The sequence below is a fragment of the Flavobacterium sp. LC2016-13 genome (assembly GCF_009707955.1).
Lineage (GTDB): Bacteria > Bacteroidota > Bacteroidia > Flavobacteriales > Flavobacteriaceae > Flavobacterium.
Map to the genome: position 1 here is coordinate 115343 of NZ_WMDQ01000001.1, position 461373 is coordinate 576715.

The window sequence follows — 461373 nt, forward strand, 5'->3', positions numbered from 1 at the left end:
TTAGGCAATGAAGTCCTAAATGAAGACGGCAAACCAATTCCGGTAGATTTTGTCAGTACAGGAAACAATCATCATGTTGCTATTTACAGAGATGAAAAAGGAAATTTACAGGAAGAAGTCGTATCATTTTATGATGCTGTGGTTCGAACAAATTTAGGCCTTTCAGTTATTAATAAAAACCATGAAAAAGGTTGGGATTTTTTGTTTTCAATGAAGCAAAATGAGTTTTTTATATTTCCATCTGAAAATTTTAGCCCAAATGAAATAGACTTATTAAATCCCAATAATTATCATTTAATTAGTCCTAATATTTTTAGAGTACAAAAATTCACAATTAGGGATTATTTTTTTAGACATCATTTAGAAACATCTGTAGAAGACAAAAAAGAACTCAAAGACTTTTCATATAAACGTTTAGGTTTAAATGGAATTAATAACATAATAAAAGTGCGTATTAATCATCTTGGTCAAATTGTTCAATTAGGAGAATATTAACTATGATAAAAAGAACACTTTTCTTCGGTAATCCCGCTTATTTAAGTACAAAAAATGAGCAAATAGTAATTTCTTATCCAGACAAGGAGCAAGAAACTAAAACGGTGGCTATTGAAGACATTGGCGTAATTGTCTTGGAGAATCAGCAAATTACAATTACAAACGGTTTACTAGAAAAATTAACGCATAATAATGTTGCCTTAATCAATTGCGATCAGCAACACTTGCCTATTGGTTTACTAATGCCATTGAGCGGTCATACAGAACAAACGGAACGTTTTAAAAATCAAATCAATGCTTCTGTTCCGCTCAAAAAGAATTTGTGGCAACAAACTATCAGTTCTAAAATAATGAATCAGGCTGGATTACTAAAAGAAAAAGGTATTCCAATGCGAAAAATGGAACTTTGGTCAAAAGAAGTTACTTCAGGCGATTCGCTGAATCATGAATCAAGAGCAGCAGTTTATTATTGGCAAAACCTCATTCAAATAGAAAATTTCACAAGAGGTCAAAAAGGAATTGCGCCAAACAATTTACTCAATTATGGTTATGCAATTTTAAGAGCAATTACAGCTCGAGCACTGGTAAGCTCAGGATTACTTCCTACACTAGGTATTTTTCATCGTAATAAGTACAATGCGTATTGTCTTGCAGATGATATTATGGAGCCTTACAGACCTTATGTTGATTTTATAGTCTGCCATATTATGCAAACGGAAGATTCTTATGAAGAATTAACTGTTGAAATAAAAAAACAATTATTAGGTATTGCCACCATTGATGTTTTAATAGATGGAAAAAACAGTCCTTTGATGGTATCCATGAGCCGGACAACAAATTCGCTCCATGAATGTTTTGAAGGAAGTTCGAGAAGAATTTTATACCCAGTTTATGTATGACGAGCATTATACACGTTTAAATCAATATAGAAGTTTGTGGATATTAGTCTTTTTTGATCTGCCCACTGAAACGCGAAAAGAGCGTAAAATTGCTAGTACATTTCGTAAGAAATTATTAGATGATGGCTTTTCTATGTTTCAATTTTCCATTTATATGCGCTTTTGTGCGAGCCGAGAAAATGCCGAGGTACATTCTAAAAGAATAAAAAACAGTCTTCCTGAACATGGTAAAATTGGTGTGATGCAAATTACCGATAAACAATTTGGAATGATGGAACTATTTTATGGCAAAAAACCTGTAGAACCAGAGAAACCATCTCAACAATTAGAGCTTTTCTAAAAAACAGGATTAAAAAAATACTTAACCAACTCTTTCTCAGCACTCAAACAAGGCAATTTTTACATTTCAAAACCAACTCATAACTCACAACATATCAAACGATTAACTCGCGGTATGTTGGGAATTATAAGTAAAAATACAATTTTGAAAGCAATTCACAACTGAAATTATTAAATCAGTTGCAGGGTGAATGTTGGGAATTATAAGTAAAAATACAATTTTGAAAGCAATTCACAACTATAGCCGTGAATAGATCTTTCACGAAGAGTTGGGAATTATAAGTAAAAATACAATTTTGAAAGCAATTCACAACCCAAAGATAATGAAAGTAGATTTTGAGAAAGTTGGGAATTATAAGTAAAAATACAATTTTGAAAGCAATTCACAACCAGCTGTAGGAGACGTCGCGTAAACTGTAGTTGGGAATTATAAGTAAAAATACAATTTTGAAAGCAATTCACAACCTGTTCGCAAATAAGTAAAGCTTCAGATTTGTTGGGAATTATAAGTAAAAATACAATTTTGAAAGCAATTCACAACCTGGTGATCTTATAAACTGCCATTCACATGGTTGGGAATTATAAGTAAAAATACAATTTTGAAAGCAATTCACAACTGAATGATGAATTAAAAATTGAATCAAAAAGTTGGGAATTATAAGTAAAAATACAATTTTGAAAGCAATTCACAACTGATTCCGCTTATACAATGAGTGGTTCGTCGTTGGGAATTATAAGTAAAAATACAATTTTGAAAGCAATTCACAACCAGCTCGATTCACAGCTCTATTCACAGCTGTTGGGAATTATAAGTAAAAATACAATTTTGAAAGCAATTCACAACTGGCCATAGACAAGTTTACCTCCGTTCTCGTTGGGAATTATAAGTAAAAATACAATTTTGAAAGCAATTCACAACACATTTCAATGAAGCCTTAATTTTTACAGGTTGGGAATTATAAGTAAAAATACAATTTTGAAAGCAATTCACAACTGTAATTGAAAAAGATATTTCAGATAGAATGTTGGGAATTATAAGTAAAAATACAATTTTGAAAGCAATTCACAACTGAATCTTCCAATTCGTGCTATATTATTTAGTTGGGAATTATAAGTAAAAATACAATTTTGAAAGCAATTCACAACTATTTTAGTCAATTCAGTATTTAATTTTTGGTTGGGAATTATAAGTAAAAATACAATTTTGAAAGCAATTCACAACTGCTGGTTTCAATTTTAAAACTAATTCTTTGTTGGGAATTATAAGTAAAAATACAATTTTGAAAGCAATTCACAACTATATCAGGATCTAATGTAACAGGATTAACGTTGGGAATTATAAGTAAAAATACAATTTTGAAAGCAATTCACAACAACATTTCCATCTACTCTCATTTCAAATCCGTTGGGAATTATAAGTAAAAATACAATTTTGAAAGCAATTCACAACTTACCAAAATTCAACAGGAGGTAATTCTTGTTGGGAATTATAAGTAAAAATACAATTTTGAAAGCAATTCACAACACTTGAATTTGCTTTATTTTCTTCCGGTTGTTGGGAATTATAAGTAAAAATACAATTTTGAAAGCAATTCACAACAGCTTGGTTGTTTTCATCTCCCATACTAACGTTGGGAATTATAAGTAAAAATACAATTTTGAAAGCAATTCACAACAAGTGCTGCCTGAGCTAATGTAGCAATATAGTTGGGAATTATAAGTAAAAATACAATTTTGAAAGCAATTCACAACTTGGCCGTGGTCTTCTTTTGTTAGACCTTTGTTGGGAATTATAAGTAAAAATACAATTTTGAAAGCAATTCACAACGTACTGCTTTAATGAATCAACTCCTTGAAGGTTGGGAATTATAAGTAAAAATACAATTTTGAAAGCAATTCACAACATAACATAGAAAGGTTTTATTTTAGCATTAGTTGGGAATTATAAGTAAAAATACAATTTTGAAAGCAATTCACAACTTACAATCGCCAATTATAATCACTAAATTGTTGGGAATTATAAGTAAAAATACAATTTTGAAAGCAATTCACAACTATAAGGAGCAAGCATTAACCCCTCTTCTGGTTGGGAATTATAAGTAAAAATACAATTTTGAAAGCAATTCACAACTAAAGTTCCAAAACAATGTCGGCTTCATGGTTGGGAATTATAAGTAAAAATACAATTTTGAAAGCAATTCACAACCAATGGCAAGTTTCAGAGTTTATAAGAGTAGTTGGGAATTATAAGTAAAAATACAATTTTGAAAGCAATTCACAACAGTACCGATATTGAACTATGCAAAGCTTGAGTTGGGAATTATAAGTAAAAATACAATTTTGAAAGCAATTCACAACCAGCGCCTCGCAGTGGATCAACTGCACACGTTGGGAATTATAAGTAAAAATACAATTTTGAAAGCAATTCACAACCTGAATCTGACAGGATAGCAACAGACGTCCGTTGGGAATTATAAGTAAAAATACAATTTTGAAAGCAATTCACAACTGTTGACTTGGTTAATAAAACTAATGGCATGTTGGGAATTATAAGTAAAAATACAATTTTGAAAGCAATTCACAACTAAGTCCAAACATTTAAGTTGTTTTGTGTTGTTGGGAATTATAAGTAAAAATACAATTTTGAAAGCAATTCACAACTCGGAAAGAAAATGCCTCACATAGATCCTCGTTGGGAATTATAAGTAAAAATACAATTTTGAAAGCAATTCACAACAGCCGATGCCAGCGCACAAAGAATCGCAGAGTTGGGAATTATAAGTAAAAATACAATTTTGAAAGCAATTCACAACCCAGTTTTCTTATGAATCAAAATAGAAATTGTTGGGAATTATAAGTAAAAATACAATTTTGAAAGCAATTCACAACTATAAGAAACTTTGATCTTCATTTGCCCGGTTGGGAATTATAAGTAAAAATACAATTTTGAAAGCAATTCACAACTACGTATGCCATTTTAGTTATATGTTACTGGTTGGGAATTATAAGTAAAAATACAATTTTGAAAGCAATTCACAACTAGCACGTATCTTTCTTCTTTATTTATGTTGTTGGGAATTATAAGTAAAAATACAATTTTGAAAGCAATTCACAACTCCTGTGTATTTAACGTACCGTGTTGTTGGTTGGGAATTATAAGTAAAAATACAATTTTGAAAGCAATTCACAACGATCAGAAGCTTTGCGTTCATTGTTTAAATGTTGGAAATTATAAGTAAAAATACGATTTGTTCCTTTTACTAAAGATTCGGATTTAGGATAAACTTACTATTTAATTACTCAAATCCAAAAGTAAATCTTTAAAATTGAAACTAGAATTTTAGACTTTTACTAAAACAAATTGTTCGACGATTCAATTTTTTGAGATGAGTTCTTAGTGTTAGATTCTTCCTTTCAATATGATTTGTACCAAAGCGTTTTACTGAATGTAATTTGTCATCAATTAGATATCTATAGTTTTTTAATCTGTCGGTAAATATCTTTTTCGCTTCTGATAATTTTAAAGTATCCAGAACACGATTTAATGTTTTATTAGTTCGTTTGCCAACATTAAAGCTCACAACATTTTTAGAATTCTTTTCCAGAGCATAAACCAGCCAAATAAAAATTCGTTTGTGTCTGATATAAGTACACATTTCATCTACTTCATAAGTTTTTCCTTTACTGATAAATGGCTGATTAATAGTTTTAGCAATTGATACAATTCTTTTTAACAAGGTTGTGTTTGAAATTTTTAATATTCTCGCAGTACTTCTTATTCCTAAACCTTCTTTTGTAAACTGAATAACATTTTTGTTTACATCAGACTTATAAGCCATATAAGTGTAATTTTCTATAAATCGTTTACCACAATTTTTACAATAATATTGTTGTTTTTTATTTTTAGTTGTACCATTTTTCGACACTTTTTTCTCTCTACATCTTGGACAACTCATACCATCACTAAATCTGGAACACGAAGTAGCATTTTTGCTCATTTTAGTTCTTTTAAGGCAATATTAAAACAAAAAAGATGAGCAGTACTTCTCATCTTTAAATTATTTTTCGCTAATAATAACTCTATTTCAACATGTTAGAAATTAAAAATTTCATATCACTAACTCTGAAACACTACCGATATTTTTTACTTCTGACAGAATTAAACTGATGAAGTGTTAAATAATTACCGAATTCGACTTACTTATAATATATGAATATAATAATTCATCATAAACACTATCCCATTCAATTATCTTATAATAAGCTTTTATTGCTAATTCAAATCTTACGGGTGCTACATATGATCTGTAATATAATTTATCCTCTTCATCAGCTTTAGCTTTTCTTATGGAATTACCTGAAAAATCTTCTATATAAATAGGGTTCGTCCCTAATTTATAAAATGGCAAATTTATTTCATCAAGATTAGATTTTTCATTATCAAATACAATCCAATGTTTATGATGAAATTTAGCATCAAAAGTATTTCCAAATAATAATATATTATCTGCCAAAATTTCTTTAACACTGGGTCTTGATTTATAAAGCCCTTCAAAGAAAACTATAGTATATGCATCTTTTTTGTGAGTACTTAGTATTTGACCATAGCATAGTCTATTCTCACTAAAATGTACTTCAAAAACATCTCCATTTTTTAATTTCATTTTTTGCTATTTATTTATTACATTTTTTTTATTAGATGCTCCACCATTCGGGTTTGATTTATTAGTTGGTCCATTAAGTCTATCTAATGCTTGCTGTTCTTTTCGATCTAATGATGTTGGGAATTTACCACTTGTACTGCCACGATCTATTATTTTAAATTCAAAATCCGCTTCTGGATGAGCTCTGGCATGTTCAGCTTGTCTAGCTAAATATCTAGCCTCACTTTTAGCCTGACCTGCATAAGGTTTAAGAACTAAGGTTCTATCTGTTCTTAAATAAATAATTCCTTCTGGACTTGGAATACTAGCAAGGATTGAAGCCGCCGCTAATAATTGTTGTGGATCTGTCCATTGACTTAAAGCTTCACTGAAACCCATTGCTAATGCATTTGCATAAGTAGGATTTTGGATGTAATTAATAGCTTTTTGTCTAGACCATTGTCTTGTAAATCCTCCTAAAAGATTATTCATTTGATCAACCGTCTTAAATCCAAGAAACTTAGCCTTCATGTTGTCATTCCAATCAACCCTGTCTGACATAGAAGTTGGAGTTACATCAATAAGGTCTTTGAAATCTTTAAGTTGTGAATCAGGTACTACAACAACATCATTACTTCCATCATTTGTATCTAGCAAGACATTACCTCTTCTATCCGTGTATTTTGTTTCAATCCTATTGTTATCAGACATTTCGCCTACTAAGCCTTTTGGATCAATATAAATCACTGGATTGTTATGAACATACTGGTAAGGTGTTTCATCATCAGTAACTTCTGCATAAGGATCAACATTGAACCAACGTCCAATTGCAGGATCAAAATTCCTAAACCCATAGTCATAAACCCCAAGTCCCATCTCGTCTTGAAGCTCTTTTCCATTGTACTTATACTTATAAGGATTTGCAAAATTTCCTTAATCGTAATTAGTGCGCTTTGTCAGTCGTTATGTAATTCAAAGAACTTCCTTTCCGTGACGAAAATAGAAGTAATCTTACGAAATTCCTAACTATATGGCATAAAAAAAACCTATCAAATCAATGAAAGGTTTATAATGCATTTGCTTTTAAAATCCGTCTATTCGAATAATCAAAATTTTACTTTTTAGGAGAATTTTTGGATGGTTTCAACGATGGCGTATTTCCAGGCGTACCTTTGTTATCACGCTGACGTTGGTCTGGTTTTCCTGTTGAATCTGCTATTCTTTTTGGTCCTGGTTTAAGAGAATTAGATGACATAATTTAAAAATTTAGTTGGTTATATTATTCCAAATATAGTCATTTTTTCAAATAGGAAAATACTTATTTATCAACTCCCTTTGTTGAAAACTATTAGCTTTGAAATACTTCTCTGTAGCGCCAGGCCACTTATGTCCCGCAAGTTCCTGAACTTGCTCAAGAGCCAGTTTATCTTCATTGAGCCAGTTGCAGATAACACTCATTCGGATAGTTTGAGGGTTGAGGTTTTTATCTGGGAACAACAGCTTTAGCGGTTGAATCATGGCATGAACACTATCAACAGTTATTGGCTTTCCCAGTTTTCCAATGATGAGTTTATCGGTTGCGCCTCTGAGCATTCTGGGTCTGACTTCGTTGATGTATTTAAAAAAAGGCATTATCTGTTGAGGTAAGAGTCTGGCTTTTCTCCTGTTGAGATTCTTGGAAGCTTTGATGTAGATTGTTCCCGCATCCAAATCAATATCCTGAACATTGAGCCGTATAATTTCATCGCTGGTCAATCCTTGGTAAATCAGCAGATTGATAAGAACGTTGTTTCTGGTGTCCAGATTCTCGTATCGGTTCTCACGAGTTAAAAGCAATTGAAGTTCTTCTGAACTGAACAAATCCTGAACCTGTACCGCCTGATTGCTGTTGACTTTGATATTGAGTTTTTTGCAGGGATGGTCTTCTCTGTAACCGCTCATAACCAGATAGTCGTAGTATTTCTTGATAGCCGAGAGGATAACGACCCGATATTTTGGGTTGGGCTGTTGCTTTCCGATTTCTTCCATGTACTCAACGATATTCCTGTATTTGTATCGTTTCGCTTTAGGGTTCAGCTTTAAAAAGTGATTAATGGCAAATAAATAAGTCTTTACGGTCTCTTTGCTTAGCTCTTGAAGCAGATAGTTTTCAATTGTTATTTTGGTCATAGGCTTGCTGGTTTAAAAGGTGGTTACAGGTTTTCTTTTCTTGTTTTTGACTGCATAGATGTAGGTCGTATTGATTTGCGAATGACCGAGAAATCCTCGTATAAAATCAATTCCTGCGTTCTTTTCCATCAGATGGCTTGCGATGCTGTGTCTCAGGGAGTGGAGCATTATGTCCTTCTGGATTAGCTCATAACTGCTGGTCTGTTCTGTCATTTTCTTCAAGGTATCGTTGAGGTATTCGCCATTCATCCGTTTACCGCTGTCATGGATAAAAAATGCATCTTCAATCTGGCTACTTCCTTTCAGCTTTTCATAACGTTCCTCAGCTATGTATCTTTTGATGTGACCTGCAACCATATCGCTCATAGGAACTTCACGTCTTTTGCTTCCTTTTCCGTCTCGGACAATGAGCATACCTCTGGAAAGCTGAATATCCCGTGTGTTCAAAGCCACCAATTCCGACCTTCGAAGTCCGCAACCGTATGCCACTGACAGCAAAGCCCGCTGTAAATCACTCTGGCAGTGCTGGTAGAGCAGTTTGATTTCTTCAACGCTCAGGGCATTTCTGGAATTTCCACTGTCTCCTGAATAGCTTGGAATGTAGAAAGCTTTTTCAATCTGCCTGTTCTCCAAAAGGTTCAGAACAAAGAGTCCTAAAGCAAAAAGATGAAATTTTATGGTCTTTCCTGCTAGAGTTCCGTTTCCTCTGTGTTTGGGTCTGCTTATAAGATGCTCGTAATAGCTTACCGATTCTCTGCCTGTTACGTTCTTTATCTTAGTGATTCCTGAATCTTCCAGCCAGATAAGAAATTCCGCTACGGCATTCTGGTACATTGTGCCTTTTCCCTGTTTGTAGTTCTTCACTTTTACATAGCTGTCAAAATCATTAAACAGGTTTTGAAATCCAGAGGTCTGTATTGTTGTTTTCATTGGTTTTGTTGTTGTTTTTTAATCATCATTTGAAAACTTTCCTTATGCGCATTTTCCAATTTATGGAACACCAGCGTTATATTGCCAGTAATTGCAGGTACTGGCGTGTTCTTTTAGGTGGTTTTCAGCTGGTCTAACTGTCTGCTGAGGTCTTCCTTAATCTTGGCTTTCATCTTCTCCAGATTGTCCCAGTAGCTTATCACATACTTGAATCCTTTGTTTGGCGAGCCTTCAACCGCCTGAATGTACTCCAGCTCCTGTAGGGTCTGCATGTACTTAAAGGCTGAGGTCTTGCTGATATTAAGCTCCTGTCTGATTTCCCTTGTCGTAAATCGGTGTGTTGTTCCGTTGGTTTGGTTTCTTACATATCCTTTCAGCTTTTCAAAGAACTGTCTGGTGCTCTTGTCAAGTTCATCCACTTTGATGATAATCGAGCTAAAGAAAATCTCAACAGCTTTTCTCACATCTTCTTCGGTGGCTATCAGTCTTCTTTTATCATCCATTTTTCGCTGGTACTGGTTCAGGATTGTAATCTGAGCGACAAAATTCTGAAAATGGGCGTTGAGCCTTCTGAGCATTTTGGCTTCCAGCGGGAGCATAAGCTTATCGGCAAACGGATTCACAACTTCATAGCTCTTTAGAACTCTCATGCAGTTTCTCAAGAGCTGTCTGGCTTCCTGTTCACGCACAGTATTGCTGATGCCAGCATTTTTCTTGTTCTGCGCATCGATGATTCTAAGGGTCTGTTCAAGGCTTTCATCCACTCCCAAGACTACCGAACGGCTCATGTTATCGTAGTAAACCTCTGCTTTGGTCGTGGCGGTAAGGCTTGCAAAATGGGCTTCAACCTTTTTCATTTTCCCTGTGGTGTTCCCCAGCATATCCTTAACCACCGTGGAACTGGTCAGGAGCTTATTCGACTGCATTTCCCTGAATGCAAACTGGGCATCTTCATCCAGTCCGTCAAAGTCTTGAATAACTATAAATTTGTTTATCAATTCTTTGTTTTTGTAATGATAGAGCGATTTGCTGGTAATTCGGGTCATGTTCATTACGTCTTCCTGTGGCATGCAGTTGGCTATAGCGTTGATGAGGTGCGATTTGCCTTCTCCTGAACTTCCTTGCACAAGTCCGTGCAGAGGATTAGGCATTTTATAGCTTGAAGCAAGCGTAAACATCAGTATCCTGTTTTCTTCTTCTCCAACAATTCCGCTTTGTCCGAGCAGTTTGTCAATATTCTCAAAAAGCTTCGGCTTGGAGAGGAACTGCACTGCTTTTTCGCTGGCTTGCGGTGTTAGTTCCTTTTCAGAGTAATGGTCTGTTACTGGATTCATTTCAGCATTGAAGAGGTTTTCCCTGTAGTCTTCCAGAAGGTCAGTGAACTGCAACAGGTCAGCCTCCAAAAGCGTGCTGTCAAATCCGTGCTTCTCGCTGAGTTCCCTGCACTGGTTCTCTACGCTTGTAAAGTCAAACAAATCAATCTTTACACGCAGTCTCTTCTGGCTGTCATTTGGAACTATCTGGATGGTAAGCCTCAGGTTTCCTAAATCCATCGGCAGGCTTCCAATCACATAGAACGTTCCCGTTTTTCCTTTGAAACTGATTTTGTAGTCACTTAGAATCTCCAGTGTTGCAACTGTCTTTTCTTTTACTGGATTCTGCAACATGTCAGTAATTCCGCTTGTTCCGTAATTCAGCCACATATCGTTCATGCTGTGCCCGTCTGGGAGCTGAATCATGCTTACTGGTAGTTCTGGTCTGATGTTCTGTATCTGGGTTCTTATGTTGTTTTGCATTGTCTTAATTTTTTATGATTATGATTTCTTCCAATTCGTGCAGTGATTTTAAAGCCTCAATATGCTGTGGCAGGAGCTCTCCGTTGTGCATCGCCATGACGGCATCCCTGTTCTCCAGTGCTTTGGACTGCAAAAGGCTGGCGCAGTCGATGACCGTTGGAGTGAGATAGAGCCTTTTGGTGTTTGCACTCGGATAAGCTGGATAGATTCCTTCACTGTTGAGGTATTCTTGCTTAGGCGTTTCGAGATTAAAGCGTAAAGCAAAGTAGTTTACGATTGTGTTCTCTTTGTCCAACAGCGGAAAAATCAGTCCGTATCTTCCAAATGCTGTATATGCTGTCAAGTCTTCCTGTCTTACGCCTGCATCGCTCTTTTTAAGCACTCCTAAAGCTTCAAAATCATCTTTGAACTCTTGGCTTTCTCTATGGTGGAATTGTCCAGAATTGAAGCCGATTCTCAGCTCTGCATAATCCAGTCCCATCTTTTTCACATAGTCTTTCGGTTTTATAGCTTTGGAACTTCTGATGCCAGTTTCAAATGACTGGAAAAGTGTTTCTAATGTATTTTTCATAAGCATTCTCTTTTAGTTTTTTAGGTAATTTTTGGACATAGGTATCCTGCTTCGGGTATTGCACCGAAAAAAAACATTTATCTAAGTAGGATTTATTTTATTTTTTTAAGCAGAACAGGAGCCCATTGTTCGCCTTCAAAAAATACATCGTAGTGAATGAATTTTGCAAGAGTATCAGCATCATCAAAGAGATTTCCTTCTAACATTTTGCCTAGGTCTCTCATATTATCAAAATCAAACTTAATTTTATCTGTCGGCTCTACTTCCAGTAATTTAATTGTGTCTCCAATAGTCCTATGCCCCATATGGCTTGAAAGAGCAGAAAACACTTGTTTTGAGTAATGGTATTTTTTTACCATATCCAAAGCCCATGCAATTTCAAAAGCATTGGTCTTTAAAGGCTTAAAATTGAAATCAAAAGATGTTTTCTCTTTAATCTCAGCTAAAAATCTTTCACTTAATCGTTGCAGTTCCCTGTTAAGCGTTGAAGATGTCAATGGCTTGCCAGTTTTATAGTTCATATACACACTGTCTTCAAAGTTTTCAATAGGAAGTTGTGCATACGCCTTTTCGAAAAGCTGGTTCATTTCAACATTTATCGGTCTCTGTACCGATTCATCTTTTTTGTACAGCCATAATTCATGTTTAGCCATACCGTCTTCATAATGAACTACATCATCCCACGTTATACTGAGAAGAGTTCCTATTTTTAGTCCCCATTGTGCTCCGTGGATACATAAAAGAGCATGTCCGTACTCTTCGTGTTTCCAAAGCCATGTTCCAAAAAGAACTAACATTTTACTGCTCCAGTGTTTTTGATTATCGCTCATATATGTTGTATTTTCAATTTTATATTACAAATGTAACACTAATTATCGAACTACACAAGTTATTTTCGGATTTATCTGTATTTTACAACAAATGAATTTAAACACTCAAATATAAGTTGCTGATTTCCTGCTCTCTAATGCCTAAGTAGATTTTTGTTGTAGATACGCTGGAATGATTAAAAAGCTGGGATAACAACAATAAAGCTTGGTCACTGTACTTGTTAACCTCCCAGACTCTCCTGCCTAAGGTTTTTCTCATAAAATGGCTTGAATACTGACCTCTGACCTTGTATTTGGTAAAAATATCTTTCAGCTTGCTGTTCACGTACTGGATGCTGAACGGCTTATCTCCTGAGCGGTTGGCGAACATCAAATCGCTTTCGCCTGCTTTCAGCTCGATAAACAGACGCCTCAAGATAGTCTGCAGTTCTGGATTGATGGTCACTTTTCTGGTCTTTTTGGTCTTCTTTTCCGTTATCGTAAAGTAATCCTGATTCAAAACCTGATTCCAACGAAGCTGGAGCAGGTCAGAAATTCTTAGACCAATGTAAGAACCTGTTGCAATGAGTAGAGCAAATTTCAGGTCATTATCTCGCTCCAGTTTCAAAACGATGCTCTGCATCTTTTCCCACTCTAAAAAATCACTTGTTGTCTTTTGTCCTTTTAATGCCATAATGCTTAATTTTAGTTTCACTTTTCTACCTTAATATATGTATCTGAAAGCGGTCGATTCTTCATCCTATGTAAACCATTGATTTCATTGGGTTTACATGGTCGCTTTCACTACTGAAAGAAAGTGAAACAAATGTCCAGGTCTATTTTGGATTGTGCAAGAAAAATCCTGGATTTCCTGGGCTCACAGCTTTTTGGGTCGTTTCAGGACACAAAAAAACGAGGTTGTTAGCCTCGTTCTTTGGATTGTATCAATCGTGAAAACTCTAAAAATTCTTGGTCGGTAAAATTACCTTTTTTAAAACTTATCGGCAGTTTGAGCGGTTGTGACTGCAACACCTGTTTGAGCTGAGAAAGTTTAAGCTTAATTCTCATCGTCTGAAGTATTTGTGCTGTTGCTGATAAAATCCCAGTCTTCTCCGCTCAGACCGTCTTTGGACATGTAGAACAATCCAGCTTTGTATCGGTCATAAATGCTTACATCGGTTCTGTCGTAGTTGAAGTAGTCCTGAATATCCGTAACAATCTGCTCATGAAGTTTCTTATCGGAAGCGTAGAACACAAAATGATTGTGACAGCCTTTTCTGTTTGGGAACGGCTCGGTTGTAAAGAACAGTCGAATTTCTGTTGATGCTCCGTATTTTTGGTTCAGATAGTCATACAATCCGTGCATCTGCTTAAAACAGCTTGTCTTGTTGCGGTCTGTTTTGTAGGCTACTGTAAAGAAGAAACTCCAGTCCATCTGCCAAAAGGTATGTTGCAGGCTCTCCTTATCAGCCAGACAGTCTATCAGGTTTCTCATGGATTGGTTTTCTTGTCTCAGGGCTTTGTTCTCATCGAACATGATTTCGCTGTCAAAATATCTGGCATGGTCAGCGGGGAAAAGTCTTTCTCTGTTTGGCTTCTTAGTTTCTAAAAACAAGTCTTCATTCTTTTTGTAAAATCGGTAGATGGTACTTTTGCTTGATTTTGTGCTTTTTATAAATTTCTTTAAATCTTCATATTTCATTTCTTGGTTGGTTAGTATCTTGTTATTGATTAGATGCAGGAAGTCCATACAAGAGGATTAGTCAAGCATCTTTATAATAAATACTAACGAATCTTGAAAAGTGTAGCTTTTTGGCACTTTTTTTTCAAAAATATTTTTCGGGATGGAAAAATATTCGTTCCAAAATGAGACAGTAGTCTGGGAAATTTCAAAACTTGCGGAATTTTCACTTAAGACATCGATGGTATCGATTGGAATAGGTACACAATTTTATAGTACGGGGAGGTAATTTGACACTGGAAATCTCGGTGTTTGGTATCAAAACAGCCGATACAGGGAGGGAGGATGTTCTGAACGTTATTTTTCAAATCAATTGAGATTCCCTAGCAGATGCAGGATAACTTGGATTCTATTTTAACAGTTTGGTACACTTTAAAGTGCTATAAAAAGCAAAAGCCACTCCGTTAGGAATGGCTTTCAGTTACAATTTATTACTGTCAGGAATTAAGTTCTATAAAGCGGCTCTCTTTTAATTATCTTCCAAATTCCATCAGTTTTTTCAATAAGTACAATAAAACCAATTGAACTATCTTCTCCATCAGATAATTCTACAATAAAATAACCTAAATCGTGAGAAATTTTAAAATTAGAAAAAGCTACTTCACCTGCATATTTAATTTTTGTTGGTTTCTTTGGCTCAAATGAAATGTTGTACCTTCCAATTTTTTTTGGAAAAGTAGTATCTAAAACAAATTGTGACTGTTTCTCATTCGTAAGCTCATTAAATTTACTATCTAGTTTTTCCCTTTGCAAGAAACCATGAATTTCATTTTCAGCTATGTTGCTATTTCCTATTTTTTTGCTAATAAAAATTGATAATTCTGGATAATGTTTCACGCTATTTTGCTCTTCAGAGCGGGTATCTATTCCTACTGGCCTGAAACTACCATGCTCATAAGCAAAAGTATCTACAAGAGTTAAAAAATTATTCTCTATAATTTTTTGAGGACTATTTTTTTTGTTGTCTTTACATCCACTAAAAACACTTAACAGAAGTATTAAACCCAAATAAGTTCTAATATTTAAAATCCCAACCATTTTTTTGATAATATTCATGTGCATTATTTTTATTTATATCCTCTCCAAATCCATATTTTTCCAATGCTTTACCATATTCTGCTGTTACATCGGGTAGATGGTTTTTAACTCTACTACTATGTATAAATTCGTGTAATATGGTTGTCATCAGTAAAAATGAAGTCGCTTGTATTGTTGAATTTCTTTTTGCAATTTCTAATCCATTGACAAACTTTGCATTTACAGTTATGAAATTTCCAGTATTGGGCGTCCAACCATTATTATCGCTATCTTCTCCTGTGTAAAACCAACTTTGAAGTTCAGTGCCTTGTCCATACTGTAATTTTTCTAAGACCTCCATAGTAGAGTATCCTGAATAATATGAAAGATAATACAATAAATCCGAATTGTTTTGCACATAACTATGAATTTGCTTTGCAAGTTTGGTTAGTCTAGGATATTTTTTTTCATAATCTTCTCCTTTAGGAAATTTTATAGTAGAATTATCTCCATTATTCGCATCCGAATTATTTGTATCAGATACATTATTATTACTACCATCACTATTTCCACCAGAATTAGCATACGACATAGCTTCGTTAAAAGAAACCTCTTTACCATTAATTACATATTGCCCCGTTGTACTATTGTATATAGGCGAGGCTCCACTTGGGTCTGCAAAATATACAGGATTATTACTAAATGCATTATACGGCGATTCAGTATAATGTGTAACGGGGTCTATTACTGTCCATCTTGCAATAGCAGGGTCATATTGACGCACATCCATTGCGTACATGTTAAGTCCCAGCTCGTCTTGAAGCTCCTTTCCATTGTACTTATACTTATAAGGGTCTGCAAACCTTTTTTTAAAGAATAAATATTCCCTTGTAAAAAATCTCTATATAAAGAACGTCCTTTTAGCATTTTTCTATAACACGAAAGTAGATTTACTTTAATTATTTTCCTAATAATTTTGCATTTACCAATAAAAAAAGCTCTCAATATGAGAGCTTTCTTTATTTCAGAATATATTTTTTTTAAAGATGTTTTCCAATATGACCAATAAGAATTTTACCTTTTTCAATATCTTTATTTCCTTCATGGAAATAAATTCTACGATCATTGCTAAATGTTCCCTTATCGTCAACACTAAGTTTTAAATGTATTTCGCAATACACATCTTCATCTTGTCCTTTTTCATTTGTAAATGGAAAAGTCATTGTCTTCTTTTTACTTATGTCTCCTTCTATTGAAGCAGGCTGTCCGTCATGACTATAAACGACATTAAATTTAGCTAATGTATTTACTCGGTTGTAGGGATTCGTTTTTGATGATGGAAATTTATCATTCAATTCGGATAAATGGTGAATGACTCTTTTTACACAATCTGGGAATAACTTTTTTACAGTAGTTTTACAGTCCCTTTGAAAAAATAAAGCCTCGAAATATATTTTACATTCCTCAATGAAAAAATCTGAATCTTTTGGATAAGTGCTTAAAAAAAATCTTTTAAACTTAAACCAACTGTCTATACCGTAAATTAACTGGTATTCCGGCAAAACATTTTCTATATTGTTAAATGCAATTAAACCGTAGCATTCATCTGTATTATGATTTGGCAGGTAGACTTCACAAATATCTTCTATTGAATCAGTAGTTTCTTTTAATTCCCATATGATTCTTAATTGTTGAATTACATCTCTATCAATTCCTTGAATAGAAGGATTATTAAGAACATCGCTTATCGTTTTTTTATCAAAAATTTCTATATCATAAACATCTGGGTGACAAAAAATTTCATTTCCAGAAACTCCTCTTATCCTTCTTAAATCAATTGCAAAATTTTTAATCTTTTGTTCAATTTCTACTTGAGAAGCACCACTAAATTTAAAACTTTCGGGGACAATAAAAAAAGTAGCTTTCATATCAATCACGGGAATATTTAAAAATCGAAGAGATATCAATATCCTGTTGATCGAAGAAACCAGCTGGCCAATGTTCTACTTTACCTTTTTCATTAATTTGTAATTCATAATGTTCAAATTCTTCATTAAAATATAAGATATTAATATCCAAATTATCTATTTCTATATCCTTATTTAGTGATGCTACTCGAAGTCCATTTAAGATGTGTTCGCTATGAGACTCTATAAAAACCTGAACTCCCGTCGATGCAACCCTAGCAAAAAACTCACTAATTCTAGATTGAGCTCTCGGATGTAAATGCGCTTCTGGATTTTCTACTATAATAACTTCTCCTGGCTTTGCTATCAATCCTGTAACAATTAACGGTAAAATATAACTGTAGCCAAATCCAATATTTATAGCCTTATAGGTTTTTCCATCTTTTTTATTGTTCATCAATAGACTCAAAACACTACTTTCATCTTCTTTACCTATCAAATTTAAGTTAGCACCATCTAAAATATAATTCAACCATTCTTCTGTTTGGTTCACAATCGAATAAGAATCTTTCCCTAAATATAATTTTTCATCTACGGTTAAATCCAATTTTTCGGAATAAAATAATACATTAATCGCATATTCTCCCTTAGCTCCGGTATGAATACTTTTAGGGATTGAAATTTTTTCTACATACTTTTTCGGACCAATTCTATCCGCAGATACATAGTGTATGTTTTTAAAGAATGTTGAAATTTGCTTAACATTTAATCTATTCTTATCATAATTGATCATTGCATTTAATGTCAAGTTATCGTGCTCATTTTCCTTAATTACATACTGAATTTGTGTATCAAATCCAATGTTTATCTCAAATCCAATATAAATATCTCTTTGAGTTGTATAACTGTTTTTGATATCTGCATAACCGCCTAATTCAATATAGGAACTATTAAGATAAATAGGGTTTTCTTCTTTTTCCCAAACATTCCAATTTGATTGAGTAATTACTAAAATAGATTGTAGCAACGATGATTTTCCTCTTCCATTGATACCTGTTAACAGATTTAATCTTTTGGTATTGAAAATAGTTTCATCATTAAAACATTTAAAATTTCTAAGAATAACTTTATTAATCATTGGTGTTTTGTTTTAGTATATCTTCAGCAAGACGAAACCTGTCTTCTACTTTTGTTTTACTATTTGTAGAACGCGTCACAGCATCATAATAAATATTATCTTTTATAAGTTTGTTATAATTTTTTTTAAGTAAAGCCTTATTTCTATCAATAAAATCATCGGTCATTTTGGATATTGAATAACAAATAGTTTCGAAAATTGCCATGTTAATAGTTCCTCTTGTTCTGTCGGTTGCTATTCTAAAATTTTTATCACCCCATATTTTATATGTCCATTCCATAACTCTTTTAAAATCGTCTTCTATCAATTGAATTTTTTCATCATCCCACATATTGATTTTTTTCATAGCATTTTCAATAAAAACACTTAAATTTCCATCATATTTGTTTTTAAAATCAAAGTGATTGAATGCAATGTATCTCAAAATCAGCTCTCTGTCTTTCATTCGAATATGACTCACTCCATTAGAAATTGCTTTTTTAAAATAATCTTTTTCTGAGAGATCTTTTAACAATCTTGTAGACTTACCAATATAAATGCAGTTTCTAACTTCCTGCCTGTTTAACTGTGTACCTCCCGTATTAATTCTATTGAATAAATCATAGACAACCTCCATTGGCGTAGAAGGTTTTAAGACAAAGATATTCAACTTTTTATCTTCGAATTTTGTACGTAGAATTTCTGGCAATTCTGCAAATGTACAATCATTATACTGCGGAATAGCATCTAATTCAGTTAGCTTAAATTGATTCTTATAAAAAAACTCAAGAGTTGATGTCCGTTGTAGCCCATCAATAATCATATATTTAGATTCTGCAGTATTACCTTTTTTTTCAATTATCTCATTTAAATAAATAAAAGGAATTGGAAAATTAAGCAGTATAGATTCTATGAATTTAGATTTAGACTTATCCTTCCAGACCAAATTTCTCTGAAAGTCAGGTTGTGTGATAATTTTACCTTTCTCTTTCTGGCGTAAATATTCAAATACAGAAAATTGTTCTGCACTCATATCTAAATCATTCAGAGTAGGTTCATAAGGATATAAACTAGATTTCGAATCATCCGATGAATCGTCACTGTCTAGTACTATAATTTTTTCTTCGTTTTCTGCCATAAGTTAAAACTATTTACTACAAATTTATAATAATAAATTTAAGTAATCACATTGTTAGTTACAATGTGATTAGAAGTATGCATTTTATAAATTTAAAACTATAACTAAGTAGTTATATTTAATTATGCAGATCGTAAAAATTAAATAATAGGAAAATATCTATTGATCAATTCTCTCTGCTCTAACATATTTACTTTTATATATTTTTCAGTCGTGCCAGGCCATTTATGCCCTGCCAGTTCCTGCGCCCTTTCCAAAGGGATGTTCTTTTCATTAAGCCAATTACATATCACGCTCATTCTGATTGTCTGAGGATTTAATTTCCTGTCAGGAAATAAATTTCTTAATGGCTCAATCATGGCATGAATACTGTCAACTGTAATGGGTCTGCCAAGTTTGGTCAATATGAACTTATCTGTTTTTCCCTTAAGCAGTTCAGGATAAGTTTCATTAATATAATTATGAAACAGTATCATTTGTTTAGGCACAAGTTCCATTGTCCGTTTGTTGAGATTCACAGAACCTTTTATATAGATTGTGCCGTTGTCCAGATCAATATCTTTTAATGTCAGCCTGACTATCTCATCACTTGCAAGTCCCTGATAAATCAGCAGGGATATCAAAACATTGTTTCGTATATCCAGATGCTTATAGCGGTTCTCACGTTCCATTAAAAGCTGTAATTCCACACTGTTAAATAAATCCTGTACCTGAATGGTTTGATTTCCTTTAATCTTTATATTAAGCTTTCGGCACGGATGGTCATTTCTATAACCATACATCACCAGATAGTCATAATACTTTTTAAGGGCTGACAATATTCTTACTCGGTACTGGGTATTGGACTGCTTTTTATTCACTTTCTCCATATAGTTCACCACATCTTTATATTGGTATCGTTTTGCCTTTGGATTGGTCTTTAAAAAATGATTGATGGTGTACAGGTAACTTTCTGCTGTCGATTCAGATAGTATTCCTTTAAGGTAATTTTCAAGATCAGGTTTCTGATTTTCCATTGTTTTAGTTTTTAAAAATTTACAACCGGCTTTCTTTTCTTGTTCTGAACAGCGTATATATAAGTAGTATTGATCTGGGTATGTCCTAGAAAACTTCGTATAAAATCAATTCCTGCGTTATTCTCTGCCAGATGGTATGCAATGCTGTGGCGAAGACAGTGAAGTGTGATCTCTTTCTGGATAAGTTCAAATTTCCCCGTCTGCTCAATCATTTTGTTTAAGATCTCATTGAGGTTTTCACCTGTTGATCTTCTGCCCCTGCTGTTAATGAAAAAGGCTTCCTCGTTCTGGTTTTTCCCTGAAAGTCTTTCAGGTCTTTCATTCCTGATGTATTTTTTTAAGTATTCCAGAACCGTATCACTCATAGGCACTTCACGTCTTTTGTTTCCTTTTCCCTGCCTCACTACAATCATTCCTTTGCTAAGGTTTACATCTTTTACATCAAGATTTGCAATCTCTGATCTTCTGAGTCCACACCCGTAGGCAATTGAAAGTAGGGCTTTCTCCATTTCATTCTCGGCATGCTGGTAAACCAGTTTTATTTCTTCTATAGTAAGGATATTTCTTGCCTTCTGCGTTCCTGCTGTAATCGAAGGCACATAATAACCGTTTTGGATTTCTTTATTTTCAAGTAAGTATAACTGAAAAAGCCCCTGTATAAAAAGATGAAATTTAATACTGCTCTCTGACAGAACTCCGTTTCCTCTTCGCTTGGGTCTTGAGATAAGATATTCTAAGTACTTTACAGATTCTTTTGAAGTTACATTCTGGATTTTAGTAATTCCGGATTCTTCAAGCCATATTAAAAATTCCGTTATGATGTTTTTGTAAAGATTTGACTTTCCCTGTTTGTAATTCCGGACTTTCACAAATTTGTCAAATGCCCCTGCGAGCCTTTGAAAGTCTTTGGATTGAATAGTTTTTTTCATTGTATTTTTCTCTTAATTACTGTAGTTTTTCTCTGCTTTTTTAAAGTTTACGCTTTCGCACCTTCTGGAACGCGGAACACCAGTATCGTATGGTCAGTGTTTGCTGGGCTTCCAGCGTTCCGCTGGTGTTCCGTGGTGTTCCACTTTTTAGTTTTCGTTGTTTTCTTTTAGAATTCTTCAAGCTGTCGGTGCAGTTCTTTTCTAATTTTGGCTTTTAGTCTGGTAATATCATCCCAGTATGAAATCGTGAATTTTAATCCCCTGTTGTATGAGCCTTCCACTGCCTGAATGTATTCGAGTTCCTGCAGTAAGTGCATGTAACGGAATGTAGCAGTTTTGCTGATATTAAGCCCCTGTCTGATCTCCCTTGCCGTAAATTTCTTTGATGTTCCTTCTTTCTGTTTTTTCAGAAACTCTTTCAGGTTTTCAAAGAACTGTCTGGTGCTTTTATCAAGCTCATCCACTTTGATAATAATGGAACTAAAGAAAATATCAACGGCAGATTTGACATCTACTTTGTCAGTTATAAGTCTGCCTTTTGTATCTGTCTTTCTCTGATACTGGTGCAGGATTGTAATCTGTGAAACAAAATTTTGAAACTGTGAATTTAATCTTCTCAGCATTCTGGCTTCCATCGGAAGGCTGAGCTTATCAGCATAAGGATTTACAACCTCATAAGATTTCAGAACTCGCATTACATTTCTTAAAAGCTGTTTTGCGTGTTCTTCCTTTTCGCTGTCGGACTGTCCCGCTGTTTTCAGGTTCTGTTTTTTAATAATCCTGAGTGTCTGCTGTTGGCTTTCATCAACGCCTACGATTACCGAACGGCTCATGTTGTCGTAGTACACCTCGGCTTTTGTGGTTGTGGTAAGGCTGGCAAAATGAGCATGCACCTGTTTGATTTTTCCCCTGTTGTTGCCGAATATATCTTTGACCACGGTCGAGCTGGTCAGGAATTTGGCGGACTGCATTTCCCTGAAAGCATACTGCGCCTCTTCATCAAGACCGTCAAAATCCTGAATGATAATCAGCTTGTTGATTAGTTCCTTGTCTCTGTAGTGATAGAGCGATTTGCTTGTAATGCGGGTCATGTTCATCACATCTTCCTGAGGCATGCATCCTGCAATTCCGTTGATCAGATGGCTTTTCCCTTCTCCGCTTGATCCTTGGACAAGTCCGTGCATCAGGTAAGGCATTTTATAACTCGATGCCAGAATAAAAATCAGGATTCTGTTTTCTTCTTCCCCGACAATGCCGTTCTGCTCCAAAAGTCTGTTTATGTTTTCCAGCAGTTTGGGTTTAGTAAGAAAGGTAACAGCCTTTTCCTGCGCCAAAGGCGTAAGCTCCTTTTCCGCATAACGCTCCGCCATTGGGTTGATCTCCGCTTCAAATAAGGCTTCCCTGTGCTGTTCCAGCAGATCGGTAAGCGTTACTAAATCCTTTTCAAGATTATCATAATCAAAGCCCTGTTTTTCCGAAAAATCTGTGCACTGGCTCTGCACGCTCGAAAAATCAAACAAATCGATTTTAAGCCTGTGCTTTCTGTTTGTATTGTATTCCACAATCTGAAGGGAAATTCTCAGATTTCCTAAATCCATCGGCAGGTTTCCCAGAACAAAGAAAGTTCCACAGAGCCCTTTATAGCTTATCTTGTAGCCATTGACAATCTGCAGTCCTTCGCCAGCTTTTTCCGTTTTGGCGCTTTTCAAAAGATTCGATATTCCTTCTGTCCCATAATTGACCCACATATCATTGAGGCTGTGCCCCTCAGGCAGTTCCACTATAGATAGTGGAACATCGGGTCTTAACTCCTGCATCTGTAATCTGATCTTTTCCATTTTATCACCGCTTAAAGATTATTATCACTTCCAGTTCATATAACGATTTAATAACTTCTAAATGCTGTTCGAGCAGTTCCCCGTCATGAAGCGCTATAACGGCTTCCCTCTGATCCAGTACTTTACTCTGTATTAAACTTGCGCAGTCAATGACTGTCGGAGCTAAGTATAATTTCTTGGTAAGGGGATGCGGATAGGCGGGGTAGATTCCTTCAATGTTCAGGTAATCCTGCTTTTTTTCATCCAGATCAAAACGCAGTGCGAAAAAATTCACAATCCTGCTGTTTCTGTCAAGAAGAGGAAAAATAAGCCCGTAACGTCCAAAGACGGTATAGGCCGTAAAGGAATCATCCCGAACTCCCGCATCGCTTTTTGTAATTACGCCGAGTTTTTCAAACGCATCCTTGGACTCAAGGGTTTTACGGTGATGGAACTGGCCTGAATTGAAGCCGATCCGAAGATCTGAATATTCCAGTCCGATACTCTTAAGGTACTGCTTGGGCTTTAAAGCCTTGGCACTTCGGATTCCTGTCTCGAAAGACCGGAATAGTGTTTCTAAAGTTTCCATAAATATTGATGCTTTCCATTTTGTCGGAGATAAGGCGACCGAAGCCGTTTGGCAGTACTGCATTATATCAAAGAAGTATTAAAGTCTTCCTGTAAATATAAATATGTGTTTTTGAAGCTGTAGAAAAATTGGCACTGCCGGCACTGTTTGTCTTGTAAAGTCACAATGTACAAGACAATTTGTTTTCAGATATGATATTATTCTGCAAACCTGCAGAAGGTATGGACGAAATAGATTGAGTCCGCAACAGCGGACTTTTATGATTCCGTAAACTACGGGGAGGTGATCTTATGTGATTGATAAAAAAGGTGATATGAAACATGACTTCGGAACTGCATTTTTGCAATTGCAGGCAATTAAAAAAATCACAGCAATGTATGCTATCAATTTTTTATATACGGTACATTGAAAATCGTGTTTCATACATTGGGCACAAATAAACATTTGCTTAGATCAGTCTCACTTGCAGTTTTCGCTGTAATATCAGGAATCTTTTCTCAGGTGTTTTTGTTCAAATTCCTCGGTTAGCTGTATGATTTTTTTGGACAGGACGGCTAATTCTATTGTCTGTTTTTCCAGCTTGTACAGATATGCAGAAGCTTTCTTTTCGGAAAATTTCTGATATAAAAGCTTTACAACCTGATTGTAGTTTACCCCGACAGCCCTAAACTGGCTGTAAAAAGAGGTCAGGCGCATATAATAATCCATTGTGGCTTTATCGATCCTGACTGTTTTAACCCCCTTCTGAAATACGCAGGCTGTAATAAAATGCGCCATTACATGCATTCCTGATACTTCAAAGAGAGTCAGGAAACGGGCGTTTTCTTCTGCAGTAAGGCTGATGGAATAGCGGTGCACTGCAGGATCTGTTTTGGAAGGCCTTCCTCCTTTGTGCGGATTCTTTTTCTCTTCATTTTCCATGGCTTCAATTTAATGGTATTGCTTAAGTCCAATATATCCGATAACTGGCAGTTAAAACTCAATTTGGAATTAATTGGAAGTGCTTAGCAGTATTTGGCATAACTGCCCCATACTGTCTTATATCTTTCTCATTGGCCTTCCCTCGCCAAATAAAGCCATCAGAAGACACTTCATAAGAGCAGAACTTTTTCAGAATTAATTTTCTGAAAACATGAAATTATGCTGTATAAAGAAACTGTTACTCCCCAGATGTGGGAACTTCTCCAAAGGCTTATGAAAGATGAAAAACTGAAAGAATTCAATCTTGTCGGCGGTATTGCCTTGAGCCTGATGATCGGCCATAGGTTAAGCGTCGATTTAGATCTGTTCTCCACACAGGATTTTAATGTACAGGATATGCTTGCTCATTTAAGAAGTGAGCATACTGTTACAATCAGGGAGCTGTTTGACAATACAATGCTTTTAAATATCGGTAAGGTTAAAGTAGATGTTCTAGCCCATAAATATCCATGGCAGGAGCCGATCAAGACCGAGCAGGGAATCAGACTGGTATCTCTACAAGACATAGGCGCTATGAAACTCCATGCGATATTTCAAAACGGCACAAGGATAAAAGATTTTGTGGATATGTATTTTCTTTTGGAACATCATCCCCTTAAGACCTATTTAGATGCTTACCATAACAAATACAATGGAAATCCCGCACTGGCTTCCCATTCATTACTGCATCATGAAAATATAGACATGGAAGAAAAAGTTAAACTCCTGAAAGGAAAAGAAACCAGCTGGACAAAAATGACCCAGCGTCTGAAAAAAGCAGTTTTCAATCCTTCTTTTGATTTTTCCGAGCCAAAAAATCAAATTCCTCCACCAGGTAAAAGACGCGGATTTAGGAGATAAAATTTGAATAAGAAGCTTAAAAATCGTATTTTTACTATATGGCAGAAGTTAAAAAAAACAGCAGAGTTCCTAATCTGGATCGGGTCTTCTTTTGGGATTTCGACATAGATGCCATGGACTTTGACAAAGCATACAAAACTATTATTGCGCGTATCATAGAACGTGGAGGACAGGATGAAATAGATGAGATCGTGCGCTTTTATGGACATGATAAAGTTGTCACAGCTATCCGTGACGAAATCCATTTCCTTCCCAATTATGCTATTGACCGTGCTATAAAATTCTTTCCCGAACTCAAAAAGGAAGAAATGTACTGCTACCTCAACCGTAAGGACAAACCCTATCACTGGATTTAGCATTGTATTTGATAAATTAAACCCTCCATCCGCAGTGATTAATCACTTCAATGCAGTGGAGGGCATGTCCATAAACATAATCTTCCAAATGTATGTTTACTATCCGCACAATGGCGTATGCTTTTAAACGATTATCTGAATAATATATTACAGAGCTCAAAATTGTTTTAAGAAGCATTCTGCAATATCTGGCTATCTTCCAAGTTTGCAATTACAAAATTCCCGAAAAGTCTTCTGTTTTTATATGCAGTCATTTATCTGCTGATTGCTGTTTAGATTTTTATCAAAAGAAATAATAAAAAGAAACCCAAGGTAGGACGGGCTGTCGCAGTCTGGCAAAAAGACTTCGGCATAATGCCTTGCTCGTGCCTCACAAGACACCCTTCGGGACTTATTCCGATTCCTTTTGGCCTGTCTGCACCCCGTCCTGTGAAATTGCTTTCTTTTTCTTTTTTCCGTTTTTCTGTTTTCTTTGGAAAAATATTTTTAGTGGTATTCTGCAATTTTAAATTTTCTTTTAATGTTTGCTGGAAATAAAACCATAAAGTTTCCTAAAAAACTATAAAAGCATTTTTACATTTTTATGCTTTTAAAAACACTTATAAATATAAGTAAATGCTTGCAGGCTTGCAAACCTGCATGCCAGCGTTCTTGCATGCCAACATACTTACATACTTACCTGCTTACATTCCTGCATACTTGAATACTTGAATACTTAAACACCTGCATACTTGCTTACTTGCAGTCCTGAATACTTGAGCCCTTGCTTATAAGTAAAATATATAAGTTAATTATTGCGTTAATATATCTTCCCACAATCTGCTGGCTTCACCGAAAAAACTGCTATATGATCAGGCTGTGTCATAAGCCTGCACACTTTGCAGATTTCTAAAATAAATAACCTATAATCATTACAAAAAAAAAGGGCATCAAGCCCTTTCAATTAAAATATATTCTAATAATGTGTTCACCAGAACACTGCAAGTTGTGTTTTGAGATGCTTGAAATGAATTCAGCATCTCAAAACAACTTGCCCTGCGGGGCTGGAAAACGCCTCCGAAGTCGCCGTTTTTATTATAGTTACAATTGGAGAAAAGTTACTGGGAGCCACTTTTATTTTTCTCATTTAGATGTTTTATATAAAGCAAATCCAGTAAATCTCCTTCTTCCAGCGGGATCAGCATTTCTATTACCCTGAGAGACTTCCAACATATCTTTCAGGATCTTTAACATTTTCCCCGCTTCCTTCAACTCCTTCTAAAGCAAGCATTCCAGCTTTTAGCAGATCCATAATCAGGCAGAACAGGTCTGAATATCCCTGCACATTTATTTCGAGATTGTGTATATCGTTCCGCATTTTTGATGCAGGTTTGAGCATTATAAAATAACGTTCAGGATTTTCAACCAGATTATTTAATTTGATTTTATTTTTTTTCATATCTATATATTTTATTAGTTAAATCTAGTATCTATGTAATGATGCACTAACTTCATCATTCGGCATTCTCTTTAGATTCATTAACTTTTTTTATTTTTTCAAGCCCTCTTTCACGCATAAGCTCTCCTGCATCAAGCATTTTTATTAAATGGATATACGGAGTCGTAAGATCAATATCACCGTCTCCTTTGTATGGAGACAATGAAACGCTCACTATTTCAGAAAGGAAAAATTCAAACTCCTTAAGGCTTTTCTCTGCAAATGCCTTTCGAAATACTGTGAAAGGATTGTCATATTCCTGCTTTGTCAATGAAGTGAGATGAAATACATTTTCAGTGCGCACTGACTCTTTCACTCTCCATTTACTGCTTTTTTTATGCAGGCAGTAGTATGTTTTCAAAAATGAGCATATTGCTTTATAGAATATAAAAATCTCGCTTGGTCTATCATTACTGCATATTTCTTCTTTAAAGCTGTACAGTACTGCCTGCGTTAAATTTCGCTTATAGTAGTCAAGATGTGCAAAATCAAAAAGGGCATCAGATGCTTCAAATGGATTTCCCGCCTCAAATCCAGCCCAGAACTTGGTTTCAAAGTTTTTTTTCTTCTTTTTCATGATTTAAAAAATTAGTTATCCATTTGTTCATTTTTATTTTCACTATTAGTCTCTAAATAAAGCTTATGCAGTTTATCAAGCCCTTCCGCTTCACTGCACGGAAGTAGCTGTATTGCAATTTCCAAAATACTCGTAAGATGAAAAGCGGGATCTTCGATCTGGCTGGAATTCTCAACATCTGAATTCTCCAGTGTGTGAAGTGCTATTTTGAGTAGATCCTGTACTGTATAAATGAGTTTTATGTAGCTCGTAAATTTTATATCTGCATGATAAATACCTTCTTTCTCTCTCTGCGGGGTCAGTGTTCTAAAATAAAAACTGCTTTTCAGTTCTTTGATAAAATCATCCGCCTTTTTATTATCATTGGTTTCCATATTCTTTAAATATTTGTTTGGTTTGCTCAGCATACTGCTGATACATTGTTTTTACTTCACTCATCAGCCACTGCATTTTTTCATATGCTGATTCAACAATTTCTGCAGTTAATGGTTCAATTTCTTCTCCCCACTGAACAGCTTTTCGAGCAAGATCAAGCTTTCTTAAAACTTCTTTCTCTTCTTTGTTTTCTAAATCAAAAGTGTTGCCTAAGACACTATTAAACTTCGCAATGCGCTCCTGCTGGTCTGAAATGTTTCCATCTATCACCCATTCACCCGTTAGAACCCATGAAGCGTTAATAAAGAGATATCGAAACTGCTCATGTATAACATACAATGCCATTAAATGATTCTCGTTTCCACGGTGGTATTTTAAGTCTCTGCCAATAGTATTGGCCTCTGATATCCACATTTGATAATTTGCAACAGTCTTTTTCAAAAGCCGTTTCATATTTAATTTTTTTATATCCAGAACAGTTTTCCCTTCAGTGTTTCTATACACAAGATCCGTTTCTTTACAATTGAAAATAAAAAATAAATTTCCTTTTCCCACTTCTCTCTTTATACACTCCCTGTCAAAAAAACAGAATGAAAAATTATTGTAGTTTTCAATTACTTTCCATAAATGGAAGACAACATCATCATAGTAATGGGGGCTTTTTTTGCTCACAACAATTGTCAGAATCCCTATTTTTGATTCTATAGCAGAATCCGAAAAGTAAACACACTCAGCTTCTACAAACTCTACCAAGAGTTTCACTGTTTTCTTGACTGCCCTATATTTGGGATGGTCTTTCTGTGTTAAAATATTATAATACATGATCTGTCTGTTTAAAGTTCAGCCGAAATCAGATTCTCAGTGCGTCCTAATTCATCTTTTACAACAGCTGTGCAAAAACCAGCAAAATCATTGTATCGATCCTGCAAAAGATTCATATCGAGTTCAGAAAAAGTATCTGCACCGCTGTATCTCAGTGAAGTATATGATCTGCTTAATATCGTAAACAAGTTTCTGTCCTGCTCTGTAACCCGCGGGAAGTAAGTGCTTATTTCAGGGTTAAAATAATCACAGATTTCTAATAGATAAGAAAGGGAAAAATGATTTGGAGAATACCCCATAAACAAACGGATCATCCCAAGACAGATCTGTTCTGCCATAGTATGGAGCATCAGACCTTTAAGAGGAGCATAACACGCCCATTCATAATCTCCCTGCCAGCTTTCCATGTAGTTTACCACAATATTTCTATAGCAGAGGTATTCTTTTGCTGATGTTATACTGCGAACTGGAAGATCTCCAAATTCTAAAGCAACAGATTCTTTTTTAAATAAAGCCTTTCCATTTTTTATAACATTCAAAAAGAAATATTTCTGATCGCCTGTTGCGCTCTTAAGTTCTGAAATATGATGAATCAAAAGTGTTGCTGTGCACTGCTCTTTGGTTCTGCTTTTAATCATATCAGCCAGATCATGCACTGCATTTACTTTACTTTCTTTGAAAAGTACTAATAGATAAAAATGTTTAACCCTTTTTTCCGCTGTTCCAAAACAATAAACTGCCTCGGTCTTAAGATAAGACGTAACGGTATCACTGACAATTTTCTCATAGTCGATGACACCATCGTTTAAAATTTCTGGATTCTGTTTTGGTTCAATAAAAAAAACGGATTTTTCCTCGCAGTAAGAAAGCTGGTCTTGGAAGATTTTTTTAGTTTCTTTTAAGATGCGGTAAAGTTTCTTCTGTGCATCTTTAACCCTGTCTTTCTTAATTTTTGTTTTGCCTCCATAAGGGAATTCAATCCTTGCTCTATCAAGTAAATCGGCAATTTCTCTATCCTTATCATGATCAGTATTGAACACCTGTTTCAAAATAGGTGCATAATCCTTTATCGTATTTAAGTGCTCTAGTGTATAATGATTCGAATGAGATTTTCCCATGACAAGTTCTCCGATTATACCAAAAAGAAGGTTGACCGCCTGATGGATTGTATAGATTGCCATATGATGGTTATTTGTTCCCTCATAATGCTGGGAACCTCTTCTTAATGATTCTGCTTTGGCTAAAAGCCCGCTGTTTTTCTTTACTGCTTTTTTTAGCAGAACGGATACAGAGGGAATATCTTTTGTAATCTTAAAACCAAACTCCTCGTTTTTAAACAGACTTATGTTTGATAAATACCACTTTAAATAATACAAGCTCCCATGCTTTAAGCGATGCAGTACATCCCATAGATTTATAATTACATAAGGAACGGACGGATACTTTTTTAAAACCTTATCCGCCCAGTCATACATTTCCGATGCAATCTGCTGTGAATCTTCCCTTAAGATTATAGTAAGTATATAACCTCTTTTACCTGCGGTCTCTGCCTCATGCAGGGTGACCGCTGTAATGTCCATAAATGATTGGAGCTCTCTAACGGCATTCTCCAATTCTTTCTGATCTTGAAATTGAATTGCACTACTCATAATTTTAATTTTTTTAATTAATACTTGTGTGAAAAATTGTATTTTTGTTTAACACACGAGCAAGTAAGTGATTAGTCGTACTGTACCGTATCAATTTGTATCATACCGTACAGTAAAATTTCTATATCATACATAGGACTTACTTTTTTATTCTTAATTATTATCTTTGAGCTATGAATACATCAACAAAACCAAGTCACATGGGGCGTAAAATCAGCCGTATCCGTGAACTGAAAGACATGAAACAGGAAGCACTGGCACAGGCTATGGGTACAAACCAGCAGGCGATTTCTATTATGGAAAACAGCGAGACTATCGAAGAAGAAAAACTAATCGAAGTAGCAAAAGCATTGGGTGTAAGTGTAGAGGCAATTAAGAATTTTTCGGAAGAAGGTGTGTTTAATTATTTTAATACTTTTAACGATTCAGGCAATAATACTTTTGCAAATAATGTATGCAATTTTAATCCATTAGATAAATTAATCGAATCCCACGAACAGCAGATCAAACTTTATGAGCGTTTGGTTCAGGCGGAAAAAGATAAAGTCGAATACTTGGAAAAATTACTAAAAGCAAAATGATGCTTTTATAAAAGATATATTAATTCCAAAAAGAGACTTTCAAGTCTCTTTTTTGTTTTTAAAGTTTATTTGTTCTGACTTTTTAAAATACCAAAATAAATACCATGAATAAAACGATAAAGCTTAGAGTGAAAAAAGAAATTGAAAGGGATAAAGAGCTTAAAGTGCTAAAGCTTAAAGGCTCTCTAATTACAAGAGGCTACACTGAAATAATCCACATAGCAGATGAAAATCAAGATTTTTACTTAAATACTTTTACCACTTCTCAAGAGCAAAAAGAAGAAGCTGAGAAATTTTTATTAGATTTTATTTCAGCTAATAATGTAACAGATATTATAACACTTCTGAAAGAGTAAACAGTCATTTTTTGATGTTTGCTTCACATAATAACAAACGCATTTCTTAACAAAAAAATATTCAGTCTATGGACAGTTCACATATCAAAGTAATATTTGAAGATTACTTAAAAACAGTTAATTCGAATTATGCTTTACTTATTAATGGTAGCTGGGGAAGCGGTAAAACTTATTTCTGGAAAGACTCTTTAAGTAAAATCTGTGACGAGAATAACTTCAAAACTTTATATATTTCATTAAATGGATTGAATAAAATAGAAACACTAGATTATCAGTTAAAGATTAAACTTATCCCTTTTCTAAATAAATTAGATACAAAAAAGGCTGTCTCGACACTTAATCTCTTAAAAAATATAGGAGGAAAAATTATACAGAGTAAATACAATTTTAGTCCTGAAGAAATTTTAAAAGATGTTGAAGTTGACACTGCACTTTTTTCAAAGCAGGTAATATGCTTTGATGACCTTGAAAGATGTAATATTCCTTTAAGCGAAGTGCTGGGATATATCAATAATTTTGTTGAACATAAAAACTCGAAAGTTCTCATTCTATCTGATGAATCCAAAATACCGGATAGTGAGGATGTAAATAAATCCACGTATAACTCTATTAAAGAAAAAGTTATTGGCAGGGTATTAAATTTCAGTAATGATTTAAATTATATCTTCCCATTTTTTATTGAGAGATATAAAATTCCGGATCCTGAATTCTCATCTTTCCTAGATCAGAATAAATCATATATACTTGAAATTTTAGCAGAGTTTAAAGAAGAAAATCTAAGGAATTTATCTTTTTACCTTGAAGCTTTAAATAAATTATTTCCTGTTTTAAAATCAAATCTAGAATTTAAAAAAGAAATTATATTATTTACATTGATTATTACACTGGAGTTTAAAAAAGGTAATCTGAATTCCAGTAACTATAACAATTTTAATGATCTTGATTTATTGAATCCAGCCTATGTGATGTTCAATTTCGACCCTTCATTTAGTTTACTTTCGAAAAAAGCTGAAAAAACTCAAAAAGAAGAAAGCGAACTGGAAAAATTCTATAACAGATATCTTTCCAATTATATACAGGATTACTTTTTTTATCCAGCTGTATACCAGTTCATACTCACAGGTTATTTGGATCTTGAAAAATTTAATAATGAACTTAAAAGCCGTATTCCTGTTGAGCCTACAATTGAAAATGCTACCTTCACAAATGTTGCAACAAATAAATTCAGACAGTTATCTAATGAGGAATTTAATGAAAATATTGAGCGGTTCTTACTTTTTGCAAAACAAGGCAAATATGAAATCTCAGATTATCTGCAGATTTCTAAATTTTTAAATTTCTATTCTGAAAATTTTATTATTAACCATACAAAAGATGAGATAAGGGAAATTCTGCTTGAAGGACTTCTTATTGCCAAAGAAGACTTTGTACCTATTAAGAGAACACGAAACTTTTCATTTGATATGGATCAAAATCCTGCTGATGATACAATCTTAAGAGATAAAATTATTGAGTATATTAATGAAAGCGAGAAAGAATTTGAAAAAGAAAAAACGAATTCACTTTTAAATGCTATTGCACAGAATGACTTGGAGAAGATGAAAGATGTATTTGATGAATATAACATAAACAAAGAGCTGTTTCAGAATTTCAGCGCCCAAAGTTTATGGACGCACCTCCAAAGCTGTGAAAATAGAACTTTAGTCCAGTTTACGAGCCTGCTTAAACAGCGCCACGGTTTTTCAAACATAAAAACTTATTTTCTCGATAATACTGATCTTTTCAAGGATCTGATTCTCTGTATTAAAAATTCAGAAAGTACAGGAAATCTTCAGAAAATGCTCAAAAAAGAATTAATAGTACAGCTCGAAGAAATTTGTGAAAGAATGGAGTAATTCTTAAGCATCACATTAAGATTATTTCTCCTCAGTCATAGCTACTTTCCATTTTTCATTCTCATATGTTAGAAAAACTATATTACTGAAAGTTTCACCATTCTCATAGATTAATATTTCCTCGATGAAAAACAAATGATTATCTATTTCACTTAATTCAGAAAATTGCCTTTTTACCATAGAAAAATCAGGAAACCCATTATTTAGAATATACTCAACAAGTGAGAGTTCAAGTAATTTTGCCGTCAGATCAACAGTTTCTTCATTAATCTCTACATTTGTCCTGCGCAAAACTATTTTTGCTTCTGCTTCAAAATCTTTTGAAGCAATAGCATTTACTATATCCTTTTTTGAAAATGCAGTTTCTAAAGAAACTATTGCATCTTCGGGTGTATCATAATTGTAACCCGTAATTATATTGTTCATTAGATTTTTTACGTTTAGTTTCATTAATAAAAGTACCAAAAAGCTTATTATATATTTCCCAAAAAGCTTATTTCTTTTTTCTTGAAAATATTTTACTGATTGGTAATCTTGGAAGGACTTTCTCAAAAAAATCTCCCATAAGAGGTATTCTGTCTTTTTTTACAAAATTTAAAACAATAGTCATTCTACCTAAACTAAGATCAATATCAATAGTTTTTTCAGCGACGGGAATTAGATTTTCTTCTGTTTTGAAATTTTTATTTTTAGCTGAATTACAAGAATTATTAAACATTATTCCGATAACTAAAATAATAATACAAAATAATACTTGTCGTTTGTTTTGGGTTCTCATAATATTACTGCCAAAGTTTAAGTACTACAGCGAGTTTGGGACTAAATTAAGACTATTCTTAATATTTAACAAATGATCCCAAATACATTACCAACTTCCCATCATACCAATTGTCCAAATCCGTTTTATTACCTGTTAACAGTAGTTATTTTATTCATTATCTAGAATTAGTCCTGTACTACTGCCACTATTTTTTTCCCAGGAGGAAACTGATTTCATATTTTTCTTTCCAAGAAATTTGCCTGTCCAAGGATTAAAAGAGTAGACTTCATATTTTATAATTCTACTGGAGCGTCCATTTGGAAGAATATTTTCAATCATCTTTGTTCTACTGGTTACATAAAAGCGAAACTGTCCATTTATGAGTTCTGGTCGTTTGAAATTCTCCCATCTTAAAATCCCAACTGCCTTTTTATTACTGTTTTCTGTAAGTCCCAATTGCTTAGCTTGCTTCATTGCCTCTTCATATTTGAGTTTAAAACTACCTTTTAAATTATCAGGAACATTTTCAAATCCAAAAATTAGCTCATACTGATTAGGAATGAAGTTTCCATTTGCATCTAACTCAAACTGAATAAGGTCTTCATACTTATTGTCCTTGTCAAGTTTAACATCATATCTAAAAAGAAACTTTGTTGGCTTTTTTTCAAATTTATCAGTCCAATTACCTGATTCATTTTCATTATAAATAATAGAACTAGTTACACTCCACATAGTGTTGTTTATCAAAAAATTTTGCCCGTACATTTTACCAACTAAACTATCGGCTATTACTTTCATTTTCATTTGTAAATCGTAAAAAGGATATTCCTTTTTGTTGAAAACTTTCCATTCACCTTTGTCATAATCGACGGTATATTCTAATTTTCCTTTTTTAGAGAATTGTTTAGTTATTCCAATACGCCGTTTTAATGTGTCGAAGGTAGAAGTATTTTCTAGTTGTGTTGTTCCATTGTAGTAATAGTCATAGAAAACGATATTTTTGCTTTTTACGAACGTTTTTATAAGTCTAAGGTTTGGATATTTCTCCCTTACAAAAGTCAAGGTATCAATATGTAAAGTATCTGGTTTATACATCTCGACTTTGTCCATAAAATCATTTTTAAAGTCGGCGATTTTCTGTTTGTCAGTAATTATTGGTTTAGATGCCTTTTTTTCAATTGTTTGTTTACAAGCAGTTGATAGGTTAATCAGTAATATTATTGTCAAAAGTTTGTTCATACTTCGTTCGTTGTGTTTTATAATAATGACAGTTAACGCAGTTAATAAGTAGAGAGCCAAATCCGTTGTAATTGCTATTTACAGTAGTTTTTTCGTTAGTATATAAAAGTTGTCTTTGGCATTTTGGTCTCAAAATCCAAAATTATTTTTTTATCAATTTTATTATCAGCTAATGTAATTGATTTTAGTCGCCTCATTTTAAGCAAATTATTAGGAAGATTAGTTAATTCATTTTCGTATAAATTTAACTCTTCTAAATTATCAAGCAATGAAATTTCATTTGGAAGTACCTTCAAATGATTAACACTTAAATGAATAGTTTTAAGTTTTTTACATTTCGAAAGCTCTAAAATAATACTTTTAGCATTAATTTTATCTTGTCTAATATATCCAAATGTCTCTAAATTAGAAAGTTTATCAAATTCTATATTTAAATTTTCAATTTGATTATTACCTAGATTTAGTTGTCTAAGATTTTTAAATAGATTGAATCTTTGATAAGTTGGTTGAAAAATCAAATTCAAACATACTAGTCAAGTCAAGTTCTTCGATGTTAACATTATTTTCATAAAATGCTTCTGGAAAAGTTTTAATGTCATTCCACCAAATATCTAATTTTTTAAGGTTTTTAAGTTTAGTGATTTCATTTGGGAATGTTTTAAAATTATTCATCCCAATATTTAAAATTTGAAGGTTTTGTAATTTTTCTAAATGATTAAGTTCTGTTAAGTAATTTAGAGAAAGATTTAATTCTTGAAGATTATGTAGTTTGAATATTGTTTTGGGTACTGCATTTAGATTGTTTTCTGATAAATCAACACGATAAACCAATTCTAGATTTTTTGGTAAACTATCTAAATTTTTATAAATTTTTTCATTCGGTAATTCACTTAAAGGTATTATTTTTTCTTCCTGATTTTTGTTACAAGAAGAAAGCATAATTAAAAATAAAAATATTATCGTTATGTGATTTTTCATAAAATTAATACCAACGGTTTTGGAACTAAATTAAATCATGTTTTCAGATTTACCAAATCCTCTCCAATAAAAAAGCAGCATCCAATTAAGCCTATTGCCAACTCTATTGTAGCATCTATATTAGCATCTACTTTTATTTTTCAGCTGTTTCGTTTCGTTTATGTTGTCCAATTCTGGCGTTGCGCTAACTTTTGACAAAAAATGAATAGTTCCATTTGTTTTGAACTTCTTTGTAGCCAACACAATTCCACAAATTAGCCCAATTATTGAAATTATAATTCCTACAATTAATCCACCTAAATTTTGAAGATTAAAATAAACAATGCATCCAACTCCCGTACCTAACAAAGTTGGCGAAATCACAATTTGAAACCAACCAATCAATTCCGTTATTTTCTCAAGTATTTTGAACATTTTATTTTCCCTTTTCAAGAACCATTTCTAATTCTAATTTAGCACCCAACCCCTCTGATTCGCAAATAACTCTTTCATTTCCAACTTTAATTATTTTGACATTTATTTTTTGTCCCACAATTGAATGATTTTCGGAATCATTCAATTTTGTGTAAGTTAAAATATATTCACAATCTGACACCCAATTTATTGAAGCACGAAGTTCAATTTTATTTACTTTGTCAGTTTCTATTTGTTCAGTTTCATTTCGCAATACTTCCCAATTTTTGTAAAGAGAATTGGTATACTTGAATTTACCCACTTTATAATCAGAACATTTTTGTTCTTGTGAATAAGTATTGAGATTGATAAGAAGGATTATTAACAAAATAATTACTTTCATATAGAGTTTTTAAATAGTTGCTAACATTCTGTTACCAGTGGGCTTGGGGCTAAATTAAACCCATTATTCGGATTTGCCAAATCATCCCAAATACAAAACCATTTTCCCATTATGCCAATTGCCCAAATCCGCTGTAGTAGCTGTCATAGGCGGTTTATGCTAAGCCATGAGGTGAAAAATAATATATTTCTCCAGTTTCCAAATTCATTTCAAGTGTGAAATAATATTCACCACCATCGTTTACTTCCAAAATAGAGCTTTTCCATGTATCTTTATGACTACTTTTTTTTGATATTCCATTTATCCAAACTTCTTTTTCATTTTTAGCATTAGTTACAAAAACACATTGTTTAAAATAATCAGATTGTAATTTATGTTTTCTGAATTTAGTTTTGTTTAGATCTATTTGATCCTGAATTATCAACTGGAGTTTATAAAAGTCCTTAGATGATATTTTTGTGGTTTTAACAGGATGATTGAAATAGTTTTTAAAGAAATCATTATAACTAAAGACCGTAAAATCTTCTGGAATATCAAATTGGTAACTGTTTTTTATAGATGTGTTATTAGTCAATACTTTCATTTTAGCATTAAATGATAATAATTGAATTTGATTTCCAATAAAAATTAGTTTTGTCGATATCTCTTTACTAATAAGATTTATAGTGTCATTTTGTATCTTGTACCTTCCAGTAATTGATCTATTTGTTCCAATTTCTTTATTGTTTGGAACACTGGAATAATTAAAAGACGAATCCTTTTTTAATAATAAAGTTTCCTTGCTTCCAAAGAACTTATCCTGAGATACATTTTGAGCTACGAGATAGTTGTCTTCTCGAGTACAATTACTAAAAAGTGGGGAAATTAACGCTAAATATATTAGTTTTCTCATGTCGTCAACATTTTGGTTAAATCGCCTATAACGTTCTGGCGCTTGGCGAGGTGGGGATTAAAGATGTGAGATTTTTCGGTTAAGCACAAATTTTCCAATTACAAAATCAACTTTAAATTCAGCCTAAACCCCAATCACGCCAACGGCTGTTAGCGGATACCAGAATATGCGGTTTAATTGAGAATTCTAATTATTATCCAAAACACCATAAAAATCGCTCCAATTATTAAAATTCGATTTCCTTGTTTTCTGTCTCCTGTAGAATAACCATGTAAAAACACCGTTAACTTTGTCTCCATGTTTTGTTAGCATATCCACTTAATTTTGTCTACATTTTTTGTTTGCACATCCAAAAATTATTTGTTTCTAAAATTTGTTCAATTTCAAAAGATTAGAATTTCAAAATCTCATATCACTAACTTTGAAACACTACAAAAAATTTTACTCGAATTTTATTCCATTTTCTTTCACTGGATAACCTAAAATTAAAGATTTAACTACAAAAGGCTTATCTTTTTCTATAATTTTTGACTTATCGATTATAATTATACTTTTCAATATTTTATCGGATAATGAATCATTTTCATAAGTTTTCGATATAAACTTAGCCTCAGTTGCGAACTTAATTTTCAAAGTATTTCTTTCTTTAATAAATTCTTTATTTTTTAAATCTGGAATTAAATGAAAAGTATCCTTCTCGATGATTAAAGAAAGATTATTAAAATTGTTGTTTGTGGAATCAGTATCGTTAAATTCAACTATTGTCGTTAAATCAACATCAAATAATTTTGAATGTTTATTGATTGAATCATATAATAATTCTTGTGAAATTACCTTTTGATTTTTTGTTGATTTAATTGTACATCTTTGAAAAATTCCAATAGCAAATATTGTGATTGGAATTAAGATTATTTTATTTTTCATTCTCCTCTTTTTTTATAGTAATCAAACATACCTTTTAAATGTTCTACAAAGCTCGGTGTTATTTTATTTTCATATTTTTTCAATTCATCAGTGTAAATAGCCGTATGTTTTTTATCGGGATTCTGTAAATGACCAATTTTCCCTCCTTCATGGTCTAATGTAGCAGTAAAGTTGTTTTTATCAGTAAGCAACGAATCAACTTTTCCATCTATTAAATTAACTGTTACAGTTGAACCTTTTGTATTCATTAAAGTTTCACTACCATAAACATTTGGAACACTTCCTACACCGTCATTGTATTTTTCTATAGTATATGAAGTCAATCCTCCTTTAGCTTCTCCTGACACAGCATCTGCAACCGATATTTTACCATTATGAACATCCTTAAGGTCAACTGAAGCATCACTTGCATAATGACCAGCTATTTTCGATAGAGATGAATAATTTGAGCTATTAAAAGTGTAATCACTTAGTTTTGTTTCAAAATTTGAAAGTGTAGCAGGATTAAACTGAGGTGAATCAATAACAATATTATTAGTTTTTCTGTTATCAGTATATAAAAAATTACCCGCAGTGTCGAAATGGTCATCAGGCGGTGAAGCCATCATTCCATCTGGGTCAATAAAATATACTGGATTATTAAGAGCATACGTATACGTACTAAATCTGCGTGATTTCTCTGCAAGCGGGTCAATGTTCATCCATCGTCCTAATGCTGGATCATAATTTCTAGCTCCGTAATCGTACATCCCAAGCCCCAGCTCGTCTTGGAGCTCCTTTCCATTGTATTTATACTTATTATTAGTAGCTACATAATCATTATATCCTTTGTGTTTTAACCCAAAAGGATAATAATTATTTTCTTCGATAATTTCAAGAACTTGTGTTGTTGGGTTCTTTGCAAAACTCAGTCGTATGTTTCCTAAATGATCTTGGTATTGAAACAAATACGATAGTGTACCTTCGGTATTTTTTACATACCCTTCTGCTGTTGGGAAAAACTCTAAGATATTGTCTTTGTACTGAAAGCCTTCCAAATAATTGGTATTGGTTATAGTTGTTCCTTCCTTTACAATTTTCTCCAGTTTTTGTCCTGCTGCGTTGTAAATATACTCAATTGTATTTCCTGTGCCAAATGTTATTTTCTTGGGCAGGTTGAGTTGGTTGTATAGTATTTCGGTAATGTTTTTGTTTTTGTCACTAAGCATGTTTCCATTAACATCATAAGTGTAATCGTCGCCTGTGGTGTTGGCATCGTTAAAACCGCTGCTGTTATTGGCGCTATCAGATACTTTCGAAAGCTGGTTTGAATTATCAGGATAGGTATACGATAAATTATCGATTATATTGGTCCCTATTTGAGGATCCATATCGCCGTTTCTGTTCAAATACTTTATGTTTCCGTTTTTATCATACGATAAGTTCTCGTTATAAGCATCTGTGGTTAATTTCGATTTTTGGTAAATAGCACTTGTCAAATGGTTAAGTTTATCATACTGATAACCATAAGAACGCTCCAGATTATCTGAGCCTGTTTTCCAGAAAGTTTCAGCTATGTTTCCGTTATACAATGCTTTTACATTTGGTATATCGGTCTGCGTTTTATCGTAATTAATTTTAAAAGCAAACAAATCAAGAGGGTCTGTATTTTGCTGCAATTCATCGGTTTTATTTATCTCGGTAAGCCAGCCTCTGATATTATAATTAAAATCGACTTTTTGTAAAGGGCTTCCGGTGCTGTTACCCACATTTTTGCTTTTCAGCTGTCCGAGCGCATCATAGGTATTGTCCGCTAAAAGCTGAACAACTCCCCCATTTATTTGATGGGTATGTGTGAGCAATCGATCCTGAGGAGAATAGGTAAAATCTTCTCTAATGGTAATTTCGTTATTACCCGTTGTGCGTTTGTGTTTGCTGATGGTATAAAGCGGTTTTCCTGTAAAATCAAGTTTACTATCGGTAGTGGTATAACCTCCTAAATAATTTTGAGCATACGTACGTATTGGGCGTGCTTTTGTATCATAGAAAGTAGTACTGGTTTCACCAAGCGTTTCCAAAGCTGTTGTTGAAACTCTGATCCAGTTTCCGGTTGGCATGCCTTTTACATTGGACAAAACGGTTTGTTGTTCAACAGCACTTGGTACTACAGCTGCATTAGGAAATAAATAATCATCATAATAATTAACACTGAGGAGTTTAAAACTTGTTGGTGCTATACTATTGGTATAATCAGCTGCAATACCATCAATCGTGCGGGATGCTTCTTTCTTTTCAAACAAAATTAAAGCATCTTTCTGAGCATCCTGCAACGATTTTCTGATAGCCGAATTTGCTGTTTGACTCTTCCATCCTGTATAAATAGGCCTGCCAAAAGAATCATATTTGGTTATGAGCCAGCCAACAGTACTGTCACCATTAAAAGGTGATAATGCAGGACCTGTGGCTACTGGCCTGTCGAGTTTATCATAAACAATGAATTCCCATTGCTTGCCGGGCAATTTTTTCTCTACTAATCGGTTTTTATCATCGTATTTATATTGGTAACATAATCCATTTAAAACCTCATCATCAATTTCTCCGTCTGCCTTTGGCGGAATCACATAGGTGAGGTTTCCGTAAATATCATATACATAATAGGTATCAAGTTTGCTTTCAGATTCATAAGTCCTTTTTAAAACTACCTGACCATCTTTATTTTTAAATTCTACTGTAGATCCGGCTGATTCGCCTGGATTTGCACTGGTATTTTCATCAAAAGTTACGGTTTTGTACAATTGGTTGGCTTCATAAGTTTCTTCCTCTGAAAAAGCAGTTTCAAATAATCCGGATCCGGCATTCCAGATAGCTGTTGCCTTATATAATTTAACTTCATCAGCAGTATTGGTCTTGTAATCAAGTTTAATTTCATGACCACTGCCCATCGTCCAGGATGTTCCCGGAGCAGCTTGTTTTAAAACCCTGCTAAAAGGAGATGATTCAAGTTGTTTTTCAGAAAATGGGTTGGCAGTATTCTCGTATTTTGCTGTACCATAAAAAGTTATGGTACCGTTTTCAGCATTCACATCAAACGCCATATTAGTCGAAGAAGATTCGTAAGGCAGATATTCCTTTAACTGTCTTCCAAAATCATCATAATCAATATGCGTTACAATATCTTTTCCTGATGAAGATTGTTTGTTGGCAATTTGTTGTACTGGTCTGCCTAATCCATCAAAATAGGTAATGCTAGCCTGCATCTGATCTGCGGAAGGATTATCTATAGCAACTGCTGTTGGTTTTTTATAGGTTTTACTAATAACATAATTGTAATCTGAACTCGGAGTTGTAATATCTGAACAGTCAGAACTTGTACCTTGTAATGCAGGACAATTATCACCACCATTCCTAACATAATTTCCAGCTGGACTTATACATTGCTGTGCATAATTTGAAGGATCTCCAAGACCGTCCAAATCAGTATCGGCATACCATTTTGTATTTGGATTTAGTGTATTATCTGCATCGTTACAATCAGTGTTATTAATTACATAATTAGTGGGCTGGACACTGTAGTACAGACTCACACCCGGGTTACCAAAACCATCATGGTCAAAATCATAATAAAAATACTGTGGCGCTATATTGGTAATATTTCCTGTCGCATCGTTGTAATCACTGCCATTGGAAACATATCGGTTTGGTTGAGTACAACTTTGCGTGGTAAAGGCACTTGCACCAAAACCATCACCGTCGCCATCAAAATACCATACCACATTTGGGTTTACGGCAGCAATGGAATCATTACAGTCTGTATTATTGGTTACATAGTTTACCGGTCTTACACTATAATAAACCCTAACATTTGGATCACCAAAACCATCATGATCATAATCATAATAAAAATACTGTGGTGCTATATTGGTAATATTCCCCGTTGAATCGTTGTAATCACCCGCATTGGAAACATAACGGCTCGGCTGTGTACAACTCTGCACCGTCACGGCATTGGTACCAAAGCCATCACCGTCTCCATCAAAATACCATACCACATTTGGATTTACCGAAGCAAGGGAATCATTACAATCTGTATTATTTGTGACATAATTTACTGGTCTTACACTATAATAAACCCTGACATTTGGATCACCAAAAGTATCATGATCATAATCATAATAAAAATACTGTGGTGCTATATTGGTAATATTTCCCGTTGAATCGTCGTAATCACCCGCATTGGAAACATATCGGCTGGGCTGCACACAACTCTTCATAGTAATGGCACTTGTACCAAAATTATCGCCATCGCTGTCAAAATACCATACCAAATTTGGATTTACAGCGGCATTTCTGTCATTGCAATCTGTATTATTAGTCACATAATCCGGTGGTTTGATACTATAAAATACTCCTGTACTTGGATCTCCAAAAGTATCATGGTCAAAATCGTAATAAAAATATTGAGTAGGGGCAATATTGGTGATGTATTTATTGCCATCATCTAAGTCTGACTGGTCGGCAACATATCCAACGGGCTGAGTATTGCTATAAATAAATTGGGCAGGATTACCAAATCCATCTCCGTCAGCATCTCTATTCCATTGATATCCTAATGGACATCCGGGACACGGATTTTCCGGATCATCATCTACAGCGTTTGTAATTATTTTAGACTGATCTGTTTTTTTGTCCTGCGCATATCCCAAAAAGAAAAAGCATTGAAGCAAAACAATAAGTAGTGTTTTTTTCATTTGGGATTAGTTTTTATAATGATATTGATTTTCAGATAAAATTTTACCGTCATTGTCTTTTACAAATTGCTGCCTATTTAAGTCATCATAGGTATAAGTTGTTGTATAGCCTTTTGGGTCTCTAATAGTACTTATACCTACTAATGGCTTGTATGTATAGGTCGTAATCATTGCATTAGGCAAGCTGCTTCTAAAAGTATTTTCGTTACTGCTATATGCCGCAATAGCCTGATCATATGTTGCATTTTCTACTTTGGCGATTGGTTGGGTTTTATTGTATCCCCAAATAATGGCAACCGGTAATCCTCCTTCAGGTGTATATTGGAGTACATTTCCGATATCATCGTATTTGTCAAAAGTAACCTTCTTGTCTGTGTCTAAACTAATATCAATATCCGTACTCAATTTATTAGCATAAACACTTTTTGGCAACAATAAATTACTAGTAGCGGTGCTCTCTTCATACTTTGTAATTGATTCTGATGTTTTTACATTATTAACAAAAGTTTGCGTTTTAATAGGACTTTCAATTCTGTTCTGGTCTATTAACTTTTGCATTTGTGGTCCTTGTACTGTAGTTAATGATTCATGAGCATAGCTATATTTTGTTTTCAGGGTATCACCTTTAGAGTTTTTTGACACTATTGACGTGGGCTGGCAATGTAAAGGGTTAGTATACTCATAGGTTGTTTCTTTTATTATCGGATTTTCTCCATTTATATCATAATCTTTTTGGGTGGTTTTATTAAGATAACTCCATTGGGAACGAACAAAATATTCATTTAGAGAATACAAAGTAGGAGAGTTCCATGGAAAACAATCAACAGTATTATCCAGACCAGCTGGCCAATGGTAAAATTCAAAACTTCTATATGCTAAGCGACCTGTTACGAATTTATCCTTGCTGGCGTCATGCTTGTACTCGTTAATGGTTTCCTGTAATATTATATGTTGACCAAAAGAGTTGATTTTAAAAGCTTTATGATTCAATAATCGGCCAGCTCCAAAACCATTGGTAAATGGTGTCGTTTTATCCTCTTCTCCCTGAACTATATAAGGCATTGCATCCTGCGTAATGTCATACACAAATTCTTCACCACCGTTTTCAAAATTTTCTCCATAACTTTTATTGACTACATTATAGCCATATTGGACATTTTGCATAGAATAAATTCTGGCTAAGCAAGAACTTGAAACAGAGAAACGAATTACACTTGTAAGGCTCTCACAAGTATTATATCGTTCTGTTTTTCGTACATAAGCAATTGGTGCACGCGAGATATAAGTTCCTCCATGGTATAAGTATTTTTCTGTTTCAACTTTTCCATTTAATAAATTATCTTTTGTTGTTTTAGATAATCTCATACCCCCAATTTCCGGTTCTACATCCTGATAGGTAATAGGATCCGAATAATAATTGAACCCAATATTTGCCATCACGCAAGGTGTTGTTACCTCTAATGTAACTATATAACTTTTGTTGGCTTCTAGAGTAAAAGTGACAGAATCAGAAAGGTTTGAGTCAGGATTAAATGCATAAAAAAAACCTAAACTAGTTTCGTAACCAATATTCTCATGATTAAAAAATTCAATTTTTGTATTTGTTGCGACATCAGTTATATAAATTGTAGCTTGTGGATCATGTGGATCGGGCTCTGCACAAGCGCTATTAATTGATGATAGCGTGTTTAATTTAATTTTTTGACCATATGATGAAAATAACTGCTTAGTAATCGAATTTGAACGCTCACCAAAAGCAGTGAAAAGCGTAAGATTTACATTACTACTTGCAGGATATACAGGAACGGTAACTTTTTGTCCAACGTGCGGCTCATAAACTAATGTAGTACTACCTTTAGTTGGATAGGTTATTTTTTTTAACAATCCGAAATACCCAAAATTATGATCGGGTTTTCTGTTGGCTAATTCTGTGTAGAATGAGTTATAAACAGGGTGTAATATATAAGTAGGAACAGGAACTTCATTAGAAATCAGGGTAGAATTATCTTTACCATTAAAAACTCCATAGTTATCTTTTGCAAAACTAAAACGGGCCGGTAAGTTTTCAGGAGAATAATATTCAAATTTATGAATCTTTGAATTAGAAACATTACTATGCTCAGTAATCTGGTTTAGATAAAAACGTTTTTTTATATAATCAGGAGAATTTCTTATATTTTCCGGAAGATAACTATAATTTGAAAATGAATTTCCGCTATATTCTACATAATTTAATCCAATTTTATTAATTAGGGTATTTTGATTATCGTAAATATTAATTTCATCCATTTTTACAAAATCAAAATTGTTGTCTGTAAATCTTTTTGAATATGAAAATGTTACTCTAGAATCATTAGATATAATTTCCTTCAAAATTGATTCACTGGAAGAAGAATTATATTTAGCAGTTGTTAAAGATATTTGTGGATATGAATTAGATTCTTTATATTCTAATGTTTGATCAATCCCTGAAAGATATTCTACATAATTAACTTCATAATTTAATGTAATTACATTATTTGTCATTGTATCTAAAATTTTAGTCAAATACCAAGAGGTCTTTATCGCCTCTGATCTTGTGCCTTGCAGATTTAGATCTCTTACCAGACTTGTTTCAAGCCCCCCACCCCCTCCAAAAAAATATTTAACACCTTTTGTGTCGGTGATGATGATTTCAGGTTGTCTGTTAGGCCCTGAAATTCCAGTACCCAACTCGAGAAAATTACTGGTAACCTCAAATTTGAGTCCACTGGGTTCAATTTCAACCGGCACATTATTATCATCTAAATAAAACTTGCCAGAGAGACCTCCGAAATTATAATTATATATATCGGGTTGTGTATCAACTTCAGGAGCTGATGTTGCCTGCTCTAAGAAATTATACATTACAGGAGAATTAAGTGGTACATTTGGTTTTTGTAACCTTCCATTATAACTATCCTGATAATCATAAACTTGCCTGGTTATAACACCTCCGGCATTTAATGCCCAACCCATTCCCACATTAGACTCATATTGATCAACTTTTATTCCATCAGATGAATAAGACAAACTAATGGGTAATTCTAAATTACCATTTTTTATACTATGTAAAGGAATGTTTATGCTTCCGTTTCCAGTAAATTGATTTAAAGGAACCTGACCATACAACCCCAAGCTAGCGCTATTAGGTGGTGATGGAACTATGTTTGGTGCTGTACTTGGCTTTGCGGGACCGTCATCATGTTGTGCAACTGTCTTTATAGATGTAAATATGCATAACAGGAACAGCACGTAGCTAATCAAGTTGTTTGTATATAATTTATTCATTTGATTTTTTAATTAACTGATTTAATGACTTTAACCGATTCTGTTTTAACATCTGTTTTGATGTTGATGATGTAGATTCCTTCTGAGTATCTGCTTAAATCTACAGGTACTGTTCTACTAGTAATACTGAATTCCTGCAAAATACGTCCTGAAATATCTACTACGGTAGCTGTGCCTGACTTAAAATCATGACCAATAATGACATTGGTGTAAGTACTGGCAGGATTTGGTATTGCTTCTATACCGGCTTTCACTTTTTCGATTTTGGCTTTGTCTTTTAGTTTTACAACCCAAAAATCATTACTGCCTATAGTAGAGTTTTTGTCCTTTGATGAATTAGAGTTCGAAGTACCAGCCATTAAATAGCCGCCATCTCTGGTTTCGATTACTTTTCTAAGAATATCTTCTCCGGCGCTTCCAATGGTTTTCTTCCAGATTTCTTCGCCTTTATCATCGATTTTCAAAGCAATATAATCATCAATTCCGTCTTTTTCCTTGCTTGCTCCTGCTGCTTTCGCTACTTTACTCACAAGCGATCGCCCTGATTCTGTTTTGGAATGGCCTCCCAGTAAATAGGTATTATCCTTATTTTCTACCAATGAAGTTAAGATATCTGTTTTACCAAAATCAAACGTTTTGCTCCAAATCACGCCTCCTTCGGGGTCTAACTTTAAAACCCAGAAATCCGTTCCGTTACCTACAATTCCGCCTTGTGTGGTCAGGGCGTTTTTACTGTTGGAGTTTCCTCCCACAATATATCCTCCATCGATAGTCTGATGAATTACATAAGGCTGGTCATCGCCTTCTGCGCCGTAAACATTTTGCCATTGCATTTCACCTGTATCATTTATTTTGATGATCCAATAATCTCCAACTCCTTTATTAGCTTCTGTTTTATCTCCGGATATAGGAGAGCTTGAATATCCTGCTAAAATGTAACCGTTATCAGCAGTCTGTTCCATACTTCTTAACAAATCGGCATATTTTCCTCCATAGGTTTTTTGCCATTCAATAACGCCTTCATTATTGAGTTTTACAACCCAATAATCCATATTACCCCTGCTTTTTTCTGATTTATTATATAAGTCTGCTTTGGTCGTTACTGTTGCTTTTCCATCGGGTTTTGTATTGGAAATCGAAGGAGGATTGGATGCGGAAGAACCTCCTAATATATAACCGCCGTCTTTCGTCTGAAAAGCGCACAACAGCTCTTCCTGACCGGTGCCTCCAATGGTTCTTTGCCATTGTTCTGTACCTGAGGCGTCTAATTTTATAACCCAAAAATCTGTAATGCCTTTACACGCTTCGCCTTTTTGAAAACCGCTTTCCGAGCTTGATGTACCCGCTAAAATAAAGCCGCCGTCTTTGGTATTTTTAATGCTTTGAAGCAGGTCAAATCCGCTTCCCCCAATGCTTTTCTGCCAGTCAAGATCTCCTTTTTCATTCATTTTCCAGATCCAGTAATCGAGATCTCCATGATTATCATCATCCCTATTTCCTGTTTTGTTAGAAAGTGAGCTTCCTGCCAAAATAAAACCATAATCGGCTGTCGGTTGGGCATCAAAAAGGTAATCTGCCTGTTGTCCGCCATAGGATTTCTCCCAAAGAATATCTTGGCAATAAGTAAAAAAAGGCACTAAAATAAAAAATAATAAGTAAAGTTTTTTCATTAGCGTATTGAATGATTAATTTAGATTTGCGCGTAAATCTAAACTATTCGGACATGAAAGTTTTACGGCTTTCCTCATTTTGAAAAATAAAATTAATAATCATCAATATCTAAAATTAATAAGCCCTCAAAATCATTGACTTTGAAGGCTAACTTTTTTTTGTGATTAAACATCTAAAAATATTTAATCATACTTCGCTTAATCTCTTCAAATCACATGTAAAATGGTTCGAGAATTGTCCTTTTAGAACTACTAAGACAAAAGCTTTAAAGAAGTCTGGATATTTTTTGTTTTAGACTATTTTTCTATAAGTTTTTTTAAATTTATTTACAATGCGGGTTTGAAGTCAGGAGACATTCGCCAGCTTTACATAATAACTCTTCGTACAGCGAGAATATAAAGAATAATTATCTAAGATGTAATGAATTATATTTACCAAATTTCTTAACAAACTGGTTATATTTAAAATCTATGGTTCTAATATACTTTTCATTAATGACAATCTCATTATAAATTTTTTTGATTTCAAATGCATAAAGTTTATCTCCATTTCCACGATATATTATGTCGTATGCATAACAAAGATCATTTAAAAGTTTAAAATAAGTTAAATCTTTTATTTTTAATCGATGAAAAACCTCTACCGCATCTTCTAAATATCTAACTGCTCTTTTAGGATCTTTAAGGGTAAAAGATAAAAAAACTCCAAACAACCAATTTAATGAACCATAGGATTTAGTATTTTTTATATACGAATAATAAAAGTCTGTTGCCTCAATAGCCTCTTCATAAGAGTTTGAAATAATATCAGTAAGACCTATCTTGTCTTCCTCAGCAATTATTTTAAGAAACAATTGTAACGTTCTTGCTTTCTGAAATTTAACATATGGATGAGAAGTCATTTTCTCGTTCTTTTCAAATTCTTTTTTAATTCTTGACAGTTCAACTACAATGTTAGAATCAACAGCATCTTTAGCACTAGGAAATAAAGCAAACGACGACGCTATTGCAATCTCATCAATTTTAGTTTTTGGCATCCAATCGTCCATGATCCCCTGTAAAATAGGGACTTTCCTTTTAGATTCCTCTAACTTTTCTAATTCTTTATTTAGATTTTTCTGATATGTATCTATTTTTTGCTTAATTTCCTTCTTTTCTATCTTACCTGGTAAGTATTTTATAAAAATAAATTTATTAGCAAATTCATTTAATGAATAAGATTCACCTCGCTTTTCTAATATTATTTTAGTTGTTAAAAAATTGCACATATATTCGATAGAACTGATGCTTTTATTAGAAAGTACACTAATTGAATATAAATCAATTGGGTATTCATTTATAGAAATTACTTTTAGCATGTCAATTGGCTGATGCCCTTCAGATTCTAAAAATGAAATTGCTTGACCAATATTATTTTTATACATAAAGTCTGCTATTATTTCTATATTACTTGATTCGATATTTATCAAATCGTTTAGTATTTCTTTAATGGTAGTTCCATTTTTTAACATTTCTATTGATAAGACAAGAATTAAAGTATTCCCTTTAGAATATTTAATAAGTTGTTTTTTTTCTAGCTCTAAAATTTCAACATTATAATTATTTGAAGTAATAAATTCATCTATGAATTTAACACCAGATTCAATTTCCTTAAATTCTTTTAAATGAATTTTATCTTCGCACGGTTCTTCATTTCTGGATGTTAAAACATATTGAATAGTTCTTGGCGACTGTTTTATAAATTCAAAAAAAAGCATTTTATCATCTATAGATATAGTTTCAAAATTATCAATAATCACTAAGCCTTTTTTTAATTGAAATTCATCAAGGTGTGATATATTCAAATCATTGAAAAGTTTTGATTTGAAATCTACAAATGAATCTATCTGTTTCTTTATTTCATTTATATATAGCTTTCCTGAAGTTTCTGAAAAAGTTAATATTTCTTCCTTACTTGTATAAAATAGTAAAAAATCTAAATCTGTTTTATTAGCATTATCAAATATTTCTTTTATTGTTTGATAAATAAAATCTAATATCAAAGCAGTCTTTCCGATACCCCCATAACCATAAATAATAACAGATCCTGATTTTCTATATCCTACTTTCTTACCGAAAATTAATTCATTTAAGATAATTAGCTCAGCATCTCTACAAATTAATTTTTTGTGATTAAAACTTATATTATCGAGATTATGAATTTTTAAAGGATTTAATTCAATATTATCAATAAATTCTTCAATTTTTAACGCTAGCTCCTTTTTAGAAACAAACCAATACATCGAGTCATCGATATTTAAAAGTTGTTTTCTAATAAAACTTACCACTTCTTTTGCTTGTGTGACAATAATTTTACTAGATGCTGGATGCGAAAGACTATTTCTGATGAGATAATATTTTGAAGAATAATCCTTAAACTCTTCTATAGTAGAAAAGCTTTTAGATAAATCTTTAAAACAATCATTATAGAAAAAATTTACATATTCAATTATTTCACTAACATATGGAACAGTATGTTCTTTATAATCTTTATTTAAAAGGTCATCATTGCAATCCTCTATTGCAGAATAGAATGTTGCAACTTCTGATTCAATTTTTGTTAATTTGTTTTTATATTTATGAGTATATACAATTGAACTCATTTGAAAAGAGCTATTAAGCTTATTTATGGCAATACTAAAATCAGATATAGTTGGATATTTCATTTTTAATACAGAAACAATATGGCTTCTGTAGGCAACTTCAAATGATTTTACTATTTCGTCTAATTTAAAACAATTACTTATTGATAAATACATAATATTTAGTTAATGCCTAAAGTGAAAATTTACAATGCCCTTTTGCATTGAACTGTAAACGTCGCGCTTATAAATTAAAAAACAACGAGTATAAACACCTGTTTTAAAATAATTAGAAGAAACTAATATTGAATATTTACTATTCATCATTCATTGAATGACCTGAAATAGATTAGCAAAAAGAAATTTTTATAGCCTTTAGAGGTTAAAAATATAAGTCATAAGTTAAAAATAAGCATTTACTAAGATGACAAACCTCATACAGGTTTATTAAAGGATTCTTTCTAAGGAACTGTGATGAATTTCTTCAAATCATTCATAAAATGGATCGAGAATTGTCTCGTTAGGGCTAATTAAACGGCTTTTTATTCTTCTTGATATTTAATTTAATTTCGTCACAAAGTTCGGGAATCGCTTGCGGGCGCTAGCAAAAAATTCCCCCATAAATACAGGAAAAAATCCTGCTATATTGCGTTGCTTTTTGCGCTTGATAAGCAATTCCGGGCAGATGTTCCATAATTAATTAAAAATATGGAAATTATGGAAACTTTAAATCAAAACTGGCAGACTGTATCTGAAATTGAACTGATCTACAAAGCAAAAGTAAAAAGTTCAGAAAGACCTCAAATTAAATCTTCCACAGACGGATACAAGTTGGTTCTTTCAACTTTGGATTATAATAAATTAGAATTCTTCGAGCAGTTCAAGGTATTACTTATAAATAAAGCTCACAAAGCACTTGGAATTTACGAAATCTCTTCCGGAGGAATTGCAGGAACCGTGGTAGACCTTAGACTAATATTCTCCGCAGCTCTTAAGGCAAATACTACATCACTCATGATGATTCACAATCATCCTTCAGGAAACCTTACAGCCTCTGAAGCCGATAAACAGATAACTAGAAAAGTAAAAAAAGCCGGAAAACTTCTTGATATCACATTACTGGATTCATTAATTATAACTTCCGAATCATATTACTCCTTTGATGATGAAGGCGCTTTATAAGCGCTTTTATCAGCAATGACCATCTTTAAAAAGATTTTTACACAAATTACAGAAGTGTCCATTCTTAAATTGTAATTTCAATTAAGCCTATTGCCCAAATCCGTTGTAGTGGCTGTTTTTTTTCTGTTGCGATTTCTGATTTCTGTTACAATTGCAGGCAAAATTCCAAAGATTACACTTGAAATAAATATCAAATCATAGTTTAAATCATTAAAATCCAAAACTCTTTTTCCGTCATTACAAGCTGTGCATTCTATTAGTTTTCCATTACTGTCTATAAAACAAAAGATGATCGTTGAAATTATTAAAAATGATATTCCCAAAATCATATTTCTAAAGCGTTGTTTTTTAGATTGTCTTTTTAACAATACAAAAATTGAAACTAAAAAGATTAAAAAAGCTGAAATAAATTCACCACTTACAAAGTGTAAATATTTTCCATGATTTTCAAACGAAATTTTATTTTCAGTTAGCAACTCATACAAATTTTGGATGAATTGTCTATAATTCTCTTCGTATACAAAAGCAAACAAAGTCAAAAAATAGGCAACGATTATTCCAATTAATACTTTGAAAAATATTCTCATTTATAGATATTTGTTTGACGCTTGCCACTAAAGTTCTGGCGCTTGGTGAGGTTAGGATTAAAGATGCGAGATTTTTCGGTGTTTCATTTTCAAATCTTGCATGAATAAATCCAAATTGAAATCTTTTAGCTTATACTTTTTAATAATTAATGGTACTTCTTCTATTATTTTTCGACATATTATTTTTGCTTATCATCGATGCTAGCATCTGAAGTGAAATAATAATCTAACATTATGTCAATATTTAGAGTCTTATCTTTTTTACTCATACGAATACGTTGTTTAAAATTATACTCCGGGCTTCTGCACATTAATACAATACCAATATCTGACAAATCGCTTCCATAATTCTTAAAATGAAGCCAATCTTCAAGTTCTCTAGGATAAAAACTTAATTCTCCAAGTTTACATTCGTAGTTCGAATCTGAAACAATTGTAAATCTCATTTTGCTCTGGGGTTTGCTTAATATTTCTCCTGACTTATTTACATGTGGGACAAAACCACACAAAGTCAAGCAAATTTGGGTAGATATGTATGATAAATTTCACACATTATTTATTTTTCAAATATATATATTTTTCACTACAAACTATCAAAGGGACTTTTAATTTGATTGATACTTTTTGGCACTTGTATGGCTAGCTATTCAAAAAAAAAAGTAGAAAAAATATTAAGATGCGCATGCTAAAATACGGTAATAATCCAAGATAATCTGGTTAGATATTTGAATGCTTCCCGCTACTAAAAAAAAACACCACTTGAAAAAGTTGGTGTTTTTTTCGTTTATAGCACTTTTATCATATGAAAGAATTTGTAGTTTACATACTTTACTCAGGAAAATTCAAAAAAAACTATACTGGTTATACTTCTAATTTAATTGAAAGATTTAAATCTCATAATTTCCTTGAAACAAAAGGTTATACTTTAAAATTTAGACCTTGGGTTGTAATTTATGTCGAATTTTTCAACTCCAAATCTGATGCTATGAAAAAAGAAAAATATTTGAAAGCAGGAATTGGAAGAGAATTTATAAAAAGTCTTATTCAACAATTATAGCTAGTCGAACTCATATCCGCCGCGGCGGACACAGGTTCGAGTCCTGTTCCCGCTACTAAGACAAAGCTTCAGAGAAATCTGAAGCTTTTTTCATTTAAAACTTCTTCTCGTACTTATTTATATCATATCCGTCACGGCGGACACAGGTTCGAGTACTCTTCCCTATACTAATTAAAACTTCAGAAAAATCCAGAGCCTATTTATTTTAATCCTAAGCAATCCTGAAGTTTCGGAAGAAGAACTACAACAATTCTTATATCTTTACATTTATAAAAAATCAATTTTGCAAAGTTCATCAAAGTTGAATTAAAAAAAAACCGTCCTTAAAAAAGAACGGTTTTTATTATTTTGAAGCAATACGGCCTACGCCATAAACAAAGCATATTTATTATAATTGTATAAAACCAAATCATAAGGCACTAATTTTGGTGCAATTTTTTCAGAAGATTCATTGAATTTGATTCCGTGATGCTTTCTGAATAAGTAGATCTCTTTTAAGCAATTCGACAAACTTTGATGAATTGATGTTGTAAAAGTTGGCAATTGCTTATCGCCTACCAATAAATCAATCTGATAATTAGAACTACTTTTAGAAAGATTGTTTCCAATAATTCTTATCGTAAATGTTGTAGATTTTCCGTATTGTTCACCTTGATACTGTACTACCATAATTTTAGTATTAAAAGTTTAAATTAATTTTTTGGCTTCAATTTATTTCTTTGCTGAATTCGATATTAAAGTTATGAAAAAAAGTAAATTGTTTTACAAACTGACCTTAATATATCAAATTCGCACAAATGTACTATAATTCTATTTTCCAAAAAAAATCATTCTATAGAAAACTTTGCGCCATAAAAAAAACCGTAACGAATTACGGTTTTAATAATTAACTGATAGTAATTTTAATTCATAAGCATTATTCATTTTTGGTTATTAGTGTGGTTTCTTTTTCAGTATTTATTTCTATTAAAAATGGATTTCCGTTTTCGTCAAACATCGTCATATTTAAAGCATCTAACGAAATTAAATCTTTAGAGGCACTTCCTTTAAAATGATTATAAGAAAGATTCATTTCAGACAAATTATGCAATTTTTCAAGTTCTTTCGGAATCCCTCCTTCAAAATTATTATCAAATAAACTCAAATTTTGCAACGCTTGAAAATTAATTATTTCAGGACTCAAATTGCCCGAGAATTTATTATTATTTAAAAGTAATATTTTTAAAGTTGATATTGTATATAATGAACCTGGCAAATTTCCCTGAAGTTCGTTCTTACTTAAACAAAGAATTTCTAAATTCTTTAATTCCCCTAATTCAAAAGGCAATTCTCCTTTTAAATTATTATCAGCTAAATTAATTGCAACTACTTTTCCGTTTTCTATCTGAACGCCATACCAAGTCGATACCGAAAGCGCTAAATTCCATTTTATTTTCCAATGCGATCCGTTTGTTGCATGGTAAAATTTAATTAAAGCATCTTTTTCTTTATCTGAAACAGTATTTGCATAAATATTCAGCGAAAAAACAAAAGTTAGAAAAAACAGGGCCAGGTTTTTCATAACAAGATTTGAGATTTGTTCTTACTTACAAAACTATAAATTTTACAGACATTAAGAGTCAAATTTCGACAAACTGTTAATAAATATATTATTTGTATTATTTTTACTACTTTATTAAAGATTAAATAATATTCTTTTTTTGATTAAATTTGACTAACTAATTATAAAAACCTCATATTATGGAAATTAACTTTATTGCATTATTACTTGCTGCAATCGTCACGCTTGTAGTAGGTTTTATTTGGTATCATCCAAATGTTTTTGGAACGATCTGGATGAAAGAAAACAATCTGACTCAGGAAGAACTTAAAACAGGAAACATGCTTAAAATTTTCGGATTAACGTATGTTTTTTCTTTGATGATTACAATGACATTAATGTCATTAACAATTCACCAATCTGGCGCTGTCGGAATGGTGGGCGGACCACCTTTAATAGCTAATGCAAAACCATCGTTTCATGCTTTTATGGCAGATTACGGAACGGCTTATCGAACTTTTAAGCACGGAGCACTTCATGGTTTTCTGTCGGGATTATTTTTTGCTTTTCCGGTAATTGGTATTAATGCTTTATTCGAAAGAAAATCCTGGAAATACATTTTTATTCATGCTGGATTTTGGATCGTTACCTTGACTTTAATGGGCGGAATTGTTTGTGGATTTGCCTAAAAAACATATAATCAAAGCCCGTTTGAACTGAAACCTCAAACGGGTTTTCTTAATAATAACTTAAACCACATGAGTTATTATAAATATTATCTAATTTTGAAGAAATTAGCTCACACTTTTGACTACAACTTATTCTTTCGAAATATACAATAGCGCATCATTACTACCTTTAGAATGGAATTCGCTTGCAACTGAAAATGTTTTCTTAACTCGGGAATATCTCGAAGTTCTTGAAAAATCTTCTCCGATAAATATGATTTGTCATTTTATTGGAATTTTTAATGACGAGAAAAAACTTATTGGAATTGTTTTAACCCAGTTTTTATTTGCAGAAAAACTAGAATCTTTTGGAGAACGCGATCAGTGTTTAAAAACTTCTGTCCGAAATTTTGCGCTTAAAAATTTTGCTTCGCATGTATTATTCGTTGGCAACAATATGCTAACGGGACAAAATGCTTTTGCTTTTGATGAAAATATAAAACAATCAAAAGGAATTAAGACACTTCACAAAGCCATAAATCAGCTTAAAAAAGATTTGAAAGCTGATGGAAAGAAAGTTCACATTACTAGTGTAAAAGATTTTACAGCTACAGAAATTGAACCTCTGCAAGCTGAATTTAAAAACAATTATACATTTTCGACGCAGCCCAATATGATTTTCGAAATCAATACTAATTGGAAAACAGAGCAGGATTATATCGATGCTTTATCCAAGAAATATCGGGATCAATATAAACGTGCCCGAAAAAAATCTGAAGGAATAGAAAAGCAAAAAATGTCTTTATCTGATATTCAAAAGTATGAAGATGTTATTTACGACTTATATTTTCATGTGGCTAAAAATGCTCCTTTCAATACTTTTTTCCTGGCTCGAAATCACTTTAGTTTTTTTAAAGAAATCATGAAAGATGATTTTCTTTTTTACGGTTATTTTTTAAACGGAGAACTTATAGGTTTCAATACACTTATCAAAAACGGAAATGTAATGGATACTTATTTTCTAGGTTACGACGAAAGCATACAGCGCGAGAAAATGCTTTACTTAAATATGCTTTACGACATGATTGCCTACTCTATTAATCAAGGTTTTGAAGAAATTGTTTTTGCGAGAACTGCACTTGAAATTAAAAGTTCTGTTGGTGCAAAACCTGTAAAAATGTACGGTTTAATTACACATAGCAATGCTTTGATCAATCATAACATTGCTCGTTTCTTTAATTATCTTGAGCCTAAAACAGATTGGCAGGAACGTAATCCTTTTAAATAATTAAATTCATTATTATGCAAAATTAGATATACTTTCTTTTTTATAAATCATCAAATAAAATTCCTTTTTTGTTCATCCAGCCTCCGGTATGATTCCTTTTTTTATATCTTAGATAGTTATAACTAAAAAAATCAATATTAGTAAAACGCATAGCATTTACCTTAAAATCTTTATCATAAAAATCTATTTGATTGTTTTTGTTTAAAATTACAAAACCATTTAATAAATAAATCTTATCGTATTTTATAGGTACTATTTCCTTCAAAGTGATAGTATCATTTTGTTGTTTAAATGTATAAAGTCCTTCCTTTTTATTTTTTATTAATATCACTCGATCATCAAAGCCACCATTAACAGAATAATCCATAATCTTTTTACGGCTTATAAAAAGCAGCGAATCAAATTTTATTTTAGAGTCGATAAAAATATTTTTAGGAGAAGATGTATAACCATATGTCATTTCTGCATTAACAGTTTCCCTAATTCTGTTCCGTTTTATACTTAATGAATATCTTGTAACAGTTCCACAGCCAAAAGCTTGGTCTCTGTAGAATGAAGTAGTAAAAAGACGAGTGTCAATTTTTTTAATTTTGTTTTCTGTCAAAATCTCAATACTCTCATATCCTTGATAAATATCACGGTAGCTAAAAGTGCTGTCTAATACAAAATCAGAATTGTAGAATTTTACAGTCTTATCATCGATCGTAACAAAATGTTTATTATTGTAATATTTTAAGGGTAAGTCATCTATAATATTTTGATTTTCCTTAAAAACCGCATAATTTTCGCCTTTTTTTCTTTTAAGAGTATATTTTCCTATTTCAAAATATCCTGTTTCCATATTAACAGCATTTTTGTCCTTTATAGAAATTTCAAGACCATAAGTATTATAATAACTTTGTAAATCCAGAAAACTTGTTTTTATCTCATTATCTTTTTTGTAAATCAAACCCAGCCCTGAAGACCAATAAATAATTTTATTATTCGCCATGACTATCTTATGTATTTCATCTTCTTTTTCACTTTCTAATTCCCAAACCTTGTTCTTTCTTATTACTTTACAAACCAAAACACTATCATTTTTCAAGAAATAAAAATGTTTCAAATGAGGCTGATTCACAAAGTAAACTTTGTCTCTAAATTCTTTTAACAAATCAAAATCACTATTCAAATCAGAGAGTTTTATCTCATTCATACTGCCATAATATTTTTTGTCTATAAAATCTACTTTTTCTGTAGCATAAACTTTGAAAATATTTCCATGAAAAAAATTGCCACGACTTTGGGTAAAACCTTTTTTCTCAATTTTATAAAAATAAAGGGTGTTGCTATTAACTTGGCAATAATCGTAGTTTGTGATGTCCGTAACTTTGTTTTGTGCATTCATGATTGTCACAAAAACAAATAAAATTAAGAGAAGTTTATTTTTCATTAATAGTAACATCTTATTGTTCAGCATTTTGAATTAAAGTTTGCATAATCTCTATTCTTTCTTTAAGAGGTATTTCATTAATTAATTTTTCTTTTAACTTTCCCATTGCACTATCATCCATATAGCCCGTATTTGTAGCCCTTTCGTATGCCTCATTAAAATCATAGGAACTAAAAAACTCGTCTTCATTTTGGATTAAAAGACCCTTCATTTTATGAATATAAAATTGTCTTACTTCTTCGGGAAATTTTTTTGAAATCAATTCATAATATCTTTCATTTCCCTCCAAAAAATTATCTTTTGCTAAGATTAATTGTTTTTCGGTTAAAACTAAAGTATCCGATTTTAAAAATTTTATTTGTTTATAATAATTTATAAAGTCATAATTAGGTAAATCTTTACACTTCAAATAATAGTCAATACTTTTTTCATAACGTTCCTCAGGCGATTTTGAATTTTCAATTTCTTTTACCTTTTTTATTTTCTCAATTATATTTTTCCAGTCAAAATCACTTTTCGAAAAATGCGCTAATAGTGCCAGCTTCTTTTTTTCTTGTTTAAAGAATAGAATACTATAATATTTTCTGTTAGATTCCAAGATCTCCCCAATACCGCAGGCTCCTCCATTTATTTGATTACTTTCATAATAATCATTTTCGTTTTGAGGACTATAAATTTCTTTATCTATAAATTTAATATTGGAATCATTTTTTATGATTTCCTCATAATTATTTACCTTAATATATCCCGCTTTAGAATGGTCATTAATATACTTATTTCCGTAATTAAAATCTGAATATTCAACAAAAAGGATTAAATCGCTATTCATTGTCAAATTTCTCAAATCAACATTTTGAGAATGTATTACGCTCTGAGTCAGAATAAAAATTGTGAAAAATATTTTTTTCATTATTAATAAATATATGACGGGGTTATTATAAAAACCTAAAATACTTTTTTACATCTAAAAATTCACTTTTTTAGTTAAAATTTTCCCCTCTTTTATTAACCCTAGTATAAACTTCAACCCTAAACTAATTTTTGTCGTTATTCTTTCTTTCAAATTAAAACTTCACTTTTAAGGAACAGCAATTTTCATTTGTTTGTGCAGAATATAAATATCTAACGAACTTTGAGCGCCGCAATATTCACCATCAATTTGAAAATTAACAGGATGGTTTGTTTTTATTGTCGCTTTATCTGTCGAAATAATTACAATATCATCTGAATCTATTGGCATGTTTCCGGTAATAATTTTTCCGAGTAAAAATATATCAAGACTTTTTAGAATCACCAATTCAAATTTACCATCGTTCATCGTACCGTGCGGGTTAATAATTACTCCTGTTCCGTATTTTTGAGAATTAGCAATCACGACTATTCTCGCGGTATGTTCAACTGTTTGATTGTTGGCGGTAATTGTAGCTGTAAAAGGTTCATCTGAATCTTTTAAGGTTGTATAAGCCTGCAATGCATATCCCCAAAAGCCTCTTAAATTGCTTTCTTCATAATTCTTAACCAAATCTGCATTGATGCCAATATCGCTCAAATGAATGCTTTTCTTGCCGTTGATACAAATCATATCCATTTCGATATAATGGTTTAAAAAGGCAATTTTTAAATTCTCTTCGATGGTTACAGGTAAATTCAAATCGACAGATAACCCGTTAGCAGAACCTGCAGGCAAAATACCTATAATAACATCATGTTCTTCCATCGCTTCTGCAACCATTTTTATTGTTCCGTCGCCGCCGGCCACAATAATACGTTCCGGTAAATATTTATTATATAGATTTTGAATTTCGTGCAGGTCTTTTGCTCCTGTAGTTTCATAAACTACAAGATTAAAATGGTTCGTACTTGCAAACTCTTCTACGTTTGCAATTAAATCTGATTTATCCAGATCTCCGGAAATAGGATTTACAACAAAAATGATATTCTTTTTCAACATTTTATTTTTAATACCAATTAAAATAATTAATTTACATCTACTATAAAAATACGTAATTAATGAAACCAATCCTACAATTATATCGCGGTTATGCTAATGAACAAGAGTTAATTGTAATGGGACACGTTTTTAAGAGAACTTATGATTATGATTTTCAGAAGAAAAATTTTAAAAATGCAACTTCTGTAATTAATCAGTTTAGGATAAAAACGATTAAAAATTATGATGTTTATCTTAAATGTGGAAATCAGGAAATCCATTCGAAAACATTAGATGATGGCTATTTCAAATTTTGTATTCCGCTTGAAAAAGAATCCAATTTTGGATGGATGGAATACGAAGTCAGTTTGAAATATGAAGAAGAAACTATTATTTCTAAAGGAAGTTTTATAAGACCTCACGAAGGAAATCTTGGAATTATATCTGATATTGATGATACTTTTTTGATTTCGCATACTCGAAATGTCTTCAAAAAAATATACATTCTTTTATTTAAAAATGTAAATGACAGAAAAGTTTTTAAGGATGTTGTTCCGCATTATCAGGCTTTAAGTTCGGCCGGAAGAAATAATAAAGAAGAGGAAAACGCCTTTTTTTATATTTCGAGCAGCGAATGGAATTTATATCAGTTTATTGTGAAATTCACTAAAATTCATCAATTGCCACGAGCTGTTATTTTATTGAAGGATATCAAAAGAGGTATTACTGATTTTTTTATGAGCGGAAGAGGAAATCACGATCATAAATTTGATAAGATAAAACATGTTCTCGAGTTTTACCCAAATCTTAAATATGTTTTATTGGGAGATGATTCTCAACACGATCCGGTTTTATACGAACGAATCTGCAAAATTTTTCCCGTTACGGTAAAAGCTGTTTATATCAGACAAACCGGAAAAACTAAAAAAGAAGCAACAAATACAATTTTGAAAAATCTGGAAGATTTAAATATTTCTGTTTGTTATTTCAAGGATAGTAGTGAGGCGATTATGCACTCAAAATCGATTGGGGTTATAAAGTAATTTTTTGCAGAAGGCCTTTTTTGTCATTTCGAGGAACGAGAAATCACACTTGTAATTCGACAAAGATTGGCGAATTTCTGTGTGGAGTTTCTTGTGATCCTTAGTTCCTCGGGATGACACACTGTGCGTCATAGCCCAGATTGAAGTGAAAAGCCCGGAGCAAAAAAAAATTGCATTTCTTGTTGAAAAAAAGCGACTGAAAGAAGCTCTTTTTGCAACATTAGAAATGCATTTTTTTTGTGAGGACTTATAACAAAAAGCTGGATTAGCTCCTGAAAATCATCTTAAGCGTTGAAAGTATCTATTTCTTCCTGAACAATTTCCCAATCGAGAAGTAATTGATCCAGATCTTTTTTCTTTTTATTATAAGCTGTAAAAAAAGAAGCGTCTTCGATATGTTTGTCGTAATTTGATGCTAACAATTTATCGTCGTGCTGAATGTCTTTTTCTAATTGTTTAATCTGACTTTCGACTTTACTTAATTTGTTTTGCAACGCTTTTCCTTTTTTCTGGTCTTCGTATGAAGTTTTATTGTTTTCTTTTGGAGCAGCGGCTTTTGCAACATCTTTTTTCTCGACTTCACGCATGTTTTCAAGGTTGCGTTGTTCTAAGAAATAGTTGATATCGCCTAAATATTCTTTTATTTTTTGATCTTTAAATTCATAAACGATATTCGACATTCCCATAAGGAAATCTCTGTCGTGCGAAACCAATAGTAAAGTCCCGCCAAATTTTTGAAGAGCAGCCTTTAAAACGTTCTTAGATTTAATATCTAAGTGGTTGGTAGGCTCATCCATTAGCAAAACGTTAATTGGCTGTAATAATAACTTACAAAGTGCCAAACGGTTACGCTCGCCTCCTGAAAGTACTTTTACTTTTTTCTCAACATCATCTCCACGAAATAAAAACGAACCTAACATGTCACGAACTTTAGAACGATTCGTGTCCATTGCCGCGTCTTCCATAGTTTGAAGCAACGTAATCTCACCATCAAGATATTCTGCCTGATTTTGTGCAAAATAGCCCAACTGTACGTTATGTCCTAACTTGATAGTTCCCTGATATTCAAATTCATCAACAATTGCTTTGATAAAAGTTGATTTTCCCTGGCCATTTTGCCCCACGAAAGCAATTTTGCTTCCACGTTCTACCAATAAATTAATGTCTTTTAGAATGGTTTTATCACCGTATGCTTTTGTAACATTTTCGGCTTCAACTACTACTCTTCCTGGTTCTTTTGAAACCGGGAAAGAAATATTCATTACAGAATTATCGTCTTCGTCAACTTCAATTCTTTCTACTTTATCTAATTTTTTAATCAGCGATTGCGCCATTGAAGCTTTTGAAGCTTTTGCACGGAACTTTTCAATTAATTTTTCTGTTTCTTCAATTTTTTTGGCCTGATTTTTTTGAGTTGCCAATTGCTTTTCACGAATTTCATGACGCAATTCTAAATATTGAGAATAGGGTTTATTGAAGTCGTATGCTTTTCCTAAAGAGATTTCGATTGTACGATTCGTTACATTATCCAAAAACATTTTATCGTGCGATACAATCACCACAACGCCGGGATAATTACGCAGGAAACTTTCTAACCAAATGATACTTTCAATATCAAGGTGGTTGGTTGGCTCATCCAGAAGCAATACATCATTTGCCTGCAATAATAATTTAGCCAATTCGATACGCATTCTCCAACCTCCTGAAAATGTTTCAGTTTGGTTGTTAAAAACTTCTCTTTTGAAACCTAAACCTAAAAGAATTTTCTCTGTATCTCCCACATAATTGTAACCTCCAAGAAGTTCGAAACGATGTGTGTAATCAGATAAATCTTCAATGATCTGGCTATATTCCTCACTTTCATAATCGGTTCTGGTAACCAATTGATGATTGATTTGTTCTAATTTTTTCTCAACAATCTTAATATCAGTAAAAGCCTCGTAAGCCTCTTCAAGAACGGTTCTTCCTTGTTCAAAATCAATATCCTGACGTAAGAAACCCATTCTCACTTCTTTCTCTGTAGCAATTTGTCCCGAGTCCGGTTTAAAATCTCCTGCAAGAATTTTTAGCATTGTTGATTTTCCTGCACCGTTTTTTCCAACAAGTCCTACTCGATCACCGGCACCCAGACGAAAAGTAACTTCTTCAAACAAATAAGAACCTCCGAAAGAAACCGATAAATTATGTATATTAAGCATGTAATGTTATTTTATAACTAATTGATTGTGTAAATTTACACTCCCAAATTCATGGGAATATTAATTTTTTGCAAATGTTAAAAAAAGGATCCAAACTAAATAGTATTTTAACAGGAAGTTGTCCAAAATGTCAAAATGAGAGCATGTATTCGGACAAAAATCCACTTCATTTGACTAAAGTTCTCAAAATGAACGAGAATTGTAGCCATTGTGGATTAAAATATCAAATTGAACCTTCTTTTTTTTACGGAGCAATGTATGTAAGTTACGGACTAAATGTAGCTGTGGGAATTGCTGCTTTTATAGTTTCATTTGTGTTTTTTAAAACGACTATTGAACAGTCTTTTATAGCAATCGTTATTTCACTAATTGTGTTGTTCCCATTTGTTTTACGACTATCCAGAAATTTATATATTAATATGTTTGTTTCTTACGATCCTACGGCCGGTCAAAAATAAGGGCCTTTAAATACCTTTTATGGAATCGCTTAATATCGATTTCTGAATCTAAAGGAATTTCATTTTCAATATTATCAAATAAGGCCTTCGCCATCGCAGGTCCAAGCATTACGCCACGAGTTCCTAATCCGTTAAGAATATGAATTGATTTACGCTCGTGGTGAGTACCAATCAAAGGTCTTCTGTCTTTAACCGTTGGGCGAACTCCTCCAAAATGCTTTATAATTTCGAAATCGCACATTAGGATTTCTCTAATACGTTCTAAAAGCTCCTGTTTTCCTTCTTCGGTAGGATCATCTGTTTTGTCCTGCCAATTGTATGTTGCTCCTACTTTAAATAAATCGCCTCCTAATGGCAATATAAAAACACTGGTATTTACAATAACATCAAGCTTTAAATCCGGCGCTTTAATAATAAATAATTCTCCTTTTGTTCCATCTAAAGGCAAGTAATTAAAAAATGGATTTTTATGCAATCCAAAGCCTTCTGCAAAAATAATATGACGTGCCTGAATATTTTTATATTGAATTCCATAATCAAAAAACTCAATATAGCCGGAATCAAAAAACTCTTCCAGCAGCAAATCATTTTCTAATAAATAATTCTTATAAGTATCTAACAGCAAAGCAGTATCTACATAACCTGTATGTAATACTTCGCCATAATCATAAGGCGAATCTATACCATTATACTTTTTGGAAATTATTTTTGTAGATAAAAAGGGTTCTAAGTTTTTTTTGTCTGAAGCAGCAAACCAATTGTTTTGTTCTTCTATTGAAAAAAACTTTCTCAGGATAGGAAGTCTGAAGTTGAATTTAGTTTTTAATTTTTCTTCTATTTGACTGTAAAATTCATCCATTAAAACCAATTGTTCTTCAGCTTTCCAAACTTCACTAAAGCGTTTTAAAATTACGGGATTATATAAACCTCCTGCAACTCTCGATGAAACTTGCGATTTGTTATCGATCAGTAAAATAGATTTATTGTTTTTAAGGGCAATCTCAGCAAATGAAATTCCAGCCAATCCGGATCCGACAATTAAATAATCAATCATTTTTTGTAAATAATAAAAAAAAAACTCTTACTACAAAGGTAGCAAGAGTTTTTGTTATAATATATAATATGAGAATTTAGTAATTCCACATATCTTCTTCGAAATTGCGAATTTTTTCTTTTACTCGCTCTGATTCTAACAATTGATTTTGCGCATTACTTTTCATATAATCTTTAATCTCACGATCTCCGTACATATTTTCTTCTTTATAGATAATTGAATTGAAATGTCTCGAATTTAAAATTTGATCGAAAGAGATTGGTTTTGCAGAGTTGATATCATTAAAAGCTTTTGCTTCATGCAAAACTTCCCGGGCATTCGGAAAGAAGACCCAAAATAATTCAATATAATCTTTTTCGTCTGCATTCATAGTGTATACATCTGGAGTTACAGGACAAATTCCAAGTAAACGATATTTCAATTCACTTTGGCGTTTGTCAAAATACCAATATCCTTTGATTTTGTATTCGCTAACATCTGCTGCAGTAAGATCTTGTTTCAAAATATACTCGGCCGGAATTGTTCTCGTTGGGCCCACAGTTTCTTCAACATAGCTCACAGACTTTTTCTTTCCAGTTCCAACAATCTTTTTTTTCTTCACAACGTGCGTTCTGTAGTCATCAGGATATTGATTAATTAGCTCTCTACCGGCATCTGTTGTATCAACACGAGATAATGAACCTTGAATATCTTTCAACGATTTTTTAGTATTGAAATAACTATCCGAATAGACTTCAGTTATTCTTCCACTTCGAATCCCTTTTGTCAAAACATCATAAAGAGATCGTCTGTCAGAACCAATATTAGCTGTATCTACCGGAAAATATAAGGGGAAATTAATTTTTTCATTCAAATCAATAATCTCCCAGGTAGTTTTACCCATCAATACATCTCTGTCATCTATATAGCCATAAGCTAGTGGCTTATCATTATCAGAAATTTGCTGTGCAGCAGTCTTAAGTCCTATCTGATCAGCGGTTTTTGCATTAAGCAAATTTGATTGTGCGTTAGAAACAAAACTTCCAACGATTAAAACAATAACGATTAAAAAACTTTTCACTTTCATCCTAATACTTTTTTATATTAAACAAACGTGGCTTTTATGTTTTTATTATTATTTTTCTTACAATAATCAAAAATAAGAAGAATAAAAAAAATTATGGTATCAAAATTACGTTATAGTATAGAGTATTAATTTAAGCTCAAGAGTTTAACTTAAATAATATTTTTGCTTATATCAATCATAACCAGGAAACGTTTTTATATTCTAACCGCTATTAAAAAAAGAATCAAATTGTTTTTAATGCTTTGGAATAAATAAAAAAACTCTTACTACAAAGGTAGTAAGAGTTTTTGATATAATGTAATAATATACAACTACTTAGTAGTTCCACATATCTTGTTCGAAGTTACGGATTTTCTCTTTCACTCTTTCTGATTCTAACAATTGGTTTTGTGCATTATCTTTCATGTATTCTTTGATCTCACGATCTCCGTACAAGTTTTCTTCTTTATACACAATAGCATTAAAACGTCTTGAATTCAAAATTTGATCGAAAGAAATTGGTAATGCTGAGTTGCTGTCATTAAAAGCTTTAGCTTCATGAAGCGCAGCTCTCGAATTTGGATAGAAAATCCAAAACAATTCAATATAATCCTTTTCGTCACTGTTCATAGTATAAACGTCCGGAGTTACAGGGCAAATTCCAAGTAAACGATATTTTAATTCACTTTGACGTTTGTCAAAATACCAGTATCCTTTGATTTTGTATTGTGTAACATCAGCAGAAGTAAGATCTTGTTTCAAGATATACTCAGCCGGAACTGTTCTTGTTGCCGCTACAGTTTCATCAACATAAGTTACAACTTTCTTTTTACCAGTACCAGTAACTACTTTTTTCTTTACAACATGTGTTTTGTAGTCATCAGGATATTGATTGATTAACTCTCTACCAGCATCCGTTGTATCAATACGAGATAATGAACCTTGAATATCTTTCAAAGATTTTTTAGTATTGAAATAACTATCCGAATACACTTCAGTTATTTTGCCATTTTTCATAGCTTTCGTCAAAACATCATATAAAGAACGTCTATCAGAACCAATATTAGCAGTATCTACCGGAAAATATAAAGGAAAGTTGATTTTTTCATTCAAATCGATGATCTCCCAAGTAGTTTTTCCCATCAATACATCTCTATCATCTACATAACCATAAGCTAATGGCTTATCATTGTCTGAGATAAGCTGCGCAGGAGTTTTTAGTCCTATCTGTGCAGGTGTCTTTGCATTTAGCAAATTAGATTGTGCATTAGCAGCAAAACCTCCTGCGACAGAAACAATCGCTATTAAAAAATTTCTTACTTTCATCGTGGTATCATTATAAGATATTGAACGTAGTTTTACCTACTTTATTATTGTATTTCGTAAATTACCGGAGCAGTTCTTGGCAATAAATAACTACCAGCTCCAACAAGTTTAGTTTTAATTTCAGAAATAGTAACCTGATCTCCTTTTCCAGCTCTTGAAAGAATTTGTTTACATTGTGCATTTAATCTATCACCAGTAACAACAACTGTAGGTTGTCCAGTTACTTTTAAGTTAAATCCAACAACATCTAAACTAACTTCGAAATCAAAATCAAGTAATTTAGCACCAATAGTAGCAATCTCTAAGTTAGATTTTGGTCCTTTAACAACACCCATCTCACCTCTAATTGTTCCTGTTGGCCCAGGAATACCTTTAATTCTAAATGTTTTCTTATCTGTAACTTTATCTCCGTTTGGTAATGTTCCAGTAACAGAAATTGTAGCTTCTGTTCCTTGACCCGGGCTCATGTTATATTTACCTGGTTTACCAGCAGAATTTAATCCTGGAGCACTTGCAACAATTTTGTTAGCATCTACACCAGCGAAAGATACAGAGATTGGGTTAACAACACCTCTATAAACAACATTCATTTTATCAGCAGAAATAGTAGCTGAGTTAGGTCTTGGTACTACAACATATTTTCCAGCAAATTTAAGTGGAATGTTTTTACCATCTTCTAAGAATGTAAATTGTCCGTTAATGTCTTGTTCTCCAACACCACCTGCAGTTAAAGAGATAACAGCTTGTCCGTTAACGATTTGTCCAGGACCTTGGAATGAAGTTGGTTTTGTGTTTTCGTCATAACGACCTAAAACTACTTTACCAGTTACTTTTTCTCCTTGGAAATAAGCATTTTTATCTAAAACAACGATTGCTTGATAATTGCTATAAGAAGCAGCAGCAACCGCAGCTTTTCCTAAAGCACTGTTGTAAACATCAGTTTCTGCTTTTTTAACGTCATTTTGCCAAGTTGAAAGCTTTGCAGCTGATGCGATTGCAGGAAATCCTTTAAAGTGATATGCTAAGTATTTTTCTTTTATACCTTCTTTGTTTTTTACATCAGAAACATCAAATTTCTTTTCAATCTCTGCGATAATTGGACCATATTTTTTATCTGTTCCTAAAGCAGCTTTCATGTCTGCTTTGTATTTTTGGATTGCAGCAATAATATCATTACCTTTTTTAGTGTAACCGTCTCCTGTAAACCAGTCGTCGATATTATCACCTCTATCCATAGCCTCATAAGGCAATTTTCCAGTTTCTTTTTCTACTTCAAAACCTTTGATAGATTGAGCTTTTAAAGTAGCGATATAATCGTAAAAACCTTTTGAGATCGCCTCAACTTTATGAGCAGTTACTGCAGCAATAGCGAATTCTCCTTTTGCTTCAGCAGCTTTTTGATCTAAAGATGTCAATAATGAAGTGTTTGTTGCAACTGAAGAAGTATTAGCATCTTCAAATTTTTCATTCATCAAACCAAAAGCAGAAATAACTTCTTTCGATACGTTCATTGCTAACATTGCGATGAAAACCAGATACATCAGGTTAATCATCTTCTGTCTAGGGGTTAATTTTCCTCCTGCCATTTTATTTTGTAATTAGTTCTTATTAATAATTTTAATATAATAGTTAAAAACTAATTATCCTTTGTTACTCATTGCAGAAAGCATACCACCGTAAACACTGTTTAAAGAAGCAATGTTTGCAGTCATAGATTGCATTTGCTCTTTTAATTTAGATGCATTATCAGCGATTTCTTTATTAGCTTCAGCATTTCTTGAAGCACTTTCTAATTGAACTTTGTATAAACTGTTTAATGATTCCATTTGAGCAGCAGCCATAGATAATTCTTCGCTATATTTTTTAGTAGAAGCGATAGAATCTACAGTAGGAGCAATTCCTTTAGCAGCTGATTCGAAATTTTTGATGCTGTTTCCTAAACTTGACATTAATTCACCGTCAATTTTAGCTTCTTTCAACATTACGTCTAATTTTTGAGATAATAATCCTTGCGCATCAGAAGGAGTCTCAGTTTTGTCTGCTTTTTGTCTAGCTTGTCCGTTAGCTAATTCAGGGTAAACAAGTGTCCAGTCTAATTCATCTTCTACTGGTTCGAAAGCAGAAAGGGCAAAAATTAACGCTTCAGTTAACAATCCCACAGAAAGCATTACAGTACCTGTTAATGGTCCAATTTCAAAGTGAGTAATTTTGAATAATGCTCCAACGATTACTACTGCCGCTCCCATACCATAAGCGAAATTCATTGCTTTTTTACTTAATAATGCCATAATAATTTTTTTTTAGGTTTTAATTTGAAATAGATTCGATTTGGTTATTGATTTAATTTAATTTACTTACTTTTTCTTTTTTCCGGTTACCTGAGTTCCCATGTAATCTTGTACAGTTCTGAAACCGATATAACTTCTTGCAGAATCTGCATATTCGTGATCACGTGTACTTACCTGTAGGAAGTAAGCAACATCTTTCCAAGATCCTCCACGAACCACTTTTCTTTGATTGTTTCCGTCAATAACATTTGGGTTCATTGTAGAAACATACTCATATGCATTTGGATTATAAGCTGAATCTGTCCACTCTGAAACGTTTCCTGCCATGTTATATAATCCGTAACCGTTTACTTCATACGATTTTGCCTCAACTGTATATAAAGCTTCATCAGCAGCATAATCTCCTCTGCTTGGTTTGAAGTTTGCTAAGAAACAACCTCTATCACTTTTAGTGTAAGGTCCACCCCAAGGATAAGTTGCAGATTCCAGACCTCCTCTTGCAGCATACTCCCATTCTGCCTCTGTTGGCAATCTGAAAGCATTTACTAAGTCACGTCCTTTTTTCTTAGATTTAATGTAGCTATTTTTATTTAAAGTTCTCCATGCACAGAATGCTTTTGCTTGTTTCCAAGTAACACCTACTACAGGATAATCTCCATAAGCTTTATGCCAGAAATAATCATTGTGCATTGGCTCATTATATGAATAAGAGAAATCTTTAATCCAAACAGTAGTATCAGGGTAAATTGGCACTTGTTCAGTTTTAACGAAGTCTTTTCTTTTTCCAACTTTAGCTTTTGCTGCAGCCTGAATATCCATCCAAGAATAACGGAATTTCAATTTATTTACATCAACTGTTCTTAAACCATTATATGATTCTTCGATTGGTAAATACATAGAGTCCATTACCTCAGCATAATATTCGTCTGGATAAGCTTTTGTATCTTTAATTAACTTAACTTTTTTGTTTAGTTTTCTACCAGCATAAGGATCATCTTTTGTTCCTACACTGTAGTAGTTATCATACATATACTTATCGTATGCCGTCATTTTGTCTGGCTCAGAATCGTTAAATGCATAATCAGAAATGCTACCAGCTTTTTTACCTTTACCATCTCCTGTACTTTTTTGTCCAGTTTCATCGGCCAAAATAGCTAAACGAACTCTCATTGTAGAGTCTTTTACCCATTCCACGAACTGACGATACTCACTGTTAGTGATTTCAGTTTCATCCATATAAAATGAACGAACTGTTACAGTTTTAGTAGGAGCGTCTTCAACATTAGCTAAATCAGCATCTGATTTACCCATGATAAAAGATCCGCCTGGAACCAAAGTCATTCCATATGGCTTTTCGGGATGCCATTTCCCTCCTGTAACACCAACTAACTCACCTTTGTCACCTGACTTACCACAGCCGATTACTAGTGTTAACATTGCTGCAAATGCAATAAACTTCTTCATATAAATTTGGGATTATCTATTCATTATTATAAGTCCGTAAACGTATTTATTATTTATTAAAAAAACAACACTACTCACGAAATTTATTTCACCGTTCAAAAATAATGTTAAATAAAATAAAAAAAAAATATTTTGTCGATAAACTAACACAAAAAACCGACGTAAAACGTTAAATTTTATATTTTATAAATCTTATCTTACTAAAATTATTTAACAATTTGTTAATATTTATTGATATTTTAGATTTTAGTTAAATTTTTGCTCTACAAAGCGTTTTTTCTTTGTGCTTTCCACCATCTTTCTGGTAATTCTTGGTTGCAAGCGCACAAATATTCGTCGTAAGAACAGGGTAATAACGTATTTCTTTTCAATTTATTGTGACCGTTTGAAACGAATGGAATTTCAATCCACCAACGTTCTGTTTTGTCACTTTTATAGAATATCAACTCTTCTTCTTCTAACGGAACGATATACTTTAAATAGTTCGTTCTGCTTCCAAAAGGATATTCTTTAGAACGATAATGGTAGCCCTCTACAAAGTACCACACTATTTGAGCAATCATAGCCGATTCATGTACTGTACTATTATGATTAAAGATTCCAAATGATGAAACTTTATCACTAATTCCGGCATATCTTGCTAAGGAACAAATCTCTTTTCCATTAAAACCATTCGGTTCAAATGAAACCGTATTCCCTGAAGCTGAAGACTTTACCGAATTCAAATCGATACTTACCAAATCAGCATCTCTAAATACAGGTTCTGCCAAAGCTATTTTATTCGAAATCTCACCTAAACGATAGGCATCAAAAAATAACTTCTCTATCAAATCAATCTCTTCCTGCGAATTATAATAGGTCTGATAGCCGATATTACAATAATTAAACAAATTATTAGGCTCGTCAATGATGATTTTTGTCAGATAAGAATTAGCCGAAACTGTTTCATTTTCTTTACCAAAATCGAATCTGTTATCTACAGAAACCATGTTCACCATTTGCTCTAAATCGTCATATGCTCTATACAAAGCGTATGTTAAATCCTGAGAACCTCCCAGGACTATAGGAATCACTTTATTCTTAATTAAAGCAGCTGTTACTTTTTTTAATGCAAAATAAGTATCCTCTACTGAATCGCCTGCCAAAATATCTCCTAAGTCTGCAATTGAAGCATCCCAGTTACCCGGAAACATTCCATAAAGCTTTTTACGAACAGCAGTTAGATTTACTTCATTAACAATTTCAATATTTCTACGATCTTCTAAAACACCGATAATAGCAATATTAATTTTGCTAATATCCGGAAATTGATCCTGAGTATGTAAAACTATTTTACTACCCAATTCTTGAGAAGACAATGAACTGATGAATTTTAAAATCCCTTCATTAACTGGTTCTAGAAAATCAAATTCCATTTTTTATTTCTTTTTAGCAGCTGTTTTTTTAGCTGGAGCTTTTTTAGTTGTTGTTACCTTTTTCGCTGGTGTTTTCTTTGCCGGTGTTTTTTTGGCAATCATTTCCTGAACTTCAGCCAATGTTAGCTTTGTAGCATCAACATCTTTACTTAATTCAATTTTGATTTTACCTTTGGTAATAACCGAGCGTCCCCAACGCGCTTTTTCAACCAAAATTCCTTCGTCTTCCCAATTATGAAGAACTTTATCTATATTTTTCTGTAATTTATCTTCGATTAGTTCTTCTACTTCTTGTTGTGATAAATTATCGAAATTGTATTTTTTACTTACATTGATAAAAATACTGTTCCACTTGATGAAAGGACCAAAACGCCCCACACCTTTTTGCACTGATTCTCCTTTATAAACTGCGATTGGCGCATCTGCAAGTGCTTTTTCATCAATTAATTCCTGAGCTCTTTCTTTAGAAACCCCAAGTGGATCTTCTCCTCTTGGCAATGAAATAAAAACACTTCCGTGACGTACATAAGGACCATAACGACCATTACTTACTTCTACTTCTTCTCCTTTATAATCTCCTAAACTTTTTGGAAGCAAAAATAAATTCAAAGCTTCTTCAAGTGTAATGTTTCCAATATTTTGATCAGACATTAAACTGGCAAACTTTTTATCTTCATCATCAGCTTCTCCAATTTGAGCCATCGGACCAAATTTTCCTAAACGAACAGAAACTTGTCTTCCATCTGCATCTTTACCAAGAATTCTTTCTCCGCTTTCGCGTTCTGCATTAGCTTCAACCTCTTTTACATTTGGATGAAATTTATTGTAGAATTCCTGCATCATGGTTGCCCAATCAATATTTCCTTCAGCAATTTCATCAAAATCCTGCTCTACTTTTGCAGTAAAGTTGTAATCAAGGATATTTCCGAAGTTTTTTACTAAGAAATCTGTAACGATAGTTCCAATATCTGTTGGTACTAATTTCCCTTTATCAGAACCTGTATTTTCTTTAAGCAACTTCTCACCTACTTTACCTGTTTGCAAAGTAAGTTGTGTATAATTACGTTCCTGACCTTCAAGAGTTCCCTTTTCAACATAATTTCTGTTGATGATAGTCGAAATAGTTGGTGCATACGTAGACGGACGACCAATTCCTAATTCTTCTAATTTTTTCACCAAAGATGCTTCTGTATAACGAGCCGGAGGTCTTGAATATCGTTCTGTAGCTGTAATATAATTATTCGCAAGCTTTTCGTTTACTTTTAATGCAGGCAACATTCCTTCTTGTTCTTCCTCATCATCATCATGACCTTCTAAGTACACTTTTAGGAAACCTTCAAAAAGTAAAACTTCACCAGAAGCAGTGAAAATTTCGTCGTGATTATTCGCTTCAATTTTTACGTTAGTTCTTTCTAATTGTGCATCGCTCATTTGAGATGCCAACGTTCTTTTCCAAATCAAATCATACAAACGAGCCTGGTCACGATCGATATTTACACTATGACGTGACATATCAGTCGGACGAATTGCTTCGTGCGCTTCCTGTGCACCTTTGCTTTTATTTGCAAAAGTTCTCGGTTTAGAAAACTCTTTTCCGTAAGATTTTATGATTTCAGCTTCAGCGGCATCCATTGCATCTTTAGAAAGGTTCACACTATCAGTTCTCATATAAGTAATAAGTCCTGCCTCGTATAAACGTTGTGCAAGCTGCATGGTAATTCCTACTGGCAAATACAATTTTCTGGCTGCTTCTTGTTGCAATGTAGAAGTTGTAAATGGTGCTGTTGGAGATTTTTTGGTAGGTTTAGTTTCTAAATCTGCTACCTTATATTGTGAACCGATGTTTTGTTTTAAGAAATCTTCGGCTTCTTTTTTAGTATTGAAGTTTTTTGGCAATTTTGCTTTAAAAGCTTTTCCGGCTTCATTTACAAATTCTGCAACAACAGAATAAGTAGCAACTGCATTAAAGTTTTGAATTTCACGTTCTCTTTCAACAATTAAACGAACTGAAACTGATTGTACACGACCCGCAGACAATCCTCCTTTAATTTTTCTCCATAAAACCGGAGATAATTCATAACCTACCAAACGGTCTAAAACACGACGTGCTTGTTGCGCATTTACTAAATTATAATCAATTTCTCTTGGGTTTTCGATTGCTTTAAGAATCGCTGACTTGGTAATTTCGTGAAAAACAATTCGTTTGGTTTTTTTAATATCTAGTTTTAATTCTTCCGCCAGGTGCCATGAAATAGCCTCCCCCTCGCGGTCCTCATCACTTGCCAACCAAACCATTTCGGCATTTTTAGATAGTGTTTTTAATTTACTTACTAAGGCTTTTTTATCCGGTGAAACTTCATATTTAGGTTTAAATCCATTCTCAACATCTACTCCTATCTCCTTTGACGGTAAATCGGCTATGTGACCATAACTAGACTCAACCTGAAAATCACTTCCTAGAAATTTCTCTATCGTTTTCGCCTTTGCAGGTGATTCCACTATTACTAAATTCTTTGCCATTGCTCTATTTTTCTGCAACAAAAGTATCTATTTTTTTTAAATATTAACCTTGATAACGCATTTTTGAGTTATTTTAATATTATGTTTCCAAAAATTGCAGATTTATCTGTAATCCGATCTATTATATATATAGGTATAATTTTTAATGATTTAATGGCATATAATACCTATTAATATCATAATGTAAACCTAAAATTATACTTACAGTATTTATCCTTAACCACTTCAACCAACAATAATCAGATATAATTATTTTTAACCTCGAATTCGTAATTCTTCAATTACGAGAAAATCTTATCTTTGGTTTTATAAAAACAAACCGCTTTCTTTTTTGTAAAGTTTAAAAGAATATTTATGAACAATACCACATTCAATAAATTCAAAGTTTTAAAAGTTCAATCTACTAAACTATATTTTTTAGCAATTATTGCTTCTTCTTTCTCAGCAAATGCCCAAAAAGTATATTCTGCTCAATATGCTAATCAAGCAGATGTAAAAGTTTTTATTGTAGAATATGCTAATAATGCTGATCTAAAAGTTTATAAGGCAGATCATAATAATCAGGCTGGAAAAAATAATGGAAAGTGGTTTTTTACAGAATATGAAAATCAAGCCGACAAGAAAATATTCTTTACACAATACGCGAATCAGGCCGATGTTAAAATATTTTATGTTGAATACTCGAATCAGGCGGGTTGGAATGATGATTCTAAAAAGAAGTTTTTTGAATAACTCCATGGGAATCTGATTTCTAAAAATCTCCAATTACCAATTTCTCAACATTTCTGAAAACATTGTTAATTCTTTATCTGACATCTTGTCATATTTATACCTTTTGCGTTATCTTTGCACTTTGAAATTATACAATGGAAAAGATTATTGAAGAAAGCAAACAAGGCGAAAGTCTTGTTTTAGAAAATAAACCTGAGAATACTAAAAAACTTTTTATTGAAAGTTACGGTTGTGCGATGAATTTTTCGGATAGTGAAATCGTAGCTTCTATTTTATCAATAAACGGATACAATACTACACAAACCCTTGAAGATGCTGACTTAGTGCTTGTAAATACCTGCTCGATTCGAGATAAGGCTGAACAGACTATTCGTAAACGTCTTGAAAAATATAATGCGGTAAAGCGTATTAATCCGAAAATGAAAGTAGGCGTTTTAGGCTGTATGGCCGAACGTTTGAAAAGTCAGTTTTTGGAAGAAGAAAAAATCGTTGACCTTGTTGTTGGTCCTGATGCCTACAAAGATTTACCTAATTTATTAGCAGAAGTTGAAGAAGGCCGTGACGCTATCAATGTAATTCTATCAAAAGAAGAAACGTACGGAGATATTTCGCCGGTTCGTTTGATGAGCAACGGAATTACAGCTTTGGTTTCGATTACCCGTGGTTGCGATAATATGTGTACGTTTTGCGTTGTTCCTTTTACACGTGGTCGTGAGCGCAGCCGTGAACCTCAAAGTATCATGAAAGAAATTCAGGATTTGTGGGATAAAGGTTTTAAGGAAATCACTCTTTTAGGACAAAACGTTGACAGTTACCTTTGGTACGGCGGCGGTTTGAAAAAAGATTTTGTAAGTGCTTCTGAAATGCAAAAAGCCACAGCCGTAGATTTTGATCAATTGCTTGAAATGGTTGCTGTTGGGTTCCCTAAAATGCGTATCCGATTTTCGACTTCAAACCCTCAGGATATGCACGAAAGTGTGTTGCATGTTATTGCGAAACATCCAAATATCTGCAAACACATTCACTTGCCGGTTCAATCTGGAAGTAACCGAATTTTAAAAGAAATGAATCGTTTGCACACTCGTGAAGAATATATGACTTTGATTGATAAAATCAGAGCTATTATTCCGAATGCTTCGATATCACAAGATATGATTGCCGGTTTTCCAACAGAAACCGAAGAAGATCACCAAGATACAATGAGTTTGATGGAATATGTAAAATATAATTTCGGTTATATGTATTCGTATTCTGAACGTCCGGGAACTTTGGCCGGAAGAAAAATGGAAGATGATGTTCCCGAAGAAACCAAAGCCAGAAGATTGCAGGAAATTGTCGATTTACAACAAAAACACGCTTGGTTTAGAAGCGAAGAATTCGTTGGACAAGTTGTTGAAGTTTTAGTAGAAAAAGTTTCTAAAAAATCAACAGAAGAATTTTCAGGAAGAAACTCTCAAAGTATTACAGTAGTTTTTCCAAAAGAAGATTATAAAATTGGGGATTTCGTAAACGTAAAAATCACAAGCTGTACAAGCGGAACTCTAAAAGGTGAAGCTGTTGGATATTCTGAAATGAATTAAAATAGTTTGCCACGAATTTCACTAATTTACACTAATTTTCTTACTTTATTTTTTATTCAATATGTTTGTACAAAAACAAAATATGGAATTATATAGAAAAGAGGAATATTATAAAATAGTTGGAATTTGCATGGAAGTTCATAGGATACTGGGAGGAGGACTTCTTGAAATTGTATATAAAGATGCATTGGAATATGAATTTATAAAACATAATATTCCTTTTGAACGTGAAAAAGAATATAATATTCAATACAAAGACGTTGTTTTAGCACATAAATTCTATGCTGACTTTGTAGTTTATGAAGAAATCATTTTAGAAATAAAAGCATCTAAAGAAATTATAGATGAGCATACCGCTCAAACAATTAATTATTTAAGACTAGCAGATAGCGATTTAGGAATTATTGTTAACTTTAATAAAAAGTCTTTACAACATAAAAGAGTTATTCATTAACCCGATTTCAAAAATTTGTGGAAATTCGTGAAATTCGTGGCAAAAGATAAAAAACATACATGGAAACAGTTCAAGCAATAAAACAACGATTTGAAATTATTGGAAATGATCCGAAATTAAATCGCGCTATTGAAAAAGCCATTCAGGTTGCGCCTACTGATATTTCGGTAATGGTAACTGGGGAAAGTGGTGTTGGTAAAGAGAATATTCCAAGAATAATTCATTCACTTTCACATAGAAAGCATGGAAAATATATTGCTGTAAACTGTGGAGCTATTCCGGAAGGAACAATTGACAGTGAACTTTTTGGTCACGAAAAAGGCGCTTTTACCGGTGCAACAAGCACTCGTGAAGGTTATTTTGAAGTAGCCGATGGCGGAACTATTTTTCTTGATGAAGTTGGAGAATTACCATTAACAACTCAGGTTCGTTTGTTGCGTGTGCTTGAAAACGGAGAATTTATAAAAGTAGGTTCTTCGCAGGTTCAAAAAACGAATGTTCGTATTGTGGCTGCAACAAATGTGAATTTATTTAATGCAATCGAAAAAGGAAAATTTCGTGAGGATTTGTATTATCGTCTAACAACAGTCGAAATTACTTTACCGCCATTACGCGAAAGAAACGAGGACATTCATTTATTGTTCAGAAAATTTGTTGCCGATTTTGCACATAAATACAAAATGCCACCGTTGAAATTAGATGATGATGCGGTTCAGCTTTTGCAAAAATTCAGATGGAACGGAAACATTCGCCAGTTGCGAAATGTAGCAGAACAAATTTCGGTTTTAGAAACCAACCGCGATATTACACTTGCTACTTTACAATCGTATTTACCTACTGAAGGAAGCAATCTGCCGTCTGTAATTAACGATAAGAAAAAAGAAAGCGATTTTAGTACTGAAAGAGATATTTTGTACAAAGTGCTTTTTGATATGAAAAGTGATTTGAATGATTTGAAAAAACTCACTTTAGAATTAATGAAAAATGGAAATTCTAAAGTTCAGGACATCAATCCAAATTTAATTCAGAAAATATACGGTTCACAAGAAAATGACAGCGAAATAGATTTTGAAGAAGAACCAAGAACCGCTGTTATGACGCCTGCAACTCGCGAAGATAATTATCAGATACAAGATGACAATTACTTATTTGCCGAAACAATTGAAGAGGAAGAAATTTTACGTTTAGAGCAGAAAGAAATCGAAATGATCAAAAAATCATTAGAAAAAAACAAGGGAAAACGAAAAGCTGCTGCTGACGAATTGGGTATTTCTGAAAGGACTTTATACCGAAAAATTAAACAATTCGATTTGTAGTCTTGCCACAAAGACACTAAGACTCAAAATATTTTAAACGAAAATTATATCTTTGACCCAATCGTCAGTGAAGTGGCGAAGCAATCTATAAATAAAAAATGAAAAACTTAAAATATATCTTAATTCTTCTGGTTGCCACAACATTTAGTGGTTGCGGATATTACAATTTTACCGGAGCAAAAGGTCCAATCGATGCTAAAACCTTTCAGGTTAACTTCTTTCAGAATAATGCTGATTTGATTGAACCAGGAATCGACAGAGATTTTACATTGGCTTTGCAGGATTTAATTCAAAATCAAACCAACTTAAACTTAGTAAGCAGCGGTGGAGATTTGATTTATGAAGGGGAAATTGTAGATTACAGAACAACACCAATGACTGCAACTGCAGACCAGCAAGCAGCACAAAACCGTTTGACAATCAGAATAAATGTTCGATTTTCGAATAGAAAGAAAGAAACTGATGATTTTGAAAAAACATTCGAATTCTACAAAGATTATCCAGGAACACAACAACTTGTTGGTTCTGCTTTAAATGCTGCCATTAAAGAAATTTATGAACGAATTACCCAAGATATCTTTAATGAGTCATTGGCAAAATGGTAAGAAACTGTTGATTTGTTTAATCGGTTAATCGTTAAGTCGGTTCTATAAACGATTAAACAGTTAAACGAACAAGACAAATAAACGAGAATAAACGATTAAACAAAAAAAATGAACGTAACTGATTATACATACCTAATAAATAAACCCGACGCTATTACAGAAAAGCAAACGGAATCATTAGGCAATGTTTTGATTGAATTTCCGTATTTTCAAAGTGCACGCGCATTGCGATTAAAAGGGCTTTATAATCAAAATAGTTTTAAGTATAATTATGCTTTAAAAGTTGCTGCGGCTCATACTACAGATCGTTCTGTTTTATTTGATTTTATTACTTCGGAGACTTTTACTTCAATTCAAAATGAATTTTACGATCGAAAACTTCGTGACCTTTTAAATATTAATGTTTTAGACAGCGAACTTGTTTTGCCCGAAGAAACCAGGAAAATTCCCGAAGCCAAAATTGATCCGCTTGAACAATCTATTTTAACTTCTATCCGTCAAGCTACATCAACATCTTTTGACGAACCGACTAAAATCGAGGAAAAAGTTAATGATTCTGTTATCGAAGAAGTTATTCCAAATCCTGTTGAAGCAATTACAACAGAAGAGAAAACTGTTGATGCTATTATTGAAGAAACTATTTCAAATGTAACTGAAGAAACGCCATCAGTTATTTTTGAAGAAGCAATTAAAACAGAAGAGCTACCTATTATAGAAGCTGCTGAAACTTCTTTTGAACAAACACCAGTTGTTAGTTTTGAAGAAGATGCAAAAACTGAAGAAGAACCAATAATTGAAACTATAAAAGAAGAAGTTATTTCTGTTCCCGTTAAAGAAAGAATAACCTTTTTTGATGAAGTTGTAACAGACGAAACAGAAGATCCTATTGCTGAAGAAACTGTTTTAAATACTATTGAAGAAACTATTCCGGTTATTCAGGAAGAAAAAAAATACAACGAAATTCGAATTGATCCTATTGAAGAATCAATATATAAGTCTATAAAAGAATCTACAACAGTTATTTTTGAAGAGTCAAAACCTTCAGAAAAAATTATCGTTGAAGAACCTAAATTTATAGAACTCCCTAAAGAAGTTGCAACACTTGTTTTTGAAGAAATAAAAACTGAAGAACCTAATGACGTTCTTCCGGTTATTTTAGAAGAGCCAAAAGCTATAGAAGAAGATCCGAAAGAAGTTATTACTGTTATTCTTGAAGAGCCAACATTTATAGAAGAACCTAAAGAAGCCGTAACAGTTGTTTCTGAAGAAATAAAAACTATAGACGAGAAACCTATTGAAGTTACTCCTGTTATTATCGAAGAGTCAATAGTAATTGAAGAAGAAGCTAAAGAAACTCCATTAGAAGAAACTATAAAAATTGCTGAAGAAAATCTTGAAATAGGCAAACCTTTAGATTTTTCAGTAAATGAAAAGCATTCTTTTCAGGAATGGCTTCAACTAGCAAGACCAGAACCTATAGACAGAACAAATGAAGTTGTTCAGGAAGTTCAAGAGGTAAAAGAAATCGAAGCAATTAAAGAAGTCGAAAAAACTCCTGAAGTTGCTATTGAGAATATTACTGAAAAGAAAATAGCTGTTGAACCCGAAATAGTTGAGGACGAAAAAAGGAAAAAAGCAGAATTGATCAATAAGTTCATCGAAACTAATCCTAAAATTCCGCCCGTTAAAGCAACGGCGACAACGCTTCCACCAATTCAATTTGACATTAATGAAGAAGATAATTCTTATTTAATGACAGAGACTTTGGCCAGAGTATATTTGGAACAAAAAAAATATACAAAAGCAATACAAGCATATGAAATATTAATTTTGAAATATCCAGAAAAAATTAGTTTCTTTGCAGACCGTATTTCAGATATAAAGATTTTACAACAAAATAACAATAACAAATAAGCAATGAGCACATTTTCAATTTTTTTAGTTTTAATCACAATAGTTTGTTTTCTATTGATCGTAGTAATCATGGTTCAAAACCCTAAAGGAGGCGGATTATCGTCTACAATTAGTGGAACTCAAATGTTAGGTGGAGTGCAAAAAACAACTGACTTTTTAGATAAAAGTACTTGGACATTGGCTACTATCCTGATTGCTTTAATCTTACTTTCAAGCTTAAGCTTTACAGGATCATTAAGCGATACTGATTCTAAACTTATTGAAAAAACTGAAGCTCCGGCAACTAATACGCCAGCTGCTCCAGTACAGCAAACACCTGCTCCGACAGCACCTGCAGCAAAATAATAATTTTGATATAAAATGAAATGCCAGCCTGTCAAAGCTGGCATTTTTTTTAGGAAATAATGTCAGTTAAAACAGCATGGCATAATTTCTGAAAGTTAATTGAACATTAAAAAACGTATAACTTATAATAATATAAAATCATGGCCTTAAACATTAAACCGCTTTCAGATCGCGTACTTATTGAGCCTGTTGCAGCTGAAACTAAAACTGCTTCAGGGATTTTTATTCCAGATACTGCCAAAGAAAAACCACAAAAAGGAACTGTAGTTGCTGTAGGAAACGGATCTAAAGATCACACTATGACCGTAAAAGTTGGTGATACTGTACTTTATGGTAAATATGCAGGAACAGAATTAAAACTAGAAGGAACTGATTATTTGATTATGCGTGAGGATGATATTCTTGCAATAATTTAATTGCTGTAAGCTTTAAGCCGTAAGCTATATGCTCCAACAAAAGCGTAAAGCCTATTGCCTAAAGCATAAAGCCAAAAAAGAATGAGAGATTTTAAAAAATACGATATTTGGCAGCTAAGTCATTCTTTCACTTTAGAAATCTATAAAATAACTTCTCTTTTTCCGAAAGAAGAACTTTATGGGTTAACAAGTCAAATTAGAAGAGCATCTTCATCAATTCCAACTAATATTAGTGAAGGATGTGGAAGAAATAGCGACAAAGAATTCAATCAATTTCTCAACATTGCTTTAGGTTCTGCCAGTGAAACAGAATATCTTTTGATTCTAGCTAAAGATTTGCAATATCTTAATACTGAAATTGCAGTGAATCAAATACAAAAAATCAACAGTATAAAAAGCAAAATTTACAAATTAAAACAAATATTAATTCAGCAGTAGGAAAAGCTTAGAGCTTAAAGCCTCCTGCCTAAAGCAAAAATAGAATGGCAAAAGATATAAAATTTGATATTGAAGCACGTGACGGATTAAAACGTGGTGTTGATGCATTAGCAAATGCTGTAAAAGTAACTCTTGGACCAAAAGGTCGTAATGTAATTATCGGAAAATCATTTGGTGGACCAACTGTTACTAAAGACGGAGTTTCGGTTGCAAAAGAAATCGAATTAAAAGACCCTTTAGAAAATATGGGCGCGCAAATGGTTAAAGAAGTTGCTTCTAAAACCAATGATTTAGCGGGTGACGGAACTACAACTGCTACAGTTTTAGCTCAGGCAATCGTAAAAGAAGGTCTTAAAAACGTTGCTGCAGGTGCAAATCCAATGGATTTGAAACGTGGTATCGATAAAGCAGTTGAAGCTATTGTTGCTGACCTTGCAAAACAAGCTAAAGTTGTTGGAAGCGATTCTGACAAAATCAAACAAATTGCTTCTATCTCTGCAAATAACGACGAAGTTATTGGTGAATTAATCGCTACTGCTTTTGCAAAAGTGGGCAAAGAAGGTGTTATTACTGTTGAAGAAGCTAAAGGAACGGATACTTTCGTGGATGTTGTTGAAGGAATGCAGTTTGACAGAGGATATCTTTCTCCTTACTTCGTAACAAATCCAGAGAAAATGGAAGTTGAATTAGACTCTCCATACATCTTGTTATACGACAAAAAAGTTTCTTCTTTAAAAGAACTTTTACCAGTTTTAGAGCCAGTTGCTCAATCAGGAAAACCATTATTAATTATTGCTGAAGATGTTGACGGAGAAGCTCTTTCTACTCTTGTAGTAAACAAATTAAGAGGTGCTCTTAAAATTGCTGCTGTAAAAGCTCCAGGTTTTGGAGACAGAAGAAAAGCAATGTTAGAAGATATCGCAATCTTAACTGGTGGAACTGTAATTTCTGAAGAAAGAGGATATACGCTTGAAAATACAACTATCGAAATGTTAGGAACTGCAAAAAGAGTTTCTATCGATAAAGACAACACTACAATTGTAAGTGGTGCTGGTGAAGCTGACATTATCAAAAACAGAGTAAACCAAATTAAAGGTCAGATGGAAACTACTACATCTGATTATGATAAAGAAAAATTGCAAGAACGTTTGGCTAAATTAGCTGGTGGTGTTGCGGTTCTTTATGTTGGTGCAGCTTCTGAAGTTGAAATGAAAGAGAAAAAAGACAGAGTTGACGATGCTTTACACGCAACTCGCGCTGCTGTTGAAGAAGGTATTGTTGCTGGTGGTGGTGTTGCTTTATTAAGAGCAAAAGCTGTTTTAGCAGACCTTAAAGCAGATAACGCTGACGAAGCAACAGGAATTCAGATTGTATCTCGCGCTGTTGAATCTCCATTAAGAACTATTGTTGAAAATGCAGGTCTTGAAGGTTCTGTAGTTGTTGCAAAAGTGGCTGAAGGTTCTGGTGATTTTGGATACAATGCTAAAACTGACGAATACGTAGACATGCTAAAAGCTGGAATTATCGATCCTAAAAAAGTAACTCGTGTTGCATTAGAAAATGCTGCTTCTGTTGCCGGAATGATCCTTACTACAGAATGTGCATTAATTGATATTAAAGAAGAAAGCGCTGGCGGAATGCCAATGGGTGGCGGTATGCCAGGAATGATGTAATCGTTCTTTTCTTAAAACTTAAACGCCAGATTAATGTCTGGCGTTTTTTTTTGCCGCAGATTTCAAGGATTAAAAGGGTTTTATTTTAAGATTGTTTAACATTCTGTTTTTGCTCTTAAAGGCAGTTATGGGTAACTTTGTGGCTTCAATAAAATTCAATAATGAAAAAACATTTTACCACTCTCCTGTCTTTTACTTTCCTTTTGTTTTCTTTTATTTTACAGGCACAAACGAATAAAGATACTTATGTTGTTTTAGTCTCTATGGATGGATTTCGCTGGGATTATCAGAAACAATTCAATCTTCCAAATTTAAAACAAATTACAAAAGAAGGCAGTCATGCAAAGTCAATGAAACCTTCTTATCCGAGTAAAACTTTCCCAAATCATTATTCGATTGTAACAGGACTTTATCCGGATCATCACGGAATCATCAATAATGTTTTTTATGATGCGGCTTTAAACGAATCATTTTCATTGTCATCAAATGCAAAAAATGATTCAAGATTTTATGGCGGAAATCCAATCTGGAATGTTGCTGAACAGCAAGGCGTAAAAGCAGGATCTTTCTTCTGGCCGGGTTCTGATATTGATAAAAGAAACCCAAGTTATTACAAAAACTACGATAATAAAATTCCGTATGGAGCCAGAATCGATACGATTTTAAAATGGTTACAGCTTCCTGAAAAACAACGTCCGCATCTAGTGACTTTATATTTTGATGAACCGGATCACACGGGACATAATTTTGGTCCGCTTTCTCCTGAAAACAAAAAAATGGTCATTAAAATGGATTCCATTATGGGGGAATTATCCCGAAGATTAGATCAATTAGCCATCGGAAAACAAATCAATTTAATTATTGTTTCAGATCATGGAATGGCTGATATTAGCAATGATAAAAAAGTAGCTGTTCTAGATTATTTAAAACCAGAATGGTTAGGTTATAAAGATGTAATTAATCCTATTATGAGTTTGCAGGCAAAACCAGGTTTTCAGGATTCTATTGTAAAAGCTTTGAAAAAAGTACCTCACATTAAATTTTGGAAATCAAGTGAAGTTCCTGAAAGACTGCATTACGGAACCAATCCGCGTGTTCATGATTTTGTTATTGAAGCCGATAAAGGATGGAGTTTAGTTGGTAAAGAAACTACGCACATAAATGGTGGTACACATGGCTATGATAATGATGAGAAAGATATGCATGCTATTTTTTATGGAAAAGGTCCTGCTTTTAAAATTGACAAAACTGTAAAAACCTTTCAAAACGTTTCGGTTTATCCTTTAATTGCTCATATTTTAGGTTTGCAAATTGGCCAAATTGATGGAAAATTCAGTGAAGTAAAAAACATGCTGAAAAACTAATTATAACCACAACAGAAAAGCCTCATAGAAATCCTATGAGGCTTTTTTTTGATTATTTTCTCCCCCCAGACAACAAAAGCTGCCAAAATAGCAAGAAAGACATTAATGCCAATTTGAGAAGCTTCTCCTCTGCAGATATGAAAAATACTTGCACTAAACATAAGAGCAATTGTTCCAATAGACGTTAACCATACAAGTTTAGGTTTTTGAATAAATGATGGAATTATAATCCCTATTCCGGCCAGTAAATCAATTATTCCTGTTCCTTTTACCAATGCAACAGGAACTTCACCTGTCCAAGGCCACATCATGGATAATTCTTTTATTGAAAGAAATAATTTCATTGATGCTCCCCAAATAAAACATACAGATAAGATAATCTGTGACGTCCAAAGCATAATAAGAACCGTTTTCGAATGTGGGTGTTTTTCCATTTTGAGATAAATTATAAATTAAGATCTCAAAAATATTTATATTTACTTCCTTATTTACAGTACTTCCACTTTGGAAAGTGCTATCCAAAGTGGAAGTGGTATAATTCTAAAATAAACTAAAATGCTAATTAAAGGCGGCTGTCCAAAAACTGCACTTTCAATCAAAGATGCTTTAGAAGCACTGGAAGGAAGATGGAAATTGCTAATCCTGTTTTCTCTTTCGGCAGAAAACAAACGTTTCAACGAAATATCTAAAGCTGTTACCGGAATAACTGATAAAACCTTATCCAAAGAGCTCAAAAGCCTTGAAAACAATCAACTGATAAAAAGGACAGTTTATGATACTTTTCCGCCAACTATTGAATACTCTATTACAGAACACGGAAAATCTTTAGAAAATGTTCTAAACGAATTGCATTATTGGGGGCTTTTACACCGACAAAAAATACTAGGCTAAAACCTTTTTTAAAAACCAGTTGAAACAGAAACTGATTTCCATCCTTCTAATTCTCCCTGAACACTTGCTATTTTTTGGTTCGCCATATTGAAAGCATCTTCTCCTAAAAACAAATGTAACGGTGGATTTTGATCCTGACTTACTTTAATTAAAGCTTCTGCTAATTTTACAGGATCTCCAGGCTGATTTCCGTTGATATCGTCTTTGTGAGCGCTTTCAGATTCTCTTACACTTTTATATTCTGCAATTGGGTTTTCTGGTAATAATAATGAACTGTCTTTTAAGAAATCAGTTCTAAAATAACCCGGATAAACAATCGTTGCATGAACTCCAAATGGTTTAATTTCTGCAGATAAAGATTCTGTTAAACCAGCAACTGCAAATTTTGTAGAACAGTAGATTCCCCAACCCGGAAATTCTCCGTAATAACCTCCAACAGAAGAAATATTAAAAATATGTCCTGATCTTGCTGCACGCATATACGGCATTGTATTTCTGATTACATTCAATAGTCCGAAAACATTTACTTCGTAATTTTTTCTTGATTCTGCATCAGTTAATTCTTCTAATGTTCCTAATAAACCATAACCTGCATTGTTTACTAAAACATCAATTGTTTTAAAATGGCTTACCGCTAATTCAATTGCATTTTTAACGCTTTTTTCATTAACTAAATCCATTTCCAGAGGAAGAAAATTTTCTGACGGATTTCCTAATACTTTTACTAAAGCTTCTTCACTTCTTGATGTTGCAGCAACTTTGAAACCTTCTGCTAATAATTTTTTAGCTAATTCTAATCCAAGTCCTTTTGAAGCACCTGTGATAAACCAAACTTTGTTATGTCCCATGATTTTAAATTTTTACGTTTTAATTACAGGACAAAGATATAAGCGAGGTACTTCTTAAAAATTAAAGTAATCAAGCAAGAAGTTACGAAAATCAAACAATTTCGGCAATACGATAGTTTTTAGGCGAAACCTGAACATTCTTCTTAAAAAAATTGATGAAATGAGACAATTCTTCGAAACCCAAACACCATGCAATTTCATTAATATTCCAATTGGTTTGTTTGAGTAGAATCATCGCTTCCTGAACAATTCTTTCAGAAATAATCTGAGAAGTTGTTTTACCGGTAGTTTCTTTTAAAGCTTTATTTAAATGATTTACATGTACATTTAACTGACTTGCATATTCTGAAGGCGAACGAAAATTAATTTGCTGCGAAATTGATTCTATCGGAAACTGACGTTCCAATAATTCCAGAAACAATGAAGAAATTCGAATTGTAGCGTTTGATTTACTGTATAATGAAGTAGTTACAGTCTGCGTTTTTAATGCTAAATGAATAATTTCGAAAACAAGATTTCGAAGTACATCATATTTAAAAGCGTAATCAGAATTAATTTCGTCAAACATTTTTAGATAAACTGTTTTTAAAGATTCAGCTAATTCCATAGAAATCGGAACTATCGGATTTCCGCCTGGCTGGAATAAAGGGTATTCTTTTAAATTTCCGTATTGACTAAAAAAAGCATCTGTAAAAATGCAGAAAAAACCGGTTTGGTTTTCATCTATTTGTTCCCAATTGTACGGAATTTGCGGATTTGCAAAAAACAAAGCCTGATCTTCAATCCCAACCACTTTATCAGCATAATGCACTTTGTTTTTTCCGATGATCAAACTGATTTTATAAAAGTCTTTTCTTGTATAAGGAAATGGTTTACAGATACTACCAACAAAATCATCTAATTTAAAAACATTAAAATGTCCGATTTCTTTTTTAAGATTCTCGGGCATTCCGTTTACTTTGATGGTGTAAAAATCTTCTAAGGTTTCTGTGAGTTTCATTTTGTAAAGTTACGAAAATCAATCTTTATTTTAATTATAAAATATTTTGCCACGAATTTCACAAATTTTCGCGAATTAATTTTCTAAGCATTGCGTATAAAAATTCGTGCAAATTCGTGCAATTCGTGGCGAATCTTTTACCGATTAGATTCATTACGGTACGACTCTACGAAACAACAAACCCGACAGGTTTTAAAAACCTGTCGGGTTTACCGCAACGTAAATAAAAGTATATACTTTAATTCACCACTAATAATTCATCATTACTTAAGAAACTACTTTATACGTAGGATCTTCAATCACATTGACATTAATAACGGCATCTGCATTTTTAAGTAATTGTCTGCAATCTTCGCTTAAATGCTGTAACTCTATTATTTTATTTTCCTGAAGGTATTTTTTAGTCAGATTGTTTAGAGCTTCAATTGCAGACATATCAGCAACACGACTTTCTTTAAAATCAATTATTACATGATTTGGATCGTTTTGTACATCAAACTTTTCCATAAAAGCTGCTATCGAACCAAAAAACAAAGGCCCGTAAATTTGATAATGTTTCACTCCTGCTTCATCAATAAAATGACGTGCACGAATTCTTTTCGCACTTTCCCAGGCAAAAACCAGAGCTGAAATAATCACACCAATCAAAACTGCCAAAGCAAGATTATGCAATAAAATTGTAATGACGGCAACGAGGATTCCAACAAAAATATCGTGTTTCGGCATTTTATTAATAACCTTAAAGCTTGCCCATTCAAAAGTAGTAATTGCCACCATCATCATAACGCCAACCAGAGCTGCCATTGGCAATTTTCCGATTACGGGTACTCCAAAAAGTATAATTAACAGAATTGTTAAAGAGGCAATTATTCCTGAAAGTCGGGCTCTAGAACCTGCACCAAGATTCACTAAAGTTTGTGCAATCATCGGACAGCCTCCCATCCCGAAAAAGAAACCGTTTAAAATATTCGAACTTCCTTGTGCAATGCATTCTCTGTTACTATTTCCGCGTGTTCCGGTAATTTCATCTACTAAATTCAGCGTAAGCAAACCTTCAGTCAAACCAACGGCTGCAACAATAACAGAATAAGGAAATATCACTTTAAAAGTTTCAAAAGAAATTGGAATATTGGGAATATGAAATGGAGGAAATCCACCTTGAACCGATGCAATATCCTGAACGGTTTTTGTTTCTATATTGAATATAATTACAATGGCAAAAACTACCATTATGGCTACTAAAGAAGCCGGAACCGTTTTTGTAATTTTAGGAAAAAGCAAAACAATACTAATTGTAAGCGCAACTAAACCTAACATAATATATAAAGGTGTGCCTTGCAACCAGCCAACTTGCCCATTTACTATGGTTTTAAATTGTTCTAATTGTGACATGAAAATTACAACTGCCAATCCGTTTACGAAACCAAACATAACGGGCTGAGGCACCAATCGAATAAATTTTCCGAGTTTAAAAAGTCCGATACAAATTTGTACTACCCCGCCTAAAGCGACGGCTGCAAAAACATACTCTATACCATGCGATTTCATTAAAGCGATTAAAACGATTACGGTTGCTCCCGCCCCGCCAGAAATCATTCCGGGTCTTCCTCCAAAAATCGCAGTCACTAAACCGGCAATAAAAGCAGCGTACAAACCTACCAAAGGTGGAAATCCGGCTAAAATTGCAAACGATAATGATTCAGGAATCATTGTCATCGCCACTGTTAAACCAGCTAAAATTTCATTTTTATAATTGACTTTTTGGGTAAAGTCAAAGAGAGACAAGGCTTTTTTCATAAGCCGCAAATTTAAAGAATAATTTACTGCAAACCCAATAAAACGTCTCTATGCCAAAATACCGTTTAACAAAATTGTTCTAAAAACAATTCTATAACTAAAAGAATAAAACTTATCATATTTCAAAAATGTAATTATTTCAAAATTTTCTTCGTGCTTCATTATAAGTCTTGCCAAAAAAATTTATGACATCAAAATTATTGATAATCTATTATAAAAAAACGGGTATTTTTACCCTTTTTTCAAATAGTAATAAAATAAGTTATTCTAGTGCAACACAAACATATCCCAGACAATTTACATAATCTATGATATTTTTGGGTTCAAGTTCAGCACCTTCAACCCTTAATATTTTATCACAATCTTCTAAATCAAAATTGATTTTATAATCCGGAAACTGACTTTGAATAACGGCGATAACATAATTTTTATCTGCTTCTTTCTGAACGTTTGTTTTAAAAACCTCAACAACCATAATTATTTGTTTTTAATTATTGAATCTGATTAAAAAGGATTGTAGGATATTCCGAATCTAAAATATCCCTGAGTATCTTCTGTATGGTCATAAACATAACGATTGGTGCGTTCGCCTTTTGCGGTAATTCGCGTGCTTAATACGTTATTTACTCCGGCTTTAAGAAAACTGATTACTTTTGGCGTAATGCTGTATTCATAAGTAATGCCCGACTTTAACTCCAACTGATTTAACTCATAAATCCCCTTCAGATTTGAGGTGTTTAAATTTAAGTAAAAACTTTCAGAATTTAACTCTGTTCCTAAGGAAATTCGTCCGTTTTCTAACAACTCTCTTCTAAACAATAATCGTTGTGGTAAAATAAAATCAATATCCCATTTCGAGTCTGTAAACTTATGATTGTAAGTAAAAAGCGGTGTAATCGGAATTATAGATGAAGGATCTAACATTGCCAAAGCACCAATAGTAATCGTTGTATTTTCTGTTCTTTTAACCACTATGTTTGCCGTTACAAAACCTTTTACACGTTGTACATTTTCCTGATTTCCATCAACTGTTGCGGTTGCATTATAAATAACAGGTTTACTAAAAAGAGTCGACATATAAGTTGCGCTCACCGCGGCCGCCAGATAATGAAAATCCTGCTGGTTTCTGGTGTAGGTTTCTGCTGAAGAATAATTGTAAATATCACCAAAATTGTAGCTTTCATATTTATAACGCAAAGAGCCTGTTAAAACAAAACGCTTAGAATCACTTTTATAAAACGGCATGTTGAATGCAACTTTTAATCGGTTATGACTTTCGATTCTTCCTCTTTCAAAATCATTTCCAAAAAGTTCCGAATCATAATTTGTCGGGCCTAATTGTTCGTATTGCACATCAAAAGTTCTGGTTGTCGGAAATTTATCTGTTACCGCTTTACCAAAGGTTTTCATACCCGGTTCTTTTTCCTGAGCCATACTTTGCAAAGAGGTACAGACGAATATTACAGAAATGATTCTTGCTTTCATAAATGATGTAAAAATTAAATTTTGTTTTTGAATGGTATTTCAAATGCGGTTCAAAAGTAATCGAGAAGCTTCTATTATTATAGTATAATTATACCAATGGCGTATCATTTATACCAATGGCGTTCGTATAATTTTATGCTGCAAACAACTATAAACTATAATATTACCTTAATTTTGCCGTTATGACGATTCTTAAAGTATATCAGAATTTTTTCTTCCGGAACCTCATCGTGCACACTTTTATCTTTTTGGTGATTTTGGCCTGTGTGTATGACGAAATACGATTAGATGGCCACAGTTGGTCATACATGATTAGTAAAATAACGGTTGGTTATTTTCCTTGCATTGTATGGATTACAATTTTCAATCTTTTTATCATCAAACCTTTCTTATTCAAGAAAAAGGCTAAAACATTCTTTATACTTTTTGCCATTTACTGGACTTGTTTTTACTTTTTCATGAATTGGTTTTTTCCTCTTATGGGTTTAGGGAATTTTAAAACGCTTCAAATATTATCGCTGATTATTAACGGAATGTTTTTTTATTTTATTCATGTTGTGATCACGAAAAAAATCATGGATACTGATAAAGATATCATGAATTTTAAGTCTGAACTTTCGTTTTTAAAACAGCAGCTCAATCCGCATTTTTTGTTGAATGCGATGAATAATTTGTATGGAGAATCGTTATCTGAACCGGATAAATTGCCGGACAGGATTTTGAATCTTTCAGACATGCTGCGTTATCAGATTGAAGCCACGAAAAAAGATTATGTTTTAATAGATGATGAACTCGATTTCATTAAAAAATATGTTGATTATTATACTTTTAGAAACGAAAGATTAGCCGTAACTCAAAAGTATGATGGTACTTTTGATACGATCGAAATTCCGCCTTTGTTCTTTTTGCCTTTGGTCGAAAATGCCGTTAAGTTTTCCGGAGAAACTGCCGAGCCTTTTATCAACATTGATTTGAAGGTGAAATGTCAAAATTTATCTTTTACAATAAAAAACAACTATCTCGATTCTGGTTCGCGGCTTTCGAGCACGGGAATTGGAATTGAAAACCTAAAAAGGCGTCTTGAGGTTTACGGTTTAAAACATGAACTTAACTGCAAAAAAGAAAAGAATACTTTTACAGTAAAATTAAATATATGGCATCTTCCTACCGCTGTTTGATTATAGATGACGAATCGCCTGCACACAAGGCGCTCGCATCGCATATTTCGAAATTTGAAGATCTGGAACATTCCGGAAGTGCTTTTAGCGGAATGGAAGCGGTAAAAATGCTGAACGCCAATAGTTACGATATTATTTTTTTGGATATTAATATGCCTCTAATTTCAGGCGTCGAATTGATGGAGTTACAACCCAATCGACCGCTTACGATTGTTACAACTGCTTATTCTGATTACGCACTTTCGGCTTATCAAAACGATGCGATAGATTATTTACTAAAACCTATTTCATTCGAAAAATTCTCTAAAGCAATCGAAAAAGCTAAGATTTACTTTTCCGGTAAAAGCCTTAAAAAAGAAACTACTACCAACCAAAAAGTACTTTCGCATCGTGTAAACGGGCAAATGATCGACACGCTTTTATGTGATATTATTTATATCGAAAGCCTTGGCAATTATATGAAACTGTATAGCGCGAAACTTAAATCGCCTATTATCATTTATGGTTCACTTTCGAGCATTGCATCAGAAATTGACAGCACAAACTTCATTCAGGTACATCGTTCTTTTATCGTAAATGTCGATAAAATTAGTTCGGTTACCTTCAAAAATTTAACGATGTGCAATAATGAAATCATTCCTGTAGGACGAAAATACCAGATTTTGCTGGATAGTTTCTTTAAATAAACCGTGCTTAATTCTTAATTTATAAAAATCTAAACTTTAAATAGCTGAACTTTTTTTTGTAATAAAAAACCGTATAAATACGTATTGTGGGTTTTGTGGATTTTTGGTAATATTGTTTATTCAAAACCACCTAATTTCAAAGTTCCACGAAGTATTTTCCTTTATTCTACAAAGTATCATTGCAAAGCTCTGTTAATGTCTCTGTCTTTGCCACCTAAAAGCGATTCGTTTTATAAGTATTATAACTAATATTAAAAAACATATCGCATAAAGTCAAGAGACTTTGTAGAATGGGATTTTACTGAAACTTCCTTTAAAAAATACTTTTACCAAAATATCAAGAATCTCAATTTTAAACAGTTGAGATTTTTTTTGTACTAAAAAACGTGTAAATACTTATTGCATTTTATTCTAATTAGTACTAATATTGTTTAATAAGTTAAAATGCCATTACTCGCCAAAACACTAATTACTATTTAAACAATTAAGCACTCGCAAACCGAAAAGAGGTAACAGAGTAGGTAAAAATTTAAATTATCCAAAAATCATGATTAATGTAACCCTAAATGTTTATGGTGGTAAAGCACCTAATCCTATTAAAGTTGTTATTGATAATATTAATAATACGAATGACTTTTATTACCACAGCAAGTCTTCCTTTAATCAAAATTTTGATTTGCCCGATGGTAAATATATGATGACGGTTTCAGGCATTAATCCTTCTTCTGCAAATGCCCACACTGACATTAAAGTTACTGGCGAATTCTCAGTCGGTCCATTACATAATGACCACAGAGATGTAAGCTCTCAATTTTATTCTGAAATTTTTTATTTTGAAATCTTAACATCATAATATGAAAACTAAAATCATTTTTATTTCTATTATATTGTTATTCACGACAATTAGTAAATCTCAATCGACTGATACTTCTAAAAGTGACATCATAAACTTTAATGAGAAAACTAAATCGGGAAACTACAAAGATATCCTCACCAGTTTTTTTCAATTAGCGACAACTAATTTATCTGGCGACGAAAAAACGATAGATTTTAACTCTACTCTTTTTGCATTAAAGGCAAAAGCCAATCCTGAATTAGAAAGAGATATTAATTATATTAAAGAAACATTTTCAAGAAACTTACAATTTAATTTTAAAGCTAATCTAAATAAAGATTTTAAATACACTGGTTTTACCGGAGGATTGACTTATGCTATAATAAATGGCCGAGACAAAAGTGTGGTCGAATTTGGTAAAGATTTCGACAGTTTATACACAGAATTTAATTCTAATTTGCAAAAAATTCAAGCGGATATCGTTGTCAAAATCGCAACTGACGAAAGATTAAAACCCGAAGAAAAAGAAGCAAAACTAAAAGACTTTAATGACAATATAATAAACCGATACATCAACAAGGAAGACATTACTTCTAAAGACAGCGATCTGGTCGCGGAATTTAATCTGCAATTAAAAAACAACAATGCCAGTACACAAGATCTATTAGAAAAAGTACATGCATACAAAAACAAGTTTTACCAAGAAGTTGAATCAAAGGCACTTTGGACAATTGCTGTAGACGGAACTGCGAATAAAGAGGGCAAATTTAATAAAGCTTCTATTGGAACTATTTTTCTCAAAGGCAATAAAGAAGCCTGGAATGAAATTGATCTTCGGGCAAAATTCATTTATGCCGATACTTTAGTAACAGAACATTTACCAAGAACAGCATTAGATGTCAAAGCCGGAATGAATTTTAAAATAGGTAAAGCTCCGCAACAACAAAGCTATTTTGAAATTAAAGTAGCTGGAGAATACAATAAAATATTCAATAATGTATTACCAGATGAAGATAGCGAAGTAATTACAGCAAACGCAGAAATTAGAATTAGAATAGCCAATGATCTTTGGGTTCCTCTGATTGTAAAATATGATATTGAAAATTCGAATTTTCTGGGGTTTTTAAATGTCACGTATAATTTTGGTATTTAGATAGTTTATCAAGTTCTATAAAGTGTTTTGTAATTATTTCATTTTAGTTAGTATCAAAACCTCCCTAAATTAATGTTTCGGGAGGTTTTTTTATGCATGCAGATCCATAATCTTCCTTTTTATGTTATTTAGGCTGATTTAAACTATCTTCTTTCGCTAAACTTTTTATCTCAATGTGACAAAAATATCACGTTATAACCCTAGACACTTACTAATAAAACTATATCATTTGCACAATATGTTTTAAAAGAAACAGGTATAAATACTGGGTGATTGGTTTTTATTTATTATTATACTTGTTGATAAGAATAAATTTTTTTTAAGATTATGGATTTCCGTAAAATCTTTAATTATTAACAACTAACCTTTGTTTAATATATTTTGATGGAATACAAATCATAACTAATATTTATTAAAATAAATTATCATGATAACAATTGTAAATAATGTTAAAAAATTAAAAGAAAATCCTAAATCTTTTATAGATGCGAATGCTATTATAAATGAACAAATACAATTAATTATAAAAGACTTAACACAGAAAATAAAAAGAATTAACTCGCCACATGATGCTAAAGTTGTAATAAGTGGAGACTCAAAGGGGTTTTCGTTAAATATCGATTCAGAGGATGAAGAAACTATTAAATTAATTCAAAATGTTTTGGACCAATTAAAGTAACTCTTATACTAAAACAAAATATATCCTATATACTTTTCTTGTAATTTTTAATCAAAAAAAATGAAAAAAATTGATTTACACATACATACGGTCCCTTCTATTAGTGACACTACGTTTTTTTTTAGCTTAAACTCTCTTAAGGATTATGTTGAAAAATTAGAGATAGATTGCATTGCAATAACAAATCATAATCTTTTTGACAAACCCCAATTTGAACAAATTTCTCAAGAATTATCTATAAAAGTTTTTCCTGGAATTGAGATTGATTTAGAAAGTGGTCATATATTATTAATTTCTGAAAATGATGAATTAGAGGATTTCAACTCTAAATGCAAAAAAGTAACTGAACTAATCAAAACTAAAAATGATTGGATCACATATGAACAATTAATAGCTATTTTTCCATTGTTAGATAAATATCTATTGATTCCACATTATGATAAAAAACCTAATATAAAAGAAGAAACTTTAAAAAAGTTAGGTGATAATATTTTTGCTGGTGAAGTAACTAGTTTGAGAAAATTCAAAGCTTGTATTAAAGAATCTGATAAATTAGTACCAGTGATATTTAGTGATTACAGGTTTACAGAAAATATGATTGTTTTTCCTACAAGACAAACATATGTCGATGCAGAAGAATCAACATTAAGAGCTATAAAAGGATGCTTGTTCGATAAATCAAAAGTTTTCTTGTCAAAAGAAGAAGGAAATGACTCTTTCCAAGCTACTGATGACGGAGTAATGCTGTCTACGGGACTAAATGTAATTATTGGTGAAAGGTCTTCAGGAAAAACTTATACATTAAACAAAATTAGTCATAGTTATGATAATATTAAATACTTAAAGCAATTTTCGTTACTTCAAAATGATGAAGAAAAGTTTAGAGAATTAGTAACGACAAGGCATAGTCTTGTATCTGAAAATTATTTAAAAGAATTTAAAGATGTTGTATATGATGTAAATGAAATTGACATTAAAGCTAACAATAACAAAATAGAGAAATATATTGACTCCTTAAAAAAATATGCATCAGAAAATGATAAACTAGACTCATTTTCAAAATGCAAATTATATAATGAGACAAGTTTTGAAACTGATGACTTAGAAAACTTAAAAAAGTTAATTAAAGCAACAGAATTATTACTCGAAAACAAAGAATATAAAAGTATTATAAACAAACATATTACAGATCAACTCTTAAAATCATTAATTCTTGAATTAATTGAAACTCATAACGAAACATATAGAGGAAATCTAAAAAAGAATTGGACTAATGACTTAATTGATAGAGTAAAAAATGATTTACGAATTCGCTCTTCAACTACTGCAATAGAAGATACTGATTTTGCTAAAATTCAAATGGATAAGATTAAAACAATTAAATTTATAGAGTTAGTAAGGAAGTTACAGCATGAAAAAGAGATTGATAGCAAGGAAATTAGAGGTTTTAAAGTAGTTGCAAGAACAAAAAAATATACAGGTGCAAGTCAACTTAAAGCAAAAAGCAAAAGGCAGCTAGCCTTTACTGAGGCATTTAATAAATATAATGATCCTTACAAATTTCTAGTTGTTTTAAAAACTATTGGACTTGAAGAAACGGAATATTATAAATATTTTGCTGACATTGAATATAAAACTCTAAATAAATATGGATTTGAAGTTTCTGGCGGAGAACGCTCTGAGTTTAATCTTTTACATGAAATAAGCGATGCCTTAAAACATGATATCCTTTTAATAGATGAACCTGAATCTTCCTTTGATAATATTTTTCTTAAGAATGAAGTCAATGAATTAATTAAAGAAATCTCTAGAGAAATACCCGTTATCGTAGTTACTCATAACAGTACAATTGGAGCTTCTATAAAGCCCGATTATTTATTATATACACAAAAAATAATTAAAGATGAAAATGTAGATTACAAGATTTATTATGGTCATCCAACAAGCAAAACATTAAAAAATGTCAATGGAGAAGAAATTCAAAACTTAGATATTTTATTTAATTGTTTAGAAGCAGGACAAGAAGCATATTACGAAAGAAAAAACAGAACATATGAAATACTTAAAGATTGAAGAGAATAAAGGACATTTTATAAAGGACAAAAATCAACCAGAAGTTTGGAATGATATTGACCAAATTGAAAAAGATGATTTATTAAAGCTTTTAGAATATGCTACCAACGAAAATTTTGAACTTGACGCATATGATGAGAATTTACTTGGAAATAAGGCTCATCAAATAATCTATAAACATTTATCTGAAAAATTCACAAGTTTTCTTTTGAATAAAGACAGATTTAAAGATGAAGCAGAAAATGTGTATAAAGATGCTATTGAGAAATATCAATAAAATTATAACATTTTACCTCTTAATAAAGTGGATTTATAAATAGGTCGGGTAAATACCCCATGCTTGCACAAGCGAGACGCTCGCGCAAGCAATAAGGCAAATAGACAATTTTACAAATCAAACAAAAAAGCCACTTCACAGTGGCTTTTTGTTTGATTTCAATTCTTATTCAACCTCCAAGTAAGGATTTAAAATTTCGGCTAATTGATTTAGCCAATAAAAACCATTTTCGAGATTGATCATTTCTAGTTTAAAGGTTTCGTTTTCTCTCATTACGCTTAGTGCTACTAAATAATTGAGTTGCCGAATGGTCTTTGCCATAATTTTAGGATCTACTGTTTTGTTGAAGAAATCAGTAAGCCTCAATTCGGCTTCTTTTGAAAGGGTGTTTGTACTCATAATCTTAACTTTAGGGAAATATAAAACCCGCATAGCTAAGGTGTCCTACGCTGTTAAGAGAGCGTTACGGTTGTTTCCAATACCGCCACCATACCACACGGGCAAAAATTTTTTCTGAGTTCATAATCTTAACTGTTAGGACTCCAAAGATATTAAAAAACCCGCGTAATCACTATGGGTTTGATGATCAATCAAAAAAACAATGGCAATTAATTCTTACACTTTTATTTTATCATTCTATGTACTTAAACCTCAACAATAAAAACCCATAAAATGCCCTACAGACCTCCTATTCTAAAAAATAATCAACTTTAAAATAATTTTCTTACATAAATAATTATCTTCGCAGAGCCATAAAACGTTAACCCCCAAATTTAAACCGAATGACCATTTTTAATTTCCTACTTAAAAAATCAAATTTAGAATGCCCCAGATGTCTAGGGAAAGGATTTGTTGATGCAGAAGATATAAAACGCTTAAACAAACAACTAAAATGGGCGCCCGGCCCATGTGCTTATTGTAATGCTTCGGGAAAAGTTACCGAAGAATTGCTTTCAAAATTACCCGTAGATACCACTTATCTCACAATAGATTTGCCGGAATCTGAAATAGAAAAAATAAAAAATGGTGATCAGGAAGCTATAGAAAAAGGGAAATTACAAGAACTTTTTATAGACAATCTTATAAAATATGTTGAATATCATTATCTGCACGAAGATATGGATGCGCAAAGTATTGCCGATTTATACCTCAATACCGAAGATGACAAAGCGTTGTTTTCAGTAGAAAAAGAAAACCTTATATTATATATTCACAAAATAATTGAATTGAAAAGGTCTGAGGGTTAAGAAGGTTCAAAGACGCAAAGGTTCAGAGGGACATAGGTTTGCTTATCTTTGTCTTCCTGAGCGAAGTCGAAGGACATGCACGGAAATCCGCAAACTAATTACCTAATCTTTTACGAGCAGCAAAAGTGTCCTTCGACTTCGCTCAGGAGGACAATACCAGACGTCGTCGTCTTTAAAACCTTTGAGCCTTTGCACCTTTGTTCCTCTGAACCTTCAAAAAGAACCTTTTGAACCTTCAAAAAAAATCAAAAACAGGTATAAATACGCATTGCCAGAATTATAATTTGTGGTAAAATTGCTCTTGAATAATTTTTGTCAAAAAATTATAATTTCCTGGGAAGGAGATTATTTAAAGATGTTATTTTTTTTGGAGCAATAAAGTGAGATTTCAAACCTTGGGGGCTTTGAAATCTCATTTTTAGTTTAGAGCTTTTTTTTGAAGGTTCAGAGGAACAAAGTTGCAAAGGCTCAGAGGTTTTGTATGTACAAAATCTAATCCCGAGGCTTCGGGGCTAAAATCCTAAAACTGCGTATTAATCCTTACTGAGGCTTTAACCAATGCAAGTGTTTTTATACTGCTTATAGGATATTCTATTGTTTGATGTTCCGGATTTTGAGACACGAATTGCACATAAGACTCTCGTTCTGATTGTTTTAAAAATCGGATAAAGAAAAATTCATTATCATCGTTATTTACATAAATCAGGTACATTTCGCCCCAAATTATATTGTTCTCCAGATTGTTGATTTTCTTGTAAACTACAATATCTCCGCCTTTTAAGAGAGGATACATGCTATCGCCTGTAACATACAACGCGCCATCACATTTTGTTATTTTAGGTATTCTGATATAATTAACCGGCATCTGCTCCAGATTGTCTCCAAACAAATCTATAATTTCGGCAGTTGTTTTAACATCATAAACCGGAATATCAAGTTTTTGAATTTTCTCTAATTTTTCGTAAAGCTCAGAGTTTTCGCTCAATACATCAAAATTGAGCATATTTCCTGTGCCTTTTAAAAGCCAGTCGAGATTTACGTCAGGATACTTACTTAAGATATTTTCTAATTTATCAACTCCAATTGTTTTATCATGTTTTAGCTGACTGGCAAAAGAACCATTTGACATGCCAACTTCTCTTTCGAAGGCACTAACTTTAATGCCTTTGAAATCTAGATATTGTTTAATCCTTTTTAAAGTGTTTTCAGTCATAAAAACTTATTTTTTTAGATAATGTCTTACTATTAATTTTGCTTCTAAGAAATATCTTACTATATTTGTCTTACTTTTAATACAAACGAAGCGATGGACAAAAATATAAAATCTAAACCAAGTTATAATCAAGATGTGCTAAAGATTATAAAAGAAAGACATGGATATTCGTATGATTATATCAGAAAGTCTATTCGGGGCGATCGTGTTGGTATTATTTGCGACATTATTAAGTCAGAATATAACAGGCTTAATAATGAATATAAAAAGTTACTCGAAAATCAGACTAATAGATTGAAGAACGAAAAAAACAAACCGTAACACTAACACAATCAGGTTCTAAGATACAAAAATTAAGATTACCAAAGAAGCGGCCCTGCTCTATCTAAAAGCGTTTGCAAAAACAATAAAGAAGAATCCTAACTATCTTTATAAGCTTATGAAACGGGCCAAAAAAATCTATTCTTGCAATAGATTCAATTTTAGAAGATGCACTTGATCATGCATCTCTTTATTCCTTTAGGAAAGGCAAGGCCGTAAAGAAACATCTTTACGGTTTTTGTTTTTACGATCAGTTTTACGAATTAAGTTTTGTAAAAGACTGGTTTTTAATAAGATTTAAGCAATATGTTCTAGCCCGCCCGGAAATGGCCTGTAGGCATAATAATGTAATACTTCTTCAATTGCTATTTTTAGTGCTTCATTAACGGGAAGTAAAGTAATTCCTAATCTAAGATCAATTTGCGCTAATTGCATATAATAATCGGAAAAGATAGGTACGTATGTTTCTTTGTTTATAAATTCTTCGGCTTTATTAAAATTTTCGAGCTGTTCTTCTTTAATGATTTTGCAGGTAACCAATCGTAGTTTTCCAAATTTGTCTGTATTCGCTCCGTAACCAAAAAGACGACATATTAAGCCGCGATAACGGTAGTTACTACAGCTTCCTTTATGGTATTCTAAAACAGAAAGTGAACGGTATAAAAAGCAATTTTTAGTTTTGAAGTTGCTTAACGACGCTAAGGTTTCTTCGGCTTTTCCATTCAAAAATAAATGAAATGCCCAAGGCAAAAATTCTAAAGGCGAAGCATCAATATTGGGTGTCGAACAGCATTTACCACAACCGGCATTACAGGATAAATGAGTTTCAGATTGAAAAGCTTTAATTTCAATTTCGAGACGATCAAACAATGCTTCAACCTGCCGAACTTTATGTTCTATTGCCATTCTTTTTTCTGTAAGGTAGGCTAATAGAAATGGCTCATGCCAGAATTGTATTTTTATTGTGAATCGTTTATGTTATAAAATTAATTTTCAAATTTTAAATCCCATATTTCAACGCTGCAAAAGAGAAAAACTTAGAGCCTTTGTGACTCAGAACTTTTGAATTTAAAAAAAGTAATTGCGCCGGTAGACCACAGAGCCAGAAAAATTAAAACGGGTTGAAAAAATAATCGAATCAAACGAGATAAATCTGTGTCGAGTCCAAAAGCTGAAGTTCCGTTTAAATATTGGGCGATATTTCCGGGAAAAATCAATACATAAAATACAGCCAGCGCGATTCCCACTTGAATTTTATGACGTGTTAAAAATAACATACTAAGTCCTAATGTTATCTCTACAATTCCTGAAAGTATAACAACAAGATCTTTATCTAATGGAATCCAATTAGGAACTTGTGCCTGAAAATCGGCTCTCTGAAAAGTAAAATGACCAATTGCTGCTGTAATCATAAAAATTCCCAACAATATTCTAAAGAAATTTTGAGTGTTTGTAGTTTCAATATTTTCCATATCAAGTATAATTTGCTTAAAATTATTTTAGTTTATATGTTTAAAAAGAGCATCTTACTAAAAATAGTCCTTTCTCAAATTTACAACAATAAGCCGTAAATTATTTGTAAATTTTTATAGAATCGTTGTGTAATATCCATATCAGTATTCTTTTTGTAATTCTAAACCTTTGAATGCTTAAACTTTTGAACCTCTAAAAAAAATGTATCTTTGAGCCTTTGCAACTTATTTGCATTTATTTGCCTGTAATACCACAAAATTAAAGCCCAAAATCGATATGACACGAGAACATTATATTCCCTTTAATAAGGAATTCTTACTCGAGCAACAAATAGCAGCTTTCGCCGAAGACCAGAAAAAAGTTGATGATTTTAAAAAATTATTCGATATTATCGAACATTATTATCATTATGAAGCTTTTAACCTCAATCGGAATTTAAAACAAAATTATGCGCTTTTTGATCCTGATTTAAGCTTAAAAGAGCGTGAGATATTTGTTGGCAAAAGTGATTTTTCTGTTTTTAAAGAAACGCTTCTTACGGTTTTAGAACACGGTAATTATCGTCGTGTAGATCAGGAAACTTTAGATAAATCGTTTAAAGACTCTGATTTAATAGGTTTAAATCTTTCTATAGATTTTAATGCTTTTAGAGATTATGAGCTGTATGTGCGCGGCAGTCATAAAGCAAAAGAAAAAGTCAAAAAATATATTTTCTGGACAAAAGAAATAGAGATCGAATATTATGATCGCGTTATGATTTATCTGAATTATAACGAAGCCGATTATCTGAGCGAGAAAAGAGTCAAATTAGGCAAAATGCCAATTGATCCGGGAACTATTGCTTTGAAGATTTTTAAACGTGTTCCTAAAAACGATGTCGAAACGATATTTCCAAATGCTATTCCGAGAATGTCCCTAAAAGATAAATTATTACTTTGGGTTCCGGGGCTTTTTGGTGGAATTTCACTGTTGAGTGCTAAAGTAATTCCGGCTCTTATAAACATGTATGATGCCTACGAAACGGGCGAAACGATCGATTTATTAAACAGCAAAACTTCCTTGAATCAAGGTTTAATTGCTTTGGGAATTTTATCTGCTTATTGCTTTCGTCAGTACAATAATTTTGTAAACAAGAAAATCAGATATTCTAAAATGCTTTCGGATAGTTTGTATTTCAAGAATCTCGGAAACAACAGCGGTGCTTTTTATTCGCTCTTAAATTCTTCTGAAGAAGAAGTACTAAAGGAAACTATTTTGGCTTATACTTTTTTATATAAAAACAATAATCCGTTAACGGCAGAAGAACTTGATGATCAAATCGAAACCTGGTTTAAAACAAAGTTTAATACTGAACTCGATTTTGATGTAAAAGATGCTTTATTAAAGTTAAAAAACATTGGTCTTGGTACAGAAACTAATGGAAAATGGGAAGTTATTCCGTTAGACAAAGCACTTGTTCAAATTGATGAATTGTGGGATGGCGTTTTTGATTATAATAAGGGATAGCAATATTATTTTTCAACGGATTGAATTGCCAATCTGTGTCGAATCCTGCATGTGATTTCTCGTTCCTCGGGATGACACAAACTTTGCGCATAAAAAAAGAGGACTAAAAAGTCCTCTTTTTTTATTTTGTGTTGAGATACATTATTCGTTATCTGCTTCTACAAGATCTTCTATGTTTTCGCCCATATCTCCAACAGCCACCAATTCAGGTTTAGAACCTTTTAGTGCGTTGAATCTTTCCAGTTGCTCCAGCTCTCCTTCTTCTCCGCTGAAATACGGGAAAACATCCATAATTGGTGATTCTGAAATAGCCGGAATAGTATAATCTCCCATAGTGCCTTTCATAACCGAAACCGTGTTATCATACGCTTCTTTTACGTCATTGGCCTGAACTAACAAATACATGTTTGTTTTGCGTTCTTTACCACTTTCTTCATCAAAAGCGATTAATGAAACTTTCGATTTAAACCAGCGATCTGCATTTTCAAACGGATGAATCTCAGCGTAGTTCGCCACTTTTATGTTTGTAATTTTAAATTCTTCACTAACATAAGCTGCCATTTCTTCATTAATCCTGCTTTCAGCTTCTGTATACGATATAGCATCTACCAAATAAGGTTCTGTTGTAACCTTTTGTGCTCCTATATCATCTGTTTTTCTATATTTTACTTTGCATTCGTACCAAACTGCGCTCATCTCTATATTTTTTTAAGGATGCCAAAGATAGATTTTAAAGAAAATAAAATTGTTAATTCAGAGAAATAGATATTCACAATTTGAGATAAATTTCTATTTCAACCATTATTCTTTTTTTCGGATGGAATTTACTTATGATTTAACACAATGCTATTTCAAACTATACTATAAACTCGATATTATTTGATAGATTTGTAAGTATAATCCATTAAAAAAAACATTTAATAGATCTATAAAATACCCCAATCTATTTATAAAACTTTAAAAATCAAAAGAATGAAACTTACTAAGTATTTAAGCGGACAAGGTTACGATTTAATCGAAGGTCCGGCAAGAAGCCATAAACCATTGCAATTATGGGTCAAAAAAACCTTTGATGAAGCACAGCTTTATTATGCGAGTATCGAACACGCTTTTAAAAGTGATGTTGTTTTAAATGAAATTGAAAATCCGGCATTAAGCGTTGATGCTACTCAAAAAGACGATTATGGTTTTAATATCGGGATTACACTTTTAGAAGAAATTCTAAAAACACTCGGGCTTGGTACTTTTGAGATTTCTGCGAAAATAAAATCGGGGAAAACAGTAACTATTAGTTATGAAAATTCGATTACAAAAGAATATGCTATTGGAAATTTGGAAGAATATTTATTCGATGCTGATTTCCTGCATCCTAATCCATCGCTTTTAAGAAATGCAAACAACAATAATATCCTGCTTATCACAGGAACTGTTTTTGCCAAAAATCTTGTCGTGAATATCGAAACTGATTTTACATTAGACGCAAGTTTAATTACGAGCCTGAATGCTGTTGCTGAAGGTAAACTGGAATTTACAATGAGCAGCCAAAGCAAATTAAAAATGGTTTCGAATGTTGGTATTTATTTTCCAATTGCGGTTAAGGCAAACAGAATAGATTTTGACAGAAGCCGTTTTCAAAAATTAATATTGGTAACCGATAATATCAATATTTTTTAAGGTTATGAGTTTTGTAAATTTTTCTGAGTTAAACAAACTCAGAAAAATTTACATAGCTTTGTTATTCTATCTAACCCAACTAAACCAAAAAAAATGAGAACATTAGAACAATGGTTTGATGAATACGCTGTTAGTCATCAAAACCCAACAAACAAGGCGATACATTATATATGTGTTCCGGCAATTTACTTTTCTATTGTAGGTTTATTAATGAGTATCCCGAGTGGTATTATTGCCAATACATTACAACTCAATACGCCAATTATAGAAAATTGGGCAGTTGTGGTTTTGCTTTTTGTGCTTGTTTTCTACATTCGATTATCGGTTGTTATGGCAATTAAGATTGCTGTTTTATCTGCAATTTGTCTTGTTGTTAATTATTACATTGGTCAAATTGTTCCGTTATGGGCTTTTTCTATTGGTGTTTTTGTTATTGCCTGGATTGGACAATTCTACGGACATAATATTGAAGGCAAAAAGCCTTCGTTCTTAAAAGATCTTCAGTTTTTAATGATTGGTCCGGCGTGGGTTGTAGAGAATTTGTTTTCCGGGAAGAAGGGAATATAACTCTTTTCTCTAAGATTTGTCATTTCTCCTCCATCGAAATGACAAATCTTAGGGTTTATTTATTGAAATCAATAGTTATGAAAATAGATAATAAAGAAATCCAAATTGAACGTGATGATATCTTTACTTATAGAAGAATCAGGCGCTCGATTGGCTATTTAGGAATAAGTCTGCCTTTTCTTTTAGTTGGGTTTTCTTTTATTGCTATTTTCAAAACGCAGCTTCAGCCCTCAATAAGCGATTATTATTATACTAATCTTCGGGAAATTTTTACCGGAACTTTATGTGCGGTAGGATTATTTTTGATTTGCTATAAAGGCAACAGCAATGCTTCTTTATTTAAAAATGATGGTGTATTAACCAATATTGCCGGAATTATGGCAATTGGTGTAGCGTTCGTCCCGATGAATCCGGATGATTTTGCTATTAAAATATATACGCTCTTTCCGTATCCTGAAAAATGGTTCGGATGGCTTCATTACACTTTTGCCGCTTTATTATTTTTAATTATGGCATTACTCTCCATTAACGTTTTTACCATTGGTCAAAAAAATGAAACAAGAGACCCGAAAAGCATTTTAAACGAAAACAATATTTATAGAGTTTGCGGTTATTCGATATTGGTTTTTGTTGTTATGGTTCCCATTTCTGAAACTTTTAAATTGTTTCCGTATTCGACTTTGGTTTTTGAGGCATTGGCACTTTTTGCTTTCGGAATTGCGTGGTTAATTAAAGGTCGTGCTTTGGGCGATAAGGGAGAAATTGGGCGAAAATTATATCAGGAAAACAATCCTGTTGATACTGAAAAAATATTTGAAGAATAAGGTGATTTTAGAAAAAACTGAATGAAACATCACTTAACTACTTCAATTATAAATGATTATTAATTTAAATTTTATTAATTATGAAAGTAACTTATTATGGACATTCTTGTTTTTCGGTTTATGCTAATGGAAAACACTTACTCTTTGATCCTTTTATTACGCCAAATGAATTAGCAAAAGATGTTGATATTGATGCTATTAAAGCTGATTATATTTTTATTTCGCATGCACATTATGATCATATTTTTGATGTAGAACGCATTGCAAAGAATACCGGAGCGAAGGTTCTTGGGAATTTCGAAATCTATAACTGGCTTTTAAAAAACGGAATCGAAAATGCACATCCTATTAATCCAGGTGGAAAATATGATTTTGATTTCGGATCTGTAAAATGTGTTATTGCACAACATCCGAGTAGTTTTATGGATGGATCTTATGGCGGAATTGCTTGTGGTTTTGTATTAACAACTGTTGACGGAAATTTTTACTACAGCGGAGATACGGCCTTGACTTTAGACATGCAATTGATTCCAAAATTTACGAAACTTGATTTTGCTGTTTTCCCAATTGGCGACGGACTTACGATGGGAATTGAAGAGGCAATTGAAGCTTCTAAATTAGTTGGGGTTACTAAAATATTAGGGGTTCATTATGACACTTTTGGTTTCATTATTATGGACCATCAAAAAGCTGATGAGGGTTTTAAAAATGCAAATCTGAATCTTTATCTACCAAAAATTGATAGTACAATCGAGTTATAATTTTATTACTTGTTGGTTGATTTTGCCGTAAAAAACTGATAAAAAATATTATATTAGCCCAACAGAAAAATCAAACCTTAAAACAAACAGCTCCTTAATGAAAGAAAAAATCCTGAACTCAAAATTGATCTTATTAATTCCGGCATATTGGGCTTGTTTGTTTGACGAAATTATTACAATTATAAATCAATCTGATCAATATTGGAAAGGTGATTTAAGCAAAGCAAATGAAGGAAATCCTATTGGAGCATTTGTGATGGCACATCATACTTCCGGATTATTTATAATTAGTGCGTTATGGCTTGTATTAATTGGAATTATTGGCCATTATTTATCAGGTAAAAAACTGAAAATTTTTGCTCTCTTTGTTTTAATTGTTCATTCTTTTGGAGCATCAAGTTGGTTAAGCCAATTTTATAGTTTTTGGTACATGATCATTTTCATCTTTATTAATTCTATACTTTTTATTGAAGTTGACAGTATTTATGAAAGAAGAAAATTTGAGAAAATAAGAATTTAAAAGACAGTAATTAATCTCAGATTTCAGATCAGTTTATGTCTGATTTCTTTGTATTTAGAACGGCCTACAGGCAACATTTCACCATTTTTAAGTAACATGCTGTATTTTCCACCAGGTTCTACAACAAGTTTGTCTGCTTCGTTCCAACAAAGAATAAAAGATTTATGTATTCTTTCGAATGTCAGAGGAAGCAATTTTTCTAACGATTCTAACGTTTTATCATGCAGTTCAATACGTCCATCTGACAGATGCAATTCAGTATAAATTCCCGCGCCTTTGATGTATTGAATGTCTTTAATGCTTACGAGTTTAATGGCTTTTCCTTTTTTTACCGCCAAATACTGAATATCACGACCTGATTCTTTTGTTGGCGTTGTGAAACGCGTAAAAGCCTGCGCGAGCCTGATTTCATCAAATGGTTTGGGTACAAAATCGAGCACTCCGTAATTAAATGCTGTAATTGCTTTATCAGTATAAGCCGAAATAATAATGGTTTGAAATGACTTGGCAACAAAAGTTTTCAGGATATCAAATCCGTCTTCGCCATTCAGATTTAAGTCCAGCAAAAGCAAATCGATCGATTGTTGCCCGATAGCATTCAATCCATTTTCAAGTGAATCACAAAGCAAAATTTGCACATCTTTATCGAAAAAATCGCGCGTCATTCTTTCGATACGTTTGGCTATTCGGGCTTCGTCTTCAATAATCAGAATCTTCATTTTTTATTAAAAATTTTAATTGTTGTTAGCCAGCCTTCTTCTACCGCACAGGATTCAAAATGCCAATTATTGCCGTAACTTTCATTTAATCTGGCTTTGATGTATTTAAAACCTGTTCCGTTACTTTTGTCTTTCTTTGTTTTTCTGTTTTTTGCAGAAGTTAGCAGCGTATATTGTTTATCATTTTCTTCTTTAATAAAACTTAAAGTAAATTCGATACAGCCTTGCTTAGGTGGCAAGCTGTGTGTAATTCCGTTTTCTATAATAGTATGAATAATAGCGGGCGGAATGGTTTCATTTTCATCAATATTATTTTCTTTCCAATCATAACAAACCTCTTTACGAAAAGACATTACCTGCAGGTGTTTTTGGCATAATTCTATTTCTTGCCTGACAGGAATAAGGGTATCTTCGGCAATGGCGTTCATAATATCAAATTCGTCTGCCAGTGCGCGAATAAATACAACTCCTTGCTGCGGTGATTCTTCAATCCAATCAATCAATGAAGTTAGCGTATTACGAAGAAAATGCGGTTGGATATTTTTCTTAACCAATTCAAGCTGCAATCTTGACGATAATAACAAAGATGCGTTATGAGCTTCTTCAATAGCTTTAGCCCGAATTGTATGCAAATAGAGCATAGAAAGTACAATAATGGTAAATGTCATAAACAATCCAAAATCATAAACCAAATAGTAATTCACTACTGCACTAAAAAATAAGCCAGTCATTACAATTAGTCCGCCTTTAATTTTTCTAAATACTGCATTGCTTGCAATCACAACAGAAGCAAGCCACATAGCATAACTAAAACGCATGGCTGTAATATCATAATGATGGTAATTAAGAATATAAATCGCAATAAGTTTACTAAATAAAAGCAGCAAAAACAGTCGTTTTTTCTCAAAACCAAACTGCAGCATAAAATATAAGGGAATCAATAGTGAAATTGCAAAAGTGAGCCAACCAACGATTTCCAGTCGAACATAAAATTTAGTATACGGAATCTTGATGTAAAACTTGACGTATTCTATAATTAGCAAACTGAAGAAAAGTAAACAGATTATCCCAAAAAGCAATACTGTTATTTCCTGGCGACTACTGTTGATATAGAGAAAAAAATAATAGATAGCGGCAATTAAAAATGCTCCCGCCATGAGATTCATAAAAGACATGATAATGAGTGGGATGCGAATAAGTTGAAGGTAGCTTTCGAGCTTTACATCAATTCCCCGATGCTCTTCTCTTAGTGAGGTTTGTGTTCCGATTACGGTGACAACATGTTTACCTATAGTAGCTAATTTTTCTGGTACCTGATAATAAGTTGTTTCGGTTCCTGCCACTTCTGCCTGACCTGATTTAGCCATTTGCCCATTGCTGCCTACTAAAATGCCATCCCAATAAACATCAAAAGCTCCAAAACCATTAATTTGCATGCCCAATGGTTGAGCCTTATTATCACGTTTGAGCAACTTTAAATCAATCCGAGCCTGAAAAATCGAATGATTTGTTGTTCCCAGATAATTTTGAGGGACTCCATTACTATCATAGTAACTTGGATCTGATTCTAGGTAATCTACATCATTTTTGCATGATGTAAATACGAGCAGAAAGGCGATAAAAAGTACAAAACGATACATGAGATAAAGATAATATAAATATCGAATGGAGAAATGCATTTCAAAAGCTCATCGAGCCGTTGACATGTTTTAAAAGATACCATTTTATTTTATCTGCTAATCTTGCAGTATGAAAACACTAATAACCAACATTCTTATCCTGTTTTTTTACTCAGCCACCGCTCAACAAACGGTTGTATCCGGCGAAGTACAGGATAATACAACCAAAGAAACTTTGCCGTATGTAACCGTTACGGTAAAAGATAACGCTCTCAAAACATTAGCCATTGGTATTACTGATGAACACGGTATTTTTCGTCTGGAAAATTTACCAATTGGTAAAATGACGATCGCTTTCAGTTTTATAGGTTATCAGGCTTATAATCGACCTTTTGAAATAATTTCCGGTAAAACAAAAACAGAACTGGGAATTATTGGTTTAAAAACTGATGCGGTAGAATTGAATGCGGTAGAAATTAGCAGTGAAAAACCGAATGTTAGTTTAAGGCTGGATAAAAAGGTTTTTGAAGTGGGCAAAGATGTCCTTTCTCAAAATGGTTCTGCTCATGATGTTTTAAACGGAGTGCCTTCTGTAGCGGTTAGTCCAACGGGAACAATAAGTCTTCGAGGGAACAGCAGTGTATTGGTGTTAATTAACGGTCGCCAGTCAGGTCTTACGCAAAGCAATGCACTTGATCAGATCGCTGCCGACCAAATTGAACGAATAGAAGTAATTACGAATCCTTCATCGAGGTACGACGCTTCTGGTTCTGCAGGAATTATCAATATTATATTGAAGAAAAACAAAAAAAGTGGTTTTAGCGGTCAGGTACGATTAGTTGCCGGTTCGCCAAACGACAGCCGACTTAATCCAAGCATCAATTTTAAATCGGATAAAATTAACATCTTTTCTAATTTTAGTATTCGCTCTTCTGATTATGTGGGTTTGTATACTACAAATCAGTCGAGTATTAATGATGGCACGCCAACTTTAATGAATCGTGTGCAGAATGAGGATCGTCACGATGATGGTAAACTAATTTATTTTGGTGCTGATTATTTTATTAATGAGCATCAAACGATTACGGCTGCTTTTTTAAAGAATGCCACGCATGATAATGATAAAACGCATTTACTATATGATTACAAGAATGCGAATACTTCTGCTCAGGACAGCACTTTGACAAGGGATGGAAAATCTTTGGAAAAACGAGATTATAATCAATTAGAATTTAATTATACGCACACCTTTAAACAGCCTGCAAAAAAATGGACTGTTGATATGCAGTATGATTGGTGGAATAGCGATAAGAACTGGAATCTTTCTACTCAGCGTTTATCTCCAACTCCGATTATTTATCCCGGCATTAGAACAAACTCAATTGGCCAAAGCAAGGATTTACTTGTTCAGAGTGATTTTATACAGCCTATTGATAGTATTTCGGTATTAGAACTTGGTGTTAAAACGGAAATTCGTAAAGTATCGAGTGATTTTTTAGCTGAAGAACAACAAGGAGATAGTTGGTCAGTGTATCAGGATATTGATAATCATTTAAATTACAAGGAGACTATTAGCAGCGCTTATACGCAGTTTAGCAGTAAGTTTAAGAAGTTTAATTATATGCTTGGTCTGCGTACAGAATTGACACGCATTTCTATTACAGATATTAAAAATACTTATAGCGACGATAAAAAGTACGACAAGTTGTTTCCTACGGTTAATATGAGTTATAAGTTTGATGCTTCAACTTTACAACTGAATTATAGCAAGCGTATTAATCGTCCGTCGTTGTATGCCTTATATCCGTTTAATGAACTGACTGATTTAAACGCACAATATATTGGAAATCCTGAGCTTAATCCTTCTTATTCTGATGTTTTTGAGCTTGGTTTTCTTAAAACCTGGAAAAAATTAACCCTGAATCCATCTGTTTATTACCAAAGGGAAAAAGGTTATATTCAGGATTTTACGTATCGCGAGAATGATATCTTTTTTACAACGCCTATTAATATCGATTATGAAACGCGCAGTGGTATCGAGCTTTCTACATTATACAATCCGTTGAAGTGGTTACAGATAAATGCTGAAATGAATTTTTATAGTTTCTCGCAAAAAGGAAATTATATGGAAAAAAATCTTGACTATAGCGGAGAAACTTTTACGGGACGTTTAAGCACACAAATTAAATTTCCTGCTAAATTTAGTTTTCAGGGTCGCTATAATTTTCGTGGTGCGCAACAAAATGCACAAACCAGAAATGCTGCATTGCAATCGCTCGATTTTGGTTTGAGCAAGATTTTATTAAAAGATAAGGCTACTATTGTATTTGATGTGAGTAATGCTTTTAACCTGCGTCAAAACAAAAGCACTACGACTGGTACGGATTATTTATTTACTGAAAACAGTATCCCAAACGCCGCACGTTATCGACTTAGTTTTGTTTATCGTTTTAACCTTACGGATCAAAAAGCGATCAGACAAGCCAATAGCGCCAATCGTAATTAAAAACATAACATCTGACATTAAAATTACTTTAATGCCAGATGTTTTTACAAATCAACCTTCAATTAAATTCTTATTTTACTACATAGGAAACTTTATCTGCTTCGCAAAGCCTGAAATAACCAAAAGCAAAATTATTAGCATCGCTTGTATTGACAATATTACCTCTAATATTACCGGGTGGAATCGAGAAAGGACTTCCTCCGTATATATCTAAAATTAGATTCATATAGTTATAGAAATTTTTAGAAATACCGCGATTTGTAATATCTACAACGGTTCCCGGTTGTATTTTATCTTCATCAGAAAATCGCGTGTTTATTTCATTTCCATTATATAATTCATCTTTTGTAAGTTCGTATTCCGGAAAAATCAGGAAATCACTTTTATAATCTGTCAAATAAAAATTAGTCTCATCAACTGGATCTTTATAATAAAAAGTAAGTTCGATTACATCTTCTCCTCCAAAATCCGGAACAACTTTTTGTTCTACCCTGTCAATTGGTGTTACCGAAGTCAGTTTTTCAACTGCTGTAAAACTTTGTCCTTCAGCAGTTACAAAAAGTGTATAATTCATATTGAGAACAGGAACAAAATTAGTACATACATACGATCCCGGTTCAGTTTCATTAAAAGTAAAAACATCTCCGTTGCTGTTTTGTACTTTTACCTGAGCTCCTGAAACTTTTGGTGTCGTGTTATTATAATACGGAGCCGTTTTACTGATTTTTATAGTCTGTTCATTACCTGTTGTTCCTTTTAGCCAAATAATTTCAGCGTCTACGACTATTTTTGTTTCACCAGTTTCTAAATCAAGCGTTACCACATCTTCGCAAGATGAAAAGAACACTAGAAAAAGAAGACTAAATAAAGCTAAAACCTTATTTTTAAAATTATATTTTTCTAACTTTTGCATGATCATTAAAATTTAAAATTATAAGAAACACCAGGAACTATTCCAAAAATAGAAAGCCTTCTGGTTTCATTTGCTCCCGTATCAGCATTTGTTGCAAACGTCATAGAAGCAGCATTTTTTCTGTTGTAGATATTGTAAATACTGAATACCCAATAGCTTTGCCATCCTTTCTTTTTATCTGGTTTAGGCGTATAGGTTGCTGCCAGATCTAAGTGATGAAAAACTGGCAATCTGTTTTCGTTTCTCAATGAAAAGTTAGGAATATTGATGCCTCCAAACTCGTAATATGAATTTGCATACGTTACGGGCTGGCCTGATTGTAAGGAGAAATTAGCATTAAAAGACCATTTTGGATTGTATTGGTAACTGCCCACAACATTCAGATTATGCAGTTTATCATATCCTGACAAATACCAGTCTCCGTTTGCAACTCCAGGTTCTTCCGGCGTTCTTCCGGGTGTTTTTTGTTCTGCTCTTGATAAAGTATACGAAACCCAGCCTGTAAAATCGCCTGTATTTTTTCTCAATAATAATTCTAAACCATACGATCTGGCTTTACCGTTCAGGATGACCTGCTCTATATTATTATTTGCCAAAATATCTGCTCCGTCTATATAATCGATTCGGTTTTGGATATTCTTATAAAACATTTCTCCTTCAAAAGAATAATCGCCGTCTTTAAAATTCTTAAAATAACCTACAGCATATTGATCCAGAATCTGAGGTTTTGTAAAAGGTCCGCTTGGAGTCCAGATACTCATTGGCAATGGCGACTGGGTATTAGACAAAATATGAATATACTGTGCCATTCTATTGTAACTTGCTTTTACCGAAGTATTGTCGTTAAAAGCAAATGATAATGCTGCACGTGGTTCCAGATTATTAAATTTACTTATTGTTTCTCCGCTTTTATACGAGATACTTCCTGTTGGAGTTCCTTCTTCATAAATATTATATAGCGGATTATAAACTACTGCCTGTCCATTTTCGTAGGTGCTAATTTCCTCACCTCCTAAACGGTAAAACATACTGTAACGAAGCCCATATCGAAGATTTAACTTCTCTGTTATCTGATGTTCGAAATCAAGATAAACAGAAGATTCAAAAGAATATTTTTTATCAAGCTGCTTGTAATTAAATTGTGAGTCTGAACTGGTTGGCTGTACGGTTCCCGGATTAAAGTCATAGTATTGACCGTCGATTCCGTAATTAAGTTTAAGCTTTTCTGTTACAGCATGATTCCACGCATACTTAAATCCGTAGGTTCTTATAGTATTGTTCCACTCAAAACTTTCTGTTGAAATGCCCAGATTAAATTTATAATCACTGTAGAAAACAGATAAATTGGTGTTTAAATTATCTGAAAATTTATGTTTCCAGCTTAAAATTCCCATTGTGTTTCCGTATGTGCTTGAAAAACGATCATTGATATCGAAAACATCATTTCCTAAATATCCGGAAAAAGCCAGCGTATTATTTGCACCAAAACGATAATTTAATTTGGTATTAATATCATAAAACATGGCTGAATTAGCATTATTTGCCAGCTTTAAAAATAAATGTGCATACGAAGTTCTTGCAGCAATAATAAATGAACCTTTTTCTTTTTTGATTGGCCCTTGTACCAATAAACGACTCGATATTAAACCAATACCACCGTTTACTTTATAGTTTTCAAAATCACCGGTTTGCTGACTTACATCAAGAACTGAAGAAACTCTTCCTCCAAATTTAGAAGGAATACCACCTTTGTATAAATCCAGTCCGCTGATAATATCTGCATTAAAGATCGAAAAAAAACCGAACATATGAGAGTCTCCATAAACAGGAGCTCCGTCTAAAAGAATCAAATTCTGATCTGCAGCTCCTCCGCGGACATTAAAACCAGAAGAAAGTTCTCCTGCATTTGTTACTCCGGGCAATGTTAATATAGATTTTAAAGGATCCGGCTCGCCCATTGCGGCCGGAATTCTCTTTATTTCTTCCATAGTAAGCTTATTAACACTCATTTGAGTATTTCTTACATCTACTGCTTTGTTGTTCGTAACGATTACCTGATCTAATTGCTGGCTGTCGGCTTCCATATTAAAATCAACCCTGACATCATCAGAAACGGTAATTTGTTTTTCTTTATTTTTAAAACCTACATAACTAATCAAAACCGTATAAGTTCCTTTGTCCAGTTCTATAGAAAACATTCCGTTTCTATCGGTTGTGGCGCCTGTTTCTATTTCTTTAATAAAAACATTGGCACCAATAACCGATTCTTTTTTGTCATCAAGAACCTGTCCTGTTAACTTGCTTTTTTTTTTGGTTGTTTTTGTGGATTTCTGTTTTACAAAAATATTATTGCCCACAATAGAAAATTGAATCAACTTATTTTGGTTCAGTTCACTTATAAGTTCTTTTATTTCTATACCATTGTAGGTGTTCTTTTGGGTAAAATACTTCTGATTTTTATCAATTTGATCGGTAAAAGCAAATTTATAATCTGTTTGATTTTCAATCTGTTTGAAAAGCTCTTTAAGAGTAACATTTTTATCTACAGTTATTGTGACATTTTGAGAGAACATGCACAAACTGAATAAAAAAAAGCATGCTGAAATTATATGCTTCATGAAATTTCGTATTTTTGAATATTATTAAATGGGAATAGTTCTATACTATCCTGAAGAATATTAGGAAGGATGTTTAGTTTCGCGGCTAGGACATCCTTTTCTTTTCTATTGAAAAGTAATCTGTTTTACTTTTTCATTTATTTCAAAGTTTAGGTTATACATTTCTGATATTAATTGGACAATCGTATTTAAATCTTCTTTTTTATTTATTCGAACTGTAATCCTCTGGTTCGAATATTCTGCCGGAATAGTGACTTTATAACCATAATTCGACTCGATATAAGTGCTGACAACGCTTAGTTTTTCATTATCAAAATCCATAAATCTGTTAAATTCTGTTACCAAAGCGGTTTTGTTTCCATAAGTAAATTTTTCGCCGGGTTTCAGTATCCATTTTTCAGTCTGGTTTTTTACGCTCATCTGAACGCTTCCTTCATAAAGTTCAACAGCCACTTCTTTTTTAGTATATCCTTTTACGGTAAAAGAAGTTCCTAAAACTGTTGTTGTTGTTTCATTACAAAATACCTGAAAAGGATGTTTTTTGTCTTTTTTAACTTTAAAATAAGCTTCACCCGAAACTTCGACTTTTCTGTTGTTCGCAAAATTATTGGCATAAACAATTTTAGAACTTGGACTCAATTCTACTATTGAGTTATCCGGCAATGCAATCGTTTTTATTACAGAAGTTGTATTTTCAATTGTATTTTCGGCAACCTGAACATTATTAATTAAAGGATTACTAGTATTAAAATAAATTCCAGTCCCAATAAGAACAAAAATTAAAACGGCCGCTGCCGCATAATAACGCCATGGCTTAAACTTCTGCTTTTTTGAAGGAAATGTTTTTGATTGGAAATTTTCCCAGGAAAGCTCTTTTTCATTATCAGAATGAGAAATGGGTGTTTCGTCCCATATTTTTTTTAATTCTTCTTCTAATTTCTTTTCGTCCATATCTCTCAGTGTTAAAGTTTTTGACAATAAAATCCCTGTTTATTAAAAACATTATAAACCATTTCTTTTATATCTCTGTTGGTTTCGATTCTTAGAATATGATCATTATTTTCTAAATCAAAATTCATAATACAATCAGAAATGATAAACTGCAGAAGCACTACAATAAAGCTTGCATCTTCTGTGGTTGTAACATCGGTTTTATAAGACTCAATATGCATTTTTATGTTCCTGTTTATATCTATAACAAACGAGAACATAAAAGTTCCTAATGGTCTTCGATTTTTTTTCTAATAAATTTACTGGCGAGGTAAATATGATTGGCAATCGTTTTTTCAGAAAGGTCTGTAATTGCCGCAATCTCCTTATAGCTAAGGTTTTCCAGTTTATGTAAAGTAAATATTTTTTGCTGTTGCTCAGGAAGCTGATTTATGAAATTGTATAGTTTTTCTTTTCTTTCTTCAAAAATTCCTGTTTCCGGCTGCTCCTGCTCCATTTCAAACTGTGAAGGATCAAGCTGAATTATTTTATTTTCTCTGTTGACATGATTGATAATGATATTCTTGCAGATGGTAAACAATTGTTTATCAAATAACACTTCTTCATTAAGCAATTCTCTTTTATTATAGAGTCTTAAAAAAGTTTCCTGAACGAAATCCTGCGGAGTAAGGACTGTAAAATTGAATCGTTTGGCAATGTTTATTAGTTTGTCATAGTAATTTAGATAAGCTTCTCTGAAAGAAGCTTCATTACCTTTTTTTAAACTTAATATAAACTTTCTGTTGTCCATAACGTAAATATCGATCACTATTCTAAACTCAATGTCTAAAATAATATTGTACTCCAAAGTGGATAGCTAAGACTATCTTGCTTATTTTTTAAATAAATTTTGAAGTTGCAAAGAACAGGAATTTATTCTAAAATTATTTAACTGAAAAAATATAGTTTCAAAAAATTATAGTTTCAATCTCAATCAACGAAATACTGATTTAATAAAATTAGTCAAACCAGAATAAAAACAATCCATTCTAAAATTAGTTTATATTAGCTATTTCAAAAACATAGTAATGACTTAAATCTTTCTGAAATAGAAGGATTGATGTTATTTTATGGCATGTAAAGCTAAGTTAGCTGACATTTAACAAAACATAAAATGAATAAAAAAATCCTATTGGCATTACTTCTTGTGAACATATTTTGCGCACAATACATTGTTTACGGACAGGAAAAAAAGAGTGAAATCGTTACTTCAGAATCTATTAGTATTGAGACTGATAAAATTTTCGACAGGCTTGTTCAAATTAGAAGGGAACTTCATGAAAATCCTGAACTTGCGGGCAAAGAAAAGGGAACTCAGGAAGTTATAAAAAAATACTTGTTGGATTTAGGTCTTCAAGTTGAAACCGATATTTACGGCTATGGCGTGGTTGGTATTTTAAAAGGTGCTAAAAAGGGTAAAAAAATCGGCTGGCGTGCAGATATGGATGCTTTACCAAATGACTTTCCTGATAAATCTGATTTTAAATCTAAGGTAAAAGGTGTTCAACATGGTTGTGGACATGATGTACACATGGCAATTGGACTAGGAATAGCGGAAGTTTTGGCAAAAAACAAAAAGTCATTGCATGGTACGGTTTATTTTATTTTTCAGCCGGAAGAAGAAACGTTCATTGGGGCAAAAAGAATTATTGAAAATAAAATCTTTGTCAAATTTAAGCTTGATGAGATTTATGCTCTTCATGTAACAGCATTACCGGTTGGACAAATAATGGTAAAGCCGAATGAATTGTTTGCCTACCAAAAAGAAATAGGAATACAATTTAAAAATACACTATCGGGTGAAGAGGTAAAAGAACTCACATCAAAAATTCGTAATTCCTTAGTTAGATCAACCGATGGAAGCAAGCCATGGGAAATTCAATCTATTATAGATCCTAAAATTGGATTGACGAATGTAAACACAATATTTAAGGATTATTTAATTACTGAAGAAAATTTTAGGGCTTATTCTAAAAGCGATGGATTTCATGTCAATGCAGAAATTTATGAAACAGATGCAACTCGATTAAAAAACATTATTCCTACGGTTGAGCAGCTATTAAAGGACAATAATTATGCTTCTCAAATACTTTCTATTCGTTTCATAAAAGAAAATCCAACCGTTTTAAACGATCCAAATTTAACCCGCAGGTCTATAAATACACTTGATACTATTTACGGAAAAGGGTTTGTCACAAATGACTACGGACAAGTTCCTTATTTTAATGATGATTTCATTTATTTTCAACAAAAAATTCCTGGTGTTTATTTCTTACTCGGAGGTTCTAATTTCGAAAAAGGAATGATCGCAATGAATCACGCTCCTAATTTTGAAGTCGATGAAGAGTGCATTAGAATTGGAGTTAGGACATTTTCTTCGTTGGTATTTGAAAGGGGAAAATGAAATTAAACACTTCTGCTAAAATAATTTATCTTATAAAAACAAGAAAATTTAAAACTATTTAATAAAAAACATTCGCACTAATTTTATGGAAGAAACTAAAAAGATAAAAAACACAATAATTTTGACAACAATAATTTGTTGTGTTTATCTTTTACTGATAATATTTTACCATCACATTGATAAGAATTTATCCGGAGTTCTTTACATTTTTTTTACATCACTAATACCAATAACATTTTTAACAATCATTGTTTTTGGCATTAAAGGAATTATTAAAGTTATTAAAAACAGACATAATTTAAATTTAAAAAAATGTTTTCCAACAATAATTTGTTCATTAACAATTTTATATACTTTTTTTTCTCCTTATAGACTTGACTCTGAAAATCTTGAAAGTAAAGTTGAGCTTAGAGCTTGTTATGAAGGAACTCAAAATCAAGCTTACATTTTATTTCGTGAAGACAAAACATTTGAGCTAAATTGGACTGGTGTTTTTGGATATAACGAATGGTGGACGGGAAAGTGGCAGAAAAAAGGAAATCTTCTATTGCTTAAATATGATGATAAAAATGTTGAACAACCTTGGAGATACAATTTTAATAGCAAATGGTTATTTAAATCCCATTGGAAAATCAGTTGACAAAGTAAAATATCCCAGACCAATGTTTTATCTCGGATATTGCAAGCATGAAAATTAAAAAAATTCTTAAAAAATACTTATATCAATTTCATTTTGAACAACTTAAAATAAACGATCTTAAATCATCACTAAATAATTTTCCGGTATTACCTAAGTATAACATATGCCCGGATTCATATTCTTTAAAAATGACTCTGTCTGCAGCAAAATTTGCTTTTTCGGTACTTTTTTTAGCATATCCTATCGGAGTGGCCAAATCATAACTTCCTCCCGCTATAAATACTTTTAGATTTGGAGTTCTGCGTAAAACAACATTTAAATCGTCTGTAAAATCAGGACCTTCTTTAGTTTCTTTTCGCGACCATTGCCATTGAAACGAAATATTTTTCCAATCGATAGTTTTATAAGGATCCTGAATCTCAATTTTTAATTTTGAAGCTAATAGTTCTCTAAATGCAGCCGTAAATCCGGGAACATACCTCGCCATTGACGGATCATCTGCAACCGGATCATTACCGGAATGTTCAAGCGGAAGATTGTATCTTGTATCATATAATCCAATCTGTAGATTTTCTTCTAATAAAAGGCTGTCTGAGAAAATTTTTGGAGTTATTTCAAGCGTTGACGAAAAAAAATCTTTAGAGAGTCCTGTATATGTGCAAAGTTTATCAATTATAATGCTTCTTTCCTGTACCGAAAGTTTTTGTTGGTTGTCCAGTAAAAGTGCATTCAAATAGTCTCTTTCTGCAAATGCTACAACTTCTTTTTGAAATTCTTCGTAAGAATATGGCGTTTTGTTTATTTTATTATAATACCAGGCTGTTTTTGCTAAAGTGGGAAGTAATGATGCTGCTCTTTCTAATTTAGCCTCTACTGTTAACTTTTTTAAGGGTGATTCCAGCGTAGTTCCCAACATAATAATACCGTTTAATGTAATGCCTCTCATTACACCAGAATAGGTTACACCACCCATAAGTGCTCTGGGAAGAACGGATACTCGTTGACTTCCATAGCTTTCTCCAATAAGAAACTTTGGAGAATTCCATCTATTATTTTTATTTAACCACTTTTCTATAAACTGCGCCATTGATTCAGCGTCCTGATCTACTCCATAAAAATCTTGTGGCGTACCAGGAAAAATAATATGACTGTAACCGGTTCCTACGGGATCAACAAAAACCAAATCTGCTACATCCAGCAAACAATCTGTATTCGATTCTAATTCAAATGGAGGTAAATTAGAGGAATTAATTTCCGGAGTCAATTTTACTTTCCATGGTGCAATACTACTCAGATGCAACCAAATAGAAGATGATCCGGGACCGCCATTAAATATAAAAATGACTGGCCTGACTTCATTTTTTTTACTTTTTTTTATATAGGAAAAACTAAATACGCTGGCTATAACTTTATTATCATTATTTTTAAGAAATATTTCATCTGCTATTGCGGTGAAATCTAAAGGTTTTCCATTAATATCTATGGTGTGTTTTGTAGTGAAGAAAAGCTGTTTTTTACTCGTTTCATCCACAGCATTTTCCTGACTAAAAACGGACAATGAAAAGAAATAAAAAAAAGTGATTAGAAAGAATCTCACAATATTTGGCATGAAATAATTGATTTAAATGAATAACAAAATTCGATCTATTTTTTTGAAAATTCGCGTCTAATTCTACTTAATGATGTATCGGTAACATTTAGATAAGAAGCTATTTGTTTGAGCTGTGCAAATTGAAATACTTCTTTATTGGTCGTAATAAGGTTTTCATACCTGGCTTCACCACTCAGATTAATTAATTCGAGCGCACGTTTTTTATACATCATGTATTCTTTAGCCAACATTTTTACTCCATAAGCCCTAAATTCCGGAATAGTATGCAGCAGTGAATTTAATTGTTCATAGCTAATGGCATAACCTCTGCAATCTGTAACTGCCTGTATATTCTCAGTTGATTTGGTTTTTAAATAAAATGATGAGACTTCAAATACCACACTGTCTTTTTGATAGAAATTTGTAGTTATTTCATTCCCATCAATATCATGTGTAAACGCTCTCATAAAACCGCTCTGTAAAAAGAAATAATGTTCATTTATCTTTCCTTCTCTAAGAAAAAATTCATTTTTTTCAATCGTAATTTCTTCAAAGAACTCTACCACATCATCTAAGGTGCGATCTGGAAATGGTAAATTTTTTATGATGTAATTTTTTAGTCCTTGCTTGTCCATTTATTTTTTTGTTAATAATTACACTCAACAGCTTCTTTACAAGACCATTGCAAGTCAAAATTAATCAATTACCTAATAATTAAGTAAAACACAATATTAAATTACTTAAAAAAAAGGACACCTTTAAGGGACAAAAGAGAGACATTTTTTCTAAATATTTGAGAGATATGAATATAGAGTTATATCATTAGGAAGTTTTATCTTAGAAATGATTCTCTCTTTTCTTTTTTTACTTGCATATATTGTTATATTCAACAGGTTTGAAATCTCTTTAGTCGTTAAATTCATATAGATATAGGCAATATAACGCATATCATTTGATGTTAATTCAGGATGTAGTTTTCGAAGTCTGCCCAAAAAACCTGGATTTATCTCTTCAAAATGAAAAACAAATGTTTCCCATTCGTTATCGCTTCTCAAATAATTTTTTAAATGTTTAATCTGTGTATTTAAAGCGGGCACTTTCGAAAGTTCCGGTATATTTTCGATAGTCAAAAGCAAATTATTGATAAGTTGATTTCTGCCGGAATGATATAATGCTCTCGCAGAAAGTTTCTTATTTTTCAATTCAATTTCTTTTTGAAGCAATTCCTGTTCACTCTTCATTTCATGAATCTGCTTTTCCAGTTCTAGATTTTTTTTCTGGGCTGTTATTCTTTTTTGCCTTTGTATCAGCATCAGAAGCACCACTATGAGCAGGATTATTATATTTATTGAATAATAAAATTCATGTTCACTTTGCAATTGCATAAACCCATTGTTTATTTTTTTTCTGTGCATTTAAATCTACTTCGATAAATTATACAATTCAAATACGTTAATAGATGTTATTTATAATTTGAGGTAAGAACCACTGTGTTTCGTTTCAAGATTTTTATTGACTACAATGATCCTTACCTGAAATATTTTTAATTCAAACTACAGTTATTTTGTTTCTACAGCAATGATTTGGGCCAAAACGTGTGGGAACATGATAAATGGTGTATGACTTGACGGAAGAGAATATAATCTTTCAATAGCCGCATCTTTTGTCATTTTTTGCTGAAGCGAATATCCTATTGTGTGGTCATTTAAAGTGTAAACAAATACTTTACTGATTTTCCCAAATTTGCCCTCAGTCAGCATTACCGGAGTTGCTAAAGGTGCTAATGGTTCAGGTTTTAAATTATTACTTACATAATCTACTACTTGTTTAGGAGCATCGGCAAGGAAAACATCCGCAATACCTTCTTTTTTGATGCTCGCAATTCCTGCTTTCTCATCTACAATAAGATTTTTTCCAACATGACTTTCTGCATCAGTTTGCGCAATAGACAATAAGCTTTCACTGTTTTTTGGTACGTAAGCAGCAATGTAAATTATCTTTTTTATCTGTGGTGCAATGTCTTCTGCAACCTGACTTGCTACAATTCCGCCAAAACTATGTGCAACAAGCACTACATTTTGTTTGTTTCCAATGGCTTTTTTAACCTCTTCAACATAAAGTTTTAAGCTAATTGTTGAAATTGCTGTGTTATCACTTCCGTGTCCGGGAAGGTTAACAGAAATAACCGAGTTTCCACCTGCAGTTAAATCTTCCGAAACATGTTGCCAATCATTTGACGATGACCATGCGCCGTGGATTATTACAATTGTATTTTCATTTTTAGCTTTATTCGTTTGTGATGAAGCTGTAATAGTCGTCAATAATAGCATTGCTATTAATAAAATTGAATTTTTCATAGTTATAATTTTAAAGTGTTATTTATGTTGTGAAATGTTTTTTTAGTTAGATTCTAAAGCTATAATAGCGGATAATATTTGAGGAAATACTACAAATGGCGTATGGCTTGAAGGAAGCGAATACGTTCTTAAAATCCCCGCATCTTGAACCATTTTTTGTTGAAGTGAATAACCAATGGTATGATCATTTTGACTGTGGATATATACCTTAATAATTTGACCAAAATTAACATCAGTTAATCTGACCGGAGTTGATAATGGAGCTAAAGGTTCAGGTCGAAGATTATTGGTAACATATTCTGCTACTGGTTTTGGCGCATCGGCTAAAAAAACATCTGTAATTGACTCTTTATTTATAGCGGCAACTCCTGCTAGTTCATCTACAATAAGATTTTTACCTACAAGACTCTCTGAATCCATTTGTGCAAGTGACAGTAAACTATCTCCATTTTTAGGAACGAAGGCAGCGATGTAAATTAGTTTTTTGATTTGTGGAGCAATCAGCTCGGCTACTTCACTTACGACTATTCCGCCAAAGCTGTGACCTACAAGAGTAACATCTGTTGCATTGCCAATTGCTTTTAAAACCTCGTATACATAAAGTTGTAAGCTAATATTCGATACAGGTGTTTGATCACTACCATGACCAGGAAGATTTACAATAATCAGATCACTTTCTGCAGAAGCAAGATGACCTGCAACATGATGCCAGTCATTAGCAGATGACCATGCTCCGTGAACAATTACAATTGTGTTTTTACTGTTTGATGATGAAGAATTTAATTCGTTCTGTGTGTTGTTTTTTTCTGTTTCCATAATATTATTTGTTTAATACTATGCAAAGAAAGAGCGAATAAAACCTGCAGCACTTGTCTTGTGACAAGTAATGAAATTACATCTGTTTTTTTTAATTTTTTCCTTACTATACTTTATGATGTAATTGTTGGTAAAGTCGAAGGGTTATAAAAATTCGAACCTTTTATTAGGAGACTTGAAGACTTTAAATGAAGTCAATTAATCTTATCTTTTAAAAATAGTAATATCTTAGCTATAAACTAAAATTGGCTTAAATTTCTGAAGCAATGAAATTGAATCTATTTAACGTATAAATAATTAGCAGAAGGCCTTCACAGAATATCAAAACAAACACAATATGAAAAGCATAATTTTTATACTTATTAGTTTTCTTCTTATAAGTTGTAGAACAAACTCAAAACTAACAGGAGAATATCAAGCTAATTTATCTGACAGTACAAATTATACTTTCAATTTGTCTGCTAAACAATATACTCACAAATGGCCCGGTGGAACGTTTTCAAAAGGGAAGTTCAAAATTTTAGATTTAAGTTCAGAAAAAAAATTATTGGTGTGTAATGAATTAGTTTTAAAAAGAGCCAATGGAGTAATTAAAGAAGCAAATGGTTCTGGAGATTCTATTAACATAGGTACTTATACGGCTTATAAAAACTTTGGAGCGACAGTTTTTGAGATAACTTCAAAAGAAAAAACTTTGAGATACAGAAAAACATATGCAAACGAGTTGCAAAAAACAGAAAGTGAAGGAATTATGGTAAAAATAAAGTAATCCGTTTAATATGCAGGTAATTATATATGTTTGAAAGTGTGGTTCTAATCTAATCAGGTCAATTTCATGGAATTTGCAAACCACTAATATTATAAAATAAAGATTACAAATACTCTTAAAAAGACATAAAAAAAGTCTATTTCGTAATGAAATAGACTTTTTATTAAGTGACCGCGGAGGGGTTCGAACCCCCAACCCTCAGAGCCGAAATCTGATATTCTATCCAGTTGAACTACGCGGTCGGTTGATTTATGATTTTAGAGTTTAGATTTTAAATTGCTGATTGAAATTTAAAATCTGAACTCTAAATTATTTAAACTAATAACTTCTTAACAATAGTAGAAATAGTTTTTCCTTCAGCAGTTCCGCCTAATTGAGCAGATGCTAATCCCATAACTTTACCCATTGAAGCTATTCCTGAAGCTCCTGTTTCAGCAATGATTTTAGCAATTACTGCTTCTACTTCTTCTTCGCTTAATTGAGCTGGTAAGAATTTTTCGATTACAGCGATTTGAGCCAATTCTGGTTCTGCTAAATCAGGACGGCTTTGTTCTGTAAAAATTCTTGCGCTTTCTTTACGGGTTTTAACCAATCTCTGAAGCAATTTTATTTCATCGTCTTCAGTTAATTCTTCTTTAGAACCTGAAGCTGTTGCAGCTAATAACATTTCTGATTTAATTGCTCTTAAAGCTTCTAATGCTACTGTATCTTTTGCTCTCATGGCGGTTTTAATCTCGTCCATGATTAATGTTTGTAAACTCATTTTATTTTTTTATTTGAATAAGCTAATGCTTATAATTGATATATTATTCTGAATAGTTGTTCTCGACCAATTATAATTTATTATCATTTATCAGGCTGAGCGAAGTCGAAGCCCAGTTATGCAATAAACCTTCGACTTCGCTCAGGATGACAATATTTCTTTTATAAATTACTTTTAAAAGTCAAATTTCTAAATTCTGTGCGAAGATAAAAAAAATAACCCGAAAATTAAATCCAATTTTCGGGTTATCCTAATATTATGAATGTAACCTTAATCTACGTTATCGTGCAAAAATGAATTGTTTGAGCGCAATTGTAAATCGTTATTACTATCAGTACCAACAGATATTCTTGAATTGGTTGTATTCGATTGATTATTTGAAAGATCGATACCTAACCTTTTGTAAGCTGGCTCTTTTTCAAGTTCATCAATTCTAGAAACATTGTTATGGAATTTATAATTAAATTCTTTTAGTTTCTTTCTTCTTTCTTCTGCTCTTAAACGTAACGTTTCTTCGATAGTTAATTCTAACGGAGATACATTGTCTGTCGTTGTAAATGAAGCTTCCTGAGCAAAATCAACTCTTGGTTTCATGGTAATGTTTAATTCCGCAGGAACTACGTCTTCTACCACTTTATCAACAGGTTTTGATGTGATTAACTCATTCTCAACCTCCATATATTCTTCTAACGAATATTTGATAATTCCGTTTTCAGAAAGTTCCGTTACAGGAACAAATGAAACAGGATCGTTTACTTTTATATTGCGGGTTTCGTTTGTTAATTCAAATAAAATTTTAGTTTCCTCAACAACCGGTTCTTTTTTAACTTCTGGTTCTGCTCTAAAAAGAGGTAAATCAAAAGAGAAAGTTGTTTGTTCTTCTCTTTCAAAAGTTCTTTGCTGAGCAGGTTTTACTTCCTGAAAAGATTGAACCTGAGGAGTCGAAATAGTAAAATCGATATCTGTAATTGGCGAAACGATTTCAAAAGTTACATCAAGGTTTTTAATAAACTCTGACATTACTACTAATTCTTCCTGATTGATTGACGGAGCCACCGGAGCAACTGCTAAGGGTGTATGTGTTACGGGAGCAACCGTATCTTCCATCAATTCAAAAACAATTTTTTCTTCAGATTTTGCTGTAGATGATTCTGCATTTAAATCAAAAGATACAACCGATTTATTTGATAGATTATGAACACTTCTTTGCTCATCTTCCAGCGTATGAATGATTTTCTTAGGCTCTGTATTTACGATTTCATTTTGTTGTTCAACATCAAAACCAGTAGCAATAATAGTCACTGCAATAGCATCACCAAGAGTTTCGTCTTCACCAACTCCCATGATAATATTAGCGTTATGACCTGCTTCTACCTGAATATGATCGTTGATTTCTCCAATTTCATCAAGCGTAATTTCATTTGATCCAGAAACGATAAGCAACAATACGTTTTTGGCTCCTGTAATTTTGTTGTCGTTTAACAACGGAGAATCCAATGCAGAAACAATCGCATCTTTTGCTCTGTTTTCACCCGAAGCAACAGAAGATCCCATGATCGCAGTTCCGCTGTTCGCTAAAACAGTTCTTGCATCACGTAAATCGATATTTTGAGTATAGTGGTGCGTAATTACTTCAGCAATACCTCTTGAGGCTGTTGCTAATACTTCATCCGCTTTTGAGAATCCTGCTTTAAAACCAAGATTTCCGTATACTTCTCTTAATTTATTATTATTGATCACGATTAATGAATCGACTTGCTTACGCAATTTTTCGATTCCTAAAAGTGCTTGCTCCTGACGTACTTTCCCTTCAAACTGAAACGGAATTGTTACGATACCAACGGTCAGGATTTCTCTTTCTTTTGCTAATTGTGCAATTACCGGAGCTGCACCGGTACCTGTTCCACCACCCATACCAGCGGTAATAAACACCATTTTAGTACCACGGTCTAACATTTTTTCGATGTCAGCGATACTTTCAATAGCAGATTGCTGCCCTACGTCAGGATTTGCTCCTGCTCCAAGACCTTCTGTTAAGTTTACTCCTAATTGAATTTTATTTGGTACAGCACTATTTTGTAATGCTTGTGAATCTGTATTACAAACGATAAAATCTACCCCTTTAATACCTTGCTTGAACATGTGGTTGATGGCGTTACTTCCGCCTCCACCGACACCTATTACTTTGATTACATTTGATTGGTTTTTCGGTAAATCAAATGAAATACTTCCAAATTCTGAGTTGCTCATCATCTTTTTGGTTTTTGAAATTCTTATTTAATATATTTTTTACTTCTTGACTTGGGGCAAAAAGTAATCCTTTTCGTTTATTACTATTTTATTCTGCGTTGTCTAAAAAATCTTTGATTTTATCGACATAACGATCAAAAAATGATCTTCTTATTTTTGTTTCTGTAGATTCTTCTTTAACCGCGTTTGTTCTAACTTCTCTTGGTTGTTCGAAAGTTTCTACTCTTTCAACGTAATTTTCTTCTACTTCGTATCGCTGCTGTACTGGTTGTTGTGGCTGCGCCGGAGCGTTTCTGTATACTACTTTTGGCTGTTCATTTACAAGTTCCATTCTAACAGCACTTTGTGTACTATTTTCGATACTGTTCATTACTAAACCAACTGCAGTTGCAAATAACGGACTTGAAATTTCTTCACTTGAATTTCCTGCTAAATGCTCGTTTGGATATCCAATTCTGGTGTCCATTCCGGTAATATACTCTACTAATTGTTTAATATGTTTTAGTTGAGCTCCACCACCTGTAAGAACGATTCCTGCAATTAATTTTTTACGAGGATCTTCGTGTCCGTAAGCTTTAATTTCAGCGAAAACCTGCTCTACTATTTCTACTACACGGGCATGAATAATTTTAGACAAGTTTTTAAGCGAAATCTCTTTTGGCTCTCTTCCTCTCAATCCCGGAATAGAAACAATTTCGTTGTCTTTATTTTCTCCCGGCCAGGCTGATCCGAATTTTATTTTTAAAAGCTCGGCTTGTTTTTCGATAATCGAACATCCTTCTTTAATATCGTCTGTAATTACATTTCCTCCAAAAGGAATTACTGCAGTATGACGAATAATACCATCTTTAAAAATGGCCAAATCTGTTGTTCCACCACCAATATCGATAAGTGCAACTCCAGCTTCTTTTTCTTCCTGGCTTAAAACGGCATCAGCAGAAGCTAATGGTTCTAATGTTAAGCCTGATAATTCGATTCCTGAACTCTGAATACATCTTCCAACATTTCTGATTGATGATGCCTGCCCAACGACTACGTGAAAACTAGATTCTAATCTTCCACCGTACATTCCAATTGGTTCTTTAATTTCAGATTGTCCGTCGATTTTAAATTCCTGCGGCAAAACGTGAATAATTTCTTCTCCCGGTAACATGGCCAGTTTATTAACCTGGTCAATCAACATTTGAATATCATTTTCGCCAATTACTTCTTCCGGATTACTACGGCTGATGTAATCTGTATGCTGAATGCTTCTGATGTGCTGTCCGGCAATACCAACAACTACATCTTTTATTTTGTAACCTGAATTGTTTTCTGCTTCTAAAATAGCTTGTTGAATTGACTGAATAGTTTGCGTAATGTTGTTTACAACACCTCGCGCAACACCCAAACTTTTGGATTTACCAATACCCAAAATTTCCAATTTCCCATACTCGTTCTTCTTGCCAATCATGGCAACTATTTTGGTGGTTCCAATATCTAGACCTACTGCAATGTTATCTTTTTCCATTTTCTATTATTTTGTGCAAACTACTTGTTCCGTAAACCTCAGGTCAATTTTATTGTATTTGTATAACGAACTGTCTAAAACTGCTTTTTGAAAAAACGCTTTATAGTTTCTAAATTTTTTATCAACATTCATCGTTCTGCCAAAATCGATGAAGTAATTATAATTTCTATTAAACATTTTTAAGCTACCATTAGGCATAATTTGGATTGCAATGATGTTTTTTTTCAAAAACGCATCGTCATAAATTGTGCGAAATAGGGCAGCTAAATCTTCGTTATTTTTTTTATTTATTGTCCCAGAAACAAGAGGAACGCGCGCTGTAAAATTGTCTGATAAAGGCATTTTATTTCCCTCATAGTCAATATAAAAAGAGTTATCACCATCATAAACTCTCGCTATTGGTGTCTTCTGTTTTACTATCGCTTTTAGAACGCCATCGATACTTACAAAAACATCTGACTTCTCAATCATGTCTTGCGTATCAAGGGTTTTTTCTATCTTATTCAAATCTAGTTCAACTTTTCGGATACTGGAAGCGTCTTTTTTATTTTCTATTAACAATTTATTAACCGATTCAGGCTTCACAAACAGTGTGTTTTCTCCCACAAAAACAACTGTTGCCTTCTTTAATTTTCTATTCCCATTTCGATGCTGAGCGAACGAATACAAAAAAAGTACAAGTCCAAAAATCAACAATAATCGAATATTTGTCCAATTAAATATTTTCATTTAATATCTTTTTGATTGACGGTACCATTTCTCCAATATCACCAGCTCCTATTGTTACAATTATTGGCGCATCACTGGCTTTGATCTCCGCTAATAAATCATTTTTTGCAACAATTTTTTTGTTCGAATTTGTCATTTTCCCCAACAGCCATTCTGATGTAATCCCTTCCATCGGTAATTCGCGTGCAGGGTAAATATCCATTAAAAACACTTCATTAAATTGAGATAAACTCTCTGCAAATCCATCAGCAAAATCTCTTGTGCGGCTGAATAAGTGCGGCTGAAAAATTGCTAAAACTTTACGTCCCGGATACAATTCCGTAACAGCTTGATGTACAGCGTTTATTTCTGTTGGATGATGTGCATAATCATCTATATAAACTAATTTTTCAGATTTAATCTGATATGAAAAACGTCTTCTGATTCCGTTAAATGAAGCCAGAGCTTTTGCTATTGCATCGGTTGACGTACCGTAGGTTTTTGACATCGCAATAGCCATCAGCGCATTCATTAAATTGTGTTTTCCAGGCAATCCAAAACGTAAATCTTTCATGATTTCTGATGGTGTTTGCACATCAAAAACATAACTTCCGTCTTCTATTCGAACATTGAATGCTTTATATTCAGCATCTTCATTTATAGCACATTGAACTCCTTCCAGAGGTAATTCTGTAGTGATAAACAATTTATTTTTATCTTCTACTTTTAATGCAAATTCCAAAAATGAAGCTTCAATAGCATCGCTTGTTCCGTAAATATCCAAATGGTCTGCATCCATAGATGTTACGCATGCGATGTTTGGATGAAGGTGCAAAAACGAACGATCAAATTCGTCTGCTTCTACAACTGTTACGGTTTTTCCTGTTCCAATTAAATTTGAATTATAATTTTCTACAATTCCCCCAACAAAAGCTGTAACATCGGCACCACTTTCATATAAAATATGGCCTAAAATACTGGATGTTGTTGTTTTACCGTGAGTTCCTGCAACTGCGAAACTAAACGTGCCTTTCGTGATAATCCCTAAAACTTCGGCACGTTTTTTAATTTCGTAATTTCTTTCAATAAAATAATTCCACTCTGAATGTGTTTTAGGCACAGCAGGCGTAAAAATCACCAATGTGTTTTCTACAAAATAGTCTTTCGGAATTAAACCTATATTATCTTCAAAATGAATATCAATACCACTTTCAATCAACTCGCTGGTTAACATTGACGGCGTTTTATCGTATCCTGAAACCTCTTTTCCGATATATTTGAAATATCGGGCCAAGGCGCTCATACCGATTCCTCCGATGCCAATAAAATAAACGTTTTGTATTTGATTTAAATTCATTTCAATTTAATTTTGAGCTATTTACAGGTTACTTTATTTTCTAAAAAACTAGTAATTAAGCCTTTGTATTTTTCTTATTTTAATAACTCAAAACGCTTAAAAATAGCGTTCTAATTTTTTAATTGTGTTGTATAATTTTACCTAAAAGTTATATTATAACAACTTTTTTATTTCGTCTACTATAACTTTTGTTGCGTTGGGTCTGGCCAGTTTTTTTATGTTTTCACTTAACTGGGTTTGTTTTCCCTGATCTTTGAGTAAAGCTTCAAAAACTAAAGAAAACTCTACATCCAATTCTGACTCTTTTAGCAAAACAGCTCCTTTTGCATCAACAATTGCCTGCGCATTTTTAGTTTGATGATCTTCAGCTACATTTGGCGACGGAATAAAAATAACCGGTTTTCCAACAATACATAATTCAGATACAGATGATGCTCCCGCGCGTGAAATTATAATATCTGCAGCAGCGTAAACAAAATCCATTCTTTCAATGAAATCAACTACTCTTACGTTTTGCTGATTGTGTTTTTTATAGTCTTCAAAATATAATTTCCCACATTGCCAAATTACCTGAACGTCTTGCGACAATATATTTTGCAATTCTTTTTCTATTAATTGATTTACTCTTCTTGCACCTAAACTTCCGCCTAAAACCAACAATGTTTTTTTATTCGGGTCTAAACCATAAAAAGCAATCGCTTCATCTCTTTTACTGTCAATATCAATCAAATCCTGACGAACCGGATTTCCTGTTAGAACAATTTTTTCTTTTGGAAAAAAACGTCCTAAATTTTCATAGGCAACACAAATAGCATTTGCTTTTTTACTTAGCAATTTATTCGTAATTCCGGGAAATGAATTTTGTTCCTGGATTACGGTTGGAATTCCTGCTCCGCCTGCCGCTTGTAATAACGGACCGCTGGCAAAGCCTCCTGTTCCTATCACTACATTTGGTTTGAATTGTCTGATGATTCTTCTTGACTCTAGCAAACTTGTTGCCAGTTTTAAAGGAAACATCATATTTTGCAATGTTAATTTTCTTTGCAAACCTGCTATCCAAAGACCTTTTATTTCATATCCTGCCTGAGGCACTTTTTGCATTTCCATTTTATCTTTGGCTCCTACAAAAAGAAATTCAGCATCAGGGAATTGTAATTTTAACTCATTTGCAATAGCAATTGCAGGATAGATATGTCCACCTGTTCCACCACCACTTAATATGAATTTATAATTTGTCATATTTTTAAAAGTTTTAACGCTCTAAAAACTATTCTTTTTTATTTGTTTAATACTGCATTCATCGGATTTCTTGAATTATCTTCGATAGAATACATTTGCTCTTCTTCATACACTTCTTGATTTTCGTTTCTGACCAAATCTTCTTCGCCCAGTTCTTTGTCAATTAATCTTTGAAGTGCTTCTTTCCTTCTTTCTTTTTCCTGTTGTTCTTCTACGATCTCTTCATCTTTTTTAGTCACACTTATAATAATTCCAAGAGAAAAACATGTCATCCAGATTGAACTACCTCCACTACTTATCAGCGGAAGCGTTTGTCCTGTGACCGGCAATAATTCTACTGCAACAGCCATATTAATCATGGCCTGAAATATCATAGGAAAACCGAGTCCGACGACGACTAATTTCCCAAATAATGTATTGGCTTTATGTGATGCAATTACAAATCGAAACAATAACAATAAGTATAATAACAATATCGAAACGCCACCTACAAGACCATATTCTTCAACTACAATTGCGTAGATAAAATCGGAAGATGATTGTGGTAAAAAGTTTTTCTGAACACTTTTTCCTGGTCCTAATCCGCCTAATCCGCCAGATGCAATAGCAATTTTTGCTTTTTCAATTTGATAATCATCTTCATCCGGTTTGTCCGTAGTAAAGTTTTCAATACGGCTTTCCCATGTTCTAACCCTGCTAAAAAATCTTGAATCAGGAAACGCTTTTGCTACTAAAAAGAAAAACGCCAATACGGCTATTCCTGAACCAATAATAAAAGCAATATATTTTAATGGATATTTACCAATAAATGCCAACATAATTACCATTGAAAAGATCAACGCAGTGGTTGAGAAGTTGGCTGGTAATATAAGTGCCAGAGTGATAAAAACCGGTATCCAAAGCTGAATTAATGAAGTTTGAAATGGTTCATTTTCTTCTTTGGTTTTTGATAAATAACGCGCTACATAAATAAACAAAACGCTTGCTGCCAAAGTCGAAGTCTGAAATGTGATTCCGATAAACGGAACCTGAATCCAACGACTTGCATTTGCTCCGGCAATTACGGTTCCTTTTAGTAATGTATAAAGCAATAAAAGCCAAACTACGGGAAGTGCAATTTTTGAAATTGCTCTAAAATAATGATACGGGACTTTGTGAACCCAATAAATAATCAGAAAACCAATACATATATGTGCTAAATGTTTTACCAAATAACCTAATGTATTTCCTGTTCCGTGCCCAATGTATGCCAGATTACTACTCGCACTAAAAACAGGCATAAACGAAAACAGTGCTAATAAAGCCACAAATGACCATATTACTCTGTCTCCTTTTAGTTTGTTTACTAGTTCTTTCATAAGTCCAATTTTAGATTTCTGATTTTAGATTTTAGATTATTTAAAATCTTTGTCTTTTCTATTTATTAATTCTGTTGTTTACTGTTTTTAAACTGCTGACAAAAATTGCAGTTAATTCATTTCCTTCTTTCCAAATTAATTCTAATTCAGATTTAGCAATCCACATTTTTTCTTTTATAATTTCTAACCAAAATAAAGTCTCGTCAGCTTCTTCTAAAACTATATTCATTTTTGCAACAAATTCTCTGTCACTTCTAGCTCTGCATACTGCTCGATAATTTGCACCAACTGACGTTCCGCTTCTTACTATTTGATTTGTGATCGACCTAATCACATTTGTATTTGGCATACTTTCAGCCAAATCAATTATCATCAAAGAGAACTTTTTAGTTCTCAACTTCATTTCTTCCGTCGTCATACTTTAAAGAACTTATATTATTTTTCAATTTTGATATCAAAGTTTAGAACAATCTAAAATCTAAAATCAGAAATCTAAAATTATAAATTGTGAACTGCTTGCTTAAATTGCTTTCCTCTGTCTTCGTAGTTTTCGAATAAATCGAAACTTGCGCAGGCTGGAGACAATAAAACAGTATCGCCTTTTTCTGTTAATCTTTGAGCTGTTTTTACGGCATCATTCATATTATTTACTTCGACCATAATATCAACTACGTTACCAAAAGCTTCAATGATTTTTCTATTGTCTAGTCCTAAACAGATAATTGCTTTTACCTTTTCACGAACTAAAGACATTAATTCATTGTAATCATTTCCTTTATCAACTCCTCCAACAATCCAAACAGTTGGTACATTCATGCTGTCTAATGCGAAAAAAGTAGCGTTTACATTTGTTGCTTTTGAATCGTTAATGTATTGTACATTTTGAATTTTTAATACTTTCTCTAAACGGTGTTCAACACCTTGAAAATTCGATAAACTTTCGCGTATTGTTGCATTTCTTATTTGCATCAATTTTGCTACAGAGCTTGCTGCCATTGCGTTTTTCATATTATGTTTTCCTTCTAACGCAATGTATTCTGTTTCCATTGTAAACTCTTCTTGGTTGATCTTTATTTCCATTTTGTTGTTATTTATAGAAGCTCCTTCGTCAAATTTTTCAGTCAGTGAAAAAGGAATTAATTTTGCTTTTGTTTTGTTATTCTTTAACCATTCTGCTATTGCCTCGTCATCTGCATCATAAATAAGATAATCGCTTTCGGTTTGATTCATTGTAATTCGAAACTTCGAATTGATATAGTTTTGATATTTATATTCGTATCGATCTAAATGATCCGGGCTAATATTTGTTATAATGGCAATATCCGGCCTGTAATCTATAATTCCGTCGAGCTGAAAACTGCTTAACTCAAGAACATAGGCATCGTATTTATTTTCGGCTACTTGCCAGGCAAAACTTTTCCCGATGTTTCCTCCTAAGCCTACATTCAAACCTGCTGATTTTAACAAATGATGGGTTAACATTGTTGTTGTGGTTTTACCGTTACTTCCTGTTATTCCAATTGTTAATGCTTCTGTAAAAGGTTTTGCAAATTCGATTTCAGAAATCACTTTTACTCCGGCTTCAATCAGCTTTTTTACGATGGGAGATTTGTCTGGAATTCCCGGACTTTTCATGACGACATCGGCATTCAAAATCAGGTCTTCTGTATGTTTTTCTTCTTCCCAGGCAATTCCATTTATAATAAGAACTTCTTTATAGCTTTCTTTTATTTTTCCAAAATCAGATACAAAAACATCGTATCCTTGCTTCTTACCAAGAATCGCGGTTCCAACACCACTTTCTCCTCCGCCCAATACTACTAGCCTCATCTATCTTAATTTTAATGTAACAATTGACAATATGGCTAACATGATTGCAACAATCCAGAATCTGGTTACGATTTTACTTTCATGATACCCTTTCTTCTGATAATGATGATGCAATGGTGACATCAGAAAAACTCTTCGGCCTTCGCCAAAACGTTTCTTTGTATATTTAAAATAAGCCACCTGAATAATTACCGAAGCACTTTCTGCAAGGAAAATTCCACAGAAAAAAACGATCAATATTTCTTTACGCACAGCGATTGCTAAAACAGCTATGATTCCACCAATAGTTAAACTTCCAGTATCGCCCATAAACACGGAGGCGGGGTAGGAATTGTACCAGAGAAACCCAATTAATGCGCCCACAAATGCGGATATAAAAACGGTCATTTCTCCCGAATTGGGGATGTACATTATATTTAGATAATTCGAAAAAATTATATTTCCTGAAACAAATGTAAATATCCCGAGCGCGAGGACAGATATTGCCGAGGTTCCTGCGGCGAGTCCATCGATACCATCTGTTAAATTAGCTCCGTTAGAAACTGCGGTGATAATAAAAATTACAACCGGAATAAAAATTAACCACGCCCATTTTTCATATCCTTCACCTAAAAAAGATAAAACTTCAGCGTAATCAAATTCATTGTTTTTTATGAAAGGAATTGTCGTTGCTGTCGACTTTTCTTCAACTGGTGCTGGTAAAACTACCGTAGAATTTACATTTTTATAAATATCTGTTCTTCCAACATCTGTTCTCACTGTTACCGCTGGATTAAAATATAAAACTGATCCAACGATTATTCCCAGACCAACTTGTCCGATAACTTTAAAAATTCCTTTAAGTCCTGCTTTATCTTTTTTGAAAATCTTGATATAATCATCAATAAAACCAATTGTTCCCATCCAAAGTGTGGTTACAATAAGTAATACTATATAAATATTTTGCAAACGGGCAAATAACAAAACCGGCACAAGAGTTGCAAAAATAATTATCAGTCCACCCATTGTTGGTGTTCCTGCTTTTTCATTTTGACCCGCAAGACCAAGCTCTCTTACTGTTTCTCCTACTTGTTGGCTACGCAAAAAATTAATAACTCTTTTTCCGTAAATTGTTGATAGAAGTAACGAAAGCATAAATGCTAAAGCTGATCTAAAAGTGATGTACTGAAAAACTCCAGCTCCCGGCATGTCTAATGTTTTTCTCAAGTATTCAAATAAATAGTATAGCATATATCTTTGTTTATTTGGTTAATCGTTGATTTGTTTATTTGTAAGTTTTATGATTTAATAGCTATTCGATTAAACGAATAATCAGTTAACCGATTAAACTTTTTATTTTCCTAATTGATCTAAAATTTCTTTTACAGTTTCCATATCATCAAAATGATGACGAACACCGTTTATTTCCTGATACGTTTCATGCCCTTTTCCGGCAATTAATATTATATCGTTTGGCTGAGCTAACTGGCAAGCGGTTTTTATGGCTTGCTTTCTATCTGTAATTCTCAACATTTTTTTATAATTGTGCGCTTCGATTCCTTTTTCCATTTCATCCAGAATTACTTCGGGATCTTCATTTCTTGGATTATCTGAGGTTAAAATCGCTTTATCGCTAAAATCTGCTGCGATTTTAGCCATAATTGGTCTTTTGGTTTTATCTCTGTTTCCTCCGCAGCCTACAACCGTAATTAGCTGTTCGTTTTTAGTTCGGATGTCGTCAATGGTTTTTAAAACATTTTCTAAAGCATCCGGAGTGTGTGCGTAATCTACGATTGCAGTAATATTTCCTTCTGAAATTATATACTGAAAACGACCCGAAACACTCTCTAAATCAGACAGTAAACGTAACGCCTCAAGACTATCCATTCCTAACTCTACAGCAGTACCATAAATAGCCAAAACATTGTAAGCATTAAAAGTTCCTATAAGTTTTACCCAAACTTCATTATCATTAACCTTCAATAATAATCCTGACAATTGGCTTTCTAAAATCTGTGCTTTAAAATCAGCGTAAGTTTTTAAGGCGTATGTAAATTTTCTTGCAACCGTATTTTGCAACATTACGGTTCCATTTTTATCATCGATGTTTGATAAAGCAAAAGCCGTTTTTGGCAATGAATCAAAAAATGACTTTTTAACGTCTCTGTATTCTGCAAAAGTTGGATGATAATCTAAATGATCATGCGAAAGATTTGTAAAAATCCCTCCAACAAAATGCAATGCTTCTGTTCTTTTTTGATGAATTCCGTGTGAACTCACTTCCATAAAACAATGCGTTACTCCGGCTTCGATCATTTCATTCAAATAATGATTGATTGTCAAAGAATCCGGCGTTGTATGTGTTGCATTATATTCTGTTTCATCAACTACAATTTTTACGGTTGATAATAAACCAACTTTAAAACCTGCTTTTTGAAACAACTGAAACAATAACGAAGCAATTGTTGTTTTTCCGTTTGTGCCTGTTACGCCCACTAATTTTAATTTTTCAGAAGGATTTCCGAAATAATTAGCCGCCATAAAAGCCAATGCTGTATTGGTATCTTTTACCTTAATATATGTAATTCCTTTTGCAACATTTTCTGGCAATGTATCGCAAATAATTGCTGTTGCGCCTAACTGAATTGCTTTTTCGATATAATCATGCCCATCCGAAAGAGATCCTCGAATTGCAACAAAAACATCATTTGCTTCAATTTTTCTTGAATCAAAATCAATTTTATGTACATCGATTTCTGTTGAACCTGTTACAGATTCAATAGCTACTTTATATAATATGTCTTTCAGTATTTTCACGATAATTCTAATACTATGGTTGAGTTTTTACTAATATTTTGTCCAGCCTGCAACGACTGTTTTTTTACTTTTCCTACTCCATTAACTTTTACTTTTAGACCTAAGTTTTCCAGTAAAGCGATGGCATCCATTCCCGGCATTCCTTTTAAATCAGGAATTTTGCTCGATTTTTTGTTCGATTCTGTAATGTATTTGTCGTAACTGATTTCTTGTTTCGGAATTTTAGAATCCAGCTGTTTAATCTTATTTGTTGATGGTGCATCTGTAAATATTTTTTGAGCGATTCTTTTAAAAACCGGCCCGGCTACATCGGCTCCGTAATAATTATTGTTGGCTGTATTTGGCTTATGAACCACTACAATACAGGAATATTTAGGATGATCTGCCGGAAAATATCCAGCGAAAGAAGAAGCGTAATACATTCCTTCTCTTCCTGCTTTACCATAGTTTACCATCGCTGTTCCTGTTTTTCCTGCCATAGAAAAATCTTTCGAATACAATTTAGAACCTGTTCCTTTTTTAACCACATTTTGCAAAACTGCTCTTACTTTTTTAAGCGTCTCCGGCGAACAAACCTGTGGATTCATTACTTCAACATCAAATTTCTTAATGCTTTTATTCCATTCTTTTATTTCAGAAACAAATTGCGGTTTTACCATTACACCATTATTCGCAATTGAATTATATAATGTTAAAGTCTGCATTGGTGTCACCGAAACTCCATACCCAAAAGCCATCCACGGAAGTGAAACTCCTGACCAGTTTTTATCTTTTGGATGCGGAATAATTGCTCTTCCTTCTCCTTGAAAATGCAATCCTAGTGTTTTATTTAATCCAAAACTCTTAATATGATCTACAAATTTTGCCGGGTTGTTTTTATAGTTTTCATAAACTGCCTGAACCATTACCGTATTTGATGAAAGTTCAAATCCGCGGGCTAATGACACTTTTCCGTAACCACCATTATGCGAATCTCGAACTGAACGTCCGTAATATTTTACTATACCACCGTGGCTGTCATAAACTGTACTTGTATCAGCAACTTTATCTTCTAAAATTGCCATTAAATCGACTAGTTTAAAAGTTGATCCTGGTTCGTGAGACTCAGCAATTGCATAATTTGTTGTTTCATAATACGATCCGTCTTCTGCTCTTCCTAAATTAGAAATTGCTTTTACATATCCGGTTTCAGTCTCCATAACTACTACACAACCGTGATCTGCTTCGTAATCCTCTAATTGTTTCAATAAAGCATGATGTGCAATATCCTGAATGAAAACATCAATTGTAGAAATAACGTCGTAACCGTCAATTGGATCTACTTCGTTTATATCACGAATAGGTTTCCATTGTCCTTTTGCAATTTTCTGCTTTAAAATTTTTCCGTCTTTCCCGTTCAAATAGCTTTTAAAAGCCCATTCGATTCCTTTACCTACTTCTACTCCACTTGCCGGATCGATACGATCGTAACCAATTGTTCTTTCGGCAATTTTACCAATTGGGTGTTTTCTAACGGTTTCTTGTTCAATTATAATTCCGCCTTTAAAAGCACCTAAATTGAATAATGGAAAACCTTTTATTTTTACATATTCGGTATAACTCAAATTACGCGCAATCAAATAATAACGATTTTTATTTTCTCTGGCTTTTCTTAATTCTTTTTCAAAATAACTGCCTGATTTTCCTAAAACAGTTACTAATGAATCTGATAATGCTTTTACATATTTTTCAAAAGCTTCTGTTTTTGGCGCTTTTGCATCAAATCTAATTTCATAGTTAGGAATTGAGGTTGCCAATAAACTTCCGTCTGCCGAATAAATATTTCCTTTGTTTGCCGGAATTACAAAATTTCTAACGGTACGTTGTTTTGCCAGTTGTCTATAGTGGTCACCTTCAATCCACTGAATATTAGTTAATTTAACGACAATAGCAATTGCCATCAAAAAGATGAAAACTGCTACGAGGTAAATTCTGTAGGATATATGTTTATCGTCTACTGCCATATTCTTTTAAGGAAACTTTTTTCTTCTTCTTTTTTAACTTCTATTTTTACCGGAGGAACTGTTGATGGAAAAATTTGCTTTTCGAGCATTTTATCCGATATCGTTGACTCCATTTTTAACTTCATTAATTCTGAACGTCGGTCTACAAACTCTGATCGCAATTCTTTTACATCATTGTTGAGTTTTGCAATTTCAAAAACCTTTTGTTCGTATCGTTGTGTATTTGCAATCATTATTATGGCAAGCAAAATGATAAAAACAATGAAACGCCAGTTTTTCACTGCGTCATCGTTTAATAGAAATCTTGCTTTTAATATGCTAAATACTCCGCCTTTCATTTTCTACCTTATTATTATATCTTTTCTGCAATTCTTAATTTTGCACTTCTTGCTCTGTTATTAATCTTAATTTCGGCATCATCAGGAACAATCAATTTTCCGATTGTTTTAAACGGCACTGAAAAATTTCCGAAAAAATCACGTTCAGGTTCTCCTTCAAACATTCCGTTTTTAATAAATCTTTTTACCAATCTGTCTTCTAAAGAATGATAAGAGATTACAGAAAATCTTCCGCCCGGATTAAGAATTTCTAACGATTGTTCGATAAATTCTTTTAAAACATCCATTTCCTGATTTACTTCAATTCGAATTGCCTGATAAATCTGTGCTAATATTTTATTTCGAACTCTTTCCGGTAAATATTTTGCCAAAACTTCTTTCAATTCATCTGTCGTTTTGATTGGTCGATGGTCTCTGGCTTCTACAATTGTTCTTGACAAAAGCGGTGCGTTTTTCAACTCTCCATAATCAAAAAAAACACGACGCAAATCCTGTTCTTCATATTCATTGACAACTCTGTAAGCATTTAAATCATTTTTCTGACTCATTCGCATATCGAGTTCCGCATCAAATCTTGTCGAGAAACCTCGCTCGGGAACATCAAACTGATGTGATGAAACTCCTAAATCTGCCAGAATTCCATCTACTCCTTTAACACCATGAAAACGCAAGAACCTTTTTATAAATCTGAAATTCTCATTAATTAAGGTAAACCTCTCATCTGGTAATGCATTTGCTAAAGCATCTTCGTCCTGATCAAAAGCAAATAATTTTCCGTTTGGACCTAATCGTTTCAAAATTTCTTTTGAATGACCACCGCCGCCAAACGTAACATCTACATATATTCCGTCAGGTTTAATATTTAAACCATCAACTGTAGGATGAAGCAAAACCGGATTATGATATTCCATTGTCGTCGTCATTAATATTTCCCATTACTTCTTCGGCTAAATCTGCAAAATCCATATCTTCGCCGCTTATTGATTTTTCATATAAATCTTTATCCCAAATCTCAACAATATTAACCGCAGATGAAAAAACAACATCTTTAGCAATACCTGAAAAAGCTACCAAATCTTTTGGCACCAATAACCTACCCAATGCATCAATCTCTACCATTTTAACTCCTGCAGTAAATCTTCGGATGAAATCATTGTTCTTTTTTACAAAACGATTCAGCTTGTTGATTTTTTGCATCATCAAATCCCATTCTTCCATTGGATACAATTCTAAACACTGTTGAAAAACAGAGCGCTTCAAAACGAAACCGTTTTGAAGAGATGAAGTCAATTGCTTTTTTAAGGGCGCAGGCAACATTAGCCTCCCTTTAGCATCGACTTTACACTCATATGTTCCGACAATTGTGTTCAAAAAAAATACATTAATATGTTATACAGCAAAAATATAAAAAATATTACCACATTTTACCACAAAATACCACTTTGTTAATAAGTTTAACCACTTTGAGCCTAAAACGATTAATTAATAGACAATCAAGACATTAGACATTAATTATTCTACACAGAATATTGCTGAGAAATTGTAAAAAATACCCAGTAATTCTCTTAAAAACATAATTATAATACAAAAATTTTAACATTCTGTTATTCCATCAATACCCCCAATAAATACTGATTTTTAATCACTTAGATATTCGACTAAAATTATCTAGTTAAAATATGGCAGCAAAAATCCATTTTTATTTATTTAACCCTATATTTGTCCAAATTGAAATTGGCATTAGATTAGATGGACAAAAACTACAAAAAAGAAGGCAAGTACAGCTATTATGAAGCTGGAGAAGGAACTCCTATCGTTATTTTACACGGCTTAATGGGAGGCCTAAGTAACTTTGATGCTGTAGCAGAATATTTCCCAACGAAAGGATATAAAGTTGTAATTCCTGATTTGCCAATATATACCCAAAGTATTTTAAAAACCAACGTAAAAAGTTTTGCGAAATACGTTAAGGACTTTATCACTTTTAAAGGCTTTGACAAAGTAATTTTATTAGGTAACTCATTAGGAGGACATATCGCCCTGTATCACACTAAACTATATCCTGAAAAAGTAGCAGGACTTGTAATTACCGGAAGTTCGGGACTTTACGAAAGTGCTATGGGAGACAGTTACCCGAAAAGAGGCGATTATGAATACATCAGAAAAAAAGCTGAAGATGTATTTTATGATCCTAAAATTGCAACTCCTGAACTAATTGATGAAGTATATGCTACCGTAAATGACCGCATCAAACTGATCAAAACCTTAACGATTGCTAAAAGTGCCATTCGTCATAATATGGCAAAAGATTTACCAAAAATGACAGCTGAAACCTGTATTATTTGGGGTAAAAATGATGCCGTAACTCCACCAAATGTTGCAGAAGAATTTGATAAATTATTGCCTAATTCAACTTTATATTGGATTGACAAATGTGGACACGCTGCTATGATGGAACATCCTGAGGAATTCAACAAGATTCTTGAAGAATGGCTCGTTAAAAAGAATTTATAGCATCTAACTTTCGATTTTAGGAGGTTTTAAAAACAAAACACATGAAAATTAATACCGCCGAATTTATTATCAGTAATTCTGAAGTTGCAAAATGTCCTAAGGATTTTTTGCCGGAATATGCTTTTATCGGCCGCTCAAACGTAGGTAAGTCATCGTTGATTAACATGCTTACCAACCATAAAAATTTAGCCAAAACTTCAGGAAGACCAGGAAAAACGCAATTAATTAATCATTTTAAGATTAACAACAATTGGTTCCTTGTCGATTTGCCTGGTTATGGTTATGCTAAAGTTTCTAAAAAAACAAAGTCGGTTTTTCAGCAATTTATTACTGATTATTTCGAAACCAGAGAACAACTTGTTTGTGCTTTTGTTTTGATTGATATTCGCCACGAAGCTCAAAATATTGACATTGAATTTATGTCGTATATGGGAGAAAGCGAAATTCCGTTTTGCATTATTTTTACTAAAGCAGACAAAATCAGTAAAACCAAAGTTGACTCGCATATTGCTGCATACAAAAAACAAATGTTTGCCAATAACTGGGAAGAAATGCCACATTATTTTGTGACTTCAGCAACAGAACAAACAGGAAAAGATGAAGTTTTAAATTATATTGACGAAGTTAATCAGGAGGTTTTTAAAAACAATAGCGAATTTTAAATTCGAAATTCCAATCCTTCGACTTCGCTCAGGAAGACAAAAAAAATCCCAAATTCCAATTATAAGATTGAAATTTGGGATTTTTTTTATTGGGATTTTTAAATATTTATTTTGTCAATTCCAATTTCTCTGCAAAGTAATCACAGAAATCTTTCATTGTATCTGACATTTTTTCGTCATCGGTAGCACGTTTAAAAGTGTCTGACATTGCTACTAAAGTTTGATGAAAGAAAATCTTCATTTCATCTACCGGCATATCTTTCGTCCACAAGTCAATACGCATCGTTTCTTTGGCTTTACTATCCCAAATAGACAACATTATCGCTTTTGCTTCTTCGGCCTGAACACCGCCATCCTGAGCGCTCCATGTTAATTTTTCCGGCACGCGGTTTTCGTCTAATTCTATATTGAATTTAATTTCTGAGTTTATTGTATCTGACATTATTTCTTAGGTTTATATTTTGACTTTTCGAAAATTTCTTTTGCATCTGTTTTTAATAATTCAGGCAACGTAACATTATTGTTTTTCATGTAAGAACGCACCATTTGCCAGCCAATCCAGGCTCCAACTCTTCCCGGTGATTCGTTATCCAGTTCTAAATAAAATTTAGAAAACGGAGCTGGCGCAATAAATCGGGTATTTAATTTAGGATCGGCGCTGTATAACATTTCTTTTTCAAGAAAATAACGCCACATATAGTTTTCATTTTCTTCACACCATTTTATTTGTTCCGGCGTATAACCCATTTTATCTGCATCTGTATAATCAGGTAAAAGCAAATCTTTTGCATACAATTGTTTTCCTTCAAAAATCATTTGAGAAAGTAGCGTTTTATCAGCAGAAGGCGGAATGTTTCTATAAGCAAAACTAGAAACCACATCCGGCATGATTTGTTTTTCTTCGAAATTTTGTTTCAAATAATTCGGAAACTGATAAAACTTATGTTCTCTTCCTAAATACAATTCCAATGCAACAATCACCAGACTATCTGCATAAATCGCTTTAGCATTATAATCCATTTCTGCAATTACCGTAATTACTTTAGGTGTTTTTGTTTTTGGAAAATAATATTTTACGTGTTGAAACAACGTATTGAATTCCTCACGAACCGGTTCAAAATTGGCGTATCTTTTTTGTACTTCTGTATAAACTTCTTTCCAAATTGGATCCTGCATTTTATTTAGCCAAACTGCATCATCATTTCCAGGTGGAAAAAAGAAAGGATATTGTCTTTTTACTTTTGCCAGATCCTCTGGTTTGGTTTCAAAAAACACTTTATCAAAACGTTCTACTTTAATATCAACAGGAATTTCCTCAACTGCTTTTTCGACTTTACTTTTTTGATCACAAGACAAAAAAAACAAGCACAGAACCACTGCAAAGCGATATATTTTCATTTTATTTTAATTAGATTTGTGTTGCTAAAATTTAAGCAAAATGTATACTTAAAAAATTTTATGCAAATATACATCCCTGTATCTTAAAACTTGAACTATTATGGCTAAAAAAAGTACTATTCAGACAGAAAAAGTAAATACCTACATTGTAGAGTGGTTGAAAAATTATGCTAACAATGCAAAAGTAAATGGTTTTGTTATTGGAATTTCCGGTGGAGTTGACTCTGCTGTAACTTCAACCTTATGCGCACAGACCGGTTTAGAGGTTTTATGTGTAGAAATGCCAATTCATCAGGCTGAAAGTCAGGTATCAAGAGGAAGAGAACATATTGAGCAATTAAAAAAGCGTTTTCCGAATGTTTCGAACGTGCAAACTGATTTAACGACTACTTTTGAAGCTTTTAAGAGCTCAGTGCCATCTTCAAAAGATTCAACAAAAGTTAATTTATCGTTAGCGAATACAAGAGCTCGTTTACGAATGACTTCTTTGTACTATCTAGCTGGTATTCACGGGCTTTTAGTAGCAGGAACGGGGAACAAGGTAGAAGATTTTGGTGTTGGTTTCTATACAAAGTACGGAGATGGAGGAGTTGACCTAAGCCCAATTGCTGACTTAATGAAGTCTGATGTTTATGCTCTTGGGGAATATTTAACAATTCCAAACTCAATTTTAACAGCAGCTCCTACAGATGGATTATTTGGTGATAACAGAACCGATGAGGATCAATTAGGAGCCAGTTATGACGAACTTGAATGGGCGATGCTTGCTGCGGAGTCAGGAAATACGGTAGCTGACTTCACTGGGAGAGAAAAATCTGTCTTTGAAATTTATAAACGTTTAAACACCAGCAACAAGCATAAAATGGATGCAATACCTGTTTGTTTAATTCCAAAAACGTTAAAATAAAACTTTTTAACATTTGTCTGCGATTAATTACAGAATTTATTTATTAATTTTACAACTCCAAAAAACATGATAATAATTCTAAAAAGGTAAAATTATGATTAAAGTATGTCTTGCAGACAATCATCCTGTGACTCACTTTGGCGTTAAGTCTTATTTTAAAGACCACGATCAAATTTCAATTGTTGCCAACGTAGGCAATTTTTCAATGGTTAGAGATATTCTTCAGACGAAGGAGATTGACATCCTAATTCTAGATCTAGAGTTAGAAGGTCTTTCGAGCATCTTCGAAGTGAAATCTATCCTGAAAAATTTTCCGAAAACAAAAATTGTAATTTTTAGTGACCTCGCTGAACAGATGTATGCTCCAAATGCAATTAAAGCAGGAGTTTCTGGTTACGTGCACAAAACAGAAAAACTTGAAACTTTAGGTCTTTCTATCATTAAAGTGCATGAAGGAAAAATTATTATCAATGAAACAGTTCGCAAAAACATGGCCCTAATTGCTAAACAAAGCAAGAGCGAACGTTTGTACAGAAAACTTTCTAATCGCGAGATTGAAGTTTTGCGCTATTTAAGCGATGGTAAAAAAAACAATGAAATCTCAAAAATTTTAAACCTGAACGAAAAAACGATCAGTACTTACAAATTGAGATTATTAACTAAATTAAATGTTACTAATTTAGTTGACTTAGTTAATAAAGCTAAGACATTAGAAATTATTTAATGGTGTAAAATTACTCTTCCGGTATCTTCCAAATATCGGCGAATAATCCAAAAACCGTAGACGAAAGCTCTGTATTATCTGATTTATCAGTTATATAGAGCTTTTTAATTTTATTTAATGGTAAGGAACTACAACTCTTCCAAGTTTTCTTGAAAAATTATTCAGCAATTTTGAATAGTCTACAACCATTGACAATAGTTCTGAATTATCTTCTTGCGGGTCTGACAGCAATGAATTTTTTAATTCATGGATAATTTTAGAAACCAAATACCAACGCATAGAAAAAATAGTATCTGAAACATTTTGCTCTATGGTTTCTGTTTTATGTTTCGGAAAAATATTTTGCCCTTCCCAGTTGTGAATGGTTACTTTTTCATCTTCCATTAAAATATTGGTCACTTCCTGCGCAAAATCAGGATGAAGATGCATCAAATATTTATCTAAACTAAACGTTTCATTTTGATTGTAAAAATCGATCAAACCTTTAAAAATATCCTGAAATAGTTGATTTGATAATTCTACTTCGTCTTCCTGAAGACTTAAATATACTTTTTCGTAAACTTTATATTTTCTTTTTTCTGAAACTTCTTTTACAACTCCTTCTTCATCTGCTTTTAGGAAAACATCTTCAAAATCTTCCAAAACGTTTCCGTAAAGCAATAATATTTCGATAATTTTTCTTTCGAAACCGTACAAAATATCTACTTTTTCTGCCTGTTGCTGCGGATATCCCGGCTCTTCATGATAACCTTCCGGCGGCCCTGTTCTTGGATCTTCCGGATCTCCTCCTGAATATCCAGTCTGTTTTGGGTTTTGGTTTCTAAAAACTTCAAAAGGTTTTTGTTCCTGCTTTTGCTTTTTATTAGCTTCTGCAACATCTTTTTGAATCAACTGCGCCAATGTACTCATAAGCACCTGTTCAGAAATATCCATTATTCTGGCACATTCCTGAATATATACTTCACGCTGAATACGATCTGGAATTTTAGAAATACTACTAACCATATCCCTAATCAAGTCGGCTTTTTTTATAGGATCGTTTTTAGCATCGCCCATCAGGATCGAAGCCTTAAACTGTATAAAATCTTTACTGTTTTCTTCTAAATATTGTACTAAATCATCGTGAGAATTTTTTCTGGCAAAACTATCCGGATCTTCTCCATCAGGAAAAGAACAAACCCTAACGTTCATTCCTTCTTCCAGAATTAAATCAATTCCTCGAATAGAAGCTCTTAAACCGGCAGCATCACCATCAAAAAGCACGGTAATATTTCTTGTCAAACGATTAATTAACCGAATCTGATCTGGCGTCAAAGCCGTTCCTGACGATGCTACGACATTCTCAATTCCGGCCTGATTAAACTGAATTACATCGGTATAACCTTCAACTAAGTAACAATTATTTTGTTTGGCTATAGCTTGTTTTGCGTGGTAAATACCATAAAGCACTTTACTTTTATGGTAAATATCACTTTCAGGTGAGTTCAGGTATTTTGCTGCTTTTTTATCATTGGTCAAAATACGTCCTCCAAAACCTAAAACACGTCCCGACATACTTTGTATCGGAAACATAACTCTGCCTTTGAAACGATCAAAAGGACGATCTTCTCTTGCTATTGTTAAACCTGTACTTTCTAAATATTCTAATTTATACCCTTTTCCAAGTGCTTCTTTTGTAAATGCATCCCAGGTTTCGGGAGAATATCCCAAACCAAATTTTTTGATGGTTTCGTTGGTAAAACCTCTTTCTTTAAAATAAGAATATCCAATTGCTTTTCCTTCTTCAGAATTTAAAAGCACGTCCTGAAAATATTTTGATGCAAACTCAGAAACCAGATACATACTTTCGCGCACATCTGTTATTGCTTTTTCTTCGTCTGTTTGTTCGGTTTCTTCAATTTCGATATTGTATTTTTTGGCTAAATACCGAATGGCTTCGGGATAGGTAAATTGTGAATGTTCCATCAGGAATTTTACAGAATTTCCTCCTTTTCCTGTACTAAAATCTTTCCAGATTTGTTTTACAGGCGAAACCATAAACGACGGAGAGCGTTCATCTGAGAACGGACTCAAACCTTTGAAGTTACTTCCGGCGCGTTTTAAATTTACAAAATCACCAATAACCTCCTCTACACGAGCGGTTTCAAAAACAGTATCAATTGTATTTTGTGAAATCAAAACGTAAAATTTTTTAAAATTGAGAGCCTGTAAAAGTACATAAATCAATCTTGAAATTTGAAATTTTTACACAAAAAAAGTGCCTCTTTCGAAGCACTTTTTCTACTAACTAAACTCAACTCAATTTTTAATTTAAATCAAAACGCAATCCTAATGAAATGTTTTTTTCTTCTACTAAATTATCCTGAAACAATGGGTTTAAATCGTATTTCAAATACAAACTAACCGCTTTGTAACCTATATAAGAACTAAGTCCGTAAATAAAATTATTGACATTATAATCGCCTTTTATAGTTGTTTTATACTTTAAATCTTCTTCTTCAAATTTTAAAATTTGTTTTGATTTTACGTTGATTCCAGCATAACCACCAATCCCGAAACGGAAACTTTCATGCGTTCTGAAATAGGTTTTTCCGTCACTGTATTTAGGTCTGGAGAAATCGAATTCTAAATGTACTGGCGCCACTAAATAGACATTTCTAAAACGTGATTCGGTCAAATGTATGGGATTAACTTCTAAGTTAGTCTGATCTCCGTTTACAACAAAACTTCTGTTATCTGTTGGGCGAATATTGTTATACATTAATGATAATCCATATTTAGCATGCAATAAATTATCTGTTTTTATTAATCTGGTATTATACGTTAAACCCCATTCGTAAAAATGTGAACTCATAAAACCATAATTAGAATCCTGAAGTTTTCCGTCGACCATCATATTATTTAAACCCATTGCAAATACAAATTGCGAAGTCGTTCTTCTCTCGCCATAAATAGAATCTTTATGTCGTTTACCGCTCCAGGTTTTATCATCCCAGTGCAAAATCAAAGCATGTCTCTTTGTTGAATCTTGTTCTTTGATTTTTCCATCTACTTTTTGTTGTACTAAATCATTAAGTTCATTTTGTGCCAAAGTCACTTTTTCTTCAATAATAACAGCTCTTGCCTCGGCTAACTCTTTTTTTCGCTTTTCGGCCACTTCCATCGTTATCCTTCCGTTAGACAACTGAACATTTACAGCTTCGATTTCTTGTTTTAAAGCTTCTTTTTCTTCTTTTGTAATCTTCTCGATTTTGTTGGCAATATCTTTTGCTCTTGATTCAAAAGTTTCCTGTCCAAGCACTTTGCTGACAAATAAAAAAAATAAAATTACGAGGTAAACGGTAAAATTTTTCATGATTGATTGTTGATTGATTGATGATTATTTAATTGTGAATTATAATTATGAATTTTAAAATCTTGATTCTTTATTCTATTCTCTATCTTCTTCATTCTTTATTCCCTACTCTTGGTGATTCCGGTTTCCTAAAGCCACTTTTACTGTCTGATAGTTTTTATTGACTTTTGTAATTACTTTTTCCCTAAATGAAAGTTCCAGTTCGCCGTCGACCTGATTTAGTAAATCGGCAGCATTAATTTTTACTTTTGCTTTTTTAACAGCACTTTCAGCTACGTTTTTTTCAGCTGTTTCTAATAATTGATCTACATTTTCTTTTTTAGGATTTTCAGCAATTACGGTTTGAACAGTATTTGATTGTTTTTCTTGATTGTTTTTGATGATGATTGAAGACTCCGCTATTTGATTTGGTTCGTTTTTAATGTTTTTATTTGATTTCTGATTAAGACTATTTTCTTGCTTATTTGATTTTTGTACCGAAATTTCTGTTGAAGTTTTTTCTACAATTACAGTTTCAGTTTGAATTGAATCAACATTATTTAAAATTGGTTTTGCAACAGAATCTTTTTTGGAATTTTCTTTAACAACTACACTTTTAGGTATTTCAGTCGTATTTTTCTTTTGATTCAAAAAGAAAGTTCCAACCAATAAAAACCCAACAATGCTGGCAGCGATATAAAGCCATTTGTTTTTTCTGGTTTGCATTGAATGAAATTGAGCTGTTGGTTTCTGTTCTTCGGCAATACTCAACATTGCATCTAATCGATCCCAGGCTTTGTTACTTGGCTCAATTTTGCGTTGGTTTAGTTTATCACGGAAATCCTTTTCAAAATTATTCGGTTCCATTATCTTGTTTTTTTAATGTATTAATTTGAGTTTGGAGCATTCTTCTTGCGTGTGATAATTGCGATTTCGATGTTCCTTCATTTATTCCCAGCATCTTTGCAATTTCATTGTGTTTATAACCTTCAATAGCATATAAATTAAAAACCATTTTATAACCATCCGGTAAGGCATCAATTAAAAACTGAATCTGATCTATCGAAAACTGAATGTCTATCGCATTAAAACTTTCTTCGACATATATTTCATCTTCAGTAAATTTTATTTTCTTCTGAACTCTTAAATAGGATATGCATTCGTTAACCATAATTCTGCGAATCCAGCCTTCAAAACTTCCTTTGTGTTCAAATTTATTTAGGTTGGTAAATACTTTCATAAAAGCGGTTATCATGACATCTTCGGCCAATTGAATATCTTTTATGTATTGTCGGCAAACGCTTAACATTTTTGATGAAAACCTGCTGTATATCTGTTGTTGTGCTTGTCGATTATGTTCGACAGCCAACCTGATAATTTCGGTTTCTTCTTGATGTAAATGAATAATTTTCATTAATAAGCGTTCAAATTTTGTTTTACTAACAGACTTCTATTAGCATAGACGAGTATCGTTTTAAAATGGTTGCATGAAGGAGAAAAATTTCAAGAAAAAATATCCCGTAGTGTCGGAACCAAATTCCAAAACACAGAAATACACAACTGATTTACAACAAAGTAAATCAATTATCTAATTGATAAATTTTATAATTATCTAATTAAAAAATTTATTTTTTTCTTTCTATAACGTAATTCACCATTAAGATAAGCGCTGCTTTGAATTCAGAATCGGGGTAATTCTCTAAAAGTGAAAGCGCTTCTTGTTGAAATTCGACCATTTTATTTTCGGCGTAAGCCAAACCATTATTGTCTTTTACAAAAGCAATCACTTCTTTAACACGTTTTTTATCTTTATTATGGTTTTTGATGGAGTTTATCAACCACTTTTTTTCTTGCGGAGTACAAGTATTTAAAACATGAATTAAAGGCAAAGTCATTTTTTGTTCTTTAATATCAATTCCGGTTGGTTTTCCTATAGCTTCTTCGCTATAATCGAATAAATCATCTTTTATTTGAAAAGCCATTCCGATAAGTTCGCCAAACTTGCGCATATTTTCGACCTGAATATCATCTTCAATTACTGATTTTGCTCCAAGAGCGCAACAGGCCGCAATAAGTGTAGCAGTTTTTTTTCGAATGATTTCGTAATAAATATCTTCTGTAATATCAAGTCTTCTTGCTTTTTCTATCTGAAGCAATTCTCCTTCGCTCATTTCGCGAACGGCTACAGAGATAATTCGGAGTAAATCAAAATCGCCATTGTCTATCGAAAGCAATAAACCTTTTGAAAGTAAATAATCACCAACCAAAACAGCAATTTTATTTTTCCAAAGTGCATTAATAGAGAAAAATCCGCGGCGGCGATTACTGTCATCAACCACATCATCGTGTACTAAAGTTGCCGTATGAATAAGCTCAATTACAGATGCACCACGATAGGTTCTTTCGTTTACAATTCCACCTGAAACCATTTTTGAAGTCAAAAAAACAAACATCGGACGCATTTGTTTTCCTTTTCGATTTACGATGTAATAGGTTATGCGGTTTAGTAATGCAACCTTTGAGGTCATCGATTCATGGAACTTTGTTTCAAAAAGTTCCATCTCGTTAAAGATGGGCTGTTTTATTTGAGAAGTAATATTCATTTCGATTCCAAATATACTATTTTAAATAAAAAAACGTTGTCTATTTTATGTTAGTATATTAATAATTTATATAATAATTAAGAAAGTACACCAAAATCATTCTCTATTTAAAGACTAATTTGAGTTCATTAATTAAAGTAAACATATTTGAAATTATTATGAAAACAAATTGACCTAAAAAATAAGAATCCTTTTTGCCCAATGAAAAAAGCATTAAAAACAAGTTCTATCCTTGTCTTTAATGCTTTTTTATTTTAAAATAATCACATTATTATTTATATAGTCGCTACGGGATACTGTCTTAATTTCTTATCATTTATTTTCTACCGATATTTTCTACCAATACAAATAAAATGAATTTTATTTTATCCTTCTTTATTCGCCAATTGTCCGCAAGCGGCATCAATATCTTTTCCGCGGCTGCGACGAACTTTTACTACTACTCCAATATTTTCAAGTGCTTTTATGTAAGCCATAATTGACTCTTCTGAGGCTTGTTGAAACTCTCCGTCATCAATTGGATTGTATTCGATTAAATTGACTTTGCAAGGCACATATTTACAAAATTTAACCAAAGCATCAATAGACGCTTTGTCGTCGTTAATTCCTTTCCAAACGACATATTCGTATGAAATCTTATTTTTTGTTTTTCTGTACCAATATTCTAATGCTTCACGCAGATCTGCCAATGGAAAGTTCTTACTGAAAGGCATAATTCTGGCACGAATTTCATCAATAGCCGAATGCAGAGAAACTGCCAACTTGAATTTTACATCATCATCGGCCATTTTTTTAATCATTTTCGGAATTCCTGATGTTGACACCATAATACGTTTTGGCGACATTCCTAAACCTTCCGGAGATGTAATCATGTCAATAGCTTTAATGACATTATTATAATTCATTAAAGGTTCTCCCATTCCCATAAAAACAATATTCGAAAGCGGATGATTATGGTACAAACGACTTTCTTTATCAATTGCTATAACCTGATCGTAGATTTCTCCCGGTTCCAGATTTCGCATTCTTTTTAATCTTGATGTTGCACAAAAATTACAATCTAAACTACAGCCAACCTGACTTGAAACACAAGCTGTTGTTCTGGTTTCTGTTGGGATCAAAACAGATTCTACTACTAAACCATCGTGTAGACGAACTGCATTTTTTACTGTTCCGTCGCTACTGCGCTGCATTGTATCAACCTTAATATGGTTGATTACAAAATTATCTTCAAGCATAGAACGTGTTGTCTTGGCAACATTCGTCATATCATCAAAACTGTGTGCGCCTTTGCTCCATAACCATTCATAGACCTGATTGCCACGAAATGCTTTGTCATTATTTTCGACAAAAAAATCCCTCAACTGATCTTTTGATAAGGCTCTTATATCTTTTTTCTCAATTTGCATGGTGCAAATTTAAGTATTTGTTCACTTCTAAAAGTACAAAGTGCCTGTCAATCTATAAAAATCAAAAAATTAACATTTTAAAAAAATTAGTATCACAGGTTGTTTAACTAGGTTTCATGCTGTTTGTCGAGATAACGCAATACTGAAAACGATGTAGTTATAAATACAATTTTAGTAAAATTTTAACAATGATCTTTATCATGTATCTCACTGAAATATAAGAAGATCTTTGATACAAGTTAAAACAACATCCTTAGTACTAAAAGAAAACCGGTCGATTTATTAACTTATTTTTTATAATAAAAACATGACAAAAAAATGAAAACCAATAAAATCAAATTATTTGCAATTGTAATTGCTCTTTTCGGAATCACTTCAATTGCTACAGCACAAAAATCATACACATTAGATGACAAATCTACTTTTTTAGTTGCAGGAACTTCAACGCTTCATGATTGGGAAATGAAATCAGCCTCAGGAACCGGAACAGCAAATTTTACGATAACTAATTCAAAGCTTACTGAAATAGAATCTATATCAGTTACTCTTTTGGCAGAAAGCATTAAAAGCGAGAAAAAAAGCATGGATAAAGTAGCGTATGAAACTTTAAAAACTGACAAAAACAAAAACATAAAATACGTTTTAAAATCTGCAGAAAAAGTAAATGAAACCACTTGGGAATTAACCGGAACTTATACCATTGCCGGAGTTAGCAAAGTGTACAAGACTACCGCAAAAGCAACCGTTACAAAAGACGGATTAAACCTCCAAGGATCTAATAAAATCACTTTTACAGAGTTCGGGATGAAATCACCAACCGCAATGCTCGGAACTATTAGAACAGGACAAGACTTAACTATAAAATTCAATTTAAACTTTAATCTATAAACGCCATGAAGAAAATTTATATTCTATGCATAACATTAGTCAGCACGTTTGCTGTTAATGCCCAGGTAAGTTTTGGTCATATTCAAAACCAGATTCCACGAAGCCAAAAAGGCATTAATCAATTTGATGTAAAAAAAGATACTGTTGCCTATAAAGGACTAAGTGTAGATATGGGAGCTGCATTTGCTCTTCAATTTCAAGCTTTAAATTCGTTTAACGATCAAAAAAACCTGGCTACGGCCCCAAATTACCGATTAAATAATTTAGAGAACAACTTCAATCTGCCAAATGCTAATTTTACAATTGGAGCACAATTATATGATGGTGTACGTGTAAACTTAGATGTTTATCTGGCTTCCAGACATCACAATGAAACCTGGGTAAAAGGAGGTTATTTGCAAATTGACAAACTTGACTTCATTAAAAAAGATTTCCTTGCTGATTTCATGCAGTATACAACGATCAAAATTGGTCAAATGGAGAATAACTATGGTGACGCACACTTTAGAAGATCTGATAACGGAAATGCTTTTATAAATCCCTTCGTAGGAAACAATATTATGGATGCATTCATTACAGAAATGGGAGCTGAAGTTTATTACAACAGATCTGGTTTTGTGAGTATGATTGGAGTTACCAATTCGAAACTAAACCAAAACGTTCAGGAAATTGTACCAGCTACTTCTACAGCAGCAAAACCGGATAATAATACAACTATAAGTCCTTCTATTCTTGCAAAATTAGGCTGGGATAAACAAATCAACAATGATTTGAGAATTAGATTAACAGGGTCTTATTACCATACTGCAAATTCTAGTGGAAATTTATACTCTTCTGATAGAGCCGGAAGCCGTTTTTACGGTGTAATGAGCCATGCTGATTACAACATTACAGATCCAACAACCGGAGCAACTATGAGTACTGTAGCAAACAACTTTGATCCAACTGCAAATAAGGATACAGGAAGATTTAATCCCGGGTACGGAAACTGGGCAACATCTTACATGGTCAACCCATTTATCAAATACAAAGGTTTTGAGTTTTTTGGAACGTTAGAATTTACTTCCGGAGGAGATTATAAAGGTACAGATGACAGTCGTAAAGTAAATCAATATGTAGGAGATTTAATTTATCGTTTTGGCGAGGGAGAAAGATTTTATGTGGGCGGAAAATACAATTTAGTTGACGGAAAACTTTCAAATGCAAGTACCGAAGCTATTCAAATAAACAGATTTGAAGCTGCAGCGGGCTGGTTTATGACTAAAAATGTTTTAGCAAAACTAGGATATGTTGATCAACACTATAAAAACTTTACTCAATTTAACGGAGCAACTCCAAACGATCTTTTTGGCGGAAGCTTTAAAGGGATGATGTTCGAAGCAGTAATTTTATTTTGATAAAATGTTCAGGAGATTTATTTTTTTAATTATGGGTTTAGCTATTTTCTTTTTCTTAGGAAGTGCTAAACCCACTTTTTTAACAGATGATACAACTTTGGTAATAAACAAAATTAAAATAGAAATTACCGGACTATCAACTGTTGGCAAATACAATTGTTCTAATACCCTTTCTATAAAAGATACCATTTATATAAATTCGGTTAAAAAGAATGCTTTTAATACCGAAATTAAAATGTCAAGTTTTGATTGTGGCAACAAAATAATGACGAAAGATTTACAGGGAACCGTAAAAGTCAAACAATTTCCTAATAGTTCTGTTTGCATTACAGATGTAAAACCCAGCGGAAAAAATTACAAATGCAAACTCAACTTTTTCATTACAGATAAAATATTAAAATACAAAGACTTTATATTATACAATTCTGATGATAAAATTCAGGGAACACTTAATCTAAAGTTTTCAGATCTTGAGTTAGAACCACCTGTAAAAATGGCCGGATTAATAAAAGTTAAAGATGATATTATAATCAATTTCAGCCTTTACAAGAACTAACTTCTTTGCTTTAAAAATTCTGATGCTATATTGAGCCTACACTAAATCAGAATAATAATTATAGTTATTAAATAAATTTCTAACTATGATTTTTATCATTCTCTACGATATGTGTTCATCATAAATTTGATCTAAGAAATAAGGAAAGGATTTTAATTCTACAAAAAACTCAATTGAAGTTTTCCTTATTCCAAAAACAAACTAATACCATATCAAAATGAAAGCAATTAAATCAATTTTATTGACAGTGATTTTTATAACATTGTCATTACAGACAAATGCACAAAGAAATTATAGTGTGGCAAAATCAACTTTTGAAGTTGCCGGAACTTCAAATGTACACGATTGGGTAATGAAATCTACAGAAGGAAATGGTACTGCTAACTTAACCGTTATAGACTCTAAACTAGCAGATATAAACAACTTAACGATTACGCTACCTGCAGAGAGCATAAAAAGCAGTAAAACAAGTATGGATGACGTGGCTTACGAAACCCTTGACACAAAAACATACAAAAATATCAAGTACGTTCTAAAATCTGCAAATAAACTAAACGAAACAACCTGGAATTTGATCGGAACTTATACTATTGCAGGAATCAGTAAAGATTACAAAACCGTGGTAAATGTAACGGCTGGTAACGGAATTTTTATTTTAAAAGGATCTAACCAAATTACCTTTGCTGATTTTGGTATGTCTCCTCCAACAGCGGCTCTTGGAGTTGTTCGAGCCGGAAAAGAACTGAGTTTGATTTTCAACATTACATTAAATGATTTTAGTAAAAATGACAATGTTTTGGTCATTAAATAGTAAAACCATTATTTTTAAATACTGAAATAAATTGTCCTTAATAATAAAAAATCAAATTATAACAGATTTTCGTTTGCATGAAATACTCTTATAATACTTATGAAAAAAAAATTATGGATCAAACTCAAAAAAAATAAAATTTTGGCACAACAATTGTCTTGCTCTGAAAAGAAAAATAATCTTACGAAGAGCGCTTAATTTTAAAATTTGTATTTTTATTTTTTCAGCTTTATAACCTTTATATTTTATCAACTTTAAAAATGAATTAATCATGAAAAAACAAATTTTAAGCTTAGCTGCTGTTGCCTTATTAGCATTCGCTGTACAATCATGCGAGAAAAAAGAACCAAAACCGGGAGAAGAAGATTTAACGCTTGGAAACAAGGTTGACACGCTTACTACAGATATTGAACAAGCAAAAGATACTGCTGTAGTTAAAGTAGAAAACGCTGCTGCTGAAGCAAAAGCTGCTACGAATAAAACGGTTGAAGAAGTAAAAGATGCTGCTAAAAAAACAGCAACAGAAGTAAAAGAAGCTTCTAAAAAAGCTGCAGATAAAGCAGAAGCTGCTGCAAAAGCCGCTAAAGACGGAACTGTAAAAACAGCAAAAGATGTAAATGAAGCTTTGAAAAAATAATTCTATTTAAATTCAGAATTAAAACCATCCGCGGCGGCGGATGGTTTTTTTTATGCAAAAAAGTAAGCCAATATTTTTTGTATTTTTGCTCTTAAATTAGAACACTTACAAGATGCATTTTATTTCACAAGACCTGGAAGATTATATTGAACAACATTCTGAAAACGAACCAGAATTATTAGCAAAACTAAATAAGGAAACGTACCAGAAAATACTTTTACCAAGAATGTTAAGCGGGCATTTTCAGGGTCGCGTTTTAAGTATGCTGTCTAAATTAATTCGTCCGGTAAATATTCTTGAAATTGGTACTTATACCGGCTATGCTGCTTTATGTTTATGCGAAGGAATGCAGGAAAACGGGCAATTGCACACAATAGATATTAAAGAAGAATTGGTCGATTTTCAAAGAAAATATTTTGATGCATCACCTTGGGGAAAACAAATTTTTCAGCATTTAGGCGAAGCAATTGATATTATTCCAAATTTGGATGTTAAATTTGATTTGGTGTTTATTGATGCTGATAAGGAAAATTACCTCAATTACTGGGAAATGATTGTTCCAAAAATGAATAAAGGCGGAATCATTTTATCTGATAATGTTCTGTGGAGCGGAAAAATCTTAGAGCCGGTACACCCAAATGATGTTAGTACGAAAGTACTTTTAGAATATAACTTACTTTTGAAAAACGATCCGAGAGTAGAAACTGTTTTATTACCAATTCGTGATGGTTTGACAGTTAGTCGGGTTCTTTAACTCTATTCAAAAAAACATAAATGAGCTACAGCAATGAAATAAATTCTGAAGGTTTTGCAATTATTAATGATGTTTATTCTGAAAATGAAATCGAGAAACTGATTTCATTAATTGAAAATACTACAGAAAACAAAACCGATAATGGAACCTTTAGAAAATCGCAGGATTTATTCGCTATTAGACAATTTCACAAAGAGATTCCTGAAACTTTGCCTTTTATTTTCAATCAAGACCTAAAGGAAATTATTAAAGAAAACTTTGGAGAAGGTTATTTCATAACTAAATCCATATATTTTGACAAACCTGAAAAGTCGAATTGGTTTGTTGCTTATCATCAGGATTTGACCATTTCAGTCGATAAAAAAACAGAAACAGAAAACTTTGAGAACTGGACTGTAAAGCAAAATCAATTTGCGGTTCAGCCGCCAAAAGAAATTCTAGAAGATAATTTTACTATTAGAATTCATATTGATAAAACTACAAAAGACAATGGTGCTTTAAAGGTTATCAATAATTCTCACTCAAAAGGAATTTTAAGGATTGAAAATCTTGACTTTGAAAATGAAAAAGAAACGATTTGTGAAGTACAGAAAGGTGGAATAATGATTATGAAACCTCTATTATTTCATGCTTCTAACAAAACTACAAATAACGAAAGAAGAAGAGTCATTCATATAGAGTTCAGCAATCAACAACTTCCTAATGAAATGGAATGGAGTGAGAAAATAATTCCTGAGAATTGATTTATTTTAAGCTTTAATATAGTTTGTGTCATTTCGAGGAACGAGAAATCACATTCAAAGAGCAACGAACCGCAATTCCGTTATATGATTTGTCGTTCCTCGAAATGACACAATTTTTTACTTAAATTCTTTTTTAAAAACCTTAGAATCTCAGCAACTTAGCACCTCAGAACCTTTTATACAACCTTTTCAGGAAAATATTGTGGTTTTAATTTTCTATAAACCAAGAATAATAAAAATCCGAAAAGCGCTCCGAAGAAATAACCTGTTAGAATATCTCCAGGATAATGCAATCCTAAATAAATACGACTATACGCGAAAATAAGCGGCCATAGAAATAGAAATCCCAGGTATTTGAAACGGCTTTTCAGAATCAAATACAAAAAGGTTGCAACCGCCATTGTATTAGCAGCGTGACCAGAGAAAAAACTATACGATTGTCGAGTCAGAACAAGACGAATATGTGAATTAATTTCAGGGTTATTACACGGACGTAAACGTTGAAAGTTATATTTGAACAAATTAGTTACCTGATCTGTAAATGTAATCAGGATGGCTATAAAAAGTACAATATATAAGGTTTGCTTACCTCCTACTTTTTTATAAATAAGATAAAAAAGAAATAGGAAAAATGGTGTCCAATAAACTTGATTGGTAATAAACAGCCAAAATCCATCGTAAGTTTCAGAACCTAAACCATTCAGATACACAAGCAAATTGGTATCTAATTCTTTTATGTTTTCAAGCATTATATTTGGCGTTTTACAGGTCCGGAGATTGAATCTATGTCTTCTTTTACTTTGTCGATTTCTGTAGCAGTATCGCCTAATAAATTACTCGATAAATTAGCAGTATCTCCTAATAAGTTAGTTTTTGCCTCGTTAATTTGAGCATTGATATTTCCGGTGATATCTGTCAAGGATTTAGCATCAAAACCATTGGCTTCTGCTCCTTTCTGAATTTCACTTTTAATATCGTTCGTCGCATTTTTTAACTGTGCCATCGCCTTACCCATTGTACGGGCAATTTCAGGAACTTTGTCTGAACCAAAAAGCATTAGTACTATAAACAGTATAAAAACTAATTCACCTCCACCTATACCAAACATATCTTTTATTTTTGTGTAGCTACAAAGATATTAAATTTTGTAGCTGCGAGTTTTAAAATTTACTTAAAAAAAAAAGACTCTTTTCAGAGTCTTTCATTTTTATATTTATTCAAATTTTGACTTTTCTTCTACTTTTGGCCAAGAGTTATTGGTTACATCAATATCAGCAGTCATTAATTTTGGGTCAATTTGTATACTTTTAATTGCTTTTGAAGTTGCATAAACTTTCTTGGCAGTATCATTATTTTTTCTCCAGATTTGAGCCGGATATTGATAATTATCTTTAGAACCGTCTTCATAAGTAATTTCAACCAGGATTGGCATAATCATTCCGCCTGGTTTATTAAATTCAACTTCGTAGAAATATTTAGGCGATTTTAAACTCGCTTTTTCATCTGCCGTAAAAGTCTGATCTACATAATCAGATAATAATTTTACATCTTCTACTTTTAATGCTTTTTTCTTTGAGCTGCTTACCTCTGCATTTTCTCCGGAAACTAAATAAACGAATGGTCCTTTTTCAAATCCAAAACGTCCTTTTCTCACTTTTACATCTTTAATATCAGCTGTTGGGGTTTCAGAAACATAATATTGTTTTACATCTTTAATTCCGATATCTACGAAATCTGTTGAATAAAACCATCCTCTAAAGAACCAGTCTAAATCTACAGCAGAAGCATCTTCCATAGTTCTAAAGAAATCTTCCGGTGTTGGATGTTTAAATTTCCATCTGTTTGCATACGTTCTAAAAGCATAATCAAACAAATCTTTCCCCATAACTACTTCTCTTAAAATATTAAGACCTGTGGCCGGTTTTCCGTAAGCGTTATTACCAAATTGAACGATTGTTTCAGAATTAGACATAATTGGCTCTAAAAACTTTTGATCTCCACTCATGTATGGAACAATATTTTTTGCAGGTCCGCGTCTTGAAGGAAAATTTGGATCTAATTCCTGTTCTGCCAAATACTCTAAAAATGAATTTAAACCTTCATCCATCCAAGTCCATTGGCGTTCATCTGAGTTTACAATCATCGGGAAGAAAGTATGTCCAACTTCATGAATTACAACACCAATCATTCCGTTTTTAACTTCTTTACTAGTCACTCCATTTTCATCAGGACGACCAAAATTCCAACAAATCATTGGATATTCCATTCCCTGATCTTCTGCAGAAACTGAAACTGCTTTTGGATAAGGATAATCGAATGTATGAGATGAATAGCTTTTTAAAGTATGAGCAACGGTCATAGTTGAAGTTTCTCCCCAAAGCGGATTTGCTTCTTTAGGATAAACAGATTCTGCCATCACGATTTTACCGCCCAATTTTACCGCCATTGCATCGTAAATGAATTTTCTTGAAGAAGCAATTCCAAAATCACGTACATTTTTAGCACTAAATTTCCATGTTTTTTTCTTGTCTGAGAAACCTTTTTCAGTTGCTTCAGCTTCAGCCTGAGTAACAATTACAACCGGTTTATCAAATGATTTTTGAGCTTGTTCGTAACGTTTTACCTGTTCTGCTGTAAAAACTTCAGCTCTGTTTGTTAATTCTCCTGTAGCATCAATAACGTGATCTGCAGGAACTGTAATATTTACGTCAAAATTTCCAAAAGGAAGAGCAAACTCTCCGCTTCCCCAAAATTGCATGTTTTGCCATCCTTCAACGTCGTTATAAACGGCCATTCTTGGGTAAAACTGTGCAATTACATATAATTTATTTCCGTCTTTTTCGAACAATTCATAACCGGAACGTCCGCCTTCTTTTCTGTAATTATTGATGTTGTACCACCATTTTATAGCTAACGAAATTTTTTCTCCCGGTTTTAGAGGAGTTGCCAAATTAATACGCATCATCGTTTCGTTGATCGTATATGACATTGGATTTCCTTTTATATCTTTTACCTGTTCGATATTAAAACCACGTTCTAAGTCTTTTCTTAAGTATTTATTTGAAAAACCGTCAAGTGCCAAAACCTGATTCATTTTTTCGCTTTCGGCTAAAGTCGACTGTGTGTTTGCTTTTGCCTGATTTTGATCCAACTGAATCCATAAATACTCTAAACTATCAGGAGAATTATTAGAATAAGTAATAACTTCAGATCCGCTTAGTTTTGAATTTTTATCGTCTAATTCGATGTCAATTTTATAGTCTGCCTGTTGTTGATAGTAAGCAGGACCCGGCGCTCCAGAAGCTGTACGAAACATATTAGGAGTCGCCAACAAGTCATACATTTGACTAAATTTGTTCGTATCGTACTTTCCTTGTTGTTTTGGAGCAACTGTTGTTGTGTTTTTTTCCTGAGCCATTAAAAAAGCAGGAAAAAGTAATAATAATGAAAGTTTTTTCATAAAATAGAATAGGTAGTTTTGTCAGGGTGTGAAAATAACAATTAAAATAATAATTTTACTTATTCATTAATATTTTAACACTTCTTTCCTTGAAGATTCTGTAAAGAGAACACTCTTTTTAGTCCCAAATGCTGAAATATGTGTAATATTCTGTTGTTCAGCATTCCAGTCAACTAAAATAGTGTTTGAGATTTCGATCGTTTTAAGCTTATCAATATCTTTAATCCTTGAGTAACAAACTAAAACATCTCCGGCTTCAACTTCTTTAGATAAAAAAGTAATGGGTTTAGATTGTCCGTTTATTTTTATCGTGAAATTTTCAGCAAGATATTTTTTCAATAAATCAATATCAGTCTGAGTTTCCTTATCAGTTCCTACGAAAATTTTTTGATGGTATTTCTTTTCCATTCCATTATTCAAATCATCAATAAAAATGCGGGAAGTAATTTGAATCATTTTTTTCTCAGCGGCATAATTGACCTGAAAAACTCCCATATAAAATTTATGGAATGAAAAAGCAGAAAGTGATAAAAACAATATCCCGATTAAAGGATAAATTAATCTATTTTTCATTTTTGACTCATCTCAATTTTTTTAAACTCTTTGTTTTTATTGATCATAAAGTCAATCAATTCAAACTTATCTTCTGGTTTTAAGTGTTTTTTAGACTCTGAATCGTTAGAACAATACATCAAAAACAAGTCTACTTCGTCTGGTTTCAAACTTAATGTTTTTGTATAAAAATCAGGCGTAAAATTATCTTTCGCGTATTCAACAAAAGCAATATCACTTATAACTTCCTCTTTTACTGCATCATCTTTGCGCAAGAGCTTTTTAACATCTTTAAAGATTCTGACGAAATCCATTCCGTATTTAATCGTCTGATCAGAATACATTACTTTATTCTCCGGACTAGATAGCTTGTCATCTTCAAATTGCATATCAGTAATGCTTTGCGATCCTCCTTGCAATGACTTCACTTTAAGCTCTTTATGAACCAAAACCTCTTTCAGTTCAATATTTACTAAATCCAAAGGCACAGAAAAAAGTATTTCTGCACAGTCCTTCTCTGTTAAAACAATTTTTTTAGATTGAAACGCCAATCCCGTAAACAACAATGTATCTTTAGGTCTTGCCATAATATCAAACAATCCGCCTACGCCAATAAAAGTTCTAACATTGGCATTTATATTCATAACATAACCACTTTCTATTGCCAGCGATTTATTTACAACTTGTCCATGCAAAGGTTTTCTTGAATTTTGTCCTGTCATAATTTGACAAAATAGGCATATAGCGAGTATTTTAAGGCTTTTTTTCATTTTCTAGAATTTTTAGGTATTTTCTGGCTAAATCAGTTATTAAAAACATACTCATTGTTTTGTTCTTACTATCCAAAGATACGGCAAATTCGCCATCTTCTATGCAATAAAACTGAAATCCTTTAATATCTTCTACAGAAATTTTCAATCTTTCCGTATAATAATTCTCCTCAAAAAGATATTCCATTTTCCTAAAAAGCGCCTCTTTTTTCTCAATATTAACCTCTTTTTTAAGCATTGTAGTTCTTCCGGAAATTGCATTCAACAACAAATCTCCCGCAGTCGATTGTGCTGTATAAACTTTTCTTTCGGCAGGCGTATATTTTTTTTGGTCACGCGGAATAATTCCGAGATTTTCGGCATTAATATTTGCATTTTCGTTTACCACAACTTCTTTCAGCTCTATCTCCTTGGCAACCATTTTTATCTGAAGCAAACTGGATTTCAGATCTTCTGAAGAAATTCTGCGCTGAAGCGTTTCTAAGTTTACTGATGAAAAAACCAACACATCTCCTTCTTTAATTACAATCGAAAACATTCCGTCAGCATCAGAAACCGCAGTAACCTGCGTTGTATTATTAATGATGTTTACACCTTCAACAGAAGTTGATTGTTCCAATATTTTTCCGAGAATTTCTTTTGCGCCGTTGCTTTGTCCAAACGAAATTTGAAAAATACAGAATAGTAATATAACAAGGGATTTATTTGTTTTCAACAGCAAGTATTTCTTTATATTTAACAGCTAATTCTCCTAAAAGAAATTCTGTTGAAGTTCTGTTTTTAGAATCTAATATTGCCGTAAACTTATCATTGTCTACTGCATAATATTCGAATCCTTTTACATATTCACTAGGAATTTTTAATCGATTCACAAAGTGGTCGAGACTGAACATATTCTCTAAAAGTCTCATAAAAGTTTCTTTTTTCTCGACTGCAACTTCTTTTTTCAGCATTGCAGTACGTCCGGAAAAAAAATTAAATAAAGGATCTGCAGAAATAGATCCTCCAGCCATCGATCCAGCATTTGCGGTTGGATTTAAAGCGGTTGCAGTATGAAGTTTTCTTTCTGCTTCGGTGTATTTTTTTTGTCCCGCAGGAACAATTCCTAAAGCAACAGAATTAATATTATCGTATGTTTTAATAATTACTTCCTGTAATTGATGCATTACCAGATTTAATTTTACAGTAAAATTAAGATCTGAAAATTTTTCAGGGGTTATTAAAACCCTGTTTTCCTTAAACTGTATTGATGAAAAAACAAGTGTGTCGCCTGATTTGGCCATAATCGAAAAAGATCCGTCTGCACTTGTTGTGACCATAGCTTCAGTTTGAGCATTTACCACATAAACACCTTCTAAATCATTGGTATTAGAAATGATTTTTCCGTTTATAACAGAACGATCCTGATCCTGAGACCAAGAAGTCTGACTCAAAACAATTGCCAAAACACAGAAAACTTTGTTAATCAAAATGAAATAAAATTAGAATTATTCTTAAAATGTAAAAATATCCTAATGTATTCCAAATTTAGTATTAAGAGCTTGGTAAAAAAATGTTAATTAAATTTTCATTTAAACGCCAAGAACACTAATAAAAAACACACAGTTGACAAAGCTTTATTTTTAAACTTTATGATTAAACATTTACTCCGCATTTTTCAATCTGAAGAATTGTTTTTTAATATCTTTAGCCGCAACAATTTGAGTTTAAAATTTATGAAAAGCATTATCATTGCCAGCACATCTACATTACATGAAGGCAGTTACTTAGAGTATTTATTACCTACTTTACAAGTTCATTTTAAAAATTGCAAAAGCATACTTTTTATTCCGTATGCTCGCCCGGGCGGAATTTCACATACTGAATATACAGAGAAAGTCGCGCAGGCATTTACTGCAATTAACATTTCTGTAAAAGGAATTCATGAGTTTGAAAATGCAGAAAATGCAATAAAAAATGCAGAAGGAATATTTACAGGAGGCGGAAATACTTTTTTACTGGTAAGTCAATTATACCAACAAAATATAATGCAATTACTTGCCGAAACCGTAAAAAATGGGACTCCATATCTTGGAACAAGCGCCGGCAGCAATATTTGCGGATTATCGATGCAAACTACGAATGATATGCCTATTGTTTATCCTCCAAGCTTTCAGACTTTAGGATTGATTCCTTTCAATTTAAATCCGCATTATTTAGATCCTGATACACAATCAAAACACATGGGAGAAACACGCGAAACAAGAATTAAGGAATTTCATGCTTTTAATTCTGTTCCAGTTTTGGGCTTAAGAGAAGGAAGCTGGCTTGAAGTAAAAGGAGAAAAAATCACTTTAAAAGGAAATTTATCTGCTCGTTTGTTTTTACAGAACCAAATCCCGGAAGAATTAGAAACTGAAAGCGATTTGAGTAGTTTAAAATAAAAGTGGTTTTTCACCATATAAGTGATATAAGAAAATTTAAGCTTTTTAGGATTGAACCAAAACTTTTTTAAATGAACTTACATCACTTATATGGTGAAATAAAACCAAAAAAAAAATCCTCAAACAATGTTTGAGGATTTTGAAGAGCGAAAGACGAGGCTCGAACTCGCGACAACCAGCTTGGAAGGCTGGAGCTCTACCAACTGAGCTACTTTCGCATTAACAGGGTGCAAATATAAACAATTAAATGATTCAAAAAAATAAAAATCAAAAATTATTTAATTTTGATAAAAAAACCGAAGCAATTAAGTTTCGGTTTTTTAGAGCGAAAGACGAGGCTCGAACTCGCGACAACCAGCTTGGAAGGCTGGAGCTCTACCAACTGAGCTACTTTCGCATTACTGGTGCAAATATAAAAAATAAGTTCAGTTCAAAACAAGCTTTTTTTGAAAAAAAATTAATTAAAAACAACTATTTCTTATAACCTATTTAAAACTAAAATGTTATACATTTAAATATTTTTTACAAATTATGAATCTCATTAAGGAAATACCATCAAAAGAAACATATATCGTTCGTCAACCCGTTCTTAGAAACGGAAAACCTATAGAAAGTTGCATTTTTGAAGGCGACGATTTAGACACTACCCATCATTTTGGATTATTTGACAATAGTGAATTAATAGGAATTATTTCGTTATTCTCCCAAACCAACACTATATTTGCTGAAAAAAAACAGGCTCAAATTCGCGGAATGGCTGTTTTAGAAACGCATCAAAAGAAAGGATTTGGCGAAGCTCTGGTTAAACATTGCGAAAATTATTGCTATGAGAACAATGTTGATTTAATTTGGTTTAACGCCAGAACAGCAGCTGTTGGCTTTTACAAAAAAATGAATTACGAAATAATTGGCGCGCCATTTGATATCAAAGATGTCGGCGAACATTATTTAATGTCTAAAAAATTATAAAATGAAGAAACTTTACTTTCTGTTAGTAATATGTGTTTTTATTAGTTGTAAAAAGGAACCAAAACCAGTTCCCAGAAAAATAACCCCTCCACCTACAATCATACTTACTGACGAAAGAAAAGTAGTTATTGACACTGCCTTAATAAATGTTTTTAAGAGTGAAACACTTCAACAATTTTATAATTCATCTGAAAATAAAACTGTTTGGGGAAATCTTAAAAAAAGAACGTATGTTTTGTCTCAATTAGAAAAAGCAGACGAATTAGGTTTAAATCCTGATGATTATAAGGCTTCAACACTTGAGAAATTCGAAAAAAGAATCAGTTCTTTAAATGATAAAGAATTGGCTACTTACGACATATTGCTTACTTATAATTTTGAATTATACTTAAAACATCTTTATAAAGGAAAACTTGATCCGAAGAAATTATATACTGATTGGGATTTAGAAGAAAAACCTTTTGACGTAAATAATGTTCTTGTAAAGGCTTTTAATAAAAACAAACTAGACAGCGTTGTAGAAAATATTCAGCCAAAATCACAAACCTACAAGGAGTTATTAAATGCGCTTCAAATCATTAATACTTATCCTGATGAAGAAGCGATAGACACCATTAAATCTGCTGATAAAATAGTATTAAAAGACACTAATAATGCTTTAATCAACATTAAAAAGAAGCTTTTATTCTGGAAAGACCTTACAGGAAAAGATAGTCTTACTAATATATATGACAAAAAAACATTTGAGGCTGTAAAAACATTTCAGGAAAGACACGGCTTGGCTGCTGACGGTGTTATTGGTTATGGAACTTTAAGCGCTTTGAATTATTCTAAAGAAAAAAGAAAACAACAAATCATTGCCAATCTGGAGCGTTGGAGATGGTACACCACTGATTTAGGAGATAGTTATTTTATCATTAATATTCCTAATTACAGCTTAAATGTAGTTGAAAACCAAGATACTACTTTAGTTAGAAATGTTGTCGTAGGAACGAGCAAAAGAAGAACTCCTATTATAACATCAAAACTTAGAACCGTAGTTTTTAACCCAACCTGGACGGTTCCGCCAACTATTTTGAAGGAAGATATTGTTCCTGAAATGAAAAAAAACAGAAACTATCTGGCAAAAAAACACATTACGATATTTGATTCTTCTAATCATGAAGTTGATCCGAAAGCGTGGAATGAAAACAAACCTCATAGTTACAGATATGTTCAAAGCCCCGGATATAACAACTCTTTGGGGTTAATGAAGATTTTATTTCCAAATCATCATAGTGTTTATTTGCATGATACAAATCACCGTAATTATTTTGGAAGAAATAATCGCTCGTTAAGTTCGGGTTGTGTTCGTATTGAAAATCCTTTAGAATTAGCACAGCATATTTTAAGTGATACTATCCCTGCAAAAAATTGGTCGAAAGAAAAAATCGATTCTATTATTGAAACTAAGAAAACGATAAACATCAAAATTGCCAAAAAATATGCTTTATATCAATGGTATTGGACAGCGTGGAGCAAAAAAAATCAGCTCCTGTTCAGAGCTGATATTTATAATTTAGATTCGGATTTGTATACTAAACTAAGAGATTAGTTTTTCTTCCATCGTAAAACTTCTTGATGGATGATAAATAAACAAACACGATTTATCTTTAATAGTTTGGATTATTTCATCCGTCAATTCAATTGGCAGTGCCGGGCAACCCTGGCTTCTGCCTAATCTTTTATGCTCTCTTATAAAAGATTCAGAAACATAATCTGCTCCATGCATAACAACTCCTCTTTCGCGGGCATTGTCATTAAAACCTTTTTCAAGACCATCTAAACGTAGTGAAGCACCGTGTTTTCCCTGATAAATTTCGCCGGTAGAATAAAATCCAAGGCTGCTTTTAAAAGATGAATTTATGTTTGAAAATGCAGTTGCAAATTCTTCTCCGGTATTTCTGCCGTGAGCAACTAAAGACTGAAACAAAATTGTATTCGTCGACAAATCAATCACCCAAAGACGTTTGGTGTTTGATGATAAACTAAAATCAATTAAAGTTAAAATGTCTTTTTGAATTAATCCTTTTTCTTTCAATAAGTAAAAACCTTTTAAGGCTTCAGAAAAAGTTCGTAGTTCCGGTAACTTAAAATTGTTAGGATTTAATGCACTATAAACGCTTTCAATTTTAGCATCCATAGTTACTTTTTCAACCTTCGCAAAACTTTTTGCAGTTACCTCTTTTAATTCGGGAGTGCTTTTTGTGTCTTTTCCAAAAGACAATAACAAAAACACCACTAATGGATAAATTTTGTAAATCATTGAATCTCTTTAGGTTAATAATAAATTTGGGTAGGGCAAAAGTATAAAAAATTCATACTTGACAAAATAGAAGCCTGAAAATCAGGCACTTTTTTATCAAACTTTAACATTATTAACTAAAAAAACCCGTTTCTGTAAGATATTTACTTATGCTAAAAAACTAAACGTTTTAACGTACTTTCTTAAAGAAAATATAAGAAAATAGTACTTTTACATTCGAAAACTGTAACTTTTATATTAAAAGTGTGTCTATTAATCCAACTGATAATCCAATTAATAATTACTTTCTTTAAAATTGTCATGAAAAAAATAGCTTTTTTATGTCTTCTGTTTTCTACTTTTTTAAGCTTTAGCCAAAAGAAAACGCTGCAAGCGCAATCTATTTCGCAAAATATTCTTATCGACGGAAAATTGGATGAAGCTGCATGGGAAAATGCAGCAACAGCCTCAGATTTTGTTATGTTTGATCCTGATAATGGCAAACCTATGCCAGATTCTAAAAAAACAGATATTAAAGTTTTATATAATAATGACGCAATTTATATTGGCGCCATCATGCATGATGATGAACCTGAAAAGATTTTAAAAGAAATCTCGCAACGAGATAATTTTGGAACTGCAGATATTTTCGGCGTTTTCATTAATGGTTTCAATGATGGACAGCAAAATTTTGAGTTTTTTGTTTCTGCTGCCGATGTTCAGGGCGATTGTATTATGACCGATGCCATTGGGGAAGATTATTCCTGGGATGCGGTCTGGATTAGCAAAGCAAAAATAACAGACAAAGGCTGGATTGTAGAAATGAAGATTCCGTATGCGGCTTTGCGTTTTTCTGCAGAAAATAAACAAACGTGGGGAATTAATTTTTTTAGGGAAATAAAACGCGAACGCAGAAAATATACATGGTCTTTAATTGATACTAAAGTAGGCACTTTTACGCAGCAAAATGGAAATCTGGAAGGAATTGAAAACATCAAACCTCCTACCCGATTATTTTTTATGCCTTATGCTTCTTATTATTTAAATGCTGCCGATGGTCAAAAAACGTACGGTACGGTAAAAGGCGGAATGGATATTAAGTATGGAATTAATGATGCTTTTACGCTTGATGCTATTTTGATTCCTGATTTTGGACAGGCAAAATATGATGATCAGATTTTAAATTTGGGTCCGTTTGAGCAGCAGTTTAATGAAAACAGGGCTTTTTTTACAGAAGGAACAGATTTGTTTAATAAAGGAAAAATGTTCTATTCGAGAAGAATTGGAGGAAAACCATCTGTTGAACCGGATTTGAAGGATAATGAAGAAGTATTTGAAACGGTTCAAAATGTGAATCTTATTAATGCTTTGAAAGTTTCAGGAAGAACTAAAAACGGATTAGGGGTTGGAATTTTAAATGCTGTTACCGAAAAAACATACGCAACTATAAAAGATACGATAACGGGAGCAACAAGACGTGAAATTGTTGAACCTTTAACGAATTATAATGTTTTGGTTTTGGATCAGCGTTTTCGTAAAAATTCTTCTGTAACACTTATTAATACTAATGTTTCCCGAAATGCACATTATCGGGATGCAAATGTTACGGGGCTTGCCTGGGATTTAAATACAAAAGCAAATACCTATAATCTATCAGGAAATGTAAAATACAGTACTATAAATGGTCCTGAAGATAAAACAGGTATTTATTCAACTATAGGTTTTGCCGAAACCAGTGGCAAGTATCGTTACAGTTTTGGTACTGATTATGTTACGAAAGATTTTGACCCAAATGATTTGGGAATCAACTTTTACACCAATTATTATAATTTTTACGGAAATGCAAATTATAGAATTCTAAACCCAACAAAACTTTTTAATAGTTTTAAAATTAACTATAATATGTATACCGAATTCAATAAAGAATCCGGAAAAGTACAGGATAACAGTATTAATGCCAACATAAACCTGACTACAGTAAAAAACAATTATTACGGAATGGGCGTTACGGTTTATCCGTTAGAAAGTTATGATTATTATGAACCAAGAGCCGAAAATAGATATGTTGCAATTCCGAAAAGAGTAGAAACATGGTTTAGCATATCAACAAATTACAATTATAAATTCGCTTTAGATTTAAATCCGTCAATTTCTGTTACTGAAGATAAGGGAAGATTTACATACGGCGTTGATATTGGTCCGAGATATCGCTTTAACGACAAACTTTTACTGACGTATACTTTTAGCATTTTAAAAAGACACAACAATAAAGGATATATTGATAGTTTTGATGACGATGATAATGAAAATACTACTGACAAAATCATTTTTGCGAATAGAGATGTTATCACTTACGCTAATACTATATCCGGAAAGTATGCCATCAATAGTGCTATGACGCTTAATTTGGCAGTACGTCAATATTGGTCCTCGGCAGAAAACAAGGATATTCTTGAACTTCAGCCTGACGGAACTCTTGATCCATATTCTCAATATACAGAGAACAAAAATTCGAGTTTTTATTCCTGGAACGCAGATTTATCATATTCCTGGTGGTTTGCTCCGGGAAGCCAGCTTTCTGCATTGTACAGAAATAATGCTTCAAATTTTGAACGTGTTATTGATAAGGATTTCAAGCATAATGTAACGAGCTTGCTGACGAACGATTCCTTAAAACACATTTTTTCGATAAGTGTAAAATATTTTATAGACTATAACGCCGTCAAAAATAAGATTAGAAAGAGAGCTTAGCCTGAATTAATTTTAAAAAATAAAGACTTATATAATTAATTTAATATTTTTAAATACAGTTCATTTTATTAAACATAATTGTAACAAAGCTTTCTTTGCAAGTTTTATAAATGCTTTATCTTTGTAGAAAACAAAAATCATGAACAAAAAAGTTATACTTATGATTTTAGATGGTTGGGGAAAATCTCCTGACCCTAAAGTTTCTGCAATAGACAATGCACACGTTCCTTTTATAAACAGTCTTTATCAAAATTACCCAAGCGCACAACTTAGAACTGATGGTTTAAATGTTGGTTTACCCGAAGGTCAAATGGGAAACAGTGAAGTTGGTCACATGAATCTTGGTGCCGGAAGAATTGTATATCAGGATTTAGCTAAAATAAACCTGGCTGTAGCACACAAAACACTTGCTAAAGAGCAAGTACTTGTTGATGCTTTTACATACGCCAAAGAAAACAATAAAAAAGTACACTTTTTGGGATTAGTTTCTGATGGTGGCGTTCACTCGCATACTTCGCATTTACGCGGATTAATCGATGCTTCTCAGGAATATGGTCTTGAAAATGTTTTTGTTCACGCTTTTACTGACGGACGTGATGTTGACCCAAAATCTGGTGCAAAATACATTCATGATTTAGAAGAATACATTAAAGAAACTCCCGTAAAAATTGCCTCAATCATTGGTCGTTATTACGCAATGGATCGTGACAAACGTTGGGAACGTGTAAAACAAGCTTATGATTTGGTTGTAAATGCACAGGGAACAACATCTCAAAACGCCGTTGCAAGTGTTCTTGACAGTTATGCGCATCATGTTACAGATGAATTTATTGAGCCAATTGTAATGGTTGATGAACAAGAAAAACCATTGGCAACAATTGTTGAAGATGATGTTGTAATTTTCTTCAACTTTAGAACTGACAGAGGCCGTGAACTTACAGAAGCACTTTCTCAACAAGATTTTCACGAGCAAAACATGCACAAATTAAACTTGTATTATGTAACGCTTACGAACTACGATGAAACGTATAAAAACGTAAAAGTGGTTTATAATAAAGATAACATTACCGAAACTCTTGGTGAAGTTTTAGAAAAAGCACACAAAAAACAAATTCGTATTGCCGAAACAGAGAAATATCCTCACGTAACATTCTTCTTCTCTGGAGGAAGAGAAGTTCCTTTTGAAGGAGAAACCAGAATTTTAAGAAATTCCCCAAAAGTAGCGACTTACGATTTAAAACCAGAAATGAGCGCTTTTGAACTTACAGAAGCTCTTGTTCCTGAATTAAATAAAGGCGAAGTTGATTTCGTTTGTCTGAATTTTGCAAACGGTGATATGGTTGGTCATACCGGAATCATGAGTGCAGCAATTTTAGCTTGCGAAGCGGTTGACGCTTGTGCAAAAAAAGTGATCGAGGCGGCTCTTGCAAACGACTATACTACTATCGTAATTGCCGATCACGGAAATTGCGAAACCATGATTAATCCTGACGGAAGCCCAAATACAGCACACACAACGAATCCTGTGCCGATTATTTTAGTTGACAAACAATTAAAAAATATCAATGATGGAGTTTTAGGAGACATTGCTCCTACTATTTTAGAATTAATGGGCGTTCAGCAACCAGCTGCAATGACTTGTCATTCGCTTTTGTAGAAAACACCATTTTTAAATAAAAAAAGAGACTAATTTTAGAATTAGTCTCTTTTTGTTTTAAACCTTTTTTTGTCATTTCGAGGAACGAGAAATCTCCGCAAGAAACTCCATCCCTAAAAACGCCAATCTCTATAGAGCTACTTGCGGAGATTTCTCCTCCGTCGAAATGACACAAATTGCGAATATCACATTATAAAATAGTGATATATCCATTCAACTCCATAAATCACTAAACCAATCATTCCTCCTACCAAAGTTCCGTTGATTCTGATATATTGAAGATCTTTTCCGATTTCTAATTCCAGTTTTTCAGAAACCTCTTTTCCATCCCAGCTTTTTACCGTTGAAGAAATTAAATCTCCAATCACTTTTTTATTATTCAGAAGTACTGATAATAAATCATTTTTGATGAAATTATTTATTTTATCGATCATTATTGGATCTTCTTTAATTCCACTTCCAAAACCCTGAATCAAGTTTGCAATATTATTTTTAATGGAAGATTGATCTCCTTTCTCAATATCATTTGAAATTGAAAGTTTTATTTCATCCCAAATTCCGTTAATATAATCCTGAACTTCTTTTTTGCCCGCAAACCCCAGAATCAAATTGTTGATCTTGATTCTCATTTCTTCAGAGTTTTTTACTTTATCAAGAAAATCATGAACATATTCATCTATTTTGGTTCTTACTGCACTTTTCGGATTTTTAGCCTCGTTTAAAAATTCAGCCAATCCATTAAATATACCTTCTGAAATACTTTTATCAGCCAAACCAAAACTCAAAAAGGGCGTTGATTCTTTTACTTTTTTACGAATCAAATCTTTATTGTTTGCCAATTCCTGACTCATCAGTTCCAAAAGATTCGTCAATAATTGATCTTTAACCTGACTATTTTGCAAAGGTTCTAAAGCCAATGCAACCCAATCTCCAAAATTAATTGCTTCTAGTTTTTCCTTAAACTGAACCTGAATGAAGCGTTTAATATCTTCGTCTTTTATGGTTTTTAAAATTCCGGGAATAATATTCAGCGCTATCGAATTGGCAATTTTATTGGCGTTTTCTTGTTGCGAAAGCCAATCTGAAGCTTTTGCGGCAAAATTGAATTCATCTAATTTAATTTCTAATTTTTCCCGGTTTAGAAATTCTTCAGAAACAAAATTTCCAAGATTCTCGCCAATTTCATTTTTCTTAGTCGGAATAATAGCCGTGTGCCAAATCGGAATTCCCAACGGATGACGAAACAACGCCACAACAGCAAACCAATCTGCAATTCCGCCCACCATTGCAGCTTCGCTAAAAGCCTGTAACATCGGAATCTTAAAATAAATAGCAACAATAAAAAGTAGTACTGCAACACCTAAAAGTGCCAGAGCATTGTTTTTCATTTTGCTTAAAGCCTTTTGTTTCGAAATATTTTCCTGATCTATAGTATTCATGATGCAACGTGTTTACTACTAATTTATGGCTTTTTTCTGAGATATTAAACTAAAAAGTATAATAACCGCGCAATTAAAAGGTTTGTCACGAATTTAAACGAATTGTATTTGCTTCATGATTCTATTAAATTATAATTCGTGAAATTCGTGGCAAAAAAACATAACATATTAATTTCAAAATCAACTTTAAAAAAATAATATTAAAATCGTACTTTTGCGAACTGAAAATCTGAAAAATATGATTATCCCAAAAAATAGAGAAGAAATCGAATTAATGCGCGAAAGTGCTTTGATCGTATCTAAAACATTAGGAATGATTGCTTCTGAAATTAAAGAAGGAGTTACCACATTACATCTTGACAAATTAGCCGAAGAATTTATCCGTGATCACGGAGCAGTTCCAAGCTTTTTAGGATTGTATGATTTCCCGAACTCGCTTTGTATGAGTCCGAATGCACAAGTTGTACACGGAATTCCTAATAATACACCTTTGAAAAGCGGAGATGTAATTTCTGTTGATTGCGGTGCTTTTAAAAACGGATATCACGGTGATCACGCTTATAGTTTTCAGATTGGAGAAGTTGCTCCGGAAACTAAAAAACTTTTGCAAATTACTAAAGAATCTCTTTACGTAGGAATCAGAGAATTTAAAGCTGGAAACCGCGTTGAAGATGTTGGAAATGCGATTCAAAAATATACAGAATCTCACGGTTACGGTGTTGTTCGTGAATTGGTTGGACACGGTTTAGGGCAAAAAATGCACGAAGAACCAGAAATGCCAAATTACGGAAAACGCGGTCGTGGAAAACTTTTTGTTGAAGGAATGGTTGTTGCTATTGAGCCAATGATCAACATGGGAACAAGAAACATCAAACAACTAAAAGACGGCTGGACAATCCTGACTGCCGACGGAAAACCAAGTGCACATTTCGAACACGATGTTGCCCTAATTGACGGAAAACCAGAAATATTATCGACTTTCTATTACATCTACAAAGCTTTAGGAATTGAAAGTAATGAAGAAGATGAATTCAGAAAAGTACCTCTTGTATTATAACACGAATTCCACGAATTTGCACGGATTTGTGATGTCGTAAAATTACACTGAATGATTGAATGATGAGTGAGTTATATTTAAGAGAAGAGTCTTATAAAATTATTGGAATCTGTATGGAAGTCCATAAGATTTTAGGAAAAGGGCACAGTGAGAAAGTTTATGGCGATGCATTAGAATATGAGTTTCAAAGAAATGAAATTCCTTATAATCGGGAATTAAGATATAACATTGCTTATAAAGATATTGTTTTACCGAGTTATTATTTTGCCGACTTTGTTATTTTCGACGAAATTATTTTAGAGTTAAAAGCAATTACAGCACTGTCAACGAGTGAAATTAAACAAACATTAAATTATTTAGCTGCTTCAAAAAATAAATTAGGTCTATTAATAAATTTTGGAGAAGACAGCCTCAAATACAAAAGAATAATACTTTAACCCAAATCAAGGTTCGTGAAATTTCACCACAACGTTAATCCGTGTAAATTCGTGAAATTCGTGTTCAAATTTATTTAACCGTGAAGAAACTTTTTAAACTTATTTTAAATACAATTCCACGCCCGTTATTAATTCGTTTGAGTTATGTGGCGCGTCCAATTTTAGCTTTATCATTAAGAGGAAGCAAATACACTGATCCTATTGACGGGAAAAGCTTTAGATCGTTTTTGCCTTACGGATATGGGAAACAACGTAACAATGTGCTTTCGCCAAGTACACTTTCGTTGGAAAGACACCGCTTACTTTGGCTGTATTTAAACGATCAGACTGATTTTTTTACGGCTCCAAAAAAAGTGCTTCATTTTGCTCCGGAACAAGCTTTTTACAAATTATTTCGCAAGCAAAAAAACCTTGATTACACAACAACCGATTTACTTTCGCCTTTGGCCGATGTAAAAGCAGACATTTGTAATTTACCTTTTAAAGACAATGAATACGATGTTATTTTGTGTAACCACGTTTTAGAACATATTCCGGATGACACAAAAGCTATGCAGGAATTATTTCGTGTATTAAAACCGGGCGGAATGGCGATTCTTCAAATTCCACAAGATTTGTCAAGAGAAGTTACTTTTGCCGATGATTCGATTACAGATCAAAAAGAGCGTGCCAGAATATTTGGTCAATACGATCACGTTCGTATTTATGGGCGCGATTATTTTGACAAATTAAGAAGCATTGGTTTTATTGTTATCGAAGAAGATTACACCAACAAAATTGCACCAGAATTGGTAGAAAAATACTGTTTGGCAAAAGGAGAAATTATTCCGCTTTGCTTTAAGCAGGAAAACTAATTTTTTTTCACCATATAAGTGATATAAGTTCATTTTAAAAGAGTTTTCAAATTATTGATATTTTGAAAACTCTTTGTTTTTTTAACCCAATTCCTAATTTACAAGCCAACCAAATCCCTAAACCTTGGAACCTACAAAATCATTTCAGTTCTGTTTTGACATCAGTTTTGAAAAAAATCTGAATGTTTATATTCCAACAGCCTATATCGTTGAGAATACCAATGAAATCAAATACTTAAATAAAAAAGCAACTCCAGGCGTACTTGAAAGTTTCGGAATTGTTTCTGAAAATTTAGATTCTAATTCTAAAAAAATACTCGCAGCTTGTGAAGCTTTAAAACCTGACTTTATTTTCAAAAAATTCAGTGCCAAAATCAAGTCGGCAAAAACAATTGTCGATCTGCAAAAAGATTCCAAAATTGACTTTGCCATTCGTCAGCACTTAAAATTAAATTTAAGTTCATTTTATACTTTAATTGTACAGGAACAATTTCCGTTATCCATTAATATGGGAGTTGAAAAGGATTTTTATCGTTCCAGAGTCGATATCAATCCGCTTTATTTTGAACCTCAAATTCAATTCGATAAACACACGGAAGGAATTACGTATACACTTTCTTTAAAAGAAAACGAAACTACATTTTTGCCCATGAACAGCAATGTTGATGTGCTGCTGGATGAACCAGGCTGGTTAATTATCAATAAAAAATTAGGACAGTTAAAAGAGCTTAATGCTAAAAAACTTTCGCCTTTTTTAAAGAAAAAATCAATCGAAATACCGTCAAAATTAGTGGATGATTATTTTAAGAATTTCATTCCCGAAATAGCCAAAAAAATTGACATTGAAGCAACAGGTTTTGAAATCGAGCAGCGTGATGAAATTACTTCCTGCACGATTCAGCCCGTTTATGATTTCTTTAAAAATTGTTATTACCTCAACCTTTATTTTGATTATAACGGTTATTCATTTGATGCGAGTAAAACGAAGAAAACACATTCGTTTGTTGATTTTAGTGTTGCTAATGAACCTAAAATTATTCAGTTTAAACGAAATGCTGATGAAAATTTATACGCCGATAAATTAATCGAAATTGGTTTAATAAAAATCAAAAACGAATTATTTGGGTTGAATTCTGATGTTGAAACTTCTGATCCTTATGTCAATATTCAATTGATAATTGACAATAAAGAAAAACTGGAAAGTTTAGGATTTACAATTCAAAATTTAAAACTGGAAAGCAAAGCAATCATTACGGAAAACCATACCATTTTGGCTTCAAAAGATGAGACAAAAGAAGATTGGTTTGACATTAAAATAATTATTACGATTGGAACTTTCACGATCAATTTCAGTGAAATTATCCCGAATATAAAAAGCAAAGAAAGGCTCTTTTTATTGCCTGACGGAAACTATTTTTTGATTCCTTTAGAATGGCTCAGCAAATATAGCTCGCTGGCAAAACTGGCTAAAACAGAAAATGGGGATCTTCTTTTACGTAAAAGTAATTTTACTGCTTTAGATGCTATTCCGGAAATCAAAAGCGATTTAGGTAACTCTCATAAGGCTGAATATGTAGCTTCTGATTTGCTGAAAGCAACTTTGAGACCTTACCAAATTGATGGCGTAAAATGGCTTTTAGGTCATTTTAACTCCAATTTGGGCGCTTGTTTGGCTGATGACATGGGACTTGGAAAAACATTACAAACTTTAGCCGTTCTGGTTGCTGTTCAGGAACAATTAGGATTTACTACGAAAACATCAAATTTTGATTTGTTTGCAAACGAAACTACTGTAGAAAGAGAACCGCTTAAAACTTTGATTGTTTTGCCTTCTTCATTGGTTTTTAACTGGTATAATGAAGCTTCAAAATTTACACCGCATTTTTCGAAAATGCAATATGTTGGCAATGACAGAAAGCAATTAGCAAGCCGATTAGCATCTTCTGATTTGATTTTTACCAGCTATAGTATTGTGCACCGCGACATTTCGATTTTAGAAAAATATGATTTCCGTTATTTAATTTTGGACGAAAGTCAATACATTAAAAATAAAAACTCTAAGATTTTTAAAGCGATTAATAAAATAAATACGGCCCATAAAATTGCATTAAGTGGTACGCCTATCGAAAATTCGCTTGACGATTTATGGTCGCAAATGCAATTTATAAATCCGGATATTTTGGGCAGTTATGCTTTTTTCGTAGAAAATTTTAAAAATCCGATTGAGAAAAAACAGGATGAAAATAGTTTATCTGAATTAAAAAATCTTGTTCAGCCTTATATTTTAAGAAGAACAAAAGAACAGGTTTTAAAGGATTTACCTGAATTATCTGAACAGATTTATTATTGTGACATGGATCCTGAACAGGAGAAATTGTATGAAAAAGAAAAATCAAGAGCTCGTAATTTTTTACTAAAAACTGACGGATCCAGCCCTGACAAAATCAGCATTATCAATACGCTGATGAAGTTAAGACAATTGAGTAATCATCCAAAAATGGTCGATCAGGAATCAGAAATTGATTCAGGAAAATATATTGCAGTTACTAATTATCTGGAAAGTTTAGTAAAAGGAAAACAAAAAACGATCATTTTTAGTTCGTTTGTTACTAATTTGAGTTTTTACACGGATTGGTGCAAGGAAAACAAAATAGCCTATTGCGAGATTACAGGCGAAACTCCTGCCAAGAAAAGAGAACAGCAGGTAAATTTATTTCAGGAGAAAGATGAGCCTTTGTTGTTTTTTATTTCGCTTAAGGCGGGTGGCGTTGGTTTGAATATTACGAAAGCTTCTTATGTGCTGTTTTTAGATCCCTGGTGGAATCCTTTTGCTGAAAAACAAGGAGTTGGAAGGGCGCACCGAATTGGACAATTGAATAAAGTAAACGTAATTCGATTTATTTCTAAAAATACGGTAGAAGAAAAAATAATCAAACTGCAGGAAAACAAAAAGCTGTTATCTGATTCGCTTTTAGAGGAAAGTTTTGTTAACGATGAAATCGAAGTTAATTTAGAATTCATTCTGGGATCTTAATAAATTGTTTTTAAAACCAATAAAATGTCCTATTTTTCGTTATATAATTTGTTATATTTACAATCTTAGAACATAATAAGATGCCAAAATTTTTGTTTCAAAACCTTTTTTTGTTTTTCATTTTCGCTTCGGCGACAGCGCAGGAAATTCAAACAGAAGTGGTTCCTCCCTATAATATCAAAACCGTTTCGTTTGTTCAGAGCGGAAATAATGTCGTTCCGATATTTGAATTGGGTTCTTCATTTGAATTTCAATTTGATGATTTATTTGGTAATGAAGCGAATTACTATTTTGAAGTAACGCATTGTGATTATAACTGGAAACCAACTGATATTCCTAAAACAGATTACGTTAGAGGTTTTGATAATCAAAGAATTACGGATTACTCTAATTCTTTTAATACGCTTCAGGTTTATTCGCATTATCGATTGGCTTTTCCAAATCAATTCACGACACAATTGCGTATTTCGGGAAATTACATGCTGAAAATTTTAAATGAAGATAAAGAAGTTCTTTTTTCGAGAAAATTTATTTTATACGAAGACCATTCTACGGTTGCAGCTCAGGTAAAACGAACCCGAAACATCAGCAATATTGATTATAAGCAAAATTTGGAATTTTCGATACTTTCGAATGATATCGTTTTTCAGAATCCATTACAAAATATCAGAATATTATTATTTCAAAATGGCGATTTTAATACCGGTATTAAAAATGTTGTTCCGCAATATACTATCGGAAACCAACTGGTTTACAAGTACGATAAAGAAACCCAGTTTTGGGCCGGAAATGAATTTTTATATTTTGAAAATAAAGACATTCGTTCTGCCAGCAATAATGTTGGAAAAGTAGGTTTTAACAATGATATTTATAACTCTTATTTATACACAAATGCCGCGAGAGCAAACCAGGTTTATACGAATTATCAGGATGTAAACGGAAATTTTGTGGTGAAAAACATAAATGGTTCAGATAATTCTATTGAAGCAGATTATGCCTGGGTTTATTTCACGCTTTCGGCGCCCACTTTCAGATTAAACAAAGACATTTATATTACAGGAATGTTCAACAATTACAGTTTGTCTCCTGAATATAAAATGGACTATAATCAGGATAAAGGAGTTTATGAAAAAGCTGTAATGATTAAACAGGGTTTTACCAATTTTGAGTATACAATTGCAGACAAAAAAGGTGTAATTGATTATGAAAATGCAGTTGATGGCAATTTCTATCAAACAGAAAATGAATATACTATCCTGGTTTACTATAAAGAAAGTTCTGATCGTTACGAACGCGTAATTGGAAAAGGCAACGCAAACTCTATAAATATCATCAATTAAAACATTGTTAAAGGTTTCTGTTCAATGATTTTTTTTTGTAAGTTTGCCTCTATAACACACACATATATACGACTTTAGTATGGTTTCTCAGATTACAAGAGGCATAAAAATATCCGTTTTGACTAGTTTTGAAGGTACTTACTTCAAGAACTACAAGATTCACTTTGCCTTTAGTTATGTAATCACAATCGAAAATCATAGTAAAGATTCTGTTCAGTTAACGTCTCGTCACTGGGAAATTTTTGATTCTCTAAATGATCTTGAATTCGTTGATGGAGAAGGTGTTATTGGAAAAAAACCTGTTTTAAAACCGGGTGAAAACCATACTTATAGTTCTGGTTGTTTACTATCATCTCCTTATGGTGCGATGAAAGGTCATTTTAATATGATTAATTTCACGACTACAAAAACATTCAAAGTTATTGTTCCGACTTTTAGAATGTGCGCTCCTTTTGCTTTAAATTAATTTATCGTTACTTCTATTATTCCTTCTTTTGTAATGGCGTATGCTTTGTCATTTTCTGTTGGAATCAAATAAGAATTTCCTGTAAATTCGCCAAAAGCGGGAAAAATTAATTGATTTGGTTTTTGAAAAAAACACGATAAACTTAAAAACTGACGACCTAATCCTTTCAATTGTATTCCCGGATGAATGTGTCCGCAAAAATTAAAAAGACCTTCTTTTTCTGTTGGATGATGTGTCAATAAAAAGTCATCTAATAATAATTCGCTGTAAATTTCGATATTCAAATCTGTATAATAGTCTTTTGAAATAATATCGTGATTGCCTTCAACTAAAATTATTTTTTGTTGATGTTCTTTTGTCCATTCAACAAAAAAATCCCATTCGTTATTGATTTTACTGTGAAATAAATCGCCCAGAAAAACAATTGTTTCCGGACGGAATAATGCTAAAACGTTGTTTAATCTTGTAAAATTTTCGAATATTGCATCTTTCGGAATTCCAATTCCGTGTTTTCTAAAATGTGCCACTTTTCCTAAATGCACATCAGAAATTAAAAGCATCTTTTTTTCTTCCCAAAACGCTGCACCGGATTGATGCAGAATGAAGTTTTGGTTGTTTATTGTAATTCTCATATTTAAATATAGTAACCTTTTTTATAATCTTCACGATTATTTCATGTAACTCGCTGTCATTTTTTTGATTCTTTCTGCTAAAGTTTCACTTGATAATTTTTCTCTCAATCGATCTGTAATTATCGGGAAACTAAATGGCGTTGGTTTTTTGCATTGTTTCCAAACAATAGTCTGATTATTAATCCTTTCTAAAGCCTGAAGCAAACGTCCTTCTTCTAACTGATGTTCAAAAGTTTCAATATAAGCTTGCTGAAGCAATAAATTATCCGGTTCATAATCTCTAAAAACTTCAAAAAGCAATTGCGAACCACTTTGCAAATGCTTGGTTTTAACCGGTTTTCCCGGCATTCCGGTAAAAACCAAACCGGCAATTACGGCAATATCCCTGAATTTTCTACGTGCCATTTCGGTCGAATTCAGGCTTTTTTGCAAATCGTGATGTATGTATTCTGAAGAAAATAAATCATTATCAAAAACAGCTTGCATATCAATTTCCTGATCCGAAAGTAATTCAAAACCGTAATCGTTATAAGCCAGCGAAAAAGTAATTGGCGACAATAAACTAATGCGATATGACAATATACTCGCTAAAGCTTCATGCACAAACCGACCTTCAAACGGATAAAAAACAGCATGAAATCCTTCTCTTGTTTTAAAGGTTTCTATTAAAAATTCGTTGGTATCAGGAACAATACTTTCTTTTCGCTGTCTGGTAAAAATCGGCTGCAATGCTTTTAATTCCGGTGTTAGATTATCTGTATTTGCTGCATATAATTCTTCTCGCAATAATTCACTCATTTGTACTGATAAAGCCATGCGGCCACCCATCCAGCTTACTACTTTTGACGCTTTTTTAGGATCTGCTTTTCGTACCAAAACCTGCATATTTTTTACCCGGAATAATTCAAGCCTTTTTCCGGCAAACGTAAAAACATCTCCGGGTTTTAGTTTTGAGGCAAACCATTCTTCAATAGAACCAATATAACCGCCGCTTAAAAATTTAACGTTGAGAGAAGCGTCGCCCACAATTGTCCCTATTTGCATTCTGTGATGCATGGCAATCAATCGGCTATTGATTTTAAAACGTCCGTCTTCTTCAATTTCTACTTTTTTAAATTCGTCGTAAGCTTGCAGACTCTGGCTTCCGTTGGTAATGAAATTTAAAATCCAGTTCCAGTTTTCTTTTGTAATGTTTTGATAACAGAATGTTTTTCTCACTTCTTCAAAAATTTCATCCGCAAAAAAACCATCAGAAACTGCCAAAGTATTTAGATATTGAACCAAAACATCCCAACTGTTGAGATACGGAATTCGGTCTTCGACAATGGTTTTTTCAACCGCTTTTTTAAGTGCCGAAGCTTCTATAAGTTCTATAGCATGAGTCGCCAAAAAATAAATAACACTTTCTTTTCCCGGCTGATGTCCGCTTCGTCCCGCTCTTTGCAGAAATCTGGCAACGCCTTTTGGTCCGCCAACCTGAATAATGGTTTCAACAGGCGCAAAATCAACTCCTAAATCTAAACTTGACGTGCAAACTACAACTTTTAATTCTTCGTTTCTAATGGCATTTTCGACCCATAAACGTGTTTCTCTGCTAATACTTCCGTGATGCATGGCCATATCTCCAGCAAATTCAGGATATTTTTCCAATATTGCTTGAAACCACATTTCGCAGGCAGAACGCACATTGGTAAAAATTAAAGTGGTTTTACTTTTTCTGATGATTTTTGCAACCTCATCAATTAAGTGTAATCCCATGTGTCCGCGCCACGGATAGCTATCCATTTTTTCGGGCAATATCGAAAGCACTTTTATCTTCTTATTGATATTTGCCTTGATCAAAACTGAATTTTGATAGGCTTCAGAATCTAAACCTAATAAAACTTGTTGTGCTAATTCGAGATTTCCGATTGTGGCAGAAATTCCCCAAATTCTCATTTTTGGTGCGACTGTTTTTAAACGCGACAAAGCCAATTCCATTTGTACGCCTCGTTTTGTGCCCAATAATTCGTGCCATTCATCAACCACAATCGCAGCACAATTGGCAAAGGTTTTGGCAAATTCTTTTGATGCCAAAAGCAATTGCAAGCTTTCAGGCGTTGTAATCAATAAATCCGGCATTTTTTTGCTTTGCTTCGCTCTTTCGCTTTGCGATGTGTCTCCGGAACGAATTCCAACTGTTAACGGTAAATCTAAATCAGTAACAATTCTTTCTGCTGCTTGTTTAATTTCTACCGAAAGTGCGCGTAAAGGCGTAATCCAAATGGCTTTTAATCCAGGCTTATGCTTGATTTTATAATTGTGATTTTTCTTCATATAATCGAGAACGATCGGAAACCATAAGGCATAGGTTTTTCCGCTTCCGGTGGGAGCGTTCAGCAAACCGTTTTTGCCTTGCAGAAAGGCGGTCCAGGTTTGAGTCTGAAATGGAAAAGATTTCCAGCCCTGATCGTGAAACCAGTTCTCTGCAATGGTGTATAATTCGTCTCTGTTCATTTTTTTATGAGGTTCAAAGTTGCAAAGGTTCAGAGGGACAAAGTTTAGCTGTTTCCTAAAGTTTTTTTCTTTGAAACTCTTTTACTTTGTCTCTTCGAACATTTTATGAAATCATACTTTTTAAATCTTCAATCGAATTGGCTTCTTCAATTTTCTTGTCATGTCGCCATCTCAAAATTCTTGGAAATCGGGTTGCAATACCGCTTTTATGTCTTTTTGAAAGTGCGATTCCTTCAAAACCAATTTCGAAAACCAATTGTGGCGTTACGCTTCGAACGGGTCCAAATCGCTCTAAAGTGTTTTTCTTTATAAAATCATCGACTTTTCTAAATTCAGCATCGGTTAATCCGGAATATGCTTTTGCGAAAGTCACCAATTCTTTTTCGCCTTTATCATTATTCTGCCAAAGCGCAAAAGTATAATCGGTAAAAAGATTCGAACGTCGTCCGTGTCCGCGCATAGCATACGTTAAAACGGCATCAATTACAATAGGTTCAATTTTCCATTTCCACCAATCGCCTTTTTTTCTTCCAACCTGATATGGCGAATTGTTGCGTTTTAGCATCAAACCTTCGCTTTTCATTTCGCGGGCACGCATTCTTTCGTTCGTTACATCTTCCCAGGAATGGAGCAAAACTCTTTCTGATAATTGAAAATTAGTGGTTTTATCTTTTATCGAATCGTATAATTGTTCTAATAATAATCTTCTTTCTGAATAAGGTAAATGGCGAATATCTTGTCCTTCCCATTCTAAAACATCATACGCCTTTAGAATTACAGGCACTTTTTCGAGCAAATTTGCCGATATGGTTTTGCGTCCAATTCTGGCTTGTAAATCATTAAAAGTTCCGATTTCTTTTTCGGGAAAAGCCAGGATTTCGGCATCAATAACAGTTCCGTTTGGAATAATGCCAACAAAGGATTTAAACTCCGGATATTTATCGGTAACCAGCTCCTCACCTCTTGACCACACATAAATTTCGCTTTCGCGGATGATGGTTTGAGATCGGATTCCGTCCCATTTATGTTCGACCGACCAATCTTCTGGATCGCCGAGATTTTCTACTTCGCCTTCAATTGGATACGCGAGATAAAACGGATATGGTTTTGATAAATAATCACTGCTTTTTTCATCCAAAATCAATTCCTGAAAAGTAATTGTATTCGGATCCCAATTTCCCATTAATTTATAAGCTAAAGCATCTTCATCAACATTTTCTGCTTTAGACAAAGCGCGTGTCATTAATTTTTGGCTTACGCCGATTCTTAAGCTTCCGGTAATTAATTTGGTAAAAACAAAGCGTTCGTAATAATTCAACGCCAGCCAATTTTCATGTAAGTATTCTTTTTTTTCAGGATCTGATTTCTTTTTTAAAGCGATGATTTCCTGTAAATATTCAGTCAGACTTTTATCTGAATGTTCTTTTGTGGTGGGAATAATCAAAGCAATCGTTTCGGCCAAATCACCCACAATATGATAACTTTCTTCAAAAAGCCAAAGCGGAATATTGGCCAGCTCATTTGCCCAAATTCGCAATAAAGTGGTATTAACAGGTCTTGGCGGTCGACGATGTGAAAGAATCGCAATTGTCCACACTTTATCCTCTGGCGAAGCATTTTTAAAATACGTCGTCAAGGCGTCGACTTTTACGTTCGTTTTATTCGAACTGTCCAATGTTTTTATGAGTTGGGCAAAATTCTTCATTTGCGTATATTATTTTAACTCGTTGCGCATAATTATTAAACACTTAGGAACATAGTTTTAAATTAAAGAAAAAGATATTTTAAAAAATCTAGATTTTCACACATAGTCCCGAAGCGTCGGGATTTGTTTAAATAAATGAAATGCCTTTAACCAGAAAGAAAAACTATGTTTCTATGTGTTATTTTTATGGATTAATTTTCAGTATTAATCAAAGTTTCATTTTCATCTATTGCCGCTTCTTTTTCATCTTTTTCCATTTCTGCCGCTTCGCCTTCGTATTGCGTTTTTTCGGTTCTGGCATCGTAACCCAATTCTCTTAAATATTTAGAGAAAATATCGGTATAACCGTGTGTACATATTATTTTTTCTGCGCCTGTAGCTTTAATGCTGTCCAATAGAGAATACCAATCGCAATGATCGCTCAAAACAAAGCCTTTATCTATCGCACGTCTTCGCCTTGCGCCGCGAAATGCCATCCAGCCACTTGCTGAACCGGTTACAAAAGGCGTCATTTTTCTGATCCAGATACTTCCGTGTGCGCTTGGTGGTGCAAGCACTATATTCCCTAATAAATCTTCTTTTTTGGTTTCTCTGGTTACTAAAGTTGTTGGTGGAAAATCAACCATCGGACGTAAAACATTGGTCATGTTTTCGATCGCGCCGTGTGTATAAATCGTTCCAATATCAGTATTTAGGTATTTTAAAAGTCGTTGTGCTTTGCCTAAGGAATATCCAAAAAGAATGGATGTTTTTCCTTCTGCTTTATTTTCTGCCCACCAATTGTTAATTTCTGAGATTACCTCAGCTTGCGGTGTCCAGTTAAAAGCGGGCAAACCAAAAGTACATTCGGTTATAAAAGTATCGCATTTTACCACTTCATAAGGTGTTGAAATTCCGTCATCTTCTGTTTTATAATCTCCGGTAAAAACCCAAACTTCACCTTTGTGTTCAACCCGAATTTGTGAACTGCCAATAATGTGTCCGGCAGGATGAAGCGAAAATTTTACATTGTTGATCACAAAGGTTTCTCCCCACTCTTTTCCGGTCACATTTATTTCTCCTAAACGATGACGAATTATTGGAATATTGGTATGGTGCGTAATATAATTTTGATGTCCCCAACGCGAATGATCGGCATGACCGTGTGTAATAATGGCATTTTTTACCGGTCGCCACGGATCGAGATATACATCGGCCTGTTGGCAATAAATTCCTTTATCATTAAAAGCCAAAAGTGGGATTTTCATCTTATTACATTTTAAAAATTACAAAAATGGTGAGCGCATCAACTTCAAATTTAGGTATTTATACAGAAAGGCATATTACAACCTGACGCTATTACTTTATTAAATTACAACTTTTTAATATTGTGTTATGATATAATCAAAATATCATTTGTACTTTTGTATAAAATTAAATAATTCGTAATTTTAAAATATTTCATCCCATGTTAAAAGGATTCTTTCATGTACCAAAAGCGGTAAACGAGCCTGTAAAAGGATACGCACCGAACTCACCAGAAAAAGCAGCTGTTCAGGCAGCATACACTTCAATGTGGAACTCTAAAATTGATGTTCCATTATACATTGGTAGTGAAGAAATCAAAACTGGAAATACTAAAACAATTTCAGCTCCGCACGATCACAAACATATCGTTGGAACGTATCATTTAGCTGAAAAACAACATATCGAAAAAGCGATTGCAAATGCTCTTGAATCAAGAACTGCATGGGCAAATATGGCATGGGAACAACGTGCTGCTATTTTCTTAAAAGCTGCTGAATTAATCGCTGGTCCTTACAGAGCTCGTATTAATGCTGCAACTATGATTGGTCAATCTAAAAACATTCACCAGGCAGAAATTGATGCTTCTTGCGAATTGATCGACTTTTTACGTTACAACGTAGAATTTATGACTCAAATTTACAACGATCAGCCAAAATCTGATTCTACTGTTTGGAATCGTTTAGAGTACAGACCTCTGGAAGGTTTTGTTTACGCAATTACTCCGTTTAACTTTACTGCTATTGCTGCAAATCTTCCTGCAAGTGCTGCAATGATGGGTAACGTTGTGGTTTGGAAACCAAGCGACAGCCAGGTTTTTTCTGCAAAAATTATCATCGAAGTTTTCAAAGAAGCTGGAGTTCCTGATGGCGTTATCAACGTTGTTTTTGGAGATGCTTTAATGATTACTGATACTGTTTTGGCTAGCCGTGATTTCGCTGGAATTCACTTTACCGGATCAACTCACGTATTTAAAGATATCTGGGCTAAAATTGGTGCAAATATTCACCACTATAAAACATATCCAAGAATTGTTGGTGAAACTGGTGGTAAAGATTTTATCATTGCACACCCAAGCGCTAATGCAAAACAAGTATCTACAGGAATTACCCGTGGTGCATTTGAATATCAGGGGCAAAAATGTTCTGCAGCTTCAAGAGCTTATATTCCGCAAAGTTTATGGCCAGCTGTAAAAGAACAATTAATTGCTGATGTAAAATCTTTTAAAATGGGTTCTCCTGAAGATTTTGGAAACTTTATTACAGCAGTTATTCATGAAGGTTCTTTTGATAAATTAGCGAGTTATATTGATCAGGCTAAAAAAGATGCTGATGCGGAAATCATTGTTGGTGGAAATTACGATAAATCTGTTGGATACTTTGTGGAGCCAACGGTTATTGTAACTACAAATCCAAAATATACGACAATGGAAACTGAGTTATTCGGACCGGTTATGACTATATATGTATACGAAGATGCAAAATGGGAAGAGACTTTAGAATTAGTTGATACTACTTCTGAATATGCTTTAACCGGAGCTGTATTTAGCCAGGATCGTTATGCTACTGAAGTTGCAACTACGAAATTGCAAAATGCTGCAGGTAACTTCTACATCAACGATAAACCAACAGGAGCTGTTGTAGGAATGCAGCCTTTTGGTGGCGCAAGAGCTTCCGGAACTAACGATAAAGCAGGTTCTGCATTGAACTTATTACGTTGGGCTTCTCCTAGAACTATTAAAGAAACTTTTGTAACTCCAGAAGATTACAGATATCCTTTCTTAGGTTAATTTAATTCGAAGTTTCAATGTTTTCAGGTTTCAAGTTGAAAACCTTTGACCATAAAAACAAAAAAGCCGAATCTTTTAATTAAGATTCGGCTTTTTGCTTTTGTCTTATTTCTGCAAGCAAAACCTAAAAGCTAAAGCATTGAAAAACAATTCAATAATAAGCCTTCCGTGAAGATTAAATTATTTTTGTAGTACTTTTCTTATTCAATTGAATATCAACACGTTACAATTATTAAAAATCTTATTCTGTTATTTTTAAAACTTCTTATTCCCATCTATAAAACTGTATGATTCTACATTTGCCTGTATAAAAAAACATTAATTAATAAAAAATAAAAATACAGTGTTATGAGAAATTTAAACAATGTTCCTAAAGTAATTTTAGAATCAAAAAGCATTGGGCATGCAATTGATTTTACCTGGAATAAAAAGAAAATAGATAAATTTTTAGATCCTATTGAACAAAACGAGGATTTGGAAAAAGCATTAATGCGTATTAATCATAAAGGTTCTGTTGGATTTACTGCTGCGTTATTAGAGTGGATTTACTGGCGTTTTACGGGTTACACACAAGCAACTCATGATACTCAAAAACGCATCGAAGCGCTTTGGTGTTCTATCAATGAGCAAACGAATCCTTTATTGTTTGATACTGATCTTGAAGTTCCTGCCGTAGGTTCTGTTGATGGCGCATTATGGATTGCTTTAATGAATGTAAGAATGGTTGATGTAAGATATAGAAAAGGATCTTACTTTTTGCAAAATGAACTTTTAGGATTGGTATTACTGGCACGTCATATTACACCAAAAAAGAAAATTTTTGACAAATGGATCAATAAAGTTATTTCAGATTTAATTCGTTTATATCCTTGCCAATATGATTATACAGATTTGGATGAATCTGATGAAGCAGTTTACAATTCATCAAATGAACCTGTAATATGTCGCGAATTTTTCTTCGATTCTGAATTTAAATATTCTCCGGAAGCTGTAGAAAGAGCTCTTTATAATTTTATCGATAATTTAGATCATAAAGCAAATCCGTTTTTAAACTTGTCCAGAAAAGCATCTTAATATTAATTATTCAATTCACGATAACCCGTCAAAATAAGAATTTGACGGGTTATTTTATTTTAGCTTCTTTTTAATTTTTCTCAATAAATAAACTGGCTATATTTTCTAAATAACCTTCCGGACGGAAACCTTGTGCGTTGGTCAAAATTATTACAGAAAGATTGTCTTTTGGATAAATATACATTCCTGAACTAACACCTAAAGAAGCAATAACCTCATTCTTTAGAATCATTGATGTTAAAAGTGTTTCAAGATTTTTTTCTTCTTTGATTAATTGATGATTTTGCAATGCAATTATCCATTGTGCGATTTCTTTTGCGGTTGAATAAATTCCTGCTGAGGTTCTCAAATTTTCAGGAATTATTTCATATACATCTATTACATCACCATTTCTAGCATTTTTATATGATGATCTTCTGCGTTTAAATACATTATAATAATCAGCAAATCCTGCTTTAATTGAGTTCTTCATTTCAGCTTTTTCAAACTCATTTTCGATAAGATATTTATCAAATGATTTTCCGCTTACTTTTTCAATGATCATTACAAGCAAAAGATAATTCGTCTGATTATAATCAAACCGTTCGCCGGGTTCAAAAACAACCGGTAGCTCTTTTATTTTATTTAAAGAAGTTATATTATTTTGAGTCAGCAAGTTTTCTTCAGAAGTCCAAATATCTGGAAGTCCAGATGTATGCGTTGCCAATTCTTTTATCGTAATGCTCTGCCATGTATTTGGCAAATCATCTAAATATTTAGAAATTGGTTCTTCTAAATTTAATTTTCTGTTTTCAACCAATTGCATTAATGCAACTCCTGTAAATGCTTTGGTTATAGCATTAATATTAAAAACTGTTTCATTATCAACCAAAACCGAATCCTGAATATTTGATAATCCGTAATTCAATTCTTTAACAATTTTATTGTCTTTAACAACTGCCAATTGCAAACCAATAATGTTATTTTTTTGAATCATTTCTCTTACCACATTATCAACTTTATCGCCTTGCGAATAAATTCCGTTAGTGATCATAAAAATGGCAAGTAACAGCACAATTTTGTTTAATTTTTTTCTCATATTTTACAGTTTTTGTAATTAATTTTATTTGAAATTTCGCTTCTTTATTTCAGCTCTTTTCCTAGAAATAAAACTAACAGTAGAATAATTTTTATCATCTTTTATATTTTTAAGCGAATATAATCTGCAAGCAAATGCTCTATTTTTCGCGCAATTAAAAATGTTGTTTTAGCACACAAAGAATAGGTTTTTAGTAAATTTTTCATTCGTATGCTCAAATAGCATTTTTAGAAGCAAAAACGCATTATTTATAGCTCACAACGAAGCTTACTTCTATATTTTATTATCTTGCCCACAATTAAAATACAATATGGATTTCATCAAAAAAATTGATTTAAAAAGAGTAGCGCTTCACTGTTTATATTGGATTTTCTTTTTATTCTTTTACATATCTAACAAATCTGATAATGAAGGTTCTTACGAATTTACTTTTGTCTATTGCTGGAAAATTGTGGCGCAGGCAATATTTGGATACGGTTTGATTTATTGGATTATTCCTGAAACTTTAAATAAAAAGAAATATTTACTTTTTTTAATTTCCAGCATAGGTTGGCTGTATTTTGTCTTTGCGCTATTAATGACTTTAAAATATTATTATCTCGAACCAAAATTCCCTGGTTTCTTTGATGATTGGCTTGGGCATAAAATGACGGTTCCTGAAAGACTGACTTCTTTCAAATTGATATTAAGAGAATTCTCTTTTATTACTTATCCGGTTATTATTTTGGGTTTTATAAGTTTTAACCGAAAGCAACAACGCCTTTTGAAACTGGAAGAAGAAAAAAAATCAATGGAGTTAAAGGTTTTAAAAAACCAGTTAAATCCTCATTTTCTATTTAATACGCTAAATAATTTATACACTTTAACTTTAAAAAAGGATGATAAAGCACCTGAAGTTATTGCCAAATTATCTGAAATTTTAGATTTTGTTTTATACCGCTGCAACGAGGATTATGTTTCTATTGAAAAAGAAATTACACTTATCGAGAATTATATTTCGCTGGAAAAGCTTCGTTATAATGAAAACAGATTAGATATTTTGTTTACCAAAGACATTCAGGAAAGTAATAAAATTTCTCCTTTAATTATATTGACTTTTATAGAAAATGCTTTTAAACACGGCGTAGTTAATGAAACCGAAAAAGCAATAATTCGGTTGAATTTAGAAAGTAAAAAACAACAAATCATTTTTAGTATTGAGAATACAAAACCACAAAATGAATTGGCAAGAACTTCAGACAAATCTAAAATTGGTTTAGAAAATGTTCGAAAACAATTGGATTTGCTGTATCCTAAAAAGCATCAATTAGAGATTGAAGAAACGCAAACGAACTATACTGTTAAACTTTATTTTACTACTTAAACTCATTATCCTTTTCAACTTATGAAGAAACATTTAATACATTTCTTTTTCGTTTGTTCTTTTATTTCAGCAAATAGTCAATCTAAAACTTTAGATACGTTGATCGATGTTGGAAATCATAAATTGCATTTCAAAATTGTAAAAGGCAAAGGAATGCCAATACTTTTTGATGCTGGCGGCGGAAACAATGGTTCAGTTTGGAACTCAATTCTTGATAAAACTTCCAACATTACAAATGCAACTCTTATTACGTACGATCGTGCCGGTTTTGGTACAAGTACAATTGATACTTTACAAACGGACGAATCTAAACATGGTATTATAAGCAGTATCGAAGATTTAGAAATTGGATTGAAAAAATTGGGTTATGATAAAGAAATTCTCTTGGTTTCTCATTCTTATGGAGGTTATCTTTCGTCGCTTTATGCTGCCAGACATCCCAAATTAGTGAAAGGTATTGTACTTATTGATGTGAATCACAATTATTTTGAAGATGGCGTTATCGAAAAGGAACTAATCAAACAAGAAAAATTGATTCCACAATGGAAGAAAAACAATAAAGGCACTTATTATATGTCGGCAACTATTCTTGAAACCGTCAAAATAATGAGTAAAATAACAATTCCTCAAAGTATTCCGGTTGTTGATTTCGTGAACGGAATTCCTTTCTTAAAAACGACCGAAGACATCGAACGCTGGAAAGAATGCCATAGAAAATTTGTAGCCAATAATCCGAATGTTACAGGTATTACAGCAAATGATTGCGGTCATGCTATTTGGATCGGAAATCCGCCTTTGGTCATTAATTCAATAGCAAAATTGTACGCCAATGCTTCTAAACAAAAAGCAGAAATTTTAGATCGCGCTTTACAATATTCAATAACGGCTTGCAATGAAGAAAAAGCTGAGGTTTTGGCTTTTAATAATTCTGAAGATGATCTGAATACTTGGGGTTATCAATTATTAGGAAAAAATGAAACTCAAAAAGCAGCAGAAGTTTTTAAACTTAATATGCTTTTAAATCCTGCAAGTGCAAATGTTTATGATAGTTATGGCGAGATTCTTTTAAAAACAAATCAAAAAGAAGAAGCTATAAAAATGTATAAAAAATCGATCGAACTGAATCCTGAAAATAAAAATGCTAAAGAAGTTTTGGAAAGAATAACAAAAGACAACTCAAAACCTTAAATTAGATTTTTAGAATTAAAATATTTATTCTTTTTTGAATGAAATACAAATGCATTATCGTTGATGACGAACCTTTGGCGAGAGAATTAATTGCTTCTCATTTGGTAAATTTCGAGAGTTTCGAATTGATCGATTCTTTCGAAAATGCACTAAAAGCATATACTTTTTTAGAAACAAATACGGTCGATTTGATTTTTTTAGATATCGAAATGCCTTTATTAAAAGGGAATGATTTCTTGAAAAAACTTAAAAATCCGCCTAAAGTAATTTTTACAACCGCTTATAGAGAATATGCGATAGAAGGTTATGAACTCAACGTAATTGATTACCTTTTAAAACCAATTACGTTTGATCGTTTTTTTGTTTCGATAGAAAAATTCAAACAATTGCAAACGCCACAAAAGGAAATAAAACCAATTAATGAAAATCATATTTTTGTAACCAGCGGAAGTAAAAATATCAAAATTGTATTTGATGAAATTTTATATGTCGAAAGCCTCAAAGATTATATTACGATTCATCTCGAAAACGGAAAATCACATCATATCAAACAAAATATTTCTGTTTTTGAAAAACTATTAGATTCTAATTTTGTTAGAATTCATCGTTCTTTCATTATTCAAACCAAAAAACTAACGGCATATTCTAAAAATGAAGTCGAAATAAATACTATTGAAATTCCAATTGGAAATAGTTACAAAGAAAACTGGCTGAATCATTTAGATCATAATATTCTGCAATAAAAAAATCCGAATCTTAATAAGATTCGGATTTTTTTTATATTCAAAGATTTTCAACCTGAAACGTGAAACAATTTCAAAATTGAAATAATAATTAAACCTGAAACTTCAAAGGCAAATGCACGACTTTTTTAGTTTCAAAAAACTCATCTTCAAAAATTGTAGATAAATCGTATAAAGTTGCTTTTGGAAAATCCTTTAATTCTTCGGCTAAATCTCCACCTTTAAGATACAGAATTCCGTTTTTCAAAGTATGTTTATGCTGTTTCTTGATTTTACCTTTTACCCAGGAAACAAAATCCGGCATATTGGTTACGGCACGACTTACAATAAAGTCAAAATCTCCTTTTACCAATTCAGCACGCTTTTGTTCTGCTTTTACATTTTTCAATTCTAATGCGTCAACAACGCCCTGAACTACTTTTATTTTTTTGGCAATAACATCAATTAAATAAAAACGCGTTTCCGGAAAAAGAATCGCCAAAGGTATTCCTGGAAATCCGCCTCCGGTTCCAACATCAAGAACAAATGTTCCCGGTTCAAACTTCATGATTTTTGCAATTCCAAGCGAATGCAAAATGTGTTTTGTATATAAGGCATCAATATCTTTACGTGAAATGACATTGATTTTTTCATTCCAATCGTGGTATAAAAAGTCTAATTTTTGAAATTGTTCAATTTGAATCTCCGTCAAATCAGGAAAATATTTCAATATCTCATCCATTGCTGTAATTTTTTAACAAAAGTACTACTTTACAGTTGAAATATTTAACTCAATTTTGCAAATTGAAAATTTATAATAATTACCTTTGAAAACTATTTAAATTAATTATGAATAACACTGCGCCTACATTTGCTAAGCAAGACAATCTGAAGTTCTTCAGAACACTTAACTCACGAGTAAACAATTACTTCAAGGAGAATAATATTCAGAAAACCGGAAACTGGAAGCTGCACTTAAAAGCAGTTATTCTGTTTGCTGTTTTCCTGACGCCTTATTTTTTGATCTTGACGCTTGACATGCCGTTCTGGGCACAATTGTTATTGAACATTTTAATGGGTGTTGGAATGGCCGGAATTGGAATGAATGTTATGCACGACGGTAACCACGGATCTTACTCTTCAAAATCCTGGATTAACAATATTATGGGTGGAAGCATCTATGTTTTAGCCGGAAACGTACACAACTGGCAAGTACAACACAATGTATTACACCATACTTATACAAATATTCACGGTCATGATGAAGATCTTGATGCAGGAAGAATTATTCGTTTTACACAAAATGCTGAATGGCACCGTTTTCATAAATTTCAACATTACTATTCTTTCTTTTTATACGGACTATTGACTTTCAATTGGGCTTTAACAACCGATTTTAAACAAATGAAAGGGTATTTAAAAAGAAAATTATCTTACGGAACTCCTCAAAGTCCAGCTAAATTATGGACTGTTTTGGTAATCACAAAAATAATCTATGTTATCATCTGGATGGTTTTACCAATGGTTCTTGGTGTAACATGGTGGAAAGTTGTTGTTGGATTTTTCGTAATGCATTATGTTGCAGGATTAATTTTGAGTATTGTTTTTCAACTAGCACACGTTGTTGAAGAAACTTCAAATCCGGTTCCGAATGAAGAAGGAGAAATGGAAAATACATGGGCAATTCACCAATTGTATACAACTGCTAATTTTGCTCCAAAAAACAAAATTGTAAACTGGTTTACCGGAGGATTAAACCACCAAATCGAACACCACATTTTTCCAAATATCAGCCACATCCATTACGGAAAAATTGCTGAAATCGTAAAACAAACCGCAAAAGAATGCAACTTGCCTTACCATGAATTTAAAACCATGAGAGGTGCTGTTATTGCACATTACAAGCATTTGAAAGATCTTGGAATAAAACCCGAACTAGCATAAAAATCTATTAATAATTAACCTTCCTTAATTAAAGTTGAAATTAAGGACATTCAAAAATTTTATAATGAATCATATTCTTTCAGACAGAATCAACAACTTAGCAACATCACAAACTTTAGCAATGGCTGCTTTGGCACGTGAGTTAAAATCACAAGGAAAAGACATTATCAGTTTAAGTTTAGGTGAGCCTGACTTTAATACACCCGATTTTATTAAAGAAGCTGTTAAAAAAGCAGTTGACGAAAATTACAGCACATATTCTCCGGTAGAAGGTTATTTAGAATTGAGAGAAGCAATTTGCAGAAAATTTAAAAGAGACAATGATTTAGATTATAAACCAACTCAAATTGTAGTTTCTACAGGAGCAAAACAATCTTTATACAACATTGCACAAGTAATGTTAAACGATGGCGACGAAGTTATTTTACCAGCGCCATACTGGGTTTCTTATTTTGAAATCGTAAAGCTTTCAGGCGGAGTTCCGGTAGAAGTTCCAACATCAGTAGATACTGATTTCAAAATTACACCAGCACAATTAGAAGCTGCAATTACACCAAAAACAAAAATGATGTGGTTCAGTTCTCCTTGTAACCCATCCGGATCTGTATACAGCAGAGAAGAATTAACAGCTCTTGCAAAAGTTTTAGAAAAACATCCAAATATATATGTTGTTGCCGATGAGATTTATGAGCATATTAATTTCTCAGGAACTTTCTGCAGCATCGGTTCTATCCCGGGAATGTTCGAAAGAACCATTACTGTAAACGGAGTTGCAAAAGCATTTGCAATGACAGGATACAGAATTGGTTATATTGGAGCTCCGGAATTTATCGCAAAAGCGTGTACAAAAATTCAGGGACAAGTAACTTCAGGAGCAAATTCTGTTGCACAACGTGCTACAATTACTGCTGTAGATGCTGATCCAAGTGTTTTAAACCACATGGTTAAGGCTTTCCACGAGCGTAGAGATTTAGTAGTTGGGTTATTAAAAGAAATTCCAGGTGTAAAAATCAATGTGCCGGAAGGAGCATTTTATGTTTTCCCTGACGTTTCTTCTTTCTTCGGAAAAACTTTAAAAGGAACTGAAATTAAAGATGCAAACGATTTATCAATGTATCTTCTAGGTGAGGCTAACGTAGCAACCGTAACCGGTGACGCTTTCGGAAATCCAAACTGTATTCGTTTCTCTTATGCAACAAGCAACGATATTTTAAAAGAAGCATTACGCAGAATCAAAGAAGCTTTGGCTGCATAACAATATCAATAATTTTACTAAAACGGCTTAAGGTTTAAAGTTTCATCACTTTATACTTTGAGCTGTTTTTTTTATGGGCTTACTTTGGGCATGTTCGCCGCGACGAATCGGGCTATTCGTTACAAGTCCTCACGCAAAATGGCGTCAAATTATCATTTTAAAAGAAAATCTTCGTCAATCTGTTAAATCTGCGAAACCTTTTTTCCTTTCAAAATTCCCATTCCACAATCTTATAAATCACTACAGTAATTCTGTAAAACGTCAGGCTTCATAAAATCCCATCTTTGTAATATAAATTAATTAAAAAATTATTGTCATGATACATACAGATGAAACCACAAAAGAAGCCGTTAGTACATTAGAAGGATTAATTTCAATTCTTGAAGACGGAAAACTGGGATATACAATTGCTGCTGAACATGTAGAAAGTCCGGCTATAAAAACTGACTTTTTAGATTATGCACGTGAACGCGCCTTATTTATTGTAGAAATTCAGGACGAAATCAATAAACTGGGGAAATCAACCGATACTTCTGGCGGAGGTCCATTAGGAGCTTTACACCGTACATGGATTGATATTAAATCATCATTTACTGGTGGAGATACCGAAGCAATTATCAATGCTTGTATTACCGGAGAAGAAGCCGCTATTGAGAAATACAAAATGGCTTTAGAAAAAAACGAACTTGAATCTAGTCAAATCGCTATTGTTTCAAAACAATTAAATAGCATTCAAACTACTTTGACTAAAATTAAAGCGAAAAAATTGTCTTAATAATTGACATTGTTTTTTTGAGAAGAAAACTATCTGGTTTATTAAAACCGGGTAGTTTTTTTGTTTTAATGCAATTCATATTTAAAGCGGATTAAAATCGGTTGAAAGCAAGATAAAACACAATCATTCCATATTAAGTTAACAATTTCAAAAAAATCCCTCCATCATTAGCAAACTAGAAATAATTATAAGAACTTTGCAAACTTTTTTCCGTGAATACCACCGAAGGCTAAAGTTTTAGAAATGAAGAAGAAAATCGAAATACTAGCTCCAGCAAAAGACTTAATTGGAGGAATGGCAGCCATAAATAGTGGAGCCGATGCCGTTTATATTGGAGCACCTCAATTTGGTGCACGATCTAATGCCAACAACTCTATTGAAGATGTCGCTGCATTAGTACAATATGCACATTTATTTAACGCTCAGGTTTTTGTTGTTATGAATACAATTCTATACGACAACGAACTTGAAACTTGTCGTTCAATGATCTGGGAGTTATATGATATTGGTGTCGATGCCTTAATCATTCAGGATATGGCGATTATGGAAATGGACTTACCTCCTATCGTACTTCACGCCAGCACACAAGCCAATAATCGTGACGCTGATAAAATTAAATTTCTTAAAGATGCCGGAATCAAACGTGTGGTTTTAGCCCGAGAATTAAACCTGCATCAAATTAAAACGATTTACGACCACGCCGATGTTGAGTTAGAATTCTTCGTAACCGGAGCTTTATGTGTATCATTCAGTGGAAACTGTTATATGAGTGTAGCCAACGGAGAACGAAGTGCAAACCGTGGTTCTTGTGCACAAAACTGTCGTTTACCTTATAACTTAATCGACGGAAACGGAGAAACTTTAATCAAAAACAGTCACTTACTTTCTATTAAAGATTTAGATATTTCAGATCAAATTCCAAATTTAATTGAAGCCGGAATTGTTTCTTTTAAAATTGAAGGCCGATTAAAAGATGTTGTTTACGTAAAAAATAACGTTTCTTATTTACGCCAGAAATTAGACAGCTTTTTAGAAGCCGAAGGAAATGACAAATACATGAAAGCTTCTTCTGGAAAATGTACGTATACTTTTGATTCTTCTTTAAACAGAACTTTCAACCGCGGTTATACCGATTATTTTGTAAACGAAAGACACAGCTCTATTGGTTCTTGGGAAAGCCCAAAATCAAAAGGTCAATATATTGGTAAACTGGTTAGAACTGTTGGAAACGCTTACGAAATCGAAAACGGCGAATTCTTAAACAACGGCGACGGACTTTGTTTCATCAACGAAAACAACGAAGCTGATGGAATTTACGTAAACAAAGCTGAAAACGGTAAAATATATCCGAATGTTCTAAAAGAAATAAAAGACGGAACTTTTATCTACAGAAATAATGACGCCGCTTTTATCAAAATAGTAGAAAGAGAAGATAGTGCAGTTCGAAAAATCAGCACGACTTTATTACTTACCGAAAATGAAACCGGCTTCGAATTAATCGCAACCGATGAAGACGGAAATGTAAGTATTGTAAATTTAGAACACTCTAAAGAACAAACTAAAACCGGCGAATCAATCGAAGAAAATATTAAAACGCAATTGGCAAAAACAGGTTTTACACCTTATACAGCTGATGAAATTAACGTAATGTTTTCTCAAAACTGGTTCCTTCCTATTTCAAAAATCAACGAAATGCGAAGAACGGTTTACGATCAGTTGACGGAAATTCGTTTGGCTAATTACAAACGTGAGGAACACCAAATGGTAAAAACATCGCATCCGTATCCTGAAACCAAATTAGATTTCATGTACAACGTTTCGAACAAAACGGCACGTAAATTCTACGAACGCCATGGTGTAACAGAAATCGAAAAAGCATTCGAATTACAATGGGATCCGGGAAAATCTCGTGTAATGACAACCAAATATTGCATAAAATACGAATTAAAAAAATGTCCGATACACCAAAAAGACATAGTAGGTGTTAAGGTAAAAGAACCATTGGTATTAAAACAAGGCGAATTAGAATACAAACTAAAATTCAACTGTAAGCCTTGTGAAATGGAAATTTGGGAAAAAGATGCTGAATTCGAAATTGAAGAAGATCATTTTCATTAATATACAAAACCGATACTTTTAAGTGTCGGTTTTTTTATTTTGGGCGTGTTCGCCGAAAAAGGCGAACCGGGCTATCCGTTACAAGTCCTCGCACTTCCTTCGTCAGGCTGTGGGCTTTCCACTTCTATCCCTCACGCAAATCACAAAACGAGAAAAATTCATTTAAAAAAGAATGTCATCCTGAGCGAAGTCGAAAACCTATTATCACAAAAGGTCTTCGACTTCGTTCAAACTGACAATTAGAAAAAATCCCAAAAATGAATTGCCTTCAGCTTTAGCTGGAGGTTAAAAATAAATTTCATTATTCGGCTTTAGCCAAAAAATAAGAATTTTGGCTAAAGCCCTTAACTAAATCAACATAGCTCCCTCCAGCTAAAGCTGGAGGCAATTCAACCTAAAAAAATAAAACTTCGCGTTCTTTGCGTAATTCTTTGTGAACTTTGCGGTTAAATATAAATTGCGTAGACGCACTGCAGTGCGCCTCTACACTAATACATATAAATAGAACTTTGCGGTTAAAAACATTTTTCGTTACTTTTACGATTCCATTATTTTCCAAAATTTCAAATATCCTATGAAAATACTACTCCTGGGTTCAGGCGAATTAGGCAAAGAATTTGTCATTGCCGCACAACGAATCGGACAAACCATAATCGCTGTTGATAGTTACGAAAATGCACCGGCAATGCAAGTTGCACACGATTTTGAAGTCATTAATATGCTTGACGGTGAAGCTCTTGACAGAATCGTAGCCAAACACAAACCAGATTTTATAGTTCCTGAAATAGAAGCCATTCGCACCGAACGTTTTTATGATTACGAAAAACAAGGAATTACGGTTGTTCCTTCGGCGAAAGCAGCAAACTTTACAATGAACCGTAAAGCTATTCGTGATTTAGCTTCAAAAGAATTAGGTTTAAAAACGGCTAAATATCAATATGCAACTTCGGCAGAAGAACTACAAAAAGCCGTTCAGGAAGTTGGAATTCCGTGTGTGGTAAAACCTTTAATGTCTTCATCAGGAAAAGGACAATCGACGATAAAAACAGAAAGTGATATTGAAAAAGCGTGGCAATATGCTGTTGCAGGTTCCCGTGGCGATGTTATAGAAGTTATTGTTGAAGCTTTTGTAGATTTCAATTCAGAAATTACACTTTTAACGATTACTCAAAATAATAATCCAACGTTGTTTTGTGCTCCAATTGGTCACAGACAAGAGCGTGGCGATTACCAGGAAAGCTGGCAGCCGGCTTTGGTTTCTGAAAAAGATTTATACGAAGCTCAGGATATGGCCGAAAAAATAACGGAAGCACTTGGCGGAGCCGGGCTTTTTGGTGTTGAATTTTTCTTAACCAATGAAGGTGTTTATTTCTCTGAACTTTCTCCTCGCCCACACGATACCGGAATGGTAACTTTGGCCGGAACTCAGAATTTTAATGAATTCGAATTGCATTTACGCGCCATTTTAAGTCTTCCAATTTTCGAAATTACTTTAGAAAAAGCCGGAGCAAGTGCCGTAATTTTAGCATCAGAAGATTCTACAAATCCTACTTTTAGCGGAATCGAAAAGGTAGCTGCTTTACCAAAAACTGATTTCAGGATTTTTGGTAAACCAACTTCAAGACCTTATCGCCGAATGGGTGTTGTTTTAAGTTATGATTCATTATCAACTCCAATCGAAGAAATTGTAGAACGTGCCAAAACAACTTCAAAATTAATTACTGTAAATTCTTAAAAATGAAAAAAATAATATTGTTAGCATTTCTTTTTATTGGAATTGCAATGCAGGCTCAAGACAAAAAAATAATTGACAAACCACAAATTGTAGAAGCTTCTTGCGGAGAATGCCAATTTGGAATGAAAGGAAAAAGTTGTGATTTAGCTGTTCGCATTGAGGGAAAAACTTATTTTGTCGACGGAACAACGATTCATGATCACGGTGACGCGCATGCCGAAGATGGTTTTTGCAACGCCATTAGAAAAGCTTCTGTAACCGGAACGATAGAAAATAATCGTTTTAAAGCAACTTCATTCACTTTGATAAAAGAAAAATAATGGAGTTAATTCTTGAAAACATTGCCAAACACGTTTCACTAACGCCTGAAGAACAAGCTCATTTTTTATCGAAATTAGAAACGAACACATACAAAGCCAAAACCATTTTATTAAATGCGGGCGAAGTTTGCAAACATTCATATTTTGTAAATTCCGGAATTTTAAGAAGCTTTAATATCAACGATAATATTGTTGAACATGTTTTAGCGTTTGCTTGTCAAGGCTGGTGGATGAGTGATATGTACAGTTTTTTTTCGCAAAAACCGGGACAGCTATTTATTGAAGTTTTAGAAGATTCCGAAATCGTTTCATTATCTAAAGAAAATCAGGAACAATTATATCTTGATATTCCGAAATTAGAGCGTTTTTTCAGGATTTTAATCGAAAATTCATTGGTTGCGAATCAACAACGTTTAATGGATAATTTGAGTTTGCCAGCCGAAGAACGATTCGATAAATTCACTAAGAAATACGGAACGTTAGTCCATAAAGTTCCTCAAAAACAAATTGCGTCTTTCATTGGCGTTACACCTGAATTTTTCAGCAAAATGAAAGCTCGGCTTTTGAAAAAATAAGATTTTCCGCCACGAATTCACGAATTATTTTTGACAATAAAAATTCGTGAATTCGTGGCGGAAAAAATTTAAAATTGCTCAACCTCCGTAGAATGTTTCATTGCTGTTATGGTTGATTTCCCAATCATTACCGTATTCTGAACGGCATCAAAATAAGAAGTTCCAACAAAAGCCTGATGTTTTACGGCTCTGAAACCGTTTTTCTGCAAAGCAAATTCTCTTTCCTGCAATTCAGAATAACCTGCCATTCCGCGTTCTTTATACGCTTTAGACAATTCAAACATACTTGTATTCAAGGCATGGAAACCTGCTAAAGTAATGAACTGAAATTTATATCCCATTGCTGCTAAATCTTCTCTAAAAGTCTCCATTTCGGCAACTGATAATTTTGCAGCCCAGTTAAAAGAAGGCGAACAATTGTAAGCCAGCATTTTATCCGGAAATTCTTTTTTCATCGCATCAGCAAACTTTTTAGCATAAACCAAATCCGGATTACTGGTTTCCATCCAGATTAAATCAGCATAAGGCGCGTAACTTAAACCTCTTGCAATTCCCTGATCGATACCATTTTTTACGTAGAAAAAACCTTCGTTTGTTTTTTCGCCTGTAATAAATTTAGCATCTCTTGGATCAGCATCGCTCGTTAATAAATTAGCAGCATCAGCATCTGTTCTGGCAACGATTAAAGTAGAAACACCCATAACATCTGATGCTAAACGCGCTGCAATCAGTTTATTGATTGCTTCCTGAGTTGGTACCAAAACTTTTCCGCCCAAGTGTCCGCACTTTTTCGCAGAACTTAATTGGTCTTCAAAATGAACTCCTGAAGCTCCGGCTTCAATCATTGATTTCATTAGTTCGAAAGCATTTAGGTTTCCCCCAAAACCTGCTTCGGCATCAGCCACAATCGGAACTAAATAATCTTTTTTATCTTCAACTCCGTTTACAGTCTGAATCTGATCAGCACGTAACAGAGCATTGTTTATTTTTTTTACAACCATCGGCACGCTATTTACCGGATAAAGCGATTGATCAGGATACATTTCTCCTGCCAAATTTGCATCGGCAGCCACTTGCCATCCGCTCAAATAAATTGCTTCTAAACCGGCATCGACTTCCTGAATCGCCTGATTTCCTGTCAACGCGCCCAACCCAGCAACATAATCCTGATTTTTTAACTTTCTCCATAATTTTTGCGCTCCCATTTTGGCAATAGAATGCTCAATTTGATAGGAACCCTGAAGCGTAACTACTTCTGTAGCAGTGTAAGGGCGTTCAACACCTTTCCATCTTGGGTTCGTAATCCAATCGTTAATCAATTCCTGAATTCTGTCTTCTGTTGTTTTCATAAATAGTTTAAGTTAAAGTGGTTAGTAAGTAATAGTATTCAGTTCACAGTTAAAAATGCTCAGTTTTAACTGGACTTATTTTTGTATTATTAAAAAATCTGCTTAGATTTTTTTAACTCTCATTTTATCTGCCTGATCTGCTAAATCTGCGTGAAAAAATTATTCGCCCGCAGATCTTGCAGATTAAGCGGATTTTTTTTCTTATAAATATTTGTAGCAAGGAATCGTCAAAAAGTCAACGAAATCAGGATTCACAACCAATCGTTCCAGAACTTTTTCAGCCAAAGGAAATTGCCTTTTTTCGTGATTTTCCTCTCCTAATTCGTCTTTAATTTTCCTGAATTCATCTAAAGCCAATTCGTGATAATAAGCCAAATCTAATTTTCTGCCATTATCCAAAACCACTTTATTCTGAAGCCATTGCCACAATTGCGATCTCGAAATTTCGGCAGTTGCAGCGTCTTCCATCAAATTATGCAATGCTGCAGCGCCTTGTCCGTTTAGCCATGAAGCCAAATACAAAATCCCAACATTAATGTTTTTTCGAACGCCATTTTCAGTTATGATTCCAATTGGTGGCTCAATCAAATCTTCTTCTGTTATTTTACGATGTTCTCTTTTTATGTGAATTTGATTTGGAGTTGGCATTCCTTTATCAAAAATTTCTTTTGCTATTGAAACCAAATCCGGATGCGCAACCCAGGTTCCGTCATGACCATTTCGAACTTCACGTTCTTTATCTGTTTTTACTTTTGCAAAAGCAACAGTATTCGCTTCTTCATTATTTTTAATCGGAATTTGAGCTGCCATTCCGCCAATCGCATGAATTCCTCGTTTATGACATCTTTGAATCACCAAATTCGAATAGGCATTCATGAAAGGCGAAGTCATATTTACCTGATCGCGATCCGGAACAATGAATTTTGGATTTTTTCTAAATTTCTTGATATAAGAGAAAATATAATCCCAACGTCCGCAATTCAAACCAACGATATGTTCTTTCAATTCATAAATAATTTCATCCAATTGAAAACTTGCTGTTATGGTTTCAATTAAAACTGTCACTTTTATCGTTCCTCGTTTTAATTTCAAATAATCCTCGCTAAAATCAATTACATTGTTCCACCAACGCGCTTCGAGATAATGTTCTAATTTTGGAATGTAGAAATAGGGTCCGGAATTATTTTCCTGCAATTTTTTATGATTATGGAAAACATACAATCCAAAATCTACCAAAGAACCCGAAACTTCATTTCCTTCAACCAAAAGATGTTTTTCTGTTAAATGCAATCCTCTTGGGCGAACAATCAAAGTCGCTATTTTTTCATTTAACTGATAACTTTTGTTTTTAAGTTCATCTGTATAAGAAATCGTTTTGTTTACAGCATCAATTAAATTCACTTGTCCATCCATCAGATTTTGCCAGGTTGGAGAAGTACTGTCTTCAAAATCAGCCATAAAAGTTTTTGCTCCTGAATTCAAGGCATTGATAATCATTTTACGATCAACCGGTCCGGTAATCTCCACTCTTCTGTCCAACAAATCTTTCGGAATTTCTCCAGCTGTCCAATTACTTTCTCTGACGTTTTTGGTTTCTGAAGGAAAAGATGGCATGACGCCCTGATCAAAAGCGGTTTGTTTTTGTTCTCGTTGTAACAATAACAATTTTCGTTGCGATTCGAATTTTCGATGCAAATCAGTTATAAACGCAACTGCTTCTTCCGTCCAAATTGTTGGATAAGAAAGCTTCTTTTCGGCTAAAAATTCCATTGCCGTTTCGGTAATTTCTAATTGGTTTTTCATAGCTGTAAATTTTATTTTTTCATTGATTAGACATATTAATTGTTTATCTCTTTCTATCTTTTTAAAGATGTTTTATGAATAACAACCTCATATCTAATCTGTTTTACACTACAATGTTACAAAAAGTTTTTTACAAAACAAGCGAACGTTCGCTAAATATTGAAAATAATTTTTTGGCGATTATTTTTTAAATGGTTATATTTGATACATGGATATCGAAAAAGACTATATAAAGCTGATATTTGGGTTAAAACTCAAGCAAGTCAGAACTCAAAAAAATCTTTCTCTTTTTGGCTTAGCCAAATTGACAAATCTTTCAAAATCGTACTTAAACGAAATTGAAAAGGGGAAAAAATATCCAAAAACAGATAAAATTTTACTTCTCTGCGAACATTTGGATGTTAGTTACGACCAAATGGTATCTTTAAAACTCGATAATAACCTCGCTCCGATTGGCGAAATCTTAAAATCAGGCATTTTAAAAGAGATTCCGTTAGAACTTTTCGGAATTCAGGAAGCTGATTTAATTGATATTATTGCTAATGCTCCAGCCAAAGTCAATGCCTTTATTAGTACTATTATTGAAATTGCTCAGCATTATAATTTAAGCCGTGAAAGTTTCTTTTTGGCCGCATTACGCTCGTATCAGGAAGCACACAGCAATTATTTTGAAGATTTAGAAGAAAAGGTAATCGCTTTTTCGAAGTCATTTCAGATTAATTTAGATTCTAAAATTAGTATTGAAGAATTAGAAGCTATTTTAAAAGAAGAATACGATTATCAAATTAAAGAAATTGCTTTTACAGATCAGGAAGCTTTGGGCGATTTGCGTTCGATTTATGTTCCAAAAAGTAAAACATTGTTGCTTTCTACAGAAATTGATGATCCGCAGAAAGCTTTTATTTTAGCTAAGGAAATCGCTTATAATTACTTAAAAATCTCAGATCGGTTGTTAACTTTTAGCTGGATCAAATTCGAAAACTTCGATCAGGTTTTGCATAATTTTTACGCTTCTTATTTTGCTGGCGCATTATTGTTGCCGAGACAATTGGTTGTTGATAAAATCAATGATTTCTTAAATAACGAGAAACCAAATCCGGAAGAATTTGTGGCTTTAATTGAAAGTTTTGAAGTTTCGCCTGAATCTTTTTATCAGAGATTGACTAATTTGTTACCGAAAGATTTTCATTTGAAGAATTTGTTCTTTTTGAGAATGTCGCATCCAATTGGTTCTGATGTTTATAAGATAAAAAAAGAACTTCATATTACGAATCAACAAGAACCGCACGCCAACGAAACTAACGAGCATTATTGCAGAAGATGGGTTTCTGTGAAAACTATAGACGAGGCCATCAAACAAAACAAACCTCATTTTTTTGATGCTCAAATTTCAAGTTACGCTCATAGCGGAAATGAATATTTGGTTTTTTCATCGGCGACAAAAGATCCTTTTGTAGAAAATAATATCCGTAGTATTTCTGTTGGAATTTTGATTAATCCAACGATGAAAAAGAAATTCAAATTCATTGAAGGAAAACCTTTAGTTAAGAGAATTGTAGGCGTTACTTGTGAAACTTGCGATGTAAAAGATTGTTTGGAAAGAGCTGCTCCACCAATTGCTTTAGAAAGAAAGAAACGTCATGAGAATACGGATATAGTAGTTCAGCAGTTTATTAATCAGTATAGTTAGAATGTTATGAAATATTTTGTATCAATAATCACTCTCTTTTTTATCAATTTCAACCATCAGGAAAACGATAAACTTATTGGCCGTTATAATTATTTATTAGAAGACTATGGCTTATACATCCAAAAAGACAAAATTACTTTTAAGGACAGTGTTTTTGTTTTTGATAACAAGTATATGCCAAAAGGAAAAATTTCATATGGCAATACAATACTATTGGAGAATTTTATAAATAGAGATTTAATTATAACCATTTCAAAAGATCAAATCAAAAAAGATACTATTCTATTTTATATGCATGATAAGCAAAGTTCTTCTGCAAATTATCTTGACGAGGTAGTAGGAAAAGGCAAATTGATTAGAATTAAATAATTCAGTTTTTAAAGCTTTTAGCACAACCATTCCACGCAATCTTGTCATCCTGAGGAACGAAGGATCACATTCGGAGCTCGACAAAGATTAGTGATTATGCGAATGGAGTTTCTAGTGTGATCCTTCGTTCCTCAGGATGACAAACTGGAACTTTTGAACGTTTGCCTTCAACGTACCCAACAACTTATAAAAATGAATTTTCTAGTTTAGCCCCGATAGAAGTGGAAATCCTTTTGTGGTAATCCCGAAACCTCGGGATGGCACAAAAGATTGAAACGGATAGCGGGACTAGAAGTCTTTTTAAAACCAAAATTTCTGCTCCGGAAAAAACCTTAGAATCTTAGCATCTTAGAACCTCAGAATCTTTAAAAAAACCTTTGAACCTCTGCAACTTTGCGCCTTTGCACCTAAAATCTTAGTCCTTTAAAACCTCAAAAACTCAGCTCCTTAAAGAACTTAATCTAGGTTAAGTGCTTTTCCTTTACCTCGACCGTATCTTTGTACTATAAAATTAATAAAAGAGAAATCATGGAAAATATAGTATTGCACAAAGCAGAAACAAGAGGGAATGCAAATCACGGATGGCTTAATGCTTATCACAGTTTTAGTTTTGCAAGCTGGTACAATCCGGAAAGAATTCAGTTTGGAGCACTTCGTGTTTTGAACGATGACACGATTGCGGGAGGAATGGGATTTGGAACACATCCGCATGATAATATGGAAATCATTACGATTCCTTTAGAAGGCGATTTAGCACACAAAGACAGCATGGGAAATACTGAAATCATCAAAAATGGAGATATTCAGGTTATGAGTGCAGGAACTGGAGTACAACATAGTGAGTTTAACCCAAATGCAGATCAGCAGACTAAATTATTGCAAATCTGGTTGTTTCCAAATAAAAGAAATGTTGATCCACGTTACCAACAAATTACTTTGAATGTTGCTGACAGACACAATAAATTAGCTCAGATCTTATCTCCAAATGCTGATGATGAAGGAGTTTGGATTCACCAAGACGCCTGGTTTAATATGGGGAATTTTGATGCCGGAATTGCAACAGAATATAAAATTAAAAAAGAAGGAAATGGAGTTTACGCTTTCATTTTAAAAGGAAACGTAACGATCAATGGTCAGGAATTAAACACTCGTGATGCGGTTGGAATTTCAGGCACTGATATTTTAAACATCAAAGCAAATACAGACGCGGAATTCTTATTAATGGATATTCCGATGAACTATTAATTCAAACTTTTTCAAACAATAAAAACAAAAAAAACTGATATTCAAAAAGTTACTTCGTTATTTATTTCTTAATCTAGGTTAAGTGCTTAATGAAGACAGTCGAAGTAACTTTGTCCTATCAAAATGAAATTAATTATTTAAAAATAAAAATTATGGCAACTACAAAATGGTCAATTGACCCAACACATTCAGAAATTGGTTTTAAAGTTAAACACATGATGTTTACAAATGTTTCAGGTAAATTTGGAACTTACGATGCAACAATTACTACAGACGGAGATAACTTCGAAAATGCTGCAATCGAATTTTCTGGCGATATCGCTTCTATCGATACTGCAAATGCAGACAGAGACGGTCACTTAAGAAGTGCAGATTTCTTTGACGTTGAAAACAATCCAAAATTAACTTTCAAAGCTTCAACTTTCAAAAAAATTGATGCTGGAGATTATGAAATAACTGGAGATTTAAGCATTAAAGGTGTTACAAAATCTGTAACGTTTCCTGTAGACTTTAGCGGAGTAATGACTGATCCTTGGGGAAATACTAAAGTAGGTTTAAGCATAGAAGGAAAAATCAATCGTAAAGATTGGGGATTAAACTGGAACTCAGCTCTTGAAACTGGTGGAGTTTTAGTAGGCGAAGAAGTTCGTTTAAACATTGAATTACAATTTGCTAAACAAGCATAATTTGTAATATTCTATTTAATTTGGTTGGTTAAAAAGCCTGTACTTGTTGGAAAGTGCAGGCTTTTTTTGTTTGCTATCGCTTGGGCCGTGGTAAACAAAAACTTATCGAACTGTATTTCGAAATTCTGTTGGCGACAATCCTATTTGTTTTTTGAAGAATCTGGAAAAATAAGAGTAATCTTCGTAACCAACTTTAAAAGCCACTTCATTTACGGCTAATTGTTTATCAATCAACATTCTTTTTATTTCTAAAACCACACGATCTGTAATCACTTCGGTTGCTGTTTTCTGCAGAATTTCATTGCAGATTCTGTTTAAATGTTTCAAGGTAATATTTAATTTTTCTGCATAAAACGAAGGCAGTTTTTGAGTTTTGAAATAGTCTTCTAAAAGAATTTCGAATGCGCTGATTTTTATGTTATAAGAATGTGTTTGATGTGAATAGGTTTCGTTGTATTTGCGGGCAATTTCGATATGAATACAATCTAACAAATTCAGCATTTTATCTAATTGCAATTTATTATTCTGATCATTTTCTTTAATCAACAAATCAAAATACGGCAAAATTTTCGGTATTTCTTCTTTATCAAAAACCATTTCGGGGCGGTTAAGAATAGAATTATAAAAGTTATAATCCTTGATTTTTTTCTGTCCGAAATATAAATTATAAAGTTCCTGCGAAAAGATAATTACAAATCCTTGAATATCTTCAGATAAGCTCCAATGATGCATTTGTCCGGGTTGCAAAACGAATAAACTTCCTGTTTTAATTTCGAATTGATCAAAATCAATTTCATGTGTTCCGGAACCATTCGTGAAAAACACCATTAAATAGGAATCATGTCTGTGCGGTTCTTCGACAAAACTGTGGCTTTTTAAATGTTCTTTGAATGTGTTTACATAAAATTCGCGATGTATATCATTACAGCTAAAATTCTCAACACTATAGATTGGATATTTTTTCATATCTGTAGAATTTATTTTTATTGGTTATACGATCACCCAATCATGTTTTTCGTTCACAAAGTCGTTTAAAGTTAGGCGATGTTACAACAAATGTCTTTATTGTGCTATAAGTAGCGAAGATATAAAAAAGGTTTTAATAGAATCTAAAATACCTTTGTATAAATAAAAACAACAAAGTCATGTCAAATACATTAACTCATATTTTAAGCAACGAATGTCCGGTTTGTCATAAAGGAAAAGTTTTTAAAGACAAGAATATTTTCCTGAATTTCGGTTTACCAAAAATGAATGAATATTGCAGTCATTGTCATTATAAATTCCAAAAAGAGCCTGGTTATTTCTTTGGCGCTATGTATGTAAATTACGGATTGACTGTTGCGCAAGGTATTGCTACTTATTGCGTTGCTCAAATGTTTTTTGAACAAACATTCGATTTGCGAATCATTCCTATTATTGCTGTTGCAATTACTTTACTGACTTCTTTCAATCTCCGATTTTCAAGATTAGTATGGATTTATATGTTTAAGGATTATACGAGCTAAAAAAATATTACTTTTGCCTTTCAATTGAAACTAATTTTCAATTCAAAAAAATTCAATCTTAAATTAGACAAATGAAAGCATACGTATTTCCGGGTCAGGGCGCACAGTTTACAGGAATGGGCAAAGACTTATATGAATCATCGGCTTTAGCCAAAGATTTATTCGAAAAAGCTAATGAAATTTTAGGTTTCAGAATTACAGATATCATGTTCGAAGGTACTGCCGAAGAACTAAAAGAAACTAAAGTTACGCAACCGGCCGTTTTTTTACATTCGGTTATTTTAGCGAAGACTTTAGGCGAAGATTTTAAACCAGAAATGGTTGCAGGACATTCTTTAGGAGAATTTTCAGCATTGGTTGCTAACGGAGCTTTATCTTTTGAAGACGGTTTGAAATTGGTTTCTCAACGTGCTTTGGCAATGCAAAAAGCTTGCGAAATTACTCCATCTACAATGGCTGCAGTTTTAGGTTTAGCTGATAATATTGTTGAAGAAGTTAGTGCTTCTATTGACGGAATCGTTGTTGCAGCAAACTACAACTGCCCTGGACAATTGGTGATTTCTGGAGAAACTTCTGCTGTTGAAAAAGCTTGTGAAGCGATGAAAGCTGCCGGAGCAAAACGTGCCTTAATTTTACCTGTTGGTGGAGCTTTTCACTCACCAATGATGGAACCTGCAAGAGAAGAATTGGCTGCAGCAATTGAAGCTACAACATTCTCTACTCCTATTTGCCCGGTTTACCAAAACGTAACTGCAAATGCAGTTTCTGATGCAAACGAAATCAAAAAGAACTTAATTATTCAATTGACTGCTCCTGTAAAATGGACTCAATCTGTACAACAAATGATCGCTGACGGCGCTACTTTGTTTACTGAAGTTGGTCCAGGAAAAGTGTTAGCTGGTTTGATTAATAAAATTGACAAAGAAGCGGTTACTGCTAATGCTTAATTTTTAGTGTTCAGTATTCCGTTTTTAGTGATCAGTTGAAAACTATACTTATAAAAAAATCCTCATGAACTGATTGTTTATGAGGATTTATTATATTTGAATATATTAACAAATTATTTTTCACATGAATGTAGTTGAAGAAGAAGCAAATAGTTTTTATAGAGATTTATTCAGCAGAGGAAAAATTCATAATCTAGCAAATTATAAATCTGATCTGACATTAAAATTATATGATTTCAACAAAAACAGAGATAAACTTGACTTTTTAAAAATTTTAAGAATAAAAGCTGTTACAGACATGGACAATCACATGAAAAACTGTAATGGTTGTGGATATGAGAAAGAGAAAAAAATTGGAATTTTTGCAATCGACCAAGAGATTGATGATATAAATCGATTTTATACTTATCAACCTCAACCCGAACAAGCATTTACAAATCAAGAAGAATCCAATCTGCATTCTAAGCTTAACGATATTCTTAGTGAACTTGAAAAACAAGGTTTTGGCCAACAAATTATTTTTGACGAAATAGAGGATTTAAAAAATCATTTTAATTTAGGAAAAAAAACTTGGTTTCAACTTCTAAAAGGCAAATTGATTGATTTGACCACAGAAAAAATTTTAGAAAAAACAATTATCGCATCAATCTTCAGAACATTAAGTGAAGGGTTTCAAGAAGTATCAAAATTGATTGAATAAATTTAAGTAGCAGAAAAGGGTACAATTTAAAACAACTTCTATTTTCCCCACCATTCCCTAATCTTACTATTTTTTTTTTTTATTTCCCTCTTCATTATTCATAATTCCTACATTTTTAATTCTCACAAATTTATACAACTTTCTTTTCCTTCTTCTTATAATTGACAATAAAAACACCAAGAATAATAAGCGCTGTGGCAATAATAAAATCAATTGTAATGATTTCATCCAAAAGCAGCCAACCTAAAAACACAGCAATTATGGTATTTATATACGACAAAATAGAAACCTGTACCGCTGTAACATGTTTTAAAGCATAGTTATAGCAGAAAAAAGCAATCACAGAACCAAAAATTGATAAATACAAAGCTGCCAGAATACTTCTTGAACTCCAAGAATTAAAATCCGGATTTGGCGAAAAAATAGATGCCAAAACCAACTGAATACAAGACGCCATCGTAAATTGATAAAACAAATTGAGCGTAATATTATTCGATTTTGCAGCGTGCGTTTTAGTATAAATTGTTCCGGCTGCCCAGGCTAAAATCGCAAATCCCATGAACATCATTCCTGTTTTGTAATTTGCATCTAAAAATGACTCTAGTCCATCTTTAAAAATAAAAACTACTCCGGAGAATCCAACAATTACACCTACAAATCCTCTTAAACTCCTTTTTTGCAAGCCAAATAAAATACTACCTAAAAAAATAAGAATCGGAGACAAAGCACTTATTACCGAAGCTAATCCGCTGGGCAAAGTCTGCTCTGCAATTGTCGTAAAACCATTCGCAATTACAATCATTAAAACTGACGGAATAAGCTGCTGTTTTAAATTCTTCCAGCCAATCCATTTTAGTTCTTTTTTAAACAACAAAATAGTCAACATTATCAATCCCGCCAGCCCTTGACGAATTGACGTTACAAACCAGGGCGGAATTGTTTCAACTGCAACCCGAATCCCTAAAAAGGTAGTTCCCCAAACGATTCCAACTGCTGCAAGAGCAAAAATTAATTTATAATCTAAACTTTGTTTCATAAAAACTTAATATCATTTTAAAAAAAATCCCAAACTATATTACTATAATTTGGGATTTTAAAATTTATAATTTTAATATAAGGAATTATACATTCCTCACTTTTTGTTCCCATTTCCAAGCACTTGCCATTGCTTCATCTAAACTTAATTCTGCTTTCCAGCCTAAGACATTATTTGCCTTGTCTGTATTAGCATACGCTTCAGTGATATCACCTTCGCGGCGAGGCTTAATTACGTATGGCAGTTTTTTATCGCTTACTTTTTCAAAACTATGAATCACTTCAAGAACTGAACTTCCTGTTCCGGTTCCTAAATTAAAGGTTTCTACTTTTTGAAGATTCTTTTTATTCAATAAACGCTGCAACGCAATAACGTGTGCTTTTGCTAAATCAACAACGTGAATATAATCTCGAACGGCAGTTCCGTCCGCTGTTGGGTAATCGTTTCCGAAAACTGATAATTCCTGACGTAATCCTATTCCGGTTTGTGTAATAAACGGAACTAAATTTTGAGGAACTCCCAAAGGCAATTCTCCAATTTCAGTTGAAGAATGTGCTCCAACCGGATTAAAATAACGCAATAAAATAGCACTTATATTAGTTACTTTAGCTGTATCGGTAATAATTTCTTCTCCAATTTGTTTAGTGTTCCCGTAAGGAGACATCGCTGTTTGAACCGGAGCATCTTCTGTAATTGGCATTTTTTCGGCTTGACCGTAAACTGTACAAGATGAACTAAAAATAAAACTTGCTTCAGGTTTTTCTTTTAATTCCTGCAACAAATACACTAAAGTGTTAATGTTATTTTCATAATACAATAACGGATTTTCAACACTTTCACCAACTGCTTTTGAAGCTGCAAAATGAATTACTCCTGTAACGTCATTATGTTTTTTAAAGAAATCCTGAACTAACGCTTTTTCTCTTAAATCAATTTTTTCGAATAAAGGCGTTTTACCTGTAATTGCAGTAATTCCTTTTAAAACATCTTCTGTAGCATTAGAAAGATTATCAATTATCACAACTTCAAAGCCTTCATTTTGCAATTCGACTACGGTGTGAGAACCAATAAATCCTAATCCTCCTGTTACTAATATTTTCATTTTTTACTTTTTCTTATTTGGTTTATATTTTAAAACCCTGTCTTGCAATAAGTAACCAGTTATTTTTCTGTTTTTGCCAAACAAGCATTATTCCAATTTTAATGTCTTTATCAATTCCGCCATCTTTAGTATGAGCTGATAAAACGTGTCTGACAATTGCCACATCGCCATTAATACTAATGGTTTGGTTTTGAAATTCTATTGTTACAAAATCAGATTTCCCGCTAACGATTCCTTCTATAAATTCTGATTGATTTTGAAAGTTGCCATTTGAATGCACATATTCTAATTTATCAGAAGTCAATGCTTTTAATTTCACGCCATCTGCATCAATCATTGCCTGACGCAAAATTTCAACACGACTATTGACAGCTGTTTCTTCTTTAGAATTCGATTTTTGAGCAAAAACTGAAACCTGAAAAAGAAACATCAAAATTAAAACATGAAAGAATCTCATAATTATTATTTGTTTAAAAATTCAAGAACTGAATCTGTAATAAATTTAATTTGTTCATCATCCAATTCTGTATGCATTGGTAAAGCAATTACTTCTTTAACCAATTGATTTGTTACAGGAAATTGTTCTTCTTTATAACGCGTATCTATATAAGCTTTTTGAGAGTGCAACGGAATTGGGTAATAAATTGCACACGGAATTCCTTTATCCAGCAAATGCTGCATTAATCCATTTCTGTCTGCGTCAAGAATTCTCAATACATATTGATGAAAAACGTGATCATTTTGTTCAGCATCAAATTCCGGAGTTACAATATGTGCATTTCCGGCAAAAGCTGCATTATATTTTGTTGCTGCGCGACGACGTGCTTTATTATATTCGTCTAACAAAGGCAATTTTGCATTTAAAACTCCCGCCTGAATACTATCTAAACGCGAATTTACTCCCACAACATCGTGGTGGTAACGCTCATACATTCCGTGATTTACGATTCCGCGGATAATGTGCGCTAATTTATCGTCGTTTGTAAAAATTGCTCCACCGTCACCATAACAGCCTAAATTTTTAGACGGAAAAAATGAAGTTGCAGCAACATGACCAATAATACCTACTTTGCTTTTTGTTCCTGATTTAGAAACGTAATCAGCTCCAATTGCTTGTGCATTATCTTCAATTACATATAAGTTATGTTCTGCAGCAATTTCCATAATCGCATCCATGTTAGCGGCACGGCCAAATAAATGTACAGGAACAATTGCTTTGGTTTTTGGTGTAATTGCTTTTTTAATTGCCTCGATATCAATATTCATATTGGTAATATCAACATCTACCAAAACCGGAGTTAATTGCAATAAAGCAATTACTTCTACAGTTGCAGCAAAAGTAAAATCTGCTGTAATTACTTCATCGCCCGGTTTTAAATCTAATCCCATCATTGCAATTTGCAATGCATCGGTACCATTTGCGCACGGAATAACATGTTTTGCCCCTAAATAATCTTCAAGGTTTTTTTGAAATTGATGAACTAAAGGTCCATTTATATAAGTATTTGTATCTAAAACTTCTTGAATTGAAGCATCAACAGTAGCTTTTATTTTTTCGTATTGACTCTTTAAGTCAACCATTTGTATTTTTTTCATTTCTATTTCTTTATTTAAAACTTAAGATTTGTTTTTGGAACTGAATCTTCAAAACGAAGAACAAAAATAGTTATTTAATACCTTCAAACCAATGAAAATAATCGAAAGAAATGTATTTTAGCACCAAAATTATACACATGCTTTTTCTATATAATATTGTTGTTTCTATTGCCGGTTTTTTTCTGAAAATTATTGCCCTTTTTAGTCCAAAAATTAAACTTTTTGTTGAGGGCAGGAAAAGTGTATTTACCATTTTAGAAGAAAAAATTAAATCTACAGATAAAACAATCTGGTTTCATTCAGCATCACTTGGCGAGTATGAACAAGGTTTGCCTGTAATCGAAAAAATCAAAGAAAAATATCCTTATCATAAAATTATAGTTACCTTTTTTTCGCCTTCAGGTTATGAGGTTCGAAAGAATAATAATGTTGCTGATGTCACTTTATACCTGCCTTTGGACACTAAAAAAAATGCAAAAAAGTTTTTAAAATTAGCACATCCTGAATTGGTGTTCTTCATTAAATATGAATTTTGGCTGAATTATTTAAAAGAGCTTGAAAAAAGCAAAACGCCAACGTATTTAATTTCAGGCATTTTTAGAGACAGTCAAATGTTTTTTAAATGGTACGGCGGTTTTTACAGAAAAGCATTAAAAGCTTTTACTTATTTCTTTGTTCAGAATGAAAGTTCTAAAGAAAAAATTGAATCTATCGGATTTCACAATGTAATTGTTTCGGGCGATACACGATTTGACCGCGTAAATGCTATATTGGAAAGAGACAATAAGCTTGAGTTTATTGAGAACTTTAAAAATAACCAAACTACAATTGTCATTGGAAGTTCCTGGCCAAAAGACGAAGTTCTACTCGCCGAATATATCAATCAGGCTCCTTCAACTGTAAAATTTATTATTGCTCCGCATAATATTAAAGCAGATCAAATTTCTGATCTGAAATCACAAATTACAAAATCAAGTATTTTATTTTCAGAAAAGGAGAATATCGATTTATCTAACTTTCAGGTTCTTATTATTGATACAATAGGTTTATTAACCAAAATTTATAGCTACGGAACGATAGCGTATGTTGGCGGCGGTTTTGGAAATCCGGGTATTCACAATATTCTTGAGCCTGCAACATTTGGAATTCCTATTATAATTGGACCTAATTATTCAAACTTTGCCGAAGCAGTTCAATTAGTCGAACTAGGCGGTTGTATTGTTATATCTAATAAGGAGGAGTTAAAACACAATCTTGACGAGTTGATTAATAATAAAACATTACTGAACGAAAAAGGTGAAATTTGTGAGTCGTATATTCAGAACAATACAGGCGCTACAAATAGCATTATGAAAATCGTCTCTTAGGCTTTTAAAAAATATCAAACCTTAGTTTTGGGTCGTTTTTATAGAGAAAAGACCTTAAAAGCGCTTATTTTAGCATTTTCAGCTTACAGAATAATCAACTAAAAGCAAAATAAACCGCAAGTAAATGAATATAAAAAGCTAATTCCCTTATAGAATATTCAACGAAAAATAATCATAGCGAAAAATACCATAATATAACATATTTTTGCTGTTTTGGCATTATATTTGATAAAATAAGATAATCGTGAGCAATGAAAATATTTTAAAAAAAAAATAAAAAAATATTTTACATATTAAAAAATTTATATCTTTGCCACGAATTAATAATTAACCTTTTATAATAAAGTAAGATGAAAAAAGTATTTTTAAGTTTAGCTGTTGTTGCTGTTTTAACTGTTGTATCTTGTAAAAAAGCTGACGCTGCAGCTACTGAAACTGTAGATTCTACTGCTGTTGCTGTTGATTCTGCTGCTGCTGTAGTTGATTCTGCTGCTGTAACTGTTGATTCTGCTGCTGCAAAAGTTGATTCTGCTGCTGCAAAAGTTGAAGACGCTGCTAAAGAAGTAAAAAAATAATTAGAACCTAAATTCTAAAGATTTTAAAACCATCACTGCGATGGTTTTTTTTATGATCGTTTTTTCCTACTTGATCATAAAAACGCAAAAAAAAGCGTTCGCCAAGGCGAACGCTTTTTTTTATTCTATTTCATCTTCAACTACTACCTCATCTTCAAAAATTGAATCGCTCGATGAGAAATCCAAAATTTCTGCTCTTGAAGCGTATGTTACAATTTCCTTAATTCCTTTTTGCAAAAGCAATTCTGTTGTATATTTTCGACTTGTCGCGAAGTGAACCTCACCCAACATCAATTTAAAGAAATACTTCCCTCCGGATCCTTTAAATTTCAAAAATTTAACCTGATCAATATTAGCTTTAAATCTTTCAATATCTTCTTCACCCTCAAATTTCAATTCATAACTCAAACTTGTAAATATTACTTTCCCCTTCCTTGACGTAAATACAAATTTATATTCATCATTAAATCTTTTACTAATTACAAAAGCACCCATTTTTTTTTGATTTTAGATTTTAGATTGTTGATTTTAGATTTCTGCCTTAGATTCTTATATTCTTCTAAATAAATTCACTTCGCAAATTTATTTATTCAGAGTTTGAGTTTATGCAATAAAAAAAGCCTCTTCAAAAGAAGAGGCTTTAGTACTCAGAGCGGGACTTGAACCCGCACGAACATTGCTGTTCACTGGATTTTAAGTCCAGCGTGTCTACCAATTTCACCATCCGAGCATTATATGGTTTTGAGCGAAAAACGGGGCTCGAACCCGCGACCTCGACCTTGGCAAGGTCGCGCTCTACCAACTGAGCTATTTTCGCGTTTCAAATTCTTGTAAGAACAACAATACTTTATTTGTTTCGTATTGCGAGTGCAAATTTAGGACATTTATTCAATTATACAAGCCTTTTTCGAAAAAAAATTATACTTATTTTATAACTTTCTGATAACCTAAACTTTAAATATGAAAATTTATTTCTTAACCAACATTCTTTTGATCTCATTGAGTTTCATTAGTGCTTCAACCGGCGTTATTGCATTTATGTCGAGGCTTAAAATCTCTTCTTTGATCTCTTCCAATAAAGGATCGTCTAAATTAAAGAAACTCATTTGCATTTCATCTGCTGCAGATTTCACTCCGTTCAGCGCGTCGCTTGAATGATTCTTCTCTAATTTCTTCAATAACTTCTGTGCTTTTAAAATTACGATTTGAGGCATTCCGGCCATTTTTGCTACGTGAATTCCAAAACTATGAGCGCTTCCTCCTTTTACCAGTTTTCTAATAAAAAGAACAGTGTCTTTTAATTCTTTTACCGCAACATTATAATTCTGAATTCTAGGCAACGATTCTGTCATTTCATTTAATTCATGATAATGCGTCGCAAATAATGTTTTTGGTTTTGATGGATGTTCGTGCAAAAACTCGGCAATAGCCCAGGCAATCGAAATTCCGTCATACGTACTCGTTCCTCTTCCAATTTCATCCAAAAGCACCAAACTTCTGTCTGATATATTATTCAAAATAGAAGCTGTTTCATTCATTTCAACCATAAAAGTAGATTCCCCCATCGAAATATTATCCGACGCCCCTACTCTGGTAAATATTTTATCTACAATTCCCATTCTCACACTATCTGCGGGAACAAAACTTCCCATTTGAGCCAACAATACAATTAAAGCAGTTTGTCTCAAAATAGCAGATTTACCAGACATGTTGGGTCCGGTAATCATAATGATTTGTTGGGTTTCTCTATCCAGAAAAACATCATTAGCAATATAAGGCGTTCCAACCGGTAATTGCTTTTCGATTACAGGATGTCTTCCGTTTTTGATTTCAAGTTCAAAAGTATCGTCAATTTCCGGACACACATATTGATTTTCGACAGCCAATTGTGTAAACGAACATAAACAATCAAGTTGAGCAACCAAATTGGCGTTCATTTGAACCGGTTTGATATAAGTCGAAATCCATGATACTAATTGCTCAAAAAGATCTGATTCAATTTTATAGATTTTCTCCTCGGCACCTAAAATCTTGGTTTCATATTCTTTTAATTCTTCGGTAATATAACGCTCAGCATTAACCAAAGTTTGTTTACGAATCCATTCTTCCGGAACTTTATCTTTATGTGTATTTCGAACTTCTATATAATATCCAAAAACATTATTAAATGAAATTTTCAATGAAGAAATTCCGGTTCTTTCTGATTCTCTTTTTTCAATTCCTTCCAGATATTCTTTTCCTGACGTAGAGATAGCGCGTAAATCGTCTAATTCTTCACTAATTCCTTTCGCAATTGCATTTCCTTTCGCAACTGCTACAGGTGCATCCTGATTTAAGGTCGTTTTAATTTTCTCTCTCAATAAATCGCAGGCATGTAAACTATCTCCAATAATTTTTACTGCTTCTTGCGGACTTTCGAGCGCTAAAGTTTTTATCGGAATAATAGCGTCCAGAGATTCTTTCAAATAAACAATTTCGCGAGGAGAAACTTTTCCTGCAGCAATTTTAGAAATCAAACGTTCTAAATCTGAAATTTGTTTGATTTGATATTGAATGGTATGTAAAACTTCCGAATTTGCTTTTAAATACGAAACTACATCATGACGTCCTTTTATTTTATTGCTGTCTTTAAGAGGCAATGCCAGCCAACGTTTTAATAAACGCCCGCCCATTGGCGAAAGTGTTCTGTCTATTACATCTAAAAGCGTTACAGCATTTGGATTATAACTGTGATATAATTCTAGATTTCTGATGGTAAAACGATCCATCCAAACATAAGCATCTTCTGCAATACGCTGAATGGCGGTAATATGTTGTACTCGATTATGCTGTGTTTCAGATAAATAATACAAAATTGCTCCCGAAGCAATAATTCCTTCTTTTAATTCTTCGATACCAAAACCTTTTAAGGAAACGGTTTGAAAATGCTTTGTCAAGGTTTCTAAAGCATAATCTTCTTTGTAAATCCAGTCTTCAAGGTAAAAACTATGAAAATCTTCTCCAAAAGCAGCTTTAAAATCTCCTTTATTATTCTTTGGAACGAGAACTTCACTCGGATTAAAATTCTGTAATAGTTTGTCTATATATTCAGCATTTCCCTGCGCTGTTAAAAATTCTCCGGTAGAAACATCTAAAAATGAAACTCCGATATTTTTATTTGCAAAATAAACAGATGCTAAAAAGTTATTTGTTTTTGATTGTAAAACCTCATCATTTAATGAAACTCCCGGAGTTACAAGTTCTGTAACGCCACGTTTCACGATCGTTTTAGTCATTTTTGGGTCTTCAAGCTGATCGCAAATTGCTACACGAAGTCCGGCTTTTACCAATTTTGGCAAATATGTATTGATAGAATGATGTGGAAAACCAGCCAAAGCGGTTTCAGTTTCAGAACCGGCTCCTCTTTTAGTTAGTGTGATACCAAGAATTTTAGATGCTCTAATAGCGTCTTCTCCAAAGGTTTCATAAAAATCTCCTACTCTGAAAAGCAAACATGCATCAGGATATTTTCTCTTGATTTCGTTGTACTGTTTCATTAAGGGTGTTTCTTTCACCACTTTATCTTTAGCTGCCAAATTAATGTCTTTTTAAATGAAAATTAAGACAGCGAATTTATAATATTTTGAAGGAATATAGAAGCGCTTCAAAAATTAAAATAATTTAAGAATATTTTAAGTCCATATATAAGAATTTTATATAGATTTGTCATAATTAAAAAAGACTCATAAAAGATGAAAAAAATAATCTTAATCGCTATGTTGGCTGTAGTTGGAATTACAGCTTCTAACGCTCAAACTGCTAAAAAAGCAAAAGTTGCAAAAGTTGAAGGAGCCGGAATGGTTTTTGAAAATGAAACTATTGATTACGGAACTATCGCTCACAATGCTGATGGTAACCGTCAGTTTGTTTTTGTAAACAACGGAACTAAACCATTAATCATTACAAATACACAAGGATCTTGTGGTTGTACTGTACCAACTACTCCAAAAGAGCCAATCGCTCCGGGTGCTAAAGGTATTATTGGTGTAAAATATGCTACTGACAGAGTTGGTGCTTTTACAAAAACTGTTACTGTTACTTCTAACGCTGAAGGACAACCAACAAAAGTACTTACAATTAAAGGTACAGTTTTACCAGATCCAGTAAAAAGCTAATCTGAAAAACAATAAAATAATAGAAAAAGCTTCCTTATCTTTGGAAGCTTTTTTTATGACTTGAAATCAACCCAAATGAGAAAACTGGAAAATAGCGAACTAGACCGAAAATCGATTGAAGATTTTAAAAAATCAGATAAAACTCCTCTAATTTTAGTATTAGATGATATTCGCAGTCTTCACAATATTGGTTCTGTTTTTAGAACTGCTGATGCTTTTTTGATCGAAAAAATAATTTTGTGCGGTATTACAGCTACGCCTCCAAATAAGGAAATTCATAAAACTGCTCTTGGCGCAACAGAAACCGTTGCCTGGGAACATCATGAAAATGTTTTGGAAGTTATTGAAAACCTTAAAAAAGAAAACGTATTAACATTAGCAATCGAACAAGTTGAAAGTGCGGTTTTTCTTCAGAATTTTAAAGTTGAAGAAAATCAAAAATATGCCTTGATTTTTGGAAATGAAGTATATGGTGTTTCACAGGAAGCCGTTGCAATTTGCGATGGATGTATTGAAATTCCTCAGTTGGGAACAAAACATTCTTTAAACATTTCTGTAAGTGCCGGAATCGTAGTTTGGGATTTGTTTCAAAAATTGAATTGGCCTAAATAGATATATATATATTGTTATTATAAAATTGATACTTTTATAATATGAAAGATATCAATTTCTTAACAATCCTGATTTTAGTTTTTATTTTAAGTTTTAATCAATCTCATGGAAATGAAACTATTAAAAATTTAAATAAAAATAGAAATACAACTACAAACGATACTCTAAAACCTAATAAAAAGTATAGTTCAAAAGCATTGTTCGCAATAACACCTCCAGTAATCAAAGCAACAGGAGATCAATTATATTGCCCGCAAAACACCTTAAATGTTGTAACTGACATTAGTATTACGTATGATCCTGCAGAACCATCAACAGAAGCTGTTTATATTCAAATTTCTTCTGGTTACTCTAATGGTTTTGACAAACTTGAACTTTCAAATCCAACATCACATCCTTCTATCATAACGAGTTGGGATGTTACTGCCGGAAAATTAAAATTATCAAGTCCAACCGGTATTGCTGTTTTATACTCTGATTTTATAGATGCTATAAAAGATGTTGTGTTTTCTAATTCTTCAATTACTGCAACCGGAACCAAAACTTTTTCAATTACAATTGGTCAGGCAAATTATTTACCTTCTACACAACATTATTATCTATTTGTATCCAATATTGGAATTACCTGGACAAATGCAAAATTAGCTGCTGAAGCAAGTACTTATTACGGGCTGAAAGGATATTTAGCCACGATTTTAGCCGCAGATGAAGCTCAATTAATTGGTGAACAGGCATCAGGAACAGGATGGATTGGCGGAAGCGACGCTGAAACGGAAGGAATTTGGAAATGGGTAACAGGTCCCGAAGCTGGAACTATCATGAATTATACTTTCTGGAATTCAGGTGAACCAAATCAACTGGGCGATGAAGATTACGCGCACATTACGCAACCCGGAATTGGCGTAAGAGGATCATGGAATGATTTATCAAATACCGGAGATACAAACGGCAGTTATCAGCCTAAAGGATATGTTGTTGAATATGGAGGAATGCCCGGCGAACTGCCTCTACAAATAGCAGCCAGTACAAAAATTACGATTCCGCAAATTACAATAAACACTCCTGCTCCTATTTGCGATTCGGGAAGTTTTATTTTAAACGCAACCGCTACAGCGGGAGCAACAATTAAATGGTATGATGCTGCCACTGGTGGGAATTTATTACGCACCGGAAACACGTATACAACACCAACTATAACTTCTTCAACAACCTATTATGCTGATGCAGGTTGCGAAAGTAATCGAAAATCAGTCATAGCGACAATAAATACAACTCCTGCAACTCCTACAGCAACTTTAACAACTGTTGCAAGATGTGGTGCAGGAAGTGTTACGCTCGAAGCTAATTCAAATATTGGTACTATTAGTTGGTTTACAACTCCTACAGGCGACACAAGTGTATATAATGGTAATAGTTTTCCAACACCAGTTATTTCAGCAAATACTACTTATTATGCCCAGGCTTCTAATAATGGCTGTACTAATACAAATCGTACTCCGGTAAATGTTGTTATTTATACGCCTCCTGTAGTTGCTGATGAAGAAATTTCGATATGTGAGTTTGAAAAGAAAATAATAGATGCAGGAGTTGCAGGAATGAGCTATAAATGGAGCACTGAAGAAACAACTCAAAAAATCGAAATTAATGGTCCCGGCGTATATACCGTTGATGTGATAAGTCCTTTTCCTGAAAACTGTTCGAATACAAAAAAAATTACGGTCACTGAACATTTGATTCCCACAATAGATCGAATTGACGTAGACGGAACAAAAGTTGTAATTTCTCTAACCAAAGAAGAAACCTATTATGAATATTCTGTAGACGGGATAAATTTTCAGAATTCTAATGTATTTTATAATGTTCCAGGTGGATTGCAAACTGCTTATGCGCAAGAAAAAAATGGCTGTGGAGGCGTAACTCAAAGTTTTATTGTTCTTGTTTTTCCGACATTTTTCACGCCAAACAACGATTCTTATAATGATTTGTGGGAAGTAACGGGAATGGAAAATTATCCTCAGGCACAAGTCACAATTTTTGACCGATACGGAAAACTTCTAGCACAATTAAGTCTTTCTAAAATGAGTTGGGATGGCACTTTCAACAAAATTCCATTGCCTGCGTCTGATTATTGGTATGTGCTAAAAATTGACGATACAAAACCAATTTTTAAGGGTCATTTTTCGTTGAAGAGATAAAATATTTAAGAAATCTTTTTCTGAATTTCATCCAAAACAAAAAGATAATCTTCATGTTTTTTTACAAAATCACGATTCGAAACATCAATAATCAAAACATTAAGATCGGTTTGAGATTTAATATATTCTAAATAACCGTTATTGATTTTATCTAAATATTCTGCTTCAATATTTTGCTCATAATTTCGTCCGCGTTTCTTGATGTTTTCCAGTAAACGTGTCGTATTTTGGTATAAATAAATATACAAATCCGGCTTCGGCATTTCTTTATAAATAATATCAAACAAATTTCGGTACAAACGATATTCGTCTTCGGCAAGTGTGATTTTGGCAAAAATCAGTGATTTAAAAATATGATAATCGGCTACAATAAAGTCTTTAAACAAATCAAACTGTGCCAAATCATCTGATAATTGCTGATATCTGTCGGCCAGAAAAGACATTTCTAACGGAAAAGCGTATCGGTTCTGGTCTTTATAAAATTTGGGTAAAAACGGATTATCTGCAAAACGCTCCAGAACGGTTTTAGCATTAAAATCTTCAGCAATTTTATTTACCAAAGTTGTTTTTCCTGCACCAATATTTCCTTCAAAAGCAATATAATTAAACTTTTCTAGCGGAATTTCCTGCAACGGGTTTTTCAAATCCTGCACAACTGTACAAATACTATCATCTGACGTGACAGCAATTAATTCGGCTATTGTTTTATGAAATATTGGATGTTTCCAGTTTAACTTTAAATCCTGCATTGGCAGTAATACAAACTTTCTGTTTTGCATTAATGGATGCGGAATTTGTAGTTTTTCAGAATCTATGATTTCATTATCAAAAACAATCAAATCAACATCGATAAGTCGGGATTGATAACCTTCCTGATTTGATCTGATTCTGCCTAATTGTTTTTCAACTTTTAAAACCTGATTTAGTATTTTTTGTGCTGATGAAGTGGTGTGCAAAAGCAATGCGCAATTATAAAAAGCATCACTTTCAAAACCCCATGACGGCGTTTCATATAGCCTTGAAACCTCAATTACAGTTCCTACTTCCTGATGTATCAAAGCAATACAACTTTGGATGTTTGTTAATCGGTCTCCCTGATTACTGCCTATAGATAAAACGACCTGATGCTGTGATTTCATAATTAATGCAAATTAACTAAAACTATTTTAGAATTAACAATATATTTGTGAAACGAGTCCGCATTTTAATTGTGAATTTGTCCTGAAAATTTGTAACTTATTACTCTTTTTCGATACTTATTAAAAAAATATATTTATGAAATTTCTAGGAAATGTAGTTGCCACAGTAATTGGTATTTTTGTATTTATCATGTTGTTCTTTTTTGGAGTAATCCTTATCGGAGCCATTTTTGGAGGAGACGATAGTGTTTCTGTTAAAGCGGATTCTGTTATAGAATTAAATTTAAAAAAAATTAATAATGATTATGCCGGAAAATATAAAGATCCGTGGGTAAGTGTTTTTTCTGATAAAGAAGGAGTTGGCTTAACCGATGTTATCAACGCTATCGAAGCGGCTAAAACTGATGATAAAATAAAAGGAATCTCTATCTTAAATGATGAATCATCTTTGGGATTGGCTCAATATAAAGATTTGAGAAATGCGCTTGAAAGCTTTAAGAAATCAGGAAAATTTGTTTGGGCTTACGCGAATACTTATTCTCAAAAAGAATATTATTTAAACTCGGTTGCCAATACTATTTATTTGAATCCTGCGGGAGATTTAGATTTTAAAGGGCTTTCGTCTGAAGTAATGTTTTTTAAAGACTTTCAGGATAAATCAGGCATTCATATGGAAGTGATTCGTCACGGAAAATATAAAAGTGCGGTTGAACCATTTTTAGAAAATAAAATGAGCGACGCCAACAGGGAACAAATTACAGCTTTATTGAATTCTATCTGGACAAATGTTTCTACGGATATTTCAAAAAGCCGAAATATTCCGCTTCCTAAACTAAATGAAATTGCAAATGGTTTATTGGCCAGAACTCCGGAAATGGCAAAAGCACAACATTTAGTAGACATCGTTGCTTATGAAGATGTATATCATAACGCGATCAAAAAACAATTGAAAGTTACAGGCGATGACGATTACAACAAAATCTCGATTTTAGATTATACTCAAAATAACATCACAACGGCTTTAACCAATACATCAAGCGATCAAATTGCGATTATTTACGCTCAGGGTGAAATCGAAAGTGGTGAAGGCGATGTAACCGTAATTGGTGAAGGTGCCATGCGTCGTTCTTTGCAGGAAGCCAGAAAAGACGATGATGTAAAAGCTATTGTGCTTCGAATTGACAGTCCTGGCGGAAGTGCTTTAACTTCTGATTTAATTTGGAGAGAAATTGAAGTTACTAAAAAAGTAAAACCTGTTGTGGTTTCTATGGGAAATTATGCTGCTTCGGGCGGATATTATATTGCTTGTAATGCGAATAAAATTTTTGCTGAAAAAAATACCATTACAGGTTCGATTGGCGTTTTTGGTATTTTACCAAACTTTAGTCCGTTAGCCAATAAATTAGGAATTAATACCGAACAAGTAGAAACACACGAAAACTCTGCCAATTACAGTCCATTTGTTCCTGTTGATGAAAAATTCAAAGCTTTTACTTTAGAAGGCGTAGAACATATTTACAACACTTTTGTAACACATGTAGCTGAAGGTCGAAAAATGACTTTTGCGCAAGTTGATGCCATTGCACAAGGAAGAGTATGGTCAGGATCTGAAGCTATAAAAATTGGTTTAGTAGATCAAATTGGTGGTTTGAATGACGCTGTTGCCGAAGCTGCAAAAATTGCTAAAATAAAATCGTACAGCACACAAAACTATCCTGAATACAAAAAGTCGTTTAATGATGTATTATCAGGCTTGCCTTTTGCAAAATCTAAAGAAGCTTTTATTAAAGAAGAAATTGGTCAGGAAAACTACCTTCTTATAGAACAGGTAAAAAGACTTCAAAAACAAAAAGGCGTTCAGGCGATCTTACCTTTCGGGTTGAATATTAAATAAAGCATACTAAAATGAAAAATGTCTTTTTTCTGTTTTTTCTTTTATTGCTGAGTTCTGTAAATGCACAGGATAAAAACCAAATCACTTTTCAGGAATCTTCTGCGATTTTAAAAATCAATAAAGATCAGCTCTATGGTACGTTAACAATGCCGGATATTACGAAAAAATGTCCCGTTGCTTTAATAATTGCCGGTTCAGGACCTACAGACAGAAATGGAAATAACGCGATGATGAAAAACAATTCATTAAAAATGCTGGCCGAAACTCTGGCAAAAAATGGAATTGCATCTTTAAGGTTTGACAAAAGAGGAATTGGCGAAAGTAAAACCGCTGCTGCAACTGAATCTGCTTTAGTTTTTGAAAATTATATTGAAGATACCAAAAGCTGGATAAACTATTTAAAACAAGACAAACGTTTTTCGCAGTTGATTGTTATTGGTCATAGCGAAGGTTCTTTGATTGGAATGATTGCGGGAGCAAAAGCTGATAAATTTATTTCGATTGCCGGTGCCGGAGACTCAGCAGATAAAATTTTAAAAGCACAAATAGCCCGAAAATCTAATAAAGAAATTGAGGATCTTACGTTTCCGATAATTGACAGTTTAAAGAATGGAAAAACCGTAAAAAATGTTGATCCGATGCTTAATAGTTTATTTAGACCAAGTATTCAGCCTTATATTATTTCGTGGTTTAAATATAATCCTCAAACAGAAATAAAAAAATTAACCATTCCTGTTTTAATTTTGCAAGGAAATAAAGATTTGCAAGTCACCATAAAAGATGCTGAAAATTTATCTGAAGCGAACAAAAAGGCTGAATTGCTAATTATAGATAAGATGAACCATGTCATGAAAATTATTGATGGTGATGAACAGGCCAATTTTGCCAGTTATAACAATGAAACTTTACCCATTTCGGAAGTAATGATGAATAAAATAGTTTCTTTTAGCAAAAAATAATAAAATTGCAAAACGTCCCAAAATCCGTTTGATTCATTTCAAACGGATTTTTTTGTGTAAATAAAAACAATTTCTTAGCATATCGCGGCGTTTATACTCAATAGCTATTATTAAATTAACCCAAAGTTAATTTACACTTAACGCCTTTAGCCCTTTGTCCTGCCTATTTTAGCAAAAAATTAATGCATCAGACAAAACCGTACACGCCTACATATAAACGCATAGAAAATTAATTTATTTTTTTTTGATAGCTTGCCCATAATCGAAATTCGATTTACGGCAGGCTATTGTTTTTTATGATAAATTTCAAATGAAGACAATTATAAAAAGTCTATTTTTGCAAGAATAGTACATATAAATTAAGAACCTTAAAACCTCAAATCTATAATTAATTATGTTAAAGAAAATTTTAAAAATCGCAGCCATTGTCCTTGTGGTAATTATCGCCGCATTATTTGCCATTCCGTATCTTTTTAAAGATCAGATAAAAGCAAAAATTACAGAAGCCATTAATGAAAGTGTTGATGCAAAAGTGAGTTTTGCTGATGCTGATTTAAGTTTATTCAAAAACTTTCCGAATGCTACTGTAGGAATTGAGAAATTATTAATTATCAATAAAGCTCCTTTTGAAGGCGATACGCTTGTTTCGTTAGGCGAATTGAATTTAAAAATGAGCATCAAAGAACTTTTTAAAGGAAAAGATGAACCATTAAACATTCAGGGAATTAGCTCTGAGAATGGTATAATCAATATTATCTTTAATAAAGATGGTGTTGGAAACTTTGATATTGCATTAAAAGACAAAAAAGAAGAAACACAAAAAGACGAAGCGAGCAAACCACTTTCTTTAAAAATCCAGAACTATAAAATCGAGAATTTTACTTTTAGATATATCGATCAGGGTTCTAAAATAAAAATGGTTATTGATAGTTTAAACCATGAAGGAACCGGAGATTTTACCAATTCTATACTTGATTTAAATACAAAAACTACGGCTAACGTTTCATTAGATATGGACAAGGTTAATTATATGAAAAATATAAAATTGACTTTAGATGCTGTTTTAGGAATTGATTTAGACAAAAGCAAATATACTTTTAAAGAGAATAAAGCTTTAATAAACCAATTGCCTTTAGAATTTGACGGGTTTATTCAAATGGTTGAAAAAGGTCAGATTTATGATTTGAAATTTAAAACACCAACTTCATCATTTACCAATTTCTTAGGATTAATTCCTTCGGCTTATGCATCGAGTTTAGAAGGCGTAAAAACAACCGGAGATTTTACAGTTGTTGGTTTTGCAAAAGGAGAATTAACAGAAACTACAGTTCCTAAATTCAATATTGCAATTGCATCAAACAACTCTTCTTTCCAATATCCGAACTTACCAAAATCAGTTCAAAATATTGTTATTGATACCAAAATCATCAATGAAACGGGTATTTTAAATGATACTTATGTAAACTTAGATCAATTATCATTCAAAATTGACCAGGATGTTTTTAGCGCTAAAGCAAATGTTAGAAACATTACGGTAAATCCGTTAGTAAAAGCGGCTTTAAAAGGAACTATTAATTTAGCAAACCTTTCAAAAGCATATCCTATAAAAATGGATAAACCTTTGGCTGGTATTCTTAAAGCTGATGTTACTACAGAATTTGATATGGCATCTGTAGAAAAAAGCCAATACGAAAACATCAAAAATGCCGGAACTATGAGTTTGTCTGGATTTAAATATACTGATGAAAACAACAAGTCGATGAATATTAGTACGGCTTTGGTAGAATTTAATCCAAGCAGAATCAACTTAAAACAATTTGATGCTACTACAGGAAAAAGTGATATTAGCATTAATGGGGTTTTAGAGAATTTCTATGGTTTTATGTTCAAAAAACAAGAGTTGAAAGGAAACTTCAACATGAGCTCAAACCAATTGGCTGTTGATGATTTCATGACTTCTGGTGAACCTGCACCTGCAAAAACAGAAACAGAAACAAAATCTACAGAAACGAAATCAGGAACTGCAAAACCTGCTGAAGCGATGAAGATTCCTGCGTTTTTAAATTGTACGATAAATGCAAAAGCAAATACGGTTTTGTATGATAATTTGAAATTAAAAGATGTTTCAGGAAGATTGGTTGTTAAAGATGAAAAAGCTTCTTTAGAAAACTTTAAAACATCTATTTTTGGTGGAACAATTGGCTTAAACGGAGCTGTTTCGACTAAAGCAAAAGTTCCAACTTTTGATATGAATTTAGGTTTCAATCAAGTTGATATTGCGCAAACTTTTACGCAATTAGACATGATGAAAAAAATTGCGCCATTGGCAGGAATTGTAAATGGAAAAATTAATTCGACTATAAAATTAAATGGTAATCTGGATGCAAAAGAATTGACTCCGGACTTAAAATCTATTACGGGAGATTTAGTTGGACAATTGCTTTCTACAAGTGTAAATGCTAAAAACTCAACTTTATTGAATTCTTTAACTTCAAATATTAAATTTCTTGATGCAAGCAAATTGAATTTGAATGATTTGAAAATGGCGTTGACTTTTGAGGATGGAAAAGTAAATGTAAAACCATTTGATATTAAATATCAAGATATTAAAGTTACTGTTGGCGGAACGCACGGTTTTGACCAAACTATGAACTATAACTTAAAATTAGATGTTCCTGCTAAATATTTAGGATCTGAGGCTAACGCTTTGATTGCAAAAATGTCTCCTGCCGATGCTGCAAAACTGGATAATATTCCGATAAATGCATTGATTACAGGGAATTTTTCTAATCCTAAAATATCAACTGATATGAAAAGTGCGGTTAACAGTTTAGCTTCTCAGGTTGTGAGTCAGCAAAAAGAGAAATTAACACAAAAAGGAGCTTCTGCGCTTAGTGATTTGATCAACAAAAATACAAAAGCTAAAGATACAACGCAGGCTGCAAAAACAGAAAAAGAAACTAAAACACAAGAAGCTACTAAAAAAGCTGGTGACTTATTAAACGGTTTATTTAAGAAAAAATAATCTAACAAAAAGTAAAAGGCCATTCACTGCGGTGAATGGCCTTTTTTATTTTAAACTGCTTTTGAATATGTTTTTAATTTTCCGTTTGCGAGGATTGAATTTATTATTTTAAAATATTCTGACTGTGAACAATTCTGAGTATCAATACCAATACTTCCACTATCATAAGGTTCGTATTTTTTAATATCTGATATAGAAAACAATCCTACGGTTGGTGTTTTAACAGAACTTGCTAAATGCATAATTCCGCTGTCTGCACCAATAAAAAGATCAACATTGGCTAATACCGATCCCATTTCGCGAATGTCTTTACTGTAATAGGTTGGAGCTTTAAACCCAATTTGAGAAACATTTTCAATTGGCAGGATTTCAATAATATTATAATTTTCATATTCTGTCAAAAGTTTAGAATAAAAGTTTTCCCACCATTCTTCAGAAAAGCATTTAGAGCCTGTAGCGTATGTAAATAAGCAAATTGTTCGTTTTGAAGGATCGATTATAGGATCAAGGATTTTCTTTCCGTTATCAAACTCAGATGGAGTAAGTTTAAGATCTAAAGGCGGAATTATTTTATTGCTTTTCGGCAATCCTAATTTTGTTAAATAGTTTCGGAAATTATATACCGGATATTTTGCAATATGGTCGTAATCATTTTTTGGTTCTGAGGACTGATCTTCTAAATCTCCATAAAATTTATACTTTGCATTTGAAAATTTTACTGCCAGCCTACCCGAAGAAGAATTTTGGTCGACATTGATAGCCATATCATACGGTTCTTGTTTTATAGAAATCCAAACCTTCATATATTCCAGTAAATTTTTAAAGGGCTTTTTAGGCAAATGAATTGTTTTGTTAACCACTTTATAGTTTTCAAAAATAATTGGTGCTAATGTTCCTTTTACAAATAAATCGATTTTACAATTTGGAAACACTTCTGCAACTTCCTGAATAAGAGGAGAAATAAGCAAAAGATTACCTAATCTTCCGTTTGGTCTGCAAATTAAAACTCTTTTAATCTCAGTTTTATCAACCAAAATAATATTCCTTTCGGTTTTTGGTTTCCCGATATTCTTAGTCAGATTGCGCATTGCGCCACGTCTAAAATGATTTATTTTGCCTAAAACACTCATCTGTTATAATAATTTTTAGAATTAGAAATCTCCAATTAATTTTAAAAAAACCTATGCGTTTAATTAGTTCAAAACTAGGCAGTTTTCTTTTCTAAAATTAATTTCTTTCAATAAGCTATTATTACAAAATTGTAAGTAAATGTATCAACATTCACATCTTTTTGGCCTTGAAAGCGATTTAAAATTAAAGTAATTATTACGTAATCAATAAATTATTAGACAGTTACCCGATAAATCCAGACGGTTTCTTCATATCGCTAGACGTTTATATTTACAACATATCCTTCTGAACCCCTAATATTAAAAACGGTTCCATTTTCGAAGATTAAATATTGGCCTTTAATTCCAACCAATTTTCCCTGAAATGAAGGTGTTTTATCCAAATTTAAACTTGCTACTTTGGCAGGGTAATTTAAAACCGGATATTGCAGTTCGTATAAATCATTTTTCTCACTGAAAAAATATTCACGAGCTTCTGTTGGAATCAGGTTTTCAATTTTTACTTTTTCTGCAATAAGATCAAAAGTTTCGGTGGTATGCTGCAGCATTTTTCTCCAGTTAGTTTTATCTGTATAATAATTTTTCAGTGCAACTTCTGTAATTCCGGCCAAATATCTGTTCGGAACCTCAACTACAGCAATTGCCTGACTTGCGCCCTGATCAATCCATCTTGTTGGAACTTGAGTTTTGCGCGTTACTCCTACTTTTATTTCACTTGCAACAGCCAAATAAACAATGTGAGGCTGCAATTGTACTTTTTGTTCGTAATCTAAATCTCTATCGGCAATTCCTAAATGTGCCGTACTTAATTCAGGTCTCATAATCCAATCGCCCACAGCCGGGCTAGAATAGAAACAATCGTAGCAAAAACCTTGTCTGAATATCTTTTTCTTTTTATTGCAATTTAAACATTGATAACCTGCAAAATTAATCTCAATTTCTTTATTCAATAACTGATTAACGCTTAGAAAACTATCTTCGAAAACTAAATAATACTGAATAGGGTTTCCGAGTTCGGTTTGCATTTTTGTGAGTACGCCTTGATATGTCATTTGAATTTTAGATTTTAGATTGCTTGAAGAATTTTAGATATTTTATTGTTAAAATTCCATTTTAAAACTGGAAACTTTACTGTAAATGGAATTGTTTTTTACAAAAAAACACTATTTTTGATACAACAGCAAAGTTAGTATTTGTCTGTCGATATTCAAATTTTAAATTTTTGACTTTTTATTCAAATGCAAAAATGAGAAATCTAAAATCAACAATCTAAAATCTAAAATTACCAATGCCCATATCAATAATTAACTCGTTTGCCTCTTGGGTTCTTAAACAAAGAATTCACCAAATAGAACTCTTTTTAAAATATCCAAATGAAGTTCAGGAAGAATTATTGCATAATTTAATAACGGCATCTGAGAATACGGTAATTGGAAAAAAATATGAATTTTCATCGATAAACTCTTATCAGACTTTTGTAGAAAGAGTTCCAATTTCGACTTACGAAGAATTACAACCTTTAATAGAACGCACACGTCAGGGTGAACAAAATGTTTTTTGGGAAACTCCAATTAAATGGTTTGCCAAATCAAGCGGAACTACGAATGCTAAAAGTAAATTTATTCCGGTAAGTAATGAAGCTTTAGAAGATTGTCATTATAAAGGAAGTAAAGATTTACTTTGCCTGTATTTGAATAATAATGAAGACTCTGAATTGTTTTTAGGAAAAAGTCTTCGCTTAGGCGGAAGTTCTCAAATCTACGAAAACAACAATACCTTTTTTGGAGACTTATCTGCTATTTTGATTGAAAACATGCCTATTTGGGCTGAATTCAGCAGTACGCCGAGTAACAAAATTTCATTAATGACGGAGTGGGAATCTAAAATTGCCGCGATTATTAATGAAACTAAAAATGAAAATGTAACCAGTTTTGCCGGCGTTCCGTCCTGGATGCTGGTTTTAATGAATAAAGTTTTAGAAGATACTGGTAAAGGAAATTTATTGGAAATCTGGCCAAATCTTGAAGTTTATTTTCATGGTGGTGTGAGTTTTTCTCCATACAAAGAACAATACAAGAATATCTTACCTAGCAAGGATTTTAAATACTACGAAATATACAATGCTTCTGAAGGCTTTTTTGCAATTCAGGATTTAAACAATTCCAACGATCTATTGCTAATGCTGGATTATGGCATTTTCTATGAATTTATTTCAATGGACACTTTTGATTCTCCAAACCAAAAAGTAATTCGTTTGGCTGATGTTGAACTGAATAAAAACTACGCGATTGTTATTACCACCAATTCTGGTTTATGGCGTTATTTAATTGGAGATACGGTTCGTTTTACTTCATTAAATCCGTACAGAATTCGCGTAACAGGAAGAACCAAACATCATATTAATGTTTTTGGTGAGGAATTAATGGTCGAAAATACTGATCAGGCGATTGCAAAAGCTTGTCAGATTACTCAAACCGAAGTTATCGATTATACGGTTGCTCCTATTTTTATGCACGACAAAGAAAAAGGCGCTCATGAATGGATGATCGAATTCAAGAAAAAACCTGCTGATGTTGGCCTTTTCCAAAAAGTTCTTGATGAAACTTTACAGACTTTAAACTCTGATTATGAAGCCAAACGTTATAACAATATGACGTTAAATCCTTTGGTGATTAATGTTGCGCGCGAGAATTTATTCTATGATTGGTTAAAGGAACGTGATAAACTAGGCGGACAACATAAGATTCCGAGACTTTCGAATCAGAGAGATTATTTGGAGCAGTTGAAGGAGATGTAGACTTATACAACAAAAATTATTATCAAGAAAATTGATGAAAAAAAGCTGGATAATATTACTTTTTATTTCATTTCAAACATTCTGTCAAACTAAAGAAGAATGCATGAAGATAATTACCGATTATAGCAACAATTATAATAAACCAGAATTTTCATTTGACTATGTTGATAAAAAACTAAATCCAACGTTAATAAAAATTCAAGCTATAGTCTGCGAAACTAAAGACAAAGAACTTTTGGAAGAATTTTTAGAAATGATTATAAGATCTTCGGGGTCTGCAAACGAAAGCCCTGCAGATGTGTTAGGCAACATTTTTATTTGTAATCCTGAAATTGTTGAAGAACAATTAAGTAAATATAAAAATCACATACTCTTTGATTATTTAGAACTGGGATTTTATAATATTACAATGTATTGGCCTCTAAATGATAAAAATGCAGATCTTCAAATAAGAATGAATAAATTGATCGCACAAAAAGATAGTAAAAGATAGTCCGATCCGAAGAGACATGTCTATAAAAAAGCCTTACTCTTTATTAAAAAATAAGGCTTTTATCACTTTATTTTGATTGTCAAACCTTGCGGGGGATTTCTCGTTCCTCGAAATGACACAAAATAGTATCTACATCATATCAATATATCGATCATGATATCCTAAAAGATACAAAACACCATCAAGACCTAAACTTGAAATTGAGGTTGAAGCGCTTTCTTTTACTTTTGGTTTTGCGTGAAAAGCGATTCCGAGACCTGCTAAATTTAACATTGGCAAATCGTTTGCACCGTCACCAACTGCAATAGTTTGGTTGATGTGAATTCCTTCTTTTTCGGCAATGGCTTTTAGGTGTTCGGCTTTCTTTTGACCGTCTACAATATCGCCTAAATATTTACCGGTTAGTTTACCATCTTTAATTTCTAATTGATTGGCATGAACGTAATCGATTCCCAATTCTTTTTGCAGATATTCTCCAAAATAGGTGAATCCTCCAGATAAGATAGCTGTTTTATAGCCGTAATATTTCAACGCTTTCATCAAGCGATGTGCTCCTTTTGTTATGGGTAAATTCTCGGCTACTTTTTGCAAGACATCTTCGCTTAGGCCTTCTAACAACGCCATACGTTGTTTGAAACTTTCGTTGAAATCTATTTCGCCATTCATTGCCGATTCTGTAATGGCACGAACTTGTTCTCCTACTCCGTTTAGTTCTGCCAATTCGTCGATAACTTCGGTTTGAATCAAAGTAGAATCCATATCGAAGCAAACCAAACGACGGTTTCTTCTGTAAATATTATCTTCCTGAAATGAAATATCGACATTTAAGGTTCTGGAAATTTCCATAAAACTGGCTGTCATAAGTATCTTATCTACAATTTCGCCCGTTACGGATAATTGTATACAAGAACGGGGATATTCTTCTTTTTCAACGATAGAAGTTCTGCCTGTTAATCTTATAATAGAATCGATATTTAAATTTTGATCTGACATTATTTTAGTCACTGCTGCCAATTGAGAAGCTGCCAGTTTTTCGCCTAAAATATTGATAATGTAGCGTTGTTTCGATTGTGATTTTACCCACTTTTCGTAATCTTCAATAGAAATTGGAATAAATTTTACCTTAATTTCTAATTCATAAGCTTTAAATAATAAATCTTTTAAAACGGGACCTGAAGAAGAACCTGCTTCAATTTCGAACAAAATTCCCAGAGAAAGCGTATCGTGAATATCAGCCTGGCCAATATCTAAAATGTTAGCTTCGTAAGTCGCTAATACTGCTGTTAAACCTGCTGTAACTCCTATTTTATCATGCCCTGAAACTTTTAATAAAATAATCTCTTTATCTTCTATTGCCATTTTATCTTTATTATTAAGAAGCGACAAAAATCGGCAATCTATTGTTGATAAAAAAGGATATTGTTTGTTTTTTTGAAAAGAAAAAGCACATAAGAATGTGCTTTTTGAATTAATTTAACAATTATGCCTTGCTATTAAAATAACCTAACATTGAGTTAATCCGGAATTTTAAAAAAGGTGTATGAATTGTTTTTATTTGTCACAAATTCACAAATTACTTTATTATTTAAAATAAAAAATCATGAATTCGTGGCAAAAAAATTATTTTGGATTTTCGTCAAAATTAACCATCCAGCTTACGTCGAATTTGTCTTTGAACATTCCGAAATAAGCACCCCAAAAAGTTTTATTCATTGGCATATAAACAGTTCCGTTTGCCGATAGTCCGTTGAAAACTCGATCCGCTTCTGCCGCACTTTCGACATTAATAGAAACAGAAAAATTTCCGCCAAAAGTTACGTCGCCAGATTGTTCGTTGCTGTCACTTCCCATCAAAACAGTATTGCCAATTGGTAATGAAACATGCATAATTCTATTTGCATCTTTATCTGAAACTTCTGGACAGCTTCCGTCTTCACCTTTAGGCATGTCTTTAAATTTTCCGATGTATGGAAATTCGCCTCCAAAAACGGATTTATAAAATAGAAATGCTTCTTCGCAATTTCCATTAAAAATTAAATAAGGGTTTACTGATGTTGCCATGATTTTGATATTTTATTTTATAATTAATAAGTCTTAGTTGTCCACTCTTTATTCTATTCTCTTTATTCTATTCTCTTTATTCTATTCTCTTTATTCTATTCTCTTTATTCTATTCTCTTTATTCTGATAATTCCTTTACGATTTCTAACCCTTTAGGAAAAGTTTCTTTAAAATAATCGATATATTTCTCGACCACATCAACCTGAACTACCAAATCAATAAATTCATCGTCAGGAGTAAGTCGATAAGTTTCCATTGCACCACTCCAATTTTGAGTTTCTTCATCAATAGGCAGCTCTTTAAAATCTTTAATCTCTCCCAAATGCTTAAAAGCCATGTATTCATTTGGAATTTTTTTCTCGATTATGCTATTCATTCCTCCGCCATTAGGTCCCAGAAAGTGTATTTTTCCGCCTTCGTTCCAATCACTTACTGCATATGATCCTTCATAAAAAACTGCTGCCCATTTTCTGTAGGTTTCATCATTCCATAAAACCGACCAGACTTTTTCTGAAGAAGCTTTGATTCTAATTTTAAATTCTAGTGTTTCCATCTCTAATTTATTTTGGCATTTTACTGAAATCCATATATAAAACATTCCAACGATGACCGTCTAAATCGGCAAAACCACAGCCGTACATCCAGCCTTGGCTTTCTCCTGGCAAACCAAAAACATTACCACCGGCATCTTTTACTTTTTCAGCTAACTGATCAACTTCTTCTCTGCTTTCAGCATCAATCGAAATTAAAATTTCTGAACTCAATTGTGTATCTGTCAGTTTGTTTTGAGAGAAACTAGCAAACAATGATTCTTCAAAAAGCATAACTACAAATTTTCCGTCGCCCACCAACATGCAAGTAGAACTTGGCGTGTCGTGTTGTTCATTAAAAGAAAAACCTATTTTCGAGAAAAAGGCTTTCGATTTCGCCACGTCTTTTACGGGCAAATTCAACCATATTTGTTTCGTCATATTTTATGTTTTACTGTTTTTAAACCATATAAGTGATATAAGATAATTTAAGGTTGTATTTGTTCAGATGAATTTTTCACTAAATAGCTAACAAAATAAAACCTTTGAACCTTTGTAACTCTGTCTCTTTGAACCTCAAAAAAACTAATTATTCTCTACATAACTTTTAAAATTATCCAGGATTGCGTGCCAGCCACCGCGCTGCATTTCTTCAGAATTTTGAGTTTCGGGATCAAAGCTTTCTATAACTTCTACTCCGTTTGGCGTTTCTTTGAAAGTAATTTCAACTTTCCTTCCGTCATCCAAAACATATTCAATTGCTTTGTTTTTTTCGACTAACGTGTATTCGCCTCCAAAATCAAAACTCATACTTCCGTCTTTTGCTGCCATGGTCGATTTAAATTTTCCGCCTTCTCTCAAGTCGTTTTCTGCATAAGGAGTATGCCATTCTGTAGATGCAAAACTCCAGTTTTTAATATGTTCCGGTAAGGTCCAAAATTCCCAAACTTTATCTATTGATGCATTGATTGTGTTTTTTACAGTTATCATTATCTAGTTAGTTTTGTAATTTATAAATTGACTTATTCTTTAAAATTTTCGACATATTCTTTAAAATTCTGAATGATTGCAGTACAAAATTGTTTTTCCATTTCGGCTGAGTTTTCCGTTGTGGGCTCAAATATTTCCGTAAGTTTTACTTCGGTATCTTGATTTTCAAAATGAACAGTTGCAGTTCTGTTATCAAAAAGTTTGTATTCTATTAATGAAAATTTTTCGATGTTCGTATATATCCCTTCAAAATCAAATTCTTCGCTTCCATCTTTAAGAGCCATTGTAAATTTAAATTTACTTCCTACTTTCAAATCATTTTCTACATAAGGAGTATGCCAATCCGGAGAAGCATTATTCCAATTTTTAATATGTTCAGGCAATGTCCACAGCTCCCAAACTTTTTCTATTGAGGCATTTATTTTATTTTGAACTTGTATCATATTCATTACATTTTATCAGGTATCTGGCTCTCATCCATAAAAAAGATTTCCCAATGATGCCCGTCTAAATCAAGAAAAGTTCTTTGGTACATCCACCCATAATCTTTTGCTTCTCTGTAATGAGTTCCGCCTGCGTTAACTGCTTTTTCGATCATTCTGTCTACTTGCTGACGTGTTTGGACAGAAATAGAAATAAGAACTTCGCTCGTTGTAGCGGTATCGCATATTTGCTTATCTGTAAATGTTAGATAAAATTCTTCGACCAAAAGCATTACGTTTATGTTTTCGCCAATTATTAAACAAGTTCCTTTATCATTAGTAAATTTTTGATTGAATGAAAAACCCAACTCAGTAAAAAAAGCAATCGAACGATTTAAATCTTTTACGGAAAGATTTAAGAATATTTTTGTTTCCATAACTATATAAAATTACAAATTATAAAAACAAATTTAAATTTTTATGATAAGACTAAAACTACATTAAAAGTCAACTTTAGGGTCATTTAAGACAAAATTTATACCTTCGTACTATTGTAAATCAAAAATCATGAGCAAAAAAGTAGGTTTAATTGTTCCGCACGATTATAAATTATTAAGCATAGCCGCGATTTTAGAAGTTTTTGAAACTGCTAATAAATTAAGTAAAGAAGCCGAAAAACCTTTTGAAATAATGCTTTTTCAATCGGCTGAACAAATCAATGAAAAGCATTTGTTTGGTTATGAGGTCAATGCTATAGAAACTTCAAAAGAAAATTTAGAACTGATTTTGATCCCTGCATTTACGACGGATAATATGAGTGAAATGATTGCAAAGAATCGCAATTTTATTCCGTGGTTACAAAAACAGCATAAAATTGGAGCTGAATTAGCGAGTTTTTGTACGGGTGCTTTTTTATTTGCTGCTTCTGGTTTGCTTAACGAAAAACTAGCCACTACTCATGTTGATGCTTGCAGTGCGTTTACAAAAGCTTTTCCGTTAGTGAAATTAAAATCAGAAGAAACCTTAACCGCCGATGGCAGTTTATATACCAGCGGAGGTTCAACCTCAACATTTCATTTACTGATTCTTTTGGTTCAGAAATATTGCGGAAACGAAATTGCCGTACAAATCGCAAAGATTTTCTCTATTGATTTAAACCGATACAAACAAAGCTATTTTAGTACTTTCAGACCGAATCATTTACATAATGACACTTTAGTTGCCATGTTGCAGCAAAAAATTGAAAGTCAATATCATACTATTGAAAAACTGGAAGAAATCACGAAAGATATTCCAACCAGCGCGCGAAACATGACACGAAGATTTAAGCAGGTTACGGGAATTCCGCCAATTGAATATTTACAAAATGTAAGAGTTGAAAGCTCTAAAAAATATCTGGAGCAAACGCAACTTTCGATTTCTGAAATTATAGAAAAAACAGGATATAATGATCCAAAAGCTTTTAGAAAGGTATTTTATAAAATGGTTGGCATGAAACCTATTGAATATCGGGAGAAGTTTAGGGTGCAGTAATTTTTTTAGCAGCAGTACTATTCATTTTCAAAATAACATTTAGTCCTGCTCTTCACTATATCTTTTACTGCGGTCCCGAAGCCTCGGGACGCAGTAAAAGGATGCCGTTTCGATCAGGGCTAAAGAGACCTTTTCATTTTCAGAAGAAATAAAAACCAAGATCTTTTTGAAAACTTAGGATTTAATAATCCACATTAATACTTTTTTGTTCGTTTTTAAAAGTTCATCTATCTCTTTCATGCTTTCGTTTGATACCGCCGGGCAGCCCCAGCCTTCCGGAGTTCCTTCCGGATAAACTTCATTTTCAGGAACTGCATCCCAGGAATGTAAAACGATTGCTCTGTTTCGTGCGTTTGAATTTGTTTTGTCTTTTCCTTCTAAGATGTAATTTACCTTAATTCCCCATTGACTCACACCTCTGTTTAAGATCACATATTTACCTAGAGAAGAACAATGCGAATCGAACTCATTACTAATTTGCGGTTTTTCTTTGGTTGCTGTCGCTCCCCATCTGTTATCGCCACAGCCATGACTTACTATACACGATTTTGAAACAGCATTCTTTTTAAAATCATAAACAAAAAATCTTTTTAAACCAGAATGCAATCCCAAATCAATTAAAATAAAGGTACTTTTATTTAAATTATGGCTTTCACAATATTGTTTTGCTTCTTTATAATATTTGCTGTAATCAATATCTTTAGTTTTAGAAACATTTTCTATTTTATATTCCTTTTTTAAGACATTTTTTTCTTTGTCCTCCTTTTTATTAAAAGACAAAATGAGTGCTAAACCAATTACAAAAGTTATATTTTTCATGATCCCAATTTACAAACTGAAAACGAAAAAAGTTTAAAAAAATTTATTTCAAATTTAATTACTATTTTTCTTATTTTTAGGCTATATTAACTAATCAAATATAACCAATACTATGAATAAAATAGTTCTATTTTTTCTAATTACTTTTTTGACAATCAGCTGCAATTCTGATGATCACGATATAGGAGGATTCGATTATGACGCCAGTATAAATATTAGCGTATCTAATTCTAATGCTGATGATTTATTGAACCCTAAAAATCCAAACGCATACGCTCAAAATAAAATAAAAATATTGTATTTGGTAGACGGTAAATTAATTCAAAAACCTAATGGCACTGATTACCCTAATAACTTTTTAGTTTATGAACAAGATGGTCATAATGTAATAAGAGTTTTCTTAAATGATGAAGGACAAGAAAAATATCCCGAAACTTATATTCAATGGGATGAAAATCATACTGATATTATAAAAGTTGAATACAATAGATCAAGTAATTCTGTTACTAAAAAAACAGTTTGGCTTAACGATCAAATAAAAACGGAAATTGAACCTTACCTGAAAATTGTTAAATAAAATTATTCCAAAATAAAAAAACCACCTGACAAGTTTTGAAAGGTGGTTTTTCTTTTTATAAAAAATATTTTACGGTTTTAAGAAGCGATTTCCATACGTTTCAATAAATTTTTACTCAAAGTATGTTCTGCATAATCTTTATCGATTGTCAAAACTTTATCGTCTGAACTTGGTAATTCATACATGGCGTCTGTTAGAATTGCTTCGCATAAAGAACGCAATCCACGAGCTCCTAATTTGTACTCTAAAGCTTTATCAACAATAAAATCTAAAGCTTCATCAGTGATACTGAATTCTACTTCATCCATCAAAAATAATTTTTGATATTGTTTGATTAACGCATTTTTAGGTTGAGTCAAAATGGCACGCAATGTTTCTCTATCTAAAGGATCCATGTGTGTTAAAACCGGCAAACGACCAATAATTTCAGGAATCAATCCAAAGTCTTTAATGTCTTTTGGAATAATATATTGCAATAAATTGTCTTTGTCGATATTATCTACATTTTTCGATGTTGAATATCCAACTGCCTGACGGTTCAAACGTTTAGAAATAATACGTTCTACTCCATCAAAAGCTCCTCCTGCAATAAACAAGATGTTTTGTGTGTTTACTTCAACAAATTTCTGGTCCGGATGTTTACGTCCTCCTTTTGGCGGTACATTAACAACAGTTCCTTCTAACAGTTTCAATAATGCTTGTTGTACACCTTCACCAGAAACGTCACGTGTTATTGATGGATTATCGCTTTTACGGGCAATTTTATCAATTTCATCAATAAATACGATTCCTCTTTCTGCTTTGGTTACGTCATAATCAGCAGCTTGCAGCAAACGTGTCAAAATACTTTCAACATCTTCTCCTACATAACCTGCTTCTGTAAGTACTGTTGCATCTACGATCGCCAAAGGAACGTCTAACATTTTAGCAATAGTTTTTGCTACTAATGTTTTTCCTGTTCCGGTTTGACCAACCATGATGATGTTACTTTTCTCAATCTCTACTTCGTCGTCTAATTGCTGTTGCATTAAACGTTTGTAGTGATTGTAAACTGCAACCGACATTACTTTTTTTGTCTGATCCTGACCGATAACATATTGATCTAAGAATGCTCTTATTTCTTTTGGTTTCTTTAAAATTAAGTCCCCAACTAGTTTTGAACTTCCACTTGATTTTAATTCTTCTAATACAATTCCGTGCGCTTGTTCAATACACTTATCACAAATATGTGCATTAATACCCGCAATTAATAAATTAGTTTCTGGCTTTTTCCTTCCACAAAACGAACATTCTAATACTACTTTTGCCATTCTTTATTTAGTTGCTAAGTTGCAAAGATACTAAGTTTCTAAGCTTTTCAATTAAAACTTAGAAACTTAGTATCTTACATCTTATCTTTTTTATTCATTCTTAATTACAAGAATACTAAAAAACTTAGTATTTAGTAATTTAGAAACTTAAAAATTACCCTCTTCTTAATACTTCATCAATCATTCCGTATTCTTTAGCTTCGTCAGCTTTCATCCAGTAATCGCGCTCACTATCTTTATGAACTCTTTCGAAAGATTGTCCTGAATGGTGAGAGATAATATTATATAACTCATCTTTCAATTTCAACATTTCACGTAAGTTGATTTCCATGTCAGTTGCAACTCCTTGAGCTCCTCCTGATGGTTGGTGAATCATTACTCTTGAATGTGGCAAAGCCGAACGTTTTCCTGCTGCTCCTGCGCATAATAAAACAGCTCCCATTGATGCTGCCATACCTGTACAAATTGTAGCTACGTCTGGTTTGATGTATTGCATTGTATCGTAAATTCCTAATCCTGCGTAAACGCTTCCTCCAGGAGAATTTAGATAGATTTGAATATCTTTTGTTGCATCTGCACTTTCTAAAAATAATAATTGTGCCTGAACGATATTTGCGATTTGATCGTCGATACCGGTTCCTAAAAAGATAATCCTGTCCATCATTAATCTTGAAAACACGTCTAATTGAGAGATATTCAACTGACGTTCTTCGATAATGTATGGAGTCATGTTTGTTGGATTCATTGCTGCTACGATTTTATCGTAGTACATTGCGTTTACTCCTTGGTGCTTTGTAGCAAATTTCTTGAATTCTTTACCGTAGTTCATATGTATCTGTTCTAAGTTTTACGTTAATATGGCGTATAATAGTTTCATCAAAGGTCATACCTTTTTAAAAAGGATGTCAATTTGTCTTAGTTTTTGTTTCAAGTTCAAAGTTTCAAGTTTATTGAAGTTCGAGAACTTGAAACTTGAAACAAAATAAACTTTAAACAAAAAAATAAGCGTCAAGAAAAAAATCTCTTGACGCTCAAATATAATTAATTTTTAGAAATTATTCTCCGTAAGAAGCTGCAATAAATTCTTCGTAAGTTACTTCTTTTGTTGTTGGATTTGCTTTTTCTTTAAACACTTCTAACAATTTTTCAGCTACAACTTGCTCAGAAAGTCTTTTTACTTCTTCCTGGTTAGATAAAACTCTAGCCACGATTCCTTGTACTTCTTCGTCAGTTGGGTTTGTTTGACCAAATTGAGCCATTTGTTGTCTGATAGCTTTTGTTGTAAATCCTTTCAAATCTTCAAATGTAATTTGTATATTACTTTGTGCCATTGCTTTTCCTTCAATCAATTGAAAACGTAATCCTTTTTCAGATCTTGCGTATTCAACTTCAGCTTCTTCAGCAGAAAGTTTTTTCTCTCCAACAGTTTGTAACCATTTTTTAAGGAATTCAGCCGGTAAATCAAATTTTGTATTTTCGATTAGGAAATCCTGAACGTCTAATAATAATTTCTGATCTGCTTGTTGCGCGAATTGAGCTTCAGCATCTTCTTTAATTTTAGATTTCAAATCTTCAAGAGAAGCTACTTTTCCTTCACCAAAAAGTTTATCAAATAAATCCTGGTTTAATTCTGCTAATTCTGCTCCGTTGATTGCTTCGATAGTAAAGTTTACTTCGATATCTAAACCGTGAACGTCATCATGACCTACTTTTAGGTAATCCATTAATTGGTGATCATCTTCGAATAAACCTTTTGTGCTTACTTTAACAACGTCTCCAACTTTTTTACCGATGAATTTATCTCCGGCTTTTTTATTGAAAGTAGATACAGAAATTGTAGTTGTATTGCTGATACCTTTTTCTTCGTTTGTAAAAGTTCCTGTTAAATCAGAATCTGCATCAACTTTATCTTGTGGAATTGCTTTTCCGAATTGTTTTTGGATACGCTCTACTTGTCCGTCGATTAATTTATCATCAGCAGTAACGATATATTTTACGATATTGTTTTTTGCTTCTAAATCAATTTCGAAGTTTGGTACTAAACCAATTTCGTATTCGAAAGTTAGTTCTTCAGCATCCCAATCAAAGTTTTCGTTTTCTTTAGCAAGAGGAGTTCCTAAAAGATTTAATCTTTCAGACTGAACAAAACGCTCTAAAGCCAAATCAACTACTTTTTTAACTTCTTCTTGCTTAATTGCTTTTCCGTATTGTTTTTCAACAAGGTCTTTAGGAACTTGTCCTTTTCTAAAACCTTTTACAGTAGCCAATGGCATTTTTTCGTTTATTCTTTTTGCTACTTGACCTTTATAATCCATGTGAACAACGTTTAATACAATCGTTTCATTCACAGCGTCTGTTGCTACTCTTTTAATATCCATCTTCTTCTTTAATTTACGTAATAAAATTGGGTTGCAAAATTATAAAATTTTTGCAACCCAACCAAGTTTTTAATCTATTGTATTTTAGAGTGTTTTTAAACTCACTTTTTATTATGATTTTTTATCGTCTCCTAATATTTTATAAGTAATAGACTGAAGTACAGATAATATAATACTAAAAATTAATGCCGTCCAGAACGAATCTACTGCAAAGCCTCCTACAATATTTGTACATAACAAAATAATGATTGCATTAATAACTAATAAAAACAATCCTAATGTAATCACTGTTACAGGCAATGTTAAGATAACTAATATTGGTTTTATAAAAAGATTAAGCAATCCTAAAACCACTGCAACAATTACAGCTGTTCCAAAACTCGCAACATTTACGCCTGACAAAAAATTTGCAATTAGTAAAACCAAAGCAGCAGTAACAAGAAGTCTCAGTAATAGTTTCATATTTTTTTAATTTAAATTTTAATAAAAGTAGTAAAATTTTTATCAACGTATTTACTCCTTTAAAAACTCTGTTGTTAATTCAAAAAACATTTTAGGATTTTCGGCATGAAGCCAATGTCCTGCATTTGGAATGGTTTCAAATTTAGTATTTGGAAAATGTTGGCGTATCGAGTCAAAATCTGAATCTAAAATATATCCTGATTCTCCGCCGCGAATAAACAATGTTGGTTTATCGAAAACCAAATTATCCGGCAACGCTTTTCCTATAGCTTCTAGATTATTGTTGAAAACCTCCAGATTAAATCTAAAAGCCAATTGTCCCGGTTCTTTCCAATACAGGTTTTTTAATAAAAACTGGCGGGTTCCAAAATCAGATACATACTGCGCTACAATTTCTTCAACATCGTTTCGGCTTGGCTTTACAGAAAAATCAACGGCGTTTAATCCTGCCAAAATATCCTGATGATGTTGTTTGTAAAATTTCGGACCTATATCTGCCACAATTAATTTATCTACAATTTCAGGATGAGTTGTCGCAAAAAGCATTGCTACTTTCCCTCCCATTGAATGTCCTAAAATGTCAATTCTGGTTAATTGATTGGCCTGACAATATTCGAATACATCCTGAACCATGGCTTCATAGCTCCATTCATCTGAGTGAAAACTACGACCGTGATTACGTAAATCTAAAATATGAACCTGAAATCCGGCATCTACATATTGTCCGGCAAGGGTTTTCCAATTATCAGACATACCCAGAAATCCGTGCATGATAATAAATGGTTTTCCTTCGCCTTCTATTTTTGAGTATAACATTTATATAATATTTTAAGCTTATTACAAAAGTAAAAAACTTATTTATCAATATTAGTACAATAATTTTAAGGAAATCATTTTATTAAAATAAAGTTTACATTTTACGGTTTTACGTAATTAATACACAATATGAAATTGTATCTTCGCGCTTTAAAAAATCAAACCAAAAATTGATTTATTCATTTAATTAAAACACCAAATCCATGATTAAAAAATTATTTTTATTATCATTAGTTGCTTCTCAACTTATGGTTTCATGTTCTAGTGATGACAGTCCTGAAACTGATCCAACAACTGATCCAACTAAAGAACTAACTTTAGAAGAGCAAATTGCTAATATCCTTAAACAACCTTATGCTAGTTTGAGTCCTGCTGATCAAAAAATTAAATTGGAAGCAGAAGCTAACGAAATGCTTGTTCAATTGGACAAAACAAAAAAATCAAGCGCTATCGAAGCCATTGAAAATTTAAACAATCTACTTATCCAAAGCAGCGTTGACATTTTTAATGGAAAAAGCAACAATGGTATTGAAGAGGCCTTAACGGTATCAGGTGCTTATGGAATTTACACTTGGAACAATACCCAAAAAATCTGGTTGAAGACAGCTTCGTCTACTGACTTGAAATTTGTTTTTCCTGCTAAAAAAGGACAAACTACCAACAACTCAGTATTTACTGTAAAAAGTACTTCTTCTGATATTAAATTTTTATCTATTGATACTTATGGTGAATGGGAATGGAATTCAACTACAGGTCAATACACACAAGTTACACCAGACCTAAACGACTGGTTCTATTTACCAACATCTGCAGATGCCGTTTTAACTATCGATAATGGACAAGTAGCTACTTTTAACCTGACAGCAAAATATGCTAACGGTAAAGAAGTTCCAACTGACCTTACTTATAAAGTAACCCTAAACGATGGCTACACTTGGGAAATGAGCAGTACTAAAGCAGTACAAAATACTGCAAAAGCAGATCTTACTTACAATGGCAAAAATTTAATTTCATTTACTGGCGGAAGTAATACTGAAGTTGACAAATTAATCGGCAATGACGAACTTGGTCAATACCGAGGTAAAGCAAATGGTTTATTTACATTATTGGATAATTTTGTCATCTTAGCTGATATGAACTTAGCAACAGACGCTGCTGATCGTATTGCATTGGAGAAAAATGTGCCATATCCGGCTTACAATTCCCAAACTTACTATACTGATATAAATACTTATCACAAAAAAATAGCTGAAGGCAAAGCAGCTGCTTTTAATAAGAATATAAAATTAATTTTAGTTTCTAAAAAAGATGGAACTAAAATCGCAGATATCGTACAGCATGCAGAAAAAGAAAACAATAACTATCCTTCTGAAATCGAATATTATAATGCTGTGAATTACTTAAAATTTAATGATAAAACCGAAGTTGAAATGGGAGCTTATTTCTCAACAGGATTTAACACTTTTCAAACTAAATTTAATGAGTTTACTGCAAGTTTTCAAAAGTAATACGCTTTTGAAATTATAACATAAAGCCGGTTTGAAACAATTCAAATCGGCTTTATTTTTTCGGAGGTGTTTTAACAACAATAATACTTTGTCCGTAACCTGCCCAGATACCAATTCCGCCTTTTATATTCGATTTTAAACTTGTATTCGATGGGTAAATTGGGTTTTTACTGTTTACAATTTCGTTTTGCCAGCTGTTCCAGAAATCTAAAGCGTCTTTATTTTGAGTTCTTAATTTTACATAAATTAAATCTCCATCGGCAAAATAAGGTGTAAATTTCGTTTTAGGAAAAAGCAAAATCCCCCTGTTTATTTGTACGGAAATATTTGGTGAACTAAAGTTTTTATCATCTAAATTGCCATAAAAAGCAGGAACAAAAACCGGTTCTTCATCAACGATTTTTGTCGCAACCTGATAATAATTTTTTTCGTTTAAAGGATCATCAAATTTCACAAAAACATAACCTGTGGTATCTGTTGGATTACTTTTTATATATTCGGCACTTTTAAGCTCAACACTTTTTGGTATCGTCGTTACAGCTTCGACAACACGACTTAAATATTCTATTTTTAGTGAATATTCTTTTCCCGCTTCTCCTTTTAAAGTAGATCCAAAATACACAAAGGGTGGTATTCTGTTTTTATCATTTTTAACTCTTAAAACTTCTGAATTCACACCATCAGAAATTGTAATTTTTGCAGAGCGTATTACATGGTTTAAAACATTTGTAGTGTCAATTACATCGGTTACCGGAATACTGCTTGACAATAAAACCTGAGCATAATCATCTTCTTCAATCCAGCCTTCAACTACAATTTTAGATTCTATGCTTTGTTCCTTAAAATCATCTTTAGAACAACTTGTTATCAGTAAGGCAAAAAGAAATAGTATATATTTTTTCATTTCTTAAAATTTAAATCTCCAGCTAATGGAAGGCAAAATTCGATACAAAACTTTCTTATCTTGCTTTACAACAACGGTATTTTTATCATTATTAACCTGAACATCCAAAACCACATAAATCGGATTATCAAGATTGAAAGTATTATAAATCGAAAAATTTAAAGCACTTTCTTTCTTATTGGTTTTCAGGAAAAAGTAATTTACTGAAAGATCTGTTCTAATATAATTTGGCATTTGTGCATTATTATATTCGGAGTATTCCTTAACCGGATTATTGTTTATAAAATACCATGAAGTTGGCATTGTAAATCGATTTCCTGAACTGAATATTTGCGTGACACCAAAGTTCCATTTTTGATTTAAATCATACATCCCTACCAACGAAAGATTATGGCGCCTGTCATATTTGGCAAAATAGGTATTTCCGTTATTGAGTTTATCAAAATTTCGATCAGACCAACTCAAAGTATAACTTATCCAGCCGTTAAATTTTCCATTATTTTTTCTCAACATCATTTCAAAACCATACGCTTTTCCTTTTCCAACCAATAAATCATTTTTGAATGTTGTAATTTCATTAAACTGAGTTATTCCGTATGGATATTCAAGTAAGTTTTTCATTGATCGATAAAAACCTCCAAAAGAAGAACTTAAATTTCTTGAAATATTTTGATTTGATCCTACTGAAAATTCATCTGAAGTTTGTGGTTTTATTCCATCCGAACTTGCAATCCAAAAATCTGTCGGAATTCCAACGCTCGAAGTTGTTATCAAACTCAAATATTGATATTGTCTGTTATAAGATCCGTAAAAAGAATATTTTTCATTTGCTAAATAATTCAATAAAACCCGTGGCTGAAAATGCAAATAAGAATCATTAGAACCAGACGTATAATAATTAATCCGAAGCCCTAATTCTGCATTTAAATGATCGGTTAATTTTGGTTTAATCGTAGTAAAAACGGCAGCTTCATTGGCATTAATTATATTATTTTGAGTAGTATTACTGCTGTCCGTAAAATTTTCAACATTTATATTTTGAGGCTGTAAATTGTGATGAACATATTGGAATCCAGATTCGACAGGAATATTTTTTATCCAATATTTAAAAGCATTATTAAACCCGAAATCTTTTACATACGAAGAAACTCCAAATTGAATTGTTGCCTGCTCCATATTCAAATCATTAGAATATTTGCTAAAATAAACTGAATTCGACATGCTTGTTTTAGGCGAAAATGTGGTTACCAAAGTTGGAGAAACGGTGAGATTACTCCATTTCATATTTGTTTTTAAAGTAAGATTATTATCATTAATTTTCAGATCATCGCTACTGATAAAAGCATCTACAGATAACAAATTATTCTTTGAAACTTGAGATATAAAAGTTATGTTTCCGTCTGAAAATCCATATTTCATATCCTGAACATCATTGCTATTTGAACCTGAATTTACTAATGGCGCAACGACTTCATCAATATATGTTTTTCGTCCGGAAATGTAAACTCCGGTCTTTTCATTTACGGGAACAGCCAAAGTTAATTGCGATGCTAAAATGCCAAGATTTCCCTGAATCGCAAATTCTGAAGGTATTTTTTTATTGGGAATTAATAACGTTGTAGAACTCAAACGCCCGCCATATTTTGAATTAGAACTTGATTTATCAAACTCAACTTCTTTAATATGATCTGTGTTATAAAAAGGAAAAATACCTAACAAATGTGACATTCCATAAACGGGAGTTCCATCATATAATATGGCGTTATGTCCAGGATCGCCTCCTCTTACATATAAATATCCGTTGGCATCTCCTGAATTCTGAACGCCGGGCATTAATTGTAAAATTTTAATAATATCTGTGGTTCCAAGAGAAGTTGGTACAGAAGACAATTCTTTTAAGTTAAAAGATAATTTACCTCCTGATAAAGCTGTAACACCACTTTTCTTGTCATTTTCTATGATTACTTCTTTTAAAAGAGAAATATCTTTTTCTAAAGTAATTGAAATTAGAGTGTCTTTTAAAAAATCAAAATCAATAGATTTATGAATATAACCCAATTGATTTATTGTTAGTTTAATTTTTCCTAAAGGAATACTTCCTGAAAAATTACCAAGAGTATCTGTTAAGGTGTAAAAGTTTTGATTATTTGAAGTAAAAGAAATACTTGCCCCAACTAAGTTTTCGTTTTCACCGGATTTCACATTTCCATTAATATTGGCTTTTGACTGCGCAAATACACTGGAAAAACATAATAAACAAAGGATAATAATTGGTTTCAGCACTTGGTTTTAATAATAGAAAAGTGCGAAAGTAAACAATTATAACCCAATAACATCAGGTTATAATTGTTTTAATTTTAATCTTATTTTAATTTATTCAGGTACATATTTACCACATTATCTAAACCTAGATAAAGCGCTTCTGAAATTAAAGCGTGACCTATAGAAACTTCTAATAACCCCGGGATATTTTGTTTGAAAAACTGAATATTATCTAAACTTAAATCATGTCCGGCGTTAATTCCTAAACCTAATTCATTTGCCAATTCTGCTGATTTAACATACGGATCAATTCCGTTTTTATTTCCTAAATCATATTGATGTGCAAAAGCTTCCGTGTATAATTCGATTCTGTCTGTTCCTGTTTTTTTCGCTCCTTCGATCATTTCCAGAATTGGATCTACGAAAATCGAAGTTCTGATTCCGTTTCGTTGAAATTCCTGAATAACTTCAGTCAAATAAGCTTGATTTTTTAGTGTATCCCAACCTGCAGAAGACGTAATTGCTCCAATTGCATCCGGAACTAAAGTTACCTGAGTTGGTTTACATTCTAAAACCAAATCGATAAAATTATGTTGCGGATTTCCTTCAATATTATATTCGGTATAAACGATGGCTTTTAAATCTCTTGCATCCTGATAACGAATATGGCGCTCGTCCGGACGCGGGTGAATGGTGATTCCCTGCCCTCCAAATTTCTGAATATCCGTCGCTACTTTTAGTAAATCTGGAACGTTTCCGCCTCGCGCATTTCGCAGGGTTGCAATTTTATTGATATTTACACTTAACTTTGTCATATAAATAGATAATTAATTCTAGTAACACTATATTTGTTACGACAAAAATACAAAGTAAAACGTAGCAGTTTTTGCTATTTTTTGATTATTTTGCGTGAAATATCTTCAATTGATTTATGACAGAAATTACTAACTATATCACAAACGATTTTCGAGCAATTGATAGTCAGGAAACGATAGCATCGGTTCAGGACTTTTTTGCTGACGTGAATTTTTCGCATTTTCCGGTTTTAGAAAATGGTATTTTCATTGGAAGTATTGCTTCTGATGATGTCGAAACTTTTGATATCGACAAAAAAGCAATTGACTATAAATATACTTTAGAACGTTATTTTGCCAGAAAATCAATGATGTGGCTTGACGTTCTAGAAGTTTTTGCCAAGAACCACACCAACACTGTTCCGGTTATCGATGAAAATAATACCTATATAGGATATTATGAAATGGAAGATATCATGAAATTTTTTCAGGAAACTCCATTTTTAAAAGAACAAGGCGGGATTATTATTGTGCAAAAAGGTCTTTTAGATTATTCAATGGGTCAGGTAACTCAAATTGTAGAAAGTAATAATGGCAAAATACTGGGCTGTTTTATATCTGAAGCTGATTTAGAAAATGTTCAGATTACAGTAAAAATTGGCATTGGACCGATGAATGAAATTATTCAGACTTTTAGACGATATAATTACGAGATTATTTCAGAACATCAGGAAGATGCATACATCAATAGCCTGAAAGAACGTTCTGATTATTTAGACAAATACCTTAATATATAGTTTTCTATGTTGAACCGGTTACTTGTTTAATCGTTTTGACGAAAAAAATAGCGATAAACAATTAAATAAAAAACTCTTCAACACCAGATGAAAGTAGCCATTTACGGACAGTATTATCAGAACAGTACAGAACCTATTATCAAGGATATATTTTTGTTTTTTAAAACGAATAATGTCGAAATGGTTATAGAAGAAAACTTTCTAAAGATGCTTCACGAAAAGGAACTTGTAAAAAAAGAATATAAAACTTTTTCTGCAATCACATCCTTAGACAGCAGTTTTGAAATGCTGATTAGTATTGGTGGTGACGGAACTATTTTAAGGGCTGCTACTTTAGTACGTAATTCAGGTGTTCCTATTTTAGGTATTAATGCAGGAAGGCTTGGTTTTTTGGCTACTGTTCAAAAAGAAAAAATAGACAGCTTTTTACAATTTGTTATTGACAAAAATTACACTACTTCTGAAAGAACTTTATTAAGCATAACATGCGATCCTAAAAATGATGCTATTGAAGAAGATTTGAATTTTGCGATGAATGAGATTACGGTGAGCAGAAAAGATACGACTTCGATGATTACAGTTGAAACATATCTTAATAATGAATATCTAAATTCATATTGGGCTGACGGTTTAATCATCTCTACGCCAACAGGCTCTACAGGTTATTCTTTAAGCTGTGGCGGCCCCTTGTTAACACCTGATGTTAAAAGTCTGGTAATTACACCTATTGCTCCACATAATTTAACAGCAAGACCTCTTGTTATTCCTGATGATACTGAAATCAAGTTACGTGTTTCGGGAAGAGAAGATCAATATTTGGTTTCATTAGATTCAAGAATAGCTTCTGTAAAAAATGAATCAGTTTTAACAATCAAAAAAACAGATTTTAAAATAAAAATGGTCGAAATCCCGGGGGAAACTTTCTTAAAAACCTTGAGAAACAAATTACTTTGGGGAGAAGATAAGAGAAATTAAGCTTTTTTCTAATTCGCCACTATACGATTATAGTACTTTTTGCCGTTTTGCATATATCGAATCATTATTAAATGTCTCAAAATCATGTTGTATATTGAAAAAAAAGCACATTTAACTAAAGGAACGTTGATTCGTATCGATAATTATTATATTTGCACGCAATTTTGAATTAAATGAAGAAAATTTTTAATTTATTGTTATGTTTTTTCCCCCTTATTACACTTAATGCTCAAATAAACGAGATAGGTGTTTTTCTTGGTGGAAGTAACTTCGTTGGTGACGTAGGAAGCACAACTTATATCAATCCGGATAAACTGGCTTTTGGTGTTTTGTACAAGTGGAATAAAAGTCCTCGTCATTCATATCGCTTTTCGTATACACAATCATCCGTTACAGGAAATGATTTTGAATCAGAAGAAGGAGGGCGAAACAAAAGAGGTTACAAATTTAAAAATAATATTAAAGAACTATCTGCCGGTTTAGAATTCAACTTTTTTGATTTTAATCTTCACGATTATCATCCAAAAATTACTCCTTATGTATATTCAGGTTTAAGTTATTTCTTTTATGATGATCTATATATTATAGGAGGACAAACAAGAAAAGAAAAAACTTCAAGTTCAATTGCTATTCCTATGACGTTAGGAATAAAATCAAATGTATCTCCAAAACTTATTTTAGCAGTAGAAGTTGGAGCACGTTATACTTTTACAGATAACATTGACGGAAGTAATCCGAATAATGAAGCTTTGAGATTTGGAAATATAAATAATAATGACTGGTATGTTTTCTCAGGTGTTACACTAACATATACCTTTGGACTAAAACCTTGCTATTGCGCAGAATAATAAAATGAACTTAATAGACTCTATAGACCTAACAAACCTACCTAAACATCTGGCCATTATTATGGACGGTAATGGACGTTGGGCAAAGCAACAAGGTTTTTTGAGAGCTTTTGGCCATGAAAACGGTACAAAATCTGTAAAAAAAACAATTACAACTTGTGCAAAACTTGGTATCGAATACTTAACACTTTATGCTTTCTCTACAGAAAACTGGAATCGTCCTAAATTGGAGGTTGAAGCTTTGATGAAAATATTGATCAATTCTTTAAAAAAAGAGCTTGGTACTTTGCAAGAAAACAATATCAGGTTAAATGCAATTGGAAATCTTGAGAAATTGCCAAAAAGTGCTCAAAAAGAACTTTTAGATGTCATCGATAAAACCAAAAATAATACGCGTCTTACCTTAACACTGGCCTTAAGTTACGGATCAAGAGAAGAATTGGTAAATGTCGTAAGAATCATCAGTGATAAAGTTAAAAATAATATAATTTCAATAGACACTATTGACGATTCAATTATAAATGAGCATCTTTACACGCAAAATTTACCAGACGTAGATTTATTAATACGAACAAGTGGAGAACATAGAATAAGTAATTTTTTGTTGTGGCAGATAGCCTATGCAGAGTTATATTTTACTAATGTCTTATGGCCAGACTTTAAAGACCAAGATTTATATGAGGCTATTATTAGTTATCAAAAAAGAGAACGTAGATTTGGAAAAACCAGTGAACAAATTAAATAATTTTTTAGTGTTACAAAAAAGAATACAAATAGTCTTTACCCTTCTTCTATTGGGTAGTTTTTCACAAATAAAAGCACAAGAAAGAGTTCCTTTTGATCAAGGAAAAAAATATATTCTTGCTAAAGTTTCTGTTGTTGGTAAAATAAGCTTCAATGAACAAACCGTTGTTACCTTCTCTGGCCTTCAAAAAGGACAGGAAATAACTGTTCCCGGTGAAGAAATCAGTGGTGCAATTAAAAAACTGGGCAAACTTGGCCTTTTTGATGAGATCTCTTTTTATGTAAATAAAATTGATAACGATAGTATTTATCTGGACTTAAACATTATTGAACTTCCGAAGTTAAACGAAGTTAAATTTGTCGGTATCAAGAAAGGTAAAGTCGAAGGATTAATTAAGGATAATAACCTGACAAAAAACAAAATTGTCAACGAAAACTTAATTACTACAACTAAAAATTATATTGAAAATAAATATAAAAAAGAAGGTTATTATAACACTAAAGTTACTATTACAAATACACCTGACACTACTGCCGGAAACCACGTAAACATGCTTGTTCGTGTAGATAAAGGTGATAAGGTAAAAATTAGCAAAATTGACTTCATAGGCAACGAAAAACTTACTGATAATCAGTTAAGATCAGCTATGAAAGATACAAAGCAAAAAAACATTTTCCGTGTTCTGAAAAAGTCAAAATTTATTCCTGAAAAGTACAAAGCTGACCTAGAAAAAGTTATTGCTACCTATAAAGAAAAAGGATATCGTGATGCGCGTATTATATATGACTCTGTTACTTATAACAAACAGAAAAATATGCTTGCTATCAAAATTAATCTGGAAGAAGGAAATAAATATTACTTTGGAAATATTAAATTCTTAGGAAATACAGTTTATTCAGACCAACTTTTGAATCGTTATTTAGGAATCAAAAAAGGAGAAACTTATAATGGTGTTTTGCTTGAAAAAAGAATTGCCGATAAGACAAAACCTGACGCAGAAGATATAACAAACTTATACCAAAATAACGGTTATTTATTCTCTAATATTAATGCTGTAGAGGTAAAAACTGTTAACGATACAATTGACTTTGAGATTAGAGTTACTGAAGGTCCAATTGCATATTTTAATAAAATATCGGTTGTTGGAAACGACAAAACGAACGATCATGTTATTTACCGTGAGTTAAGAACTAAACCGGGTGAAAAATACAGTAAAGAACAGTTGGTTAGAACTATTCGTGAAATTGGACAATTAGGATTTTTTGATCCTGAAGCTATCGATCCTAAATTTAAAAATGTTGATGCAGCAGCAGGAACTGTTGACATTGAATATCACGTAGTAGAAAAAGGATCTAGCCAGGTAGAACTTCAAGGAGGTTACGGTGGTGGAGGTTTCATTGGAACCTTAGGATTATCGTTTAATAACTTCTCTGCCAGAAACTTATTTAAAAAAGATTCTTATAAGCCTTTACCAATGGGAGATGGACAAAAAGTATCACTTCGTTTGCAAGGAAGTACTTATTTCCAAACGTATAGTTTATCGTTCTCTGAGCCATGGTTTGGTGGAAAAAAACCAGTACAATTTAGTTCATCTTTATCGTACAGTAAGCAGTTTTTGAATGATTATGCTACAAGACGTGTAGATAAAAGCAAAAGTTTTAATATTTTTACAGTACAAGTTGGTCTGGCTAAAAGGTTAACAGTACCAGATGATTATTTTGTCTTATCTCAATCGGTAAGTTACCAACACTATGATTTAAATAACTATAACACAGGTTTATTTACTTTTGGTAACGGAGCATCAAGAAACTTAGCTTACACTATCGGAATTTCAAGAAGTAATAAAGGGGTTAACCCAATATTCCCTACATACGGATCTGAATTTAGTATTTCTGCCAAAGTAACACCTCCATACTCATTATTTAACAATATTGATTACGGTGATCTAAAAAATCAAAAAGAATACAAAACAAGATATACAGGAACAACAACAATTACCACTGCAGATGGATCAGCAATAAGCCCTGGTGATTATACAAAAACACAAACTGTAAATGGTCAGTCAACTACCGTAAGTGTGGGATCTGATTACCAAAGTGCAGATACTGATGTTGGTAAAGTCGATCAAAAGAGATACAACTGGTTAGAATATTATAAAATTAAATTTAAAGCAGATTGGTATACTAAAGTATATGGTAAATTAGTTTTAAGAACATTAACCGAATTTGGTTTCTTAGGAGCTTATGATCAAGCAAGAGGTGTTGTACCTTTCGAGCGTTTCTATTTAGGAGGAGACGGAATGGCGAACTACTCTATGGATGGTAGAGAAACGATTCAGTTAAGAGGTTATCCAAATAACTCATTAACACCAGTAAATAGTGCAGGAGAACAAATTGGAGCAACAATTTATAATAAATTCTCTATGGAATTACGTTATCCAATTACATTAAAATCATCAGCATCTATATATGCCTTAACATTTTTGGAAGCCGGATCATCTTATCCAACATTCAAAGAATACAATCCGTTTGATTTGAATCGTTCTGCAGGTGTTGGTTTACGTGTATTTATGCCGGCATTTGGATTATTAGGTATTGATTTTGGTTATGGTTTCGATGCTTTACCTGGCTCTGTTACAAACAAGGCAAACGGTTGGGAAACACATTTCATTATTGGACAACAGTTTTAGTACAAATTTTAGTACATTTGGTTAAAAATTTGAAAATAAAGTAATGTTATGAGGAAACAGTTTTTATTTATATTTTTAGCCTTGATTGTAGTATATACAAGTCAGGCTCAGACAAGGACGACAAGGATTGGGTATATTGACATGGAATATATACTGGAGAATGTCTCTGATTATAAAGAAGCAAAAGCCCAGTTAGAGCTAAAAGCTCAGAAATGGAAACAAGAAATAGAGGCCAAAAAGTTAGAAATTAATAATCTTAAAGAAAGTCTTAAAGCCGAAAAAGCTTTACTTACGAAAGAACTTATTGATGAAAGACAAACTGAAATTAAATTTCTTGAAGATGAAATGTTGTCTTATCAGGAAAAGCAATTTGGAGCTGACGGAAATTTAATAAGACATAAAGCGGCTTTGGCAAAGCCAATACAAGATCAGGTTTTTACAGCTGTTCAGGATATTGCCGAAGCAAAAAATTATGATTTCGTTTTTGATAAGTCATCAGATTTAACAATGCTTTTTAGCAATAAAAGATTTGATATTAGCGACCAGGTTTTACGTATATTAAACAGAACTGATAAACGTGAGCAATTGACTAAAAAACAATTGAAAGATCAGGAAGTTAAAGAAAAACGTGAGAATGAAATTGATGAAAATCCGGCAATGGCTGATCGACAAAAAGTATTAGATCAAAGAAAAGCTGCCAGAGAAAAATTAATTGAAGACAGAAGGCTGGAGCAAGAAGCTAAGAAAAAAGAATACGACGATAGAAGAAAAGCAATTGCTGCCGAAAGAGAAGCTAAAAAAAATGGCACGGTTTCTGAACCAGCAAAAACTGAAACAACAAAAACTGATGCTAATACAAATGCTGCTACAGCAAAACCTGTATCAACAACAACAGAACCTGCAACAACTACTGAACCAGTAGTTGATAAAGCCGCAGAAAGACAAAAACTTTACGAGCAACGTAAAAAAGAATTAGAAGAAAGAAAAAAGAAAATTCTTGAAGAAAGAGAAGCGGCTAAAAAAGCAAAAGAAGCCGAAACACAAAAAACAAATACGACCGATAATTAATTAATATTTTAAAAATGATGAAACAAATCAAAACTTTACTAATTGCTGCCATGTTAGTTTTAGGAGCAAGTAACACAATGAATGCACAAGCTAAGGTAGCTCATGTTGATGTTAGCGAGATTATGTCGAAAATGCCTGCAATGCTTGACGCTCAAAATCAACTTCAAAAATTAAGTGGTACATACGATGCGGAATACAAAAAAATGGTTGACGAATATCAAGTAAAAATCAAAAAGTATGAAGCTGAAGCTGCTACTGTAACTGAAGCTGTAAACGGTGAACGTTCTAAAGAAGTTCAGGACATGCAAAAAAGAATTGTAGATTATAGAGACAATGCTCAAAAAGAACTACAACAAAAAGAAACTGATATCGTAAAACCTTTAATGGAAAAAGTAAGAGCTTCTATTCAAAAAGTTGGAAAAGCTAAAGGTTTCCAATATGTATTAGACGGTTCAACTCTTTTATTAGCTGATGGTCCAAACATTACTGCTGATGTTAAAAAAGATTTAGGATTCTAAGAAATACATTCTATTATAAAAAAGGCTCAACTTAAAAAGTTGAGCCTTTTTTTTGTGTTATAATTTTATCTTCACTCCTCCATTAATGGTAAAGCCTTCAGTATGCATCCAGATATCATCAAAAGTTGGTGCATTGTGTGGGTCATTTACCACTCTTTTATAATTACTTTGTCTCGTATCTGTAAAGTTTTCAAAATTGATAAAAAAGGCAAAATTCTTCCATAATGTTTTTTCAATCATGAATCCAAATTCCCAATAGGTTGGAGTTTTGCTACCATTGTACAAATATTGCTCATCGGTAAAATAGCCTTCCAAACCCATTTTAAAATTATTCTCCTTTTCATAAATCAATGCCAGATTAACTTTGTTTTTTGGCATTAAAGGCAAAACCTGATTGCTGGTTAAATACTTCGCTTTTGCATCTGTAAAAGTATATCCAACAAAAAGCTTAAAATCTTCATGATAAATAAACTTTAAATTCGTTTCAAAACCATTACTTAAAACAGGATCCGCAGCATTGAAAAAGAAAGAATAACCTGTTTCATTTTGCAAAACCATTGGTTTACTGATTTGCGTAATAAAAAACATCTGATTGACAGAAAATTTTAAATCAGAAAAAATATTTCCTTTATAGTTTATATCTGCAGTTCCTCCAATACTTTTTTCTGCTACAACATTCTGTAAAGCTTGTACATTTTGATATTGCATCGTTTCTGTCTGTTCTGTAAAAACAGTTGGAATCTTATATCCTAAACCTCCGCCTACTCTACTGCTCCATTGCGAATTTATTTTAAATAATGCTGAAATCTTCGGCAAGAAAAAAGTTTGATTTTTAGAGAAATTAATATTCGAGTAAGATACATTATCAACTCGTAAACCATTTTCTAATTTGATGGTTTCAGAAACATCCCAGGTATGCTGAACGTACACTCCTGTTGTAAAAGATTTTGAATCTAAAATACCTGAGTTTCTTTGTTCAAAATTATCATAGACTACATTAGCACCTGTTATAAGAGTATATTTCTTTTTATTGATAACATAAGAAGCATCTGTAAAAGAATTTATATTAAGACCGGAAAACTTATACCCAGGAATATTGATTACCCTGTCAAAGAGACTTAAACTTTGTTTTAATTTAAAACTATTCTGATTTTCAAATTTCTTATCCAACTCAAAAGTTGTAGTGTTTCGAGTTGTTTTGTTTTTCTCAAAATAAACATGGTAGGCATCAGCATTTCCATCAATTACATGCATATCTCCACCTTCCATATTGGTGCTTGTATAACTGTTTCCCAGCATAAAACTAAACGTTTCTGAAGGATAATAAAACAAACGTGGATTTATGGTAAAATTGTGTGATTTTGGTGTTTCAGAAAAATCATCTTTATCTACATCATAGGCTTTCTGAAAATTTACTAATCCAAGTAAAGCATATCCAAATTTTCCTTTTCGCTGTGATGCATAAGCTCCAATATTAGTCTGACCAATATTAGATTGATTCAAAATGAAGTTATATTCACCTTTTTCTTTAGGAGTTTTAGATATAAAGTTAATTACTCCCGCAATTGCCCCTCCTCCATATAATGTTGAAGACGGACCTTTAATAACCTCTACTTGTTGTAAATCTAAAGGCGGAATTTCAAGAATACTTAAACCACTCGCGAAATTACCAAAGTTTGCATAACCATCTTTTAATAGTTGAGTATAGCGACCATCAAGGCCTTGCACACGAATACTTGCGCTACCACTCGTTGCTGATGTTTGCTGTACTTGTAAGCCCGTACTTTCGTGCAAAACCATACTTACATTTGCCGGTTTCATATTTGCCTTTTCATCCAGTTCTTCGGCATCTATAGATTCTATTCGTGTTGGAGTATTTTTGATCGTTCTGCTTGTACGTGTAGATTGTACAATAACCTCATCTAATTCCTCTTCCTCGCCCGGAGTCAATTCTACAGTTAAAACTTCATTATTCTTTTGAGGAAAAATTACGCTTATGAAGAAATTTTCATAACCTAAAAAACTAAAAACAATTTTATGTTCTCCGTTTTCAATGGCATTTAATTCTAAACTACCATTATTATCTGTTATTCCTGAAATAGTAGTTTCCTGAACCTGAACTGAAACACCAGTTAAATTTTCCTGAGTTTTGCTATCCTTTACGATAACTTTTAAAGTGTTTTGGCTATACATAAACGAACACGAGAGCATAGCCAAAATAATTATATATTTTGTCATTTGATATTAAATTAAATAAATACTAAAAATACCCGAAGCAAAAACTACGAGTAAAAAATCAATATTGATCTAACTTAGCTTTGGCGGTTGCCAAATACCTAAATAAATATCTTTGTAATTTCCAGAAATATATAAGTCATTTTGTCTTTTAGTTTCAACAAAACTTACGTTCTTATCTGCAGTAAAAATACTTTTCTGAAATTGAAAACCATGAACTCCACAACAAGCACAAGAACATAAAGGTGCGCACTGATCGTTTTGAAAATCTGATTTTTTATCTTGAGAATGGTTTTTATGAAGTTCTGTTTTTGCGAAAGAAGTACAATCATCTATATCATTACAAGGAAGTAATGACAATGCGACAAGATAGATTGAAAACAAAAAACAAATAAATTTCATGTCGTAAAGATAAAGAAATATTCTATGATCAGTTTACAAAAAAATGAATCCTATTTAGATAAATTTCAAAATTATTTAACCTAAAATTGAATAAAAAGTACGAATTTAGATTCTGAAAAATATGTAACTTTGCTTTATGACAAACAACAATCCTATAGGCGTTTTTGATTCTGGTATTGGTGGAACTTCCATTTGGAATGCTATTCATGACTTACTTCCCAACGAAAATACTATCTATTTAGCAGACAGCAAAAATGCTCCTTACGGTCAGCGAACCAAAGAAGAGATTGTTGCTTTGAGTAAAAAAAACGTAGATTTTTTAATTGCAAATAATTGCAAATTAATCGTCGTTGCTTGCAATACTGCAACCACAAATGCAATTCAGGAATTACGTGCTGAATATGACATCCCGTTTATAGGAATTGAACCTGCCATAAAACCTGCTGCAAATAATTCTAAAACACAAATTATTGGTATTCTGGCAACCAAAGGAACTTTGAACAGTGAGTTATTCAACAAAACTGCCGAAATGTTTCAACATACTACAATAATTGAACAAGTAGGTCATGGCTTGGTTCAACTTATTGAAGATGGTAATTTAAATTCTCCGGAAATGACTCAATTATTAGAATCATATTTACGACCAATGATTGATGCTAATATTGATTATCTGGTTTTAGGCTGCAGTCATTATCCGTATTTAATTCCTCAGATTAAACAAATACTTCCTGAACATATTCAGATTATCGATTCCGGAGAAGCTGTTGCGCGCCAAACTCAAAACGTATTACGTGAAAAAGTAGGCTTTTCAGAAGCAGAAAAAAAAGCGCCTGTTTTTTATGTGAATTCAAATCCTGCCGTATTAAAATCAATTTTAAACGACAAATACGACGTTATTGAAAAAGATTTTTAAATCGTTATTCAAATTTTCGCTTGACGAACCAAATTCCGTCTAAAGATAAATTAAGTGAGATTTTATGATAATTTTCTTTGATCAGATTATCTGAAATTCTTCCTTTTTGCCCATAAGAATACGATATATTCAACGCTGAATAAGTGTTGTCTATTGGTAATGAAAGCCCGAAAGAAATAGAAGCGTTATTGATTCTTTTTCCATCAACTTCTAGATAACCAGTATCAAAATTGGCGCCTGCACTATATTGAATACGATCCAGATATCTTCGAACATCTTTTTTGGCACTATAAGTAAAACCGAACGCAAATCTATCCTGATTAACAAAATTACCATACAGTTCAGATTGATTGGTACTATTCCACAAGCTTTTTTCATAATCCATTGTCAGGTTTAGATTATTTTTAAAACGCTTGCTAATCCCTACTCCAATCTCCAAAGGCATATAATAATCATCTGTATCTGAAGCAACATTAGATTCAACAGTAGTAACGACGTCGTTGGTTATCGTTTGAACTGTTTGCACCTTTGCCGCTTTTAATCTTGCTGGAGCTTTGAAAGTTGAGGCAATCGTAAAAGTAGAATCTATTTTGTATTGAGCTCCTAATGTTGCCCGCACGCCATTGTAATCTGTTTTTTTACTAATTGATGTAACTGAATTCGAAATTAAATAAGCCCTGTCATCTGAGGTATTTCCAAACAACACTGTTGCTGTAGCACCAATTGCTAATTTTTTACCAAATCGATATCCATACGAAAAGTCAAAATTATTTAATCCGCCAGAACCTGCTGCCGTTAAATAATAATATTCCTGACTATCAATTATGGGTAATTTTAAATTAGAAATTTTAAAAGCAGCACTAGAGTAAGGCCTTAAAGCCACACTAAATCCTGAATTCTTTGTAACAGGAAAAGCAAAAGCAATATGCGAGAATTGAAAATTATTACGTTTTTCAGACCTTGAACCACTTTCATAAGTTGTCGCAATAGCTTTGCCTCCAACATCAAACATAAAATGATTTAAAGGAAGATACGCTAATGAAGCAGGATTCAGATTATTAATAAATATACTTGATGGTAAGGCCATTCCCGAAGAACCAATAGAAGGAATTGAACCAAAATCTGAATCATACAAACTCCCTAAACCATATAATGAATAAGGTGAACTTGAAATACTTTGAGAAAATGAAGTTAACGACATTAAAATGAAGCAACTTAAAAAAGCTATTTTATTTTTCATTAATATGAGATGTAATAAATTTTCAACTGAATTTTATTGTTCAAATGTTTTTGATCTCCTAAAACAATTCTGTTGACAGATTTAGAAATTCCTGGCAATGTTAGAATAAGAGAAGATCTCGAATCTGATTGTTTCGTCACTTCTTTTTGAAGAAATCCGCCTACAGAAATTGAGTATCCAATATTTTCATTAAACTCATCCGTTTTTTGATTTAATCTTCCATAAACCGTAGCTCCTGCCGAATTTAATAATACACTGCTAATTCTATTTAAATTATCAGCGACATAAATACTTAAAGAATCTGCCAGAGGATATTCTTTTGAAAACGTATTGGTAACTGGTTTTAAAATCAGTTCGGCATCGACAATTGTGCCTTTATCAGCAATATACCTGAGCTGCTTTATATTAGGGAAATCAATCCGGCAAGCAACTCCTGCGCCTGATTGAATAAATCCCTGTCGGTTGGTTAGCGAACTGGATAATTTGCTGCTTGAAATAGGCAAATTTTGAATGAGTGTTCCTGTCTTATCAGACGAAATCGAATTGAATTGCTTAGTTGCATCTCCAATACTAAATTCTATAAAATACGATTTCTCATCTTCACCCTGATATTTAGAATAATACATTCTAACAACGCTTGTACTTGTGTTAAAACCAATAACACTAGAAGAATTAGATGTCGAAGGAACTAAAACAAGTCCTTTTAAATATTCCGTAAAACTATCAAGATCAGTGACTTCTTTTTTCTTTATTTTCTGAAAAAGAGCTTCACCAAATACAGGATCCATTTTTATATTAATAGAATCCTTTTCTACAGGCCTTGGTTTATAAGATATGCTGCCCAAACTTTCGGAGCCATACGTTAGAGTCGAATTATTATAAAAACTAACATCATCTGTTTTTGGCTTAATGGTTTGCAGGACTCTATGAATATCAAATGTTTGCACTTTTGTTGTATCTCCATAATGATAGTTATCATATCTTAAGATCATCGATATAGAATCAAAAACATAATTAACCGCTTCTGTATCAGAACCGTTATTAATTAAATTATAATTACTTGAAGATAATCGAAAATAACTTTCTGATTTTATTTTTCCAAAAATCGGATCTTCATAATTACCAACTAAAATCCGGCTCTGATTTGATGTTACCAATGAGTCGAAATTTATAGTAGAAAGATCAACTGTTACGGTATCAATTAAAATTACTTTATTATTTACAGCCAGATAATCAGATCCAACTACAAATTCGCCGGAATCTGTATCAGTACCACATGAAAGTATTGTAAGAGCAAAAAGAAACATCAATATAAACTTATGCATAATCGTATTTTTTGAACAAATATATAGGGCACAATTCTGCATTACACTATAACATATACAGTCTCGCTATTTTCACCTATAAATAGCAAAAAAACATCTACAATAGGTTTATGGCAACAAATAATTGGTTCAGCCATAAAAAACGGTATTTAGTCTATCAAAAAGCACCATACATATATCTTCTTTTTTTTAAAACCATTAGGCACCTACTTTTGAACCAATAATTAAGTAATGAAAATAAGGCTTTTAATAGGTTCTCTTTTTTTGATTTCGTTTTTGAACATGAAGGCTCAGGAAAAGTTTTCGGTTAATATGAATTTAAAAACAGAGCCCACTGACAAAATTGATTTTAATGAAGCAAGTATTGGAATATTTTTCAATGCCGCAATTAATTCAAAAAATGAAATAAAGAACACCATTGAATATTCGAATTTGAAAGTGAATTACGAACAGGGAAGCTTTAAAGCATTTGAAAATCTGGATCAATTTGTACAGATAAAAAACAAATTTGAAATCGCTCATACATTTTCGAGTCCAAAACTGAATCTTGCTTTAACGCCAACAGCTAATTTTCAGAGAAATTTGGAAGCATCTGATATAACGCTCTTAGGAAGTTTTGAAATAAGTCAGCAAATTGGCGCAAAGGCAAACCTTAATATTGGTGTTTCGAGAACAGCAATTTTTGGTTATCCTAAGTTCATTCCAACTTTATCATTTCAGTATAAAGTTAATGATAAAAGTGCTTTGTTAATTGGGTTTCCGGATTCTAAGATTTCATATTCGAATAATGTTCGAAATGCATTTAGTTTAACCAATAGCTTTAATGGCAATTTTTACAACTTAGATAATTCTTTAAATCAGGTAAATAATGCTGCAAAAGTTAGTGTATCACAAATGACTTCGGCACTTGAATATGAGCGAAATGTTGATAAAAATTGGTTTATAAATTTTAAAGCCGGTTACGATTTCAATAAGACGTATAATCTTATTGATGATAATAATCATAAGGTCTATGATTTTAATACCGGGAACGGATATATTTTGGGAATTGGCATCAAATACAAACAATAAATAAATTTAATACACTATGAATAATTTAAAAAATGGAATATTATTAGCGGCATTATTTTCGAGCCTCTTTTTTATAGGCTGCAGCAAAAGTGATGACGAAGATGATTTAATAGGAAACTGGGTTAAAAAATCTGCATTTGACGGACCTGCAAGATCTAGTGCTACTAGTTTTGTTATTGGAGATTATGCTTATATAGCAACTGGTTACACGGGAGATGTGTATTTGAAAGATTTATGGGCGTACAACTCAACAGGAGATTATTGGGAACAAAAAGCTGATTTTACAGGAATTGCAAGAAGTTCTGCTTCAAGTTTTACACTTAACGATAAAGGATATGTAGGGCTTGGTTATGATGGAACAAATAAATTGAAAGATTTTTACCAATACGATCCTACCAGCAACAGTTGGACTCAAAAAACGGATTTTGCAGGAACGGCACGTTACGCTGCTGTAGGTTTTCAGGCTGGCGGAAAAGCGTATTTTGGAACTGGTTATGATGGAAATTATTTGAAAGATTTTTATCAATATGATGATCAAGCCAATACATGGACACTTATGAATGGTTTTAGCGGAAACAAAAGACGTAATGCTTCTGTTTTTATAATTGACGATAAAGCTTACCTGGTAGCCGGAATTAATAATGGTGTTTTACAGGCAGATTTTTGGCAATTTGATCCTGCTGCAGATGTTTGGACAAGAAAACGTGATATCGATCAGGATAAAGATGATGACGATTCATTCAATGATGATTATACTATTGTTCGTTCTAATGCTTCTACTTTTTCTATAAACGGTTTAGGATATTTAGTTGGTGGTGAAGGTTTAAAAACAATTTGGGAATATACTCCAACTACTGACTTATGGGTTGAAAGAACTTCTATGGAAGGAGCTTCGAGAACTGACGCTGTTGGTTTTGCAATTAACAACAGAGGTTTTTATATGTTAGGAAGATTAGGTTCTACTTATTTTGATGATGCGTGGGAATTTAAACCTTTAGAGGAACAAAATGACGATGATAATTAATAGTAAAAAACAATTCTTCTGGGCCAAAATCCAGAAGAATTTACTTTTTATCCTGCTTGTTTTACTTTTGGCATCTTGCAAAAAAAGTGAAACATTTAAAACTGAATCTTTCAAAACCACATCAGGTTGGGGATATTCAATAGCTTATAAAAATAAAATTGTAATCAAACAATCCGTTATTCCGGTTTTAAGCGATACCAAAAGCTTTTCGACAGAAGAAGATGCATTAAAAGTGGGGAGTTTAGTAGAAAAAAAACTCCGCGATGGCATTTTGCCTACGGTAACAAAAAATGATTTAATTTTATTAAAAATAAAAATCTAAATGAATATAGGCGCCATTAAAAATACAAACTCTAACAAAATTTTATTCCATAGTATTATATGGACTTTCTTTATTTTGACTTCTTTAATTCAATTTTACGAAAGTCCTTTTAGTATCAATAATGATTTCTATGTACAATGGGCAACGGGAATTATTTTGTTTTATCTGAATTATTTTTATCTGGTTCCGGTTTTACTTTTAGAAAAAAAATATTGGCTTTACTTTGTTTTTGTATTTGCGCTAATCATAATTTTTATGGTTATCAGGATTAATTATTTTATTCCTGAATTTAAACACATAAGGCCACGAAACATGCCGCCACCGGGAAATATGGATGTAAGATTCATGTATAGAGGCGGAAAAGTAAGAGGTATAATGGCAACCAGGCATCAACCGCTGTTTTTTAAAATTGGGCCTTCTTTATTTTATATTTTAATTATTGCAATAAGCGCTATTATTAGAACATTAACCGAGTTTTATAATAATCAGCAAAATAAATTAATTGCCGAAACACATAGAACAAATACTGAATTAATATACTTGCGAAAACAAACGAATCCGCATTTTTTATTCAATTCTTTAAATAGTATCTATTCTTTGGCACACAAGAAATCTGATTTGGTCCCTGATGCCATCGTGACATTATCAGAATTAATGCGCTATATGCTGTATGAAACGGATAACAAAACGGTGGCTTTAGAAAAAGAGATCAACTATATTCAAAATTATATTGAACTGCAAAAACTAAGGCTTAATAATATCGAAGACATTGTAATAAACGTTCACGGTAATACCAAAAACAAGTTTATAGAGCCTTTATTATTGATTTCATTTGTAGAAAATGCTTTTAAATACGGGACTGATTATAAAGGGGCAGCCCATGTAAAAATTAAGATTTTCATATTAGATGACAATCTGGATTTCTGGATTGAAAACACTATTGAAAATTATGTAAAGGACCCTGAAAATTCAGGAATTGGTTTAGTAAACATTCAAAATCGACTTGATTTGCTTTATCCAAATGCACACGTACTCAACATAACACAAGATAATCAATATTATCGTGTCCATTTAAATTTAAATCTGGACAAAATTCAAACGTCAATAAATTAATATCACTTTATGGACAGAAAAAAATTCATCCGAAACAGTATTTTAGGAATTGCCTCATTAGCAACTGCTACAAAAATATTAGAATCCTGTTCAAAAAGCGACAACGACGATAACGGTTCAGAATCTTCTTCTGACGGAAGTTGTACTGTTTCGCCTTCAGAAACTAAAGGGCCTTTTCCAATCAAAACACCAAGTCAGTTAGTGTTAGAAAACATAAAATCAGACCGAATTGGAGTTGCATTGCTAATCAATTTGACTATTGAAAATCAAACTAAAGATTGTACGCCATTAGAAGGTGTTTTGGTCGATGTTTGGCATTGTGATAAAGACGGAAATTATTCTGAATATGGCGGCACTTCCATGCAACAAACAGATTATACATCTGTACATTTTTTAAGAGGAAGACAAACTTCAGATGCTAAAGGAAATGTTTCATTTCTGTCGATTTTCCCTGGTTGGTATCAAGGCAGAGCGCCGCATGTACATGTTGAAGTTTTAACTTCTTCGGGATCTTCATTATTGGTGACACAAATCGCTTTTCCTGAAAATGTTTCCAGCGAAGTATATTCAAGTACAAATTATTCTGCTCACGGTCAAGCCGATACTTCGAACACTAGAGACAATGTTTTTTCTGATAGTTTATCTGATGAATTAGCCACATTAACAGGAAATTTGACAGATGGTTATACATTAAGCAAAACTATAACAGTAAAAGCATAATTTACATGTAATAAAACCAGTATTTTATGAAAATTTTAAAACTTAATTCATTGGTTTCAAACTACTTTTGACTGCCGAAACAAATTTCTAAAAATTTAATCCAAAACAGATGAAATGTGTAATTATAGACGATGAACCTTTAGCGGTTGAATTATTAGAAGATTTTGTGCGAAAAGTAGATTCATTAGAATTAGTGAGCACTTTTAATAATGCAATTGATGCTGTTTCATTTATCAATCAAACCAATATCGATTTGATCTTTTTGGATATTCAAATGCCACATTTCTCGGGAATTGAATTTTTAAATACCATCGAAAAAAAACCTTTAATTATTTTTACCACAGCTTATTCTGATTATGCTGTCGAAGGTTTTAATCTTGGTGCTGTTGATTATTTAGTAAAACCAATTCCGTTTCATCGTTTTTTAAAATCGGTAGTACGAGCACAGCAGATTTTTAATCCGACTGCAGCAATTCAGGCCATTTCTGAAAATACAACTGCTCCTGAATTAGAACAGGATTTTATGTTTGTGAGAGCTGAATATGAAAATGTAAAAATGAATTTTTCGGATATTTTATTTATCGAAGGCTTAAAAGATTACGTGAAAATTTACACCACTGATAATAAATTTACCCTGACCTTAATCAGTCTGATAAAGTTAGAGAATTTACTTTCGAGCAAAGGATTTTCAAGAATTCACAGGTCTTATATTATCAATATAAAACATGTAAAATCAATTCAAAAAAATAAAGTTTTAATTAGCGATAAACGAATTCCTATTAGTGAAAGTTATAAAAATGCTTTCTTCGAAAGAATCAATTTATAATTTGCTTTTAACTTTCAAAATAAAAATTCCAAATTCCAAGAATGCTGACACACATTGGAATTTGGAATTTTTATTATTTGGGATTTCTTAAATTTATTCCTTAAACCAACCGGAATACATTACATAATTGTTCGAAATACGTTCGATTTCACCTGCAAAATCAGACTGATCTATATCTTTCACTTTTTTGGCAGGAACACCGGCATAAATACTTCCAGAAGTCACAACCGTATTTTGTGTTAAAACAGCTCCGGCTGCTACAATCGAATTACTTTCGATAACACAATTATCCATTACGATAGCGCCCATTCCTATTAAAACATTGTCATGAACGGTACAGCCATGAACAATCGCATTATGTCCAATCGAAACATTATTCCCGATAATAGTTGGATGTTTTTGGTAAGTACAATGAATAATGGCTCCATCCTGAATATTAACTTTATTTCCTATTTTAATAAAGTGAACATCGCCGCGAATTACAGCATTAAACCAAACACTGCAAGAATCTCCAAAAGTAACATCACCTACAATAGTCGCATTTTCGGCAACATAACAATCTTCTGGAATTACTGGAGATTTTCCGTTTACAGATTTAATTAACATAATAAAAAGTGTTTAATTAATAGCAGGACAGTTACAATCGTAACGTTCCTTGGTACAAAATAAATTGATTCCTAAAGTAATCTGGTGATAACCACCAGTATCAAATTTTACGTCTCCTGTAACTTGCGAATAGGTATAAGCAAACATAAAATTTTTATAATTGACACCAATAATAGGTGTAATATATTGCAGTTTTTGCGAAGCTACTCCGCTTCCGGCTCTATATTGTGCACCATCAAAACTTCTTCTATAGGATAATGCAGCCCACAAACTTCCAAAATCCATGTTTTTGTAAGCTTTTAAATTTACATCAATAGATTTTTCTTTCGTCTGATCAAATAACTGAAATAAAATAGAAGGTTCCCAGGTAATATTTTCTCTTTTGCCAAAAACATATCCGGCGCTAAATAGAAACTTTCTTAAATTATCGTTTTCATACTCTGTATAAATTTCTCTTCTGGTTTCAAGAACGCCCTGAACAGTAGCATGCGCATAAAAATCAAGATAATTATAAGATGCTCCGATATCTACATTAAAATAAGAATCTTTCTGGATCTGACCAAAAACAATGGGGTCAAAAGTTCCTCCAAATTTTGTTTCATCTAACTGACTCTGAATTACGCCTCCGCTAATACCAAATGAAAGCTGATTTAAATCGACTTCATCTCTCGAAAACATAATATGATGGGCATAGGTAAGCTTAAATCCTTTTTCAGAATGATATCCGTTTTTATCATTAAAAACAATAATTCCAGCACCTGACCTTTCTCCTATTCTTCCGTTAAAACTTAAAGTTTGAAGCGATGGCGCATCTTCCTGACCAAACCATTGTTTTCTGGCTGTTAGTCTTATTTTGGCACAATTCGCCGCACCAGCCATCGAAGGATGAATTAAATAATAATTATCTGATAAATAATCTGAATAAACAGGAATGCCTTCTTGAGAAAAAGAAAAAAAGGAGTTCAATAAAAAAAACAATAAAAGCCTGATTCTAAATTTCATAAAGGCAATAATATTTAAAAATATTGTCAGCTCTTCTATTTTAATACGATTAATTTGAAAAGAGTCTTAATTATTTTATTAAAAAATCAAATATAGCCATTAGTAGAAAATAACTTTCTTAAATTTGTAAAAAATTACCACTCATGACAAAAATCACTATAAGAGAAACTCAAAATCCTACTATCCTAAAGTTCGAATTTGAAGATTTCATCACTCAAAATCAAAATTTTGAGTTCAAAAATATCGATGAGGCTCAAGCATCACCACTAGCACAACAATTATTTTATCTTCCTTTTGTAAAAACAGTTTATATCTCAGGAAATTTTATTGCTATAGAAAGATATAGCATTGTAGAATGGGATGATGTACAAGATGCTGTTTCTGAACAAATTGCAGCGTTTGTAGACAAAGGCGGCGTTATTATTAAAATCGACGAAAATCAAGCTAAAAAACAACCTATTACGGTTTACGGAGAAACAACTCCAAATCCGTCAGCATTGAAATTTGTAGTTAGCAGAATGTTAACCAGAAATCCGGTTGAATATAAAAATATCGATCAGACTGCTTCTTCTCCGTTAGCAAAAGAATTATTCAAATTTCCGTATGTAAAAGAAGTTTTTATCGATGAAAATTATATTTCGGTAACAAAATATGATATCAACGACTGGCAGGAAATCACTTTAGAAGTTAGAACTTTTATCAAACAATTTATTGAAAACGGCGGAACTGTTTTAGACGAAAGTTTAATTGAAGTTACAACAAAAAATGATGTTACGAAGGATGAAAATTTTGATAAATTAGATGTTACTTCTCAACAAATTATAAATATCCTGGAAGAATATGTGAAACCGGCAGTTGCTGCAGATGGTGGAAATATTGCTTTTGATTCTTATAATGAAGATGACAAAACTGTAAAAGTTATTCTTCAGGGTGCTTGCAGTGGATGTCCGTCATCTACTTTTACTTTAAAAAGCGGAATCGAAAATATGCTAAAAAGCATGTTGAACGATGAAGGTATTAAGGTAGAAGCTTTAAATGCATAAAAAACACCTTTAAAAAATATGAAAAGCGCTTCAAATGAGGCGCTTTTTTTTATTAATGCATATCGTTCTAATTTCAATAAATTATTTTAAATACACGTTTTTCATATCTTCTAAATAGTTATATTGTTGTTCTAAACTAATAACCAAAAACTAGAACTATGGCATTATCTTCATTCTTTAAAAATTTATTTGGCTCGGCCAAAGAAACCACTACTGATTTGGCAAATAAAGCCGAAAGCACTTTTGAACAAGCAAAAGAAGAAGCTGCTCCTTTAATTAATAAAGCAGAAGTTTTTGCAGAAGAAACTTTCGCTAAAGTTAAAGAAGCTGCTGAACCAATATTGGAGAGTGCTGTAGAATATGCCAGCAAAGCAAAAGACATTGTAAGCGAATATGTTGAAAAAGCTTCCGATTCATTAAGTGATGTAATCGATTCTGCAAAAGAAAAAACTGCTGAAACAGAAACTGTGGTTTCAGAAACTGTGGTTGACGCCAGTGAAGAAACTAAAACAGCAACCGACGAAGCTGTTGATAATACTACAGACAAGGAATAAAAAATTACTTTTTTTCTTATAGCAATAAATATTTTTATATTTGCACTTTTAATACCACCTTCTCACCAGAGAAGGTTTTTTTATTTTGATAAAATGGAAATGAATTCAACCCAACTTAGCAATTACGCGACCCGATTTATTGGCGTATTGCTTGATTATTCCCCAAAATTAATCTCTGCAATCTTAATTTTATTTATTGGCTTATATGCGATAAGATTAATAAACAGAATTATTAGAAAAGTAATGATTAAGAGAAATCTTGATCCTACTTTAACCAAGTTTCTTGCTGATATTTTGTTATGGGCTTTACGCGTTTTATTATTTGTAACGTTTATTTCAAAACTGGGAATTGAAACTTCGTCGTTTGTTGCCATTTTAGGAGCAATGGGACTTGCTGTAGGTTTATCATTGCAGGGTTCGCTTTCTAATTTTGCAGGCGGAATGCTGATTATTGTTTTTAAACCTTTTAAAGTTGGAGACACAATTGAAGCGCAAGGCGTTATAGCAACGGTTTTAGAAATTCAAATTTTTGTTACTAAGATGCTTACGGGAAATAATCAGACTGTTTTTGTACCAAATGGCGCATTATCTAACGGAACAATTATTAATTATTCGATGCAGGGAGAAAGAAGGGCAGATTTGACCTTTGCCGTATCTTATGATTCTGATATTAAAAAAGCGAAGGATATTCTTTTGGATGTGTTAAACAAAAATCCTAAAGTACTTAAAAAGCCTGCTCCTGAAGTTTTTGTAAAAAACCTAACGGCAAGCTCTGTAGAATTTGCAGTGCGTCCGTGGGCGAAAAATGTAAATTACGGATCTGTTTTTTCTGAAACTTTAGAGAATTGCAAAGCAGCTTTAGACGAAGCAGGAATTGCTATTCAACCTTTTACACTTCAAAAATAAATAAGATTATTTTTTTGATGGCGGCGCTATCATAAAATCTTTTAAATAATAAGGTTCAAAATAAGCGACATCTACAGTGTCGCTTTTTTGATATTTATCAAAACTAATTTTACTCATTGCTGACGCTGAAGGATATTTGATTTCTTCTAAAAACACAAAATTATCTTTTGTTAAAACCGGTTTGCATTTATCGGCACAATCGCCAACAAAATAAACGGTTTCAGTAATAGCTGCAAACGAATTTTCATCAATAACTTCAGCCTGAATTGGTCTTTCGGTTTCTAAATTCGAATTAAAAATGGCACTGTAAACTTCCATTCTTCTGGCATCAAGCATCGGAATAATTTTTCCAACAGAAACTTTAGCCTGAGATGCTAAAGTTTGCAAAGTATCTACAGCAATTAACGGAAGGTTTAATGCAAAACACAATCCTTTTGCCGCCGAAACTCCGATTCGTAAACCTGTATAAGAACCCGGCCCCTGACTTACTGCAATGGCAAGTAAATCCTGAACGGTGATTCCGGCTTCGGCGATTATTTCTTCAATAAAAACATGAAGTTTTTCTGCATGCGAATAGCCTTCTTCTGCAATTTCCTTACATAAAATCGTCTCACCATTTTTTGCGATAGAGACTGAACAATTTTTGGTCGCGGTTTCGATATTGAGAATAAAAGCCAAAGTAGTAAAGTGTTTTTTATTAAAAAATTATGTAAAAATTGAAGTTGCAAAAATAAAGGTTAATAACCAAAATAACAGAAATGCCACACCTAAATTTGCTAATAAAAAGCCTAAATATATAATCAGTCTTTTTTCTATTGCAAAATATTTAAATTTATAATTATAATATTCTGTCTTATAGACACTGTAATGCACCCATATCAAATAAATAACTACAGTAATAAAAGCACCTAATAAACTGAAAAGCATTTCTGCCGGAACTCCATGTAATGCAATAATCATACTATTGATCTACTTTTTGGGAGCATCCGTTTTTTTAAGCTTCACTTTATCCCCAGAATTCAATTCTTTAGATACCGTTGTATATGGCCCCGTAATGACAACATCTCCAGGTTTTAAGCCAGACATTACTTCAATATTAGTATCGTCCTGAATACCTGTTTTAATGATTGTTATTTTAGCTTTATCATCAACTTTTACAAAAACACATTCGAATTTCTTATCGCTTTTTGGTGTTGCTTTTTTATCTTCGCTTGGATCTTCAACTTTAAAATCTTTTACTGCAGTAGTATCTGATTTTACAACAACTGAACTGATTGGCACTGCCAAAACATTTGTTTTTGTTTTTGTAATAATATCAACTGTAGCAGTCATTCCGGGTCTGAAAGGTGAATATGCAGCTGGCTGACCTTCTAGTAAATCCTGATATGATTCTTTTAGAATACGAACTTTTACTTTAAAATTAGTTACCTGATCTGATGTTAATGTAGTACTGGCAGAATTAGAAATACTGGTTACAACTCCTTTAAATTTCTTTTTTAAATAAGCATCAACTTCAACATTGGCTTCATCTCCAATTTTAATTTTTACAATATCATTTTCGTTTACATCAACTTCAACTTCCATATTGTTTAGGTTGGCAACTCTCAAAAGTTCTGTTCCCGCCATTTGTTGCGTTCCTAAAACTCTTTCACCCAACTCAACATTTAAAACTGAAATTGTTCCGTCTGCAGGAGCATAAATTAAAGTACGTCCAAGGTTGTCTTTTGCTTCTGTTACAGATGCAGATGCACTTTGAACATTATAATAAGAGCTTTGTCTTGTCGCTTTTGCAACTTCAAAAGTAGCGATTGATTTATCCCAGTCTGATTTTGAAATTACTCCTTTATCGTACAATGTTTTATTACGCTCGTAACTTGCCTTTGCTTCTTTAAAATTTGCTTCAGACTGTGTTAAACTGGCTTTTGTTCCTGATAAATTTGCAACTGATCTGTCTAGTCCTGAAGTATATAAATCAGGATTTATTTTTACCAATAAATCTCCTTTTTTAACAACCTGACCTTCTTTTACATTTAATGCAATAATTTCACCCGAAACCATTGATGAAAGTTTTACTTCAATTTCGGGTTGAATTTTTCCTGTTGCAGAAACGGTTTCAACAATAGTTGATGCTACAACTTTTGAAATCTCTACTTCTTTTCCTTCATCCTTATTTCCTATTACTCCCGCTTTTGAAAGACCAACTAATATTGCAATGATAACTATTGCACCGCCGACTAAGAAATAAATTGTTTTTTTTGACATAGTAAATTATTTTGTGATAATTGGAACGATTGGAATCCCAAAGTAAAATTCAAGTATTTTTATTTTGAACATGTAATCATATTTTGTTCTTATAACCTCTGATTGTGCATTGGTTAACAATGTTTGTGCTTGTGTGAAATCGAATGAATTCATCAAACCTACATCGTATTTTTCTTTTGCATAATTATAAGCCTGCTGTCTTGCTTCTAAAGTTACTGTCGAAGATTCATAGGCATTTAAAGCTCCTTTAGCATCTGTAAAAGCAGTATAAACATTACGTTGCAAATCTAAACTTTTTTGCTCTAAATCTATTTTAGATTTCTCTAAACTTACTTTACTTCTTTCAACATTATTTCTAACAGAAAAGCCATTAAAAATTGGAACAGAAAGCTGAAGTCCAAATGATTGTCCTTTATTATCATTAAATTGATCTAAAATAGGAGCCGGTCCACCTAAAGTTGGAGAATAATTCGGTTCTAAAACTGCCTGATTTGTTCCTTCTACATAACCTATTTGTCTTGTTGGGTTTGCAGTATTTAAAGTAGAACCAGTAATAATATCTGAATAACTAGCTCTTGTATTAAAATTATAAAAAGCACTCAAAGTTGGCTGATATGCACCTTTTGCAATAATAACATTTCTCTCAGCAATTTCAAGATTAGTCTGTGCTAATTTTAATTCTGTTCTGGTTTCTTTTGCTTTATTGTAAATATCAATTGGACTTTGTGCCATGATATTGTTTTCGTCTTTTACATCTGTATTGTCGATTACATCAAAATCAGCAAACTCTTTTAACTGTAATAATTGGGCCAAACTTAATTTAGAAATTAATACACTATTCTCTGCAACAATAATTGCTTGTTGATCTGTTGCAGCAGTTGCTTTTAAATCATACAAATCGCCACGCGGAATTGTTCCTGCATTTACCATTTCTTCAGAACGGGCCAAACGTTTTTGATCAATAGCCAGCTGCTCTTTTTTAACTTTTAAATTTTCCTTATTGAAAAGAATTTCTAAAAATGCATTCGCAACATTCAATGAAATATCTTCCTGCATTTTCGTCAATTGATATTGTGATGCAATGATAGCCAGTTTAGTTCTGCGAAGTGTATTTTGGTTTTGCAAACCTTTATAAAGATCAACACCTACAGAAGCTCCAATAGATGAATATTGAGTTGTCGAATTTTGAAGCAAACCTGTTGTAATATTTTGATTCAGACCAATGTTCCAGGAATGCGAAGCATTTGCATTTACAGAAGGTAGAAAGTTACCTAAAGCACCTCTTTTATCTATCACTGCATTTTTCACATCCAATTCAGATAATTTGATTGTGATGTTATTGTCTAATGCGTATCGAACACATTCTTCCAGAGTCCATTGTTTTGGCTGAGTTTGAGCTGACAAAGTCAACCCGCATAACAAAGCAAAAACAAGACTATTATATTTATTTATTTTCATATATTTTAGATGAAAGTATAGCAAGCAAGCTACACAAATTTAACATTTTTTAAAACCAAAAAAACCTTTACAATTTCAAATTATTTTTTTTCTCCTTCAGTAATTAATCCCTGATTCCAGATTTTAATTTTATCTGTGGCACTAATTCCGCTTTTAACCTGAACATAAATTCCGTCACTAACTCCTAAAACTAAATCTCTTCTTTGAAATTTTTGCGGAGCAGTTTCAATTTCAACATAAGGTTTTTGTGTTTTTTTGTCAAATTGAACCAATGATTCTTTGATTGCCAAAACTTTATCTGCTTTTTCTAAAATAATAGAAGCATTCGCGCTTAAACCGGCTCTAATAAAAGTAGCGTCTCTGTTTTCTAATGAAGCTTTAATTTCAAACTGAATTGCACCATTTTCTACTACACCTTTTGGAGCAATATCAGTTAAAACAGCAATAAATTTTTTGTTTTCAATAGCTCCAACTGTAATCTCAATTGGCATTTTTTCTTTTATTTTTCCAACTTCAGATTCATCTATTTTTCCAATAAAAATCATTCTTCCCACATCAGCAACACTTGCAATTGTAGTTCCTTCATTAAAGTTATTACTTTCAATAACCTGATTTCCTACTTTTACGGGAACAGCTAAAACCATTCCGTTTACTGTTGAACGAATTAGTGTATTTGCATAGGTTCCTAATGAAGTTGTCGTTCCTGTTTTTACAATATCTAAACTTTGTCTCGCTGCCTGATAGTTTTGTTTGGCTTGCGTATAAGTTAATTGTGCAGCATCAAAATCGTTTGCAGAAATAACATCTTTATCAAACAATGTTTTCTGTCTTTTATAGATTTTTTCCTGATTATCTAAAGCAATTTTAGCGGTTTGCACCTGATTTTGAGTTGTGCTCACATTCGATACGTTGGCAACAACTCTAATTTTGGCAATCATATCGCCTGCTTTGATTTTTTCACCTGCTTTAATATACACTTGTTCAATAATTCCCGAGATGTTTGGTTTGATTAGGACTTCTTCATCCGGCTGAATATTACCTGTCGCAATAGTACTTTTTACGATCGTTTTAATTTCTGCTTTCTCCGTTTTAAATACAATTGGAGATTCTTGATTTTTAGCGTATAAATAATATAATGCGCCAAAGAAAACTATAGCAATAAAAATTAAAATGGTTACAGTTACTCCTTTTTTCATTTTGTTTTTGGTTTAATTCGATTATTTTTTTGATTGATAATTTTTATTCTGTTCGTAAAGCATCTACCGGCTTTACATTAATTGCGGTTTGGGCCGGAATAAATCCTGCCAATAAACCTGATCCTACTAATATTAATAATGCAACAAATACAACTCCTAAATCAACGCTCGGATTGGCGAACATTGTATTGCTTCCTGGCGGCATCGAATCTAAAGCCATATTCAGCAATGCGATAATTCCTGTGGCTACAGCAATGCCTAACATCCCTGAAATGATTGTTAAAAAAATAGCTTCTGATAAAATTTGTCCGCGAATAGCTGCCGGCGTTGCGCCTAAAGCTCTTCGAATTCCTATTTCTTTTGTACGTTCTTTAACTACAATAAGCATGATATTCGAAATTCCGATAACTCCGGAAATCAAAACCAAAGTTCCTACAAAATAAGCAATGATATTTAAAATACTAAAAAGACTTTGCACTTTATTAAACTGCTCGTATAAATCAAAATTTCCTACTGCTCTGTCATCTGCAGGATTTATAGAATGCAGTGCTCTTATTTGTTCTAAAATTTTTGGTTTCAAAGAAGTAATTGATGTTTCGTCTTTTGCCGTTAATGCCATCCATCCTACTTTATCTCCATAATTAAAGGCTTGTTGAAAAGTCGTAAACGGCATAAAGATATTCTTTTGTTCCTGTTCAGCATTTCCTCCTTGTTGTTTAGATTTATAAACACCAACAACCATAAAATTAATTCCATTTACTTTAACGTACGTTCCAATCACCTCTTCTTCTTTTCCATAAAGTTCAGAAATAACACCTTTCCCAATAACAGCTATTTTTCGTCTTTCAAGAATATCCTGTTGGTTTATAAAACGCCCTTTTATAATATCCATCGGCTGTTGTTTAATCAGCTCCGGATAATCTCCATAAATTGTAAAAGAAGAAGTTTTTGTTCCGCGTACTACATTATTTGTCCCGTTAAAATCACCTAATTGATTTCTTGGAGAAACATATAATAAATCCGGAAAAGCTTGTTTTAAAGCCATTACATCACTATTTCTAAAATCATAGCGACGTGTTTTTGGCAATCCTTTATATGCTTTTGATGTTGTCTGACTCCACATAAACATTGTGTTTGTCGCAATACCGTCAAAACCTTTTTTAATTCCGTTTTCTAATCCATTTCCGGCTGCAAGTAATATTACTAAAATAAATATACCCCAAAACACCCCAAAAGCAGTTAGAACCGTTCTGAAAACATTGGCTGTTAAAGCCTGTAAAATCTCATCCCAATTATCTTTATTAAACATAATTATTCGTCTCTAAGTGCTACAATAGGTTTTATTTTGGCTGCTCTGTAAGCTGGGAAAAATCCGGCGAGTGCGCCTGCAAATACAAGTAAAACAAGTGTTGTTAAAGCCACACTAAAATCGACTTGCGGATTTCTGAAATACTCGCTTTGTACCATTGGTCCAACAAATTCCAACAATAATAAACTTGCCAGCAATCCCGTAAATCCGGCAATCGTAGTTATAAAAATAGATTCGTGAAGTATCATCGAAATAATCGAAAATGGAGATGCACCAAGTGCTTTTCTGATTCCAATTTCTTTTGTTCTTTCTTTTACAATAATTAGCATAATATTACTTACACCAACAACTCCGGCAATAATAGTACAAATACCAACCCACCAAAAGAACAATCTGATATAAAGATTTAAATCATAAAACTGTTTGGCATCTTTAACCGAATTATAAGCATTTATTCCGCCATCATCTTCTGGAGCTACAACATTTTTACTTTTTAGCAAATTTTTTAAATCCTGCGTAAATTTTTCAGATTGTGCCAAAGCTTCATCATAATCATTTGTCTTTTTTAAAGTAAAAAACAAATTACTAATTTTATCTCCTGCCCCAAAAGCTCTTTGTACCGTAGTTTTAGGCAAATAAGCTCTTGTTTCTTCTCTTTCTCCACCAGGATCTGTAAAAACCCCTACTACTTTAAAATTGATATTACTAATCGAGATTTCTTTTCCTAATGCATCTTTATCTTTAAACAAATCGGTTTTGACTTTCATTCCAATTGTCGCCACTTTTTCATTATTAGCTAAATCTTTAGCATTAATAAATCGGCCCTGAACAATCGTCAAATTTTCAATTCCGCCATAATCAGGATCAACTCCTCTGTATTGGTAACTTCCAGATTCTTTTCCATAAGAGAAAGCTGCTCCCCAATAATTCTGTGTTGAAGCTCTCAAATCTAATTTATCCTCAAATTTCTGAACAGATTGTGAGTAATCACTATTTCTAAACTGAATTTGTCTTCCGGGATTCAATCCTTTATATTCTTTGGTTGTTGTACCAGACCAAACTTCAATAATTCCGGCGGCATCGCGCTCGAATTGTTTTTCAATTCCGTTCTGAAGCCCTTTTCCGGCTCCCAGCAAAATCACCAAAATAAAAATCCCTGAAGCTACAGAAACTCCAGTCAAAAAAGTTCTTAACCTGTTTTTAGAGATTGCTTCAAATATTTCCTGCCAACGTTCAATATTAAACATAAGATGTAGCTCTAACTTGTTCTACCATTTTATCATCTATAATAAGTCCGTCTTTCAGGACCACATTTCTTTTGCACATTGCGGCAATATCAGGCTCGTGTGTAACAATTAAGATGGTTTTACCTTCATCATTAATTCCCTGAATAAGTTCCATTACTTCGTAAGAAGTTTTAGTATCCAAAGCTCCTGTTGGTTCATCGGCCAATAAAACTTTTGGGTTCGATGCCAAAGCTCTTGCAATCGCCACACGTTGTTTTTGACCTCCTGAAAGTTCGCTTGGTAAATGGTGCGAATGCGATCCCAAACCAACTTTTTCTAAATATCTCATTGCAATCTCGTAACGCTCTTTTCTTTTTATACCTTGATAATACAATGGCATAGCAACGTTATCGAGTGCAGTTTTATAATTGATTAAATTGAAAGATTGAAAAACAAATCCCAAAAACTTATTTCGATATTTTGAAGCAATCGTTTCGTTAAGTTTTTTTATCGGGGTTTTATCTAAAATATAACTGCCAGAATCTGCCTCATCCAAAATTCCCAAAATATTAAGAAGCGTCGATTTTCCTGATCCTGAAGATCCCATAATCGCAACCAGTTCGCCTTCCTGAATATTAAAGTTTATTCCTTTTAACACATGCAACTCTGAACTTCCCATTTTATAGGATTTGTGCAAATCTTTGATTTCGATCATGATCTTGTTAAATTTAACGACAATAATAATATTTTTATTAAGTAATTTATGATAATAAAACGTTAATAGTTTGATTTCATTATTACAATAAGACTCTATTTATTATCAATTGTTACACTTATTTAAAATAATATAATTGTTTTCTTAATTTTGCATCACTCAAAAAAATCATAACAATGAAGTTTTTTTCAACACTTTCTTTATTTACGCTACTTACCGTACTTTTTAGCTGTTCAACAACTCAAAAATTAGAAACTTTAAAACCTGAACCAGATGATGCAAGTCCATTAGTTTATGACAGCAATCCATCGTTTATTAATCTGCCAATTACTGTAAAACTTCATGATATTGAAAATCAAACCAATACTCTTTTAAATGGTTTAATTTATGAAGATAATAACATTGAAGATGATGATATCGAAATGAAGATTTGGAAACAGGCTCCTATAAAAATTCAAAATGATCCTGCAAATCCGGATAAAAAAATAAAAACGATTCTTCCTTTAAAAGCAACAATTAAATACCGCATTGGTACTAAAAAATTAGGCGTTGAACTTTATGATACGCGCGAATTCAACTTAAATGGGATAATTACTTTATCTAGCGAAGTTGCTCTGACGAACTGGAAGCTAAATACGAAAACTGAATTCAAATCTCTTGACTGGAACGAAAGCCCAACGATGAGTGTTTTCGGGAAAAACATGCCAATAACTTATTTAGTTAATCCGGCAATTTCTATTTTTAAATCAAAAATTGAAAAAAGTATTGATGATGCGATCGAAAAATCTATGGATTTTAAACCGAATGTTTTGTCGGCTTTAGAAAAAATCTGTACTCCGTTTAAAATGAGTGATACTTTTGAGACTTGGTTACGAATTGTTCCGGTTGAAGTTTATTCGACGAATGCAAAACTTAAGAACGATTTGTTTTTATTAGACATGGGAATGAAATGCAACATGGAGACTATTGTTGGCAAGCAACCTGATTCTAAATTCAATGCGAGTAAAATTGTTTTGAAACCTGTGGCTAAAATTCCGAATCAAATTGCTGCTAATATTGCTGCGATTTCAACTTATGCCGATGCTTCTAAAATTATGACCCAAAATTTTGCAGGCCAGGAATTTGGTTCAGGAAGCAAAAAAGTTACAGTGAAAAATGTAGCAATCTGGCATAAAAATGATAAAATGATTATAGCGCTTGATGTTTTAGGATCTGTAAACGGGACCATATATGTAACCGGATTTCCACAATATAATCCTCAAACTAAAGAAATATATTTTGACAAATTAGATTATGTTTTAGATACCAAAAGCAAATTAATGCGAACTGCAAGCTGGCTTGCTCAAGGTTATATTCTGAAGAAAATGGAAGAAAGCTGTCGTTATTCTATACAAACCAATTTAGAAGAAGGCAAAAAAAGTATGGCTGCTTATCTTAAAAACTATTCTCCAATGCCCGGCGTTTTTGTAAACGGAAAAATGGAAGATATTCAGTTTGATAAAATTCAACTCACAAATCAGGCTATAATTGCCTTTATAAAGATAAACGGAACTGTAAATGTTTCTGTTGATGGACTGAAATAACAAAAAGAAAAAGGCAGAATAATTATTCTGCCTTTTTCTTTTTCGATTGGTACATCCTATAAATTAGAACTCCAATTAAAGCCACAAGCAAATACGGAATAACCATTAAGTAAACAATTCCGTCATTTACAGCTTCTGCTTTTTTTACATTAGAATCTCCCGCAAGAGCAGCACGGCACATTGCGCATTGTGCATTTGCGCTCAGAGAAAAGAAAATAGAGAAAAGAGCATAGAAACATTTCGTTGAGAAAAAATTCACCAATCTACTTCTATCTACCATTCTATTTTCTTTATACTTTATTCTATTTTCTATTTTAAACATAATAAGGAGAAATCATTAAGTAAACCACAACGCCTGTAACAGCAACGTACAACCAAAGTGGAAATGTTATTTTAGCTATTTTTCTATGCCTGTCAAATCGTTCTGCAAGAGCTCTTACATACGTTATTAAAACCAAAGGAATAATAGCGATAGATAACAAAATATGTGTTATTAAAATAAAGAAATACACGAAACGAATTATTCCTTCACCTCTAAATTTAGTAGAATCTGTTGTCATATGATAAGCTACGTACATAACCAGAAACGCAACTGACAAAGCAATAGCAAAAGTCATTAAGCGCTCATGAAGCTTTCGTTTTCCGCTTTTAATAGCTATTACCGCCCAAACTAATACAATTGCTGTAATACCATTGGTTGTTGCGTAAATTGGCGGCAAAAAAGGAAGTGGTTCTACATGAAACCCTAAATCTTTTAATTTAACTCCGAATAAAATACCTACTACAACCGGAATTATAATTGAAACTGCAATAATAAATTTGCTGAATTTTTTTTCTAATGAATGATCTTCCATTTTTATTCTTCTAATAATATTTTAATATCCTCCTGAATGTCTCTAACTCCTTTTTTATCTAAACCGTCATAATACAAAATTGGATTTCCAAATTCATCCTTACGACAACGAATATTTCCGTCTTTATCAATTAAAGCAAATAAACCTGAGTGTTCAAAACCTCCATTTACTTTAGAATTTTCTCCGGCATACAAATTAAATCCTTTATTAGATAAATCCATAATAGTGGCTTTATCACCCGTTAAAAAATTCCAGTTAGATGATTTAACTCCCAATAGTTTTGCGTGCTCTTTTAAAATTTGTGCTGTATCATGATTTGGATCAATTGTTATGGAAACAATTCCAAAATTAGGATTACCAAAAAATGTTTTCTCAATTTCTAACATGCTCAAGTTCATTTTCGGGCAAATTGACGGACATGTTGTAAAGAAAAACTCTAACACATATACTTTTCCTTTATAGGTTTGATTTGATACTTTAACGTTATCCTGATTTGTTAATTCAAATTTTGGTGCAGGACCAATTGTCAACAATTTTGCATCAGATTTTGAAGATTTTAAACCAACATTATCTAAACGATTTCCTTTTACCACTTCACCATTTTTTACTCTTTCTACAATTTTAGGCACAGCATAAATTCCGAAGATTAAAATGATAAACGAAATTCCGATATAAGATTTATTTTTAAACATTATGATTTCAATTTAAAGTTGTTTAGTGGCGTTGTGATTTTTCTTAAGGGCTGCACGATATTCATATAAAATGATTTTAAAATCATCCAGCATTTCGTTGCTTAATTCAGATGGATGAAAAGTATCGTATCCTTCTTTGTATTCATCCTTTTTATCTTTATTTCCACCTTTACGGCCTCTTAGATTTCTTTCTTTATCTACAATATAAACATTAGGAGTTCCGAGATTTTTATCTAGTTTTCCTTTCAAATGTAATTGCTTATAGAAAGCCTCAATTTCTGCCGGAGGCGCAAAAACAAAATTCCATCCCTTAACATCTGTAAAAGGCTTAAGCGCATCAACTACCTTTTGAGCTTCAATTTCTGTACCTAAAGGGCAAATTACTACAAACTGAAGATCTTCGAAACCATAATAGCGTTTGTAAATTTTTTCATTAAGATTAAAGTAATTTCCTCTGCTGTTTAAGATATCAGAACCGGAAAAACCTAAAACAGTAATTTTTTTATCGAGAGATACTTTTTTGCCGTCTAAAGATTTCCAATTTCCAAAGTCAGCAATTTTGGGAGTAATTACGGGAAGTTTTGTAAAACTATTTACACCTGAAGCAAAAAACAAATAGGCTACAATTGGCAAAACAAAAAGCACAAAAAGAACTATATTTTTTTTCATTGTATTAATGGAAGTTATTGAGGTACAAAAATAAAAAAAGCTCCGTTAAACGGAGCTTCTTTTCGAATTAATATCATGTTAAAAATTCCATTTAATAGTAGAATCTTTAAAAACCCCATAAATATAATGTCCTTCTGTCAACAGAATAAACAATAAATATAATACCAGGAAGATAACTGGCGATACAACAGACCATCTAAGGCTGCTTTTTTCACCTTCCATGTGCATGAATGCCCATACTATAAAATAAGCTTTGACAATTGTCAGGATATAGAAAATCCAGTTCAATAAATTCAAACCTACAAAATGACTAAACTCTAATCCTTCGGGTTTTATAATACCCAAAATAACCTCTACTGTAGTTATTACAGACAGTAATCCAAAAACAAACCAGATTCTTTTTGTATTTGATACGTATTCGTGGCCGTGTGACATAATGATAAATCTTAAAAATTAAACTAAGTAGAAAACTGTAAATACAAATACCCAAACTAAGTCGACAAAGTGCCAGTATAAACCAACTTTCTCTACCATTTCGTAGCTTCTTCTTTTTTCGTAAGTACCTAATAATACATTAAAGAAAATAATGATATTAATGATAACTCCAGAAAATACGTGGAATCCGTGGAATCCTGTAATGAAGAAAAAGAAATCAGCAAACAATTTACTTCCGTATTCGTTTCTTGTTAGGTTTGCACCTTCTACAACGTATTTTGCTGTACTTAAACGAGTTTCAGAATCTGCTCTTGATAAAATAGTTTTCTTCTTTTTCTCAGTAAGTGTTTCAGTTCTTATTAACAAATCAGGATGAGCTTTAAAACCAGCCTGAATTTCAGCAACAGAATATGTTGGCACTGTTTCAGCACTTTCCATAAACCATTTCCCTTTTGCTCTTGTAAGCGCTTCCGGTTGTTCCGGTAATTTTACAGCAAACTCTTCAAGAGCTACTCTTTTACCATCTTTATCAACAAACTGCAACAAACTTCCTCCTACTGTTTCAACAGCACCGTACTCACCTTTAATGAAGTTTTTCCATTCCCAAGCTTGAGAACCTACGAAAATAAAACCTCCAATAATAGTTAAGAACATATAAATTGCAACTTTTGTTTTTTTCAATTGATGACCAGCATCAACAGCCAAAACCATTGTTACAGATGAGAAAATTAAAATAAAAGTCATTAAGGCTACATAATACATTGGAGCCGAAACACCATGCATAAATGGGAAGTGAGTAAACACTTCATCAGCCAATGGCCAAGTTTCAATAAATTTAAATCTAGAAAAACCATAAGCAGCCAGGAATCCAGAGAATGTCAGGGCATCTGATACGATAAAAAACCACATCATCATTTTACCATAACTTGCTCCTAATGGCTCATTGCCGCCTCCCCAAGTTTTTTCTTCGTTATTTGCAGTAGTAACTGTCGCTTCCATAAAAGATATTCGTTAAAAAGTTCCCAAATTTACGTTTTTTTCTTATTTAAAGAAATATAAAAATAAAAATAAATATACCCATAATAAATCCAAAAAGTGCCAATACATCGCACCTAGTTCTATACCAAGAGTTTGAGTCGAATTGTATTTTTGTTTAAAATGATTATAAATTATAATTAAAAGTGAAATTAGCCCACCAGCTAAGTGCAATAAGTGTGTAACGGTAACTACATAAAGGAAAGTTGTAGTAATTGAGCTACCTTGTCCTGTAAAATAATACCCGCTTTTTACGATTTGTCCAAAACCTACAAATTGTAAAACCACAAATAAAATACCTAATGCTAATGTTCCTAAAAGCAATCCTGTTGTTGCGCTTCTATTATCTTTTTGAATTGCTTTTTTAGCCAGATAAAAAGTAACACTACAACCTATAATAACTGCTGTACTATATAAAAATGCTGTTGGTAATTCGAAATTCTTCAACCAGTCAGCTCTTGATTTACTTACTACAAATGCACTTGTAAGCCCGGCAAACATCATGGTCATACTTACCATTGCGAACAACAAAATCAGTTTTGCCGATTTTGATTTTCTTAATTGTTCCTCACCTGTTGTCATTGTCATTTCCATAACTATCTTAAAAATTTATCTACTATAAATACAATCTGCAATAACGAAATATACGAAACGCTTACCAACATTAATGTTCTTGCTGCTTTTGCTGTTCGTAACTGATACAAACGTACTGCATAAAACAACATCCACAAACCTAATAAAAACACTAAAATCGCAGCGATTGGCGTTATAAACAATTGCCCTGTATAACCTAAAACCGGTAATAATGAAGCAATTATCAACCAAATTGTATATAACATGATTTGCAACGCAGTGCCTTTATCTTTTTTTCCTGTTGGAAGCATAAAGATTCCTGCTTTTTCATAATCTTCATATAAAAACCAGCCAATTGCCCAAAAATGAGGGAATTGCCAGAAAAACTGAATCAAAAATAAAGTCCCTGCTTCTATTCCAAATTCTCCTGTTGCCGCAACCCATCCTAACATAAACGGAATTGCACCGGGAAAAGCACCAACAAATACTGATAACGAAGTTACTGTTTTTAAAGGTGTATATATGCTTGTATATAAAAATATCGAAATTGCAGCAAACATTGCTGATTTTGCATTGATGCTATAAAGTAATGCAATACCAATAATGGCAAGCAAACTTGCAACAAATAGTGCTGTATTAGGAGACATTCTTCCCGAAGGAACCGGACGATTTTTAGTTCGATCCATTAATGAATCAATATCTTTTTCTATTACCTGATTAAAAGCGTTTGAAGCTCCAACCATACAATATCCTCCAATAGACAAAACGATTAAAACACTCCACTTAAAAGGATGATCTGCATTAACACCCAATAAATATCCGGCAATCGAAGAGAATAATACACTAATAGCCAAACCTGCCTTAGTTATTTCTTTGAAATCCTGAAATATTGATTTTAATGAAAATGTATTTTTTGTAGCGTTCAATACAGTAAATATTTGTATGTTTTTTTTGAGTGGTGCAAATGTACAAATTAGATTGTAGAATCCTGAACTATAAATTTAGATTTTTTCAATAAAACCTTTATAAAATAAGGACTTGCAAATCTTTAACACATTATTTCGAAAAATCTTATTAAATCCTAATAATCAAAATACCAATTGAAGATGTCAGAACGCAATCCGATTGTGAACCAAGTTGTATTTTGCTTAAAAGTTGTTGCTGTTTCTTGTGTTGGATCAAAGTTTCTATAAATAAAACTTCCAAAGAACTTCAAATTAGTCATTGGGTTTATTAAATATCCTGTTTGAATATCAGCAATAAAAACATTGGTTGTATTACCCTGTCCTACTTTTACTCCTGTATCGTACGGACGTTTTTCATCATAACTTTTATAAATATTTCCTCCGTAATTATAACTATCCTGTGCAGTATCAAAATCTAAACCTCGTTTACCAACCGTAAATTTTGCATCTGCAAAATAACGTCCGTTATGGTAACGGCCGATTGCTACAAGCTCTTCAAAATTACCTCCCCATTGGTGTCCCATACTTTGGTTATTATGAGCATAATTGGTAATTGCCGCACTATGCGAATACACATAAGGACGCACATGGTTATATTCTAATTGCAACAATAAATCTTTTACTTTAAAAGCATTGAAGTATTTTGCTCCTAATTGGTATCCAAATTTATTTTTCCAGCTATTATCGCCACCTTTTACATCTCCAAATGAAAATTCATCAATTAATAACTGACCGTATAAATTAACACTGTTATTCCATTTATATTTTGCAGACATTCCTAAAAGCGCATTTCCGCTTCTTGAAGAAGAAGCAAACTCAACAGAACGATAAAAAATAATCGGGTTTACAAAATTCACATCAAATCCTCTATTGTTTGTATCTGTCCAAACTACAGATTCAAAGAAACCCATGTTCAATTTATTCGAAACATTCCAGCTCAAATAATGATTCGCCATGTATTTAGATGCATAAGTTTTATCAACTGTTACATCCGGACGAACATCCTTAAGCCACATATAGGTATTGGTGTATTTTATTTTCCAGAAAGTGGTATTGATTTTAAAATACGGATACGGGCTTGCTCCATCACTTTCAAGCAAAGAACGATATCCATCTCCAATAAAATTTCTTCCATAACCTAATTGCAAATCAAAAAACTTGCTTGGTGCATAGGTAAGATTGGCTTCTGCCAAAGGAAAATCGTACGCATCAGTTTTAAATCTTTTTGCGATTCCCATTCCCGGAATAATCGCCGGATTTCCTCCCGAAGGTTTTAGCGTTTCGGCATAATCATTATAATAACCTGCGAATCGACCCTGACTTTCAAAAATTGTCGTTGTAAAATTAATTTCCTTTCCTAAACCTCCTCTAAAATTTAAAGCTCTTGTGTTTACATAAGTAGAAGGATCAATATCTGAAGCTTTACCCATTTGCAAATCAAGAATAGGATTTAATGCCAGCCAATAATCTTCACCTTCAATCTGAACTAAATTCTGATTCCAAAATTTTCTACCCAACCAGGTCGAAACATTTTTTTGAAGTGATTCATTTACTGCTTTTAAATTATAATATTTTGAAACTTCAGCATAAGTATATGGTTTTGAAGCTGTATGATTATTACTTCCAACATGATTCATTGCCCCATCAAATTGTGCATAATAACTATGAGAAAACGGGATATTTAAATGGCTTTCGAACTCCGGATTTGTATATTTTTTATAAACAATACTATCCAGTTCTGTCATTGGTGTTTCAAGTGGCTTCTCAATTTTAGATGCTGCCAAAGCTTCTGCCGCAATTTGATCGGCACTTTTTAAAGGAATTGCTATTGAAATGGTATATTTAGAATATGTTGGTTTTCCGCTGTAAGTTGATGGTTTAATTTTTGGGAATTTACCAAACACGTTTTTAGCTTCTTCTGACAATGCTTCATTTTCAGCACCAACATAAATAACTTTGAATTCTCCATTAATATCTACTTCAAAAAGAACTTTTACTTCTCCAGTATAGTTCGTTTGTTTTAAATTTTCAGGAACTTGAAAATTATTATAAACAAAATCCTGAACTTCTTTATAAAAGCAATTTTCTAATTTTTTAGACTGCAAATTTTCACAATTTGGAAAAACAGGAAATTGTTCGGTTGTAAAACCCGGTTTAACAGAACTATTATTTGTTTCTTGTGAAAATGTAACTAAGGAAGACAGGATAAGAATAAAAGATAAAGAATTCTTAATGATGTAAAATTTGGTTTTCATTTAATATTGATTTGTGGTATTTCCTCCGTTGGCAATTGTTTTTGCTGCCGAAGTTCCAATTCGTTTTACTCCTAAACGAATCATTTCTATTGCTTCATCATACGTTCGAACACCTCCTGCTGCCTTGATTGGCAAAGGCGAAGCGTTCTCCAGCATCATTATAATTGTTGGAATGGTTGCTCCGTTTGGTAAATCATTTTCAGTTTTAAAAAAACCTGTCGATGATTTCACAAAAACAGATGCATAATTTTCTTCTTTAAAATTTGACATTACAATATTTTTTATCAAAGCCGAAAGCTGAATAATTTCTTTATCCGTTAAAGCCGCAACTTCAATAATCCATTTTACTGTTTTATTGTTTGACAATCCAATTTGTGTTCCTAATAAAATTTCCTGTTTTACTAATTCAAGATCTCCATTTTTGAATGCATTGTAATTACAAACAAAATCTAAATCATCTGCACCATTTTCAATCGCTTCTGTGGCTTCTTTAATTTTTGTTTGAGTATCAGACTTACCTTCCGGAAAATCTATAACAGTACCAATAAGTAAAGTTGAATTAGCTTGTACGATCATTTTTTTAGCCAGAGAAACTTGTTCCGGCCGAATCATAATCAATTTAAAACCTTCGGCGATAGCTTCGGCAATTGCATTTGTAACCACAATATTATTTTCTGCTTCTGAAAGTCCGGCTTGAGAGGCAGTTTTTAAGTAAGTAGAATCTAAATATTGTTTAACATTCATGATTTTTAGGCACATGTAGAATTGGGACAAAAATACATTTTAAATTCAAAAAAAATACTCTTTTGAACCTTCATTTTCAGGCAATAAAAAAACCCACCGAAGTGGGAATTATATTATATTCTATCGATTTGCTTTTTAAGAACTATCGCTGTAAAGATTCCTATTGTCGCTCCAATTGCATTTGCTAAAATGTCTGTAACATCAGCTGATCTTGTAGTGGTAAAAACACTTTGCAGAATTTCGATTGTAATTCCGAAAAAAACAGAAAATATAAACGAAATTAAGTACGCTTTATAGTCATCCGGTGCTTTTCCTTTAAGTTCTTTTTTGAAAAATAAAATCCACGAAAAAGTAAATCCGAAATGAAAACAGAAATGAACGATTTTGTCAATACTCGGAAAATTTACCGCAGGAATATTACTTGAATCTGTTAAACAAAAATAAGTGATAACTCCTGAAAGGATAATTGCCCAAAGAAGCAAGAGTTGTTTAGGCACCGATAAGTTGTGTATAAGCTTCGTCAGACAATAAAGAATCTATTTCTGATGCATCAGCAATTTTTATTTTAATCATCCATCCTGCTCCGTAAGGATCAGAGTTTACTGTTTCAGGAGCACTTTCTAAACTTTCATTAAAAGCAATAATTTCTCCTGTTAAAGGCAAAAACAAATCTGAAACTGTTTTTACAGCTTCAACTGTTCCAAAAACCTCATCTTTATCAAGTGTTTGATCTAAAGTCTCTACTTCAACATACACGATATCTCCTAACTCTTTTTGAGCAAAATGAGTAATTCCTACAGTTGCAACATCTCCTTCGATGCTAACCCATTCGTGATCTTTTGTGTACTTTAAATTTGCTGGTATGCTCATAATAGTATGTTTGAAAATTGATAATTTAATAATTTAGTCACAAATGTAATAATCTTCTAATGAAATCTAGTTTAGAAACCTAAAATTAATTTCCGAAATTATATCGAAGTGTAAACCCTGAGCGAATATTTGTTAACGGAAACGATGTTGAAATTACCGCTTTCGAGAATGAGTGATCGTAATAAAATATAGCCGTTAAGTTTTTACTAAATGAATAATCTGCTGTCACTTTTAGCGACCATATATTTTGTCCTGCAGCTAACTGATTATTATCATAATCCAAATAACGAACTAACGTTTGATTATTTCTCATAGAGAAATCTGCTTTTATATTGATATCACTTTTAATAATTCCTGTTGGACTATCAGCAAGCCTCGATGAGAAAATAACATCTTTAAAACGATATCCTAATCCTACAACATATTCGATTCCTTTTACTTCTGTCAATAAATTATTATCAAAACTCATTGATAATGCTCTGTCTTTTTTGATTTCTGTTAGCAATCTTAAAGAACTCTTTAATTCGAAATCTACTCGAATAAGCGGACTAAATTGCTCTACCAAATTGACATTTGACATGATCGTTTTGTTGTAAAAATTATAATTTACATCTTGATTTTCCCCAGTTGTTAAAGCCTTATCATAATCAAAATTAGACCTGAACTGATTAATTGTATATGATGCTCTGTAATTATGCTGTAAAGAGAAACGCTTGAATTTATCCTTAAAGAATTTATAACGCATTAAACCATTATATTTTATACTCCAGTTTGGAATAGGAAAACTTTTAAAGATTCCTGTCGAAGCCCCGGAAGCATCACTTCCTGAATAAGCTGCTAAAAACGACGGTAATAAAACGGCCTGATTACTTTTTCCGTACCCAATAGGATATCCTGCATTTGATGTATAAATATCTCTTTTGTTTTTATCCGGATCGTTGTTAGGATCTACAGGAGGCGCGGGAATTGGATTTGCCGCATCTCCATATCTCGGAATTGCATCTGCTGAACCATAATAACTTTCAGCTAAACGATTCGCAATAATCAAACGGTTGTTTCTAAAATCATCAAAAGCAGCAGACTGCGTTTCGTTACTTGTAGAAAATGCTGTTTTAATTAATACAGTCGAAATCGAAAACATTCCATACGTATAAGGCGATTGTGCTTCATATACCCCATTTTCAACCTTATATTGCTCAGATGAATTTTCAGAATACGAACGATCCATCGTTAAATCTATTTTCAAATCAGGAAACAAATCTATATTCGTCGTTACTTTTAAAAGCTTATTAGTTACTTGTGTAAAGTTCTGATTAAACTCTTGATAATCTGTCAACCATCCGTTTTTAGCTGCTTCATAACGTACATCATCCTGGCTTCCGAATATAAAACCTAATGTCGGTTTAGATGTTCCTAAGAAACCAACACTTGGTGTGTATCCAGGTAATACCGTTCCGCTATTTTTTGTATAATTAACCTGAATGTTTTTAACGCTAGTCAAAACACCAATTAAACCATCATAAAACGGGCTATTGTTAACAACCGGTTTTGTTGCTGTATTTACAATTTTCTCTCCTGGTTTTGGCGGTGCAACAACTTTAGGTTTTGCAGGTTTTTTCCCCCCCGGCACCAAACCTAAATACTTATACAACATATTCATATTAAAAGTTGTAGTCAACGTATTTGAGTTAGCATTTTGAATTGTATTTCCTAAATTGTATTCAGTACCTGTAGTTTCATCAACAAATTCAGAAAATGCAGTTGACGAACGTTGCCAGCTATAATCTGCCGTATATGAATAACTTGCTTTTACAAAACTAAGCACCGGAATTTTATTGATTGGAATATCATAATTCAACACTAATTGTTGTATGTGTTGATTTGGTGTTCCGATATCAAAATAATCATCCCAGATATTGAAGTCTTCTTTTGGCGAATTATCATCATTTAAAAAGTTTCGAACAATATTATTTGACGCTGCTGTATAGTTTAATTTTAGTGATTTTGTTAAGTTGTAACCAAATCCATATTGATAATTAAAAGCAAAATTTCGTCTGTAAAGCGGATCAAGCCCAATTCCCTGAACCTCAACTTCTCTATATTGCTGACGGTTGCTTTGTCTTAAAATATTAGTATTAAACGTGATATTAGAAGGCAAATAATTAAAATTAAAGTCACTTAACAATTTCCAATAATCACTTTTTTTCATGAATTTGGTTTGTTTAAAAGGAACTACTTCTTTAGGCTGAAAAGTATAAGCATAATTTACTGCTGTATTTGACTGCTCATCTTCGTAACTTTCTACTTCATAATCATGGCGTTCAACCTGGTTGTATGATTGAGAAACTGTTAAGTTTTCAACATCATAAATATGCTGTTTTTGCTCAGGAGCCCTGTCTTTTCTTACGCCAATAAAGTTGATGCTTTTTCTTTTTGTGTAATCTATAGCACGCGTTCTGATATTATCTTTTTCAGCCTGATCTGTTGTTTCTCTTAATAACTGATCTAGTTTTATATCCTGATTAAAAGGATCATATTCCGGCGTGATAACCTCTTCTCCGATAGCATAATTAAACGGCAAATTGATTCCCCATTTTTTCGGAAGCAGTTTTCCTAAATTTAAATTGGTAACAATATTATATTGCTGAATATCTTCACGGTCTCTTTCATTTGCACCTTGCTCTAATGATCCAAAACCAATGGTACTCTTTTTACCTGATGCAGAAATAGTAGCGAAATCAGCCATATTTGTATCGATATTCAATATCGCAGCCATACCGCCTTTGTTATCCATATCAGACATACGAAGTTCGTTAAACCAAACCTCTCCTTTTATATCTTTATGATCTGCCCTGCTTTTTACTCCGACCATTAAGTTTCTCACTAAACCAAAATTAGGATTTCCTTTTATACCTAATCTTAATCTGGTATCACCATCTCCTCCTTCTACATCACCATCGTCGTCTGGATAATATACTCCGTTAATATCTCTTTTTGCAGAGTTAATGTCAAGAGGCATTGCCTTAATTTTCATTTTGGTCAATAAATCAAGTGCTAAATCTATATCATTATCTTCCATCCACACCTGATCAGGACTTATGGCACATGATCCTCCGGTTCTGGTTACTTTTAAAGGAATCTCGACTTGGTAAAAGTTTTGAGTAAAATCATTTCCAAAACGAATAAATCCAACCATTTCATCGTCTAATAATGTACTTTCATTTGGCAAAGATTCAGCATGCAAAAACATTTTAAGTTTTTTGTACTGACGCATGTCAACACTCACATTTTTAAATACTGCTCTTGAATCCTGATATTGTAAACCGGCACCACCAACTCGTACTGCTAAAGCTTGCTCATTTTGATTTATAACTGTGTTATTATTGTACAACTGCTCTCTTTGTACTCCTGGAGGAATTACATAGTTTACAGGACATTTTGTACCGTTTTCCTGAATATTAACTGCTGCAACATCAAATTCTGTATTATCGTCATCCGGATTTGTATCATTTGCATCCAGTGAGCTTGTATATCTTCTCCACTCACCTCTTACAAGGTCTAAAGCTCCAAAACGAACAGTCATCTGATCATTAAAACCTGTCATAAACATACGCATGAATCGAATAGATCTAAAATCTGTTATGTTTCCAATTGTGTTTTGTGGTTGCGAAACAGGAATTTTAAACTGAATCCATCTTGCATTTGTTGTCGTTCCGTTTGGCAATTCAACATTAGATACTTCACGAATATCCGTAATATAATTTTGACCAACTTGCATTCCTGGCTTAAGATCAATGCTGTATTCGTAATATGCATTAATCGTATTCATTGTATTATCACGATTGATATCTTCAACATCCGGCAATGTTGTAGATCCACGATTCGGGTCGTCAATACTAACAGCAGAGTTTCCTTCTAAACCATTATATTTTTTATAACGCTCCAGAACTCCTCCTTCGGTATTTAAATAATACGTATAATCATCTGCAGCCGGATCCGCTTCTCCTGCATAATTGTTATAAACAGATCCTTCTCTTGAGTTTGGCAATCCATCTAAACCAACATCCTGATTTCTTCGATTATCAGCATTCGTATCAAATGCATAAATTAAAGATTGTGATGCCGGAACGTCTCCCCAAAGTGGTTGCGGATTTACCATTACCTGATCCGGGCCTAATCCGTTTTCATATTGTTTTCTTCCATCTTTCAGGACATCTTCAGAGACTTCACCTAAATTGAAATAGATTTTACCGGTATTATTTGTTTGCGCTTCTCCATTTCCTACATACGGGTCAAGTACCCAAAACTGGATATATTCTACATTTCCCTGCTCAAAATTGGTTGAATTTAAAGCACGCATAATTCCACCAAAATTTGAAGTTACAGGATCTGTACTAAAACTTGGATTATTATTGTATGGTCCTCTTTCAGAAGGATAATAACTTAAGTCTAACGTATTGATAACTTGTATTTGTCCTTGTGCAATATCTGTATTCGGATACAATTCTTTACTATAAACCCTTCTTGTTGTATTTAACGACAAATCGTCGTTTGAAATACCGGATGGTTTTGAAGAATAAAAAACAGGATCAATAGTATACCAAGCTAATTTTGATCTTTTAAAACCGTAAGATAAGGTACTTGAATTGGCATTAAAAGTATTATCATTGATCGAATTTATAAACGGCGTAGAAGCTAAGCTCCAGGCATAAGCCGAACGCATATCTATAGTAGATTGTGATCCTTCAAAGTCATCAATATAAATTGTTGGTTCGCCTTCAAAATCACTTGCTTTTGGAGCATCGGGTTTCAAGAAAGCTACTTCTCCACGAATCGAAAGATTAGAAGGAACATCCGTATCTATATTTGGTAATTTATTTACTAATCGTGTAAAGAATGGAACTTCTGTTGCGTAGTTTCCGTTAAAACCGAAAATTGTATTATTTACTGATTCCTGACCGTAACTTGATTTTTGAGTAAATGGCTTTTCAGTCATTTTTAAATAAGTACCTCCAATTACAAAATTATCAGAAATTTTATGCTCAATGTTGAAGCCCATGAATCTTCTGGTTTGTTGCCCGAAGATTGAATTATTTTCTAACGAAACTTCAATTGGTGTATTTGAAGCCTGAAGTGAAGGATCAAGAATCTGAACTCTTCCTAATTGATAATCGACACTATAATCGATACCTTCCATAAGTTTTCTTCCTGCCGCGGTAACTACAACTGAACCTTGCGGTACATTGAATGCACCAATTGGAATACCATTACTTCCTGATGATTTATACTTTCCGCGTAATAAAAATTTATTTTTATCACTGTCTTGTAAAGCTCCGGATTGTGTGTTTCTATACATGTTTCTAAACACGTATTTTTGTTGATTGGCATTATAGGTATTAGGATCTTTATAATTTTCTGCTGAACCTGTATTTTGTAATTTCTTAAATAAAAGTTCTCCAAAAGGTTCTTTGGTCGTGAAAATAATTCGTGCGTTTTGAACGTCTACCGTTACTCCCGGAATATAATCAAAGAAACCATCACCACCACCTTGCGGATCATTATTGTAATTTAATCTGTCTAAGTTAAATACATTCAATAATGGGGTTTGCTCGACTTTGTTATCTGCAGTTGGATTAGAAGGAAAACTAGTTCCTGTAACCGGGCTAATATAATTTATTGGTGAAGGATCTGTATAAAGAATATTTAATCTAAAATCGTCTTGTTTTATTTGATAAGCTTGTGGAATTTGATAGACGTTTTTCATCATCAGGTTCCAAACAGGAGTATTAACGTTTGTTAAACTGCTTTTTAGCATTTTTAAAATCAAACTTTGTGTAATAATAGCCTGATTAGATGTGTTATTTCCTGTTACAATAGTACCATCAACTCCATCACTACCAAATTCTCCAACCTGATACACTTCGTTTCCAACCGTATATTCGTATGCAACTGCTAAAATTTCGTCATTTGCTAAACGTTGCTGCAAAGAGATGTATCCCAATTGTGAGTTAAAAGTATATTCGTTTGAGGTTAATTTCCTGGCATTTTCAAGAACCGAATAATCAGTTCCTTCACTTACTGTTGCGCTGTTAAAACCAGATTTTGCCGTTACAATTTCTCTAATATTTTGATTTAAAAATGATCCTCCCTGCCCAATTGCTTTAGGATCATATTTATTATTCTTATTATCTGTTGGTGAATCAATCGGAACATTAAAAAATCCTGTGGTAGGGTTTACTACTACAAGTTCATTCTCAGGAACTCTGGTTAATTGGCCTTCTCCTAAATCCTGAAGTCCGATAATGTTTCGTAAATTATTATTTGTAGTGCTTACTCTGTTTTGCTTATTGGTTACCCAAACTTCTAATCTTGTAATTTGAACGCGGCTTCTAATTAATGGATAACCTACTAACGATTCATCATACTTGTCTCTAAAGTATTGAGATAAGAAGAAGTGCCTGTCGTTATCATAGTCTAAAGCATATAAATCAAAATTCTGAACCGTTCCGCCACCTTCTGCAACTATACTCTTTGTTTGGGATTTTTGTTCTGAGAAAACTCCGGTAATCGTTGTTCTTCCAAATTGTAATTGTGTTTTTACACCAAATAAGCTCTGAGCCCCACGAATTAGGGAACTATTTAAAGGCATACTAACGTTACCAACTTCTACTTTTTGAATAATATCATCTTCAGAAGGCGTATAGGCTAGTTTAAAGAGGTTTTGAAATGCAAATGTAGATTGTGTATCGTAATTTGCGTTTACTTCTAGTCGGGTACCTACTTTACCCATTAAACTCATACTAATACGCTGGTCAAAATCAAAAGTAAGACTTGACCTGTTTCTTGGAGAAAATGAAGGATTATCTTGTTTTGTATATCGAATACCTAAGTCCATTTCTACGGATCCTGTAGGTTTTACGTCGATTGTATTACTTCCGAAAACACTTTCAAAAAGACTTGAATTTATGTAATATCTCGGCAATAAATCTTTCTTAGCTGCTTCACTGCCAGACTTTTTACCATCGATCGCATCTGATTTTTTTCTGAAATAATCTCTTCTGGATTCTTTCAAAACTAAATCTTCGTACTCTTTTGGGGTTAAAACAATTGGATAGTCGATAGAAAAACCATCAACAGAATTTGTATAGATGTATCGATCTGTTGCCGGATCGTATTTATAAGCCGAAAGTATGCTTGGTGGATTTTCCAACTCAACTTTACCTACAGAAAACTGAGTTTTAGTTGTATCTTGAACTGCTGGATTTACTTGTGCCCGCAAAACATTACCGCAAAATAAAACCAGTAAAAAAATACAAATTTTACGCATACAATTCGTTTATGTTAATTGAGTTATAAACTTTTTAAGGCTTTTTTGATGATTGTTTCAACGGTCGCTTCTGGATCTTCTTTAACAATCTTTTCGACTACTTTTTCAGAAGTTTTTCGAATAAATCCTAAAACTTCCAAAGCAGATAACGCTTCATCTCGATTTGTATTGTTTTGAACTACTGAAACTTCGTCCAAATCGTACAACTTTAACACTTTTTCTTTCAAATCAAGTATAACTCTCTGTGCTGTTTTGTTTCCAATTCCTTTAATAGATTGAATAACTCCTACATCTCCGGAGGCAATAGCGTTTATGATTTGTCTTGGTTCTATTGAAGATAACATTGTTCTGGCAATATTAGCCCCAATTCCAGAGACGGATAATAACATTCTGAATATTTCTCTTTCTGATTTTTCTGCAAAACCAAATAATGTATGCGCATCTTCTTTGATTTGAAGATGCGTATACAATTTTATAAAATCAGCATTTGGAAGAAGAGAAAAGGTATGTAAAGAGATATTTACCTGATATCCAACTCCGTTACAGTCTATTACAACTTCTGTAGGATTTTTCTCAACTAACTTTCCTTGCAAATGTGCTATCATATTTATATTTTATTGCAGCAAATATAACAAAAATGCAATAAAAATAAGACAATTTTATTTGATCCTTACAAGAAATGCTATTTTGCTAATTTATTTTTTTTATTTTCTTTTTCCTGCGCATCAATAACAGCAATTGCCGCCATATTTACCATTTCTTCAACACTTGCTCCTAATTGAAAAATGTGAACCGGTTTACCCATTCCCATCATAATAGGACCAATAGAACTTACTTTATACAATTCTTTCAATAATTTATAAGTAATGTTTGCTGATTCTAAGTTAGCAAAAATCAATGTATTAACTTTTTTACCTGCTAATTTAGAAAAAGGAAATTTCTCTTGTAGCATTTCAGGATTTAAAGCAAAATCGGCCTGAATTTCTCCATCAACAATCATTTCAGGATGGTTTTTATGTAAATAAGCTACAGCTTCTCTTACTTTTGACGCTCCAGGACTTGTAGATGAACCAAAGTTTGAAAATGAAACCATTGCAATAACAGGCTCAACACCAAACATTTTTGCTGTTTTAGCAGTCATAATTGCAATATTTACTAAATCTTCTGAAGAAGGATTTATATTGATTGCAGTATCTGATAAAAACATTGGGCCACGAGAGGTTAACATCATGTTTGCTGTTGCAACAAGTGATGCTCCGTGTGCTTTTTCAATTAATTGTAACATTGGTTTCACCACACTTGGATAACTTCTTGTATGACCTGTTACCAAAGCATCTGCTTCGCCTTCGTTTACCATCATTGCCGCAAAATAGTTTCTTTCGCGCATGTATTTTTGAGCATCCAGTAATGAAACGCCTCTTCTTTCTCTTGTTTCCCAGTATGAAGTTGCAAATCTGTTACGTCTTGCTTCTTCTTCGTTTGTTTTAGGATCAATGATTTCAAGATCAGCATCAAAACCTAATTCGGCTTTTAGTTCTAAAATAACTTCTTTGTTTCCTAATAAAATTGGAAAACCAATACCGTCTTCATGAACAATTTGTGCTGCTTTTAAAACATTTAATTGATCAGCTTCTGCAAAAACAATTCGTTTTGGGTCCATTTTAGCACGGTTTGTAATCAAACGCACCATTTTATTATCGTTACCCATACGTTCGCGAAGCACATCTTCATAAGCTGCCCAGTCTGTAATAGGATTTTTTGCTACACCGGATTCCATTGCTGCTTTTGCAACTGCAGGTGCTACAATTGTAATCAATCTAGGATCAAATGGTTTAGGTATAATATATTCCTGACCAAAACCTAATTTTGTTGCACCGTAAGCTACGTTAACCTGCTCCGGAACTGGCTCTTTTGCCAAAATAGCTAACGCTTTTACAGCAGCCATTTTCATTGCTTCGTTAATTTTCGTAGCACGAACGTCTAGCGCTCCTCTAAAAATATATGGAAAACCTAAAACGTTGTTAACCTGATTAGGAAAGTCTGAACGTCCTGTAGCCATAATAACATCTTTACGAGTTTCTACAGCTAAATTATAATCGATTTCCGGATTTGGATTTGCCATTGCAAAAACAATCGGATTATTTTTCATTGTTAATAACATTGCTGGCGAAAGGATATCTCCTGAAGATAAACCTATAAAAACGTCAGCTCCGTTTACAGCTTCTGCCAAATCAATTTTAGGACCGTCAATTGCATATTTCAATTGCAAATCTGATAGTGAAGGATTATCTTTTGTTAAAAGTCCTTTACTATTAAACATTAAAATATTTTCTACTTTAACACCTAGCAAAACATATAAATCAGTACAAGCTATTGCAGCCGAACCTGCTCCAGAAACTACTACTTTTACATCTTCTGCTTTTTTTCCTGCCAATTCAAGCGCGTTGATTAAAGCTGCAGAAGAAATAATTGCTGTTCCGTGCTGATCATCGTGCATTACCGGAATATCTAATTCTTCTACCAGTCTTCTTTCGATTTCAAAAGATTCCGGTGCTTTAATGTCTTCTAAATTTATTCCTCCAAAAGTTGGAGCAATATTTTTTACGGTCTGAATAAATTCTTCAATATCCTTTGTTCCTATTTCGATGTCAAAAACATCAATATCAGAGAATATTTTAAACAATAAACCTTTACCTTCCATAACTGGTTTAGATGCTTCGGGACCAATGTCTCCAAGGCCTAAAACAGCTGTACCGTTTGATATAACGGCAACTAGATTTCCTTTTGCTGTATATTTATAAACATCATCGATGTTTGCTGCAATTTCTAAACATGGTTCTGCAACACCTGGCGAATAAGCCAAAGAAAGATCTCTTTGGGTTGCGTATTTTTTTGTTGGAACTACCTGAATTTTTCCTGGAGTTGGCTCTGAATGATACAGTAACGCCTCTTTTCTTTTACTCTCTTTGTTCATTGTTTTTAGCTTTTATTCGAGCTTACAAAGATATAAGTCTTGGTTTAAAATGGCGTGTTTTTATAGCTTTCTTTTGTTAAAAAGAAAATTGAGGCGAATCAAAAAAAAAGCCCAACACAATATTGGGCTCTGTTTTTTTACTATTTTTTTGATTTGTTTATTGCGAAATATAAGAATTTAAGTGGTTAATAGTGTCTTTTTGAATTTCTATAATAGCCTTAACCACATCGCTAATAGAAATAATTCCAACTACAATTTCATTGTCTAAAACCGGTAAATGCCTAATACGTTTTGTACTCATAAGCTCCATACAATCTTCGATATTGTTTGACAGATTTACAGAGAAAACGGTACTTTCCATAATTTCGTGAACATAGGTTTCTTTAGACGATTTGTCTTTCAAAACAATTTTTCTGGCATAATCTCTTTCAGACAATATTCCTTTTAAACTGGTTCCGTCAATAACCAGAATTGCTCCAATGTTTTTTTCTCCCATTACTTTTAGGGCTTCATAAACAGTTGTTGTTGAACGTACCGAAAAAACATTTCTCCCTTTTGTGTTTAGTATTTGATCTACAGTCATATCTGAAAAATTTTAATAACTATAAAGTTAAAAAAAAATGTATATAAATGACATTTTTTAAGACCTAACGCATTCATTTTGAATATAATAAGTTAAATTTCGTTTTAAAGAAATTTTAATTTAAAAAAATGAATGAATTTTAAGACTTTTTTGCGAAGAATGCAGGGTTTTTGAGAATAGTGAAGATGTTTAAATTATTCAAAATCAAGTAACTCGTTTATTGATATTTCTAAACCTTTACATATTGCAAGCAGATATAAATAAGTAGGATTAAATTCACCCGCTTCAACTTTATGGATAGATTGCTGATCTTTAAGTATCAATAATCCCAATTTAGCTTGTGACAATCCTTTAGCACTCCTAAGCTCTTTAATCCGAGCACCTAATCGCTTTAATTCTTCTGACTTATCCACTGTTTTATATTTCAGACAATTTGCGTTTTCTATTTATTATTTTTAACATACTATAATATGTTATTTAAAGTTTTTCGTACATTTGATTTTAAAACATTAGACGAAAATATATAATTAAAAAAATCTTATTGATGGTTGAAAATGAAACTAAAAACTTAGAAAATCTACGAAAATTAACCGCTCGCTATTTTAACACATTAAATCCATCAAATGATAAAACCGGGACTTATACCGCTCAAATTAAGTTTGCAAATTATTTTGAGTTGGGTTGCGTTATTACCAATATGATAAAATTATGCATTTTGGCAGTAGATCAAGATTCGCATAAAATTTCAGATAAAAATTCATCTATTAATGTGTCACTTATTCTAGAAATGATTTTAGAAATGTTTCCTATGAATGAATTTGAACTATTAAGTGATATTAGCGAGATACTTATTGCAGATTATTCAAGTGTTAATAAAAAAGATTGAAAATAAAAAAGCTCTTTTCTTATTAGGGAAAAGAGCTTTTTGCATTAAAAATAGTATTTATAAGTAGGTAATTATAAATTCACTTCGTCTGTTCTTCATGTGTTCTTTCTCACTGCATTTTACACCGTCGGCACATTTATTTACCAATTGTGTTTCTCCATATCCTTTTGCCGTTAATCGGCTTTGATCAATTCCTTTTTGTACGAGCCAGTTTTTTGTTGATTCTGCTCTTTTCTCAGATAATACCATATTTTTTGAAGCTGTATCGCGAGAATCTGTATGCGAACGAATATCTAATTTTATAGTTGGATATTGTTTTAACATCGCAACAAGCTTTAATAATTGCGGCTCTGAAGTTTTTTTGATTGTTGCTTTACCTAAATCAAAAAAGTTCATTGGTAAATTAAGCAGTTTAGCCAAATCTGTTCCTACTGCCATTGGCTGAAGTTTTACAGTCTTTAATGTTGCTACTTTTACCATTATAGTTTTTGCTACTATTATTGGTTTGGCTTTCTTTTCTATAGCAATAGGTAAAGTTGTTTTTCCTGATAATTTTTTAATGGCTACCGAAACTTCTTTGATATCATAATCTGTTTTTGATGTTTTTATGAAGTACTTTTTACCGCATTTTACATTTGAAAAAACATAATTCCCTTTTGAATCCGAAACTACTTCTGTTGCTGTTAAACGACCTTCATCAAACAAAATTAAACTTACGTTTGGCAGCGGTTCGTTTGTCTCAGAATCTGTAATTGTTCCTGATAATTCTTGTTCGCAAATTAGTTTACGGAATTCTGTAAATCGATAAACATCATCAAGTCCGTGGCCGTTATCTCTATTTGAAGAGAAAAATCCGTTTCTGTTTTTACTATTGATAATAAAAGCAAAATCGTCTTGTTTACTATTGATTGGCTCACCAAGATTTTGAACTTCATCAAAAGAACCGTCTTTATTTATTTTTGAAACAAAAACATCAAGTCCGCCTAAACCCGGGCGGCCATCGCTTGCAAAATAAAGCTCGTTATCATCTGATATAAAAGGAAAAGTTTCTCTTCCTTCGGTATTGATTTCCGGACCTAAATTTTCGGGTTTACCAAAAGTTCCGTCTCCATTTACAGCGACTTTAAATAAATCTGAAAGCCCCAAAGTTCCGGGCATATCTGATGCAAAATATAATGTTTTTTCATCACTGCTTAATGATGGATGTGCAACGCTGTATTGATCGCTATTAAATGGAAGTTCTTCAACTTTATTCCATTTACCATCGATTAAAATAGCTCTGTATAGTTTTAATAATGTAACTCTATTTTCATTATGTCTTTTTTTACCATTTATAGAATTATTTCTGGTAAAATACATCGTTTTTCCATCTTTTGAGAAAACCGGTGTCGATTCATTGAAATTTACAATCAATTCGTTTTTATGAAAAAGTGTTGGCGTTCCGATGCTTCCATCCGCCATTAATTCAACTGAATATAAAGCCGAAATAGCTTTATTTGTCCATTTAAAACTCTTTTTAAATATACTTCCCGTATCTCTGGCAGATGTAAAAACTAATTTATTATCCAGAATGGTACTTCCGTAATCAGAATCTTTAGAATTGATTCCGGCATCGGCAATTTCATATCGGCCTGAATTTGTTTTAATGTCTTCGAGATAATTTCTGTATTTTTTGAATAAAATTGCTCTCTTATCTGAAGGTGTTTTTTGACTGAATTTTTCTAAAACTTCATCTGATTTGCTATAATCTCCTGCCGATTTTAAACATTGGGAATATCTGTAAAAATATTCTGCCTGCTGATTTTCATTAAATAAAAACAAATCTTTATAACATCTTAATGCTTCTGTAAATGCTCCGCTATAATAATACGAGTTACCAAGCCTTTGCAAAACATGTTCGTCTTTGTAACCTTTGTTTATTACATTTTCATATAATTTTATAGCATCGGCGTAAGCATAATTATCATACTTTTTATCAGCATTTTTTATGGTTGAAGTTTGCGCATTTGCATTTATAAAAAAACATATCAACAAAAGGGAATAAGCTAAATTTTTAATTTTCATATTTACTCTATTAAAAGAATCTTGGAGATGTCATTCTGTTATAATTATTGAAAAAATCGAAACGCAGGAAAATTTCATGAGATCCTGAATTGTATCTTCTTAAATTAGTCGTTTCATGGTCATAACCATAACCTATATATAGTCCGTTAGTAACTTGAAAACCTGCCATTGCACTTACTGATGCGCTCCAGCGATACGCAAGACCAACAACAAATTTATCGTTGAACATAAAATTACCCGAAACATCAACTTGTAAAGGCGCTCCTTCGACCATTTTTGTTAATACTGCCGGTTTGAATTTTATATATTCTAAATGATCTAAATTAAATACATAACCTGCCATAAAATAATAGTTGATTTTATCTTTAAAAATAGCAACATCATCATCGTTATAACGATTTGTCTGGATAAAATTAGGAACTGATAATCCTAAATATGCTTTATCTGAATGCCAATAAATTCCGGCTCCGACATTTGGTGTAAATTTATTTTTTAAATCCTGAAATTGCGGATCATCCTGATCTTCGTATGATAATTTATTTACATCAAGATTAAAAAGATTTGCTGTTCCTTTTATTCCGAAAGAAAGTTTGAATGATTCAGAAGTTGGAATACTATAAGATAAATCAGCCGACAATGTGTTTTCATTCGTTGGCCCGATTTTATCGTTTACCAAAGAAACGCCTAATCCTAATTTGCTATTATTTAAAGGTGTATTTACAGAAAAAGTACTTGTTACCGGCGCTCCGTCAAGTCCAACCCATTGTGTACGATATAACCCGAAAACGCTTAATACACCTCGCGAACCTGCATACGCCGGATTAATTTCGATCGTATTATACATGTATTGTGTAAATTGCGCGTCTTGCTGAGCTGAACACACAACTGAAAAAAACATAAAAACTAAAATTAATTTTTTCATAATAAGTTTTAAAATGGCTTAGTCAAACTAAGCCGTTTATTTTTTATTTATTGAGATATAAGTAGCCTGATTTTTCGTGTTGATTTGATTCGCTATCTCTGTATTTCAAGATGTAGAAATAAGTTCCAACCGGTAAACCTTCAGATTGTTTTACTGTTGTACGTCCCGCAGAAAAACCTCTAAAAGCTCTTTCTTCGTTGTTGTAATGATCAATATCAAATACTAATACTCCCCAACGATTATATATTTCAACTGTATTATCAGGATAACATTCTAATCCCTGAATATAGAATCTTTCGTTTTTACTATCTCCGTTTGGAGAAAACGCATTTAGAACATTAATTTGACAACCGTTTAGCGGTAAAACTGTTGGTTTATCTTCCAGGTTACTTCCGTTATCTGATTTATCTTCTACAAGAATTCCTTTTTCACTTCGTCCTTGTACAGTTGCCTGATTGCTTACGCTTCCAAAATTAATATCACTTTGTTTTATGGTGTATTTTGCCGTAAAAGTGTTTTCGTCTGATTCATTTACATCTAAATCTATCGCTTGTCCCGAAACAATAACTCCAGGTAAAGGATCTATGATTGTAATACCTTTTAATGGAACATTACCTGTATTTGTGATCTTGAATTTATAGGTAATTGTTTCACCTGCATTTGCAAATCCGCTTGCATTTTCATCATTAAAAGTTGCCGTTTTGATCACTGCAATTGCCGGAACTTCGACAAAAACATTCAGCGTTGCACTACTACAATTTGATGCACTTGCTTTTTCGCAAATTTGATAATTTAATGTGTAATGTCCGCCTGGTGTATTTGGTTTCACACTAATAGTTCCGTCAGAATTAAATTCAAAATAAGGACTTGCCGGTGTATTTGAAATTATAACATCTGTTGCATTAACCGGTAATCCGCTTAATGTATCGTTATCCAGAATGTTGATAAATTCTAATGAACCATTAATTCCGTCAACTGCAATTTCTCCATCATTATTGGCTACAATTACTTTATTTGGAGTAACCGGAACCACTGAATTTAACACTTTTACATTTACAACAGCCTGACTGCAATTAGATAAATGCAATGCATCGCAAATTTGATATGTAAGTTGATAATCTCCTGATGGTGTTCCTGGTTTTACATCGACAGAACCATTTGCATTTAAAATTAAATTAGCATTTGAAATTACTGTACTTAAAACTACATCTGCAGGATTAATTGTTAATCCGTTTAGTTTATCATTATCGAATACATTTGTTGATGTACTTGTTCCTTTACTAGCATCTATTGGTCCAGCTGTATCATCATTTGCTTTAATTGTAAAAGTTGGACTTGCATTACATTGCGGAGTTGCCGCCGGATAATTTACAGGAACACTAACTGTTGGGTTTAATGAAAACTCCATTGTAACTGCCGGTTTTGTGTTTTCAAATCCATCAGCACCTTCTGTCCATTGACCATTTGCCAATAACCATCCCGGCCAGTCTAATCCATTTCCGTCATTATCAATAATAGCACCCAGCCATAAAATATTTCCGCTTAATGGTAAATTGGTTTGAGTTGCTACTACATTATTATTACTGTCAATCCATTTAATTGTCAATAAATTATTTGGCGTAAAATTGTCAGGGACAACATTATAAGATACGTAAGGAACATTATTAGAACAATAACTGTTTGCCGTAACTGTCATTGTTGGTTCATCAACAGTTACTTCGATAGTTGCTGTGCTACAATTTGTAGGGTTTAGTTTTTCGCATATTTGATAAACTATTTCATAAGTTCCTCTTGGCGCATTTGCTCCTACTGTTACCGTTCCGTCAGGGTTTAATGTTAAAACCCCTTTTGGATCTGCTGTTACGATTGAAAGATTCAAATCTGCTGCAACAACTGGTAATCCATTGTTTTTATCATTATCAAAAACATTCACAACCGTTTGAGGCTGATTTATTCCAACAACTGATGGAACTGTATCCGGATTAGCTTTTAAATCTCCTGCCGTTACGATTACTTCGATAGTTGCTGTACTGCAATTTGTTGGGTTTAATTTTTCACAAATCTGGTATGTCAAATCGTAAGTTCCTGCTGGTGCATTTGCACCTACTGTTACTGTTCCATCAGGATTTAATGTTAAAACCCCTTTTGGATCTGCTGTTACGATTGATAAGTTTAAATCTGTTGAAACAACTGCTATTCCGTTATTGGTATCATTATCAAAAACATTCACAACCGTCTGTGGCTGATTTGTTGTGATAACTGAAGCAACTGTATCGGTATTGGCTTTTAAATCTCCCGCTGAAACAACTATCGTACTTTTCGCTGAATCGCAATTTGTTGGGTTTGTAATTTCACAGATGCTGTATTCTACTTCGTAATTTCCTGCCGGTGTGCCCGCAGGTACGCTTACCGTTCCGTCTGAATTTAAGGTAAATCCTGTTGGAACCGTGATTGGTGTTAATTTAACTTCGCCTGCACTTGTTCCAATTACTACCGGATTTCCGTTTAACGTGTCATTTAAAACCAATGATTCTGTTTTACCTCCAACATTTCCTCTTACTATCGTAGTTGTCGTTTCTGTTACCGCATCAATTCCAGGAGCCGTTACGGTTACTTCGATAGTTGCTGTACTGCAGTTGGTTGGGTTTAATTTTTCACAAATCTGATATGTCAAATCGTAAGTTCCTGCTGGTGCATTTGCGTCTACTGTTACTGTTCCGTCTGCATTTAATGTTAAAACTCCTTTTGGATCTGCCGTTACGATTGAAAGGTTCAAGTCTGCTGCAACAACTGCTGCTCCGTTATTGGTATCATTATCAAAAACATTCACAACCGTTTGTGGCTGATTTGTTGTGATAACTGAAGCAACTGTATCGGTATTGGCTTTTAAATCTCCTGCAGAAACTACAATCGTACTTTTTGCTGAATCGCAGTTCGTTGGGTTTGTAATTTCACAGATGCTGTATTCTAATTCGTAGTTTCCTGCAGGTGTTCCTGCCGGTACACTTACCGTTCCGTCCGCATTTAAGATAAATCCTGTTGGAACTGAAATTGGCGTTAATTTAACGTCTCCGTTTTGGGTTCCGATCACAACCGGATTTCCGTTTAATGTGTCATTTAAAACCAATGATTCTGTTTTACCTCCAACATTTCCTCTTACTATAGTGGCTGTCGTTTCCGTTACCGCATCAATTCTAGGAGCCGTTACGGTTACTTCGATAGTTGCTGTACTGCAGTTGGTTGGGTTTAATTTTTCACAGATTTGGTATGTCAAATCGTATGTTCCTGCTGGTGCGTTTGCGCCTACCGTTACTGTTCCGTCTGCATTTAATGTTAAAACTCCTTTTGGATCTGCCGTTACGATTGAAAGGTTCAGATCTGCTACAACAACTGCTGCTCCGTTATTGGTATCGTTATCAAAAACATTCACAACCGTTTGCGGCTGGTTTGTTGTGATAACCGAAGGAACTGTATCAGCATTCGCTTTTAAATCTCCTGCTGAAACTACAATCGTACTTTTTGCTGAATCGCAATTGGTTGGATTTGTGATCTCGCAGATGCTGTATTCTACTTCGTAGTTTCCTGCCGTTGTACCAGCCGGTACGCTTACCGTTCCGTCTGCATTTAACGTAAAGCCTGTTGGAACTGTGATTGGAGTCAATTTAACTTCTCCGTTTTGTGTTCCAATCACAACCGGATTTCCGTTTAACGTGTCATTTAAAACCAATGATTCTGTTTTACCTCCAACATTTCCTCTTACTATTGTTGATGTTGTTTCCGTAACTGCGTCGATTCCAGGAGCTGTTACTGTTACTTCGATAGTTGCTGTACTGCAGTTGGTTGGGTTTAATTTTTCACAAATCTGGTATGTCAAATCGTATGTTCCTGCTGGCGCATTTGCGCCTACCGTTACTGTTCCGTCTGTATTTAATGTTAAAACTCCTTTTGGATCTGCCGTTACGATTGAAAGGTTCAGGTCTGCTGCAACAACTGCTACTGCATTATTGGTATCATTATCAAAAACATTCACAACCGTCTGTGGCTGGTTTGTTGTGATAACCGATGGAACTGTATCAGCATTCGCTTTTAAATCTCCTGCCGATACAACTATCGTACTTTTTGCTGAATCGCAATTCGTTGGATTTGTAATTTCACAGATGCTGTATTCTACTTCGTAGTTTCCTGTAGGTGTTCCCGCTGGTACGCTTACCGTTCCGTCTGCATTCAAGGTAAATCCTGTTGGAACTGTAATAGCTGTTAATTTAACTTCGCCTGCACTTGTTCCGATGACAACCGGATTCCCGTTTAACGTATCATTTAAAACCAATGATTCTGTTTTTCCTCCTATATTTCCTCTTACTATCGTAGATGTTGTTTCTGTTACCGCATCAATTCCAGGAGCCGTTACGGTTACTTCGATAGTTGCTGTACTGCAGTTGGTTGGGTTTAATTTTTCACAAATTTGGTATGTCAAATCGTATGTTCCTGCTGGTGCGTTTGCGCCTACCGTTACGGTTCCGTCAGGGTTTAAGGTTAAAACTCCTTTTGGATCTGCTGTTACTATTGAAAGGCTCAGATCTGCTGCAACAACTGCTGCTCCGTTATTGGTATCGTTATCAAAAACATTTACAACCGTTTGTGGCTGATTTGTTGTGATAACTGAAGCAACTGTATCGGTATTGGCTTTTAAATCTCCTGCAGAAACTACAATCGTACTTTTTGCTGAATCGCAGTTCGTTGGGTTTGTAATTTCACAGATGCTGTATTCTACTTCGTAGTTTCCTGCAGGTGTTCCCGCTGCAACGGTTACTGTTCCGTTTGCATTCAGCGTTAATCTAATTGGAACTGTGATAGCCGTTAATTTTACCTGTCCTGCAGCCGTTCCGATTACAACCGGATTTCCGTTTAAGGTATCATTCGCTACTAACGTTGCCGTTGTACCTCCTGTGTTTCCGTTGATTGCCGGTGTTGTCGTTTCCGTTACTGCATCGATTACTGCTTCTCCAACAACTATTGTGCTTTTAACAGCGTCACAGTTTGTCGGGTTTGTTATTTCGCAGATGCTGTATTCTACTTCGTAGTTTCCTTTTGGGGTGTTGGCTGCAACGGTTACTGTTCCGTTTGCGTTCAGGGTTAATCCTGTTGGAACTGTAATAGCTGTTAATTTAACTTGTCCGCTTTGGGTTCCGATTACAACCGGGTTTCCGTTTAGGGTATCATTCGCTACTAACGTTGCCGTTGTACCGCCTGTGTTTCCGTTGATTGAAGTTGTCGTTTCCGTAACGGCATCGATTACTGCCTGATCCACAACCACGATACTTTTTGTTGTATCACAGTTTGTCGGGTTGGTAATCTCGCAGATGCTGTATTCTACTTCGTAGTTTCCTTTTGGTGTGTTCGCTGCAACTGTTACTGTTCCGTTTGCATTCAGCGTTAATCCTGTTGGAACTGTGATAGCCGTTAATTTTACCTGTCCTGCAGCTGTTCCAATCACAACCGGATTTCCGTCTAGGGTATCATTTGCTACTAACGTTGCCGTTGTACCGCCTGTGTTTCCGTTGATTGCCGGTGTTGTCGTTTCCGTTACGGCATCGATTATTGCCTGATCCACAACAATTGTGCTTTTAACAGCGTCACAGTTTGTTGGGTTGGTAATCTCACAGATGCTGTATTCTACTTCGTAATTTCCTTTTGGGGTATTTGGTGCAACTGTTACTGTTCCGTTTGCATTCAGCGTTAATCCTGTTGGAACTGTAATAGCCGTTAATTTAACTTGTCCGTTTTGGGTTCCGATTACAACCGGGTTTCCGTTCAGGGTATCATTGGCTACTAACGTTGCCGTTGTACCACCCGTGTTTCCGTTGATCGAAGTTGTTGTTTCCGTAACGGCATCGATTACTGCCTGATCCACAACCACGATACTTTTTGTTGTATCACAGTTTGTCGGGTTGGTAATCTCGCAGATGCTGTATTCTACTTCGTAGTTTCCTTTTGGTGTGTTCGCTGCAACTGTTACTGTTCCGTTTGCATTCAGCGTTAATCCTGTTGGAACTGTGATAGCCGTTAATTTAACTTGTCCGTTTTGGATTCCGATTACTACCGGATTTCCGTTTAAGGTATCATTGGCAACCAACGTTGCTGTTGTACCGCCTGTATTTCCGTTGATTGCCGGTGTTGTCGTTTCCGTTACGGCATCGATTATTGCCTGATCCACAACCACGATACTTTTTGTTGTATCACAGTTTGTCGGGTTGGTAATCTCACAGATGCTGTATTCTACTTCGTAGTTTCCTTTTGGTGTGTTCGCTGCAACTGTTACTGTTCCGTTTGCATTCAGCGTTAATCCTGTTGGAACTGTGATAGCCGTTAATTTAACTTGTCCGTTTTGGATTCCGATTACAACCGGGTTACCGTTCAGGGTATCATTCGCTACCAACGTTGCTGTTGTACCGCCTGTATTTCCGTTGATTGCCGGTGTTGTTGTTTCCGTAACCGCGTCGATTACTGCCTGATCCACAACCACGATACTTTTTGTTGTATCACAGTTTGTCGGGTTGGTAATCTCACAGATGCTGTATTCTACTTCGTAATTTCCTTTTGGTGTGTTCGCTGCAACTGTTACTGTTCCGTTTGCGTTCAGGGTTAATCCTGTTGGAACTGTAATCGCGGTCAATTTTACCTGTCCGTTTTGTGTTCCGATTACTACCGGATTTCCGTTCAGGGTATCATTGGCTACCAACGTTGCCGTTGTACCGCCTGTGTTTCCGTTGATTGAAGTTGTCATTTCCGTAACTGCGTCGATTACTGCTTCTTTTACAACCACGATACTTTTTACCTGATCACAGTTTGTCGGGTTAGTAATCTCGCAGATGCTGTATTCTACTTCATAGTTTCCTGCAGGTGTGTTTGGTGCAACTGTTACTGTTCCGTTTGCGTTCAGGGTTAATCCTGTTGGAACTGTAATCGCTGTTAATTTAACTTGTCCGTTTTGTGTTCCGATTACTACCGGATTTCCGTTTAGGGTATCATTCGCTACCAACGTTGCTGTTGTACCACCCGTGTTTCCGTTGATTGCCGGTGTTGTAGTTTCCGTAACGGCATCGATTACAGCTTCTCCAACAACTATTGTGCTTTTAACTGCATCACAGTTTGTCGGATTGGTAATCTCACAGATGCTGTATTCTACTTCGTAGTTTCCTTTTGGTGTGTTCGCTGCAACTGTTACTGTTCCGTTTGCGTTCAGCGTTAATCCTGTTGGAACTGTAATCGCGGTCAATTTTACCTGTCCGTTTTGTGTTCCGATTACTACCGGATTTCCGTTCAGGGTATCATTGGCTACCAACGTTGCCGTTGTACCTCCTGTGTTTCCGTTGATCGAAGTTGTTGTTTCCGTAACCGCATCGATTACTGCCTGATCCACAACTACGATACTTTTTGTTGTATCACAGTTTGTCGGGTTTGTAATCTCGCAGATGCTGTATTCTACTTCGTAATTTCCTTTTGGTGTGTTTGGTGCAACTGTTACCGTTCCGTTTGCGTTCAGGGTTAATCCTGTTGGAACTGTAATAGCTGTTAATTTAACTTGTCCTGCAGCGGTTCCGATCACAACAGGATTTCCGTTCAGGGTATCATTGGCAACCAACGTTGCCGTTGTACCGCCTGTATTTCCATTGATTGCCGGTGTTGTTGTTTCCGTAACGGCATCGATTACTGCCTGATCCACAACCACGATACTTTTTGTTGTATCACAGTTTGTCGGGTTTGTAATCTCGCAGATGCTGTATTCTACTTCGTAGTTTCCTTTTGGTGTATTTGGTGCAACTGTTACCGTTCCGTTTGCATTCAGCGTTAATCCTGTTGGAACTGTAATGGCAGTTAATTTAACTTGTCCTGCAGCGGTTCCAATCACAACCGGATTTCCGTCTAGGGTATCATTTGCTACTAACGTTGCTGTTGTACCGCCTGTGTTTCCGTTGATTGAAGTTGTTGTTTCCGTAACCGCGTCGATTACTGGCGCAACTACAGTTATTTTTACCGAAGCTGTGCTACAATTTGTAGGATTTATTTTTTCACAAATAGTATAATCAAAAGTATAATTTCCTGCTGGTGTTAATGCATTTACACTAACAGCTCCAGTGGTTGTATTAAAGTTTAAAACTGATGGTAAAGTACTTGCTAAAGTAATAGTTACATCATTTTCAATTACATTATTACAATTCAAACTGTCATTACTTAATACAGTTGAAACTGCTGTTCCGCCTGAATATCCATTAAAATTAGAAACAATATCATCATTTGCTTTTATTGGGCCTACTATTTTTACCGTTTGGGTACAAGTTTGCGTGTTTCCGGAATTATCCGTTACCGTCCATGTAACTGTGGTTACTCCGATAGGGAAAGTTGTTGGTGCATTATTGGTTACCGAAGCAACGCCACAATTGTCTGCCGTTGTTGGTGTTCCCAAAACAACGCCTGTTGCTGTACATGAATTGGCATCGGCCGCTTTGGTAACATTCGCAGGGCACGTAATTGTTGGTTTTTGTGTATCTGTAACGGTTACCGTTTGAGTACACGTTTGCGTGTTTCCTGAATTATCCGTTACCGTCCATGTAACTGTGGTTACTCCGATAGGGAAAGTTGTTGGTGCATTATTGGTTACCGAAGCAACGCCACAATTGTCTGCCGTTGTTGGTGTTCCCAAAACAACGCCTGTTGCTGTACATGAATTGGCATCGGCTGCTTTGGTAACATTCGCAGGACAAGTAATTGTTGGTTTTTGTGTATCGCTAACTTTAACTGTCGAAGCTGCCGAAGTGTTTTCACAAGTTGTTGTCGAATTTGTAACTTTAACTTTATAAGCTCCATCAGCCGTCACAACTAATGTCGATGCTGTTTGTCCGCTAATTACAATATTATCTTTATACCAAACATAAGCTGGAGAAGCTGCATTTGTAACAGCAGTCAAAGTAGTTGTAGCACATGCCGTTAATGTTCCTGTTATAGAAGCTGTCGGAGTTGGATTAACTGTTACGGTTCTTGTCGAAGTAGCATCTGCACAACCTCCGGTTCCTGTAACTCTATATGTAATTGTAACTGTTCCGGCAACAACTCCTGTAATTAGTCCACTTGAATTTACTGTGGCAATGGTTGCATCACTACTTGTCCATGTACCGCCTGAATTTCCATTTGATGTAAAAGTTGTTGTACCTGAAATACAAATGTTTTGTGTACCGGATAACGTTCCTGCATTTGGTGCAGTTGCAACCGTTACTACAACTGGTTTTATATCTGAACATCCAGCTGCAGTTGTGCCTTTTATATAATATGTTCCTGCAGTAGCAGCAGTTGGTGTACTGTAAGCAGTTGTAGCTGCAGCATCTGTCCAATAAGTAAATGTTAAACCAGAAGTACTACCTGCTGTAATTGCTGTAGCAGTAATATCAACTTTTGATGGAGCACATACTGATGCCGGATTAGTAATAACAACTGTTGGCAAAGGATTTGGAGTAGTCGAAACACTAGCTGAGTTATTTGCCGAATTAGTATCCGGAACTGAACTTGGTATTGCAGCTGTATTTGTATAAACTCCACTTGCATTTACTTTAGCAACAATTTTTAAAGTTGCCGAAATTCCACCATCTACATCGCCAATACTCCAGACTCCGGTTGTTGAATTATAAGTACCAACTGATGGTGTTGAACTAACAAATGTATAACCGGTAGGAAGTAAATCATTTACCGAAACTCCAGAGGCATTATTTGAACCAAGGTTACTTAGTTTCACTGTAAATTCTACATTTGATCCTACACATGGTGTTGCATTATCAACTGTTTTTGTAACTGCTAAATCAGTACATAAAGTAACTGATACAGGTTTTGATTGCGTTTGAGCTCCACATGTTAATGTTGAAGCTACTGAATAAGCACCAGTTTTAGTGGCTGTATATGTACTTGAATTTGCTCCGGAAATTGCCGTCCCATTCAAATACCATTGGTATGGAGCAAATCCTGATGGAGTTGTTAACATTGCAGAGCTATTTGTACATCCTCCTCCAGAAACATAAGTAAATGTTGGATCTTCAGGCTGAACAGCAAAATTAGAGAAAAAACCCGCCATAGAGAAACCTCCACCTTGTTGTACAATCGAAACTGTTAATTTGGCATCACTTGATATAGAAAGAATATCTGGACTTCCAATATTAGTATCTTCAAAATTTATCAAATACCAGCCGGTTGTTCCTAATTGATGACGTACTGCTACTCCAGATTTTGTCTCAATATCTACTCCATTTATATATACTTTTGAAGTAGCATCTTTTAAAAGAACATATCCAAAATATGGTAATGAACCTGTACCGTAATTTCTAAATTTTGCCGTTTCGATAAATTTAGATCCTCCACATTCAGAAACGGGAGCAATTGTAGAAATATCAACCTCACATGATTGTGCTGTACCTGAGTAAACGGCAACATTTTTATCTGCAGAAACTCTTGAAGCTGAAAAACTGGTATTAGAAACACCATTTTTAAATGTAAAAAAGTTTCCTGCTGTAGCTAAAACAGTTGTTGTTGTTGCTGTTAATGCTCCCGTTACAGAAAAAGTATTTACTGTAACAGTAGTATTATCTTTTGTTGCCACAACAGTAGTTTGTTCTGCCGTATCATTTCCTTTTCCTCTTTCAATAAAATATTCTGAACCTAAAACTGCCTCTGGAGGAACTTGATTATAAGCTCCATCTCCACAGCCACCAGGAGTATCAATCGCTGCAGACGTATTCATTACAGTAGGATTTGAAGACTGCACTAAAGTTCCTATTGCTGTTTTAAATAAGTAACTTTGTCCTGCATTTAATGTAGCTTTTACAACACCACCAATTGTAACAGTCGTACCATTAGTGATAGCCATAATGCTATAGATTGGACGTTGATCGCCATAATTGTTAAAATTCCCTAAAGAACCATCTCTGTAATATCCTACTCTAAATCTTACTCCAACTCCTGCATCTCCAAAACTTGTCAATGCGGCATTTCCTTTTATATCCTGATCTGTACCATCACCGCCTAAAGCATCAGAAGCTACATTTCGTAAATTGATCGATATCGGGCCAGTACCTGTAACGATCAATCCCGCCGCATTCAAAACTGTATCAAACGCAAATGCAGGTGCTGCACTAGGTAACCCCGCAAATCTATACACGGCAGGCGTTCCTTTTACAGCTGATAAAGTTGTTATTGCAGTACCATCACTTTTTGTTATAGTAATACTTACAGCAGTTGTAGAATTAGTTGCAATTACAATTTCATTTGCTTTACTAAAATACTGCCAAGGCGCAGGTGCAATATAATGCTTGTTATAAAATTGAGCTGAAGCATTATAGCTAACGAATAAAAATAAAATAAAAGAGATTAGTCTAAATAAATTAAACTTCCTAAAAGTAAAGTTACGCATACACAACTGTGATTTGAAAAATAAAAATATTGTAAACCAAAGAACCTATCTTGGTTTTCAGCATATAGGACAGATACGAAATAATAGTAAAAATGGATTTTGGAAATTTTATAAAAGTCTTTCTAAGATTTTTATAAAAATGACTCAGCGTACGGACCATATTGTTTGAAGGGTTCAGACTAAAAAAATAGCGATTAGATTAAATTAGTAGTTTTTGGCACAGCGAAAGTATGCAACCCCCTGTATTTTAGCCACTTTAGTCGATCAACTACCCATAAAAACGTTAAACAACACTTTTTATCGCTCAAAATTAACTCTGAACTACAGAAAACTTAACTATTCTGTAACGAAAATGAAGAAAATTCTTAATTTTTTATTGATTTGTCAATAATTTTAGAACAAAGCAACAAAAACGCAAATAAAACTTACAATACAAGCATACAAAAAATACACTAACAAACTCTAATTCAATATTTTAAATAAAAAATAAACAAATTAATATCTTACGAAATATTAACCTTGATTTAAAAGGAATTTTACGAATTAAAATTTGGGAAAATGTATTTTGAAATCTTTAAAATACAAGAAAATATTTACACTTAAAATTACTTTATTTTAAATTTTAGTGCCAATAAAAAATGAAATAATAAGAAAGGGAGCACAAAAAACTGTGATAAATTTTCAACCTAAACTTACATTTAGGATTTATTCTAAAAATTTAATATTGCGTTTTAAGCCTTCGAATTTTGTTCTTTTGATTGGAGAATTTTTAAAAACAGAGCGAAAAGTTTCTTCAGTAATTTCAATCCAATCTTTTTTGGAGAATGAAAGTAACTCAGGATTTGGGTTAAATAATGGTTCAGAATGAGATTTTGAAAATCTATTCCACGGGCAAACATCCTGACAAGTATCACAACCAAACATCCATTCATCAAATTTACCTTTCATTTCATAAGGAATATTTTCTTTAAGTTCAATGGTGTAATAAGAAATACATTTACTTCCGTCAATTATGTGAGGTGCCACTATAGCTTGTGTAGGACAAGCGTCGATACAGGCAGTACATGAACCACAATGATCTGTAGTTGCGTGGTCATATTCTAAATCTAAATCGAGTATTAATTCGGCAATAAAATAAAAAGAACCTACTTTTTGAGTGATTAAATTACCGCTTTTACCAATCCATCCTAATCCGCTTTTTGCTGCCCAGGCTCTGTCTAAAACAGGCGCCGAATCTACAAAAGCACGACCAGATACGTCTCCAATATTTTCCTGAATAGAAAAAAGAAATTCTTTTAATTTCTCTTTGATAACAAAATGATAATCCTGTCCGTAAGCATATTTTGAGATTTTAAAACTTTCCTGAGTTTGAGTTTCAGGTGGGTAATAATTTAATAAAAGTGACACTACACTCTTTGCGTCATCAACCAGTAAGGTCGGATCTAAGCGTTTGTCAAAATGGTTTTCCATATAGGCCATTTGACCATGATGGTTTTTATTTAACCATTTTTCAAGTCGAGGCGCTTCTTCTTCTAAAAAACCAGCTTTAGATATACCACAAGCAAGAAAGCCAAGCCTTTTTGCTTCTGATTTTATAAATTCCGAATATGTTTCTTTAGAATTAATACTCATCTTTTTGAGAATAAAACTTCTACATTAACAGGTTTTAAAGTAATTAGAGGATTAAACTTAACATTATCATTGTTAGCTTTAATCTCATATTTTTTTTATGATATGAGCGATAGTCAGACACATTTCATAAATAGCAAATCCTGAACCAATACACATTCTTGGTCCTGCGCCAAAAGGATAAAAGTATTGCATAGAAATCTTCTTTTGATCTCCCAGAAAACGTTCCGGATCAAATTTATCAGGATTCTCCCAGTATTTCGGATTTCGATGTAACTCATAAAATGAAACTCCAATAAGAGTTTCTTTCTTTATATTAAATCCGGCCAATGTATCATCTTCTACATTTTGTCTATCAGTAATCCATGCTGGCGGATATAAACGCATCGCTTCATTCAAAACAGCATTTGTATATGTCATTTTTTGTAACTGCTCAACAATATTGTCTGTTTGCGATTCAATCTCTATAATTTCGTTTAGTATCTTTTGTTGTACTTCGGGATGTCTTCCCAAAAGATAAACAGCAAAAGTCAATGCATTTGCAGTAGTTTCATGCCCTGCTATAAACAGAATTTTTATTTCATCAATTAACTGGCTTATAGACATGGGTTCACCCGTATCTTCATAGCGAGTTTCAAGAAGCATGTTAAGTAAATCATTAAATTCTTCATGAGAAGAATTTCTAATATCAATAATTTCTTTAATAATGGCATTATTTTCTAAAGCCAATTGCTGGTGTTTTTTTACCTGACCAGTTAAAGAGAACCACCACGCTTTATGCGGAAGCCTGATTTCTTTGATTAAAAAGTTTTGAACTTCTTCAATAATAAACTTTATTCTATTTAGTTTTTCTTCCGAAATTGAAAGCTCGAATAAAGATTTAGCAACGACATTAAATGCTAACTGACTCATTACAGGAAAAAGATCAATTGTCTTTTCTTCCATTAAACCATCTAATTCTGAAATAATAGTCTGATTCATGTTTTCGACTAACTGATTCATTTTTTGCCTATGAAACGCAGGCTGAATGAGTCGTCTTTGCTTTAACCAAAAATCACCATCAACTGTTAAAAGTCCATTTCCTAAATATTTTGAAAGATAAACAGATTGAAATTTAGACTTATGATAATTCTTATGGTTCTTTTGTAATATGTACTGAGCAACCTCATTATCTCGTGATAAAATAATATACTTAGAAAACCCAATCTTGATTGAAAAGGAATCTCCAAATTTATCAAAATATCTTCTATGATAAGGAATGGGATTTCTACGCACTCCTTCAGCATCTATCAGAAATCTACCTATTGATAATTTATTTGGATAATTATATTTTTTATTCTCAGACATTAATATAATTATTAAAACAATCCGCCTTGAATATTGGTGTTTACTTTTCCTAAATGCTTATATGCTTTCTCGGTCACTTCGCGTCCACGCGGTGTACGCATAATAAAACCTTCCTGTATTAAAAAAGGTTCATAAACTTCCTCGATTGTTTCGCTGCTTTCAGAAACGGCAGTTGCCAAAGTTGAAAGTCCAACAGGGCCACCTTTAAATTTATTAATGATCGTTAATAGAATTTTATTGTCCATTTCATCAAGTCCGTGTGCATCTACGTTAAGGGCTTTTAAAGCATAACGTGCAATTTCAAGATCAATAGTTCCATTTCCTTTTATTTGTGCAAAATCACGAACTCTGCGTAACAATGCATTTGCAATACGAGGTGTACCACGACTACGACCTGCAATTTCAATTGCAGCGTCTAATGAAATTGGCATTTTTAATATAGAAGCACTTCTTTCAACAATTGTTGTCAAAAGTTCAGTGGTATAGTATTGCAAACGTGATGAGATTCCGAAACGAGCTCGCATTGGAGCTGTTAATAATCCTGAACGTGTTGTAGCACCAATAAGTGTAAAAGGATTTAGATTGATTTGCACTGTCCGAGCATTTGGTCCCGATTCAATCATAATATCAATTTTGAAATCTTCCATTGCCGAGTACAAATATTCTTCAACAATAGGACTCAAACGGTGAATTTCATCAATGAATAAAACATCTCTTTCATCAAGATTAGTCAGTAAACCTGCCAAGTCTCCAGGTTTGTCCAAAACAGGTCCGGAAGTAATTTTAATTCCTACTTCAAGTTCATTCGCTAAGATATTAGCCAAAGTAGTTTTTCCTAAACCAGGAGGCCCATGAAAAAGGGTATGATCAAGTGCTTCGCCACGTTGATTCGCCGCAGCAACAAAAACTTTTAAGTTTTCTAAAACTTGGTCTTGCCCTGCAAAATCATCAAATGACAGTGGGCGTAATCTTTTTTCAAGATCTAACTCTTCCGGGTTGTATCCTTTTGTTGTGGGATCTAGGTTCTCATTCATTCTACAAAGATAGGCAAAGTAATCAGTTTGTAAAATAGTAAAAGTGAACGGTTAGAACTTTAACTAAAACAAAAAAGACTGTCAATTATGACAGTCTTTTTTAAATATTTTTTAGTGGTGTAAAACTTCTTCACCTTCTTTCATTGGTACATTTTGCGGTACAAAATCTACATCGTGATTTGGGTTACTATAGTCATACGGCCAACGATATACATGAGGGATTTCACCTGGCCAGTTACCGTGAATATGTTCTACAGGAGTTGTCCACTCTAATGTTGTAGATTTCCATGGATTCTGAACTGCTTTCTTACCGTAGAAAATACTACTAAAGAAGTTGTATAAGAATACTAACTGAAACGCACCTCCTACAAGAGCAAATGTTGTAATCAAAACATTCACATTTTGTAAATCATCAAATAATGGGAAGTTTGTATTTGTATAATAACGTCTTGGTAAACCAGCTAATCCAATAAAGTGCATTGGAAAGAATACTCCATAAGCACAAACTGCTGTTACCCAAAAGTGAATATATCCTAAGTTTTTATTTAACATTTTTCCGTACATCTTAGGGAACCAGTGGTAAATACCAGCAAACATTCCGTAAAGTGCAGAGATACCCATTACTAAGTGAAAGTGAGCAATTACAAAGTAAGTATCGTGAACGTTAATATCTAAAGTACTATCTCCTAAAATGATTCCAGTTAAACCTCCAGTAATGAAAGTAGAAACCATTCCAATTGAAAATAACATTGCAGGGTTGAATTGTAAGTTACCTTTCCATAAAGTTGTAATCCAGTTGAACGCCTTTACAGCAGATGGAATTGCAATCAATAAAGTTGTAAAAGTAAATACAGATCCTAAGAAAGGATTCATACCTGAAATAAACATGTGGTGACCCCAAACAATTGTAGATAAAAATGCAATTGCAAGAACAGACATAATCATCGCTCTGTATCCGAAGATTGGTTTACGAGAGTTCGTAGCCATAATTTCAGAAACAAGTCCCATTGCTGGTAAGATTACGATGTAAACCTCAGGGTGACCTAAGAACCAGAATAAGTGTTCGAATAATACTGGAGATCCACCTTGATAGTGTAGAACTTCACCAGCAATATAAATATCAGACAAGAAGAATGATGTACCAAAACTTCTATCGAAAATCAATAATAAAGCAGCAGACAATAATACTGGAAATGAAATAACACCAATGATAGCTGTTACGAAAAATGTCCAGATTGTAAGCGGAAGTCTAGTCATAGACATTCCTTTTGTTCTTAAGTTGATAACTGTTACAATGTAATTTAAAGATCCCATTAATGAAGATGCAATAAAGATAGCCATCGAAACCAACCATAAAGTCATACCTGTTCCAGAACCTGGAATTGCTTGTGGTAAAGCACTTAATGGAGGATAAATTGTCCAACCTGCAGAAGCTGGTCCAGCTTCAACAAATAATGAGCTTAACATGATTACAGCAGATAAGAAAAACAACCAATATGAAATCATATTCATGAATCCAGATGCCATATCCCTCGCACCAATTTGAAGCGGAATAAGTAAATTACTAAAAGTACCACTTAGACCTGCCGTTAGTACAAAGAATACCATGATGGTACCGTGAATTGTAACTAAAGCCAAATAAATATCATTTGCCATTACACCATCAGGTGCAAATTTATCTCCTAGTAAAACATTAAAGATTTTAAAAGACTCTTCTGGCCATGCTAATTGCATTCTGAAAAGCAAAGACATTGCAATACCAATTATACCCATAATAATACCGGTAATCAAATATTGCTTAGCAATCATTTTGTGATCAATACTAAAGATATATTTAGTAATGAAAGTGTCTTTATGATGATGTTCGTGCTCGTGATCGTGTCCGTGATCGTGATCGTGCGCTTCTGCTGACATATATGTATACTTTAAATTTTCTTAATAAATATTATTTCATAGCAACTTTAGCTACAACTGCCTTAACAGTATCGATAACTGCTTTAACAGTATCTTTTGCAACGCTACTATCTTTAGTTGCCTCTACTCCTTCAGCTGGTTTCTCAGCTGCAGCAGCTGCTTTAATATCCTGAGCTAAAGTAGTTTTTTCACTTAACCATTTTTTATAATCTTCCGGAGAATCAACAATAACTTTCATTTGCATGTTGTAATGAGAAGCTCCACAAATTTTATTACATAATAATAAATAGTCAAATGTGTAAGGATCTAAAGCTGTACCACCTTTAGCAACTAACTCAACGCTTTTTTCAGCTCTAAGTTTGTTAATGTTAGCAACTTTTTCAATCATAAATGGCAATTCTCTATATTCTGCAGTTGTATAAGTTGGAACAAAAGCAAACTCAGTAACCATTCCGGGAACACAGTTCATTTGTGCTCTAAAGTGAGGCATATAAGCTGAGTGTAATACATCTTGAGAACGCATTTTGAAATGTATTTTTTTACCTTTAGGAATATGCAACTCAGAAACAATAATATCATCCTGAGCATTAGGATCAGACATATCAACACCCAAAGTATTAATACCTTCGATTAAACGTACATTAGCTTTTCCCAAAACATTATCTTGTCCGGCATATCTTGCTGTCCATTTAAATTGTTGAGCATATAATTCAATTTCAATTACATCTTCGTCTTTGTCAACAAACATAATGTTGTTCCAAGCATATAATCCGTAAAGAATTAAACAAGCTAAAACTACAGATGGAATAATACTCCAGATTGCCTCTAATTTGTTGCTATCAGCAAAAAATAATGCTTTTTTATCTTTATTTCCTCTATTTTTAAAAGAAAACCAATATAATAAACCTTGTGTAATAAATTGTACTACAAAAATTAAAACCCAAGTAATATTCATTAAACTATCTACCAAAAGTCCATGCTCTGAAGCAGGAGTATGAAGCGCTAAACCACCCCATTTTAGTAAACCGTAAATTGTAAAGATATAAATGAAAGCTAAAAAGCCAAACATGATATATCCCTGAATATTGTTATCATTATCTGATGCAACTTGAGAATCGTCCGAAGAAGATCCTACTTGAGTAAGATCAAATATCTTGGTCAATTGCCATAATGCAACTGCTAATAAAACTAAAACTATAATTACCAACAAACTTGTCATCTGTTTACTTCTTTAAATATTAATAATGAAAATGTTTACTTTCTTCAATGAAAGGATTTCTTTTTGCTAACAGAGGCGCTTTAGTTAATGCAGTAAATACAACAAATATAAATAAACCTAAGAAGAAAAGAATCGATGAAATTTCAGGAATTCCAATAAACCATTTATCTCCAACTGTACCAGGCATAATCATATTAAAGAAATCAACATAGTGACCCAATAAAATAACAGTTCCAGCCATTACAATAACCCAGCTAAGACGTTTAAAGTCAGTATTAACCAAAATCAATAATGGAAAAACAAAGTTCATAACTACAGCACCAAAGAAAGGCAAGTTATATAATTGAATTCTTGTAATAAAATAAGTAACCTCTTCAGGAATATTTGCGTACCAAATCAACATAAATTGTGAGAACCATAAATATGTCCAGAAAATACTGATACCGAACATAAATTTAGCTAAATCATGAATGTGGCTTGTATTTACATATTCTAAATATCCTTTAGATTTTAAGTATATTGTAACTAATGCTATAGTAGTAATTCCGCTTACAAAGAAAGAAGCAAAAACATACCAACCAAATAAAGTACTAAACCAGTGTGGATCAAATGACATAATCCAATCCCAAGACATAATAGACTCAGATACGATAAAGAACACTAAGAATCCAGCAGATAATTTAAAGTTCTTTTTATAATTTAAATCGTCATTAGCATCATCTTGAGCTAAACAATTCTTTCTAGAATAATGACGGTATAAGTTCCATCCTAACAAAAAGATACCAGCTCTAACAATCCAGAAAGGAAAGTTTAAATACCCATGCTTACCAGCAATGATTTCATCATAATTTGCACTATTTGGATCTGTAATTCCTTTTTCTAACCAAACAAATATGTGATTAAAATGTAATCCGCAAAGAACTAATATAATAAAGAAAATTACAGAAGCTACAGGCAAATAAGCCGTAATACCTTGCATAACTCTAAACAAAACCGGTGACCAACCTGCCTGAGCAACTTGTTGAATAGCATAGAATGCTAAAACACCCATAGAAAGTAGTAAGAAGAAAATACAAGCAACATATAATGCAGACCATGGCTTATTTTGCAGTTGGTGCAAAACGTGCTCAGCATGTGCATTAGGATCATGCTCTTCATGAGAAACTTCTGCATGTTTATCACCTTTTACTTCAAGTTTCACAACTGGAGCAGCATGTGTTTCCTCTGATTGTCCTTCTTTAACAACTTCTTTTGCAATAACAGTATCTTTACTTGAAAGAACTGAATCTGTATTTACAGCAGCTTCTACATGTGCAGCTGCAGCTTCTTCATGATGAACAGCTTCAGATGATTCTGCATGAGAAGTTGCTTCAGCAGTTTCATGAGGTGCAGCTGTAGCCTCACCATGTTCTCCACCGTGCTCAGATGCTTCTTTTGCAAGAAGAGTTTTTACCTCTTCAATATTTTTAGGAGCTTTTAAAAAACCATATCCAATCCCTAATATACCAACGGCCATTAGAATGAAAGAAAACGTTTTTAATTTACTTGAAAATGTGTACATATCTATTACGATCAGTTTGTTCAACAATTATAATTGGCTTTTTAGTTTTAGAACATAGTCAGCAACTAACCAACGTTCATGGGCACTTAATTGATTTGCATGTGAACCCATTGCATTTAAACCATAAGTTTCAACGTGAAAGATACTTCCTTCAGTAATTACTCTGTCTTTGTAGCTAGGTACTCCAAGAAATTTTTCTCTTTCAACCAATTTACCTTTACCGTTTCCAGCTGCACCATGGCAACTGATACAATAAATTTCGAAAAGCTCTTTTCCTTTTCCAGAATTTCTATCTGCTTCAGTCAAAGGCGATTTCAAATTAGCTTTTGCTAATTCATAACCTGCAGTCGAATTTTCATATTCATAAGGTTCAAAACCTCTATTGATAGTTCCTTCTACAGGAAGCTGTCCTTCTTTTCCACCTTTGAATATTTTTGCTTCTGAATAAGTTTCATAACCTACAGACTCATACATATTAGGGAAATACTGATAGTTTGGTGCCGAATTATTGTGGCAAGATGAAACTAAAATAGTTATACCAACTAAAAGTGTTATTTTATATATCCTTTTCATAGCTACAATTAATTCTTTTCAATTACTTTAATTTCAACAGCTCCTGTGCTTTCGAAAAAAGAAACTAGTTCTGATTCGTTATCATTTACAGCAACTTCCATTAAGAAATGGTCATCTGTTGTTCTTACATCAGGATTTTCAGCTTGCTTAAATGGCCATAATCTACTTCTCATATAAAAAGTAATAACCATTAAGTGGGCAGCAAAAAATACTGTCATTTCAAACATAATTGGCACAAAAGATGGCATATTCTGAATGAAACTAAAACTTGGTTTTCCACCAATATCTTGTGGCCAGTCATGAATCATAATATAACTCATCATGAATGTTGCAAAAGAAATACCAACACATCCGTATAAAAAAGCACAAATTGCTAATCTTGTTGGTGCTAGACCCATTGCTTTATCCAACCCGTGAACCGGAAATGGAGTAAAAACCTCTTCAATATGATGATGAGCAGCTCTTGTTTTCTTTACTGCATCCATCAAAATATCATCGTCATTATAAATGGCGTATATTACTTTATTACTCATGATGTGTATCTTTATTTGCTCTTTCTCTAATGTAATTATCTCCTGTTCCTTTCAAGATTGTTTTTACCTCTGCCTGAGCAATTACAGGGAATGTTCTAGAGTATAATAAAAACAATACGAAGAAGAAACCTATCGTTCCAATGAAAATTCCAATATCAACAAATGTTGGTGAAAACATTGTCCAAGAAGATGGAAGGTAATCTCTATGTAAAGAAGTAACAATAATTACGAATCTTTCAAACCACATTCCGATGTTTACTACAATCGAAATAATAAATGAGAACATGATACTTGTTCTTAACTTTTTGAACCACATAAATTGTGGAGAGAAAACGTTACAAGTCATCATTGACCAATATGCCCACCAGTAAGGTCCGGTAGCTCTGTTCAAGAACGCATATTGTTCATACTCTACACCTGAATACCAAGCTACAAATAACTCAGTGATGTAAGCTACACCTACAATAGAACCTGTAATCATGATTACAATATTCATTAACTCAATATGTTGTAGTGTAATATAAGCTTCAAGATTAGATACTTTTCTCATAACAATCAACAATGTATTTACCATCGCAAATCCTGAGAAAACCGCTCCGGCAACGAAGTATGGAGGGAAAATTGTTGTATGCCATCCCGGAATTACAGAAGTAGCAAAGTCCATCGATACAATTGTGTGTACAGAAAGTACAAGTGGAGTAGCCAAACCTGCAAGTACCAAAGACACTTCTTCGAAACGCTGCCAGTCTTTTGCTCTACCACTCCATCCAAAACTTAGAATAGAATATACTCTTTTATTAAAAGGTGTTATTGCTCTATCACGTAGCATTGCAAAGTCAGGTAATAAACCAGTCCACCAGAAAACCAATGATACTGAAAGATAAGTTGAAATTGCAAAAACGTCCCAAAGTAATGGTGAGTTAAAGTTTACCCATAGAGATCCAAATTGATTTGGTATAGGCAAAACCCAGTATGCTAACCATGGACGTCCCATGTGAATAATTGGAAATAAACCTGCTTGAACTACTGAGAAGATAGTCATTGCTTCTGCAGAACGGTTAATAGCCATTCTCCAACGTTGACGGAAAAGTAATAATACCGCAGAAATTAATGTACCTGCGTGACCAATACCAACCCACCAAACGAAGTTCGTGATATCCCAAGCCCAACCAACTGTTTTATTTAATCCCCATGTTCCAATACCGGTAGATACGGTGTAAATTATACAGCCTAACCCCCAAAGGAAGGCTATTAATGCGATTGAAAATACAATCCACCAATGTTTATTTGCAGGACCTTCAACAGGTGCAGCGACATCTACAGTTACATCGTGATAAGATTTATCACCTATAACTAAAGGTTTTCTAATGGGTGCTTCGTAGTGAGACGACATAATCCTTTATATGTTTCTTAATTAATAATTTATTCTAAGTATTTCTAACTTTAACATGGTAAACCACATTAGGTTTTGTTCCAACATGCTCTAATAAGTGGTATGATCTTTCATCAGCAGCTAATTTAGCAACTTTACTTTCAGCATCATTAACATCACCAAATATCATTGCTCCAGAAGAACAAGCGTTTGAACAAGCTGTTTGGAATTCCCCATCAGCAACTGGGCGACCTTCATTTTTCGCTTTTAATTTAGTCGCTTGTGTCATTTGAATACACATAGAACATTTTTCCATAACTCCACGAGAACGAACGTTTACGTCTGGGTTTAATACCATACGACCTAAATCATCATTCATATGATAATCGAATTCTGTGTTTTTGTTATACAAAAACCAGTTAAAACGACGTACTTTATACGGACAGTTGTTTGCACAATAACGAGTACCAACACATCTGTTGTATGCCATATGGTTTTGACCTTCACGACCGTGAGATGTTGCAGCAACTGGACAAACTGTTTCACATGGTGCGTGATTACAGTGTTGACACATTACTGGTTGAAAAGAAACTTGTGGATTATCTCCAGGTTTTTCCATTTCATTAAATGTAGATAATGAACTAGATAAACCAGCAATATTCTCTTTTCTTTCATTGTCTCCTGCAAAAGTACTTTCAGAAGAATAATATCTATCAATACGCAACCAGTGCATATCACGACTTCTTCTTACCTCTGCTTTACCAACAACAGGAACGTTATTTTCAGCGTGACAAGCAATAACACATGCTCCACATCCGGTACAAGCGTTTAAGTCAATTGAAAGATTAAAGTGATGTCCCGTAGAACGATCAAATGACTCCCATAAATCAACTGTTGTAGCTGCAACTTCCTGGTGATCTAAAGATACCATTGGTTGTTCGTTCCAAAATTCAGCATCTTTAGTATTGAAGATTTCTAAGGTAGTTTCCTTAATGATATCTCCTCTACCCATTAATGTTTTTTGTCCTTGAACACAAGCAAACTCATGAACTCCATTTGCTTTTGCAAGTGAAACAGACTGAACACTATTAAAGTTTTTATATAAAGCGTAAGCATTTAAACCTACTTGCATTTCTTCTTTTAAAGCCGCTTTACGACCATAACCAATTGCCAAACCAACCGTACCAACAGCTTGTCCTGGCTGAACAATTACCGGAACGTTTTCTAATTTAGAACCATCAGCAGTAGTAATTGTAGCATAACTTCCGTTTAAACCTCCGTTTGCAACAATTTCATTTGATAATCCAAGTTTTTTAGCATCAGTATTAGAAACTGTAACATAATTATCCCAAGAAACTCTAGTAATTGGATCCGGAAACTCTTGCAACCAAGGATTGTTTGCTTGTTGTCCGTCACCCATACCTGTTTTAGTATACAATACTAATTCGAAATCTCCTGTTGATTTTGATTTTGAAACTGCATTTGCGGCAGCAGAATAATCAAAAGAACCTGCAGATAAAGCAGTAGAGCCAATTACAAAAACACCATCATGTAATACTTTATTCCAAGAAGAACCAGCAATAATTCCAGCTGAATTAACTTTAAGATAATCGTAGAAATTTCCACCAATTCCGTTTAGAGATAATAAAACGTCTTGAAATTGTTTTGTATTGAATATAGGGCGAATAGTTGGTTGAGTTAAACTATAAGTACCTTTTGTAATCTCAACATCTCCCCAAGATTCTAAGTAATGAGGTGCAGGAGCAGCAATTGTAGTAATTGAAGCAGTTTCGTCCTCTTTTAAAGAAAAAGCAACTGAAGTTTTTACTTTTTTCAACCCAGATACAAAAGAAGCTGAATCAGCTAATGTATAAACCGGATTAACACCACTCATGATTAAAGTATGAACACTTCCTGCATTCAAATCTTTTATCAATTGAGATACAACTGCATCAGAACCTTTTCTAATTTGTCTTGTACCTGCTGTATTGAAAGCTTCACTAACCAATACCTGATTGATTGCTAAAACTAATAATTGAGCATTTTTATCTTCAATTCCAGATACTAAAACTCCTTTAGAACCTGCAGCTTTTAATTGTTGTGCAGCTTTTGTAACTTCTGCTTTATAAGCAGCATCCAAAGAAACAGGAACAGAAGCACCAGCAACAATATTATATATTTGAACTAAAGCTTGTTTTTGATTAGCAGTAGTCATTGGAACACGCTTATCAGCAGCAGCTCCGGATAATGTCATATTTGATTCAAACTGAAAGTGACGAGACATTTTTCCATTTTGAGGAATACGTCCTTTTGCATATCCAGCATCGTAGCTACCACCTTGCCAATCTCCTAAGAAATCAGCACCAACAGATACGATTAAAGAAGCTTTTGAAAAATCATAATCAACTAAAGCTCTTTCACCATAAACTGTTTCAAACGCATCTAATGCGTCTGATGAAGAAACTGCATCATAAACAACATGTTTTGCATTAGGGTTTTTAGCGATAAATTCAGCAATTAATTTTTCAGTAGATGGACTCGCCAAAGTATTTGTCAATAACACTACTTGTCCACCTTTTGCTTTTGCATCAGCAAGACTTGATTTAATTTTTAAATCAACAGCAGACCAGCTACTATTTTTTCCATCCAATTTAGGCTCTTTCAAACGCATGCTGTCATATAATGACAGGATAGACGCATGAATTCTAGCATTGGCTGAAAACTTAGCTCCAGAAATAGTATTGTTATCAATTTTAATTGGACGACCCTCACGAGTTTTTACTAAAAGGTTAGCAAAATCAAAACCATCAAAAACAGTAGTTGCATAATAATCTGCAACACCAGGAATGATTTGTTCTGGTTGCAACACATAAGGTATAGACTTGTGAACAGGACCTTCGCAGGCAGCTAAAGTTACCGCTGCAGTACTAAATCCTACGTACTTTAAAAAGTCACGACGTGAAGTTCCAGATGAAGCTAAAGCATCTGCATTTCCTAAGAATTCATCCGTAGGAATTTCTTCAACAAATTCGTTATTTCTAAGCGCCTCAACAATAGAACTATTTTCTAGTTCTTCAACACTTTTCCAGTATTTTTTGTTTGATGACATTGTATATAAATATTAAAATCTTAATAATTCGATTAATAGTGGCATTTACCGCATTCTAAACCTCCCATTTGCGCTGCAGTCAATTTCTCTACACCGTATTTTTTAGAAAGTTCAGCATGAATTTTATCATAATATGCATTTCCTTCCATCTTAACATCAGTTTTTCTATGGCAATCAATACACCATCCCATTGTTAATTTAGAATATTGCTTCATGATCTCAAATTCCTGTACCGGACCGTGACAAGTTTGACATTCAACACCTGCAACAGAAACGTGTTGTGAGTGGTTGAAATAAACAAAATCAGGAAGATTATGAATACGAACCCATTTTACTGGCTGCGTTTTTCCGGTATAAGCTTGTTTAGTCTTATCCCATCCTACAGCATCATATAGTTTTTGAATCTGAGCATCGTAAAACGCTTTACTGTATTCAGCAGTAGCTGTAGTTTCAGCAACTTCAGAAATGTTTTTATGACAGTTCATACAAACATTTAAAGATGGAATACCAGCATTTTTACTTACACGTGCAGCAGAGTGACAATACTTACAATTGATTTCATTATCACCAGCGTGAATTTTATGAGAATAATGAATTGGCTGAATTGGTTCGTAATTTTGATCTACACCTACTTGCATTAAGAAAGCATACACAAAATAACCACTTGCCAAAAGCAAAAAGATTGAAGTAACCAATACTAAAAATTGATTTTTAGCAAAAGCTTTCCAAATTGGCGTTCTAGCCTCTTTTGGAGCAACTTCAATACCATTATTACTAGCAACTTTAGTCAACACTTTGTTCACCATGAACAACATAACAACCAAAATAGCCATTACAAGCGCAAGAGCACCTAAAATAATGTTATTAGAAATCCCACTTCCTCCTTCTTGAGGCCCTGTTGGCAATTCACCAACCACTTTAGGAGGATCAACTTTTACTTCAGAAGTGTAAGCGATAATATTATCAATATCACCTTCAGACAATTGAGGAAAAGCAGTCATTACAGACTTGTTGTTTTCTTCAAAAAGTTTTACAGCAACAGCATCACCTGATTTAATAACTTCAGAACTGTTGTGAACCCACTTGTAGATCCAAGCCATTTCATGCTTAGCAGCAACTCCTCTTAAAGCAGGACCTGTTGATTTAGCATCTAATTTGTGACATGCAGCGCAATTTGCATTAAAAAGTTCCTTCCCTTTTACTGGATCACCACCTGTTGTTGCGGCCGGAGCAGCAGCTGCAGGTGCCGCCGGAGCAGCAGCTTCTTGAGCAAATGAAGTTAGGGAGAAAATCAGCGTTAGCGATAAGCTAAGCAGCAATTTTCTTGAGATCGAATTATGGTTACCCACCTTTTTCATATAGTATAATAATTATCTACTAATTTTTGGTATGGTTTTTTCTATATTAATTTAGTAAAAACCGAACACCTTCTTTTAAAACTTGCACAAAAATACGACTTATGAACTATTCTCAAAACCTTAAAATACTCTTAAATATCAATTTATATCAATTCTAAATAATATCAAAATTTTAAATACAAACTTTAAATACTATTTTTGCATAAAAACCATCACATTATGAGAATTTTAACCCCTTCAAAAAGTGTTTTCTTAACAATTCCAATGTTTCTTTTGGCATATAATATTAATGCTCAAGACCAAAATTTAACACTTAATCAAGACCCTAAATTTGAACAGTTGCTTAATGATAAACGTAAAATTAACACGTCAATAAGCACAAACGATACTTATAAAATTCAAATCTTCAGCGGGAAAAGCGAAGAAGCAAAAAAAACCTTAACTGATTTCAAAAGAGAGTATACTAACATTGACGGTACCATAATTTTTAACACTCCAAACTATAAAGTGTGGGTTGGAAATTTTAGAACCCGAATCGAAGCGGAACGAAATTTAGCCGAAATTAAGAATAAATACAAAAGTGTTTTTCTAATTAAACCAAGTAAATAAGAATTCAGAATAACAAATTCAAAACCACTCTAGCAGTGGTTTTTTTATACCTAGATTTACGAAAAAACCAAATCACAACTTAGGAGACAAACTGCTTTTATTATCAATTTACGTCGATCTAACGCATCAAAAGATTAAAAACAACTTACCCAGCATATTCATTACAAGGAAAGATCAGAAACAAAAAAAGTCCCAATTTTCATTGGGACTTTTTTAATATAATATTGAATTTTATTTCAATTTCTTTTTGATTGCAACTTCATGGTATGCTTCAATAACATCTCTTTCTTCAATGTCATTATATCCTTTAATTTGGATACCACAATCGTAACCTTTAGAAACTTCTTTAACATCATCTTTGAAACGTTTCAAGGCAACAAGTTCACCTGTATGAACCACTACTCCATCTCTAATAACTCTAATTTTAGAAGTTCTCATGATTTTACCATCCATCACCATACAACCAGCGATTGAACCCACTTTAGAAATTTTGAAAATCTCACGAATTTCAGCAGTTCCTAAAATTTCTTCTTTCATCTCTGGAGCTAACATTCCTTCCATCGCATCTTTCAGGTCATCGATAGCAGCATAAATAATAGAATAGTAACGGATATCGATTTCTTCTTTATCTGCAAGTTGTCTTGCATTTCCTGCAGGACGAACGTTAAATCCGATAATGATTGCATCAGAAGCAGAAGCTAACATAACGTCAGTTTCAGTAATTGCTCCAACACCTTTATGTATAATATTAATTTGAATTTCTTCTGTAGAAAGTTTAGAGAACGAATCTGATAATGCTTCAACAGATCCATCAACGTCTCCTTTAAGGATTACGTTCAATTCTTTAAACTGACCAAGTGCGATACGACGACCAATTTCATCAAGTGTAATATGACGCTGTGTACGTACAGATTGTTCACGCATTAATTGAGAACGTTTAGATGCAATTTGTTTTGCTTCTTTTTCGTCTTCAAAAACGTTGAATTTATCACCCGCAGTTGCAGCACCATCTAAACCTAAAACTGATACTGGAGTCGAAGGACCTGCCTCTATAACAATATGCCCTCTTTCATCATGCATGGCTTTAATTTTACCATGATGTTTTCCTGCCAACATATAATCTCCAATTTTCAATGTACCTTGTTGAACTAAGATTGTAGAAACATATCCTTTTCCTTTATCCAAGAACGCTTCAACAACAGTTCCCTGAGCTGCTTTATTTGGATTTGCTTTCAAATCTAAAATTTCAGCTTCTAATAAAACTTTTTCTAATAATTCTTTTACTCCTGTTCCAACTTTTGCAGAAATATCATGTGACTGAATTTTTCCACCCCAATCTTCAACAAGTAAATTCATACCAGCCAAACGCTCTTTGATTTTCTCAACATTAGCATTGGGTTTATCAATTTTATTGATTGCAAATATAATTGGCACTCCCGCAGCTTGTGCGTGAGAAATTGCTTCTTTTGTTTGTGGCATGATATCATCATCCGCGGCTACTACAATAATAGCAATATCGGTAACTTGAGCTCCACGTGCACGCATCGCGGTAAACGCCTCGTGACCTGGTGTATCTAAGAATGCGATTTTTTGACCGTTATCCAAAGTAACTCCGTAAGCTCCAATGTGCTGTGTAATACCTCCAGACTCACCAGCGATAACATTCTCTTTACGAATATAATCCAGTAAAGATGTTTTACCGTGATCGACGTGACCCATTACGGTAACAATCGGTGCTCTGACAACTAGGTCTTCTTCTTTATCTGCAACTACTTCTATAGCTTCTTCGATATCAACAGTGATGAATTCAACTTCATAACCAAACTCGTCAGCTACGATAGTTAAAGTTTCAGCATCTAAACGTTGGTTCATGGTTACCATTATACCAAGAGACATACAAGTTCCAATTACTTTAGTAATCGGCACATCCATCATGATTGCAATTTCACCAACAGTAACGAATTCCGTAACTTTAATAGTTTTACTTCCTTCATCAAGTGCTCTTTGCTCTTCATCAGATTTTTGACGGTGTGTATCTCTTTTATCTCTTCTGTATTTAGCGGCTTTTGATTTTCCACCTTTACCTTGAAGTTTTTCAAGAGTTTCTCTAATTTGGTTTTTTACTTCCTCTTCAGTAGGCTCTACTTTAGCTACAATTGCAGGACGGTTTCCTTTTACAAAACCTGGTCTTGCACTTCTGTTAGCATTAAAACCTCCACCGCTACCACCAGTATTTGGGGTAATTTTATTAGGATTTGGAGTTCCCGGCGCATTACCTGTAGCAGGTTTTGGCGCACCCGGCGCTCCTGGTTTAGGAGCAATTCTTTTACGCTTATTTTTATTAGCGTTATTATTTGCACCTGGAGCTCCTGGTTTATTAGGAGTAATTTTCGGATCTTCTTTCTTTTTCTTAGGTTTATTAAATTGAGATAAATCAATTGTTTGCCCAGTAAGAGTTGTTCCCGATAATTTTTGATATTGCGTAGTGATTGTCTCTTCTGCAGTTGACGGATCTGTTGAAACAACAGGCTCTTGTGTTACTACTTTAGGAGCTTCAATTTTCACTTCTTTTTTCTCTGTAATAATAGGTTTTTCTACCTTTTTCTCTTCAGAAACTACAGGAGGAGCAATTGGCTCAGGCTGTACAATTTCTTTTTGAGCAGGTTTTTCTGGTTGAGTTGGAGCAACAACTGCTTTTGATTCTTCAGTTTTAACTGGTTCCTCAACAGGAGGAGAAACAACTGCAGGTTTCTTTGGATTCAAATCAATTTTACCAACCTGAACAGGTCCTGTCACAACAGCTTTCGCTTTTATGATCTCTTGCTGTTTTTGACGCTCTTCGTCTTGTCTGCGTTTGTCTTCAATTTCTTTCTCACGTTCAACACGCAATGCTTCTTTTTCTTTTCTTTTCTCTTCTCCTACCTCTTTAGAAGCTTCCTTATTCCCCTTATCGCCCGCAAATTGGCTTTGTAGGATATTAAATTCGCTATCAGAAATTTTCGCATTTGGATTTGCATCAATAGCAATTCCCTTATCTTTTAGATAATCAACAGCTCTTTCTAACGAAATATTTAATTCCCTTAAAACCTTGTTTATTCTTATTACTCTCTCTTCAGACATATAACCTTTTTATTATTACCTTTTTCGTTGTGTTGTTGGAGCAGATAACTAGCTATCAAACTCCTCTTTTAGTATTTTCATAACATCAAGAATTGTTTCCTCTTCTAAATCTGTTCTTCTTACTAAATCTTCTACTTCTTGTTTTAAGATACTTCTAGCTGTATCTAAACCAATTTTTGCAAATTCTTCGATAACCCAGCCTTCAATTTCATCTGAAAACTCTGTTAATTCAACGTCATCATCTTCTCCAGTGGCAACATCACCTTCTCTGATAACATCTAGCTCATAACCTGTTAGCTGACCTGCTAATTTAATATTGTGACCACCTCTACCAATTGCCTTAGAAACTTCTTCTAATTTCAAGAAAACTTCGGCTCTTTTGTTTTCTTCATCAATTTTGATTGAAGAAACTTTTGCAGGGCTTAATGCTCTTGTAATAAACAATTGAATATTGTTTGTATAATTGATTACGTCGATATTTTCGTTTCCTAACTCACGAACAATTCCATGAATACGAGAACCTTTCATACCAACACAAGCTCCAACAGGATCAATTCTATCATCATAAGAATCTACTGCTACTTTTGCTTTTTCACCAGGAATACGCACTACATTTTTAACAGTAATCAAACCGTCAAATACTTCAGGAATTTCTTGTTCAAATAATTTTTCTAAGAACTTTTCAGAAGTTCTAGACATAATAATTTGAGGTTTGTTTCCTTTCAATTCAACGCTTTCAATAATTCCACGAACGTTATCTCCTTTACGGAAAAAGTCAGATGGAATTTGTTTTTCTTTCGGAAGTACAATTTCGTTTCCTTCATCATCAACCAGGATAACTACTCTAGGACGTACATGATGTACTTCTGCTGTATAAATATCACCGATAATATCTTTAAATTGCTTATAAAGATTTGTATTATCGTGTTCGTGAATTTTAGATATTAAGTTTTGGCGTAAAGCTAAAATAGCTCTTCTTCCTAAATCAATCAATTTTACCTCTTCAGAAACTTCTTCACCAATTTCAAAATCCGCTTCGATCATTCTTGCTTCAGTCAAAGTAATTTCTTCGTTCTCAAAATCAAGATCTTCGTCAGCAACAATAACTCTTCTTCTCCAAATCTCCATATCTCCTTTATCAGGATTTATAATGATATCGAAGTTATCATCAGAACCGTATTTTTTCTTCAATGCATTTCTAAACACGTCCTCTAAAATTGCCATAAGCGTTACACGATCAATAAGTTTATTATCTTTAAACTCTGAGAATGAATCGATTAATGCTAAATTTTCCATGCGAATTCTTTAATTAAAATGTTACTGTAACAATTGCCTCTTTAATTTCTGTATAAGGTATTTGTTGTTCTTTTTGAACTGTTTCTTTTCCTTTTCCTACTTTTTTCGGTTCTCTTGCTTTCCAAGACAAAATTATAAAAACATCGTTAGCTTCCACTAATTCTGCTTCAATTTTTTCAGTTTTTGTAGTAACAATCAACGTTCTACCTACATTTTTCTTATATTGTCTTGTCAATTTCAAAGGTGAACCTACTCCAACCGATGCTACTTCAAGCGAAAAATCCTGTTCTTCACGATCCAGGTTATTCTCAATTGCACGACTAATATCAATACAATCCTGAAGCGCCACTCCATTATCACCGTCTAAACCTATACTAATTTTAAAAGAATCAGAAATAGCCAAATCAATCAAAAAGATTGAAGGTTTTTCCAGAAGAGCTTCTGTAATTAGTTCGTTTACTTTTTCTTTAAATGTCATAATTTTATAAAAAGAGGGGACACTTAGTCCCCTCATTATTTAGATTTTAATAAATAACGGTGCAAATATAGTGTTTTTTTTATAAATCAAAATAAATACATTGCTCTAAAATATTTCTTATCTTTATATAAGCATTAAAAACAAAAGAATTTCACATTATTTAACCCAAAAAACTATGAAACGAATTCTAGTACCTACCGACTTCTCAGAACATGCTGAAGATGCCTTAAAAGTTGCTGCGCAAATTGCTAAAAAAAATGATTCTGAAATCATCATTTTACACATGCTTGAATTACCTCACCAAATGAATGATGCAATTTTAGGAGGCGTTAGTATACCCGAAACTATGCTTTTCATGAAAAAAGCAAACGAAACACTCGACGAAATTTCATCAAGGCCTTATCTGGACGGAGTTGCTGTAACTGAAATCGTAAAAATAGACAAGCCTATCCACGGAATTACTCAAATAAGCAAAGATTACAATGTTGATTTAATTATAATGGGATCGCATGGAACTTCGGGTATTGAAGAATTACTAATTGGCTCCAATACGGAAAAAGTGGTTCGGAATTCTGAAATTCCGGTTTTGGTTATCAAAAAAGACATATCAAATTTTAGCGCTTCTAATATTGTTTTCGCATCTGATTTTACAAGCGAAACCAAAAAACCTTTTGCAAAGCTTTTAGATTTTACCAAATTCTTTGATTCGAAAATTCATTTGGTTACCATTTGCACCCCAAACAGCTTTAAACCAACTCACGTTATCGAAAAAGCAATGATTGAGTTTGTCAGCGAATTTAACCTTACGAATTATTCTACTCACATTTATAACGATACTAACATCGAAAAAGGAATTATCAATTTCTCTAACAGTGTAAATGCTGACATCATAGGAATGTGTACGCACGGAAGAACTGGATTTGCACACTTTTTCAACGGAAGCATCAGTGAAGGATTGGTTAACCATGCCATCAAACCTGTTATTACTTTTAAAATTTAAACAGCCTATGCTAAAAAATACATTATTTAAATTTATTGCATAAAAAAAGCCTCTCGATTGAGAGGCTTTTTATGTTGGTCTACAAGGACTCGAACCTTGAAAGACTGCACCAAAAACAGTTGTGTTACCATTACACCATAGACCAGCAATGCTGTTAAGCGGGTGCAAAATTAAACCTTTATTTAAATTATGCAAATTTTTAAGCTAATTTTTTTTACATAAAAAAAGCCTCTCGATTGAGAGGCTTTTATGTTGGTCTACAAGGACTCGAACCTTGAAAGACTGCACCAAAAACAGTTGTGTTACCATTACACCATAGACCAGCAATGCTGTTAAGCGAGTGCAAATTTAAGGTTTTATTTAGTTTGCACAAACTTTTTAGGCAAAAAAAATGTTTTTTTTCCTTTTTTTTCACTTTAAAGCCACGAAGTTTCTTCAAAGCTCCTTATACACAACACATTAATCTTTACAGATAGTTTTATAGAATTTTTTGTTAATGCTCGTTTCTTTACATAAAAAAACATTTTCTTTGTAGGATAGAAAAACATACAAAATTTTAACACCTAAATATGGCACAATTCAATTTCAATAAATGGAATACAATTATTGGTTGGTTTGCATTTGCAATCGCTTTAATTACTTACACGCTAACTGTTGAACCTACCATGAGCTTTTGGGATTGTGGTGAATATATTGCTACAGCCGCTAAATTAGAAGTTGGGCATCCGCCGGGAGCGCCTTTATTTCAAATGATGGGTGCTTTTTTTGCTATGTTTGCCATAGACGCTCAACATGTCGCCGTGATGGTAAATATGATGTCTGTTTTCTCAAGTGCTTTTACTATTCTTTTCATGTTTTGGTCTTCTTCAATGATTTTGAAGAAAATTATTGCTCGATTTGCCGAGATTGATCAAAATAATTCGATTGTAATTTTAGGAAGTTCTTTTGTTGGAGCTTTGGCTTATACTTTCTCAGATAGTTTCTGGTTTAATGCTGTTGAAGCCGAAGTTTATGCTATGGCTTCATTATTAATCGCATTATTATTCTGGCTTGGTTTACGTTGGGAACAAGATATGGATCATCCAAAAGGGAATAAATGGTTATTGATAATTTCGCTTGTTATCGGACTTTCGTTTGGGGTTCACTTCATGGCATTATTAACGATTCCTGCAATTGGTTTTCTTTATTACTTTAAACACTACGAAAAAGTTACCATAAAAAACTTCATCATTGCAAATGCTGTTGTAATTGCTATTTTGTTGTTTATCTTTAAATTGCTTTTACCATTAACTATGGCTTTCTTCGGTAAAACCGAAATATTTATGGTTAACAGCATGGGATTACCTTTTAACTCAGGTACAATCTTTGTTGCTTTGGTATTTATTGCTTTCTTTTATTTTGGATTAAAATACACGAAACAAAAAGGTTTGGTTTTCTACAATACTATTATCCTTTGTATCTTATTTATTTTAATTGGTTTTTCTACCTGGATGATGTTGCCGGTTCGTGCAAATGCAAACACGGTAATTAACGAAAATAAACCATCTGATGCTACTGAGGTTTTAGCTTATTACAATCGTGAGCAATATGGTGTAAACCCATTGTTTTACGGACCTCAATACACTGAAGTTTTTGCTGGATTAGATGCAAAAACACCTTATTTGGATAAAAATCCTAACTACGAAAGAGATTATAAAACGGGTAAATATATCATTACCAATAATTATAAAAACGCAGAACAAAATACTGATGATAATCAGAAAACGATTCTGCCAAGAATGTGGAGTACTGAAACAGGACACATTCAAAATTATATCAACTTTACAAATCCTCCTCAATTCAAAATAAATCCAAATTATGCTTATGAAGATGATTTGGCAAAATACGGAATTGATGCAAGTCAATTAAGCGAGGATGAATACAATAAAGCGACTGCTCAATTGCGTAATGAAGTTGAGAAAACAGTTTCTGAATTCAGAAAAGCTTATGCTCAAAAACAAATTGACAACGAAGGCTATGTTAAATTCTTAAAAAGTTATGGCGATTATTTAATCATCGAAAAACCTTCTACTGTTGACAATTTCAGCTTTATGGTTGAATATCAATTTGGATATATGTACTGGAGATATTTGATGTGGAATTTTGTTGGCCGCCAGAGTGATGTTCAGGGAAAATACGATAATCTGGACGGAAACTGGATTAGCGGAATTAAACCTCTGGATTCATTACACCTTGGGTCTCAAGATAATTTACCATCAGACGTTTTAAACAACAAAGGAAGAAATGTTTACTTTTTTCTGCCTTTCATTTTAGGACTTATAGGATTAATGTATCACGCTAATAAGGATCTTAAAAGTTTTTACGTGCTTTTAGCGTTATTTTTATTTACCGGAATTGCGCTGAAAATTTACCTGAACGAAAGACCTTTTGAACCTCGTGAGAGAGATTATGCTCTTGTAGGATCTTTTTATGTGTTTGCAATCTGGATAGGTTTTGGGGTTTATTCTTTATATGAAAGTATTACGAAATATGTGGCTCCAAGAATCGCGGGACCAATTATTATTGCGGCAACATTTTTAGCGGCTCCAGTTTTAATGGCTTCTCAAAACTGGGACGATCACGACAGATCTAACAAACGTACTGCGGTTGCAATGGCAAAAGCTTACTTGGATTCTTGCGATAAAAATGCCATTTTATTTACGATTGGAGATAATGACACTTTCCCATTATGGTATGCACAGGAAATTGAGCATTTTAGAACTGATGTAAAAATCGTGAATACGAGTTTATTTATGACGGATTGGTACATTGATCAAATGAAAGCCAAATCATACGAATCTGACCCGTTACCTATTTCATTTACGCATGCAGAATATGTGGGTGATAAATTAGATTATGTGGCTCATATTCCTAAAATAGAAACGCGTTGGAATATTAATGACTTCATCAGTTTTATTAAAAATCCAAAATCGACTGTTGGTTTACAAAACGGACAAACGATTCATTTTTATCCAACGAATAAAATCAGAGTTAGTGTTGATAAAAATCTAATTATCAAAAACAAGGTTGTTAACGCCAAATACAATGATTCTATTGTTCCTTATATGGATATTGATATTAAAGGAAGCGCACTTTACAAAAACCGTTTGATGATGTTGGATATCTTAGCCAATAACAATTGGAAAAGACCAATCTACTTTAGTGGCGGTGCTTTTGATGATGAAGATTATTTATGGTTAAAAGACTATTTGCAATTAGACGGAATGGTTTACAAATTGGTTCCTGTAAAAAACACACCATCTAAAGATGGAGGACCAATGGATATGGGTCAAATTGATGCCGATAAAATGTACGACATTGTAATGAAATGGGATTGGGGTAATAGCGACAGCGATAAGATTTATCATGATCCTGAAACACGCAGAAACAGTATTACATATCGTACCAACCTGTCTCGTTTAATGTATCAACTTATTGAAGAAGGAAAAATTGACAAAGCTAAAAACATTATTAATTTAGCCATGACAAAAATGCCTTTAGATAAATTTGGTTATTATTCATTAGTAGAACCTTTTGCCGGAGGATATTATCAAGTTGATGAAACTGCAAAAGCACAAGATTTGCTTAACAAATTAGTTCAGAAATATAAAGAGAACTTAAATTATTACGCAACATTATCAGCTGGTGATCAAACTGATTTAGCAATGGATATTATTACTGATATCGAGCGTTACAGAAGCTTATTGCAAGTAATGAAAGACAATAAAGATCTTGCTTTCTACGAAAAACATAAAGTAACTTTTAATACTTATGTAAACGTGTTTGAACGTTTTGGAAGAGAAAAAGAATAATATACGAAAAACATAGCAATTAAAAAAATGTAGCATTATTGAAAAATAGCGCTACATTTTTTATTTTTACATATATCTAAATCAATTCAAGATGAGCTTTTATTGGGTAAAGACAAATTCATTTATAAAAAGGGTATTTTCTAAATACTGTTGGGATATTCCGAACAATGAAAAGAAAATATACCTGACTTTTGATGATGGTCCCACGCCGGAAATTACGGATTGGGTTTTATCTGAATTGAAAAAATTTGAAGCAAAAGCTACTTTCTTCTGTATTGGAAAAAATATAAAAGCCAATTTATCTTTATTTGAAAAACTGATTACAGAAGGACATTCGGTAGGAAATCACACAATGAATCACGTTAATGGCTGGAAAAGCCATACGAATGATTATATCGAAAACGTAAAAAATTGTGCCGCTGTATTAGAGGAAGAAAAAAATGTAGAAACTTTATTATTTCGTCCTCCTTATGGAAAAATCAAAAAGGAACAATCTAAAATTTTACGAAATTTAGGTTATAAAATAATAATGTGGGATGTTTTGAGCGCTGATTTTGATCAGAGCATTAGCCCTGAAAAATGTCTTGAAAATGTTACTAAAAATGTAAAATCAGGAAGTGTAATTGTTTTTCATGACAGCATAAAAGCTTCACAAAATTTAAAATTTGCATTGCCTAAAACATTGCATTTTTTAAAAGAAAACGGTTTTGCTTTTGATATCATTCACTAAATAACATCAAGAAAGAGTAGTTTTATACGTTAAATTGCTCCTGAACGATTCCAATAATGGTATTCGCATCAAGTTCTCCGGATTGTCTCCAGATCATTTGTCCTTCTTTATAAATCATTAAAGTAGGTAGTCCCTTTATACGCAATGCTTCAGCCAGTTCCTGGTTTTTATCAACATCTATTTTAATAACTTTGGCTTTATCGCCAAGCGCCGCAGCAACATCCTTAATTACAGGATGCATCGATACAGATGATTCGTTCCAATCGGTGTAAAAATCTATTAACACTGGAACTTGAGCATTTATAAGTTCTCCAAATTTTGACATAAAACCAAAAATTTAATTCTTTTATTCTCTTAAAAAGATATAATTAATACAAATGTAGCATTTTTAACGAATTAAGCCACATTCTCACCCTTTTTTAGTTCAATTACCGTTATTTCCGGCATAATACCAACTCGTCCAGGATAGGCATGAAATCCGAAACCACGGTTCACATAAACATAACGATCAAACTCTTTATATAGTCCAGCCCATTGTTTATAAATGTATTGCGCTAAACTCCATTTAAAATATCCCGGAATTTCTATTCCAAATTGCATACCGTGCGTGTGGCCTGACAACGTTAAATGGAAGTTTTTAGGATGATTCTTTATTTCATATTCCCAATGGCTTGGATCATGGCTCATTAGTACTTTAAAGTCATTTTGAGCAACATTTTGCGAAGCTTTATTTAAATCTCCGGCCTTTTTAAAATTCTGTCCCCAATTCTCTACTCCAATTAAAGCAATTTTGTCATCGCCTTTTTGAATATAAGTATGTTCGTTTAGTAAAAGCTTAAATCCAATTTGTCCGTATAGGCTTTTAATTTCCTGAAAATTTTCATCTTTTAATTTTTCAGAAGGCCATGTTACATATTCGCCATAATCATGGTTTCCTAAAACAGAAAATTTTCCATATTTATAATCTTTTATTCTACTGAAAGTTTTTAACCACGGATGCATTTCATTAGCATGCGTATTTACGATATCTCCGGTAAATAAAATCATATCCGCTTCCTGTTCATTTATCAGGTCGATGGCATAATTTATTTTCTCGGGATTATCAAAACTTCCACTGTGAACATCTGAAATTTGCGTAATCTTAAAGCCATCAAAAGCATCCGGCAAATCAGGAAAAAAGATTGTTTGCTTAATTACTTTGAAGTTATATTTACCTTCGAAAATTCCGTAAATCAAAGATAAAAACGGAACAGCCGCCAAACCTAAAGCAATCTGACTCACAAACTTTCGTCTGTCCGGCATCATCTCTTTTCTTGGAGCGTTATAAATAAAGTAATTTAAGATACTTGCACCTACTCTAAAAATATCTTCACCAAATAAAATAAGTGTCATTACAATTTTTGGTACATAAACCAAAAGCATTAATCCTGTAGTAAACATAAACTGTTTTGTTTGCCCAACAGAACGATCTACTTGCGAAAATGAATAGATTATAAATATTAAAACAAGTAAACTTATAACTTGGTAACTAACCAAAACCCATCTTAATTTAATTAACGTACGAAAGGCCTGATAAGAATAGAACTCAATAAATAAGAAAAGAGCACAAAGAATTAGAAAGCGAATTATCATGTAGGTATAGTTTTGAACAAAGTAACAAAGAATGTAAATTTTATGGCTTTTTATTATCAAAATTTTAACTCAAAAATCAAATAAAAAAAGCTGATAGATTACTCTACCAGCCTTTTCTCTGACTAAAAATTATTATTATTCAACCAATATTCATAAACCAAACCAATAATTTATGAAACCAAAATAAGAATTAACCTTTATTTTTTAGCTGCTTCTGGCTTAGCTGCTTCAGCTTTTGCTTCTTTTTTCTCAGCTTTTGCTTTTTTATGATCTTTTTTAGTTGCTTTAACTTCTTTTGCAGGAGTTGTTTGAGCTGGAGTAGTTTGAGCACTTACCATTGCAGTAGTTCCTAAAACGGCTACTGCTAACATTACTAATTTTTTCATGACTTAAGTTTTTATGATTATTATTATTTCTTTATTTATAAGTCAAAGATATAATCACTAAATGAAGATAAAATGAAGATAAACCTTACCTGAAAAAATTAACTTTTAATTAAGTTTTACTCACTTCAGGGAGCAAAAGAGTAAAGGTTGTACCTTCATTTATTTGAGAAGTAACTTTAATCTCGATATGATGAAAAGAGGCAATACTCTCAGCAATCGCAAGACCTAAGCCTTGTCCGTCCTGATCAGAGCTGATTCTGGCAAAACGATTGAATATTTTTTCGATTTGAGAATCATCCATTCCAATTCCTGAATCTTTTATGGAAATAAAATAATGCTGATTTAAAAATCCGTCTGTAATTGTAATACTCCCATTTTCCTGATTGTATTTTATAGCATTTGTTACCAGGTTATAAATCAGAATATGAAGTAAGGTTTTATTTCCTTTAAAATTAAAATCATGCTGCATATTATTAAAGAACTTCAATCCCCTATCCTCAATCCTGTCTTCCAGATCTTCATGTAATCCGTTTACAATTTCATTAAAATCAATTTCTTCATTGGCTTCATATTGATTGTTTTCAATTCGGGAAATCAACAATAAATTATTGATTATTTTTTTCAGCATATCAAGTGTTTTAAGCGAACTGGCAATTTTATCAAACGCATTATCATCTAAAGAATCATTTTGCAGCAAATTCTCCAGCTTATTTTTTAGTAATGCAATTGGCGTAAGAAGTTCGTGAGAAACATTCGAAATAAACTGTTTTTCTTTTTTAAAAAGCTCTCCAATACGATCCATCATTTGGTTTAAAACCAAATCAAGTTCCCTAAAATCTCTCGAGTTTGCCTTTATTGGTGTATGATCAAAAGCTTCCGGTTCATTGACACGCCTTATTTTAGTATCGATAATTTTATAAAAAGGTTTGAGTAAATATTCGATATAAACCGTATCTGCCAAAAATGTAACCAAAAGAATCACAACCAAAACGATAATAATAAACAAGCGAATAATAAAAGTCAAATCATTTACTTCGCTCAAACTACTTCCTATTTCTAGTTGATAATCTACTTTTTCGTAAGTAAAATGATATTGCAGAATTCTATATTCACTTTCTTCGCCTTCAATAATTCGATTATCATTAATAAAGTTTGTTTGCTTTTGATGCGGATTGATGGCAACTTTCGACAGCACCAAAAATTCACTGTGTAAAGTTGAAAACTGTGAATAGGTTTCTGTAGAATCATCAGAGTTTTCGATAAAATCATTAATCTCATTTTGATTTAAATGATCAATAAATTTTTTCTTCTTTTCAAGCAGTCCATTATTAATGTGTTTATAAACTACGTTTTGAACCAAAATTGGCAACATTAACCACAAAACTAAAATCACCAACAAACGCGTTAGTGCATTAAAAATGGCCAATTGATGTTTTATCTTCACTCTATTTTATTTACTCATTAATACGGTAACCAACGTTTCGAACTGTTTCAAGCCAATCTATTGCAGTATGTTTATCAAGTTTTTTTCGGAGATTTCGAACATGAACATCAATAAAATTAGAATCTGAATTAACCTCAAGAATATCTCCCCAAATATGTTCTGTTAATTGCAATCTTGTAATAACACGATTTTTATTCAAAACTAAATATTGAAAAATATCAAACTCTTTTTTGGTAAGGTTAATTGGAGTTCCGTTGTAGCTTACTTTATAATCCTGCAGCTGAAGTAAAAATCCATGTACTTCGAGATTGTTTAAAGTAAAACCATGAATCCTGCGAATTACAGCAAATAATCTTGCGCTAAGTTCTGTTAAAGCAAAAGGCTTTGTCAAATAATCATCGGCACCAAGATGAAGGCCATTTATTCTGTCGTCTAATTCGCCTCTCGCAGTAAGGACAATTACAGCAATTTTTGATTTCGTTTTGCGAACCGTTTTCAAAACTTCAAAACCATCTCCGTCAGGCAAACCCAAATCAAGTAGCATTGCATCATAATCATTGCTGTTTATCTCTTCAAAAGCATCAGCACAAGTATTGGCAATTTTGCAAATGTAGCCCACATTGCACAAAAAATCATAAACTTCAACGGCAAGCTCTTTATTATCTTCAACAATCAGAATATTCATAGACACGAATTATTAGCGCAATTAAAATTAAACAATTATAAAAAGTCCAAATGCGCATTATTAAAAAATTAACGAATAAAAAAAGCTGACAAATTTCTTCATCAGCTTTCTCATTGGCAAGCGTAATAATTATTCTCTCTGTTTTGATTCCCTACAATTTTTTGAAAGCAAAACAAAAACAATTATTATTTTTTCACGTTAGCAGTTTCTTCTTGTGGAGTTTCTGATTTTGCTTTTTTACCAGATTTATGATTATGGTGTTTTGTAGCCTTTACCTCTTTTGATGGAGCTGTTTGAGCCGGAGTTGTTTGTGCGCTAACCATTACACTTGTTCCTAGAACTGCTGCTAATACAATAAATAAATTTTTCATGTTTTTAAATTTTAAATAATTATCGTTTAATTTTTTACTTCTTTATTTTTTTACTTTTGAAGTTTCCGTTTTTGAAGCTTCACTTTTCTCTGATTTTATTTTTTTATCAGATTTATTTTTTGGGTGTTTTGTTGCTTTAACTTCTTTTGCAGGAACTGTTTTCCCATCTTTTGCAGGAAACGCATGAACCATTGCACTTGTTCCTAAAACTGCCACTAATAACATTAATAAATTTCTCATGATTTCTAATATTTGAATTAATACCTTTTATTTTACAGATCAAAATTACCTCAGTAAAATGAAGACAAAATGAAGAAATCTCCGAATAAAAAAATTTAACTTGACATTAACGATTTGAAGATTTTCACCATAAGTTATATAAGTTCATTTAATATATTATGGTATTAAAATAAACGCACTGCTGTGCGCCTCTACTAAAATGAACTTGTATAACTTATTATGGTGAAAAAAAATCCATGGTGGAAAAAAAATCTTGTTAGTCTAATTTTTGAGAACCCAATTGTTTATTTTTACAGACTAATATTTTTTATATGTCAACTCAAAAACGTCTTTTTCTTCTCGATGCCTATGCATTAATTTTTCGTGGATATTATGCTTTTATAAAAAACCCTCGAATTAACTCAAAAGGAATGGATACATCGGCGATCATGGGATTCATGAATTCGCTTTTAGATGTTATTAAACGTGAAAAACCGGATCATTTGGCCGTTGCTTTTGATAAAGGCGGAAGTCATGTGAGAACCGAAATGTTTGTTGAATACAAAGCAAATCGTGACGCCACTCCAGAAGCGATTAAAATTGCCATACCTTATATTCAGGATTTATTAAGAGCAATGCATATTCCGATTATTGAAATAGAAGGTTGTGAAGCCGATGATTTAATTGGAACAATTGCCAAACAAGCTGAAAAAGAAAACTACAAAGTCTTTATGGTTACGCCCGATAAGGATTTTGCGCAATTAGTTTCTGAAAATATATTTATGTACAAACCAGCCCGTATGGGAAATGGTATCGAAATTTGGGGCGTTCCCGAAGTTTTGGCAAAATTTGAAATCGAAAGACCGGAACAGGTTATTGATTTCCTTGGAATGATGGGCGATGCTGTCGATAACATTCCCGGATTACCTGGCGTTGGAGAAGTTACAGCCAAAAAATTCCTGAAAGAATACGGTTCGATGGAAAACCTTTTAGAAAATACACATTTACTAAAAGGTAAAATGAAAGAAAACATCGAAGCAAATAAAGACAAAGGAATTTTATCTAAAAAACTGGCGACTATTATTTGCGATTGCGATGTTGTTTTCAACGAAAACGACTATGAACTTTCGCGTCCGGATATCGAAAAAACTGATGCTATTTTTCAGGAATTAGAATTTAGAAGAATGGCGGAACAATTTGATAATCTGTTTAAAGTTGGCGGTGGAAATGAATTAGCAAACAAAGCTGATGAAGCCAAATTATACAAAAAACCACAACCTAAAAACGAAGATCAATTTGATCTTTTTGGCGGCGGTGCAACTTTAGATGAAAATACAGAAGAGAGAACTTCATTTTATGATACTTTAGAAAATACGCCTCACTCCTACCAGGCGATTGAAGGCGATTTAGGAATTAAATTATTGCTTCAAAATTTACAAAAACAAACTTCTGTTTGTTTTGATACTGAAACTACAGGTTTAGATGCTTTGCATGCGGAATTGGTTGGAATTTCTTTCTCTTATGAAAAAGGAAAAGGATATTACGTTCCGTTTCCGGAAAGTCAGGAAGAAGCTCAGGTTTTAATTGATAAATTTATTCCATTTTTCGAAAATGAAAATATCGAGAAAATTGGTCAGAATTTAAAATACGATTTAAAAATCCTTTCTAATTATGGTGTAACCGTAAAAGGGAAACTTTTTGATACCATGATTGCACATTATTTGATTAATCCTGATATGCGTCATAATATGGATATTTTAGCGGAAACGTATTTAAAATATTCTCCAAAATCAATTGAAACCTTAATTGGTAAAAAAGGAAAAAACCAGATTTCGATGCGCGATGTTGCGCTTGAAGAAATTAAAGAATATGCTGCCGAAGATGCGGATATTACATTTCAGCTAAAAGAACTTTTTACTGCTGAATTAGACAAAACAGAAACTAAAAAGTTATTTGATGAAATCGAAATTCCGTTAGTTAGTGTTTTGGCTGATATGGAAACAGAAGGAATTCGTTTAGATGTTGAATTTTTAAGCGCCATGTCTAAAGAAATGGATGTTGAGATTAAATCTTTGGAGCAAAAAATATATGAAACTGCCGGAGAGAAATTCAATTTAGCATCTCCGAAACAATTAGGAGATATTCTATTTGATAAATTGAAAATTGGCGGAGCAAAACAAAAGAAAACCAAAACGGGTCAATATGCGACTGGCGAAGAGGTTTTGACTTATCTGGCAAATGACAATCCGATTGTAAAAGAAATTTTGGATTGGCGCCAAATGGTAAAATTACAAAGCACTTATATCCTGGCTTTGCCGGAACAAGTCGATAAAAAAACACTACGAGTTCATACTGATTATATGCAAACGGTTGCCGCAACGGGACGTTTGAGTTCTAATAATCCGAACTTGCAAAATATTCCGATTCGTACAGAAAGAGGTCGTCAGATTCGTAAAGCTTTCGTTGCACGCGATGAAAATCACACTTTAATTTCTGCGGATTACTCTCAGATAGAATTAAGAATCATTGCTGCTTTAAGCGGTGAAGAAAACATGATCAAAGCTTTTCAGGACGGAGAAGATATTCACAAAGCAACCGCTGCAAAAGTTTTTAATGTGCCTTTAGAAGAAGTTTCACGCGAACAAAGAAGTAACGCTAAAACAGTTAACTTCGGAATTATATATGGTGTTTCTGCATTCGGATTAAGTAACCAAACTTCATTATCCCGCAGCGAAAGCGCTGCTTTGATTGAAGCATATTATAATACGTATCCGAGATTAAAATCATACATTCAGGAACAAGTAGAATTTGCCCGTGAAAAAGGATATGTACAAACGATTTTAGGTCGTCGTCGTTATTTAAAAGATATTAACTCTGCAAATGCCGTTGTTAGAAGTGCTGCTGAAAGAAATGCTGTTAATGCTCCAATTCAGGGAAGTGCTGCCGATGTTATTAAAATTGCGATGATCAACATCCACAAAAAACTAAAAGAAGAAAACTGGAAATCTAAAATGTTGCTTCAGGTTCATGATGAACTTGTGTTTGATGTACACAACGACGAATTAGAAAAAATTCAACCGATGATTAAACATGAAATGGAAAATGCTTTTATGATGAGCGTTCCTTTAGATGTTGAGTTAGGTTTGGGTGCAGATTGGTTGGCGGCGCATTAATAATTTTAGATTTTATAAATGAAGACATTAATTTAATTTTTAAATAAAAAGAACATTGTTTCCTAAACTATTTTTTATTTTCATTTTGATAGGAATTCCTGAAATTGGAATTTCTCAAATAAATGACGAAAATATTAGAGTAAAAGTTCTTCATAAAAATGTTATAGGAAAAGAGTTCGTTTTTGGAAAATGTGATGAAAAAGCTAAAACAGAAACACATTTAACCTATTTAGGACGTATAAAAACTAAAAAGGGAAAAACATATAAATTGATGAATTCAGCATGGATTTGGGGTTCACACAGAGCTACAAATAGAATCCTAATATTTAATGGCAACAATCAATATCTAGGTAATTATGCTGTAACAATGACTAGCGACTTGCCTACGGAATTAAATAATGGAATTTTGGTATTCAGAAATACAGATTCTGAATGCGACAAAAAAGTTGCTTCCAGAATTAGTTTTAAAAACGGATTACCAAAAGAGTTTTTTAGAAAATGCAATAATGAATATGGTGATATTTACAGTTTCGATGGGAATAATTAACCCTTAAAACACAAATATTTTATAATCATATTGTTGTAATTGTTGCCATAATTTACCTAATCAAATTTATTCAGTAAGCATGAAAAAACTGATTGTATTGTTTTTTGTATTTCATTCCATAATTGCAATTTGTCAGGATAGAACTTACTATCTGGAAGGAACTTTGGCAAAAAGTAAAATTTACATGAAAATCGAGATTTTTAATTCTGATGAAAATGTAAATGCAACTTACTTCTATCAAAATTCATTAAAAGACATTAAGTTAGATGGAAAGATGAACAAAAACAGTTTTACCTTCTTTTTTAAACCAAATGATGCAATTCTTGAGAAATTTTATCTGAACAAATCGGGAAATAAATTTGAAGGATCCTGGTATAATGAAGCCGGAAAACAACTTCCTGTTCAATTGCAAGTAATAGATTTTTCAAATTATAAATCAAATTTAGATGGCCGTTATGCCGATGAGAAATTAAATCTTGTAAAATGTAAATTTCTTGAGTTTAAAAAACATAAAACGACATCTTATAAGAATAAAGAATTTGTATGGTATTCTGAAAAACATTGTGATTCAGATTTTTTTAGATTGGGAAGCAATTTTTCAGACAAAAACAAAGCCGTTATAAATCCTATTTTAGAAAAAATACATATTGAAAATACTTTAGACCAACTAAATTGTACTTCTAATTTTGAATATAGTGAAGGAAAAGGTATAGAAGGAAATTCAACCATAAACTTTTTGAATCAAAACTTATTGGGCTTTCAAATTTTACACTCTTGGGATTGTGGAGGCGCGCATCCTGATTTTGGAAGCAGCGGTTATTTAATTGATTTAAACAACGGAAAAAACTACGAAATAGACGATATCATTGCTTTTGATAAAAGTGTTACTACAGAAAAGCAAAGTGATTTTGATCATTTTATGAAATACCGAAACAGCTATTTTGCTCCAAGATTACTTGCCGTAATCAATTCAGTAGAACATTTTACAAAACCTAAAGATGCTGACGATTCATGCGATTATACTAATGACGAATATTGGGATTATCCTTCATGGAATTTTACCGAAAAAGGCATCGAGTTTACGCCTATTTTTGCCAGAGTAGACAGATCTTGCGAAGAACCTTTTTTAGTTCCTTTTGAAAAACTCAAAAAATATAAAAACCCAAAGTTTCCTTATAACTTAGAATAAAAAAAATCCATTCGCCGCGGCGAATGGATTTTTTTCGTTTTATACTTTTCGAGTAGATTCTCGTTCTTTCAATTTTGTTTTGATGACTATAGTTTGATAATCTGAGGTTTCGCCTTCTGCTTCTTCAAGTCTTTCAATTAATTTTTTGGCAGCAACTTCTCCAATTTCAATTCCGTGCTGGCTTACTGTCGTTAAACTTGGAGACAAACGTCTCGAAGCCAAAATTCCATCCGCAAATCCTATAATAGATATATCTTCCGGAACTCTGAATCCTTTTTTCAAACTCACTCGTAAAGCAGCTACTGAATCATTTTCATCCAAAGCAAAAATCGCGTCAATTTTATGATCAAAAATTGCATCAATTTTAGCTTTCATATCATCTTCAGAATCGGTACGAAGAATAATTTTTTCGTTTACCGGAATATTATTGTCTTTTAAAGCTTTCAAATATCCATCAGCTCTTAACTTTCCAACACTTAAATTATCTACAGAAGAAATTAAGGCTATATTTTTACATCCTAAATTAATTAAATGCTGTGTAGAGTTTAAAGCAGAATCGAAATCATCAACCACAACTTTATCACATTCTACTTCATCAGCAATTCTATCAAACATTACAATTGGAGTTCCGTCGTTTATGATAGCAGAAAAGTGATTGTATTCCTGTAATTTCTGAGCCTCTTCTGAAACCGAAAGAATAAATCCGTCGATAGTTCCGTTACTCAACATTTCAAGTGTATGAATTTCTTTTTCTAAAGATTCATTCGAAATACACGTAATTACATTATATCCTTTTTTATCGGCTACTTTTTCGATACCACTAAAAACCTTTGCAAAAAAGGAGTTTAATATATTAGGTATAATTACTCCGATTGTTTTGGTTTTACGATTCTTCAAATTCAGACCAATAACATTAGGCTTATAATTTTTGAGTTTGGCATACTCCTTAATCTTCACCTTTGTTTGCTCACTAATTTCCGGACTATCATTAAGTGCTTTAGAAACTGTAGACACCGAAACATTTAGTTCTTTTGCGATTTGTTTTAAAGTTGCTTTAGCTTTCATTTAGTATGATTTTATTGAATTGATACAAATATAGTAGAATTACGTAAATTATAACAAAAACATACAATAGTTCGACAAAAAAATTATTTAATTATATTATTCTACAGTAACAGTTTAGTAAAATTGAATGCATAAATAAATCTACAGAAATTTTTTCGACAAAAGTATTCGTGTTTTAAGAAATTACTTACCTTTAATAAGATTGATTAAAATTTTAAATTTAATTTTTATTATCAAACCTTACCTTACAAATCCTTCATAAATCAGGAAAATCATCGAATTTTATTAATTTCTTTTTAATAAAACAAAGAATTTTAGGTTTTTATATAATAATTTTCCTTTTATTATTATAAAATTATAAAGAATATACTTATATTTATAATAAATTACTGAAAAATCCTAAAAAAAAGCCAAAATTCAAAAACCGCACACCAGATAATTTCGTTTATATATACTTAGACTACAATTATAATATCACTATTAATAACCTTTTTTTTTAAAAAAACTAGAAATTATGAAAAACGAAGTTAAAATTCATGAGGTAGACCCTTCATTGAATACGAGAAGGAGCTTCCTTAAGCTCGGTGGTTTGACATTAGTAACAGCCGGTTTAGTTGTGGCCGGTTGCAGCAATAACGATGATGACGATCCTGTTATGGAGGATACATCTTTACCTGGAGTAAGAAATGGAGTGTTCGATTTAGGATCCGGAGATTTTGGCGTATTAACTTACGCGTATGCTTTAGAGCAACTAGAAGCTGATTTTTATACGAAAGTTGTAAATGCTTCAGGTTTCAATGCTACTTTTAATGATATCGAACGTCAGGTTCTGACTGATTTATATCATCATGAAGTAATTCACAGAGATTTTTTTAAAGCTGCCCTGAGTGGCGGTCTTCCTGATCCAAGTTCACAATTACTTCCTTCTTTGGCATTTAATTATGGTTCACTAAATTTTAATAGCCGTAACGAAGTTCTTGCTACCGCAAAAGCATTAGAAGATACCGGAGTTGCTGCTTATAATGGAGCCGGAAAGCTAATTAAAACTCCTGCATATTTATTATTAGCAGGAAAAATTGTTTCGGTAGAAGCACGTCATGCTTCTGCAATTAGAAGTTTAATTAACCCAAATTCTAGTGATTTTGCGGGTGATGATATTGTAGATATGTCAAGCGGATTAGATGCTGCTAAAGATCCTTCTAAAATTTTACCAATTGCAGGAGGTTTTATTACCACAAAATTTACTGCCAAATATTTACCTTAATCTTAACTAGCTAAAACATAGAAATTATGAATATTTTAAAATTTATAGAAACTTTTACTGATGATAGCTTAATGAGAAGCACTGGTTCTCGAAGAGATAGTTTTAATCAGTTTGGAAACATAGGAAGAAATCTTGCGCTGGCATCAATCCCTTTTGGATTATCTGCTATGGCGAATAAAGCATTAGCAAAAGATATTACGGCAACACCGGCAACTCCAATTGGAGCTTTGCAGTTTGCATTGACTTTAGAATATCTGGAAAACGAATTTTATGCTATGGCATTAGACCATGGCGTAATTCCGGCATCAGAAAATAACGGACGCGATTTAAAAGTTTTCCAACAAATAGCAGCTCATGAATCAGATCACGTTAAATTCTTAATAGCAGGATTGGGCGGACCGTCAGGTGCTAATTTCGTTGCTAAACCAACTTTCGATTTTACTGTAGGAGGCGCATTTGATCCTTTTAATGATTACCCAACGTTTTTAGCATTGGCACAAGCTTTTGAAGATACTGGTGTTAGAGCATATAAAGGTCAGGCAGCAAATTTAATTTCTACTCCTGATTTGTTAACAGCTGCATTACAAATACACTCTGTAGAAGCACGTCACGCATCAGAAGTACGACGCTTACGCGGATTAAAAGGCTGGATTTCAAATGAAGAAAGAGGTGCAGGAATGCCATCTGCCACACAAGCTGTTTACGCTGGTGAAGGAGTTACGATGCAAGCAGGATACAACACTGCTACTTTATTTGGAGCTACTGCAGGATCTGAAGCTTACGATGAGCCACTTACAACACAACAAGTTGTAGACATTGCAAATTTATTTATTGTTTAACAAAACAATCCTAAATATTGAACCACCTTCGCGTTATTGTGAAGGTGGTTTTTTTTATTGTTTTAAATAAAAAACTGATACCCTGATTTTCAGTACATAAAATAATCTTTTCAGGTATTTGGTTTTAAAATAATTAATTGTACTTTTGCATCCCCTTTATTGGGGATGGAATGTTTAATTAAAATAATATTATGGACGCATTAAGCTACAAGACAATTTCAGCTAGCAAAGCCACTGTAACGAAAGAGTGGATCGTTGTAGACGCTGAAGGTCATAACTTAGGTCGTCTTGCTTCAAAGGTTGCAATGATCTTAAGAGGTAAGTACAAACCAAGTTACACACCGCACGTTGACTGTGGAGATAACGTAATTGTTATCAACTCAGAAAAAATTAACCTTACAGGTACAAAAATGAATGACAAAATTTACATGCGTCATACAGGTTACCCAGGAGGACAAAGAACTTTAACTGCTAAAGTATTGCAATCTAAAAACCCTGCATTATTAGTAGAGAAAGCTGTAAAAGGAATGTTACCTAAAAATAAATTAGGTGCTGAACTTTTTAGAAATCTAAATGTTGTTGTAGGTGCTGAGCATACTCACGGAGCTCAAAAACCTAGAACTGTTAACCTAAACGATCTTAAGTAATGGGAGTTATTCACAAAATCGGTAGAAGAAAAACCGCTGTTGCACGTGTATATGTTTCTGAAGGAACAGGAAAAATCACTGTAAACAAAAAAGAATTCGCAACTTACTTTCCAACTGCAACTTTACAATACAAAGTTTTACAACCAATGTCTATGACAGAAAATGTAAACAACTTTGATGTAAAAGTAAACGTTTACGGAGGTGGTTCAACTGGTCAGGCAGAAGCTGTAAGAATGGCATTAGCACGCGTAATGTGTGAAGTTAACGCTGAAAACAGAGCTATCTTAAAACCAGAAGGTTTATTAACAAGAGATCCAAGAATGGTTGAACGTAAGAAATTCGGTCAGAAGAAAGCTCGTAAGAGATTCCAATTCTCTAAACGTTAATATTACCTGTCTTGTTCAAATGGGACAAGACATTATCAATTATTTATTGAAATTAAAAAACACAGTTGTTGTTGCTCTCCTATCGAGGTAGGATATAGTTTAGCATCTAAATGTATAAAGCCTGGGAAACCGCCATTTATACATTGCTAATCAACAGAACGTAAACTAGTACAAAAATGGCAAACAAAATAGAAGTAAAAGACTTACTAGAAGCAGGTGTTCACTTCGGACACATGACTAGAAAATGGGATCCAAATATGGCCCCTTACATTTATATGGAGCGTAATGGTATTCACATTATCAATCTATATAAAACTGCAGCTAAAATTGAAGAAGCTAACGAAGCTTTGAAAAAAATCGCTGCATCAGGTAGAAAAATCTTATTCGTAGCTACCAAAAAACAAGCAAAAGACATCGTTGCTGAAAAAGCAAAAGCTGCAAACATGCCTTACATCACTGAAAGATGGCCTGGTGGAATGCTAACTAACTTTGTAACTATCAGAAAGGCAGTTAAAAAAATGTCTTCTATTGATAAAATGAAGAAAGATGGTACTTTCATGACGTTATCTAAAAAAGAGCGTTTGCAAGTTGATCGTCTACGTGCTAAATTAGAGAAAAACTTAGGTTCAATCGCTGACATGTCTAGACTACCAGCTGCATTGTTCGTAGTAGATATCAAAGCTGAACATATCGCAATAAAAGAAGCACAAAAATTAAACATTCCAGTTTTCGCAATGGTTGATACGAATTCTGACCCAAGAGAGGTTGATTACGTTATTCCTGCAAATGATGATGCTTCTAAATCAATTGACAAAATTTTATCTTTAGTAACTGCTGCTGTAATCGACGGTCTTTCTGACAGAGGTTCTGAAAAAGAAACTGAAGTTTTTACAGAAGAAGCTCCAGCAACTGAAGCTGCTGCTCCTGCTGTTGAAGCTCCTGCAACTGAAGAATAAATCAAATTTAAATTCCAAATTTTAAATTCCAAATTCCAAACACAAAATTAAAAACGTTATGTTGATAATTTAATAAAATTGGAGTTTGGGATTTAAAAGATGGAATTTTTACTTTTAACATTAAAATTCAAAATATTATGGCAACAATTACTGCTGCAGACGTAAATAAATTAAGACAAACTACAGGTGCCGGAATGATGGACTGTAAAAAGGCTTTAGTTGAAGCTGATGGAGATTTCGATAAAGCTATACAAAACCTTAGAGAAAAAGGACAAAAAGTTGCTGCTAACCGTTCTGACCGTGAGTCTTCTGAAGGAGCTGCTGTTTCTTTTATCAATGCTGACAATACTAAAGGAGCTATCATCACTTTAAACTGCGAAACTGATTTCGTAGGTAAAAATGAGGCTTTCGTAACTTTGGCTAAAGAATTAGTAGAAAGAGCTATTAACTTCTCTTCTAAAGAAGAATTCTTAGCTTCAGATTTCAACGGAATTACTGTTGCTGAAAAATTGATCGAGCAAACTGGAGTTATCGGAGAAAAAATCGAAATCGGTGGTTTTGAAATTTTAGAAGGTGCTTTCGTTGGATCTTATGTTCACGTTAACAAAATTGCTGCATTAACTGCAATTTCTGCTGCAATTCCTAACGCTGACGTTTTAACTAAAGATGTTTCTATGCAAGTTGCTTCTATGGGAGCTGATACATTATCTTACAAAGATTTCGATCCTGCTTTCGTTGAATCTGAACTTGCTGCTCGTATTGCTGTAATCGAAAAGGATAATGAAGAAGCAAAACGTTTAGGAAAAACTTTAAAAAATGTTCCTAAATATATTTCTTTCTCTCAATTAACTGAAGAAGTTTTAAAACAAGCTGAAGAAGATGCTAAAGCTGAATTAAAAGCTGAAGGTAAACCAGAGCAAATTTGGGACAAAATTATCCCAGGAAAAGTTCAACGTTTTATCTCTGACAATACTACTTTAGATCAGGAAAAAGCTTTATTAGATCAAAACTTCATCAAAGATGACAGTAAAAAAGTTGGTGATTACGTTAAAGGATACAATGTTGAAATCACAGGTTTCAAAAGAGTTACTTTAGGTTAATATATTATTTCAATATAAAAAAGCCCGAATATTTATTTATTCGGGCTTTTTTTATCTCTCAACTTTTCTGTTATTTTTTGTTGACAATAGGAAAATTTCTGGCACGCATTAAAGCATCAGATTTAGGAGCTCTTCCTCTGAAATTTTCATATCCTTTTTCATTATCAATAGTATTTCCAATACTAAAAACAGTATCATAAAGCCTTTTTGCCACTGCTTTATCATATGGCCCTTTTCCTTCTGTAAAAGCCTCATAAGCATCTGCATTAATAACATCAGCCCACAAATAACTGTAATAACCAGCAGCATATCCATCACTGGAGAAAATATGTGCAAATTGTGGAATTCTGTGACGCATCACAATTTCAGACGGCATATGAAGCGCGTCTAAAGTTTGTTTTTCAAATTTATGAGGATCTATAGTTTCTGTAGCTAAATGCAGTTTCATATCAATTAATGAACTTGAAATTGTTTCTACAGTTGCAAAACCTTCACCAAAATTAGCTGCTTTTTCAATTCTGTCTACCAATGATTGTGGCAATGGCTGATTTGTTTTATAATGCAAAGCAAACTTATTTAACACTTCCGGAGTTGCCAGCCAATGTTCTAATAATTGCGAAGGAAACTCAACATAATCTCTTGCAACAGCAGTTCCTGCCAAACTCGGATAGGTTACATTCGAGCATAGTCCGTGTAATGCATGTCCAAATTCATGAAACAATGTGTTTGCATCTTCCCATGAAATTAAAATTGGTTCATTTTCTGCTCCTTTTATAAAATTGCAATTATTAGATACAATCGTTAAAACATCACCATCTAATTTTTGCTGGTCACGATACGAATTCATCCATGCACCAGAACGCTTGCCTGTGCGCGCATAAGGATCAAAATACCAAAGACCAACCTTTTTACCGGTTATCTTGTTACTTACTTCCCAAACACGTACATCTGGATGATAAACAGGAACATCTGTAATTTGTTTAAAACTTAAGTTAAATAATTCACCTGCAACCCAAAACATTCCTTCACGCAAGTTTTCTAATTGCAAATACGGTTTAACTTCATTTTGATCTAAATCATATTTTGCTTTTCTGACTTTTTCAGCATAATAACGATAATCCCAGGGTTGAATTTTAAAATTATCACCTTCTGCATCTACTATTTTTTGCATTTCAGCAACATCTTCATGCACCTTTTCTACAGCAGGTTCCCAAACTGACATCATTAGATCTAATGTTTTCTTAGGGTCTTTTGCCATTTTATTAGACAAACTCCAATCTGCAAAAGAAGCAAAACCTAATAATTTTGCCTTTTCAGTACGTAATTGTAAAATAGAAACTAATGTTGAATTGTTGTCGTTTTGATTTCCATTATCACCACGTTTCACAAAAATATCAAATGCCTTTTCTCTTAAATCCCTACGATTAGAAAAAGTTAAAAATGGCTCAATCGACGAACGCGTGTTTGCAATACATCCTAAAGCATCAATTTTTCTTTCTTTAGCTTCGGCAATTGCTGCATTTTTTACTTCGACTGGTAAACCATCAAAATCACTTTCTGTTTTTAAAGCCACGAATTGATTGTGTTCTTCTGCTAATAAGTTTTGACTAAAACGTGTAAAAAGCGTTGCTAATTCCTGATTAATTTTGGTTACTTTTTCTTTGTCTTTTTCATTCAATTTAGCACCTTCACGAACAAAATTAGTATAATACAACCAAATTAATCGCTGTTGTTCGCTAGTCAGTTTTTTACTTTCTTTAGAGTTATAAAGCGTTTCAATTCTCGTAAAAAGCTTCTTATTTTGATTAATTTTATCTCTGAATTCAGAAAATTTTGGAGACATTTCTCTATCTACAACATTAAATTCGGCACTACTTAAATTAGATCTGTAAATTCCATAAACAGAATTGATTCTCGAAATTGTTTTACCGGAAAGCTCCAGAGCCGCTATCGTATTATCAAAAGTTGGTGCTTTTGGATTGTTAGCAATAGCATCGATTTCATTTAGCTTTTCCTGAATTGCAAATTCAATTGCCGGTTTAAAGTCAGGGACTTTATATTCATTAAAAGCAGGAACTCCTCCGTAAGGTCCTGTCCATTTTTTTAATAATGGATTATCAGAATTGGTTTGTGCGTTAGCCATAAAAAAAGTTGTACTCATGATAAAAATTGACATTAATTTTTTCATTCTCATTAATTGATTTTTTGGATAATAAAAATGGTTATACTCAAAAGTAACCAAAAATCATTAATCAAACAGAACTTTAACTTTGAGATTCTCCTTATAAAAAAACCTTGAATTTTAAAAATATAATCGACTATTGAATTATATAGAAATAGCTTAAATTTGAATTTCATTTACCAGATCACTATGTTTAAAACCAAAAGAGAAATTGTTTTTGTAATTCTAGCCGGAATTTTTATAACCAATGCTGTTGTAGCAGAATTAATAGGAGGAAAATTAATTCAGATTGGACCATTTGTAATGAGTATTGGAATTTTGCCCTGGCCTATTGTTTTTCTTACTACCGATTTAATCAATGAATATTTTGGCGAAAAAGGAGTTAAAAAACTTTCTCTAATAACGGCATGTCTAATTGCTTATGCTTTTTTAATATTATTTATGGCCATAGTTATTCCTGCTGCAAAAGGAATTAGCCCCGTAAATGATGAACAATTTCATGCTGTTTTCGGACAAAGTATGTGGATTATTGTTGGTAGTTTAATCGCCTTTATGGCATCTCAGATAATAGACGTTTGGATATTTTGGTTTTTTAAAAGACGGACGGGAGAAAGAAAAATATGGCTAAGGGCAACGGGATCAACGGTAATTTCACAATTATTTGATTCATTTATCGTACTCGGAATTGCATTTTGGCTGCCCGGAAAAATTGATTTTGATACTTTTATTTCATCAGGATTAACAGGTTATGTTTTTAAACTTTCGGTTGCTGTTTTATTGACTCCTTTAATTTATGCCGGACATCATTTGATTAAAAAATATCTTGAAAGTGACAATCATGATTCAGAAAATAATAATTCAAAAGAATGACACCGCAAGAACCAATTAGATGTAGTTGGTGTACAGCCAGCGATTTATACAAAAAATACCATGATGAAGAGTGGGGCGTTCCGGTTTATGACGATCCTACTTTATTTGAATTTTTAATTTTAGAAACTTTTCAGGCAGGATTAAGCTGGATAACGATTTTAAACAAAAGAGAGAATTTTAGAGCCGCTTTTGATCATTTCGATTATAAAAAAATAGCTCATTATCCCGAAGAAAAAATTGAAGACTTACTTCAAGACACCGGAATTATCCGTAATAAACTTAAAATAAAAGCGGCCGTTTCTAATGCGCAGGCTTTTATGAAAATTCAGGAAGAATTTGGAACTTTCTCTGATTATATCTGGAAATTCACCAACGGAAAACCTATAATAAACAATCCAAAAACCTCAAAAGATGTTCCGGCCACTACTCCACTTTCGGACGAAATCAGTAAAGATTTAAAAAAAAGAGGTTTTAAATTTGTTGGTTCAACAGTAATTTACGCACACATGCAAGCCACCGGAATGGTCAATGATCACGCCGAAAATTGCTGGAAAAGAAACCCGTAAAAAGTCTCCATTTTCAGTTTCTACAAACCAATTGAAACCTTAAACTTGAAACTTTTTTAAACAACCAAACAAAAAATTACTACATTTGCTTCACACTTTAGGGGTGTCTGCTAAAAAGCAGGCTGAGATTTTACCCTCTGAACCTGATCTAGTTCATACTAGCGTAGGGAAAAGTAAGATGACTTCTGCGCGCATTTTTATGCGTAATTGTAGCCATTCCTAAGGTATAACATATACTAAATCTAAAAGGAATGGAACTAAAAATCAACCAACAAATCAAACAATTCAATGCTGAATCGCTAAGCGTTCAATCATTGCTTGATCTCGAAATTCCCCACAAACAAAACGGAATTGCCGTTGCCATTAATAACACCGTTGTTCCAAAAACTAATTGGAACGAATTCCTCGTACAAGAAACCGACGAAATTCTCATTATTTCAGCCACGCAGGGAGGATAGAATTTAAATTCCAAAAAGACAAATTCCAATTTCATATAGAACGTAGATGCACTGCTGTGTGTCTCTACTAAAAACCAGACGTAAACACAATCTACATCAACTTGAAACTTTAAACCTGAAACAAAAACATTATGACTACCGAAGAACAAATTTCCAGAACCCCTTTTCCGAACTCAAAAAAAGTATACGTCAATGGCGAAATTCATCCTATAAAAGTTGCGATGCGCGAGGTTATACTTAGCGACACCAAACTTTCGAATGGTGGAATCGAGAAAAATCCACCTGTAACAGTTTACGATACTTCTGGTCCATACACAGACCCTAACATCGAAATCGATATCCGCAAAGGATTGCCACGTCTGCGCGAAAACTGGATTTTAGATCGAAATGATGTTGAAATTCTAAACGAAATAAGTTCCGATTACGGTCAAAGCCGATTGAAAGACGAAAGCCTAAATCATCTTCGTTTTGAATATTTGCATCAGCCAAAACGAGCTAAAAAAGGAGCTAACGTAACTCAATTATATTACGCAAAACAAGGAATTATTACGCCTGAAATGGAATATATTGCGATTCGCGAAAACCAACGAATTGAACTTTTAAACGAGCAAACCAAAGCAATGCAATGTCAACATTCCGGACATAGTTTTGGAGCCAATACACCAAAAAGTAAAATAACACCTGAATTTGTACGCGCAGAAGTTGCCTGTGGAAGAGCAATTATCCCAAACAACATCAATCATCCTGAAAGTGAACCTATGATTGTAGGGCGTAATTTCCTCGTCAAAATAAATGCAAATATTGGAAACAGCGCTGTGACTTCTAGTATTGAAGAAGAAGTTGAAAAAGCCGTTTGGGCTTGTCGTTGGGGAGCTGATACGATAATGGATTTATCAACAGGAAAAAACATTCACGAAACCAGAGAATGGATTATTCGAAATTCCCCAGTTCCAATTGGTACCGTTCCTATTTATCAGGCATTGGAAAAAGTAAAAGGAATTGCCGAAGATTTAACGTGGGAAGTTTTTAGAGATACTTTAATCGAACAGGCAGAACAGGGTGTTTCTTACTTCACTATTCATGCAGGCGTTTTATTACGATACATTCATTTGACTGCTGATCGCGTTACCGGAATCGTTTCACGCGGCGGCTCGATTATGGCAAAATGGTGTTTATTTCATCATAAAGAAAATTTCTTGTATACTCATTTTGAGGAAATCTGCGAAATCATGAAACAATACGATGTTGCTTTTTCATTAGGAGATGGTTTACGTCCGGGATCGATTGCAGATGCTAACGACGCCGCTCAATTTGCGGAATTAGAAACACTTGGTGAATTAACCAAAATTGCCTGGAAACATGATGTTCAGGTTTTTATTGAAGGCCCGGGTCATGTACCAATGCACATGATTAAAGAGAATATGGATAAACAATTAGAACATTGTCATGAAGCTCCGTTTTATACTTTAGGCCCTTTAACTACAGATATTGCACCAGGTTACGATCATATTACATCAGCGATTGGTGCTGCTATGATTGGCTGGTACGGTTGTGCGATGTTGTGTTATGTAACTCCAAAAGAACATCTTGGTTTACCCAATAAAAAAGATGTGAAAGATGGAGTGATCACTTACAAAATCTCGGCTCATGCTGCAGATTTGGCAAAAGGTCATCCGGGAGCACAATATCGTGATAATGCATTAAGTAAAGCTCGTTTTGAATTCCGTTGGGAAGATCAATTCAACCTTTCACTTGATCCTGATACCGCACGAGAATTTCACGACGAAACACTTCCCGCTGATGGCGCAAAAGTGGCGCATTTCTGTTCGATGTGCGGACCAAAATTCTGTTCTATGAAAATATCTCAGGAAATTCGTGATGTCGCTGCCGCGGAAAAAGGAATGCAGGAGAAATCAGAAGAGTTTATTGAGCACGGGAAAGAAATTTATATCTAGAATTTTAGAAAATAGATTCAAGAAGAAAGAGAAAAGATATGATTGTAATTTCTAATGCTTTTGTTGTTGTAGATGAAATAAACACTCTTCATTCTTTATTTGATGAAGGATTGTCTTTGTTTCATATTCGAAAACCTGATTTTTCTGAGTTAGAAATGGCGAATTTCATTCATCAAATAAAATTAGAATTTAGACATCGAATTGTTTTACACAATCATCATGTGCTGGCAGAAGATTTTGGGATTAATAGAATTCATTTTTCTGAAAAAGAAAAAAAAGAGTCTTTTGGATTTCCTGCAGGGTTTTCAAAACCTTGTAGGTATAAATTTTCCACATCAACACATTCTATAGAAAGTTTTAATTCGTTAGAAAATGATTTTGATTACGCGTTTTTAAGTCCGGTTTTTAAAAGTATTTCAAAGGAAAATTATGCTCCAAAAACAGATCTTTTTGAAGCATTAAAGTCTAGAACAAATTACAAAACAAAAGTGATTGCTTTAGGCGGAATTGATGCTAAAAACATTCAAAAAACAATGAAAAATGGATTTGATGATGTCGCACTTTTAGGAACAATTTGGAATAATGAAAACCCGATAAAACAATTTAAATTATGTCAGAAAATCGTCCATTCGTACTCACAATCGCAGGCTTAGATCCGTCTGGAGGCGCTGGTATTTTGGCTGATATCAAAACATTTGAACAGCATAAAGTAACTGGTTTTGCTATTTCAACAGCCAATACAATTCAGACAGAAAATGCATTTCATGAAATTCAATGGACTGATTTAAATTTTGTTATTCGTTCTATAGAAACGCTGTTTAACAGTTATAAAATCAGTACGGTAAAAATTGGAATTGTTTCTTCTTTGAATGACTTAAACCAAATTATTTCGACTATAAAAACGCTATCTCCTGCAACTAAAATTGTTTGGGATCCTGTTTTAAAATCGACAACAAAATTTGAATTTACTACAATCGACGATTATTCTTATTTGTATAAGATCTTGTCAAAAATTGACTTGATTACTCCTAATTATCATGAAATCGAAATTTTATTTCCCGGGTTTATTTCAAAAATGCTTTATAAAGAAATGAAGATTCCAGTCATTATTTTATTAAAAGGCGGACATAACAAAACTGAAATTGGAACTGATCGCTTATTTCTTAAAAATGAGATTTATGATTTTTTTCCAACAGAAAAAAATTGTTCTGAAAAACATGGTTCAGGCTGTGTGCTTTCATCAGCAATTGCTTCTAATCTGGCATTTAATCAAACTATAAAAGAAGCCTGCAAAAACGCCAAAATTTATATCGAAAAATACCTGAGTTCAACATCAACTTTAATCGGATATCATTATGTATAATAAACTGCAATACATTTCACAGGGAAAAACTATCGAAGAACAATTGTACAATATTCACAAAGCACTAGACGCCGGATGCGGTTGGATACAAATGCGATTTAAAGATCAAACCATTAAGGATACTTTTGTTCTAGCCGAAGCTGTAAAGCTTTTATGCGAAGAATATCTCGCCAATTTTATCGTAAACGACAATTTTTTTCTCGCACAGCAAATCGTTGCTGACGGAGTTCATTTAGGTTTATCAGATATGAAAATTGATGAAGCGCGAGCCATTTTAGGAAATACTAAAATCATAGGCGGAACAGCAAATACCTTTGAAGATATTGAAAATCATGTAAAAAATGGCTGCGATTATATTGGTTTGGGGCCTTTCAGATTTACTACAACAAAAGAAAAATTAAGTCCGATTTTAGGTTTATCAGGCTATTTTGAAATTCTTCAAAAAATGAAAAAAAACAAAATAGAAATTCCGGTTTATGCTATTGGGGGAATCACATTGAAAGATGTAAGTCCGTTAATGGAAACCGGAATTCACGGGATTGCTGTTTCAGGAATGCTTACAGATGATGATCAAAAAAAGAAATTAATTAAACAACTAAAAGAAAAGTTATATGCAAACGTCATTGTTTAATATTGGAGATAAAGCCTTCAAATCTCGTTTGTTTTTAGGAACAGGAAAATTTGGCTCAAACCAGGAAATGGAAAGTGCCATTTTAGCTTCAGAAAGTGAATTGGTTACGGTTGCCCTAAAACGTATCGATCTAGAAACTGAAACTGATGCTATATTATCACACTTAAAGCATCCAAAAATAAATTTATTACCTAATACTTCAGGAGCGCGTAACGCAAAAGAAGCTGTTTTTGCCGCTCAATTGGCGAGAGAAGCTTTAGAAACCAATTGGATAAAACTGGAAATTCATCCCGATCCAAAATACTTAATGCCAGATCCGATTGAAACTTTAAAAGCGACGGAAGAATTGGCTAAACTTGGTTTTTTTGTCTTGCCTTACATTCATGCCGATCCTGTTTTATGCAAACATTTAGAAAGTGCAGGAACTACTGCCGTAATGCCGTTAGGTTCGCCAATTGGAAGTAATAAAGGTTTAAAAACAATTGATTTTTTAGAGATTATCATCGAACAAAGTAATGTTCCTGTAATTGTCGACGCCGGAATTGGTGCTCCATCAGATGCCGCAAAAGCAATGGAAATGGGTGCCGATGCCGTTTTGGTAAATACTGCAATTGCCGTTGCCGGAAATCCAAGATTAATGGCCGAAGCTTTTAGAGAAGCTGTCATTGCAGGCCGAAAAGCTTTTGAAGCTAAAATTGGTAATCAACAAAATTATGCTGTAGCTTCTAGTCCTTTGACTTCATTTTTATACGACTAATTTAATTCTCTCGCAGATTTTGGAGATTAAGCAGATTTATTCAATTAAAATATATTATGAGTATAGAAAAAGATAATCTGTTCAATCTCCAAAATCTGCGAGAGAAAAAGTAAGAATTTTCATTAAATTTGATTCAAAAAAAATCAAATCAGTATTATGTCAGAAAATGAAATTTCATATAAAGTCAGAGGAGCAATTTTTAAAGTTTATAATACTCTTGGGCCAGGATTATTAGAGTCGGTGTACGAAAGTGCTCTTTATTATCAGTTAAAAAAAGATGGATTAACAGTCATTAAGCAAATTGATTTGCCAGTTAGATACGATGATATTTATTTAGACATAACTTTCAGACTGGATATTTTAGTCGAAGACAAAGTAATTATAGAATTAAAATCAGTTGAAGAGATAAAATCTATTCACTTTAAACAATTAAATACTTATTTAAAATTGACTAATAAAAAACTCGGATTATTAGTCAATTTCAACTGTTCTAATATACTTGAAAATGTCCATCGTGTAGTTAATAAAATTTAATCTGTACGATCTGCAAAATCTGCGGGAAACAAAATAAAAAATGAAAACATTTAAATCAATTTTTGAGCAATATGATTGGAATACTATTCAATCCAGAATATACCAAACCACATCAAAAGATGTCGAACGAACTTTGGCAAAAACCAGACTCAATCTCGATGATTTTTTGATTTTAATTTCTCCCGCTGCTCAAAATTATCTGGAAGAAATGGCACAGAAATGCCATGAAGTCACCAAAAAACGCTTCGGAAAAACCATCCAAATGTATGCGCCGCTTTACTTAAGCAATGAATGCCAAAATATCTGTACGTATTGCGGATTTAGTTTAGACAATAAAATCAAACGAAAAACCCTTTCAGATTCAGAAATTAAAATTGAGGTTGAAGCTTTAAAACAAACAGGTTTTGATCATGTTTTGTTGGTTACAGGCGAAGCGAATTATACAGTAAATATTAACTATTTCCTGAATGCTATTGCTCTAATACGAGAACAATTTTCTATTATTTCTGTTGAAGTCCAGCCACTTTCTACAGAAGATTATGAGCGTTTGCATGAAGCCGGAGTTTATTCTGTATTGGTTTATCAGGAAACTTATCATCAGGAAGTTTACAAAAAATATCATACGAAAGGCAAAAAGTCAAACTTTGATTATCGATTGGAAACTCCGGATAGAATTGGAACTGCAGGAATCCATAAAATAGGTTTAGGCGTTTTATTAGGCCTGGAAAATTGGCGAACCGATAGTTTTTTTAATGCTTTACATCTGGATTATCTTCAGAAGAAATACTGGCAGACTAAATATTCGGTTTCATTTCCGAGATTGCGCCCTGCGGAAGGTATTATTGAACCCAATTTTATTATGGATGATAAAGATTTGACACAACTTATTTGCGCTTATCGTTTGTGGAATGAAGATCTGGAAATCTCTATTTCAACACGCGAAAACGAAAAATTCAGAAATAATATAATTCCAATTGGAGTTACAAGTATGAGTGCAGGATCTAAAACAAATCCGGGTGGTTATGTTGTTGATCCACAATCACTGGAACAATTTGAAATCAGCGACGAACGTTCAGCAGATGAAATTTCAAAAATCATAAAAAATGCCGGCTACGAACCCGTTTGGAAGGACTGGAGTAAAAGTTTTATTTAAAAATTCCATCTTCAATCTAAAATCAATAATCTAAAATTGCAAAATGAGCATTATACAAGAATTTTTACGCTATAATCGACAAACTATCTTACCTGAAATTGGCGATGAAGGTCAGGAAAAACTCAAAAAAGCAAAGGTTTTAGTAATTGGAGCCGGAGGTTTGGGCTGTCCGATTTTACAATATATTGCAACGGCTGGAGTAGGTTTTATTGGAATTATGGATTTTGATACTATTGAAATTCACAATCTTCACAGACAGATTTTATATACTGAAAATGAAATTGGTCAGAAAAAATCTCTAGTTGCCAAAGAAGTGGTTTCGAAATTAAATCCGCTGATTGAAGTTGAAGCGATTCCTGAAAAATTGACTTTAGAAAATGCATCACAAATTATTCAACAATATGACATAGTTGTTGATGGTTCTGATAATTTTACAACACGTTATTTGGTAAACGATACTTGTGTTCAATTTCAGAAACCTTTAGTTTACGGAAGTATTTTGAAATTTGAAGGTCAAGTCGCGGTTTTTAATCACAACGGAAGCAAAAATCTGCGTGATTTATTCCCAGAAATGCCGGATCCAAAAGATGTTCCCAATTGTAATTTAAATGGCGTTTTAGGAACTTTACCTGGGATTATTGGAACAATGATGGCGCATGAAACTTTGAAATTAATTTTAAAATTACCTACTTTAAAAAATGAATTAGTGTTGTTTAATACGCTAAATTGGAATTTTACAAAATTGAATTTCTAGAAAATAATTTCATCTCCAACATTAATAATTCCCGAATTTAAACTCACAATATTAGTTCCGAATAAAACCGAATTATTTACATTTCTGTACTTGCTTAAGGTTTTTAACGGTTCTTTTTTTAATTTGCCATTTTCCGGATCATTATTAACCATAATACATCTTCCGCATGGTTTTACATTTTTAAATTGAACTTCTCCAATTTTAAAAGTATTAAAATCATCTTCTTCATGAGGATTTTTGCTGCTTATTACAATGTTTGGGCGAAATCTTAAAACAGTAATTTTATCTTCTAATTTTTCATTTAAAAAATCCAGACTTTTTGTTCCGATTAATAAATATGGATAACCGTCTGCCAGACTTACATTGAAGGTTTCTTTTAATCTGGAACTTTCATGTTTTCGATTTCCAATTTTGATAATTTTGACCAATTTACATTCAAAACCCAAGTGTTCGCTGAACCATTTTGAAGTTGCCTGATTTACCTCAACAACTTCACTTTTATCATCCCAAACATTCACTTTTAGAGGGTTTTCTAAATGTTCATTAATCGAAAATTCATGCTTTTGATCCTGAAAAGTAATACTGATTTTTCCATCTGAAATCTGTGGATAAAACTGACTCATAATGCGGTGTTCTCTTTGCGTTATCATTTGATTTTCAGCATCGATTAACATCCATCTTCTGTCATTTTCAAATCCCATTTCTTCGGCCAGAGCATTTTTACAGCTTATTCCGGCCAGGCTTTTTATCGGATAAATATAAATTTCTTTTACAACATGAATTGCGCTCATTTTATTTACTTTTTAAAATAGATATAAATTCATCACGATCAATTTCGCGACAACCTAAACTTTCTAAATGCGGATTATAAACCTGACAATCCAATAACTTATAATTTTCTTCTCTCAAATAATCTACCAAAGTAATAAATGCTACTTTTGAAGCATTCGATACTTTCGAGAACATACTTTCTCCACAAAAAACATCACCTAAATCAATTCCGTATAAACCTCCAACCAAAACCTCATCTTGCCAAACCTCAACAGATTTTGCAATTCCCTGAGCATGCAATTGACAATAAGCATCAATCATTTCGTTTGAAATCCAGGTTCCGTCCTGACCTTCTCTTTTTATGTTTTGGCAATTCGAAATAACGGCTTCAAAACTCTGATTAAAAGTAACTTTAAATATATTTCTATTCAAAATATTCCGCATGCTTTTAGACACTATTAACTCATCTAAAAACAAAACCATTCTGGGATCCGGCGACCACCAAAGAATTGGTTCTCCTTCATTAAACCACGGAAAAATACCGCTTTTGTAAGCTAATTTCAAACGCTCCGGATTTAAATCACCGCCAACTGCAAGAATGCCTTCTTCATCGGTTTCTGAAACTGGAGGGAAAAATAAATCTTTATCTACGTAATACATTTTTTAAATAAAATCCAATGTTAGAAATACCAAATAATCTGTGTCATTTCGACCAAAGGGAGAAATCACATAACGGAATTCCGGCTCGTTGCTCTCTGAATGTGATTTCTCCCTTCGGTCGAAATGACACAAACTGAGGGTAAAACAAAATTCCAAATCCCAAATACACGTTAATGATTTGGAATTTGGAATTTATACTTTTTGTAATTTAAACTTTTAGAAAGGTAAATCGTCCGGTTCGTCTTCGTTTAAATTTGTAGCCGGAGCAAAAGCTTCTGCAGCAGGCATTGGAGGAGTTTGTCCAGGTCCTTCTGGAGCTACTCTTTCGATTCTCCAACCTTGAATACTATTGAAATATCTGGTTTCTCCTTGTGGATTAACCCATTCTCTTCCTCTTAAATTGATAGAAACTTTTACTGCCTCTCCTTGTTTATAGCTACTTAATAAATCGCATTTATCTTGTGTAAATTCGATTAAAATGTGTTGTGGATATTGCTCATCAGTAGTAACAACTAATTCTCTTTTTTTGAATGAGGCACTAACTTGTTGCTCTGGGTTAACCACTTTTACTTTTCCTGTAACTTCCATCTTCGTCTATATTTATTATTGTTTCTTTTCTTATTTTTTTGCTAAAAGTACTTTCCAAGCCGACTCAATGTCATCATTATCAAGGTGTTTTTTAGCTTCTAAGTATATTTTTTCCTGATCATCTGAGCTTAAAACTCCTTTTACAGAAAAATTTTCTTTCACAAATATACTAACTTCTTCTGTTGTAGGCAAGGCTTCAATGTTTCCTAATTTACCCAGATCGTTTCCGCTAAAAACGGAGCTTTCTTTGACATTATTCGGAATTGCGTCTACTCCAACTCCTAAAGTTGTTAGTGGTTTTGCGACTTCAAAAAGTCCCTGGTTAGATCTTGAATACCAATTATTTCCTAATCTCGAAACCAAATCAATTTTATGCTGGTCAACACCTCCATTTTCATCTAATACTGATTCGTGAATATGCATTTTAACTACTTCACAAAGTATTAGATTTCCTGCTCCGCCTTCTGTTCCTAACGGAATAATTTGTGTGACTTTGCACTCAAACTGCACCGGAGATTCTTTTACGCGATATGGTTTTACCAAATCTGACGGAATTTGTGTTAATCCGGCTTTTATAAATTCGTTTACGCCTTCTGCATATTCTGTACTGGCTAATGATGTTTGCTGTACCAAGTCATAATTAACGACATTAATTACTACTTCGCGAGTTGCTTCAACATTAATCAAAGTATGTTTAACTGTATTGTCTCGCACGCGCCTCGCCGGTGAAAAAACCAGGATTGGCGGATTGGCACTGAATACATTAAAGAAACTGAAAGGTGATAAATTCGGAATTCCTTTTGCACTCATTGTACTGGCAAAAGCAATAGGTCTTGGCCCGACAGTACTTTGTAAATATCCGTGCAATTTTACCGTTGAAATCTCTTTTGGATCAATGCTAATCATACTTTTTCTTTTTAACCAAATCTCGTTTTGGCAACTACAAAAGTATAGAAATCGTTTAAGCTAATGAAATAGTTTTTGACTTAAAAACAAAAATGTTTAACGCAATACAAAATATTAAATATGTATATTTCGTTATATTTATACCACAAAAATTACTTTATGCGTTTTTCTGAAAGTAGAAATACAACTCGTTGGATTATCATTTTTATTTCCTTTTCAATCATTAGTCTGATTCTTTGGAACACTTATACCTTTTTTCAAATTTTTAAGAATGAAGAAAGGATCAAAATGAAGCTTTTGGCCAATGCGCAAATCGCATTAATTAATGCTGATGAAAATACTGATCTTGAACTTCCGCTTCAAATTTCGAGCAACAACACTTCTATTCCTGTTATATTAACGATGTATGACAAAATTCTGACGACCAGAAATGTTCCTGAAGAAATATTAAATGATGAGAAGAAATCAATGCGTTTTTTGAAAAATTTGCAAAGTGAGAATGAACCTATTGTCTTTGAATATTCTCCCGGAAAATATCAAAAATTGTATTACGGAAATTCGGCTTTACTTAATAAACTCAAATATTACCCGATCGCTTTATTGCTGATTATTTTTTTGTGCGGTGCTTTGATTTATAATTTCTATAAAAGCACAAAAATGGCGACTCAAAATAAACTTTGGGCAGGAATGGCAAAAGAAACGGCTCACCAAATTGGTACGCCATTATCATCTTTAATTGGTTGGGTTGAAATTTTAAAAACGGAGGAAATCGATCAATCAATTACATTAGAAATTGAGAAAGATATTGAACGTTTACAAACCATTACGGATCGTTTTTCTAAAATTGGATCAATTCCTGTTTTAGAACCTCATGATATTATTGCTGAAACGCTGGATACTTATAACTATTTACAATCTCGTTTTTCAAAACAGGTTGCGTTTTCATATCATGTTCCGGAAACGCCAATTTTCGGTATGATAAATCCGGCACTTCATAGCTGGACCATAGAAAATTTGGTAAAAAATGCGATTGATGCCATGAAAGGCAAGGGAACATTAAATCTTTCTATTGAGCAAGATGCTCACCATGTAAAAATAAAAGTAAAAGACTCGGGAACCGGAATCCCGAAAAAGCAATTCAAAACCATTTTTGAACCTGGTTTTACTACAAAAAAACGTGGTTGGGGATTAGGACTTTCTTTAACTAAAAGAATTGTTGAGGAATATCATAGCGGAAAAATCAAAGTTTTACATTCTGAAATTGGAAAAGGAACTACTTTTCAAATTCAGTTAAATAAAAAAGTGTAGCAAAAATTACTTTACTACACTTTATATTTTTTTTCGTACTTCGACTTCGCTCAGTCTGACATTTCGACTTCGCTCTGCCCCTGACAATACGATTCTATAAGTTCGCTGCAATACTTTTAGCCAAAGCTTCAAATTCTTCTTTAGAAAGGGAAACTTTATTATGAAAACGCATTTCATCCATTTCGTTTAATGGAATCAAATGTACATGTGCGTGAGGAACTTCTAAACCAACTACTGCCATTCCGACTCTTTTGCAAGGAACCGTTTTTTCTAAAGCAATTGCAATTTTTTTAGAAAACTTCATTAATCCTAAATACAACTCATCATCCATATCAAAAATCTTATTGATTTCTTGTTTTGAAATACAAAGTGTATGTCCTTTTGCATTTGGATTTACATCTAAAAAAGCTAAATAATTTTCATCTTCAGCAATTTTATAAGATGGAATTTCTCCGTTTACTATTTTCGTAAATATTGACATTATTTATTCATTTATTTGGTTAATCGTTTAACCGATTACACTTTTAAAAATATTAGTCTCTTGAAATTTCAAGAATTTCAAATTTCAAAACCCCGTTTGGAACTGTAATTTCAGCTACTTCTCCAACAGACTTTCCAAGTAAACCTTTTCCAATCGGAGATGTTACAGATATTTTTCCAGTTTTCAGGTCAGCTTCACTTTCAGCAACAAGCGTATATTTCATTTCCATTCCGTTGCTTTGGTTCTTAATTTTTACATTAGAAAGCACCAATGCTTTTGAAACGTCTAATTGTGATTCGTCTATTAATCTCGCGTTAGAATACACTTCTTCCAGCTTAGAAATTCTCATTTCTAATAAACCCTGCGCCTCTTTTGCCGCATCATATTCTGCATTTTCAGATAAATCTCCTTTGTCTCTTGCTTCTGCTATATCTTGAGATGCCTTCGGACGCATTACACTTTTAAGGTGCTCCAATTCATCTTTTAATTTTTTTAATCCTTCTGCTGTATAATAAGATACTTTACTCATAACTTCATCGTTTATATAAATACAAAAAATCCCATCGGAACGGGATTTTGTATTACAAATATACTATTATTTTTAATAGTACATAATTATATGTTAATCATATAGAATTCAAAACTAAATAATTTAATTTTGTCCTACTAATACCTTCTAAAATAATGAAAAAAATCTGGCTCTTCATCGTATTAACTTCTGTTCTTTTATCTTGTAGCGATAACAATAGAAGTAACAGTAATCCGTATATACCTAATTATTCGGTTAATGCTTATCTTAATACTAGTTTGCCCGCTTATAACAGTCTTACCTATATTAGCAACCCGGTTTTTGTTTCTAACTATGGTGCAAAAGGTTTAATTGTTATGAAAACAGGTGAAGGAACTTATACTGCTTTTGATGCTGCATGCCCAAATCAGGCTTTAACATCTTGCACAGCCATGACAATTGATGGTATTAATGCTGTTTGTTCCTGCGATAAGGTTTCTTACAATTTATTTACCGGACAAGGTGGTCAGGAATATCCAATGAAACAATATCGTGTTGAATATTCCGGAGGCGTTGTTCACGTTTATAATTAAAATAAAAAGCCTGAAAGTTTTAAATTTTCAGGCTTTTTATTTTATACTAATTTGATTAGAATTTCAAAGTTAATCCTGCTAACAAATTAATTCCCGCCTGAGGATAATAGTATGGATAAACATCATACATATATCCGTTTGAAGCATATTTTTTGTCTAAAATATTATTTACTAAACCAGTAATTATAATCGATTTAAAAATTGATCTTGGTTTTATTTCGTAAGATACATTCAAATCATTTACAAAATAATCAGCCAATTTTGCTGCCGGCAATTCTATATTGTTCATGTATTGTTCGCCAACGTATTTTTGCAATAGTGAAATATGCAAATCTGAAATTGGACTATAAACTATAATATTACCTGCAATAACTGACGGAGAATATGCAATATCTGTTGTTCCGTAATTTTGACCTTCAACAGCTAAATCAACATTTTTATTACTGCTTAAAGTGAAGTTTGGTCGCAGCAAAAATTTGTCTGATAATTTAATCGTTGCATCAACTTCAAAACCTAAACGGTAACTTTTTTCACTGTTTGATCGAATTGGCGATCCAACGTCATCAAGTGTTCCAGTTAAAATCAATTGATCTTTGTATGCCATATAATAGAAATTCGAACTTAATTGAAATTTCTCTGAATTGAATCTCCATCCTAATTCAAAATCATTCAGTTTTTCCGGCTTTACATTTCCGCCTTCATAATCGGTTCTGTTAGGTTCGCGATTGGCTCTGGCGTATGAAAAATATAAAGTGCTTTTTTGATTGATTTCGAAATTTAAACCTGCTTTTGGATTAAAGAAATTGAAATTGTCATCAACTAAACCAGTTTCGGCACTATTGGCTTTGTATTGTACATTTCTATATTGCAAATCTCCGTAAAAGCTTAATTTTTCTGTAAATTGATAATTGGCTTTTGCAAAAATATTTCCGTCTGTTTTTGTTGAGTAATCATCATAATAATGATCTCCCAATTCTGATTGTGAAGCGTATCTTGCCCAGATTACTTTTCCGTAATGATCGCCTTCGTATTTATTCCAGCCTCCTCCAAAAATAACATCTAGTTTTTCTTCCTTATATTTTACAGAAAAAGTAGTTCCGTAAAAATCATTATCTAACCATTTTTGGCGTACTAAATCTGTTGTTGTTATTGCACCAACCGGTAACAAATTATAATCTGCCATATCAGCATCTTCTTTATAATTTTCGTAGTACCCTTTTCCTTTTGTATAATGCAAAGCTAAGTTTGTACTCCATTTATCCGAAAATGATTCGTTCCAATGTAATTGATAATGATCTTGTTGGTAATTATCGGTTTCATTATCATAAAAACGAGTATTTCCGGCTTCATCTGTATACATTCCGGCAGAATTAAATCTTCTGTCTTTGTTTAGCGTTTCAGCATCAATTCCGTTCCAGGATTGATATGTTTTTTCAGTTCCGCCAAAAGCCAAAGCCTTAATTAAAGTCGTCTTACCAACATAAGTTCCTTGTAAAAAATATGATTTTAAGTCTGAACTTCCTCTGTCAATAAATCCGTCAGATTTAATGGCAGACAAACGTCCGGCTAATTCAAAATGATCGTTTAATAAACCTGTACTAAATTTTACGGTGTTTTTTCGAGAATTGAAAGTTCCGTAAGAACTTGAGATTTCTCCATTTGCTTTTGAAGCATAATTATCTGTCAGCATATTTAAACTTGCACCAAAAGCACCAGAACCATTAGTTGAAGTTCCAACACCACGTTGCAATTGTAAACTTTCTACTGAAGAAGCAAAATCGGGCATATTTACCCAAAATGTTCCCTGGCTTTCAGCATCATTGTATGGAATTCCGTTGATAGTAACATTTACTCTTGTTGCATCGCTACCACGCACTCGGATTCCGGTATAACCCATTCCGTTTCCTGCATCAGAAGTAGTTACAACTGATGGCAAATAATTCATAAGAATTGGAATATCCTGACCGAGATTTCGAAATTTAATGTCTTTTTTATCTAAATTACTAAAACTAACAGGTGTTTTTGTAGTAACACGAACGGCTGAAACTAACACATCATCAAGTTTATTGACTTTGGTAGAATCCTGCTCCTGAGAAAAAGAAAATTGTGTGAAGAAAATAGAAGAAAGAAGAAAGAAAATAGATTTGTTGTTCAGCTTTGAACCTTTGTACCTTTGTACCTTTGTACCTTTTAAAGCACCTTTAAAAATAGTTTTCATCCGTAAAAGAATTACGAATAAAAGGGGGAATTATTCTTTTGTTAAATTAATAAATGTTTCACGACAAAATATAGTGTGCACGCTAAAATTTGTCGTTTATTTCCCTTAGCGACATTACTCGCTCAGGTTCGTTGGGTATGATCTCAGCTCGTTATTTAGAGCACCCCTTTGAGACAGTGCAAAGGTAATGTGTTAAATTCCAAAAAACAAAAAACAAATTCCAAAAACTCACTTTTTGCAATACTCTCTTTGGGATTTGGAATTTAAAAAATTGGAATTTTAATCAAAATCAGGCTTTCTTCTCGATTGTTTTATCTCAGAAATATTCTTTTTATCCTTAATTCGTTTTTTAATGACCGATTTTGGAATCTTGGTTGCTTTACGAATTTTAGGAACAAATAATCCTTTTTTAATTATTTCTAAAAAACGTTTTATAACAATATCTTTATTTTTAAGTTGACTTCTGTCTTCGTCACAATTTAGAATTAAGATATTTTCAGTTGTTAATCTTGGTGCAATATTGGTTTGCAAAAGCAACTTCTCCTCTTCAGATAAAGCTTGAGAAGCATTCAAATCAAAAGTTAAGACCACTTTTGACGAAACTTTGTTTACGTTTTGTCCGCCGGCGCCACTGCTTCTAACGGCTTTGAAACTAAGTTCTGATATAATTTTGTCAATATCCATTATTGTGGCTGATGCGCTGGTTTTAATAAATCGTTTACGGTTTTTACCGGATTAAAAGTTATTAACGGAACTGCAACAAAAATAGTTAACCAATTTGCCATTGCGCCATTCCATAAACCGGGTAATTCGTAACTTCTTACCGTTTTTCCTTCAACACTTTTTTCTACAATAAATCCTGTTTTAGGATCTGTAAATTGTGTAAGGTCAAATTTTTCGTTTTTATAATTTTTGATACCACAAACCAAATCAACCGGATTAAAATGCGTTGCTTCAGCTAATATATCTACTTGTTTTGCATTTGTTAAGTCTACTTGCGATGTTTCAACAATCTGCAGTGAAACCGATCCTTTGTCATTCATTACCCAAAACGGTCCACCGCCGGGTTCACCTTCATTTTTAACCATTCCGCAAACACGTATTGGCCTGTTCAATAGCTCTTTAATCTTAATAATTTGATTTTCTAAAGTAAATTTATTAAAATCATTCGATAGTTCAATATTCAGTTTTTGCATTAAAAAAGGAACTATTCCTTCAATATCACCTGGTGTAATTTCCTGTCTGTCGATAGCATTTAAATATCCAAAAACCTTTTGCTGAATTTCTATTAAAATTCCCGCTAAAGCTTTTTTGTATAATGCAATTTGCTCAATATGGTTTTGAATTACATTATCGATATTTTTTATAAAAACGATATCTGCATCAAGTGTATCTAAATTTTCAATCAGAGCGCCATGTCCTCCGGGTCTAAAAATTAAACAATCCTTTTTATCTCTGACAATTTTATTTTTAGCATTAACTGTAATAGAGTCTGTGCTTCTGTTCTGGTAAGAATAACGAATTTTAATTTTGACTCCTGACGATTTTTCTACTTTGTATTTTATCGATTCTATTTCTTTCTCAAACTGACTTTGATGTATTTCTGAAACTGTAAAATGCAAATTCGAAACATGATCTGCAGTTGCATAATGCACGCATTCATTTAAATGCTCTTCTATAGGAATTGCAATATGGGTTTTGTATTGATGAAATGGCAAAACAGCTTTTGGCTTATTTGCAAAGTCGAAATAATCCGGAGACAACAATAATTTTATAAAATAATAATTCTTATAATCTCTTTCTAAGGTTTCAAAATCAGGATAGATTTCTCTGAGCTTTGTATCCAGAGCTTCAAAAAAAGGAAACTTATCCATCGCTACTATAAAAATAGACAGGTTGCTGTCTTTTTTTCTGTTTATATAAGCATTGATTGTTTCTTTCTGAATATCAAAATCACTTAAAAAAGTACTCAAAAACTTAAACATTCTGCTCGCTGCGCCAGAAGCGGGAACGAACTTCTTTAATTTAAGTTTAGATTTTTGAAGGTCAAAAAAAATAGCCTTCTCCTGAAAATCTTGTTTTGTTAAACTTAAAATTCCGTTGTTAATTGTAGCAGGACTTATTAAGTTACTTTTTACAATTCCGTCTTTAAAAATTTCAAGTTGTTTTAATATATTTTCAAAGGAAATTCCATGATTATAGATTTCAACAAAATCTCGGGATGAAAAACCTTTTTCTTTAGCAATCGTCAAATTCTCCACAATTGCAGTGGCTTTTGTAAATCGGCTTTCTTTATCTCCTGAAAGCGTTATAAAAGGCTTTTTGGTATCAATTAATGTTTGTTTGAAAACAGAAAAAACCGTTTCTCTTCCTTTAGGAGTATCTCTAATATCATCTTTCTCCCAGGGAACATCAATATCGGTAAGAAAAAACAAATCGTAGTCATGATCAAGTGCTGCTTCATTTAAATGCGGATCGCAGAAACCATAATACATTTCAGAGAAAACTTTCGTTACCATTAAGTTGGTATCGCAAAACAAATATTTTTTTGATGATGCAAGTTTTTGATTTTCAAGAGCAACTTGTCCGTAAGCTATAGGCAACATATCATCAGCGTCACAGATATGCTGATTTTCTTCCCATTTTTTTTGTAAATAATCGCGTGCAAACTCCGGAACCCATTCGGTTTCAAAGTAAGCTGCAAGCTGTTTTGCTAAAGTGGTTTTTCCTGTACTTTCAGGACCAAATAAAGCAATTTTTATTATTGTTGTTTTTTGCTGTCTAAGATTTTTTTCCATTCTAAATAAGCTGAAATAGCTAAAATTGTAAAAATTAAATACTGAAGTGACAGCATCCCTAAGCCACGATAAGCGTAAAGAGGCACTACAATAATATCACCAATAATCCAAAGTGTCCAGTTTTCGATCTTTTTTCTGGCCATATACCACATTCCAGCGAAAAATATTCCTGATGAAATCATATCGACATAATTGTCATTTTTAATTTCATAATCAAAATATTTATAAATACCGAAAACTACAAAAACGGTTACAAAGAACAGTAAAATTCCAATTATTTTTTCATTACGATTTGTTCTCGTAATAGGTAAATTGTCTTCGACTGTTCCTCCTTTTGCCCAAACATACCAACCGTAAATACTCATTACAGAAAAATATCCGTTGATAATCATATCACCAATATAACCTGCGATGTATAAAAGATATACTGAAATTACAGTTGCAATTAATCCTGTTGGATATACCCAGATATTTTCTTTTTTAGCAAACCAAACACTCAATATTCCGAACACAAAGACTAAAAATTCTAAAGCAATATGCCACAATGGAGCGTTTTTATAACTTTCTAAAAAAAAATCAATCATTTGGGGCGGTTGTTTTTAGTTATTATTTTTAAGATTCAAAAAAATGACTGTTATTTTCAAAAGCAGTTCCTATAACTACTAAATCGGCACCGGCATTATATGCTTTTTGAATCCCATGCAAATCTACAATTCCTCCTCCAACAATTATAGGAATTTCAATATTTTGCGAAATCAACTCAATCATTTCCACTGGCACAGCATTCTTCGCTCCGCTTCCGGCTTCCAGATAAACCAATTTATTTCCTAGCATTTCTCCGGCCTGAGCAGTTGCTAAAACCAAATCAAGATTTTCTCTTTTAAGTGGTTTTGTTTTGCTCACACGGGCTACGGCTGTCTCGTTTCCACTTTCTATCAAAATATATCCTGTAGAAATAACTTCAAGATTGGTTTTTTTAAGAATTGGAGCTGCACGTACCTGATATTCTATTAAATAATCCGGATTTCGGCCTGATAATAATGATAAGAATAAAATAGCATCGGCCTGAGATGAAATTTGCGAAGGATCACCTGGAAATATAACAACGGGCAAATTTGTTTTTTGTTTCAATTTTGCCATTAATTCTTCTAAAATAGTAGTTTGTACAATACTCCCTCCCACAAATATATGTGTGGCAGGCGATTGGTTTATTTTTACTAACAAACCATCTAAATTCTCTAAAGCAATTTTATCCGGATCTAAAAGAATGGCTAATAGTTTTTGTCCATTTCTTTTAGCTTGAATAATTTGCTCGTAGATGTTGGGTATTTTTTGTTGCATAATGGCTGTAAAAGTAAAAGTTTTTTAATGCAGAAGAACAATTTTGAATGAATTATATTTGCGTGAAGGCTTTTTACAATCCAAAAAACAACATTATGATTGCTACAGAATTATTAGAAAAATATGGCGCTTTGAAGAAGTTTTTTGAAAAAACAGCTATTATTTTTGAAGAAGGAAATCTCCCAACACATTACTACCAAATTCTTTCGGGTGAAGTAAAAATGAGCAATTATAATGATGATGGCCGTGAATTTATTCAGGGAATCTTTTATAAAGAGCAATCTTTTGGTGAACCGCCATTATTCTTAAATCAAAAATATCCTGCCAATGCTATTGCTGTTGAGGACTCAGAAGTGCTTCTTCTTTCTAAAATTAGCTTCATGAAATTGTTGGAAGAAAATCCTCTCATTAGCTTAAAAATAATTGAAAATTTAGCACAGCGTTTGTATTATAAATCGGTTATGGCAGCTGAAATGTCTACACAAGAACCGGAACATCGTGTTTTAAAACTGATTGATCACGGAATCGCTTATTTTAATTTTAAAAAAGATGCTAATGGTTACCTCATCAATTTTACAAGACAACAAATTGGAGACTTAACCGGTTTACGGGTAGAAACAGTTATAAGAACGATTAAAGCTTTAGAAAAAAAAGGCGTTCTAAAGATTATAAACAGAAAAGTATACCGATAAAAAAGTTCTTGTTTTATGATTTAAGTCATAAATAGCAGCGGTAAAGCACACGTACCTTTGGTATTATAAAAACTTAATACCACATATCATGACACTTTATCAAACAACATTCGAAAATTTCAATAAAAATTACATTGGTTCTGCAACAATGGCTGTAATTGGCCAAAGCTGTTTAGGTGCAGCCGCTGCAATGTATATTCTTTCTCACGGAACTTCTATTGCTCAAATGATTCAATTGGCAATTATTGTCTTAGTTTGTATTTTTGTAAACACTTCTATTTTAGCACAAATGAAACATAAATTGGTTTTTAACCTAATTATTGCAAGTGCTTTTTTTAGTGTATTATTTATTATTCTAAACACATTTTTTATATGAAAAAGCAAATAGAAAACAGAGCTGATATTGCTTTTTTAGTAAATCAGTTTTATGCCAAAATAAGAGCCGATGCCGAAATTGGCTTTTATTTTAATACGATAATAAAAGACTGGGATGCACATCTGGAAAAGCTGACTGATTTTTGGGAAACGAATTTGTTTGCCGTAAAAAAATACAAAGGAAATCCGCATGCCGTTCATAATGAAGTTGATGCTCATTTTGAAGGCAAAATAACTTCAAACGAATTCGGAATCTGGTTAAACTATTGGTTTCAAACTTTAGAGGAACATTTTGAAGGTGAAAATGTCGAAACACTAAAACGCCGTGCAAGAAAAATGGGAACTTTTTTGTTTATGAGTATGTTTGAACATCGTAAAAAAATGGCAGAGAATTCGACAGAATTTTGAACATTAAACGCATTTTGTGTCATTTCGAGGAACGAGAAATCACATCCAGAGAGCAACGAACCGTGAATCCGTTATGTGATTTCTTCTTCCGTCGAAATGACACGCTGTATGGTAAAATTTTGGAATTTAATTTAAATTTATTTCTCGAAAGCATAAACCAAAGTAAAATCGCCATCAAAATGATCTGATTTTATTTCTTTGTAATGCACATCAAAATCTTTTATTAAATCATCAAAATGAAGACTTGCCTCTGTTTGATTTTTGGCTAATGAAAAATCTTCAACCTGTATATGATCTTTAAAACTGATTCCTTTTTCGTTTCTGATTTTAAAGATGGCTTCTTTTGCGCCCCAGATCACGGTGAGTTTTTTAACGTATTCCTTTAAAATATTCTGATTTAAATATTTGAATTCCGTATCGACAAATTTATCGGCGATTCTAAGGATTTTTTCGCGTTGCAATTCCATATCAATTCCAACAGTTTCATGACTTATTATAATCGCTGCGAAATGATACGAATGTGTAATCGAAATATAATTATGACAATCGAAATATGGTTTTCCGAATTCATCATAATGCAAATCGTGATCTGTAAAACCCATTTCCTGAATCAGCATTCGAACACTCAAAAAAGCACGTTGGTGTAACTGAGATTTCATTCCGTTCAACCTCAACTGCGTTTTTTCTTTCAAAACTACTTTGCTCAATAATTCCTCAAAAGATTCGGTTATTTCCCAAATTAAAAGTTTGGTCGTTTCGTTGCATTGTATGGTTTGAAATAAAGGCATTCTTTTTAATTATAAATGATGAATGGTTAATTGTAAATATTCCTTTTGAAAATAAAACTTCTAATTTAATGTCTGATCTTTTTAGCCCTGATGGGAGCGGCATCCTTTTTCTTGCTTCTTTAGCAAGGAAAAGATATAGCGGACAGCAGGATTAGCTTCTAAAAACCTTTATAACTAACATTCTAGAGATTAAGATTTTAAAGATTTCACAAATCTTACAGAAAGTAGTAAAAATAAAAAGGTATTCCGTAAATTTGCAAAAATTTTACAATATACAAATATACTATAAATGAGTACTACAACTACGCCTTTTGTGGCTTTCAAAGTAAAAGACATTTCTCTAGCGGCTTGGGGAAGAAAAGAAATTGAATTAGCTGAAGCTGAAATGCCAGGTTTAATGGCACTTCGCGCTGAATATAAAGACGAACAACCTCTAAAAGGTGCTCGTATTGCCGGATGTTTACACATGACAATTCAGACTGCAGTTTTGATCGAAACTTTAATTGCTCTTGGTGCTGAGGTTACTTGGTCTTCTTGTAACATTTTCTCTACTCAGGATCAGGCTGCTGCTGCTATTGCTGCTGCAGGAATTCAGGTTTATGCTTGGAAAGGTCTTGATGAGCAATCATTTGACTGGTGTATTGAGCAAACTTTATTCTTTGGTGAAGACAGAAAACCATTGAACATGATTCTTGATGATGGTGGAGATTTAACTAATATGGTTATTGATCGTTTCCCGGAATTGGTTCCTGGAATTAAAGGATTGTCTGAAGAAACTACAACTGGAGTTCACAGACTTTACGAAAGAGTAAAAGCCGGAACTTTACCAATGCCTGCAATCAACATTAACGACTCTGTTACTAAATCTAAATTTGATAACAAATACGGTTGTAAAGAATCTGCTGTAGATGCTGTACGTCGTGCAACTGACTTAATGTTAGCTGGAAAAAGAGTTATCGTTTGTGGATACGGTGATGTTGGAAAAGGAACTGCTGCTTCTTTCAGAGGTGCAGGATCTATTGTAACTGTTACTGAAATTGACCCAATTTGTGCTTTACAAGCTGCAATGGACGGTTATGAAGTTAAAAAATTAAACACTGTAATTGCTAATGCTGATATCATCATTACAACTACTGGAAATAAAGATATCGTTCTTGGATCTCATTTCGAACAAATGAAAGACAAAACTGTTGTTTGTAACATCGGACACTTTGATAACGAAATTGATATGGCTTGGTTAAACAAAAATCACGGTGCATCTAAAATCGAAATCAAACCACAAGTTGACAAATATACTATCGCTGGAAAAGATATCATCATTCTTGCTGAAGGTCGTTTAGTAAACCTTGGTTGTGCTACAGGTCACCCAAGTTTTGTAATGAGTAACTCATTTACAAACCAAACTTTGGCTCAAATCGAATTATGGAAAAACAGCGCTGCTTACAACAATGACGTTTATATGTTACCTAAACATTTAGATGAAAAAGTTGCTGCTTTGCACTTAGCTAAATTAGGAGTTGAATTGGAAACTTTACGTGACGATCAGGCTGCTTATATTGGTGTCCCTGTTGAAGGTCCATTCAAACCAGAATACTACAGATACTAGTAAATTTTAGATTTCTGATTTTAGATTTCTGATTTTTTAGAAATAGATATTCAAACCCGACAGGTTCTAAAAACCTGTCGGGTTTTCTTTTTTATAAGAATTTCAGAATATAAAAGTTAACCCGATTTTTACATCACTTTTAAAATATTACTATATATTTGGATTCACCAAACCGAAACCAAAAACCAATTCCTATCCTTAAATGAAGAGAATATTACTATTACTAATTATTTTAACGCTAGGTTCTTGCACAACCATTTTCAATAAAAAAAACCACACTCTTTCAATTAGTACAAATGCTGTTAACGCTAAGGTAAAAGTAAATGACAGCTTGTATCAGTTACCGGCAAAAGTTACTGTTAAGCATTCTAAAAAGAACTTACCAATTGAATTAATTTCTGATAGCTTAACCAAAAAATATACACTTAAACCATCTGTAAATTATAAGTTTCTGTTTGGTAATTTATTGTTTTTTGACTTTTTTCCAGTTGGTTATATAACGGATTTAACAAACCAAAAAAGATTCTCTTATCAGCAAAAAGTTTTTCTTGACATTAATGACTCTATTGATATCATAAAAACAAATACAACTAAAAGATTTGATACTCTTAAGCATCATTTCACAAAGGAATACCCAGTTAAAAAAGGGCAAATTAATTTTACAGTGGGATTTTCTTTGCTAAGTAATTATCATTTCGAACTAGCTCAACAACCTGATATCAATAAAACCGGTTTCGGAGGTCTTTCATTAGGTCTTGAATATTTTTACAATAACAAAAACTATTTTGCTGCAAACTTCAGGGCTTTATCTCCTTTTGACCCTTTCGAATATTTTGAAAATTATGAAAGAATAAATTCAGTAGGTTTTGGTATTACACACAATCACAGAATTAAAAGATTTTCTATTGGTTACGGTGTAAATTATACTCAGAATACCTGGGTTAAGCATACTGAATATTACATAGACCCTGAGGATAATAATAACCTGTATTATTATTTTGAGGAAACAATTAAAAGAACAAATAAAACATTGGGCGCAACATTAAATGGTTATTACCAATTTACCGCTTATTTATATCTTGGTTTAAATTATAATCAGAGTTTTTATAATGTTGGTTCTTCAAATGATTCTCATTTTGATCATGTTATTTCTATGGATTTGGTATTCAAATTTTCTCCAAATAAGCGTAAACTGCCTTAAATTAAAATAATACGTTTACTATAAAATGAGCTATCAACAACCTGAAATTAATCAGATATTTACATGTTTTTTTTAATAGTTTAAGTATACATTTGAATTCACAAAACCAACCCTAAATCTAAATTATGAAAACACGCTTTATTTTAATGATGTTATTAATGTTACCATTTTTTGCTTCTGCACAATTCAACAACCAAGCCAGAGCAATGCATCAGCAAATGAACACCCAAAATCAGAAATGGGCAAGTGAGCGTGCAAGATCAGATCAACAATGGCGAATGAAAACTATGATGTCTCAATCGATGAATAAGATTGAAATCGCAGAAAAAAAACTCGCTAAAGAAGAAAAAAACAAAAAGAAACTTGAAGAGAAAACAGAAAAATTAAATGCTGATTTGAAAACAAATCAAGACGAATTAACAGCCCTGAAAAATAACTCCGAAAACAATAACAATCCTGATCTTCAAAAAAACATTGAAAAATCGGAGAAAAAAACAGCTAAATCTCAAGAAAAATTAGACAAAGCCAAAACACAACTAGAAGCGAGTTCTAAAAAAATTGAAGATTTGAAAAAAGAAAAAGAAATTTCTTTAACAGAAAAAGCAGAACTTGAAAAAAAGGAAAAAGAAGAGCAAGAGAGAAAACAAAAACAAGAGGAAATAAATAAAGCTCTTTTAAAAGCACAAAAATCTAATTGATTTTACTAATAAACTTTTATTTTTATAATATTAATTTACTAGAAATACTTTTTCATGAAACGGCTTATTCTATTCTCTATATTTCTCTTTATAAACTGCTCTTTATCTGCGCAAAAAAATGATAAGTGGATTTCATTTTGGGATAAAGACACAACACATATTGGTTTTAAAGATAAAAACGGGATCATCAAAATAGAACCTAAATTTGTGGGAATGACAATTGCCAATAAATTCGAAAATATCATTGCTGTAAGCGAAGAAGAAAACGATAGTTGGAAAAGTTATTATCTAACCAAAACTCAAAAAATAGTAGGTCGTGATAGTTTGTTTTATTTTGATAATGGTCCAGATTGTGAAAACGAAGGTTTTATAAGATTTACGGATCGTAAAACTGATAAAATGGGAATGTTTAATGGAGAAGGAAAAATTGCAATTCCTGCAGAATACAGCAATTTAACTAAAGCCAAAAATGGAATGTTCATAGGGTTAAAAGATGCTGAAAAAGAAAAGGATGGAGAACATTTTTTCTGGAAAGGTGGAAAAGAATTTCTAGTTGATATCAATAATAAAATCTTAATTGAAAATTTTCCTTATAATGATGAACTGAATTTTTATTCATTAGAAATATCAAAAGATCCAAGTAAAGATCCAATAAGAGAAAATTTCCGTGGAGTCGACGGTCAATATTATTCGTTTGTTAATTTTGATAAGGAATTTAAATTGTGGCTTAAAAAAACGTTGCTTTCAGATTTATCTAAAACCAATTTAGGAAAACATTCTTTCGATAAAATCACTTATTGGAAAGAACCGAATGGCTGGATAAGCGAATCAAAAACAAAATTTATCAATCAAAATTATACTTACTTAAAGTTAAAACTTCAGGAACTTCAAAATTCAAAAACAGATTATTTTGTTTCTTCTGACGGATTAAATAAGTTTATTTTTGAATCAAGCGAATTCGAGACTTACTTCAATAATTGCAACGAATCAAAAGATTGGTTGTATCCGGTTAAAAGAATTGTGATAAATCCAAAAAACAAAGCTGATTTCGGACAAGATCATTTTGAATTTTTAAGAACTGAAAATGGGTATAAATTGATCAGTGTTTCAGATCGAAAAGATAATTTGAAATAGCGTCGTTTACACCAATTTAATTTCATAAAACACTCATATCAAAGCATTTCCTCTTTACTTAAAAATTGAATCGAATTTAATAATTTATAACTTATTAACTTAAACACTTTTAACTTGTCAACAAATTAATCTTCAATCGTATTTTTTGACAACAAAACATTCAAAAACTTTTATATCTTCGGCATCAAATTCAAGACAAAATAAATCATTAATTATACTTGAAACCAATTTATAATGAGAAAAACAGAATGTACTAATTGTGACAATAAAAGTGTACCTCTCAACGAAACAATTACCATTAACGAAAAGGATTTTTGCCAACCCTGTTTTGAAGCTAATTTTTCAGATGAAGAAAAATTAAACGGAAAAACAGTCGAAAAAAAATATGATCCGACAATATGCTCTGCCTGTGCTACAGATTTTGAAGAAAAAGAACTTAATAAAATTGGTGTTTATCCTCATTGTAATGATTGTGAAGCAAAAGTCAAAAGCCGCGTTTTTCCAAATTGGGTAAAAGCTTTTTTCATTGGCATTATTGTTATTATTCTCTTTTCATTTTATTGGAATTGGCAGTATTATGATGCTTACAGTAACATTCAAGATTCTAATGCTTATTTTGATAAAGGAGATTTTGCAAATGCAACAAAATTAATGGCGAAAGCCAGCAAAGAAGTTCCTGAAGTTGAAGATTTAAAAACTCTTGCAGACTATTACGATGGTTTCGATTTACTCAAAAAAGACAAAAATGAAGAAGCATTAAATAAATTCAATGCTTGTATTGGAAAAATTCCACCTGATTTCAATCTTGATCTTTACATCAATATGGCAAAAATTGGGGCAACTTTTGACAAAAAAGATTATGATGGCTTTTTGACTGCAGCAAAAGAAATCCTTAAGATTGATTCGACTGCATCAGACGCATACGCCAGTGTAGCATCTGCGTATGCTTGTATATATGCAAGCAGAAATGATGAATCTGCAAAAGTAAAAAGCTACGAGTATCTAAAAAAGGCAAAAGCAATTGACAGTACAAGTGCCGAAGCCAAATTTTACTACAATCTTGTAGAATATAGGATGTTTGCCCACAAAATAATGAGTAGAGAAGAATTTATTAAACAATTTCCAAACGGTTGGACTAAAAAGTAAAAGATATGTTTTTTATACCTGGTGAATTAATTTCGATTGTATCATTTCCTGGAATTATTGTGCATGAATTTGCTCATATGTTATTTTGTAAAATTAGAAAAGTTGCTGTTTTTGATGCCTGCTATTTTAGAGTAGGAAATCCTGCAGGATATGTTATACATGAAAACTCTAATAACTTTACCTCTACTTTTTTAATCTCAATGGGACCTTTCTTTGTCAATACTTTATTGTGTTTGCTTATTTGTCTTCCTGCATATATGCCGATAAAGTTTTTTAACCTCGAACATCCTTTGTCTTACTTTTTAATTTGGTTGGGCGTTTCAATAGGAATGCATGCTATTCCATCAAATCAAGATGCTGAAAATGTATTTAAGGAAGCTAAAATAGCAATCAAAAATAAAAACATATTAGCCATAATTTCATTTCCAATTATTGGTCTAATTTATGTTTTTAACATCTTAAGAATAATTTGGGCGGATGTTATTTATGGTGTGGCAATCGGAATTGGAATTCCTTCTTTAATATTTGGATAAAATTTAGAATTCTTCATTTCGATTCATAAAGGTTAACTTTGTTGGTGACCCTTCGACTTCGCTCAGGATGACAATATTGCGAAAAAAAAAAACTTTGTGCTCTTTGCGGTAAAAAAACTCAGCAAGTTTCGGATTTTATACCCGCAAAAACCAGTCGATATTTGCATTATAAAATTGAACGAAAATGAACACACAGGAAAACATCAATTATAATCGCATTGCTGATGCTATCGATTATATCAAAGTCAACTTTAAAGAACAACCCAACTTAGATGAGGTTGCCGAAAAAGTGCATTTAAGTCCGTTTCACTTTCAACGCTTGTTTACAGAATGGGCAGGAACAAGTCCGAAGAAGTTTTTGCAATATATTAGTGTTGAAAATGCCAAAAAGATTCTAAAAGAAAACAACCGTTCCACTTTATTTGATGCTGCTTTTGAGACTGGACTTTCCGGTACAAGCCGTCTTCACGATCTATTCGTTAATATTGAAGGAATGACTCCGGCGGAATATAAAAACGGTGGTAAAAATTTAGAAATTAATTTCAGCTTTGCCGAAAGTCCGTTTGGGAATATTATTGTTGCTTCAACCCAAAAAGGCATTTGTTTTATGGCTTTCGCCGAAAATGAAGAAACTGGATTCGAGGATTTAAAACATAAATTTCCGAATGCTACATTCTCCCGAAAACTAGATTTGCCTCAACAAAATGCATTATTTATTTTTCAAAACGACTGGAGTAAATTATCTGAAATAAAACTGCATTTAAAAGGTACCGATTTTCAATTGAAAGTTTGGGAAACCTTGCTTAAAATTCCGATGGGACAACTTTCTACTTACGGTTCCATCGCACAACAAATCGAAAAGCCAAATGCTTCAAGAGCGGTTGGAACAGCGATTGGAAGTAATCCTGTAGCCTTTTTAATTCCGTGTCATCGCGTTATACAATCTTCAGGAAACTTTGGCGGTTATATGTGGGGAAACACTCGTAAAACGGCTATAATTGGCTGGGAAGGTTCTCAAGTCAACGCAGATCTTTAAACTTATTTTATGCAAAATATACAATCAAAAATTGCTTCTCTTAATTGGGAAAGCATCACCGAATCTATGCACGAAAATGGATTCGCAATCATTCCAAAAGTGCTTAATAACGAACAATGCGAAGATTTAAAATTCGATTATGATAATCCAACTTTATATCGAAAAACGGTTGTAATGGAACGTTATCGGTTTGGTTTGGGCGAATACAAATATTTTAATTATCCGTTGCCTGATTTAATTCAAAACATTAGAACTTCTGTTTATCCTAAATTGGCGCCAATTGCAAATGCATGGATGAAAGCATTAAATATAAACTCTGTTTTTCCGGAAACGCACGAAAAATTATTAGAACAATGTCATGCCAATAATCAGCTTAAAGCAACGGTTTTAATTTTAAAATATGGCAAAAGCGGATTTAATACTTTGCATCAGGATTTATATGGCGATATTTATTTCCCGATTCAAACTGTGCTTTTTCTGAATGAACCTGATGAGGATTTTACCGGCGGTGAATTTGTTTTGACACAACAAACGCCAAGAGCGCAATCGAAGGCAATTGTCCTGAAACCTAAAAAAGGTGATGTATTAGTTTTTACAACCAATTTTAGACCTGTAAAAGGAACAAAAGGTTATTATCGCGTGAATATGAAACATGGCGTTAGCGAAATTCATTCCGGCGAACGACATACATTGGGAATTATTTTTCATGATGCGTTAAACTAAGGTTCAAAGATACATAGCGCAAAGGTTCAGAGGTTTTCGAATCTCTAAATCTTTGCCCCTTTGAACCTCTGAACCTTAAAAACAAATGATTAAACATATTGAAATTTCAGATTCAGATCTTCGAAATAAAATTAAAAATGCGGAAATTTGTTTCGGTGGAAACCGAAAACTAAAAATCTACGGAACTTTAAAATGTTCTTCAGGAAAAAGAATGAAACGTGAAAACCGGGTTTTCTTTTTATCTGAAAATGAAGCCAGAAAAAATGGTTTCAGACCTTGTGGACATTGCATGAAAACCGACTATTTAAACTGGAAAAATGGACTTATTTAATCCCGAAACTAACGAAACAACTAACTTGCTTCCAAAAGAAGGAACGGTGAATTATTACGGAAAATTGTTTTCCAGAGAAGATTCAAATCGTTATTTGGATGTTTTACTTCATACAATTGAATGGAAAAATGATGAAGCCATTATCTTTGGAAAATTAATTCTTACGAAACGAAAAGTGGCCTGGTACGGTGATTCGGGTTTTGAATATACGTATTCGAATACGACAAAAAAAGCGCTTCCGTGGACGAAGGAACTTCTGGAATTAAAAGCTATTATTGAAGAAGAAACCGGCGAAACTTTCAACTCTTGTTTGCTTAATTTATACCATTCCGGCGATGAAGGAATGGCGTGGCACAGCGATGCCGAAAAAGATTTGAAAAAGAACGGAGCTATTGGTTCGGTAAGTTTTGGTGCTGAAAGAAAGTTTGCTTTCAAACATAAAGAATCAAAAGAAACGGTTTCTTTAATTCTGGAACATGGCAGTTTATTAATTATGAAAGATGAAACACAAACACATTGGCTGCATCGTTTACCGCCAACCAAAACAACATCAAAACCTAGAGTAAATTTAACTTTTAGAACAATTGTTAAGTAAACACACATTCGTAAACCCGACAGGTTTCAAAAACCTGTCGGGTTTGTTAATTCAAAAAAGCATTAGAAAAAGGATATTTCAAATACACCAAAAAGATGTTCATCAATAAAAATGGTATTTCAATAACTGCTCCTTTTAAGTTTTGATTCTGAATTTGAACAACTATTAAAAGTAAAATAGTTGTGAACATTATAAAATTTCCTGCTAAGAATGTCTTTGGATGAAAAATCAAAATACCGCTAAGCAAAGTGACTATTCCGAATAGTAAAATTTCAGTTTTATTGAAACTTAAACTTTCAAGTATTTTCACGATTTCGGGCGAGCCGCTTATCATTGAATAACCTTGTTTTATTCCCATAAAAACTACGAATAGAAATAATCCTGAATGTATTATTTTTAATATCATCTTTTTAAAATTTAAAAAAGCAGCAAAACATCTTGACATTTTGCTGTTTTCTGGTTTGTATTGATTCTTAGTTTGTTGCTCCTCCATTTACCAATAAATGCTGACCGTTAACGAATGAAGCTAAATCGCTGGCAAAAAATTCGGCTACGTTGGCAACATCTTCAACTTCTGCCAAGCGCTGCATTGGGCAACTGTCTAATAATTGCTTTCTTAATTCAGGATAACTATTTGCTTCTGCAAAAATTCCGGAATGATCAACGGCAAACGGAATAATAGAATTTACCGTGATTCCTTTATGACCAATTTCTTTAGACAAAATATCAACCAAATATCTCGGCGTAGTTTTGCTACCTCCATAAACTGCCATTCCTGGAACCGGGAAAGAGGTTGTACTTGATGCGATGTAGATAATTCTACCATTATTTTCGACATGTTTTGCTGCTTGCTGCAAAGTAAAATAAGTCCCTTTTGTATTGATCGAAAATACTTTATCGAATTGTTCTTCGGTAAATTCGGTTACGGGAACCTCTACCATTTCGATTCCGGCATTAGCAACGACAATATCTATTTTTCCGAATGCTTTTTTGGCTTCTCCGAACAAATATTCTAAATCGGCTACTTTGCTTACATCAGCTTTTATTGCAATCGCTTTTACGCCCATCGCTAAAATGTTGCTCAAAACTTCATCGGCAGAAGCTTTATCTCTAGAATAATTAATAACAATATCTGCTCCCAATGCTGCATAACGTTCTGCGATTGCTTTTCCCAATCCTCTTGCTGATCCTGTAATAATTGCTGTTTTATTTTTTAAAGTTTTCATACTATAGATTTTTAGATTTTTTTGACTTTAGACTTTATGACTTTTAAACTTTAGACTAAAATTTAAGCCATTCCCCCATTTACTCCTATGTTTTGCGCTGTAATCCATTTTGCTGAATCGCTTGCCAGAAACACTACTATTTTTGCAATATCGTCCGGTTCTCCCAAACGATTGAAGGCAGAAAGTGAAGCCAAACGATCAATAACTTCCTGAGGTTTTCCGTTTGTAAACAATTCAGTATTTGTTGGTCCCGGAGAAACAGAATTTACGTTGATTCCTTTGCTTCCAATTTCTTTAGAAAACACTCGGGTTAATTGTTCTACGGCAGCTTTGGTGGCTACATAAGTGGCGTAAGAAGGCAACATGATTCTATTTACAGAAGTTGAGAAGTTAATGATACTTCCGTTATTTTCTAAACGTGTTGCGGCTTCACGCATCGTGTTGAAAGTTCCTTTTACATTAATATCAAATTGTCTTGTAAAATCTTCGTCGGTGGTGTCTTTGATTAATTTGGTAATCATGATTCCGGCGTTATTTACCAAAACATCGATTTTACCAAAATGTGCGATTGCAGCATCAAATAAGTTTTTTACTTCGTCTGTTTTACTAACGTCGGCTTGAACTGCGATTGCATCTCCACCTTTTGCAATAATTTCGGCAACAACTTTATCAGCAGCATTTTTATTGCCTGAATAGTTAACGATTACTTTGGCTCCAGCCTCTGAAATTTGATTTGCAATTGTAGCTCCAATTCCTCTTGAAGCTCCTGTAACTAATACTACTTTTCCGTTTAAAGTTTCCATTTTTTCTTTGTTTTAAAATTATAGTACAAAGTTGCGACGGATGTAGTGGTGAAAAAGTACGCGTTTTAAAGCAAAAGATGCAAATTTCTAAGATTAGGTTTTTTTATGTTCTTTTTTGTAATTCGCAGGTGTGGTTTGGGTATTTTTTTTGAAATAATTGCTAAAATGAGCCGACTCGGTAAAGCCTAAAAGAAAGGCGATTTCTTTTATACTCATTTCCGAATTCTGAAGAAGTGATTTTGCTTCGGCAATTGTTTTCTCGGATAACCATGTCATAATGGTTTTTCCTGTTTTGGTTTTAATCACATTACTCAAATAATTAGGATGCAGATTTTGAAGCTCGGCATAATCATTTACTCTAAAAATTCTTTCAGTTTTATGATTCACTAAATCTCGAAAATGGTTTTCTATATTTTGCTTGAAGGTTTTTACGATTTGAGAACTTCTGTTTCCTTCATATATAGGATCGTAATCTGTCCAGAAATGTTCTTTTATTTTTAGCAGAATTACAATAAATAAATTCCCGATGATTCTGTATTTATAAATCGAATTTTCATGATATTCTTTATGAATCTGAAGATACAAGCGTTCCATTTCGACGAAAGCTACAACTTCCATTTTTTTGGGTTGAATGGTTTCTGTCAATAAAAAAGAAAACTCATTGAAGATATCGTGATGTAAATTCTCTTTCAAAAAGGTTTCATCGAACGTTATTAAATAGATTTCTTCGATTGTATTCCATCTAAAAGTTCTGTAGTTACTTGGGTTTGTAAAATAGATGGATCCAGGAAGTATTTCAAACGTATTTCCATCAATAGTATATTGACCTGAACCATTTTTTACAAAGACAAAAGAAAAATAATTGGGACGAAAAACAGGAGATTGATACGGCAATTGAAACGGAATATCTTTCAGATTATGAATCGTAAATCCAGAGTCCTGATGAATTAAATCAACAGGAAGTCCTAAATCATTATATAAATCATACAATGTTTTTGATATGATTTCTTTTTCTTTCATTATAAATACGTTTTAAACCTGACAGGTTTGCTGTTTTGCCTAATGTTATTTTTTTTTGGGTGCAACATTTTGATAGGAAAGTTTCAAGGCATCTTCAAACATTTCTGGTCTTACTTTTGAAAGTTCTACAATTGTCCAGCCTTGTTTTCCCCATTTATTGGGCAATGGATAAAAAATCATTTCGCTTGAAGCACAAAAAACAGATTGATCAATTTCGTTTAATTTTAAAACTGCATGATTATTTTTTTCATCAAAAGTGGCAAATATTTTTTTGTTTATGCGAAATGAGGTTTTCTCGAAATGAGGCTCTTCTGTTGTATTTTCAAATGATAAAGCTAAATTTCTGAATGTTTCAATTGAGATCATAATCGTTAATCTTTAAAGTTAAAACTTCAATTTTACCACCCTTGATTCAGTCCACTTTTAAGGACTTCTTCGTATTTATCTTTATCAAAAGTATATAAATTTGGCGCTTTATGTGCTACATTATTTTTCTTTTCATCAAGCTTAATCAGGATTCCAATATTGGTTATTTTTCGCAGAAAATTCCTTCTGTCAAGTTTTTTATCTAAAATCGTTTCATACAATTTTTGAAGTTCCGGAATCGTAAATTTCTCTGGTAATAAGTTATATCCAACGGGCATTAAATTCAATTCGATCCTTAAAGTGTCCAGCGCTTTATCGAGAATTTCCTTATGATCTAAAATAAGTGCCGGAACCTCTTTATGATCAATCCATTCTACAGCTTCCTGACTGTTTTCTTTATGTGGAATTGCTTTCAGAAAATCTACTAAAGCATAATATCCAATGGTTACAAATCGCTGTCTGAACCATTTTCCGGCTTCTTTTGGAATTTTAAAATGTTCTAAAACTACTTTTCCAAAATGGTTATCATTTCGTTTTACTTTTCCAAAAGTAGCAAATTGTCTTAAAAATATACCTTCCATTCCCGTACGTTCGTTTAAAACGGTAACGGCTGCCGTATCAATATCCTGATCAATAGGAACAAAACCGCCCGGTAAAGACCATTTGTCTTCATAAGGAGTTTTAATCAATAGAACTTTAAGCTGATTGTCATGAAATCCGAAAATAACACAATCGATAGAAAGCCCTGGTTGATAATTTTCGTTATTTAATATAGTTCCGTCAGACATTCGATTTTTCTTAGATACACTATTTCGGTTCAATTTAACACGCAATTTAAATCATTTTTACAAATTAACGACTTGTTTAATCAAATCGGGTAAAATATGAGTAATTGAGAAGTCCTAATTTTTACTTAAAATGGAAATCGAATTGAAAAAATAATTACATTGCGTCATAATAACACATTAAATGCTTGTTTTGTTATTTTTGAGGCAAAATAAGTATTAAAAAAAGTTATTATATAGCAGATAACATCTTAATAAACAGTCTTTAATATTGCATTTTTTGTAACAAAAATTCATAAAAGCTGTCTACTAAGTATTAGAAAACATAAATCGATTAATTATGAGCGTTCCAAATTTGTCAAAAATGAATAAGAGTCTTATTAAAAAAGTCTATTCTTCTTTTGGATTGGTATCAAAAAACGATCTTTTAGAAGCTTCTATAAAATACAGCGAAGAGCAGGAAAGAATTTTCAACCAGATGATTGTTGAAAATGAAGCTAAAAATAAAAAGGAAAAACGCGAAGCTTTTGATAAGGCTTTATTCGCATCGTATAAAGGAATTGGCGCTATGGATTTTATAAATACGGTCCTGAAATAATTTCAAAACCTTTATAAAATACATAACGCCAACTTAAATTGACTTTTAATTTTATTGTACTAATTCAAAGTCAGATCTTAATTTAATATCTGCTGACGAAGTTCCTATCATTACTTCAAAATCTCCAGGTTCAGCATTCCATTCTAATTTATTATTGTAGAAAGAAAGTTTTTCTTTATCTATTGTAAATTCAATTGTTTTAGATTCTCCCGCATTTAATTTTACTTTTTGAAAATCTCTCAATTCTAAAACCGGTCTTACTACAGATCCAAATTTGTCTTTTAGATACAATTGCACCACTTCTTCTCCGGCAACTTTTCCAACATTTGATAATTGAAAAGAAACTTTAATGGTTTCGTTGCTTTTTATTTTTGTTGCAGAAAGTTTCAAATCTGAATAATCGAATTTGGTATAACTCAAACCGTATCCGAAAGGAAATTTTGGAGAGTTTTTTAAATCGATATAAGACGAAACATAACCTTTAGAATTTTCATCTTTCGGTGGTCTTCCTGTGCTAAAGTGATTGTAGTAAATTGGCACCTGACCAACTTCTCTTGGAAATGTCATTGGCAATTTTCCTGACGGATTATAATCTCCAAACAAAACATTCGCGATTGCATTTCCTGCTTCTGTTCCTAACCACCACGTATATACAATTGCAGGAACGTTATCAGCCGTCCAGTTAAAAATAAGTGGTCTTCCTGCGTTTACCAAAACCACAACCGGTTTTCCTGTTGCCTGAATTGCTTTTACCAAATCTTCCTGAACGCCTGGTAAATGAATATCGCTTCGGCTTTTTGCTTCTCCGCTCATGTCACGTCTTTCTCCAATACTCAAAACAACAACATCAGCTTGTTTGGCAGTTGCAACAGCTTCGGCAAAACCATCTTTGTTGTCTCCATCTACTTCACAGCCTTTTGCGTAAAGCAATTTGGTATTTTTACCTACTTTATTTTGCAAACCATCCCATTGCGAAACTACCCATTTATCATAATCGACATCTGGCAATTCTACAGACCAGAATCCCATATTAACTTTGTATTCTTTTACCATTGGACCAATGAATGCAATTGTTTTCAGGTTTTTAGAAAGTGGTAAAGTTTGGTTTTCATTCTTCAATAAAACAATACTTTTTTGAGCAACTTCAAGCGCTGCTTTTCTATTTTCAGGATCATTCAAAGCTTTATCAGCTCTTTTTTGATCTGAATATTTATATGGATCATCAAATAATCCTAATTCATATTTTTTACGAAGAATACGTTTTACTGCATCATCAATAAGTTCGATAGAAACTCTGCTTTCTTTAACCAATTCGGCTAAATTATATCGGTAAGCATTGCTTTCCATATCCATATCGCTTCCGGCAGTAATTGCTGAATAGGCTGCTTCTTTAAGATCTTTAGAATAACCATGTGCAACCATTTCTCCAATAGAACCCCAATCAGAAACTACGAATCCCTGAAAGTTCCATTTTCCCTTTAAAATATCACGTTGCAAATGTGCATTTCCCGTTGCAGGAACTCCGTTTAAATCATTAAAAGAGTTCATAAATGTTGCTGCTCCTGCATCAAGAGCTGCTTTAAAAGGCGGTAAATAGGTTTCAAACAACATGCGTTCGCTCATATCTACGGAGTTATAATCTCTTCCGCCAACACCTGCACCGTAAGCTGCAAAATGTTTTACACAAGCCATAACCGAGTTTAAATCTCCTAATTTATTTCCCTGAAAACCTTTTACTCTGGCGTAAGCTATTTTAGAACCCAGATAAGTATCTTCTCCGGCACCTTCCATAACGCGGCCCCAACGCGGATCACGGCCAATATCTACCATTGGCGCAAATGTCCAGTGAATACCGCTTGCAGAAGCTTCTGTAGCGGCAACTCTTGCGGCTAATTCGATTGCCGGTAAATCCCAACTTGCTGCTTCGGCTAACGGAATTGGAAATGTTGTTTTGTATCCGTGAATAACATCCTGACCAAATAACAAAGGAATTTTAAGGCGCGACTGCATCGCTAATTCCTGATATTGCCTGGTGTATTTTGTTCCGATGATATTTAGCATCGACCCCACTAAACCTGCTTTTATCTCTGCTTGTTTGTTTGGGTTAATGGTAATTGGCCCTGTTGCAGAATTATCGCCTGTATATTGATTAAGCTGACCTATTTTTTCTTCAATAGTCATTTTTTTCAATAAAGCATTTACTTTTTGATCGATTGTTTCTTGTTGTGCGGCCGCAAAAAACGAGACCATCAACAAGGTAAATGTGGTTAATTTTTTCATTATAATTTAGTTAATTTCGATATAAACCGGAAGGTGATCTGATGGATATTTTAAATCTTTTGAATCACTTAAAACGGCGTGTTTTTGAACTGTAAACCCACTATTTTTTGAAATAAAAATATAGTCTATTAATAATGTTACGGGCTGATCATGTTTGAAATCATTAAATGTTCCTGATGGTCCAAAAGGTTTTTCTTTTGAAACATCTCTCGTATCATCCATTACTTTTTTTATTTCCTTAATTTGTGTGGTTTCCGGTTCTGAATTAAAATCTCCCATTAAGAAAACAGGAAAATTTTTGGTGTTGTATTCTTTTATTTTGGCAAGAACCAGCTGAACGCCTTTTATTCTTGCTTCATTTCCAATATGGTCGAGATGCACGTTAAAAACCCAAAAAAACTTCTTTGTCTTTAAATCTTTAAAAAGAGCCGACGTACTGACTCTGTTACAAGCAGCATCCCAACCTTTGGAAACTGTATTTGGCGTTTCTGATAACCAGAATGTGTTTGTATTTTGTACCTGAAAACGATCTTTTTTGTAATAAATAGTACAGGCTTCACCTGTTCCGCCTTCTTCTCTTCCTATTCCGAATTTGTTATAATCTGGCAAAGCCGATGCTATGTCAATAACCTGATTTGGAGTTGCTTCCTGAACTCCAAAAATGTCCGGGCTGTAAAATTGTATTTGTGATGTAAAATAATCTTTACGGTTTGGCCACCAATTTTCTCCATCTGATGGATTGTCTAACCGAATATTATAGGTCATCATTTTTAGATTTTGACCATAAGACGAGATGCTTACAAAAAGCAACATTAAAACTGAAACTAGTACATTTAATTTTTTCATATAAAATAATTTTAATCCACAAAAGCTCCAATGTTTTAGAGCCTTGATGGAGAAAACTAATGTAACAAAATAATTAATCATGCATTTTACCTTACAGTTAATAAGTCTTTTTTTAACATCTTTTTACTTTTTCGGGGAGCTTTTTTTAGCTTCAGAAAAATCTAAATAATTTAAATTGAAACCGCCTTTATCAAATATTACTTTGATTTTATTTATTCCTTTATTTAATGCTATGCCTGATAAAACAACCGTTTTAAATTTGTCATTTCCTCCTGTTGGAGAAAGCGTAATTGTTTCTGAGGTTTTTCCGTTTTCTATTTCTAAATGAAGTTTGCCTTCTAAGTTTTCAGCTGAATAACGAATCGCTACATTGTATACATTTGATTTTGAAACTTCAACAGTATATTGAAGCCATTCTCCATCTTCAATAAAAGAAACCTGATAATTTTTTGAACCCGCATCTTTGCATGGTAAAATATCAACTCCGTCATTTCGCATGGTATTTCCTTTATTCCATTCATCAAATTTTCCGGTTTCTACTCTGTAGTTTATAAAATCTTTATCCGAATAGGCTTTTTCGTTTGTACCTAAATCATAATGTGTTGCGGCAATTTTTCCTGGAATAATATGTTTTTTATACGGTTTTGTATCGTTGGTTTGTACTTGTCTGAACATCGCATCAATTACATCCGGTTTTACGGTTAGGTTTTCCATTTTGTAATTATCTGCCATTTTCAATAATGCTTTTTTAGCAAATTCTGCAGATGGTTTTTGTCCGCCATCTTTCCAGTATTTCAATAAAACATCGTACTCCGGAATCTTGGTCACAGAAGTTACGCCTGCAATATTTTCGATTTTTTTCATTGGCCAAAATGCCCAGCCAATATTATTGCCTTCTACAAGCGAAAGTGCATCTTTAAACCAAACGTTTGAATTTTCTCCACTTTCCCCTAACCAAATCGGAACGTTATATTGTTTTCTGTAATCGAGCATTTTCTGGATAGAAGCTGTGGTATTATAGTTCCAGTATTTATGAAAACTCAACGCCATATTTTCATCCCATAAAGGAAAAATTCCGTTGTAATTATTTCCCCAACAATTTCCTTCAATAAAAATTAAATGGTTTGTATCGACTTCGCGAATTGCTTTTGTAACCTGAACCATCAAATCTCTCAAAGGCCCATTTGACTTTTCATCGCAGCCGTTTTTATTGCTTCCTGTAAAATTCCAGTTAGGTTCATTGATAATATCGTAAGCTCCAATCCACGGATTATCTCTGTATCTGGAAGCCAGTTTTTTCCACAATGCAATCATTTTTTTCTGATTTGCATCGCTTTGCCACAATGATGGTTTTGTAGTATCGTAATCTGAAATGGCAGCATCATTTCCTTGTCCGCCCGGCGCTGCGTGTAAGTCTAAAATAAGATACATTTTATTCTCGGCACACCATTTTACCAAATTATCGGTCATCGTAAAACCTTCTTCAATCCATGTAATTTCACCATTTTTTTCTTCTTGAATTGATGGTGTATAAAGATTATAATGCATTGGTAAACGAATCGAATTAAATCCCCACTTTGCCAGTGAATCTACATCTCTTTTCGTGATTCCGTTTGCTTTGTAGGCTGCATAAAATTCTTTTGTTCCTTGTTCTCCAATTACTTCCTGAATTTTTTGTTTGATGACATATTGTGGACTTGCAAAAGGCTGCGTTTGTAACATGTAGCCTTCCTGAACCATCCAGCCGCCAACTCCTAAACCTCTTAATAGTACATTTTTTCCGTTGCCATCAACAATATTTTGTCCATCTCTGTGCAAAAATCCTTGCGCAAAAGTGGTTAATGAAAGTAACAGTTGTAATGTTATAAATACTTTTTTCATGCTGTTTTTCTAAACTTTACTAAACTAAAAATACCTACAAGGTTTTTGAAACCTTGCAGGAATAAATGTGTTATATTATTTTAATAGAAAATCCTTTTTTTGATTTGCGATTTGAATGGTGAATGTTCCTTTTTCAGAAATCCATTTTAGGTCTTCGTTTACAAATTGCAGGTCTTTTTGGTTTAAGGTGAATTTTACTGTTTTGGTTTCATTTGGCTCTAAACTGATTTTCTCGAATCTTTTTAGTGCTTTAAATTCTGGTGTAATCGAAGCAAAATTGTCTGACAAATACAATAAAACCGCTTCTTTTCCGGCTCTTTTTCCAGCATTTGTAACGTCTACAGAAACATTAATTTCATCTGAATTATTGATTTCTGTTTTATCAACTTTCAAATTAGAATAAGTGAAAGTTGTATACGATAATCCTGTTCCAAATTCGAATTGTGGCAAATAACTTTTCTCATAAGTTGCATCGTTATTTTGTTCTCCTTCAGAAATACTTTCGGTATATTTTCTGTTGTATTTTTCAAGTGAATTTGGATATCTTGGGTAGTTATATGGCAATCTTCCGCTTGGATTTACGTCTCCGTATAAAATATCAACTAAAGCTCTTGCTCCTTCATTTCCTGGCAAATAACACTGAACTACAGCGCTCATTTTATCTTCAAAATCACTAATTAGTCTTGGTCTTCCTTCGTTTAAAACCAAAATAATTGGTTTGTTTAATTTTGATAAGGCAAGCGCTAATTTTATTTGTGGTTTGCTTATAAAAATATCACTAATGTCTCCCGGAGTTTCAGTATAATTTTTCTCTCCTAAACACAATACAATTTTTGATGCGGTTTTAGCTAGTTCTACTGCTTTTTGAATTTCGGCATCGTCTTCTTTTTCTAAATCTGCACCAACGGTATACAAGACATTTTCTTTCCCCAATTTATTTTGAAAAGCTTCCAGAATTGTTGATTTCTCAGCTGCATAAGTATCTGAATTTTCACCTTGCCAAGTATAAGACCAACCTCCGTTAAGGTATTTCATACTGTTTGAAGTTGCACCTGTTACCAGAATTTTTTCTGTTTTGTTTAATGGCAAAGCAGCCGCATTATTTTTAAGTAAAGTAATCGATTCTGCAGCGGTGTTATAAGCTTCCTGAATATGTTCAGGAGAACCAAATTTTGGATAATCTTTTAAATTAGCTACGGTATTTTGGAATAAATTCAACTCGAATTTCATTCTTAAAATACGGGTTACGGCATCGTCAATTCGTGACATTGGTACTTCTCCTTTTTGAACTAGATCTATCAAATCTGTGTAAAAAGAGAATTCTTCAGGAACCATACTCATATCGATTCCTGCCATAACAGCGATACGTACGGCATCTCTTTTGGTTTCTGCAACTTTGTGTCTGGTATTTAGATAAATAATATCTTTCCAATCGGTTACGACAACACCTTGAAAACCTAATTCGTTTTTAAGAATATCGGTGATTAAATGTTTGCTTGCGTGAACCGGTGTTCCGTTTATTTCTCCTGAACTTACCATTACGCTTTTTGCTCCTGCTTTTATTGCGGCTTGGTATATGGTTAGATCGTATTGTCTTAAAATACGCTCAGGAATTATACTTGGTGTTCTGTCTTTTCCTGTTGTTGTGCTTCCGTATCCAATGTAATGTTTCATACAAGAAGCTACACTGTATTTAGAACCTACATTGTTGTTTCCTTCAAAACCATCTACTAATGCAACGGCCATTCTTGAAGATAAATAGGCATCTTCTCCAAATGATTCCCACATTCTTGACCACGCTGGATTTCTGGGAAAATCTAAATCTGGTGAGAAAACCCACGGAATTGATGAAGCTCTGGTTTCATAAGCTGAAATTTCGGCACCACGTTTTACAAGACTTGTATTAAAAGTTGCTGCTAAACCAATTTGTTGTGGAAATAATGTTGCTCCAGCGGTATAACTTGCTCCGTGAATGGCGTCGATTCCGTATAAAACAGGAATTTTTAATCTTGTTTTATTGGCTTCGTTTGTAATTGCGGTTAAGGTTTCCTGCCATCTTTTTAAAGTTGGTGCGCCCGGATTTGGTACATTTAAAATAGAACCAATATGATAATCCTGAATACCTTGTTTTAGTTTTGCCGCATCAAAATATCCTGGTTTTTTAGCATCTTCAAAAATGGTTACCGTAATTTGGGTCATTTGTCCCACTTTTTCTTCAAGTGTCATTTTTGATAATAACTCCGAAACTTTGGCATCAATTTCTGCCTTTGTATTTTTTACTTCCTGGCTCCATGTTGCTCCACAAAAAAGTAAAGCAATCGCAAGAAACGTTGTATTTTTCATTTTATGTCTTTAAATTAATATCCTTGTAAAAAACTCTAATACACTAGAGTTTGCATAGCATGTGCTGGAATTGTAATTGTATTTTTAAAAGAATTAATGGCTATTTCGTAAACAACTTCTTTATCTGATTGGTTCATTACAATGGTTGCAATTTTTCCATCAGTATTTAGAAATGATGTGCTTAACAATGTTTTATTGCTGGTTACATTGCTTATTCGTTTCGCATCAGGACGAACAAATTTTGATAAATGACCAATATAATAATACATTGGTGTGTAAATTAACTTGTCTGAATTTGTGTCTGCATGAATTGGCGAAAAACAAAAATTACCTACATGATTTGGCCCTCCGTTTTGGTCTAAAAGAATATTCCAATCTGTCCAGCCCACGGTTCCGTTATTAAAATCATTAATCATATTAAGACCGTAACGTTCTGCATTTCCCCAAAACTGAAATTTTGTGGCATCAAATTTTTCAATACAACCTTCGGTAAAAAGTAAATTTTTGTTTGGAAAAGCTTTGTTGACGTTTCCAACTGATTCAAATTTTGGAGTTCCGCCATTCCATGTTTCATACCAATGGAAACCAATTCCCCAGGCATATTTTGAAACTTCTGGATCTGAGAAAACGAGTTGTGCTCTTTTTTCAAGCATATCGCCGCGGTTATGATCCCAGATAATTATTTTTTTCGAACCTAATCCGTCTTTTTCTAAAGTTGGGCCAAGAAAGTTTTTCAGAAAATCTCTTTCGGCTTCGGGCGTATAAATACAAGATTCCCAACGCTGACTTGCCATTGGTTCATTCTGAATGGTTAATCCCCAAATTGGAATTCCTTCTTTTTCATATTCTTTGATAAATTTCGCGTAATAATTTGCCCATGATTGTGCAAATTCTGGCAATAAAACGCCGCCGTGCAAAATATCATTATTGTCTTTCATGAAAGCTGGGGGACTCCAAGGACTAACAAATAAAGTTAATTTCCCGCCGGCAGTTTCAATTGCTTTTTTGAGTAATGGGATTCTAAATTTTCGATCGTGATCAATAGTAAATGTTTTTAAATCTTTGTCACCTTCAGTAATATAAGTATAACTTTCGCTGCTAAAATCACAACTATGAATGTTTGTTCTGGCTAAAGAGTATCCTATTCCTTTTTTCTTATCGTAATAAGCTGTTAGAAATTCCTGTTGTTTTTTTGGTGATAGTTTAGCAAAAACTTCGGCACTTGCATCTGTTATAGCACCTCCAATTCCGAGAAAAGTCTGGAATGTTTTATTTGCATCTACTTCAATAGAAACCTTTTCACTTGTTTGTTTTGAAGGTTTATTCGAAATTAAATTATTAGACGGCGACAATCTTAAATTTGAATTTTCGGCTGTCGTGTATAATTCTACTTTTTTATTTGAATGTGATGCAGAGACTTTAGAAGAACCAACATTTTGAGATGAAGCATAACTTACCTGCAGAATTAGTATTGGTGTTATTATTAAACTACTGATTGATTTCATGTGTTTTTAAAAACTATTTAATTATCAGATCTCAACAATGAAGAGATCAAAAAGTTTATTTTAAAAGATTAATAAACCAGCGTTTGTATTGCGTGTGCCGGAATTTTAACAATCGTTTTTTCTGTTTCAATAATAAAATTGTATGTAATTTCATTATCGGTGTGATTCATTACAATTGTTGCCATTTTACCATCTGTATTTAAAAATGAAGTGCTTAATAAATAACTTCTACTTACTGAAGTGGCAATACGCTGCGCATTTGGACGAATGAATTTTGAAAAATGACCTATGTAATAATAAGACGGTGTATAAATTAACTGACCTGTATTTGTATCGGCATGAATAGGCGCAAAACAGAAATTTCCAACATGATTTGGCCCACCTCGTTCGTCAAGAAGAATATTCCAATCTGTCCAGGCTACGGTTCCGTTATTAAAATCATTAATCATTGATGTCCCATATCTTTCGGCATTTGGCCAAAACTGATATTTTGTATCATCAAATCTTTCAATACATCCTTCGGTAAACATTAATTTTTTATCCGGATATGCTTCATGAACTCTTGCAACATTGTCGAACATTGGCTGAGCGCCAGTCCAGGTTTCATACCAGTGAAAACCCATTCCCCAAACATACTTTGATGCTTCAGGATCTGAGAAAATAACGTTGGCCCTTTGTACCATTAAATCACGGTTATGATCCCATGCAATAATTTTAACATCGCCTAAACCTTCTTTTTTTAATGTTGGCCCAAGGTAGTTTTTTAGAAAATCTCTTTCCTCGTCAGCGGTATACAAACAAGATTCCCAGGTTTGAGTTGCCATTGGTTCATTTTGTACCGATGTTCCCCAAATTGGAATTCCTTCTTTGTTATATGCCTTTATGAATTTTGTATAAAAATTAGCCCAAGGCTGAAAGTATTCCGGTAATAATTTTCCACCCTTTAAAACATCTTTATTACTTTTCATAAAAGCGTTTGGAGACCAAGGTGTGGCGTATGTAGTTAATTTTCCGCCAGCTGTTTTTATGGCATCTTTAATTAGTGGAATTCGATATTTTCTATCGTGATCAATAGAGAAAGTTTTCAAATCTTTATCTCCTTCTTCGATGTAAGAATAGCTTCCACTGCTAAAATCAGAACTTTGAATTGTTGTTCTTAGCAATGAATATCCAATTCCTTTTTGGGTATCGTAGTAAGCATTTAAAAATTCCTGTTGTTTTTCTTTTGATAACTTGGCGAAAATTTCTGCACTTGCATCGGTAATAGCACCTCCAATTCCCATAAAAGTTTGAAATCTTTTAGAAGGTTCTACAAAAACAGATATTTCTGTTTCAATAGGTTGTTTTGATGCTGTAAAACTTAAATTATCTGTAGGGGTTAACCTTAATTTTGTATTATCTGCAGTAGTATATACTGTGATTTTTTTGTTGGTTGTTGTAAATTTTTGTTGCTGTTGTTTTTGGTTTTTCTGTTGTGGAAAAACAGATAAAGAAAAACATAAACAAGTAATAATTAAGCTGATTTTTTTCATTGAGTATGTTTTAATAATTGAAGACTTTAATGAAGTTTCTTAGTCAAACTCATATCCGTCCTGATTTAAAAATAGCCCATACTCATATTGATTATGGGCTATTTACAACCAAACTTAAACTTAATTTTAAACTAACATAATAGTTGAGATTGTTCTAAGAAAAAGCTGTAAAAACAGCTTTTTCTATATCAATTCTCAATATTAATATTATTAATTATATCCTGGATTTTGAACCATTTTAGTGTTGTTGAATTCAGTATTCGGAATTGGGAAAACTTCATTTTTACCAGCTTTAAATCCTTTAAAAGCAAGGTTAGCAGCTGCCTGACCTGTTCTTACTAAGTCAAACCAACGGTGTCCTTCTCCTGCAAGTTCTAATCTTCTTTCATTTAAAATAGCAGCAATAGAAACTGGTACAGATGGTACACCTGCTCTTGCTCTAACAGCATCTAAAAGTGCCTGAGCTCTTGCTCCTGTACCTCCTAAAGCTTCTGCTTCTAGTAAATAAGTATCTGCTAAACGAATAACATAAGCGTTTACTCCAAAATTCAAGAAAGGGTTAGAAGCTTTAATATCAGCATTAACGGCTGCATATTTAATAAAGTGATATCCTGTTTCCTGATAACTGTCTGTATAAGTTATACGACCATTTGGGTCATCATTATTAACACCTCTTAAAGCGCCTGCATCAAAAATAGTAGAAGCATAACGAGGATCTCCCTGTAAAGCAGCTTGTAATTGTGGCGTAACTACCATGAAGCCCCAACCGTTAATATAATCCGGTAGATTTGCTCCTAAAGGTTTTCTAGAGTAACCTCTAATACCACTTAACTGAGCAACAAGGTTTCCTTCATCATCACCTCTTTCATAATTACCCCAGTCAGCGTTAGATTTGTCTGAGTAGCTAATTTCTAAGATAGATTCTGAATTAAATTTGTTTAGATGATTCCATAAATCTGCAAAATTAGGCATCAATTTATAACCATAAATACTAGCTCCTAAAGTAGCTCCGTTTACTTTTGCTAATTGTGCAGCAGCTTCCGGTTTTTTGTTATCGTATAAATATACTTTTCCTAAAAGTGCTGTTGCAGCTCCCTGACTCAATCTTCCTGATTCATTTGATGGGATAGTTATTGGTAAACCTGGAATTGCTTCGTTTAAATCTTTTTCGATTTGAGCATAAACATCTTCCGGTTTTGCTTGTACAATAGTATTAATTTCCGATTGAGTAACTGGCGCTAAAATCAAAGGAACATTTTTAAACATTCTAACAAGATCAAAGTAGTAATATGCACGCAATGCTTTTACTTCTGCCATGTATCTTGCTTTTTTAGCTTCATCCATAGGAATTCCAGGAAGTTTTACAACCATGATATTACATCTGGCAACACCTTTGTAATAATCTGCCCATATTTGTGGCTTAATATTACCCGGACTGATTGTGTAGTTTGAAGCAACCTGAAGTCCAGCCTGATCATCTGCACCACCACCACCTGCATAAAAATCATCAGATGCAGAATTCAGGAATAATAACGGTCCTGTTTCCATTGCTCCTGCATATTTTCCTAATTTATCATAGGCTGCTACAAGTCCTGAATAGGCCTCTTTATCGTTTCGGTAAAAATTATCTTCAAGTACTACTCCATCTCCTTTTACCTCTAATTTTTCATCGGTATCGCACGCCCCAAGTGTAAGTAGCACTCCAAAGGCGATTAATGACTGTTTAAAACTTATAAGTTTCATAATATTTTATTTTTTTAATTAAAATTGCAAATTAACTCCTAACATGTATGATTTTGCCTGAGGATAATACCCTCTGTCAACACCTTGCACATTATTTGCACCAGCTGTCGTAGGTCCTCCAATTTCAGGATCAAAACCAGTGTATTTTGTAATTGTCCATAAATTTTCTCCAGTTACATACAATCTCACTTTTTGCAATGAAATGCTTTCTATCCATTCTTTTGGAAATGAATATCCAAGCTGAATTGTTTTAAATCTAAAGAAATCTCCTTTTTGCAACTGAAAATCAGATGGGTTACTAAAGTTTTTGTTTGTGTCTTGTGTAGTAACTCTTGGATAACTGTTTGTTGATCCCGGTCCTGTCCAACGACCTAAAACTTCTGTTTGATAGTTTGCGTTTGTAATATCAAGTCTTCTTAATCCTTGGTAAATCATGTTTCCACCTGCACCTTGACCAAAAACTAACATGTCAAATCCTTTGTAGTCTAAGTTTAATGTTAAACCATAAGTGAATTTAGGTAATGAAGTTCCTAAGAAAGTTCTGTCATTAGATCCAATTACACCATCTCCGTCTAAGTCTTGCCAACGGAAATCTCCCGGTTTAGCATTTGGCTGAATTACTACACCTGCAGCATTTTTATAGTTGTCTACATCTGCCTGAGTTTGGAAAATACCATTTGTTTTAAATCCGTAGAATGAGTTATAAGCCTGACCTACTTGTGTTCTGTTGATTTCGTAAGCAGTAGATTGTACTGTTTCGTCTCCAACTACGTAATTAACTCCTTGAGAAATGTAAGTAATCTCATTTTTGATATAAGAGAAGTTTCCATTAACTGAAAGATTTAATGCTCCAATTTTTTTACGGTATCCTAATTCAATATCAATACCTTTATTTTGCATGTCTGCTAAGTTAGCATACGTATCTCCTGTTGCTCCAACATATCCAGGAACTGGTACTTTCATCAAGATACCATCTGTTTTTTTGTTGAATAAATCCACACTTAAATTAAAGTCATGAAAAAGTGTAGTTTCAAAACCAATATTAAGTTGTTTTGTTTCTTCCCATTTTAAATCCGGGTTAGGAATTGCATTTGGACTTTGTCCTGTATTTACTACCCCACCGATAGTATAATTTCTTTGAATTCCGATAGTTGAAAGATATAAGAAATCAGGAGATGAATCGTTACCAGTTACACCGTAACCTCCTCTAATTTTTAAATTATTAACAACTTCATTTTCTTTCCAGAAACCTTCTTTAGAAGGTACCCAACCTAAAGATACAGAAGGGAAAGTTCCGTATTTATGATTTGGACCAAAACGAGTAGAACCATCACGACGAAGAATACCAGTAAAAATATATTTCTCTTTGTAATCGTAGTTTAATCTTGAAAATAAAGACTCAACTCTATGCTCTACAGCTTGTGAATTATATGCATTAGCTAGTTTATCAGCGATTGGAATATCAACATTAAAAGAAGCTTCATCATGTGTAGTTGCCGGAACACCTTGGTAAGTAATATCATTACCAGATGTAATGTTATCTACATAAGTTCCTTTTCCTAATAAGATACCAAAATGGTGATCACCAATTTTTTTATCATAATTTAAAGTGTTCTCCCAGTTCCAGCTAAAACTTTTTTGATATGATCTGAAAAGTTCATTTTTATTTTTGCTGGTAGCACCATTCAGGTAATAAACCGGAGTAAAGTTATCTGAACCAAAATAAGCTAATTTTGCACCTGCAGCAGATTTAAATTTTAAACCTGGCAAAAATTCAATTTCAGCAAAAATATTTCCCACAAAATTATCAGCAAAATTATTATTGCCTAATCTTGTTTGTGTATATGCCAATGGGTTTGAAGTTTCCTGAGTAACAATGTTAGAAATTCCGTAGTAATTTCCATTTGCATCTTTAAGTGCGTTTGGATTTGCATAGTCTGGATTTCCTCCTACTGCACTTGGGCTTACTAACACAGGTGTTAAAGGGTCTAAGTTAACCGCTGACGATAAAGGTCCTCCAAACTCATCATTTGTATTACCAAAACCAAGCGTTTTTTCGTTAGAATATCCTAAAGTTTGACCAAGTTTAATATACTTACCAATTTTATGGTTAGAGTTTAAACGGATATTTTTTCTTGTGTAATTAGAGATATCACTAGTTACAATACCTTCCTGATCTGAAATACCAAAAGACATGTAGAATGTAGAAGTATCATTACCACCACTAAAACTTAGCTCATGAGAAGTACGTTGTGCATGATCGTTAAAAATAACATCTTGCCAGTTTGTTCCATTTCCAATACCTGCAGGAACACTAAATCTAGTTGCTGTTCCTCCATTTACGTTAGCTTCATTTTGAATCGTTACGTATTGTTGAGCATCTAATAAATCTAATTTTTTTGCAGCTTTAGAAGTTCCTGCAAAACCTGTATAGTTTACTGAGATTTTACCAGCTTTACCTTTTTTAGTAGTTACAAGAATAACCCCCGCAGCAGCACGAGAACCGTAGATTGCACCAGAAGCACCATCTTTTAATACCTCGATAGATTCGATATCAGATTGATTTAGGTAACCAATTCCTCCATTATCTACAATTACACCATCAACTACCCATAAAGGATCGTTGTTGTTTAAAGTAGTAAAACCACGAATACGAATTGTAGAAGCAGATCCTGGCTGACCAGCGTTTGCAGCAATAGAAACTCCGGAAACTCTACCTTGTAAAGCTTGCTCTACTCTTGTAATTGGTAAACTTTCTAAATCTTTTGCTTTAACACTAGAAATTGATCCTGTTACGACACTTTTCTTTTGTGTACCGTATCCTACTACTACAACCTCATTTAAGTTTTGAGATTCCGGACGTAATTTAATATCAAGTTTAGTTCTTCCGTTTACAGCTTCCTGTACTGTAACATAACCTACAAAACTAACTGTCAATGTTCCATTAGTAGGAACGCTAATTTGGAATTTACCATCAAAGTCAGAAGCAGTTGCTTTGTTTGTTCCTTTTACTAAGATAGTTGCCCCTGGGACGGGTAATCCACTTTCATCATTAATAGTTCCACTTACCGTAACATCCTGCGCCATTGCGATAACTGAAAACAATAGAGATGAAATACAAAAAATAAGTAATTTTGTTAATTTCATTTTTCTAAAAATTTTGGTTAATTAATTAGTAATTCGATGCAATAATAAAGTTAAATTTTTACTATTTATAATTAAATTTCATTACAAAAACACATCAAACTAAATTTTAATACATTACAAAAACACATCATTTTTTTTATAAATATTTGATTTTTAAATAAATAAGTAAAAATTATTAGATGTTATTAAAATGTTAATTATAAAAATAAACACTACATTTATGAAAAATCAATTATTTTCGCTTTTATTCAAAAATATGTTGCAAAATCCCTGATACACAACTGCGAAATCTAATTTTAAATCAATATATAAAACATTACTCATAAAAATAGATACTAAAAATTATGAAATTCATAAATTCATTATTAATAACAATAGTAGTTTTTATCTTACATAATCAGATTTTTGCGCAAGTAAAAAGCATCGGTTTACCTGATGTAAAGAACTATAAAAGGACAGAATATAAAGGTGGGACTCAAAATTGGAATATTGATCAGGATAAAAAAGGAAATATCTACTTTGCAAACAACAGTGGATTAATTCAGTTTGACGGTTCTACCTGGCATAAATATTCCCTACCAAACGGAACTGCAATACGAAGTTTAAAAATCGATTCTACGGGAAAAATATTTGTGGGAGGAAATGATGAATTTGGTTATTTTGAAAGTAACGAAAAAGGTGTTCTAAAATATTACTCTCTTTCTAAATTAATCGATAAAAAAGCCAATAAAAATATCAATCTAATCTGGAGGATACATATATATAAAGGAGAGATCATTTTTCAGTCTTTTACTAAGGTGTTTTTCTACAAAAACAATAAACTGCGATTTATAGATGCTCCCAATAAATTTCAATTTTCTTTTCTTGTAAATAAGAAGCTTTATTTTCAAGATAAAGTTTTAGGAATTTTAGAATACAAAAACGGAAAATTAATTCCGCTTAAAGGCTCAACGGTTTTTAATGATAAAGAAATCTGGTCTGTATTTCCTTTACCAAATAACCGATTACTTTTAGCAACATTAGAAAAAGGGCTTTTTGTTACTGATGGAAATTCTGTAAAACCATGGGAAACGGAAGCCAATGACTTCATCAAAAAAAATACATCATTAGGAGGATCTATTATTAAAAATAAATTCATCGTCCTTAATTCTGTCCTAAACGGTTTTATAGTTTGCGATTTAAACGGAAAAATAATTCAGCATTTAAATCGCCAAAAAGGGCTTCAGAATAATACCATTTTAACTTCATTTGTTGACAATAAGAATAATCTTTGGTTGGGATTGGATAACGGAATCACGTTTGTAAATGAGAATTCGCCTTTTACTTTTTTCGATTACAGTTATAATATCGGAACGGTTTATTCTTCAATAGTATATAATGGAAATTTATATGTTGCTACAAATCAGGGGTTATTTTATCATCCATGGACAAAACCTTTTAAAGACGAACCTTTTACCCGGGTTGAAGGTACAATTGCGCAGGCATGGAACGTTCAGGTAATCAACAACACATTATTATGCGCCAGTAATAGTGGTGCATTAGTTATTAATCAAAACAAGGTTTCGAAAGTATTAGATACAAAAGGATATTTTGGATTTAAAGCTATTCCTAATCATGAAAATTATATTATCGGAGAAAGCTATAATGGATTTTCAATTTTCAAGAAAAGTCCGAATGGAATAGAATATGTTAATCAGGTTGAAGGATTTGATCAAACAACAAATACATTTGAAATAGAACTGGATGAAAACTATTTATGGTTAAAAAAGGATCCTTATTTATATCAAATGGTACTTTCTGATGATCTCAAAAGATTTGATTACATAAAAAAACATACTCAGATTTCAACAGAATACAAAGGCATTGAAAGCATACAGTTCTTAAATAAGAAAATATATTTTCAGGTAAAAAATCATTTTTACAGGTTTTCCAAAGAGCAGGAATCATTTTTTGAGGATAAAAAAATCTCTCAATTATTTAAAGACATCCCTCCTATAAATACTTTAATTGAGGATTCTCGCGGAAATCTTTGGTATTCTTATAATGAATCATTAGGTGTATTAACGAAAACCAAAAACGGGCAATTCATAAAAAAACAAGCTCCATTTTCAAATCTTACAGGAAACTTGGTAAACAATTATATTTCTGTAAATACAGTAGATCCTGATGATATTTTTATTGGTTTAACTGATGGTTTAACACATTATGATTCGCAAATCCCGAATACATTTATAACTAAGCCAAAAGCGTTTATTGAAAGCTTCTCTTCTCCTGAAGATACAATTTTGATTGGTAATTTGAACAAAACAGAAATAGAGTTCGATTTGCCTTACAGTTCAAATCACGTAAAATTTACTTTTTCATCTCCAACCTATGAAAATCAGGAAAATCTGCTTTACTCTTATAAATTAGAACCTTTTGATGATAATTGGAGAAATTGGTCGACTGTTGCTATAAAAGAATACACCAATTTAAGAGAAGGCAATTATAGAATGAAAATAAGGGCTAAAAATAGTTATGGAGTGATATCTGATGTTAGCGAGGTAAATTTTACTATTTCGCCTCCATGGTATCGACATTTTCTGGCGTATCTATTTTATTTTATTCTTGTTTTGGGAGGAATTTATACGATTTCGAGCAGAATTCAGTCAAAAATCAGAAAGAATAAATATTACGAAACAATAGAACAACGCAGGTTATATCTTGAGAAAGAGTCTAAAATAAGACATGAACAACATGAACTTGAGAAAGAAATTGAAAAACTTAAAAGCGATAAACTTCAGATAAAAATTCTCGCAAAAGACAAAGAGTTGGTAAACAATTCTCTTCAGGTTGTAAAGAAAAATAAAGTATTAAATGGAATCATTCATAAACTAAAAGATATTGATACTAATATATTAGATGACTCTACCAAATTTGAATTCAACAAGTTACACAAAAGTATTGTAAAGGAAGTTAACACAGACAAAAGCTGGAAAGACTTAGAGAAACACATCAAAAATGTGCATTTTGAGTTCTTAAAACGATTAAAAGAAAAATACCCAACTATTTCTCCTCGTGAACTCGATTTGTCGACTTATTTATTGATGAATATGTCTACTAAAGAAATAGCCGAAATCATGAATATTTCCAGCGGAGGCGTTGAACTTGCCAGATACCGCTTAAGAAAAAAACTGGACCTAAATAAAAAAGAAAACCTAATTGGATTTTTAATGAGTATTTAACCAAACGAAAAAAGCCATTCGCAAAACAACGAATGGCTTTTTTTATGATTTATAAAGATTAAATGTAATCGAGACTTCTCTCTAATGCCATTCCTCTTGAACCTTTAATTAGAATTGTATTATTGTCGAATGTTTTCGTTTTAAGAAACGCTGCAAAAGCATCAAAAGTTTCAAAAAACAAAACATTTTCATTCGAAACTTTATGTTCATAAAATGCTTTTCCAATCAAATAACAAACTGACTTATATTGATTTAATACTGAATCAACAATGATTTTATGCTCAGACTGACTTTCATCTCCTAACTCAAACATATCACCTAGAATCATTACTTTATTGCTATTGTCTAATTGTATGAAATTAGCAATTGCAACAGCCATACTACTCGGATTAGCATTATAAGCATCCAAAATAATTTGATTCGTTCCTTTGTTTAAAAGTTGTGATCTGTTATTATCCGGAACATAACTCTCTATTGCTGATTTTATGTCATTGTTAGCAACTTTAAAATAAATTCCCATAGCAACAGCCACATTGATGTTATTCGCATTATATAGTCCAATTAAGTTAGACTTTACAGCGAAATCTTCATATACAATACTAACAAAAGGATTGGCTTCAATATTGCTTATTTTTATATCGGCCTGCTCTTTTTCAATTCCGAAGGTAAATGAATTTATAGATTTTGATTTTTCAATCTGAATTGGATCTTCAAGATTTACAAAGACTGTTTTGTCGTTTTTAGACAGATATTGATACATCTCACTTTTGCCTTCAATCACACCTTGAACACCTCCAAAACCTTCTAAGTGTGCTTTTCCAAAATTGGTAATATAACCATAATCCGGTTGTGCAATTTCACATAAAAATTCAATTTCTTTTTTATGATTAGCACCCATTTCAACAATTCCAATTTGAGTATCTTTTGTAAAAGACAATAATGTCAACGGAACTCCAATATGATTATTCAAATTTCCAACGGTAGCTTTTGTGGTAAACTTTTTCGCTAAAACAACATTAATAAGTTCTTTGGTTGTTGTCTTTCCATTACTTCCTGTCAGGGCAATAATAGGCAATTTTAAATAAGCTCTATGAAATTTAGCTAATTCCTGAAGCGTTTCTAAGCTATTTTCAACAAGAATGGTTCTGTTGTCTATAAAGTAAGATTCATTGTCTATAACAACAAATAAAGCACCTAAATCTAATGCTTGTTCAGCAAAAGTATTGGCATCAAACTTTTCTCCTTTAATGGCAAAAAAAATGGAATCTTTTTCAATTTTTCTCGTATCAATTGAAACAGATTTACATTGCAAAAACAAATTATGAATGTCCTGAATATTCATTTACAAATTTTTTTATTATGATAAAAATAGAAAAAAAAGAATAAAAAAATTCCAAATTCCATACTGAATATTCAGCTTTTGGAATTTGGAATCTTTTTATTGAAATTTTCTAAAACCTAGTTTCTAGGCGATTTTCTTCTTTCAGCTTTAGAACCTACTCTAGACATAGCACATCTAAATCCGATGTAATCTGTTGCCATATCCTGAGGGAAATATCTTCTTTGAGCCGGATCTAACCAATATGCTCTGTCTCTCCAAGAACCACCTTTGTAAACTCTAACTTTATCATCGATTAAAGTAGTACGTTTACTAGAGTTGTCATATTTTCTAGTCATCTTACCTAAACTATCAGTAGTGATGTTATGTTTAGGAGAGTTGTACATAGTCTGATCTGCTTTTGTTCCAGATTCAGAATCTCCAAAGTCAAAATATTTAGATGATTGTTTATCACCATCTCTATAGTTGATGTTGTCGCTTGTACTGAAATTTGTTCTTAAATATGTTTCATTTTCGTCAACTGGTACTTGAGCAATTTCTCCTGGAAGGTTTCTTGCAACAACTTTACCGTTACTTAAAGTATCATATTTGATATTGTCTTTAGTGATAATTTCAAGTTTACCGTCTTTACCAATTTTGTTTTTAGCATATTGATTTCCTCTATAGTAGTTAAAATCATTAGCTTCATTATCAATAATAGGTCTGTAAACGTCAGCTACCCATTCTGCAACGTTACCTGCCATATCGTATAATCCGAAATCATTTGCAGCGTAACTTTTTACTTGATTTGTAATATCAGCTCCATCATCAGACCAACCAGCAATTCCACCGTAATCACCGTTACCTTGCTTAAAGTTAGCCAATTGATCTCCTTTATTTTTACGCTTAGCTGAACGAGTATAATCTCCAGACCAAGGGTATTTCTTTTGTCCTTTATATATATTGTATTCTCTTTGTCCAACATCAGCAGCAGCAGCGTACTCCCATTCTGCTTCAGTAGGAAGTCTGTATTCTGGCAAGATAACTCCAGAAGAACGTTGTGCGTACACATTTTTCTCTTCTGCAACTGTACCATCTTTACCTTTTTTAGGTCTTCTTCCGTTTGGATTTTTCTTTAATACAATTTCTTCATTACCACCATAAGTAGTAGATGGAGAAGCTAAGTAAGCCTCAGTATTAAATAAACTTTCAGCACTAACATCAGATGTTTTAGCACCTTTTTTAAGGTATCCGTCTTTTTCTAAAACAGCTTCGTTTACACGGTCTGTTCTCCATTTACTAAATTCAACAGCTTGAATCCAATTAACACCAACTACAGGATAGTTAGCATAAGAAGGGTGTCTTAAATAATTATTAGTCATCGTTTCGTTATATCCTAAACGATTTCTCCATACCAAAGTATCAGGAGATGCTCCTTCATAAATATTTTTGTAATTTTCTTCTGTTGGAGGGAAAACTTTTTTAAGCCATTCCAGGTACTCTAAGTACATACCATTCGTAACTTCAGTTTCATCCATGTAGAATGATTGAACGTGTTGTTGAGTCGGCGTGTTATTCCAATCATGCATAACATCATCCTGTACTTTACCCATAGTAAATGTACCTCCTTCAACAAAAACTAAACCAGGACCAGCCTGTTGTTTTTTCCCTGCATTTCTAGCAGAAGTTCCATTCTGACTATCTACATCCCAACCTGTTGCTCTAGAAGCGTGGCTTGAACTCGATTTTTTGCTACAACTAGCCGTGCCCAACATCAATACCATTGACATCATTAATTGCAAGACTACAATTTTGTTTACTTTCATACTCATTCTTAGGTGATAAATTTAGGTGCTGCAATATAATAATTAACATTTAATTAGCAACATCTGTTCTAATAATTTTATTTAGCTGTTTTTTACCAGAAAATAACCTATAGTTACGAACGCAAAAATATACTTTTTATTATTTACTATAACATGAAATACTATATTTTTACTTACTAAAATAATTTAATTTTAATTTCGTTTTTTCATCCTATGAAACAAGCCATAATCCTATATATTTTTCTACTCCCAATCTTCTCATTTTCTCAGATAAATGGGAGCTTAACGCTAGATTGGCAAAGTAAAAAAGAGATGAGTTACGGCGACTTTAAAATCACGATTCCATACTTTACAGGAAACAGTTTTAGGTACGATACTACTAAAAAAAACATAACATTGCTCCTTAATCTGTCTGAATCCGGTTCTTCAAACGGCAATTCTGTCGTGCTAACTAATATTATTTACGAGTCAGTTTCAATTGCCGAATTAGGAGATTTAACACTCCAAAATATCCCGGACAAACCAAATGAAACGCTAAAAATCGCCTCAGCGAGAGATAAAAAACAAATTTTCCTTTCACTTTACCCAATTATAAGAGACGGAAATAGCTACAAACGCATCAGATCATTTTCATATTCTACAAATAATAATACTTCTAAAAATAGCGCTTCTTCGTCATTTCAAAAAGCCGCCCTTGTTTCAAATTCAGTCTTAGCTTCTGGTGACTGGTATCGTTTTTATGTCGAAAAATCAGGTGTTTATAGAATTTCAAAGTCTTTTTTGCAAAGTTTAGGATTCGATGCGGGAAAAGTTAACCCAAAAACAATTAAAATTTATGGAAACGGTGGAAGAATGCTTCCGCTTGCAAACAACATTTATTACCCCGAAGATTTAACAGAAAACAATATCCAGATTATAGGAGAAAGCGACGGTACATTTAATAATGAAGATTATATTCTTTTTTATGCCGAAGGAGTTGATAACTGGAATACAGAAAGCCAGACCAATTTAAATTTATACGACACAAAATCATACTATTATATAACGTCTGGCGGAAGCGACGGAAAAAGAATTCCTATTTTAAACCAGCCTACAGGCAGCACTACATTAGAACTAAACACGTTTGATGACTATCAATATCACGAAACTGACCTGACAAACATTGCACACGCAGGACGTCAATGGCTTGGAGAAGCTTTTGAAATTAACCAGGAACAAGAATTTGACTTTAATTTTCCTAATCTCGAAACTTCGGTTCCTGTAAAAATAGAATTAAATGCAGCCGCAGCCGCCTACACGCCGACTTCTTTTGCAGTTTCTTCAAACGGGCAAAATATTGGTACTATCTCTTTTAATGCAATAGTTGTAAATTCAGATACTAAATTTTACAACTCAGAACTTCCTTCAAATACTACTTTCACAGGTTCCGATAATATCAAAATAAAACTCACGTATAATAATAATGGTGTTCCTGGATCAAAAGGATACCTGGATTATATCAATTTAATTGCAAAAAGAAAACTTCTGGGAACCGGGAAACAATTTAAGTTTCAATATAATCTTGCAGGTTCAACTCCGGGAATTGTAAATTACACTATAGGAAATGCTTCAGCGATAAGTCAAGTTTGGGATATTACAGACCTATATAATGTATCGAAAATAGAAAACGCAAATTTAGCCACTTTTAGCTTCAAGGCATCTTTAGGAGAAATCAGAAAATATATTGCTATTGATGGCGGAGATTATTACACACCTTTAAAAGACAATCAACCCAAAGTAACAAATCAAAACTTAAAAGGAACTATTTTCAAAAACATTCAAAATACTTTTCAGGATATCGATTATGTTATTGTTGCGCCTAAATCGTTAGTTTCTCAAGCTGAAAAATTAGCAAGTTTCCATCGTACTTATTCTAATTTAAATGTAAAAGTAATTGCTTTAGAAAACATCTATCAGGAATTTTCTTCAGGCAAACAAGATATTGCGGCCATTAGAAATTGCATTAAATACATTTATGACAATGCTTCTTCTTCAGATAAAAAAATTAAATATTTGAATTTATTTGGAGATGCTTCTTTTGATTATAAAAACAGAATTACGAACAACACTAATATAGTACCTATATATCACTCCTTAAATAGTACGACTACCGGAGAATCATCTTTTGCATCTGACGATTTTTACGGACTTATGGATGCTGACGAAGGAAATGTCGTTTCTTTTTTTGGAGGAATTGACGTTGCAGTAGGAAGAATGCTTATTTCTGACAATGCTCAGGCAGAAGAAATGGTGAATAAGGTTTTAGAATATCATGACATAAAATCTTATGGAAACTGGAGAAACAATTACGTATTATTAAGTGATGATGCTGACCAAAGTTCTGATGCTTCCCTACAATCACGTCAAAATGCTTTGGCCGATGTCATTGCAACAGAAAAACCATTTTTTAACATTGATAAAATCCTTTTAGATTCTTATACTCAGGAAGCTTCTGCGGGAGGTTCAAGATATCCAAAAGCAAGAACCGATTTTTTTAATGCTTTCGAAAAAGGAGCTTTAGTCTTTAATTATTTAGGACATGGTGGTGAAGATGGTTTAGCGAGCGAACGAATTTGGGAAAAAGCAGATGGTCAAAATTTAAATAACCAATATAGATATCCTTTATTTATAACCATTACTTGTGAATTTTCGCGATTTGATGACCCAACAAGACCAACTGCAGGCGAATATACTTTTTGGAACCCGAAAGGCGGCGCAATCTCGATGCTTACAACCATTCGATCTATAGGTCAATTTAATGCTGAAAATTTTAATGACAGCCTTACTAAAAACCTGCTTTCTTATAATTCAAATCAATACACAACTATTGCAGAAGCGCTTCGTATTTCAAAAAATGAAAAACCAAGCTCTTCCAGTAACGTTGTCTTTTATATTGGAGACCCGGCCTTAATGCTGGCAATTCCAAAACCCCGAATCAATTTAACAAAAGTTAATGATGTTGCTATTTCCCAAACACTTCCCGATTTTAAATCTTTAGCAAAAATTAAAATTACAGGAGAAATTACAGATGAAAACAACACTATTTTAAGCAATTATAATGGTGAATTAGCAACTGCTATTTTCGACAAGTTAATTACAAGATCGACCTTAAATAATGATGGATATAGCCCTGCAATGTCATTTAAAACTCTTGGCGAGACAATATTTAGAGGAAATGCATCTGTAACCAACGGTCAATTTGAGTTTAGTTTTGTAGTTCCCAGAGATATAAGGATTCCTGTAGATAATGGAAGAATTAGTTTTTATTCGAAGAAAAACGGAAATTTAGAAAACCAATCGGGCTATAACAGTATTATAAAAATTGGTGGAATAAATGAAAATGCTCCTGTGGACAATATAAATCCAAAAGTGAAGTTATATATGAACGACGAAACTTTTGTTTCTGGTGGAATTACAAATAGTTCGCCTTTTTTATTGGCTTTTTTGGAGGATGAAAATGGAATAAATACAGCTAGCGGAATTGGTCATGATATTGTTGCGATTTTAGACGGAGATGTTAGTAATCCTTATATTTTAAACGATTATTATCAAACTAAATTAGATGATTATACTAATGGAAATGTACGTTTTCCATTAAGAAATTTAGCCGCAGGATTGCACACAATAAGTTTCACGGCCTGGGATGTTTATAATAATCCGGTGACAAGCGAAATACAATTTATAGTTGTTGGAGACGAGTCGTTGACACTTTCACATGTTCTTAATTATCCGAATCCGTTTTCGACCTATACACAATTTTGGTTTTCTCATAACAGACCTTATGAACCTTTAGAGGTTCAGGTCCAGGTTATGACTATAACAGGAAAAGTAGTTTGGACAAAAAATCAGGTTATTACTACCGAAGGATTTTTGTCACGTGAAATAACATGGGATGGAAAAGATGATTTCGGAGACCGCATAGGAAAAGGAGTTTATATTTACAAACTCACCGTTAAATCTAATTTAACAAATAAAAAAGCAGAAAAGTACGAAAAACTTGTCATATTATAATAATATATATATTTTTACCATAAAAAACCCTAAATCTATAAATGAAAAAAATATCTCTACTTTTAATTTGTTTATTAGTCATTTCATACGCAAAAGCCCAAGACATTACTCGTCCTATTACAACTGCAGTTCCATTTTTATTAGTCGCAGCAGACGCAAGAGCCGCTGGTTTGGCAGACCAGGGAGTAGCAACATCTACCGATGCTTATTCTCAACAATGGAATCCTGCAAAATATGCATTTGCAGTAGAAGCACAAGGTCTTTCTATAAGTTACACTCCTTATTTAACAGATTTAGCCAACGATATTTCACTTGGTCAGGTTACTTATTACAACAAAATAAATGAACGAAGTGCGTTTGCAACAAGTTTACGTTATTTTGGTTTTGGAGACATCGAGTTAAGAGCTACAGGAGACCCAAATGAAGTTCCAAGAATAGTTTCACCAAATGAATTTAGCTTAGACGGATCTTACTCTTTGAAATTGAGTGATAAATTCTCAATGGCAGTTGCTGCAAGATATATTCGTTCTAATTTAAAAATTGCTTCAGAAGAAGTTGATGCATCAGCCGCAAGCTCTTTTGCTGTAGATGTTGCCGGTTTTTATCAGTCTGACGAAATTGCCTACAGCGATTTTAATGGTAGATGGAGAGCAGGTTTTAATATTCAAAATTTAGGACCTAAAATCAGTTATGATAAAGATGATATCAGTTCCAACTTTTTACCTGCAAACTTAAGATTAGGTGGTGGTTTTGATTTTATTTTAGACGACTATAATAAAGTTGGTGTAAGTGTAGAATTTACTAAACTTTTAGTACCAACTCCTCCGGGACCTGGAACTCCTGTAGATGCTAACGGAGATGGAGATTATTTAGATGCGGGAGATACTACTCAGGAAGCAGCAGATGCTAAAGCTTATCAGGATTACAAAGATATTGGATGGACTTCAGGAATATTTAAATCTTTTGGAGATGCTCCGGGAGGTTTTAGCGAAGAGATAAAAGAAATTACTTATAGTGTAGGTGCAGAATATATGTATCAGGATTCATTTGCAGTAAGAGCAGGATATTTTCATGAAAGTCCGATGAAAGGTGCAAGACAATTTTTCTCTTTAGGCGCCGGCTTCAAATATAATGTAGTAAAAGTTGACGTTTCTTATCTATTCTCGTCATCAAAAGTTAAAAATCCACTGGAAAACACCCTTCGTTTTTCTTTAACCTTTAACTTTGGCGACAAATACGAAGTTTACTAAACAAAAAACATAAAAATATAATAACAATCCAAATTTCTGATTTTTAGAAATTTGGATTTTTTTTCCCATAAAAACAATGAAAGAGATAAGCGTTACATCATCATTTTTGGTATACGATTCGAAAGAACAACTGCCAAACGACGTTCAAAACCTAATGGAACAAGCGATTGAAATTCGCAAAAAAGCTTATGCACCTTATTCTCAATTTAGAGTTGGAGCAGCGTTACTTCTTGATAACGGAAAAATAGTTTTAGGATCAAATCAGGAAAATGCAGCTTATCCGTCGGGATTATGTGCAGAACGTGTTGCCATTTTTTACGCAGGAAGTGTTTATCCTGAAGCTAAAATCTTAAAAATGGCTATTACTGCCGCTTCAGACAACAACCAAACCAAAGCTCCAATTCCGCCGTGTGGTTCTTGCAGACAATCAATTGCAGAATATGAAATCAAGCAAGACACCCCTATAGAAATCTATTTTATGGGCGAAATTGGCGAAGTTTATAAATCAACATCCCTTAAAAATTTGCTTCCTTTTATGTTCGATAAAAAGTTCTTGTAAAAAAAAGCCAAAAAGTCTCTTTTAAATTTTAGTTCTTAAACGGAATGTCTTATTTTTGCATCCCGACCTTTCGGGCGCAAATTTGTGGGAGGAAACTATTTTGCGTTATAGGCAACAATTGATAACACAAACAACTTTAGCAAAAGAAAGAATTCAGATGAAAGAAGTTACAAAAGAAGTATATTTAAAGTGGTACGAAGACATGCTACTTTGGAGAAAGTTTGAAGACAAACTTGCAGCATTATACATTCAACAAAAAGTTAGAGGTTTTCTACACTTATATAATGGTCAGGAAGCCGTATTAGCAGGTGCTTTGCATGCTATGGACCTGACTAAAGATAAAATGATTACTGCTTACAGAAACCACGTACAACCAATTGGTATGGGAGTTGATCCTAGACGTGTAATGGCCGAATTATTAGGAAAAGCTACAGGAACTTCTAAAGGTATGGGAGGTTCTATGCACATTTTCTCTAAAGAACACCGTTTTTACGGAGGTCACGGAATTGTAGGTGGACAAATTCCTGTTGGAGCTGGTTTAGCTTTTGCAGATAAGTATTTTGAAACTGGCGGTGTTACTATGACCTATTTTGGTGATGGAGCTGCAAGACAAGGTTCATTACACGAAGCTTTTAACATGGCTATGTTATGGAAACTTCCGGTTGTATTTATCGTTGAAAACAACGGTTATGCAATGGGTACTTCTGTTGAAAGAACTGCAAACCACACTGATATCTGGAAACTTGGTTTAGGTTATGAAATGCCTTGCGGACCTGTTGACGGAATGAATCCTGTAAAAGTAGCTGAAGCAATGACAGAAGCTATTGATAGAGCTCGTCGTGGTGATGGACCAACTTTCCTTGAAATGAAAACGTACCGTTACAGAGGACACTCTATGTCTGATGCACAATTATACCGTTCTAAAGAAGAGGTTGAAGAGTACAAAAAAATTGACCCAATTACTCAGGTTTTAGATGTAATTATGGATCAAAAATATGCTACAGAAGAAGAAATTGAAGCAATTGACCAAAGAGTTAAAGACTTGGTTGAAGAATGTGTGAAATTCGCTGAAGAATCTCCATATCCTGAATTACAGCAATTATACGACGTAGTATACGCACAAGAAGATTACCCATTCACACCTCATAAACTATAATATATTATGGCGATAAAAGTAACAATGCCTCGTTTGAGCGATACTATGACGGAAGGAACGGTAGCGACTTGGTTAAAAAAAGTAGGCGACAAAATTAGCGAAGGAGATATCCTTGCTGAAATTGAAACAGATAAAGCAACAATGGAATTTGAGTCTTTCAACGAAGGAACTCTTTTACATATCGGAATTCAGGCTGGAGAAACTGCTCCGGTTGATTCATTATTAGCAATTATTGGAAACGAAGGAGAAGATATCTCAGCATTATTAGCTGGTGGTGATGCTCCTGCTGCTGCTTCCGAAGCTTCGGCACCAAAAGCTGACGCTCCTGCTGCAGAAGCTAAAACTGAAGCTGCTCCTGCAAAAGCTGCAACTGAATTACCAAAAGGTGTTGTAGTTGTAACTATGCCTCGTTTGAGCGATACAATGACTGAAGGAACTGTAGCTACATGGTTAAAAAAAGTAGGTGATGCTGTTGCTGAAGGCGACATTTTAGCTGAAATTGAAACTGACAAAGCTACTATGGAGTTTGAGTCATTCAATGCCGGAACATTATTATACATCGGAATTCAGGAAGGAAATACTGCACCTGTTGATAGTTTATTAGCTATTATCGGACCTGCAGGAACTGACATTGCTGGAATTGCTGACAATTATACTGCCGGAGGAACTGCAACTGCTCCTGCAACAGAAGAAAAAGCTGCTCCTGCTGCTGAAAAAGCAACTGAGACAGTAAACAATACTTCAGACGGAAGAATTTTAGCTTCACCATTAGCTAAAAAAATCGCTTCTGATAAAGGAATTCAATTAACTCAGGTTAAAGGTTCTGGAGAAAACGGACGTATCGTAAAAAGCGATATCGAAAACTTTACTCCATCTGCACAAGCACAACCTGCTGCAACTTCTGGTGCTAAACCACAAGAAACTGCTGCTGCACCTGCTGCACCAAAAGTATTTGTTCCTGCCGGAGAAGTTTTCACAGAAGAGATCAAAAACTCTCAAATGCGTAAAATTATCGCAAAACGTTTGGCAGAATCTTTATTCACTGCTCCGCACTACAACTTAGTGATCGAAGTAAGTATGGATGAAGCAATGCAGGCAAGAGCGACAATTAATACTGTTCCTGAAACAAAAGTTTCTTTCAACGATATGGTAATCAAAGCTTGTGCTTTAGCATTGAAAAAACACCCAAAAATTAACTCTCAGTGGAAAGAAGATGCTATCATCATCAACCACCACGTTAATATTGGTGTTGCTGTAGCTGTTGAAGACGGATTAGTAGTTCCTGTATTGAAATTTACAGACGCTATGAGTTTATCTCAAATTGGTGCTTCAGTAAGAGATTTAGCAGGAAGAGCTAAAAACAAAAAACTTGGACCACAAGAAATGGAAGGAAGTACTTTTACAGTATCTAACCTTGGAATGTTTGGTATTACTGAATTCAATTCAATTATCAACCAACCAAACTCTGCCATCCTTTCTGTAGGTGCAATTGTTGAGAAACCAGTCGTTAAAAACGGTCAGATTGTAGTTGGAAACACAATGATGTTATCATTAGCTTGTGACCACAGAACAATTGACGGTGCAACGGGAGCTCAATTTTTACAAACACTAAAACAATTCATCGAAAGCCCAGTTACAATGTTGGCATAAACTTGTCAACCTGAGCGCAGTCGAAGGTTTTGTATTTAAATCCCGTTTTGAGCAATCAGAACGGGATTTTTTATTTAATTTAGATTCTCAAATCCAATACTTAAGAAAAATGAAAAAAGTTTATTTATTAGTTTTGTTTTTAGCAGTTGTAGCCTGTCAGAAAAAAGACAGCGTTGAAAAAAAAGCTACTGTTAAAGACGAACATACATTCTCTAAACCAGATCTTGCCGTGGTAAAACACCTCGATCTTGATATCAAAGTTGATTTTGATACACAAACTATTTCAGGAAAAGCTTCTTGGCAAATTGACAATATCAGCAAAGGCAACGAAATTATCTTTGATGAAAATACATTGGAAATTACTAAAGTAACTTTGGGTGATGATGAAAAAGAAACAAAATTTGAGCTTGGAAAGGAAGTTGAATTCCACGGAAAACCACTTCACATTACTATAGAGCCAAATACAACTAAAGTTAATATTTACTATAAAACAACCAAAGATGCCGTTGCACTGCAATGGTTAACGCCACAACAAACCGCAGATAAAAAGAAACCATTTCTTTTTTCTCAAGGCGAAAGCATTTGGTCAAGAACCTGGATTCCTTGTCAGGATTCACCAGGAGTACGTTTTACGTATAATGCAAAAGTTACAGTTCCTAAAGATTTATTGGCTGTAATGAGTGCTGTAAACCCACAAAAGAAAAACGACACAGGAGTTTATACTTTTAAACAAGACAAAGCAATTCCATCGTATTTAATGGCAATTGCAGTTGGAGATTTAGAATTTCAATCTATAGATAACAGAACCGGAGTTTATGCAGAACCATCGATGTTAAAAAAATCGGCTTGGGAATTTGCTGAACTAGGAAAAATGGTTGTTGCTGCCGAAAAGCTTTACGGACCTTATCGTTGGGGACGTTATGATGTTTTGGTTTTACCTCCAAGTTTCCCTTACGGCGGAATGGAAAATCCAAACTTAACTTTTTTAACTCCGGGAGTTATTGCCGGAGATCGTTCTTTAACGAGTTTATTGGCGCACGAATTAGGTCATAGCTGGAGCGGAAACTTAGTTACAAATGCAACCTGGGATGATATTTGGTTAAATGAAGGTTTTACAACTTATGTGGAACACCGCATTGGTGAAGCCATTTTTGGAGAGAAAGAATTTGAAATGCAGAATGTTATAGCCCGCAAAGACTTAGTGGATAATGTTGCCGAATATGGAGATACAAATCCTGATACAAGACTTAAAGTTAGTTTAACAGGAAGAAATCCTGATGACGGAATCAGCTTAATTCCATACGTAAAAGGATATGCATTTTTAAGAGTAATTGAAAATGCTGTTGGACGTGAAAAATTCGACGTTTTTATTAAAAATTACTTCGACGCACATGCTTTTCAATCTATAACTACAGAAGATTTTGTAAAATATATAAACGAAAATCTTATCAAAGGAGACAAAGCACTAGCTGATAAAATAAAGTTAGAAGATTGGATTTACAAACCTGGAATCCCTTCAAATATTACTCCTGTAAATTCTGCTGATTTTGATGCAATAGATAAAATTCAAAAAAGCTGGAAAGAAACTGGCGTAAAAGGATTAAGTCAAAAAATTACGACAACTAGCGAAAAACAGTATTTTATTGATCATCTTCCAACAGATATTACTCCAAAAGAAATGGAAGCACTTGACAGTGAATTCAACTTTACAAAAGGTGGTAATTTCATCATTAAACGTCAATGGTTTGTTCAAGCGCTAATTCACCAATACAAACCAGCTTATCCTGCAATTGAACAATTTTTAATAGGAATCAGCAGAACTGGATCAGTAATGATGCTTTACAAAGAAATGGTGAAAACCCCAGAAGGAAAAGTTTGGGCAAAACAGATTTTTGACAAAGCAAAATCTGGTTATCATGCAACTACTATTCAAGCTGTTGAAGGTATTTTGAAATAGTTTTCAGTTTTAAGCCTTAGCAATCAGTAAAGCTGTTATCTTAAAACTGAGACTGAGCACAAAAAATCCCCGATTACGATATGTAATCGGTTTTTTTTTGTTTAAAAAGCAAGCAGGGAAAATTGTCCATCACATGGCGTATATTCTCCATGTTCTAAAATCTGTGATCGTCGCATCTTTGTAATGTCAAAAGACAACAACTATAAATAACTTAAAAAATTAAATAAGATGACACGATTAACAGCATTAAACCCAGAAGAAGCAACAGGAAAAACTAAAGATTTATTCAATGCCGTACAAGCAAAATTAGGAGTTGTTCCCAATATGATGAGAACAATGGGGAATTCTCCGGCAGTATTAGAAGGTTATTTAAACTTAAGCGGAGCTTTGAGCCATGGGAAATTAAGTGCAAAAACAGGTGAATTACTAGCCTTAACGGTTTCAGAAAGCAACTCTTGTGATTATTGTGTTGCCGCACATACTTTTATTGGAGGAAAATTATTAAAAACTGATGCACAAGTTTTACAAGATGCAAGAACAGGAAACTCTGCTGATGCAAAAACTGCAGCGATTCTTCAATTTGCTAAAACATTAGTGAGCAAAAATGGTTTGGTAAACAACGAAGATGTAAATGCAGTTAAAAATGCAGGAGTTTCAGAAGCTGAAATTGCTGAAACTGTTGCACACGTAGCGTTGAATGTTCTAACAAACTATTTCAATAATACTGCTAATACAGAAATTGATTTTCCAGCAGTTCCAAGTTTAGCATTACAAAACTAATTTTCAAAAAAAGAATCTATTAAAGATAGTCGTGATTTATTTCATGACTATCTTTATCATAAAAAACTAATTATGGAACCACAAAGACATCCCTTACCTCCATTTACAACGGAAACTGCGCTTCAAAAAGTTCAAATAGCCGAAGATGCATGGAACACAAAAGATCCTGAAAAAGTAGCACTTGCCTATACTATTGATACAGAATGGAGAAACAGAACCGACTTTATTAATGGTCGTGAAGAAGTAAAACAATTCCTAACCAAAAAATGGGAAAAAGAACTTCACTACAAACTTAAAAAGGAATTATGGGGTTTTCGTGAAAACAGAATGGCCGTTAGATTCGAATACGAATGGCAGGATCATTCCGGACAATGGTTTCGTAGTTATGGCAACGAGCTTTGGGAATTTGACGAAAATGGTTATATGCAAAAAAGATTTGCCAGCATTAACGATTTACCAATTAACGAAACAGATCGAAAATTATAAATAGCACCAAATGAGCAATCAAAATGTTTATACTCTAATCAATCCACAAACCGGGAGTCTGGCTTTCAAAATACTTCCGTTTGATGACAACAGCCATTTTGATCATTTGCAACGCACCAATTATTTCTCTTTAATTTGGGTTACCAAAGGAAAAGGCAAAGTAAAAGCTGATTTTGCGGAACATCGCTTTGAAGAAAACTCACTTCTCGCCTTTTCGCCTTATCAGCCTTTTATGCTTTGTGTAAATGAGCCTATTGAAGGTGTTGCGATTCATTTTCATCCGGATTTCTTTTGCATTCATTATCATCAAAAAGAAGTTTCATGCAATGGCATTTTATTCAATAATGTCTATCAGCCGCCATTTACAATAATTACAGATGAAGCTGCAGGGACTTTTAAAATGGTTTTGGACCAGATGAAAATAGAAATGCAAAAATCAGAATTGGCGCAATATGAATTGCTTATTTCCTATTTAAAGATTTTTTTAATCACGGCTTCCCGATTAAAAAATGAGCAATTAGAAGAAATGAAATCCGCTCCGGATTCAAAAGAACCTTATATCCTTCAAAGCCTGAAAGATGCAATTGAATTAAATTTTAAAACCAAACATTCTGCCGGAAATTATGCAGAAATGCTCAATATTTCAGCGAAAGCCTTAGCCAAATTATCCAAAAATTACTTCAACAAAACCCTTACAGATTTAATTGCTGAAAGAATTATTATCGAAGCAAAACGAGAATTATATATGACCAATAAAACGGTCAAAGAAATTGCTTATGAATTGGGTTACGATGACGAACATTATTTTAGCCGGTTTTTTAAAACCAATGCTGATGTTTCGCCTCAATTGTATCGTGAAACTGTAGGTTTTGGAAGAATGGCGATGAAGGCTTAATTTTTATTTTTGGCTTCTATCCATTTTGCCATGTATTTTGTGCTTTTTAAAGTATGATGCTGCAGCAAACTTCCCATAAAATTATGAAGACGATGACTTTCGGAATCATTTAATAATGCATGAATTGTTTCGATTAATTGTGTTGAATATTTACTTATTTGATAACATTCGTTTACGATTGCAATTCCGTTTTTTTGAGATTCTTTCCATAGATTTTCATTCTGGTATAAAGTAATTGCATGTTTTGCAAATTCTTCCACATCATCGGTAATAAAACCATTCCACGGTAAAGTGTCAAACATGGCTTCAGAACCAATTGTTGTAGTTACACTTGGCGTTCCGCATTGCATGGCTTCTAATAATTTTCCCTTCAAACCTGCTCCAAAACGAATTGGTGCCAAAACAACTTTGGCATTTTTTACTATTTCATTCGCATCTGCGGCTCTTCCCATAATAAAAAAACCATTTTTAGGCTGATGCAATTGCAGTACTTTTTGCGAAGGATATGCGCCATAAACTTCTAAAACAGCTTCGGGAAATTGTTTTTTTACCAAAGGCCAAATTGTTTCTTTTAGATGTTGAACTGTATTCCAATTAGGTTCATGAAGAAAATTTCCGATAAAAACAAAATTCTTGCGTTCTTCAAATGACGGCAATTTTAGCAAATCATCTTCAATCATTTTATCGACCAAAAAAGGAAGATAATGCAGTAAACTCGAATCTATTTTAAAAACGTCTTTCAAAAGATTCATTTCAAATTCTGAAATAATAAAAGACAAATCACATCTTAAAATACTGGCAATTTCTCGCTTAGCAACTTCTTCTGAAAGTAAATCAGCTAATTGAAACGTTCTGTTTTCCTTAAAAGCTTTTTGTCTTGCCGTTCTCAAGCAATGCAAATCTTCCGTATCTAATAATCGAATCGCTTTAGGGCAATTTTCAGAAACGCGCCATCCAAATTGTTCTTCGATCATAAAACGATCAAATAAAACAACATCCGGATTTAAATGAATTATAAAATCATCAAAACTGGAATTATTCAATTCGATAGATTTTTTCTCAACTCCAAACTCACTTAAATCAACCATAAAATCACTATCTAAAGCCGGACTTGCAAATGTAATTTCAAATCCATTTGCTCCAAAAATAGAGATCAATTGCATCATTCTGCCACCAGCCGCAGACGAATTTGGCTCGGGCCAGACAAATCCAATAATTAATAGTTTTTTTACGCGATTCATTTGATTTGTTTCAATTTACAAAATAATACTATTTTGCGCGGATTTGCACCATATTTCCTGACTTTCCGCCATAAAAAAGACTAATTTTGCAGGATACAATTTTTTCAATAAAGTTATGTTAGGATTAAAATTAGCCACAGACCCGCGTTGGGTAAATATAGTCGAGTCGAATATCGAAGAAATTTTGACAGATCACGCCTGGTGTGAGCAAAAAGCGGCATCAAATGCAATAAGTTTAGTTACCTATAACTCTGAATTAGAGGAATTAGTAACTGAAATGCTAGTAATTGCGCGCGAAGAATTAGAGCATTTGCAAATGGTTCACGACCTTATCAAGAAAAGAGGTTTGACTTTGGGACGCGAAAGAAAAGATCATTATGTAAATGAACTTTTTAAATTCATGAAAAAAGACGGAAGCAGAAAAGATGCACTTTGCGATCGTTTATTGTTTTCGGCAATGATCGAAGCGAGAAGTTGCGAACGTTTTAAAGTACTTTCAGAAAACATAAAAGACGAAGAATTGGCTAAATTTTACCGTGATTTAATGATTTCTGAAGCCGGACACTATACTACTTTTTTAGGATTCGCCAGAAAATACCAAGACAACATAGATATTGACAAACGCTGGAAAGAATGGATTGAATATGAAGGTTCAATTATTACCAATTACGGCAAAAACGAAACGGTTCACGGATAAATGATCGTTTTTATTCAATTCTAATTTTAGCATACATAATACATAATTTAAAATGTCAAGTAATAAATTTAAATCGGCCTTATTAAAAACAGGAAAATACCTGGGGATAACTTTTGCCGTTATTCTGGGGTTGTTGTTTTTAACGCCTATTGTTTTTGAAGATCAGATTAAAGATCAAATCAAAAAAACGGCGAATCAAAAGCTAAGTGCCGAGCTTAATTATTCTGATGTTTCTGTTTCGTTTTTTCGTCATTTTCCTTCTTTAACCTTAACACTAAACGATTTAAGCCTTAACGGATCAGCGCCGTATAAAAGCGAAAAATTTATAACTGCAAAAGAGGTTTCTTTTGGAATAAATGTCGCGAGTTTGATTTTTAGCAAATCCGTAAAAATCGATCAGATTTATTTGTCTGATTCTTTTATTAATGTAAAAGTGAATAAAAACGGTGAAGCAAATTACAATATTTACAAATCGACTTCGCAAGCTAAAAAACCAAAAGACAGTACTGAAGCTGCTTTAAAACTGGAACGAATTGAGATTATCAACAGTAAAATCATTTACGACGATCAATCTACAAAAGTTCATTTTGATGCTTTGGGTTTTAATTATTTAGGAAAAGGAGATTTAAACAAATCTATATTCGATTTATATTCTAAAGCAAAAATCGAAAAACTGAATATTATTTATGAAGATGAGCCTTATTTAATGAATAAAAAAGTTGATGCTGATTTGATTACCAAAGCAAATTTCAACTCTTTATCGTTCTTCTTCGAACAAAACAACTTAAAAATAAATCAGCTTGTAGTCGATTTTAAAGGAAATTTTAATATCCTGAAAGATGGCTATAAAATGGATTTGGTTATAAAATCAGACAATAGTAATTTGAATGATGTTTTTACCGCTTTTCCTCCAAAATACATTACCTGGCTTTCTAAAACTGAATTAAAAGGAAACACAAATTTGCTTTTAACTTTAAAGGGAGATTATATTGCATCGCAAAAAATAGCGCCGGATCTTAATCTGGATGTAAAAATAGAAGACGGTTTTGTCAATTACAATAAAAGTGCTATTCCGGTTTCGAACCTGAATTTAGAAATTAATACAAAAGTACCGTCCTTAAATCCGGATCTTTTAATTGTCGATGGTAAAAATTTATCTCTAAATGTTGATAAGGATTATTTAAAATCGAATTTTTATATCGAAGGCATGAATACGCCAAATATTAATGCAGATTTTAAAGCAAAACTTGATCTTCAAAAACTAAATGCTGCTTTGGGAATTCCTGGTTTACAGCTAAAAGGAACTTTAGTTGGAGATTTGAAAGCAAAAGGTAAATTTGATCAAAAAAACAAACTTTTTCCTGTTACAAACGGAATTATCGATTTGAAAAATGGATATCTGAAAACGCAATATTATCCGAATGCCATAACCAATATTAACGTTAAATCTAAAATTGAGAATCAAAAAGGAACTTTTCAGGATTTAAAAATTAACCTGAAACCGGCTCAATTTACTTTTGAAGGAAAGCCTGTTTTTGTAGAAGCAGACTTAAGTAATTTTGATGATTTAAATTATGATGTTAAAGCAAAAGGTGAACTTGACGTTAATAAAATTTATAAAGTTTTCTCTCAAAAAGGACTTGATCTGGATGGTTTCATAAAAGCCGATTTGGTTCTGAAAGGCAAACAAAGCGATGCTGAAAAAGGAAATTACAGCAAACTACAAAACAAAGGAACGCTTGAACTTAGAAATATAGGAGTTGCATCAGAATATCTTCCGAAGAAATTTATCATCAAAGAAGGTATTTTCAAAATCAATCAGGATAAAATGTCGTTCAATAACTTTTTGGCGGCTTACGGAGAATCAGATTTTAAGATGAATGGTTATTTGCGAAACGTTTTTAATTACGCAACAACAAAAACAGGAATTTTAAGAGGTTCTTTTTCAGTTTCGGCACGATATATCAATGTTGATGAATTTATGTCAAAAACGGATCCTAATACATCTGTAACACAAAATAAAACAGGGAGTAAAGATGCTCCGGCAGAAACCAAACAAACCGGAGTTATAATTATTCCGACAAACTTAGATTTACAATTAATGGCAAATGCCCAAAAAGTAAATTTCGATAAATTGCTTCTTCAAAATGCTACCGGAAATCTAAAAATGAATAAAGGTAAATTGAGCATGCAAAATACCGGTTTCAATTTAATTGGCTGTAATGTTGCTATGAACGCTAATTATCAAGCTGTAACGCCTCAAAAAGCAAATTTCGACTACAGCATTAAAGCTTCAGATTTTGATATTAAAAGAGCTTATAATGAAGTTGAAGTATTTAGAAAAATGGCAAGTGCTGCAGAAAAAGCCCAGGGAATTGTTTCTCTTGATTACCAGCTAAAAGGTCGTTTAAACGGTAATATGGAACCTGTTTATCCGTCATTAGTTGGCGGTGGAACGCTTTCTGTAAAAGATGTAAAAGTGAGAGGGCTGAAAATGTTTAATGCCGTAAGCAAACAAACAAGTTCTGAATCGATGAAAAATCCGGATGTATCTAAAGTCGATATTAAAACTACTATCAAAAACAATATCATGACAATAGAACGTTTTAAATTTAAGTTTGCCGGCTTCAGACCAAGAATTGAAGGCACAACAAGTTTAGACGGAAGATTGAACTTAAAAATGCGTTTAGGCTTACCTCCTCTTGGCATATTCGGAATTCCGTTGACTGTAACAGGAACACAGAATAGTCCAAAAGTAAAAGTGGGAAGAAAAACCGAAGATCTGACAGAAACTGTGGATAGTGAATAAAGTTTAAAAATTCCAAATTCCACGCCTTTTGTGTCATTTCGACGGAGGAGAAATCACATAACGTAACCACAAAGTACGTTGCTCTCTGGATGTGATTTCTCCTCCGTCGAAATGACACAAGAAACCTTTTTAAACCATATATCCCATTTTAGAAATATACAAAATCCCTTTGGCCAATAACCAAAGCAAAACTGCCATTCCTAAAAACCCCCAAGTCCAGGTTGTTTTTTTTCTCCAATTATTAAAAAATGTCGGGATTTCCCAATACTTGATAATAATATAAATACTTGTTCCTATTAGTGCAACCCATATTATTTCGCCGGAACGAACATAAAAACTGTATAATAAAACAGCTATAAAAAAAGCAATCGTAACAAATTGCATGTAATAATAGTTTTTATAATTGCGTTTGTAATTTTCTTTAAGAGACAATATCAAAAACGACATTATCAATAAAGTTATCAGGGCAATTATTATATAATAAAACAACGGATTTGATTGCAAGATAAACCCAACAGTAATTATTAAAGCTAAAACTGTACAAGCTGCAAGCGAATAAATGCTTCTTTCTGTATTTATATCCTTAAAAGGAATCAGAACGGGATAAATATACTTTTCGATAATACGCCAAAACGGTAACGCACAAATGGCAGCCATACCAGACACAACTATTTCATAATTATATAAAACATCGGCAGGCACTTTATAAATAGTATACAAAAGCGCAACGGTAACAATTATAGCCGGAAGACAAATTGTTTTTACTGTTTCCCATTGATCGCTTCCCCAGAAATTATTCCTTACCTCAAAAATATATTTTTTGACAAGATACTTTCTGGTAAAAATTGCTGTCGACTGACTCCACAATAAAAACAAACCTGTATGAATAATTATGGTTCGTAATGTCATTTCATCTACATAAGGCGCTCCAATGATGCAAACAATACCAATAATCAATAATTCGTACGTTAATAAAATTGCCGAAAACAAAAGTCTGAATATAGGCGCAAATTGCTGAATAAGTATTTCGATAAGTCGGTTCCAATAATTGCGTAACAATCCTATTATAGCGCAGACTGCAATAAAAGCAGCCAGATACAACATCCAATTGGTGAGCGATTGTGTTTGCATCCATAATTGAATCGCTGAATTCTTTACTGGCGTATATAACAGTTGAGAATTGACAAAAATTTCAGCTGCCAAATTATTTCTTACGCTATCAGTAAATGCCGGAAATTTGTTTTTGTTTTTGAGCCAATATGCATTTGCATCAGAACCATTCTTTTGCAGAACAGCAAATTCAAATAATATCTTTTTTTGGGAATCATTCAACGATATGATTTCATTTGTGATTTGATTCTCTTTTGTCGAAGGAGTTTCTTTTGCATAAGTAGTAATGCAGAAAAAGAATAAAAGCAGTAGTGTTTTTTTCAAAATTTGGAGGAATTAATCCATCCAAAAATACAAATAATTTAATATAAATAAATTTCAATTTTAATCCTGAAACTTCGGGATCAAATTCCCGCATAGTGTGTCATTTCGACGAAAGGAGAAATCACATCCAGAGAGCAACGAACCGGAATTCCGTTATGTGATTTCTCCTTTCGTCGAAATGACACAAGCAACCGCATAAATTCAAAATAACAATGCCCATAAACAAAAAACCCGTTCACTTTCGCGAACGGGTTTTGTAATAAGTAATCTAATGATTATGCTTCGAATGGAAGGATAGATACATAAGATTTGTTATCTCTTTTCTTTTGGAACTTAACAACTCCAGCTACTCTTGCGTGTAGTGTGTGATCTTTACTGATGTAAACGTTTTCACCTGGATTATGTTTTGAACCTCTTTGTCTAACGATAATGTTTCCAGCAATAGCAGCTTGACCTCCAAAAATCTTAACGCCTAAACGTTTTGATTCTGATTCTCTACCATTCTTCGAACTACCGACACCTTTCTTGTGAGCCATGACGTATGAGTTTAAATATTGTTATTATTCTTTAGTAGCTTCTTTTTTTGCTTTTGGAGCTGCTGCTTTTTTTGCTTTTGGAGCTGCTTCTACTTCAGTAGCTGGAGCATCTTCTGCTACAACTGCTTTTTTAGCTGCTGCTTTTTTAGTTCCGCCTGCTGCAGTAATACCTTCAATTACAATTTGAGTAAGATATTGTCTGTGACCATTTCTCTTTTTGTATCCTTTTCTTCTTTTCTTTTTGAAAACGATAACTTTATCTCCTTTTAAGTGTTGTAACACTTTAGCTTCTACTGAAGCACCTTCTATAGCTGGGGCGCCTAAAGTTACGTTTCCATTATCGTCTAATAAAAGAACTTTGTCAAAAGAAATTTTTGAACCTTCTTCATTAGCCAAACGGTGAACATAAACCTTTAAGTCTTTGCTTACTTTGAATTGTTGCCCTGCTATCTCTACGATTGCATACATACCAAATTGATTTATTGATTTTTAAGGTTGCAAATATACAATTAATAATTTACTGTGCAATCTCTAATTTCAAAAATATTTATTTCTGTTTAAAGTCTGTTTTTCAAGGTATTTTGCTCCTTTCTTAAAACGTTTTAGCCGTAAAAGATTGTTAAAGTATTATCAAAACAAATACGAATCCTTAAATCGTAATTAAAAAAAGGTATTTTTGATGTAACTATAATCAACTCTTGACTACCTATAATATATAGGTAACAAAAATTATTAATCTTTATGAAAAACTCAATAATGATGTTAGGTGCTGCATTAATGCTTGGCGGAGTAGCTCATGCTCAAAAAGTAGCTTTTGAAGAATACAATTTAGACAACGGAATGCATGTTATCCTGCATAACGATACTTCTGCTCCGGTTGTCATAACATCTGTAATGTACCATGTAGGCTCAAAAGACGAACGTCCGGACCGAACGGGATTTGCTCACTTTTTTGAACATTTATTATTCGAAGGAACTCAAAATATAAAACGTGGCGAATGGATGAAAATCGTTACGGCGAATGGCGGAGTAAACAACGCTAATACATCTGATGACAGAACGTATTACTATGAAGTTTTTCCATCAAACAGCCTTGAATTAGGTTTATGGATGGAATCTGAACGATTGATGCATCCAATTATTAATAAAATTGGAGTCGATACACAAAATGAAGTTGTAAAAGAAGAAAAAAGAACTCGTTACGACAATCAGCCTTACGGAAATATTCTTCCTGAGGTGAAGAAAAACATGTTCAAAAATCATCCTTATCGCTGGACAACAATTGGTTCAATGAAAGATTTGGATGCTGCAACTCTTGAAGAATTCCAGGCTTTTAATAAAAAATTCTATACACCAAATAATGCTGTTTTAGTTGTTGCCGGTGATTTTGAAAAAACAAAAACAAAAGAATGGATTCAGAAATATTTCGGATCAATTCCGAAAGGTGAAGTTGTAAAAAAACAAACTTTTACAGAAGAACCAATTACGCAAACTATAAAAGCGACTTATGAAGATCCGAACATTCAGATTCCGATGATCGTTGCTTCGTACAGAACTCCATCAATGAAAACAAGAGATGCGAGAGTTTTAGATTTAATCTCTTCTTATTTAAGTGATGGAAAAAGTTCGAAATTGTACAAAAAAATAGTTGACGACAAAAAAATGGCACTTCAAATTGGCGCTGTTGGTTTTAGTCAGGAAGATTACGGAATGTACATTTTGTATGGCCTGCCAATGGGAAGTTACACCACAAATGACATCTTAAAAGAAATGGACGAGGAAATTGTAAAAATTCAAACCGACTTGATTTCTGAAAAAGATTATGAAAAATTACAAAATAAATTCGACAATAATTTTGTCAACGCAAATGCAAGTGTTGAAGGAATTGCTGAAAATTTAGCTTCTTATTATTTACTTTATGGAGACGTAAATCTTATTAATACTGAAATTGACCTGTATCATTCTATTACAAGAGAAGAGATTAGAGAAGTTGCCAAAAAGTATTTAAACCCTAATCAGCGTTTAATTTTAGATTATATTCCTTCAAAGAAAGTTCAAAACTAAGAATATCGAATCATGAAAAAAATACACTCAGTTTTAATCCTTTTATTCCTAACTGGAATTATGCAAGCACAAGATCGTCCACAACCAAAACCAGGAAATTCGCCCGTTGTCAATATCAAAAAACCACAAACTTTTGTTTTGGCAAATGGCATGAAAGTTTTGGTAGTCGAAAATCATAAATTACCACGAGTAAGTTTTAATCTTACTTTAGACAATGCTCCTTTTACAGAAGGAAATAAAAAAGGCGTTGATGAATTAACAAGCAGTTTGATTGGAAACGGAACCAAAAAAACTCCCAAAGAGGCTTTTAATGAAGAAATTGACTTTTACGGAGCGAGCATAAACTTTACATCTCAAGGCGCTTATGCAAGTGCACTTTCAAAATACTCGGGACGCGTTTTAGAACTTTTAGCCGAAGGTTCGTTGCAGCCTAATTTTACCGAAGTAGAATTTGAAAAGGAAAAAGCTAAATTAATCGAAGGGCTTAAAGCCGATGAAAAAAGCGTTCCTGCTATTGCTAATCGTGTGGTTGATGTTTTGACATTTGGAAAAAATCATCCATCTGGAGAATATATTTCTGAAGAAACCATAAAAAATGTAACTCTTGCTGATGTTCAGGCAAATTATGCTACTTATTTTGTTCCCGAAAATGCTTATTTAGTGATTATTGGAGATATTAAATTTAAAGAAACAAAAGCTGCCGTAGAAAAACTTTTTGGAAATTGGAAAAAACAAACTGCTCCAAAAAATACGTATCCTGATCCGCAAAATGTTTCTAAACTTCAAATTGATTTTGTTGATGTTCCAAACGCAGTTCAATCTGAAATTTCTTTGGTAAATACAGTAAATTTAAAAATGAGCGATCCTGATTTTTTCCCTGCTGTAATTGCTAATCAAATTTTAGGAGGTGATTTTAACAGTTATCTGAATATGAATTTACGCGAACAACATGCGTGGACTTATGGCGCAAATTCTAATATTGGAAGCGGAAAATACATAACGAAATTCAAAGCTACTTCGGCTGTTAGAAATGCCGTAACCGATAGCGCCGTAACAGAATTTGTAAAAGAAATAAAACGAATCAGAACTGAAAAAGTTTCTGAAGATGTATTAAAAAACGTAAAAGCAGGTTACATTGGAAGATTTGTAATGCAAGTTGAAAAACCGCAAGCTGTGGCACGTTATGCCTTAAACATCGAAACAGAAAAACTTCCTGCTGATTTTTACGAAAAATACATTCAAACGATAAACAATGTTTCTATTGATGATATTTACCGCGTATCGAACAAATATTTCTTGTTGGATAATATGCGAATCGTAATCGTTGGAAAAGGTTCTGAAGTAATTGATGGTTTAGAAAAACTACAAATTCCGATTTTCTATTTTGATAAATACGGAAATCCTGTTGACAAGCCTGTTTCTAAAAAAGAAACTCCGGCAGGAGTTACTGCAAAAAGTGTTTTTGAAAACTATCTTAAAGCAATTGGTGGCGAAAAAGCAGTTTCGACTGTAAAAACGTTGGCTATGAACGGATCTACAACAATTCCGCAAGCTCCTACTCCATTAACTTTTGTTTCAAAATTAGATTCAAAAGGAAAAATGATGGTTTCACTTTCTATGGGAAGTATGGCTTTAATGAAACAAGTTGTAAACGACAAAGGTGCTTATGTTGAACAACAAGGTCAACGTAAAAACTTAGAAGGTGAAGCTTTAGCCGAAATGAAAGCAAACGCAGCTCCTTTTGAAGAATTACAATTAAGCAAAAGAACTGATTTAAAAGTTGAAGGAATTGAATCAATAAATGGCAACGACGCGTATTCTATAAAAGATGGCAAAACTATTTATTATTACGATGTAAAATCGGGTCTAAAAGTTGCCGAAACTAAAATAAAGGAACAAAGCGGACAATCGACTACGCAAACTACTTATTTTAATGATTATAAAGAGGTAAAAGGCGTAAAAGTCCCTTTTAATCTTATACAAAATGCAGGTTTTGAATTAGATATTAAAATGTCTGACATAAAAATTAATGAAGGAGTTACTGAGAAGGATTTTCTTTAAAAGAGGTTCAAAGGCTTGGAGGCTCAGAGGTGCAAAGGTTTTTTTAAGGTTCTGAGGTTCTAAGTTGCTTAGATACTAAGGTTTTTTGTTTGCACATTGGTTTTCTGGCGTAATCTGTGTCATTTCGAGGAACGAGAAATCACATCCAGAGAGCAACAAACCGTAATCCTTTACAATAAAAATACAATATCTGTAAAAACAAGAAAGGCTGTCGTAATCGACAGCCTTTCTTGTTTTAATCATTCAACATCCAAATAAGGATTCAGAATTTCTGCTAATTCATTCAGCCAATAAAAACCATCCTGAAGACTTATTTTTTCGATTTCCATGGTTTCACATTCCCGCATTATACTTAAAGCAAGTATGTAATTTACTTTTCGAATTGTTTTTGCCAGAAGTTTTGGATCAATTGAATTATTGAAAAAATCATTTAACTTCAATTCTGTTTCTTTTGAAAGATTGTTTGTACTCATAATTTGGAACAGTTAGGAAAATATGAAGCCCGCACATTTTAGGTGTCCTACGCTGTTCAGCGTTACGGTTGTTTCCAATACCGCCACCATATTGCACGGGCAAAAGTTTATTTCGAAAATCATAATTGAACAGTTAGGATCACGAAGATACCTAAAAAGAACGAAAATAACTACAAATAATATTTTCAAACACAGTTTGCCATTTCGAGAAACCAAACTCAAGTTATGTCAAACAGACGAAGTAAATACATAACGGATTTACGGTTCGTTGATCTCTGGATGTGATTTCTCGTTCCTCGAAATGACACGCTCTGCGAGTTTAGCTTTGTCAGGCTGAGCTAAACCTTAATAACTATTTATTTCTTAGCCGATAAATAAACTCCAATCAAAATAACAAATGCTCCAAAAAACTGAACTGGTGTAAGCATTTCATTATCTAATAATCCCCAGAAAAAGGCCACTATCGGAATTAAATACGTTACCGACGTTGCGAATACAGGCGAAGACATTTGTATCAATTTAAAAAATAAAACATTCGCAATTCCGGTTCCTAAGACACCTAAAATCATTACAAACAAAACCGAATGTTGTGTTGCTTCTAAATTTATTCGTTGTGTAAAATCTGTTGTACTTAAAATGATTAGCGCAGGAATAAGCAAAACAGTAAAGTTTCCTGTTGTAATACTTAACGAATTTAAATCAGACAAATATTTCTTGATTAAATTTACATTTATTGCATAACAAATAGTTGCAATAACTACCAAAATAACATAATAATAATTTTGTCCCGGATGATTTGACGCGCCGCTAAAAACCAATAACAAACAACCAATCAATCCGATAAAAACTCCTAAAACCTGTCTTTTCTGAAACTGGATTCCAAAAATAAGTATTCCTAAAACCAATGTATTTAATGGCGTAAGTGAATTTAAAATCGCCACAATAGAACTATCAACCTGAGTTTCGGCAATAGCGAAAAAGAAAGCGGGAATAAAGGTTCCGAAAATCGAAGTTAAAGCAACAAATTTCCATTGGCGGCGCGAAATTTTCTTTAAGCTTGAAAACCCTACAATGAGTAAAAACAAGGCTGCAAAAATAATTCGGAGCGAACCAACCTGAATAGCTGTTAAACCAACTAATCCTCTTTTAATTAAAATAAAAGAACTTCCCCAAATCAGCGAAAGTAAAAATAAATAAAACCACTTCAATTGTTTTGCATCCATAGAGAGTATTTTAACTGCAAATTTGTAATAATTTTACGAACTATCCTTTCGTTTTTTATTAATTTTGCGAACAACATCATGAACAATCTTAAAACACAGATATAATGAAATTTACAAAAATCATAGCTTCGTTAGCAATAGCAGGTTTAGTATTCGTAAGCTGCAAGAAAAACACTGTTGAAACTTTGGCTCCGGCAACTGCCGAAGCAAGTATTCCGAAAGAACACAAACCAATTGCTCCTGAAAATGTACAAACTGCAAGTTTTACAATCGAAGGAATGACTTGTGCTGTTGGTTGCGCAAAAACGATCGAACAAGAATTATCTGATCTTGAAGGTGTAGAAAAAGCTGCTGTTGATTTTGACAAAAAAACGGCTACTGTAACATTTGACAAAACGATTCAAAATCCTGAAAAATTGACTAAAGTTGTTCAGGAAACGGGAGACGGAAAAACATATAAAGTTTCGAATATGAAATCGTAATCGAAACCATTAAACATAAAAAAAGCGTTCATTTAATTTTGAACGCTTTTTTTATGTTTAATATTCTAATTATTTCCACTTCAACGTTTCCATAATTCGCTGCATATCATTTTTGATATAACTTGCAGCCGGCATAATCGAATCAAAATTAGGTTTAGCATAAAAATAAACTGATCCTGTTATGAAATGTTTTGTACTATCAGTTACATAAAATTGAGAGTTTGTAGCGGCGTTTCCATCAACTTGGTAAAACATTCCGTAAACCTTTTTTTGAGGGTTTAAATAAGGTTGTTCTAATATATCATCTGCTTTTATAACATGCTCGTAAGTTAATTTTTGAGCATCTTTAAGTAGTTTTTCGATATCACCGTTTACGGGTTTATATGTCAGGTAAATGGTTGCTTTCATTTTTGGATAAGTAATCGCAAATCCGCAATCTTTTTCGCCTTTAATAGTCGCGGTTTCATTCATTTCAAAAGTAAACGGACAATTGTTTTCGAAATTTGCATATTTTGCTTCAGGATAATCTAAACGCAAAAAACTTGTTGGTTTAGGCAACACATCATCTTTACAACTTACAACAGTTAAGGTTAATAAAATTGTTGCTACTGAAATTATTCTTTTAAGCATTTTATTCTAATGTTACTTTTATTTGTTTTACGCGCTTTTTATCGACTGTTTCTATAGTGAATACACAGTTTTCAAACGCTATTTTTTGATCTTTTTTAGGGAAATTACCCAGAATCTCTAAAATAAAACCTGCCAATGTTTCGGCTTCTCCTTTATGAGATTCAAATATATCTTCATTTACATCTACAATTCTGTAGAAATCCTTTAAATTAATTTTCCCTTCAAACAAAAAGTTTTTTTCGTCTATTTGAGAATAATTCAAATTTTCGTCATCGAACTCATCACTAATATCACCCACGATTTCTTCAATAACATCTTCTAAAGAAACCAAACCTGATGTTCCGCCATATTCATCAACTACAATCGCTAAATGGCTTTTAAGACTCTGAAAATCCTTCAGTAAATTGTCTAATTTTTTATTCTCCGGAACAAAAAACGGTTCTCTTAGTAAAGATGTCCAGTCGAATTCTTTTTTATCAATATGCGGCAATAAATCCTTAACAAACAAAACGCCTTCTATCTGGTCTATATTATCACGATAAACGGGAATTCTTGAAAATCCTTTGTCGATTATTTTAGGATAAATCCCGGCAAATGATTCTGATATTTCTAAAGCAAAAATATCAATCCTCGGACTCATAACTTGCTTTGTATCTGTGTTTCCAAAAGAAACAATTCCTTCTAATATTTTTTGTTCTTCGCTCGATGTTCCTTCAGAATCTGTAAGTTCCAGCGCTTGCGAAAGTTGATTTATTGAAAAATTGTTTTTTTGCTTGCCCAATTTATTATGCAAATATAGCGTAACACTGCGCATAGGCAAACTTATTGGCGATAGTAATTGATCTAAAAATGCTATTGGATATGCCACCCATTTTGCAAATTTCGTATTGTTTCTACTCGCGTAAACTTTAGGCAAAACTTCTCCAAATAATAAAATCAGAAATGTTACCAGCGTAACTTCTAATATAAATTTGAATGCTGGAGAACTTACACCTGCAAAAATATTTCGTCCTATAAAAGAGAACAATATGACCACGCCAATGTTTAAAAAATTATTGGCTACTAATAAGGTAGCTAAGAGTTTTTTGGGTTTATCTAAAAGATTGGAAATAATTTTTCCTTTTGAATGATTTTCTTGTAATGTATCGTCGATATCTTTTTGTGATAAGGAAAAAAGTGCAACTTCGGCACCTGAAACTATTGCCGATAAGAAAAGTAAAATAAATATTCCGACAAAACCAACAATTAAATTGGTGTCTAAATTATAAGATAAAAATAAACTGGGCTCCGGGTCCAAATCAAAAAAGATTAGTTAAACAATCAAAAAGGCAAATCATTAATTGGTAAGTCTTCGTTATTCGCATCAAAGTTAGTGTTTTTTGCGGATTCTGATTCGTGATTTTGTTTATGACTTGCTATTTCTTTTTTGGTAGTCAAGAAAGTAAACTCCGTAACCTGAATTTCTGTCGTATACTTCGTAGTTCCGTCTTCGGCTTGCCACTGACGTGATTTTATACGGCCTTCAACATATATTTTATCACCTTTAGAGAGATATTTTTCGCAAATTTCGGCTGCTTTGTTGCGCACAACTAAATTATGCCATTCTGTTGATGATATTTTTTCGTTAGTTGTTTTGTTAATATAAATTTCGTTTGTAGCTAATTGAAACCGCCCTATGCAGTTTCCGCCATCGAAATAATGCATCTTCACATCATCACCTAAATGGCCAATTAGCATTACCTTATTTAATGTTCCGTTCATAATTTTATTTGTGGTATTTATCCCAAAGATACATTTTTTTAGCAATTTAATTCTTGCTTTTCAATAAAATTATAAATTGCAACCGGAAACGGAAACGTTTTTAAATCACTGGTAATCAAACCATTTTCAATTATTTCTGCGACCTTAATCTTCCAAAATTGGATGTGAAGATGTTGATGTGAAAGCTTATGAATTACAGTCGCTTCGCTACATTCTTCTATACCTAATATAGTATAGGAAGGAAAAATATTGTTTTGAACCTGATTTGAAATAAAATCAAAATCAACAATTTTCTCTGTTTCAAGAAGTGGAAATTCATATAAATTATGCCAGATCCCTTTTGTAGTTCTTTTCTGAATTACGGTATTATCCAAAGCATCATTTAATATCAAATAATTAAAAAACCGATTGGTGATTTTTAGCTTTTTAGATTTAACAGGCAAAACATCAACTTTCTTTTTCTGCAAAGCCACACAACTTTCATTAAAAACACAAATAGAGCAATTAGGGCTTTTAGGAACGCATTGCAACGCACCAAATTCCATTATAGCCTGATTAAAGATAGCAGGATTATCTTTTGGCATTAATTCATAAGCCAGTTCTGTGAACTCTTTTTTTGTCGCGGGCAACATAATATCCGATTCAATTCC

General features: G+C 33.0%; 411 protein-coding genes, 7 tRNA genes, 2 pseudogenes, 1 CRISPR repeat array and 2 riboswitches (2 of these 423 only partly in view). Of the genes and pseudogenes, 173 read left to right on the top strand and 247 right to left on the bottom strand.

Features of this window, described 5'->3' with window-relative positions:
- The 3 genes in view from cas9 to cas2 are tightly spaced (at most 2 nt apart) and all read left to right on the top strand, a layout consistent with a single transcriptional unit that may run on beyond the window.
- On the top strand, positions 1 to 495 hold the end of the coding sequence (gene cas9, locus GKZ86_RS00470; protein ID WP_154781183.1) for a type II CRISPR RNA-guided endonuclease Cas9. The gene continues 3537 nt to the left of window position 1, outside the view; 495 of the gene's 4032 nt are visible here — the last part of the coding sequence; its start codon lies beyond the left edge, outside the window; its stop codon occupies positions 493 to 495.
- A gap of 2 nt (positions 496 to 497) precedes the next feature.
- Positions 498 to 1394: a type II CRISPR-associated endonuclease Cas1 gene (cas1, locus tag GKZ86_RS00475; protein ID WP_154781184.1), complete on the top strand. Its 897-nt coding sequence runs from the start codon at positions 498 to 500 to the stop codon at positions 1392 to 1394.
- Positions 1387 to 1734, top strand: a complete 348-nt coding sequence (gene cas2 / locus GKZ86_RS00480) for a CRISPR-associated endonuclease Cas2 (protein ID WP_154781185.1) — start codon at positions 1387 to 1389, stop codon at positions 1732 to 1734. The genes cas1 and cas2 overlap by 8 nt, the downstream gene beginning before the upstream one ends.
- Positions 1735 to 2152: 418 nt before the next feature.
- A CRISPR array of direct repeats spans positions 2153 to 4924; the repeat unit is 46 nt; unit sequence GTTGGGAATTATAAGTAAAAATACAATTTTGAAAGCAATTCACAAC.
- A gap of 141 nt (positions 4925 to 5065) precedes the next feature.
- Here the strand turns inward: cas2 and GKZ86_RS00485 are convergent.
- The 22 genes and pseudogenes from GKZ86_RS00485 to mobA all read right to left on the bottom strand — a co-directional run bounded on the left by GKZ86_RS00485 (position 5066) and on the right by mobA (position 24843).
- Positions 5066 to 5731, bottom strand: a complete 666-nt coding sequence (locus GKZ86_RS00485) for an IS1 family transposase (protein WP_228526614.1) — start codon at positions 5729 to 5731, stop codon at positions 5066 to 5068.
- 177 nt (positions 5732 to 5908) lie between these two features.
- A complete protein-coding gene (locus GKZ86_RS00490; protein ID WP_154781186.1) occupies positions 5909 to 6397 on the bottom strand; it encodes an Imm26 family immunity protein in 489 nt (162 codons plus the stop codon).
- Positions 6398 to 6403: 6 nt separating this feature from the next.
- Positions 6404 to 7279, bottom strand: a pseudogene (locus GKZ86_RS00495) (RHS repeat-associated core domain-containing protein); the annotation flags it as partial.
- A 211-nt stretch (positions 7280 to 7490) separates the two neighbouring features.
- The gene (locus tag GKZ86_RS25210) at positions 7491 to 7631 is read right to left on the bottom strand and encodes a hypothetical protein (RefSeq protein ID WP_194632585.1); all 141 of its coding nucleotides are present in this window, start codon (positions 7629 to 7631) and stop codon (positions 7491 to 7493) included.
- 47 nt (positions 7632 to 7678) lie between these two features.
- Positions 7679 to 8545: a tyrosine-type recombinase/integrase gene (locus tag GKZ86_RS00500; protein WP_154781188.1), complete on the bottom strand. Its 867-nt coding sequence runs from the start codon at positions 8543 to 8545 to the stop codon at positions 7679 to 7681.
- A 12-nt stretch (positions 8546 to 8557) separates the two neighbouring features.
- Positions 8558 to 9475 (bottom strand): tyrosine-type recombinase/integrase, encoded by a 918-nt coding sequence (locus GKZ86_RS00505; protein WP_154781189.1) that lies wholly within the window; start codon positions 9473 to 9475, stop codon positions 8558 to 8560.
- Between the two features lie 113 nt (positions 9476 to 9588).
- Positions 9589 to 11271 carry a hypothetical protein gene (locus GKZ86_RS00510; RefSeq protein WP_154781190.1) on the bottom strand — a complete coding sequence of 561 codons (1683 nt, stop codon included), beginning with the start codon at positions 11269 to 11271 and terminating at the stop codon, positions 9589 to 9591.
- 4 nt (positions 11272 to 11275) lie between these two features.
- The gene (locus tag GKZ86_RS00515; RefSeq protein WP_154781191.1) at positions 11276 to 11842 is read right to left on the bottom strand and encodes a hypothetical protein; all 567 of its coding nucleotides are present in this window, start codon (positions 11840 to 11842) and stop codon (positions 11276 to 11278) included.
- A gap of 92 nt (positions 11843 to 11934) precedes the next feature.
- Complete coding sequence (locus tag GKZ86_RS00520; RefSeq protein WP_154781192.1) at positions 11935 to 12672, bottom strand: hypothetical protein; 738 nt, start codon at positions 12670 to 12672, stop codon at positions 11935 to 11937.
- A gap of 97 nt (positions 12673 to 12769) precedes the next feature.
- Positions 12770 to 13345 carry a tyrosine-type recombinase/integrase gene (locus GKZ86_RS00525; protein ID WP_194632584.1) on the bottom strand — a complete coding sequence of 192 codons (576 nt, stop codon included), beginning with the start codon at positions 13343 to 13345 and terminating at the stop codon, positions 12770 to 12772.
- A 363-nt stretch (positions 13346 to 13708) separates the two neighbouring features.
- A complete protein-coding gene (locus GKZ86_RS00530; RefSeq protein WP_154781193.1) occupies positions 13709 to 14353 on the bottom strand; it encodes a hypothetical protein in 645 nt (214 codons plus the stop codon).
- Positions 14354 to 14836: 483 nt separating this feature from the next.
- Positions 14837 to 15448 (bottom strand): hypothetical protein, encoded by a 612-nt coding sequence (locus GKZ86_RS00535; protein ID WP_154781194.1) that lies wholly within the window; start codon positions 15446 to 15448, stop codon positions 14837 to 14839.
- Positions 15408 to 16001 (bottom strand): hypothetical protein, encoded by a 594-nt coding sequence (locus GKZ86_RS25400; RefSeq protein ID WP_255459971.1) that lies wholly within the window; start codon positions 15999 to 16001, stop codon positions 15408 to 15410. The genes GKZ86_RS00535 and GKZ86_RS25400 overlap by 41 nt, the downstream gene beginning before the upstream one ends.
- 84 nt (positions 16002 to 16085) lie before the next feature.
- A pseudogene (locus GKZ86_RS25550) lies at positions 16086 to 16250 on the bottom strand (RHS repeat-associated core domain-containing protein); the annotation flags it as partial.
- Between the two features lie 199 nt (positions 16251 to 16449).
- On the bottom strand, positions 16450 to 17337 hold the full coding sequence (locus GKZ86_RS00545) for a hypothetical protein (RefSeq protein ID WP_154781196.1): 888 nt from the start codon (positions 17335 to 17337) through the stop codon (positions 16450 to 16452).
- 1 nt (position 17338) lies between these two features.
- Positions 17339 to 18454 carry a DUF3696 domain-containing protein gene (locus GKZ86_RS00550; RefSeq protein ID WP_154781197.1) on the bottom strand — a complete coding sequence of 372 codons (1116 nt, stop codon included), beginning with the start codon at positions 18452 to 18454 and terminating at the stop codon, positions 17339 to 17341.
- Positions 18447 to 19571 carry a DUF262 domain-containing protein gene (locus GKZ86_RS00555; RefSeq protein WP_154781198.1) on the bottom strand — a complete coding sequence of 375 codons (1125 nt, stop codon included), beginning with the start codon at positions 19569 to 19571 and terminating at the stop codon, positions 18447 to 18449. Before GKZ86_RS00555 ends, GKZ86_RS00550 begins: the two co-directional genes overlap by 8 nt.
- A gap of 140 nt (positions 19572 to 19711) precedes the next feature.
- Positions 19712 to 20587, bottom strand: a complete 876-nt coding sequence (locus GKZ86_RS00560; protein WP_154781199.1) for a site-specific integrase — start codon at positions 20585 to 20587, stop codon at positions 19712 to 19714.
- Between the two features lie 11 nt (positions 20588 to 20598).
- Positions 20599 to 21516: a tyrosine-type recombinase/integrase gene (locus GKZ86_RS00565; RefSeq protein ID WP_154781200.1), complete on the bottom strand. Its 918-nt coding sequence runs from the start codon at positions 21514 to 21516 to the stop codon at positions 20599 to 20601.
- Positions 21517 to 21683: 167 nt separating this feature from the next.
- Positions 21684 to 23354 (bottom strand): hypothetical protein, encoded by a 1671-nt coding sequence (locus tag GKZ86_RS00570; RefSeq protein ID WP_154781201.1) that lies wholly within the window; start codon positions 23352 to 23354, stop codon positions 21684 to 21686.
- Positions 23355 to 23358: 4 nt separating this feature from the next.
- Positions 23359 to 23922 carry a hypothetical protein gene (locus tag GKZ86_RS00575; RefSeq protein WP_044048375.1) on the bottom strand — a complete coding sequence of 188 codons (564 nt, stop codon included), beginning with the start codon at positions 23920 to 23922 and terminating at the stop codon, positions 23359 to 23361.
- Positions 23923 to 24405: 483 nt separating this feature from the next.
- Positions 24406 to 24843 (bottom strand): conjugal transfer protein MobA, encoded by a 438-nt coding sequence (gene mobA, locus GKZ86_RS00580; protein WP_154781202.1) that lies wholly within the window; start codon positions 24841 to 24843, stop codon positions 24406 to 24408.
- Between the two features lie 219 nt (positions 24844 to 25062).
- On the opposite strand from mobA, the gene GKZ86_RS00585 reads away from it, so the two are divergent.
- Positions 25063 to 25743 (top strand): nucleotidyl transferase AbiEii/AbiGii toxin family protein, encoded by a 681-nt coding sequence (locus GKZ86_RS00585; protein ID WP_154781203.1) that lies wholly within the window; start codon positions 25063 to 25065, stop codon positions 25741 to 25743.
- Positions 25744 to 25781: 38 nt separating this feature from the next.
- Positions 25782 to 26099 carry a hypothetical protein gene (locus GKZ86_RS00590; RefSeq protein WP_012025603.1) on the top strand — a complete coding sequence of 106 codons (318 nt, stop codon included), beginning with the start codon at positions 25782 to 25784 and terminating at the stop codon, positions 26097 to 26099.
- Positions 26100 to 27288: 1189 nt separating this feature from the next.
- Here the strand turns inward: GKZ86_RS00590 and GKZ86_RS00595 are convergent.
- From GKZ86_RS00595 to GKZ86_RS00615, 5 genes are read right to left on the bottom strand one after another with little or no spacing between them, the layout of a single operon-like run.
- Entirely contained in the window at positions 27289 to 27537 is a 249-nt protein-coding gene (locus GKZ86_RS00595; protein WP_230328233.1) for a hypothetical protein, read from the bottom strand.
- Between the two features lie 55 nt (positions 27538 to 27592).
- Positions 27593 to 28153 carry a hypothetical protein gene (locus GKZ86_RS00600; protein ID WP_012025605.1) on the bottom strand — a complete coding sequence of 187 codons (561 nt, stop codon included), beginning with the start codon at positions 28151 to 28153 and terminating at the stop codon, positions 27593 to 27595.
- 11 nt (positions 28154 to 28164) lie between these two features.
- The gene (locus GKZ86_RS00605) at positions 28165 to 28527 is read right to left on the bottom strand and encodes a hypothetical protein (RefSeq protein ID WP_154781204.1); all 363 of its coding nucleotides are present in this window, start codon (positions 28525 to 28527) and stop codon (positions 28165 to 28167) included.
- Positions 28514 to 29350, bottom strand: a complete 837-nt coding sequence (locus tag GKZ86_RS00610) for a hypothetical protein (protein WP_012025607.1) — start codon at positions 29348 to 29350, stop codon at positions 28514 to 28516. The genes GKZ86_RS00605 and GKZ86_RS00610 overlap by 14 nt, the downstream gene beginning before the upstream one ends.
- 11 nt (positions 29351 to 29361) lie before the next feature.
- Entirely contained in the window at positions 29362 to 30999 is a 1638-nt protein-coding gene (locus tag GKZ86_RS00615) for a hypothetical protein (protein WP_154781205.1), read from the bottom strand.
- 173 nt (positions 31000 to 31172) lie between these two features.
- Here GKZ86_RS00615 and GKZ86_RS00620 point away from each other — a divergent pair, with 173 nt between their 5' ends.
- The 3 genes from GKZ86_RS00620 to GKZ86_RS00630 all read left to right on the top strand — a co-directional run bounded on the left by GKZ86_RS00620 (position 31173) and on the right by GKZ86_RS00630 (position 33831).
- Positions 31173 to 31580, top strand: coding sequence for a helix-turn-helix domain-containing protein (locus GKZ86_RS00620; RefSeq protein ID WP_012025609.1), 408 nt, complete (start codon positions 31173 to 31175; stop codon positions 31578 to 31580).
- Between the two features lie 104 nt (positions 31581 to 31684).
- Positions 31685 to 31936 carry a hypothetical protein gene (locus tag GKZ86_RS00625; protein WP_012025610.1) on the top strand — a complete coding sequence of 84 codons (252 nt, stop codon included), beginning with the start codon at positions 31685 to 31687 and terminating at the stop codon, positions 31934 to 31936.
- A 68-nt stretch (positions 31937 to 32004) separates the two neighbouring features.
- Entirely contained in the window at positions 32005 to 33831 is a 1827-nt protein-coding gene (locus tag GKZ86_RS00630) for a KAP P-loop domain-containing protein (protein ID WP_012025611.1), read from the top strand.
- Positions 33832 to 33852: 21 nt separating this feature from the next.
- On the opposite strand, the gene GKZ86_RS00635 is transcribed toward GKZ86_RS00630, so the two are convergent.
- The 13 genes from GKZ86_RS00635 to GKZ86_RS00695 all read right to left on the bottom strand — a co-directional run bounded on the left by GKZ86_RS00635 (position 33853) and on the right by GKZ86_RS00695 (position 51924).
- Positions 33853 to 34257, bottom strand: coding sequence for a hypothetical protein (locus GKZ86_RS00635; protein ID WP_123869541.1), 405 nt, complete (start codon positions 34255 to 34257; stop codon positions 33853 to 33855).
- Positions 34258 to 34324: 67 nt separating this feature from the next.
- Positions 34325 to 34609 carry a hypothetical protein gene (locus GKZ86_RS00640; protein WP_154781206.1) on the bottom strand — a complete coding sequence of 95 codons (285 nt, stop codon included), beginning with the start codon at positions 34607 to 34609 and terminating at the stop codon, positions 34325 to 34327.
- Positions 34610 to 34759: 150 nt separating this feature from the next.
- Positions 34760 to 35830 (bottom strand): hypothetical protein, encoded by a 1071-nt coding sequence (locus GKZ86_RS00645; protein ID WP_154781207.1) that lies wholly within the window; start codon positions 35828 to 35830, stop codon positions 34760 to 34762.
- A gap of 95 nt (positions 35831 to 35925) precedes the next feature.
- Positions 35926 to 36348, bottom strand: a complete 423-nt coding sequence (locus tag GKZ86_RS00650) for a hypothetical protein (protein ID WP_195936661.1) — start codon at positions 36346 to 36348, stop codon at positions 35926 to 35928.
- A complete protein-coding gene (locus tag GKZ86_RS00655; protein ID WP_154781209.1) occupies positions 36308 to 36808 on the bottom strand; it encodes a hypothetical protein in 501 nt (166 codons plus the stop codon). Before GKZ86_RS00655 ends, GKZ86_RS00650 begins: the two co-directional genes overlap by 41 nt.
- Positions 36809 to 36928: 120 nt before the next feature.
- Positions 36929 to 37222, bottom strand: a complete 294-nt coding sequence (locus GKZ86_RS00660) for a hypothetical protein (RefSeq protein WP_154781210.1) — start codon at positions 37220 to 37222, stop codon at positions 36929 to 36931.
- Position 37223: 1 nt separating this feature from the next.
- The gene (locus tag GKZ86_RS00665; RefSeq protein ID WP_154781211.1) at positions 37224 to 37604 is read right to left on the bottom strand and encodes a hypothetical protein; all 381 of its coding nucleotides are present in this window, start codon (positions 37602 to 37604) and stop codon (positions 37224 to 37226) included.
- Positions 37605 to 37758: 154 nt separating this feature from the next.
- Positions 37759 to 38496, bottom strand: coding sequence for a hypothetical protein (locus GKZ86_RS00670; RefSeq protein ID WP_154781212.1), 738 nt, complete (start codon positions 38494 to 38496; stop codon positions 37759 to 37761).
- Between the two features lie 441 nt (positions 38497 to 38937).
- Positions 38938 to 39420 carry a hypothetical protein gene (locus GKZ86_RS00675; RefSeq protein WP_154781213.1) on the bottom strand — a complete coding sequence of 161 codons (483 nt, stop codon included), beginning with the start codon at positions 39418 to 39420 and terminating at the stop codon, positions 38938 to 38940.
- Positions 39417 to 44147 (bottom strand): DUF6443 domain-containing protein, encoded by a 4731-nt coding sequence (locus GKZ86_RS00680; protein ID WP_154781214.1) that lies wholly within the window; start codon positions 44145 to 44147, stop codon positions 39417 to 39419. The genes GKZ86_RS00675 and GKZ86_RS00680 overlap by 4 nt, the downstream gene beginning before the upstream one ends.
- A gap of 6 nt (positions 44148 to 44153) precedes the next feature.
- The gene (locus GKZ86_RS00685; protein ID WP_154781215.1) at positions 44154 to 47456 is read right to left on the bottom strand and encodes an RHS repeat protein; all 3303 of its coding nucleotides are present in this window, start codon (positions 47454 to 47456) and stop codon (positions 44154 to 44156) included.
- Positions 47457 to 47464: 8 nt separating this feature from the next.
- Positions 47465 to 49126 (bottom strand): T9SS type A sorting domain-containing protein, encoded by a 1662-nt coding sequence (locus tag GKZ86_RS00690; RefSeq protein WP_154781216.1) that lies wholly within the window; start codon positions 49124 to 49126, stop codon positions 47465 to 47467.
- Between the two features lie 407 nt (positions 49127 to 49533).
- Positions 49534 to 51924 (bottom strand): ATP-binding protein, encoded by a 2391-nt coding sequence (locus tag GKZ86_RS00695; RefSeq protein ID WP_154781217.1) that lies wholly within the window; start codon positions 51922 to 51924, stop codon positions 49534 to 49536.
- A 540-nt stretch (positions 51925 to 52464) separates the two neighbouring features.
- Between GKZ86_RS00695 and GKZ86_RS00700 the strand changes: the two genes are divergently transcribed.
- Positions 52465 to 52929 (top strand): JAB domain-containing protein, encoded by a 465-nt coding sequence (locus GKZ86_RS00700; RefSeq protein WP_154781218.1) that lies wholly within the window; start codon positions 52465 to 52467, stop codon positions 52927 to 52929.
- 77 nt (positions 52930 to 53006) lie between these two features.
- On the opposite strand, the gene GKZ86_RS00705 is transcribed toward GKZ86_RS00700, so the two are convergent.
- Entirely contained in the window at positions 53007 to 53516 is a 510-nt protein-coding gene (locus GKZ86_RS00705) for a hypothetical protein (RefSeq protein ID WP_154781219.1), read from the bottom strand.
- Between the two features lie 179 nt (positions 53517 to 53695).
- Positions 53696 to 53962, bottom strand: a complete 267-nt coding sequence (locus tag GKZ86_RS00710; protein WP_154781220.1) for a hypothetical protein — start codon at positions 53960 to 53962, stop codon at positions 53696 to 53698.
- A gap of 356 nt (positions 53963 to 54318) precedes the next feature.
- On the opposite strand from GKZ86_RS00710, the gene GKZ86_RS00715 reads away from it, so the two are divergent.
- Positions 54319 to 54573, top strand: coding sequence for a GIY-YIG nuclease family protein (locus GKZ86_RS00715; protein WP_154781221.1), 255 nt, complete (start codon positions 54319 to 54321; stop codon positions 54571 to 54573).
- Between the two features lie 363 nt (positions 54574 to 54936).
- Here the strand turns inward: GKZ86_RS00715 and GKZ86_RS00720 are convergent, their stop codons facing one another.
- Both GKZ86_RS00720 and GKZ86_RS00725 read right to left on the bottom strand, forming a co-directional pair.
- Complete coding sequence (locus GKZ86_RS00720) at positions 54937 to 55242, bottom strand: hypothetical protein (protein WP_154781222.1); 306 nt, start codon at positions 55240 to 55242, stop codon at positions 54937 to 54939.
- Between the two features lie 247 nt (positions 55243 to 55489).
- Positions 55490 to 56134: a Two component regulator three Y domain protein gene (locus GKZ86_RS00725; RefSeq protein WP_154781223.1), complete on the bottom strand. Its 645-nt coding sequence runs from the start codon at positions 56132 to 56134 to the stop codon at positions 55490 to 55492.
- Positions 56135 to 56313: 179 nt separating this feature from the next.
- Here GKZ86_RS00725 and GKZ86_RS00730 point away from each other — a divergent pair, with 179 nt between their 5' ends.
- Positions 56314 to 56802 carry a DUF1761 domain-containing protein gene (locus GKZ86_RS00730; RefSeq protein ID WP_154781224.1) on the top strand — a complete coding sequence of 163 codons (489 nt, stop codon included), beginning with the start codon at positions 56314 to 56316 and terminating at the stop codon, positions 56800 to 56802.
- A gap of 118 nt (positions 56803 to 56920) precedes the next feature.
- Positions 56921 to 58069, top strand: coding sequence for a GNAT family N-acetyltransferase (locus tag GKZ86_RS00735; RefSeq protein ID WP_154781225.1), 1149 nt, complete (start codon positions 56921 to 56923; stop codon positions 58067 to 58069).
- 40 nt (positions 58070 to 58109) lie between these two features.
- Here the strand turns inward: GKZ86_RS00735 and GKZ86_RS00740 are convergent, their stop codons facing one another.
- From GKZ86_RS00740 to GKZ86_RS00750, 3 genes are all read right to left on the bottom strand, one after another.
- Positions 58110 to 59501 carry a hypothetical protein gene (locus GKZ86_RS00740; RefSeq protein WP_154781226.1) on the bottom strand — a complete coding sequence of 464 codons (1392 nt, stop codon included), beginning with the start codon at positions 59499 to 59501 and terminating at the stop codon, positions 58110 to 58112.
- A gap of 13 nt (positions 59502 to 59514) precedes the next feature.
- Positions 59515 to 60411, bottom strand: coding sequence for a hypothetical protein (locus GKZ86_RS00745; RefSeq protein WP_154781227.1), 897 nt, complete (start codon positions 60409 to 60411; stop codon positions 59515 to 59517).
- A gap of 168 nt (positions 60412 to 60579) precedes the next feature.
- A complete protein-coding gene (locus tag GKZ86_RS00750) occupies positions 60580 to 61449 on the bottom strand; it encodes a diacylglycerol kinase family protein (RefSeq protein WP_154781742.1) in 870 nt (289 codons plus the stop codon).
- 62 nt (positions 61450 to 61511) lie between these two features.
- Between GKZ86_RS00750 and GKZ86_RS00755 the strand changes: the two genes are divergently transcribed.
- Positions 61512 to 62474, top strand: a complete 963-nt coding sequence (locus GKZ86_RS00755) for an App1 family protein (RefSeq protein WP_154781228.1) — start codon at positions 61512 to 61514, stop codon at positions 62472 to 62474.
- 284 nt (positions 62475 to 62758) lie between these two features.
- Here the strand turns inward: GKZ86_RS00755 and GKZ86_RS00760 are convergent, their stop codons facing one another.
- Positions 62759 to 64672: an ABC-F family ATP-binding cassette domain-containing protein gene (locus GKZ86_RS00760; protein ID WP_154781229.1), complete on the bottom strand. Its 1914-nt coding sequence runs from the start codon at positions 64670 to 64672 to the stop codon at positions 62759 to 62761.
- Positions 64673 to 64746: 74 nt separating this feature from the next.
- Between GKZ86_RS00760 and GKZ86_RS00765 the strand changes: the two genes are divergently transcribed.
- Positions 64747 to 65130, top strand: coding sequence for a DUF983 domain-containing protein (locus GKZ86_RS00765; RefSeq protein WP_154781230.1), 384 nt, complete (start codon positions 64747 to 64749; stop codon positions 65128 to 65130).
- On the opposite strand, the gene GKZ86_RS00770 is transcribed toward GKZ86_RS00765, so the two are convergent.
- From GKZ86_RS00770 to topA, 8 genes are all read right to left on the bottom strand, one after another.
- Entirely contained in the window at positions 65111 to 66184 is a 1074-nt protein-coding gene (locus GKZ86_RS00770; RefSeq protein ID WP_154781231.1) for an FAD-binding oxidoreductase, read from the bottom strand. The two genes, GKZ86_RS00765 and GKZ86_RS00770, sit on opposite strands and share 20 nt — an antisense overlap.
- Positions 66185 to 66260: 76 nt before the next feature.
- Positions 66261 to 67250, bottom strand: coding sequence for a gliding motility protein GldN (gene gldN, locus GKZ86_RS00775; protein WP_154781232.1), 990 nt, complete (start codon positions 67248 to 67250; stop codon positions 66261 to 66263).
- Positions 67251 to 67565: 315 nt separating this feature from the next.
- Positions 67566 to 68555, bottom strand: coding sequence for a gliding motility protein GldN (gene gldN, locus GKZ86_RS00780; protein ID WP_154781233.1), 990 nt, complete (start codon positions 68553 to 68555; stop codon positions 67566 to 67568).
- Between the two features lie 44 nt (positions 68556 to 68599).
- Positions 68600 to 70141, bottom strand: coding sequence for a gliding motility protein GldM (gene gldM / locus GKZ86_RS00785; RefSeq protein WP_154781234.1), 1542 nt, complete (start codon positions 70139 to 70141; stop codon positions 68600 to 68602).
- Positions 70142 to 70195: 54 nt separating this feature from the next.
- Positions 70196 to 70843: a gliding motility protein GldL gene (gene gldL / locus GKZ86_RS00790; RefSeq protein ID WP_154781235.1), complete on the bottom strand. Its 648-nt coding sequence runs from the start codon at positions 70841 to 70843 to the stop codon at positions 70196 to 70198.
- A gap of 66 nt (positions 70844 to 70909) precedes the next feature.
- A complete protein-coding gene (gene gldK / locus GKZ86_RS00795; protein ID WP_154781236.1) occupies positions 70910 to 72307 on the bottom strand; it encodes a gliding motility lipoprotein GldK in 1398 nt (465 codons plus the stop codon).
- A gap of 263 nt (positions 72308 to 72570) precedes the next feature.
- Positions 72571 to 73722 carry a formimidoylglutamase gene (locus GKZ86_RS00800; protein ID WP_154781237.1) on the bottom strand — a complete coding sequence of 384 codons (1152 nt, stop codon included), beginning with the start codon at positions 73720 to 73722 and terminating at the stop codon, positions 72571 to 72573.
- A 3-nt stretch (positions 73723 to 73725) separates the two neighbouring features.
- On the bottom strand, positions 73726 to 76242 hold the full coding sequence (topA, locus tag GKZ86_RS00805) for a type I DNA topoisomerase (protein ID WP_154781238.1): 2517 nt from the start codon (positions 76240 to 76242) through the stop codon (positions 73726 to 73728).
- A gap of 354 nt (positions 76243 to 76596) precedes the next feature.
- Here topA and GKZ86_RS00810 point away from each other — a divergent pair, with 354 nt between their 5' ends.
- The 11 genes from GKZ86_RS00810 (at position 76597) to GKZ86_RS00860 (ending at position 87079) form a co-directional block, all read left to right on the top strand.
- A complete protein-coding gene (locus GKZ86_RS00810) occupies positions 76597 to 76974 on the top strand; it encodes a DUF6150 family protein (RefSeq protein ID WP_154781239.1) in 378 nt (125 codons plus the stop codon).
- A gap of 134 nt (positions 76975 to 77108) precedes the next feature.
- On the top strand, positions 77109 to 78554 hold the full coding sequence (gene miaB / locus GKZ86_RS00815) for a tRNA (N6-isopentenyl adenosine(37)-C2)-methylthiotransferase MiaB (protein WP_154781240.1): 1446 nt from the start codon (positions 77109 to 77111) through the stop codon (positions 78552 to 78554).
- Positions 78555 to 78636: 82 nt separating this feature from the next.
- Positions 78637 to 79008: a GxxExxY protein gene (locus tag GKZ86_RS00820; protein WP_154781241.1), complete on the top strand. Its 372-nt coding sequence runs from the start codon at positions 78637 to 78639 to the stop codon at positions 79006 to 79008.
- A 59-nt stretch (positions 79009 to 79067) separates the two neighbouring features.
- Complete coding sequence (locus GKZ86_RS00825) at positions 79068 to 80324, top strand: sigma-54-dependent Fis family transcriptional regulator (RefSeq protein WP_154781242.1); 1257 nt, start codon at positions 79068 to 79070, stop codon at positions 80322 to 80324.
- Between the two features lie 98 nt (positions 80325 to 80422).
- Entirely contained in the window at positions 80423 to 80929 is a 507-nt protein-coding gene (locus tag GKZ86_RS00830; RefSeq protein WP_154781243.1) for an LptE family protein, read from the top strand.
- A gap of 108 nt (positions 80930 to 81037) precedes the next feature.
- The gene (locus tag GKZ86_RS25220) at positions 81038 to 82843 is read left to right on the top strand and encodes a tetratricopeptide repeat protein (RefSeq protein ID WP_194632582.1); all 1806 of its coding nucleotides are present in this window, start codon (positions 81038 to 81040) and stop codon (positions 82841 to 82843) included.
- 3 nt (positions 82844 to 82846) lie between these two features.
- Positions 82847 to 83188 (top strand): preprotein translocase subunit SecG, encoded by a 342-nt coding sequence (secG, locus tag GKZ86_RS00840; protein ID WP_154781244.1) that lies wholly within the window; start codon positions 82847 to 82849, stop codon positions 83186 to 83188.
- 140 nt (positions 83189 to 83328) lie between these two features.
- Positions 83329 to 83604: a co-chaperone GroES gene (groES, locus tag GKZ86_RS00845; protein ID WP_012023920.1), complete on the top strand. Its 276-nt coding sequence runs from the start codon at positions 83329 to 83331 to the stop codon at positions 83602 to 83604.
- 81 nt (positions 83605 to 83685) lie between these two features.
- Positions 83686 to 84042 (top strand): four helix bundle protein, encoded by a 357-nt coding sequence (locus tag GKZ86_RS00850; protein WP_154781245.1) that lies wholly within the window; start codon positions 83686 to 83688, stop codon positions 84040 to 84042.
- A gap of 44 nt (positions 84043 to 84086) precedes the next feature.
- Positions 84087 to 85715, top strand: coding sequence for a chaperonin GroEL (groL, locus tag GKZ86_RS00855; protein WP_154781246.1), 1629 nt, complete (start codon positions 84087 to 84089; stop codon positions 85713 to 85715).
- A 161-nt stretch (positions 85716 to 85876) separates the two neighbouring features.
- On the top strand, positions 85877 to 87079 hold the full coding sequence (locus GKZ86_RS00860) for an ectonucleotide pyrophosphatase/phosphodiesterase (protein WP_154781247.1): 1203 nt from the start codon (positions 85877 to 85879) through the stop codon (positions 87077 to 87079).
- Here GKZ86_RS00860 and GKZ86_RS00865 read toward each other — a convergent pair.
- Complete coding sequence (locus GKZ86_RS00865; RefSeq protein WP_154781248.1) at positions 87076 to 87513, bottom strand: DoxX family protein; 438 nt, start codon at positions 87511 to 87513, stop codon at positions 87076 to 87078. The genes GKZ86_RS00860 and GKZ86_RS00865 overlap by 4 nt on opposite strands.
- Positions 87514 to 87634: 121 nt before the next feature.
- Here GKZ86_RS00865 and GKZ86_RS00870 point away from each other — a divergent pair, with 121 nt between their 5' ends.
- Complete coding sequence (locus GKZ86_RS00870; protein WP_154781249.1) at positions 87635 to 87970, top strand: helix-turn-helix domain-containing protein; 336 nt, start codon at positions 87635 to 87637, stop codon at positions 87968 to 87970.
- An 8-nt stretch (positions 87971 to 87978) separates the two neighbouring features.
- On the opposite strand, the gene GKZ86_RS00875 is transcribed toward GKZ86_RS00870, so the two are convergent.
- The 5 genes from GKZ86_RS00875 to GKZ86_RS00895 form a co-directional block, all read right to left on the bottom strand.
- Positions 87979 to 88818 carry an oxidoreductase gene (locus GKZ86_RS00875; RefSeq protein WP_154781250.1) on the bottom strand — a complete coding sequence of 280 codons (840 nt, stop codon included), beginning with the start codon at positions 88816 to 88818 and terminating at the stop codon, positions 87979 to 87981.
- A 91-nt stretch (positions 88819 to 88909) separates the two neighbouring features.
- A complete protein-coding gene (locus tag GKZ86_RS00880) occupies positions 88910 to 89818 on the bottom strand; it encodes an AraC family transcriptional regulator (protein ID WP_154781251.1) in 909 nt (302 codons plus the stop codon).
- Between the two features lie 267 nt (positions 89819 to 90085).
- Complete coding sequence (locus GKZ86_RS00885; RefSeq protein WP_154781252.1) at positions 90086 to 91615, bottom strand: SulP family inorganic anion transporter; 1530 nt, start codon at positions 91613 to 91615, stop codon at positions 90086 to 90088.
- A 262-nt stretch (positions 91616 to 91877) separates the two neighbouring features.
- Positions 91878 to 92090, bottom strand: a complete 213-nt coding sequence (locus GKZ86_RS00890; protein WP_154781253.1) for a hypothetical protein — start codon at positions 92088 to 92090, stop codon at positions 91878 to 91880.
- Between the two features lie 29 nt (positions 92091 to 92119).
- The gene (locus tag GKZ86_RS00895) at positions 92120 to 93100 is read right to left on the bottom strand and encodes a hypothetical protein (RefSeq protein ID WP_154781254.1); all 981 of its coding nucleotides are present in this window, start codon (positions 93098 to 93100) and stop codon (positions 92120 to 92122) included.
- Between the two features lie 182 nt (positions 93101 to 93282).
- Here GKZ86_RS00895 and GKZ86_RS00900 point away from each other — a divergent pair, with 182 nt between their 5' ends.
- From GKZ86_RS00900 to GKZ86_RS00930, 7 genes are all read left to right on the top strand, one after another.
- Positions 93283 to 94278: a sensor histidine kinase gene (locus GKZ86_RS00900; protein WP_154781255.1), complete on the top strand. Its 996-nt coding sequence runs from the start codon at positions 93283 to 93285 to the stop codon at positions 94276 to 94278.
- Positions 94254 to 94964: a LytTR family DNA-binding domain-containing protein gene (locus tag GKZ86_RS00905; RefSeq protein ID WP_154781256.1), complete on the top strand. Its 711-nt coding sequence runs from the start codon at positions 94254 to 94256 to the stop codon at positions 94962 to 94964. Before GKZ86_RS00900 ends, GKZ86_RS00905 begins: the two co-directional genes overlap by 25 nt.
- A gap of 547 nt (positions 94965 to 95511) precedes the next feature.
- Positions 95512 to 95817, top strand: coding sequence for a hypothetical protein (locus tag GKZ86_RS00910; RefSeq protein ID WP_154781257.1), 306 nt, complete (start codon positions 95512 to 95514; stop codon positions 95815 to 95817).
- A gap of 1 nt (position 95818) precedes the next feature.
- On the top strand, positions 95819 to 96952 hold the full coding sequence (locus tag GKZ86_RS00915; RefSeq protein WP_154781258.1) for a hypothetical protein: 1134 nt from the start codon (positions 95819 to 95821) through the stop codon (positions 96950 to 96952).
- A 427-nt stretch (positions 96953 to 97379) separates the two neighbouring features.
- A complete protein-coding gene (locus GKZ86_RS00920; protein ID WP_154781259.1) occupies positions 97380 to 97631 on the top strand; it encodes a hypothetical protein in 252 nt (83 codons plus the stop codon).
- Between the two features lie 60 nt (positions 97632 to 97691).
- The gene (locus tag GKZ86_RS00925; RefSeq protein ID WP_154781260.1) at positions 97692 to 99704 is read left to right on the top strand and encodes a PHP domain-containing protein; all 2013 of its coding nucleotides are present in this window, start codon (positions 97692 to 97694) and stop codon (positions 99702 to 99704) included.
- The gene (locus tag GKZ86_RS00930) at positions 99685 to 99981 is read left to right on the top strand and encodes a hypothetical protein (RefSeq protein WP_154781261.1); all 297 of its coding nucleotides are present in this window, start codon (positions 99685 to 99687) and stop codon (positions 99979 to 99981) included. Before GKZ86_RS00925 ends, GKZ86_RS00930 begins: the two co-directional genes overlap by 20 nt.
- A gap of 165 nt (positions 99982 to 100146) precedes the next feature.
- Here the strand turns inward: GKZ86_RS00930 and GKZ86_RS00935 are convergent, their stop codons facing one another.
- Positions 100147 to 100380: a hypothetical protein gene (locus GKZ86_RS00935; RefSeq protein ID WP_154781262.1), complete on the bottom strand. Its 234-nt coding sequence runs from the start codon at positions 100378 to 100380 to the stop codon at positions 100147 to 100149.
- A gap of 383 nt (positions 100381 to 100763) precedes the next feature.
- Between GKZ86_RS00935 and GKZ86_RS00940 the strand changes: the two genes are divergently transcribed.
- Entirely contained in the window at positions 100764 to 101228 is a 465-nt protein-coding gene (locus GKZ86_RS00940; RefSeq protein WP_154781263.1) for a hypothetical protein, read from the top strand.
- Positions 101229 to 101748: 520 nt separating this feature from the next.
- Here the strand turns inward: GKZ86_RS00940 and GKZ86_RS00945 are convergent.
- Positions 101749 to 102441, bottom strand: a complete 693-nt coding sequence (locus GKZ86_RS00945) for a S24 family peptidase (RefSeq protein ID WP_154781264.1) — start codon at positions 102439 to 102441, stop codon at positions 101749 to 101751.
- A 93-nt stretch (positions 102442 to 102534) separates the two neighbouring features.
- On the opposite strand from GKZ86_RS00945, the gene GKZ86_RS00950 reads away from it, so the two are divergent.
- Positions 102535 to 102762, top strand: coding sequence for a hypothetical protein (locus GKZ86_RS00950; protein ID WP_154781265.1), 228 nt, complete (start codon positions 102535 to 102537; stop codon positions 102760 to 102762).
- A gap of 297 nt (positions 102763 to 103059) precedes the next feature.
- Here GKZ86_RS00950 and GKZ86_RS00955 read toward each other — a convergent pair whose 3' ends face one another.
- Together GKZ86_RS00955 and GKZ86_RS00960 are read right to left on the bottom strand one after the other, a co-directional pair.
- Positions 103060 to 103668, bottom strand: a complete 609-nt coding sequence (locus GKZ86_RS00955; protein WP_154781266.1) for a YkgJ family cysteine cluster protein — start codon at positions 103666 to 103668, stop codon at positions 103060 to 103062.
- 131 nt (positions 103669 to 103799) lie between these two features.
- Positions 103800 to 104234, bottom strand: coding sequence for a hypothetical protein (locus GKZ86_RS00960; protein WP_154781267.1), 435 nt, complete (start codon positions 104232 to 104234; stop codon positions 103800 to 103802).
- 277 nt (positions 104235 to 104511) lie between these two features.
- Between GKZ86_RS00960 and GKZ86_RS00965 the strand changes: the two genes are divergently transcribed.
- Complete coding sequence (locus GKZ86_RS00965; protein WP_154781268.1) at positions 104512 to 105741, top strand: TMEM143 family protein; 1230 nt, start codon at positions 104512 to 104514, stop codon at positions 105739 to 105741.
- 141 nt (positions 105742 to 105882) lie between these two features.
- Here GKZ86_RS00965 and GKZ86_RS00970 read toward each other — a convergent pair whose 3' ends face one another.
- Entirely contained in the window at positions 105883 to 106437 is a 555-nt protein-coding gene (locus GKZ86_RS00970) for a DUF4494 domain-containing protein (RefSeq protein ID WP_154781269.1), read from the bottom strand.
- 276 nt (positions 106438 to 106713) lie between these two features.
- Between GKZ86_RS00970 and GKZ86_RS00975 the strand changes: the two genes are divergently transcribed.
- The 5 genes from GKZ86_RS00975 to GKZ86_RS00995 all read left to right on the top strand — a co-directional run bounded on the left by GKZ86_RS00975 (position 106714) and on the right by GKZ86_RS00995 (position 110087).
- A complete protein-coding gene (locus GKZ86_RS00975; protein WP_154781270.1) occupies positions 106714 to 107415 on the top strand; it encodes a hypothetical protein in 702 nt (233 codons plus the stop codon).
- A 93-nt stretch (positions 107416 to 107508) separates the two neighbouring features.
- On the top strand, positions 107509 to 107982 hold the full coding sequence (locus GKZ86_RS00980; protein WP_154781271.1) for a DUF962 domain-containing protein: 474 nt from the start codon (positions 107509 to 107511) through the stop codon (positions 107980 to 107982).
- A gap of 77 nt (positions 107983 to 108059) precedes the next feature.
- A complete protein-coding gene (locus GKZ86_RS00985; protein WP_154781272.1) occupies positions 108060 to 108806 on the top strand; it encodes a hypothetical protein in 747 nt (248 codons plus the stop codon).
- Positions 108807 to 108886: 80 nt separating this feature from the next.
- Positions 108887 to 109567, top strand: a complete 681-nt coding sequence (locus GKZ86_RS00990) for a metal-dependent hydrolase (protein WP_154781273.1) — start codon at positions 108887 to 108889, stop codon at positions 109565 to 109567.
- A 97-nt stretch (positions 109568 to 109664) separates the two neighbouring features.
- Positions 109665 to 110087 carry a hypothetical protein gene (locus tag GKZ86_RS00995; RefSeq protein ID WP_154781274.1) on the top strand — a complete coding sequence of 141 codons (423 nt, stop codon included), beginning with the start codon at positions 109665 to 109667 and terminating at the stop codon, positions 110085 to 110087.
- Between the two features lie 23 nt (positions 110088 to 110110).
- On the opposite strand, the gene GKZ86_RS01000 is transcribed toward GKZ86_RS00995, so the two are convergent.
- Positions 110111 to 110806, bottom strand: a complete 696-nt coding sequence (locus GKZ86_RS01000; RefSeq protein ID WP_154781275.1) for a LytTR family DNA-binding domain-containing protein — start codon at positions 110804 to 110806, stop codon at positions 110111 to 110113.
- On the bottom strand, positions 110803 to 112446 hold the full coding sequence (locus GKZ86_RS01005; RefSeq protein ID WP_228526613.1) for a histidine kinase: 1644 nt from the start codon (positions 112444 to 112446) through the stop codon (positions 110803 to 110805). The genes GKZ86_RS01000 and GKZ86_RS01005 overlap by 4 nt, the downstream gene beginning before the upstream one ends.
- Positions 112447 to 112555: 109 nt before the next feature.
- On the opposite strand from GKZ86_RS01005, the gene GKZ86_RS01010 reads away from it, so the two are divergent.
- Positions 112556 to 114931 (top strand): outer membrane beta-barrel family protein, encoded by a 2376-nt coding sequence (locus tag GKZ86_RS01010; RefSeq protein ID WP_154781277.1) that lies wholly within the window; start codon positions 112556 to 112558, stop codon positions 114929 to 114931.
- Positions 114932 to 115001: 70 nt separating this feature from the next.
- Here the strand turns inward: GKZ86_RS01010 and GKZ86_RS01015 are convergent, their stop codons facing one another.
- The 5 genes from GKZ86_RS01015 to GKZ86_RS01035 all read right to left on the bottom strand — a co-directional run bounded on the left by GKZ86_RS01015 (position 115002) and on the right by GKZ86_RS01035 (position 120203).
- Positions 115002 to 115844 carry a DUF4249 domain-containing protein gene (locus GKZ86_RS01015; protein WP_154781278.1) on the bottom strand — a complete coding sequence of 281 codons (843 nt, stop codon included), beginning with the start codon at positions 115842 to 115844 and terminating at the stop codon, positions 115002 to 115004.
- Positions 115845 to 115849: 5 nt separating this feature from the next.
- Positions 115850 to 118462: a TonB-dependent receptor gene (locus GKZ86_RS01020; protein WP_154781279.1), complete on the bottom strand. Its 2613-nt coding sequence runs from the start codon at positions 118460 to 118462 to the stop codon at positions 115850 to 115852.
- Between the two features lie 105 nt (positions 118463 to 118567).
- Positions 118568 to 119413, bottom strand: coding sequence for a FecR family protein (locus tag GKZ86_RS01025; protein ID WP_154781280.1), 846 nt, complete (start codon positions 119411 to 119413; stop codon positions 118568 to 118570).
- An 11-nt stretch (positions 119414 to 119424) separates the two neighbouring features.
- Complete coding sequence (locus GKZ86_RS01030; protein ID WP_154781281.1) at positions 119425 to 119634, bottom strand: hypothetical protein; 210 nt, start codon at positions 119632 to 119634, stop codon at positions 119425 to 119427.
- Between the two features lie 47 nt (positions 119635 to 119681).
- Positions 119682 to 120203 carry an RNA polymerase sigma factor gene (locus GKZ86_RS01035; RefSeq protein ID WP_154781282.1) on the bottom strand — a complete coding sequence of 174 codons (522 nt, stop codon included), beginning with the start codon at positions 120201 to 120203 and terminating at the stop codon, positions 119682 to 119684.
- A gap of 363 nt (positions 120204 to 120566) precedes the next feature.
- Here GKZ86_RS01035 and GKZ86_RS01040 point away from each other — a divergent pair, with 363 nt between their 5' ends.
- Positions 120567 to 121856 carry a M20 family metallopeptidase gene (locus tag GKZ86_RS01040; protein ID WP_154781283.1) on the top strand — a complete coding sequence of 430 codons (1290 nt, stop codon included), beginning with the start codon at positions 120567 to 120569 and terminating at the stop codon, positions 121854 to 121856.
- Between the two features lie 85 nt (positions 121857 to 121941).
- Positions 121942 to 122496, top strand: a complete 555-nt coding sequence (locus GKZ86_RS01045) for a hypothetical protein (protein WP_154781284.1) — start codon at positions 121942 to 121944, stop codon at positions 122494 to 122496.
- 88 nt (positions 122497 to 122584) lie between these two features.
- Here the strand turns inward: GKZ86_RS01045 and GKZ86_RS01050 are convergent, their stop codons facing one another.
- The 5 genes from GKZ86_RS01050 to GKZ86_RS01070 form a co-directional block, all read right to left on the bottom strand.
- Positions 122585 to 124105, bottom strand: coding sequence for a S10 family peptidase (locus GKZ86_RS01050; protein WP_154781285.1), 1521 nt, complete (start codon positions 124103 to 124105; stop codon positions 122585 to 122587).
- 35 nt (positions 124106 to 124140) lie between these two features.
- Entirely contained in the window at positions 124141 to 124722 is a 582-nt protein-coding gene (locus GKZ86_RS01055) for a Crp/Fnr family transcriptional regulator (protein WP_154781286.1), read from the bottom strand.
- Positions 124723 to 124872: 150 nt separating this feature from the next.
- Entirely contained in the window at positions 124873 to 125328 is a 456-nt protein-coding gene (locus GKZ86_RS01060) for a hypothetical protein (RefSeq protein ID WP_154781287.1), read from the bottom strand.
- Positions 125329 to 125646: 318 nt separating this feature from the next.
- On the bottom strand, positions 125647 to 126444 hold the full coding sequence (locus GKZ86_RS01065) for an alpha/beta fold hydrolase (protein WP_154781288.1): 798 nt from the start codon (positions 126442 to 126444) through the stop codon (positions 125647 to 125649).
- Between the two features lie 42 nt (positions 126445 to 126486).
- A complete protein-coding gene (locus GKZ86_RS01070; protein WP_154781289.1) occupies positions 126487 to 127260 on the bottom strand; it encodes an alpha/beta fold hydrolase in 774 nt (257 codons plus the stop codon).
- Positions 127261 to 127597: 337 nt separating this feature from the next.
- Between GKZ86_RS01070 and GKZ86_RS01075 the strand changes: the two genes are divergently transcribed.
- Positions 127598 to 128029 (top strand): hypothetical protein, encoded by a 432-nt coding sequence (locus GKZ86_RS01075; RefSeq protein ID WP_154781290.1) that lies wholly within the window; start codon positions 127598 to 127600, stop codon positions 128027 to 128029.
- A gap of 168 nt (positions 128030 to 128197) precedes the next feature.
- On the opposite strand, the gene GKZ86_RS01080 is transcribed toward GKZ86_RS01075, so the two are convergent.
- The 16 genes from GKZ86_RS01080 to mraZ form a co-directional block, all read right to left on the bottom strand.
- Positions 128198 to 128271, bottom strand: a tRNA-Arg gene (locus tag GKZ86_RS01080).
- Between the two features lie 71 nt (positions 128272 to 128342).
- Positions 128343 to 128792 carry a GatB/YqeY domain-containing protein gene (locus GKZ86_RS01085; protein WP_154781291.1) on the bottom strand — a complete coding sequence of 150 codons (450 nt, stop codon included), beginning with the start codon at positions 128790 to 128792 and terminating at the stop codon, positions 128343 to 128345.
- A gap of 270 nt (positions 128793 to 129062) precedes the next feature.
- Positions 129063 to 131045 carry a cell division protein FtsZ gene (gene ftsZ, locus GKZ86_RS01090; RefSeq protein ID WP_154781292.1) on the bottom strand — a complete coding sequence of 661 codons (1983 nt, stop codon included), beginning with the start codon at positions 131043 to 131045 and terminating at the stop codon, positions 129063 to 129065.
- Between the two features lie 85 nt (positions 131046 to 131130).
- Entirely contained in the window at positions 131131 to 132552 is a 1422-nt protein-coding gene (ftsA, locus tag GKZ86_RS01095; protein ID WP_154781293.1) for a cell division protein FtsA, read from the bottom strand.
- Positions 132553 to 132558: 6 nt separating this feature from the next.
- Positions 132559 to 133281 carry a cell division protein FtsQ/DivIB gene (locus GKZ86_RS01100; protein ID WP_154781294.1) on the bottom strand — a complete coding sequence of 241 codons (723 nt, stop codon included), beginning with the start codon at positions 133279 to 133281 and terminating at the stop codon, positions 132559 to 132561.
- A complete protein-coding gene (gene murC, locus GKZ86_RS01105) occupies positions 133268 to 134617 on the bottom strand; it encodes a UDP-N-acetylmuramate--L-alanine ligase (RefSeq protein ID WP_154781295.1) in 1350 nt (449 codons plus the stop codon). Before murC ends, GKZ86_RS01100 begins: the two co-directional genes overlap by 14 nt.
- A gap of 153 nt (positions 134618 to 134770) precedes the next feature.
- On the bottom strand, positions 134771 to 135856 hold the full coding sequence (murG, locus tag GKZ86_RS01110; RefSeq protein ID WP_154781296.1) for an undecaprenyldiphospho-muramoylpentapeptide beta-N-acetylglucosaminyltransferase: 1086 nt from the start codon (positions 135854 to 135856) through the stop codon (positions 134771 to 134773).
- 38 nt (positions 135857 to 135894) lie between these two features.
- Positions 135895 to 137214: an FtsW/RodA/SpoVE family cell cycle protein gene (locus tag GKZ86_RS01115; RefSeq protein ID WP_154781297.1), complete on the bottom strand. Its 1320-nt coding sequence runs from the start codon at positions 137212 to 137214 to the stop codon at positions 135895 to 135897.
- 58 nt (positions 137215 to 137272) lie between these two features.
- Entirely contained in the window at positions 137273 to 137632 is a 360-nt protein-coding gene (locus tag GKZ86_RS01120; protein WP_154781298.1) for a four helix bundle protein, read from the bottom strand.
- 80 nt (positions 137633 to 137712) lie between these two features.
- Entirely contained in the window at positions 137713 to 139044 is a 1332-nt protein-coding gene (gene murD / locus GKZ86_RS01125; protein ID WP_154781299.1) for a UDP-N-acetylmuramoyl-L-alanine--D-glutamate ligase, read from the bottom strand.
- On the bottom strand, positions 139045 to 140274 hold the full coding sequence (gene mraY / locus GKZ86_RS01130) for a phospho-N-acetylmuramoyl-pentapeptide-transferase (RefSeq protein WP_154781300.1): 1230 nt from the start codon (positions 140272 to 140274) through the stop codon (positions 139045 to 139047).
- Between the two features lie 102 nt (positions 140275 to 140376).
- Entirely contained in the window at positions 140377 to 141840 is a 1464-nt protein-coding gene (locus GKZ86_RS01135; protein WP_194632581.1) for a UDP-N-acetylmuramoyl-L-alanyl-D-glutamate--2,6-diaminopimelate ligase, read from the bottom strand.
- Positions 141837 to 143843, bottom strand: coding sequence for a penicillin-binding protein (locus tag GKZ86_RS01140; protein WP_154781301.1), 2007 nt, complete (start codon positions 143841 to 143843; stop codon positions 141837 to 141839). The genes GKZ86_RS01135 and GKZ86_RS01140 overlap by 4 nt, the downstream gene beginning before the upstream one ends.
- Positions 143834 to 144181 carry an FtsL-like putative cell division protein gene (locus tag GKZ86_RS01145; RefSeq protein ID WP_154781302.1) on the bottom strand — a complete coding sequence of 116 codons (348 nt, stop codon included), beginning with the start codon at positions 144179 to 144181 and terminating at the stop codon, positions 143834 to 143836. Before GKZ86_RS01145 ends, GKZ86_RS01140 begins: the two co-directional genes overlap by 10 nt.
- Before the next feature lie 14 nt (positions 144182 to 144195).
- A complete protein-coding gene (rsmH, locus tag GKZ86_RS01150) occupies positions 144196 to 145104 on the bottom strand; it encodes a 16S rRNA (cytosine(1402)-N(4))-methyltransferase RsmH (RefSeq protein ID WP_194632580.1) in 909 nt (302 codons plus the stop codon).
- Positions 145079 to 145552 carry a division/cell wall cluster transcriptional repressor MraZ gene (mraZ, locus tag GKZ86_RS01155; protein ID WP_154781304.1) on the bottom strand — a complete coding sequence of 158 codons (474 nt, stop codon included), beginning with the start codon at positions 145550 to 145552 and terminating at the stop codon, positions 145079 to 145081. Before mraZ ends, rsmH begins: the two co-directional genes overlap by 26 nt.
- Before the next feature lie 378 nt (positions 145553 to 145930).
- On the opposite strand from mraZ, the gene GKZ86_RS01160 reads away from it, so the two are divergent.
- Together GKZ86_RS01160 and yihA are read left to right on the top strand one after the other, a co-directional pair.
- Positions 145931 to 146695: an alpha/beta fold hydrolase gene (locus GKZ86_RS01160; RefSeq protein ID WP_154781305.1), complete on the top strand. Its 765-nt coding sequence runs from the start codon at positions 145931 to 145933 to the stop codon at positions 146693 to 146695.
- A gap of 41 nt (positions 146696 to 146736) precedes the next feature.
- On the top strand, positions 146737 to 147357 hold the full coding sequence (yihA, locus tag GKZ86_RS01165) for a ribosome biogenesis GTP-binding protein YihA/YsxC (RefSeq protein WP_154781306.1): 621 nt from the start codon (positions 146737 to 146739) through the stop codon (positions 147355 to 147357).
- Between the two features lie 106 nt (positions 147358 to 147463).
- On the opposite strand, the gene gldC is transcribed toward yihA, so the two are convergent.
- Together gldC and gldB are read right to left on the bottom strand one after the other, a co-directional pair.
- Complete coding sequence (gldC, locus tag GKZ86_RS01170; protein WP_026985662.1) at positions 147464 to 147799, bottom strand: gliding motility protein GldC; 336 nt, start codon at positions 147797 to 147799, stop codon at positions 147464 to 147466.
- Entirely contained in the window at positions 147799 to 148755 is a 957-nt protein-coding gene (gldB, locus tag GKZ86_RS01175) for a gliding motility lipoprotein GldB (protein ID WP_154781307.1), read from the bottom strand. The genes gldC and gldB overlap by 1 nt, the downstream gene beginning before the upstream one ends.
- Before the next feature lie 100 nt (positions 148756 to 148855).
- Between gldB and nadE the strand changes: the two genes are divergently transcribed.
- Together nadE and GKZ86_RS01185 are read left to right on the top strand one after the other, a co-directional pair.
- Complete coding sequence (gene nadE / locus GKZ86_RS01180) at positions 148856 to 149662, top strand: NAD(+) synthase (RefSeq protein WP_154781308.1); 807 nt, start codon at positions 148856 to 148858, stop codon at positions 149660 to 149662.
- A gap of 94 nt (positions 149663 to 149756) precedes the next feature.
- Positions 149757 to 150386 (top strand): response regulator transcription factor, encoded by a 630-nt coding sequence (locus GKZ86_RS01185; protein ID WP_026730588.1) that lies wholly within the window; start codon positions 149757 to 149759, stop codon positions 150384 to 150386.
- Positions 150387 to 150500: 114 nt separating this feature from the next.
- On the opposite strand, the gene dnaG is transcribed toward GKZ86_RS01185, so the two are convergent.
- From dnaG to rlmN, 6 genes are all read right to left on the bottom strand, one after another.
- Positions 150501 to 152564 (bottom strand): DNA primase, encoded by a 2064-nt coding sequence (dnaG, locus tag GKZ86_RS01190; protein ID WP_154781309.1) that lies wholly within the window; start codon positions 152562 to 152564, stop codon positions 150501 to 150503.
- A gap of 127 nt (positions 152565 to 152691) precedes the next feature.
- Positions 152692 to 153741 carry a hypothetical protein gene (locus GKZ86_RS01195; protein WP_154781310.1) on the bottom strand — a complete coding sequence of 350 codons (1050 nt, stop codon included), beginning with the start codon at positions 153739 to 153741 and terminating at the stop codon, positions 152692 to 152694.
- A gap of 105 nt (positions 153742 to 153846) precedes the next feature.
- Complete coding sequence (locus GKZ86_RS01200) at positions 153847 to 154587, bottom strand: hypothetical protein (protein ID WP_154781311.1); 741 nt, start codon at positions 154585 to 154587, stop codon at positions 153847 to 153849.
- Entirely contained in the window at positions 154574 to 155134 is a 561-nt protein-coding gene (locus GKZ86_RS01205; RefSeq protein WP_154781312.1) for an RNA polymerase sigma factor, read from the bottom strand. Before GKZ86_RS01205 ends, GKZ86_RS01200 begins: the two co-directional genes overlap by 14 nt.
- Before the next feature lie 211 nt (positions 155135 to 155345).
- On the bottom strand, positions 155346 to 156323 hold the full coding sequence (locus GKZ86_RS01210) for a polyprenyl synthetase family protein (RefSeq protein ID WP_154781313.1): 978 nt from the start codon (positions 156321 to 156323) through the stop codon (positions 155346 to 155348).
- A gap of 365 nt (positions 156324 to 156688) precedes the next feature.
- Positions 156689 to 157732, bottom strand: a complete 1044-nt coding sequence (gene rlmN / locus GKZ86_RS01215) for a 23S rRNA (adenine(2503)-C(2))-methyltransferase RlmN (RefSeq protein ID WP_154781314.1) — start codon at positions 157730 to 157732, stop codon at positions 156689 to 156691.
- A 318-nt stretch (positions 157733 to 158050) separates the two neighbouring features.
- On the opposite strand from rlmN, the gene GKZ86_RS01220 reads away from it, so the two are divergent.
- From GKZ86_RS01220 to GKZ86_RS01250, 7 genes are all read left to right on the top strand, one after another.
- Complete coding sequence (locus GKZ86_RS01220) at positions 158051 to 158620, top strand: YceI family protein (RefSeq protein ID WP_154781315.1); 570 nt, start codon at positions 158051 to 158053, stop codon at positions 158618 to 158620.
- 5 nt (positions 158621 to 158625) lie between these two features.
- A complete protein-coding gene (locus GKZ86_RS01225) occupies positions 158626 to 160017 on the top strand; it encodes a hypothetical protein (protein WP_154781316.1) in 1392 nt (463 codons plus the stop codon).
- A gap of 31 nt (positions 160018 to 160048) precedes the next feature.
- Complete coding sequence (locus GKZ86_RS01230; RefSeq protein ID WP_228526612.1) at positions 160049 to 160573, top strand: hypothetical protein; 525 nt, start codon at positions 160049 to 160051, stop codon at positions 160571 to 160573.
- Between the two features lie 217 nt (positions 160574 to 160790).
- Entirely contained in the window at positions 160791 to 161384 is a 594-nt protein-coding gene (locus GKZ86_RS01235; RefSeq protein ID WP_154781318.1) for a YceI family protein, read from the top strand.
- Positions 161385 to 161655: 271 nt separating this feature from the next.
- Positions 161656 to 162021 (top strand): hypothetical protein, encoded by a 366-nt coding sequence (locus GKZ86_RS01240; protein ID WP_154781319.1) that lies wholly within the window; start codon positions 161656 to 161658, stop codon positions 162019 to 162021.
- A 112-nt stretch (positions 162022 to 162133) separates the two neighbouring features.
- Complete coding sequence (locus GKZ86_RS01245; protein ID WP_154781320.1) at positions 162134 to 162775, top strand: O-methyltransferase; 642 nt, start codon at positions 162134 to 162136, stop codon at positions 162773 to 162775.
- 20 nt (positions 162776 to 162795) lie between these two features.
- Positions 162796 to 163518, top strand: coding sequence for a phytanoyl-CoA dioxygenase family protein (locus tag GKZ86_RS01250; RefSeq protein ID WP_154781321.1), 723 nt, complete (start codon positions 162796 to 162798; stop codon positions 163516 to 163518).
- Between the two features lie 176 nt (positions 163519 to 163694).
- Here the strand turns inward: GKZ86_RS01250 and GKZ86_RS01255 are convergent, their stop codons facing one another.
- From GKZ86_RS01255 to GKZ86_RS01285, 7 genes are all read right to left on the bottom strand, one after another.
- Entirely contained in the window at positions 163695 to 164267 is a 573-nt protein-coding gene (locus GKZ86_RS01255) for a phosphatase PAP2 family protein (protein ID WP_154781322.1), read from the bottom strand.
- Positions 164267 to 164626 (bottom strand): twin-arginine translocase TatA/TatE family subunit, encoded by a 360-nt coding sequence (locus GKZ86_RS01260; protein ID WP_154781323.1) that lies wholly within the window; start codon positions 164624 to 164626, stop codon positions 164267 to 164269. Before GKZ86_RS01260 ends, GKZ86_RS01255 begins: the two co-directional genes overlap by 1 nt.
- A 105-nt stretch (positions 164627 to 164731) precedes the next feature.
- Complete coding sequence (locus GKZ86_RS01265) at positions 164732 to 166978, bottom strand: M1 family metallopeptidase (RefSeq protein WP_154781324.1); 2247 nt, start codon at positions 166976 to 166978, stop codon at positions 164732 to 164734.
- A gap of 66 nt (positions 166979 to 167044) precedes the next feature.
- Positions 167045 to 167551, bottom strand: coding sequence for a DUF6702 family protein (locus tag GKZ86_RS01270; protein WP_154781325.1), 507 nt, complete (start codon positions 167549 to 167551; stop codon positions 167045 to 167047).
- Positions 167548 to 168300 (bottom strand): hypothetical protein, encoded by a 753-nt coding sequence (locus tag GKZ86_RS01275; protein WP_154781326.1) that lies wholly within the window; start codon positions 168298 to 168300, stop codon positions 167548 to 167550. The genes GKZ86_RS01270 and GKZ86_RS01275 overlap by 4 nt, the downstream gene beginning before the upstream one ends.
- Positions 168284 to 169015, bottom strand: coding sequence for a carboxypeptidase-like regulatory domain-containing protein (locus GKZ86_RS01280; protein ID WP_317173639.1), 732 nt, complete (start codon positions 169013 to 169015; stop codon positions 168284 to 168286). Before GKZ86_RS01280 ends, GKZ86_RS01275 begins: the two co-directional genes overlap by 17 nt.
- Positions 169002 to 169769 carry a carboxypeptidase-like regulatory domain-containing protein gene (locus GKZ86_RS01285; RefSeq protein WP_154781328.1) on the bottom strand — a complete coding sequence of 256 codons (768 nt, stop codon included), beginning with the start codon at positions 169767 to 169769 and terminating at the stop codon, positions 169002 to 169004. The genes GKZ86_RS01280 and GKZ86_RS01285 overlap by 14 nt, the downstream gene beginning before the upstream one ends.
- Before the next feature lie 246 nt (positions 169770 to 170015).
- On the opposite strand from GKZ86_RS01285, the gene pepE reads away from it, so the two are divergent.
- On the top strand, positions 170016 to 170723 hold the full coding sequence (gene pepE, locus GKZ86_RS01290) for a dipeptidase PepE (RefSeq protein WP_154781329.1): 708 nt from the start codon (positions 170016 to 170018) through the stop codon (positions 170721 to 170723).
- A 145-nt stretch (positions 170724 to 170868) separates the two neighbouring features.
- Here the strand turns inward: pepE and GKZ86_RS01295 are convergent.
- Both GKZ86_RS01295 and GKZ86_RS01300 read right to left on the bottom strand, forming a co-directional pair.
- A tRNA-Gly gene (locus GKZ86_RS01295) sits at positions 170869 to 170941 on the bottom strand.
- Between the two features lie 106 nt (positions 170942 to 171047).
- Positions 171048 to 171120 (bottom strand) — tRNA-Gly (locus tag GKZ86_RS01300).
- 134 nt (positions 171121 to 171254) lie between these two features.
- Here GKZ86_RS01300 and GKZ86_RS01305 point away from each other — a divergent pair.
- Positions 171255 to 171692, top strand: coding sequence for a GNAT family N-acetyltransferase (locus tag GKZ86_RS01305; RefSeq protein ID WP_154781330.1), 438 nt, complete (start codon positions 171255 to 171257; stop codon positions 171690 to 171692).
- 1 nt (position 171693) lies between these two features.
- On the top strand, positions 171694 to 173286 hold the full coding sequence (locus GKZ86_RS01310; RefSeq protein ID WP_154781331.1) for a murein L,D-transpeptidase: 1593 nt from the start codon (positions 171694 to 171696) through the stop codon (positions 173284 to 173286).
- Here GKZ86_RS01310 and GKZ86_RS01315 read toward each other — a convergent pair.
- The gene (locus GKZ86_RS01315) at positions 173275 to 173997 is read right to left on the bottom strand and encodes a murein L,D-transpeptidase catalytic domain family protein (protein ID WP_154781332.1); all 723 of its coding nucleotides are present in this window, start codon (positions 173995 to 173997) and stop codon (positions 173275 to 173277) included. The genes GKZ86_RS01310 and GKZ86_RS01315 overlap by 12 nt on opposite strands.
- 300 nt (positions 173998 to 174297) lie before the next feature.
- Between GKZ86_RS01315 and GKZ86_RS01320 the strand changes: the two genes are divergently transcribed.
- Both GKZ86_RS01320 and gpmI read left to right on the top strand, forming a co-directional pair.
- Positions 174298 to 176727: a DUF5916 domain-containing protein gene (locus tag GKZ86_RS01320; RefSeq protein ID WP_154781333.1), complete on the top strand. Its 2430-nt coding sequence runs from the start codon at positions 174298 to 174300 to the stop codon at positions 176725 to 176727.
- Positions 176728 to 176866: 139 nt separating this feature from the next.
- A complete protein-coding gene (gpmI, locus tag GKZ86_RS01325) occupies positions 176867 to 178384 on the top strand; it encodes a 2,3-bisphosphoglycerate-independent phosphoglycerate mutase (RefSeq protein ID WP_154781334.1) in 1518 nt (505 codons plus the stop codon).
- Positions 178385 to 178569: 185 nt separating this feature from the next.
- Here the strand turns inward: gpmI and GKZ86_RS01330 are convergent, their stop codons facing one another.
- Positions 178570 to 179823, bottom strand: a complete 1254-nt coding sequence (locus tag GKZ86_RS01330) for a DUF445 domain-containing protein (protein ID WP_154781335.1) — start codon at positions 179821 to 179823, stop codon at positions 178570 to 178572.
- Between the two features lie 238 nt (positions 179824 to 180061).
- Between GKZ86_RS01330 and map the strand changes: the two genes are divergently transcribed.
- From map to apaG, 6 genes are all read left to right on the top strand, one after another.
- Positions 180062 to 180880 (top strand): type I methionyl aminopeptidase, encoded by an 819-nt coding sequence (gene map / locus GKZ86_RS01335; RefSeq protein ID WP_154781336.1) that lies wholly within the window; start codon positions 180062 to 180064, stop codon positions 180878 to 180880.
- A gap of 62 nt (positions 180881 to 180942) precedes the next feature.
- Positions 180943 to 181317, top strand: a complete 375-nt coding sequence (locus GKZ86_RS01340) for a GxxExxY protein (protein WP_154781744.1) — start codon at positions 180943 to 180945, stop codon at positions 181315 to 181317.
- An 80-nt stretch (positions 181318 to 181397) separates the two neighbouring features.
- Positions 181398 to 182171 (top strand): class I SAM-dependent methyltransferase, encoded by a 774-nt coding sequence (locus GKZ86_RS01345; protein ID WP_194632579.1) that lies wholly within the window; start codon positions 181398 to 181400, stop codon positions 182169 to 182171.
- A gap of 124 nt (positions 182172 to 182295) precedes the next feature.
- A complete protein-coding gene (locus GKZ86_RS01350; protein ID WP_154781337.1) occupies positions 182296 to 185205 on the top strand; it encodes a DEAD/DEAH box helicase in 2910 nt (969 codons plus the stop codon).
- 80 nt (positions 185206 to 185285) lie between these two features.
- Positions 185286 to 186545, top strand: a complete 1260-nt coding sequence (locus tag GKZ86_RS01355) for a DUF5103 domain-containing protein (RefSeq protein ID WP_154781338.1) — start codon at positions 185286 to 185288, stop codon at positions 186543 to 186545.
- 79 nt (positions 186546 to 186624) lie between these two features.
- Positions 186625 to 187011: a Co2+/Mg2+ efflux protein ApaG gene (apaG, locus tag GKZ86_RS01360; RefSeq protein ID WP_059117893.1), complete on the top strand. Its 387-nt coding sequence runs from the start codon at positions 186625 to 186627 to the stop codon at positions 187009 to 187011.
- Here apaG and pdeM read toward each other — a convergent pair.
- The 4 genes from pdeM to GKZ86_RS01380 form a co-directional block, all read right to left on the bottom strand.
- Entirely contained in the window at positions 187008 to 187643 is a 636-nt protein-coding gene (pdeM, locus tag GKZ86_RS01365; RefSeq protein WP_154781339.1) for a ligase-associated DNA damage response endonuclease PdeM, read from the bottom strand. The genes apaG and pdeM overlap by 4 nt on opposite strands.
- Positions 187644 to 187679: 36 nt before the next feature.
- Positions 187680 to 190139, bottom strand: coding sequence for a ligase-associated DNA damage response DEXH box helicase (locus GKZ86_RS01370; protein WP_154781340.1), 2460 nt, complete (start codon positions 190137 to 190139; stop codon positions 187680 to 187682).
- Positions 190140 to 190242: 103 nt separating this feature from the next.
- Complete coding sequence (locus GKZ86_RS01375; protein ID WP_154781341.1) at positions 190243 to 191844, bottom strand: ATP-dependent DNA ligase; 1602 nt, start codon at positions 191842 to 191844, stop codon at positions 190243 to 190245.
- A gap of 191 nt (positions 191845 to 192035) precedes the next feature.
- Positions 192036 to 193091, bottom strand: coding sequence for a ligase-associated DNA damage response exonuclease (locus tag GKZ86_RS01380; protein ID WP_154781342.1), 1056 nt, complete (start codon positions 193089 to 193091; stop codon positions 192036 to 192038).
- A 200-nt stretch (positions 193092 to 193291) separates the two neighbouring features.
- Here GKZ86_RS01380 and pruA point away from each other — a divergent pair, with 200 nt between their 5' ends.
- The gene (gene pruA / locus GKZ86_RS01385) at positions 193292 to 194917 is read left to right on the top strand and encodes an L-glutamate gamma-semialdehyde dehydrogenase (protein WP_154781343.1); all 1626 of its coding nucleotides are present in this window, start codon (positions 193292 to 193294) and stop codon (positions 194915 to 194917) included.
- A 348-nt stretch (positions 194918 to 195265) separates the two neighbouring features.
- Complete coding sequence (locus GKZ86_RS01390; RefSeq protein ID WP_154781344.1) at positions 195266 to 195991, top strand: hypothetical protein; 726 nt, start codon at positions 195266 to 195268, stop codon at positions 195989 to 195991.
- A 70-nt stretch (positions 195992 to 196061) separates the two neighbouring features.
- Here GKZ86_RS01390 and GKZ86_RS01395 read toward each other — a convergent pair whose 3' ends face one another.
- On the bottom strand, positions 196062 to 197069 hold the full coding sequence (locus tag GKZ86_RS01395) for a serine hydrolase (protein ID WP_154781345.1): 1008 nt from the start codon (positions 197067 to 197069) through the stop codon (positions 196062 to 196064).
- 310 nt (positions 197070 to 197379) lie between these two features.
- On the opposite strand from GKZ86_RS01395, the gene GKZ86_RS01400 reads away from it, so the two are divergent.
- From GKZ86_RS01400 to GKZ86_RS01410, 3 genes are read left to right on the top strand one after another with little or no spacing between them, the layout of a single operon-like run.
- Positions 197380 to 198432: a sensor histidine kinase gene (locus GKZ86_RS01400; protein WP_154781346.1), complete on the top strand. Its 1053-nt coding sequence runs from the start codon at positions 197380 to 197382 to the stop codon at positions 198430 to 198432.
- A gap of 21 nt (positions 198433 to 198453) precedes the next feature.
- A complete protein-coding gene (locus GKZ86_RS01405; RefSeq protein WP_154781347.1) occupies positions 198454 to 199620 on the top strand; it encodes an alpha/beta fold hydrolase in 1167 nt (388 codons plus the stop codon).
- Positions 199621 to 199658: 38 nt separating this feature from the next.
- Positions 199659 to 200363, top strand: a complete 705-nt coding sequence (locus GKZ86_RS01410) for a LytTR family DNA-binding domain-containing protein (RefSeq protein ID WP_154781348.1) — start codon at positions 199659 to 199661, stop codon at positions 200361 to 200363.
- A gap of 91 nt (positions 200364 to 200454) precedes the next feature.
- Here GKZ86_RS01410 and rsmG read toward each other — a convergent pair whose 3' ends face one another.
- Positions 200455 to 201084, bottom strand: a complete 630-nt coding sequence (gene rsmG / locus GKZ86_RS01415; protein ID WP_154781349.1) for a 16S rRNA (guanine(527)-N(7))-methyltransferase RsmG — start codon at positions 201082 to 201084, stop codon at positions 200455 to 200457.
- A 107-nt stretch (positions 201085 to 201191) separates the two neighbouring features.
- Here rsmG and GKZ86_RS01420 point away from each other — a divergent pair, with 107 nt between their 5' ends.
- The 7 genes from GKZ86_RS01420 to GKZ86_RS01450 all read left to right on the top strand — a co-directional run bounded on the left by GKZ86_RS01420 (position 201192) and on the right by GKZ86_RS01450 (position 209064).
- Positions 201192 to 202286: an acyl-CoA desaturase gene (locus tag GKZ86_RS01420; RefSeq protein ID WP_154781350.1), complete on the top strand. Its 1095-nt coding sequence runs from the start codon at positions 201192 to 201194 to the stop codon at positions 202284 to 202286.
- A gap of 64 nt (positions 202287 to 202350) precedes the next feature.
- Positions 202351 to 203541 carry a pyridoxal phosphate-dependent aminotransferase gene (locus GKZ86_RS01425; RefSeq protein WP_154781351.1) on the top strand — a complete coding sequence of 397 codons (1191 nt, stop codon included), beginning with the start codon at positions 202351 to 202353 and terminating at the stop codon, positions 203539 to 203541.
- A gap of 316 nt (positions 203542 to 203857) precedes the next feature.
- On the top strand, positions 203858 to 204316 hold the full coding sequence (locus GKZ86_RS01430; protein WP_154781352.1) for a PA2169 family four-helix-bundle protein: 459 nt from the start codon (positions 203858 to 203860) through the stop codon (positions 204314 to 204316).
- Between the two features lie 243 nt (positions 204317 to 204559).
- Entirely contained in the window at positions 204560 to 206434 is a 1875-nt protein-coding gene (locus GKZ86_RS01435; RefSeq protein WP_154781353.1) for a U32 family peptidase, read from the top strand.
- 574 nt (positions 206435 to 207008) lie between these two features.
- Positions 207009 to 208169: a formate-dependent phosphoribosylglycinamide formyltransferase gene (gene purT / locus GKZ86_RS01440; RefSeq protein ID WP_154781354.1), complete on the top strand. Its 1161-nt coding sequence runs from the start codon at positions 207009 to 207011 to the stop codon at positions 208167 to 208169.
- 2 nt (positions 208170 to 208171) lie between these two features.
- On the top strand, positions 208172 to 208489 hold the full coding sequence (locus GKZ86_RS01445; RefSeq protein WP_154781355.1) for a DUF6370 family protein: 318 nt from the start codon (positions 208172 to 208174) through the stop codon (positions 208487 to 208489).
- A complete protein-coding gene (locus GKZ86_RS01450; protein WP_154781356.1) occupies positions 208489 to 209064 on the top strand; it encodes a Crp/Fnr family transcriptional regulator in 576 nt (191 codons plus the stop codon). The genes GKZ86_RS01445 and GKZ86_RS01450 overlap by 1 nt, the downstream gene beginning before the upstream one ends.
- A gap of 68 nt (positions 209065 to 209132) precedes the next feature.
- On the opposite strand, the gene aceA is transcribed toward GKZ86_RS01450, so the two are convergent.
- Together aceA and aceB are read right to left on the bottom strand one after the other, a co-directional pair.
- Positions 209133 to 210413 carry an isocitrate lyase gene (aceA, locus tag GKZ86_RS01455; protein ID WP_154781357.1) on the bottom strand — a complete coding sequence of 427 codons (1281 nt, stop codon included), beginning with the start codon at positions 210411 to 210413 and terminating at the stop codon, positions 209133 to 209135.
- A 201-nt stretch (positions 210414 to 210614) separates the two neighbouring features.
- Positions 210615 to 212216 (bottom strand): malate synthase A, encoded by a 1602-nt coding sequence (gene aceB, locus GKZ86_RS01460; RefSeq protein ID WP_154781358.1) that lies wholly within the window; start codon positions 212214 to 212216, stop codon positions 210615 to 210617.
- 208 nt (positions 212217 to 212424) lie between these two features.
- Between aceB and GKZ86_RS01465 the strand changes: the two genes are divergently transcribed.
- From GKZ86_RS01465 to GKZ86_RS01480, 4 genes are all read left to right on the top strand, one after another.
- Complete coding sequence (locus tag GKZ86_RS01465) at positions 212425 to 213906, top strand: helix-turn-helix domain-containing protein (RefSeq protein ID WP_154781359.1); 1482 nt, start codon at positions 212425 to 212427, stop codon at positions 213904 to 213906.
- A gap of 6 nt (positions 213907 to 213912) precedes the next feature.
- Positions 213913 to 214275: a hypothetical protein gene (locus GKZ86_RS01470; protein ID WP_154781360.1), complete on the top strand. Its 363-nt coding sequence runs from the start codon at positions 213913 to 213915 to the stop codon at positions 214273 to 214275.
- Between the two features lie 528 nt (positions 214276 to 214803).
- Positions 214804 to 215520 carry a pirin family protein gene (locus GKZ86_RS01475; RefSeq protein ID WP_154781361.1) on the top strand — a complete coding sequence of 239 codons (717 nt, stop codon included), beginning with the start codon at positions 214804 to 214806 and terminating at the stop codon, positions 215518 to 215520.
- Positions 215521 to 215672: 152 nt separating this feature from the next.
- The gene (locus tag GKZ86_RS01480; RefSeq protein WP_154781362.1) at positions 215673 to 216206 is read left to right on the top strand and encodes a YceI family protein; all 534 of its coding nucleotides are present in this window, start codon (positions 215673 to 215675) and stop codon (positions 216204 to 216206) included.
- Between the two features lie 102 nt (positions 216207 to 216308).
- Here the strand turns inward: GKZ86_RS01480 and GKZ86_RS01485 are convergent, their stop codons facing one another.
- Positions 216309 to 217172 carry a helix-turn-helix domain-containing protein gene (locus GKZ86_RS01485; RefSeq protein ID WP_154781363.1) on the bottom strand — a complete coding sequence of 288 codons (864 nt, stop codon included), beginning with the start codon at positions 217170 to 217172 and terminating at the stop codon, positions 216309 to 216311.
- A 179-nt stretch (positions 217173 to 217351) separates the two neighbouring features.
- Between GKZ86_RS01485 and GKZ86_RS01490 the strand changes: the two genes are divergently transcribed.
- The 3 genes from GKZ86_RS01490 to GKZ86_RS01500 all read left to right on the top strand — a co-directional run bounded on the left by GKZ86_RS01490 (position 217352) and on the right by GKZ86_RS01500 (position 219361).
- A complete protein-coding gene (locus GKZ86_RS01490; RefSeq protein ID WP_154781364.1) occupies positions 217352 to 217714 on the top strand; it encodes a DUF983 domain-containing protein in 363 nt (120 codons plus the stop codon).
- 71 nt (positions 217715 to 217785) lie between these two features.
- Positions 217786 to 218661 (top strand): ACP S-malonyltransferase, encoded by an 876-nt coding sequence (gene fabD / locus GKZ86_RS01495; RefSeq protein WP_154781365.1) that lies wholly within the window; start codon positions 217786 to 217788, stop codon positions 218659 to 218661.
- A 124-nt stretch (positions 218662 to 218785) separates the two neighbouring features.
- Positions 218786 to 219361 (top strand): hypothetical protein, encoded by a 576-nt coding sequence (locus GKZ86_RS01500; protein WP_154781366.1) that lies wholly within the window; start codon positions 218786 to 218788, stop codon positions 219359 to 219361.
- 130 nt (positions 219362 to 219491) lie between these two features.
- Here GKZ86_RS01500 and GKZ86_RS01505 read toward each other — a convergent pair whose 3' ends face one another.
- The 4 genes from GKZ86_RS01505 to GKZ86_RS01520 all read right to left on the bottom strand — a co-directional run bounded on the left by GKZ86_RS01505 (position 219492) and on the right by GKZ86_RS01520 (position 223095).
- Positions 219492 to 220397, bottom strand: a complete 906-nt coding sequence (locus tag GKZ86_RS01505; RefSeq protein WP_154781367.1) for a DMT family transporter — start codon at positions 220395 to 220397, stop codon at positions 219492 to 219494.
- 85 nt (positions 220398 to 220482) lie between these two features.
- A complete protein-coding gene (gene galE, locus GKZ86_RS01510; protein WP_154781368.1) occupies positions 220483 to 221499 on the bottom strand; it encodes a UDP-glucose 4-epimerase GalE in 1017 nt (338 codons plus the stop codon).
- 22 nt (positions 221500 to 221521) lie between these two features.
- The gene (locus GKZ86_RS01515; protein ID WP_154781369.1) at positions 221522 to 221956 is read right to left on the bottom strand and encodes a nuclear transport factor 2 family protein; all 435 of its coding nucleotides are present in this window, start codon (positions 221954 to 221956) and stop codon (positions 221522 to 221524) included.
- 5 nt (positions 221957 to 221961) lie between these two features.
- Positions 221962 to 223095 (bottom strand): DegT/DnrJ/EryC1/StrS aminotransferase family protein, encoded by a 1134-nt coding sequence (locus tag GKZ86_RS01520; RefSeq protein WP_154781370.1) that lies wholly within the window; start codon positions 223093 to 223095, stop codon positions 221962 to 221964.
- A gap of 137 nt (positions 223096 to 223232) precedes the next feature.
- On the opposite strand from GKZ86_RS01520, the gene GKZ86_RS01525 reads away from it, so the two are divergent.
- Positions 223233 to 224462 carry a 3-deoxy-D-manno-octulosonic acid transferase gene (locus GKZ86_RS01525; protein WP_154781371.1) on the top strand — a complete coding sequence of 410 codons (1230 nt, stop codon included), beginning with the start codon at positions 223233 to 223235 and terminating at the stop codon, positions 224460 to 224462.
- A gap of 350 nt (positions 224463 to 224812) precedes the next feature.
- A complete protein-coding gene (locus GKZ86_RS01530; RefSeq protein WP_154781372.1) occupies positions 224813 to 225037 on the top strand; it encodes a hypothetical protein in 225 nt (74 codons plus the stop codon).
- A 120-nt stretch (positions 225038 to 225157) separates the two neighbouring features.
- Here GKZ86_RS01530 and GKZ86_RS01535 read toward each other — a convergent pair whose 3' ends face one another.
- The 4 genes from GKZ86_RS01535 to mutS all read right to left on the bottom strand — a co-directional run bounded on the left by GKZ86_RS01535 (position 225158) and on the right by mutS (position 228612).
- Complete coding sequence (locus tag GKZ86_RS01535; RefSeq protein WP_154781373.1) at positions 225158 to 225532, bottom strand: DUF1508 domain-containing protein; 375 nt, start codon at positions 225530 to 225532, stop codon at positions 225158 to 225160.
- A 149-nt stretch (positions 225533 to 225681) separates the two neighbouring features.
- Positions 225682 to 225767 (bottom strand) — tRNA-Leu (locus tag GKZ86_RS01540).
- 14 nt (positions 225768 to 225781) lie between these two features.
- Positions 225782 to 225854: transfer RNA gene (locus GKZ86_RS01545), tRNA-Gly, on the bottom strand.
- Positions 225855 to 226005: 151 nt separating this feature from the next.
- Positions 226006 to 228612 carry a DNA mismatch repair protein MutS gene (gene mutS / locus GKZ86_RS01550; RefSeq protein WP_194632578.1) on the bottom strand — a complete coding sequence of 869 codons (2607 nt, stop codon included), beginning with the start codon at positions 228610 to 228612 and terminating at the stop codon, positions 226006 to 226008.
- Positions 228613 to 228768: 156 nt separating this feature from the next.
- Between mutS and GKZ86_RS01555 the strand changes: the two genes are divergently transcribed.
- The 3 genes from GKZ86_RS01555 to GKZ86_RS01565 all read left to right on the top strand — a co-directional run bounded on the left by GKZ86_RS01555 (position 228769) and on the right by GKZ86_RS01565 (position 231998).
- Positions 228769 to 229191, top strand: a complete 423-nt coding sequence (locus GKZ86_RS01555) for a DUF1573 domain-containing protein (RefSeq protein ID WP_154781374.1) — start codon at positions 228769 to 228771, stop codon at positions 229189 to 229191.
- 75 nt (positions 229192 to 229266) lie between these two features.
- On the top strand, positions 229267 to 229803 hold the full coding sequence (locus tag GKZ86_RS01560) for an RNA methyltransferase (RefSeq protein WP_154781375.1): 537 nt from the start codon (positions 229267 to 229269) through the stop codon (positions 229801 to 229803).
- A 41-nt stretch (positions 229804 to 229844) separates the two neighbouring features.
- Positions 229845 to 231998 carry a T9SS type B sorting domain-containing protein gene (locus tag GKZ86_RS01565; RefSeq protein ID WP_154781376.1) on the top strand — a complete coding sequence of 718 codons (2154 nt, stop codon included), beginning with the start codon at positions 229845 to 229847 and terminating at the stop codon, positions 231996 to 231998.
- A gap of 5 nt (positions 231999 to 232003) precedes the next feature.
- On the opposite strand, the gene folK is transcribed toward GKZ86_RS01565, so the two are convergent.
- Positions 232004 to 233137 carry a 2-amino-4-hydroxy-6-hydroxymethyldihydropteridine diphosphokinase gene (gene folK, locus GKZ86_RS01570; RefSeq protein WP_154781377.1) on the bottom strand — a complete coding sequence of 378 codons (1134 nt, stop codon included), beginning with the start codon at positions 233135 to 233137 and terminating at the stop codon, positions 232004 to 232006.
- Between the two features lie 136 nt (positions 233138 to 233273).
- Between folK and sppA the strand changes: the two genes are divergently transcribed.
- The 3 genes from sppA to GKZ86_RS01585 all read left to right on the top strand — a co-directional run bounded on the left by sppA (position 233274) and on the right by GKZ86_RS01585 (position 239015).
- Positions 233274 to 235031, top strand: a complete 1758-nt coding sequence (gene sppA / locus GKZ86_RS01575) for a signal peptide peptidase SppA (RefSeq protein WP_154781378.1) — start codon at positions 233274 to 233276, stop codon at positions 235029 to 235031.
- A gap of 11 nt (positions 235032 to 235042) precedes the next feature.
- Entirely contained in the window at positions 235043 to 235990 is a 948-nt protein-coding gene (locus GKZ86_RS01580) for a S9 family peptidase (RefSeq protein WP_154781379.1), read from the top strand.
- A 394-nt stretch (positions 235991 to 236384) separates the two neighbouring features.
- The gene (locus GKZ86_RS01585; protein WP_154781380.1) at positions 236385 to 239015 is read left to right on the top strand and encodes an AsmA-like C-terminal region-containing protein; all 2631 of its coding nucleotides are present in this window, start codon (positions 236385 to 236387) and stop codon (positions 239013 to 239015) included.
- Between the two features lie 50 nt (positions 239016 to 239065).
- On the opposite strand, the gene GKZ86_RS01590 is transcribed toward GKZ86_RS01585, so the two are convergent.
- Positions 239066 to 240145, bottom strand: coding sequence for a glycosyltransferase family 9 protein (locus tag GKZ86_RS01590; protein WP_194632577.1), 1080 nt, complete (start codon positions 240143 to 240145; stop codon positions 239066 to 239068).
- A gap of 257 nt (positions 240146 to 240402) precedes the next feature.
- Entirely contained in the window at positions 240403 to 241197 is a 795-nt protein-coding gene (locus GKZ86_RS01595) for a DUF2797 domain-containing protein (RefSeq protein ID WP_154781381.1), read from the bottom strand.
- 236 nt (positions 241198 to 241433) lie between these two features.
- On the opposite strand from GKZ86_RS01595, the gene GKZ86_RS01600 reads away from it, so the two are divergent.
- Entirely contained in the window at positions 241434 to 242942 is a 1509-nt protein-coding gene (locus GKZ86_RS01600; RefSeq protein WP_154781382.1) for a GH3 auxin-responsive promoter family protein, read from the top strand.
- Positions 242943 to 243045: 103 nt separating this feature from the next.
- Positions 243046 to 243435 (top strand): hypothetical protein, encoded by a 390-nt coding sequence (locus tag GKZ86_RS01605; RefSeq protein WP_154781383.1) that lies wholly within the window; start codon positions 243046 to 243048, stop codon positions 243433 to 243435.
- 129 nt (positions 243436 to 243564) lie between these two features.
- On the opposite strand, the gene serB is transcribed toward GKZ86_RS01605, so the two are convergent.
- From serB to GKZ86_RS01640, 7 genes are all read right to left on the bottom strand, one after another.
- Positions 243565 to 244794: a phosphoserine phosphatase SerB gene (serB, locus tag GKZ86_RS01610; RefSeq protein WP_154781384.1), complete on the bottom strand. Its 1230-nt coding sequence runs from the start codon at positions 244792 to 244794 to the stop codon at positions 243565 to 243567.
- A 261-nt stretch (positions 244795 to 245055) separates the two neighbouring features.
- Positions 245056 to 245496, bottom strand: a complete 441-nt coding sequence (locus tag GKZ86_RS01615) for a VOC family protein (RefSeq protein WP_154781385.1) — start codon at positions 245494 to 245496, stop codon at positions 245056 to 245058.
- 118 nt (positions 245497 to 245614) lie between these two features.
- Positions 245615 to 246049 carry an SRPBCC domain-containing protein gene (locus tag GKZ86_RS01620; RefSeq protein WP_154781386.1) on the bottom strand — a complete coding sequence of 145 codons (435 nt, stop codon included), beginning with the start codon at positions 246047 to 246049 and terminating at the stop codon, positions 245615 to 245617.
- A 7-nt stretch (positions 246050 to 246056) separates the two neighbouring features.
- Complete coding sequence (locus GKZ86_RS01625; protein WP_154781387.1) at positions 246057 to 246467, bottom strand: VOC family protein; 411 nt, start codon at positions 246465 to 246467, stop codon at positions 246057 to 246059.
- 144 nt (positions 246468 to 246611) lie between these two features.
- Positions 246612 to 247016 carry an SRPBCC family protein gene (locus tag GKZ86_RS01630; RefSeq protein ID WP_154781388.1) on the bottom strand — a complete coding sequence of 135 codons (405 nt, stop codon included), beginning with the start codon at positions 247014 to 247016 and terminating at the stop codon, positions 246612 to 246614.
- A 32-nt stretch (positions 247017 to 247048) separates the two neighbouring features.
- Positions 247049 to 247459: an SRPBCC domain-containing protein gene (locus GKZ86_RS01635; RefSeq protein WP_154781389.1), complete on the bottom strand. Its 411-nt coding sequence runs from the start codon at positions 247457 to 247459 to the stop codon at positions 247049 to 247051.
- 5 nt (positions 247460 to 247464) lie between these two features.
- Complete coding sequence (locus GKZ86_RS01640) at positions 247465 to 247875, bottom strand: VOC family protein (protein ID WP_154781390.1); 411 nt, start codon at positions 247873 to 247875, stop codon at positions 247465 to 247467.
- A gap of 130 nt (positions 247876 to 248005) precedes the next feature.
- On the opposite strand from GKZ86_RS01640, the gene GKZ86_RS01645 reads away from it, so the two are divergent.
- Positions 248006 to 248971: a GlxA family transcriptional regulator gene (locus tag GKZ86_RS01645; RefSeq protein ID WP_154781391.1), complete on the top strand. Its 966-nt coding sequence runs from the start codon at positions 248006 to 248008 to the stop codon at positions 248969 to 248971.
- 174 nt (positions 248972 to 249145) lie between these two features.
- On the opposite strand, the gene GKZ86_RS01650 is transcribed toward GKZ86_RS01645, so the two are convergent.
- Positions 249146 to 249790, bottom strand: a complete 645-nt coding sequence (locus GKZ86_RS01650; protein ID WP_154781392.1) for a murein L,D-transpeptidase catalytic domain-containing protein — start codon at positions 249788 to 249790, stop codon at positions 249146 to 249148.
- A gap of 112 nt (positions 249791 to 249902) precedes the next feature.
- On the opposite strand from GKZ86_RS01650, the gene GKZ86_RS01655 reads away from it, so the two are divergent.
- A complete protein-coding gene (locus GKZ86_RS01655; protein ID WP_154781393.1) occupies positions 249903 to 250367 on the top strand; it encodes a hypothetical protein in 465 nt (154 codons plus the stop codon).
- A 77-nt stretch (positions 250368 to 250444) separates the two neighbouring features.
- Here the strand turns inward: GKZ86_RS01655 and clpX are convergent, their stop codons facing one another.
- The 5 genes from clpX to GKZ86_RS01680 form a co-directional block, all read right to left on the bottom strand.
- On the bottom strand, positions 250445 to 251677 hold the full coding sequence (gene clpX, locus GKZ86_RS01660) for an ATP-dependent Clp protease ATP-binding subunit ClpX (RefSeq protein WP_154781394.1): 1233 nt from the start codon (positions 251675 to 251677) through the stop codon (positions 250445 to 250447).
- A gap of 154 nt (positions 251678 to 251831) precedes the next feature.
- Positions 251832 to 252506 (bottom strand): ATP-dependent Clp endopeptidase proteolytic subunit ClpP, encoded by a 675-nt coding sequence (gene clpP / locus GKZ86_RS01665; RefSeq protein ID WP_154781395.1) that lies wholly within the window; start codon positions 252504 to 252506, stop codon positions 251832 to 251834.
- Positions 252507 to 252732: 226 nt separating this feature from the next.
- Positions 252733 to 254055 carry a trigger factor gene (locus GKZ86_RS01670; protein WP_154781396.1) on the bottom strand — a complete coding sequence of 441 codons (1323 nt, stop codon included), beginning with the start codon at positions 254053 to 254055 and terminating at the stop codon, positions 252733 to 252735.
- A gap of 111 nt (positions 254056 to 254166) precedes the next feature.
- Entirely contained in the window at positions 254167 to 254517 is a 351-nt protein-coding gene (locus tag GKZ86_RS01675; protein WP_154781397.1) for a phage holin family protein, read from the bottom strand.
- A 51-nt stretch (positions 254518 to 254568) separates the two neighbouring features.
- Positions 254569 to 255333 (bottom strand): alpha/beta fold hydrolase, encoded by a 765-nt coding sequence (locus GKZ86_RS01680; protein ID WP_154781398.1) that lies wholly within the window; start codon positions 255331 to 255333, stop codon positions 254569 to 254571.
- 203 nt (positions 255334 to 255536) lie between these two features.
- On the opposite strand from GKZ86_RS01680, the gene GKZ86_RS01685 reads away from it, so the two are divergent.
- Positions 255537 to 256841, top strand: coding sequence for a hypothetical protein (locus GKZ86_RS01685; RefSeq protein WP_154781399.1), 1305 nt, complete (start codon positions 255537 to 255539; stop codon positions 256839 to 256841).
- A gap of 52 nt (positions 256842 to 256893) precedes the next feature.
- On the opposite strand, the gene GKZ86_RS01690 is transcribed toward GKZ86_RS01685, so the two are convergent.
- The 3 genes from GKZ86_RS01690 to GKZ86_RS01700 all read right to left on the bottom strand — a co-directional run bounded on the left by GKZ86_RS01690 (position 256894) and on the right by GKZ86_RS01700 (position 260822).
- Positions 256894 to 257745, bottom strand: a complete 852-nt coding sequence (locus tag GKZ86_RS01690) for a DUF4249 domain-containing protein (protein ID WP_154781400.1) — start codon at positions 257743 to 257745, stop codon at positions 256894 to 256896.
- Positions 257746 to 257748: 3 nt separating this feature from the next.
- On the bottom strand, positions 257749 to 260028 hold the full coding sequence (locus GKZ86_RS01695) for a TonB-dependent receptor domain-containing protein (RefSeq protein ID WP_194632576.1): 2280 nt from the start codon (positions 260026 to 260028) through the stop codon (positions 257749 to 257751).
- 80 nt (positions 260029 to 260108) lie between these two features.
- Positions 260109 to 260822 (bottom strand): pyridoxine 5'-phosphate synthase, encoded by a 714-nt coding sequence (locus GKZ86_RS01700; RefSeq protein ID WP_154781401.1) that lies wholly within the window; start codon positions 260820 to 260822, stop codon positions 260109 to 260111.
- A 116-nt stretch (positions 260823 to 260938) separates the two neighbouring features.
- Here GKZ86_RS01700 and GKZ86_RS01705 point away from each other — a divergent pair, with 116 nt between their 5' ends.
- The 7 genes from GKZ86_RS01705 (at position 260939) to GKZ86_RS01735 (ending at position 268441) form a co-directional block, all read left to right on the top strand.
- Entirely contained in the window at positions 260939 to 261598 is a 660-nt protein-coding gene (locus GKZ86_RS01705; RefSeq protein ID WP_154781402.1) for a CBS domain-containing protein, read from the top strand.
- Positions 261599 to 261685: 87 nt separating this feature from the next.
- Entirely contained in the window at positions 261686 to 262573 is an 888-nt protein-coding gene (locus GKZ86_RS01710; RefSeq protein ID WP_154781403.1) for an NAD kinase, read from the top strand.
- Positions 262574 to 262746: 173 nt separating this feature from the next.
- Complete coding sequence (locus GKZ86_RS01715; protein ID WP_154781404.1) at positions 262747 to 263421, top strand: DUF6089 family protein; 675 nt, start codon at positions 262747 to 262749, stop codon at positions 263419 to 263421.
- A gap of 4 nt (positions 263422 to 263425) precedes the next feature.
- Positions 263426 to 264166 (top strand): isoprenyl transferase, encoded by a 741-nt coding sequence (locus GKZ86_RS01720; protein ID WP_154781405.1) that lies wholly within the window; start codon positions 263426 to 263428, stop codon positions 264164 to 264166.
- Positions 264099 to 266855 carry an outer membrane protein assembly factor gene (locus tag GKZ86_RS01725; RefSeq protein ID WP_154781406.1) on the top strand — a complete coding sequence of 919 codons (2757 nt, stop codon included), beginning with the start codon at positions 264099 to 264101 and terminating at the stop codon, positions 266853 to 266855. The genes GKZ86_RS01720 and GKZ86_RS01725 overlap by 68 nt, the downstream gene beginning before the upstream one ends.
- Positions 266856 to 266903: 48 nt before the next feature.
- Positions 266904 to 267923 (top strand): OmpH family outer membrane protein, encoded by a 1020-nt coding sequence (locus GKZ86_RS01730; protein WP_154781407.1) that lies wholly within the window; start codon positions 266904 to 266906, stop codon positions 267921 to 267923.
- 14 nt (positions 267924 to 267937) lie between these two features.
- Complete coding sequence (locus tag GKZ86_RS01735; RefSeq protein WP_194632575.1) at positions 267938 to 268441, top strand: OmpH family outer membrane protein; 504 nt, start codon at positions 267938 to 267940, stop codon at positions 268439 to 268441.
- A gap of 57 nt (positions 268442 to 268498) precedes the next feature.
- Here the strand turns inward: GKZ86_RS01735 and GKZ86_RS01740 are convergent, their stop codons facing one another.
- Both GKZ86_RS01740 and GKZ86_RS01745 read right to left on the bottom strand, forming a co-directional pair.
- Positions 268499 to 270679 (bottom strand): TonB-dependent receptor, encoded by a 2181-nt coding sequence (locus GKZ86_RS01740; protein ID WP_154781408.1) that lies wholly within the window; start codon positions 270677 to 270679, stop codon positions 268499 to 268501.
- Positions 270680 to 270748: 69 nt separating this feature from the next.
- A complete protein-coding gene (locus tag GKZ86_RS01745; protein ID WP_154781409.1) occupies positions 270749 to 271078 on the bottom strand; it encodes a DUF6660 family protein in 330 nt (109 codons plus the stop codon).
- A 136-nt stretch (positions 271079 to 271214) separates the two neighbouring features.
- Between GKZ86_RS01745 and murI the strand changes: the two genes are divergently transcribed.
- A complete protein-coding gene (murI, locus tag GKZ86_RS01750; RefSeq protein ID WP_154781410.1) occupies positions 271215 to 271991 on the top strand; it encodes a glutamate racemase in 777 nt (258 codons plus the stop codon).
- Positions 271992 to 271995: 4 nt separating this feature from the next.
- On the opposite strand, the gene GKZ86_RS01755 is transcribed toward murI, so the two are convergent.
- Entirely contained in the window at positions 271996 to 273231 is a 1236-nt protein-coding gene (locus GKZ86_RS01755; RefSeq protein WP_154781411.1) for an aromatic hydrocarbon degradation protein, read from the bottom strand.
- On the bottom strand, positions 273231 to 274556 hold the full coding sequence (locus tag GKZ86_RS01760) for a DUF4270 family protein (protein WP_228526611.1): 1326 nt from the start codon (positions 274554 to 274556) through the stop codon (positions 273231 to 273233). The genes GKZ86_RS01755 and GKZ86_RS01760 overlap by 1 nt, the downstream gene beginning before the upstream one ends.
- A 231-nt stretch (positions 274557 to 274787) precedes the next feature.
- Between GKZ86_RS01760 and GKZ86_RS01765 the strand changes: the two genes are divergently transcribed.
- The 6 genes from GKZ86_RS01765 to GKZ86_RS01790 all read left to right on the top strand — a co-directional run bounded on the left by GKZ86_RS01765 (position 274788) and on the right by GKZ86_RS01790 (position 279632).
- The gene (locus tag GKZ86_RS01765) at positions 274788 to 275627 is read left to right on the top strand and encodes a DUF6268 family outer membrane beta-barrel protein (RefSeq protein WP_154781412.1); all 840 of its coding nucleotides are present in this window, start codon (positions 274788 to 274790) and stop codon (positions 275625 to 275627) included.
- Positions 275628 to 275643: 16 nt separating this feature from the next.
- Entirely contained in the window at positions 275644 to 276651 is a 1008-nt protein-coding gene (locus GKZ86_RS01770; protein ID WP_154781413.1) for a kelch repeat-containing protein, read from the top strand.
- Positions 276635 to 276973 (top strand): DUF4907 domain-containing protein, encoded by a 339-nt coding sequence (locus GKZ86_RS01775; protein WP_228526610.1) that lies wholly within the window; start codon positions 276635 to 276637, stop codon positions 276971 to 276973. The genes GKZ86_RS01770 and GKZ86_RS01775 overlap by 17 nt, the downstream gene beginning before the upstream one ends.
- Complete coding sequence (locus GKZ86_RS01780; RefSeq protein ID WP_154781414.1) at positions 276974 to 278086, top strand: sensor histidine kinase; 1113 nt, start codon at positions 276974 to 276976, stop codon at positions 278084 to 278086.
- 9 nt (positions 278087 to 278095) lie between these two features.
- Positions 278096 to 278806 (top strand): intradiol ring-cleavage dioxygenase, encoded by a 711-nt coding sequence (locus tag GKZ86_RS01785; RefSeq protein WP_154781415.1) that lies wholly within the window; start codon positions 278096 to 278098, stop codon positions 278804 to 278806.
- A 109-nt stretch (positions 278807 to 278915) separates the two neighbouring features.
- Positions 278916 to 279632, top strand: a complete 717-nt coding sequence (locus GKZ86_RS01790; protein ID WP_154781416.1) for a LytTR family DNA-binding domain-containing protein — start codon at positions 278916 to 278918, stop codon at positions 279630 to 279632.
- A 93-nt stretch (positions 279633 to 279725) separates the two neighbouring features.
- Here the strand turns inward: GKZ86_RS01790 and GKZ86_RS01795 are convergent, their stop codons facing one another.
- Together GKZ86_RS01795 and GKZ86_RS01800 are read right to left on the bottom strand one after the other, a co-directional pair.
- Positions 279726 to 280238: a gamma carbonic anhydrase family protein gene (locus tag GKZ86_RS01795; protein ID WP_154781417.1), complete on the bottom strand. Its 513-nt coding sequence runs from the start codon at positions 280236 to 280238 to the stop codon at positions 279726 to 279728.
- 12 nt (positions 280239 to 280250) lie between these two features.
- Complete coding sequence (locus GKZ86_RS01800; RefSeq protein WP_154781418.1) at positions 280251 to 281240, bottom strand: type IX secretion system membrane protein PorP/SprF; 990 nt, start codon at positions 281238 to 281240, stop codon at positions 280251 to 280253.
- A gap of 143 nt (positions 281241 to 281383) precedes the next feature.
- On the opposite strand from GKZ86_RS01800, the gene GKZ86_RS01805 reads away from it, so the two are divergent.
- The 3 genes from GKZ86_RS01805 (at position 281384) to GKZ86_RS01815 (ending at position 283743) form a co-directional block, all read left to right on the top strand.
- Positions 281384 to 282283 (top strand): NifU family protein, encoded by a 900-nt coding sequence (locus GKZ86_RS01805; protein WP_154781419.1) that lies wholly within the window; start codon positions 281384 to 281386, stop codon positions 282281 to 282283.
- 158 nt (positions 282284 to 282441) lie between these two features.
- Positions 282442 to 282837 carry a YtxH domain-containing protein gene (locus GKZ86_RS01810; RefSeq protein ID WP_154781420.1) on the top strand — a complete coding sequence of 132 codons (396 nt, stop codon included), beginning with the start codon at positions 282442 to 282444 and terminating at the stop codon, positions 282835 to 282837.
- A 93-nt stretch (positions 282838 to 282930) separates the two neighbouring features.
- Positions 282931 to 283743 carry a mechanosensitive ion channel family protein gene (locus GKZ86_RS01815; protein WP_154781421.1) on the top strand — a complete coding sequence of 271 codons (813 nt, stop codon included), beginning with the start codon at positions 282931 to 282933 and terminating at the stop codon, positions 283741 to 283743.
- Positions 283744 to 283749: 6 nt separating this feature from the next.
- Here the strand turns inward: GKZ86_RS01815 and tsaB are convergent, their stop codons facing one another.
- The 8 genes from tsaB to GKZ86_RS01855 all read right to left on the bottom strand — a co-directional run bounded on the left by tsaB (position 283750) and on the right by GKZ86_RS01855 (position 291909).
- Positions 283750 to 284421 (bottom strand): tRNA (adenosine(37)-N6)-threonylcarbamoyltransferase complex dimerization subunit type 1 TsaB, encoded by a 672-nt coding sequence (gene tsaB / locus GKZ86_RS01820; RefSeq protein ID WP_154781422.1) that lies wholly within the window; start codon positions 284419 to 284421, stop codon positions 283750 to 283752.
- Between the two features lie 27 nt (positions 284422 to 284448).
- Complete coding sequence (locus tag GKZ86_RS01825; protein WP_154781423.1) at positions 284449 to 284703, bottom strand: hypothetical protein; 255 nt, start codon at positions 284701 to 284703, stop codon at positions 284449 to 284451.
- 9 nt (positions 284704 to 284712) lie between these two features.
- A complete protein-coding gene (locus GKZ86_RS01830; RefSeq protein ID WP_154781424.1) occupies positions 284713 to 286005 on the bottom strand; it encodes an efflux RND transporter periplasmic adaptor subunit in 1293 nt (430 codons plus the stop codon).
- A gap of 6 nt (positions 286006 to 286011) precedes the next feature.
- A complete protein-coding gene (locus tag GKZ86_RS01835) occupies positions 286012 to 287463 on the bottom strand; it encodes a TolC family protein (protein ID WP_154781425.1) in 1452 nt (483 codons plus the stop codon).
- Positions 287464 to 287543: 80 nt separating this feature from the next.
- A complete protein-coding gene (locus GKZ86_RS01840; protein ID WP_154781426.1) occupies positions 287544 to 288659 on the bottom strand; it encodes an efflux RND transporter periplasmic adaptor subunit in 1116 nt (371 codons plus the stop codon).
- Positions 288660 to 288702: 43 nt separating this feature from the next.
- A complete protein-coding gene (locus tag GKZ86_RS01845; RefSeq protein ID WP_154781427.1) occupies positions 288703 to 289968 on the bottom strand; it encodes an ABC transporter permease in 1266 nt (421 codons plus the stop codon).
- 2 nt (positions 289969 to 289970) lie between these two features.
- Positions 289971 to 291215 carry an ABC transporter permease gene (locus tag GKZ86_RS01850; RefSeq protein ID WP_154781428.1) on the bottom strand — a complete coding sequence of 415 codons (1245 nt, stop codon included), beginning with the start codon at positions 291213 to 291215 and terminating at the stop codon, positions 289971 to 289973.
- Positions 291208 to 291909 (bottom strand): ABC transporter ATP-binding protein, encoded by a 702-nt coding sequence (locus tag GKZ86_RS01855; RefSeq protein ID WP_154781429.1) that lies wholly within the window; start codon positions 291907 to 291909, stop codon positions 291208 to 291210. Before GKZ86_RS01855 ends, GKZ86_RS01850 begins: the two co-directional genes overlap by 8 nt.
- A gap of 176 nt (positions 291910 to 292085) precedes the next feature.
- Here GKZ86_RS01855 and GKZ86_RS01860 point away from each other — a divergent pair, with 176 nt between their 5' ends.
- Positions 292086 to 293492, top strand: coding sequence for a DUF4403 family protein (locus tag GKZ86_RS01860; protein ID WP_154781430.1), 1407 nt, complete (start codon positions 292086 to 292088; stop codon positions 293490 to 293492).
- 22 nt (positions 293493 to 293514) lie between these two features.
- Here GKZ86_RS01860 and GKZ86_RS01865 read toward each other — a convergent pair whose 3' ends face one another.
- The 17 genes from GKZ86_RS01865 to GKZ86_RS25555 all read right to left on the bottom strand — a co-directional run bounded on the left by GKZ86_RS01865 (position 293515) and on the right by GKZ86_RS25555 (position 313881).
- The gene (locus tag GKZ86_RS01865; RefSeq protein ID WP_228526609.1) at positions 293515 to 293772 is read right to left on the bottom strand and encodes a hypothetical protein; all 258 of its coding nucleotides are present in this window, start codon (positions 293770 to 293772) and stop codon (positions 293515 to 293517) included.
- Positions 293773 to 293806: 34 nt separating this feature from the next.
- The gene (locus tag GKZ86_RS01870; RefSeq protein WP_154781432.1) at positions 293807 to 294346 is read right to left on the bottom strand and encodes a DUF420 domain-containing protein; all 540 of its coding nucleotides are present in this window, start codon (positions 294344 to 294346) and stop codon (positions 293807 to 293809) included.
- Positions 294347 to 294348: 2 nt separating this feature from the next.
- Complete coding sequence (locus tag GKZ86_RS01875; protein ID WP_154781433.1) at positions 294349 to 295038, bottom strand: SCO family protein; 690 nt, start codon at positions 295036 to 295038, stop codon at positions 294349 to 294351.
- A gap of 12 nt (positions 295039 to 295050) precedes the next feature.
- Positions 295051 to 295707 (bottom strand): hypothetical protein, encoded by a 657-nt coding sequence (locus GKZ86_RS01880; protein ID WP_154781434.1) that lies wholly within the window; start codon positions 295705 to 295707, stop codon positions 295051 to 295053.
- 78 nt (positions 295708 to 295785) lie between these two features.
- Entirely contained in the window at positions 295786 to 296142 is a 357-nt protein-coding gene (locus tag GKZ86_RS01885; RefSeq protein WP_154781435.1) for a cytochrome C oxidase subunit IV family protein, read from the bottom strand.
- An 18-nt stretch (positions 296143 to 296160) separates the two neighbouring features.
- The gene (locus GKZ86_RS01890; protein WP_154781436.1) at positions 296161 to 297141 is read right to left on the bottom strand and encodes a cytochrome c oxidase subunit 3; all 981 of its coding nucleotides are present in this window, start codon (positions 297139 to 297141) and stop codon (positions 296161 to 296163) included.
- A 42-nt stretch (positions 297142 to 297183) separates the two neighbouring features.
- A complete protein-coding gene (locus GKZ86_RS01895; RefSeq protein WP_133507349.1) occupies positions 297184 to 297771 on the bottom strand; it encodes a cytochrome c oxidase subunit 3 in 588 nt (195 codons plus the stop codon).
- 2 nt (positions 297772 to 297773) lie between these two features.
- The gene (gene cyoE, locus GKZ86_RS01900; protein ID WP_154781437.1) at positions 297774 to 298676 is read right to left on the bottom strand and encodes a heme o synthase; all 903 of its coding nucleotides are present in this window, start codon (positions 298674 to 298676) and stop codon (positions 297774 to 297776) included.
- A gap of 155 nt (positions 298677 to 298831) precedes the next feature.
- Entirely contained in the window at positions 298832 to 300970 is a 2139-nt protein-coding gene (locus GKZ86_RS01905; RefSeq protein ID WP_154781438.1) for a gliding motility protein RemB, read from the bottom strand.
- Positions 300971 to 301714, bottom strand: a complete 744-nt coding sequence (deoC, locus tag GKZ86_RS01910) for a deoxyribose-phosphate aldolase (protein ID WP_154781439.1) — start codon at positions 301712 to 301714, stop codon at positions 300971 to 300973.
- A 113-nt stretch (positions 301715 to 301827) separates the two neighbouring features.
- Positions 301828 to 302211 (bottom strand): VanZ family protein, encoded by a 384-nt coding sequence (locus GKZ86_RS01915; RefSeq protein WP_194632574.1) that lies wholly within the window; start codon positions 302209 to 302211, stop codon positions 301828 to 301830.
- Positions 302204 to 302584, bottom strand: coding sequence for a glycine cleavage system protein GcvH (gcvH, locus tag GKZ86_RS01920; protein WP_059117984.1), 381 nt, complete (start codon positions 302582 to 302584; stop codon positions 302204 to 302206). The genes GKZ86_RS01915 and gcvH overlap by 8 nt, the downstream gene beginning before the upstream one ends.
- Positions 302585 to 302669: 85 nt before the next feature.
- Positions 302670 to 309911 (bottom strand): cell surface protein SprA, encoded by a 7242-nt coding sequence (gene sprA / locus GKZ86_RS01925; RefSeq protein WP_154781441.1) that lies wholly within the window; start codon positions 309909 to 309911, stop codon positions 302670 to 302672.
- Positions 309912 to 309934: 23 nt separating this feature from the next.
- Positions 309935 to 310516 carry a Holliday junction branch migration protein RuvA gene (gene ruvA, locus GKZ86_RS01930; RefSeq protein ID WP_154781442.1) on the bottom strand — a complete coding sequence of 194 codons (582 nt, stop codon included), beginning with the start codon at positions 310514 to 310516 and terminating at the stop codon, positions 309935 to 309937.
- Between the two features lie 77 nt (positions 310517 to 310593).
- On the bottom strand, positions 310594 to 312885 hold the full coding sequence (locus GKZ86_RS01935) for an NADP-dependent malic enzyme (RefSeq protein ID WP_154781443.1): 2292 nt from the start codon (positions 312883 to 312885) through the stop codon (positions 310594 to 310596).
- A gap of 157 nt (positions 312886 to 313042) precedes the next feature.
- The gene (locus tag GKZ86_RS01940) at positions 313043 to 313468 is read right to left on the bottom strand and encodes a CBS domain-containing protein (protein ID WP_059117988.1); all 426 of its coding nucleotides are present in this window, start codon (positions 313466 to 313468) and stop codon (positions 313043 to 313045) included.
- Between the two features lie 194 nt (positions 313469 to 313662).
- Positions 313663 to 313881, bottom strand: coding sequence for a helix-turn-helix transcriptional regulator (locus GKZ86_RS25555; RefSeq protein ID WP_194632572.1), 219 nt, complete (start codon positions 313879 to 313881; stop codon positions 313663 to 313665).
- A 131-nt stretch (positions 313882 to 314012) separates the two neighbouring features.
- On the opposite strand from GKZ86_RS25555, the gene GKZ86_RS01950 reads away from it, so the two are divergent.
- Positions 314013 to 314354: a hypothetical protein gene (locus GKZ86_RS01950; RefSeq protein ID WP_154781445.1), complete on the top strand. Its 342-nt coding sequence runs from the start codon at positions 314013 to 314015 to the stop codon at positions 314352 to 314354.
- A 57-nt stretch (positions 314355 to 314411) separates the two neighbouring features.
- Here GKZ86_RS01950 and GKZ86_RS01955 read toward each other — a convergent pair whose 3' ends face one another.
- The 14 genes from GKZ86_RS01955 to GKZ86_RS02020 all read right to left on the bottom strand — a co-directional run bounded on the left by GKZ86_RS01955 (position 314412) and on the right by GKZ86_RS02020 (position 344438).
- The gene (locus GKZ86_RS01955; RefSeq protein ID WP_154781446.1) at positions 314412 to 316418 is read right to left on the bottom strand and encodes an OmpA family protein; all 2007 of its coding nucleotides are present in this window, start codon (positions 316416 to 316418) and stop codon (positions 314412 to 314414) included.
- A gap of 10 nt (positions 316419 to 316428) precedes the next feature.
- Entirely contained in the window at positions 316429 to 317340 is a 912-nt protein-coding gene (locus GKZ86_RS01960; protein ID WP_154781447.1) for a type IX secretion system membrane protein PorP/SprF, read from the bottom strand.
- A gap of 43 nt (positions 317341 to 317383) precedes the next feature.
- Positions 317384 to 328789, bottom strand: coding sequence for a gliding motility-associated C-terminal domain-containing protein (locus GKZ86_RS01965; RefSeq protein ID WP_154781448.1), 11406 nt, complete (start codon positions 328787 to 328789; stop codon positions 317384 to 317386).
- 705 nt (positions 328790 to 329494) lie between these two features.
- Positions 329495 to 330421, bottom strand: coding sequence for a tRNA epoxyqueuosine(34) reductase QueG (gene queG, locus GKZ86_RS01970; protein ID WP_154781449.1), 927 nt, complete (start codon positions 330419 to 330421; stop codon positions 329495 to 329497).
- A gap of 84 nt (positions 330422 to 330505) precedes the next feature.
- A complete protein-coding gene (locus GKZ86_RS01975) occupies positions 330506 to 331765 on the bottom strand; it encodes a cytochrome P450 (protein WP_228526506.1) in 1260 nt (419 codons plus the stop codon).
- A gap of 11 nt (positions 331766 to 331776) precedes the next feature.
- Positions 331777 to 332799 carry a Holliday junction branch migration DNA helicase RuvB gene (gene ruvB / locus GKZ86_RS01980; RefSeq protein WP_154781450.1) on the bottom strand — a complete coding sequence of 341 codons (1023 nt, stop codon included), beginning with the start codon at positions 332797 to 332799 and terminating at the stop codon, positions 331777 to 331779.
- Positions 332800 to 332910: 111 nt separating this feature from the next.
- Positions 332911 to 334713 (bottom strand): cbb3-type cytochrome c oxidase subunit I, encoded by a 1803-nt coding sequence (locus tag GKZ86_RS01985; RefSeq protein WP_110837522.1) that lies wholly within the window; start codon positions 334711 to 334713, stop codon positions 332911 to 332913.
- Between the two features lie 31 nt (positions 334714 to 334744).
- Positions 334745 to 335932: a cytochrome c oxidase subunit II gene (locus GKZ86_RS01990; RefSeq protein ID WP_154781451.1), complete on the bottom strand. Its 1188-nt coding sequence runs from the start codon at positions 335930 to 335932 to the stop codon at positions 334745 to 334747.
- 19 nt (positions 335933 to 335951) lie between these two features.
- Positions 335952 to 337493 carry a quinol:cytochrome C oxidoreductase gene (locus tag GKZ86_RS01995; protein WP_154781452.1) on the bottom strand — a complete coding sequence of 514 codons (1542 nt, stop codon included), beginning with the start codon at positions 337491 to 337493 and terminating at the stop codon, positions 335952 to 335954.
- Between the two features lie 27 nt (positions 337494 to 337520).
- Positions 337521 to 338066, bottom strand: coding sequence for a cytochrome c (locus GKZ86_RS02000; protein ID WP_026983715.1), 546 nt, complete (start codon positions 338064 to 338066; stop codon positions 337521 to 337523).
- Positions 338067 to 338074: 8 nt separating this feature from the next.
- Positions 338075 to 338599 (bottom strand): DUF3341 domain-containing protein, encoded by a 525-nt coding sequence (locus tag GKZ86_RS02005; protein WP_154781453.1) that lies wholly within the window; start codon positions 338597 to 338599, stop codon positions 338075 to 338077.
- Positions 338592 to 339992, bottom strand: a complete 1401-nt coding sequence (gene nrfD / locus GKZ86_RS02010; protein ID WP_055096849.1) for an NrfD/PsrC family molybdoenzyme membrane anchor subunit — start codon at positions 339990 to 339992, stop codon at positions 338592 to 338594. Before nrfD ends, GKZ86_RS02005 begins: the two co-directional genes overlap by 8 nt.
- Positions 339993 to 340026: 34 nt before the next feature.
- A complete protein-coding gene (locus GKZ86_RS02015) occupies positions 340027 to 343080 on the bottom strand; it encodes a TAT-variant-translocated molybdopterin oxidoreductase (RefSeq protein ID WP_154781454.1) in 3054 nt (1017 codons plus the stop codon).
- 32 nt (positions 343081 to 343112) lie between these two features.
- A complete protein-coding gene (locus tag GKZ86_RS02020; protein ID WP_154781455.1) occupies positions 343113 to 344438 on the bottom strand; it encodes a c-type cytochrome in 1326 nt (441 codons plus the stop codon).
- Positions 344439 to 344657: 219 nt separating this feature from the next.
- Here GKZ86_RS02020 and GKZ86_RS02025 point away from each other — a divergent pair, with 219 nt between their 5' ends.
- Complete coding sequence (locus tag GKZ86_RS02025; RefSeq protein WP_059117847.1) at positions 344658 to 345047, top strand: SPOR domain-containing protein; 390 nt, start codon at positions 344658 to 344660, stop codon at positions 345045 to 345047.
- A 231-nt stretch (positions 345048 to 345278) separates the two neighbouring features.
- Here GKZ86_RS02025 and infB read toward each other — a convergent pair whose 3' ends face one another.
- Genes infB through rimP form a run of 3 tightly spaced genes read right to left on the bottom strand, consistent with a single transcriptional unit; the run spans position 345279 to position 349941 of the window.
- Positions 345279 to 348167, bottom strand: coding sequence for a translation initiation factor IF-2 (gene infB / locus GKZ86_RS02030; protein ID WP_154781456.1), 2889 nt, complete (start codon positions 348165 to 348167; stop codon positions 345279 to 345281).
- 48 nt (positions 348168 to 348215) lie between these two features.
- Positions 348216 to 349463: a transcription termination factor NusA gene (gene nusA / locus GKZ86_RS02035; protein ID WP_154781457.1), complete on the bottom strand. Its 1248-nt coding sequence runs from the start codon at positions 349461 to 349463 to the stop codon at positions 348216 to 348218.
- A gap of 13 nt (positions 349464 to 349476) precedes the next feature.
- On the bottom strand, positions 349477 to 349941 hold the full coding sequence (gene rimP / locus GKZ86_RS02040; protein ID WP_194632424.1) for a ribosome assembly cofactor RimP: 465 nt from the start codon (positions 349939 to 349941) through the stop codon (positions 349477 to 349479).
- 175 nt (positions 349942 to 350116) lie between these two features.
- Here rimP and GKZ86_RS02045 point away from each other — a divergent pair, with 175 nt between their 5' ends.
- A complete protein-coding gene (locus tag GKZ86_RS02045; RefSeq protein ID WP_154781459.1) occupies positions 350117 to 350941 on the top strand; it encodes a universal stress protein in 825 nt (274 codons plus the stop codon).
- Positions 350942 to 351015: 74 nt separating this feature from the next.
- On the opposite strand, the gene GKZ86_RS02050 is transcribed toward GKZ86_RS02045, so the two are convergent.
- Together GKZ86_RS02050 and GKZ86_RS02055 are read right to left on the bottom strand one after the other, a co-directional pair.
- Positions 351016 to 351086 (bottom strand) — tRNA-Gln (locus GKZ86_RS02050).
- Positions 351087 to 351193: 107 nt separating this feature from the next.
- Positions 351194 to 351264, bottom strand: a tRNA-Gln gene (locus tag GKZ86_RS02055).
- Between the two features lie 246 nt (positions 351265 to 351510).
- Here GKZ86_RS02055 and GKZ86_RS02060 point away from each other — a divergent pair.
- Together GKZ86_RS02060 and GKZ86_RS02065 are read left to right on the top strand one after the other, a co-directional pair.
- A complete protein-coding gene (locus tag GKZ86_RS02060) occupies positions 351511 to 354792 on the top strand; it encodes a DUF2723 domain-containing protein (protein ID WP_154781460.1) in 3282 nt (1093 codons plus the stop codon).
- 91 nt (positions 354793 to 354883) lie between these two features.
- Positions 354884 to 355522 (top strand): polysaccharide deacetylase family protein, encoded by a 639-nt coding sequence (locus GKZ86_RS02065; protein ID WP_154781461.1) that lies wholly within the window; start codon positions 354884 to 354886, stop codon positions 355520 to 355522.
- 22 nt (positions 355523 to 355544) lie between these two features.
- On the opposite strand, the gene GKZ86_RS02070 is transcribed toward GKZ86_RS02065, so the two are convergent.
- The 7 genes from GKZ86_RS02070 to GKZ86_RS02100 form a co-directional block, all read right to left on the bottom strand.
- Positions 355545 to 355847 carry a co-chaperone YbbN gene (locus tag GKZ86_RS02070; protein WP_008466807.1) on the bottom strand — a complete coding sequence of 101 codons (303 nt, stop codon included), beginning with the start codon at positions 355845 to 355847 and terminating at the stop codon, positions 355545 to 355547.
- 71 nt (positions 355848 to 355918) lie between these two features.
- Positions 355919 to 357154, bottom strand: a complete 1236-nt coding sequence (locus GKZ86_RS02075) for a metallophosphoesterase (RefSeq protein WP_154781462.1) — start codon at positions 357152 to 357154, stop codon at positions 355919 to 355921.
- A 197-nt stretch (positions 357155 to 357351) separates the two neighbouring features.
- Positions 357352 to 357540, bottom strand: coding sequence for a hypothetical protein (locus tag GKZ86_RS02080; RefSeq protein ID WP_154781463.1), 189 nt, complete (start codon positions 357538 to 357540; stop codon positions 357352 to 357354).
- A gap of 109 nt (positions 357541 to 357649) precedes the next feature.
- A complete protein-coding gene (locus GKZ86_RS02085) occupies positions 357650 to 358984 on the bottom strand; it encodes a HAMP domain-containing sensor histidine kinase (RefSeq protein WP_317173529.1) in 1335 nt (444 codons plus the stop codon).
- Positions 358985 to 358994: 10 nt separating this feature from the next.
- Positions 358995 to 359669, bottom strand: coding sequence for a response regulator transcription factor (locus GKZ86_RS02090; RefSeq protein WP_154781464.1), 675 nt, complete (start codon positions 359667 to 359669; stop codon positions 358995 to 358997).
- 185 nt (positions 359670 to 359854) lie between these two features.
- Positions 359855 to 360040 carry a hypothetical protein gene (locus GKZ86_RS02095; RefSeq protein ID WP_154781465.1) on the bottom strand — a complete coding sequence of 62 codons (186 nt, stop codon included), beginning with the start codon at positions 360038 to 360040 and terminating at the stop codon, positions 359855 to 359857.
- 42 nt (positions 360041 to 360082) lie between these two features.
- Entirely contained in the window at positions 360083 to 360280 is a 198-nt protein-coding gene (locus GKZ86_RS02100) for a hypothetical protein (RefSeq protein WP_154781466.1), read from the bottom strand.
- Positions 360281 to 360591: 311 nt separating this feature from the next.
- Here GKZ86_RS02100 and polA point away from each other — a divergent pair, with 311 nt between their 5' ends.
- From polA to GKZ86_RS02115, 3 genes are all read left to right on the top strand, one after another.
- Positions 360592 to 363432 (top strand): DNA polymerase I, encoded by a 2841-nt coding sequence (gene polA, locus GKZ86_RS02105; RefSeq protein ID WP_154781467.1) that lies wholly within the window; start codon positions 360592 to 360594, stop codon positions 363430 to 363432.
- 55 nt (positions 363433 to 363487) lie between these two features.
- Positions 363488 to 363979, top strand: a complete 492-nt coding sequence (locus GKZ86_RS02110) for a hypothetical protein (RefSeq protein ID WP_154781468.1) — start codon at positions 363488 to 363490, stop codon at positions 363977 to 363979.
- Between the two features lie 79 nt (positions 363980 to 364058).
- Positions 364059 to 365168, top strand: coding sequence for a hypothetical protein (locus tag GKZ86_RS02115; protein ID WP_154781469.1), 1110 nt, complete (start codon positions 364059 to 364061; stop codon positions 365166 to 365168).
- 39 nt (positions 365169 to 365207) lie between these two features.
- On the opposite strand, the gene GKZ86_RS02120 is transcribed toward GKZ86_RS02115, so the two are convergent.
- Positions 365208 to 366233, bottom strand: coding sequence for a LacI family DNA-binding transcriptional regulator (locus tag GKZ86_RS02120; protein ID WP_154781470.1), 1026 nt, complete (start codon positions 366231 to 366233; stop codon positions 365208 to 365210).
- Positions 366234 to 366747: 514 nt separating this feature from the next.
- Between GKZ86_RS02120 and GKZ86_RS02125 the strand changes: the two genes are divergently transcribed.
- The 6 genes from GKZ86_RS02125 (at position 366748) to tsf (ending at position 371425) form a co-directional block, all read left to right on the top strand.
- Entirely contained in the window at positions 366748 to 367497 is a 750-nt protein-coding gene (locus GKZ86_RS02125; protein WP_154781471.1) for a ferritin-like domain-containing protein, read from the top strand.
- A gap of 26 nt (positions 367498 to 367523) precedes the next feature.
- Positions 367524 to 368336 carry a ferritin-like domain-containing protein gene (locus GKZ86_RS02130; RefSeq protein WP_154781472.1) on the top strand — a complete coding sequence of 271 codons (813 nt, stop codon included), beginning with the start codon at positions 367524 to 367526 and terminating at the stop codon, positions 368334 to 368336.
- Positions 368337 to 368527: 191 nt separating this feature from the next.
- A complete protein-coding gene (gene rplM, locus GKZ86_RS02135) occupies positions 368528 to 368983 on the top strand; it encodes a 50S ribosomal protein L13 (protein WP_026983738.1) in 456 nt (151 codons plus the stop codon).
- Positions 368983 to 369369, top strand: coding sequence for a 30S ribosomal protein S9 (gene rpsI, locus GKZ86_RS02140; RefSeq protein ID WP_007808909.1), 387 nt, complete (start codon positions 368983 to 368985; stop codon positions 369367 to 369369). The genes rplM and rpsI overlap by 1 nt, the downstream gene beginning before the upstream one ends.
- Before the next feature lie 176 nt (positions 369370 to 369545).
- Positions 369546 to 370325: a 30S ribosomal protein S2 gene (rpsB, locus tag GKZ86_RS02145; protein ID WP_154781473.1), complete on the top strand. Its 780-nt coding sequence runs from the start codon at positions 369546 to 369548 to the stop codon at positions 370323 to 370325.
- A gap of 137 nt (positions 370326 to 370462) precedes the next feature.
- Complete coding sequence (gene tsf / locus GKZ86_RS02150; protein WP_072954408.1) at positions 370463 to 371425, top strand: translation elongation factor Ts; 963 nt, start codon at positions 370463 to 370465, stop codon at positions 371423 to 371425.
- A 70-nt stretch (positions 371426 to 371495) separates the two neighbouring features.
- On the opposite strand, the gene GKZ86_RS02155 is transcribed toward tsf, so the two are convergent.
- Positions 371496 to 373613 carry a M3 family metallopeptidase gene (locus GKZ86_RS02155; protein WP_154781752.1) on the bottom strand — a complete coding sequence of 706 codons (2118 nt, stop codon included), beginning with the start codon at positions 373611 to 373613 and terminating at the stop codon, positions 371496 to 371498.
- Between the two features lie 183 nt (positions 373614 to 373796).
- Here GKZ86_RS02155 and GKZ86_RS02160 point away from each other — a divergent pair, with 183 nt between their 5' ends.
- From GKZ86_RS02160 to GKZ86_RS02210, 11 genes are all read left to right on the top strand, one after another.
- Entirely contained in the window at positions 373797 to 374477 is a 681-nt protein-coding gene (locus GKZ86_RS02160) for a queuosine precursor transporter (protein WP_154781474.1), read from the top strand.
- Positions 374474 to 375043: a DNA-3-methyladenine glycosylase I gene (locus tag GKZ86_RS02165; protein WP_154781475.1), complete on the top strand. Its 570-nt coding sequence runs from the start codon at positions 374474 to 374476 to the stop codon at positions 375041 to 375043. Before GKZ86_RS02160 ends, GKZ86_RS02165 begins: the two co-directional genes overlap by 4 nt.
- An 89-nt stretch (positions 375044 to 375132) precedes the next feature.
- Positions 375133 to 375230: riboswitch (TPP riboswitch) on the top strand.
- 64 nt (positions 375231 to 375294) lie between these two features.
- Positions 375295 to 375501, top strand: a complete 207-nt coding sequence (thiS, locus tag GKZ86_RS02170) for a sulfur carrier protein ThiS (protein WP_154781476.1) — start codon at positions 375295 to 375297, stop codon at positions 375499 to 375501.
- 131 nt (positions 375502 to 375632) lie between these two features.
- Complete coding sequence (gene thiC / locus GKZ86_RS02175; RefSeq protein WP_154781477.1) at positions 375633 to 377456, top strand: phosphomethylpyrimidine synthase ThiC; 1824 nt, start codon at positions 375633 to 375635, stop codon at positions 377454 to 377456.
- Between the two features lie 38 nt (positions 377457 to 377494).
- Complete coding sequence (locus GKZ86_RS02180) at positions 377495 to 378109, top strand: thiamine phosphate synthase (protein WP_154781478.1); 615 nt, start codon at positions 377495 to 377497, stop codon at positions 378107 to 378109.
- Positions 378067 to 378819: a hydroxymethylpyrimidine/phosphomethylpyrimidine kinase gene (locus GKZ86_RS02185; protein ID WP_154781479.1), complete on the top strand. Its 753-nt coding sequence runs from the start codon at positions 378067 to 378069 to the stop codon at positions 378817 to 378819. Before GKZ86_RS02180 ends, GKZ86_RS02185 begins: the two co-directional genes overlap by 43 nt.
- Positions 378812 to 379450 carry a thiamine phosphate synthase gene (locus GKZ86_RS02190; protein WP_154781480.1) on the top strand — a complete coding sequence of 213 codons (639 nt, stop codon included), beginning with the start codon at positions 378812 to 378814 and terminating at the stop codon, positions 379448 to 379450. The genes GKZ86_RS02185 and GKZ86_RS02190 overlap by 8 nt, the downstream gene beginning before the upstream one ends.
- The gene (locus GKZ86_RS02195) at positions 379431 to 380207 is read left to right on the top strand and encodes a thiazole synthase (RefSeq protein WP_154781481.1); all 777 of its coding nucleotides are present in this window, start codon (positions 379431 to 379433) and stop codon (positions 380205 to 380207) included. Before GKZ86_RS02190 ends, GKZ86_RS02195 begins: the two co-directional genes overlap by 20 nt.
- Before the next feature lie 156 nt (positions 380208 to 380363).
- Entirely contained in the window at positions 380364 to 380741 is a 378-nt protein-coding gene (locus GKZ86_RS02200) for a GxxExxY protein (RefSeq protein WP_154781482.1), read from the top strand.
- 40 nt (positions 380742 to 380781) lie between these two features.
- Entirely contained in the window at positions 380782 to 381894 is a 1113-nt protein-coding gene (gene thiH / locus GKZ86_RS02205; protein ID WP_154781483.1) for a 2-iminoacetate synthase ThiH, read from the top strand.
- 43 nt (positions 381895 to 381937) lie between these two features.
- The gene (locus tag GKZ86_RS02210; RefSeq protein ID WP_154781484.1) at positions 381938 to 382648 is read left to right on the top strand and encodes a HesA/MoeB/ThiF family protein; all 711 of its coding nucleotides are present in this window, start codon (positions 381938 to 381940) and stop codon (positions 382646 to 382648) included.
- Here GKZ86_RS02210 and GKZ86_RS02215 read toward each other — a convergent pair.
- The 4 genes from GKZ86_RS02215 to GKZ86_RS02230 form a co-directional block, all read right to left on the bottom strand.
- Positions 382645 to 383439: an MOSC domain-containing protein gene (locus tag GKZ86_RS02215; RefSeq protein WP_154781485.1), complete on the bottom strand. Its 795-nt coding sequence runs from the start codon at positions 383437 to 383439 to the stop codon at positions 382645 to 382647. The genes GKZ86_RS02210 and GKZ86_RS02215 overlap by 4 nt on opposite strands.
- 1 nt (position 383440) lies before the next feature.
- The gene (gene aat, locus GKZ86_RS02220) at positions 383441 to 384079 is read right to left on the bottom strand and encodes a leucyl/phenylalanyl-tRNA--protein transferase (protein ID WP_154781486.1); all 639 of its coding nucleotides are present in this window, start codon (positions 384077 to 384079) and stop codon (positions 383441 to 383443) included.
- 216 nt (positions 384080 to 384295) lie between these two features.
- Entirely contained in the window at positions 384296 to 384667 is a 372-nt protein-coding gene (locus GKZ86_RS02225) for a DUF3127 domain-containing protein (protein WP_042566241.1), read from the bottom strand.
- A 30-nt stretch (positions 384668 to 384697) separates the two neighbouring features.
- The gene (locus GKZ86_RS02230) at positions 384698 to 385573 is read right to left on the bottom strand and encodes a flavin reductase family protein (protein WP_154781487.1); all 876 of its coding nucleotides are present in this window, start codon (positions 385571 to 385573) and stop codon (positions 384698 to 384700) included.
- Between the two features lie 159 nt (positions 385574 to 385732).
- Here GKZ86_RS02230 and GKZ86_RS02235 point away from each other — a divergent pair, with 159 nt between their 5' ends.
- Entirely contained in the window at positions 385733 to 386881 is a 1149-nt protein-coding gene (locus GKZ86_RS02235) for a PAS domain-containing sensor histidine kinase (protein WP_154781488.1), read from the top strand.
- A 94-nt stretch (positions 386882 to 386975) separates the two neighbouring features.
- Here GKZ86_RS02235 and GKZ86_RS02240 read toward each other — a convergent pair whose 3' ends face one another.
- Positions 386976 to 387365, bottom strand: a complete 390-nt coding sequence (locus GKZ86_RS02240; RefSeq protein WP_194632437.1) for an HIT family protein — start codon at positions 387363 to 387365, stop codon at positions 386976 to 386978.
- A 49-nt stretch (positions 387366 to 387414) separates the two neighbouring features.
- Positions 387415 to 387891, bottom strand: coding sequence for a transcription elongation factor GreA (gene greA, locus GKZ86_RS02245; protein WP_035623677.1), 477 nt, complete (start codon positions 387889 to 387891; stop codon positions 387415 to 387417).
- 155 nt (positions 387892 to 388046) lie between these two features.
- Between greA and GKZ86_RS02250 the strand changes: the two genes are divergently transcribed.
- Entirely contained in the window at positions 388047 to 388463 is a 417-nt protein-coding gene (locus GKZ86_RS02250) for a hypothetical protein (protein WP_154781490.1), read from the top strand.
- 55 nt (positions 388464 to 388518) lie between these two features.
- Here the strand turns inward: GKZ86_RS02250 and GKZ86_RS02255 are convergent, their stop codons facing one another.
- From GKZ86_RS02255 to GKZ86_RS02275, 5 genes are all read right to left on the bottom strand, one after another.
- Positions 388519 to 390681 carry a TonB-dependent receptor gene (locus GKZ86_RS02255; protein ID WP_154781491.1) on the bottom strand — a complete coding sequence of 721 codons (2163 nt, stop codon included), beginning with the start codon at positions 390679 to 390681 and terminating at the stop codon, positions 388519 to 388521.
- A gap of 83 nt (positions 390682 to 390764) precedes the next feature.
- A riboswitch (TPP riboswitch) is annotated at positions 390765 to 390859 on the bottom strand.
- 101 nt (positions 390860 to 390960) lie between these two features.
- A complete protein-coding gene (gene arfB / locus GKZ86_RS02260) occupies positions 390961 to 391365 on the bottom strand; it encodes an alternative ribosome rescue aminoacyl-tRNA hydrolase ArfB (protein WP_154781492.1) in 405 nt (134 codons plus the stop codon).
- Positions 391365 to 393479, bottom strand: coding sequence for a DUF4301 family protein (locus GKZ86_RS02265; protein ID WP_154781493.1), 2115 nt, complete (start codon positions 393477 to 393479; stop codon positions 391365 to 391367). The genes arfB and GKZ86_RS02265 overlap by 1 nt, the downstream gene beginning before the upstream one ends.
- A complete protein-coding gene (pnuC, locus tag GKZ86_RS02270; protein WP_154781494.1) occupies positions 393443 to 394063 on the bottom strand; it encodes a nicotinamide riboside transporter PnuC in 621 nt (206 codons plus the stop codon). Before pnuC ends, GKZ86_RS02265 begins: the two co-directional genes overlap by 37 nt.
- Before the next feature lie 28 nt (positions 394064 to 394091).
- Positions 394092 to 394820 carry a geranylgeranylglyceryl/heptaprenylglyceryl phosphate synthase gene (locus tag GKZ86_RS02275; protein WP_154781495.1) on the bottom strand — a complete coding sequence of 243 codons (729 nt, stop codon included), beginning with the start codon at positions 394818 to 394820 and terminating at the stop codon, positions 394092 to 394094.
- 95 nt (positions 394821 to 394915) lie between these two features.
- On the opposite strand from GKZ86_RS02275, the gene GKZ86_RS02280 reads away from it, so the two are divergent.
- The 3 genes from GKZ86_RS02280 (at position 394916) to GKZ86_RS02290 (ending at position 396295) form a co-directional block, all read left to right on the top strand.
- Entirely contained in the window at positions 394916 to 395512 is a 597-nt protein-coding gene (locus GKZ86_RS02280; RefSeq protein ID WP_154781496.1) for a Crp/Fnr family transcriptional regulator, read from the top strand.
- A gap of 88 nt (positions 395513 to 395600) precedes the next feature.
- Complete coding sequence (locus GKZ86_RS02285; protein WP_154781497.1) at positions 395601 to 395888, top strand: hypothetical protein; 288 nt, start codon at positions 395601 to 395603, stop codon at positions 395886 to 395888.
- Positions 395885 to 396295, top strand: coding sequence for a group III truncated hemoglobin (locus GKZ86_RS02290; protein WP_154781498.1), 411 nt, complete (start codon positions 395885 to 395887; stop codon positions 396293 to 396295). The genes GKZ86_RS02285 and GKZ86_RS02290 overlap by 4 nt, the downstream gene beginning before the upstream one ends.
- A 137-nt stretch (positions 396296 to 396432) precedes the next feature.
- Here the strand turns inward: GKZ86_RS02290 and GKZ86_RS02295 are convergent, their stop codons facing one another.
- Complete coding sequence (locus GKZ86_RS02295) at positions 396433 to 397083, bottom strand: 4'-phosphopantetheinyl transferase superfamily protein (RefSeq protein WP_154781499.1); 651 nt, start codon at positions 397081 to 397083, stop codon at positions 396433 to 396435.
- Between the two features lie 289 nt (positions 397084 to 397372).
- Here GKZ86_RS02295 and ahcY point away from each other — a divergent pair, with 289 nt between their 5' ends.
- From ahcY to GKZ86_RS02345, 10 genes are all read left to right on the top strand, one after another.
- Complete coding sequence (gene ahcY, locus GKZ86_RS02300; RefSeq protein ID WP_154781500.1) at positions 397373 to 398689, top strand: adenosylhomocysteinase; 1317 nt, start codon at positions 397373 to 397375, stop codon at positions 398687 to 398689.
- Between the two features lie 202 nt (positions 398690 to 398891).
- Positions 398892 to 399890, top strand: coding sequence for a hypothetical protein (locus tag GKZ86_RS02305; protein ID WP_154781501.1), 999 nt, complete (start codon positions 398892 to 398894; stop codon positions 399888 to 399890).
- A gap of 125 nt (positions 399891 to 400015) precedes the next feature.
- Positions 400016 to 400588, top strand: coding sequence for a hypothetical protein (locus GKZ86_RS02310; protein WP_154781502.1), 573 nt, complete (start codon positions 400016 to 400018; stop codon positions 400586 to 400588).
- Between the two features lie 54 nt (positions 400589 to 400642).
- Positions 400643 to 401722, top strand: coding sequence for a hypothetical protein (locus GKZ86_RS02315; protein ID WP_154781503.1), 1080 nt, complete (start codon positions 400643 to 400645; stop codon positions 401720 to 401722).
- 234 nt (positions 401723 to 401956) lie between these two features.
- Positions 401957 to 402868, top strand: a complete 912-nt coding sequence (locus tag GKZ86_RS02320; protein WP_154781504.1) for a hypothetical protein — start codon at positions 401957 to 401959, stop codon at positions 402866 to 402868.
- 5 nt (positions 402869 to 402873) lie between these two features.
- On the top strand, positions 402874 to 403401 hold the full coding sequence (locus GKZ86_RS02325; RefSeq protein ID WP_154781505.1) for a metalloprotease family protein: 528 nt from the start codon (positions 402874 to 402876) through the stop codon (positions 403399 to 403401).
- Between the two features lie 184 nt (positions 403402 to 403585).
- On the top strand, positions 403586 to 404437 hold the full coding sequence (locus GKZ86_RS02330) for a methylated-DNA--[protein]-cysteine S-methyltransferase (protein ID WP_154781506.1): 852 nt from the start codon (positions 403586 to 403588) through the stop codon (positions 404435 to 404437).
- Positions 404438 to 404446: 9 nt separating this feature from the next.
- Positions 404447 to 405160 (top strand): 2OG-Fe(II) oxygenase, encoded by a 714-nt coding sequence (locus GKZ86_RS02335; protein WP_154781507.1) that lies wholly within the window; start codon positions 404447 to 404449, stop codon positions 405158 to 405160.
- An 85-nt stretch (positions 405161 to 405245) separates the two neighbouring features.
- Positions 405246 to 405491: an Ada metal-binding domain-containing protein gene (locus GKZ86_RS02340; protein WP_154781508.1), complete on the top strand. Its 246-nt coding sequence runs from the start codon at positions 405246 to 405248 to the stop codon at positions 405489 to 405491.
- Complete coding sequence (locus GKZ86_RS02345; protein ID WP_154781509.1) at positions 405478 to 406086, top strand: alpha-ketoglutarate-dependent dioxygenase AlkB; 609 nt, start codon at positions 405478 to 405480, stop codon at positions 406084 to 406086. The genes GKZ86_RS02340 and GKZ86_RS02345 overlap by 14 nt, the downstream gene beginning before the upstream one ends.
- A gap of 46 nt (positions 406087 to 406132) precedes the next feature.
- Here GKZ86_RS02345 and GKZ86_RS02350 read toward each other — a convergent pair whose 3' ends face one another.
- From GKZ86_RS02350 to GKZ86_RS02375, 6 genes are all read right to left on the bottom strand, one after another.
- Entirely contained in the window at positions 406133 to 406492 is a 360-nt protein-coding gene (locus GKZ86_RS02350) for a hypothetical protein (protein WP_154781510.1), read from the bottom strand.
- A gap of 67 nt (positions 406493 to 406559) precedes the next feature.
- Positions 406560 to 407312 carry an SDR family oxidoreductase gene (locus GKZ86_RS02355; protein WP_154781511.1) on the bottom strand — a complete coding sequence of 251 codons (753 nt, stop codon included), beginning with the start codon at positions 407310 to 407312 and terminating at the stop codon, positions 406560 to 406562.
- A 62-nt stretch (positions 407313 to 407374) separates the two neighbouring features.
- Positions 407375 to 408115 carry an SDR family oxidoreductase gene (locus GKZ86_RS02360; protein WP_154781512.1) on the bottom strand — a complete coding sequence of 247 codons (741 nt, stop codon included), beginning with the start codon at positions 408113 to 408115 and terminating at the stop codon, positions 407375 to 407377.
- 93 nt (positions 408116 to 408208) lie between these two features.
- The gene (locus tag GKZ86_RS02365; protein ID WP_154781513.1) at positions 408209 to 409135 is read right to left on the bottom strand and encodes an AraC family transcriptional regulator; all 927 of its coding nucleotides are present in this window, start codon (positions 409133 to 409135) and stop codon (positions 408209 to 408211) included.
- Positions 409136 to 409180: 45 nt separating this feature from the next.
- Positions 409181 to 409501 carry an MmcQ/YjbR family DNA-binding protein gene (locus GKZ86_RS02370; protein ID WP_154781514.1) on the bottom strand — a complete coding sequence of 107 codons (321 nt, stop codon included), beginning with the start codon at positions 409499 to 409501 and terminating at the stop codon, positions 409181 to 409183.
- 32 nt (positions 409502 to 409533) lie between these two features.
- Complete coding sequence (locus GKZ86_RS02375) at positions 409534 to 410289, bottom strand: NUDIX domain-containing protein (RefSeq protein ID WP_154781515.1); 756 nt, start codon at positions 410287 to 410289, stop codon at positions 409534 to 409536.
- A 361-nt stretch (positions 410290 to 410650) separates the two neighbouring features.
- Here GKZ86_RS02375 and GKZ86_RS02380 point away from each other — a divergent pair, with 361 nt between their 5' ends.
- Positions 410651 to 410884, top strand: a complete 234-nt coding sequence (locus GKZ86_RS02380) for a hypothetical protein (protein WP_228526508.1) — start codon at positions 410651 to 410653, stop codon at positions 410882 to 410884.
- A gap of 51 nt (positions 410885 to 410935) precedes the next feature.
- Here the strand turns inward: GKZ86_RS02380 and GKZ86_RS02385 are convergent, their stop codons facing one another.
- The 8 genes from GKZ86_RS02385 to GKZ86_RS02420 form a co-directional block, all read right to left on the bottom strand.
- On the bottom strand, positions 410936 to 413164 hold the full coding sequence (locus tag GKZ86_RS02385; protein ID WP_154781517.1) for a glycoside hydrolase family 3 N-terminal domain-containing protein: 2229 nt from the start codon (positions 413162 to 413164) through the stop codon (positions 410936 to 410938).
- Positions 413165 to 413170: 6 nt separating this feature from the next.
- Positions 413171 to 414010, bottom strand: a complete 840-nt coding sequence (locus tag GKZ86_RS02390; protein WP_154781518.1) for an endonuclease/exonuclease/phosphatase family protein — start codon at positions 414008 to 414010, stop codon at positions 413171 to 413173.
- A gap of 123 nt (positions 414011 to 414133) precedes the next feature.
- Positions 414134 to 415891 (bottom strand): cellulase family glycosylhydrolase, encoded by a 1758-nt coding sequence (locus tag GKZ86_RS02395; protein WP_154781519.1) that lies wholly within the window; start codon positions 415889 to 415891, stop codon positions 414134 to 414136.
- 75 nt (positions 415892 to 415966) lie between these two features.
- Positions 415967 to 418234, bottom strand: a complete 2268-nt coding sequence (locus GKZ86_RS02400; protein WP_154781520.1) for a glycoside hydrolase family 3 N-terminal domain-containing protein — start codon at positions 418232 to 418234, stop codon at positions 415967 to 415969.
- A gap of 35 nt (positions 418235 to 418269) precedes the next feature.
- A complete protein-coding gene (locus tag GKZ86_RS02405) occupies positions 418270 to 419739 on the bottom strand; it encodes a glycoside hydrolase family 30 beta sandwich domain-containing protein (protein WP_154781521.1) in 1470 nt (489 codons plus the stop codon).
- A 68-nt stretch (positions 419740 to 419807) separates the two neighbouring features.
- Positions 419808 to 421271 carry a glycoside hydrolase family 30 beta sandwich domain-containing protein gene (locus GKZ86_RS02410; RefSeq protein ID WP_154781522.1) on the bottom strand — a complete coding sequence of 488 codons (1464 nt, stop codon included), beginning with the start codon at positions 421269 to 421271 and terminating at the stop codon, positions 419808 to 419810.
- A gap of 210 nt (positions 421272 to 421481) precedes the next feature.
- Complete coding sequence (locus GKZ86_RS02415) at positions 421482 to 423014, bottom strand: RagB/SusD family nutrient uptake outer membrane protein (protein ID WP_154781523.1); 1533 nt, start codon at positions 423012 to 423014, stop codon at positions 421482 to 421484.
- Positions 423015 to 423032: 18 nt separating this feature from the next.
- The gene (locus tag GKZ86_RS02420; RefSeq protein WP_154781524.1) at positions 423033 to 426161 is read right to left on the bottom strand and encodes a TonB-dependent receptor; all 3129 of its coding nucleotides are present in this window, start codon (positions 426159 to 426161) and stop codon (positions 423033 to 423035) included.
- 344 nt (positions 426162 to 426505) lie between these two features.
- Here GKZ86_RS02420 and GKZ86_RS02425 point away from each other — a divergent pair, with 344 nt between their 5' ends.
- Entirely contained in the window at positions 426506 to 429385 is a 2880-nt protein-coding gene (locus tag GKZ86_RS02425) for a triple tyrosine motif-containing protein (RefSeq protein ID WP_154781525.1), read from the top strand.
- Positions 429386 to 429443: 58 nt separating this feature from the next.
- On the opposite strand, the gene murF is transcribed toward GKZ86_RS02425, so the two are convergent.
- Complete coding sequence (gene murF, locus GKZ86_RS02430) at positions 429444 to 430727, bottom strand: UDP-N-acetylmuramoyl-tripeptide--D-alanyl-D-alanine ligase (protein WP_154781526.1); 1284 nt, start codon at positions 430725 to 430727, stop codon at positions 429444 to 429446.
- 116 nt (positions 430728 to 430843) lie between these two features.
- Positions 430844 to 432529, bottom strand: a complete 1686-nt coding sequence (gene gldJ, locus GKZ86_RS02435) for a gliding motility lipoprotein GldJ (RefSeq protein WP_154781527.1) — start codon at positions 432527 to 432529, stop codon at positions 430844 to 430846.
- Positions 432530 to 432742: 213 nt separating this feature from the next.
- Between gldJ and porU the strand changes: the two genes are divergently transcribed.
- The 9 genes from porU (at position 432743) to GKZ86_RS02480 (ending at position 445312) form a co-directional block, all read left to right on the top strand.
- Complete coding sequence (gene porU, locus GKZ86_RS02440) at positions 432743 to 436579, top strand: type IX secretion system sortase PorU (protein ID WP_154781528.1); 3837 nt, start codon at positions 432743 to 432745, stop codon at positions 436577 to 436579.
- Between the two features lie 41 nt (positions 436580 to 436620).
- Entirely contained in the window at positions 436621 to 437829 is a 1209-nt protein-coding gene (porV, locus tag GKZ86_RS02445) for a type IX secretion system outer membrane channel protein PorV (RefSeq protein WP_154781529.1), read from the top strand.
- 76 nt (positions 437830 to 437905) lie between these two features.
- Entirely contained in the window at positions 437906 to 438388 is a 483-nt protein-coding gene (gene cdd, locus GKZ86_RS02450; RefSeq protein ID WP_154781530.1) for a cytidine deaminase, read from the top strand.
- 157 nt (positions 438389 to 438545) lie between these two features.
- Positions 438546 to 439544, top strand: coding sequence for a pyruvate dehydrogenase (acetyl-transferring) E1 component subunit alpha (gene pdhA, locus GKZ86_RS02455; protein WP_026983801.1), 999 nt, complete (start codon positions 438546 to 438548; stop codon positions 439542 to 439544).
- Between the two features lie 6 nt (positions 439545 to 439550).
- Positions 439551 to 441194 (top strand): pyruvate dehydrogenase complex dihydrolipoamide acetyltransferase, encoded by a 1644-nt coding sequence (locus GKZ86_RS02460; protein ID WP_154781531.1) that lies wholly within the window; start codon positions 439551 to 439553, stop codon positions 441192 to 441194.
- 109 nt (positions 441195 to 441303) lie between these two features.
- Complete coding sequence (locus tag GKZ86_RS02465; protein WP_154781532.1) at positions 441304 to 443151, top strand: hydrolase/aminopeptidase; 1848 nt, start codon at positions 441304 to 441306, stop codon at positions 443149 to 443151.
- A 228-nt stretch (positions 443152 to 443379) separates the two neighbouring features.
- On the top strand, positions 443380 to 443931 hold the full coding sequence (locus tag GKZ86_RS02470; protein ID WP_154781533.1) for a carboxymuconolactone decarboxylase family protein: 552 nt from the start codon (positions 443380 to 443382) through the stop codon (positions 443929 to 443931).
- Positions 443932 to 444003: 72 nt separating this feature from the next.
- Positions 444004 to 444417: a nuclear transport factor 2 family protein gene (locus tag GKZ86_RS02475; RefSeq protein WP_154781534.1), complete on the top strand. Its 414-nt coding sequence runs from the start codon at positions 444004 to 444006 to the stop codon at positions 444415 to 444417.
- 10 nt (positions 444418 to 444427) lie between these two features.
- Positions 444428 to 445312, top strand: coding sequence for a helix-turn-helix domain-containing protein (locus tag GKZ86_RS02480; RefSeq protein ID WP_154781535.1), 885 nt, complete (start codon positions 444428 to 444430; stop codon positions 445310 to 445312).
- Here the strand turns inward: GKZ86_RS02480 and GKZ86_RS02485 are convergent.
- Complete coding sequence (locus GKZ86_RS02485; RefSeq protein ID WP_154781536.1) at positions 445309 to 446553, bottom strand: glycosyltransferase family 4 protein; 1245 nt, start codon at positions 446551 to 446553, stop codon at positions 445309 to 445311. The two genes, GKZ86_RS02480 and GKZ86_RS02485, sit on opposite strands and share 4 nt — an antisense overlap.
- 115 nt (positions 446554 to 446668) lie before the next feature.
- Here GKZ86_RS02485 and GKZ86_RS02490 point away from each other — a divergent pair, with 115 nt between their 5' ends.
- Together GKZ86_RS02490 and GKZ86_RS02495 are read left to right on the top strand one after the other, a co-directional pair.
- The gene (locus tag GKZ86_RS02490) at positions 446669 to 447250 is read left to right on the top strand and encodes a tRNA-(ms[2]io[6]A)-hydroxylase (RefSeq protein WP_133507452.1); all 582 of its coding nucleotides are present in this window, start codon (positions 446669 to 446671) and stop codon (positions 447248 to 447250) included.
- 52 nt (positions 447251 to 447302) lie between these two features.
- On the top strand, positions 447303 to 450059 hold the full coding sequence (locus tag GKZ86_RS02495) for an AsmA family protein (RefSeq protein WP_154781537.1): 2757 nt from the start codon (positions 447303 to 447305) through the stop codon (positions 450057 to 450059).
- A 129-nt stretch (positions 450060 to 450188) separates the two neighbouring features.
- Here GKZ86_RS02495 and GKZ86_RS02500 read toward each other — a convergent pair whose 3' ends face one another.
- The 3 genes from GKZ86_RS02500 to rplU all read right to left on the bottom strand — a co-directional run bounded on the left by GKZ86_RS02500 (position 450189) and on the right by rplU (position 452497).
- A complete protein-coding gene (locus tag GKZ86_RS02500) occupies positions 450189 to 451493 on the bottom strand; it encodes a hypothetical protein (protein WP_228526509.1) in 1305 nt (434 codons plus the stop codon).
- Between the two features lie 275 nt (positions 451494 to 451768).
- Positions 451769 to 452029 carry a 50S ribosomal protein L27 gene (gene rpmA, locus GKZ86_RS02505; protein WP_035685981.1) on the bottom strand — a complete coding sequence of 87 codons (261 nt, stop codon included), beginning with the start codon at positions 452027 to 452029 and terminating at the stop codon, positions 451769 to 451771.
- 24 nt (positions 452030 to 452053) lie between these two features.
- Positions 452054 to 452497 (bottom strand): 50S ribosomal protein L21, encoded by a 444-nt coding sequence (gene rplU / locus GKZ86_RS02510; RefSeq protein WP_154781538.1) that lies wholly within the window; start codon positions 452495 to 452497, stop codon positions 452054 to 452056.
- Positions 452498 to 452770: 273 nt separating this feature from the next.
- Between rplU and GKZ86_RS02515 the strand changes: the two genes are divergently transcribed.
- Entirely contained in the window at positions 452771 to 454093 is a 1323-nt protein-coding gene (locus GKZ86_RS02515) for a pitrilysin family protein (RefSeq protein WP_154781539.1), read from the top strand.
- Positions 454094 to 454105: 12 nt separating this feature from the next.
- Positions 454106 to 456154 carry a pitrilysin family protein gene (locus GKZ86_RS02520; RefSeq protein ID WP_194632425.1) on the top strand — a complete coding sequence of 683 codons (2049 nt, stop codon included), beginning with the start codon at positions 454106 to 454108 and terminating at the stop codon, positions 456152 to 456154.
- Between the two features lie 239 nt (positions 456155 to 456393).
- Here the strand turns inward: GKZ86_RS02520 and GKZ86_RS02525 are convergent, their stop codons facing one another.
- Together GKZ86_RS02525 and GKZ86_RS02530 are read right to left on the bottom strand one after the other, a co-directional pair.
- A complete protein-coding gene (locus tag GKZ86_RS02525; RefSeq protein ID WP_154781540.1) occupies positions 456394 to 456627 on the bottom strand; it encodes a hypothetical protein in 234 nt (77 codons plus the stop codon).
- 356 nt (positions 456628 to 456983) lie between these two features.
- Positions 456984 to 457850, bottom strand: a complete 867-nt coding sequence (locus GKZ86_RS02530; protein ID WP_154781541.1) for a DMT family transporter — start codon at positions 457848 to 457850, stop codon at positions 456984 to 456986.
- A 104-nt stretch (positions 457851 to 457954) separates the two neighbouring features.
- Here GKZ86_RS02530 and GKZ86_RS02535 point away from each other — a divergent pair, with 104 nt between their 5' ends.
- Complete coding sequence (locus tag GKZ86_RS02535; RefSeq protein WP_154781542.1) at positions 457955 to 458332, top strand: heavy-metal-associated domain-containing protein; 378 nt, start codon at positions 457955 to 457957, stop codon at positions 458330 to 458332.
- Positions 458333 to 458401: 69 nt separating this feature from the next.
- Here the strand turns inward: GKZ86_RS02535 and gldD are convergent, their stop codons facing one another.
- The 4 genes in view from gldD to mutY are tightly spaced (at most 38 nt apart) and all read right to left on the bottom strand, a layout consistent with a single transcriptional unit that may run on beyond the window.
- Entirely contained in the window at positions 458402 to 458962 is a 561-nt protein-coding gene (gene gldD, locus GKZ86_RS02540) for a gliding motility lipoprotein GldD (RefSeq protein WP_154781543.1), read from the bottom strand.
- A gap of 1 nt (position 458963) precedes the next feature.
- Positions 458964 to 460259, bottom strand: a complete 1296-nt coding sequence (locus GKZ86_RS02545) for a gliding motility-associated protein GldE (RefSeq protein ID WP_154781544.1) — start codon at positions 460257 to 460259, stop codon at positions 458964 to 458966.
- Positions 460260 to 460282: 23 nt separating this feature from the next.
- Positions 460283 to 460723 carry a single-stranded DNA-binding protein gene (locus GKZ86_RS02550; protein WP_154781545.1) on the bottom strand — a complete coding sequence of 147 codons (441 nt, stop codon included), beginning with the start codon at positions 460721 to 460723 and terminating at the stop codon, positions 460283 to 460285.
- Between the two features lie 38 nt (positions 460724 to 460761).
- Positions 460762 to 461373: the 3' portion of an A/G-specific adenine glycosylase gene (mutY, locus tag GKZ86_RS02555; RefSeq protein WP_154781546.1), read on the bottom strand. It continues 435 nt past the right edge of the window; only the last 612 of its 1047 coding nucleotides appear in the window; the start codon falls outside the window, past its right edge; it ends in the stop codon at positions 460762 to 460764.

Coding starts and splice junctions, on each gene's coding strand:
- cas1 (WP_154781184.1), top strand. CDS start 498: ATGATAAAAAGAACACTTTTCTTCGGTAATCCCGCTTATTTAAGTACA.
- cas2 (WP_154781185.1), top strand. CDS start 1,387: ATGTATGACGAGCATTATACACGTTTAAATCAATATAGAAGTTTGTGG.
- GKZ86_RS00485 (WP_228526614.1), bottom strand. CDS start 5,731: ATGAGCAAAAATGCTACTTCGTGTTCCAGATTTAGTGATGGTATGAGT.
- GKZ86_RS00490 (WP_154781186.1), bottom strand. CDS start 6,397: ATGAAATTAAAAAATGGAGATGTTTTTGAAGTACATTTTAGTGAGAAT.
- GKZ86_RS25210 (WP_194632585.1), bottom strand. CDS start 7,631: ATGTCATCTAATTCTCTTAAACCAGGACCAAAAAGAATAGCAGATTCA.
- GKZ86_RS00500 (WP_154781188.1), bottom strand. CDS start 8,545: ATGACCAAAATAACAATTGAAAACTATCTGCTTCAAGAGCTAAGCAAA.
- GKZ86_RS00505 (WP_154781189.1), bottom strand. CDS start 9,475: ATGAAAACAACAATACAGACCTCTGGATTTCAAAACCTGTTTAATGAT.
- GKZ86_RS00510 (WP_154781190.1), bottom strand. CDS start 11,271: ATGCAAAACAACATAAGAACCCAGATACAGAACATCAGACCAGAACTA.
- GKZ86_RS00515 (WP_154781191.1), bottom strand. CDS start 11,842: ATGAAAAATACATTAGAAACACTTTTCCAGTCATTTGAAACTGGCATC.
- GKZ86_RS00520 (WP_154781192.1), bottom strand. CDS start 12,672: ATGAGCGATAATCAAAAACACTGGAGCAGTAAAATGTTAGTTCTTTTT.
- GKZ86_RS00525 (WP_194632584.1), bottom strand. CDS start 13,345: ATGGCATTAAAAGGACAAAAGACAACAAGTGATTTTTTAGAGTGGGAA.
- GKZ86_RS00530 (WP_154781193.1), bottom strand. CDS start 14,353: ATGAAATATGAAGATTTAAAGAAATTTATAAAAAGCACAAAATCAAGC.
- GKZ86_RS00535 (WP_154781194.1), bottom strand. CDS start 15,448: ATGAATATTATCAAAAAAATGGTTGGGATTTTAAATATTAGAACTTAT.
- GKZ86_RS25400 (WP_255459971.1), bottom strand. CDS start 16,001: ATGTCGTATGCTAATTCTGGTGGAAATAGTGATGGTAGTAATAATAAT.
- GKZ86_RS00545 (WP_154781196.1), bottom strand. CDS start 17,337: ATGAAAGCTACTTTTTTTATTGTCCCCGAAAGTTTTAAATTTAGTGGT.
- GKZ86_RS00550 (WP_154781197.1), bottom strand. CDS start 18,454: ATGATTAATAAAGTTATTCTTAGAAATTTTAAATGTTTTAATGATGAA.
- GKZ86_RS00555 (WP_154781198.1), bottom strand. CDS start 19,571: ATGGCAGAAAACGAAGAAAAAATTATAGTACTAGACAGTGACGATTCA.
- GKZ86_RS00560 (WP_154781199.1), bottom strand. CDS start 20,587: ATGGAAAATCAGAAACCTGATCTTGAAAATTACCTTAAAGGAATACTA.
- GKZ86_RS00565 (WP_154781200.1), bottom strand. CDS start 21,516: ATGAAAAAAACTATTCAATCCAAAGACTTTCAAAGGCTCGCAGGGGCA.
- GKZ86_RS00570 (WP_154781201.1), bottom strand. CDS start 23,354: ATGGAAAAGATCAGATTACAGATGCAGGAGTTAAGACCCGATGTTCCA.
- GKZ86_RS00575 (WP_044048375.1), bottom strand. CDS start 23,922: ATGGAAACTTTAGAAACACTATTCCGGTCTTTCGAGACAGGAATCCGA.
- mobA (WP_154781202.1), bottom strand. CDS start 24,843: ATGGAAAATGAAGAGAAAAAGAATCCGCACAAAGGAGGAAGGCCTTCC.
- GKZ86_RS00585 (WP_154781203.1), top strand. CDS start 25,063: ATGCTGTATAAAGAAACTGTTACTCCCCAGATGTGGGAACTTCTCCAA.
- GKZ86_RS00590 (WP_012025603.1), top strand. CDS start 25,782: ATGGCAGAAGTTAAAAAAAACAGCAGAGTTCCTAATCTGGATCGGGTC.
- GKZ86_RS00595 (WP_230328233.1), bottom strand. CDS start 27,537: ATGAAAAAAAATAAAATCAAATTAAATAATCTGGTTGAAAATCCTGAA.
- GKZ86_RS00600 (WP_012025605.1), bottom strand. CDS start 28,153: ATGAAAAAGAAGAAAAAAAACTTTGAAACCAAGTTCTGGGCTGGATTT.
- GKZ86_RS00605 (WP_154781204.1), bottom strand. CDS start 28,527: ATGGAAACCAATGATAATAAAAAGGCGGATGATTTTATCAAAGAACTG.
- GKZ86_RS00610 (WP_012025607.1), bottom strand. CDS start 29,350: ATGTATTATAATATTTTAACACAGAAAGACCATCCCAAATATAGGGCA.
- GKZ86_RS00615 (WP_154781205.1), bottom strand. CDS start 30,999: ATGAGTAGTGCAATTCAATTTCAAGATCAGAAAGAATTGGAGAATGCC.
- GKZ86_RS00620 (WP_012025609.1), top strand. CDS start 31,173: ATGAATACATCAACAAAACCAAGTCACATGGGGCGTAAAATCAGCCGT.
- GKZ86_RS00625 (WP_012025610.1), top strand. CDS start 31,685: ATGAATAAAACGATAAAGCTTAGAGTGAAAAAAGAAATTGAAAGGGAT.
- GKZ86_RS00630 (WP_012025611.1), top strand. CDS start 32,005: ATGGACAGTTCACATATCAAAGTAATATTTGAAGATTACTTAAAAACA.
- GKZ86_RS00635 (WP_123869541.1), bottom strand. CDS start 34,257: ATGAACAATATAATTACGGGTTACAATTATGATACACCCGAAGATGCA.
- GKZ86_RS00640 (WP_154781206.1), bottom strand. CDS start 34,609: ATGAGAACCCAAAACAAACGACAAGTATTATTTTGTATTATTATTTTA.
- GKZ86_RS00645 (WP_154781207.1), bottom strand. CDS start 35,830: ATGAACAAACTTTTGACAATAATATTACTGATTAACCTATCAACTGCT.
- GKZ86_RS00655 (WP_154781209.1), bottom strand. CDS start 36,808: ATGAAAAATCACATAACGATAATATTTTTATTTTTAATTATGCTTTCT.
- GKZ86_RS00660 (WP_154781210.1), bottom strand. CDS start 37,222: ATGTTCAAAATACTTGAGAAAATAACGGAATTGATTGGTTGGTTTCAA.
- GKZ86_RS00665 (WP_154781211.1), bottom strand. CDS start 37,604: ATGAAAGTAATTATTTTGTTAATAATCCTTCTTATCAATCTCAATACT.
- GKZ86_RS00670 (WP_154781212.1), bottom strand. CDS start 38,496: ATGAGAAAACTAATATATTTAGCGTTAATTTCCCCACTTTTTAGTAAT.
- GKZ86_RS00675 (WP_154781213.1), bottom strand. CDS start 39,420: ATGAAAAATAAAATAATCTTAATTCCAATCACAATATTTGCTATTGGA.
- GKZ86_RS00680 (WP_154781214.1), bottom strand. CDS start 44,147: ATGAAAAAAACACTACTTATTGTTTTGCTTCAATGCTTTTTCTTTTTG.
- GKZ86_RS00685 (WP_154781215.1), bottom strand. CDS start 47,456: ATGAATAAATTATATACAAACAACTTGATTAGCTACGTGCTGTTCCTG.
- GKZ86_RS00690 (WP_154781216.1), bottom strand. CDS start 49,126: ATGAAAAAACTTTACTTATTATTTTTTATTTTAGTGCCTTTTTTTACT.
- GKZ86_RS00695 (WP_154781217.1), bottom strand. CDS start 51,924: ATGTATTTATCAATAAGTAATTGTTTTAAATTAGACGAAATAGTAAAA.
- GKZ86_RS00700 (WP_154781218.1), top strand. CDS start 52,465: ATGGAAACTTTAAATCAAAACTGGCAGACTGTATCTGAAATTGAACTG.
- GKZ86_RS00705 (WP_154781219.1), bottom strand. CDS start 53,516: ATGAGAATATTTTTCAAAGTATTAATTGGAATAATCGTTGCCTATTTT.
- GKZ86_RS00710 (WP_154781220.1), bottom strand. CDS start 53,962: ATGAGATTTACAATTGTTTCAGATTCGAACTACGAATGTAAACTTGGA.
- GKZ86_RS00715 (WP_154781221.1), top strand. CDS start 54,319: ATGAAAGAATTTGTAGTTTACATACTTTACTCAGGAAAATTCAAAAAA.
- GKZ86_RS00720 (WP_154781222.1), bottom strand. CDS start 55,242: ATGGTAGTACAGTATCAAGGTGAACAATACGGAAAATCTACAACATTT.
- GKZ86_RS00725 (WP_154781223.1), bottom strand. CDS start 56,134: ATGAAAAACCTGGCCCTGTTTTTTCTAACTTTTGTTTTTTCGCTGAAT.
- GKZ86_RS00730 (WP_154781224.1), top strand. CDS start 56,314: ATGGAAATTAACTTTATTGCATTATTACTTGCTGCAATCGTCACGCTT.
- GKZ86_RS00740 (WP_154781226.1), bottom strand. CDS start 59,501: ATGAAAAATAAACTTCTCTTAATTTTATTTGTTTTTGTGACAATCATG.
- GKZ86_RS00745 (WP_154781227.1), bottom strand. CDS start 60,411: ATGAAAAAAATATTTTTCACAATTTTTATTCTGACTCAGAGCGTAATA.
- GKZ86_RS00755 (WP_154781228.1), top strand. CDS start 61,512: ATGAAACCAATCCTACAATTATATCGCGGTTATGCTAATGAACAAGAG.
- GKZ86_RS00760 (WP_154781229.1), bottom strand. CDS start 64,672: ATGCTTAATATACATAATTTATCGGTTTCTTTCGGAGGTTCTTATTTG.
- GKZ86_RS00765 (WP_154781230.1), top strand. CDS start 64,747: ATGTTAAAAAAAGGATCCAAACTAAATAGTATTTTAACAGGAAGTTGT.
- GKZ86_RS00770 (WP_154781231.1), bottom strand. CDS start 66,184: ATGATTGATTATTTAATTGTCGGATCCGGATTGGCTGGAATTTCATTT.
- gldN (WP_154781232.1), bottom strand. CDS start 67,250: ATGAAAGTGAAAAGTTTTTTAATCGTTATTGTTTTAATCGTTGGAAGT.
- gldN (WP_154781233.1), bottom strand. CDS start 68,555: ATGAAAGTAAGAAATTTTTTAATAGCGATTGTTTCTGTCGCAGGAGGT.
- gldM (WP_154781234.1), bottom strand. CDS start 70,141: ATGGCAGGAGGAAAATTAACCCCTAGACAGAAGATGATTAACCTGATG.
- gldL (WP_154781235.1), bottom strand. CDS start 70,843: ATGGCATTATTAAGTAAAAAAGCAATGAATTTCGCTTATGGTATGGGA.
- gldK (WP_154781236.1), bottom strand. CDS start 72,307: ATGAAGAAGTTTATTGCATTTGCAGCAATGTTAACACTAGTAATCGGC.
- GKZ86_RS00800 (WP_154781237.1), bottom strand. CDS start 73,722: ATGGAATTTGATTTTCTAGAACCAGTTAATGAAGGGATTTTAAAATTC.
- topA (WP_154781238.1), bottom strand. CDS start 76,242: ATGGCAAAGAATTTAGTAATAGTGGAATCACCTGCAAAGGCGAAAACG.
- GKZ86_RS00810 (WP_154781239.1), top strand. CDS start 76,597: ATGAACAATACCACATTCAATAAATTCAAAGTTTTAAAAGTTCAATCT.
- miaB (WP_154781240.1), top strand. CDS start 77,109: ATGGAAAAGATTATTGAAGAAAGCAAACAAGGCGAAAGTCTTGTTTTA.
- GKZ86_RS00820 (WP_154781241.1), top strand. CDS start 78,637: ATGGAATTATATAGAAAAGAGGAATATTATAAAATAGTTGGAATTTGC.
- GKZ86_RS00825 (WP_154781242.1), top strand. CDS start 79,068: ATGGAAACAGTTCAAGCAATAAAACAACGATTTGAAATTATTGGAAAT.
- GKZ86_RS00830 (WP_154781243.1), top strand. CDS start 80,423: ATGAAAAACTTAAAATATATCTTAATTCTTCTGGTTGCCACAACATTT.
- GKZ86_RS25220 (WP_194632582.1), top strand. CDS start 81,038: ATGAACGTAACTGATTATACATACCTAATAAATAAACCCGACGCTATT.
- secG (WP_154781244.1), top strand. CDS start 82,847: ATGAGCACATTTTCAATTTTTTTAGTTTTAATCACAATAGTTTGTTTT.
- groES (WP_012023920.1), top strand. CDS start 83,329: ATGGCCTTAAACATTAAACCGCTTTCAGATCGCGTACTTATTGAGCCT.
- GKZ86_RS00850 (WP_154781245.1), top strand. CDS start 83,686: ATGAGAGATTTTAAAAAATACGATATTTGGCAGCTAAGTCATTCTTTC.
- groL (WP_154781246.1), top strand. CDS start 84,087: ATGGCAAAAGATATAAAATTTGATATTGAAGCACGTGACGGATTAAAA.
- GKZ86_RS00860 (WP_154781247.1), top strand. CDS start 85,877: ATGAAAAAACATTTTACCACTCTCCTGTCTTTTACTTTCCTTTTGTTT.
- GKZ86_RS00865 (WP_154781248.1), bottom strand. CDS start 87,513: ATGGAAAAACACCCACATTCGAAAACGGTTCTTATTATGCTTTGGACG.
- GKZ86_RS00870 (WP_154781249.1), top strand. CDS start 87,635: ATGCTAATTAAAGGCGGCTGTCCAAAAACTGCACTTTCAATCAAAGAT.
- GKZ86_RS00875 (WP_154781250.1), bottom strand. CDS start 88,818: ATGGGACATAACAAAGTTTGGTTTATCACAGGTGCTTCAAAAGGACTT.
- GKZ86_RS00880 (WP_154781251.1), bottom strand. CDS start 89,818: ATGAAACTCACAGAAACCTTAGAAGATTTTTACACCATCAAAGTAAAC.
- GKZ86_RS00885 (WP_154781252.1), bottom strand. CDS start 91,615: ATGAAAAAAGCCTTGTCTCTCTTTGACTTTACCCAAAAAGTCAATTAT.
- GKZ86_RS00890 (WP_154781253.1), bottom strand. CDS start 92,090: ATGGTTGTTGAGGTTTTTAAAACAAACGTTCAGAAAGAAGCAGATAAA.
- GKZ86_RS00895 (WP_154781254.1), bottom strand. CDS start 93,100: ATGAAAGCAAGAATCATTTCTGTAATATTCGTCTGTACCTCTTTGCAA.
- GKZ86_RS00900 (WP_154781255.1), top strand. CDS start 93,283: ATGACGATTCTTAAAGTATATCAGAATTTTTTCTTCCGGAACCTCATC.
- GKZ86_RS00905 (WP_154781256.1), top strand. CDS start 94,254: ATGGCATCTTCCTACCGCTGTTTGATTATAGATGACGAATCGCCTGCA.
- GKZ86_RS00910 (WP_154781257.1), top strand. CDS start 95,512: ATGATTAATGTAACCCTAAATGTTTATGGTGGTAAAGCACCTAATCCT.
- GKZ86_RS00915 (WP_154781258.1), top strand. CDS start 95,819: ATGAAAACTAAAATCATTTTTATTTCTATTATATTGTTATTCACGACA.
- GKZ86_RS00920 (WP_154781259.1), top strand. CDS start 97,380: ATGATAACAATTGTAAATAATGTTAAAAAATTAAAAGAAAATCCTAAA.
- GKZ86_RS00925 (WP_154781260.1), top strand. CDS start 97,692: ATGAAAAAAATTGATTTACACATACATACGGTCCCTTCTATTAGTGAC.
- GKZ86_RS00930 (WP_154781261.1), top strand. CDS start 99,685: ATGAAATACTTAAAGATTGAAGAGAATAAAGGACATTTTATAAAGGAC.
- GKZ86_RS00935 (WP_154781262.1), bottom strand. CDS start 100,380: ATGAGTACAAACACCCTTTCAAAAGAAGCCGAATTGAGGCTTACTGAT.
- GKZ86_RS00940 (WP_154781263.1), top strand. CDS start 100,764: ATGACCATTTTTAATTTCCTACTTAAAAAATCAAATTTAGAATGCCCC.
- GKZ86_RS00945 (WP_154781264.1), bottom strand. CDS start 102,441: ATGACTGAAAACACTTTAAAAAGGATTAAACAATATCTAGATTTCAAA.
- GKZ86_RS00950 (WP_154781265.1), top strand. CDS start 102,535: ATGGACAAAAATATAAAATCTAAACCAAGTTATAATCAAGATGTGCTA.
- GKZ86_RS00955 (WP_154781266.1), bottom strand. CDS start 103,668: ATGGCAATAGAACATAAAGTTCGGCAGGTTGAAGCATTGTTTGATCGT.
- GKZ86_RS00960 (WP_154781267.1), bottom strand. CDS start 104,234: ATGGAAAATATTGAAACTACAAACACTCAAAATTTCTTTAGAATATTG.
- GKZ86_RS00965 (WP_154781268.1), top strand. CDS start 104,512: ATGACACGAGAACATTATATTCCCTTTAATAAGGAATTCTTACTCGAG.
- GKZ86_RS00970 (WP_154781269.1), bottom strand. CDS start 106,437: ATGAGCGCAGTTTGGTACGAATGCAAAGTAAAATATAGAAAAACAGAT.
- GKZ86_RS00975 (WP_154781270.1), top strand. CDS start 106,714: ATGAAACTTACTAAGTATTTAAGCGGACAAGGTTACGATTTAATCGAA.
- GKZ86_RS00980 (WP_154781271.1), top strand. CDS start 107,509: ATGAGAACATTAGAACAATGGTTTGATGAATACGCTGTTAGTCATCAA.
- GKZ86_RS00985 (WP_154781272.1), top strand. CDS start 108,060: ATGAAAATAGATAATAAAGAAATCCAAATTGAACGTGATGATATCTTT.
- GKZ86_RS00990 (WP_154781273.1), top strand. CDS start 108,887: ATGAAAGTAACTTATTATGGACATTCTTGTTTTTCGGTTTATGCTAAT.
- GKZ86_RS00995 (WP_154781274.1), top strand. CDS start 109,665: ATGAAAGAAAAAATCCTGAACTCAAAATTGATCTTATTAATTCCGGCA.
- GKZ86_RS01000 (WP_154781275.1), bottom strand. CDS start 110,806: ATGAAGATTCTGATTATTGAAGACGAAGCCCGAATAGCCAAACGTATC.
- GKZ86_RS01005 (WP_228526613.1), bottom strand. CDS start 112,446: ATGTATCGTTTTGTACTTTTTATCGCCTTTCTGCTCGTATTTACATCA.
- GKZ86_RS01010 (WP_154781277.1), top strand. CDS start 112,556: ATGAAAACACTAATAACCAACATTCTTATCCTGTTTTTTTACTCAGCC.
- GKZ86_RS01015 (WP_154781278.1), bottom strand. CDS start 115,844: ATGCAAAAGTTAGAAAAATATAATTTTAAAAATAAGGTTTTAGCTTTA.
- GKZ86_RS01020 (WP_154781279.1), bottom strand. CDS start 118,462: ATGAAGCATATAATTTCAGCATGCTTTTTTTTATTCAGTTTGTGCATG.
- GKZ86_RS01025 (WP_154781280.1), bottom strand. CDS start 119,413: ATGGACGAAAAGAAATTAGAAGAAGAATTAAAAAAAATATGGGACGAA.
- GKZ86_RS01030 (WP_154781281.1), bottom strand. CDS start 119,634: ATGCATATTGAGTCTTATAAAACCGATGTTACAACCACAGAAGATGCA.
- GKZ86_RS01035 (WP_154781282.1), bottom strand. CDS start 120,203: ATGGACAACAGAAAGTTTATATTAAGTTTAAAAAAAGGTAATGAAGCT.
- GKZ86_RS01040 (WP_154781283.1), top strand. CDS start 120,567: ATGAATAAAAAAATCCTATTGGCATTACTTCTTGTGAACATATTTTGC.
- GKZ86_RS01045 (WP_154781284.1), top strand. CDS start 121,942: ATGGAAGAAACTAAAAAGATAAAAAACACAATAATTTTGACAACAATA.
- GKZ86_RS01050 (WP_154781285.1), bottom strand. CDS start 124,105: ATGCCAAATATTGTGAGATTCTTTCTAATCACTTTTTTTTATTTCTTT.
- GKZ86_RS01055 (WP_154781286.1), bottom strand. CDS start 124,722: ATGGACAAGCAAGGACTAAAAAATTACATCATAAAAAATTTACCATTT.
- GKZ86_RS01060 (WP_154781287.1), bottom strand. CDS start 125,328: ATGAAGAGTGAACAGGAATTGCTTCAAAAAGAAATTGAATTGAAAAAT.
- GKZ86_RS01065 (WP_154781288.1), bottom strand. CDS start 126,444: ATGAAAAATTCAATTTTATTAATAGCAATGCTATTATTGACGACTATT.
- GKZ86_RS01070 (WP_154781289.1), bottom strand. CDS start 127,260: ATGGAAACAGAAAAAAACAACACACAGAACGAATTAAATTCTTCATCA.
- GKZ86_RS01075 (WP_154781290.1), top strand. CDS start 127,598: ATGAAAAGCATAATTTTTATACTTATTAGTTTTCTTCTTATAAGTTGT.
- GKZ86_RS01085 (WP_154781291.1), bottom strand. CDS start 128,792: ATGAGTTTACAAACATTAATCATGGACGAGATTAAAACCGCCATGAGA.
- ftsZ (WP_154781292.1), bottom strand. CDS start 131,045: ATGATGAGCAACTCAGAATTTGGAAGTATTTCATTTGATTTACCGAAA.
- ftsA (WP_154781293.1), bottom strand. CDS start 132,552: ATGGAAAAAGATAACATTGCAGTAGGTCTAGATATTGGAACCACCAAA.
- GKZ86_RS01100 (WP_154781294.1), bottom strand. CDS start 133,281: ATGAAAATATTTAATTGGACAAATATTCGATTATTGTTGATTTTTGGA.
- murC (WP_154781295.1), bottom strand. CDS start 134,617: ATGAATTTAAATCAAATACAAAACGTTTATTTTATTGGCATCGGAGGA.
- murG (WP_154781296.1), bottom strand. CDS start 135,856: ATGACAAATTATAAATTCATATTAAGTGGTGGTGGAACAGGTGGACAT.
- GKZ86_RS01115 (WP_154781297.1), bottom strand. CDS start 137,214: ATGAAAGAACTAGTAAACAAACTAAAAGGAGACAGAGTAATATGGTCA.
- GKZ86_RS01120 (WP_154781298.1), bottom strand. CDS start 137,632: ATGACGACGGAAGAAATGAAGTTGAGAACTAAAAAGTTCTCTTTGATG.
- murD (WP_154781299.1), bottom strand. CDS start 139,044: ATGAGGCTAGTAGTATTGGGCGGAGGAGAAAGTGGTGTTGGAACCGCG.
- mraY (WP_154781300.1), bottom strand. CDS start 140,274: ATGCTATACTATTTATTTGAATACTTGAGAAAAACATTAGACATGCCG.
- GKZ86_RS01140 (WP_154781301.1), bottom strand. CDS start 143,843: ATGGCAGTAGACGATAAACATATATCCTACAGAATTTACCTCGTAGCA.
- GKZ86_RS01145 (WP_154781302.1), bottom strand. CDS start 144,181: ATGAAAGGCGGAGTATTTAGCATATTAAAAGCAAGATTTCTATTAAAC.
- rsmH (WP_194632580.1), bottom strand. CDS start 145,104: ATGACGACGACAATGGAATATCATAATCCGGTTTTGCTTCATCCTACA.
- GKZ86_RS01160 (WP_154781305.1), top strand. CDS start 145,931: ATGGACAAAAACTACAAAAAAGAAGGCAAGTACAGCTATTATGAAGCT.
- yihA (WP_154781306.1), top strand. CDS start 146,737: ATGAAAATTAATACCGCCGAATTTATTATCAGTAATTCTGAAGTTGCA.
- gldC (WP_026985662.1), bottom strand. CDS start 147,799: ATGTCAGATACAATAAACTCAGAAATTAAATTCAATATAGAATTAGAC.
- gldB (WP_154781307.1), bottom strand. CDS start 148,755: ATGAAAATATATCGCTTTGCAGTGGTTCTGTGCTTGTTTTTTTTGTCT.
- nadE (WP_154781308.1), top strand. CDS start 148,856: ATGGCTAAAAAAAGTACTATTCAGACAGAAAAAGTAAATACCTACATT.
- GKZ86_RS01185 (WP_026730588.1), top strand. CDS start 149,757: ATGATTAAAGTATGTCTTGCAGACAATCATCCTGTGACTCACTTTGGC.
- GKZ86_RS01195 (WP_154781310.1), bottom strand. CDS start 153,741: ATGAAAAATTTTACCGTTTACCTCGTAATTTTATTTTTTTTATTTGTC.
- GKZ86_RS01200 (WP_154781311.1), bottom strand. CDS start 154,587: ATGGAACCGAATAATTTTGAAAAGGATTTCCGTGATAAACTAAACCAA.
- GKZ86_RS01205 (WP_154781312.1), bottom strand. CDS start 155,134: ATGAAAATTATTCATTTACATCAAGAAGAAACCGAAATTATCAGGTTG.
- GKZ86_RS01210 (WP_154781313.1), bottom strand. CDS start 156,323: ATGAATATTACTTCTCAAATAAAACAGCCCATCTTTAACGAGATGGAA.
- rlmN (WP_154781314.1), bottom strand. CDS start 157,732: ATGCAAATTGAGAAAAAAGATATAAGAGCCTTATCAAAAGATCAGTTG.
- GKZ86_RS01220 (WP_154781315.1), top strand. CDS start 158,051: ATGAAAACCAATAAAATCAAATTATTTGCAATTGTAATTGCTCTTTTC.
- GKZ86_RS01225 (WP_154781316.1), top strand. CDS start 158,626: ATGAAGAAAATTTATATTCTATGCATAACATTAGTCAGCACGTTTGCT.
- GKZ86_RS01230 (WP_228526612.1), top strand. CDS start 160,049: ATGGGTTTAGCTATTTTCTTTTTCTTAGGAAGTGCTAAACCCACTTTT.
- GKZ86_RS01235 (WP_154781318.1), top strand. CDS start 160,791: ATGAAAGCAATTAAATCAATTTTATTGACAGTGATTTTTATAACATTG.
- GKZ86_RS01240 (WP_154781319.1), top strand. CDS start 161,656: ATGAAAAAACAAATTTTAAGCTTAGCTGCTGTTGCCTTATTAGCATTC.
- GKZ86_RS01245 (WP_154781320.1), top strand. CDS start 162,134: ATGCATTTTATTTCACAAGACCTGGAAGATTATATTGAACAACATTCT.
- GKZ86_RS01250 (WP_154781321.1), top strand. CDS start 162,796: ATGAGCTACAGCAATGAAATAAATTCTGAAGGTTTTGCAATTATTAAT.
- GKZ86_RS01255 (WP_154781322.1), bottom strand. CDS start 164,267: ATGCTTGAAAACATAAAAGAATTAGATACCAATTTGCTTGTGTATCTG.
- GKZ86_RS01260 (WP_154781323.1), bottom strand. CDS start 164,626: ATGTTTGGTATAGGTGGAGGTGAATTAGTTTTTATACTGTTTATAGTA.
- GKZ86_RS01265 (WP_154781324.1), bottom strand. CDS start 166,978: ATGAAAAAACTTTCATTATTATTACTTTTTCCTGCTTTTTTAATGGCT.
- GKZ86_RS01270 (WP_154781325.1), bottom strand. CDS start 167,551: ATGAAAAATAGATTAATTTATCCTTTAATCGGGATATTGTTTTTATCA.
- GKZ86_RS01275 (WP_154781326.1), bottom strand. CDS start 168,300: ATGAAAAAAAGCCTTAAAATACTCGCTATATGCCTATTTTGTCAAATT.
- pepE (WP_154781329.1), top strand. CDS start 170,016: ATGAAAAGCATTATCATTGCCAGCACATCTACATTACATGAAGGCAGT.
- GKZ86_RS01305 (WP_154781330.1), top strand. CDS start 171,255: ATGAATCTCATTAAGGAAATACCATCAAAAGAAACATATATCGTTCGT.
- GKZ86_RS01310 (WP_154781331.1), top strand. CDS start 171,694: ATGAAGAAACTTTACTTTCTGTTAGTAATATGTGTTTTTATTAGTTGT.
- GKZ86_RS01315 (WP_154781332.1), bottom strand. CDS start 173,997: ATGATTTACAAAATTTATCCATTAGTGGTGTTTTTGTTATTGTCTTTT.
- GKZ86_RS01320 (WP_154781333.1), top strand. CDS start 174,298: ATGAAAAAAATAGCTTTTTTATGTCTTCTGTTTTCTACTTTTTTAAGC.
- gpmI (WP_154781334.1), top strand. CDS start 176,867: ATGAACAAAAAAGTTATACTTATGATTTTAGATGGTTGGGGAAAATCT.
- GKZ86_RS01330 (WP_154781335.1), bottom strand. CDS start 179,823: ATGAATACTATAGATCAGGAAAATATTTCGAAACAAAAGGCTTTAAGC.
- map (WP_154781336.1), top strand. CDS start 180,062: ATGATTATCCCAAAAAATAGAGAAGAAATCGAATTAATGCGCGAAAGT.
- GKZ86_RS01340 (WP_154781744.1), top strand. CDS start 180,943: ATGAGTGAGTTATATTTAAGAGAAGAGTCTTATAAAATTATTGGAATC.
- GKZ86_RS01355 (WP_154781338.1), top strand. CDS start 185,286: ATGCCAAAATTTTTGTTTCAAAACCTTTTTTTGTTTTTCATTTTCGCT.
- apaG (WP_059117893.1), top strand. CDS start 186,625: ATGGTTTCTCAGATTACAAGAGGCATAAAAATATCCGTTTTGACTAGT.
- pdeM (WP_154781339.1), bottom strand. CDS start 187,643: ATGAGAATTACAATAAACAACCAAAACTTCATTCTGCATCAATCCGGT.
- GKZ86_RS01370 (WP_154781340.1), bottom strand. CDS start 190,139: ATGAACAGAGACGAATTATACACCATTGCAGAGAACTGGTTTCACGAT.
- GKZ86_RS01375 (WP_154781341.1), bottom strand. CDS start 191,844: ATGAAGAATTTTGCCCAACTCATAAAAACATTGGACAGTTCGAATAAA.
- GKZ86_RS01380 (WP_154781342.1), bottom strand. CDS start 193,091: ATGAAAATCCCACTTTTGGCTTTTAATGATAAAGGAATTTATTGCCAA.
- pruA (WP_154781343.1), top strand. CDS start 193,292: ATGTTAAAAGGATTCTTTCATGTACCAAAAGCGGTAAACGAGCCTGTA.
- GKZ86_RS01390 (WP_154781344.1), top strand. CDS start 195,266: ATGAGAAATTTAAACAATGTTCCTAAAGTAATTTTAGAATCAAAAAGC.
- GKZ86_RS01395 (WP_154781345.1), bottom strand. CDS start 197,069: ATGAGAAAAAAATTAAACAAAATTGTGCTGTTACTTGCCATTTTTATG.
- GKZ86_RS01400 (WP_154781346.1), top strand. CDS start 197,380: ATGGATTTCATCAAAAAAATTGATTTAAAAAGAGTAGCGCTTCACTGT.
- GKZ86_RS01405 (WP_154781347.1), top strand. CDS start 198,454: ATGAAGAAACATTTAATACATTTCTTTTTCGTTTGTTCTTTTATTTCA.
- GKZ86_RS01410 (WP_154781348.1), top strand. CDS start 199,659: ATGAAATACAAATGCATTATCGTTGATGACGAACCTTTGGCGAGAGAA.
- rsmG (WP_154781349.1), bottom strand. CDS start 201,084: ATGGATGAGATATTGAAATATTTTCCTGATTTGACGGAGATTCAAATT.
- GKZ86_RS01420 (WP_154781350.1), top strand. CDS start 201,192: ATGAATAACACTGCGCCTACATTTGCTAAGCAAGACAATCTGAAGTTC.
- GKZ86_RS01425 (WP_154781351.1), top strand. CDS start 202,351: ATGAATCATATTCTTTCAGACAGAATCAACAACTTAGCAACATCACAA.
- GKZ86_RS01430 (WP_154781352.1), top strand. CDS start 203,858: ATGATACATACAGATGAAACCACAAAAGAAGCCGTTAGTACATTAGAA.
- GKZ86_RS01435 (WP_154781353.1), top strand. CDS start 204,560: ATGAAGAAGAAAATCGAAATACTAGCTCCAGCAAAAGACTTAATTGGA.
- purT (WP_154781354.1), top strand. CDS start 207,009: ATGAAAATACTACTCCTGGGTTCAGGCGAATTAGGCAAAGAATTTGTC.
- GKZ86_RS01445 (WP_154781355.1), top strand. CDS start 208,172: ATGAAAAAAATAATATTGTTAGCATTTCTTTTTATTGGAATTGCAATG.
- GKZ86_RS01450 (WP_154781356.1), top strand. CDS start 208,489: ATGGAGTTAATTCTTGAAAACATTGCCAAACACGTTTCACTAACGCCT.
- aceA (WP_154781357.1), bottom strand. CDS start 210,413: ATGAAAACAACAGAAGACAGAATTCAGGAATTGATTAACGATTGGATT.
- aceB (WP_154781358.1), bottom strand. CDS start 212,216: ATGAAAAACCAATTAGAAATTACCGAAACGGCAATGGAATTTTTAGCC.
- GKZ86_RS01465 (WP_154781359.1), top strand. CDS start 212,425: ATGGATATCGAAAAAGACTATATAAAGCTGATATTTGGGTTAAAACTC.
- GKZ86_RS01470 (WP_154781360.1), top strand. CDS start 213,913: ATGAAATATTTTGTATCAATAATCACTCTCTTTTTTATCAATTTCAAC.
- GKZ86_RS01475 (WP_154781361.1), top strand. CDS start 214,804: ATGGAAAATATAGTATTGCACAAAGCAGAAACAAGAGGGAATGCAAAT.
- GKZ86_RS01480 (WP_154781362.1), top strand. CDS start 215,673: ATGGCAACTACAAAATGGTCAATTGACCCAACACATTCAGAAATTGGT.
- GKZ86_RS01485 (WP_154781363.1), bottom strand. CDS start 217,172: ATGAAAAAATATCCAATCTATAGTGTTGAGAATTTTAGCTGTAATGAT.
- GKZ86_RS01490 (WP_154781364.1), top strand. CDS start 217,352: ATGTCAAATACATTAACTCATATTTTAAGCAACGAATGTCCGGTTTGT.
- fabD (WP_154781365.1), top strand. CDS start 217,786: ATGAAAGCATACGTATTTCCGGGTCAGGGCGCACAGTTTACAGGAATG.
- GKZ86_RS01500 (WP_154781366.1), top strand. CDS start 218,786: ATGAATGTAGTTGAAGAAGAAGCAAATAGTTTTTATAGAGATTTATTC.
- GKZ86_RS01505 (WP_154781367.1), bottom strand. CDS start 220,397: ATGAAACAAAGTTTAGATTATAAATTAATTTTTGCTCTTGCAGCAGTT.
- galE (WP_154781368.1), bottom strand. CDS start 221,499: ATGAAAATATTAGTAACAGGAGGATTAGGATTTATTGGTTCTCACACC.
- GKZ86_RS01515 (WP_154781369.1), bottom strand. CDS start 221,956: ATGAGATTCTTTCATGTTTTAATTTTGATGTTTCTTTTTCAGGTTTCA.
- GKZ86_RS01520 (WP_154781370.1), bottom strand. CDS start 223,095: ATGAAAAAAATACAAATGGTTGACTTAAAGAGTCAATACGAAAAAATA.
- GKZ86_RS01525 (WP_154781371.1), top strand. CDS start 223,233: ATGCTTTTTCTATATAATATTGTTGTTTCTATTGCCGGTTTTTTTCTG.
- GKZ86_RS01530 (WP_154781372.1), top strand. CDS start 224,813: ATGAAAAAAGTATTTTTAAGTTTAGCTGTTGTTGCTGTTTTAACTGTT.
- GKZ86_RS01535 (WP_154781373.1), bottom strand. CDS start 225,532: ATGGGTGCTTTTGTAATTAGTAAAAGATTTAATGATGAATATAAATTT.
- GKZ86_RS01555 (WP_154781374.1), top strand. CDS start 228,769: ATGAAAAAAATAATCTTAATCGCTATGTTGGCTGTAGTTGGAATTACA.
- GKZ86_RS01560 (WP_154781375.1), top strand. CDS start 229,267: ATGAGAAAACTGGAAAATAGCGAACTAGACCGAAAATCGATTGAAGAT.
- GKZ86_RS01565 (WP_154781376.1), top strand. CDS start 229,845: ATGAAAGATATCAATTTCTTAACAATCCTGATTTTAGTTTTTATTTTA.
- folK (WP_154781377.1), bottom strand. CDS start 233,137: ATGAAATCACAGCATCAGGTCGTTTTATCTATAGGCAGTAATCAGGGA.
- sppA (WP_154781378.1), top strand. CDS start 233,274: ATGAAATTTCTAGGAAATGTAGTTGCCACAGTAATTGGTATTTTTGTA.
- GKZ86_RS01580 (WP_154781379.1), top strand. CDS start 235,043: ATGAAAAATGTCTTTTTTCTGTTTTTTCTTTTATTGCTGAGTTCTGTA.
- GKZ86_RS01585 (WP_154781380.1), top strand. CDS start 236,385: ATGTTAAAGAAAATTTTAAAAATCGCAGCCATTGTCCTTGTGGTAATT.
- GKZ86_RS01590 (WP_194632577.1), bottom strand. CDS start 240,145: ATGAGTGTTTTAGGCAAAATAAATCATTTTAGACGTGGCGCAATGCGC.
- GKZ86_RS01595 (WP_154781381.1), bottom strand. CDS start 241,197: ATGACATATCAAGGCGTACTCACAAAAATGCAAACCGAACTCGGAAAC.
- GKZ86_RS01600 (WP_154781382.1), top strand. CDS start 241,434: ATGCCCATATCAATAATTAACTCGTTTGCCTCTTGGGTTCTTAAACAA.
- GKZ86_RS01605 (WP_154781383.1), top strand. CDS start 243,046: ATGAAGATAATTACCGATTATAGCAACAATTATAATAAACCAGAATTT.
- serB (WP_154781384.1), bottom strand. CDS start 244,794: ATGGCAATAGAAGATAAAGAGATTATTTTATTAAAAGTTTCAGGGCAT.
- GKZ86_RS01615 (WP_154781385.1), bottom strand. CDS start 245,496: ATGGCAACATCAGTAAACCCTTATTTAATTTTTAATGGAAATTGCGAA.
- GKZ86_RS01620 (WP_154781386.1), bottom strand. CDS start 246,049: ATGGAAACACTAGAATTTAAAATTAGAATCAAAGCTTCTTCAGAAAAA.
- GKZ86_RS01625 (WP_154781387.1), bottom strand. CDS start 246,467: ATGACGAAACAAATATGGTTGAATTTGCCCGTAAAAGACGTGGCGAAA.
- GKZ86_RS01630 (WP_154781388.1), bottom strand. CDS start 247,016: ATGATAACTGTAAAAAACACAATCAATGCATCAATAGATAAAGTTTGG.
- GKZ86_RS01635 (WP_154781389.1), bottom strand. CDS start 247,459: ATGATACAAGTTCAAAATAAAATAAATGCCTCAATAGAAAAAGTTTGG.
- GKZ86_RS01640 (WP_154781390.1), bottom strand. CDS start 247,875: ATGGAAACAAAAATATTCTTAAATCTTTCCGTAAAAGATTTAAATCGT.
- GKZ86_RS01645 (WP_154781391.1), top strand. CDS start 248,006: ATGAGCAAAAAAGTAGGTTTAATTGTTCCGCACGATTATAAATTATTA.
- GKZ86_RS01650 (WP_154781392.1), bottom strand. CDS start 249,790: ATGAAAAATATAACTTTTGTAATTGGTTTAGCACTCATTTTGTCTTTT.
- GKZ86_RS01655 (WP_154781393.1), top strand. CDS start 249,903: ATGAATAAAATAGTTCTATTTTTTCTAATTACTTTTTTGACAATCAGC.
- clpX (WP_154781394.1), bottom strand. CDS start 251,677: ATGGCAAAAGTAGTATTAGAATGTTCGTTTTGTGGAAGGAAAAAGCCA.
- clpP (WP_154781395.1), bottom strand. CDS start 252,506: ATGAACTACGGTAAAGAATTCAAGAAATTTGCTACAAAGCACCAAGGA.
- GKZ86_RS01670 (WP_154781396.1), bottom strand. CDS start 254,055: ATGGATATTAAAAGAGTAGCAACAGACGCTGTGAATGAAACGATTGTA.
- GKZ86_RS01675 (WP_154781397.1), bottom strand. CDS start 254,517: ATGAAACTATTACTGAGACTTCTTGTTACTGCTGCTTTGGTTTTACTA.
- GKZ86_RS01680 (WP_154781398.1), bottom strand. CDS start 255,333: ATGTTATACTCAAAAATAGAAGGCGAAGGAAAACCATTTATTATCATG.
- GKZ86_RS01685 (WP_154781399.1), top strand. CDS start 255,537: ATGATTAAAAAATTATTTTTATTATCATTAGTTGCTTCTCAACTTATG.
- GKZ86_RS01690 (WP_154781400.1), bottom strand. CDS start 257,745: ATGAAAAAATATATACTATTTCTTTTTGCCTTACTGATAACAAGTTGT.
- GKZ86_RS01700 (WP_154781401.1), bottom strand. CDS start 260,822: ATGACAAAGTTAAGTGTAAATATCAATAAAATTGCAACCCTGCGAAAT.
- GKZ86_RS01705 (WP_154781402.1), top strand. CDS start 260,939: ATGACAGAAATTACTAACTATATCACAAACGATTTTCGAGCAATTGAT.
- GKZ86_RS01710 (WP_154781403.1), top strand. CDS start 261,686: ATGAAAGTAGCCATTTACGGACAGTATTATCAGAACAGTACAGAACCT.
- GKZ86_RS01715 (WP_154781404.1), top strand. CDS start 262,747: ATGAAGAAAATTTTTAATTTATTGTTATGTTTTTTCCCCCTTATTACA.
- GKZ86_RS01720 (WP_154781405.1), top strand. CDS start 263,426: ATGAACTTAATAGACTCTATAGACCTAACAAACCTACCTAAACATCTG.
- GKZ86_RS01725 (WP_154781406.1), top strand. CDS start 264,099: ATGAGGCTATTATTAGTTATCAAAAAAGAGAACGTAGATTTGGAAAAA.
- GKZ86_RS01730 (WP_154781407.1), top strand. CDS start 266,904: ATGAGGAAACAGTTTTTATTTATATTTTTAGCCTTGATTGTAGTATAT.
- GKZ86_RS01735 (WP_194632575.1), top strand. CDS start 267,938: ATGATGAAACAAATCAAAACTTTACTAATTGCTGCCATGTTAGTTTTA.
- GKZ86_RS01740 (WP_154781408.1), bottom strand. CDS start 270,679: ATGACAAAATATATAATTATTTTGGCTATGCTCTCGTGTTCGTTTATG.
- GKZ86_RS01745 (WP_154781409.1), bottom strand. CDS start 271,078: ATGAAATTTATTTGTTTTTTGTTTTCAATCTATCTTGTCGCATTGTCA.
- murI (WP_154781410.1), top strand. CDS start 271,215: ATGACAAACAACAATCCTATAGGCGTTTTTGATTCTGGTATTGGTGGA.
- GKZ86_RS01755 (WP_154781411.1), bottom strand. CDS start 273,231: ATGAAAAATAAAATAGCTTTTTTAAGTTGCTTCATTTTAATGTCGTTA.
- GKZ86_RS01760 (WP_228526611.1), bottom strand. CDS start 274,556: ATGCATAAGTTTATATTGATGTTTCTTTTTGCTCTTACAATACTTTCA.
- GKZ86_RS01765 (WP_154781412.1), top strand. CDS start 274,788: ATGAAAATAAGGCTTTTAATAGGTTCTCTTTTTTTGATTTCGTTTTTG.
- GKZ86_RS01770 (WP_154781413.1), top strand. CDS start 275,644: ATGAATAATTTAAAAAATGGAATATTATTAGCGGCATTATTTTCGAGC.
- GKZ86_RS01775 (WP_228526610.1), top strand. CDS start 276,635: ATGACGATGATAATTAATAGTAAAAAACAATTCTTCTGGGCCAAAATC.
- GKZ86_RS01780 (WP_154781414.1), top strand. CDS start 276,974: ATGAATATAGGCGCCATTAAAAATACAAACTCTAACAAAATTTTATTC.
- GKZ86_RS01785 (WP_154781415.1), top strand. CDS start 278,096: ATGGACAGAAAAAAATTCATCCGAAACAGTATTTTAGGAATTGCCTCA.
- GKZ86_RS01790 (WP_154781416.1), top strand. CDS start 278,916: ATGAAATGTGTAATTATAGACGATGAACCTTTAGCGGTTGAATTATTA.
- GKZ86_RS01795 (WP_154781417.1), bottom strand. CDS start 280,238: ATGTTAATTAAATCTGTAAACGGAAAATCTCCAGTAATTCCAGAAGAT.
- GKZ86_RS01800 (WP_154781418.1), bottom strand. CDS start 281,240: ATGAAATTTAGAATCAGGCTTTTATTGTTTTTTTTATTGAACTCCTTT.
- GKZ86_RS01805 (WP_154781419.1), top strand. CDS start 281,384: ATGACAAAAATCACTATAAGAGAAACTCAAAATCCTACTATCCTAAAG.
- GKZ86_RS01810 (WP_154781420.1), top strand. CDS start 282,442: ATGGCATTATCTTCATTCTTTAAAAATTTATTTGGCTCGGCCAAAGAA.
- GKZ86_RS01815 (WP_154781421.1), top strand. CDS start 282,931: ATGGAAATGAATTCAACCCAACTTAGCAATTACGCGACCCGATTTATT.
- GKZ86_RS01825 (WP_154781423.1), bottom strand. CDS start 284,703: ATGATTATTGCATTACATGGAGTTCCGGCAGAAATGCTTTTCAGTTTA.
- GKZ86_RS01830 (WP_154781424.1), bottom strand. CDS start 286,005: ATGTCAAAAAAAACAATTTATTTCTTAGTCGGCGGTGCAATAGTTATC.
- GKZ86_RS01835 (WP_154781425.1), bottom strand. CDS start 287,463: ATGAAAATAAATAAATATAATAGTCTTGTTTTTGCTTTGTTATGCGGG.
- GKZ86_RS01840 (WP_154781426.1), bottom strand. CDS start 288,659: ATGAAAAAAGGAGTAACTGTAACCATTTTAATTTTTATTGCTATAGTT.
- GKZ86_RS01845 (WP_154781427.1), bottom strand. CDS start 289,968: ATGTTTAATAAAGATAATTGGGATGAGATTTTACAGGCTTTAACAGCC.
- GKZ86_RS01850 (WP_154781428.1), bottom strand. CDS start 291,215: ATGTTTAATATTGAACGTTGGCAGGAAATATTTGAAGCAATCTCTAAA.
- GKZ86_RS01855 (WP_154781429.1), bottom strand. CDS start 291,909: ATGATCGAAATCAAAGATTTGCACAAATCCTATAAAATGGGAAGTTCA.
- GKZ86_RS01860 (WP_154781430.1), top strand. CDS start 292,086: ATGAAGTTTTTTTCAACACTTTCTTTATTTACGCTACTTACCGTACTT.
- GKZ86_RS01865 (WP_228526609.1), bottom strand. CDS start 293,772: ATGGTAGATAGAAGTAGATTGGTGAATTTTTTCTCAACGAAATGTTTC.
- GKZ86_RS01870 (WP_154781432.1), bottom strand. CDS start 294,346: ATGGAAGATCATTCATTAGAAAAAAAATTCAGCAAATTTATTATTGCA.
- GKZ86_RS01875 (WP_154781433.1), bottom strand. CDS start 295,038: ATGTTTAAAAATAAATCTTATATCGGAATTTCGTTTATCATTTTAATC.
- GKZ86_RS01880 (WP_154781434.1), bottom strand. CDS start 295,707: ATGAAAAAAAATATAGTTCTTTTTGTGCTTTTTGTTTTGCCAATTGTA.
- GKZ86_RS01885 (WP_154781435.1), bottom strand. CDS start 296,142: ATGTCACACGGCCACGAATACGTATCAAATACAAAAAGAATCTGGTTT.
- GKZ86_RS01890 (WP_154781436.1), bottom strand. CDS start 297,141: ATGGAAGCGACAGTTACTACTGCAAATAACGAAGAAAAAACTTGGGGA.
- GKZ86_RS01895 (WP_133507349.1), bottom strand. CDS start 297,771: ATGGAAATGACAATGACAACAGGTGAGGAACAATTAAGAAAATCAAAA.
- GKZ86_RS01905 (WP_154781438.1), bottom strand. CDS start 300,970: ATGAAAACCAAATTTTACATCATTAAGAATTCTTTATCTTTTATTCTT.
- deoC (WP_154781439.1), bottom strand. CDS start 301,714: ATGAATGTTAAACAATATTTAGATTCTACTTACTTAAAAACTGCCTCT.
- gcvH (WP_059117984.1), bottom strand. CDS start 302,584: ATGAGCATACCAGCAAATTTAAAGTACACAAAAGATCACGAATGGGTT.
- sprA (WP_154781441.1), bottom strand. CDS start 309,911: ATGCGTAAAATTTGTATTTTTTTACTGGTTTTATTTTGCGGTAATGTT.
- ruvA (WP_154781442.1), bottom strand. CDS start 310,516: ATGATAGCACATTTGCAAGGAAAGTTAGTTGAGAAAAATCCTACAGAA.
- GKZ86_RS01935 (WP_154781443.1), bottom strand. CDS start 312,885: ATGAACAAAGAGAGTAAAAGAAAAGAGGCGTTACTGTATCATTCAGAG.
- GKZ86_RS01940 (WP_059117988.1), bottom strand. CDS start 313,468: ATGACTGTAGATCAAATACTAAACACAAAAGGGAGAAATGTTTTTTCG.
- GKZ86_RS01950 (WP_154781445.1), top strand. CDS start 314,013: ATGGTTGAAAATGAAACTAAAAACTTAGAAAATCTACGAAAATTAACC.
- GKZ86_RS01955 (WP_154781446.1), bottom strand. CDS start 316,418: ATGAAAATTAAAAATTTAGCTTATTCCCTTTTGTTGATATGTTTTTTT.
- GKZ86_RS01960 (WP_154781447.1), bottom strand. CDS start 317,340: ATGAAAAAATTAATTTTAGTTTTTATGTTTTTTTCAGTTGTGTGTTCA.
- GKZ86_RS01965 (WP_154781448.1), bottom strand. CDS start 328,789: ATGCGTAACTTTACTTTTAGGAAGTTTAATTTATTTAGACTAATCTCT.
- queG (WP_154781449.1), bottom strand. CDS start 330,421: ATGAGTATTAATTCTAAAGAAACATATTCGGAATTTATAAAATCAGAA.
- GKZ86_RS01975 (WP_228526506.1), bottom strand. CDS start 331,765: ATGTCTGAGAATAAAAAATATAATTATCCAAATAAATTATCAATAGGT.
- ruvB (WP_154781450.1), bottom strand. CDS start 332,799: ATGAATGAGAACCTAGATCCCACAACAAAAGGATACAACCCGGAAGAG.
- GKZ86_RS01985 (WP_110837522.1), bottom strand. CDS start 334,713: ATGTCAGCAGAAGCGCACGATCACGATCACGGACACGATCACGAGCAC.
- GKZ86_RS01990 (WP_154781451.1), bottom strand. CDS start 335,932: ATGACAAGTTTGTTGGTAATTATAGTTTTAGTTTTATTAGCAGTTGCA.
- GKZ86_RS01995 (WP_154781452.1), bottom strand. CDS start 337,493: ATGTACACATTTTCAAGTAAATTAAAAACGTTTTCTTTCATTCTAATG.
- GKZ86_RS02000 (WP_026983715.1), bottom strand. CDS start 338,066: ATGAAAAGGATATATAAAATAACACTTTTAGTTGGTATAACTATTTTA.
- GKZ86_RS02005 (WP_154781453.1), bottom strand. CDS start 338,599: ATGAGTAATAAAGTAATATACGCCATTTATAATGACGATGATATTTTG.
- nrfD (WP_055096849.1), bottom strand. CDS start 339,992: ATGTCGTCTCACTACGAAGCACCCATTAGAAAACCTTTAGTTATAGGT.
- GKZ86_RS02015 (WP_154781454.1), bottom strand. CDS start 343,080: ATGTCATCAAACAAAAAATACTGGAAAAGTGTTGAAGAACTAGAAAAT.
- GKZ86_RS02020 (WP_154781455.1), bottom strand. CDS start 344,438: ATGAAAAAGGTGGGTAACCATAATTCGATCTCAAGAAAATTGCTGCTT.
- GKZ86_RS02025 (WP_059117847.1), top strand. CDS start 344,658: ATGAGAATTTTAACCCCTTCAAAAAGTGTTTTCTTAACAATTCCAATG.
- infB (WP_154781456.1), bottom strand. CDS start 348,167: ATGTCTGAAGAGAGAGTAATAAGAATAAACAAGGTTTTAAGGGAATTA.
- nusA (WP_154781457.1), bottom strand. CDS start 349,463: ATGGAAAATTTAGCATTAATCGATTCATTCTCAGAGTTTAAAGATAAT.
- rimP (WP_194632424.1), bottom strand. CDS start 349,941: ATGACATTTAAAGAAAAAGTAAACGAACTAATTACAGAAGCTCTTCTG.
- GKZ86_RS02045 (WP_154781459.1), top strand. CDS start 350,117: ATGAAACGAATTCTAGTACCTACCGACTTCTCAGAACATGCTGAAGAT.
- GKZ86_RS02060 (WP_154781460.1), top strand. CDS start 351,511: ATGGCACAATTCAATTTCAATAAATGGAATACAATTATTGGTTGGTTT.
- GKZ86_RS02065 (WP_154781461.1), top strand. CDS start 354,884: ATGAGCTTTTATTGGGTAAAGACAAATTCATTTATAAAAAGGGTATTT.
- GKZ86_RS02070 (WP_008466807.1), bottom strand. CDS start 355,847: ATGTCAAAATTTGGAGAACTTATAAATGCTCAAGTTCCAGTGTTAATA.
- GKZ86_RS02075 (WP_154781462.1), bottom strand. CDS start 357,154: ATGATAATTCGCTTTCTAATTCTTTGTGCTCTTTTCTTATTTATTGAG.
- GKZ86_RS02080 (WP_154781463.1), bottom strand. CDS start 357,540: ATGAAAAAATTAGTAATGTTAGCAGTAGCCGTTTTAGGAACTACTGCA.
- GKZ86_RS02090 (WP_154781464.1), bottom strand. CDS start 359,669: ATGAATATTCTGATTGTTGAAGATAATAAAGAGCTTGCCGTTGAAGTT.
- GKZ86_RS02095 (WP_154781465.1), bottom strand. CDS start 360,040: ATGAAAAATTTATTTATTGTATTAGCAGCAGTTCTAGGAACAAGTGTA.
- GKZ86_RS02100 (WP_154781466.1), bottom strand. CDS start 360,280: ATGAGAAATTTATTAATGTTATTAGTGGCAGTTTTAGGAACAAGTGCA.
- polA (WP_154781467.1), top strand. CDS start 360,592: ATGTCAACTCAAAAACGTCTTTTTCTTCTCGATGCCTATGCATTAATT.
- GKZ86_RS02115 (WP_154781469.1), top strand. CDS start 364,059: ATGAAAAAACTGATTGTATTGTTTTTTGTATTTCATTCCATAATTGCA.
- GKZ86_RS02120 (WP_154781470.1), bottom strand. CDS start 366,233: ATGAAAGCTAAAGCAACTTTAAAACAAATCGCAAAAGAACTAAATGTT.
- GKZ86_RS02125 (WP_154781471.1), top strand. CDS start 366,748: ATGAAAAACGAAGTTAAAATTCATGAGGTAGACCCTTCATTGAATACG.
- GKZ86_RS02130 (WP_154781472.1), top strand. CDS start 367,524: ATGAATATTTTAAAATTTATAGAAACTTTTACTGATGATAGCTTAATG.
- rplM (WP_026983738.1), top strand. CDS start 368,528: ATGGACGCATTAAGCTACAAGACAATTTCAGCTAGCAAAGCCACTGTA.
- rpsI (WP_007808909.1), top strand. CDS start 368,983: ATGGGAGTTATTCACAAAATCGGTAGAAGAAAAACCGCTGTTGCACGT.
- rpsB (WP_154781473.1), top strand. CDS start 369,546: ATGGCAAACAAAATAGAAGTAAAAGACTTACTAGAAGCAGGTGTTCAC.
- tsf (WP_072954408.1), top strand. CDS start 370,463: ATGGCAACAATTACTGCTGCAGACGTAAATAAATTAAGACAAACTACA.
- GKZ86_RS02155 (WP_154781752.1), bottom strand. CDS start 373,613: ATGAAAAAATTAATGTCAATTTTTATCATGAGTACAACTTTTTTTATG.
- GKZ86_RS02160 (WP_154781474.1), top strand. CDS start 373,797: ATGTTTAAAACCAAAAGAGAAATTGTTTTTGTAATTCTAGCCGGAATT.
- GKZ86_RS02165 (WP_154781475.1), top strand. CDS start 374,474: ATGACACCGCAAGAACCAATTAGATGTAGTTGGTGTACAGCCAGCGAT.
- thiS (WP_154781476.1), top strand. CDS start 375,295: ATGGAACTAAAAATCAACCAACAAATCAAACAATTCAATGCTGAATCG.
- thiC (WP_154781477.1), top strand. CDS start 375,633: ATGACTACCGAAGAACAAATTTCCAGAACCCCTTTTCCGAACTCAAAA.
- GKZ86_RS02180 (WP_154781478.1), top strand. CDS start 377,495: ATGATTGTAATTTCTAATGCTTTTGTTGTTGTAGATGAAATAAACACT.
- GKZ86_RS02185 (WP_154781479.1), top strand. CDS start 378,067: ATGTCAGAAAATCGTCCATTCGTACTCACAATCGCAGGCTTAGATCCG.
- GKZ86_RS02190 (WP_154781480.1), top strand. CDS start 378,812: ATGTATAATAAACTGCAATACATTTCACAGGGAAAAACTATCGAAGAA.
- GKZ86_RS02195 (WP_154781481.1), top strand. CDS start 379,431: ATGCAAACGTCATTGTTTAATATTGGAGATAAAGCCTTCAAATCTCGT.
- GKZ86_RS02200 (WP_154781482.1), top strand. CDS start 380,364: ATGTCAGAAAATGAAATTTCATATAAAGTCAGAGGAGCAATTTTTAAA.
- thiH (WP_154781483.1), top strand. CDS start 380,782: ATGAAAACATTTAAATCAATTTTTGAGCAATATGATTGGAATACTATT.
- GKZ86_RS02210 (WP_154781484.1), top strand. CDS start 381,938: ATGAGCATTATACAAGAATTTTTACGCTATAATCGACAAACTATCTTA.
- GKZ86_RS02215 (WP_154781485.1), bottom strand. CDS start 383,439: ATGAGCGCAATTCATGTTGTAAAAGAAATTTATATTTATCCGATAAAA.
- aat (WP_154781486.1), bottom strand. CDS start 384,079: ATGTATTACGTAGATAAAGATTTATTTTTCCCTCCAGTTTCAGAAACC.
- GKZ86_RS02225 (WP_042566241.1), bottom strand. CDS start 384,667: ATGGAAGTTACAGGAAAAGTAAAAGTGGTTAACCCAGAGCAACAAGTT.
- GKZ86_RS02230 (WP_154781487.1), bottom strand. CDS start 385,573: ATGATTAGCATTGATCCAAAAGAGATTTCAACGGTAAAATTGCACGGA.
- GKZ86_RS02235 (WP_154781488.1), top strand. CDS start 385,733: ATGCGTTTTTCTGAAAGTAGAAATACAACTCGTTGGATTATCATTTTT.
- greA (WP_035623677.1), bottom strand. CDS start 387,891: ATGAGTAAAGTATCTTATTATACAGCAGAAGGATTAAAAAAATTAAAA.
- GKZ86_RS02250 (WP_154781490.1), top strand. CDS start 388,047: ATGAAAAAAATCTGGCTCTTCATCGTATTAACTTCTGTTCTTTTATCT.
- GKZ86_RS02255 (WP_154781491.1), bottom strand. CDS start 390,681: ATGAAAACTATTTTTAAAGGTGCTTTAAAAGGTACAAAGGTACAAAGG.
- arfB (WP_154781492.1), bottom strand. CDS start 391,365: ATGGATATTGACAAAATTATATCAGAACTTAGTTTCAAAGCCGTTAGA.
- GKZ86_RS02265 (WP_154781493.1), bottom strand. CDS start 393,479: ATGGAAAAAAATCTTAGACAGCAAAAAACAACAATAATAAAAATTGCT.
- pnuC (WP_154781494.1), bottom strand. CDS start 394,063: ATGATTGATTTTTTTTTAGAAAGTTATAAAAACGCTCCATTGTGGCAT.
- GKZ86_RS02275 (WP_154781495.1), bottom strand. CDS start 394,820: ATGCAACAAAAAATACCCAACATCTACGAGCAAATTATTCAAGCTAAA.
- GKZ86_RS02280 (WP_154781496.1), top strand. CDS start 394,916: ATGATTGCTACAGAATTATTAGAAAAATATGGCGCTTTGAAGAAGTTT.
- GKZ86_RS02285 (WP_154781497.1), top strand. CDS start 395,601: ATGACACTTTATCAAACAACATTCGAAAATTTCAATAAAAATTACATT.
- GKZ86_RS02290 (WP_154781498.1), top strand. CDS start 395,885: ATGAAAAAGCAAATAGAAAACAGAGCTGATATTGCTTTTTTAGTAAAT.
- GKZ86_RS02295 (WP_154781499.1), bottom strand. CDS start 397,083: ATGCCTTTATTTCAAACCATACAATGCAACGAAACGACCAAACTTTTA.
- ahcY (WP_154781500.1), top strand. CDS start 397,373: ATGAGTACTACAACTACGCCTTTTGTGGCTTTCAAAGTAAAAGACATT.
- GKZ86_RS02305 (WP_154781501.1), top strand. CDS start 398,892: ATGAAGAGAATATTACTATTACTAATTATTTTAACGCTAGGTTCTTGC.
- GKZ86_RS02310 (WP_154781502.1), top strand. CDS start 400,016: ATGAAAACACGCTTTATTTTAATGATGTTATTAATGTTACCATTTTTT.
- GKZ86_RS02315 (WP_154781503.1), top strand. CDS start 400,643: ATGAAACGGCTTATTCTATTCTCTATATTTCTCTTTATAAACTGCTCT.
- GKZ86_RS02320 (WP_154781504.1), top strand. CDS start 401,957: ATGAGAAAAACAGAATGTACTAATTGTGACAATAAAAGTGTACCTCTC.
- GKZ86_RS02325 (WP_154781505.1), top strand. CDS start 402,874: ATGTTTTTTATACCTGGTGAATTAATTTCGATTGTATCATTTCCTGGA.
- GKZ86_RS02330 (WP_154781506.1), top strand. CDS start 403,586: ATGAACACACAGGAAAACATCAATTATAATCGCATTGCTGATGCTATC.
- GKZ86_RS02335 (WP_154781507.1), top strand. CDS start 404,447: ATGCAAAATATACAATCAAAAATTGCTTCTCTTAATTGGGAAAGCATC.
- GKZ86_RS02340 (WP_154781508.1), top strand. CDS start 405,246: ATGATTAAACATATTGAAATTTCAGATTCAGATCTTCGAAATAAAATT.
- GKZ86_RS02345 (WP_154781509.1), top strand. CDS start 405,478: ATGGACTTATTTAATCCCGAAACTAACGAAACAACTAACTTGCTTCCA.
- GKZ86_RS02350 (WP_154781510.1), bottom strand. CDS start 406,492: ATGATATTAAAAATAATACATTCAGGATTATTTCTATTCGTAGTTTTT.
- GKZ86_RS02355 (WP_154781511.1), bottom strand. CDS start 407,312: ATGAAAACTTTAAAAAATAAAACAGCAATTATTACAGGATCAGCAAGA.
- GKZ86_RS02360 (WP_154781512.1), bottom strand. CDS start 408,115: ATGGAAACTTTAAACGGAAAAGTAGTATTAGTTACAGGAGCTTCAAGA.
- GKZ86_RS02365 (WP_154781513.1), bottom strand. CDS start 409,135: ATGAAAGAAAAAGAAATCATATCAAAAACATTGTATGATTTATATAAT.
- GKZ86_RS02370 (WP_154781514.1), bottom strand. CDS start 409,501: ATGATCTCAATTGAAACATTCAGAAATTTAGCTTTATCATTTGAAAAT.
- GKZ86_RS02375 (WP_154781515.1), bottom strand. CDS start 410,289: ATGTCTGACGGAACTATATTAAATAACGAAAATTATCAACCAGGGCTT.
- GKZ86_RS02380 (WP_228526508.1), top strand. CDS start 410,651: ATGAATAAGAGTCTTATTAAAAAAGTCTATTCTTCTTTTGGATTGGTA.
- GKZ86_RS02385 (WP_154781517.1), bottom strand. CDS start 413,164: ATGAAAAAATTAACCACATTTACCTTGTTGATGGTCTCGTTTTTTGCG.
- GKZ86_RS02390 (WP_154781518.1), bottom strand. CDS start 414,010: ATGAAAAAATTAAATGTACTAGTTTCAGTTTTAATGTTGCTTTTTGTA.
- GKZ86_RS02395 (WP_154781519.1), bottom strand. CDS start 415,891: ATGAAAAAAGTATTTATAACATTACAACTGTTACTTTCATTAACCACT.
- GKZ86_RS02400 (WP_154781520.1), bottom strand. CDS start 418,234: ATGAAAAATACAACGTTTCTTGCGATTGCTTTACTTTTTTGTGGAGCA.
- GKZ86_RS02405 (WP_154781521.1), bottom strand. CDS start 419,739: ATGAAATCAATCAGTAGTTTAATAATAACACCAATACTAATTCTGCAG.
- GKZ86_RS02410 (WP_154781522.1), bottom strand. CDS start 421,271: ATGAAAAAAATCAGCTTAATTATTACTTGTTTATGTTTTTCTTTATCT.
- GKZ86_RS02415 (WP_154781523.1), bottom strand. CDS start 423,014: ATGAAACTTATAAGTTTTAAACAGTCATTAATCGCCTTTGGAGTGCTA.
- GKZ86_RS02420 (WP_154781524.1), bottom strand. CDS start 426,161: ATGAAATTAACAAAATTACTTATTTTTTGTATTTCATCTCTATTGTTT.
- GKZ86_RS02425 (WP_154781525.1), top strand. CDS start 426,506: ATGAAATTCATAAATTCATTATTAATAACAATAGTAGTTTTTATCTTA.
- murF (WP_154781526.1), bottom strand. CDS start 430,727: ATGAATATTCAGGACATTCATAATTTGTTTTTGCAATGTAAATCTGTT.
- gldJ (WP_154781527.1), bottom strand. CDS start 432,529: ATGAAAGTAAACAAAATTGTAGTCTTGCAATTAATGATGTCAATGGTA.
- porU (WP_154781528.1), top strand. CDS start 432,743: ATGAAACAAGCCATAATCCTATATATTTTTCTACTCCCAATCTTCTCA.
- porV (WP_154781529.1), top strand. CDS start 436,621: ATGAAAAAAATATCTCTACTTTTAATTTGTTTATTAGTCATTTCATAC.
- cdd (WP_154781530.1), top strand. CDS start 437,906: ATGAAAGAGATAAGCGTTACATCATCATTTTTGGTATACGATTCGAAA.
- pdhA (WP_026983801.1), top strand. CDS start 438,546: ATGAAAGAAGTTACAAAAGAAGTATATTTAAAGTGGTACGAAGACATG.
- GKZ86_RS02460 (WP_154781531.1), top strand. CDS start 439,551: ATGGCGATAAAAGTAACAATGCCTCGTTTGAGCGATACTATGACGGAA.
- GKZ86_RS02465 (WP_154781532.1), top strand. CDS start 441,304: ATGAAAAAAGTTTATTTATTAGTTTTGTTTTTAGCAGTTGTAGCCTGT.
- GKZ86_RS02470 (WP_154781533.1), top strand. CDS start 443,380: ATGACACGATTAACAGCATTAAACCCAGAAGAAGCAACAGGAAAAACT.
- GKZ86_RS02475 (WP_154781534.1), top strand. CDS start 444,004: ATGGAACCACAAAGACATCCCTTACCTCCATTTACAACGGAAACTGCG.
- GKZ86_RS02480 (WP_154781535.1), top strand. CDS start 444,428: ATGAGCAATCAAAATGTTTATACTCTAATCAATCCACAAACCGGGAGT.
- GKZ86_RS02485 (WP_154781536.1), bottom strand. CDS start 446,553: ATGAATCGCGTAAAAAAACTATTAATTATTGGATTTGTCTGGCCCGAG.
- GKZ86_RS02490 (WP_133507452.1), top strand. CDS start 446,669: ATGTTAGGATTAAAATTAGCCACAGACCCGCGTTGGGTAAATATAGTC.
- GKZ86_RS02495 (WP_154781537.1), top strand. CDS start 447,303: ATGTCAAGTAATAAATTTAAATCGGCCTTATTAAAAACAGGAAAATAC.
- rpmA (WP_035685981.1), bottom strand. CDS start 452,029: ATGGCTCACAAGAAAGGTGTCGGTAGTTCGAAGAATGGTAGAGAATCA.
- rplU (WP_154781538.1), bottom strand. CDS start 452,497: ATGTATGCAATCGTAGAGATAGCAGGGCAACAATTCAAAGTAAGCAAA.
- GKZ86_RS02515 (WP_154781539.1), top strand. CDS start 452,771: ATGAAAAACTCAATAATGATGTTAGGTGCTGCATTAATGCTTGGCGGA.
- GKZ86_RS02520 (WP_194632425.1), top strand. CDS start 454,106: ATGAAAAAAATACACTCAGTTTTAATCCTTTTATTCCTAACTGGAATT.
- GKZ86_RS02525 (WP_154781540.1), bottom strand. CDS start 456,627: ATGAGTACAAACAATCTTTCAAAAGAAACAGAATTGAAGTTAAATGAT.
- GKZ86_RS02530 (WP_154781541.1), bottom strand. CDS start 457,850: ATGGATGCAAAACAATTGAAGTGGTTTTATTTATTTTTACTTTCGCTG.
- GKZ86_RS02535 (WP_154781542.1), top strand. CDS start 457,955: ATGAAATTTACAAAAATCATAGCTTCGTTAGCAATAGCAGGTTTAGTA.
- gldD (WP_154781543.1), bottom strand. CDS start 458,962: ATGCTTAAAAGAATAATTTCAGTAGCAACAATTTTATTAACCTTAACT.
- GKZ86_RS02550 (WP_154781545.1), bottom strand. CDS start 460,723: ATGAACGGAACATTAAATAAGGTAATGCTAATTGGCCATTTAGGTGAT.